Genomic DNA, 452445 nt, shown 5'->3' with positions numbered 1-452445 from the left:
CCAGCAGCTGGTCGACCCGGCGGCGGATCTCGTCGCGGATCGGCCGCACAGCCTCGATCCCCTGCCCGGCGGGGTCGTCGAGGCGCCAGTCCTCGTAGCGAGTGCCGGGGAAGAACGGACAGGCGTCGCCGCACCCCATCGTGACGACGACGTCGGAGGCGCGCACGTCGGCCTCGTCGAGGACCCGCGGCTGGTGGCGCGCGATGTCGATGCCGACCTCGGCCATCGCCGCTACGGCGACCGGGTTGATCGACGACGCCGGCGCCGACCCGGCCGAGAGCACCTCGACCCGGTCGCCGGCGAGGTGACGCAGCCAGCCGGCGGCCATCTGCGAGCGGCCGGCGTTGTGCACGCAGACGAACAGCACGCTGGGAGTGGTCATCGTCGGCTCCTTGGCACGATCGGGTCGGGTGCGGGATCGGGTGCCGGGCCCGGCGCCCAGTCGGCGAAGCGGCCACGCAGGGCCAGGCTGACGTGGACGAGGCCGACGAGCACGGGCACCTCGATGAGCGGGCCCACGACACCGGCCAGCGCCTGGCCGGACGTGACGCCGAACGTCGCCACGGCCACCGCGATGGCCAGCTCGAAGTTGTTGCCGGCCGCGGTGAACGCCAGCGTCGTGGTGCGCTCGTACGACATCTCGAGCACGCGGCCGAGCAGGAAGCCGCCGCCCCACATCAGGGCGAAGTAGGCGAGGAGCGGCAGCGCGATGCGCGCCACGTCGAGGGGCCGGCTGGTGACCTGCTCACCTTGGAGGGCGAAGAGGAGGACGATCGTGAAGAGCAGCCCGACCAGTGCCCAGGGACCGACCCGCGGGAGGAACGCCGCCTCGTACCACTCCCGGCCGCGGAGGCGCTCGCCGTAGGTGCGCGAGAGCCAGCCGAGCAGCAGCGGCACGCCGAGGAAGACCAGCACCGACTTCGCGACCTGCCACGTGGACACGTCGAGGGCGGCCCCCTCCAGTCCCAGCCAGACGGGCAGCGCCTCGAGGTAGAACCAGCCGAGGCCGGCGAAGGCGACCACCTGGAAGACCGAGTTGAGGGCCACCAGCACCGCGGCGGCCTCGCGGTCACCGCACGCGAGGTCGTTCCAGATGACGACCATCGCGATGCAGCGGGCCAGGCCGACGATGATCAGTCCGGTGCGGTAGTCCGGGAGGTCGGGGAGCAGCAGCCACGCCAGCGCGAACATCAGCGCCGGCCCGAGCACCCAGTTGAGGACAAGGGAGGCGACGAGCAGGCGCCGGTCGGAGGTGACCGTGTCGAGGCGGTCGTAGCGCACCTTCGCCAGGACGGGATACATCATCACCAGCAGGCCGATCGCGATCGGCAGCGAGATCCCGTCGACCTCGACGGCCGACAGCGCGTCGTCCAGGCCGGGCACCGAGCGGCCGAGGAGGAGCCCGGCGGCCATGGCGAGGCCGATCCACAGGGGCAGGAGGCGGTCGAGGGTCGAGAGCCCGCCGCCCGCGCGGTCGGGCGTGCTCACGCGTCCCCGCCGATGAGGGCCGCGAGGTCGGCGAGCACCTCGCGACGCACGGCGTAGTAGACCCACACGCCGCGCTTGCTGCGCTCGAGCAGGCCGGCGTCGTGCAGCACCTTGAGGTGGTGGCTGATCGTCGGCTGGGAGAGGTCGAAGGCGTCGTTGAGGTCGCACACGCAGGCCTCGCCGCCCTCGCTCGCGGCGACGATCGAGACCAGCCGCAGGCGCACCGGGTCGGCGAGCGCCTTGAGCAGCGGCGCCACCCCCTCGGCCCGGTGGGCCGACAGCGGCTCGCGCACCAGCGGCGAGCAGCAGGCGACGGTCTCGACGGGGCTCAGGGTCAGCTCGGACTTCGACACGAGTCAATATTGACAGATGTCGATGTCTACGGCAATCTCCACCCATCGACATCCATCAATATCTCAAGGAGCACCCCATGTCCCGCCTGCAGCTCGCGCTCAACGTCGACGACCTCGAGGCGTCGATCGCCTTCTACTCCACGCTCTTCGGCACCGAGCCGCACAAGGTCCGCCCGGGCTACGCCAACTTCGCGGTGGCCCACCCGCCGCTCAAGCTCGTCCTGGTGGAGAACGCCGGGCAGGGCGGGAGCATCAACCACCTCGGCGTCGAGGTCGAGGACGTCGACGCCGTGGACTCCGAGCTGACCCGCCTCGCGGCGGCCGGCTTCGCGACGACCGAGGAGCGCGACACCACCTGCTGCTACGCCAAGCAGGACAAGTTCTGGGTGCAGAACACGCCCGACGGGGAGCGCTGGGAGGTCTACACGATCACCGACGACGCACCGGTCCCCGCTGTGGAGGAGCGGGTCGAGGAGGCCGTCGACGGGGGCGCCGTCTGCTGCGCCTGACGCGTCGCGCGACAGCCGGCCGGGACGGACGAGGCGAGCGTCACCGCGCGGGAAATTCACACGAACACCATCCGCACCGGTAGCGTGGGTCTCTCAGACGCCCGGCCGGTCTTGCCCCGGGCGCAGGTCCTTGCGGACCTTTCCTCACTTCTGAGGCACGTACGCCGCGTACGTCCGTTCCACGCACATCGCGGCTCACGGTGGCGAGACGCCAACCGAAAGCAGTCACATGAACTTCGCCGCCCTCGGCGTTCCGTCCTCGCTCGCGCAGATCCTCGAGCAGCAGGGCATCACCACTCCCACCCCGATCCAGGCCGCGACGCTGCCTGACAGCCTCGCCGGTCGCGACGTCCTCGGCCGCGGCCGCACCGGCTCCGGCAAGACGTACGCGTTCCTGCTCCCGCTCGTGGCCCGCCTCGACGCGTCGAAGATGCCGGCCATGCCGCGCAAGCCGCGCGCGCTGATCCTGGCGCCGACGCGCGAGCTCGTCGGCCAGATCCACGCCGCCCTCGTCCCGCTCGCCAAGGCCGCCGGCCTGTCGACCGTCGTGGTCTACGGCGGCGTCGGCCAGAACCCCCAGGTCACCGCGCTGAAGAAGGGCGTCGACGTCGTCATCGCCTGCCCCGGGCGCCTCGAGGACCTGATGGGCCAGGGCTACGCCGACCTCTCCGCCGTCGAGATGACGATCCTCGACGAGGCCGACCACATGGCCGACCTCGGCTTCCTGCCGGGCGTGCGCCGCATCATGGACAAGACCCCGCAGTCGGGTCAGCGCCTGCTCTTCTCGGCCACGCTCGACAAGGCGATCGACGTGCTGGTCAAGCGCTTCCTGACCAACCCCGTCACCCACGAGGCCGACTCGGCGCAGTCGCCGGTCTCCACGATGCACCACCACGTGCTGCACCTCTCGCGCGAGCAGCGGGTGCCGGTGCTGGTCGACCTCACGTCGGCCCCGGGCCGCACGGTGGTCTTCACCCGCACCAAGTACGGCGCCAAGGCGCTGGCCCGCCAGCTCAACAAGTCGGGCGTGCCCAGCGTCGAGCTGCACGGCAACCTGTCGCAGAACGCCCGCACCCGCAACATGGAGGCCTTCCACGCCGGCCACGCCACCACGCTGGTCGCGACCGACATCGCCGCGCGCGGCATCCACGTCGACGACGTCGCCCTCGTGGTCCACGCCGACCCGCCGGTCGAGCACAAGGCCTACCTCCACCGCTCGGGCCGTACGGCGCGCGCGGGCAACGAGGGCACCGTCATCACCTTGATGACCGACGAGCAGGTGCGCGACGTGCGCGACCTGACCCGTCTGGCCGGCATCAAGCCGACCACCACCAAGGTCAACGGCCCCAGCCACCCGATGCTGGTCCAGCTCGCCCCCGGTGAGCGGACCCTCGTCCCCGGCGGTCTCGTGGTCGAGACCCCGACCGGTGCCGGCGCCCAGGGCGCTCGCGCCGGCGGCGGTGGCGGTGGCCGCAACAGGTCGCGTGGTCGCGGCAGGAGCAGCGGCCAGGGCGGCAGCGGTCAGGGTGGCCAGGGCGGACAGCCCCGCGGCCAGGGCGGCCAGCGCCGCTCCTCCGCCGCGTCCGGCGGGCAGTCGGCCAAGGGCGGCCAGTCCTCCGGCGGTCAGCGCCGGGGCCGCAGCGGCGGCTCGGGCGGCGGCGCCTCGGCCGGCACCTCGCAGGGCGGTCGCGCGCACAGCGCGTCGTCGTTCAGCCGCGGTCGCTGACCTGGCGCTCGGCCCCCCGACGGTTCATCACGGTATGTCGCTGAACCTGCGCTTCCCTCGCTGAATTCGCCGTGGGAGGTGCAGGTCGGCCTGCATACCTTGATGAACCAACGCCGCCCTGGGCCCTGAGTCTCCCTGAGACTCACCGTCCACCGACGGCCTCGATCCACCGCCACTGGCCCGTGAGTCCCTCAGGGACTCACGGGCCAGTGTGCTGTCCGGAATGCCCGGCCGGCCCCGATGGTTCACGCTTCAACCAACCAAGGAGGGCGGACCCATGGCCGACTTCGACTTCTCCGTGCTCGGTACGCGCGAGCACCCCACGCTGGGCCTCGACACGTTCGGCGACGCCCCGCTCGAGGGCGCCCCGGGCAACCACCCGGAGACGCTCCGCCAGGTCGTCGCCGAGGCGGTGCTCGCCGACAGGGTCGGCGTCGACTACCTCGGCCTCGGCGAGCACCACCGCCCCGACTTCGCGATCTCCGCCCCCGACGTCGTGCTCGCCGCGATCGCCGGGCAGACCGAGCGGATCCGCCTCGGCACCGGCGTGACCGTGCTGTCCTCCGACGACCCGATCCGCGTCTACCAGCGCTTCGCCACCCTGGACGCCGTGTCGGGCGGGCGGGCCGAGGTGCAGCTCGGGCGCGGCTCGTTCATCGAGTCCTTCGGCCTCTTCGGTCTCGAGCTCTCCGACTACGACCGGCTCTTCGCCGAGAAGCTCGACCTCTTCGCCGCGCTGCAGGACGAGGGCCCGGTGACCTGGGAGGGCACCGTCCGGCCGCCGCTCTCCGCCCAGCGCGTCTACCCGACCACGGCGGCCGGCCGCGTGCCGGCGTGGATCGGCGTCGGCGGCACACCGCAGTCGGTGGTGCGCGCCGCGCAGTACGGCATGCCGCTGATGCTGGCGGTGATCGGCGGCTCGCCCGCGTCGTTCGTCCAGCTCGCCGAGCTCTACCGCGAGGCGCTCGGGCGCATGGACCTGCCCGAGCTGCCGATCGGCATGCACTCCCCGGGCCACGTCGCCGCCACCGACGACGAGGCGCGCGAGCAGCTCTACCCCCACCAGGCCGAGCTCTACACCCGGCTGGGCCGCGAGCGCGGCTGGCCGCCCTACTCCCGCATCCAGTTCGAGCAGGCCGCCGCGCCGCAGGGCGCGCTGTTCGTCGGCTCGCCGGAGACGGTCGCGCAGAAGATCGCCTGGGCGGCGCGGACGCTGGGGCTCTCCCGCTTCCAGCTGAAGTACTCCGTCGGCGGGCTCGCGCACGAGCACCGCATGGAGTCGGTGCGCCTCTACGGCGAGGAGGTCGTGCCGCGGGTGCGCGAGCTCCTCGCGTCGTCCTAGCCCGAGTGCGCCCGGCCGCGCTGGCAGCGCCCTCCTAGGCTGGCCGACATGCGCTCCTGGATCCAGCGGTCGCTGTGGGACGTCGTCCCGCGCGACCAACGTGACACCGCCGCCGCCTTCCGCCGGCGGCAGGTCGTCGCGGCGGTCGTCGTCCTCGTCGGGGCGATCGTCCTGGGGTGGTCGCTGCGCCTCGAGCCGGGCGGCAGCACCTTCTACGTCGCCGCGGTCGTGCTGGCCGGCGTCTGGGCGGCCGGCGCGTTCCTGTCCGGCCGGCTCCACCTCGGCCGGATCGCCGGCGACGGCGAGGTGTTCATCCGGCCGATCCTGGCGCCGATCATGCTCGGGCTGCTGATGGTCGGGGTCTTCGTCCTCGGCGCGCTGGTGGTGCGCGAGATCGACCCGCTGGCGACCTACGTCAGCTCGGTCCTGGAGTACGCCGACCAGGGCTCGCTGACGCTGCTGGCCGCCATCACGTTCGTCAACGGCATCGCCGAGGAGCTGTTCTTCCGGGGCGCGATGTACGCCGCGATCCCGCGTCACCCGGTCCTGTGGACCACGCTCGCCTACGTCGTGGCGACGCTGGCCACCGGCAACGTGATGCTGGCCTTCGCCGCCATCCTGCTCGGCACGGTCTGCGGCCTGGAACGACGGGCCAGCGGCGGCGTGCTGGCGCCGATCCTGACCCACATCACCTGGTCGCTCTCGATGCTGTTCCTGCTACCGCTGCTCTTCTGAGGCCGCCCGCTCGGCCAGCGCCCGGCGCACCGACTCGCGGTAGGACAGCGGCTCCCCGGGCACGACGTCGCGGATCGAGGTGTCGCGCACGACCACCTCGGTCGACATCGAGTCGATGAGGTTGCGCCCGGTCGTGGCGTCGACGTCGGTGACCAGCGCCAGCCAGTACGACGACAGCCGCGGCGTCAGCACGGGCACCACCACGATGGGGATGCGGCGTCCGCCGGCCGCCTCGGCGGCCACCCTCATCATGTCGAGGTAGGTGAGCTGCTCGGTGCCGCCGATCTCGAAGACCCGGCCGAGGGCGTCGGGATGGTCGACGACCCCGGCGAGGTAGCGCACGACGTCGTCGATGGCGATCGGCTGGGTGCGCGTCGCGACCCACTTGGGCACCACCATGGCGGGCAGGTTCTTGACGAGCTGGCGGGTCATCTCCCACGAGATGCCGCCGTGGCCCACGACGATCGCCGCGCGCAGCACGGTCACCGGCACGCCGTCGCGACCCAGCAGCTCCTCGACCTCGCGGCGCGAGCGCAGGTGGGCGGACAGCTCGTCGCTGTCGTGCCCGAGACCGCCCATGTAGACGATCTGCCGCACCCCGGCCGCCGCCGCGGCGGCGCTGAAGCTGCGCGCCGCGTCGGCGTCCTTGCGCTCGAAGTCGGGGTCGTCGAGGGAGTGGACGAGGTAGATCGCCACGTCCACGCCGCGCAGCGCCTCGTCGAGCGACGCGCGGTCGCCGACGTCGGCGCCGACCGGCTCGCCCGGGCCGTCGTACGACTCCGGGCGCCGGGTCATCGCCCGGACGTCGTGGCCGGCGTCGATCAGGGCGGGGACCAGGCGGCGGCCGATGAAGCCGGTGGCGCCGGTGACGAGGACGGTGGCCATGCGGCCATGCTGTCAGGCGGGTCCTGACCCGCCGGTCGATCGAGCCGAGGCGCGGGCCGCGCGGCGGGCGTCGAGCCGCGCCATCGCCGGGGTCGCGGTGACGCCGTGCAGCAGCACCGACGCGATCACCGTGAAGGCGACCGTCGACCACAGCCACGCCTCACCCGGCACGTGCTCGTGGCTGACGGCGTAGCCGAGGTAGAACAGCGACCCCACGCCCCGGACCCCGAAGAACGACACGGCCGCCATCTCGCCGCGGTTGAGGCCCCCGTCGAGGTGCTCGCTGCGGGGCAGCACGCCCACGGCGATCCAGCCGGCGAGGGGGCGTACGACGAGGACGAGTCCCAGGCCCACGGCCACGCCGCGCCAGTCGAGGTGCTCGAGGAGCCCACGGGTCATCGCCATGCCCAGCACCAGCAGCACGAGCAGGGTCATCAGCCGCTCCAGGCGCTCGACGACCCCGTGCATCGCGCGCTGGTAGGAGTGGCCGCGGTGGGTGGCGCGCAGGCTCATCGCGCACACGAAGACGCCGAGGAAGCCGTAGCCGCCGACCACCTCCGTGGCGCCGTACGCCGCGAGCAGCGCGGCGAGCGCCAGCATCGGCTCCCCGTGGTCGGCGAGCCGGAGCGAGTCGCTGCGGGAGCGGAAGGCCTGCCGGCCCAGCAGCCATCCGATCGCGAGGCCCACCACGACGCCGATGGCGATCTTGCCGAGGACGTACCAGCCGAGCCAGGCGCCCGCGTCCGCGAGGCCGAACCCGCCGGCGAGCAGCAGCAGGGCGAGGTGCACGAAGGGGAAGGCGAGGCCGTCGTTGAGCCCGGCCTCCGCGGTCAGCGAGAACCGGATGTCGTCGTCCTCGTCGTCGCGGCGCGTCGGGCCGGGACCCTCGCCGTCGTCGACGTCCTCGGTCAGCGGCTCGCCGACCTGCACGTCGGAGGCGAGCACCGGGTCGGTGGGCGCGAGCGCGGCGCCGAGGAGCAGGGCGACGGCCGGCACCAGCCCGGCGACCCACCAGCCGATCAGCGCGACGCCGAGGATGGTCAGCGGCATGGCGACCAGCAGCAGCCGCCACACCGGCGACCAGGACAGCCACGAGCGCCACGACCGGGGATCGAAGCGGCGGTCGATCGCCAGGCCGACGCCCATCAGCGAGACCAGCACCGTGAACTCGGTGACGTGGGTGATCAGGGTGTGGTGGTCCTGCGGGTCGAGGCTCACCGAGTCGTCGATCGGCAGCAGGCCGATGGCCATGCCGAGGGCGACGAGCACCATGGGCGGCGACACGGGGACCCGGTGGACCAGCTGGGGCAGGACGATCGCGAGGAGCAGGGACAGGCCGAGCAGGAGGTAGACCGCCCCGCCCGTCATCGCGGCCGCCTGCCGTCGTACGCCGCCTGGCTCTCGTCGATCGCCTGCTCGTAGGCCGTCACCAGTCCCGCGATGGTGAGCGGCTTGAGCCGGTGGATGAACTCGCGCAGCTGCTCGGCGGTGTAGCCGGCCTCGCGGAACTGGGGCCAGACCTTGGTGCGCACGATCTCGGAGAGCTCCTCGGCGACCTGGCGCCCGTGGGCGGCGTAGACCTCCGCGACGGCCGCGGCGGCCTCGGGGGAGATGCCCATCCCCGACAGGCCGCCGGGGACGTCGACGTCGCGGTCGCCGGTGACCGGCGCGAGGAGCGAGAGGTGGCGCGCGATGTCGGACGGCGTGGCGGTGGCCGGGATCTGTTCGACGTAGCGCTCGATCGCCGACAGCGTGAAGCCGTGGCCCTGCAGCTCGCGCACGAGCTCGAGCCGGGCGACGTGGTCGGGGCCGTAGTAGCCCGAGCGGCCGCGGCGCACGGGCGGCGGCACGAGGCCGCGGGAGGCGTAGAAGCGCACGTTGCGCGCGCTGACGCCGGTGCGCTCGGTGAGCTGGTCGAGGGTGAGCAGCTCGTCGTCGCGCCGCGTCGGCTGGTCGGCGTGCAGCTCGGTGTCCACCGGACCATCCTCTCGTCTGCGGCGGTGTCGCCGGAGACCCCGTGGGGTGGGTGACGCGCGCCACACCTGTTGGACTGTGACAGTAATGGTGTCACAATCGGCCGCATGGCAGAAGCATTCGTCTACGACCACATCCGCACACCTCGCGGCCGCGGCAAGGCCGTCGGCACGCTCCACGAGGTGAAGCCGGTCGACCTGGTCGTCGGACTCCTCGACGAGCTCAAGACCCGCAACCCCACGCTCGACCCGAGCCGCGTCGACGACGTCGTGCTCGGTGTCGTGACCCCCATCGGCGACCAGGGCGGCGACATCGCCAAGACCGCCGCGCTCAAGGCCGGCTACCCCGAGACCGTCGCCGGCGTGCAGCTCAACCGCTTCTGCGCCTCCGGGCTGGAGGCCGTCAACCAGGCCGCGCAGCGGGTGCGCTCCGGCTTCGAGGACCTCGTCCTGGCCGGTGGCGTCGAGTCGATGAGCCGCGTGCCGATGGGCAGCGACGGCGGCGCCTGGGCGATGGACCCGGCGACCGCGCTGCAGACCGGCTTCGTGCCGCAGGGCATCGGCGCCGACCTGATCGCGACCATCGAGGGCTGGGGTCGTGAGGACGTCGACGCCTACGCCGCCGAGTCGCACCACCGGGCCGCCAAGGCCTGGGCCAACGGCTACTTCGACCGCTCCGTGGTCCCGGTCAGGGACCTCGCCGGCGTGACCGTGCTCGACCGCGACGAGACCGTGCGCCCCGACACGTCGGTCGAGGGGCTCGCCGGGCTCCGCCCGTCGTTCGCGCAGATCGGCCGCGACGCCGGCTTCGACGACGTCGCGCTCGAGAAGTACCACTGGGTCCCCGCGATCGACCACGTGCACCACGCCGGCAACTCCTCCGGCATCGTCGACGGCGCCGCCATCGTCGCGATCGGCACCGAGGAGGTCGGGACGTCGCTCGGCCTGACCCCGCGGGCGCGGATCATCTCGACCGCCGTCTCGGGCGCCGACCCCACGATCATGCTCACCGGTCCCGCGCCCGCTGCGCGCAAGGCGCTGGCCCGGGCCGGCCTCGAGGTCGACGACATCGACCTCTGGGAGATCAACGAGGCGTTCGCCGCCGTCGCGATGCGCTTCATGCGCGACATGGGCATCAGCCACGACGTCACCAACGTCAACGGCGGCGCGATCGCGATGGGCCACCCCCTCGGCGCCACCGGCGCGATGATCCTCGGCACCCTCGTCGACGAGCTCGCCCGCCGCGACCAGAAGCGCGGCCTCGCCACGCTGTGCGTCGGTGGCGGGATGGGCATCGCCACCATCGTCGAGCTCGTCTGAGCCGCGCCTCCTCCTGCCCCTCCTCGCTCCGCCAGACAGGACCTCCGCATGAGCACCGCCAGCACCGAGACCCAGACCGCCGTCCGCTACGACCGCGACGCCGACGGCATCGTCACCCTGACGCTCGACGACCCCACCGCCAGCGCCAACACGATGAACGAGCTCTACCTGTCGTCGATGGAGGCCGCGGTCCAGCGGCTCTACGACGAGCAGGACGACGTCGTCGGCGTCGTGCTGACCAGCGCGAAGAAGACCTTCTTCGCCGGCGGCAACCTCAAGAGCATGATGAAGGCGACGCCCGACGACGCGGCGGAGATCTTCTCGATGGCCGAGGCGATCAAGGCCAGCCTGCGCCGTCTGGAGACGTTCCCGCGCCCCGTCGTCGCGGCCATCAACGGCGCCGCGCTCGGCGGCGGCCTCGAGATCGCGCTCGCGGCCAACCGCCGCATCGCCGTCGACGACCGGTCGGTCAAGATCGGGCTGCCCGAGGCGTCGCTCGGCCTGCTGCCCGGCGGCGGCGGGGTCACCCGCGTCGTACGCATGCTCGGCCTGCAGACCGCGCTGATGGACGTCCTCATGCCGGGCACCCAGTTCAATCCTCAGGGGGCGCTCGCCAAGGGGCTCGTCGACGAGCTCGTCGCGACCCGCGAGGAGCTCGTCCCGGCCGCCCGGGCCTGGATCCTGGAGCACCGCGACGACGAGGACGCAGCGAAGAACCCGTGGGACCGGGCGGGCTACAAGATGCCCGGCGGCACCCCGCGCACCCCGGCGCTCGCGCAGTTCCTGCCGGCGTTCCCGGCGCTGCTGCGCAAGCAGACCAAGGGCGCGGTCTACCCCGCCCAGCGCGCGATCATGAGCGCCGCGGTCGAGGGGGCGCAGGTCGACGTCGACACCGCCTCGCGCATCGAGAGCCGCTACTTCACCAGCCTGGTGGTCAGCCAGCAGGCCAAGAACATGATGCAGGCGTTCTTCTTCGACCTGCAGGCGATCAACTCCGGCTCGCTGCGCCCGCAGGGCGTCGAGAAGTGGCAGGCCACCAAGGTCGCCGTGCTCGGCGCCGGGATGATGGGCGCCGGCATTGCCTACTCCTGCGCCCGCGCCGGCATGCAGGTCGTGCTCAAGGACGTCTCCCTCGAGGCGGCCGAGAAGGGCAAGGCCTACACCGCCGGCCTCAACGCCAAGGGCGTGGAGCGCGGCAAGATCACCCAGGAGAAGGCCGACGAGCTGCTCGGCCGCATCACGCCCACCGCCGACGCCGCCGACCTGGCCGGCTGCGACCTGGTGATCGAGGCGGTCTTCGAGGACCCGTCGCTCAAGGCCACGGTGTTCGCCGAGGTGGCGTCCTTCGTCGAGCCCGACGCGCTGCTGTGCTCCAACACCTCGACGCTGCCGATCACCGAGCTGGCCAAGGGCGTCGACCGCCCGGCCGACTTCATCGGCCTGCACTTCTTCAGCCCGGTCGACAAGATGCCGCTCGTCGAGATCATCCGCGGCGCGGAGACCTCCGACGTCGCGCTCGCCAAGGCGTACGACGTCGTGCAGCAGATCCGCAAGACGCCGATCGTGGTCAACGACTCGCGCGGCTTCTACACCTCGCGCGTGATCGGCACCCAGATCAACGAGGGCCTCACCATGCTGGCCGAGGGCGTCAACCCGGTCTCGCTGGAGCGGGCGGCGACGTCGGCCGGCTTCCCGGTCGGTCCGCTGCAGATCAGCGACGAGCTCAACCTCGAGCTGATGAAGAAGATCCGCGTCGCCAACGAGGCGGCGTGGCGGGCCGAGGGCAAGGACGTCTCCGCCGACCCCTCGTCCGCGGTCGTCGACACGATGCTCGCGCTCGGTCGCCCGTCGCGGCTCAAGGGCGCCGGGTTCTACGACTACGACGAGGCCGGCAAGCGCACGGGCCTGTGGCCCGGACTCGCCGAGACGTTCCCGGTCGCCGAGGAGCAGCCCTCGATCCGCGACGTGCGCGACCGGATGCTGTTCATCGAGGCGCTCGAGACCGCGAAGTGCTTCGAGGAGGGCGTGATCACCTCGGCCGCCGCGGCCAACATCGGCTCGATCATGGGCATCGGCTTCCCCGCCCTGACCGGCGGAGCGGCCCAGTTCATGACCGGCTGGCAGGCGCTGGACGACACCGGCCACGGCGTCGGCCCCGTCGGGCTCCCGGCCTTCTGCGACCGTGCCGACGAGCTCGCCGACACCTACGGCGAGCGCTTCCGCCCGACCGCCTACCTCCGCGACCTCGCGGCGCAGGGCGGCTCCTTCCCCGCCTGACCCCGGGCTGGGTCGAGTGGGCGCGTCCTGACGCCCAGACAGGGTCGAGTCGGCGCGTCCTGACGCCCAGACAGGGTCGAGTCGGCGCGTCCTGACGCCCAGACAGGGTCGAGTCGGCGCGTCCTGACGCCCAGACAGGGTCGAGTCGGCGCGTCCTGACGCCCATACGGGGTCGAGTCGGCGCGTCCTGACACAGCGGCGGTCAGGATGCGCCGACTCGACCCCGGTGGGCGCGAGGATGCGCCGACTCGACGCGTTCTGGGGGTGAGGACGCGCCCACTCGGCCAGAATCGTGCGGTGAGCCAGACCCCAGCCGTCGTCGTCCGAGACCTGCACGTCCGCTTCGGAGACGTCGAGGCGGTCTCCGGCGTCGACCTGTCCGCGGGCAGCGGCCGCGCCACCGCGCTCCTGGGCCGCAACGGCGCCGGCAAGTCGACCACCATGAAGGTGCTCGCCGGGGTCGTGCCGCCGACCTCCGGTCAGGTCACCGTCGCGGGCCACGACGCCGCGACCGACGTCCTCGGCGTCAAGCGCGCGGTCGGCTACTGCCCCGACGTCGGTGGACTGGTGCCGCGCGCCACGCCGTTCGAGCACCTCCAGCTCAGCGCCCGCCTGCGCCGGCTGGAGGCGTGGGAGGAGCGCGGCCGCGACCTGCTCGAACGCTTCGAGCTGGGCGACGTCGCCCACCGCGTGGTCGGCGGCTTCAGCCACGGCATGAGCCGCCGGCTCAGCGTGGTCCTCGCCGCGCTCCACGAGCCCTCCGTCCTGCTGCTCGACGAGCCCTTCGACGGCGTCGATCCCCTCGGTGTCGAGGCGACCCTCGAGGTCGTCGCCGACGCGCGCGCCCGCGGCGCCTGCGTCCTCCTCTCCACCCACCTGCGCGACCTGGCCCTCGAGGCCTGCGGCGACGCGGTCGTGCTGCGCGGCGGCAACCGGGTCGCCGCGATGCAGGCCGCCGACCTCACCGGCGAGGCCTATCGTGCGCTCCTCGACTGACACGGGTCCGCGCGGCTGGCTCGACGCGGCGCGCGACACCGGCCACCTCCTGGCGTTCCGGACCCGGACCGTACGCCGTCGCGGCCCCGCCCTGCTCGGCCTGGGCGTCGTGCTGACGCTCAGCCTCGCCTTCGCCGTCGGCCCCGCGCGGATCGACCTCGACGCGGTGGGGTCGCCCGCGCTCGAGCGGGCACTGGCCGCCCTCGAGTCCAACCTCGGTGCCGCCTTCGCCGGCTTCCTCGTGCTGGCGGTCGGCGCCGCGTTGGGCAGCGGCGGCGGACGCGAGCTGCTGTCGCGCGGCGAGGCCGCGGTCCACCCGATAGGTCCGGTGACCGAGCACCTCGGCGCGCTGCTGCTCGCCCCGCTCAACCTGGCCTGGCTGGTGCAGGTCTGGAGCCTCCTCGCGGTCACCGCGCTGGTCGCGCCGCCCGGCCGCCTCCTCGGCGCCCAGCTCGTCGTGCTGGCCTGGGCCGTCCTCGCGACCGCAGTCGGCCAGGCCGTCGGCTGGGCGGTCGAGGGCGTACGTCGCACCGCGCGCGGCGTGGTCGTCGTCCGGGTGGTCGGTGGCGCGGTCGTCGTGATGCTCGCCGGCCTGCACCTCGCCGGGCACCTCGCACCGCTGGCGCGGGCGCTGCCGACGACGTGGGTCGCCGACGCCGCCCGGACCGGGCGCTGGCCGACCGTCGTGCTCCTGCTCCTCGTCCTCGCTGTGGCGACCGTGGTCCTGGGGGCGCGGCCGGCGGCGTGGGCGCTGGGTCTGCCGCCGCGCGAGGAGCTGCGGACGCAGTCGGGCGTGCACGAGGCGCGGCCCGCTCCGGCGCCACGCTGGGGCTCCGCGGACCGCGCACTGCTGCGCCGCCTCGACCGCGGCTCGGTGTGGCGCTCGGTCGGCATGCGGCGCGGCCTGCTGGTCCTGGGCCTGGGTCCCGGTCTGGTCGCGCTGGTCGCCGGCCTCGAGTGGTCGACGGTGCTGCTGCTGCCCGGGCTGAGCGCGAGCGGCGCGGCGCTGCTCTTCGGCGTCAACGCCTGGTGCCTCGACGGCAAGGGCATGGTCTGGCGCGAGACGCTGCCGGTGCCCGCCGCCGACGTGTTCGGCGTACGCGCGGTCGTCGTCGCCGAGTGCATGGTGCTGGTGTCGGGCGTGACCGTCGTGCTGGCCCTGCTCCGCAACGGCCTGCCGCCGCTCGTGACGGGCGTCGCCGTCGCGTCGTGCTGGCTGGTCGTGCTCGTGCAGGTGCTGGCGGTCGTGATGACCTGGTCGATCCGCTCGCCCTACTCCGCCGACCTGTCCTCGCCCCGGGCGACGCCCGCCCCGCACGCCGCGATGGCGGGGTACGCCGGCCGGCTCTCGCTGGTCACGACGCTGACCGCGATGCTGTTCACCGGCCTCGCTGCGCTGCCGTACGCCTGGCTGCCGGTCGCCGTGGCACTCCCGTTCCTGGCCTGGTCGTCGCGCCGGTTGCTCCGCGCCCGTCGCCGGTGGCTCGCCCCCGACGAGCGCGCGCGCGTGGTGCTGACGGTGGCCGCGGTCTGAGGCTCGGGGGGCCTGTCGGGCCTGCCCGGCCTGTCGGAGTCCCCGCTCGAGCGGGGACTCCGACACCTGGAGGCGGTTGCAACGCCCTCGAGGTGTCGGACTACGCCGACAGGTCGGGGTCGAACGCGGCTGACCCGCCGACCCCACCGCCCATCGACGAGCGGGAGCGCCACGTCGCGACCCGGCGCGGGCGCCGGACCCGGCCACTAAAAGTCAGGCTTGACTGTTTGTTTGTTCCCCGGCAGGCTGACGCCCATGACCCCACCGGCCCTGACGCGCGTCCCGCAGGCGGACCGCACCCGCGCGATGCGGGCCCGGCTGCTCGAGGCGACCGTCGAGCTGCTGGTGGAGCGCGGCTTCGCGGGGACGACCACGACGCTGGTCTCCGAGCGCGCGGGCGTGAGCCGCGGCGCCCAGCTGCACCACTTCCCGACCAAGAACGACCTCGTCGTCGCCGCCGTCGAGCACCTCACCGAGCGGCGCGGCGCCGAGCTGGCCGCTGCCGTCGCCCAGCTGCCGACCGGCGCCCGGCGCACCCGGGCCGTGGTCGAGATGCTCGGCGACCACTTCGCCTCACCCGTCTTCGCCGCCGCGCTCGAGCTGTGGGTCGCCGCCCGCACCGACGAGGCGCTGCTCGCCGCGGTCGCCCCGCTCGAGCAGCGGGTCGGCCGCGAGGCCCACCGGATGACCGTCGCCGCGCTCGGCGCCGACGAGTCCCAGCCGGGCGTACGCGAGCTGGTGCAGGCGACCCTCGACCTGGTCCGCGGGCTCGGGCTCGCCTCGACGATCTCCGACGACTCCGCGCGCCGCCGCCGGATCCTGCGCGAGTGGGCCGACGTGCTCGACCGCGAGCTCGACCGCGAGCCGGACGCCCCGCCGCCCGACGACACCACCCCCGTCCCCCCGACCCACCACGCCCCAGGGATCCCCACATGACCGACACCCTCACCCAGGTGCTCGCCGACCTCGCCGCCGAGGGCGACCGCCTCGAGCAGCTCGTCTCGGGCCTCGACGACGACGGCTGGCGCACCCCCACCCCGGCCGACGGGTGGGACGTCGCCACCCAGGTGGCGCACCTGGCGTGGACCGACGAGGTGGCCGAGGCCGCCGCGACCGACAAGGAGCGCTGGGACGGCTACGTCCTCGAGGCGATCAACGACCCGACCGGGTACGTCGACGCCTGCGCGCTCGAGATCGGCCGCGACCCCGCCCTGCTCGAGCGGTGGCGCGACGCGCGTACGCGGCTGGCGGCGGCCCTGACGGCCTACCCGCAGGGCGAGCGGATGCCGTGGTTCGGCCCGCCGATGAGCGCCACCTCGATGGCGACGGCGCGGCTCATGGAGACCTGGGCGCACAGCCTCGACGTGCACGAGGCGCTGGGCGTGCCGGTCGAGGACACCGACGCGATCCGCCACGTGGCCCACCTCGGGGTGCGCACCCGCAACTACTCCTTCGCCAACAACGGCCTCGAGGCCCCGGGCGAGGAGTTCCGGCTCGAGCTGGTCGCCCCGTCCGGCGAGATGTGGACCTGGGGCCCGGAGGACGCGGCCCAGGTGGTCACCGGCTCGGCCGGCGACTTCTGCCGCCTGGTGACCCAGCGCATCCACCGCGCCGACACCGACCTGGTCGCCACCGGCGCCGACGCCGACCGCTGGCTCGACGTCGCCCAGTGCTTCGCCGGACCGGCCGGCGAGGGGCGGGCGCCGCGATGATCGAGGCACACCGCCCACCACTGCGCATCGGCAACGTCTCGGGCTTCTACGGCGACCGGCTGAGCGCCATGCGCGAGATGCTCGAGGGCGCCGGGCCCGACGGGCAGGGTGTCGACGTCATCACCGGCGACTACCTCGCCGAGCTGACCATGCTGATCCTCGGCAAGGACCAGCTCAAGGACCCCACCCTCGGCTACGCCCGCACCTTCGTGCGCCAGGTCGAGGACTGCCTCGCCCTCGCGCTCGAGAAGGGCGTCACCATCGTCACCAACGCCGGCGGCCTCAACCCCGCCGGCCTGGCCGACAGGCTCCGCGAGGTCGCCACGGGCCTCGGCCTCGACGCCCGCATCGCCCACGTCGAGGGCGACGACGTGCGCCACCTGGCGTTCGACAACGCCCTGACCGCCAACGCCTACCTCGGCGCCTTCGGCATCGCCTCGGCCCTGCGCGCCGGCGCGGACATCGTGGTCACCGGCCGCGTCACCGACGCCTCCCTGGTCGTCGGCCCGTGTATCGCCCACCACGGCTGGGACGCGACGTCGTACGACGCCCTCGCCGGCGCCGTGGTCGCCGGCCACGTCATCGAGTGCGGGGCGCAGGCGACGGGCGGCAACTTCAGCGGCTTCGGCGACCTCGACCTCACCCGGCCGATCGGCTTCCCGATCGCCGAGGTCGGTGCCGACGGCTCGTGCGTGATCACCAAGCACGAGGGCACCGGCGGGGCGGTCACGCTCGACACGGTCACGGCCCAGCTGGTCTACGAGATCCAGTCCACGCGCTACCTCGGACCCGACGTCACCACGCTGCTCGACACGATCCGCCTCGAGCAGCAGGGGCGCGACCGCGTGGGCGTCACCGGCGTGCGCGGCGAGGCCCCGCCCGAGCAGCTCAAGGTCTGCGTCAACGAGCTCGGTGGCTGGCGCAACAGCGTGGAGTTCATGCTGACCGGGCTCGACATCGAGGCCAAGGCCGCGCTCGTGCGCCGCCAGCTCGAGGCCGCGTGGGGCGAGCGCGCCCCCGGCGACGTGACCTGGACGATGGGCCCGCTGCCGCGCCCCGACGCCGACACCGAGCAGGGCGCGTCGACCACGCTGCGCTGCGACGTGCGCGACGCCGACCCGAAGGTCGCCGGCAAGGGCCTCACCGGCCCGGCCGTCGAGCTCGCGCTGGCGTCCTACCCCGGCTTCACCATGACGGGTCCGCCCAGCCCGGCCACGCCCTACGGCGTCTACCGCCCGGAGTACGTCGAGCGCAGCCAGGTGAGCCACACGGTCGTGCACGCCGACGGCACCCGCGAGGTGATCGCCGACCCGGTGACCACGCAGGCGCCGTCCGCCGTCTCCCGCGAGGCCCACGAGCCGCTCCCGCAGCCCGCGGCGACCCGGCGTCAGCCGCTGGGCGAGTGGGTGCACGCCCGGTCGGGCGACAAGGGAGGCGACGCCAACCTCGGCCTGTGGGTCTCCCACACGGCCGAGCGTCGCGCCGAGCGCACCGACTGGCTGCTGCGGACCGTCACCCCCGAGTGGGTCGCGGCCCTGCTGCCCGAGGCGCGCGACCTCGACGTCGAGGTCCACCCGCTGCCCGACCTGGGTGCCGTCAACGTCGTCATCCACGGACTGCTGGGCGCGGGCGTCGCCGCGTCGACCCGCTTCGACCCGCAGGCCAAGGGCCTCGGCGAGTGGGCCCGCAGCCGTCACATCGACGTCCCCGAGGAGATCGCATGACCGGCTGGCAGCACGACACGGAGGAGCGCCAGGCGCTCGCCGACATGGCCGCGGAGTTCACCCGCCGCGCGATCGTGCCGCACCTGCAGGCGTGGGAGGACGCCGGCGAGGTGCCCCGCGAGCTCCACCGCGAGGCGGGGGCGCTCGGCCTGATCGGCGTCGGCTTCCCCGAGGAGGTCGGCGGGCTCGGCGACGTGCTCGACACGGTCGCCGTGCAGGAGTCGATGCTCGCCGCCGGCGCGTCCAGCGGCCTGATGGCCACCCTGTTCACCGCCGGCATCGCGGTGCCGCACATCGCCGCCGCCGGCGACCCCGACCTCATCGAGCGGTTCGTACGCCCGACGCTGGCCGGCGAGCTGATCGGCTCGCTCGCGATCACCGAGCCCGGCGGCGGGTCCGACGTCGCGGCCCTGCGCACCACCGCCGTGCGCGACGGCGACCACTACGTCGTCAACGGCGCCAAGACGTTCATCACCTCCGGCGTGCGCGCCGACTTCGTCACCGTGGCGGTGCGCACCGGCGGGCCCGGCCACGGCGGCATCTCGCTGCTCGTCGTCGAGAAGGGGACGCCCGGCTTCACCGTCGACCGCGCGCTGGCCAAGATGGGCTGGCACTGCTCCGACACCGCCGAGCTCGGCTTCGCCGACGCCCGGGTGCCGGTGGCCAACCTCGTCGGCGACGAGGGCAGCGGCTTCATCCAGATCGCCGGCCAGTTCGTCTCCGAGCGCCTGGCGCTGGCGGTCCACGGCTACGGCATCGCCGCGCGTGCCCTCGCGCTGACCGTGGAGCACGCCCGGAGCCGCGAGACCTTCGGCCGTCCGCTCATCGCCAACCAGACCGTGCAGCACACGCTGGTCGAGATGCGCCGTCACGTCGAGGTGGCACGCAGCTACGCCTGGCAGGTCGCCCGCCTCCACCAGGCCGGCACCATGCCGATCGCGGAGGTGACGATGGCCAAGCAGACCGGCGTCGACGCCGCGGCGTACGTCTGCGACCGCGCGGTCCAGCTGCACGGCGGCAGCGGCTACATGCACGGCACCGAGGTCGAGCGGCACTTCCGCGACGCGCGGCTGCTGCCCATCGGCGGCGGCGCCGACGAGGTGATGCGCGACCTCGCGGCCAAGCTGCTCGGCTACACGCAGAAGAGGAGCGCCTGATGGGCCTGCTGCCCGACCCCGCCGGGGAGGTGACGCTCTGGATCGACGCCCCGCCCAGCGAGGTGTGGGCGCTGGTCAGCGACGTCACCCGCATCGGGGAGTTCAGCCCCGAGACGTTCGAGGCGCGCTGGACCCGCGGGTCGAGCGGGCCCGAGGTCGGCGCGAGGTTCAAGGGACACGTCAAGCGCAACGGCGTCGGCCCGACCTACTGGACGGCCTGCACGGTGACGGTCTGCGAGCCCGAGCGGGTCTTCGAGTTCAGCGTCGGCACCCCCGACGTGGCCGTCAACAACTGGGGCTACCGACTGGAGCCGCGCGACGGCGGCACCGACGTGACCGAGTACTTCCGGCTGGAGCCCGTGTGGTTCCTGCGCGGCTACTGGCTCCTGCTGGGAGCCCTGCGCGGCCGGACCAACAAGCGCGGAATGCGCACCACGCTCGAGAGGATGAAGGCGGTGCTGGAGAAGTGACGGCAGACGTGAGCACGCAACCCGAGAACGGGGCCGGCGAGGCCGCGCCGCAGACCAACCGCGAGGCGATGCTGGCCCGCCTCACCGACCTCGACGCGCAGCACGCCGTCGCGGTCGCCGGCGGCGGCGAGAAGTACGTCGCCCGCCACCACGAGCGCGGCAAGCTGACCCCCCGCGAGCGCATCGAGCTGCTCGTCGACCCCGGGTCGGCGTTCCTCGAGCTCTCGCCCCTGGCCGGCTACGGCTCCGACTTCACCGTCGGCGCGTCGGTCGTGACCGGCATCGGCGTCGTCGAGGGCGTGGAGTGCATGATCACCGCCAACGACCCCACGGTGAAGGGCGGCGCCTCCAACCCCTGGACGCTGAAGAAGACGTTCCGCGCCTCGCAGATCGCCGAGGAGAACGCGCTGCCGATGATCTCGCTGGTCGAGTCGGCCGGTGCCGACCTGCCGACGCAGAAGGAGATCTTCATCCCCGGCGGCAAGATCTTCCGCGACCTGACCCGCGCCTCCGCCCGGCGGGTCCCGACGATCGCGCTGGTCTTCGGCAACTCCACCGCCGGTGGCGCCTACGTCCCGGGCATGAGCGACTACGTCGTCATGGTCAAGGAGCAGGCCAAGGTCTTCCTGGCCGGCCCGCCGCTGGTCAAGATGGCCACCGGTGAGGAGTCGGACGACGAGACCCTCGGCGGCGCGGAGATGCACGCCCGCATCTCCGGCCTGGCCGACTTCCTGGCCGAGGACGAGCACGACGCGCTGCGCCTGGGCCGTCGGATCGTGGCCCGCCTCAACTGGACCAAGGCGTCGTACGTCGCGGCCGGCGGGGTCGGCTACGCCGAGCCCGACCACGACCCCGACGAGCTGCTCGACCTGATCCCGCAGGACCTCAAGGAGCCGTTCGATCCGCGCGAGGTCATCGCCCGGATCGTCGACGGCACCAGCGAGGGCAACGAGGTCGCCTTCGACGAGTTCAAGCCGCTCTACGGCTCCTCGCTCGTCACCGGCTGGGCCCGACTGCACGGTCGCGAGATCGGCATCCTGGCCAACGCCCAGGGCGTGCTGTTCAGCGAGGAGGCACAGAAGGCGACGCAGTTCATCCAGCTCGCCAACGCCAAGGACACCCCGCTGCTGTTCCTGCACAACACCACCGGCTACATGGTCGGCAAGGAGTACGAGCAGGGCGGCATCATCAAGCACGGCGCGATGATGATCAACGCGGTCTCCAACTCGACGGTGCCGCACATCAGCATCCTCATCGGTGCGTCCTACGGCGCCGGCAACTACGGCATGAACGGTCGCGCGTACGACCCCCGGTTCCTCTTCACCTGGCCCAACGCCAAGTCGGCCGTGATGGGCCCGGCCCAGCTGGCCGGCGTGCTCTCGATCGTCACCCGCGCCGCGGCCGAGGCCAAGGGCAAGCCCTTCGACGAGGAGGCCGACGCCGGCATGCGGGCGTTCGTCGAGCAGATGGTCGAGGAGCAGTCGCTGCCCTACGTCCTGTCCGGGATGCTCTACGACGACGGCGTGATCGACCCACGCGACACCCGCACCGTCCTGGGCATCGCCTTCTCCGTCATCGACACCCGGCCGATCGAGGGCGCCTCCTCCTTCGGTGTCTTCCGGATGTGAGGACACCCATGACGTCCACCGCTCCGCTGCGCTCCCCGGCGAACCACGCCACGGGGACCCCGACCCTGACCGAGGTGTCCGCATGATCTCCCGAGTCCTCGTCGCCAATCGTGGCGAGATCGCCCGCCGTGTCTTCGCGACCTGCCGTCGCCTGGGCATCGACACCGTCGCCGTGCACTCCGACGCCGACGCCGAGCTGCCGTTCGTCACCGAGGCCGACCGCGCCGTGCGCCTGCCCGGCAACACCCCCGCCGAGACCTACCTGCGGGCCGACCTGATCATCGACGCCGCCCGCCGGGCCGGCGCCGACGCCATCCATCCCGGCTACGGCTTCCTCTCCGAGAACGCCGGGTTCGCCCGTGCGGTCGAGGCGGCCGGGTTGACCTGGATCGGCCCGGCGCCCGAGTCGATCGAGTCGATGGGCTCCAAGGTCGGCTCCAAGGAGCTGATGCGCGCCGCGGGCGTGCCGGTGCTCGAGGCGCCGGACAGTCCCACCGAGGCCGACCTGCCGCTGCTGGTCAAGGCGTCGGCCGGCGGTGGCGGCCGCGGCATGCGGATCGTCCGCGACCTCGCGGCGCTCGAGGGAGAGATCGCGCGCGCCTCCGACGAGGCGGCGTCCGCGTTCGGCGACGGCACCGTGTTCGTCGAGCCCTACGTCGAGGTGGGCCGCCACGTCGAGGTCCAGGTCGTCGGTGACGGCGCCGGCGAGGTGCTGGTCCTCGGCGAGCGCGACTGCACCGTGCAGCGCCGGCACCAGAAGGTCGTCGAGGAGGCACCCGCTCCGCGCCTGCCCGAGGCCGTCGCCAAGGAGCTGCACGAGGCCGCCCGTCGCGCCGCCGCGGCGATCGACTACCGCGGCGCCGGCACGGTGGAGTTCCTCTACGACCCCGCCAAGGAGCGCTTCTGGTTCCTGGAGATGAACACCCGCCTCCAGGTCGAGCACCCCGTCACCGAGCTGGTCCACGGCGTCGACCTCGTCGAGCTGCAGCTCGCCGTCGCGCAGGGCGAGGCCGACGCGGCGTTCGCCGCCGCCCAGGACGCCACCACGCGCGTCGACGGCCACGCGATCGAGGTGCGGCTCTACGCGGAGGACTCGACCTGGACCCCGCAGTCGGGCCCGCTGGTGAGCCTCGAGATCGAGCACGAGGCCGCCTTCGGTCCGCTCGCTCGCGCGGGCATCCGCCTCGACTCGGGCTTCGCGTCCGGCAACGAGGTCGGCACCCACTACGACGCCATGCTGGCCAAGGTGATCTCCTGGGCACCCACCCGGGCCCAGGCGACCCGCCAGCTCGTCGCCGCGCTGCGCCGTGCGCGCATCCACGGCCTCACGGTCAACCGCGACCAGCTCGTCGAGATCCTCTCCGACCCGGCGTTCGCGTCGATGGACGTGACGACCTCCTGGCTGGAGACCCGCGAGGTCGCCGCGCCCGAGGCGGTCGAGGGGACCGACCCCGCCGCGGTGGCGGCCGCGCTGCTGCTGGCCGCCGACGACGCGCGCCGGCGTACGGTCCAGGCGGGCCTGCCGCCGGCGTGGCGCAACGTCGTCTCCCAGCCCCAGCGCACCACCCTGGTGCCGCTCGGCGCCACCGCTCCCGACGCCGGGGCGGAGGTCGTCGTGGAGTGGCACGGCACCCGCACGGGGTTCGCCGTCGAGGGCGTCACGGTCCTCTCGGCCGGGCCCGAGGCGGTGCGCCTCGAGGTCGACGGGGTGGCCAGCACCTGGGCCGGCCGCATCGTGGCCGACACCCGCACGGGCGCCCGCGACGTCTACCTCGACGGCCCCGACGGCGCGTCCACCTGGCACCACCCGCCGCGCTTCACCGACCCCGCCGACCAGGTGGTCGCGGGGTCGCTCCTGGCTCCGATGCCGGGCTCGGTGGTCACCGTGGCCGTCGCCGCGGGCGACCGGGTCTCCGCCGGCCAGCTCCTGCTGGTCATGGAGGCCATGAAGATGCAGCACAGCGTCACCGCGCCGGCCGACGGGGTCGTCGCCGAGATCAACGTCGAACCCGGGTCGCAGGTCGCGGCCGGGCAGGTCCTGGTCGTCGTGAGCGACGACCTCGAGCAGGGAGCAGACGCATGACGATCAACTTCACCGAGCCCGAGGAGCGCGTGGCGCTGCGCGAGGCGGTCGCCAAGCTGGCCGGCAAGTACGGTCGGGAGTACATCGAGAAGCAGGCGGCCGAGGGTGGCAAGACCACCGAGCTGTGGCTGGAGATGGGCGCCAACGGCTTCCTCGGCGTCAACATCGCCGAGGAGTACGGCGGCGGCGGGGGCGGCATGTCCGACCTGGCCGCGGTGCTCGAGGAGGCGGCGGGCCAGGGCGCCCCGCTGCTGATGATGGTCGTCAGCCAGGCCATCTGCGGCTCGATCATCGGCCGCTACGGCACGCCAGAGCAGAAGCAGCGCTGGCTGCCCGGCATCGCCGACGGCTCGATCACGATGGCGTTCGGCATCACCGAGGCCGACGCCGGCTCCAACTCGCACAACATCACCACCACCGCCCGCCGTGACGGCGACGGCTGGGTGCTGACGGGGCAGAAGACCTACATCTCCGGCGTCGACGAGGCCCAGCTGGTGCTGATCGTCGCGCGCACCGAGGACGCCAGGACCGGCAAGCTCAAGCCCGCGCTGTTCGTCGTCCCCACCGACGCCGAGGGCTTCGGCAAGCAGGTCATCCCGATGGCCTGGTCGGCTCCCGAGAAGCAGTTCACCCTGTTCATCGACGACGTGCGGCTCCCGGGCGACGCGCTCGTGGGCGACGAGGACGCCGGCCTCGTGCAGCTCTTCGCCGGGCTCAACCCCGAGCGGATCATGGGCGCGGCGTTCTCGTGCGGCATGGCGAGGTTCGCCATCGACCGGGCGGTGGAGTACGCCAAGACCCGCACGGTCTGGAAGGCGCCGATCGGTGCCCACCAGGGCATCGCCCACCCGCTCGCCAAGGCCAAGATCGAGCTCGAGCAGGCGCGCCTGCTCTGGCAGAAGGCCGCCGCGCTCTACGACGCCGGGGACGACTTCGGCGCCGGCGAGTACGCCAACATGGCCAAGTACGCCGGCGGCGAGATCGCCTGCAACGCCACCGACATCGCCGTGCACACCCACGGCGGCAACGGCCTCACGGTCGAGTACGGCCTGGCCAACATGATGGTCGCCGCCCGCCTCGGCCGCATCGCGCCCGTCAGCCGCGAGATGATCCTCAACTTTGTGGCCATGCACAGCCTGGGGCTGCCGAAGTCCTACTGACCCCTCAGGTGTCGCGCTGCCCCAGCGGGGGGATGTTGGCATTGCCGCGGAAGACGTTGTCCGGGTCCCACGCGGTCTTCACGGTCCGCAAGCGCGACCACTGCGCCGCGCTGTAGGCCTCCTGGACCCGTGACTGGGCGTCGTCGCTGGTGAAGTTCACGTAGACGCCACGGCTGTGCGGGGCGAGGGCCTCGAAGAAGCCGCGCACCCAGGCCCGGTGCCGGTCCGCGTCCCCGGCCTGCTCGGGCAACCACGAGCCGACGATGTTGATGTCGTGGCTCGCGTCGCGGTGCGCGAAGGCGGTCGCATCGTCCGGCACCCGGCTCATCGCGCCGCCGAAGCTGAAGATCGGCACGGTCGAGAGCGGGCTGCTGATCATCGCGAGGTGCTCGCAGATCGTGTCGATGATGTCGCCGGAGAGCGGGCCGAGCCGGTGCGACCTCCAGTAGTAGTGCCGCCCGTGCGGCACCGCCGGGTCGAGGAACCTCTGGTGCGCGACATAGGGCTTCGCTGCGATCGTGTCGAGCACCGGGTGGCCGAGGGCTCGCACCGGCGCGAGCACCCGCTCGCCCTCTTCCACCGGGCCGGCGTAGGTTGCCACCAGGCCGATGATGGGCCTGCCGTGGAGGTGCTCGGGGAAGAGCGGCAGCGCCGGCGCGAGCCGCAGGTTGGCCATCAGGCCGACCTCGTCGGGCGCGTCGGCGATGAAGTCGCGCAGGAAGGCCAGCACGGTCGGCGCCTCCTCCGCCGACCAGGCGACCAGCCCGGCCAGGACGGTCGGACCGAGCGGCTGGAGCTCGAAGGTGAAGTCCGTGACGACACCGAAGTTGCCGCCACCGCCGCGCACCCCCCAGAACAGGTCGGTGTTCTCGGTCTCCGACGCCCGCACGATCGAGCCGTCCGCGGTCACCACCTGGCACGAGCGCAGCGCGTCGATCGCCAGCCCGGACCTGCGCATCAGGTGGCCGATCCCGCCGCCCAGCGTGAGGCCGGCGATCCCGGTGTGGCTGATGTAGCCGCTGGTCATCGCCAGCCCGAAGGCCTGGCTCTCGCGGTCCACGTGGGCGTTGAGTGCGCCGCCCTGCGCCGACACGGTGCGCGCCGCCGGGTCGACGACGGTGCCGCGCATCCCGGAGAGGTCGAGGACGACGCCGTCGTCGACGAGCGAATGGCCGGCGATCCCGTGGCCCCCACCTCGTACGGCGACGGGCAGGCCATGGTCCCGGGCCCAGCGCAGGGCGACGGCCACGTCGCTCGCCCCCTCGCACCGGGCGAGGAGGGCCGGACGGCGGTCGATCTCGCCGTTCCAGATGCGGCGCTGGACCTCGTACGCCGGGTGGTCGGGCGTGATCAGCTCGCCGGCGAAGTCGCCGGCCAGTGCGTCCATGGTGGGCAGGTCGAGCGTGGTCATGGGTCTCTCCTCGTCGGTGGGTGCTGCCCGACAAGGGTCGGTCGGCCGAGGAGCGGCGCGCGAGTATCGATCCTGTACTGGTACAGAACCCAGAGCGGACCTACCGTCGGAGGATGGCAACCACCTACGGCCAGTTCTGCCCCGTGGCGATGGCCTCGGAGGTGCTCACCGAGAGGTGGACGCCGCTCGTGGTCCGTGAGCTCCTGTGCGGCAGCACGCGCTTCAACGATCTCCGTCGTGGGGTCCCGCTCATGTCACCGGCGCTGCTCTCCAAGCGCCTCAAGACCCTCGAGCGCGTCGGGGTCGTGGACCACGACGGCGGCGCGTACCGGCTGACCGCGGCGGGTAGGGAGCTGTGGCCCGTGATCGAGGCGATGGGGGTCTGGGGCCAGCGGTGGGCGCGCGGTGACGTGATCGCCAAGCACTACGACGCCTCGCTGCTCATGTGGGACATCCATCGCAACGTCGACACCGACGCCCTGCCCGCGCGCCGGGTCGTCGTCCACTTCCACCTCCGGGGGTCGAGCGACAAGAAGAGCCACTTCTGGCTCGTCCTGGCGACACCGGCGGTGGACCTGTGCCTCACCGACCCGGGCTACGACGTCGACGTCGAGGTGGCCGGTCATGTCGAGACGATGATCGACTACTGGATGGGCCGCCGCGACCTGCTGGGAGCGGTGCGGGCCGGTGACCTCGCCATCGCCGGACCGCGTCCCCTGGTCAGGGCGCTCCCGACGTGGTTCACCCGCAGCACCTTCGCGCCGGTGCCGCTGCCCGAGGGCGCCTGACTGTCGGAGCCGGGTGGCAGGATCGTGCCGTGGCCCTCGCCGACCGTCCGCTCGTGCCCGAGGAGTGGGTGCGGCGCATCGACGCCGTGCTCGGCGCCCTGCCGCGCTGCGTCCAGGAGCCGGCGTGGACCGGCACCCGGTGGCGGGTCGGCGGCGCCACGGTGGCGCACGTCTTCGGCGGTGAGGACCAGCTGTATCGCATCACCTTCCGCGGCGAGCCCGACGAGGTCGCCGCCTTCCAGCACATGGGCGCGCCCTACTTCCGGGCCGGGTGGGGCGGCAACCTCATCGGCATGGTCCTCGACGACGACACCGACTGGGACGAGCTCGCCGAGCTGCTCACCGACTCCTACTGCGTCCAGGCGCCCGCCCGCCTCGCCGAGCAGGTGGCCCGCCCGGGCGCCTGAGCGGACGACCCGCGATCGCGCCCGGCAGGATGGGCGCCATGACCGCGACGTCGCACGGCCGCCTCGTCGGGCTCGACGTCGCCCGCTGCCTCGCGCTGCTCGGCATGGTCGCCACCCACGTCCTCGACGAGCGCACCCCGGCGGGCGACCTGGCCACCGCCCAGTGGCTGGCCGGCGGGCGGGCGTCGGCGCTGTTCGCCGTGCTGGCGGGGGTCAGCCTCGCCCTGATGACGCGCGAGCCGCTGCGCGCGCGCCCGCTCGCGCTGCGCACCGCCGGCATCGCCGGCCGCGCGCTGCTCATCGCGCTGCTCGGCCTGCTGCTCGGCGGTCTCGACACCGGGATCGCGATCGTCCTCACCTACTACGGCGTGCTGTTCGTGCTCGCCCTGCCGTTCACGCTGCTGCGGCTGCGGACGCTCCTGCCCCTCACCGTCGCCTGGGTGGTCCTGGCCCCGGTGGCCTCCCACCTGGTGCGACCGCACCTGCCGGAGCGCGGCTTCGACAGCCCGACCTTCGGGCAGCTCGTCGACGACCCCGGAGGTCTGGCGAGCGAGCTCCTCCTCACCGGTTACTACCCCGCGGTGCCGTGGCTGGCCTACCTGCTCGCCGGCCTGGTGGTCGGACGGCTCGACCTCCGCGACACCTCCCTGCTCGGCGGGCTCGCCCTGGGCGGGCTGTCGGTGGCGGTGCTCGCCACCCGGGTCTCCGGCTCGCTCGTCGACCCCGCCGTGGCCGAGGAGAACGCGACGGGCATGTACGGCACGACGCCCACCGGCGGGGAGTGGGACTGGCTCCTGGTCGTCGCGCCCCACTCGGCGACGCCGTTCGACCTCGCGCAGACGATCGGCAGCGCGGTGCTGGTGGTCGCGCTCTGCCTGCTCGTGGCACGGGTGCTGCCGCGGCCGGGGACAGCGGCGCTCGCCGTGCTGTTCGGGGCCGGCACCGCGACGCTCACGCTCTACTCCCTGCACGTGCTGATGCGCACCGACGCGGTGTGGCCGCCGGAGGAGCCCTCGACCTACGCCCTCCACGTCTCCGTGCTGCTCGCCCTCGGCGCGGTGCTGCGGGTGCTCGGCCGGCGCGGCCCCCTGGAGGCGGTGGCGGGCCTGCCGACCCGGCTCGCGCGCCGGGCGACCCGGGAGAAGGAGCCGGCCGGCGAGCCTCAGCGCAGCGGCACGAAGCGGTAGCGCCCGTGCTCGGTCACGACCGCCCCGGGGTTGCTCACCCGCAGCATCGTCCCGCCGGCGGGCACCACCATCACGCCCTCGCCGCCGAGCTGGGCGACGAGCTCGCCGGGGAGCGAGTCGGCCATCGCCGAGACCAGGATGCGGTCGTACGGCGCCCCGTCGGGGTCGCCGAGCACGGCCGGGTCGGCGGCGCGGATCGTGGCCCACGGCCGCCTGGTGCGGGCCAGGTTGGCGGCGCCGAACGCCACCAGCTCCGGCTCGAGCTCGACGCCGAGGACCGAGCCGGTCGGCCCCACGAGGTGCGCGAGCAGCGCGGCGGTCCAGCCCGACCCCGACCCGACGTCGAGGACCCGGTGGCCGACGTGGACGTCGAGCAGCCGAAGCATGCCGTCGACGGTGCGTGGCTGGGAGTTGGTCTGGCCTGCCGCGATCGCCAGCGGCCCGTCGTACGACGCGCGGCGCCGGACCCCGCGCGGGAGGAAGTCCCGTCTCGGGGTGGCGTCGAACGCGGCTGAGACCGGGTCCATCGGTCCATGCAATCAGACCCAGTGGTTGTCGTGCTCGCGCATGAAGCGGTCGTAGGCGTCGCCGTCGAGCTCGCCCATGCCGGCGGCGAGCCCTTCGAAGTAGGCCTCGCGCGGGGCACCGGGTGCGAAGTGGAGGAGCATCGTGGCCGCCCCGTCCTCGTTGCGGAAGCCGTGGATCCCCCCGGCCGGCACGTGCGCGAAGTCACCGGCGTGGCAGCGCACCCAGTCGGCGCCGTCGAAGATCGTCACGGTGCCCTCGAGGACGTAGAACGACTCGGTGATCGTGCGGTGGAAGTGGGCGGCGGGACCGCTCGGCGCCCCGGCGAACTCCCACCGGTAGAGCCCGAACGTGCCCTGGGTGGAGGCGCCCTGCGCGAGGTAGAAGACCTTGTTGCCGTTGGGGTAGACGACGGCCGGCTCGAGGCCGGCCCGCACGACGCGGGCCGAGACCTCGCCGGACCCACCGTCGTAGATCGGCGGCGGATAGCTCATCGGGCGTCGGCCGCCTCGTAGGCGTCCTGGACGTCCTGGGGGGAGGAGGCGTTGGGCTGGCTGACCCGGACGTGGTTGCCGAACGGGTCGCGGAGGCCGAAGTCGGTGCCGTAGGGCTGCTCGACCGGCTCCTGGGTGATCTCGACGCCCGCGTCGCGGAGCGCGGCGTAGGTCGCGTGCACGTCGTCGCTGAGCAGGAACACCCCGCCGAGGGCGCCCTTGGCGACGAGCTCGCGCACCTGCGTCGCCGAGGCGTCGTCGTGCACCGGGGGCCCGACGAGCTCGAGCAGGATCGAGGTGTCCTGGCCCGGGACGCCGACGGTGAGCCAGCGCATGAAGCCCAGGTCGATGTCGTCGCGCACCTCGAAGCCGAGGTGGCGGGTGTAGAAGTCGAGCGCCTCGTCCTGGTCGAGGACCGGCAGGCTGCGGATGTGGAGGCTGGTGATGTGGTTGGTGGTCATGCCGACGACGCTAGTGAGCCGGGCGCCGGTCCTGCTTCTCCGAAACCGCTGTCCCTTCCTCCTCGGCGCTGCGCTGGCGCGGCCGGGTCCAGGCCGCGACGAAGCACGACGGCACCGCGACCGCCTCGTGGCGGGCGCGGAACTCGCTGGGTGAGCAGCCGACCACGTTGCTGAACGTGCGGCTGAACGTGCCGAGGCTGGCGAACCCGACGTCCCACGCCACGTCGGTGACGGGCCGGTCGGTCTGGCGCAGCAGGGTCATCGCCCGCTCGACGCGGCGACGCTGGAGGTAGCGGTGCGGGGTCTCGCCGTAGACCTCCTTGAACACCCGGCCGAACTGCGAGACCGACAGGTGGGCGATGGCCGCGAGCGTGGGTACGTCGAGGGGCTCGGCGTAGCGACGGTCCATCGCGTCGCGAGCGCGCAGCATCCGGCGGTTGGTGTCCTCCTGCGCGGACGGTGCCCGGCCCATGCCGAGGAAGGTAGCCCACGCCCACGCCCACGCCCACGCCCACGGCACGCGGACGCGACAGCGGCATGACCCCGGGGGGAGGGGCCATGCCGCCGTCTGTGCGTTGTAGGTCGGATCTCGCGTTCTGGGGGGGATCCCGTACGTCAGCGGGGGGTCGACGTACGAGGTGCGAGAGCCGGTCCTGCGGAACGCGGCCGCCGCCGGGCTCACCCGGACGTCTGGTCGTCCCCCTTCCCGGGAGGATCGATGGAGGTGGCACGGCCGGGGCCGTGGTTGCCCGGGTTGACGGAGTTGCCCGACCTGCCGGGGCCGCCCGAGTTGCCGGGGGCGCCGTTGCCGGGGCCGTTCCCGGGGCCGCCGTGGCTGTGGCCGTTGCCCTGGTTCCCGTTGCCGGAGTTCCCGGGGCCGGAGTCCCCGTTGCCGGGGTTGCCCGAGTTGCCGGGGTTGCCCGAGTTGCCGGGGTTACCCGGATTGCCGTGGCCGGGGCCGTCGCCGGGGCCGCCGTGACCCGGACCGCCGTGACCCGGACCGCCGTGACCCGGACCGCCGTGGCCGCCGCCGTTGGTGCCGTGGGTGTGGTGGTGGTCGGAGGGGGTCGGCCCGTCGGTCCTGCCGCCGTCGCGCGGCGGACCGATGAGGGCGACGCAGTAGGTGGCGATGCGGTCGGCGCCGCCCGCCTCCTCGGCGAGCGCCTGGAAGGCGGCACTGTCGAGCGACGCGCCGGCCTGCGAGCGGTCGGTGGCCTGGAAGGCGCGGCACAGGCCCGCGTAGTCGGGGATGGCGGGGGTGGTCGTCGGGCCGGGCGTCACGGGCGGCGTCGGCGACGGCTTGGTGGACGGACCGACAGAGCCCGAGGGGCCGCCGGTGCCCGACGGCGCGAGCGACCCGCTGGTCGTCGCGGACGGAGCGCTGTCCGGGCTGCTGCTGGTGGGGTCGCCGGAGGAGGCGGACGGGCTGCCGCCCGTCGTCGGGGTGGCCGACTCGGCCGACTCGGCTGACTCGACCGACTCGTCCGCGGGCTTGCCGGGAAGCGACGGCAGGTCGGGAAGCGAGGGGAGGTCCACCGAGCTGGCGAGGGCGAAGCCGCCCGAGGTCAGGGCCACCACGGCGCCCGTCGCGACGGCGGCTCGGGTCGCGGCGCGGCGGGCCAGACGGGCGGGGGAGACGAAGCCGGAGCGCGTGGCGGGCCGCGGGGACGTCCGGGCGACGCGGAAGGCGGCCACCGTGGCGTCCTCGCGTCGCAGCTCGTCGGGATGCGCGGGTGCGCTCGCGGCGGCGAGCGCGCGCCCCAGGGCGTCGTCGTGCTCCGCCGGTGCGTCGAGCAGGCGCTCGGCGTCACGGCGGGACAGGCGGGGGTCGGGGGTGCTCATCTCACTCCCCTCAGCGTTGTGGGGCCCATGGGTGTTACGGCTCCTCCGAGATCCTCTTCGCGAGCCGCTTGAGCCCGCGGTGGGCGGCAGCCCGGACGGCGCCCGGCCTCTTGCCGAGGATGCGTGCCGCGGTGGGGGCGTCGAAGCCCAGCACGGTGCGCAGCATGATCGCCTCGGCCTGATCGGGTGGAAGCGCGGCGATCAACCGCACGACCTCCTCCGAGCCGACCCGCACGAGAGTGTCGGCCTCGACGTCGGTGCCGTCCGCCAGGTCGACCAGGTCCTCGACGGGCTGGTCGGCGACGGGCCTGCGCCGGGCGTGGCGCAGGTGGTCGAGGGCCCGGTTGCGGCCGATGGTGGTGATCCACCCGCGGAAGCCGTCGGCGTCACCGGTGAAGCGGTCGAGGTCGCGGAACGCCTGCGCCCAGGCGTCGCTCGCGACATCCTCGGCGTCGGCGGGGCCGACGAGGACGGTGAGGTAGCGCAGGAGCGGCGGCTGCACGTGGCGGTAGACGAGACGGAACGCCGCCTCGTCGCCCGCCTGCATCGCCTCGACCGCATGGTCGAGCCCCTCCTCCGCGCCCACCGCCGCATTGTTGCCGACCGGGTCGCGACGGCACCAACCCCGACCCTCAGGCGGCGTCGGTGAGGTCGAAGACGGCGATCGGGTCGGTCGTGGGCTGCGGTGACCCGCCCTCGGGCTCGACGGTGATGCCCACCGCGGCGGCGTCCGCGGCCGGTCCGTCGAGCACGACGGTCTGGTCGGGGTCGTCGGGCATCAGCCCGGCGGAGACGAACTCGTCGCCGTCGATGAACCACAGCTCGTAGTCCTTGCCGGTCGGCGCGCTCACCATGTCGTCGGTGGTGAGGACGGCGCGGTCGCGCGACTTCGAGCGCGTCAGCGTGGCGCGGCCGGCCTCGCCGAGGTCGACGACGACCTCCTCGGCGTCGGGGGCCTGCAGCACCTGCTCGGCGGCGGTCAGCCGCTCGACGTCGTCGTCGGCGGACTTCCAGGGCTGCGTCACCGCCGCGCCGACGCCGACGATGATCGCGAGCGCTGCCGCGACGAGCAGGGGCACCCAGCCCCTCCTCCGGCCCGGGCGGCGGTGGTCGTGCGGCGGGGCGGGGGAGACCTCGGGAGCGAGTGGGCGGACCTGCGAGATGCCGGCCAGGACGGACTCGCGCAGCGATCCGGGCGGCGCGACGGCGACGGTCTCGGAGAGCAGCGCGGCGGTCTCGCGGAGCTCGGCCACCTCGGCGCGGCAGTCGTCGCACTCGGCCAGGTGCCGCTCGAAGCGGGCCCGCTCGAGCTCGTCGAGCGCGTCCATGGCGTAGGCGCCGGTGAGCTTGTGCACGTCACTCATGCGCCTTCTCGCTTCGCTCGACGCGCGCCGAGGGCACCGGGCGCGCAGGGGTGGATGATGAGCTCGCTGCGCTCGCTCATGAGGCAACTCCCATCAGGTCTCGCAGGCGGATCAGTCCGTCGCGGATGCGGGTCTTGGCCGTGCCGAGGGGCACGTCCAGCAAGGTGGCGACCTCGGTGTGCGTGTAGCCGCCGAAGTAGGTGAGCTCGACGGCCCGGCGCTGCACGTCGGTCAGCGTGGCGACCGCCCCGCGGATGCGGGCCGCGTCGAGCGAGGCGTGCGCCGACTCGGCGGTCTGGTCATGGTCGGTGGGGGCCGCCTCGCGGTTCCACGTCTCCTCCCGCGAGGAGGCCGCCTCGACCGAGCGGACCCGGTCGACGGCCTTGCGGTGGACGATCGTGAGCAGCCAGCCGACGGCGCTGCCGCGGTCGGCGTCGTACCTCGTGCTCGAGCGCCACGCGTCGAGGTAGGCCTCCTGGGCCACCTCCTCGGCGTGCGCCGGGTTGCGCACGACACGCAGCGCCAGGCCGTAGGCCCGGGCCGACGTGGCGTCGTAGAACTCGGCGAAGGCCGCCTCGTCGCCCAGGGCGGAGCGTCGGAGCAGGTCGGCGAGCCGGGCGGCGTCGCCCCCGGACGGGACGCCCTCAGGCGCCCCGTCCGGTACGGGCCTCACGTGGTCCACGTCAGCAATCCTCGCAGTGTGTGTCGGGTGCGGGCATCACATCTGCGGCATCAGGACCTGGTCGACGACGTAGACGGTGGCGTTGGCGGTCGGCACGTTGCCGCAGATGATGCTCGCCTCGCCGATGGTGAAGGCCTCGCCCTCGCCCTCGACGGTGAGCGTGTCGCCCGCGAGGGTCTCGTGCTCGCCCGCGACGGTCTCGGGGGTGAGCCGCTCACCGACCACGTGGTGCGTCAGCACGGTGGTCAGCATCTTCTTGTCCTTGAGGAGGGCGTTGAGGTCCTTCTTCGGGATCTGCGCGAACGCGTCGTCGGTGGGCGCGAACACGGTGATGTCCTCGGTCGAGTTGAGCGTGTCGACCAGGTCGGCCTCGGTCACGGCGGCGACGAGCGTCTTGAGGAGGGGGTTGTTGGACGCGGCGGTCGCGACCGGGTCGTCGGCCATGCCCTCGACCGAGCCCTCGCCGGACGTGGGGACGGCCGAGCAGCCCTCGCCGAACGGCGCGTCGGCGGCCATCGGCTCCTCGGACTCCATCGGGGTCTCGGAGCTCGACTCCGACTCCGTGGGGGACTCGGAGGTCGACTCGGACGTGGAGTCGGAGGCGCTGGTGTCGGAGTCGCTGTCGCTGCCACAGGCGGCCAGGCCCATCGACGCGGTCAGCGCGAGGGCGGCCAGTCCGAGGGTGCGGGTGCGGAGCAAGGTGTTCATGACATGCCTTTCGGTTGGAGCCGATCTGGGTGGGCCGGGGGCCCGTTGTCGAGAGGTGTTCGGGGCCGGTCTCGGGGTGGATGGGTGGATCGGCGAAAAACTTTGGACAATCCTTGGACGACCTCGCCCGGGCAGTGCTCGGGGGGCGCGTCAGGTGATGAGGACGGAGATCTCCTGGAGGCCGCTGGAGCCCTCGGGGAAGGGGCGCATCCGCACGTCCGTCTGCACGTCCCCGGCCCTGTTGGTGGCCCGGGCGGCGAGGAGGTGCCGGCCCGGCGTGGCGTCCCACTCGAGGTACCACTGGCGCCAGTAGTCGTCGGTGACCTGCGGGCCGAGGGAAGCCTGCTGCCAGGCCCCGCCGTCGACGCGCACCTCGACCCGGTCGACGCCCACGCCCTGCGCCCAGGCCACGCCGCCGACGACGACCGTGCCTGCGCCGGTCTCCGAGAGCGGTCGCGGGGTGTCGATCCGGCTCGAGATCTTGATCGGCGCGTCGGTGACCCAGTCGCGCTCGGTCCAGTAGGCCTGCTCGGCGTCGTAGGTCGTCAGGGTCATCCGGGTGATCCACTTGCACGCGCTGACGAAGCCGTAGAGCCCGGGCACCACCATGCGCGCCGGGAAGCCGTGGGTGCGGGGCAACGGGCCGCCGTTCATCCCGATCGCGATCATGGCGTCGCGGCCGTCGAGCGCCACGTCGAGCGGGGTCGAGATCGTCATCCCGTCGACGTCGGTCGACAGGATCTGGTCGGCCCTCGTCGCGTCGATGCCGGCGCGGGCGAGCACGTCGGCGAGCGGTACGCCGAGCCACCGGGCGCCGCCGACGTAGGGCCCGCCGACCTCGTTGGAGACGCAGGTGAGGGTGATGTCGCGCTCGATGGTCGGCATCGCGGCCAGCTCGTCGAAGGTGAGCGTGACCTCCCGGTCGACGTCGCCGTCGACGGTGAGCGTCCACGAGTCGACGTCCACGGCCGGGATCGTGAGCCGGGTGTCGACGCGGTAGAACTCGCCGGTGGGGGTCCGCAGCGGGGTGATCTGGTCGTAGGTCCCCTCCAGGCCCACCGGGAAGGACGACGCGGGGTCGGCGGCGACCGGCAGGGAGACGTCCGTCCCGCCGAGGCGGTAGGACGTCACCCAGCGGCCGGCGGCCCCCATGACCACGCCGGCAGCGGCGAGCCCGCCGGTCGCCAGCACGACCCCGCGTCGGGTGGGGCCGCCGACCCCCGGCGGCGGCCCCGGGCGGCCCCGGTCGTCGACGCGGTGCAGCCACCACAACGAGGTGGCTGCGACCGCGGCGGCGACCAGGGCGGGTACGAGGTCCAGCGGCCCGGATCCGGGGCGCAGGACGGCCAGCACGCCGGCGACACCGGCGAGCCCGACCAGCACGAGCAGCCCCGACGTCTCGCGCCGCGCCGCGACCACCCCCGCGACGGCGGCGAGCACCAGCACGACGAGCGTCACCGAGCCGACGAGCACCAGCTTGTCGGCGCTGCCGAACTGCCGGATCGCCCACTCCTTGAGCGGGGTCGGCGTCAGGTCGATGACGGTCGAGCCGACGGCCAGCACGGGCGAGGCGGCCGGCACGGTCAGCGCGGCGACCAGGTGGCCGGCGGCCAGGCCGACGAGGGTGGCGAGCACGCCGTACGCCGCGTGGCGCGCGGTGCGCGAGCGGGACCGCTGGTCGATGGTGTGCATGGGTGGGGTTCGGAGCCGGGGGCCGCGCCGGATGGGAGGACACCCCTGCCGGTCCCTCCAGAACCGGTCGGGAGCACCGCTGCGGTGCGGCAGGATGTCCGCCATGACCGACGCCCCCGACGAGCTGGTGCACTACGCCGTGTCAGACGCCGTCGCCACCATCACCCTCGACAGCCCCGCCAACCGCAACGCCCTGAGCCGCCAGCTGGTGACCGAGCTCTTCGCGCACCTCGAGCGCGCCGGTGCCGACGCCGACGTGCGGGCCGTGCTCATCGAGAGCTCGGGCAAGGTCTTCTGCTCCGGCGCCGACCTGACCGAGGCCTCGAGCGAGGGGATGGAGTCCGGCACCCGGGCGATCGTCGAGCTGCAGCGCCTCATCGCCACGCTCGACAAGCCGGTCGTGACCAAGAACCTCGGCGCCGTGCGAGCGGGCGGGATCGGGATCGTCGCCGCCGCCGACATCGCCATCAGCGCGGCCGACGCCACCTTCGCCCTCACCGAGGTCAAGCTCGGCCTCGCCGCCGCGATCATCAGCCTCACCGTCCACCACCGGATGACCCCGCGGGCGGCCGCCCTGACCACGCTCGGCGGCGAGGTGTTCACCGGCGCCGACGCGGCGGCGTACGGGCTGGTGACCAAGGCGGTGCCGGCCGACGTCCTCGACGAGGAGGTCGCCGCCGTGTGCGCCAGCCTCGCGACCGGGGCGCCCCAGGGCCTGCGGGAGTCGAAGCGGATCCTCAACCGCGACCTGGTCGCGCGCATCGACGCGCTGGGCGAGGAGATGGCGACCACGAGCACCCGGCTGTTCGCCTCCGACGAGGCGCGCGAGGCGATGGTCGCCTTCCTCTCCCGCAAGAAGTAGCCCCCGGGTCGCATCCGTCGGCCGCCCTGCGCGCGAGAAGCAGGTGAGGCGACAGAGGAGGCGAACGTGGACCAGTACGACGTCGCGCGCCGTGGCCGCGCCAGTCCGGGAGCACCCCGGTGAGCCTGCCCGACCCCGCCGCGTGGCTGGGCGTGGTCGCCGCCGCCCACCTCGGCTTCCAGGTCACCGTCGACCGGGTGGTCTACCCGGCACTGCGCGACGTGGAGCACGGGGTGTGGCAGGCCGCGCACCAACGGCACGCGCGGCGCATCGCCCCGCTGGTGGGGCTGCTCTACGTGCCGCTCGTCCTGGTCCTGGCCTGGACCGCGGCGGTCGAGCCGCGGGCGGCCGGCACGTGGCTCGCCGCGATCGGCGCGTCGCTGTCCGTCGTCACCACCGCCGCGCTCGCCGCCCCGCTCCACGCACGGCTGGCGCGGGCCCCGCTGACGGAGCGCCCCCGGCTGCTGGACGACCTCGCGCGCGCCGACCGGGTCCGCACGCTGGGCGCCGCGGCCTGCCTGCTCGGCGCCGTCCTCCTGCTGACGTGAACGGCGGGTGCGCGGGGCCACGATCGCGAGGAGTCGGCGCTCGTCGGTGCCCGCCGGTAGGCTTGTCGGTCTGCCCGGGACCGTTGGGCAGTGGTTCATCGGGGGATGAGGAGCAGGATTTGAGCGAGGAGCTCGAGGCGCGCGAGATCGCGGCGGAGCAGGCGTACGTCGACGAGGTCTACGTGCAGCTCGAGGCGTCGACCCGCAGCGCGCGGGCGTTGGCGGCCGAGGGCCACAGCCGGGGCAAGCTGGGGCACGAGGGCGGCCTCGTCGAGCGCGACGCGATGGTCTTCCAGGCTGCCAAGCGCATCGCCCAGCTCGACGCCGCCCACGAGGGGCTGGTGTTCGGCCGGCTCGACCTCCGCCCGGAGATCGACGCCCAGCCGCGCTACATCGGGCGCATCGGCGTGCGCAACGCCGACCGCGACGTCCTGCTGATCGACTGGCGCGCACCCGCCGCCGGCGTGTTCTACCAGGCCACCGCCGCCACGCCGTCCGGCGTGGTGCGCCGACGGGTGCTGCGCTCGCAGCACCGCACCGTCATCGGCGTCGAGGACGAGCTGCTCGACGACGAGGCCGACACCGACCTGCCGATCGTCGGCGAGGGCGCCCTGATGGCCCAGCTCTCCCGCGCCCGCGACCGGTCGATGCACTCGATCGTCGCCACCATCCAGGCCGAGCAGGACAAGGCGATCCGCGCGCCCGGCAAGGGCGTCGTGTCGATCTCGGGCGGGCCCGGCACGGGCAAGACCGTCGTCGCCCTGCACCGTGCCGCCTTCCTGCTCTACTCCGACCGACGCCGCTACGAGGGCGGCGGCGTGCTCGTGGTCGGGCCGAGCGGGGTGTTCATGCGCTACATCGAGCGGGTGCTGCCGAGCCTCGGCGAGACCGCGGTCGCGCTGCGCTCGCTGGGCGAGGTCGTCGGCGGCATCCGCGCCACGCGCCACGACGAGCCGAGGGTCGCCGACGTCAAGGGCGCGACCCGGATGGCCGAGCTGCTGCGCCGCACCGCCCGCCAGCACGCCCCGGGCGCCCCGACCAGCTTCCGCATCTACTGGCGCGACGAGACGATCGTGCTCGACCCCGCCCTGCTGGGCCGGCTGCGCCGCCAGCTGATGTCGCAGGGCCGCCGCAACCGGCAGCTGCCACGGGTGGCCAGGACGCTCCTCGACGCGATGTGGCGCCAGGTGAGCGGCGAGCGCGGCCGCGAGCGCGGCCGACAGGCGTTCGACGACGACATGCTCGGCCACGCCGGCTTCGTGGAGTTCGCCTCCGCCTGGTGGCCCCCGCTCGACGCCCTCACGGTGTTCGGCTGGCTGCGCGAGCCCGACTTCCTGGCCCGCGTGGGCGAGGGCGTCATCTCGCGCGAGGAGCAGCTGCTGCTCGGCAAGTCGTGGGCGTCCGGCGACCTCTCGATCGAGGACGTCCCCCTGGTCGACGAGCTGCGCTACGCGCTCGGCGACGTGCCGCAGCGCACCGACGACGAGCGCGACCTCGACGAGACCGGCCTGCTCGAGGGCGGGGTCGACCTCCAGGAGCTCACCACGGTCTCCGAGCGCGACTACGCCCCCGGCGGTCGTCCGTGGGCGGCGCCGACGCACCGGATCGAGGACGACGGCTACGCCCACGTCCTCATCGACGAGGCGCAGGACCTCACCCCGATGCAGTGGCGGATGGTCGGTCGGCGTGGCCGCTCCGCCAGCTGGACGATCGTGGGTGACCCGGCGCAGTCGTCGTGGCCCGACGCTCCCGAGGCCGCTGCGGCCCGTGCGGAGGCGCTGGAGGGCAAGGAGCTCCACGAGTTCCACCTGTCCACCAACTACCGCAACTCCGCGGAGATCTACGCCTTCGCCGCCGACTACGCCCGCCGCGTGGGTCTCGACGCCGACCTTCCCGACGCCGTCCGCCGCACGGGCGAGGAGCCGCGGGTCGTGGGTCCGGTCGACGACCTCGAGGCCGCGGTGCGCGAGGCGGTCACCACGATCGCCGACCGCGTCGAGGGCACCGTCGCCATCGTCGTGCCGGTCGCTCGGCGCTCGGAGGTCAACGCCTGGCTGGCGTCGTGGCCCGAGCTCGCCGACGACGCTGTCGGCGCCCGCGCCGCCGTCGACTCGAGCGTGACGCCCAGCGGCGAGGACCGCGTGGTCGTGCTCACCGGGCTCGACACCAAGGGCTTGGAGTTCGACGGCATCGTGGTGGTCTCGCCGCAGGAGATCGAGGACGAGTCGGCCACCGGCCGCGCCACCCTCTACGTCGTGCTCACCCGCGCCACCCAGCTGCTGACGACGGTCGGTTGAGGGCGTCGGGCAGGGTCCGGCGGCTAGCATCGCCCTTCACCGTCCGGGCGCAGTCACGAGTGGGGAGGCCGATGTCTGTGAGCGCACGCCGCGACATCGCTTGGCGACCCGCCCGTCAGGCCGCGAGGGGGGTCGGCGCCGCGATGTCCGCCCTCGCCCTCGTGCTGGGAGCCGGTGCCGCGCAGGCCGCGCTGCCGCGCGGTGAGACCGTCGAGTCCGACCCGGCGCCCACGTGGGGCTGGGAGGAGGCGTTCGTCGAGCAGTTCGACGGACCTGCCGGCACCGCGCCCGCGCAGTGGCACAGCATGCTCGGCTCGAACGGCGCCATCCACAACGGGCTCGGCCAGCTCGCCGTCGGGCACCTGTCCCAGATCCGCACCAACGCCGGCTGGACCTTTCCCCTCGGCACCCAGGTGCGGGCCACCGTCAGCCTCCTCATGCCCGACACGGGCAGCAACTACGCCGCGTTCTGGATCCAGCACCCCAACGGCGTCGACCCGCGCGAGATCGACGTCATCGAGAGCTACGGGCCGCTCAAGACCACGGGCGTCCAGGTGGGCTCGCACCTCTGCTACGACGACACCGCCGACACCGCCGTCAACGCGTGCGCGGCGACCGGCCGGCCGGCCGAGCTGTGGCCCGTCACCGACGCCTTCGGCGCGGGGCCGAGGCCCTGGGACGCCTACTGGGAGTACGCCGCCGAGTTCACCGTCGGTGGCGACACGGTGGTCTACACGGCCTCCGACGGCCAGGGCCAGGAGGTCTACCGCGTGACATCGACGCCCGACGCGCGCCGGGTGCCCAACGGCATCGTGCCGCTCCACCTCCGGCTGTCCAACAAGGACGTCCTGCCCGAGCACGCCGTCCCCGGCGGCAGTCGGCAGGACATGCTCGTCGACTGGGTCCGCGTCGAGGTCCGGACGCCCTAGGCGACGGCCGGGATGAGACGTCCCGGGGGGCATCCCCGGGCGCCCGTAGGGTGCTTCGCATGACCCAGACCCCCGCCGTCCGCGACCTCCTGGAGCAGATCCAGGGGCACGGCGCGTGGGCGGTCATCCGGCGCAAGGCCTCGCCGACGGTGGGACTGGTCGGCGGCACGCCCCACGAGGTCGCGAGCCTCCTCGACATCCCGCTCGAGACGGGGGCCCCGGAGCCGGGCCGCAGCGCCGACCGGCTGGTGGCCGTGCCGTTCCGGCAGGTGCGCGAGCGCGGCTTCGCCGCCATCGACGACGGCGCCCCGCTGACGGTCGTCGACCTCGAGGTCGAGCACGAGGTGCCGGTCGACGACCTGCTCGCGGCGCTCCCCGACGTGCCCGTCGAGTTCGCCGACCGCGGTGGCTTCGCCACGAGCGACGAGGACTACGCCGACGTCGTCGAGGCGATCATCCGCGACGAGATCGGGCAGGGCGAGGGCGCCAACCTCGTCATCGGCCGGCACTACCGCGCGGTCGTCGCCGACTGGGACGCCGACCGCGCGCTCACGGTGCTGCGGCGGCTGATGGAGCGCGAGCGCGGCGCCTACTGGACGTTCTGCTTCTTCACCGGCGAGCGCTTCCTCATCGGCGCCAGCCCCGAGCGGCACGTCTCGGTGCGCCAGGGCGACGTCCGGATGAACCCGATCTCCGGCACGTTCCGCGTCGCGGGCCACGGCGACGACCTCAAGGAGCGCCTCCTCGACTTCCTCGCCGACGAGAAGGAGGTCTTCGAGCTCTTCATGGTGGTCGACGAGGAGCTGAAGATGATGTGCGACGTCTGCCAGGAGGGCGGCCAGGTCCTCGGGCCGTTCCTCAAGCCGATGACGCACCTGATCCACACCGAGTACCTCCTCGCCGGCCGCTCCGACCGCGACCACCGCGAGATCCTGCGCGACACGATGTTCGCGGCCACGGTGACCGGTGCGCCGGTCGAGAACGCCTGCCGGCTGATCGCCGACTACGAGCCCGAGGGCCGCGGCTACTACGGCGCCGCGCTCGCGCTGTTCGGCCGCTCTCCCGAGGGCACGCCCACGATGGACAGCCCGATCCTGATCCGCACCGCCGACGTGTCGCCGGCGGGCGAGCTCAAGGTCACCGCGGGCGCCACGCTCGTGCGCGACTCCGACGCCGCCTACGAGGTGGCCGAGACCCGGGCCAAGGCCGGCGGCATCCTCAGCGCCTTCGGCCTCGTGCCGGCGGCGACCTCCGACGGCACCGACATCGCCGAGCTGGCACGCGACGAGGACGTCCTGCTGGCCCTCGGCACGCGCAACCAACGGCTCTCCCGCTTCTGGCTCACCGACCAGGCCGGCGAGCCGGCCGACCCCGGTCTGGCGGGCAAGGAGGCCGTGATCCTCCACGGCGAGGACGACTTCGTGAACATGCTGGTCCACGTGCTCGGGGTCTTCGGCATGACCTCGCGGGTGGTGCGGCACGAGGACTACGCGCCCGGGGCGTTCGCCGGCGCCGACCTGGTGATCGTCGGGCCCGGGCCGGGCGACCCGCGCGAGGGCGAGCACCCCAAGGTCGCGTCGTTCCGCCGTGCGGTCGACGACCTCCTCGCCTCGCAGCAGCCGTTCCTCGCCGTGTGCCTGGGCCACCAGACGCTGTGCGAGCGGCTCGGCCTCGACCTCGGCTACAAGGACGTGGTCTTCCAGGGCACCCAGTCGCCGGTGCGGCTCGACGGGCGCACCGAGCGGGTCGGGTTCTACAACACGTTCGTCGGCCGCGTGCCCGACGGCGGCGCCCTGCCCGACGGCGTACGCGTCGAGGCCGACCCGGAGACCGGTGACGTGCACGCGATCGTCGGCCCGCACTACCGGGGCATCCAGTTCCACGCCGAGTCGATCCTCACCGAGAACGGCTACGACCTGCTGCACGCCGCGGTGCGCGACCTCCTCGCCCGGCACGACGGGTAAAGTCGACCAGACGTCTAGACATTCGTCCGGCGTGGCAGGCAACGAAACGCCTGCCGAGGACGTCACCCTTGGTGACCGACGTGGGACAGGCAGGGGGGGCAGTGGGGTACGTCAAGGGAGCATGGGCCGGCGTGTGCCTGCTCGCGCTGATGGCATGCGGCGCGGCGAGCGGCGGCACCACCGACGGCTCGCGCGGCCCGGACGGCGTGGCACCGCCGCGCGTGACCAGCGGCGCCGTGGCGGTCGCCGAGGCGGTGCCGGCGGCGGCGCGGGCCCAGCGGCCCAACATCGTCGTGGTGATGCTCGACGACTTCTCGATGGACCTCGTGCAGACGATGCGCTCGGTGCAGCGGATGCGCAAGGCCGGCGCGAGCTACCCGCACTCGTTCGTGACCGACTCGCTGTGCTGCGTGTCGCGCTCGAGCTTCTTCACCGGCCAGTACCCCCACCAGACCGGCGTCCTCACCAACACCTCCAACAAGGGCACCTCCCGCCTCGGCGGCTGGCCCGCCTACGACACCAACGGCAACCCCGAGCGCGCCTTCAACGTGCGACTCCAGGAGGCCGGCTACCACACCGGCTTCATCGGCAAGTTCCTCAACGAGTACGAGTGGTCGCCGGGCCGCGCGCTGCCGCCGGTCGTGCCGGGGTGGACGACGTTCAACGTGGTCTTCGGCTCGGCCTACGACGGCTGGGACTTCGCCAGCACGACCCTGGTCGACCAGCGGCTCCAGCTCGTGCAGCACCCCGCGCCGCCGGCGAGCGCGGGCAGCACGGTCAAGGACAAGGCCTACGCCGGGGCGGTGATCGGCGACCTCGCGATGGACTTCGTGCGGGACAACGAGGCCTCCGACGCGCCCTACTTCCTCGAGGTGTCGCTCTACGCCCCGCACAACCGCACCAACCCCGAGGGCCACTACGCCGGCGACCCGCTCTTCCCGCCGATGTTCCGCGACCGCACCGGTCCGCGCAGCTGCGGGCGCGTGGCCTGCCACAAGCTGACCGCGGCCGACCTGCCCGGTCTCGGCGACCCGCGCAAGGAGAACCGGCCGCGGCGGGCCGACGGCAAGCCCGCCCGGGCGTGGAACACCGCCCGGACGCTGCCGCGGTCGGCGGCGGTGCGCGACCTGCGCGACCGGGCGCGGATGGCGCAGTCCGCCGACCGGCTGCTGAAGAGGATCCTCGGCGCCGTCGGCCCCCACACCTACGTCGTGCTCACCTCCGACAACGGCTTCCACCTCGGCCAGAACGGCATGGGCCGCGGCAAGGGGACGCCGTACGACACCGACGTGCGGGTGCCGCTGCTCGTCACCGGCCCCGGCGTGGTGCCGGGCAAGCGCCGCGAGGTGACCAGCAACATCGACCTCGCGCCGACGTTCGAGGAGCTCGCCGGCCTGCCGCCGGCGCCGTTCCGCAGCGGGCAGTCGCTGGTGCCGACCCTGGCGCAGCCCACGTTGGTCCAGCAGTCCTACGCGTTCCTCGAGCACACCCAGCAGTCGCTCACCGGCAACGACCCCGACGCCGCGTTCAGCGGCACCGAGCTCGACCGGATCCCCTCCTACACGGCCGTGCGGAGCCGCACCGGGCTGCTCGTGCGCTTCGACCTCGACCCGCGCCCGGCCACGACCACCTGGGGCTACGAGTACTACTCCTACAAGAAGGACGCCTACGAGCGACGCAACGCCTTCGCCGGCAAGCGGAGGTCGCCCGAGGTCAAGGACCTGATGGCGAGGCTGACCGCCTTCGACGGCTGCCGCGAGGCGGGCGACCAACCGGTGTCCGAGGCCTGCCGGGCGCTGCGCCGCTGACGCGCGCGGCAGGCACTAGCCTCGCTGCGTGACGCCGGACGTGATCGTGGTCGACCACCACGACTCCTACACGTGGAACCTGGTGCACCTCCTCGCGCGGGTGAGCGGCGTCCTGCCGCGCGTGGTGCAGCACGACGAGGTGACGCCCGGCGAGGTGCTGCGGCACTCGCACGTCGTGCTGTCCCCGGGGCCGGGCCATCCAGCCCAGCGCGCCGACTTCTCGGTCGGCACCGCGGTGCTGCGTGACGCCTCGCGCCCCGTGCTCGGCGTCTGCCTCGGCATGCAGGGGCTGGTCACGGCGTACGGCGGCACGGTGGGGCGGCTGGCCCCGGCGCACGGGGACGTCGCGGCCGTGCGGCACGACGGCGTGGGCGTCTTCGCCGGGCTGCCGCAGGGCTTCGCCGCGGTGCGCTACCACTCGCTGGGGGCGGTCGAGCTGCCCGAGGGGCTGGTGGCGACCGCGTGGAGCGAGGACGGCGTGGTGATGGGCGTACGCCACGAGGCCCTGCCCCTGGAGGGCGTGCAGTTCCACCCCGAGTCGGTGCTGTCGGCGCACGGCGAGGACATCGTGCGGAACTTCCTCCGATGAGCGACCCCGTCGCCTTCTTCCGCGAGGTCGCGGACGCGCACCGGCGCTGCTTCTGGCTCGACGGCGGCGGCGCGCGCGAGTGGTCGGGGCACCGCTCCATCATCGGCTGGCTCGACGACGACGACGTGTCGCTCTCGTGGTCGGCGACCAGGCGCGAGGTGACCCTGCACTCCGCCGGCCGCGCCGAGGTCGTCGGCGACGACGTCTTCGCCGTCCTCGAGGAGCGCATCGCGCCGGGCGAGCAGTGGTTCGGCTACCTCGGCTACGCCTCCCGCACCGACCTGCCCGCCACCCCCGACCCCCTGCTCCCCGACGCCGTGTGGATGCGCCCCCGCTCGGTCCGGGTGTTCGACCACCCGCCGCCGGGGCCGTCGTCGTCGGAGTCCCCGCTCGAGCGGGGACTCCGACACCTGGAGGGGGTTGCCACCCCCTCCAAGTGTCAGACTCCCCCTCCAAGTCAGGGCCCGACGGCCGCTACGACCCCGGCCGCCACTCCGGCCACCCCACCCGCCCCACCCACCGCGTACGCCGACGCGTACGCGCGGGTCCAGGAGCACCTGCACGCGGGCAACTCCTACGAGGTCAACCTCACCCACCGGATCTCCCGCACGTCCGACCTGGACCCCGTGTCGGCCTACCTCCGCCTGCGTCGGCTCAACCCCGCGCCCTACAGCGGCTTCCTCCAGCACGACGTCGCCGGCGCGCGGGCGTGGCTGCTGTCGAGCTCGCCGGAGAGGTATGCCCTCGTGGGCGCGGACCGGCACCTGGAGACCAAGCCGATCAAGGGCACCACCCCGCGCGGCGCCACGGCCGAGGAGGACGAGCACCACCGCGAGCGGCTGGCCCGCGACCCGAAGACGCGCGCGGAGAACCTGATGATCGTCGACCTGCTGCGCAACGACCTGTCCCAGGTCTGCGAGGTCGGGTCGGTCGAGGTGCCGGCGCTGATGCAGGTCGAGTCCTACGAGTCGGTGCACCAGCTGGTGTCGACGGTCCGCGGGCGCCTGCGCGACGACGTGTCGACGGTCGCCGCGCTGCGGGCGCTCTTCCCGGCGGGCTCGATGACGGGCGCTCCCAAGCTGCGCACGATGCAGGTGATCGAGGAGGTCGAGTCGACCCCGCGCGGGGCGTACGCCGGCGCGTTCGGCTGGATCAGCGCTGACGGCCCGGCCGACCTCGGGGTCGTCATCCGGTCGCTGACGACCGACGGCGGCGGCACCTGGACGCTCGGCACCGGGGGAGCCATCACGGTGCGGTCCGACCTCGCCGAGGAGTGGGCGGAGGCGGGGTGGAAGGCCGAGCGGCTGCTGCGCGTCTTCGACGCTCCGCCTGCCTGAGCCCGACCCCGGGGGACGAGCGGCGAGTCAGGTGCGCGCCACTGAGACGCCGGGCACCCACAGCGAGAAGCGGGCACCGCCGCCGGGGGCCTCGGAGACCTGGATCTGGCCGCCGTGGCGGTCGACCACCTGTCGCACGATGGCCAGGCCGAGGCCGGAGCCGGGCATCGCGCGCGACTCCTCCGAGCGGTAGAAGCGCTCGAAGACGTGCGGCCGGTCGGCCTCCGCGACGCCGCTGCCCTGGTCGTCGACGGTGAGGACGCCGTCGATGAGCCGGACCGTCACGGTGCCGTCCGGGGGGCTCCACTTGGCGGCGTTGTCGAGCAGGTTGGTCACCGCGCGCTCCAGGCTGCTGGCGTCGCCGACGACGGGCCACGCCTCGAGGTCGACGTCGAACGACACGCCCTGGGCGCGACGGCGCACGCGGGTCACCGCGCGCTCCACGACCTCGGCGAGGTCGACCTCGGCGACCACCCGGGTGGTGGGCTCGTCGCGGGCGAGCTCGACGAGGTCGCCGACGAGCGCGCTCAGCTCCTCGATCTGGCCGCGGACGTCGTCGAGCAGCTCGAGGCGCGCCTCGGCGGGCAGCGCCGAGTTGCCCTCGGCCTGGCGCAGCAGGTCGAGGTTGGTGCGCAGCGACGTGAGCGGCGTACGCAGCTCGTGGCTCGCGTCGGCGACCAGCCGGCGCTGCCGGTCCCGCGAGGCGCCGAGCGCCAGCAGCATGTGGTTGAAGGCGGTGGAGAGGCGGGCGACCTCGTCGTCGCCCTCCACCGGCAGCGGGGTGAGGTCCTCGGTCATCGCGATCCGCTCGACCGCTGAGGTGAGCCGGCGCACCGGTCTGAGCCCGTTGCTCGCGACCAGCCAGCCCGCCAGCAGCGCCGCCAGCACGCCGAGCGCGCCGAAGACGAACAGCACCCCGCTGAGCTTCTCGAGCGTGCGGTCGTTGGGCGCGAGCGGCTGCGCCAGGATCAGCGCGGCGCCGTTGTTGGCCTGCACGGTCGCCACCCGGAACCGCTCGCCCTCGGTCGTGACGAGGGTGCGCACCGACGACTTGCGCTGTCCGGTCGCGACCTCGTACTCCGGGCGGCCGAGGGTGAAGTCGGGGACGTCGTCGCCGGTCACCGTGCGTCCCTCGGCGGTGACGAAGATGATCCGCACGTCGGCCGCGCCGAGCATCCAGGCGGGCGCGCCCGACGCGGTGATGTTGGACAGCGTCGTGAACGCGGTGGCCTTGTGCGCGCGGTTGAGCAGCGACTGGTCGAGCGAGCTCATCATCTGCTGGCGCATCACCACGAACGCGGTGAACGCCATCAGCGCGATCGACAGGCCCAGCGCGACGGTGGTCAGCACGGCCACCCGCGAGGCCAGCGACCTGCGGTAGTGCCAACGCCCGTCGGAGCGGGTGGTGCTCGCGCCTGGGGTGCTCATGCGGGGTCCCCGCGGCGTTGTTCGGGGGAGCGCAGCGGAGGAGAGGAACGTCGTGGGGTGTTCATGCGGGGTCCCCGCGGCGTTGTTCGGGGGAGCGCAGCGGAGGAGGGCAACGTCGTGGGGTGTTCATGCTTCCTTCAGGACGTAGCCGACGCCGCGCACGGTCTGGATCAGCCGTGGCTCGCCCGCCGCCTCGGTCTTGCGGCGCAGGTAGCCCACGTAGACCTCGAGCGAGTTGGCGCTGGTCGGGAAGTCGTAGCCCCAGACCTCCTCCAGGATGAACGAGCGGTCGAGCACCCGGCGCGGGCGGCGCATGAACATCTCGAGCAGGGTGAACTCGGTGCGGGTCAGCTCGATCGGGCGCCCGCCGCGCGAGACGTCGCGGCTGGCGACGTCCATGGTGAGGTCGGAGAACGTCAGCACCTCGCTCGCCGCGTCGCCGTCGGGCACCACGCGCCGCAGCAGCGCGCGCAGGCGTGCCAGCAGCTCCTCGAGCGCGAACGGCTTGGTGAGGTAGTCGTCGGCGCCGGCGTCGAGGCCCTCGACCCGGTCGCCCACCGCGTCGCGCGCGGTCAGCACCAGGATCGGCACGTCGTTGCCGGCGGCGCGCAGCGCGCGCGTCGTCTCGATGCCGTCGAGCCGCGGCATCATCACGTCGACGACCACCACGTCGGGCTGGTGCGACCCGACCGCCACGAGCCCCTCGGCGCCGTCGGCGGCGAGCACCACGTCGTAGCCGTTGAACTCCAGCGACCGGCGCAGCGAGTCGCGCACGGCGCGGTCGTCGTCGACGACCAGCACGCGGGGCCTGGACTCACTCACGTCGCAAGGATGCCACCGCCCCCTGAAGCCACGCTGAGGAGCGCGCGCGGGTCAGGCGTATCGGGCCGCGACCGCCCCGGCGCGGGCGCCGTAGCCGCCGCCGAACATGCACGCGTGCACGAGCAGCGGGAACAGCTGGTGGATCCCGAGCCGGTCCTCCCAGCCATCGGCCAGCGGACGCGCCTCGTCGTACGCCGCCATCACCCGCGGCAGGTGGGTGAGCCCGAAGAGGTGCAGCATGGCCAGGTCGAGCTCGCGGTGCCCGCCGTGGGCCGCCGGGTCGATGACGTGGATGGCGAGGTCCTGGCCCCACAGGCAGTTGCCGTTCCACAGGTCGCCGTGCAGCCGGGCGGGCTCCTCCTCCGGCAGCAGGCTGCTCAGCCGGCCGATCACCGCCTCGACGTTGGCGGCGTCGGTGTCGGTGATCGCCCCGCGGTCGCGGGCGAGCTTGAGGTAGGGCAGCACGCGGCGCACGGCGTAGAACTCCGCCCACGAGTCGGCGGTCCTGTTGGGCAGCGGGAGCCGGCCGATGAAGCCGTCGTGGTCGAGGCCCCAGCCGTCGGCGCCCGCGGCGTGCGTCACGGCGAGCTGCTGGCCGAACGTGACGGCCGCCTCGACCGGCGTCTTGGCGCTCTGCTCCACCCAGGCCAGCACCAGGCAGTCGGGCGCCGCGGCCAGCAGCTCGGGCACCGGCACCCCGCCCTCGACCTGGCCCAGCCACCGCAGGCCCGCGGCCTCTGCCTCGAAGAAGCCCTCGGGCGCGTGCGGCAGCGTCTTCATCAGCGCGGTCTGCCCGTTGGACAGTCGCAGCCGCGTCGCGGTGGCGATGTCGCCGCCCGCCACGGGCGAGGTCGCGACCACGGCCGTGCCGAGGAGCTCCTCGGCACGCCTGGCGACCAGCGGCTGGCGAGCCATCAGGCCCTGCCCCCGCCCGCCGGGTCGCTCCTCTGGTCGCTCGTCTGGTCGGGGTCGAGGGCTCGGGGGAGGGCCGCCACGATCGCATCGCTCGTGCGCTCGACCATCGCCAGCACCTCCTCGAACCCGTCGTCACCACCGTAGTACGGGTCCGGGACCTCACCACCCGGATCGACCGGATCGAAGTCGCGGAACAGGCCCACGCGGTCGGTGCGCCCACCCACGTCGGCCAGGTTGGCCTCGTCCATGACGAGCACGAGGTCGTACGCCTCGGGCCAGGTGGCGTCGTACTGCCGGGCGCGGTGCCGGCTGGCGTCGTAGCCCGCCGCCGTCAGCGTGGCCGCGGCGCGCGGGTCCATCGGGTGGCCGACGTGCCAGTCGCCGGTGCCCGAGGAGGCCACCTCCACCCGGTCGTCGAGTCCGGCGTCGGCCAGCCGGGCCTCGAGCACGACGTGGGCGGTGGGCGAGCGGCAGATGTTGCCCAGGCAGACGAGGGCGATCCGGTAGCGACCGGGACGGCGGGCGGGCGGGAGTGCGGGCACCCGCATCAGTCCAGCGCCGGCAGCGCGGCCCGCACGCCCCAGCCGACGACCGTCACGATGACCGAGCCGACCAGCGCGCTCCAGAAGCCGTCGACGTGGAAGCCGAGGTCGAAGGCGCCGGCGAGCGTGGCGGTGAGCATGAGCATCAGCGCGTTGATCACGAGCAGCAGGAAGCCCAGCGTCAGGATGATGAACGGGAGCGAGAGCAGCTTGACCACGGGCTCCACGAACGTCGAGACGAGGCCGAGGATCACCGCCACGAGGAGCAGCGGCAGGATCTTCTCCTGCAGCTGGGCCTGGCCGCTGTCGGGTCCGTCGAACCAGATTCCCTTCAGCATCCAGGCGGCGACGGCCAGCCCGGCGGCGTAGGTGAGCAACCACGTCACGAAGCGCATGCCGACGACCCTAGCCAACCCGTGTGGGCCGGGGAGGGCCTCCGTCCCCGTTACCCTCGCCGTCGTGGTGACCATCGGAGGGGTGGGCGTGATGGCGCTCGGCGCGCTGGCCGCCGCGGTCGTCGCCCTCCTCGTCGCCCTCGCGGTCCGTCCGCTGCTGGGCACCGCGTCGGCGGTGTCGTTCGCCGGGCTGTCCTGGTCGCTGGTGGTGATCGCCCTGGTCACCCTCGTGCCGACCCGACCGGACGTGGGGATCGTGCCGGCGGAGGGCCGCAGCGAGGCGTGCTCGTGGGACTACGGCGGGCCCTCGGGGGCGGCGTTCGAGGTGTTCGGCCTCGACCAGCGCACCCTCAACGTGCTGCTCTTCGTGCCCGCCGCGGTGTTCCTCGTGCTGGCGGTCTGCCGCTGGTGGGCAGGTCTCGTGCTCGCACCGCTCGGTCTGGCCGGTCTGGCCGCCTACAGCCTCGTCATCGAGATGGTCCAGCTGCAGCTCGCCCGCCTCGACCGGGCCTGCGACGTGACCGACATCGTCGACAACGTGCTGGGAGCCGGCATCGGCTTCGTGGTCGGTGTGGTGCTCCTCCCGGTGGTGCGGCCCTGGCGGGGCCGCCGCCGACCGGAGCCGAGGCCGGCTCACTAGGGTGCGGGGCATGCCCTCCACCCCCGCCGACACCCCCGCCGAGTCCCCCCGGCCGCGGCCCAACGTGCTCGCGATCCCCACCTACGTCGCCGGCAAGCCGCCCGTCGCGCGGGCCGGGCTGGCGTCCTACAAGCTCTCGTCCAACGAGAACCCCTACCCGCCGCTGCCCGGCGTGCTGGACGCGGCGACCGAGGCCGCCGCGCAGATGCACCGCTATCCCGACATGGGCAGCACGGCGCTCTATGCGGCGCTCGGCGAGGCGATGGGCGTCCCGGTCGAGGACCTGGCCGTGGCGACGGGATCGGTGGCGCTGATCTACCAGCTCGTCCACACGTTCTGCGAGCCCGGCGACGAGGTCGTCTACGCCTGGCGCTCCTTCGAGGCCTACCCGATCGCCGTCACCGCCGGCGGCGCCACGAGCGTGCAGGTGCCGGTGACCGCGGACGGTCGCCACGACCTCGACGCGATGGCCGCCGCGATCACCGACCGCACCAGGTTCGTGCTGGTCTGCACGCCCAACAACCCCACCGGCCCGGCGGTGACGCAGACCGAGCTGGACGCGTTCATCGCGAAGGTCCCGCCGCACGTCGTCGTGGTGGTCGACGAGGCCTACCTCGAGTTCGTGCGGATGGACGACCCGGTCGACGGCCTCGCGACCTACCGCCGACACGACAACGTGGTGCTGACCCGCACCTTCTCCAAGGCCTATGGGCTGGCCGGCTTCCGGGTCGGGTACGCCGTCGCTCCCGCACCGCTGGCGGGCGCCCTGCGCGCGGTGTCGCTGCCGTTCGGCGTCAGCCACGTCGCCCAGGCCGCCGCCATCGCGTCCCTGGAGGCGCAGGCCGAGCTGCTCGAGCGCGTCGACGACCTCGTGGCCCGACGCGCCGACCTCGTGACGCGGCTGCGCGAGGTGGGCTGGGAGCTCCCCGACGCCCAGGGCAACTTCGTCTGGCTCCCGCTGGGCGAGCGGGCGCTCGACTTCGCCGCGGCCTGCGGCGAGCAGGGGATCTCGGTGCGTCCCTTCGCCGGCGACGGCGTGCGCGTGAGCATCGGCGAGCAGGAGGGACTCGACCGCGTCGTCGAGGTCGCCGCCCGCTTCGCGCCCGCCTGAGCGACCCGTGGACGCGCGGACCTCGCTCGCCCCGTCCCGCCCCGTTCAGGCGTGGGGTGGCGGAGGGGTGCCGGGCAGGGTCCGCGCGCCTGCGTCCGGGGTCCGGTCCATGCCCCGGAAGGACGGCACCCGCGTCGGTGCCATCGTGGTCAGGGCGTAGACCGCGCCGGCGACCAGCAGGGCGGGGGAGATGCCGAGCCCCGCGACCGCGAGGCCGCCCAGCACGCCGCCCAGGGGCATCAGCGACCAGCAGATCGCGGTGTTGAGCGACGACACCCGTCCCACCAGGGGTGCCGGGATCCGCTCGAGGATCACTGCTCCGAGGATCGGGTTGAGGCAGCCCGACGCCACGCCGGCGACGGCCGTGACGGCGAAGACCAGCCACAGCGGCGACTCCAGCGCCAGCACGACGTAGCGCGGGGCACCGGCGACGAGGAACGCGATGACGTACGTCCGGTAGCGCGGCAGCGTCTCGCCCCAGCGTGCCGCGGCGAGTGCGCCCAGCACCGAGGCACCGCTCATCACCGCGAAGAGCGTGCCGAGCACCGCCACCCCCGCCCCGGACTCCTTCGCCCAGACGGGCGCGAGGACCGCCGCGTAGGCCTGGTCGACGAGGTTGGTGACCGCGACCATCGCGCAGATGGCGATCAGCACCGGCTCGGTGCGCAGGAAGTCCCAGCCCTGCCGCAGCGCCCGGCCGTAGGACGTGGCGTCGGCCTCGGCGTCGGCGGCCACAGGCCGGCCGAGACCCGAGGTGGCGACGGCGAAGACGACGAAGGAGACCAGGAAGGACGCGGCGTCGACGTAGAGCGCGTCGGCGGCGCCGACGCTCGCGACGAGCAGTCCCGCCAGCGCCGCGCCGGCCATGGTGGAGGTGCGCTCGACCGCGCTCGCGAGCCCGGCCACCCGCTCCAGGGACCAGCCGGCGACGCGAGCGATCTCGGGGCTCATCGCCGCCTTGCCCGCATCGCCCGGGCCGCGCAGCGCGCCCGCGACCGCGACCAGGGCCAGGAGCGTCGGGAAGCCGAGCAGCCCGAGCCCGTGCAGCAGGGGGATCGCGGCCACCACGACGGCGGACAGCAGGTCGCACGCCAGGGTCACGCGGCGCGGGCCCACCCGATCGAGCAGCGGTCCGCCCAGTGCCTTGAAGAGGACCAGTGGCGTGATCTCGGCGGCGGCGACCAGACCGGTCTGCGTGGCGGAGCCCGTCGTCGAGAGCACGAACCAGGGGATCGCGATCATCGAGATGCGCGTGCCGACGAACGAGATCCCCTCCGCCGCGAGCCAACCGACGAGCGGCGTACGACGGGTGGTCGGCGCGGTCACGACCCGCCCCACCGCTGCCCGGGCCGCGGGAAGGCGTTGAGGTTGACCACGAACGCCGCGGCGTCGTCGCCGTCGGACTCGTCGGTCTCCTCGATGAGGGAGGTGAGCGACTGCACGAGCCGCTGCGCCTGCGCCGGGGTCAGGCTCAGCTCCCAGTCGCTCAGCGTGCCGACGTGCCGCCACTGCGGCGGGAGGGCGGCCATCTCGGCGATCGCAGCCCGCATGCGGTCGGCGTAGATCAGTGCCACGGTGGTGAGGTAGGCCTCGACGTCGCTGTCGACGACGCCCTCCGCGCGCAACTCCGTGCGGGTGCTGTCGTGGGACGCTCGCCACCAGCGGTCGCGGCCGTTGCCGCGCTCGGCGTCCTCCTCGATGAACCCGTGCCGCGCGAGCTGGCGCAGGTGGTAGGACGTGGCTCCGGTGTTGAGGTCCAGGCGCCGCGCCAGCGTCGTCGCCGTGGCGGGCCCGTCGCTGCGCAGCAGACCGAGCATCCGCAGGCGTAGGGGGTGGCTCAGGGCCCGGAGCCCCGCGATGTCGGGCGAGATGGAGGACGACACCGCTGCACCGTAAACAGCCAACGACCCTTTGCAAAGGGTTGTTGGGGGATTGGTGCGGGTTATGGTTGAAGAATGAACGACACGGCGACCTACACGACCAAGGGCAAGCCCTTCGAGCGGGACATGTCCTACCTCCCGGACCGCGTGCTGGCCGGCGAGCGGTCCGCCGATCCACTCGACGACACGTTCCCCAGCGGGTCGAAGGACAGCCCGCGCGACGTCCCGGTCTGGAAGGCCGAGCCCGGCCGCTACCGGCTCATCGCCGCCCGGGCGTGCCCCTGGGCGCACCGCTCGATCATCGTCCGCTCGCTCCTGGGCCTGGAGGACGCCATCTCGTGGGGGGCTCCCGGTCCCACTCACGACGCGCGCAGCTGGACGTTCGACCTCGACGAGGGCGGGCGCGACCCGGTCCTCGGCATCGAGCGCCTGCAGGAGGCCTACTTCGCCCGTGAGCCCGACTACCCCCGCGGCATCACGGTGCCGGCCATCGTCGAGGTCGAGTCGGGCAAGGTCGTCACCAACGACTTCCCGCAGATCACCCACGACCTGTCCTTCGAGTGGCGCGAGCACCAGCGCGCCGACGCCCCCGACCTGTGGCCCGCGGACGTCCGCGAGGAGATGGAGTCGGTGATGAGGCGCGTCTTCACCGAGGTCAACAACGGCGTCTACCGGTGTGGCTTCGCCGGCTCGCAGGAGGCGTACGAGGACGCGTACGACCGGCTGTTCACCGCGCTCGACTGGCTCGAGGACCGGCTGGCCGAGCGCCGCTACCTGATGGGCGACGCCATCACCGAGGCCGACGTGCGGCTGTTCACCACCCTGGTGCGCTTCGACGCCGTCTACCACGGGCACTTCAAGTGCAACCGCAACAAGCTCACCGAGATGCCCCACCTGTGGGGCTACGCCCGCGACCTCTTCCAGACGCCCGGGTTCGGCGACGAGGTCGACTTCGACCAGATCAAGAAGCACTACTACGTGGTGCACACCGACATCAACCCGACGCAGATCGTGCCGGTCGGGCCCGACGAGTCGGGCTGGCTGACCCCGCACGGCCGCGGCTGACGGGCGCCTCCGACTTCGGTAGGCGCGGTCTGGTCCGGTCACCGGCGCCGGCTCCTCCGGTGACGGACCCGATTGGTGCTGTCCGGGCCCCGGCCGATACGTTGAGCCCCACCATGTGGTCGGGGTCACACACGCCCGCGACCACACTGTGAGCGTCGGCGTCCGGCGATCCCGAGACCGCCGCTGCCCGATTGTGAGGAGAGTGCGTTGTCCGATCCTGTGAGCTTCGGCCCCGACCTTGCGGAGGTCTTCGGACCGTCCCAGTCCGACGGTGGCGCCGACCTCGTCCAGCTGCTCACGCCCGAGGGCGAGCGCGTGCACCACCCCGAGTTCGACCACGACTTCTCCGCCGAGGAGCTGCGCGGGCTCTACCGCGACATGGTGCTGACCCGGCGCATCGACGTCGAGGCCACCGCGCTCCAGCGCCACGGCGAGCTCGGCATCTGGGCCCAGCTGCTCGGCCAGGAGGCCGCGCAGATCGGCGCCGGCCGCGCGCTGCGTCCCCAGGACTACGTCTTCCCGACCTACCGCGAGCACGGCGTGGCCTACTGCCGCGGCGTCGACCCGCTGCGGCTGCTCGGGCTGTTCCGCGGCGTCGACCAGGGCGGCTGGGACCCCAACGAGAACAACTTCGGGCTCTACACGATCGTCATCGGCGCTCAGACCCTCCACGCCACCGGCTACGCGATGGGCATGCAGCGCGACGGCGTCGTCGGCACCGGCGACCCCGAGCGCGACGCGGCGGTGATCGCCCACTTCGGCGACGGTGCGTCCTCCCAGGGCGACGTCAACGAGGCGTTCATCTTCGCCGCCTCCTACAACGCCCCCGTGGTGTTCTTCTGCCAGAACAACCAGTGGGCGATCTCCGAGCCGATCGAGCGGCAGACGCGCATCCCGCTCTACCAGCGCGCGCTGGGCTTCGGCTTCCCGGGCATCCGCGTCGACGGCAACGACGTGCTGGCGACCTACGCCGTCACCAAGGCCGCGCTGCAGCGGGCCCGCGAGGGCAACGGGCCGTCGTTCGTCGAGGCCTACACCTACCGGATGGGCGCGCACACGACCACCGACGACCCGACCCGCTACCGCCTCAACGACGAGCTCGAGCACTGGAAGCTCAAGGACCCGATCGAGCGGCTCAAGGTCTACCTGCGCCGCAACGGCCTGGTCGACCAGCAGTTCTTCGACGACCTCGACGCCGAGGCCAAGGAGCTGGGCCACCACCTCCGCGAGGGCTGCAAGGCGCTGCCCGACCCCAAGCCGCTCGACCAGTTCGACTACGTCTTCGCCGAGATGACCGACGAGATCGCCGCCCAGCGCGACCAGTTCGCCGCCTACCTCGCGTCGTTCGAGGGCTCTGCCGTAGGAGGGCACTCATGAGCACACAGAAGATCACCCTCGCCAAGGGCCTCAACATGGGCCTGCGCAAGGCGATGGAGGACGACGACAAGGTCCTGCTCATGGGCGAGGACGTCGGCAAGCTCGGCGGCGTCTTCCGCATCACCGACGGCCTGCAGAAGGACTTCGGCGAGGACCGCGTCATCGACAGCCCGCTCGCGGAGTCCGGCATCGTCGGCACCGCGGTCGGCATGGCGCTGCGCGGCTACCGCCCGGTCGTCGAGATCCAGTTCGACGGGTTCGTCTACCCCGCCTACGACCAGATCGTGTGCCAGGTCGCGAAGTACACCTACCGCTCGCAGGGCAAGGTGCGGATGCCGATCGTCATCCGCATCCCGTTCGGCGGCGGCATCGGTGCGGTCGAGCACCACTCCGAGAGCCCGGAGGCGCAGTTCGCGCACACGCCCGGGCTCAAGGTCGTCGCCTGCTCCAACCCGGTCGACGGCTACTGGATGATCCAGCAGGCCATCGCCCACGACGACCCGGTGATCTTCCTCGAGCCCAAGCGGCAGTACCACGCCGACAAGGCCGAGCTCGACGAGTCCGCGACCCCCGAGCCGCTGTTCACCTCGCGCGTCGTCCGCGCCGGGTCGGACGCGACGGTGCTGGCCTACGGCCCGACGGTGAAGACCGCGCTCAAGTGCGCCGAGGCCGCCGCGTCCGAGGGCCGCAGCCTCGAGGTGATCGACCTGCGCACGCTCTCGCCGCTCGACATGGGCCCGGTCTACGAGTCCGTACGCCGCACCGGCCGGTGCGTGGTCACCCACGAGGCCCACGTCAACCTCGGCATGGGTGCCGAGCTCGCGGCCCGGGTCACCGAGGAGTGCTTCTACTCCCTCGAGGCCCCGGTGCTCCGCGTCGGCGCGTTCGACATGCCCTACCCGCCCTCGCGGATCGAGGAGGAGTACCTCCCCGACCTCGACCGCGTGCTCGACGCCGTCGACCGCACCTTCGCGTACTGAGAGGAACGACGTGTCCGAATTCCTTCTCCCCGACGTCGGCGAGGGCCTGACCGAGGCCGAGATCGTGGCCTGGAAGGTCAACGTCGGCGACACCATCGAGATCAACGACGTGATCGTCGAGATCGAGACCGCCAAGTCGCTCGTCGAGCTCCCGTCGCCGTTCGAGGGCACCGTGCTGTCGCTCCTCGTGGCCGAGGGCGAGACCGTGCCGGTCGGCACGCCGATCATCGCGATCGGCGTCGAGGGCGAGGCGCCCGCGCCGTCCGCCCCGGTGTCGTCGGGCGCCTCGGCGCCCGCCGAGCAGACCGAGTCCGACCCCTACCTGGGCATGGCCGAGAAGGCCGGCGCCAAGGAGGCCGACGCCGCCGAGATCGACCTGTCCAACCCGGCCGCGTCCGGCTCGATGGAGGGCGCGTCCCTCGTCGGCCGGATCAAGGCCGACCGGGGCCCGATGCGCCGCGCCCGCCGCGGCTCGGCGTCGCCGAGCACCGTCGCCGGCGCGCAGACCCAGATGCAGGTCCAGGGCGCGTTCGCCCCGGGCGGTGCGCAGTCCGACGAGGTGATGCCGGCCGACGAGACCCCGGTGCCCGCCGTCGACCAGCGCCCCGCGCCGGCCGCGGCGCCCGCCGAGGCGCTCGTCCCGCCGGCCGCGCAGGCCGCGCCCGGCGACGTACGCGCCCTCGCGAAGCCGCCGGTGCGCAAGCTCGCCAAGGACCTCGGCGTCGACCTGTCCCTGCTGGTCGGCTCCGGCCCGGCCGGGTCGATCACCCGCGACGACGTGCAGAGGGCCGCCAACGGCTCGGCTCCCGCCGCTGCGTCATCCGTGCCCGCACCCACGGGCGCGCCGTCGTACGACGCACCGCGCGAGCGCGAGACCCGCGAGCCGATCAAGGGCGTACGCAAGATGATGGCGGCGGCGATGAGCCGCTCCGCCTTCACCAGCCCGCACGTCACCGAGTGGGTCACCGTCGACGTGACCGCCGCGATGCAGCTCGTGGCTCGGCTCAAGGCGCGCCCGGAGTTCCGCGACACCCGGGTCAGCCCGCTCCTCGTGCTCGCCCGCGCCGCCGTCCTCGCGATCAAGCGCACCCCGGAGATCAACTCCTACTGGGACGACGACGCCCAGGAGGTCGTGCTCAAGCACTACGTCAACCTCGGCGTCGCGGCCGCCACCCCGCGTGGCCTGGTGGTGCCCAACGTCAAGGACGCCGACTCGCTCTCGATGGTCGAGCTTGCGCAGGCGCTCGGCGAGCTCACCGCCACCGCCCGCGAGGGGAAGACCCAGCCGGCCGAGATGGCCGGCGGCACCTTCACGATCACCAACGTCGGCGTCTTCGGCGTCGACGCCGGCACGCCGATCATCAACCCCGGCGAGTCGGCGATCCTCTGCTTCGGTGCGGTCAACAAGCGCCCGTGGGTCGACGAGGAGACCGGCGAGATCGTGGTCCGCGACGTCACCACGCTGGCGCTGTCCTTCGACCACCGCCACATCGACGGCGAGAAGGGCTCCCGCTTCCTCGCCGACGTCGCGGGGCTGATGCACGACCCCGGCACCGCCCTCCTCTTCTGACGCTCAACCGGGGTCGAGTGGGCTCGTCCTGACGTTCAATCGGGGTCGAGTGGGCTTGTCCTGACGTTCAACCGACGTCGAGTGGGCGCATCCTGACGACAGGACGCGCCGACTCGAGCCTGTATCGCGGTCAGAACGAGCCCACTCGACGTGATTCGGCGGTCAGGACGAGCCGCCTCGACGTGTTTACGCGGTCAGGACGAGCCGCCTCGACGTGTTTACGCGGTCAGGACGAGCCGCCTCGAGCCTGTTTGTGCGTCACCGGGAGTGCCAGGCTGCGAGCACCTCGGCCTCGCGCTCGGCCGTCAGGGCGGTGACGGGGGAGTCGAGGCATGCCGGAGCCGTCTCCGAGGGCGGTCGCAGCCGGAGCCCGGCCGCCACGGCGGGGCCGGGGTCGTGGGCCAGCATCCCGGCGTACTCCGGTCGCGGCAGCCACAACGGCAGCGAGCCCTCGCCGGCCCACGGCACGACCCCCTGCTCCTCGAGGAACGACGAGTCGACCCAGGTGAGCGAGGGGCCCGGAGACCCGACGCCGGCCGCCACCTCGCTCAGGAGGTCGCCGAACGCCACCGGCTCGCCGACGGCGTCGTAGGTGCCGGTGGTGCGCGACTCGGCCAGCACCAGCAGCCACGCAGCGAGGTCGCGCACGTCGATCACCTGGACGACGTCGGCCGGTCGCCCGGGTGCCAGCACCTCGCCGCCGCGGGCGAGGCGCTGCGGCCAGTAGGCGAAGCGGCCCGTCGGGTCGCCGGGGCCGACGATCAGTCCGGGCCGCGCGATCACCCACGACGCGGCGCCCGCCTGCACGGCCCGCTCGCACGCGACCTTCATCCCGCCGTAGGCCTCCGGGTCGACCGCGAGGTCCACGTCCCCGTCGATCTGCTCGACCAACGGCTCCATCGCCGGCGACGAGTTGTCGGCGTAGACGCTGACCGTCGAGACGAAGACCCAGTGGGCGGACGACGTCGCCGCCACCGCGCTGCGCACCTGCGAGGGCAGCCGGCCCACGTCGACCACGGCGTCCCAACCGCCGTCGAGGAGCGCCGGCGGAGGCGCGTCGGCCCGGTCCCACGGCAGGTGCGTGGCCCCCGGCGGCACCGGCCCCGACGCCCCACGGCACGCGCACGTGACGTCCCAGCCCAGCGCCACGGCCCGGGTCGCGACCTCGCGGGACAGGTACCTGGTGCCACCGAGCACGAGAAGGTTCATGAGGTCACCCCAGCGGGTGAGATACTGCGCACGCAAGCAGTTTCGCTGTCGGCGCAACCGCGTGCGCCCACCCCTCTGTCGTACGCGTCCGCGTGCGTGAACAATGCATGCCCTCGGATCGTGAGGAAGGAGCTGGCGGATGCCCCACAACGCCGCTGCGGCAGCCCCGGGCGAGCCCACGGCCTCGGCACTGCTGGCCCGTGCCCAGCAGGTCGCCGAAGAGCTGGTGGGCGAGGCCCGCCGGGAGGCCGACGCGCTGACCGGGGACCTCGCCGTCCTGCGCGAGGAGCTGCGCCGGCTCACGGGCGAGGCGGAGGCCGACCGGGCCGAGGCTGGCCGCGTACGCCGGCAGGCGGAGGAGGTGCTCGCCGGCGCGTCGGAGGAGGCGGCGACCATCGTGGTCGACGCCAACGAGCAGGCCTCGCTGCTGATGTCGTCGGCCGGGAGCGCCCGCGACCAGCAGGTCGAGGCGGCACGGGCCGAGGGCGCCGACCTCCTCGCCCGCGCCCGTGAGGAGGCCGGCGCGCTCCGTGCCGAGGCCGAGCACGTCCGCGACACCGCCACCGCCGCCCGCGACGAGCTCCTCGCCGGAGCCAGGGCCGAGGCCGAGTCGACGCTTGCCGCCGCCCAGGAGGCGGCCGCGCAGGTGCTCGAGGAGGCGCGCGCCGGTGGCCAGCAGCAGCTCGACACCGCCATGGCGGAGGCGGAGTCGCTGCGGGCGAGCGCCTCGACGGAGTCGGCCCGCATGCGCGACGAGGCCGCCCTGCACGTCGAGGAGATGCGCCGCACCACCGGCGCGGAGGTCGACCGCATGCGCCGGTTGGCCGAGGAGACGCTCGCCGCGGCCCGCGCCGAGAGCGAGGACAAGCTCCGGCAGGCCGCCGAGCAGACCGACTGGGCGACCCGCACCGTCCGCTCGGTGCTCGACGGGGCGGCCGCCGAGGCCGACGCGATCCGCAAGGCGGGTCATGCGGAGATCGGCGAGCACACCCGCGTCGTACGCCGTCGCCTGCAGGGCGTGATGGCAGCGGTCGCCGGGCGGATGGCCCTCGAGCTCTCCGAGGCGAGGCGCCGTGCCGAGGAGATCACCCGTGCCGCGGGCCTGTCCGCCGCGGAGATGGAGAGCGAGGCCAAGTCGACGCTCGCCCGCGCCGAGGCCGATGCCGCCCGCATCGTCGCCGACGCCACCGACGACGCCGAGCGCGCCGTGGAGCGCCTCGAACGCCGCCGCGCCGAGGCCGAGGCGGGCGCCGCGAGCCTGCGCGCGCTCGTCGCCGACGAGGTGACCCGCAGCCGCGCCGAGGCCGCCGAGGACCGGCGCCGCGCGCGCGAGGAGGCCAACGCGCTGGTCGCCGAGGCCCGCGCGGAGGCCGACCAGCTGCGCGACGGCGCGCGTCGCGCGCTCGAGCGGGCCCGCACCGAGGTGGCCCAGCTCCAGTCGCAGCGCGATGGCATCGCGGCCGAGCTCGGCCAGCTCTCCGGAGTGATCGCAGCGCTGTCCGTCCCCGACCGCGGCGACGCCGCCCCCACCGACCCGTCCGCCCACCCCCCGAGCGAGCCCCCCTCGTCACCCCACCAGGAGAACCCGGATGCCTGAAGAGATGTTCACGACCGTGCGCCGCGGCTACGACCCGACCGAGGTGGAGCGAGCCGTCGGTCAGGCCCGCAACGAGGCGGCCGAGCTGCGCGAGCGCCTCGCCGCCGCCGAGCAGGCCGCCGAGCAGGCCCGCGCCGAGGCGGCCGCGTCTCGCGACGCGCTCGTCTCGCGGGAGTCGCAGGAGCCCGAGCTCCCGACCTTCGAGCACCTCGGCGAGCGCGTCGGGCAGATCCTGGCCCTCGCGGAGGCCGAGGCGGCCGAGATCCGTGACCGGGTGCTCGGCGAGGTCGAGACGCTGCGCAAGGAGGCCGAGCAGGAAGCAGGAGCGATGCGTGCCGACGCCGACCGCTACGCCGACGAGACCCGCCGCGACGCCGACGCCGAGGGCGCCCGGCTGCTCGCCGACGCCCGGAAGGCCGCCGACGGCGAACGCGACGCCGCCGAGCGCGACGCGTCCGCCCGGCGTGCCGAGGCCGAGGCGGTCTACGAGGACCAGCGGGCCAAGGCCGCCCAGGCCGCCGCCGACTTCGAGACCACCCTCGCCGAGCGCCGGCAGAAGGCGACCGCGGAGTTCCAGGCCCAGCAGGCGGCGACGCAGGCCGAGCTCGACGCGATGACCGCCCGCAACAAGGACACCGAGGCGACCCTCGAGCGCAGCCGCGCCGAGGCCGAGCAGCGGATCGCCCGCATGCTCGCCGAGGCGGAGGAGCGGGCCACGACGCTGGTGAGCGAGGCACGTGCCTCCGCCGACCGCGTACGCGTCGAGTCCGAGCGCGAGCTCGCCGCCGCCGCGCAGCGCCGCGACAGCATCAACGCCCAGCTCTCCAACGTGCGGCAGATGCTCGCCACCCTCACCGGCACCGTGCCCGGCGTGGCGCTGCCCGGCGACCTCCCCGCCGCGTCCCCGCACGGTGACCCGCTCGACGACGCCGCACAGGAGACCGACGCCGCGCAGGAGACCGACGACACCCCGGAGAAGGCCGGCGAGGTCTCCGACCCGGCCACGGCCGACTCGGAGCAGGCGAGCGACGAGACGCCGGAGCGGTAGCCCGGCGGCTCAGACGTAGCGGCGCGCGCGGTCGGCCGCCGAGCCGGGACCGGACGCCAGGAGCGTGCCGAGCTCGTGCTCGAGCACGGCGCCGACCCGCCGGCAGAACTCCTCCGGCTCGTCGGCCGCGTCGGGCTTCTCCGCCACGATGCGGTCGACGACGCCCCGGCGGTGCAGGTCGATGGCCCGCACCTGCTGCGCGCGGGCCATCTCGGCGGCGTGGTCGCGGTCGCGGTGCACGATCGCCGACGCGCCCTCGGGCGGCAGCGGTGAGAGCCACGCGTGCTGCGCCGCGACGACGCGGTCGGCGGGCAGCAGTGCCAGCGCACCGCCGCCGTTGCCCTCGCCCAGCATCAGGCACAGTGTCGGCGCGTCGAGGGTGACCAGATCGGCCAGCGAGCGGGCGATCTCGCCGGCCAGCCCGCCGTTCTCGGCGTCGGCCGACAGCGCGGCGCCCTGCGTGTCGATGACGGTGACGAGCGGCAGCCCGAGCTCGGAGGCCAGCCGCATCCCGCGCCGGGCCTCGCGCAGCGCCTCGGGGCCCATCGGGTGGTCGGTGGTCTGACCGCGCCGGTCCTGGCCGAGGAGGACGCACGGCGCCTCGCCGAAGCGCGCCAGCGCGATCAGCAGCCCCGGGTCGCTCTCGCCCTGACCGGTGCCGTTGAGGGGTACGACGTCGCGCGCGGCGTAGCGCAGCAGCCGGCGCACGCCGGGGCGGTCGGCGCGCCGCGACCGGGTGACGCAGTCCCAGGCGTCGACGTCCGGCACGGCGTCCTGGCCGGGGTCGGGCACCGTGACGACGCCGTCGCGGGCCGCCATCAGGATCGTGAGCGCGCGGTCGAGGATGTCGGCGATCGCGTCGGGCGGGAGGACGGCGTCGACGATGCCGCGGGCATAGAGGTTCTCCGCGGTCTGCACGCCCTCCGGGAACGGGCGCTCGTAGAGCGCCTCGTAGACCCGCGGGCCGAGGAAGCCGACGAGGGCGCCGGGCTCCGCGACGGTGACATGGCCGAGCGAGCCCCACGACGCCATCACGCCGCCGGTGGTGGGGTGGCGCAGGTAGACGAGGTAGGGCAGCCCGGCGTCGCGGTGGGCGGCGATCGCCGCCGAGATCCGGACCATCTGCACGAACGCCGGGGTCCCCTCCTGCATCCGGGTGCCGCCGCTGACCGGGGCCGCGACCAGGGGCAGGCCCTCGCGGGTGGCGCGCTCGATGCCGGCGACGATGCGGTCGGCCGCGTCCCGGCCGATCGACCCGGCCAGGAAGCCGAACTCGCTCACCAGCGCGGCGATCCGGCGCCCGCGCAGCCGCGCCTCGCCGGTCAGCACGGACTCGTCGACGCCCGACCTCTCCGCGGCCGCGGCGAGCTCGGCGGCGTACGCCTCGCTGAGCGGCCCGCGCGTCGGCGGGGTGTCCCAGGACGACCACGAGCCCTCGTCGAGCACCAGGTCGATCAGGTCGTGTGCGGAGAGGCGGCCCATGGGGCGAGGGTATTGCGGGCCGGTGCCGCTCAGCCCTGCGGGACCCCGCGCCCGGGCGTACGGGTGCCGGTGATCCACCGGTCGAAGAACGCCGACAGCTCGCGCCCGGTCTCGGCCTCCCAGTGGTCGTAGAGCTGCTCGCGCGACACCGACGTGTTGTCGTGGGCGGCCAGCCACGACCGGGCGACGGCGTAGAACTCCTCGTCGCCGAGGTCGACGCGCAGCTCGTTCCACATCAGCGCGGGCGTGTAGTAGATGTTGGAGCCGCCGAACTGGCGCGGGTCGTAGGCCCCGGGCGGTCCGTACTCGTCGCGCAGCTGCTGGTCGATCAGGCGGGCGCCGCGCAGGCTCTCGCGCAGCGGCCGGATGTCGTGCTCGTCCTCGTAGGTCCACTGCAGCAGCATCGTCATGCCCTCGTTGAGCCAGACGTCGCGCCAGTCGGCCGGCGAGACCTGGTCGCCGTACCACTGGTGCACGATCTCGTGGGCGACGACCTCGGGCGACAGCACGTAGTCGTTGTTGCCGAGGGTGACCATCGTCTGGGTCTCCATCGCGCTCTGCGAGTCGGTGACGACGAGGCCGAGGGTGTCGAAGGGGTAGTCGCCGAGCTTGGTCTCGATCCAGTCGACGGTGGCGGCCGCGGTCTGGATCGACGAGAGCGGACGCGTCATGCCGCGCGGGGTCCAGTAGTCGACCCGCAGCCCGCCCTCGGTGGTGGTGCTGCTGTGGGAGTAGTCGCCGATGGCGAGGGTTATGAGGTAGGACGACGCCGGCTCGGTGAGCTGCCACGAGGTGGTCGTGCCGTCGTCGTCCGTCGTGAGGTCGGTGAGCCGGCCGTTGGCGATCCCGGTCCAGCCGCGCGGCGCGTGCACGGTGATGTCGTAGAGAGCCTTGTCGGAGGGATGGTCGTTGACGGGGTACCACGTGAAGGCGCCGTGGGGCTCCTGCATCGTCCACACCTCGCCGGCGTCGGTGACGGTGAAGCCGGTGCTGGCGAAGTCGCCGCGGGTGGTGGGCGCCGGGATCGGGCGGGGCGTGCCGACGTAGTCGAGGGACAGCTCGTAGCGCTGGTCGGCCTCGATGGGCGCGTCCACGACGAGGTCCTTGCCCCGGCGGGAGAACGCGGCGGGCTCGCCGTCGAGGGTCAGCCGGCCGACGGTGAGCGGGCGCCCGAGGTCGAGCTGGAAGCGCGGCGCGCTGCGGGTGGCGCGGAACGTCACCGTGGCCGACGCGGTCAGGTGCTCGGCCTCGGGGTCCCAGTCGAGGTCGAGGTCGTAGTGCAGCGCGTCCACCCGCGGGTCGCCCACCGCGGGGTAGAGGCTGTCCTCGCGCGGGGTCGACACCGCCACGTCGAGGTCGGGCTCCACCCGCTCGGCGACCTCCGGGTCCGAGACCGGCGAAGCCGTGGCCTCGCCGTCCCCGACCGCGGCGGCCGGGGCGGGGTCGCTGAGCTCCTCGGGACCGGCGGCACCGCCGCCGGAGCACCCGGCCAGGACGGCGAGGGACAGGCCCGCCGCGAGCACCGCGCGGACGGGCCGGTGCCTCATCTCTCGCCCCGGAGCAGGGGGCGGGCGAGCTTGCGGCCGTGGTGGATCTGCGCCTTCACCGTGCCCAGCGGGGCGTCCACCAGCGCGGCGATCTCGTCGTAGGGCAGGCCGTAGACGTCGCGCAGCAGCAGCGGCTCGACGAACTGCGGGTGGTCCTTCTCGATGGTCTCCATCGCCTCGAGCAGGTCGAGGCGGGTGCCGGCGATCACGCTGGTCGTCCGCGGGTCGGGACGGTCGTGGGCGCCGTCCTCGAAGTCGGTCGGGGTGGCGAGGTTCTTGAGCCGTCGGTAGGTCGTGCGCGCGCTGTTGACCGACACAATGTGCAGCCAGGTGGTGAACCGCCCGCGCTCGCCCCACGAGCCGATCTTGGTGGCGACGTTGAGCATCGCCTCCTGGCACGCGTCCTCGGCGTCGCCGGAGTAGGGGAGCACCCCGCGGCAGATGTTGAGCACCCGCGGGCGCACGGCGGCGAGCAGCTGCTCGAGCCCGTCGCGGTCGCCGTCGCGGGCGCGACGAGCCAGCTCGTCGATGTCGTCCGGCGTCAACGCGTCGCCGTGGTCCCCGGAATAGCTCACGCCTGCACGATAATGCCCGGGTGTCCGCTCCCACTCGTCTCGGTCGCTACCCGGTGCGCCGCCGCATCGGGGCGGGAGCGTTCGCGACGGTCTGGCTGGCCTACGACGAGCACCTCGACTCGGCGGTGGCGATCAAGGTCCTCGCGGACAACTGGACCGGCGACCACCACATCCGCCAGCGCTTCCTCGAGGAGGGCCGCTTCCTCCGCAAGGTCGAGTCGCCCCACGTCGTGTCCGTCTACGACGCCGGCGAGCTCGACGACGGCCGCCCCTACCTGGTGATGGCGTACGCCGACCAGGGCACCCTCGACGACCGCCTCGACCTCGCGCCGCTGTCGCGCGCACAGGCGCTCTCGGTGATCACCCAGATCGGGCGCGGGCTCACCGCGCTGCACGACCGGGGCGTGCTGCACCGCGACGTCAAGCCCGGCAACGTCCTCTTCCGCACGGTCGACAGCGGCCGCTCCCCGCACATCGTGGCGATGCTCGGCGACCTCGGTCTCGGCAAGGCGATGGACATGTCCTCGCGGCTCACGATGGCCGGCGGCACCCCCTCCTACGTCGCGCCGGAGCAGGCGCTCGGCGAGGGGCTCGACGCGCGCGCCGACCAGTTCTCCCTCGCCGCCCTGACCTACCACCTCCTGGCCGGTCGCCGGCCCTACGCCCACGCGAGCCTGGCGGCCGCGGAGAACCCGACTCCGCCCGAGCCGCTGGGGATCGACAACCCGGCGGCGGACGCGGTCGTGCTCCGCGGCCTGGCCAAGGACCGCGACGACCGCTTCCCCGACGTCGCGTCGTTCACCGCGGCACTGGCGCAGGCACTCGGCGAGGAGGCCGGCGACCTCGACGAGACGCCCACGCCGTGGATCCCCGCCGACGCCGAGCTGACCTGGGCCTCGCGCCTCACGGGGCAGGTCGGGGCGTCGACCGACCCCCACTCCGACGCCCACACCGACTCCGACTCCAACTCCGACTCCGACTCCGACGTCGGCTCCGCGCCGCCGCGCCCGCGCCGCCGGTGGCCCTGGGTGGCGGCAGCCGCGCTGGCGCTGGTCGCCGGCACCGGCGCCGGGTGGACGCTGGAGCGCGAGACCACCTCGGAGCGCACCATCGAGGACGTCACCGGGACGATCGCCCTCACCGTCCCGAAGGCCTGGACCGCCCAGGTCGACCCCGAGCAGTGGACACCCGTCGACGGACGCGCCGAGCAGCCGTCGGTCGCGTCCGGCACCCGGGCGGGGTGGAACTCCGCCGACGACCCGGGCGAGGGCGTGTTCGTCGCGATCCTGCCCGGCGAGAAGCTGCCCTCGCGGGTGCCGGGCCACGCGGAGTGCCCGGTCGAGCGCGGTCCCTACTTCGACGAGAAGGACGACGAGACCATGACGGTGTTCTTCAGCGGGTGCCCGGGCGTCGACTTCATGGTCGAGCGGGTCATCCGGGTCAACCAGAACCAGCTCCTCTGGGTGCAGATCCGCAGCAACGACCAGCGCGTCGCCCGGCGGGTGCTCGACTCGGTCCAGGCCTTCGGGGTCTGAGCGGGCGGCTCAGCCGAGACGGACGCCCGACCCGACCCGCGCGATCAGGTCGGCCATCCCGGGGTCGTCGACTTTGCGGCCGGTGACCGCGATCTCCACCTGGGCGTTGTCGGAGCCGGTGAGGTCGAGCCACCGCAGGTGGCCGTGGCGCAGGTGGTTGGCGGCGACGAAGCTGAAGTGCAGGCTGTCCCGGGTCTGCGCGATCACCTCGACGTTGCTCTCGTCCTCGCGGAGCTCGGCGAGCCGCCGGTCGAGCGTCCACTCGATCGATCGGCGGTTGCTCAGCACCTGCTCGACCCTCAGGACGTAGCCGAAGTCGGGCTGGCCGGACGGTCGCCACTGCCACTCGTTGAGCGAGTTCTCGAAGAACGACCACCCCTTCGGCACGGGCAGGGTCATCCGGAAGCTGCCCGTGCCCACCGACTGCCGCACCAGCGCGATGCCCGGCGCCAGCGGCGGCATGTCCGGGTCGGGCAGCAGCTCGGGGACGGGGTCGACCGGCAGGCTCGGCGAGGCGGCGACGGGTGACGCGGTGCCCCCGCCGGGCGGGTTCTCGCCGAGCGCCCACGACGCGCCGAAGCCGGCCGCCGCTCCGCCGGCGAGCACCACCACCAGGACCGCCGTCCCCCGCCAGCTCACGGGCCCAACCTAGTGGCCGGGACCGCTCAGCCGACAGGCCCGCCGCCGGCGCCCCGCATCCCGTCGCCCACCCGGCGGATCAGGTCCCGGGCGCCCGGGATGTCGCGCTCACGTCCGTGGACGACGATCTCCACGTCGGCCTGGCCGCTGGCGTCGAGGTCGAGCCAGCGCATGAAGCTGTAGCGGGCGTTGCCCTCGTTGCTGCGATAGGTGTATTCCAGCGTGTCCGCGCCACGGTCGAGGATCACCACGTCGTCCTGCTCGGCGCGCAGCCGCACCTCGCGGATGTTGATGGCGGCCTCGATGGTGATGTCCTGGCTGTCGATCTGCTCGATGCGCATCACGTAGGTGTTGTTGGACGTGCCGGGCTTCTTCCACTTCCACTCGTTGCTCGCGTTGGCGTTGGTGGTCCAGCCGACCGGCGCCGGGAAGGTGATCTCGAACTTGCCGGTGCCGAGCGTGGCCGGCCGCATCTCGATGCCCGGCTCCAGCCGGGGGTCGTCGGGGTCGTCGGCGAAGGGGCGCGGGGCCTCGACCGGCATGTCCGGCGCCCGGGCCGGCACCGGTGAGGCGACGCCCGTGCCGATGGAGTCGTCGCGGGCCTGCGCGGACGCCACGTAGCCGCCCCCGACGCCGAGCGCCAGGAGCGCGACCAACGCCATGAGCCCCCGCCACTCCACGCCGGTCATCATGTCAGCCGGGCGGGTGTCGCGCGCTCCGACGCACCTCCTACGGTGGCGCCATGCTGATCCGCGACACCCGCCTGGTCGCCCTCACCGAGACCGCGCCCGGGCCGGTCGACGTACGCCTCGACGGCGGCCGGGTGGTCGAGGTCGGCCGCGCGCTGCCGACCGGCGACGAGTCGACGTACGGGCCGACCTACGACGCGGGCGGGCGCTGGCTGATGCCCGGCCTCTGGGACCAGCACGTCCACCTCGGCCAGTGGACGCTCGCCTCGGCGCGGCTCGACCTCGCGCCGGCGCGCTCGTCCGAGGACGCCGTGGCGCTCGTGCGCGAGCGCCTGGAGCAGTGGCCGGACCTGCCGGTCATCGGGTGGGGGCACCGGCCGACGGCCTGGCCCGACAACCCCACCGTGTCCGACCTCGACGCGATCGGCACCGACCAGCCCATCGTCCTCATCGCCGGCGACGGCCACCACGGCTGGCTCAACACCATCGCGCTCCACGCCCTCGCCCTGCCGATCCGCGACAGCGTGGTGAGCGAGGCCGAGTGGTTCATGGCCTACGGCCGGCTGGCCTCGGTGCTGGGCCAGGACGGCACCGGGCCCGAGGCCTACCGGCGCTCGATGGAGGCCGCGGCCGCGATGGGGGTGGTGGGGCTGGTGGACCTGGAGTTCAGCGGCGGGGTGGGCGACTGGGTGGCCCGGTGGGCCGGGGGCGCCGACCTGCTGCGGATCCGCCACGCCTGCTACGCCGATGGCCTCGACGACGTGCTCTCCCGCGGCCTGCGCTCCGGTGACCCGCTCGACCGCGACCCCCGGCTGACGATGGGTCCGCTCAAGATCATCAGCGACGGCTCGCTCAACACCCGCACCGCCTGGTGCTGCGAGCCCTACGCGGAGAAGGCGGTCGCGGGCTTCGAGGAGGGCCAGCCCAATCAGTCGCCCGAGGAGCTGCGCGCGCTGCTGGCCCGAGCCGCCGCGGGCGGCCTCGAGGTGGCCGTGCACGCCATCGGCGACCGCGCGGTGACCGAGGCGCTGGCGGCGTTCGAGGAGACCGGTGCCCGCGGGAGCGTCGAGCACGTGCAGCTCACCACCCGCGACGACGTACGCCGGATGGCGCGCCTCGGCGTGCGCGCGAGCGTGCAGCCCGCCCACCTGCTCGACGACCGCGACGTGACCGACCGGCTGTGGCCCGGGCGGTCCGAGCGGTGCTTCCCGCTGCGCTGGATGCTCGACGACGGCGTCGAGGTGGTGCTGGGCTCCGACGCCCCGGTCTCCCCCCTCGACCCGTGGCTGGCGATCGCCAGCGCCGTGCACCGCTCCGGCGACGACCGCGAGCCGTGGCACCCCGAGCAGTCGATCACCGCCCGCGAGGCGCTGGCCGCGTCCACCGACGGCTGGGGCACGGTCGCCGTCGGTCACCCGGGCGACCTCGTGCTGCTCGACGCCGACCCGCTCGAGGGGGTCTCCGACCGCGAGCACGCCCGCCGGCTGCGGGCCTTCGGCGACCACGTCGTCGCGACCTGGGTCGCCGGCGAGCCGGCGTACGCGCGCCCCTGACGCGGCGGGGTCTCCCGGCACGTCGTGGTGGATCCGAGCCACCGGGCGGCTCGGATCCACCAGGATCACGGTCTTCGCGAGGTCGGTGCCCTCAGGCCAGCGCCAGCGTCGCCTCGAGCACGAACGCCGGGTCCTCGAGCCGGTCGCCGTAGACCTCGCGGAGCTGGCCGACGCGATAGCGCACGGTCTGGGGGTGCACGAAGAGCTCCTCGGCGACCGCGTCGCGTCGCCCGTGGTGCACCAGCCAGCTGCGCAGGGTGTCGGTGAGCTTCTCGGCGGTCGACGGGCGCAGGTCGGCGAGTGGCGCGAGCACGCGGGCGCGCAGGTCGGCGCGCGCGGACGGGTCGGCGGTCAGCACCAGGGACGCGAGGTGGTCGTCGGAGTCGACGAGCCCGTGGACGCCGAGTGCCGTGCAACGCAGTGCCCGGCGGTGCGAGGCGACCGCGTCGAGCCAGGGCACGGCCGGGCCGACGACGGCGTCGGTGCCGCGGAGCGAGTGGAGCAGCGTGCGGCGGGAGGCGGCCGAGCCGGTCGTCGGCACGAGCAGCGCGGCGTACCCCTCCCGCAGGCCCGGGACGTCGTCGTTGGGGTGGAGCGTGCGCGGGTCGAGGGCGGTCAACGTGTGGGAGACCTGTGACTCGGGCAGCACGATCGCGGTGAGCGCGCCGGGCGGCTCCCAGTCGGCCCGCTCGGCGGCGGCGTTGACCGCGTCGGCCGGCGCGCCGGTGAGCAGCGCGCGCGCCAGCCGCTCGCGGTTGCGCTGGCGGACGCGCCCGCTGCTCTCGAGCTCGTCGGTGTGCCCGGCGACGGAGGCCGCGGACAGCTCGTCGATGTAGGCGAAGACGAGCTCGGCGAAGCTGGCGAGCTGGCCGGCGTCGACGCCCGCCTCCACCGCGACGTCGGCCATGTCGCGCCACGAGGCGCGCGCGCCGATGCGGTAGGCGGCCAGGAGTGCCTCCACGGTGCGCCCGCTGCGCGCCTCGCCGCGCCCGAGCTGGTAGGCGCCCTCGATCGCCGGGGCCTTGGGTGCCTCGGCGTCCTGGCGGGTGGCGAGGGTCAGGAAGCCGCCCAGGGCGAGCTGCACGGCGTTGCGGATCACCTCGCCCATCCGCCCGCTCCACGCCCCGGCATAGCTCGGCACCTCGTCGACGATGGTGAGCACGGCACGGTCGGCGACCTCGGCCAGTCGCGAGCGCAGGGCCGCGGCCACCTCGGGGTCGAGCCCCACGACGGTGGGCACTTGTGTGGCCGGACGCACGGGGCGGGTCGCCATTGGCCCTCCTGAGGCGAGTCTTGTTCGCAGCGAACAAGAGCATAGCCCCGATTCACGTGCGAGGGGCAGGAAGCAGGGGCCGCGATCGGACACATTGGATGTCATGACCACGACTCTCGAACCGCCCGCACGCGGCGGCGCCCGGAGCCGTCGACTGGCCGACCAGCTCGTCCGCGTCGCCGAGGCGGCCACCACCCCCTACCTGCCGTCCGACTTCATGGACCTCTTCGCGCCCCTGCGCTCGGGTGCCGACCTGCGCGGGCGCATCGAGTCGATCCACCCCGAGACCGCCGACGCCGCCACCATCGTGATCCGCCCGGGCGCCGACTGGGCCGGGCACGTCCCGGGCCAGTACCTCCGCATCGGCATCGACGTCGACGGGGTACGCCAGTGGCGCGCCTACTCCCTCACCCACGGCCCGCGCGCCGACGGCCGCATCTCGATCACCGTCAAGGCCGTCCCCGACGGCCTGGTGAGCAACCACCTCGTGCACCGGGCGCGCCCCGGCACGCTGGTGCACCTCGAGCAGGCCGCCGGCGAGTTCGTCCTCCCGCCCGAGGGCGGCCGCTTCCTCATGGTCACCGCCGGCTCGGGCATCACGCCCGTGATCGGCATGCTGCGCAACCTCTTCCCGAGCACCGACGAGGGCGTGCTCCGCCCGGCCCGCAGCGAGGTCCACGACATCGTCGTGGTCCACGTCGCGCCGAGCCACCCCCACTCGATCTTCATCCGCGACCTCGAGGCGCTCCACGCCGCCGGCGCCATCCGCCTCGTCGCGCGCTACGACGACGAGCACGGCGTCCTCGACGTCGCCGACCTCGCCGCCCTGGTGCCCGACCTCGCCGAGCGTACGACGCTCGCCTGCGGGCCGGCGGGCCTGCTCGACGCCCTCGCCGCCCACCACGAGGCTGCCGGCCTGACGCTGACCACCGAGCAGTTCCGCACCGCCCGCGTCGAGCCCGGCGAGGGCGGCACGGTCACCTTCACCTCCGGCACGACCGTCGACGTCGACGGTGCCACGCCCATCCTCGACGCCGCCGAGGACGCCGGGATGCTGATGCCGAGCGGGTGCCGGATGGGCATCTGCATGGGCTGCGTGATCCCGCTGCGCGAGGGCAGCGTCCGCGACCTGCGCAACGGCGCGATCACCACCGCGGTGCCCGGCGAGACGGGCGACATCAAGGTGCAGACCTGCATCAACGCCGCCGCCGGCCCGTGCCACATCGACCACTGACCTGACCTCCCCGACACCCACCAGGAGATCGACATGACCACGATCCAGAAGAAGGCCGTGCTCGGCCAGACCAACCCGATCGCCCACCTCACCGAGGCCGACATCGAGCAGATCGGCATCGAGCTCGACGCCATCCGCCAGGACGTCCTCGACGACCGGGGCGCGAGCGACGCGGCCTACATCCGGCGCGTCATCGACACCCAGCGCAAGATCGAGCTCGGCTCGCGCGCCGTGCTGCTCTTCAGCGCGTTCCCGCCCGCCTGGGTGCTCGGCACGCTGGGCCTCAGCGTCTCGAAGATCCTCGACAACATGGAGATCGGGCACAACATCCTCCACGGCCAGTGGGACTGGATGCGCGACCCCAAGATCCACTCCTCGACCTGGGAGTGGGACATGGCCTCGCCCGCCGAGCAGTGGAAGCACAGCCACAACGAGCTGCACCACACCTACACCAACGTCATCGGCAAGGACAACGACCTCGGCTACGGCATCATGCGCGTCGACGAGGACCAGACCTGGGCGCCGGCGCACCTCGGCCAGCCGCTGTGGTGCTTCATCAACGCCGTGTTCTTCGAGTACGGCATCGCCGCCTACGACCTCGAGCTCGGCGCGGTGATCGCCAAGAAGCAGACCAAGGACCCCGACTTCCGTCGCCGCGCCAAGGCCGTGCTGGGCAAGATCCGCAAGCAGGCGACCAAGGACTACGTCGTCCACCCGGCGCTCTCGATCCCGACCGGGTCGTTCCTGCCGACGCTCGCGGCCAACTTCACCGCCAACGTGGTGCGCAACCTGTGGTCCAACTCCGTCATCCTCTGCGGCCACTTCCCCGAGGGCGTCGAGACCTTCGAGAAGCGCTCGATCGAGGGCGAGACCAAGGGCGAGTGGTACGTCCGCCAGATGCTCGGCAGCGCCAACATCTCCGGCTCCCCGCTCCTCCACCTGATGACCGGCAACCTGTCGCACCAGATCGAGCACCACCTCTTCCCCGACCTGCCGTCCAACCGCTACGCCGAGATCGCGCCCAAGGTGAAGGCCCTGTTCGACAAGTACGACCTCACCTACTGCTCGCGCCCGATGCCGACGCAGGTCGCCTCGGCCTGGCACAAGGTCATCCGCCTCTCGCTCCCCAACGGCTGGCTCGCCACGACCAACAAGAAGAACGCGCCGCAGCAGCTCGCGGTCCTCTACAAGATGGCCACCGGCGACCGTCGCACCCGCCGCCTGCTCGGCCGCAAGCTGGAGAGCGAGGCCCGCGCGGCCGCCTGAGCCGCCCGTCCGGCACCGGTCTTGTACCTCCGTGGAAGCGCGGATGTATCAGGACCGGGTCGAGCGCATCCTTGTTGTCGTGAGCATCGACATGGGGGAGTACGAGATGAGCACGAGCACCACCAAGGTGACGAGCACCACGGGCGTGTCGCGATGATCCGCATCGGGGCGGTGGGGGAGCCCGCCTACGACACGAGCGCCGAGACGCGCCCGCCAGTGCCTCGGCAGCGTGCCGCTGTGGTCGTGGGGGCCACGGCGCGCCAGCCGGTCGCCTGAACACCCGAGACCGACAGCACAGGGGGCTGACGGTCGAGAGCCGGGGGTCGAACGCCGGGCGGTCCACGGGCCGCCCGGCGCAACGACCCCCGGCTCTCGTGTCGAGTGGGCGCGTCCTGGCGCGGGATACGGGTCGAGTCGGCACGTCCTGACCCGCGAGGAGGGTCGAGTCGGCGCGTCCTGACCACAGAGGAGGGTCGAGTCGGCGCGTCCTGACCACAGAGGACGCAGGACGCGCCGACTCGAGCACAGATCCGGTTCACAACGCGCCGACTCGAGCACGGATCCGGCGCACGACGCGCCGACTCGACGCAGGTGTGGGCCACGACAGTGGCGAATCCCCGCGACACCGGTGACCCGATGTGGAAGTCTGGCCGCGTGCCAGCGCCCGAGGGATTCGACTACACGGTCCGCGGCCCGGAGGTCGTCATCACCCACCACGGCCGGCGGGCCACCGTGCTGCGCGGCCCGGCCGCGCAGCGGTTCCTCGACGACGTCGGGGACGACGGCGACGCGGGGGCGCAGGAGCTGATGGCGCGGGTCACCGGCAACTACCGCCGCGGCAACGAGCGGATGTCGCGCAACCACCCGCGCAACGCCGGCCGCTGACCCGTCCGGGTGGCACCCGGCGTCGTCCGGCGTCGTCCCGCTCCAGGACGTGCGGGATACGGGCCGCTGGTCTGGACCGTGTCCGGGAGACTTCCCGAAGGGTTGCCGCAGGCGGGGCTGCTCGCCGCCGATCCCTCCTAGGCTCCGGCCCGGGCTGTCCGAGGGGACAGCCGAGCGGTGACACGAGGAGTCCCAACGATGAAGCACGACCGAGACAGCCGCCCGGTGGACCTCACCGGCCGCATCGAGTCGCTCGAGCACGTCACCGGCTGGCTGGTCGCCCGGCGGGAGTCCGAGGCCGCCGACGCAGACGTGATCCCGATCCGTGAGGCGTCCCGTGTCCGCGTGCCCGTGCCCCGACGCTCGCGCGTCTACCTGCGCGGCGCCGGCGCACACGGCTCCTTCGCCGAGCTCACCCTCACCGCTCCCGTGCCGCGTCGTCCCGCCGACTGACGGTGTGAGCCACGCATCGGAGCAGCCCCGTTGCGCCTCCCGGGCGCGGGTGTCCGGCTCACCTAGAGTCGCCCGGTGGTCTGGCTGGTCGGTGCTTTCCTCCTGCTGTGGATCGCGCTCGGACCGGGCGTCCTGCTCCTGGCCGCCGCCCTGCTCGCCGTGCCGCGCATCCGGTGGTGGGTCCAGGACCGCGTCCACGTCAGCCGTCGCGTCGCTCTCCGGTCGGCGGGCGCCCTCCTGGCCGTCGGCCTGGTGGTGGTGCTGGTCCCCGACGGATGGCTGCCGGTGCCGCCGGCACCCGGCGCCCTGGCCGGGCCGTCGTACGTCGGACGCCCGGCGTCCGCCCAGCCCCTTCCGGCCGAGGAGGTCCCGCAGAATCCGCACCGCAGCGCCGACGACCCGGCCGCCCGCCCGGGACCGCTGGGCCGCCAGCCCGAGGTGGACACCGCCTGGTACGGCCTGCAGCGGTGCGGCCGGCTCGAGCTCACCTCGACCGAGCACCTCGTGGGGCTGTGCGCGTCGGGCTCGGGCCGCAGCCTGCGGGTGATCGACCCCGAGACCCTGCGGCCGGTCGCCTCGCACGACGTCCCCGACGTCCCCGACGCCCCCGACGGCGCCGGTTGCGACGGCGAGGCGATCTACCTCGACGCCGCCGACCGCGCCGTGCTCGTCACCGGGGAGCGGCAGGTGCTCGCGGTGCGGACCGCGCGCGACGGCGAGCCCGACCTCGGGACCGACGCCACCTGGGACCTCAAGCCCTACGTCCCCTACGGCGACTGCCTCGTCACGGTCGCGCCCGACTGGTCGGGTCGCATCTGGTGGGCCTCGCACGCCGGCCTCGTCGGCACGCTCGACCCGGCCACCGGCCAGGTGGGCGTCGCCGACCTCGGCGAGCGGATCGGCCGCGACGTGGCCGTCGACCCGCGAGCGGCGTACGTCGTCACCGACGAGGCCGTCCACCGTCTCGTCGCCGGGGAGGACGGCACCCCGCAGCCCACCTGGCGCAGCGCGTACGACGGCGGCAACGGGTCGGAGCCGGTGCTGGTCGACGGTGGTGCGCTCGCCCTCACCGACGAGGTCGAGGAGCGGCTCGGTGTGCGGTTCGTCGCCCGCGACGACGGGCGCACCCTGTGCCGGCAGGAGGTCTTCGAGGCCGGCAAGGGCGCCACCGACAGTCCGCTCGCGGCCCTCGGATCCGGGGTCGCGGTGACCAACAACGCCGGCTACCGCTCGCCCCGTAGCACGCTGCTCGGCTTCACCACCCGGTCCGGGATCGCCCGGGTCGACCTGGCCGACGGCGCGTGCACGCTGCGCTGGACCAGCGACGTCGTCTCGCCCAGCTCCGGTGCGGTGGTCAGCCGCGCCACCGGCCTGCTCTACGCCTGGACCAAGCGGCCCTCACCAGCCGGCGTGAGCGCGTGGTACCTCACGGCCGTCGACGCCCACACCGGGCGCACCAAGTGGGGCGTGCGCACCGGCACGGGGCTGCTCGCCGGCAGCGACGGCTCGCGGATCACCCTCGGGCGCGACGGGTCGGCCTACGCCGGCACGATGTCGGGCATCGTCCGGGTGCACGACCGCCGCTAGGGCCAGGCGAGCCCGACCGTCGCCTCGCTCATCTCCCACAGCCGGCGCTGCGCGTCCTCGTCGCGGGCCAGCGGCGTGCAGCCGACGATGCGCGGCGCGCCGGCGGCCTCGCCGGGGCCACCCGGCCCGACGTACGTCCCACCGGGCAGCTCGGCCGTCGCTGCCATCAGCGTCGGCTGCGCCCCGGCCTCGGCGGACTGCGAGACCAGCTTGACGGCCCGGTCCAGGACGGATGCCCGCAGCCCGTGCGTCGTGCCGAGCTGACCGTTGACCGCGAGGTGGGTGCCGGCCAGGCCGGGGTGGGCGGCGAGCGCGCGCACGGGCAGGTCGGCCCGGCGCAGCCGGCGCTCGAGCTCGTGGGTGAAGAGCAGGTTGGCGAGCTTGGTCTGGCCGTAGACGCGCCACCGGCTGTAGCGCCGCGGCTCCCGGAGGTCGCCCACCGGCGCCGACCGGGCCACCCGGTGCATCTGCGAGGACAGCGTGACGACCCTGCCGTCGCCGGAGGCAGCCAGCTGGTCGAGCAGCAGCCCGGTGAGCAGGAACGGGCCGAAGTGGTTGGTCGCCATCTGCGACTCGAGCCCGTCGGCGGTGCGGCGCAGTGGCGGGGCCATCACGCCGGCGTTGTTGACGAGCAGGTGCAGCGGGCCGAGATCGGCCGCCGCCTCGCCCGCGCGGCGCACCGACGCGAGGTCGGCGAGGTCGACGACCAACGACGGGGTCTCGGCGCCGGGCACCTCGGCGGCGATCGCGTCGGCCGCAGCACGCAGCTTGTCGGGCGTACGCCCGGCCAGCACCACCCGCGCGCCGTGGCGGGCGAGCTCGAGCGCGGTGTGGAAGCCGAGGCCGCCGATCGTCGGTCCGGTGACCAGCGCGGTGTGACCGCCCAGGTCGCCGATGTCGGCGCTGGACCAGGCGGTGCTCACGGCGTCACCGCCATGGAGGCCAGGACGCGCTCGCCCAGGGCGGCGTCGCCGGAGAGGCGTACGTCGACCCGGTCGGCCGCGCGTCGGCCGCCCGCCAGCAGCACGAAGCCCTCGCGGTCGGTCGCCAGGGTGAGGGCCGGCTCGCCGTCGCCGGGACCCGCGGGTCGCCCGCGACCGTCCTGGCCCACGACGACGGTCGCCGGCGGATGGCCGGACACCGCGAGGCGTACGACGGATCCGACCGGGGCCTGCGCCCGCTTGGCGACGACGTAGGGGAGGCTCTCCAGCAGGTAGTCGGTGGTGTGCACGGCGGGCGCGGAGTCGAGGTTGCCGGGCAGGTCCAGCGCCCGGCGGACGTCCTGCTCGTGCATCCACACGTCGAGGGGCCGGTTGCGCAGGAGCAGCTCGGTCGTCCAGCCGATGGCACCGAAGGCGCCCGGCGCCGGCGCGGACGGATCGGTGGGCGGGTCGGCCAGCAACCGGGCATGCCGCGCGGTCGCCGACTCGCGGATCTCGGTGATCAGCGCGTCGGGCGTGTGGTCGCGTCGGGCCAGCACGCCCTGCTCGGTGAAGCTCACCATCGCCCCGCGGAGGTGGGCGGCATCGCCCACCTCCCCCTCGTCGTGGGGGCGGCCGGCCAGCAGTGCCTCGAGGTGGGCGGTGTGGGCGGCGACCGCGTGCACGTCCCAGCCGGGCAGGTCGGTCGAGGTGCGCCACCCGTCCTCGCCGATGCCTTCGAGCAGGCGGGTGAAGGAGTCCACCGCCTCCCACCACACCGTGACGAGGGCGGCGAGGCGATCCTGGTCGGTCCGCGGGTCGCGCCGCACGTCGTCCATGGCGGACAGAGTAGGCGCTGGGAGGGTTTCACCGGAGCGACGGCGCTCGGCCGGACGCGCGCATCCGAGGGACGTGCCCCATGCGGCCGCGCGAGGAGTCCCGTCGCCATACTTCTCCCGATCATCGACCGCGCCGATCGGCGGCGCGAGTCCTTCGACGTGGGGGAGCTTCATGAACGCACGCCTGCGGCGGCCTGCCGCTGCACTGATCACGACCACGCTGGTGGCCGGCGTCCTTGGCCTCGCGCCCGCCGCGCACGCCGCCGACGGCACCATCTCGGGCATCGTCACAGGCTCGGACGGCCCGCTCGACGACGCCGGAGTCGACCTCTACGCCTTCGACGCCGACGATGCGCGCTGGAGCCTCGTCGCCGGCACCCACACCGATCAGGCCGGCGGCTACTCGATCGCGGTGGCGCCCGGCCAGTACCGCGTGCGCTTCGAGGACACGTACGCCGGACACGTCACGGAGTACTACGACGACGCGCGCCGTGTGGACGACGCGGACACCCTCACCGTGCCGAGCGGTGGCACCGTCGCGGCCAGCGCCCAGCTCGCTCCCGGCGCGCACATCACCGGCACCGTCACGGGTCCGGACGCAGACGCCGACCCGAGCGACATCGTGGCGGCCGCCTACGAGGTGGTCGAGGAGCACGGCTACGTCGCCTACGAGTGGGCCAAGACGGCCTTCGTCCAGGACGACGGCTCCTACGACATCGACGGGCTCGCGGCCGGCACCTACCGGGTGGAGTTCAGGGACAACGCGGACGTCGGCTCTCGCACCTACGCCACCGAGTACTACGACGACCAACCTTCCCTCGACGCCGCCGAGGACGTCGTCGTCGCCGAGGCGGCGACGGTCGCCGGGATCGACGCCGAGCTGTCGCCCGACGCCCAGGTCTCGGGACGGGTCACCGGCCCGACCGGGGCGGGCATCGAGGGCGCCTGGATCTCCGCGCTCGTCGAGGTCGGCGACGACTGGACCCCCGTGGGGAGCGGCCGCACCGGTACGGACGGCTCCTACGTGCTCGACGGACTCGCGGCGGGCACCTACCGCATCGAGCTCGGCGCCAACGTCGAGGGCACCTACGCCTACGAGTACTGGAACGACGAGGCTCGCCTGCGGAACGCCGACGACGTCGTCCTCGCTGCCGGCGGCGCACGAGCGGGCATCGACGCCAGGCTGGTGCCCGGCGAGCACGCTGCCGAGACGACCGTGACCAACACCGTCGCGCCGAGCATCAGCGGCGCACCCGTCGTGGGGTCCACGCTGACCGCGTCCATCGGCACCTGGACGCCGACCCCCACCGTGGTCTCCTACGAGTGGCTGCGCGACGACCTGCCCATCCAGGGCGCCGGCGACTCGACGTACGTGCCGGCCGCCGAGGACGTCGGGGCACAGATCACGGTGGTGGTCACCGCCGGTGCCGTCGCCCACCTCTTCGGCCGCGCCGAGTCGGCCCCGACGGCGCCCGTCACCGCCCCCGTCACGCCCGAGCCGACGCCCGAGCCGACGCCCGAGCCGACGCCGGTGGGCCTCGCGGCGATCCTCGCGGGTGTCGACGTCAGCGGGAAGCCCAAGGTGGGCAAGACGCTCAGGCTGTCGGGGCTCGACAAGCTCTTCCGCGCCAGCACGCCGGTGACCTACAGGTTCCAGTGGCTGGCGGGCAAGAAGAAGATCAAGAAGGCCACCAGGTCCAGGCTCACGCTCACCCGGGCCATGAAGGGCACGAAGATCTCGGTGAAGGTGACCGCCAAGGCCGCCTCCACCACCAGGTCGGTCACGATCAAGGTCGGCAAGGTGCGCTGACCAGCTGAACCGCACGTGCGCGAGGGCCGGATCCCGCTCGGGGGTCCGGCCCTCGCCGCGTCCTGGCCGAGCACCCCGACGGGTCGGGGTCCACCGATCCGGCGCCGCCCGCCCCTACGCTTCCGGCAGCGCCCGGCCCCGAGCCGGGCGTGCCCGCACCCCGCGGGCCACCCTCACGAAGGAGTCGTCATGGGTATCGGAGTCGGCATCCTGCTGCTCGTCATCGGCCTGATCCTGCTGTTCGCCGTCAAGGAGTTCCCCGACTCGGTCCAGGAGGTCGTCGACCCGACCACCGTGGGCTGGATCCTGGTGATCGCCGGCGTCCTGGCGCTCGTGCTCGCGCTGGTCATGAACAACCAGCGGTCGAAGACCACCCACGTGGAGGAGCGCCGCGACGTGTGAGGCGGCGGCGTGCCGGACGCGGTCGGCTCAGAGCCAGCCGCGCTCCTGGGCGATCCGGGCCGCCTCGCTGCGGGTGGTCGCCCCGGTCTTGCCGATCGCGGCGGACAGATGGTTGCGCACCGTGCCCTCCGAGAGGTGCACGCGCGCGGCGATCGCGGCCACCGGTGATCCGTCGAGGGCGTGGGTGAGCAGCTCGCGCTCGCGCCCGGTCAGCGGGCTCGGGCCGTCGACGAGCGACTCCGCGGCCAAGTCGGGGTCGACGACCCGCAGCCCGGCGTGGACCCGGCGCACGGCGTCGGCCAGCTGGCGCGACGGCGTGTCCTTGACGACGAACCCGGAGGCACCGGCCTCGATGGCGCGCCGGACGTAGCCCGGCCGGCCGAAGGTGGTGACGATCAGCGACCGCACGCCCGGCAGCTCGCGCCGCAGGGCCGCGGCGGCCTCGATGCCGTTGAGGCCGGGCATCTCGATGTCGAGCAGGCAGACCTCGGCCTCCGAGGCACGGGCGGCCTCGACCACCTCGTCGCCCCGGCCGACCTGGGCCACGACGTCGAGGTCTGACTCGAGGTCGAGCAGCGCCGCCAGCGCACCGCGTACGAGCGCCTGGTCGTCGGCGAGCAGCAGCCGGATCACGGCAGCGCCACCTCGACGCGGGTGCCGGGGGTGGCCGGGCGGATGCTGAGGGTGCCGCCGGCGCCGCTGACCCGCTCGCGCATGCCGCGCAGTCCGTTGCCCTCGGCGCCGTCGCAGCCGGATCCGTCGTCGGTGACGGCGATGCCGTCGGGGCTCAGCTCGATGACCACGGTGCGCGCCTGCGCATGGCGTACGACGTTGGTGACCGCCTCGCGCAGCACCCAGGCCAGCAGCGCGCGGTGCCGTGGGTCGGTGTCGGCCACGGAGCCCTCGATCGTCGTGGCGACCCCGACGTCGGCCAGCACCAGGGGAGCGGCGGCCAGCTCGTCGTCGAGGTTGCCGGCGCGCAGCCCGCCGACGGTCGCCCGCACCTCGGCGAGCGCCTGGCGCGCCGTCCTCTGGATCGACTCCAGCTCCTGCTTGGCGCGGGCGGGGTCGAGGTCGATCAGCCGGGCGGCGAGCTCGGCCTTGACCGACAGCGCGGTGAGGGAGTGCCCGAGCACGTCGTGCACGTCGCGAGCCACCCGTTCGCGCTCGGCGACCACGGCGTGCTCGCCCAGGGCGCGGTAGGACAGCTCCTCGCGCTCGCCGAAGATGCGCAGCATGACGGCGCCGATCATGATCGGCCAGAGCACGAGGAAGAAGAAGGGTGGGAAGTCGTCGATCTGCAGCAACGACAGGAGCGGGAACGCCGCCCACAGGCCCACCGCCCACTTCCACCACGGGGTGGGCAGCTCGAGGGCCGAGAGGATCGCGAGGTAGGGCGTGAACGAGATGACGCCCATACCGATCACGGGCAGGGTGGCCAGGGCCATGGCCACCATCACGCCGAGGCACGCCCAGGTGTTCCAGCGCCAGGAGTAGCCCATCACGTTGGCGACGGCGAAAGCGGCGATGCACAGCCAGGCGGCCACCTTGACCGCGACCGGCACGTCGGCAGCCGCGACGGAGGTGACCGGGAAGACCAGGAAGACCAGCCAGATGGCCGCGAACGCCCAGCCCCACCTCTCCCAGGGGTTGGCCGGGAGCGTCGTGGTCGGCGCCGTGGTCATGTCCGCGCCCGGCTGCGGCGTACGCCCCACAGCGCGAGCAGCGCGAAGATCACGGTCCACGCGAGCACGTTAGCGATCGGCAGCCACAGCGGGTCGCGATCTCCCATCATCAGCCAGCCGTCGGTGACCGGGAATCGGGCGAGGGCGAGGTAGCCGTAGAAGGGGGTGAGCCGGCCCAGGTCGAGCATGACGCCGCTCATCGGCACGAAGACGTTGCCGAGGAAGGCCAGCACCACGACCATCCCCGACGCGATGCCGGAGGCGTTGGGACCGCGGAACAGCAGGCAGATCGCCAGGCCGTAGATCGCGAAGAGCGCCGAGCCGAGCCACACCACCGCGCCGGCCAGCACCCAGTCCGTCCAGTGGCCGCGGGCGCCGGTGGCGGCCCCGATCGCGAAGATCGCGACGACGGGGACGGCGGCCACCACCATCGCGACGGCCGCCTTGGCGACCACGAAGGCGACCGGGCGCATCGGGGTCAGCCCGAGCTGGCGTCCCCACCCCATCATCTGCTCGGTGGCGGCGCTGCCCGCGACGGTGGTCGTCGCGGTGACCGCGCCGTAGGCGGCCATCGAGATCATCACGACCATCGCGACGTTGCCGCTGCCGGCCGGGTCGTCGGAGCCGAGGCCGAAGACGAGGTACATGAACGTCGGCAGGCCGACGACGAAGAACATGCCGATCCGGTCGCGGAACTGACGCCGCAGGTCGAGGCGGGCGTAGGCGCGCATCTCGGGTCGCGGGGCGGGCCGTACGTCGTCCGCGGCGCGCGCGGGAAGGGTCGTGGCGGTCATCGGGTGGCTCCTTCGAGCTCGGGTGCGTCGGTCCCGCGCGACGGCTCGGCGGTGAGGGCGAGGAAGGCGGCCTCGAGGCTGGCGGCGGACTCCTCGACGTCGCTGACACCGAGGGGCGCCAGGGCCTCGCGCACCCGTGCCAGCCAGTCGGTGTCGATGCCGGCGCCGCCGACGACCTCCGGCGGGGGGCGGAAGGTCAGGGTGCGCCCGCCGTACGCCGCCCGCACGTCGGCGGTGGCGGCGTCGTGGACGATCCGGCCGTGGTTCATCAGGACCGTGCGCTCGGCGAACTCGTCGGCCTCGGCGAGGTAGTGGGTGGCGAAGACGATCGTGCGCCCGAGCGCGGCGTCGGCGCGCATCGCGTGCCAGAACTCCTGCCGCGCGCCGACGTCCATGCCGGTGGTCGGCTCGTCGAGGATGACCAGGTCGGGGTCGGGCAGCAGCGCCAGGGCGAACTTCAGCCGCTGCTGCTCGCCGCCGGAGCACGCCTCGACCCTGCGCGCGGCGATGCCGTCCAGCCGGGCCCGCCCGAGGACGACCGCGACGCGGTCGGAGCGGCCGTGCAGGGCGGCGATCGCGCGCACCGTCTCCTCGACGGTGAAGTCGTTGAGCAGGCCGCCGGTCTGCATGACCGCCGACACCCGCCCCTGGCGTACGGCGTGCGCGGGGGAGGTGCCGTAGACCTCCAAGGTGCCGGCGTCGGGCGTCGTCAGGCCGAGCAGCAGGTCGACCGTCGTGGTCTTGCCGGCGCCGTTGGGGCCGAGGAAGGCGACGATCTCGCCGGGGTGGACCGTGAGGTCGACGTCGTCGACCGCGACGACCCGGGTGCCGTCGCTCGAGCGGAAGGCCTTGCGCAGCCCGGTGGCGTGGATGGCTGGGGTGCTCATGCGTCCACCCTGTCGGCCCGGGCGCGCCCGGCCCTCGCCCACGTGTCACGACCTCCCCGTGACACCTGTCATCCGTGGCGTTGGTCCATCAAGGTACGCAGACGAACCGGCACTTCCCTCGATGAGCTGAGCGAGGGAAGTGCCGGTTGAGCGACATACCTTGATGGACCGTCGGCGGGCCGGCGGCGGCCGCCGCCGCACGCCCGGTCAGGCGACGGTCAGAACGCCGCCTCGTCGAGGTCCATCAGCTCGAGGGTGGTGGCCTCGGCGATGGCGCGCTCGGCGCTGACCCGGGGCAGGTTGGTCTGCGCGAAGAACTGCGCGGCCGCGACCTTGCCCTCGTAGAACGCCTTGTCCTTCGCCGACACCTCACCGGCCAGCTTGTCCAGCGCGACCTCGGCCTGGCGCAGCAGCAGCCAGCCGCAGACGACGTCGCCGAGCGCCATCAGCAGGCGCGAGGTGTTGAGCCCGACCTTGTAGATGTTGCGCTGCTCCTCGGCCGACGACATCAGGTCGTTGATCATGTGGCCGACGATGGCGTTGGCGTCCTCGAGCGCCGTGGTGAGCAGCGCCCGCTCGTTCTTGAGGCGACCGTTGCCGGCCTCGGAGGCGAGGAAGCCCTCGATCTCCTTGGCCAGGTGGCCCAGCGCCCGGCCCTGGTCCTTGACGATCTTGCGGAAGAAGAAGTCCTGGCCCTGGATCGCGGTGGTGCCCTCGTAGAGGGTGTCGATCTTGGCGTCGCGGACGTACTGCTCGATCGGGTACTCCTGCAGGAAGCCCGACCCTCCGAAGGTCTGCAGCGACTCGGTGCCCAGCAGCACCCACGAGCGCTCGGAGCCGTAGCCCTTGACGATCGGGAGGAGCAGGTCGTTGACCGCGGCGGCGAGGCGGGCCTCGTCGCTGTCGGCGGTGCCCGCGTGCTCGGCGAGCATGACCTCGTCCTGCCAGGTGGCGGTGTAGAGGACGAGGGCGCGCATCGCCTCGGCGAACGACTTCTGGGTCATCAGCGAGCGACGGACGTCGGGGTGGTGGGTGATCGTGACGCGCGGGGCGGTCTTGTCGGCGGCCTGGGTGAGGTCGGCGCCCTGGACGCGCTCCTTTGCGTAGTCGAGCGCGTTGAGGTAGCCGGTCGAGAGCGTCGCGATGGCCTTGGTGCCGACCAGCATGCGGGCGTTCTCGATGACCTGGAACATCTGGGCGATGCCGTCGTGCACCTCGCCGAGCAGCCAGCCCTTCGCCGGCTCGCCGCCACCGACCTGCGGGTCGCCGAAGGTCACCTCGCAGGTGTTGGAGACCTTGATGCCCATCTTGTGCTCGACGTTGGTGACGTAGACGCCGTTGCGCTCGCCCGTGAGCTCGCCGGTCTCGAGGTCGAAGTGCTGCTCGGGCATCCAGAAGAGCGAGAGGCCCTTGGTGCCCGGGCCGCCGACGCCCTCGACGCCCTCGGGGCGCGCGAGGACGAGGTGCATGATGTTCTCGCTCATGTCGTGGGTGGCGCTGGTGATGAAGCGCTTGACGCCGGTGATGTTCCACGAGCCGTCCTCGTTGGGGACGGCCTTGGCGCGGCCGGCGCCGACGTCGGAGCCCGCGTCGGGCTCGGTGAGCACCATCGTGCAGCCCCACCGCCGGTCGACCATGTACTGGGCGACGGCCTTGTCGCGGTCGTTGCCGTTGCGGTGGACCACGTTGGCGAACGCCGGCCCGGCGGCGTACATCCACACCGGGGCGTTGGCGCCGAGCACCATCTCGCCGAGGGCCCAGACCAGGGACGAGGGGGCCGGCGTGCCGCCCAGTTCCTCGTGGACCTGCAGGCGCCAGAACTCCGAGTCCATCCAGGCCTGGTAGCTCTGCTTGAACGACTCGGGCACCGGCGCGGTGTGGGTGGCGGGGTCGAAGACCGGCGGGTTGCGGTCGCTGTCCTCGTAGGACGAGGCGAGGTCCTCGCGGGAGAGCCGCTCGACCTCGCGCAGGATCTCGCGGGCGCTCTCGGCGTCGATCTCGCTGAAGGGTCCGGTGCCGAGGACCTCGTCGCGGCCGAGCATCTCGAAGAGGTTGAACTCGATGTCTCGGAGGTTGGTCTTGTAGTGGCTCACAGCTTCCACCTGTCAGGTCGCGGGATCGGGGGCGAGTGCCTACTCGCCAGTAACAAGATGATGCCTCGCCGGGCGGCGCCGCGCAACACGATCGGGCGAACGTCACGTTCGCCGAGCGCTCTGGGCGTGGTCGGGAAGGGCGACACGCCGCCGCGCCATGTCGATTTTGTCTATCACTCCATGTATGTCTAGTCTTTCACCTGACAAACCAGACCCGCTCGACCTGGCCCGCGACCGCGTCGCTGCCGTCCCCAGAACCGGAAGGAGCTGCGCATGCGCAAGCTCATCGTGCTCGGCGTCGTGGGCCTCATCGCCCAGCTCATCGACGGATCCCTGGGCATGGCCTACGGCGTGACGTCCTCGACGCTGCTCCTCGCGGCCGGTGTGGCACCGGCAGCGGCCTCGGCCGCCGTCCACTTCTCCGAGATCGGCACCTCGCTGGTGTCCGGCGCCTCGCACCACAAGCTGGGCAACGTCGACTGGCGCACGGTGTCGATCCTGGCGGTGCCCGGCTTCGTGGGCGCCTTCGCCGGCGCGACGCTGCTGTCCAACATGGACGCGGCGGTCGCCAAGCCGATCGTCGCGATCATCCTGCTCAGCCTCGGCTTCTACGTCGTCTACCGCTTCCTGCGCCTCGGCGGCGCCCGCCCGACGTTCAAGGGCCACCCCTCCGCGGCGTTCCTGGCCCCGATGGGCCTGGTCGCGGGCACGCTCGACGCCGTCGGCGGCGGCGGGTGGGGCCCGGTCGGCACCACCTCGCTGCTCTCCAGCGGTCGCCTCGAGCCCCGCAAGGTCGTCGGCTCGATCGACACCTCGGAGTTCGTCGTCGCGGTCGGCGGCTCGCTCGGCTTCCTCCTCGGGCTCGGCGCCGCCGGCATCAACTGGGGCTACGCCGGTGCCCTCCTCGCCGGTGGCGTGATCGCCGCGCCCGTCGCCGCGTGGCTGGTCAAGAAGCTCCCGGCCCGCGTGCTCGGCACCGCGGCGGGCGGCCTGATCATCCTGACCAACTCCAAGACGCTGCTCGACTCCATCGGCGCCCCGGGTGTCGCCACCGCCGTCACCGCCGCGGTCATCTTCGTCCTCTGGGTCTCCGCGATCGTCTGGGCCGTCAAGCAGGAGCGGCTGTCCAAGGCCGCACTGGCCGAGGAGGAGCTCCAGCCCACGACGGCCTGACCCGTCGATCGACGCACGCCGGCGCCCGCCCCCGGGCCGCCGGCGTACGTCCCTGTGCGCTGCCCGTCGGGCAGGCGCACTGTCTCTGCCGACATATCTGACAAACTGGCCTTATGCGCGTCTCCGCCAAAGCCGACTACGCCCTCCGGGCCCTGATCGAGATCGCGGTGCGTGCCGACGGGACCGCCGTCAGCGCCGAGCAGCTCGGCAAGGCGCAGGGCATCCCCCACGGCTTCCTCCAGGCGATCCTGGCCGACCTGCGACGCGCCGACATCGTGGTGTCGCAGCGCGGCCAGTCCGGTGGGTGGCGCTTCGCCCGCAAACCCGAGTCGGTCACCGTCGCCGACGTCATCCGCGCGGTCGACGGCCCGCTCGTCTCGGTCTACGGCCTGCGCCCCGAGGCGGTGGAGTACGACGACAGCGCCAAGGTGCTGCAGCACGTGTGGATCGCCGCGCGCCACTCGCTGCGGATGGTCTTCGAGCAGGTCACCATCCAGCAGCTCGCCGACGGCACCCTCCCCGAGGGCGTCGCCGCACTGACCCGTGACGACGACGCCTGGCAGCCGCACTGACGGTCGGGCCCTGACGTACGCCCGACGCGGCCGGCTCAGTCGACCGCGCGCAGCCAGCTGATCAGCGGCCGCAGGGCGCGCCAGTCCTCGCGGACCCGGTCGACGAGACCGGCGCCGATGGCGTCGGCCTCGAAGCCGTAGGACCGCCCCACGAACAGCTGCTTGCGCCGCAGCAGGTGGATGCGCGGGTGGTCGGCGTCGTAGCCGCGGGGCGAGGTCTTGAGCTGGTCGCCGCCGACCTCGAAGCCCGCCCGCTCCAGCTTGCGCAGCAGCCGGTCGAGGGCAGGTCCGGTCGTGTCGTCGGCCATCGCGTCGCGGATCGCCGCGAGCGTCGGCCCGTCGGCGTCGTAGAAGCCGGCGCCGACGCGAGTGCCGCGCGGCGAGATCTCGACGTACCAGCCGGTGCGCGGTCCGGCCGCGACGAACGCGCCCTGGTGGGTCTTGTAGGGCGTCTTGTCCTTGGCGAACCGCACGTCGCGGTAGGGCCGGAACACCTTGGCGGTGCCGAACTCGGGCTCCAGGGCGGCCATCAGCGCCTTCATCGGCGCCTCCACCGACTCCTTGTAGACGTGCTTGTTGGCCTCCCAGAAGGACTTGGTGTTGTCCATCTCCAGGTCGTCGTAGAAGTCGAGCGCGGCGACGGGGAATCCGGTGAAGCTCACGTGGTGCGACGTTAGTCGACCGCGCTCGCCCGTCCGCAGCCGAGGGGCGCGGTCAGGAGGAGTCGTGGAGCGGATGACGAGATTCGAACTCGCGACATCGACGTTCGCGGAGCGTCGCGCTCGGCGCGCGATCACGGGGGAGATATGGATGGAATGGAGCGGATGACGAGATTCGAACTCGCGACATCGACGTTTCGCGGAGCGTCGCGCTCGGCGCGCGATCACGGGGGAGATATGGATGGAATGGAGCGGATGACGAGATTCGAACTCGCGACATCGACCTTGGGAAGGTCGCGCTCTACCAGCTGAGCTACATCCGCAGTGCCGTCCTGGGACAGCGGGCCAGATGCTACCGGACCGGGCTAGGGAGTGTCCGACCCGACCCGCGAGAGGGTGGGGTGCTTGGCCGTGACGCTGTCGCCGGACGAGCGCCCGGTGAGGCGCCGGTGCACCCAGGGCGCGAGGAACTCTCGGGTCCACTGGGCGTTGGCGGCCCAGGTCTCGCGGCGGCCGCGGACGGGCAGCGGCTCGACGGTGACCGGCTCCAAGCCGTGCTCCACGCCGATGGCCTCGAGGACGGCGTGCGCCATGTGGGTGTGGCCGGCGCTGTTGAGGTGCATCCGGTCGGTGTCCATGACGCTGCCGATCTCGATGTCGCGCATCCGCCACATGTCGACGATGGTCGCGCCGTGCCGGTCGGCGATCTCGCGCACCCACTCGTTGAAGATCGCCATCCGCCCGCGCACGGGTCCGTAGATGCCGCCGCTGCCGGGGTCGACGATGGTGAACATGACCACGCGGGCGCCCGTGGCGGCGAGCCTCGCGATCGCCTCGTCGTACGTCCGGGCGAGCGCGTCGATGTCGACGCGGGGTCGCAGCACGTCGTTGCCGCCGCCGTGGATGGTGACCAGGTCGGGCTCGAGGGTGAGGGCCACGTCGAGCTGCTCGTCGATGATGGCGCCGAGCTTGCGCCCACGGATCGCGAGGTTGGCGTAGCCGAAGTCGTCGGTCTGCCGGGCGAGCACCTCGGCGACCCGGTCGGCCCAGCCGCGCAGGCCGTTGGGCCGGGTCGGGTCGGGGTCGCCGACGCCCTCGGTGAAGGAGTCGCCCAGGGCGACGTAGCGGTGGAAGGTCACCGAGCCATTGTGCGACCCCCTCCCCAGTGGCCGACGGGTGGCCTAGGGTCGGCCGGGTGCTGCTCTCCGATCGCGACATCACCGCTGAGATCGACGCCGGCCGGATCGCCCTGGAGCCGTGGGACCCGCAGATGATGCAGCCCTCGAGCGTCGACGTGCGCCTCGACCGCTTCTTCCGGGTCTTCGAGAACCACCGCTACCCCCACATCGACCCGGCGGCCGACCAGTCCGAGCTCACCCGCGAGGTCGAGCCGGAGGGCGAGGAGCCGTTCATCCTGCACCCGGGCGAGTTCGTGCTCGGCTCCACCTACGAGGTGGTCTCCCTCCCCGACGACATCGCCGCGAGGGTCGAGGGCAAGTCGTCGCTGGGCCGGCTCGGCCTGCTCACGCACGCGACGGCGGGCTTCGTCGACCCGGGCTTCTCGGGCCACGTGACGCTCGAGCTGGCCAACGTCGCCACGCTGCCGATCAAGCTCTACCCGGGCATGAAGATCGGGCAGTTCTGCTTCTTCCGGCTCTCCTCGCCGAGCGAGCACCCCTACGGCTCGGAGAAGTACGGCTCGCGCTACCAGGGCCAGCGCGGCCCGACGCCGAGCCGGTCGTTCCAGGGCTTCCACCGCACCTCGATCTGACGACCGTCCTCGCCGCGCGGTCCGTGGCGTGGATTAGGACACAGCTCCCTTGTCTTATTCGGGGGGCCTCGGGTTAGGCTGACCTAAGTTAGCCTTGCCTTACCGAGACACGGAGTCCTGATGAAGCGTTCCCTCGCCGCGCCCCTGGCCGCGTTCACCGTCCTGGCCGCAGCCCTCGCCGGCTGCAGCACCGGTTCCACCACCGACAGCGCGTCCGACGCGAAGCCGACGTCGACCACGAGCGTCGACGCGGATGCCTTCCCGGTGACCATCGAGCACGCGCTGGGGGAGACGACCATCGAGTCGGAGCCGACGCGGGTCGCGACGCTGGGCTGGACCGACCACGACCACACGCTCGCGCTGGGTGTCGTCCCGGTCGGCGCCACCAAGATCACCTGGGGCGGCAACGACGCCGGCTCCACCGACTGGTTCGACGCGGCCATCGAGGAGGCGGGCGCCGAGGCCCCGGTGCGCTACGACGACGCCGACGGCGCGCCGGTCGACGAGATCGCCGAGCTCGCCCCCGACCTGATCCTGGCGACCAACTCGGGCATCACCGAGGCGGAGTACGCCAAGCTCTCCAAGATCGCTCCGGTCGTCGCCTACCCCGAGGCGCCCTGGACCACCGACTGGCAGACCTCGCTCGAGATGGTCGGCGAGGCCCTCGGCCGTACGGCGCTCGCCGACGAGGTCGCCGCCGACACCGAGGCCACCATCGAGCAGGCCGCCGAGGACAACCCCGAGCTGCAGGGTGCCGAGCTGATCTACGGCTACCTCGCGGCGACCGACCTGTCCACGGTCGGCATGTACGCCCCGGAGGACCCGCGGGTCTCCATCCTGCGCGACTTCGGGATGGTCGACGCGCCTGCCGTCGCCGACGCGATCAAGCCGGGCGAGTTCTACGGCACCGTGTCGGCGGAGAAGGCCGCCGACCTCGACTCCGACGTGTTCGTCACCTGGGTCGACTCGCCCGAGACCATCGAGACCATCGAGAACGACAAGCTGCTCGGCCAGATCCCCGCGATCGCGGAGGGCCACTGGTACGCCGAGTCCGACAAGCAGAACGCGATGGCCTCGACCAACCCCACGCCCCTCTCCATCCCGGTCATCGTGAGCGACTTCCTGCCCCACGTGGTCGAGGCGCTGAAGGGCTAGCGATGACCGCCCTCGTCCCGACGCGGGAGGACGTCCTCAGGCCCCCGGGCCGTGGACGACGTCCCGCGCTGCCGGTCAGCGTCGCGATCTCGGTCGTGGCGCTGGCCGGCGCCGGCGCGCTGTCGCTGCTGGTCGGGGCGCGGGCCGTGCCCGTCTCTGCGGTGTGGGACACCTCGCACCCCCTGCACGCGGTCGTCGAGGCGCGCCTGGACCGTACGCTGCTGGCACTCGCCGTCGGCGCCGCCCTCGGCCTCGCGGGCGCGCTGATGCAGGGGCTGACCCGCAACCCGCTGGCCGACCCGGGCATCCTCGGCGTCAACGCCGGCGCCACCTTCGCGATGGTCGTCGGGATGACGGCCTTCGGTGCGTCGGCGATGGGGCAGTTCCTGCCGCTCGCCTTCGTCGGCGCGGCCGTCGCCGCGGCCGCGGTCCACGGCATCGCCTCGATGGGCCGCGACGGCGCCACCCCGATGAAGCTCGCCATCACCGGCGCGGCGCTCAGCGCCGGCCTGGCCAGCTGGACCACCGGCCTGCTGCTGGCCGACCGCAAGACGATGGAGTCCTTCCGCTTCTGGCAGGTCGGCACGGTCGCCGGCCGCGGCACCGACGTGCTGGTGGCCGGTCTGCCGTTCCTGGTCGTCGGCGCGCTGCTCGCGCTCGCCGGCGCCCGCCTGCTCAACACCCTCGCGCTGGGCGACGACCTCGCCCGCGGTCTCGGTCGGCACACCACGCGCGACCGCCTCGTCATCGCGCTCGCGATCGTCCTGCTCGCCGGCACCGCGACCGCACTCGCCGGACCGATCGCGTTCGTCGGCCTCGTCGTGCCCCACGTCGTGCGCGCCCTCGTCGGCCCCGACCACCGCCGGCTGCTGCCGTTCTCCATGCTCGGCGGTGCCGTCCTCGTGGTCGTCGCCGACACCGTCGGTCGCGTCGTGCTGCCGCCGTCGGAGGTGCAGGTCGGCATCATGGCCGCGGTCGTGGGCGTGCCCGTCTTCATCGCCCTCATCCGCCGCACGGGGAGGGCCCTGTGACCGTGACCCTCGACCGCAGCCAGACCGCCGCGGAGGCAGCGCCCGACGCCGCCGACGTCGTACGACGCGCGCGCCGCGCCCCGGTGCGCCACCACCGCCGCCTGCTGGGCGGCCTGGTCGTCGTCCTGGTCGGTGCGTTCGCCGCCCGGGTGCTGCTGGGTGACTACACGGTGACGGTCCCCGACTTCGTCCGCATCCTCGGGGGCGAGCAGATCCCCGGCGCGACCTACATCGTGATGGAGTCCAAGCTGCCGCGCGCGGTGCTCGCGGTGCTCGTCGGCGCCGCCTTCGGCGTGGGCGGCGCGATCTTCCAGACCACGCTCCGCAACCCGCTCGCCAGCCCCGACATCGTCGGCATCAGCCTCGGGGCGAGCGCCGCGGCCGTGTCGGTCATCGCGCTGGCCGGCTGGTCGGGGTGGCCGGTGTCCGCCGCCGCGATCTCGGGCGCCCTGGCCGTCGCCCTCGTCGTGCGCGCCGTCGCCGGCGACCACGGCGGCTTCCGGCTGGTGCTGGCCGGCATCGGGATGGCCGCCGCCATGCAGTCGGTCATCCAATACGTCTTCACCCGCGTCGACGAGTACGACGTGCAGCTGGTGCTGCGCTGGCTGACCGGCAGCGTCAACGGGGTGGCCTGGCAGACCATCGGCCTGCTCGCCATCGCCCTCGCCGTGCTCCTGCCGGCGACGGCCTGGGCGGCCAGGTCGCTGCGCGCGAGCGAGCTCGGCGAGGACACGGCGGCCGGGCTCGGCGTGGGCCGTGGCCGCACCGACCTGCTGATGCTCCTCGGCGTGCTGCTCGTCGCCGTCGGCGTCGCGGCCGCCGGCCCGATCGCGTTCGTGGCGTTCCTGTCCGGCCCGATCGCCCGCGCCCTCAACCGGGGGCGTACGACGCTGCTCGCCGCCGGCCTGGTCGGCGCGGTGATCGTCCTGGTCGGCGACTACGCGGGCGCCTACGCGTTCCCCGACCTCAACCTGCCCGTGGGCGTCGTGACCGGCGCCTTCGGCGCGCCGTTCCTGCTCTGGCTGCTCGCCCGCGGCCGCACCGGAAGGAGGGCGGCATGACCGTCGCCGCTGCCCCGCACGTCCGTCTGGAGGCGAGCGACCTCACGCTCGGCTACACCGACACCGCCGTCGTGCGCGACCTCGACCTGCAGGTCCCGCACGGCCGGATCACCGTCATCGTCGGCGCCAACGCGTGCGGCAAGTCGACGCTGCTGCGCGGGCTCGCCCGGCTGCTCCGCCCCCGGTCGGGGTCGGTGCTGCTCGACGGCGAGGCCATCCACCGGCTCCCGACCAAGCAGGTCGCCCGCACGCTCGGGCTGCTGCCGCAGAACCCCGTCGCGCCCGAGGGCGTCACCGTCGCCGACCTGGTCGGACGCGGCCGTCACCCGCACCACGGGCCGTTCGGACGCTGGACCAGCGCCGACGACGAGGCCGTGGCCGAGGCGCTCACCCTCACCGACACCCTCGGCCTCGCCGACCGGGTCGTCGACGAGCTGTCCGGCGGCCAGCGCCAGCGGGTGTGGATCGCGATGGCGCTCGCGCAGGGCACTGACCTGCTGCTGCTCGACGAGCCCACGACCTACCTCGACGTCGCCCACCAGGTGGAGATGCTCGACCTCCTCGCCGAGCTCAACGCCCGCCGCGGCACCACGATCGTGATGGTGCTCCACGACCTCAACCTGTCGGCCCGCTACGCCGACCACCTGGTCGCGCTGCACACCGGCCGGATCGTCGCCGAGGGCGCGCCCCGCGAGGTCGTCACCGAGGAGGTCGTTCGCTCCGTCTTCGGTCTCGACAACCGGGTGATCGACGACCCGGTGTCGCACACGCCCCTCGTCGTGCCCGTCGGCCGGCACCAGCCCCGCCCCCGGCAGCCCTGCCCCGACGAGTTCAGCCACCCCGCCCAGCCCAGCCCGCTCAGCTCGCCCAGTCCGCACGTCCACCCCAGCCGGGAGACCCGATGACCGTGACCGCCTCCGTCCTGCCCCTGCTCTTCACCGAGGTCGAGGTCGTGGCCGTCGAGCGGCTCTCGCCCACCTTCGTCCGGGTCGAGCTCGGGGGCCCCGACCTCGCCGACTTCGGCGTCGACGGCCCGCGCTGGGACCAGCGGATCAAGCTGATCCTCCCCGATCCGGAGACCGGGGGCATCGCCTCGGCCGAGGGCGCCGACGAGGGCTGGTGGGCGACGTGGCTGGAGCGGCCCGCCTCCGAGCGCGGCCACATGCGCACCTACACGATCCGCGACGTGCGCGGCTCGGGCCCGCAGACGACGTTCGTCGTCGACATGGTGCTCCACCTCGAGGGCGACCTCGTCGGGCCCGGCTCGCTGTGGGCCTCGCGCGCGAGCGTCGGCGACCGGATCGTGATCCTCGCGCCGCGCCGCGGCTACCCCTACGGCGGGATCGAGTTCACCCCCGCCCCCGGTGCCGAGCTGCTGCTCGTGGCCGACGAGACCGCGGTGCCGGCCGTGTGCACCGTGCTCGAGCAGCTGCCGGCCGACGCCCGCGGCACCGCCTTCATGGAGGTGCCGTGCGCGGACGACGTGCAGGACGTTCGCGGTCCCGCGGGCGTCGAGGTCGTGTGGCTGGCCCGCGAGGGCGGCGAGCTCGGGGTCGGGCTGCACGACGCCGTGGTCGCCCACCTCGGCATCCCCGGGGCCGAGGTGGAGGTCGCCCCCGACGAGGTCGACCCCGACCTCTGGGAGACGCCCTACTACTCCTCCTCCGGCGAGGAGGTGCCGGGAGGCATCACCGGCGTGGGCGGCACCTACGCGTGGATCGCCGGCGAGTCGAGGATCGTCACCGGGCTGCGCCGGCACCTGGTCAAGGAGCTCGGCTTCGACCGCAGCCAGGTGGCCTTCATGGGCTACTGGCGCCGCGGCGTGGCCATGAAGGCCTGAGGTGACGCCCCGCCGCGGTGGGCAGCGGTGGATCAGCGGCGGTTGGTGCGGGGCGCGCGGGGGGAGTAGCGCACGCGCTCCGCGATGCGGTGGCGGGCGATCAGCTCGATGTCGGTGAACGAGTCGTGCATGGCCTTCTCCTTTCCGTTGGTCGGGGCTGGGACAGCGGGGCTCAGCTCGGGTGCAGGGTGACGTCGCCCGACGCGGTCGTGGCACGGACCTCGAGGTAGGGCTGGTCGGGGGCGGGCTCGCCCGTGCTCGGCAGCATCGAGGTGAGCCGGCCGCTCGCGGTCCGCACGTCGGTCCAGACGGGGGTCCCGTCGTCGACCCCGATGCGGACGTCGCCGCTGGCGGTCTTGGCCGTGACGCGGCCCGACGCCACCTGGGCGACGACCAGGTCGCCCGAACCGGTGGTGAAGACCGCCTCGCCGCCCAGCGACTGGACGTGGGCGTCCCCGGAGCCGGTCTTGACGGCGAGCCCGTCGGCGGAGTCGACGCGCACGTCGCCGCTGCCGGTGGTGACGACGAGGGCCGACTCCGCGCGGCGTACGACGATGTCGCCCGACCCCGAGCGCAGGTGCGCGTCGCCGAGGAGGTGCCCGGCGTGCAGGTCGCCCGACCCGGACTGGACGACGACGTCGCCCTCGACCACGTCGAGGGACACGTCGCCGGAGCCGCTGTCGACGCGCGTGTCGTCCAAGCGCCCCTCGGCGACGAGGTCGCTGCTGCCGACCTTGGCGCGCAGCCTGCTGGCGGTGGGCAGCTCCACGACGATCTCCGCGCGTGCGTCGCGGCCGAACAGGCCGCCGCTCGAGCGCGGAGGGACGATCGAGATGGCACTCCGCTCGCCGGCCTCGACGTGGTGGACGTCGAACTCCTCGGCCCGCTCGCCGATGATGCTCACGGTCGTCCGGGCGGTGGCGGTGGCGCTCACGCGGACCAGTCCGCGGGCGTTCTCGACGTGGAGGTCGATCGGCTCCGGGGTGTCGAAGGTGAGGTCGATCTGGTTGCGCATCGGGTCTCCAGAGGGTGTGGTCGTCCGCCGGGCCGGCCGGTGCCGGTCCGCTGGTCGCGAGGTGGGGGTGCGAGGTGGGACGGGCCGCTGGCCCGTCAGGTCAGAGCCAGCCGGTCATCCGGCGGTTGCCCTGCTTGCGGTGGCCCGCGAACGGGTCGTAGCCCACGAAGGGCACGCTGCTCAGGTCGATGTCGACGTTGATGGCGTGCTCGTTGGTCGCGCTGCGCACGAGGCCGACCATCCAGGTGTTGAGGCTCTGCCCGGCGGCTGCGGCCTTCTCCTCGGCGCGTGCCTTGACGGCCTCCGGGATGCGGAGGGTGATCCGGGCCAGGTCGCCGTCGTCCTCGTCGGGCGTCGCGGGCGGCGCGGGCGGCGGGGGCGGTGCGGGGATGGCGGCGGGCGGGGCGACCTCGACGACGAAGTCGAGCTCGCGACCCACCAGCCGGACGTCGACGCTGCCGTCCGGGAGCTCGGCGGTGATCTCCGCCGCGGCGTGGGAGATGGCCTCCATCAGCGCGAGCCGCGCGCTCGGGTCGAGCGCGTAGGCCAACCGCTCGGCCGCCTGCCGCAGCTCGTCGCTGCCCGCCTCCGCCGCGGCGACGAGGTCGCGGCGCAGGCCGTCGACGTAGGGGGTGATGTCCATGCGCACCACGATGACATCACGATGATGTCATGTCAAGGAGTATGCGATGTCACCGCGGCTTCGCGGTGACGCCATGATGCCGCGAGATCCGTCAGGTCACGCACGCGCGGCCCCGCCCGGCCCCGATGTGGCGGCGTGACGGCGTCAGCGTTCGCAGCGGCGCTCGCGCTCGGCGCGGCAGGAGTCGCGCCCACTCCCTCCGTCGGCGCGATCGCGCCCGCTCTCGCCCCGGAGCTCGTCCTCGCCGGACCTGCCCCTCAGCTCGTCGCGTCCCGCGCCGCCGTGGAGTCGGTCCGGGCCCTGCCGTCCGTCGAGCCGGTCGTTGCCCGTGCCGCCGCGAAGCACGTCGCGGCCCCGCGTGCCCCGGAGGTCGTCGTCGCCGCGGCCGCCGTCGACCCGCGCCTTCGGGAAGCGAGGGCAGAAGACGGTCTCGAACATGGACTCACTGTCAGGTTGGACCGTGTCCGCTCCGCCCCGACCGCGGACGGTGGCGTCGCACGCGCCGAACGTCAGGCTGTTGCCGTCCCGGGTGCCGGTGAGGACGACGCGGTGGGCGTACAACGAGGCGTTCTCGAAGTCGGTGACCGGGATCGTGCGCCGCGCCTCGGCGCCCGTGACGAGCCTGCCGCGCGCCAGGTCGAGGTCCAGCAGGCCGCTCTCGGTGGTGACGTAGAACCCGTCGTGGCCACGACCGCCCTCGATCGAGCTCCCGGCACGTGGTGCCTCGTCCGCCACGAGGGTGTCGTCCCCGGCGCCGAAGCTCGCGTCGACGGGGCCGGACGCCCGCGCGACGAGGGCCTCGTCGGCCGCGGTGCCGACGAACTGGAGGGGGGCGCCGCCGATCGTCCCGGTGTAGAACGTCTCCAGACCCGACCAGGTCGCGATGACCTGCTGGTCGACCACGAGGGTCCCCGAAGCGTTGTCGATCGTCGTGGCCCCGGATCGCGAGGTCGAGGGGAGGAGCTCGTCCACGCCGTCGCCACCGGCGATCGATCCACCGGGAGCCATCACGCCTGCATAGTCGAGTGCGTCGTCGCCGGCGCCCAGGTCGACGACGTCGGCGTTGGGCTCGCCGGGCACGCCGGTGTCCACCACGTCCCGTGCGTCGCCACCGATGATGACGTCGCGCGCGGTGTCAGCGGGGCCGGCAGCGACGACGTTCTCCCCGTCGCCTCCCTCGAAGCGGTCCGCTCCCTCGCCGAGCTCGGCCTGGACCGAGCCGCGCCAGGCCGTGCCGTCCACGAGGTCATCGCCGGCTCCCGCGTCGATCGTGGCGTGCCCGGACGGAGACATGCCCGTCAGGCAGATCACGTCGTCGCCGCCCACCGCCACGACGCGTGTCGCGCCGTTGGTGACGATGACGTCGCGACCCTCCGTGCCGGTGATGAGCTGCCCGGCCCCGACGAGGGTGGCAACCTCGCCCCGGCAGGTCTCGGCGGCGGCCGACGCGGCGGCGCCGGTCGGCCCGAGCAGGGTGAGCACCAGAAGGGCCGCGGCGGTCAGCGGCGTCGTACGACGCATGATGTCCTCCAGTGGTCGATGTCGTGGACCACTGGTGTGATGCCCGCGACGGTCAGCACGTTGCCACGGTCGCGCCCGCACCCGGCGCTCCCGCGCGGCGCGGCACGTGCCGGGTCGCTCTCCACGTCGCCCCAGTCGCCCTCCGGGTCCACCGCCTAAGCGGTCAGAGGTCGAAGAGCGAGCTCGATCCGCTGATGTCGACGTCGGTGCGTGGTGCTGGGCCGGCGTCGTCGGACGCGGGCTTCTGCGTCGGCGGTACGTCGTCGGCCCCGGATGCCGGCGCCTCGTCCTCGACGGGCTCGGCCTTCGGCGCGGGCTCGGCGGGGGCCGTCGGCTCGGGCTCGCTCGCCGCGGGCGGTGGGGCGGACGCCGGTGCCTCGACGTCGAAGAGCGAGCCGAGGCTCGACAGGTCGACGTCGGTGGCGGGCTCGGCCGTCGTGCCGCTGGTCGGAGCGGGTGACCCGACGGGCTCCGGCTCGGCGGCCGCTGCCTGCTCGGGCTCGGGCTCGGGGTCCGCGACCGCCTCCGCAGGAGCGGACTCGATGGCTGCCGGGGCGGGCTCGCTCGCCGGTGCCTCCACGTCGAAGAGCGAGCCGAGGTCCGACAGGTCTGTGTCCGTGGCCGGGGTGGACGCCGTACCGCTCGAGGTCGGCGCCCCGACCGGCTCGACCGGCTCGGTCGGCTCGCCACCGCTGGTCGCGGGGGACTCCGCGGCGGGCTCGGGCGCCGCGATGTCGAACAGCGAGCCTCCGCCGCCGAGGACGGTGGCGGGCGGCGCCGCGGCTGCCCTCCCGGCCGCCTTCTCGGGAGCCGGGGCGGGGGCTGCCGGCTCCTCCCCGGGCGCGCCCAGGTCGAAGAGCGACCCGCCGCCGAGGTCGGTGGACGGAGCCGGCTTCGAGGCGTCGGCCGGGGTGTCGAAGAGCGACGAGCCGCCGGACGCCGAGTCGGCCGGGGTGTCGAAGAGCGACGAGCCGCCGGACGCCGAGTCGGCCGGGGTGTCGAAGAGCGACGAGCCTCCGGACGCCTTGGCGGCCGGGCCGACGTCGGCGGTCTCGGCGACGGTGTCGTCGGTGAGGGTGACGTCGCCGGCCTCCGGCTCGTCCTTGGTGGCCACGTCGGAGGCCGTCGCGCCGGCTGCGGCAGCGGCGGGGGCAGCCGCGGGGACAGCGGCAGGGGACGACGCGGGGGCGGCCTTGGTCGCCTGCTCGCCCTTGACCGAGGCCAGCAGCATCTGCGCGACATCGAGGACCTCGACCCCCTCGCGGGCCTCGCCGTTCGCCTGCTGGGCCGTGAGCCCGTCGGAGAGCATGACCCGGCAGAACGGGCAGCCGACGGCGATCTGGTCGGCGCCGGTGCCGACGGCCTCCTTGGTGCGGTTGAGGTTGATCCGCTCGCCGAGGTTCTCCTCCATCCACATGCGCGCGCCACCGGCGCCGCAGCAGAAGGACTTCTCGGAGTGGCGCTCCATCTCGACGTACTCCGCGCCGGGCAGCACCTGGAGCAGCTCGCGCGGCGGCGAGTAGACCTGGTTGTGGCGACCGAGGTAGCACGGGTCGTGGTAGGTGATCGAGCGCTTCGCGGCGCCCGCGCCGTCCTTGACGGGGGTCAGCCTGCCCTCGCGCACGAGGCGGTTGAGCAGCTGGGTGTGGTGGACGACCTCGAGCTCGATGCCGAAGTCCTTGTACTCGTTCTTGAGCGTGTTGAAGCAGTGGGCGCAGGTCGAGACGACCTTCTTGACCTTGTACTCCTTGAACGTCTCGACGTTCTGCTGCGCGAGGCCCTGGAAGACGAACTCGTTGCCGGCACGCCGAGCGGGGTCGCCGGTGCAGGTCTCGCCGTTGCCGAGCACGCCGAAGGAGATGCCGGCCAGGTCGAGCAGCTCGGCGACCGCGCGGGTCGTCTTCTTCGCGCGGTCCTCGTACGCCCCGGCGCAGCCGACCCAGAACAGCCAGTCGACCGACTCGAGGGACTCCAGGTCCTCACCGACGACCGGCACGTCGAAGTCGAGGCCCTTGGCCCAGTCCATCCGCGCGGTGGCGGACATGTTCCACGGGTTGCCCTTGTTCTCCAGGCCCTTGAACAGCTGGTTGAGCTCGGCGGGGAAGTTGGACTCGACGAGCAGCTGGTAGCGCCGCATGTCCATGATGTGGTCGACGTGCTCGATGTCGACGGGGCACTGCTGGACGCACGCGCCGCACGACGTGCAGCTCCACAGCACGTCCTCGTCGATGACGAAGTCGCCGTCGGCGGGGTTGTAGAAGTAGTCGAGGACGTCGGTGCCGGCGCCAGCGGTCTCGCCCTTGGAGCCGACCCCGACGAGCTGGCGCTCGGCGTGCGCCTCCTCACCGTCGTGCTTGCCGTAGGCGTGGTCGCGCAGGCTCGTGATGAGCAGCTTGGGCGACAGCGGCTTCTCGGTGTTCCAGGCGGGGCACTGCGACTGGCAGCGACCGCACTCGGTGCAGGTCGTGAAGTCGAGAATGCCCTTCCACGAGAAGTCGTCGATCGAGCCCACGCCCAGCGTGGAGTCCTCGTCGAGGTCGTCGATGTCGTCGAGGGTGATCGCCTTGCCGTCGGACGTCAGCGGCTTCATGGCGCCGAGCGCCGTGCTGCCGTCGGCCTCGCGCTTGAACCAGATGTTGAACCAGGTCGTGAAGCGGTGCCAGGCGATGCCCATGGTGATGTTGCGGGCGATCACCATCAGCCAGACCATCGCCAGCGCGATCTTGAGCGTCGCGATGACGTAGATGAGGTTCTCGAGCGAGTCGACGGAGCTCGGGTAGAGCAGGTCGCCGAGCCACGACGAGAACGGGTAGTGGGCGCGGCCGGCCTCCTCGTCGAGGCGCCACTCCGCGGCGCGGACGAAGAGGATCGCCGAGCCCTCCAGCAGCGCGAGCGCCTCGACGAAGTAGGCCTGCCAGAAGGTCGAGCCGAAGAAGCGGCTCCGGCGGCCCTCGTTGCGGGGGTGGTGGCGCTGCCGGTAGACGATCAGGAAGACGATGCCGACCGTGCTCAGCGCGCCGATGAGCTCCATCAGCCACTCGAAGGGGTACCAGTGGCCGATGACGGGGTAGGCGAAGTCGGGCTTGAAGAGCTGGAAGTAGGCCGCCAGCACCGCGGTGCTGAGCAGCAGGAACCCCATGTAGACGAACCAGTGCATGATGCCGACCCAGTGCCACTGGAGCATCCGCGTGTGGAGGAACGTCTCCTTGAGCATCGTCGCGGTGCGACCGGCCGGGTTGTCGCTGCGGCCCGGCGCGGGCTGGCTCGCCCGGATCACGCCGAGCATCCGGCGTACGGCCGGGACCAGCATGGCGACCGCGGCGGCGGTCAGTGCGAACGAGACGACGATCGCGAACATCTGCATGGAGGGGTGCTCCTCGGTAGGGCGTAGAGGTCCGCAGCCTAGGCCGCCGCACCTGCCGACAGCCGCGCGCTACGGAGTGACACTGATCCTACCCGTTGGTAACTTGAGGTCGAGCGGCAGTGTGGCGGCCCTCCGGTGTACGACGACCCGTAGGCCGTGGCGCGGTTGCGCGACCGGCTCACCCACACCGGGGTTGACGCCCGCACCAGCCCAGCACCTGTGGGCTCCATCCGCGTCTGCTGGGCGCGGTGTCGCTCCGGCCGTCCTTGGCCACCCGCACCGCCGTCCGCCAGGCGCCGTGGTCATCGCCAGACGGGTAGGGGAGCTGGAGGCAGTCCCACAGGGAGGAGAGACCGACGACGAGCACGGCGTCACCGGGCCGCACGTTTCCGACCGGCATGAAGTCCTGGTCGTCGCGGCAGTGCACGCGGGTGCCGGGGTCGTCCCAGCCGCCACCGATCCGGAACTGCTGGTCGACGCGGAGGTCGGAGCGGCGCTTCGGTCCGGGCTTCCTCAGCCGCGCGTCGAGGCGACCCTCCGGCTCGGCGTCGCCGTCGACGTCGAACCAGACCGTGAGGTGGTGCCCGGGCCGGAACCCGCCGGGCACCTCGACCTCCACGTACTGGGTGGGGTTCTCCCAGGGGGCGCCGCGCAGCGTGACGCGCGCGATGTCCACGGACGGGCTCGAGGTCCGGCTGTCGTGGACCGTGACCCGCGGCGGCAGGACGTCCTCGGCCGCGGAGGCCGGCGGGAGCGCGGCGACGGCGAGCAGCAGCGCCATGACCGGGGCGAGAAGCAGGCGCGGGGAGGGGAGGCGAGCCGGCATCATTCGACGCTAGCACCGGCCGAGGGGCCTGGGGAGGGGCTGGGCGAGGGGCTTGTCGAGGCCCGACCGCTGACGCGTCTGGTCAGCCGGGTGGCGGTGTCGGTGACCGCAGCAGCGATCATCTCAGCGTCGGAGCCCGCGCCGCTGGGGAAGGTCACGGCCACCCCGGCCACGGGGTGTCCGTTGTGGTCGAGCACCGGCGCCGCGACGCTTCCCAGGCCGGGTGTCACCTCGCCGTCCTCCGTGGCATGCCCGCGCTGGCGGGTCTCCGACAGCACCGCCCGCAGCGCACTCAGGGAGGCGGGGCCCTTGCCGTGCCGGTCGACGAACGCCGTCCGGTCGGGGTAGAGCGCGCGCACCTGGCTGGCCGGCAGGGCCGCGAGCACCGCCCGGCCCGACGCGGTCAGGTGGGCGGGGAGTCGCACGCCGACGTCCGTGACCAGCGGTGCCCGGCCCGGCGCGCGCTCCTCGACGACGTAGAGCACGTCGCGGCCGTGGAGCACCGCCAGGTGGGCGCCGTGGCCGGTGTTGTCGACGAGCTCGGCGAGCGGTCGCCGGGCCAGCCGGGCCAGCGGCTCCTGGCGGGTGAACCCGCTGCCCACCTCGAAGGCGGCGACGCCGAGGCCGTAGCGGTGCTCGTCGGGCAGGTGCACGACGAAGCCCTCGTCGATCATCGTGTTGAGCAGGTGGTAGGCCGTGCTGCGCGGCAGGTCGCACGACCGCACGATCCGGTCGAGCGGGACCGGGTCGGCCTGGGTGGCCAGGAAGCGCAGGACCCGCAGGGCGCGCGTCGCGGCAGGGACCTGGCTCACCGCGGGGTCAGGACCGGTCGGAGCCCTTGGTGAACCAGCCGCCGCCGTCGCCCGACTCGATGGGCTTGCCCGGCATCTCCTGGGCGCCCGGGGTGCGGCGCGGGAGCAGCGGAGCCTGGCCGGCGGGCTGGTCGGCGGGCTGGTCGGCGGGCTCAGCGTCGACGTCGGCCGGAGCGGTGGGCTGCTGGTCGACCGTGCCGGGGACCTGCGGGGCGTAGTCGTCGGACCTGTGGTCGACACGCGGGTCAAGCCGATCGGCGGCGCGCACCTGCGACTCGTGCTGGGCCTCGGCCTGCTGGGCGGCCAGCCGGGCCTCGTGCGCCTCCGCCTCGGCCTGGTCGGCCCGGGCACGCGCCTCGTCGGCCTGCGCCTCGGCGGCGGCCGCGCGGTCCTGGGCGGGCGCGATGGTGGCCTGCGCCTGGCGCCCCGCCTGCTGGCGGAGACTGTCGGCCCGCGCGATGTTGGCCTGTTTGTTCTTGCGCTGGACGACGAGGGCCGCGGCGGCGAGCACCACGACGAGGACGATGATGATGACGACGAGCGTGGTCACGAGACACCTCTCACGGAACAGGGGGGCCTCAGTCTGACAGTGCCCACGGCGTTGTCCAGCACCCCGCCCGTGGCGTCAGCCGATCGGTTCAGGCGGAGTGCGTCCCGCCGGTGGTGCCGTCGGTGCGGCGGGGGTCGTCGGTGTCCAGCACGGTGTCCGGGTCGTGCGTGGCGGTGTCGTGGGTGGTGGTGCCGTCGTCGTGCGTCGTCGTGCCGGGCGTGTAGTCGTCGGAGCGCGTGTCGACGTGGGGGTCGACCTCGTCGGCGGTGCGCAGCCGGTCCTCGTGCACCGCCTGCTGCTGGGTCGCGGCGACCTGCGCCTCGCGTGCCTTCGCCTGGGCGCGCTCGGCCTCGAGCCGCGCGCGCTCGGCCTCGGCCTCGGCCTCCTTGGCGCGCACCTGCGTCTCGGGGATCTCGGTCGCGTGCTCGCGGGCCTCGGACCGCAGTCGTTCGGCCTGCGCGTGCTGCTGCTTCGTGCGCTGCTGGGTGACCAGCCAGGCGACGAGCGCCGCGACGACCAGCACCACGACCAGGACGATGATCCACGTCGTCGTATCCATCGGGGGACCTCCCTGCTCCGGCGGCCCGGGCGGCTCGCCACGGCGTCCACCGTGCCACAACGCCGGCGCGCCGGGTTCCCCCCGTTCGGGTGGGCGGATCGGTCTGGGATCCGAGACATCAGACGTACGCGGAGTGCTGGCGCAGGCTCGGCTCCGCGTGTTGCATGGGCGTCATGCAGACCATCCAGCCCATCGAGGTCGGGGTCGGTCCCGTCTCGTTCGAGCAGCTCGTGAGTGTCGCCCGCGACGGTGCGCCCGTCGTGCTCGGCGACGACGCGCTGGCCGCGATCGACCACGCCCGCGGAGTGGTCGAGGCGCTGGCCGCCGCCGAGACCCCGACCTACGGCGTGAGCACCGGCTTCGGCGCGCTGGCCACCCGACACATCCCCACCGGGATGCGCGCCCAGCTGCAGCGATCGCTCGTGCGCTCGCACGCCGCCGGCTCCGGCCCCGAGGTGGAGCGCGAGGTGGTGCGCGCGCTCATGCTCCTGCGCCTCTCGACGCTCGCGACGGGACGCACCGGCGTACGCCGAGAGACCGCGCAGCTCATGGCGGACCTGCTCTCCCACGGGATCACCCCGGTGGTGCGCGAGTACGGCTCGCTGGGTTGCTCGGGCGACCTCGCGCCACTGGCGCACTGCGCGCTCGCGCTGATGGGGGAGGGCGAGGTGCGCGACGCCTCCGGCGCGCTGCTGCCGGCGGCCGACGCGCTCGCCGCCGCCGGCCTCGAGCCGGTCGAGCTCGGGGCCAAGGAGGGGTTGGCCCTCATCAACGGCACCGACGGCATGCTCGGCATGCTCGTGCTGGCGATCACCGACCTGCGGATGCTGCTGCGCACCGCCGACGTGGCCGCCGCGATGAGCGTCGAGGCCCAGCTGGGCACCGACCGGGTCTTCGCCCCCGAGCTCCAGGCGATCCGCCCGCACCCGGGTCAGGCGCTGTCCGCGGCCAACCTCACCGCCCTGATGGCCGACTCCGCGATCGTGGCCTCCCACCGCACCGGGCCCGGCAACACGGTGGAGTGCAACCGGGTCCAGGACGCGTACTCGCTGCGGTGCTCGCCGCAGGTGCACGGCGCCGCCCGCGACACCGTCGAGCACGCCGCCACCGTCGCCGGTCGCGAGCTCGCCAGCGCGATCGACAACCCGGTGGTGGTCGGCGACCGGGTCGAGTCCAACGGCAACTTCCACGGCGCGCCCGTCGGCTACGTCCTCGACTTCCTGGCGATCGTCGCGGCCGATGTCGCCTCGATCAGCGAGCGCCGCACCGACCGGTTCCTCGACCGGGCGCGCAGCCACGGGCTGCCACCGTTCCTGGCCGACGACCCGGGCGTCGACAGCGGCCACATGATCGCGCAGTACACCCAGGCCTCGATCGTCTCCGAGCTCAAGCGGCTCGCGGTCCCCGCCTCGGTCGACTCCATCCCCTCCAGCGCGATGCAGGAGGACCACGTCTCGATGGGGTGGAACGCCGCCCGCAAGCTGCGTCGCGCCGTCGACGGGCTGTCGCGGGTCGTCGCCGTGGAGGTGCTCACCGCGGCCCGCGCCCTCGACCTCCGCGCGCCCCTCGAGCCGTCGCCCGCCACCGGTGCCGTCGTACGACGCCTGCGCGAGGCCGGCATCGCCGGCCCCGGCCCCGATCGCCACCTCTCGCCCGAGATCGAGGCGACGGTCGACCTCGTGCAGTCGGGCGAGGTGCTCGCCGCCGCGGAGACCGTGGTGGGAGCCCTGTCGTGACCGTCCGGTCGTCAGCCGGCGGAGGAGTCCTGGGCGATGAAGTCCTGGACCAGCCACAGCGAGAACAGCACCAGCCCGGGGTCGACCCGCTCGTGGTGCAGCGACACCCGGGCCGGCGTACGCCCCCGTCCGGTGGCCCGCACCTCGAGCAGGGCGGTGTCGCCGTCGGAGACCGAGTAGCGGGTGGTGACCAGCGCCTCGGAGCGCACCCGCAGCGGGCGGTCCCTCCATACGAGCTCGCCTCCGTGGGTCAGCAAACCCTTCTGCGCGAACCGGCCGACCGTCACCCCCGCGGTGTCGGTCGCCACGGCCGCCCTCCCCATCCGGCCCTGCGGGGCGGCGGTCAGCGGGGGCCCCTCGACGGGCACCAGCTCGCAGCTGCGCGACCACCAGCCGCCGCGCCGGATCGTCCCGACGCCGTCGAGGTCGTGACGACGACGGTCCCCGTCGGACCGCGTGAGGACCAGCTCGACCGCCATGCGCCCGACCGTAGTCCCGCCCATGCCCGCACGTCAGTCCCCAGGAGCATCCCGTGAGCACGAACCCCCGCCTGCCCATCCACGCCGCCACCGGCACCGAGCTGAGCGCCAAGTCGTGGCAGACCGAGGCGCCGTTGCGGATGCTGATGAACAACCTCGACCCCGACAACGCCGAGCGCCCCGAGGACCTCGTCGTCTACGGCGGCACGGGCAAGGCCGCGCGCAGCTGGGAGGCGTACGACGCCATCGTCGCGACCCTGCGCGACCTCGAGGACGACGAGACGCTGCTGGTGCAGTCGGGCAAGCCCGTCGGCGTGATGCGTACGCACACGTGGGCGCCGCGCGTGCTGATCGCCAACTCCAACCTCGTCGGCGACTGGGCCGACTGGGAGGAGTTCCGCCGCCTCGAGGACCTCGGGCTGACCATGTACGGCCAGATGACCGCGGGCTCGTGGATCTACATCGGCACCCAGGGGATCCTCCAAGGGACCTTCGAGACGTTCGCCGCGATCGCGGACAAGCGGTTCGGTGGCACCCTCGCCGGGACGATCACGGTCACCGCCGGCCTCGGCGGGATGGGCGGCGCGCAGCCGCTCGCCGTCACCATGAACGACGGCGTCGCCATCTGCGTCGAGTGCGACCAGCACCGGATCGACCGACGCCTCGAGACCCGCTACCTCGACGTCCAGGCGCGCGACCTCGACCACGCGATCGAGCTGGCGCTGGAGGCCCGCGACGAACGCCGCGCCCTGTCGATCGGGCTGCTCGGCAACGCCGCCGACGTGCTGCCCGAGCTGCTCGAGCGCCACCTCGACGGCTCGGTCCGCATCGACGTCGTCACCGACCAGACCTCGGCGCACGACCCGCTCTACTACCTGCCGTCCGGCACGGCGTACGACGACTGGGAGCGCGAGCGCACCGACGACCCGCGCGGGTTCACCAAGCGCAGCCAGGAGTCGATGGCGCGTCATGTGCGGGCGATGGTCGAGCTCCAGGACGCGGGCGCCGAGGTCTTCGACTACGGCAACTCGATCCGCGACGAGGCGCGCAAGGGCGGCTACGACCGGGCCTTCGCGTTCCCCGGCTTCGTGCCCGCCTACATCCGGCCGCTGTTCTGCGAGGGCAAGGGCCCGTTCCGCTGGGCCGCGCTGTCCGGCGACCCCGCGGACATCCACGCCACGGACCGGGCGATCAAGGAGCTCTTCCCCGCCGACGAGAAGCCGGAGTACGCCCGGCTGCACAAGTGGCTCGACATGGCGGCCGAGCGCGTGCAGTTCCAGGGACTGCCCGCGCGGATCTGCTGGCTGGGCTACGGCGACCGGGCGAAGGCCGGCCTGCGCTTCAACGAGATGGTCGCCAGCGGCGAGCTGAAGGCGCCGATCGTCATCGGCCGCGACCACCTCGACTGCGGGTCGGTGGCCTCGCCCTACCGCGAGACCGAGGCGATGCTCGACGGCTCCGACGCCATCGCCGACTGGGCGATCCTCAACGCGCTGGTCAACACCGCCTCCGGCGCCACCTGGGTGTCCTTCCACCACGGCGGCGGCGTCGGCATCGGCCGCTCGCTCCATGCCGGCCAGGTCACGGTCGCCGACGGCACCTCGCTCGCGGCCGAGAAGATCGAGCGGGTGCTCACCAACGACCCCGGCATGGGCGTGATCCGCCACGTCGACGCGGGCTACGACCGCGCCGTCGAGGTCGCCCACGAGCGCGGGGTTCGGGTCCCGATGCTCGGCTGACGTGCCGGGGTTGCCGGGGTGCGGGGCGTCCGCCCCGGCTCGAGCGGTCACGTCCCCGCTCAACCACCCGGATACGGGTGTCCCAGCGGGGACGAGGGTGTCCTAGTGGTCGTACGACGCGTCGGGTCGTCGTCTGCCCACGGCTACTCGTCGGTTGTGACCGACTCGAGGAGCTTGCGCGTCAGCATCAGCACGGCGCCGTCGAAGTCGCGGGTGCCGGCCTCGATCCCCTCGCCCAGCCGGTCGAACGTGACGGTCTGGAAGACCAGGTCGACCAGGGGTGCCAGCTCGACCGCGCGGTCGAAGTCGGCCTCGGGGAACGCGTCGCGCCACGGAAGTAGGACGGTGCGCACCCGGTCCTCTGCGTGGGTCCCGTCCGCCTCGGTGAGCCAGTGCGCGAGGTGGGTGCCGTCGAGGAAGGGGTGCGTGATGCAGCCGTCGCTCCAGTCGAAGACCCGCACGCCCGAGCCGTCGAAGGCGACGTTTCCCGAGTGCAGGTCGCCGTGGGCGAGGGTGTCGGGGAAGCCGCAGGCCCAGAGCTCGCGCACCCGCGTCTCGACGAGCGGGACCGCCTCGACGAGGGCGCCGCGCTCGTCCGTGGTCAGCGCGTCGAGCTCGCGGTTGGTCGCCAGTGCGCCGCGCCAGGCCGTCAGCGTCTCCTCCGCGCCTCGGCGAGGAGCGCCCGCCCTGCGCAGCTCGTCGAGCCAGTCCAGCGATGCGATCTGGGCAGCGGCCCACAGCGGCGCGAGCGTCATGGCGGCCTTTGCCGGCGCGCCGTCGTCGTCGACCCCCCGCAACGGCTCGGTCAGGACCCAGCACCTCCTGTCCTCGATGGCGACCACCTCCGGGACCAGGTGTGGGAGGTGGGCGGCGAGCGTCGCCACGATGGCCGCCTCGGCCGCGAAGTGCGCGCAGCTGGCCTTGAACCACACGGGACCTCGGTCGGTCGGGACGACGTGGACCGCCGAGATGCTCCAGACGCGATGGGTCTGGAGCGAGCCGGTGCGCGACCGGCCGGTGTCCACCAGCGCGGCGTCGATCCAGGCCTCGACCTCGTCGGACCATCCGGGGCGATACCAGTCCGGCCGGTGTGCGGGCGGCGTGCCCCAGTGCTCACGGACCGCCCGCTCGACCTGGACGCGCACCTCCTCGCCGAGGTGGTCCGGGTCGGTCCAGTGCCCCCGCTCAGGTGCGCCGCTGCGCGCGCGGACGACGTGCAGGCGGTTGACCTCGTCGAGGACGACCGCCGGCGCGACGGGCACGGCGTCGGTGAGCAATCGGCTGGCGGTGGCCGTCGGGCTTGGCCCGCCTGCCTCCGGATCGTGGACGAAGCTCGGCGGCCGTCCGTCGTCGTCCACCCACACCCGCTCCCCGTCGGTGAGGGCGACGTGAATCGTGCGCGGCTGACGGGTCACCGCCGCATCGTGGCACGCGCGTCCTCGCGGATCCCATGACATTCCTGCCCGGGTAGGTCAGGATCCCTCCATGGCATCGGGGGAGAGGAAGCCGGCGCGTGCGCGCGTCGTGCTCACGGACATCAGCTCGCGGGCGTGGGAGCACCCCGCCGACAGGGGCGCGCTGGTCGCCCTGCGCAAGCTCAAGGGCTTCGACGTGCTGCTCAAGACCATGTCGGGTGTGTTCCGCGAGCGGGCCTGGCGGCTGACGCTGCTGGGCTCCGCGGTGCGCGTCGACGAGCGACAGTTCGCCCGGCTGCACGTGCTGCTAGCCGAGGTCGGGCGCAGCCTCGACGTCAGCGACCTGCCGGAGATGTACGTCCAGGCCGACCCGACGCTCGGCGCCGTCACGGTCGGCATGGACCGGCCGATCATCGTGCTGTCGTCCGGCCTGGTGCACCACCTCGACGACGACGAGCTCCGCTTCGTCATCGGCCACGAGCTCGGCCACGCCGTCAGCGGACACGCGGTCTACCGCACGCTGCTGGTGCGCCTGCTCGGGCTGGGCGGGCTGCTCAACGCCGTCCCCGGCGGCGCGTTGGGCATCCGGATGGTCACCGTCGGGCTGCTGGAGTGGTCGCGCAAGGCCGAGCTGTCGGCCGACCGCGCCGGCCTGCTCGCCAGCCAGGACCCGACGGCGGCGCTGCGCACCCACATGAAGCTCGCCAGCGGCGGCACCCTGGAGGAGCTCGACGTCACGTCGTTCCTCCAGCAGGGAGCGGAGTACGACGAGGGCGGCGACGTGCGCGAGTCGCTCATCAAGCTCTCGCTGCTCCAGCAGCAGAGCCACCCGTTCGCCGTCGTCCGGGCCACCGAGCTGCGCCGCTGGACCGACTCGGGCGCGTACACGACGATCCTCGCTGGCGACTACCCGCGCCGCACCGACGACGACACCGCGTCGGTGAGCGCGGCCGCGCAGGAGGCCGCCGCGAGCTACACCGCGACGTTCGAACGGACCCAGGACACCCTCGGCCGCCTGGTCCACGACCTCGCCGGCTGGATGGGCACCGCCAGCACCTGGCTCAACGACCGCTTCCGTCGCGGCGACCAGAGCGCCTGAGCCCACCCGTTCGGACGCGGGCGACGTCCGCCGTACGCACGAGCGGGCGGGCGGAGCAGCCCGAGACGCGGCAGGACCCCGCACACCAGGGGTGTACGGGGTCCTCGCGGGGTGGCGGAGTGCTACCAGACCCGTCGGCTGGAGCCGCCGATCGGCACGAAGTTCAGCACCAGGCCGACCACGATCAAGATGATGCCGAGCGTGGTCAGGATGCTCTGGGGGAGCAGGAGCCCGAGGATGAGAAGGATCAGTCCGAGGACAATCATGGGGTGCCTCCTAGGTGTTGCGGCCGGCCCACGGTGGGCAGGGCGCCGACACTCTTGCGGGTCCGCAGCACGTTCGACAATTCCGCTCATCCCTGCGGGTGAGGCGATGTCAAGACCCTGTCCATCCTGTGGTGACCGCCCTCACTCGGTGCCGATCGCCTCGATGGCCTCGTGGATCGACAGCGTCCGGCGGGCCGACTCGACGTGGAGGTTCTCGATCATCCGGCCGTTGAGGGTCACCACGCCGGCGCCGGCGCCCGCCTCGAACGCGGCGATCAGCTCGCGCGCGTCCTCGACGGCCGCGGGGCTGGGTGCGAAGGCGCGGTTGGCCCCCTCGACCTGCCCGGGGTGGACGAGCGTCTTGCCGTCGAAGCCCATCTGTCGCCCCTGCTCGCACTCGGCGAGGAAGCCGTCGGCGTCCTTGACGTCGTTGTAGACGCCGTCGAGCACCGCGATGCCCGCGGCCCGTCCGGCCAGCAGCGCCGTGTGCAGGCTGGGCAGGATCGGGGCGCGGCCGGGGACGTGCTCGGCGTAGAGCTCCTTGACGAGGTCGTTGGTGCCGATCACGAAGGCGCCGAGGCGCTCGGAGGACCGGGCGATCGCGAGCGCGTCGAGGATCGCGACGGGCGTCTCGACCATCGCCCACAGCCGGGTGTGGTCGGGCGCGCCGGCCTTCTCCATCGCGGCCACCAGCCGGGCCACCTCCTCGGCGCTCTCCACCTTGGGGACGACGATCGCGTCGGGTCCGGCCTGGCTGGCCGCGGCGAGGTCGGCGTCGTGCCACTGGGTGCCGATCGCGTTGACGCGGATGGTGACGGTGCGCCGGCCGTAGTCGCCACTGGCGGCGGCCGCGGCGGCGGCCTCCCGGGCCGACTCCTTGGCGTCGGGCGAGACGGCGTCCTCCAGGTCGAGGATCAGGCCGTCGCAGGGGATCGTCCGCGCCTTCTCGAGCGCCCGCTGGTTGGAGCTGGGCATGTAGAGGACGCTGCGCAGGGGGGTGAAGTCAGTCATCTCAGGCCTCCTCGACCACGATCGCGTCGTACTGCTTCCTCAGCTCCGGGTCGATCGCGGCCAGCTCCTCGGCGAGGGCGACCATGACCTGGCACTGCTTCACCGAGGCGTCGTCCTCCATCTTGCCGTCGATCATCACCGCCCCGGTGCCGTCGCCCATCGCGGCGATGACGCGCCGCGCGTGCGCCACGTCCTCGACGCTGGGGGAGAAGACGCGGTGGGCGATCGCGATCTGCGCCGGGTGCAGGCTCCAGGCGCCGACGCAGCCGAGGAGGAACGCGTTGCGGAACTGGTCCTCGCAGCCGACCGTGTCCGCGATGTCGCCGAACGGCCCGTAGTAGGGGTAGATCCCGTGCATCGCGCACGCGTCGACCATCCGGGCGATCGTGTAGTGCCACAGGTCCTGCTGGTACGTCGCCCGCTCGGCGTCGTGCTGCGCCTTGCCGTCCGCGTCGCGCGGGGCGTCCTGGCGCACGAGGTAGCCCGGGTGACCGCCGCCGACGCGGGTGGTCTTCATCCGGCGGTCGGCGGCGAGGTCGGCCGGCCCCAGGGACAGGCCCTGCATCCGCGGGCTGGCGCCGCAGATCTCCTCGATGTTCGCCACACCGCGCGCGGTCTCGAGGATCGCGTGGACGAGGATCGGGCGGTCGAGCCCGGCCTTCGCCTCGAGCTGGGCGAGCAGCCGGTCGACGTAGTGGATGTCCTCGGCGCCCTGGACCTTCGGCACCATGATGACGTCGAGCTTGTCGCCGATCGCGGGCACGAGGGTGGTCAGGTCGTCGAGCACCCAGGGGCTGTCGAGCGAGTTGATCCGCGTCCACAGCTGGGTGGGCCCGAAGTCGGTCGCCCGGGCGATGTCGACCAGTCCCCGGCGCGACTTCTCCTTGTTCTCCGCCTTGACGGCGTCCTCGAGGTTGCCGAGCAGCACGTCGACCGTGCCGACCATGCCGGGCACCTTGGCGGCCATCTTCTCGTTGCCCGGGTCGAAGAAGTGGATTGCGCGGCTCGGCCGGGCGGGGATCTCGCGCGGCGGCGCGGGCGCGCCGACGGCGAGCGGGGCGAAGAAGTCCTTGGCGGGGCGGGTCATGGGCGCAAACTACCGCTGCGCCGGAGCAGCCCGATATGACCCATGTCTCGCTGTCGGGCAGGGCGCGGATCCTCCTCGACTCCTACGTGTGCGGCATCCAGCCGGTCTCCGACCCCGGTCGCAGGCCCAGCGACGACGGTCAGCGGGTGCGCCGGCGGCGCCACCACGACCGCTTCCGCGGCGGCGGCGCGGCAGCACGGGCCGCGGCCCGCTGCGCCTCGATGCGGGACGTCCGGCGCTCACCCCACGCCTCGACCTCCGCGTCGACGTCGCGCACGGCGGTGATCACCGGTGGACCGCCCTGCAGCTGACGGCGGGTCTCCACGACGCGGCGGTTGAAGTCGTCGAGCTCACGTCGTACCTCCCGCTCGATCGAGATCGCGTCGAGGCGTGCGTCGAGCCCGGCGTCCTCCTTGCGCAGCGCCAGGGCCGGCGGGAGGAGCGCGATGCTCTCGCGCTCGACGAGCTTCTTGACCCACCAGTCGGGGTCGTGCTCGCCGCCGAGGTCCTCGATCGGCTTGCCCGTGCCCGGCAGGTCGTCGAACTCGCCGCGCTCCATCGCCTGGCGCACCTGCAGGTCGACCCACGTCGACTGCTGCGCGATCCGGGCGGCGGAGGCCGAGCGCCCCGTGCGGTCGTCGCGCTCGCGCTCGCGGCGTCTCGACCCGGGGTCCGCGACGTCGAAGTCGTCGTTCTCGGACATGCGTCGAGTCTACGGTCGCCGGTCACGCCGAGGCCCGCGTCGACCGGTGGCCCCGGACCTTCCCGGTCCTCGAGGACAGCAGCCCGGCACCTCAGGTGGAGGCGGGGGGACCGGCGTGACCGCGAACGTGGTCGTCATGGTGATCCTCCTGTCCGACCCCCGTGTCGCCGCCGTGCCCGTGCGTGAGTCCGGTGAGCCCCTGGTCCGCCTCGACGCGTCGTTCGGGCCGGCCCGGGCGCGGGTCAGGCGCGGCTTGGCCGACCGGCTGGCCCACGCCCGGCGCGACCTGCCGCCCGGCATCGCGATCCGGGTCGTCGAGGGACACCGGTCGGTGGCCGACCAGCGCTCGATCGTCGCCGCCTACGCCACGGAGGTCCGCGCCGCCCATCCGGAGGCCGGCCCCGACGAGGTGCGGCGGCTCACCAGCCGCTTCGTCGCGCCGGTGGACGTCGCGCCGCACGTGGCCGGCGCGGCGGTGGACCTGACACTGGTCGACGCCTGCGGCGACGACCTCGACCTCGGCACGCCCATCGACGCGACGCCGGAGCAGTCCGACGGCGCCTGCTACTTCGCCGCGGCCGGCATCGGGGCCGACGCCCGCGCGCACCGCGACCTGCTGGCGCGCGTGCTCGGCGGCGCCGGACTGGTCAACTACCCCACCGAGTGGTGGCACTGGAGCTTCGGCGACCGCTACTGGGCGCTCGTCACCGGCGCGGGTGCCGCGACCTACGGCCCGGCCCGCGTCGGCGACGGGGCAGCCGCGTGAGCGCGCTGGCCGTGGCGCCCACCGCGGTCCCCGGCGCAGCGCCCACCCTGGACGTCGACCTGTCGGCCGTCGCCGCCAACACCCGCCTGATCGCCTCGCGCACCGCGGCCGAGGTGATGGCGGTGGTGAAGGCCGACGGCTTCGGACACGGCGGGGCCGATGTGGCCCGCACGGCGCTGGCGCACGGGGCGACCTCGCTCGGTGTCACCAGCATCGAGGAGGCGCTCGCCCTGCGTACGGCCGGCCTGACCGCGCCCGTCCTCAGCTGGCTCAACCCGGTCGACGCCGCGTACGCCGACGCGCTGGCCGGTGAGGTCGAGCTCGCCGTGCCCTCGCGCGAGCACCTCGACGCCGTCGTCCTCGCCCAGCGGTCCGGGCCGCACCAGCGCTCGGCCCGCATCCACCTGCACCTCGACACCGGCATGGCCCGCGACGGTGCGGAGCCGTCGGCGTGGCCCGACCTGTGCCGTGCGGCCCGCCGGGCGGAGCGGGCGGGACTCGTCCGCGTGGTCGGGGTGATGGGACACCTCGGCTGCGCCGACGACCCGGCCGACGCGTGCAACGCGCTGGGCCGGCGGCGCTTCGCGTGGGGGGTGGAGACGGCCCGGGGCGCCGGGCTCCGCCCCGCCCGCCGCCACCTCGCGGCCACGGCGGCGACCCTGCTGGACGTCCGCAGCCACCACACGACGGTCCGCGTCGGCGCCGGCCTCGTCGGCATCGACCCCACCGGCACCACCCTCCTGCGCTCGGGGCTGACCCTCACCGCGCCGGTGGTCGGCGTCCGTCGCGTCCGCGCCGGCGCGGGCGTCGGCTACGGGCACAGCTGGATCGCGCCCGCGGCGACCCACCTGGCGCTGCTGCCGCTCGGCTACGCCGACGGGCTGCCGCGCGCAGCCTCCGGTCGGGCGGAGGTGCTGCTGCGCGGGCGTCGGCGACCCGTCGTCGGGCGGATCTCGATGGACCAGGTCGTCGTCGACCTCGGCGACGACCACGCCGAGCCCGGCGACACCGCCACCGTGCTGGGCCCCGGCGCCGCCGGCGAGCCGACCGTCGGCGACTGGGCCCGCTGGGCCGACACCCTCCCGCACGAGATCGTCACCGGGATCGGTCCCCGCGTGCGCCGCAGCGTCCGCCCCGCCGGCCCTGCCGCGCACTCCTCCTCACCCCGACTCAGGAGCATCCCGTGACCACCCCCGCCACCTCGCAGGGCGCCCGCACCCGGGTCGCCGTCGTCGGCGGCGGCCAGAGCTGCGAGCACGAGGTCTCCCTCGCCTCCGCCGCCGCGGTCGCCGCCGCCCTCGACCCGACGGCCTACGACGTCGTCCGGCTGACCATCGCACGCGACGGGCGCTGGGCCAGCGGCGATCGGGCCCTCGGCCTCGGCGAGGCCGTGACAGTGCTGCAGTCCTGCGCCGCCGTGCTGCCCGTGGTGCACGGCCCGCGCGGCGAGGACGGCTCGCTCGCCGCGCTCTGCGAGCTCGCCGGGGTCGCCTACGTCGGCTCCGGCGTCGGGGCCGGGGCGCTGGCGATGGACAAGTGGGCGACCAAGCTCGTCGCCGGGGCGCTCGGCATCGCGACCGCCCCCGGCGTGCTGCTCACCGCGGCCACCGCCACGTCGTACGCGTGGACCCACCCGGTCGTCGTCAAGCCCGTCGCGGCCGGCTCGAGCCACGGCGTGAGCCTGGTCGGCGACCCGTCCCGGCTGGCCGACGCGCTCGCTGCGGCGCTCGCCCTCGACGACCGCGTGCTCGTCGAGGACGTCGTCGCGGGCCGGGAGGTCGACGTCGCCGTCCTCGGCGGGCCCGACGGCACCCGCGTGGTGTCGCCGGCCTTGGAGGTCGTGGTCGACGGTTGGTTCGACTACGAGGCGAAGTACGCCGGCGGTGCCGACTTCCGCGTCCCCGCCGCGCTGTCGGACGCCGAGCGTTGCGCCCTCGAGGAGGCCGCCCTCGCGGTCTACGACGCCCTCGGCTGCGCCGGAGTGGCGAGGGTCGACTGCTTCGTGACCGGCGACGGCCCGGTGCTCAACGAGGTCAACACCATGCCCGGCTTCACCGAGCAGTCGCAGGTGCCGCGGATGTTCGCCGCAGCCGGGATGTCGTACGCCGACCTGCTCGACCGCCTCGTCCGCGACGTGCTCCCGGGGCGAGCCGTGTCGTGACCGTCCCCGGCATGGTTCGATTGCGCCGTCACGCGCCCAGTCAGCCGCCCAGTCACCTGCCAGGAGGACCCGCCATCGCCGCGCTCACCCCGGTGCCGCCGACGTCGCGGCGGACCGTGCCCGGCGCAGTGGTGCCATGAGCGGCCCGCCGAGCCCGCCCGTCGCCGATCGGCTGCGGGACTGGGCGCCGGACATCGCGATCGGCGCGGCCGTGCTGGTCCTCGGCCTGGTCGAGGCGACGACCGCCGAGCACCTCCTCTCCCCGCCCCAGTTCTCACCGCCCCGGAGGCTGCTCCTGATCGCCGTCGGCATGGCCGTCGCCGCGGGCCTGTGCCGGCGCGCGCCGGCGATCGCGTTGCTGCTGGTCTGGGGGCTCTGCGGTCTCCAGCTGCTCACCGGCACCGATGTGATGCTCGCCCAGCTCGCCATCGCGGTCGTGGCCTTCGGCACCGCGCGCTGGGGGTCGCTCCCGACGGTCTGGCTCAGCGCTCTCTCGATCCCCGCTGCAGGGCTGATCGTCTTCGTGCTGATCGCGGCACCCCAGCTCTCGGGACTGGTCGACCAGGTCGGCCTCGGGACGATCGTCTCGGAGGCCTACTCCTACGGCGACACCTGGCAGATCGGCGCGGCGGTGACCGGGATGTTGGTGCTCGGTGCCCCGTGGCTCGCCGGGCTGGCGCTGCGGTTCATGTCCCGGGCCAGGACGTCGGAGCTCTCGCAGGTCGCCGCCGAGGAGGACGCGGCCCGGGCGCACCGCGAGTCCGAGCAGGCCCGCGAGATCGCCCGGCTGCGCGAGGAGCAGGCCCGCCTGGCCCGCGACGTGCACGACGTGGTGGGCCACTCGCTCGCGGTGATCCTCGCCCAGGCCGAGTCGGCGCAGTACCTCGAGGACGCCGACACCGAGCGGCTGAAGCAGACGATGGCGACCATCGCCACGTCGGCGCGCACGTCGCTGCAGGACGTCAGGCAGGTGCTGACCACCACCCAGGGTGCCACCGCGCCGACGGGCAGCGCGAGCCTCGACAGCCTGGTCGACAACGTCCGTTCCAGCGGGCACGCGGTCGTCTCGAGCGTCGTCGGCCGACCGCAGCCGCTGCCGCCCGAGCTCGAGACCGTCGCCTACCGCGTCCTGCAGGAGATGCTGACCAACGCGATCAGGCACGGCCGCCGCGACAGCCCGGTGACGGTGGAGCGGCACTGGGAGGGCGAGCTGCGTCTCGAGGTCCGCAACGTCGTGGACCCCGCCGCCTCCGACGCCACCCAGCCGATCCGCACCGCGGCCCCGGACGCCCCGCCCGTCGCGGTCCCGGGTCAGGCGGCCGGCCAGGGCGTCGACGGCATGCGGCGCCGGCTGGAGGCGGTCGGCGGCCGGCTCGACGTACGCCGACGCGACGAGGCGGGCGGGCAGACGTTCACCGCGACGGCGTGGCTGCCCGTGCGGGTCACGACGTGATCCGGGTCGTGCTGGTCGACGACCAGGAGCTCTTCCGCGAGGGCGTGCGCACGATCATCGACGCCCAGGACGGCATGGAGGTCGTCGGCGTCGCCGGCGACGGCTTCGAGGCCGTCGCGGTCTGCGACGAGCTCCAGCCCGACGTGGTGCTGATGGACATCCGGATGCCGGAGATGGACGGCGTCGAGGCGACCCGCCAGCTGTGCGCGCCCGACCGGGTGTCGCGGCGCGAGCGCCCGCTGCGGGTGGTGGTGCTGACGACCTTCAACCTCGACGACCGCGCGGCGACGGCGATCCGCTACGGCGCCAGCGGCTTCCTGCTCAAGGACACGACCCCGCTGATGCTGCGCGACGCGATCCGCACGGTCCACGCCGGCAACGCGGTGCTCGCACCCGCCGACCTGTCCCTGCTCCTGCAGGGTCAGTTCGTCGCCCGGGCGCCGGCGCCGGCGGCCTACCTGGCCCTGACCGGGAAGGAGCGCGAGGTCTTCGCGGCCGTGGCACGTGGCTTGTCCAACACCGAGATCGCCGCGGAGATCTTCGCCTCGGAGTCGACGGTCAAGACCCACGTCGGCTCGGTGCTGCGCAAGCTGGCGCTGCGCGACCGGGTGCAGATCGTGGTGTTCGCGCACGAGCACGGCCTGGTCGGCCAGCGCTGACACCGGCCCGGGGGCCTCCTCGTCCCGGGTCGGCTGCGTGGCAGGCTGTCGCCCATGGCGATCCCGGTACTGCCCGACCGTGCCGCAGGAGTGCAGCTCCACGTGACCTCGCTGCCCGGCGGTCGGCTCGGCGAGCCGGCCCGCGACTTCGTGCGGTGGCTGGCCGCCGCCGGCCAGTCGGTGTGGCAGGTCCTGCCCCTCACCGTCCCCGACGCGCACGGGTCTCCGTACGCCTCCCCGTCCGCGTTCGCCACCTGGCCCGGGCTGCTCGAGCACCCGGACGCGCCGGTCGGCGACGACGAGGTGCAGGAGTTCGCCGAGGAGAACGCCTACTGGGCGGGGTCGTGGACGGCATACGGCGGCGACCTCGCCGACCAGGTGCGCTTCGACCGCGAGTGGCGGGCGCTGCGCTCGTTCGCCGCCGACCACGGGGTCCGGGTGCTGGGCGACGTCCCGATCTACGTCGCCGCCGGCAGCGCGGACGTGGCGACGTGGCCCGAGCTGTTCCGCCACGACGCCGTCGCCGGCGTACCGCCCGACGCGTTCACCGACACCGGCCAGCTGTGGGGCAACCCGCTCTACGACTGGACGGCGATGGCGGCCGACGGCTACCGGTGGTGGGTGGAGCGGCTGCGCCGGAGCCTCGCGCTCCACGACCTCGTCCGGGTCGACCACTTCCGGGCCTTCGCGGCCTTCTGGGCCGTGCCGGCGGACCACGAGACGGCGGAGCACGGCAGCTGGCAGCCGGGCCCGGGACGGGCGGTCTTCGACGCCGCGTCCGCCGAGCTCGGGCCGCTGCCCGTCGTCGCCGAGGACCTCGGGGTCATCGACGCCCCCGTCGAGGCGCTCCGCGATGCGCTGGGCTTCCCGGGGATGGCGGTCCTGCAGTTCGGCTTCGACCCCGACAGCGACGACGGCACCCACGAGCCCCACAACCTGCGCCCCGACCAGGTCGTCTACACCGGCACCCACGACAACGACACCGTGGTGGGCTGGTGGGACACCCTGCCCGAACGCCGGCGGCACAAGGTCGAGCGTGCCTGGGCCGCGGCCGGCATCGACGACCCGGACCCCGCGTGGGCGATGATCCGCCTCGCCCACCACGCCCCCTGCGCGCTCGCCATGGTGCAGGCCCAGGACGTGCTGTCGCTGGGCGGCGAGGCCCGGATGAACACCCCCGGATCCGTGGCCACCTGGTCGTGGCGCCTCGAGCCCGGCATGCTCACCGACGACCTCGCCCGGCGCCTGCGCGAGGTGAGCGAGGAGTCCGGCCGCGTCCACTGACCCGCCGTCCTCCCGGTCGGGCCCGGTCGGGCCAGGTCGGGCCTGGTCGGGCCTGGTCGGGCAGCGCGAGCGGGTGCGCCCGGTCGGGGTCGGACCGGGGTCGTTCCCGATGGTCGGGCGGGCGCCGATGACGCATGCTGGAGGCATGGAGAAGATCCGTACGTCATTCGCCCGCCAGGGGCTGGTCCGCTCGACCGACCGCGCGATCATCGCCGGCGTCTGCGCCGGCGTCGGCCGACGCCTCGGCCTCACGCCGTGGATCACCCGCCTGCTGTTCGTCGTGACGCTCTTCGCGATCCCGGGCAGCCAGATCCTCATCTATCCCCTGCTGTGGCTGCTGATGCCGTCCGAGGACAGCATCGAGGCCGCCGCCGCCCGCGGGACGCTCCCTCCCCGCTGACACCCCGATGACGCCCCGCTGACGCTCCCTCGGGCCTCGGGTGGGCCCGGTGTCCCCGCCTCCTGACAGGCTGAGCGGATGAGCGATGTGTGGGACCTGGTGCGCGCCGAGCGCGCGGCACTGGTCGACGACCTGTCCGGGCTGACCGACGAGCAGTGGGAGGCGCCGTCGCTGTGCGGCGGGTGGACGGTGCACGACGTCGCCGCCCACCTCGTCGACAACGCCCGGACCACCCGCGTCGGGATCGTGGTCGCGATGGTGCGGGCGCGCTTCGACTTCGACCGGCAGAACGACCAGGGCGTCGCCCGTGTGAAGGGGGCGACCCCCGCCGAGACGCTCCAGCGGCTGCGCGAGGTCGTCGGACGCACGTCGACGCCGCCGGCCCCGCTCGACAGCCGCCTCGTCGAGGAGGTCGCGCACGGTGAGGACGTGCGGCGCCCGCTCGGCCTCACCCGCGCCTACCCCGAGGAGTCGGTGGTCCGGGCGCTGGCCCACCAGCTGAGGACGTCGGTGGGGCTCGGCGGCGGCAAGCAGCGGGCGGCCGGTCTCCGGCTCGTCGCGAGCGACGACGACTGGTCGCACGGCGAGGGCCCGGAGGTCCGTGGGCCGCTGGTGTCGCTGCTCCTGGCCGTCTCCGGGCGGGAGCAGGCGCTGGCCGACCTGACCGGCCCCGGCGTCGCCCGGCTCGGCAGCGCCCTCAGCGGGTGATCGGCGGCGCGGGGGCGTCGCCGAAGGCGTGTCTCGGGGCGGCCAGCAGGGCGAGCGCCGCCACGAACGCCGCACCGGCGCACACCGCCCACACCGTGAGGTAGCCGCTGAACGGCGCCACCTGCTCGGAGGTCGCGTCGAGCGAGCCGGTCGCGGTCAGCGCGATCGCGAAGATCGCCGAGGCGATGGCGCCGCCGACCGTCTTGGTGCCGTTGGTCATGCCGGTGGCGATCCCGGTGCGCTCGGGCGGCGCGGCGGCGGCCGCGGCGGCCGGCAGCGCCGCGACCAGCGCACCCGAGCCGAGACCGGCGACGCCCATGTTGAGGAGCGCCTGCCACGTCTCGTCGTGGAAGGGCAGCCACAGCAGGTAGCCGACGCCGACGAGCAGGCAGGCGACCACGAGCGCGCGGCGCACGCCGCCGAGCAGCCGGGTGGTCAGGGGCAGCGTGAAGGCCCCGATCGCGAGCGTGACGACGTAGAGGCCGATGAGGGTGGAGACGAACGCCGGCTCGGCGCCGAGCCCGTAGCCACGCTCGACGGGGTCGGCCTGGGCGTAGGTCGACAGCGGGATCTGGCCGCCGAGCACCGGGATGCCGAAGAGGAACGCCGTCAGCTGCACCGGCCACTGGGCGGGGCTCGACAACAGGCGCACGTCGACGATCGGCTCGGGGTGTCGCTGCTCGAAGCGCCAGAAGGCGGCGAAGAGCACCAGCGACAGCACGATCGTCGACCAGCCGAGGAGCGACCCGGCGCCGTCGAGGCGCAGCCACACCAGGCCGCCCATCAGGACGCCGAGCGAGACGGTGACCAGGCTCAGGCCGGTCCAGTCGAGGCCGCCGCCGATGTCGTCGCCCGGCACCTGCTCGATGCCGACGAGGATCACGAAGAAGACCGCGGTGACCACGACGGCGGGCAGGGCGAGCAGGACGTTCATGTCGAGGGTCTCGACGAGCAGGCCGCTGCTCAGCGCGCCCACGATCACGGCCAGCTCGAGCGAGCCGACCAGGACGGCGGCGCCGCGGCGGGTCAGCAGCTCCTGGCGCCCGGAGTCGCGCGTGCGCCGGTGGATGATGGCGATCTCCAGCGGCAGCCAGACGACGTACGCACCCTGGACGGCCCAGCCGAGCAGGAAGCTGCCGAAGCCCGGGGCGAACGCCAGCCACCACGACCCGATCGCGGTCGCGGCGGTCGAGACGAGGAGCACCCTCTTGTGGCCGACGAGGTCGCCGAGCCGCGCGAGGAGCGGGATGCAGAGGGCGCTGACGATGAGCTGCGCCGCCTCGAACCAGTTGATGTCCCCCTCGTTGATGGAGAGGTGGTCGGCGATCTGCGGGTAGATGGGCGTGTAGTAGCCCTGCAGGATGCCGCTGGCGACCTCGACCAGCACCAGGAAACCGACGACGCTGACCAGACCCTTGACCGCCGAGTGCGCGGCCGGGGCCTGGATCGGGCCGGGCGGGATCTCGGTGCTCATGCCGGAAGCCTCTCGACCAGCAGCCGGTACCAGCGGACGCCGTCGACGAGGTCGGCGACGCCGAGGTGCTCGTCGTAGGAGTGGATGGCCGCGCGCTGCGCCTTGGACATCCGGAACGGGGCGAAGCGGTAGACGCGGTCGCTGATCGCGGTGAAGTGTCGCGAGTCGGTGGCCGCCATCATCACGTAGGGCGTCGCGACCGCGTCGGGGAACACCTCGCCGATGCAGTCCTCGATGAGCTCGAAGGCCTCGTCCATCGGGGACACCGGCGACGGCTCGCCGGTCTCGACCACGTCGATGCGGATCGCGTCGTCGTCGATCACGCGGCGCACGTGCTCCACGACGCCCGCGACGGTGTCGCCGACCATGACCCGGATGTTGAGCCCGGCGCGGGCCGTCGAGGCGATGACGTTGAGGGCGGGGGAGCCGCTCAGGGTCGTGGTGGCGACGGTCGTGCGGGTCATCGCCGCGGCCTCCGGACCGGCGGCGACGAGCGCCCGGGTGATCACCGGCGCGAGCCGGTCGGCGCGGCCCAGCAGGGGACGCAGCGGCAGCGGGACGTGGGGTGCCAGGCGGCGCGCCAGCTCCAGCGTCGGGGCGGGCGCGGACGCCGGGAACGGGGACTTCTCGAGCCGCAGGATCGCCCGGGCGATGCGGGCGGTCGGGCCGTTGCGCGCCGGGGTCGAGGCGTGGCCGCCACGCCCCTCGGCCACCAGCTCGAGCGAGGTGGTGCCCTTCTCGGTCACGCCGATGACGCCCAGGGGCGCCTTCACGCCGGGGAAGGCGCCGCCCGCGATCGCCCCGCCCTCGTCGAGGACGAGCCACGGCGTCACGCCGCGCGTCCGCAGCACCTCGACGGCGTCGGCGGCCGCGGTGCCGCTGACCTCCTCGTCGCAGCCGAACGACAGCCACACGTCCTGGGCCGGCACGTGGTCGGCCTCGAGCAGCTGCTCGACGGCCTCGCAGACCGCCGCGACGCAGCCCTTGTCGTCGAGCGTGCCGCGCCCCCAGATCGCCGGTCCCGCGGGGGAGTCGTGGATCTCGCCGCCGAACGGGTCGTGCTGCCACGGGGCCCCCGCATCGACCGGCACGACGTCGAGGTGGGCCATCAGCACGACCGGGCGCTCCGCGCTCGCCCCGGCCCAGTGGAACAGCAGGCCGTGGGAGGCCACGCGGGTGAGGGACAGCCGCTCGTGCAGCAGCGGGAACCGGGTGGCCAGCTCGGCGAGCAGCCGGTCGAAGGCGTCGGCGTCGACGCGCGCGGGGTCGCGGTCGGAGACGGTCGGGATGCGGACGAGCGCCTGCAGGGCGGCGACGACGCGGTCGGTCATGGGGTGACCGTAGTGCCCCATCGCCCGCGGTGGACCAGATCGCCCAGCCGCTCGCGACGCGCCGACGACCCGGGCGCTCCCGCGTCGTCGTCCGCCCGGTGGCCGACGGTGATCGCGCCGACCGGTGCGTGGTCGTCGGGGATGCCGAACGCGTCGCGGAACGACGCCAGGTGCTCGCCGGGGATGCCGAAGAAGCACGCGCCGAGACCCTCGTCGACCGCCGTCTGCAGCACCAGCAGAGACGCCATGCCCGCGTCGACCCACCAGTAGGGGACGGGCCAGCGCTCCTCGTCACGATCGGTCCACCCCTTGTCGGGCTGGGCGTAGCGGTCGAGGTAGGCGGACTTGCTGGTCAGCGGCACGATGACCACCGGCGCGGTGCGCATCCCGTCGAGCCAGCGGTTGTGGTCGTCCGGGTCGGCCCCCGTCGCCGCCCAGAACAGGGCCACGTCCTCGGGGGTGTCGAGCACCAGGAACGCCCAGCCCTGGGTGAACCCGGCGTTGGGTGCGCGCTGGGCGTGCTCGAGCATCCGCTCGACGGCCGCCGGGTCGACGGGGCGCTCGGCGTAGCGGCGCACCATGCGGCGGCGGCGGACGACGTCGCGGAACTCCATGGGGGCAGGCTCTCACCCGCGGCGGTGGAGCGCCCCGCCCGCCGCTGCGTCTGGGATCCGAGACGAATCGCCGACGTCGTGCGTTGACCGCGTCCGGCGATCCCGGTGGACTGCTCGCATGGCAGCACCGTCGGACTTCGAGCAGATGTGGCGCGACCTCGCACCGGTCGGGCGCAGCGCGTCGTCGGGCGGCTACTTCCGTCAGCCCTGGACCTCCGCCGAGTCGGAGCTGCGGGCCTGGTTCGCCGAGGCGTGCGCCGCGCGCGGCCTCGCCGTCGAGACCGACGGCGTGGGCAACCAGGTCGCCTGGTGGGAGCCGGCCAGTGCCTCGACCGCGAGCGGCGTGCTGACCGGCTCCCACCTCGACTCGGTCCTCGACGGCGGGGCGTACGACGGCCCGCTGGGCGTGGTCTCGGCGCTGGCGGCCGTCGACGTGCTCCGCGAGCGCGGCTTCGCGCCGGAGCGGCCGCTCGGCCTCGGCGTGTTCGTCGAGGAGGAGGGCTCGCGCTTCGGCCGCGCCTGTCTCGGCTCCCGCCTGGTCACCGGGGCGACGACCTGGGACGAGGCGCGCGAGCTGCGCGACCGCGACGGGGTGCTGCTCGCCGACGCCGTCGCCGACGCCGGGCTGGACCCGTCGCAGGGGCTGCTGTCGCTGGACCGCGTGGGCACCTTCGTCGAGCTCCACGTCGAGCAGGGCCGTGACCTCGTCCACCGCGACGTCGCGGTCGGGCTGGCCAGCGAGATCTGGCCGCACGGGCGGTGGCGCTTCGACTTCGCCGGGCAGGCCAACCACGCCGGCACCACGCGGATGGAGGACCGCCACGACCCGATGCTGACCTACGCGATGACGGCGCTGGCCGCCAACAAGCAGGCCCGCCTCGCCGGGCAGCGGGCCACCTTCGGTCGCCTCGCGGTCGAGCCCAACGGCACCAACGCGATCCCCTCGCTGGTGACCGCCTGGCTCGACGCCCGCGCCTCGTCGGACGACGCGCTCGCCGAGCTGGTGGACGCCATCGGGCGGCAGGCGCACGACCGGGCCGACCGCGACGGCACGTCGCTGGACGTCACCGCCGAGTCGGTCTCCGGCGCCGTCGCCTTCGACCCCGACCTCGCCGCGCGCCTCACCGACCTCGGCGACTGGCCCGTCATCTCGACCCAGGCCGGCCACGACGCGGGGATCCTGTCCGACGCGGGCATCCCCACGGCCATGGTCTTCGTCCGCAACCCCACCGGGGTCTCGCACTCGCCCGACGAGCGCGCCGAGACCGCCGACTGCCTGGCCGGGGTCGAGGCGCTCGCCGACGTGCTGGCCGAGCTCACCGGGGCCCCCGCGTGACGGCCTACCTCCTCGAGCGCGCCTGGGTGGGCGACCGCTTCCTCGACGACGTGCTCGTCGAGGTCGAGGACGGCCGCTTCACCTCCGTGACCCCGGACGCCGACCCCCGCCGCGCCGTCCCCGTGCGGGGCCTCGTGGTGCCCGGCCTCGCCAACACCCACAGCCACGCGTTCCACCGGGCCCTGCGGGGGCGCACGCAGCGCGAGCGCGGCACGTTCTGGACCTGGCGCGACCAGATGTACGCCGTGGCCGCGCGGCTCGACCCCGACACCTACCTCGCCCTCGCCCGCGCGACGTTCCGCGAGATGGCCGCGGCGGGCATCACCTGCGTCGGGGAGTTCCACTACGTGCACCACCGACCCGACGGCGCCCGCTACGCCGACCCCAACGAGATGGGCCGGGCGCTGGTCGAGGCGGCGCGACAGGCGGGCGTGCGCATCACCCTGCTCGACACCCTCTACCTGTCGGCCGGCTTCGGTGCCGCACCACAGGGCGCCCAGCTGCGCTACAGCGACGACTCGGCCCAGGCGTGGGCCGAGCGGGTCGACGCGCTCGACGTCGACCCCCACGCCCGGGTCGGCGCCGCCGTCCACTCGGTGCGCGCCGTGCCCGACCACGCGCTCGGCACGGTCGCCGACTGGGTCGGCGGGCGGCCGTTCCACGTCCACCTGTCCGAGCAGGTCGCCGAGAACCAGGCCTGCCTGGAGGCCTACGGGCTCACCCCCGCACGCCTGCTCGACGAGCACGGGCTGCTGCGGCCCACCACGAGCGTCGTCCACGCCACCCACCTCACCGACGACGACGTCGCGCTGATCGGTCGCGCGGGGGCGTACGCCGCCTTCTGCCCGACCACCGAGCGCGACCTCGGCGACGGCATCGGCCCGTCGCGGCGCCTGCACGACGCGGGCGCCCGGCTGACCCTCGGCTCGGACAGCCACGCGGTGATCGACCTCTTCGAGGAGATGCGCGCCGTCGAGCTCGACGAGCGGCTCGCCACCCAGCGGCGCGGTCACTGGAGCGCCGACGAGCTGCTCGACGCCGCCACCGTCACCGGCCACGCGTCGCTCGGCTGGCCCGACGCCGGCGCGATCGCGGTCGGGCAGCGCGCCGACCTCGTCGTCGTCGACCCGGCCAGCCCGCGCACCGCGGGCGCCGGCCGCGACGAGGGCGCGGTCGTGTTCGCCGCGTGCGCCGAGGACGTGCAGCGCGTCATGGCCGACGGCCGGTGGATCGTCGAGGAGGGCGAGCGCTACGACATCGGCCTCGAGCTCGAGGCCGCCGTCGCGCGCATCTGGGGGGAGGACCGATGACGCCCGGACCGCTCGCGAGCGTGATCACCGGGATCGGCGAGCTCGTCACCAACGACCCGGCCCGCGCCGCGCAGGGCGGCCTGCTCGGCCTCGTCCGCGACGCCGCCGTCGTGATCGAGGGCAGCCGGGTGGCCTGGGTCGGACCCGCCGCCGAGGCGCCCGCCGCCGACGTGCGCGTCGACGCCGGCGGCCGCGCGGTCATCCCCGGCTTCGTCGACTCCCACAGCCACCTCGTCTTCGCCGGCGACCGCTCCGCCGAGTTCGAGGCGCGGATGACCGGCGAGCCCTACACGGCGGGCGGCATCCGCGCCACCGTCGCCAGGACGCGTGCCGCCACCGACGACCAGCTCACCTCGCATGTCGCCCGGCTCGTCGCCGAGATGCGGGCCCAGGGCACCACCACCGTCGAGATCAAGAGCGGCTACGGGTTGTCGGTGCACGACGAGGCGCGCAGTCTCGCGGTGGCCCGCCAGCTCACCGACGAGACCACGTTCCTCGGTGCCCACGTCGTCCCCGACGGCACCACCCCCGAGGACTACGTCGACCTCGTCACCGGCCCCATGCTCGCGGCGGCGGCACCGCACGCCCGGTGGATCGACGTGTTCTGCGAGGACGGCGCCTTCGACGTCGACCAGGCACGCGCCATCCTGGCGGCGGGGTCCGACAGCGGCCTGCGCGGTCGGCTCCACGCCAACCAGCTGACCTACGGCGGCGGGGTGCGGCTGGCCTGCGAGCTGGGCCTGGCCGCCGTCGACCACTGCACGTTCCTGACCGACGCCGACGTCTCCGCGCTCGCGGGGTCGGGCACCATCGCGACGCTGCTGCCCGGCGTGGAGTTCTCCACCCGGCAGCCCTACCCCGACGCCCGGCGATTGCTCGACGCCGGCGTCCGCGTGGCACTGGCCAGCGACTGCAACCCCGGGTCGTGCTTCACCTCCTCGATGGCGCTCTGCGTCGCGCTCGCCGTCCGGGAGATGCGGATGACCCCCGCTGAGGCGCTCCACGCCGCCACCGCCATGGGAGCCGCCGCCCTCGACCGCGCCGACGTCGGCGTGCTCGCCCCCGGCAGGGCCGCCGACCTGGTCCTGCTCGACGCGCCCTCCCACGTCCACCTGGCCTACCGCCCCGGCGTCCCGCTCGTCGCCGGGGTCTGGCAGGCCGGCCGCCCGGTGGTCGTCCCGCGGTAGGCCGGTGGCCCACCGGCTACCTCAGGCGGGCGTCGTACGCGCCGGGCGGGGCATCTGAGGTAGCCGGCCGGCCGCGGATAGGGCACGCACCCGATGCCGGGTGCTACCTCACGGGCGCAACCTCGACACATCGATCCAGACGGGATCGGGAGACGAGGAGAAGGACATGTTCGCCACCGACAGCTTCCTGAGCGCCGAGATCAACTACCGACACGACAGGATCCGCAAGGACTACGGCCGGCGCCGCTGGACCCGCGTCCGCGCCGACGACACCGGGAAGTGACCCGCACCGCGATCGACCCGCGAGTGTCGGACGGGCACGACACAATGGCGTCCGTGCCGGCCCTGCGGACCACCGATCTGATCGGACGCGATGCCGAGCTGGAGCAGCTGACCGCCCAGCTCGGCATCCGCACGTCCGGGACCGGCCAGACGGTCCGGTCGATGCTCGTCGCCGGCGACGCGGGTGTGGGCAAGACCCGACTGCTGATGGCGCTGCGCGACGCCGCCCTCGACGCCGACTGGCAGGTCGTCGCCGGACACTGCCTCGACCTCGCCGACAGCTCCCTGCCCTACCTCCCCTTCTCCGAGATCCTCGGCGGGCTCGTCGCCGACCACCCCGATGTCACCGGCCGCGTCCTCGAGGCCCACCCCACCCTCGCCCGCCTCCAGCCCGGCCGGCGCATCCGCAGCGGCGAGAGCGCCTCGGGCGACCAGGCCCTCGACCGCGGCAACGTCTACGACGCGTTCGGCCACCTCCTCGCCGCCGCCGCCGAGCACGCCCCGGTCTTGGTGATCGTCGAGGACGCCCACTGGGCCGACGAGTCCACGCGCGACATGCTCAGCTATCTCTTCTCCCGCCCCGTCCCGGGCGTCGCCCTGGTCGTGTCCTACCGTGCCGACGACCTGCACCGCCGCCACCCGCTGCGTCGCCAGGTGGCGGAGTGGATGCGCCTGCGTGGCGTCGACCGCCTCCAGCTCGAGCCGCTCGCCGCCGACGCCGTACGCCTCCTCGTCCGCGCGCTGCACCCCTCGACGCTGTCCGAGGCGGAGTACACCTCCATCGTCGACCGCGCCGAGGGCAACCCGTTCTTCATCGAGGAGCTCGTCGACGCCGCGTGGTCCGGGCAGGTGCCCGGCGAGCTCGCCGACGTGCTGCTCGTCCACCTCGACCGCCTCGACGAGACGACGCGCCAGGTCGTGCGCATCGTGTCGGTCGCCGGCCGCCAGGTCAGCCACGGCCTGCTCGCCGCCGTCTCCGACCTCGACGCCGCCGCGCTCGAGGCCGCGCTGCGCGCCGCGGTCGACGCCCACGTGCTGATCGCCTCCCGCGGCGACACCTACGCCTTCCGCCACGCGCTGCTCGGCGAGGCCGTCTACGACGACCTGCTGCCGGGCGAGCGCATGCGGCTGCACGCCGACTTCGTCGCCGCCCTCGGCGAGGGCCGCGCGGTCGGCACGGCGGCCGAGCTCGCGCAGCACGCCCGCCGGGCCCACGACGTTCCCGTCGCCGTCCGCGCCTCGATCGAGGCGGGCGAGGAGGCGCTGGCCGTCGGCGGTCCGGCCGAGGCGGCCACCCACTTCCTCGACGCGCTCGAGCTCGTCGACACCTCCCGCGAGCCGGTGCCCGGGATCGACGACTTCGCCCTCGCCCGCCGCTGCGCCGAGGCGCTGATCGCCTCGGGCCGGGTCGCCAAAGCCGTCAAGGTGCTGCGCGCCCGGCTGGCCGCCCTGCCCGCCGAGGGCGCCGACGTCGACCGCGGCCAGCTGCTGACGGCGCTGGCCTCCGCGCTGCTGCTCACCGACAGCCCCGAGTCGCCCAGCGAGACCGCCGCCGAGGCCGTCGAGCTGCTGCGCACGGGGCCGCCCAAGCTGCTGGCCCGGGCCCTGCTGGTGCACGCCCAGACCCTGGTCGGCTGGCACGACGACCAGGCGCGGGCGGTCGCGCTGCCGGCCCTCGAGCTCGCCGAGCGCCACGACCTCGCCAGCCTGGCCGTCGAGCTCCACGCCACCGTCGCCGGCCTCGACCCCGAGGGTGGGTCCAGTGCGGTCGTCGGGTGGCGGGCGGCGGCCGACCGGGCGCGTCGTGCCGGCCTGATCGAGCCGGAGCTGCGGGCGCTCTACCTGCTCGGGCGCGCGCACCACGACGGCGGCGACCTCGCCGCGGCGGTCGAGGTCTATCGCGAGGTGATCGCCCGCAGCGAGGTCGGCGGTCTGACCTGGTCGCCCTACCCCGCCGAGGCGCGGCTGCTGCTCGCCGTCGTGCTCACCCACCAGGGCCTGCTCGACGAGGCGTGGGAGCTCCTCGACGTGAGCGGGCAGAGCCCGCCCATGGTCTCGGAGTGGGCCTACTTCGCGCACCAGATGTTCATCGTCATCGGCCTGCGTGGCAGATCCAAGGCCCAGGCGTTGGAGCGGCTGCGCGAGCACTGGACCACCGACGGGCTGACCGCGATCTCGTCGGCCGCGGCCGAGATCCTGCGCGCCGCCGCCGCCGGCGACGGGGCGCTCGCACTGTCGGTCTACGACGACGTCGTCACCGCGGTCGTGCCGCTGTGGCACGAGTGGTTCCAGGCCCGGCTGCGGCTCGCGACGCTGGCGCTCACCGCGTTCGCGGCCGCCGCCCATCGCCAGTCGGCCGACGAGCGCGAGTGCGCCGCGCGCGACGTCGAGCGGCTGGCGGCCGACGGCGGCCGGGTGATCGACTTCTACGCCCCCTACGACGACAGCCAGGGCCCCGAATACCGGATGTGGGTCGCGCGCCGCACCGCCGAGCACCTGCGGTGGCGCTGGCTGGCCCAGGTCGGCCCGCCATCGGCCGACGAGCTCGTGTCGGCCTGGCGCACGGCCGAGGAGGCCGCCGTGGCCTACGGCAGCGTCCCCGAGCTCGCCCAGACCCGGGTCCGGCTGGCCGGGGTGCTGCGCGCGGCCGGCGACGCCGACGGCGCCCGGCAGGTCGCCGACCTGGCGCGCGAGGTGGCCCGGGCGATCGGCGCCCAGCCGATGCTCGACGAGCTCACCGCGCAGGGCTCCACCGCCACCCCGGCCACCTCCGAGCACGCGGCGAGCCTGACGCCGCGGGAGGCGGAGGTCCTCGCCCTCGTCGCGGAGGGCAGGTCCAACGGCGAGATCGGCAAGCAGCTCTTCATCAGCACCAAGACCGTCTCGGTCCACGTCTCCCACATCCTTGCCAAGCTCGACGCCGCCTCGCGCACCGAGGCCGCGGCCGTCGCCCGGCGCCGGGGGTTGCTGTGACCCGACCGCGTGCCGGGCGTTTGCCCTCCGGCTCCGCCGGGTAGGCAGGGGGGACCCCGGCATCCCACCCGACACCCCACCCGACACGGAGCGAAACACATGCGAGCAGGTCGACGTCTCACCACCGCACTGGCAGCGGCGGGGGTGGTCCTGTCCACGGCGTTCGTCGCCGGTCCCGTCGCGGCCGCCCCCGACGCCGAGCGCCGCACTCCTCCCGACGTGGCGCTGACGACCCGCGACGTGCAGCCACTGCCCCCGCCGGCGCCGCTCGTGGTGGAGGCACCCGGCTCGGCACGCACGTCCTCCGCCCGCGCCGCGCGCAGGCCGCTCTTCGCCTTCTGGGGCAAGAAGTACAACCGCATCGACGGCTTCGGCTTCAGCACCGCCATCCGCGGCTCCGGCACCGGCGTCCAGGTCCAGGCGGCGTGGAAGACCTACCGGGGCGTCAAGCCCATCAAGCCCAAGAAGGTCTTCGTGCAGGCGCGGGTCGACGGAGGCAAGTGGCGCAAGGTCAGCGGGGCCCGCGGCAAGATCGGCCGCCAGCTCGTCACCGCCCGGATCCCGGCCCACGTGGTGCCCGCCGGTGTCCCCGCGCAGCAGGTCGACTACCGCCTCAAGACCAAGAAGATCACCAAGGGCCCGCGGCGCGCGCGCCGCAGCGTGGCCTCCAAGCCGGTGAGCGTCAGGTTCGAGAACCAGGCGATGTACACCGGTGACCAGGCGCGCTTCTACGCGCCCATCGCCTCGCTGTGCCCCAACGCCAACATCACGATCGACACCACCGGTATCACCGGGGACCGCACCGGCGTCTTCAGCTGGCAGCACGGCATCACCATGGACGCCGCCACTCTCGCGACGCTCACGGCCGAGCCGGAGATCAGCAAGCTCGGGATCGCGATCCACGAGTGCGCGCACATGAAGCAGTTCTACAACTGGGGCGGGACCCGGGAGGGCTGGGACGAGCTCGTGGCCCGCTCCGCCGAGGTGTTCGTCCCCGACGTCAACCCCGACCCCGCGGTGCCGACCGTCCCGATGGCACCCGACTGGGCGCCGCTCGAGCACGCCGCCGACTGCGCCAAGGAGCTCATCTCGCCCGAGCGCTACCGCACCTACGGCGGCTACTGCAACCCCACCGAGTACGCCGCGGCGGGCCTGCTCTGGCAGGACCAGCGCTACTGAGGACGAGACCCCGTCCACCGGGGTGTGGAACGGGAGGGACACCGAGCGCCAGACTCGACACAGACCCGGGACGGACCGACCGTCACGGTGCGACTGGGAGGAACCCATGACGACTCCTGACAACCCCCTCGGCGACGACGAGATGAGCACCGAGGGCGTCGACCCCACCGGCGTCGCGGCCGGTCCCGGGACGGATGCCGACGGCACCGACGCCGACGGCACCGACGGCGACTCGACCGACGCCGACGGCGCGGACGCCGACGGCACCGACGGTGACTCGACCGATGCCACCGACGGCGACTCGACCGACGCCGACGGCACCGACGGGACCGCGCTCTGAGCGCTCTCGACCGCCTCACGGGCGACGCCCAGACCTTCCTCGACAAGGTCTGGGCGTCGTCCGTCCACGTCCACCGCACCGATCCGGCCTACGGCGCCGAGGTGCTCTCGCTCGCCGACGTCGACCATCTCCTGACCCAGACCGCGATCCGCACGCCGGCCGTGCGGGTCGCCCGCAACGGGTCGGTGCTGCCGGAGTCGTCCTTCACCCGCGGCGGCAGCCTCGCCGGCAGGCCGCTGACCGGGCTGGTCGACCCGGAGAAGTTGATGCGCCTGCACGACGAGGGCGCGACGATCGTGCTGCAGGGCCTCCAGCGCTACTGCTCGCCCGTCGGCGACCTCGTCGCCGAGCTCGAGCTCGAGCTCGGCCACCCCTGCCAGGCCAACGCCTACCTCACCCCGCCCGGGGCGCAGGGCTTCGCGGTCCACTCCGACTCCCACGACGTGTTCGTGGTGCAGACCCACGGCACGAAGAGGTGGGAGGTGCACGGCGAGGGCGGGCCCGGCGACCTGCTGCTCGAGCCGGGGGTGGTGGCCTACCTCCCAACCGGCACCCCCCACGCCGCGCGTGCGCAGGAGTCCGTCTCGCTCCACCTGACCATCGGCATCAACCAGCTGACCTGGCGGGCCCTCCTCGCCCGTGAGGTCGAGGGGCTGCTCGCCGACGTGCCCGACGACCACCTGCCCGCCGGCTACCTCAGCGACCCGGCCCGCCTGGCCGCGGGACTGTCGGGCCACCTCACGACCCTCGCCGACGCCGTCCGCCGGCTCGACCCCGCGGCGCTCGCCGCCGGACAGGCAGAGCGGTTCGTCAGCCACCGCCCGCCGCGCCTGGCGGGTGCCCTGCTCGACCGCGCGTCGCTGGCCACGATCGACGCCGACACCCGCCTGCGCCGCCGGCGCGGACATCCCTGCGTGCTGGTCGACGACGGTGGCACGGTCCGGGTGCTGATCGGCGACCGCGTCGTCCGGGTGCCGGCGCGGGTCCGTCCGGCCCTGGAGCACGTCGCCGCCCACGCGGAGCTGACGCCGGGCGACCTCGCCCCGCTCGACGCCGAGAGCGCGCTGGTGCTGTGCCGCCGGCTGGTCCGGGAAGGGCTGCTCGAGGTCGTGCGGTGACCGCCTTCCGGTGCGCCCCGGCCAGCCGCGAGCGCGGCGACCAGCTTGCCGGCACCGCCTCCACCGTGCGCAGCTTCCTGCTGGTCGAGCACCCCGGGCCGTGGGGCGCGGACGCGCTGCGCGACGCTCGGCTCCCCGACGGCGTCGGCGCCCACCTGCAGGAGCAGTCCCGGCGCCACCGCGTACGCGTGCTCCTGGTCCGCCGTCCCGGCCGCAGCGCCCCCGGCGGTCCGACCCGCGTCGTCGCCGCACGCGTCGCCGGCCCGGGCTCCTGGGCCGAGGCGGTCGACCTCGACCGCGTGCAGGACGTGCGCGACCTCGACCTGGCCGCCCTCGGCCGTGGGCAGAGCCTCGGCCTCCCACCCGAGCCGGCCCCGGTGCTCGCGGTCTGCACCCACGGACGCCACGACGCGTGCTGCGCCGAGCGCGGCCGACCGGTCGCGCGGGCGCTCGCCGACGGCCCGCACGCCGACGCCGTGTGGGAGGTGTCCCACGTCGGGGGTGACCGGTTCGCCGGCAACCTCGTCGTGCTGCCGCGCGGGCTCTACTACGGCGACCTCGATGCCGGGTCCGCGCAGCGCGTCGCCGCTGCCACGGCGGCGGGCGAGGTGTTGCTCGAGCACCTCCGCGGCCGGTCCGACCTGCCGATGGCGGTCCAGGCGGCCGACGTGGCGCTGCGCCACGAGCACGGCCTCGTCGGCCTCGACGACGTGCGCCCGGGCGCCGTCCGCGTGGACGGCGACCTGACCACCGCCCGGTTCGAGGTGCGCGGGCACGAGCCGGTCGAGGTCGTCGTGCGCCGGGTGCCGGGGGAGACGACCCACCGGCTCACCTGCTCGGCCCGCCGCGAGAGCGCCGTGCCGCGCCACGAGGTGGTCGAGGTCCGCGCCGTCTCCTGACGGACCCGCGCGGGCACGAGGCCGGACACGAGGCCGGGCACGTCGTGCGCAATGTCGGGTGCGCCGGCGCGCCGCGATCGGGGAGACTGGTCGCTCGTGACCTGGACCGACCGACTCCGCTCCCTGCGGATGGATGTGACCCCGCTGCGCGAGTCGCGCGACTTCCGGCTGCTGTTCACCGCCGGCAGCGTGTTCTACCTCGGCAGCATGGTCGCCTACGTCGCCGTGCCGTTCGCGATCTACGACCTCACCGGGTCCAACCTCCTCGTCGGGCTCGTGGGCCTGGTCGAGCTCGGGCCGCTGATCGTGTTCGGGCTCTACGGCGGCGCGCTGGCCGACCACGTCGACCGGCGCCGGCTGCTCGTGGTGACCGGGGTCGTCCAGGTCGTGCTGATGGGCGTGTTCGCGTGGAACGCGTTCTCCGCGCACCCCAGGGTCTGGCTGATCTTCGTCGTCGCCGCGCTCTACGCGGCCGCGAGCTCGATGCAGCGTCCGTCGCGGGAGGCGCTCGAGCCGCGCACCGTGCGGCACGACCAGATCGCCGCCGCCAACGCGCTCAGCAGCTTCGCGATGCAGCTCGGCGTCCTGCTCGGACCGCTCATCGGCGGCCTGCTGATGGCCTACGTCGGCGTCGGGTGGTGCTTCGTGGCGGGCATGGCGGGCTACGCGGTCGCCACGGTGCTGTTCGCGGCCATGCGGCCCTACCCGCACGACGGCGAGACCACGCCGCCGAGCCTGCGCGGCGTGCACGAGGGTCTCACCTACGCGCTGCGGCGTCGCGACCTCCTCGGCACCTACGTCGTCGACATCGCCGCGATGATGCTGGCCATCCCGGTGGTGCTGTTCCCCGCCCTGGCGCACGAGGTGTTCGACCGGCCCGAGCTGCTGGGGCTGCTCTACTCGGCCGAGACCGTCGGTGCCCTGGTCGCCACCGCGCTCAGCGGGTGGATCGGGCGGGTGCACCACCACGGCCGGGCGATCGTCATCGCCGCCAGCCTCTACGGCGGCTGCATCGCGCTCGCCGGGCTGATGCCGTCGTTCGGGCTGGCGTGCCTGTTCCTGGCGCTCGCCGGGGCGGCCGACATGGTCTCGGCGGTCTTCCGCTCGACGGTGTGGAACCAGACGATCCCCGACACCATGCGCGGGCGCCTCGCCGGCATCGAGATGCTGTCCTACTCGGTCGGTCCGATGGTCGGCGAGACGCGCGCGGGCTTCGTGGCCGACGCCTGGTCGGTGCGCGGGGCGATCGTGAGCGGTGGCGTGGCGTGCGTCGGCGGGGTCCTGCTGACCGCGGTCGCACTGCGCGACTTCTGGTCCTACGACTCGCGCACCGACGAGCACGCCGTCGCCGAGCGCGGGCGCCGCGCGACGGGCGCGTCTCCGCCCGCCTAGCCGGAAGCCGCGGCCCGGACGCTCGGGACCGACGCTCAGCCGAGCCGGTCCCCCAGGTCGCCGGCGGGCCGGCGCTGGGCGATCAGGCGCGGCCCGCCCTCCTCCGCGGCCCGGAGGTCGCGCGCCGCGCGGTTGGCCTGAGCCTGCTCGCTGTCGGCTGCGGCCTCGGCGTCGCGGGCCTCGGCCCGGGCGTCGTCCAGCTCGCGGTGCAGCGCCTGGACCTTCCCCGCCTGGGCGTCGATCTCCTCGTGCGGCGCCTCGGCGAGGACGAGCCGCTCGAGGCTCTCGAGCGCGGACTGCTCGCGCCGCCTGAGCGCGTCGACGGTGCCGCGGGCCGCGTCCGCGGCGTCCGCGGCGTCGACGGCCTCCCGGGCCTCCTCGGCGGCCTCGCGGCGCAGCTCGCCGAACGTGACCCCACGGTGGCCGGCGGCGACGACCTTCGCCCGGTCCTGGTCGGGATGCACGCCGGCGTGCTCGGCGAGCGCCCGCACGAGCTCGCGGGCACCCGCACGCCGGGCGTCACGCAGCTCCAGCTTGGTCTCGAAGCAGGCCTGGTAGGCCCTCCACTCGGCCTCCCACGCGTCGGCCTGCCGCTGGGTGGCGTCACCGGGCAGGGTGGCGACCGGGGGCCAGATGCGGTGCTCGCGCACCTCGAGGCCCGTGCTCACGGCGGAGGCGCGCAGCTCCTCGAGTCCCTCACGGTGGCGGCGCAGGACGTCGGCGTAGGCGTTGATCGCCCGGCCGAGGCCGCGCAGGTCGTCGCGGACGCCCGCCGACTCCTCGTGCCGGCGGGCGGCGCGGTCGCGGAGCGTGTCGGCGGCCTCTCCGGCGAAGACGTCCTCGGAGAGCGTCGAGGTGCGCGCGAAGGCGTCGACGGCGAGCTCGACCTTGGCCGACAGCCGGCGCACCGAGTCGCCGTAGGAGTCGACCTCGTCGGGATCGAGCCAGTGGTAGCGGCAGCCGATCGGGTCGCCGAACTGGAAGCGGTCCTCCTGGGTCTCGACCCGGTCGGTCACGATCCTGGTCATGGCGTGACCTGGTCGAGCCTCGCGGCGACGGCGGCGGCCTCCCCGACCATGAGGTCGAGCTCGTCGAAGTCGACGACGGAGTCGTCGATCGCGCCGGCGAGGGTGCGGCACCACTTCGCGACCTGCTCGGCGTCGTCGACCAGGGCGCGCACGCCCTCGACCACCAGGTCGCGCCACGGGAAGTCGTCGGCGGGGTGGTCGATGTCGCCCAGCGCGCCGCGCAACGCCTCCCGCGCGGAGTCGAGCTCCTCCTTGGCGCCCCGCAGCGCCCGCTGGTTGATCGCGATCGGCCTCATGGGGGCCTTGTGCCCTCCGGGCCGGTGTCGAAACCAGGAGTCGTGCTCCTGTGGGCTACGCGCTCATCCGGTCTGGACCGGCGGCCGGTAGGCCCGCAGCAGGCGCACCGTCCAGAGTGCCGTCAGCACGAGGTAGCCCCCCACCAGCACCGGGAACGCCCACGAGGGAGCGCCGTCCCGGCCGGTGACGCCGACCCGGGTCGTGAGGACCAGCGCGGCCACGAGCAGGGCCCCGGTGAGCGCGGTGACGGCCTCCATGTCGTCCTGGAAGCGCACGGCGAACTCGGCGCGCCGCTCCGGGGCGAACCAGTAGTCCTTCGACGCCTGCGGCATGTTGACCCAGGTGCCGTCGCCGGCGGTCAGCGCCCGGGTCAGCGCCGGGATGCCGGCGAGCACGACCACGCCGAGGACGACCCAGGTCACCATCAGCGCGGTGCGCGACGACCACTCGTCCACCCGGCCGGCGGCGTCGAAGTGGGTGGGCACCCGGTCGGGCAGGACGACGGCGGCCCACGCCAGCGCCGCGACGTACGCCGCGCCGACCACGAGGAGGGCGCGGCGGCCGGCACCCCTCACACGTGCCCGCTCAGCTGGGCCATCCGCAGCTCGAGGCGACCGAGGAGGTCGCTGCACGCCTTCTCGGGCATGGGGGAGCGCTTGTCGCCGCCCTGTGAGCACACCGGCAGCACGTCGATCGACAGCCTGGCGCCGCCGGCCAGGGCGCGGAGCTCGTCGAGGCGCTCGGCGAAGGGGGAGCCGCTGCCGGGGGAGTAGTAGCGCACCGCCTCGTCGACGTCGTCGGGGAACAGGTCGGCCTTGGTGACCGCGACGACCAGCCAGGTCGGCCGGTCGCGTCGCACCGCCATGCTGGCGATGCGGTGGGCCGTGATGGCCCAGTCGTCGAGCTCGGCGGCGAGCTGCTCCTCGCGCGTGGCGAGCGCCGCGCCGGTGGTGCCGGCGGTGCGCCGCGGGGTGGCGTGGCCCCACGCGACCACGTGCAGCACCCCGTCGACCGGCTCGTCGTGGAAGACCTCGTCGAGGGCGCCGAGGCGGGTGGCGGCGTTCTCGCCGGGCACGACGCGGAAGCGGTAGCCGCGCAGCCGCGCGTTGCGGCGCGTACGACGCTCCATGACGGCCGAGCCCACCTCCGGGCCCCCCTCCGAGCCGCCCGACTCAGCGCTCGCGCGCCGGGAGAGGCGGTCGGCCAGGCGGGTCTTGCCCACGCCCGTCATGCCGGTCACGGCGACCGTGGGGTAGCGGTGGCGCAGCAGGCGGGAGGCGCGCTCCGGGGCAGAGGACAGCGCGGCCAGCGCTCCGCCCGCTAGGGTCGTGCCGATGGCGGCCTTGCCGTGTCGCAACGGTGACTGCATGTGCCCATCCTGTCCGACGCGGGGTGGCACGCCCACCGACGCACCGGCCGACTTGGCCGCGCACCCGCCCCTCCCGGACAATGGCCCCGCCGACAACGAGGCCCCGCACCCCGCGCGAAAGGTCCCTCCCCACCGACATGGACACCGAGAACCGCCCCGTCCTGACGGGGCTCATCGCCCTGGTCGGGGTCGCCGTGGTCATCGGCCTGCTCGGCGGGCTCGCGGTCCTCGTCGGGGTCAAGGTGACCGGCATCGGCGACGACACCGAGGCCAGCGGCGCGCCGAGCTCCTCGGCCACCTTCCGCCTGCCCAAGCCCACCGAGACCAGCACCGAGGCCGGCTCCGCCGAGGCGTCGGAGCCCAACCCGGGTGAGGAGTCGACCTCGGAGGCGCCCGCGGAGGGCATCTCGCTGACGGCCGACCAGCAGTCGGTGAGCCCTATGCAGCAGATCGACCTCACCGGCACCTACCCGGCCGGCGAGGGGGCGATCCTGCAGGTGCAGCGGATGGAGAACGGCACGTGGTCGGACTTCCCGGTGACGATGTCGGTCAGTGGCGGCACGTTCGCCACCTACGTCCAGACCAGCCGCACCGGGCCCAACAAGTTCCGCGTGGTCGACACCGACTCCGAGGTCGTGTCCAACGAGGTCACGGTGACGGTCGGCTGACCGGCACCGCGTTCGTCCGCGCGAGGTCCACCCTCCGCGTCCAGTAGCCCACCCACCCCGCCCCGGCCAGGCCCAGCACGCCGACCACCACGCTCGCCGCAGCCAGCGGCGCGACGGCGGCCACCGCGCTCACCAGCAGGGGACCGCCGGTGTTGCCGATGTCGCCGCACAGCCGCCACGCGCCGAGGAACTGCGACCGGCCGCCCTCCGGCGCGGCATCCGCCCCGAGCGTCATCACGATGCCCGACCCGAGGCCGTTGCCGCACGCGATGAGGGCCATGACGAGCGCGACCGTGAGCGCGCTCGTGGCCAGGGGGAGCAGGAGGCACGCGACGGCCATCGACAGCACCACCGGCACCGCGACCACCATCCGGCCCCGGGCGTCCATCAGCCAGCCGCCCGGCCACATGAACGCCACGTCGATGGCGGACGCCCCCGCGAAGATCAGCGACGTGGTGGACGCCGAGAGCCCGATGTGGTCGGCCCACAGCGGCAGCAGGCTGAGCCGCAGCGACCGACTGACGCCCAGGACCATGACGGCCGTGCCGAGGGTGGCCAGGAGCCGGCGGTGCGCGACGATGACCGACCACACGCCGACGTGGCCACGTGCCCGCTCCGCCGCTCGCTTCTCCTCGCCGAGGTCGGGCATCGTGGCGGCGAGGAGGGCCGCGAGGACCGACATCGCCGCACCGAGCCAGAAGACGCTGGTCAGGTCGGTGACCTCGATCAGGCCGGCGCCGATGAGCGGACCGACGAGCACGCCCACCCGGTGGGAGCCGCCGAGCAGCGACATCGCCCGGGCGCGGTGGGTCTCGGGGACCGCGTCGATCATGAAGCCCTGCCGGGCGATGAGGAAGAGCGTCCAGCACACGCCGCTGAGCAGCACCCCGACCGCGAGCCCGGCGACGGAGTCGGTGAGCGCGGCGAAGGCCATCGCCGCCGCGTCGAGGATCCCCGCGCCCACGAGGGCCCGGCGCTCGCCCACCCGGGCCACCAGCGCGCCCGACGGGAGGCTGGCCAGCAGCATGCCGACGCCGGTGAGGGCCACGATCGCGGCGGCGGTGGAGACGTCGGCACCGAGGTCGCGCGCCCGCAGCGCCAGCACCGGCATGATCGCGCCGTGGCCGATGGCGGAGACCATCGAGGGCCCGTAGGCCACCAGCCAGATGTCGCGGAAGCGGAACGCGACGTCCCCCGAGGTGCTCACGCGCACACGCTACGGCCCGCGGCCCTCGATGCGGACGACCCCGACGGGCGTGCTGGAGCGCACGGGCGCGCGGCCGTAGGCTCGCCCGGTGCCGACCGATCCCCTCGCCCCCGCTCCTGCCCCCATCACCCTTCCCGGCGACGGCGACTGGCTCGACTGGGTGACGCGGCGCTGCCACGACCAGCTCGAGGAGGCTCGCCGCCAGGTCGGGCTGGTCAAGGCCGGCTCTTCCGACGCCCCCGTCGTCCTCGTCGCGTGGAACAAGGCCGAGACCGCCCTCGCCAACGCCGAGGCCGTGGCGCTGTGGGCCGAGGTGCACCCCGACGCCGCGGTCCGCGACCGGGCCGACGACCTGGGCCAGGAGGTCCAGAAGTATGTCACCGAGCTCGGGCTCGACCGCGACCTCTACGCCGTCCTCGACCGGTTGGCGACGTCCTCCGACCTCACCGCCCTCGACGCCGACGCGCGCCGCGTCCTCGACCACACGCTGCGTGACTTCCGGCGCGCGGGCGTCGACCGTGACGACGCCACCCGTGACCGGCTCCGCGCGCTCAGCGAGCAGGCCGTGAAGCTGTCGCAGGACTTCGGGCGCACCATCCGCGACGACGTCCGCTCCATCCGGATCGCCCCGGAGCGGCTCGCCGGCCTGCCCGACGACTACCGCGCCGCCCACGCCCCCGACGACGACGGCCTGGTCACCCTCACCACCGACTACCCCGACCTGGTCCCCTTCCTCACCTTCGGCTCCGACGCCGAGGCCCGCCACGACCTCGCGCTCGCGCACAGCAACGTGGCCTGGCCGGCCAACGACCAGGTCCTGCAGGACCTGCTGGCCGTGCGTCGCGAGACCGCGCAGCTGCTCGGCTACGACTCGTGGCCCGACTACGACACCGAGGTGAAGATGATCGGGAGCGGCCAGGCCGTCGCCGACTTCATCGACCGGATCGGCGAGGCCGCCAAGGAGCGGGCGGGCCAGGAGGTCGCCGTCCTGCTCGAGCGCAAGCGCGTCGACGACCCCACCGCCGACACCGTGACCGGCTACGACTCGCGCTACTACTCCGAGATCGTGCGCCGCGAGCAGTACGACGTCGACGGGCAGGTCGTGCGCACCTACTTCGGTTTCGAGCAGGTGCGGCAGGGCCTGCTCGACGTGACCGGTCGGCTGTTCGGCCTGACCTGGACGCCGGTCGCCCGTGAGGAGGCCGGCACCTGGCACGGGGACGTCGCCAGCTATGACGTCGAGCTCGACGGCACCCGGATCGGGCGCATCCACCTCGACCTGCACCCACGCGAGGGCAAGTTCAAGCACGCCGCCCAGTTCGACCTCGTCAAGGGCATCGCCGGCGAGCAGCTGCCCGAGGGGGTCCTGGTGTGCAACTTCGCCCGCGGCCTGATGGAGCACGACGAGGTGGTCACGCTCTTCCACGAGTTCGGCCACCTGGTCCACCACGTCCTCGCCGGTCAGGGCGAGTGGGCCCGCTTCTCCGGCGTCGCCACGGAGTGGGACTTCGTCGAGGCGCCGAGCCAGATGCTCGAGGAGTGGGCGTGGGACGCCGACGTGCTCGCCACCTTCGCCCGCAACGAGGCCGGTGAGACGATCCCGGCCGAGCTGGTCGCGGCGATGCGCCGGGCCGACCACTTCGGCAAGGGCCTCTACGCCGTCCAGCAGATGTCGTACGCCGCCCGGTCCTACTGGTTCCACGCGGGCCCGCACGACGACCTCACCGCCTACGGCGACGAGCTGCAGCGCCGCTACTCGGTGATCCCGCCGCTCGAGGGCGCGCACATGCACTGCGCCTTCGGCCACCTCGACGGCTACTCGTCGGGCTACTACACCTACATGTGGTCGCTGGTGATCGCGAAGGACCTGTTCTCCGCCTTCGACCCCGACGACCTCTTCGCCGCCGGGGTCGCCCACGCCTACCGCGACAAGGTGCTGGCGATGGGTGGGCGCAAGGACGCCGCCGACCTCGTCGCCGACTTCCTGGGCCGGCCCTACTCCTTCGACAGCTGGGCTGCCTGGCTCGCCGAGTGAGCCGGGCGACCGGGAGGGCCAGGACCGGCCCTCGCCTGCGCGGCGGCCTCAGCTCGTCGTCACCGAGGTGTCGTCGAGCACGAAGCTCGTCTGCAGCGACGCGTCCTCGCTCATCAGGAACCGCACGGTGACGGTCTTGCCGCGGTAGGCGAGCAGGCTGTGGGAGAACTGCGCGTAGCCCGCGCCGGCGCCCACGTTGGAGAAGGTGCGCAGGGTGGTCGTCGTGCCGGCGCTGATCACCTGCACCTTGAGGGTGTCGTACGCCGTCGAGCCGGACTCGGCGGTGTCGGTGCGGAGCCAGTAGGCCAGCGACGCCGCGGTGGCGGACGCCGGGATGCTCACCTGCTGGGAGACGTTCTCCGACGTCGTCCGCCCGTTGCCGCCCAGCCACGCCTTCCACGTCCCGGTGCGCGCCGGGCGCGAGGCGCTGCTGGTGATCGCTCCCGACGTGCCCGACCAGCCGCTCGCCCCGGACTCGAAACCGGGGTTGACGAGCAGGTTGGTGCCGGCGGGGGGAGTCGTCGGCGGCGGGGTGGTGGCGCCGTAGTCCTTGTCGGCGTGGAGCCACACCATGTGGCCGATCATGTCGAGGTTGCGGTCGAGCGCGGTGGTGTCGACGTTGGCCGTCGTGTCGCACGCGCGGTGGTAGCAGGGGTCGAACGCCCGCCCGGCGGTGCCGCCCCACTTCGACGCCTGCGCGGCGGTCTTGGTGGTCTCGCCGCCGGAGTACATGCCCGTCGTGGCGATGCCCTGGCTGCGGAACGACGCGTGGTCCGAGCGGCCCTGCACGTCGATGTACTCCCACGCGATGCCCTTGGACGTGTAGTACGCCGTCATCGCGTCGCGGGCGCCGTTGCCGGCCAGGTTGTCGTCGTAGACGAAGTAGCCGGGGTTGGGCGAGCCGACCATGTCGAAGTTCATGTAGAGCTCGATGCGGTCCTTGTCGGCGGCCGGCAGGGTGCGCATGTAGTGGTTGCTGCCGAGCAGGCCCTGCTCCTCCGCGCCCCACCACGCGAACCGCAGGTGGTTGCGGGGGGTGTTGCCGCTCGCGGCCCAGGCGAGGGCGGCCTCGAGCACGGCGGCCGAGCCGGTGCCGTTGTCGTTGATGCCGGGGCCTGCGGCGACGCTGTCGAGGTGGGCGCCGGTCATCACCACGTGCTCGGGGTCGCCGCCCGGCCAGTCGGCCACGAGGTTGTAGGACGTCCCCGAGGAGGTCGAGAGCTGCTGCACCTGCGTCGTGTAGCCGACGGCGTCGAGCCTGGCGCGCACCCAGTCGAGCGAGGCCTTGTAGCCGGGACGGCCGGTGGCGCGGTTGCCGCCGTTGGCGGTGGCGATCGACTGCAGCTGCTGGAGGTGGGCGGTGACGTTGGCGATGCTGAGGTCGGGCGACGGGGCCGCGACCGCGGGCGGGGTGCCGCCGACGAGCGCGCCGGCGACGAGGGCGGCGGTGGCCACGGCGGACAGGACGGGCGTACGGAGCGAGCGCATGGGATCTCCCGGGTGCTGGACAGGGGAACGGGGCGGGGCAGCGGTCGCTGCCCCGCCCCGTCACGGAGTGGCTGGCGTCAGGAGACGTTCAGCGCGGTGTCGTCGACCACGAAGCTGGTCTGGAGCGAGGCGTCCTCGGTCATCGTGAAGCGGATGGTGACCGTCCTGCCCTTGTAGGAGGTGAGGCTGTGCGAGTACTGCGTGTACGTCGTGCTGGTGCCCACGTTGGTGAAGGTGCGCACCGTGGTGGCCGTCGACCCGTCGACGACCTGCACCCGCATCCGGTCGTACGCCGTCGAGCCGCTCTCGGCGGTGTCGGTGCGGATCCAGTAGGACAGCGTGGCCGCCGTCGCGCTGGCCGGGATCGTCACCGTCTGGTTGATCGTCTCCGTGCTGGTCCGGCCGTTGCCGCCGAGCCAGGCCTTGAAGGAGCCGGTGCGGGCCGGACGGCTGGTGCTGGAGGTGATCACGCCGGTGTTGCCCGTCCAGCCGGTCGCGCCGGACTCGAAGCCCGGGTTGGCCAGGATGTTGCCGCCGGTCGTCGGGGGCGGTGTGGTGCCGCCACCGCAGGTCGGGTCGGCGGTCTGGGCGGGCACGTTGACCGCGTCCCAGGCGTTCTTGACGGCGTTGAACTGGGCGCACGTGCTGTCCAGGTTCTTCGCCGCGGTGAGCGTCCAGGTGCGGTACTTGAGGTAGTTCGACGAGCTGGTCTTCATCAGCATCGCGTTGTAGAGGACCTTGATGGCCGCCTGCTCGCCGATGCCGGTCGTCGAGGTGCCGTCGCACTTCGACACCCCGCCACGTGAGAGCAGGTAGAACCAGTGGTCGCCGGGGCCGGCGGCCGCGTGGACCTCGGCGGTGGGGATCGAGCTGGTGTAGCACGACGGGTCGCCGACGTTGGCCGGGTTGGAGCCGTCGCGGATCGGGCCCTGCCCGACGAGGTTGACCTCCTCGCCGACGGTGTGGTCGGGGGAGTCGTACGGCGCGGCCTGGCCGTCGTAGTACTCGGTGGCCGCGGCGAGCGCGTCGCCGATGAACTCCTGGGTGCCGCCGCCGGAGATGCCGCCGGGCGTCTTGTCGTCGACGCCGTGGCCGAACTCGTGCGCCACCACGTCCATCGCGGAGATCCAGGCGCCGGCCTGGTTCTTGCCGATCTGGACCTGCGTGCCGTCGTAGTAGGCGTTGATGTCGTTGAGCCCGACGCGGATCGGCACCCACCCGCCCGAGCCGTTCATCCCGTTGCGGCCCAGCCACGACGACATCATCGCCTTCATCTGCTGGGCGGCGTAGAGCGCGTCGACGCAGCCGGTCTCGCGGTTGGTCGCGTTGCCGTTGCCCCACACGTCGTCGCTGCCGGTGAAGGTCGTGTTGGTGGCGGCGTCCTGGCAGCGCAGCGTGGTCGCCGTCGGGTCGGTCATCGAGTAGCTGCTGCCCGAGCCGCTGGTGGCGATCGGCAGGGGGTTGGGGCCGGAGTAGGCCGCCGTGCCGGTGCCGTGGGCGATCTGCTCGCGCGCCTCGAGGACGCTGCCGTCCTCGGCGTCGACCCAGACCTTCTGCCACGACACCTCGCCGGCGTCGGTGCCGCGCACCTCGACCTCGTAGGCGAGGCGGGTGCCGGCGTCGCGGTGCCAGACCACGAGCTCGGGCGCCGAGGCGTCGGCCACCTCGTCGAGTCGTCCCGTCGCGACGGCGCTCGCGCGCGCCGCGGGGACCGAGGCGGTGGTGTCGCTGATCGCGACGGGCGCCTCCTGGGCGACCGACGACCCGACCACCTGGCCGTCGGCGTCGGCGAGGACGACGAAGTCGCCGCCGACGACGCGCAGGCCCTCGTGGGTCCGCTCGTAGGCCATCGCGTAGATGCCGCTGTCGCCCTCGAACGTGCCGGTGCGGACGAAGGCGTCCGCTGCGGCCCGTTCGAGCGCGCGGGAGTGGCCCTTGACCCAGGCGGACGCCGCCTGCTGGGCCTCGAGACGGGGGTCGCCCGCCGCGGGGGAGGCGCCGGCCGAGGTGGCGGCCGGTGCCAGGAAGGACGCAGCGACGGCTGACGCTGCGATACCGGCCAGGAAGGCCGGACGGAGTGATTTCACTGGGATGTCCAATCGTGAGTTCGCGCCCGGCGGACGCGAGGGTGGATTGGGTGCTGCGGACCTCTGCACAAAGTCGCAATCGCCGACCACCCCGTCAATGAGCGCCGATCTGCGTGTTCGTGCAACGCGAGAACCTGCACCGTTCGGCCGATCGTCGGCGGAAGTGTCCGATAGTCGACGGCGGGCGACCGGTCACCGACCGGTGCGGGTCAGCGCGCCAGCACGGCCGGGCGCGTCGGGCGTACGTCCGCCAGCCGCGCGGCCACCGCGTCGCCGAACGCGCGGTGCCCGCCCGCGGTGAGGTGGAGCCGGTCGTCGAGGTAGTCGAGGTCGAGGTCGCCGGTGGGGACGTAGGGCACGCCGTAGAGCGCGGCGAGCCGGGCCAGCTGCTCGTCCACCCTCGGCACGGCGCCCGCGCGCAGCGGAGCGCTCGCGGGGCCGACGACCACCACGTGGTGGCCTCGCAGGTCGGCCATCAGGGCGCGGAAGCCGCGGTCGATGGCGCGGGCGGGCTGGTCGTAGTCGTTGAGCCCGCCGGCGACGACGACGAGCTGTGGACGCACGCCCAACGCCGTCGGAGCGCGGTCGTGGAACGACACGCGGCCGCAGCCGCTGGCCCGGGCACTGAAGCCGGAGCCGGAGAAGCCGCGGACGTGCACCTCGCCGGGGAGGCGACTCGCCCACGACCCGACCGGGTCGTCCAGGCCGAGCCCGACGGACCACGAGTCGCCGACCACGAGCACGGGGGAGCCGTCGCCGGTCACGGCGCGCGCGCGCTCGCGGGCCTCGACGCGGTGCTGCTGGCACCGGGACGGGCCGGCGCCGGCGACGTCGGCGACGTAGAACGCCAGGAGGGCGGCGAGCAGCAGCACGACTCCCGAGGCGCCGGCGACCCGGCGCGGGCTTCCTGCCTGCGGCACAGGACAAGTGTGCGCCCACGGCCCGGCCCCGCGCAGCGGAAAACCCCTGAGATTCCCCCGACTCCCGGCCTAGGGTGTCCACCCATGACGACGGACCCGCTGCTGGCGGCCTACGACGAGCAGCTGCGCACCGACGCCGAGATGGCCGGGGCGCAGGGCGTACGACGCGAGGGCCCGCTGTGGTGGGGGGTCTTCGAGCACGGCGGCTTCGTGTCCTACCGCGACCTCGGCGGTGTCGAGGGCGACGACCTCGACGCGCTGATCGCGCGCACCGTCGCCCACTACCGCGACGACACCGACGTGACGTCGTTCGAGTGGAAGTCGCGCGGCCACGATTGCCCGGCCGACCTCGGCGCGCGGCTCCTCGCCCACGGCCTCGCGGCCGAGCCGCAGGAGACCGTGATGATCGGCGAGGCGGCGCTGCTCGACGTCGCGGTGCCCCTCGCGGACACGGCCGAGGGCCCCGTCGTGCTCCGCCGGCTGGAGCCGGGTCCGACCGCCGCCGCCGACGTCGCCCGGATGCTCGCCGCCCAGGAGTCGGTCTTCGGCAACGGCCGCGGCCCCTCGCTCGCCGCGACCCTGGCCGAGCTCGAGACCGGCCGCTCCGAGCTCTGGGTGGCCGAGGTCGGGGACCGGGTGGTGTGCGCGGGCCGCCTCACCCCCGTCGAGGGCACCGAGTTCGCCGGGATCTGGGGCGGCGCGACCCTCCCCGAGCTCCGCGGCCGCGGGATCTACCGCGCCCTCGTCGCCGCTCGCGCCCGCTCCGCCCTCCAGCGCGGCATCCGCTACATCCACTCCGACTGCACCGACATGTCCCGCCCCATCCTCGAGCGCTCCGGCCTCCGCGCGGTCACCACCACCACGCCCTACGTCTGGTCCCGCTGACCCGAGGCGGCGCGTTCTGGCGCTGAATGGCGGTCGAGGCGGCGCGTCCTGGCGCTGAATGGCGGTCGAGTCGGCGCGTCCTGGCGCTGAATCGTGGTCGAGGCGGCGCGTCCTGGCGCTGAATGGCGGTCGAGTCGGCGCGTCCTGCGCGTCAGCTGCCTGGCCACCACGTCAGGACGCGCCGGCTCGGCGGCGTATGCGGGTCAGGACGCGCCGGCTCGGCGGCGTATGCGGGTCAGGAGGCCGGCTCGGGTCAGAGCGGCGTGTAGTCGATCTCGAGGAAGTCGGCGACCTCCGGCACCCACCGCTCCGCGACGAACGCGGTGTGGACCGGGTGCTCGGTGTAGCCGTCGTACGCCGCCTGGTCGGCGAACTCCATCGAGAAGCCGAAGGTGAAGTCGTTCTTCGCGCTGGTCTGGCGCAGCTGCTCGTACGCCGTGACGCCGGGGACGTCGGCGAGCGCCCGGGCGGCGGCCAGGAAGTCGGCCTCCTCCGCGGAGCCGGGGGCGTGGTGGAGCCGGAAGGCGACGGTGTGGCGGATCATGCGCGCAAGGCTAGAGCGATCCACGTCACATCACGAGTGCGCCGATCGGGGAACATCTGGGTGCGCCCTGCGTTGTACCCCATGAACAGACTTGAGTCAGATCGACTCAACTGTTTTGCCTCCTCCGTGGACCACACGGCAGGATGGCACGCAGACTCACCGTCATCCACACGCAGGAGGTAACACCATGGCTCGAGCGGTCGGCATCGACCTCGGCACGACCAACTCCGTCGTCGCCGTTCTGGAGGGTGGCGAGCCCACCGTCATCGCCAACGCCGAGGGTGCCCGGACGACCCCGTCCGTCGTCGCCTTCACCAAGTCCGGCGAGGTCCTCGTGGGCGAGGTCGCCAAGCGTCAGGCGGTCACCAACGTCGACCGCACCATCCGGTCCGTCAAGCGCCACATGGGCGAGGACTGGTCGGTCAAGATCGACGACAAGACCTTCACCCCGCAGCAGATCAGCGCCTTCGTGCTGCAGAAGCTCAAGCGGGACGCCGAGGCCTACCTCGGCGAGACCGTCACCGACGCGGTCATCACCGTGCCGGCCTACTTCTCCGACGCCCAGCGCCAGGCCACCAAGGAGGCCGGTGAGATCGCGGGCCTCAACGTCAGCCGCATCGTCAACGAGCCCACCGCGGCCGCGCTGGCCTACGGCCTCGACAAGGGCGAGGACCAGACCATCCTCGTCTTCGACCTCGGTGGCGGCACGTTCGACGTGTCCCTGCTCGAGATCGGCGAGGGCGTCGTCGAGGTGAAGGCGACCTCCGGTGACAACCACCTCGGCGGTGACGACTGGGACAACCGCATCGTCGAGTGGATGGTGAAGAAGTTCAAGGACGCCAACGGCGTCGACCTCGGGGCCGACAAGATCGCCAAGCAGCGCCTCCAGGAGGCCGCGGAGAAGGCGAAGATCGAGCTGTCGTCCTCCAGCGAGACCACGATCCACCTGCCCTACATCACCCACGGCGAGTCCGGCCCGCTCCACTTCGAGGAGAAGCTGACCCGCAGCGAGTTCCAGAAGCTGACGGCCGACCTGCTCGAGCGCACCAAGGCGCCGTTCCAGTCGGTGCTCAAGGACGGCGGCGTCGCGGTCAAGGACATCGACCACGTGGTGCTCGTGGGTGGCTCCACCCGCATGCCCGCCGTGGCCGAGGCCGTCAAGGACCTGCTCGGCGGCAAGGAGCCCAACAAGGGCGTCAACCCCGACGAGGTCGTGGCGCTCGGCGCCGCGCTCCAGGCCGGTGTGCTCAAGGGCGAGGTCAAGGACGTGCTGCTCCTCGACGTCACTCCGCTCTCCCTCGGCATCGAGACCAAGGGCGGCGTGATGACCACGCTCATCGAGCGCAACACCACCATCCCCACCAAGCGGTCGGAGATCTTCACCACCGCCGACGACAACCAGCCGTCGGTGGAGATCAAGGTCGCGCAGGGCGAGCGCCAGATGTGGTCGCAGAACCAGCCCCTCGGCAACTTCGAGCTGACCGGCCTCCCGCCGGCCCCCCGCGGCGTGCCGAAGATCGAGGTCACCTTCGACATCGACGCCAACGGCATCGTGCACGTCTCGGCCAAGGACCAGGCGTCCGGCCGTGAGCAGTCGATGACGATCTCCGGTGGCTCGGCGCTCAGCAAGGACGAGATCGACCGCATGGTCAAGGAGGCCGAGCAGTACGCCGAGGAGGACGCCCGGCGCCGCGAGGCCATCGAGGCCCGCAACCAGGGCGACCAGCTCGTCTACACGACCGAGAAGTTCCTCGCCGACAACGCCGACAAGCTCCCCGACGACGTGAAGACCGAGGTCCAGGCCGACGTCGACGCCCTCAAGGAGACCCTGGCCAAGGAGGACGCGTCCTCCGAGGAGATCACCGCGGGCATCACCAAGCTGGGCGAGTCCAGCCAGAAGATGGGTGCCGCGATGTACGCCGCCGCCGAGGCCGACCAGGCCGCCGCGGGCGGCACCACCGGGGCCACCGGTGAGTCCGACGACGACGTCGTCGACGCCGAGATCGTCGACGAGTCGACCGACGGCGCCGCCGAGGGTGAGTCCAAGTGACGCAGCGCCCCGACGAGCCCATGACGGGCACCGAGGCGACCGACCTCCCGGAGGGGGAGCCCACCGCGGCTCCCTCTCCGGAGGGCTCCGGCGGCTTCGGCGCCGCCGCGGGCGAGGCCCCCGCCCAGACCGAGGTCGAGGAGCAGGTCGCCGGTGACGCCGTCGCCGGTGACGCCCCCGGCACCGCCGAGGAGCGCCCCGACGGCCCGGACGACGCGGGCCAGGACGACGGGGAGTCGCTGAGGAAGGCGGTCGCCGACCTCACCAACGACCTCAAGCGCGTCCAGGCCGAGTACGCCAATTACCGCAAGCGGGTCGACCGCGACCGGCAGTTCGTCGCCGAGTCCGCGGCCTACAAGGCGCTGACCCCCGTGATCGAGGTCCTCGACACCATCGACCGTGCCCGCGAGCACGGCGAGCTCGAGGGTGGCCTCAAGGCGGTGGCCGACCAGCTCGAGCGGGTGGTCGCCGCGGCAGGCCTGGTGCGCTTCGGCGAGCCGGGTGACGCGTTCGACCCGACCATGCACGAGGCACTGAGCAACATGGGCGCCGACCCTGCCGTCGAGGTGACGACCGTCAAGCACGTCGCCAAGGGCGGCTACCGGATGGGCGACCGCGTCGTGCGGGCCGCCCAGGTGCTCGTGGTCGAGCCCGCCGACGCCTGACCCGGCGCCGGCCGATGTCGCGATCGAGCACACGCACCGATGACCACGTCGAGGACGAAGGGAGGTTGATCCGTGGCTGACAACGAAGGTTTCCGCAACGACTGGGCGACCAAAGACTTCTACCAGGTCCTCGGCGTGGCCAAGGACGCCAGCGCGGCCGACATCAAGAAGGCCTACCGCAAGCTGGCGCGCGCCAACCACCCCGACTCCAACCCGGGCGACGAGGCCAAGCACGAGAAGTTCAAGGCCGTCGCCGAGGCCTACGACGTCATCGGCGACGAGGCCAAGCGCGCCAAGTACGACGAGTTCCGCGCGCTGCAGGCCCAGGGCGGGTTCGGCACCGGCATGGGCGGCGGCTTCGGCGGCGGTGGTGGCGGGTTCGGCGGGGGCGGCTTCAACCTCGACGACCTGCTCCGCGACAGGGCCGGCGCCGGCGGTGGGATCGGCGACATGTTCGGCGACCTCTTCGGCGGCGCCCAGCGCGGCCGTGGCCAGCAGCCGCGGCCGCGTCGGGGAGCCGACGTGGAGAGCTCGGCCACGATCGGGTTCACCGACGCGCTCGACGGCGTGACCGTCTCGCTCCGGCTGACCTCCGACTCGGCCTGTCCGACGTGCCAGGGCACCGGCGGCAAGCCGGGCACCCGGCCGCACATCTGCCCCGAGTGCGAGGGCGCGGGATTCGTCGTGTCCGGCACGGGCGGGGCGTTCTCCATCAACGAGACCTGCCCCGCCTGCGGCGGCCGTCAGCTGGTCTACGACGAGCCGTGCCCGACCTGCCACGGCAGCGGTCGCGGCACCTCCTCGCGCACGATCCAGGCCCGGATCCCGGCCGGCGTCAAGGACGGCGCCCGGATCCGGCTCAAGGGCAAGGGCGCGCCGGGGGAGAACGGCGGACCCGCCGGCGACCTGTTCGTCAAGGTCAAGGTCACGCCGCACCGCGTGTTCGGTCGCAAGGACGACAACCTCACCATCGACGTGCCCGTCTCGTTCGACGAGGCCGCCCTCGGTGCCGAGGTGAAGATCCCGACCCTCGGGGGCGCGCCGGTGACCCTCAAGATCCCGGCGGGCACGCCCAACGGACGCACCTTCCGGGTGCGCGGCAAGGGCGCCACCCGGCGCGACGGCAGCAAGGGCGACCTGTTGGCCACCGTCGAGGTCCAGGTCCCGGCCCACCTCGACCCGACCGCTCGCGAGGCCCTCGAGGCCTACCGGGCGGCGACCGCCGGCAAGCCGCTGCGAGCAGGGCTCTTCGACTCATGAGCGGGGCGCTCCACCCCCCTTCGCCCGACGCGGCGGTGTACGTCATCTCCGTGGCGGCCGAGCTCACCGGCCTGCACCCGCAGACGCTGCGCGCCTACGAGCGGATGGGGCTGATCCGGCCCGGCCGCACGGGGGGCGGTGGGCGCCGCTACTCCCACCGCGACATCGAGCGGCTGCGCGAGATCGCGGAGCTGACCCGGGCCGGCATCGGCATCGAGGGAGTGCGGCGGATCATGGACCTCGAGCGGCAGGTCGACGACCTCCGCGCCCGCAACGCCGAGCTCGACGGCGAGCTCGAGGCCCTGCGCCGCGGGCTGGCCTTGCGGGCAGCCGCCCGCTCGGACAACAAGCTCCCCGTGCGGCACCAGTCCGTCAGCCAGTCCCTCGTCGTCTGGCGCCGCGGGTCCTGACGTAGCTCCCGCCATCGACGTCGACGCGCCCCAGCAGGGGCACGATGCGTCGCCGGCCGACCGAGCGGCCTGGCTCGCGGCGCAACCGGCCCCGGGTGTCGCGGCCTGCCGCTACTGTGCGCGGGGTGCGGCAGCGCAATCTCGAGACGGCGGACCGGTGCGCGTCACCGGTCGGCTTCTCCGGGGCTACCCCGGGGACCACCGGATCGTTCGGGCACGGCACCGCGCGCGACTCGCTGCGCTCCGCTGCAGGTCATCGCGCGCACGACGGGACAGGTCGGGCTGCGCTGCCGCACCCCCGTCCGGCCCACGGGTCGGCCGCCGGATGAGGTCCGACCTGGCGCGCGCCCTGGCGGCCGCCTTCCTCGCCGGTGAGTGGACCCATGAGGGCATGGTCGCGAGCGGGACGACCGTGCTGGGTCGCCGGGCGCGGTGGCTGCCGCCGCTCGTGCGCCAGACGCTCGCGCTCTACCCGCGCGCACCGCTCGACCGTCCCCGGGAGCTCGCCGCCAACCTCGCCTCGCGTCCCGCGGCGGCGAAGGCACAGCGCGCGGTCCCCCTGGTGCGACCGGTCGTCGCCACGCAGATGGCAGCCAACCGGTGGCGGCTGCCGGTGCTCGACGACCTCGCGGACGTGGCGTCGTTCGTGCGCCTCAGCGCCGCAGACCTCGACTGGTTCGCCGACCCGCGACACCTGGCGCGCAGCGCCTCCGAGGTCCGCCTCCAGCACTACCGCGTCAGCCACCGTGTCGCACCCAGCGGGGCGATCCGCGTGCTCGAGGCACCCAAGCCGCGACTCAAGGCCGTGCAGCGCCGGCTGCTCCACGAGATCGCCGCCCTCATCCCGCCGCACGACGCGGCCAGGGGCTTCCGGCCCGGGGGCTCGGTGCGGTCCTACGCCGCACCCCACGCCGACCGGAGCGTCGTCCTGCGGCTCGACCTCGAGGCGTTCTTCGCCAGCGTGACCGTCTCCCGCGTCTACGGCATCTGGCGCACCGCCGGCTACCCGGAGCCGGTCGCGCACTGCCTGGCCGGGCTCGTGACCAGCGTCCTGCCCCTCGCGCAGTGGCGGGCCGTCCCGCCGCCGGCCGACGACGGGCTGCTCGACGCCCACTGGCGCCTCGGCCGCCGCCTGGCCGCGCCGCACCTGCCGCAGGGTGCGCCCACGTCGCCGGCGATGGCCAACCTCGCGGCCTTCCGGCTCGACGTGCGCCTCACGGCGCTGGCCCGGTCGTGGGGCGGGCGCTACACGAGGTACGCCGACGACCTGGCGTTCTCCGGCGAGCGCGGGTGGGGCACCGGCACCTCGCGCCTGATCGACGCGATCGAGGCGATCGTCCGGGACGAGGGCTTCCGCCTCAACGCCCGCAAGACCGGCGTGATGCCACGCGCCGGCCGGCAGACGCTCGGCGGTCTGGTCGTCAACGAACGCCCGAAGGTCGCGCGCCACCAGGTCGACGTGCTGCGGGCGATCCTGCACAACTGCCACCGGCACGGTCCGAGCACGCAGAACCGCGACGACGTGCCGGCCTTCGAGGACCACCTGCGCGGCCGGATCGCCTGGGTGGCCCAGCACGACCCGGTGCGCGGACGCCGGCTGCAGGACGTCCACGACGCGATCGACTGGAGCCGGTGACCACCCTCGTCCGCTGCTGTCGGTGCGAGCGCGTAGGTTCATCACGTGAGTGAGCGAGCGACGACCAAGCGATGAGCAGGCGATGAGCAAGCGATGAGCAAGCGATGAGCAAGATGGACAACCTGCGTGCGATGCGCGAGGCGAAGTACGCCGAGGCGCAGAAGCGCTCGAGCTCCGCGCCGGCGCGCCCGAGGGCTGCGGCGCCCGTCGCGCCGCCTGCTGCGGCTGCGAGGACGCCGGCCAGGTCGGCAGCGCAGCCGGAGGTCGGGGCCGACCAGCCGGCGACCGAGGAGCTGTGCGGCCACCGCAACATGAGCGGGCGCACCTGCACCCGCGAGCAGGGCCACCCGCAGAAGAGCCACCGCTACTCCTGAGCCCGCTGCGCTCAGGCGCTGAGCGCCTCGGCCGGCACGCCGGTCGGGTGCGGCGCCGGCTCGCCGCGCAGCTCCGCGACCTGGGCCACCAGCGTGGCCATGACCTCGTCGGCGAGCCACCGCACCGTCGCCTCGTCGGCGATCGGGCCGTCGGCGACGCCCGCGAGGCGGCGTACGTCGATGGGCTCGCCGACCGCCACCCGCACGCGCGGGCGCAGCACCGTGTTGCGCAGCAGCCGCCGCACCACCCCGCTCGTGCCGACGACCTGGTGGGCGCCGACGAGCGCGACCGGCACGATCGGCGCCCCGGTGCGGAGCGCGAGCCTGACGGCACCGGTCTTGGACCGCTCGGGCCAGTGCTGCGGGTCGCGGCTGATCCGACCCTCGGGGAACAGGCCCACTGCCTCGCCGGCGGCGAGCGCCAGCGCCGCGGCGTCGAGCGAGCCGGCCGCCGCGTCGGTCCCGCGCAGCACCGGGATGAACCCCAGGCGGCGCACGAACGGCCCCACGAGACCGGAACGGAAGACCCCGCCGGTCGCCATCAGCCGCAGTGAGCGGCCGTGGCGGCGTCCGACGAGGGCCAGCAGGATCCCGTCGGCGAAGCTGGTGTGGTTGGCGACGACGATGAGCGGCCCGTCGGGGAGCCGGGTGTCGGGGAGGGCGCGCCGGGTGAGCTCGAGTCGGCTGACCACGGACACGATGGCGCCGAGGAGGCCGGCGGCGACGGCGTAGAGGAGGGCGGCGCGAAGGCCCGGGCGCTGCCAGGTGCTGGGGTCCATGCGCCGAGTGTCGAGCAGCCGCAGGGTGGCGCGCATGAGTACGCGCACCGGTCCTGCCGCCACCACGAAGGCAGTTCGCGACCGCCATCTGGGAGGCCGCGCTCAGCGCGGCGACCCGATGGGCGAACTGCCGTCATGGCGTCCGGGAGCGGCTCGCTCAGCCGGGGATGTAGTCGAACGTGTCGGGGTTGGGGCCGGTGCGCCCGGGCTCCCCGCGGTCGAGCCCGGAGATCCGGGCCACCTCGTCGTCGGTGAGCGAGAAGTCGAAGATCTCGAAGTTCTCCCTCATCCGCTCGGGGTTGACCGACTTGGGGAAGACGATGTCGCCGCGCTCGACGTGCCAGCGCAGGGTGACCTGGGCGGCCGACCGGCCCTTCGCCTCCGCGATCTCGGTGATCACCGCGTCGTCGAGCACCGCGCCCTGCGCGATCGGCGACCACGCCTCGGTGGCGACGCCGTGGGAGGCGTTGGCGGCGCGGACCGCGTCGTTGGTGAAGTAGGGATGCACCTCGACCTGGTTGACGACCGGCACCACGCCGGTCTCGTCGACGATGCGCTGCAGGTGGGCGGGCTGGAAGTTGGACACGCCCACGGACGCGGCCCGCCCGTCCTCGACGAAGGACGCCATCGTGCGCCAGGTCGAGACGAAGTCCCCGTCGTAGCGCGTGGGCAGCGGCCAGTGGATGAGGAACAGGTCGATGCGGTCGAGGCCGAGGTCGGCGAGCGTCTTGTCGAACGCGCGCTCGGCCTCCGCGGGCTCGTGGAAGCCGTTGTTGAGCTTGGAGGTCACGAAGACCTCCTCGCGCGGCACGCCGGACGAGCGCAGCGCCTCACCCACCTCCTTCTCGTTGCCGTACATCTCGGCGGTGTCGATGTGGCGGTAGCCCACCTCGAGGGCGCGCGACACCGCCTCCGCCGTCTCGGCGGGGTCGATCTGGAACACGCCGAAGCCGAGCTGCGGGATGGACGTGCCGTCGTGGAGCTGGATACGGGGAACGGTCATGCCAGGCACAGCCCGTCCGGACCGGGAGGTATTCCGTCGCCCCGCTCAGGAGGGTGGGGCGAGGTCGGTGAAGCGGCGCAGCGACTCGTCCTCGTGGGCGAGCCGGCGCAGGCCGAGCAGGACGGGCTCGGCCAGGATGCTGCCGAGCAGCGCGTAGGTCACCGCCTCGTCGCGGTCGTCCTCCAGCACGCCGCCGACCTCGGCGCGGGCGACGTCGGCCATCGCCGCGGCGTAGCGGGCGAGCCCGTCGGCGGACAGCGGCTGGCCGGCGCGCGCCATCGCGTCGAGCGCCGCGGCGAGCGCCGTCGCGTGACGTCCGTCGACGTCGGCGCGCGAGTCTCGCGCGGCCAGGAGCGCCGCCACCGCCGCGCGGCTCTCCTCCGACGGCGGGATGTCGGGCTCGGGGGACAGCAGCTGGTGGGCGGCGGCGAGGGCCTCGTGCAGCGTGGTGCGGGAGTCGTCGAGCACGGCCAGCACCTGCCGCACCCGGTCGAGCCCGAAGCCGGCGACATCGACCAGCGCCCGGATCAGCCGCAGCCGCCTGACGTGCGCCATGTCGTACGACGCGCGGGTCGCCCCGCGCGCCTCGCCCCGCGGGAGCAGCCGCTCGCGCAGGTAGAACTTCACGGTCGGCACGGGCACGCCGCTGCGCTCGGCCAGCTCGGCCATCCACATGGAACGTCCTCCTCAGGGGTTGCTTTGGAGACCATACTGTCCAATTATTGGAGAGTCGACTATCCAAAGGGGTCACCATGGAGCCTGCGTCCTACGTCCTGTCCGACGAGTCCCGGATCCTCGCCGGGATCCTGCTGCTCTCGCTGGTGACGGTCGAGACCGGCGGGCTCTACCTGCTGAGGCTCGCGCGCGGCGCGGTCGAGGTGACGCCGTTCCAGGAGAGGTTCGCCCGCGCCGGCCACGCGCACGCCGGGGTGCTGCTCGTCCTCGCCCTGGTGTGCCAGGTGCTCGCGGACTCGACGGCCCAGGCCGGGGCGCTCGACTGGCTCTCGCGCTCCGGCGTGGCCGTGTCCGCGCTGCTGATGCCCGCCGGCTTCTTCTTCTCCTCGATGGGCCCCGGCCGCACGCGACCCAACGGCCTGGTCGTGCTGGTGCTCGCCGGTGCGGCGCTCCTCGCGGTCAGCCTGACGAGCCTGGGCGTCGGCCTGCTGACCGCCTGAGGCGCCTCACGCCCCCCACTGGCCCGGACGGGACAGCCCGCCGGGAAGGGTGGTCGCGACGTCGCCGAGCGCCGCGTTGACCTGGGGCTGGGTGAGGAACAGGGCGCTCGAGAGGTCGCAGCCCCGCACGTCGGCGTCGCGCAGGTCGGCGCCGAGGAGGTCGGCGTCGCGCAGGTCGGCGCCGCGGAGGTCCGCCCCGATCAGCAGGGCGCCCCGGAAGGTCGAGCCGCGGTGGTCGCCGGTGACCCGCTGCCCGGCCAGGTCGGCGCGCGTGTGGTCCCGCCCGGCGGGCCACGGTCGCCGTACGCGCGCACTGGCCTCGGCCAGCAGCCGCCCGACCCGGTCGTGGAGGGAGTCGAGGTCGGCGAGCAGGATCGTCTCCGGGTCGGCGCCGGTCAGGTCCTCGATCTCGGTGCGGACCGCGTCGGCGGCCGGGTCGGGCGAGCGCCGGGCGACCTCGACGAGGTGGGCGAGCATCTCGTGCAGCTGGCGCATCACCGTCAGCACCGCGCCCATCTCGGCCAGCCGGTGCGGCGGATTGCCGGGCTCGCGCCACGACACGCCTGCGTAGCTCACCTGCGAGACCTGCTGGCCCGCGCCGAAGCACTCGAAGACCGTGCAGCCCGGCCAGCCGTCCTCGCGCAGTGTCGCGTGGATGCGGCAGCCGTCGTCCTCGAGCAGGTTGAGACACGGGCGCCCGCCCGCCTTGTCGGCGCCGAAGCCGGCGTCGGCGGAGTAGGGCAGCAGGACGCAGCACAGTGCGAAGCAGCGCGAGCAGTCGGAGCTCAACCCGGGTGTCGCCACCCGGGGATCGTCGCACGCGCGTGGTGAGGGACCGGGAGGGTCCTCAGGCGCCGTACCACCCGTGCTGGATGGCGAACGCGTTGACCACGAGGAGGAAGACGAAAAGCGCGCCGACCGCTCGGTTGTCGAAGATCAGCTTGCCCATAGCACCACCCTTGCCCGGTTGTTCGCGGAATGAAACAGGCGCTCGGTAAAGATTCTGGCCAGCCTGCCCGCAGGCGGTCGTATCGTGGATGCATGTCGACCCAGGCCCCGACCCCCGCGTCCCCGCTCAAGCTGCAGTTCCCGCAGTCGCTGGCGGTCTACGACGACTACGCCAAGGCGCAGAGGAGCGTGGACTTCCTCGCCGACGCCGACTTCCCGGTCGACCAGCTGATGATCGTGGGCACCGACCTCAAGCGGATCGAGCGCGTCACCGGGAGGCTGACCTGGTCGAAGATCGCCGTCGGCGGGATGCTGTCCGGGCTGTGGTTCGGCGTCTTCATCGGGCTGGTCTTCGCCCTGTTCACGACCGCCAACCTGTGGCAGGTGCTGCTCAGCACGGCGTTCATCGGTGCCACCTTCGGCCTGATCTGGGCCCTCATCGGCTACGCGTTCACGCGCGGGCGGCGCGACTTCTCCTCGGTGACGCAGGTGGTGGCGACGAAGTACGAGGTGCTGGTCGAGCACAAGCACGCCGCGCGGGCGCGCGAGCTGCTGGCCGGCCTGCCGGGCGCGCTGCCCGACCCGTTCGCCTGAGCCCCGGCGACCCGAACCCGGCCCGGACCGCTGCCCGAGCGGCAGCGGGCGGCAAAAAACTGAAGTTGAGGGGAATCGACTCAACTTCTGGCGCGTTGGGACTGACGGGACCACAGTGGTCACCACACGACGACGCAGACGGAGGAAGAGTTGAGCCAGTTCGGTGCCGACAAGTTCACCACCCGCAGCCGCGAGGTCATCGAGGCCGCCCAGCTCGCCGCGACCACCGGCGGCAACACCACCACCGAGCCCATCCACCTGCTCGTCGCCCTGCTGCGGCAGGAGGACGGCGCCACCCGCAGCCTCGTGCAGAAGGCGGGCGTCGACCCGGCCACGCTGCTCGCCCAGGCCGAGCGCGCGCAGCAGCAGCTGCCCCGCGCCACCGGCTCGACCGTGCAGCAGCCCAGCGCGTCGGCCGCCCTGACCCGGGTGCTCGCCACGGCCCTCGACCTGGCCGGCTCGATGAAGGACGAGTACGTCGCCACCGACCACCTGCTGGTCGCCACCGCGACCGTCGAGTCGAGCGCGCAGAAGGTGCTCACCGACGCCGGCCTGACGGAGTCCGGGCTGCGCGAGGCGATCACCGCCGTGCGCGGCAACCGGCGGGTGACCAGCGAGAGCGCCGAGGCGTCGTACGAGTCGCTCGAGAAGTACTCCGTCGACCTCACCCAGGCCGCCGAGGAGGGTCGCCTCGACCCCGTCATCGGCCGTGACGCCGAGATCCGCCGGGTGGTCCAGGTGCTCTCGCGGCGCACCAAGAACAACCCGGTGCTGATCGGTGAGCCCGGCGTCGGCAAGACCGCCGTCGTGGAGGGCCTCGCCCAGCGCGTGGTCGCCGGTGACGTGCCCGACTCCCTCAAGGGTCGCCGGGTGCTGGCCCTCGATCTCGCGGCGATGGTCGCAGGCGCGAAGTACCGCGGCGAGTTCGAGGAGCGGCTCAAGGCCGTGCTCGAGGAGATCAAGGACGCCGGCGGGCAGGTCATCACCTTCATCGACGAGCTGCACACCGTGGTCGGCGCGGGCGCCGGCGGCGACTCCGCGATGGACGCCGGCAACATGCTCAAGCCGATGCTGGCGCGCGGCGAGCTCCACATGATCGGCGCGACCACGCTCGACGAGTACCGCGAGCGGATCGAGAAGGACCCCGCACTGGAACGGCGCTTCCAGCAGGTCTTCGTCGGCGAGCCGAGCGTCGAGGACACCATCCAGATCCTGCGCGGCATCCAGGAGAAGTACGAGGCGCACCACGGCGTCCGGATCACCGACGCCGCGCTGGTCGCCGCGGCCACCCTGAGCGACCGCTACATCCCCGGGCGCCAGCTGCCCGACAAGGCGATCGACCTCATCGACGAGGCCGCCTCCCGGCTGCGCATGGAGCACGAGTCGAGCCCCGAGGAGATCGACGTGCTCCGCCGCCAGGTCGACCGGCTCAAGATGGAGCAGTTCGCGCTGCAGAAGGAGACCGACCCGGCCTCCGCGGAGCGGCTCGAGGTGCTGCGCAAGGACCTCGCCGACCGCGAGGAGGAGCTGCGCGGCCTCGAGGCCCGCTGGGAGCGCGAGCGCGACCAGCTCCAGGGCGAGGGTGAGCTGCGCCGTCAGCTCGACGCGCTCAAGATCGAGGCGGACAAGAAGCTGCGCGAGGGCGACCTCGCCGGCGCCTCGGAGATCCAGTACGGCCAGATCCCCGAGCTCGAGAAGCAGATCGCCGAGGTCGAGAGGGCCGAGGGCGCCGACATCGAGCCGCTGGTCGGCGAGGAGGTCGGTGCCGAGCAGATCGCCGACGTCGTCGAGGCCTGGACCGGCATCCCCACCGGCAAGATGCTGCAGGGCGAGACCGCCAAGCTCCTCGAGATGGAGTCGGTCATCGGCCAGCGCCTGATCGGCCAGCGCGAGGCGGTCACCGCGGTCAGCGACGCCGTACGCCGCTCGCGCGCCGGCATCGCCGACCCCAACCGGCCGACCGGGTCGTTCCTCTTCCTCGGCCCGACCGGCACCGGCAAGACCGAGCTGGCCAAGGCGCTGGCCGACTTCCTGTTCGACGACGAGCGGGCGATCGTGCGCATCGACATGAGCGAGTACAGCGAGAAGCACTCGGTCTCGCGGCTCGTCGGCGCCCCTCCCGGCTACGTCGGCTACGACGAGGGCGGCCAGCTGACCGAGGCGGTGCGGCGCCGGCCCTACAGCGTGGTGCTGCTCGACGAGGTCGAGAAGGCGCACCCCGAGGTGTTCGACATCCTCCTGCAGGTGCTCGACGACGGTCGGCTCACCGACGGCCAGGGTCGCACGGTCGACTTCCGCAACACCCTGCTGATCCTCACCTCCAACCTCGGCTCCCACTTCCTCGTGGACCCGCTGATGGAGCCGGAGGTGAAGAAGGAGTCGGTGATGGGCGTCGTGCGCGCGCACTTCAAGCCCGAGTTCCTCAACCGCCTCGACGAGGTCGTCATGTTCGACGCGCTCACCAAGGACGACCTGGCGCACATCGTCGACCTGCAGCTCGCGCTGCTGGAGAAGCGGTTGGCGGTGCGGCGGATCAGCATCTCGGTCACCGACGCCGCGCGCGCCTGGCTCGCCGAGACCGGCTACGACCCCGCCTACGGCGCCCGACCGCTGCGCCGGCTGATCCAGTCGGCGATCGGCGACCCGCTGGCCCGGATGCTGATCGCGGGCCAGGTCACCGACGGCGGCTCGGTCACCGTCGACGTGGGTGAGGACGGGCTCGTGCTCAGCTGACCCCCCGGGGGTCTCAGGGCGTGAGGCCGCGGAAGGCACCGCCGACGACCCCGTCGGTGCGCTGGTAGTCGCGCGCGGAGTCCATCAGGTTGTCGGAGGCGAGCGCGACCGCCTTCGACCCGGAGCGCAGGCTGTCGGACGCCGCGCCGAGCAGGGTCGTGACGGCCGCGGCGAAGACGGCCGCGCCGGGCACCTCGCCGAGGTCGGCCGCCTCGACCCGCACCCCGCGCACCGTCGACGACGCTGCGGACAGCTGGCCGCTCGGCTTGTCGAGGGCGTGGGAGGCCTCGCGCAGCGTGCCCGGCTGCACCTCGAAGTCCGCGGACAGGCCGAGCGCGGCAAGCGGGGTGACCGCGAGGTAGGGGTTGGCCCAGAGGTCGTCGTCGTCCGGCACGCCGGGGACCCAGCCCCAGTCGCTGCCGTCGTCGGAGTACTTCGCGGCTGTCGACTCGAAGGTCGTGACGAGGTTGCCGTCGACCTCCACGACCCCCTCCGCCATGGTGGGCAGCGGGTAGGGGTCGCTGCGCTCGCCCGAGTCGCGGTCCTGGACGACGAGGGAGCCGTCGTCGAAGCGGTTGGGAGAGGTGCTGAAGACGAACTCCCCGTCGCGCACGACCAGCCCCTGGGACTTGTCGGGGGTGTCGTGGACCTCCGGCTTGCCGCTGGCGTCCAGCACCGGCTGCCACCCGGACGGGCCCATCTCGTAGACGTGGAGCTTGTCGGCCCCGTAGTCGCCGAGGTAGAGCCTGCCGTCGTGGACGGCGGAGTAGGACCCTCCGGAGACGCCTTCCTGGACGCTGGTGGCGTTGACGCTGCCGCCGTTGCTCCGGCCCCGGATGTCCGACATCGAGTAGGTGTAGATCGTGCCCTTGTCGACGACGATGACCTGGTCGCCGTGCACGCTGACCCCGCCGGCGTGCGACGGTCCGGGAGCGGGCGGGTCGGCGTAGGGGTCGTGGACGCCAGCGAGGTCGACGTCTCCGATCTCCTGACCGGTGACGGAGTCGACCAGGGCCAGGGTGGACCTCCCGTCGGGGGTGTAGTAGCTCATCACGTAGGTGCCGGTGCGCGGGTCGTAGGCCAGCCCCTGCGGGATGAGCCCGCGATCGTCGCCGGTCGCGAGGGTGTTGGGGATGAGCGGACCGAAGGTGCTGCCGCTCTCCCCGGCCCACTCCTTGTTCTTCTCCAGCCCCTGCTCGACCCACTCGCGGGTCTCCTCGTCGAGGCTGTCGAGGTCGACGTCCTCCCCCTTGATCACCGCCGCCACCGCGGTCAGCTGCTGGCCGTAGGTGGCGCCCACCTCGACGAGCCGGGTGCGCACCACCATCGCGAGGAGCTGCTCGACGACGGGAACGAGGTCGCCGGGGCGGTTGCGCCAGAAGGAGATGTAGTGGTCGGCGTGCTGCACCGCGGTGCCGTACGCCGTCGCGGCGACGTCGAGGGCGCCGCGCGCCCGGGCGAGCGCGGAGCGGTTGACCGACACCCCGTTGGCGAGCTGCACGATGCGGGCCTGGAAGCCGACGGCGCCCGGCCCGCTCCAGTCGGTCGTGGCGGCCGCGTCGTGGATGCGGCCCCGGGCGTCGTCGAGGTCGTGCCCCACGTCGGCGAGGGTGTCCGAGGCGCCGGTGAGGGCGCTCCGGTCACCCGACACGATGCGCCGGTGGTCGATCTCCGGGTCGATCACGACCCACCTCCTGTCGGGTCGAGGTCGAGTGCCTCGTCGCCGGCGCCGACGGGGAAGAGGATGCGCTCGTCCGTGGTGCCGTCGACGGGGGTGCACCTGCCGTCGGGAACCTGGCAGGTGACCAGCGTCGAGGTGGTGCCGGGACCGATCTGCTGCCCCGTCGCCGGGCCGGAGATCGCGATCCCGACCACGGTCGAGTCGTCGAGCCACCACCGCAGGTCTCGCCGTGGCGTGCCGGTCCGGACCGGCACCGGGCGACCCTCCCGCGAGACGATCCGGTCGTCCAGGCCACGGTCGTCGATCGACCACGCCCCGTCCGGGCTGACCGGGTCGGCGGGGCTGCGTGGAGACTGGTCGGTCGGCGTCACCTCGCCGTCGGGGAGGGAGACGAGGACGTCGCCCAGCCCCTCGACGACCGCACTCCCGGCGTCGGCGAAGCGCACCCCGAGGTCGACCTCCGCGTAGTCGCGCGCCAGGTCGTCCTGCTCCGGGTCGCCCATCGCGTCGGCGGTCTCGACGACCCGCTCCCCGGAGGTGAGGTCCACGACCACCGCCGTGCCCCGGGGGTGCCCGCTGAAGCGGTCGGCGGGTCCCGAGGTGGCGTCGACGAAGCCCACGTAGCGCCCGTCGGGTGAGCTGCCGATGGACTCGACGTAGACCGTCAGCCCGGTGTCGCTCACCCCGTCGCGGTCGGCGAAGCGCAGGGGCCCGGTCGTCATGGAGCCGTGCTCGGTGGCGGCCGCGTCGCTCGCGGCAGGGGTGAAGTAGACGCCGTCACCGGCCACGACGTAGGTCGCCATCGGGCCGCCGACGTCGACGGTGGTGCCGTCGGAGAGGTGGACGACGCCGCCGGAGGCCCACACCAGGCCGCCGGCCTCGACGGGGTCGGAGCTCGTCGTCCACGCCGTGTCGTCGGGCGGCCCGCTGGTCCCCTTCCCCCCGGCACCTCCGCCGCCCGTGCCCTCGGTCCCGCGCTCGCCCTCGCCGGGGGTGTCGGAGCAGCCCGCGCCCAGCAGCAGTGCTGTGGCGAGCACTGCTGCGAGCGGCGTGCGCGTGCGGGGGCCGGTGGGCATGGGAGCAGTGTGCCCTCGCCGGGCCCGGACAAACCGGCGGCTCCCGCCGGGGCCTCGGCGAGGTCTCGGCGGGGTCTCGGCGGGGTCGCGGCCTGCTGGGGGATGCTGGTCCCGTGACGACCACCGATGACGTACGCCCGTGGTGGCGGCTGCGGGACACCCCCGTCCCGGGCGGGGTGCCCGACCTGGCGAAGGCGCTGCTGTGGGCCGAGCTCGCCATCGTCCTGCTCCTCTCGCTCGGGCGCAGCGCGGTCTATTCGGTCGTCAGCATCGTCTCGGCGCTCACCGCCCCGGGTCCGCTGTCGTCGCAGGCGGCCAACCTCAACAACTCGCTGGCCCCCGACCGGCCGTGGCTCGACCTGACCTACCAGCTGCTGCGGATCGGCTTCGCGCTGGTGCCGGTCGCGCTGGCGGCCTACCTGCTGGTCCGCTCCGGCACCCGGCTGCGCGAGGTGTGGGCACGCGACGGCGGCGGGAGCACGTGGCGCGACTGGGGCCGCGGCGCCTGGCTGGCGGCCGGCGTCGGGTCGGTGGGCGTGGTGTTCTACCTCGCGACCTACGCGCTCGGCACCAACCTCACCGTCGTCGCGCAGTCGTTGCCGGGGGAGTGGTGGCGGGTGCCGGTGCTGGTGCTGGCGGCGGCGGAGAACGCCGTGCTCGAGGAGCTCGTGGTGCTCGGCTTCGTGCAGGTGCGGCTGCGCCAGATCGGCTTCGGCGACACCGCTGCCATCGGCCTCGCGGCCCTGCTGCGCGGCAGCTACCACCTCTACCAGGGCCTCGGCGGCTTCGTCGGCAACCTCGCGATGGGCCTGCTGTTCGGCTGGCTCTTCCGTCGCTGGGGCCGGGTGATGCCGTTCGTGGTCGCCCACACGCTGCTCGACGTGGGGGCGTTCGTGGGGTACGCCGTGCTCGCCGGGCGGGTCGACTGGCTGCCGACCCTGTGACCCGCCCGGCGAGGGGCGTTCATCGACGGATCTTGACCTTCTTGGAGGACCGCCGTGCCTTCTCGTAGCCCTTGGCCTTCGCGGTGACCTGCACGGAGATCTTCTTGCCGCGGTCCTTGGCGCGGACGCGGTAGGCGGCCTTCTTGGCGCCCTTGATCGCCTTGCCGTTGCGCAGCCACTGGTAGCGGACCTTGACGTTCTTCTTCGCCGGCTTGGGCTTCCAGCCCTTCACCTTGACCGAGAGGACCCGGCCGGCGCGCGGCACGCCACGGAGCTTGGGTCGCTTCGTGCGGAACGATGCCTTGCCGACCACGACCGGGGCCGAGACCGTCGCCACCGACGGGTAGAAGGGCGCGGAGCCCACGACCTGCACACTGAGGCTCTTGCCGATGTCGCGTCGCGACAGCGAGAAGGTGCTCGTGGTGGCACCCGGGACGGCGACGCCGTCGAGCAGCCACTGGTAGCCCAAGGTGACCGTCGGCGACCACGGCGTCGTGGTGGCCGTGGCCATGCCCTTGAAGCGCGGACTGCCGCCGACGGTGGTCACGCCCGGGTAGATCTGCGACTGGCGGTAGTTGGCCACGGCCGCGATCTGCTCGTTGATGGCCTGGGCGTTGTTGGCTGCGGCGGCGCCGGTGGTGCGGCCGCCGTAGGCCACGTTGGGGTTGGAGAAGTGGGTGACGGCGGCGCAGCCCTGGCACGTGGTCGGGTAGGACATCACCGTGCGGAAGTTGCCCGGCACGTCGACGTAGCCGCGGGCGTAGGGCTTTCCGCCGCCGATCGGAGGAGAGGACGCGCCGGGGTCGTGGTCGGCACTGAGGTTGTGGCCGATCTCGTGGGCGAAGGTGAGGTTGGCGGTGGCGCACTTGTCGGCCCACACGACCGTCCACGCCGCGCGCTCGGGGTCGTAGGCAGGGCTGGTGCCGCCGAGGGAGCCGAGGCCGCAGTAGCTGCCGGCGGGGTAGGGACCACCGAGCCACAGGCTGACCAGGTCGGCGTGGGTCTCCTCGCGCAGCGCCTGGGCCTCGTCGAACACGCCGTCGCCCGGCGTGCCGAGCGCGCGGTAGTTGGCGTCGAGCGAGGAGTACGGCGCCGCGGCGACCTGCCGGGTGCCGACCAGCCGGAGCTGCGTGCCGATGCCCGAGGCGGCGAACGCCTGGTTGGTCTGGGTGATGCCGAGGGCGAACTGCGCCTGCATCGCGGCCTCCCCACCCGCCGACGCGGGCAGCGAGGCGGAGTAGACGATGGCGACGTCGACGGTCGACGGCTCGTCGGCGGCGACCGGCACATCGCCGCCGCGCCCGGCCGGGACCTTGGCGTGCGCGTGGTCGGCGTGGATCGCTGCCTGCTCGGCGGGACGCACGGCGTCGTCGTGGGCGTCGGACGGGGACGGCACCTCGGTGACCTCGTAGCCGCCGCCGGGGACGCTGCTCACCTCGAAGGTGCCGTCGGCGGCTGACGCCACCTGCATCCGGACGACGCCGTCGACCTCCACGGCGGTGAACGTGCCGGTGGTGCCCACGAGGGACCCGGTCCACGACGTGACGCCGTCGGCGGAGGTGCGGTCGCCGACGGCCGCGGTGATCGTGGTGTCGTCGAACACCGTCAGGCTGATGCGGTCACCGGCTCGTACGTCGTCGAGCGCGGCCGCGTCGACGTCGACGGGACGCGAGCGCTCGTCGGCTGCCGCCCGAGACTCTGCATCGGCCTGGCGGCCGGTCCCGGCGGGGCCGAGCAGCTCGACGGCTCGCTGGTCGTCGCCGCGGGACGCGCTGGCGGTGGTGGCGGGCACCATGGTGGCGGTCAGGGCAAGGGCGCACAGGCCGGCGACGCCGACGAGTGTCCTGCTGGTGCTCCTGCGGATGGGCACGGTGATGGGCACGGAGTCCCCCTCTCTGTCGGACCCTTCGTGCCCCGCGTGGCGCGCCGCAAACCCGCGCCGGGCGGGCTATTCGCCCGTCTCGACCTCCTCGCGCTGCTCCCGCTCGGCGACGACCGGGCGGCGCCGGCCGAGCATCCCGCCGGCCCAGAGCGCCCACACGACGAGCAGCGGTTGGAAGAACAGCCGCACCAGCCGCGCGCGGTCGGTGTCGAGCCCGAACGCGTCGGTGCCCTCGACGTACTGCGCGATGTTGCCGGGGAAGATCGCGACGAAGAAGGCGGCCATCAGCGCGCCGATCGTGCGCCGGTGCCTCGGCAGCGCGACGAACGCGCCGCCCAGCGCGATCTCCACGACACCGGAGCCGAGCACGGTGAGGTCCTCGTCGACCGGGAACCAGTCGGGGACCTGCGCCTGGAACTCCTCGCGCTGCGTGGTCAGGTGCATCACCCCCGCGCCCACCATCGCCGAGCCGAGCAGGACGCGACCGAGGGTCTGTGCCTTCATGGCGCCACCCTAGGTCGGGGTGTGGATCGGGGCCTACGAGCCGGGCGGGAGCAGCACCCCGGGGTTCATCAGGCCGGCCGGGTCGAGGGCCTGCTTGACCGCGCGCATCAGGTCGACCTCGACGTCCGACTTGTAGGACGCCGCCGCGGCCGCCTTGGTGCGACCGAGGCCGTGCTCGGCGCTGATCGAGCCGTCCTCGCGAGCGACCGTGTCGTAGATCGTCGCGGTCAGGTCGGCGGCCGCGGCGCGCAGCGCGTCGTCGTCGCTGCGACCGTCGGTCAGGGGGGCGTTGAGGTTGTAGTGCAGGTTGCCGTCGCCGACGTGGCCGTAGGTCACCGGCCGCACCCCGGGGCAGACCTCCTGCAGCAGCGGCGCCGTGGCCTCGGTCCACGCGGCGAGCCGGGCGATGGGCAGCGTGACGTCGTGCTTCAACGTGGCGCCCTCGACCTTCTGCACCTCCGAGATCCCTTCGCGCAGTGCCCAGAGCGCCGAGCGCTGGGCCGGGCTGCCGGCGATCGCCGCGTCGGACGCCACGCCTGCCTCGACCGCCGCGCCGAGCAGCGACTCGAGGGCCTCGTCGAGACCGTCGTCCACGGCGGACCCCGCGAGCTCCACCAGGACGTACCAGTCGCTCGGGGCGGCGAGGGGGTCGCTCGCACCGGGCAGGTGGGCGAGGACGAGGTCGATGGCCTGGCGGTTGGCGATCTCGAACGTCGACAGGTGCACCCCGGCGTGCTGCTGGGCGAAGGCGAGCAGTGACACCGCGGCGGCGACCGACGGCACCGCGACCCAGGCGGTGGCGCGGCGCGGCGTGGCGGGGAACAGCCGCAGCACCGCGCCGGTGATGACGCCCAGCGTGCCCTCGGAGCCCACGAACAGCTGCGTCAGGTCGTAGCCGGTGTTGTCCTTGCGCAGCCCGCGCAGGCCGTCCCACACCCGGCCGTCGGGCAGCACGACCTCGAGGCCGAGCACCAGCTCGCGGGTCATGCCGTAGCGCAGCACGGCCGTGCCGCCGGCGTTGGTGGCGAGGTTGCCGCCGATCGTGCAGCTGCCCTCCGAGCCCAGCGACATCGGGAACAGCCGTCCGGCCTCCGCGGCCGCGGCCCGCACGTCGGCGAGCACGACGCCGGCGTCGACGGTGATCGTCCCGGCCACCGGGTCGACGTCGCGCACGTCGCGCATCCGGCCGAGCGACAGCACGACCTGGCGGCCCGACCCGTCCGGCACCCCGCCGCCGACCAGCCCGGTGTTGCCGCCCTGCGGGACGACCGGCGTACGCGCCTCGTGGCAGGCGCGCAGCACCGCAGCCACCTCGTCGGTGGAGCCGGGGCGGACCACGGCGAGCGCGCTGCCGCGGTGCACGCCGGTCCAGTCGACGACGTAGGGCGCGACGTCGGCCTCGGCGCTCAGCACGTGCGCCTCGCCGACGGCGTCGCGCAGGCGGTCGAGCAGGCGGTCGGGCAGGCGGGCGGGCAGGCGGTCGGGCAGGTCGGTCACGGGGTCTCCTCAGGGGGTGGGTCAGCCGAGCACGAGGGCGATGAGCAGCACCACGGGCAGCGAGGCCACGGTGGTGACCAGGATGGTCTCGCGGGAGACATCCTCGCCGACGCGGTAGCGGGTGGCGTGCAGGAAGATGTTCTGGGCGGTCGGCAGCGCCGCGGTGATCACCACGCCCAGCAGGGCGCGGCCGTCCAGCCCGAGGCCGGCGGCCACGGCCCAGGCGACGGCCGGCATGACGAGGAGCTTGAGCACGCTCGCCAGCAGCACCTCGCCGTTGTGGCCCGCCCGGCCGAGCGGGGGGCTCAGCCTCAGCGCGGCGCCGTACGACATCAGCAGCAGCGGGATCGCCGCGCCGCCGAGCAGCTCGAGCGGGTCGAGGACCACCTGCGGCAACGTCCACCCGGTGGCCGCCAGGACCACCCCGACCACGGCGGCGACGGTGAGCGGGTTGGTCACCAGCCGCCGGGCCACCGCGCGGACGCCGTTGCCGCGTCCGGTGATCCGGTCGAGGACGACCAGGGAGGGCGGCTGCACCAGCAGCATCTGCACCAGCAGCGCGGGCACCACCACGGTGATGTCGCCGACGACGTAGGCCGCGATGGCGATGCCGAGGTTGCCCGCGTTGACGTAGGACGACGACAGCGCGCCGATCAGCAGCGGGCCCGTGGAGAGCCGCCAGCGCAGCCGCGCCACCACGGCGTACGTCGCGAACACGACGCCCAGCGACACCGACGAGGCGACGAGGTTGATCGCCGCCGACTCCAGGTGCACCCGGCTGATGGTGACGAGCAGCAGCGTAGGGGAGGCGACGAAGAACGCGATCTCGCCGAGCGTGCGCTGCGAGCGCCGGTCGAGGACACCGGCGTGCGCGAGCCCGGCGCCGGCGGCGATCACGACCAGGATGGTCGCGAAGCCGGTCAGCAGGTCCATCGCTCCCCCGTCCGGTGCATCGTGCGATAGCCAGCCCGTCTTGGACGCGGCGACCGTGGCCCCGCAAGGATGGCGTGGTGACCTCCGACACCCAGCACCCGGTCCGCGTCGTCCAGCTCGGAGGGCTGATGCCCTTCGTGCGCGAGTGGCTCGCCGAGCGCTACGCCGCCCCGTCGCTCGCCGACCTGTCCGACCCCTCGGGCGTGCGCGTCGCGGTGGTCGGCGGCGGGGCGCGCGCCGGCGCGGCCGAGATGGACGCGCTCCCCGACCTCGGCGCGATCGTCAACTTCGGCGTCGGCTACGACAACGTGGACGTGGAGGAGGCGCGCCGCCGCGGCATCGTCGTGTCCAACACCCCCGACGTCCTCACCGACGCGGTGGCCGACCTCGCGGCCTTCCTCGTCGTCGACGTGCTGCGCGGGATCACGGCGGCCGACCGGTTCGTGCGCAGCGGGGCGTGGGCCCGGGGTGAGCGGATGCCGTTGACCCGCGACGTGCGCGGGGCCGTCGTCGGGGTGCTCGGTCTGGGGCGCATCGGCACGGCCGCCGCCGAGCGGCTGGAGGCCTTCGGCGCGGTCGTGCACTACCACTCGCGCAGCCCCAAGGACGTCGCGTGGACCTACCACGACAGCCCGGTCGCGCTCGCCCGCGCGAGCGACGTGCTGGTCGTGCTCACCCCGGGCGGTGCGGGCACGGACAAGCTGGTGGACGCCGACGTGCTCGACGCCCTCGGCCCCGAGGGCCACCTCGTCAACGTCGCCCGCGGCTCGGTCGTCGACGAGGACGCGCTGGTCGCCGCGCTGGAGGACGGCCGGATCGCCGGCGCGGGGCTCGACGTCTTCGCCGACGAGCCGCACGTGCCCGAGGCGCTGCTCGCGCGCGACGACGTCGTGCTGCTGCCGCACGTCGGCAGCGCCACGGTCGAGACCCGCGAGGCGATGGCCCGGCTGGTGCTCGACAACGTCGCGGCGTTCCTGGAGCGCGGCGAGCTGGTGACCCCGGTCGGCTGAGCCGGCGCTCCTCATCGGTCCCTCAGCCGCGCGTGGTCCGGGGTGAGGGCGGCGACGCTCGGCGCTCCCATCATGCTCATCGCGCGGCGCATCTCCCCGGTGAGCAGGTCGAGCACGTGGCTCACGCCGCGCTGGCCGCCGACCATCAGGCCGTAGAGGTAGGCGCGCCCCACCAGCACCGCCGTGGCGCCGAGCGCGACGGCCGCGACGACGTCGCCCCCGGTGCGTACGCCCGAGTCGAGCAGCACCTCCGCCCGCCCGTCCACCGCGTCCACCACGTCGGGCAGCAGCTCGAGCGGCACGGGCGCGCGGTCGAGCTGGCGACCGCCGTGGTTGGACAGCACGATCGCGTGCGCGCCCGCGTCGACGGCGGTCACCGCGTCGCGCGCCGACTGCACGCCCTTGACCACGACGGGGCCGTCCCACTGCTCGCGCAGCCAGGCGATGTCGGCGGGCCGGATCTGCTGCTCGCGCAGCTCGTTGGACATCCCCCACCGGGCGTACGTCGAGCCCTCGGGGAAGGTGGCGAACCGCAGCGGCTCGGTGGTGAGGATGTCGGCGACCCAGCGCGGGTGGCGCGCCATGCCGCCCACCGTGCGCGCGGTGAGCTGGGGCGGGATCGCGAAGCCGTTGTGCTTGTCCTTGCGCTTCATGCCGGTCATGGTCGTGTCGATGGTCAGCATCAGCGCCTCGTAGCCCTGGGCGCGTGCCTCGTCGAGGTGCGCGCGGGTCACGGCGCGGTCCTTCATCAGGTAGACCTGGAACCAGTTCCTCGCGCCCGGCGCCGCGCTCGCGACGTCGGTGATCGACGTGGTGGCGTAGGTCGAGAGCGTGTAGGGGAGCCCGGCCTGCGCGGCCGCCGCGGCCACCGCGCGCTCGCCGGTGTGGTGGCTGAGCCGGGTGTAGCCGGTGGGGGCGAGGACGATCGGCGCGGCCGTGGGACGGCCGAGGAGCGTGGTCGCGGTGTCGGGCTCGGCGACCTGCTCGAAGGAGGTCGGGCGCAGCTCGACACGGTCGAACGCGTCACGGTTGCGGCGCATGGCGTGCTCGCCGTCGGAGCCGCCCTCGACGTAGTCCCACACCGCTCCCGGCACCCGGCGGCGGGCCAACCGCTCGACGTCGTCGACCGACAGGCACCGCGCCAGCCGACGGCCCACGGCGGTCCGCTCGACCGGCCGCGGGTGGAGGAACGGCTCGAGGTCGTGCCACCGCGGGACCTGCCGGCTGCTGCGGACCTGCGTCATCGAGTGCTCCTGACCGTGGCTTGACGTACTTGTGTAATGAGTTGCAGACTCATCATACAAGTTTGCGACGACCCGAGGAATCCCCATGACCCAGACCCCCACCGCCCCGGCCACCTCGTCGGCTGTTGCCACCGGGCCCGGCACCGGCGACCGCATCCGGAGCGTGACGCTGTCCCACGTCGTACTGCCGCTGCCCAACCCGGTCAGCGACGCCAAGGTGCTCACCGGCCGGCAGAAGCCGTTGACCGAGACGGTCATGCTCTTCGTCGAGCTCACGACCGAGCAGGGCTTCGAGGGCATGGGCTTCAGCTACAGCAAGCGCGCGGGCGGCAAGGCGCAGTACGCCCACCTCAAGGAGGTCGTCGAGGTCGCGATCGGCCAGGACCCCAGCGACATCGCCAAGATCTACGAGTCGCTGATGTGGGCCGGCGCCTCCGTCGGCCGCTCCGGCGTCGCGACCCAGGCCGTCGCCGCGCTCGACGTCGCGCTCTACGACCTCAAGGCCCGCCGGGCGGGGCTGCCGCTGGCCAAGCTGCTCGGCGCGCACCGGGACTCGTGCCGTGTCTACAACACCTCCGGCGGCTTCCTCCAGGCCTCCGTCGAGGAGATCAAGGAGAAGGCGACCGCCTCCCTCGCGTCCGGCATCGGTGGCATCAAGATCAAGGTCGGCCAGCCCGACTGGCGCGAGGACCTGCGCCGCGTCGCCGCGCTGCGCGAGCACCTCGGTGACGGCCCGCTCATGGTCGACGCCAACCAGCAGTGGGACCGCGCCCGCGCGCGCCGGATGTGCCGTGAGCTCGAGCAGTTCGACCTGATCTGGATCGAGGAGCCGCTCGACGCCTGGGACCACGTCGGCCACGCCGACCTGTCGCAGACCTTCGACACCCCGATCGCCACCGGCGAGATGCTGACCTCGGTCGACGAGCACATGGGCCTGGTCGACGCCGGCTACCGCGGCATCGTGCAGCCCGACGCCCCGCGCATCGGCGGCATCACGCCGTTCCTCCGCTTCGCCACCCTCGCCGCCCACCACCGCCTCGACCTGGCGCCGCACTACGCGATGGAGATCCACCTCCACCTCGCGGCGACCTACCCCACCGAGCCGTGGGTCGAGCACTTCGAGTGGCTCAACCCGCTCTTCGAGGAGCGCATCGAGATCCGCGACGGGCGGATCTTCGTGCCGGAGCGTCCGGGCCTCGGGTTCACCCTCACCGAGCGGATGCGCGAGCTCACGGTGGAGACCGCTACCTTCTCGGCATGAGCACCCTGTCGGCGAGCGTGGTCGCCGGCCTCAAGGACAAGATCCTGGCCGGCGACCTCGCTCCCGGGGCCAAGCTGCCGTCGGAGACCGAGCTCAGCGACGAGTACGGCGTCTCGCGCACCGTCGTGCGCGAGGCGGTCACCCGGCTGCGGGCCGAGGGCCTGGTCGAGACCCAGCAGGGCCGCGGGTCGTTCGTGCTCGCGGTGCCGGAGGCGTCGTCGTTCAGCGTCGAGTCGTCCGCGATCCGCTCGCAGGCCGACGTGCTGGCGATGCTCGACTTCCGCATCGGGGTGGAGAGCGAGGCGGCCGGGCTGGCCGCGCTGCACCACACGGCGGCCGACGTCGCCGCGATCGAGCAGGCGATGGCGGGCTTCACCCGCGCCGGCCACGTGGGCGCCGTCGAGGCCGACTTCGCCTTCCACCTCGCCATCGCGCGGGCGACCGGCAACCGGTTCTACGCCGACCTGCTCGGCTCGCTCGGGCCGATGATGATCATGCTGCCGCGCACCCGCCTCGCCGAGCCGTACTCGATGACCGACGCCACCCACGTCGAGCGCGTGCGGCGCGAGCACGACAACGTCGCCGCCGCGGTCCTCGCCGGCGACGTCGACACCGCCCGGGCCGCCATGCGGCTCCACCTCGGCAACACCCGCCGCCGCGTCACCTGACCCCTCCCGTGTCGAGTGGGCGCGTCCTGACGGCTGTGGTGGGTCGAGTGGGCGCATCCTGACGGCTGTGGTGGGTCGAGTCGGCGCATCCTGACGGCTGTGGTGGGTCGAGTCGGCGCATCCTGACGGCTGTGGTGGGTCGAGTCGGCGCATCCTGACGGCTGTGGTGGGTCGAGTCGGCGCATCCTCTCGACGGGAGGTGTCAGGACGTGCCGACTCGACCCGAGAAATGCGTCAGGACGCGCCGCCTCGGCGCCGCTTGCCGCGGGCGACCTCGGTGCCGAGTGCATCGAGCTTGTGCTCCCAGAACACGCGAAACTGCTCCACCCATGCATCCGCCTCGCGGAGGCCGGTCGGGTCGACGGCGTAGAGCCGGCGCGTGCCCTCGGCGCGGACGGTCGCGAAGCCGTGCTCGCGCAACACCTTGAGATGCTGGCTCACCGCCGGCTGGCTGATGCCGAACTCGCCACGGACGATCGCGGCCACCTCGCCGGCGCTGGTCTCGCCGGCGGCGAGCAGCTCGAGGATCCGACGGCGCACCGGGTCGCCGAGGACGTCGAACGCGTGCACCTCAGGCCGAGGGCTCGGCGCCGGTGTAGAACGCCGCGGTGCGCGCGGCCGCCGCGCGGGAGGCGGCCGGGTCGTCGGACGAGGCCGCGTCGGCCTCGCCCCACTCGGTCGCCGAACCACTCATGAACGCCAGCCCGTCGGCGGACGCGCCCCACCCCTCGACCTGCTCGTGGGCGATGGGCGTGCCGGTGGCGAGGTGCTCGGCCAGGCCCATCAGCCCGAGCTCCCAGCCGACGCCGACCGCGCCCGGTCCGTAGGTCGCCCAGTGCTCGCTCGCGCGTACGTCGGCGGCGTGCCGCAGGGTGAGCGTGGTGGTGTCGCCTGCCGTCTCGAGGTCGACGTCGACCCAGGTGGTCTGGTCGCCGAACTCCCAGCTGATCGCGAAGTGCTTCGGCTCGTCGCAGGCGGTGACCTCGCCGCCGGCGTTGCCCTCGACCTGGAAGCGCCCGCCGAGTCGCAGGTCGCCGGACACCGGGGCGAACCAGCGCGCGATGCGTTCGGGATCCGTGACGGCCTGCCAGAGGTCGTCGATGTCGGTGGGGTAGGTGCGGGAGGCGACGACGACCTTCACGGGCGTCCCCTCATGGGTGCTGTCCTCGACGGCGCGGGTCACCGCGCCCAGATGCTTGGCAACGTCGAACATGGCCCGAGAGTTTCACTCACCAATTATATAAGTCAAGGACTATTGAGTCGCGCGCGTCGGTGGTACCCGGTCAGGATGCGCCGGCTCGACCCCTGCTGGCGGTCAGGACGCGCCGACTCGACCCCGACCCGACCTCACCAGCGGGAGGTGTTGACCTCGAAGTCGGGCTGGATGGAGCGCATGTAGACGGTGTCCTCGCGGCGGCGTACGCCGCAGGACAGGTAGAGCTCGTGCAGCTCGCCGATCCGGTCGCGGTCGAGGGAGATCCCCAGCCCGGGGCCCGTCGGCACGGCCACCGACCCGTCGACGAACGGCAGGGCGTCGTCGGCGACGACGTCCTGGGTCTTCCACGGGTAGTGGGTGTCGCAGGCGTAGGTGAGGTTGGGCGTGGCCGCGGCCAGGTGGACCATCGCGGCGAGCGAGACGCCGAGGTGGCTGTTGCTGTGCATCGACAGCCCCATGTCCCAGACCTCGGTGATGCCGCCGAGCAGTGCCGACTTCCTCAGCCCGCCCCACAGGTGGTGGTCGGACAGCACGACCTGCACGGCGTCCTGGGCGATCGCGCGCGGCAGGTGCTCCATCGCGATGACGCACATGTTGGTCGCGAGCGGGACGTCCGTGCGGGCCGAGACGGCCGCCATGCCCTCGATGCCGGGGGTGGGGTCCTCGAGGTACTCCACGACCCCGGCGAGCCGCTCGGCCACCTTGATCGAGGTCTCGACGGTCCACGCCCCGTTGGGGTCGAGCCGCAGCGGCATCGACGGGAACGCGTCGCGCAGCGCCTCGATCGCCTCGCACTCGTCCTCGGGGGGCAGCACGCCCCCCTTGAGCTTGAGCGAGCCGAAGCCCCAGCCGTCGACCATCCGCCGCGCCTGCGCGACCAGCTGCGACGGCGTCAGCGCCTCGCCCCAGGCGTCGTCGGCGAAGCCCGGGTGGCCGGCCCACTTGTGGAAGAGGTAGCCGCTGAACGGGACGGTCTCGCGCACGGCGCCGCCCAGCAGCGAGCTCACCGGCACGCCGGCCTCGTGGCCCTGCAGGTCGAGGCAGGCGACCTCGAAGGGGGAGTAGACGGTGTCGACGGCCGAGTCGACGTCGAGCATGCCGCCGAACGACGCGCCGCCCCCGCCGGTCTCGCGGCCCAGCACGTCGGTGACGAGCCGGCGCAGTCCGTGGAGGTCGTACGGGTCGTGGCCGGGCAGCGCGGCCGCGACGGCCTCGAGCCGGCCCAGGTGGGTCTCGTCGGCGTAGGTCTCGCCGAGCCCGAGCAGGCCGGAGTCGGTGTGCAGCTCGACGATCGCGCGCAGGGCGTAGGGCTGGTGGACGCCGACCACGTTGAGCAGCGGCGGGTCCTCGAAGGCGACCGGGGTGACGACGACCCGGGAGACGCGGCTGTGGCTCACGCGGTCACCGGGGAGGCTTGACGGCCAGGATCGGCACGTCGAGGTCGAGGAGCAGACGCTGGGCGTCGCTCCCGGTGACGAGCTTGCCCACCGGCGAGCGCCGGCGCAGGCCGATCACCACGAGGCGGGCGGACGCCGCCTCGGCGACCCGGGAGAAGGTCTCGACGATGTCGTCGCCGTGGTCGGAGTGGTCGACGCGGGCGGTGACGCCGGCCGCGGTGGCGCGCGCGACCAGCTCGTCGGCGGTGGCCTCGTCGATGAGCTCGCCGTCGACGGTGGTCCGTCGGCGCGGGCTGTTGAGGATCACCACCTCGTCGCCGTGGACGGTCGCCTCCTCGAGGCCGGCCTCGAGGGCCGCCTCGCCGGCAGGGGTGGGCACGTAGCCGATCACGATGGTCATCGCAGGGAGTCCTCTCGCTGGACGCTGTCGGGGGTGGACGCCGCGGGGGTGGTGCGGCGGAGGGCCTTCTTGATCAGCGGGAGCGCGATGACCAGGACGACGAAGGCCAGGATCGTGCCGGAGATGGGACGGGTCACGAAGCCCGTCGCGTCGCCGTCGAAGATCAGCATCGAGCGGCGGAAGCTCGACTCGATGAGCGAGCCGAGGACGAACGCCAGCACCATCGGGCCGGGCTCGAAGCCGGTCTTCTTCATCAGGTAGCCGACGATGCCGAAGAAGATCATCAAGAAGATGTCGAAGACCGAGTTGCGGATCGTGTAGACGCCCAGGATCGTGATGAGCGCGGTGATCGGGGCGAGGATCGCCGGGCGCACCCGCAGGATCCGGACGAAGATGCCGACGAGCGGGATGCTGAGCAGCAGCAGGATCAGGTTGCCGATGTACATCGAGTTGACCACGCCCCAGAAGAGGTCGGGTCGCTCGTCGATGAGCTGCGGGCCCGGCGTCACGCCGACCACCAGCAGGGCGGCGTAGAGCATCGCCATCGAGGCGTTGGCCGGGATGCCGATCGTCAGCAGGGGGATGAACGACGACGTGGCGGCGGCGTTGTTGGCCGACTCCGGGCCGGCGACGCCCTCGATGGCACCGCGGCCGAAGCGCTCGGGCTGCTTGGCGACCCGCTTCTCCGCCGCGTACGCCGCCAGCGAGGCCATCACGGCGCCACCGCCGGGCAGCACGCCGAGGACGAAGCCGATGAGCGAGCCGCGGCCGATGGCGGGGCCGGCCTGCCGGAGGTCCTTGCGGGAGGGCCAGATGTTGGCGATGGCGGCCGGGACGTGCGGCTTGCCGTAGCGCTCCTCGAGGTTGTAGAGGATCTCGCCGACGCCGAAGAGGCCCATCGCGACGACGACGAAGTCGATGCCGTCCTCGAGGTTGAGGCTGCCGAACGTGAAGCGGTCGGCGCTGGTGAAGGTGTCGCTGCCGACGGTCGCCAGGAGCAGGCCGACCGCGGCGGCCGCGAGGGCCTTGACGGTGTTGCCGTTGCCGATGGTGGCGACCAGCAGCACGCCGAGCAGTGCCAGCGCGGCGTACTCCGGCGGGCCGAAGTCGAGCGCGAACTCCGCCACGAGCGGACCGAGCAGCGTCAGCCCGATGATCGAGATGGTCGCGCCGACGAACGAGCCGATCGCGGCGATGCCGAGCGCCGTGCCGGCCTTGCCCTGCTTGGCGAGCGCGAAGCCGTCGAAGACCGTCACCACCGAGCTGGCCTCGCCCGGGATCCGGAGTAGCACCGACGTGATGGTGCCGCCGTACTGGGCTCCGTAGTAGATGCCGGCGAGCATGATGATGGCCGCGACCGGGTCGTGCGCGCTGTAGACGACCGGCAGCAGGATGGCCATCGTGGCGGCGGGACCGAGTCCGGGGAGGACGCCGATCAGCATGCCGACGACGACGCCGATCAGGCAGTAGAGCAGGTTGCCGGGCTGGGTGACGACGCCGAAGCCGTCGAGGAAGGCGCTGAGGTCCATGGGGGGTTCTCTTCCTGCGCTCGGGTCAGAAGGCGATCAGGTGGGGCAGCGGGACCGACAGGCCGTAGAGGAAGAGCCCGTAGAACGCCGCGGTGGTGAGGACCGAGATGACGATCGTGCTGCGCCAGGACTCCCCGCCGAGGAAGCGGAGCCAGACGATGCTGAGCAGCACGGCCGGGATCTCGAAGCCGACGACGGGGAGCAGCACGCCGAGGCCGACGAACGTGGCGGCGCCGGCGAGGACGAGCAGGCTCGAGCGGGTGAACCGCTCGGTGTCGGTCAGCCGACGCGCCACGACCAGCAGCACCACGGCGAGGACCACGACGAGGAGCGAGACGATGAACGGCCACAGGCCGGGTCCGGGGCGCCGCAGCGAGCCGAGCCCGTAGCCGTGGGCGAGGAAGGCCGCGACGAGGCCGAGCACGAGCAGCGCGGCGGCCGAGACCACCTGGTAGGCCGGCCCGCCCGCGGGCGGGCGCTCCTCGGCGAGGTCCCGGGCGACCTCGGCCTGGATCTCGGCCAGGATGTCGCGCTCGTGCGCGTCGTCCTGCTCCGATCCGGGCGCCGGGCGGGGCTGGGTCTCGCTCATCGTGGTCTCGTCTCCGTGCGGTGAGGGGCGGGGGTCCCCTCGGTGGGGCGTCGGGGTGGTGCGGGCCGGTCCCGGGCGGCGCGGGCCGCGGCCCGTGGCCGGCCCGGGACCGGCCGGGATCAGTTGGCGTCGCCGAGGTTGATGCCGTACTCCTCGACGAGGTCGGCGTAGCGCTGCTTGTCCTCCTCGAGCTGCGCGACGACCTCGTCGCCGGGGAGCTCCATCGGGGTGAGGTTGTTCTGCGCGTTGAAGTCCTGGTACTCCTCGGTCTCGAACGTCGCCTGCATGGCCTCGGCGATGGCGTCCTTGACGTCCTGCGGCGTGCCCTTGGGGACGGTCATGAAGCGGTACTGCGTGACCTCCACCTCGAGGCCCGACTCCTGGGCGGTGGGGACGTCGGGCAGGAACTCGACGCGCTCGGGGCCGAAGACCACGATCGGGGTGAGCTTGCCGGAGCGGATGTTCTCGATGGCCTCGCCGATCTGGAGGCACGCGGTGTCGACCTGGTCGCCGAGCAGCGCGGTGAGGGCCGGGGCGCCGCCGTCGAAGGGGATCGCCTCCGCGGGGGTGTCGTTGACGTTGAAGGTGAGCGCGCAGGCGAGCTGGGCGCCGGTGCCGACACCGGTGGTGCCGTAGGTGACCTTGCCCTTCGCGTCGGCGAAGGAGTCGATCGAGTCGAAGCCCGACCCCTTGCTCGCGACGAGGACGTAGTCGTCGCGCGAGACGCCCTGGACGATGTCGAAGTCGTCGATGTTGGTGGCCTGGTCCTCCGGGACGGCCAGCGGGGTGATCGTGAACAGCGAGGCGTTCTGGACCGAGATGGTCGAGCCGTCCGGGTCGGCCTTGGCGACCTCCGCGGCCGCCAGCGCGCCGTTGGCGCCCTCGCGGTTGATGACGGGGAACGAGCCGCCGAGCTCCTCGGACAGCCCGCGCGAGATCTGGCGGCTGATCAGGTCGGAGGACCCGCCCGCCGACGCGCCGACCGGCATGTTGACCGCCCCGGTGGGGTAGTCGCCGCTGTCGCTGCCGCCACCGGCCGTCGTCTGGACCCCACCGCAGGCGGTCAGGGCGAGAGCGGTGCCGGCGGCGAGGGCTGCCAGGCTGAGGGTCTGCTTGCGCATGGAGGTGCTCCTTGTTCGTGGTGTGACCACCGACACTAGGTTTGCGCAATGATGCCGGTCCAAGCCCAATTGGGCATGGACTGATACGCCCGGCGCATCGTACCCTCACCCGGTGATCACCCTCGACCAGGTCCGCTCCTTCGTCGCCGTGGCCGAGGAGCTGCACTTCGGCCGGGCCGCCGAGCGCCTCCAGATGACCCAGCCGCCGCTGTCGCGGCAGATCCAGAAGCTGGAGAAGTCGGTCGGCGCGCGCCTGCTCGAGCGTGACAACCGGCGCGTCGAGCTGACCGGCGCCGGGGCCGCGTTCCTCGACGAGGCGCACCGGCTGCTCAACCTCGTCGAGGGAGCCGGCGACCTCGCCCGCCGGGTCGACGCGGGCGCCGCCGGCGTCGTACGCCTGGGCTTCACCGCCGTGTCGGCCATCTCGATCCTGGGGCCGCTGCTGCGGCGGCTGACCGCCGAGCTGCCCGACGTGGAGGTGGTGCTGTCCGAGCGGGTCACCAACGCGCAGGTCGACGGCATCCGGCGCGGCGAGCTCGACGTCGGCCTGGCACGCCCGCCGTTCGACACCGGGCTGCTGCGCTCGCGGGTGGTGCTGCGCGAGCCGTTCATGGCCGTCGTGCCGGTGGCCCACCCGCTGGCCGAGGCGTCGCGGCCCCTCACCTCCGACGACTTCGAGGGTGAGACCGTCATCGGCTACAACCCCGACCAGTCGCGCTACTTCCACGAGCTGTCGGTGCGCTTCTTCGCCAACGCCCACCCGCGGGTCGACCAGCGCGTGCACCAGGTGCTGACCGCGATGCTCCTCGTCTCCGCCGAGCGGGGGGTCACCCTCGCGCCGGCGTCGGCCGCGTCCCTGCACGTCGACGGGGTGGTGTTCAAGGAGCTGGCCCCGCCCGGCGACGCGGGGGGTGACGCCGACGCGGACCGGCCCGTCGAGCTGCACGCGATCTGGTCGCGGGAGCGGGTGACGCCGGTCGTCCGTCGCGTGCTGGAGGTCATGGCCGCCCACGGGTGAGCAGATGGCGTCAAGGAAACCCTGCACCCGCGGCCCCGCGCCGCCTAGAGTCGGAGTGCTGCAGGCGCCGAGGACAGCGACGACGGGGGGTGTGATGTCGGTCGAGCCGCGTCCGGGTCGGCGTGCCGCCGAGCCCGCCTGGGACGACGAGCAGACGCGCCAGCACCTCCAGGTGCTGGTCGAGGGCGTCGCCACGCTCGCCGGGTTCGCCCAGTCCTCCCTCACACTGCGCCGCGACGACCACTTCGAGGTCGTCGCTGCCGCCGGGGTCGAGGACGGCTTCGTCGGCACCCGGGTGCCGGTCGAGTCGATCGAGCGCGAGCTCGAGGACGCCGACGAGTGGGGGGTGTGGCGTTTCGTGCCGCACGACCGGGCGAGCGCGGAGTCCCTGGCCTACAGCCACATCCCCGACGTCACGCCGCTGGAGGGGGAGGACGCCTGGCACCCGCTCGACCTGCTCGCCGCCCCCGTCCACGACGACCAGGGCCGCCTGCGCGGAGTGCTGTCGGTCGACATCCCCGACGACGGCCGGCTGCCCTCGCCGGCGAAGATGGAGGTGCTGACGAGGTACGCCGGGCTCGCGCGCACCCTCGTCCTGCTCGCGCTCGAGCGCGAGGAGCTCAGCCAGCAGGTGCGGATGGCGGCGCAGGCGCGCCAGATCGTGCGCCAGGCGCTCGGGGAGCCGACCCTCGAGCTCGTCCTCGAGGCGTGCCGGGCCGCGGTCGTGTCCTGCTTCGACGCCGTGGGCATGTGGCTGACGGCGTTCGACGCCGACGGCACGGGCTCCACCACGACGTCGTACGCCGTGGACGAGACCTACGACGTGCCGCCGTTCGACGACATCGACGACGTGGTGGTGGGGCTCGCGCGCACCTACTGGGCCGACCAGGTGGTGACGCCCTTCTCCCGCGACCACCTCGACCACCCCGGCCTGTCCCCTGAGGACGCCGGGCGGCTGCTCGGGTTCCTCGACGGCATCGGCATCGGGTCGGTGCTCTTCGTGCCGATGGGAGTGGGGCCCGAGTGCGTCGGCTTCCTCGTGCTGACCCGCGTCTCGGCCTCCCGTCCGTGGAGCGACGTCGAGGTCGAGGCGGCGCGCGACATCGGCCGCGACCTGGGCCTGGCCGTCGGCAAGGCGCGCCAGCTCGAGCTCGAGCGTGCCGTCGTCGACCGGCTGCGGCGCCTCGACAGCTATCGCGTCGAGGTGGTCAACACCCTCGGCCACGAGCTGCGCAACCCGCTCTTCTCGATGAGCGCCAACCTCGAGCTCCTCGACACCGACCGGCTCGACGAGGACGGGCGCCGGTCGGTGGCGGCCGCGACGCGCGGCGCGCGGCGGATGCGGGCCGTCATCGACGACATGCTGACGATGGCCCAGGTCTCCGACCCGCACCGCGAGTTCGACCCGATCCCGGTCGACCTGCGCCGCGTGGTGCACGACGTCTACGAGGAGTGCCACGCCGCCGCGTCCGCCGGAGGCGTCACGTGCGACGCCGACCTGCCCGACGAGCCGCTGCTGGTGCCCGGTGATGCCGAGGAGCTCCACCGCCTCCTCACCAACCTGGCCACCAACGCGATCAAGTACACCGATCCCGGCGGCCGGGTCACCGTGCGCGTCGCGCGGCAGGACGACTCGGTCGTCGTCGCGGTCACCGACACGGGCATCGGCATCTCCGAGGCCGACCGCACGCAGCTGTTCCGCGAGTTCTTCCGCTCCACCAACCCCGCGGCGCTGGCGCGACCGGGCACCGGCCTCGGGCTCGCGATCGTGGCCCGGATCGCGGCCCGCCACGGCGGCACGGTCGACATCGACTCCGAGCGGGGGCGCGGCACCACGGCGACGGTGGTGCTCCCGGCCTGGGCCGGCGACGTCAGCCCGGAGCCAGCACCAGCGTCATGAAGCAGCTCAGCGGGTCGTCGGCGTAGGACGCGAAGGGCGGGCACGGCACGAACCCGGCCCGGGCGTAGAACCGGCGCGCGGGCGCGAAGAACTCCATGCTGCCCGTCTCGAGCGACACGCGCCCGACGCCCCGTGCCCGGGCGTCGGCCAGGGCGTGGGCCAGCAGCCGGCTCGCCACGCCCGTGCCGCGCACCCGCGGCTCGGTGCGCATGCTCTTGAGCTCCTCATGGCCGTCCCCGAGCGCCGCCAACGCGGCCGTGCCGACGATCGCCCCGTCGTCCGTGCCCACCCACAGGCGTACGCCGTCGCCCCGCAGGGCGGCCAGGTCGAGGGCGTGGCGGCTCTCCGGCGGCGCGGTGGGGGCGAGGTCGTCGAGGTGCGCCCGGAGGAACGCCGCCAGCCGGGGGTCGTCGAAGTCGGCGCGGGTGATCTCCACGGCGCCAGTCTGGTGGCCTCGTGTTTCGGCGACGTGACTCCCGCCGGCGGGTCCGCGCTGGCTCGGCCTGTCGGAGTCCCCGCTCGAGCGGGGACTCCGACACCTGGAGGCCGTTGCAAAGGCCTCCAGGTGTCAGACTCGCCCACCACGTCGGGCGCTGCCTGCTCAGTCGGGCGGACAGGTGGACCCGCTGCGGAATGGGTCGAGCGTGGCGATCGGCGTCAGGGCCGCGGGTTGTCCCGCCTCCACGGCCGGCTGTCGCGCTTGGCGCCCATCCCCGCGGCGCACCGTCGGCAGACCTCGCGGACCTCGTCGGCGTCGCGTCCCGTGGCCGGCTGGGCATCGACCCACTGCACGTGCGGGAAGCGGTGCAGCCGCGCCTTGCTCAACGGGACGCCGCAGAGCGTCTGGTTGGTCCCCCGCAGCCAGGCGTGGACGAGCCCGGCAGGGGCGCGGATGCCGTCGGGATCGGTCCAACGGTCGGTCGCCGCGACCGCCGCGTCCTTGGGTGACATGGCCTTCCGGTGCCCCGCATCGACCGTCGTATGCCGGGTACCGCGATGCCGACCAGGCAATGCAGGCAACCCGAGAGGACGGACGACCATGGGCGACGACCGACAGGCCGACCAGACCCGCCAGGACCCCACCGAGCTGCACGAGCAGCCCGACACCGAGGGCGAGCAGCTGCCGAAGCCCGGCGACGAGGACTCCGTCACCGGCGAGATGGGCGAGAAGCCCGACCACGGCGAGGAGACGTACGTCGGCCACGACCGCCTGCTCGACCAGGTCGCCGTGATCACCGGCGGCGACTCCGGCATCGGCCGCGCGGTCGCGCTCGCGTTCGCGCGCGAGGGCGCCGACGTGGTGATCGCCTACCTCGAGGGCGAGGACGAGGACGCGCGCGAGACCGGACGACTCGTCGAGGAGGCCGGACGCCGGGCGGTGCTCGTGCCGACCGACCTCGTGCGCGAGGAGGCGTGCCAGGCGCTCGTCGACACGGCCGTCTCCGAGCTCGGTCGCATCGACATCCTCGTCAACAACGCCGCCTACCAGATGGCGCAGCCCGGCGGCCTCGCCGACATCACGACCGAGCAGCTCGACCGGGTGATGAAGACCAACGTCTACGCGATGTTCTGGCTGTGCCGGATGGCGCTGCCGCACATGAGGTCCGGCGCGTCGATCATCAACACCTCGTCGGTGCAGTCGTCGTCCCCGTCGCCGGAGCTGCTCGACTACGCCAGCACGAAGGCGGCGATCGTCAACTTCACCCGCGGCCTGGCCCAGACGCTGGCCGAGAAGGGGATCCGCGTCAACTCCGTCGCCCCCGGGCCCATCTGGACGCCCCTCATCCCGGCGACCATGCCGCCGGAGAAGGTCGAGGTCTTCGGTCAGGACACGCCCCTCGGGCGCGCCGGGCAGCCCGCCGAGGTCGCCACGGCGTTCGTCTACCTCGCCTCGCCGGAGTCGAGCTACATCACCGGCGAGGTCATCGCCGTGACGGGCGGGAAGCCGGTCACCATGTGACCGGCGGGGGTGGTGTCGCTGCCGCCGTCGTCGCGTTGTCGGACTCGCCCACCAGGTACGCCGTTATGTCAGACGCGGGCGGCGGCGGTCGGCCCGCGCCAGCACGCCACCCCGCGCCCCCGAAGCCGTCAGCCCGGCAGCAGGCGGGCGTAGCCCTCGCGGTAGGAGGGGTACGCCGGCGCCCAGCCGGTGGCGCGCAGCCGCGCGTCGGACAGTCGCTTGCCGTGGCCCCGGGCCGGGTCGGCCGGAGGCGGGGCGGGTGCGCCGAGGCGCTCGGCGAGGAACGCCGCCACGTCGCCGAGCTGGGCGGGCTCGTCGTCGGTGCCGAGGTAGAGGCGCTCGGGCGGAGCGGGCATCGTCAGCAGGTGCACCACGGCGGCCGCGGCGTCCTGGCGGTGGATGCGGTTGGTCCAGCGGTGCGGGTCGTCGATCCGCCCTTCGCGGACCTGGTCGAGCAGCCGCGTGCTGGCGCCGCCGTAGAGCCCGGACAGGCGCAGCACCGTCCCGTGCGGGATCCGCTCGTGGAAGGCCTCCTCGGCGGCCACGAGCATCCGCCCCGGGCCGTCGGCCGGGGCCGGGGGAGCGGTCTCGTCCTCGACCTCCGGCAGGTCGCGGCTGGCGTGCACCGCGGTCGAGGAGACCAGCACGGCCCGGTCGGGGGCCTCGGCCAGCGCGTCGAGCGCGCGCGCCATCCCCTCGACGTACGTCGCGCGGTAGGCCTCCTCGGTGCGCGGACGGGCGGTGAGGGCGACGACGACCAGGCTCGGGCGTACGCCGGACAGGTCGGGCGCCGCACGGGTGAGGTCGACCGAGCGGCCGACGAGAGGGGCGGGCACCCGCGAGGCGTCGCGCCGCAGGGCGAGCACCCCGTGCCCGAGCGCGGCCAGCCGGAGGCCGACCGTGGCGCCGAGGTCGCCGGCGCCGACGAGGAGGACGTCCGGGGTCACGGGGTCACGGTAACCGGCCGCACCATGCCGCACGAGCATCACTAGATTCAGAAACGGGCTTGGACAGGCATCGTCGGGCTTCCTAGGTTGGTGAGCACCGCCACATCCGTGACCACGGAGCCACGGCCCGAACCGAAGGACGCAGCGTGACGAAGTACAGCCCCACCGAGCTCGCCGAGACCCTGGGCAGCGGACTGCTGTCCTTCCCGGTCACCCACTTCGACACCGACCTCGCGTTCGACGAGCCGGCCTACCGCGAGCACCTCGAGTGGCTCAGCGGCTATCCGGTGGCCGGCCTGTTCGCCGCCGGCGGCACGGGTGAGGGCTTCTCCCTCAACGCCGAGGAGTCCGACCGCGTCGTGCGGGCCGCGATCGCCGGTGCCGGCGGCAAGGTGCCCGTCCTGGGCCCCGCCACCGGCTCGACCGTCAACGCGGTCGCCCAGGTCAAGGCGGCCCAGGAGGCCGGCGCCGACGGCATCCTGCTGATGCCGCCCTACCTCACCGAGGCCGGCCAGCGCGGCCTGGTCGAGCACATCAGCGCCGTGTGCGCCGCCACCGACCTCGGCGTCGTCTACTACTCCCGCGCCAACGCCGTGCTCGGCACCGACGCCCTCGAGCAGGCCTGCGCCCGCAACGACAACCTCGTCGGCTTCAAGGACGGCGTCGGCGCGATCGAGCAGATGACCCGCACCTACGCCCAGCTCGGCGACCGGCTGATCTACATCGGCGGCCTGCCCACGGCCGAGATGTTCGCCCTGCCCCTGCTCCAGCTCGGCGTGACGACCTACAGCTCGGCGATCTTCAACTTCGTGCCGGGCTTCGCGCTCGACTTCTACGACGCCGTGCGCCGCCAGGACCAGACGACGGTCTACGCCATGCTCAACGACTTCGTCATCCCCTACACCAAGATCCGCGACCGCGAGTCCGGCTACGCGGTGTCGATCGTCAAGGCCGGCCTCGCCGCCGTCGGTCGCCCGGCCGGTCCGGTCCGTCCGCCGCTCGCCGACCTCACCGACGCCGAGCGGGGCGAGCTGCAGACCCTCGTGGACAAGGTGGCAGGCTCCCAGGCCTGACCGCGGGTCTGCCCGGGCCCGACCGGCCACGACCACTCATCCCGATCCGAAGGACACCATGACCGACAGCCCCACGATCACCGCCACCTCGATCATCGCCGGCGCCGACTCCGAGCACCCGGACGTCGCGGCCGCGACCACGGCCGCCGCGCACGCGTTCACGGCCTACCGCGCCACCACCCCGGAGGAGCGCGGGGCGTTCCTCGAGGCGGTGGCGAGCGAGATCGAGTCCGACAAGGACGCGATCATCGTGGAGGCGGTGCGCGAGAGCGGTCTGCCCGAGGGCCGCATCACCGGCGAGGTGGGCCGCACGACCGGCCAGCTGCGCCTCTTCGCGGGGGTCGTGCGTCAGGGTGACCACCTCGGCGTGCGCATCGACCCGGCGCTGCCGGAGCGTACGCCGCTGCCGCGCGCCGACATCCGCCAGCGGATGGTGCCGCTCGGCCCGGTCGCGGTGTTCGGCGCGAGCAACTTCCCGCTCGCCTTCTCGACCGCCGGCGGCGACACCGCGTCCGCCCTGGCGGCGGGGTGCCCGGTCGTGGTCAAGGGCCACCCGGCCCACCCGGTCACCGGGACGCTCGTCGCCCGCGCGATCACCCGCGCGGTCGAGCGGGCCGGCCTGCCCGCCGGCACGTTCTCCTTCGTGCTCGGCGGCATCGAGACCGGCCAGGAGCTCGTCACCGACCCGCGCATCGCCGCGGTGGGCTTCACCGGCTCGCGAGGCGGCGGCCTGGCCCTGGTCCGCGCCGCCGCGGAGCGCGAGGTGCCGATCCCCGTCTACGCCGAGATGTCGTCGATCAACCCGGTCGTGGTGCTGCCCGGCGCCCTCGAGGGCGACGTCGCCGCCCTCGCCGAGGCCTACGTCGGCAGCCTGACGCTCGGCTCCGGCCAGTTCTGCACCAACCCCGGCCTGCTCTTCCTGCCGTCCGGCGAGCGGGGCGACGCCTTCCTCCGCGCGGCCGGTGAGGCGGTGGGCGCGGCCACCGGCCAGCCGATGCTCACCCCGGGCATCGCCGAGGCGTACGCCAGCGGCACCGCCAGCCTGCGAGGCACCGAGGGCGTCCGGGTCGTGGGCGAGGGCTCCGCGGCGGGCGAGCACGCCCCCGCGCCGGGGGTCTACGAGGCTCCCGTCGAGCTGCTCGCGATCGACGACAGCACGGTGACCGACGAGGTCTTCGGCGCCGCCGGCGTCGTCGTGCGCTACGACGACGTGACGAGCCTGCTGCCCCGGCTCGAGGGCCTCGAGGGCCAGCTCACCGCGACGGTGCACGCCACCGACGCCGACGTCGACGACGCCCGCGCGCTGCTGCCCGTGCTCGAGCTGAAGGCCGGACGCGTGCTCTTCAACGGCTGGCCCACCGGCGTCGAGGTCGGTCACGCGATGGTCCACGGCGGCCCCTACCCCGCGACGTCCGACTCGCGCACCACCAGCGTGGGCAGCCTGGCCATCGAGCGCTTCCAGCGCCCGGTCGCCTACCAGGACGTGCCGGCCGCGCTGCTGCCCGCCGCGGTGCGCGACGACAACCCGTGGGGCCTGCGCCGCCGGATCGACGGTGACCTCGAGTGAGCACGATCGCCAGGGTCGAGGTCGTCCCGGTCGCCGGGCACGACTCCATGCTGCTCAACCTCAGCGGCGCGCACGGCCCGTTCTTCACCCGCAACATCGCGGTCGTCACCGACTCCGAGGGCCGCGAGGGCCTCGGCGAGGTGCCCGGTGGGGAGGCGATCCGGCAGACGATCGCCGACGCCGCCGACCTCCTCGTCGGCCAGCCCGTCGCGCGGTTCCGCACGCTGCTGCGCCGCGTCGCGGCGGCGTACGCCGACCGCGACGCCGGCGGCCGCGGCCAGCAGACCTTCGACCTCCGCACCACCATCCACGCGGTCACCGCGCTCGAGTCGGCGCTGCTCGACCTCTCCGGCCAGGCGCTCGGCGTCCCGGTCGCGGAGCTCCTCGGCGAGGGCCAGCAGCGCGACTCCGTGCCGATGCTGGGCTACCTGTTCTACGTCGGCGACCCCGACCGCACGGACCTGCCCTACCTGCGCGAGCACTCGTCGGGCGTCGACGACTGGGAGCGGCTCCGCCGCGAGGAGGCGATGACCCCGGAGGCCGTCGTACGGCTCGCCGAGGCCGCGCAGGCCCGCTACGGCTTCACCGACTTCAAGCTCAAGGGCGGCGTGCTGCCCGGCGAGGAGGAGGTCGCGGCGGTGACGGCCCTGCACGAGCGCTTCCCCGACGCGCGGATCACCCTCGACCCCAACGGCGGCTGGCTCCTCGAGGACGCCGTCCGGCTGCTCGCCGGCAAGGGCGACGTCCTGGCCTACGCGGAGGACCCGTGCGGCGCCGAGGGCGGCTACTCCGGGCGCGAGGTGATGGCGCAGTTCAAGCGCCGCACCGGCCTGCGCACGGCCACCAACATGGTCGCCACCGACTGGCGCCAGATGGCCGATGCGGTGCGCACCAACGCCGTCGACATCCCGCTCGCCGACCCGCACTTCTGGACGATGGCCGGCTCGGTGCGCGTCGCGCAGCTGTGCCACGACTTCGGCCTGACGTGGGGCTCGCACTCCAACAACCACTTCGACGTGTCGCTGGCGATGTTCACCCAGGTGGGGGCCGCGGCGCCCGGCGAGATCACCGCCCTCGACACGCACTGGATCTGGCAGGACGGCCAGGGCCTGACGACCGACCCGCTGCAGATCCGCGACGGGGCGATCGCCGTGCCTGACGCGCCCGGCCTGGGGGTCACCCTCGACCGCGACCGGCTCGCCGAGGCCCACGAGCTCTACCTCGAGCACGGCCTCGGCGCCCGCGACGACGCCGTCGCCATGCAGTACCTCGTCGCGGACTGGACGTTCGACCCCAAGCGTCCGTGCCTGATCCGCTGACCCAGCGCTGACCGATCGAGCGCGACGCGAGCGGGTGTCCACGGCGCCCGCTCGCGTCGCGTGGCGGACGACCGTATGGGCGGGCGCGCCTCGGGCACTGTGAGGTCATGACGCAGCGATCCGACTCCGCCCCAGGGGAGCACACCAGCGAGGAGCGGGAGACCGCCCCCGAGCCCGACGCACCCGGCAAGCCCGACTCGCCCGACGACCTGGCCAAGCCCACGTGGGGCTACGTGCTGCGCAAGACGGTCCGCGAGTTCCTCGACGACCAGTGCACCGACGTCGCGGCGGCACTGACCTACTACTCCATCCTCGCCCTGTTCCCGGCCGCGATCGCGATGCTCTCGCTGGTCGGCCTCGTCGGCCAGCAGCAGAAGACGGTCGACACGCTCCTGCAGATCCTGAGCGACATCGGTGCCTCCTCGGCCGCCGACACCCTCGAGCCGACGCTGACCGAGCTCGCCGGCAACCAGGGCGCCGGTCTGGCGCTGGTGATCGGCCTCGCCACCGCGCTGTGGTCGGCCTCGGGCTACGTCGGCGCGTTCGGACGCGGCATGAACCGGATCTACGAGATCGACGAGGGCCGCCCGATCTGGAAGCTGCGCCCGACCGTCCTCCTCGTCACGCTGGTGACCGTCGTGCTCGCCGCCGTCGTCGCGGTCGGGCTGGTGCTGACCGGCCCGGCCGCGGAGGCGGTCGGCCGCGCGATCGGGTTGGAGTCGGCAGCGGTCACGGTGTGGAGCATCGCGAAGTGGCCGGTGCTCCTGGCGGTCGTCGTGCTCATCGTGGCGCTGCTCTACTACGCCACTCCCAACGTGAAGCAGCCGAAGCTCCGCTGGATCAGCATCGGCGCGGTCGTCGCGATCGTGGTGTGGGTGCTGGCGTCGGCGGCGTTCGGGTTCTACGTCGCCAACTTCTCCAGCTATGACAAGACCTACGGCTCGCTCGCCGGCGTCATCGCGTTCCTGCTGTGGCTGTGGATCACCAACCTGGCGCTGCTCTTCGGTGCCGAGCTCGACGCCGAGCTCGAGCGCGGACGACAGCTCCAAGCGGGCATCGCCGCGGAGGAGGTGCTGCAGCTGCCCCCGCGCGACACCCGCAAGTCGGACAAGGCCGCCGAGAAGGCGCGCAAGGACGTCGAGAAGGGCCGGCGGCTGCGCGAGTCGGGCGGCCGCCGCACCTAGCCCGTTGCCCGGCCCGTCGCCCGACCCGTCGCCGGGCCGGCTCCCTGCCCGCCGCGGGCCAGGAACGCGTCGACCTCGGCGGCGGTCGGTGCCGACTCGGGGCCGCGCCGGGTGACCTTGATCGCCGCGGCCGCGTTGGCCCGGCGGCAGCCCTCGACCCACGGCGTGCCGGCCACCACCTCGGCCAGGAGCGCGCCGGTGTGGGTGTCACCCGCGCCGTTGGTGTCGACCGGCTCCTGCGGGAAGCCCGGGACGTAGGTCGTCGCGCCGTCGACGTGCACGGCGCAGCCCGCCGGTCCGTCGCGGACGATGGCGACGGCGGCGCCCCGCAGCAGGGGAGCGATGGCGGCGGTGCGGCCGGTGAGGTCGCCCGGCGCCTCCGCCCCCACGGCGTGGAGCAGGTGCTCGGCCTCCTCGGCGTTGCTCGTCCAGACGTCGGTCACCGCGAGCATCGCGGCGCGCACCTGCTCCGAGAGCCCCGCGAACGCCGCCCCCGGGTCGAGCACCACGACCACGTCGGGGTCCAGGGTGGGCAACCAGGCCAGCAGCGGGTCGCGCGTGCTGTCGAGGGCGAGCGAGAAGCCGGTGACGCACACCAGGTCGCCGGGACGCGGCTCGGAGGTGCCCAGCGACTCCACGCTGATCCGGCGCTCGGCGCCCAGGGTGGTCACGAACGTCCGCTCGGCGCTCGGCTCGAGCATCACCACGCAGATGCCGGTGTCGAGCCCGGCCACCGGGGGAGCGGAGGCGGTGATCCCCTCGGCGGCCAGCGCCGCCCGGACCAGGTCGCCGTGCGGGCCGGTGCCGTGGGCGCCGGCGTGGACGCACTCCGCGCCGAAGCGCGCCGCCGCCGCGAGCACCGTCACCGCGCCCCCGGCGTAGTCGGCGGTCGAGACGGCCATGACGTTCTGGCCACGTGCGGGGAGGTCGGGCACCTCCACGACCACGTCGACGAGCGCCTGACCGGTGTGGATGACCCGGCTCACGACCCGAGGACCTCGTCGGTCGTGGCCAGGGTGATCTGGGGCGGGTAGAGGTCCATCACCTGCAGGGCCGCGCGCTGGTTGTCGGCCGAGGACCCGGCGCAGCCGTCGGTGACGACGGTGACCGTGGCGCCGGCGTCGGCCGCGGCGAGCGCGGTCGACACCACGCAGCAGTCGGTGCTCACGCCGGTGAGGACGAGGTGGGGCACGGGGCCGGTGACGGCGGCGAGCTCGGGACCCCACTTGCCGAAGGTCGGCAACGAGACGACGACGTCGCTCAGGCCGTGCGCCTCCGGGACCAGGTCGAGCAGCGGGTCGTCGTCGGGGACGTCGGCGAACGGCCAGGCGTCGAGGTAGGCGCGCCAGCTGCCCTGCGGGTCGCGGGCAGGCACCCAGCGGGTGACGACGGTGCGCTCGCCCGCGGCGGCCGCGAGTCGTCGTACGGGCTCCACGATGTCGGGGAACATGGCCGAGCCCCACGGGCTCGCGGGGTCGGCGAAGATCCGCTGCGGGTCGATGACGACCAGCCAGGCGTCCGGGTGCATGCGGCCAGCCTGTCAGAGACCGGGGTCTGCGACAGGCATCAGCGGCCGCCGGTCCCCCGACCGGCAGCCGCTGATGGGCACGAGGGAAGCAGAGGGGATCTACTTCACCTCGGCACGCAGGACCGCGCGCAGCCCGAGGGCCAGCGGGATCCAGAGCCACACCAGGGTCGTCACGCCGAGCTGGGCCCACTGCTCACCCGTCATCGAGTCGCTGTAGAGCGCCGAGGTGGCGTAGTTGACGTCGATCCACGCGCCGTTGTCGCGCCACCAGTCCTGGGTGGAGGCGAGCGCACTGCTGATCGTGGGGAGCAGGGCGGTGTAGACGAAGTAGCCGACGATCGCACCGGCGGAGCTGCGCAGCAGCACGGCGAGCATGAAGCCGATGCCCATGCCGATCACGTTGGCCAGCACGATCTGCCCGAACTCGGCGAGCGAGACGTTCCAGGTCGTGTCGACCCCGGCGATCGCGGTGCCCACGACGTTGCCCAGGGCGCCGACGGCCGCAGCCAGGAGCATCGACGCGACGGCGACGCCGAGGACGGCGACCGCCTTGGCGGCGATGACGCGTCCGCGGTGCGGGACCAGGGTGAAGGTCGTCAACCCGCTGCGCTGGCTCCACTCGCTGGTGAGCGCGAGGATGGCGACCACCGGCAGCAGGATGGACATCGGCGCGCCGATGGCCGACGCGAACGTCTCGTAGGTCAGCTCGGCGCGGGGGGCGAAGACCAGGACGGCGGCCGTGGCGAGCAGCGAGACGATGCCGATCCCGGCCACCAGCCAGAAGCCGGCGCGGGTGTCGAACATCTTGCGCAGCTCGACCGCCACGAGCCGGGTCGTCGGGATCGGGGTCGCGGCCCGCACAGATCGCCCGGCGACGCCGGCGACAGTGGGCGCAGTGAGGGTCGTGTCGGTCATGCTGCTGCTCCTTCGAGGGCGGTCTCGTCGCGCGAGGTCTGGGCGGTGAGCTGGAGGAACATCTCCTCCAGGCCGGCGCCGTCGGCGGGGCGCAGCTCGTGCAGCGCGACGCCGGCACGGTGCGCGGTCTCGCCCACGAGCTCGGGGTCGGCGTCGGCGCGCAGGCCGCCGTCGACGGGGGTGGTGACGACCGCCGCCTCGTGCAGGGCACGGGCCAGTCGGTCGACGTCGGCGGTGCGCACGAGCGTGCCGGCCGCGGCCAGCAGGTCGGCCTTGCTCCCCTCGGCGACGATGCGACCCTGGCCGATGACGACGAGGTCGTCGGCGATGACCTCGATCTCGTGCAGCAGGTGCGACGACAGCAGCACGGTGCCGCCGTCGTCGGCGAAGCCGCGCAGCAGGTCGCGCATCCACCGGATGCCGGCCGGGTCGAGGCCGTTGGCGGGCTCGTCGAGGATCAGCACCTGCGGGTCGCCGATGAGGGCGGTGGCGAGGCCGAGGCGCTGGCGCATGCCGAGGGAGTAGTTGCGGACGCGGCGCTGGGCCTCGTCGTCGGTCAGACCGACACGGGCGAGCGTCTCGGTGACGCGGGACCGGGGCAGACCCATCGTGTGGGCGGCGACCGCCAGGATCTCGCGTCCGGTGCGACCGGCGTGCTGGGCGGACGCGTCCAGCAGGACGCCGACCTCGAGGCCCGGGTTGGCCAGGTCGCGGTAGTCGTGCCCGGCGATGGTGGCTCGGCCGGCGCTGGGCCGGGTCAGGCCGACCATGATCCGCATGGTCGTGGACTTGCCGGCGCCGTTGGGGCCGAGGAAGCCGGTGACCCGGCCCGTCGCGGCCGTGAAGGAGACGTTGTCGACGGCCGTGAACCGGCCGTAGTGCTGGGTGAGGTGCTCGACGCTGATCATGGCTCCACCTTCGCGGCGCACCGACGTGCGGCGCATCGGGGACAGCGCCCCGCCGGTCCCTGAGCCCGACCCTGAGAAACCCCGTACCGCCGTCACGGGGTGCAGTGGGGGATGGCTGGGTCGCACTGGGACAATGACCGCGTGAGCCAGCCGACCAAGCAGCGCCCGCCCCAGGTCAGCCTGGCGTCTGGCATCGTCATGTTCTCCTCGCTGATGGTGCTGCTCACCGCCTGGGAGCGGGTCACCTCGCTCCGCTCCCTCGAGACGCAGGAGGCGATCCGCGACGTCCTCGCCGACGCGCCGTTCTCCTCGCTGGGCCTGACCGTGCCCGCCACCACCGAGCTGCTGCGGATCTCGTGCATGGTCGCCGCGGCGTGCGCCTGCGCGACCGCCATCCTCGGCTGGTACGTCCGGCGGCCCGACCGCTCGGCCCGCCTGTCGCTCACCCTGTTCGCGATCCCGGTCTTCGTGACCGGCATCCCCGCTGGCGGGCTGGCCGGCTCCTTCGTCGCCGCCGGCGCGGCGATGCTGTGGATGCAGCCCGCGCGCGAGTGGTTCGCCACCGGCCGGTGGACGCCGCCGGAGCCGGTGAAGGCGAAGGAGCGGGGCGGTGACGACGCCCGCCGCGACGCCTCGAGCCCGTCGCCCTGGGGCGGGGCCGGCGACACCGCGCCGCCCGAGGCAGGCGACGGCCCGCCCTCTTCCTCACCCGGTTCCTCACCCGGTTCCTCACCCGACGTGCCGCCGCCGGCCAGTCGTCCCTTCGGCGAGCCGGCGCCCGCCCCGGCTCCCGTCCAGCAGCCCGTGGGCGCGCCCGCACAGTCGCCCTACGGCCAGCCCTACCCGCCCCAGCCGCACGCGCCGCAGCCCTCTGCGCCGCAGCCGCACCCGGCGTACGCCCACCCCACGCAGCGCGGCCCGATGCCCCACGCCGCCCGCCCCGGTCAGCGCCACCAGCCCAGCCCGGCGCGGCCCGGTGCGCTGGTGGCGGCGTTCGTGATCACCGTCGTCACGGCCGGCGGGCTGCTGTCGCTGTCACTGCTGTGGCTGGCCATCGCCGGGCTCTCGCCGGACTTCCTGCGCAGTGTCCTCGAGCAGCAGCAGCCCGAGGTGCTCGACGAGCAGATGACGATGGACCAGGTGCGCTCGTCGATGCTCGCGCTGGCCGGTGTGCTCGTCGTCTGGTCCTCCGCGTCACTCGTGCTGGCGGGGTTCGCGATGGCTCGCCGCGCCTGGGCCCGTCGCGGACTGATCGTCAGTGCCTCCTTCAGCGCCGGCGCCTGCCTCGCCCTCGTGCTCGCGACGCCGCTCGTCCTGGTCCCGGCGGCCGCCGCCGTGGCGACGGTGGTGTGCCTGCGACGCGTCGAGGTGCGGCGCTGGTTCTCCCCCGGGGCGCGCTGACCGAGGCGCTCCGCGGCCCCTCGCCGCCCGAACGTGGTGAGATAGAGCCATGAGCGACCCGGGACCCACGCACCAGCCCTACGGCCAGGACCCCTACGGCCAGCAGCCGTCCTACGGCCAGAGCCCCTACGGCCAGCAGCCGTCCTACGGACAGCCGCCGGCCGATCGGCGCCCCGGCACCGTCACCGCGGCGGCCTGGATCACCATCGTCTTCTCCACCCTCAGCGCCCTGCTCTTCGGCTTCACCGGGCTCGCCCTCCTGGTCGCGCGCGACGAGGTCATCAACGAGATGGAGCGGGTCCCGGAGTTCCAGGACGCCAACATCGACGCCGACACGGCCGTGGGTGTGCTGGTGGCCGTCATCGTGGGCCTGCTCGTGTGGGCGATCATCGCCGTCGTGCTCGCCGTGCTGGTGCTGCGGCGCTCCAACGTCGCCCGCATCCTGCTCGTGATCTCGAGCGCGGTCGTGGCCCTCCTGTCGCTGCTGGGCGTCTCCAGCGGTGGCTCTGTCGTCACCCTCGTCGCCGCGGCCGCCACGATCGTGCTGCTCTTCGTCGGCGGGGCCGGCGACTGGTTCGCCGGGACCCCGTCCCACCCCGGCGGGCCCGGTGGCTACGACCAGCAGTACCCCGGCTACGGCCAGTACGGGGGCGGCCAGTACGGCAGCGGCTCGACGCCGCCGAGCCCCTACGGCCAGCCCGGCCAGCAGTCCCCGCAGTACCCGCCGCCGAGCAGCGACCCCTACGGCCAGGGCGGTCAGGGCGACCCCTACGGCCAGCGGCCGGGCGACGAGGGCTCGGACGGCTCCGAGCACCCGCCGCGGGACTACCCGGGTCGCTGAGCGGCGTCAGCGCGACAGGTCGGCGGCCGCGAGCCGGCGTACGCCCTCGCTGATCACGTCGGGCTGCTTGCAGAACGCCCAGCGCACCAGCTGGCGTCCCGCCTCGGCGTCGTCGTAGAACGCCTGCGCCGGGATCGCGACGACGCCGGCGAGCTCGGGCAGCGCGAGGCAGAGGGCCCGCCCGTCCGGCCAGCCGAGGTGGCTCACGTCGGTCGTGGCGAAGTAGGTGCCCTCGGGCACCCGCGGCGCCAGCCCGGCCGCGGTGAGCCCGTCGCAGAGCAGGTCGCGGCGACGTTGCAGGTCTCGGGCGAGCTCGCGCGGCCAGTCGGGCTCGTGGTCGAGCGCGTGGGCGACGGCGGGCTGGAGGGGCGCGCCGGAGGTGAAGGTGAGCCACTGCTTGGCGGCCAGCACGGCCTGCACCAGGTGGGCGGGGCCGGTGGCCCAGCCGACCTTCCAGCCGGTGAGGCTGTAGGACTTCCCCACGCTCGACAGCGTCAGGGTGCGCTCCCCCATGCCGGGCAGGGTCGAGATCGGCACGTGCCCCTCGGCGGATCGGGCGTCGTCGAAGACCAGGTGCTCGTAGACCTCGTCGGTCACCACGATCACGTCGTGCTCGACGGCCAGGTCGGCGACCACCTGCAGCTCCTCGCGGGTGAGGACCGTGCCGGTGGGGTTGTGCGGGGTGTTGAGCAGCACCAGCCGGGTGTCGCGGGTGATCGCGGCCCGCAGCTCGTCGAGGTCGGGCCGGAAGTCCGGAGCCCGGAGGGTCACCGGTCGCCGCCGCGCACCGCACATCTCCAGCACGGCGACGTAGGAGTCGTAGTAGGGCTCCAGCACGACGACCTCGTCGCCCGGGTCGACGAGCGCCAGCAGCGTGGCGGCGATCGCCTCGGTGCACCCCGTCGTCACGACGACCTCCCGGTCGGGGTCGATGTCGAGTCCGTAGTGGCGCTGCTGGTGCCGCGCGATCGCGGCCCGGAGCTCGGGCACGCCGATCCCGGGGGCGTACTGGTTGGCGCCCGACCGCAGCGCCTCCTGGGCCGCGGCGATGACCGAGGCCGGACCGTCGACGTCGGGGAACCCCTGGCCGAGGTTGAGCGCACCGGTGCGCACCGCGAGCGCCGACATCTCGCTGAACACGGTCGGCGGGACGGAGGCGAGTCGGCGGGCGATCATGCCCCGACGCTAGCGGCGACCCCGGGTGCGGCGTGGGGCGCGACGCGCCGCGCAGGCAGGTGGCCTGTCGGGGCCGGCGTGCGTCAGCGTCGGGGGGTGTGCCCGCGCTGCGCCGTGCACCGCAGGCGCGGCCGGGCGGCCGCCGGCGTCACGAAGCCGGTCGTGTAGGCCGCGACCACGAGCGCGACCCGGTCGCGCGCTCGGACCTTGCGCAGCAGCTGAGCCACGTGCGTCTTGACCGTCGGGACGGAGATGAACAGGTCGGCGGCGATCTCGGCGTTGGTCCGCCCCTGCGCGATGAGGCGCAGGACCTCGGTCTCGCGCGGTGAGAGCACAGCGCCCCACCCGGGTGGTGATTCGCGGCGTCGGTCGATGGCGGTGATGGTCATGGAGTCCCCCTCGGTGTGTCGACACCACCCTCGCCGGGGCGGGTGAGCGGCGCATCGTGCAATTGCGCCACGTCCGGCGCGGCCCGCCGCTAGCCTGCTCGCCATGAGGGAGCTCCTGGGGAGAGCAACCGAGCTGGAGTCGTTCGCCGAGCTGCTCGGTGGACCCGAGGGTGCGCTGCTCGTCCACGGCGAGGCCGGGGTGGGGAAGACCGCGCTCACCGCCCGTGCCCTCGCCGCCACGCCCCACCGCGTCGGCGGGGCCCTCGGCACCTTGGCGTGGCTGCCGTTCCTGTCCCTGCGACGGGCGCTCCCCGAGCTGCCCGACGAGACCTGGACCGGCGACCCCGACTACGTCGCGACGGCGATCGAGGCCGCCATGGGGTCCTCGGTGCTGGTCGTCGAGGACGCCCAGTGGGCCGACCCCGCGACCTTGGAGGTGCTGGAGCAGCTGGTCGGCCGGGTCCGGCTCGTCGTCACCGCGCGGCGCGGCGACCCGGCGGCCGCCCAGGTCGTGACGCGGCTCGACAAGGCGGGCGCCGCCCGGCTCGACCTCGAGCCCTTGGGACGCGACGCCGCCCGGGCCCTGGTCGCGGCGGTCCGCGGCGGCCTCACCGACGCCGAGGTCGACGAGCTGGTGGAGCGCAGCGGCGGCAACCCGCTGTTCATCGAGGAGCTCGGCGTGGACGGGGGGACGGCCAGCCTGGAGCTCGCGCTGCTGGCGCGGTGCCGTGACCTGCCGGAGGCGCAGCTGGAGGGGGTCGCGCTGCTGGCGCTGGCGGGACGGCCGGTTCCGGCCACCGACGTGCCCGACGTGCCGGGCCTCCTCGACTCCGGGCTCGTGGTCGTCGATGCCGACGGCGGCGCCCGGATCCGGCACGCCCTCATCGGCGAGGTCATCGGCGACCTGGTGTCGTCGGAGCGGCGGGTGCGGTGCCACCGCACGCTCGCCCGGCTGAGCGACCACCCCGGTGATGTCGCGCACCACCTGCTCGCCGCCGGCGACCGGGGCGAGGCCCACGCCGCCGCCCTGCGTGCGGTGGAGCAGTCAGCCACCCCCGGGGAGAGGTGGCGCCACCTCGTCACCGCCGCCGAGTCGGCCGACGGGGACGACGCGACCGAGCTGCGGATCCGGGCCGCGGAGGCCGCGTGCACCGCCGCCGAGCCCGAGCGTGCCGGCCAGCTCCTCGAGGGCCTCGAGGTCGCCGGCCCCCACGGCGCCGCGCTCGCCCTGGCGAGGGCGACGCAGGCGTTCCAGATCGGCGACTGGGACCGCTACCCGGTCGAGATCGCCGCCGGTCGTGCCCTGGCGCGGCCCGGGTCCCGGGAGGAGGCGCAGCTGCTCAACCGGGAGGCGGCGGCGGCGCTGATCATGGACAACGACGCGCGTGCCGCGCTGGCGCTGGCCCGCGAGGCGATCGACCTCGCCGCGCGGTCGGGGACCAGCTCGGCCGGCGCCAAGGGCATGGCGGCGTCCGCGCTGGCAGACCTCGAGGAGCCGGGATGGCGCGAGCTCTTCGAGGAGTCGCTGGTCGAGGCCCGGGCGGAGGGCGACGCCTACCGCGAGCTCAGCGTCCTGCTCAACTACACGATCTCGCTGACCGCGGCCGGCGACCTCGACGAGGCCCTGGCGCAGGTCGATCGCCACCAGCGCCGGGCCCGCGAGCTGCGGCTGCTCAAGAAGGCGCACAACTCGGCCGTGACGGGGCTGGTGGTCGCGCTCTACCGCGGAGACCTGGCGTCCGTGGTCGAGGAGGGCTCCAGGATGCTCGCCGAGGCGCTCGCCCCCGGCGACCGCTACGACGTCATCTCCACCATCGGCTTCGCCCAGGCCGAGCTGGGGCACACCCGGGAGGCGCTCGCCGCCGCCGACGCGCTCAAGGACCGGGTCAGCCACCTGTCCAACCACCACGGCGTGCGCCTCCACGCGTTCGCGCTGGGCGGGCAGCCCGAGCGGGCCGTCGCCGAGTGGGAGCCCTTCACCTCGGCCGGCGGCAACGACACCTATGCCATCACCGGCGCGGCGCCGGTCGTCGCGTGGGCGGCGTACGACGGTGGGCTCCCCCCTCCGCCGCGCCCCGAGTCGCTGGCGGGCGGCCTGTTCGCCGGGACGGGGCCGGAGCTCGACGGGATCGACGCGCTCCGCTCCCAGCAGTACGACGCCGCCCGCGGCCACTTCGACCGAGCCGGTGAGCTGCACGGCCAGCGGCGGTCCGCGGTCTGGATGTGTCGCTGGGCGGCGGCGGAGGCCACGCGGCTGGGCGGGGACACGGGCTCGGCCGAGGCCGAGCTGCGTGCCGTCCTCACCGCCGCCCGGGAGGACGGACTGGCGCCGTTGGTCGCCCGGTGCGAGAGGTCCCTCCGTGCCGCCGGCGTCCACCAGGGGGCCCGACGCACCGCCGAGGGTGCCCTGCTGAGCGCCCGCGAGCAGGAGGTCGTCGACCTCGTCGCGGAGGGCCTGACCGACCGGGAGATCGCCACCCGCCTCGCCCTGGCCCACCGCACCGTCCAGACCCACCTCGCCAGCGCCCGGAGGAAGCTCGGCGCCGACAACCGGAGCCACCTCGTCGCGATCCTGACCGGCTCGACGTGAAGCCGCTGGTCGTCGTCGAGGCCGGTCCGGACGCGGTCGAGGACGCACGCGGCGAGCTCGCGGCGCTGGGCTGGTCGGTCACCACCGAGCCGCGCGCGGGCGACGTGCTCGAGCTGACGGTCGACGACGAGGCCGCCGCCGTCGACGCCGTGCTCAGCGCGGTGGCGGGCCAGGGCCTGCTGGTCGAGGCGACCGCCGACCGGCCCGTCGTCGACCGGCTGTGCGACGACCTGCGTCGCCTGGGGCACCTCGACCACCGGGTCGCGCCCGGCGCCGTGCTCACCCAGGAGCAGCACGCGCTGCTCGCCCTGCTCGCCGGGGGCGAGTCGCTGGGCGCGGCCGCCGCGCGGCTCCACCTGTCCCGCCGGTCGGCCGACCGGCGGCTGGCCGGTGCCCGCGCGGTGCTCGGTGCCGGATCGACGCCCGCCGCGATCGCCGCCTGGCAGCGTCGCCTCGCGCGTCTGCCGCGTCCGGGCTGAACGACGCTCATCCTCGCGGACGAGGTGATCGCGCCCGTGGGCGGATGTGCGTCCGCGGCCGCGCAGGTGGGATGGGTCGACCAGACCCGAGGAGACACATGCGCATCCGACTGGCGGCCGCGGCCGCCCCACTGATCCTCGCGGCGGGGACGCTCACCCTGCCGCTGACGTCGCTGACGGCCGCGCACGCCGCGGTCCCGGGCGGCACCATCGCCTTCGTGCGCGACGCCAACATCTGGCTCGTCCGCGCCGACGGCACCGGCCTGCACCAGGTGACCCGCGACGGCACCGCCGACCACCCCTACGTGTCGCCGACCATGTCCGACGCGGGCGTCCTCGCCGCAGGGAAGGGCACCGAGATCCTGCGCCTGCAGCAGAACGGCGTGGTCCTCAACCGCATCGACCCGCCCGCCATGCTCAACTCGGTGGGCGCGCCCGTCGACGGGCCGCCGGTCGACGTCGCGATCTCCCCCGACGGCACCAGGATCGCCTACACGATGGCCAGCTACACCTGCCCGATCGGGGTCTCCTGCGGAGCCCGCACGGTGACCGGGGTGACGGCCGCCACCGGGCTCACCGGCCCGGAGATGACGTCGTACGAGCGGGAGCCGTCGTGGGTCAGCAACAGCCGACTCATGGTCCATGGCGGCTACGGGTCCCAGGTCAAGCTGCAGGACCAGGCCGGCGGCAGCCAGCACTGGTTCGACGACGGTGACATCTTCTCGTCGAGCACCGACCTCGGCGACGCCGCGCTCAGCCGCGACGGCGCGCGCCTGGCGGCCATCCGCAGCTACGGTCCCGACACCGAGATGATCTGGTACGCCGTCACCGGCGACCCGCGCACCGGCGCCATCGCCACGCTCCCGGACCCGACGCCCCGCTGCTCGGGCGCGCCCGGCGCGAGCCCCACCGACGCCCAGCTCCACGACCCGAGCTGGTCCCCCGACGGTGCCGCGTTCGCCGTCGGCGCCACCGAGGGGATCTGGGTGGTGACCCCCGCGCCCACGTGCGAGGCGAGCGGCATGAGCCTGATCGGTCCCGGCTCGGAGCCGTCGTGGTCGCCGGCCGCGATCGACCCGCCGCCGCTGCCCACCACGACCCCGCCCCCGACCCAGCCGCCCCCACCGCCGCCCTCGGAGGGCGCAACGGGATCGTTCCGGCTGAAGGCCAAGCCCGTGCTCCAGGGCAAGGCCCGGGTGGGCAGGAGGCTCACGGCCACTGCCGGCACCTGGTCGCCCAAGCCCGCGAAGGTCCGCTACACCTGGCTCCGCAACGGCCGGGTGATCAAGGGAGCCACGAAGAAGACCTACCGGGTGGTGCGACGCGACCGGGGGACCCGGATCGCGATCAAGGTGACCGTCAGGGGCCCCGGCCTCGAGGCGGCCTCCGCGAAGTCGTCCGCGAGGCGAGTGCGGTGACCGCCGCGCACGACAGCACGACCGCACCGCCCCGTCGCGGCGCCACCCCACCCGTTCCATCCACGACAGCAGGAGGACCCATGACCGTCCGCAGCACCGTGAAGGCCGTGCTGGCCATGACCGCGTCGGCCGCGCTCGCCGGCAGCGTGCTCGCCGCGCCCCCGGCGAGCGCCGCCGCCGCGCCCGAGACCACGCTCGTGACCTACACGTGGTCCCACACGGCCCACCTGGCGGACTTCACCTTCCACTCCTCCGACCCTGCGGCGACCTTCGAGTGCAGCCTGACCGCACCGACCGAGCCGGCCTCGTGGACGGCGTGCACCTATCCCCGGAGCATCCAGTACGCCGACCTCGCCGTGGGTGACTACCTGTTCCGCGTCCGGGCCGTGGGCGCGGGGGGTGTCGACCCCACCCCGGCCTCACGCCAGTTCAACATCGGCGTCGACGACGTCCACCCCGTGACCACGCTGGCCACCACCGCGCGGACGACCTCTCGCGACGCCGTCTTCACCTTCGCCTCCTCCGAGCCCGGCACCTTCGAGTGCCGTCTCCGGACCAACAACCGGGGCTCCGACTACTACGAGCCGTGCAGCTCGCCCGTCGTCTACTCGGGCCTCGCCGACGCCCAGTACGAGTTCACGGTGCGTGCCATCGACCTGCACGGCGAGTACGACCGCAGGGGAGCCCAGCACACCTGGCTGCTGGACGCGACGCCGCCCGAGACGTCGTTCTCGGCCGGCACGATCGACGGCTCGGACGCCTCCTTCGGCTTCGGCAGCCCAGAGGGCTTGAGCCAGTGCGCGCTGACCGGTCCCTCCCAGGCCCACGACTGGCGCGCCTGCACCTCTCCGACGAAGTACGCCGGGCTCACGCCCGGCACCTACACGTGGCAGGTGCGCGCCCACGACCGCCACGGCAACGCCGATGCGACCCCCGGCACGCAGACCTGGCAGGTGGCCCCGACGACGGGGAAGGTGAGGGGCGCACGCACGGTCCGCCGCGGGGCCGTCGCGACGTTCAAGCTGTCCTCGCCCCACGCCGGTGCCCGGTTCTCCTGCAAGCTCGACAAGGGCGCCTGGACGTCGTGCAAGAAGACCCACCGGGTGCGCACGGGCAAGCTCAAGGCGTCGGCGCGCGGGACCAAGCACGTGCTCCTGGTCCGGGCCACGGTGGCCGGTGTCACCGACCCCACGCCGGTGCGGAAGGTGTTCCGCGTCCGCCGGTGACCACGGGACACCCAGACCCGCAGGCTCCCCCCGACCCCCGGGGGGGAGCCTGCGCTCGGACGACGACGACCCTTTGCGAGGATGCGACCCATGAACCCGGACGCGACCCCCGACGCCGCCCTCGCCGCCGACATCGACGCGGCCTGCCGCCTCACCGGGCAGTTCACCCTCCGCTCGGGGCAGGTGGCCGACACCTACTTCGACAAGTACCTCTTCGAGGCGCAGCCGGCCCTCCTCGAGCGGGTGGCCGCGCGGGTCGCCGACCTGCTGCCGGAGGGCACCGAGCTCCTCGGCGGCCTCGAGCTCGGCGGCATCCCCATCGCCACGATGGTGTCGGCCAGGACCGGCCTGCCGGCGCTGTTCGTGCGCAAGCAGGCCAAGGAGTACGGCACGGCCAAGCTCGCCGAGGGCCCGGACGTCGCCGGTCGCCGGGTGACGATCATCGAGGACGTGATCACGACCGGAGGCGCGGTCCGCGACGCCACCCACGCGCTGCGCGAGCTCGGCGCGGTCGTGGAGGTCGTCGTCTGCGCGATCGACCGCTCGCCTGCGGGGGAGAACCCCCTGGCCGACGTCGGGCTCGAGGTCCGGTCGGTGCTGACCCGCGCCGACCTCGACGCGGCCCGTGGCTGACGCCGTCCGACCGTCCCCGCCGGGAGGGTGGTCAGTCGAGGTCGCGGCCGGTGATGTCGCGGTCGGGCCCGCCGTCCTGCGGGCCGATCTCGGCACCGGGGGCGTTGGTGCGCTTGTGGCGCCACCATTCGTAGGCGACCGGGACCAGCGAGAACGCCAGGATCGCGATGATCAGCTTGTCGATGCTCTCGCCGAGCGCCGGGAACGCGTCGCCGAGGAAGAACCCGAGCAGGCAGATCGACACGACCCACAGGACAGCGCCGACGAGGCTCCACACGAAGAAGCGGCCCCGGTCCATCCGCGTCACGCCGGCCACGACGGTGATGTAGGTGCGCACGAAGGGCACGAAGCGGCCGATGACCAGGGCCTTGTTGCCGTGGCGGTCGAAGAACGCGGTCGTCTGGTCGAAGTACTTGCGCTTGATGATCCGGCCGTCGCGCTCGTAGAGCGGGGGACCGATGGCGCGGCCGATCTCGTAGCCCACCACATTGCCCAGGAAGGCCGCGAGGGTCAGGGCGAGCACGGCGATGAGCAGCTCGACGCCCGTACCACCCGGGAACAGGTCGAGCTGGCCGGTGGCGATGAAGAGGCCGAGGGCGAACAGGAGCGTGTCGCCGGGCAGGATCGGGAAGAACAGCCCGCACTCGACGAAGACGATCAGCAGGCTGATCCAGAACAGCGCGGTGCCGAAGCGCTCGAGCAGCCAGTTGGGGTCCATCCAGTCGATGCCGAGCAGCATCGGCTGGACGCCCGCGGACAGGTCCCAGGACGACCCCGAGGACAGGATGGACTGCAGGTCCCACAACGCGCTCACCCGCGTCACCCTAGCCACGGGGTCCGCGGCCTCCGGCTTCGGCGTCGCTGCCTAGGGTGCTGCCATGCAGGACGAGGACCGGGCGCACGAGCGGGCGCCGTACGACCCGATGCCGCACGGTCCGCCCGAGGTCGGGGTGGGTCCGTGGGAGGGGCCGTGGCCCGAGGGGGAGCAGTGGGACCCCGACCTGCTCCGCGACGGCGATCGCCGCAACGTGGTCGACCGCTACCGCTACTGGACCCTCGAGGCGATCGTCGCCGACCTCGACACCCGGCGGCATGACTTCCACGTCGCCATCGAGAACTGGCAGCACGACTTCAACATCGGCACGATCGTGCGCACCGCCAACGCGTTCCTCGCCGCCGAGGTCCACATCGTCGGCAACCGTCGCTGGAACCGGCGCGGTGCGATGGTGACCGACCGCTACCAGCACGTGCGGCACCACCCCGACGCGGAGAGCCTCGCGGCCTACCTGCACTCCCTCCCCGCCGAGCGCGGCGGACCGGTGCGGCTGCTGGGCATCGACAACCTGCCGGGCTCGCTCCACCTCGAGACGATGGAGCTGCCCCGACGGGTGTGCTTCCTGTTCGGCCAGGAGGGGCCAGGGCTGTCCGAGGCGGCGCGCGAGGTGTGCGACGGCACCTTCTCCATCGCCCAGTTCGGCTCGACCCGCTCGATCAACGCCAGCGCGGCCGCCGCCATCGCGATGCACAGCTGGGTGCGGGAGTACGCCGACCTCGCCGGCGACGACGCCTGGCGCGGGTGACCCGCCTGCCGCCGGGTCGGGCGCGGTGGGGCGGACCCGGGCCCGGGATGTCCCCACGACACCCCGGACCCGTCCCCTCCCAAGGTCTGGCGAGCCGGTCCGGCGTCAAACCTAGGTCGGGGCCCCGGCCGCCGACCAGTCCCCGTGGGGGTGGAGCCGATCGGCCCGGGCCGGTCGTCACGAGGTGAGACGACCGGTCGGCCCGGATCGGACTCGCGGGTAGCCACTAGGGTTGGAGAGGCCTGCCTGACCGCTTCAGAGGAGATCTCCAGATGCCCATCGCCACGCCCGAGGTGTACGCCCAGATGCTGGATGCCGCGAAGGAGAGGTCCTTCGCCTACCCGGCCATCAACGTCTCGTCCTCGCAGACGCTCAACGCCGCACTCAAGGGCTTCGCCGACGCCGGCTCCGACGGCATCATCCAGGTCTCGACCGGCGGCGCGGAGTACCTCTCCGGCCCGTCGGTCAAGGACATGGTCACCGGCTCGGTGGCGTTCGCGGCCTACGCCGCCGAGGTCGCGAAGAACTACCCGGTCAACATCGCGCTGCACACCGACCACTGCCCCGAGGGCAAGCTCGACGGCTTCGTCCGCCCGCTGCTCGACATCTCCGCCGAGCGCGTCGCCCGCGGCGAGGCGCCGCTGTTCCAGTCGCACATGTGGGACGGCTCCGCGGTGCCGCTGGAGGACAACCTCCGGATCGCCGAGGAGCTCCTCGCCAAGTGCGCGGCGGCCCACATCATCCTCGAGATCGAGGTCGGCGTCGTCGGCGGCGAGGAGGACGGTGTCGCCAACGAGATCAACGACCAGCTCTACACCACGCCCGAGGACGCCATCGCCACGATCAAGGCCCTCGGCTCCGGCGAGCGGGGCCGCTACCTGACGGCGCTGACGTTCGGCAACGTGCACGGCGTCTACAAGCCGGGCAACGTCAAGCTGCGCCCGGAGATCCTCAAGTCCGCCCAGGAGGCCGCCGCGTCCGAGCTCGGCCTCGGCGCCGACGCCCGCCCGTTCGACCTGGTCTTCCACGGCGGCTCGGGCTCGACCGCGCAGGAGATCAGCGACGCCGTCGACTTCGGCGTGGTGAAGATGAACGTCGACACCGACACCCAGTACGCCTTCACCCGCCCGGTGGCGGGGCACATGTTCAGCAACTACGACGGCGTGCTCAAGGTCGACGGCGAGGTCGGCAACAAGAAGGCCTACGACCCCCGCGCCTGGGGCAAGGCCGCCGAGGCCGGGATGGCCGCGCGCGTCGTCGAGGCCTGCGAGAACCTGCGCTCCGCCGGCACGGCGCTCGGCCGCTGAGGCACTGAGTGGGGTCCGCCCGGCTCAGCGGGCGTCGGCCCCGATCATCCGCAGCACGTCGTCGGCGCGCAGGTGCGGCACCGGGGCGACGAGGGCGTCGACCTGCGCGGCGAGCGTCCCTGACCCCGTGTCCGCGGCCTTCAGGGCACGCACCCGGTCGGCGCGCTCGGCGTCCGGTGCTCCCGGCATGAACCACACGCACCGCAGGCCGGCGCGGACCGCCGACTCCACGCCCACCGGTGAGTCCTCGATGGCGACCACCCGTGAGGCCGGCAGCCCCATCTCGTGCAGCGTGAGGACGTAGACGAGGGGGTCGGGCTTGCCCCGGGGGAGGTCGATGGCCGAGGTGCGGACCGGGATCGCCTCGCGCAGCCCGAGCACCTCGAGCGCCGCGTCGATGAACGGCAGCGCCGACGACGACGCCACGGCGAGCCGAATGCCGCGCCGATGCAGCGCGTGGGCCAGCTCGACGGCCTCCGGGATCGGGACGGGGGCGGCGGCGACGTCGGCGCAGACCCAGTCGATCACCGCCTGGACGACCTGACGGGTCTCGCCGGCGTCGAGCGCCGCATCGAGTCCGAGGTCGGCCAGGGTCGCGGCGACGGTGTCGGGCACCCGGCCGCCCTGGAACCGTGCCATGTCCTCCGGGCGGAGGTCGTGGGTGCCGTGGCCGTGCGCCTCGAGCACCTGCGCGAGGCCGAGTGAGAACCCGCGCGCCCACGAGGGCTCGGAGTCGATGAGGGTGCCGTCGAGATCGAAGACCACGCCCGGCGGGTCGGTCAGCCGGCCCGTGGCCACGACCTCGCCCTCAGAGGAGCTCGTCGGCCGCTGCCGGGCTGGAGTCACGGAGGAACGTCGCGCAGCGCTCCCACTCCTCGGTCTCGCCGATGGCGCGCGCGGCCAGGGCGAGGAGGGCGAGGGAGCGGAGGAACCCGCGGTTGGGCTCGTGCTCCCACGGCACCGGCCCGTGGCCCTTCCAGCCGTTGCGGCGCAGCTGGTCGAGCGAGCGGTGGTAGCCGACGCGGGCGTAGGCGTAGACCGTGACGTCGTCGGCGCCGGCGTCGCGGGCCTGCTGGGCCAGGGCGGCCCACGCGGTCGGCGACGCCGGGTGACGGCGTACGACGGCCGCCGGGGCGTCGCCGCCCGCGAGCTCGGCGTCGGCGGGGTCGGCGGGGAGGTGGGTGGGCGGGGGACCGGCCATCAGGTCGCCGCCGAAGGGTCCGGAGGTCATGGGGCAACCCTAGGACCGCCCCCGCCCCCGCCCGGGCGGGGCCTCTGCCTCGGGCTGGCCCTCGCCCTCGGGCATCGCCCCCGCCCAGGCTTCCCCCCTCGGGCAGGCTTCCCCCTTGGGCAGGCTTCCCCCTTGGCTCAAGCGGGCTCGTCCCCGCTCAACACGTCGGATCCGACGTGTCCAGCGGGGACGCGGGTGTCCCAGCGGTGCCGGGCGCGCGGTCAGGCCGCGTGGCTCGCCGTGGTCCACAGGGCACCGTCGCGCCGCCGGGGGTGGTCGTCGGCAAACCGGCGCAGGTGGGGCGGGAGCTCCCGGCCGAACCGCGCCTCGGTGACGGCGTACTCCCGCCGGAGCCTGGCAAGCGCGCGGTCGCGCGCCTGGCCGAGGCAGTCCGCCCACACGATGCTGGACACGCCGAGGCCCTCCGCGCTGATCGCGACCTGTCGCGCCCTCTCCTTCCACAGCACCTGCTCGGCGGGTTGTGTCGCGACGCCGCCCCGCTCGACCGGGACGAGCTTGAGCATGCCGTGGCACTCGAAGATGTGGCGTCCTACCCGGATGTCGCACCAGACGACTCGCCCGTCGGCCAGCCCGACGGCGAACTGCGTCTCGACCTCACCGATCTCGAGCTCGCGGACCAGCTGGCGGCCGAGGGTCTCCAGGACGCTCTCCGCCCCTGCGTCAGAGGCGGCGACGGCCGCACGGGCGCGCGCGATGTGGGGGTGGTTGCCCATCCGCGCGAGCTCTGCCGCCAGGTCGGCGAGCGGCACGCCCTTCCCGCGGACCGCGTCGACGGCAACCAGTCCCGGCAGGAAGCCGTGCAGCCGGCCGATGTCGATGGCGGTGCGGGCGTACGACGTCACCAGCAGGCCGTCCACCACCTCGACGCACAGCGGCAGGAGGTCGCGGTGCCGGACGATCCCGCTGTTGGTGCGGTTGCCGCGCGCGCCCGTGTGGGTGAGGTGGGTGGCGGGGATCGGCGGCGCGAGCGTGTCGATCTCGAGGAAACGCGCCGCGGAGTCGTGGCTCAGGACCGCCTGCCGGCGCGCAACGAGCAGCGCCGCCCGGTCCTTGAACATCCAGCGCAGCCGCTGGTCTGCGTCCTCGACCAGCAGCCTCTCGCAGTAGACGCCGGTCCGGACCGCGATCCACGGACCGTTGGGACGGACGGCCGCGTCGATCTCACGCCGGGTGTAGCCCGCCCGGAGCGCCTGCTGGCGGGTGAACAGCCCGTCCTGACGTCGGGCACGTGCTCGCAACGAATCTCGCATGCGGTGACGATGGGCCGACGCGACCGCTCACGCCACCGCACCCGGGCCGTGCCTGTGGACGGGCGGCCGAACGCGTCACCTGTGGAGGGCGTACGTCCTGGTGCCGGCACTCAGCATGCCTGGTCCCCGCTAGGACACCCGGATCCGTGGGGTTGAGCGGGGAAGTCACCGCTCGAGCCGTGCCGGCGACCGGCGCACGCGAGTCAGGCGCCGAGCAGCTGCCGCACCTTGGCGGGGCCGAGGGCGAGGACGAGGGTGGGCAGGCGGGGGCCGCGGTCGGCGTCGACCAGGAGGTTGTAGAGGAGGCGGAAGAAGTCCTTCTGGTCGGCCTTGACCTGGTCGGTGGGGGTGTCGTCGAAGCCCAGGCCCCGGGCGACCTTGGGCACGCCGTAGACCACCGAGGTGACCGCCTCGAGGTCGCCGTCGTCGGGCAGCCGGTCGAGGAAGATCCGCAGCCACAGCTGCTCGTCCTCGGTCAGCGAGCCGAGGCGCTCGGTGTCGGGCGTCTCGCGGACGGTGGTGCGCTCGTCGGCGGGCACGTGCTCGCGCGTCCACTGCATGGCCTTGGTCAGCCGGGGCTCGAGGTCGGCGACCGACTCGTGCGGGTAGCCGGAGGACTCGATGATGCGCGAGATGAGCTCGGCCGACCCGGCGGTGACGTCGGCGACCGAGGACAGGGTGCGGAAGGGGACCACGACGGCGGGGGTGGGCAGGCGCCCGGCGGACGCCGTCTCGGAGGCGCGGTGCCACGCCAGGGTCGCGACGTCGGCCTTGGCGGGGTCGGCGGCCTTGCGGCCGAGCGCGTCCCACTCGTCGTAGAGCCGGACGACGGACGCGCCGAAGTCGATGTCGAAGGCCTGCGTCGGCGCGCGGCGGACGTAGAGCCAGCGCAGCATCGGTGCCTCGAGGATGCGCAGCGCGTCGGTCGCGGTCGGCACGCCACCGGCCGACGACGACATCTTCTGCACTCCGGCGAAGCCGACGAACGCGTAGATCACCCGGGCCGGCGCGCGCCAGTCGAAGATGGAGGACACGAGCTCCGTGCCGACGGTGTAGGACGAGCCGGGCGTCATGTGGTCGCGGCCGGCGGGCTCGAAGTCGACCTTCTCGAACGCCCAGCGCATCGGCCAGTCGACCTTCCACACCAGCTTGCCGTCGGTGTCGGTGGACAGGTCGGTCGTGCCCTCGAAGCCGCAGGAGGAGCAGGAGTAGGACAGCGTCGTGGTGGCGTCGTCGTAGGCCGTCGTGGTGACGGTGTCGCGACCGCACTGGCGGCAGTAGGGGCGGTAGGGGAAGCGGGCGATCACCTCGGAGCCGGAGCCGGAGTCGGAGCCCGAGCCGGCACCGGCCGGCTCGCTGTCCTCGTTGGCGACGGAGTCGGCGAGGTCGGCGGCCTCCTGTGCGGTGGCGTCCTCGCCGGCGGTGACCTTCTTGGTGCGGTGCCGGGCGAGCACCGCCTCGATCTCGTCGCGGCGCGAGACCGCCTCCAGGACCTGCTCGCGGTAGGCGCCGGAGGTGTACATCTGCGTCTGGGAGATCTCCTCCATCTCGACCCCGAGGTCGCGCAGCGCCGCCTGCAACGGTGCCTTGAAGTGCGCGGCCCAGCTGTCGTGGCACTCCCACGGGTCGGGCACCGAGGTCAGCGGCCGGCCGATGTGGTCGGCCCACTCCGCAGGCACACCGGCCGGCACCTTGCGGAACCGGTCGAAGTCGTCCCACGAGTGCAGGTGGCGCACCGGGACGCCGCGACGCCTCAGCTCCTCGGCGACGAAGTGCGGGGTGATGAACTCGCGGAGGTTGCCCAGGTGGATGGGCCCGCTGGGGGAGGCGCCGGACGCCACGGTCACCAGGTTGCCCTCGCCGGCGTGGCGTACGGCGTCGTCCGCCGCACGCGTCACCCAGTCGACCGGTTCGCCGCCGCCTTGACGTCCACTTCGTGCCATGTGGCAAGGCTATCGGTGGCACGGCGGGGCCACCGACGCGCGCCACTCGGCGGCCGTCGGGCGACGCCGACGCGGCCTCTCGAGGACCCCGTCGTACGTCTGGCGCGCGCGAGCCGATGGGGCCCCCTCGTCCGCGAAAGGGCAACGGGACGGCCACCAGTAGTCGACGCAACATCCACAGATCGTCCACAAGGCGGGCATCGGTGGGCGCCGGAGCCGTCCCCCGTGGCGGCTCCGACGCCTTGCTCCGAGGAGCGGTGCGGCCGCACACCCCCGCGGCGGCCAGCGTGTCAAGTATGTGTTGGCCGGTCCGTGCCACGCGGGTCCAAACTGCCGTTGGCACTAAACTGCCACCATGCCCGGTGACCCGTCCTCCGTCCTCGTCGCGCTCGGTCTCGAGCGTCGTGCCGAGCAGCTCTACTTCCGGGTGGCGCCGGTCTCCGGTCACACGGTCGCCGGTGTCGCGCAGGTGGTGCAGGCGCGGCCCGACCAGCTGTTGCGCGACCTCGCCCCGCTCATCGAGCGCGGTCTCGTCGTGGTGGCCGACGACCGCGTCGTCGTGCCGTCCCTCGCGGAGGCGGTCTCCGAGCTGGTGCTGCGCGAGGCGCGAACGGCCGCGTCGTCGGCCGGCAAGCTGGCCGAGCTCTCCCTCGCGGTGCCCCACCTCGTCGCCGCCGCCGCCCGTCCTGAGCGGCACCACGTCTCCGACGTCCAGCCGCTCGACGGCGAGCTCAGCTCCGGCGGCGACCCGTTCGAGCTCCTGCAGGTCATGATGCGCACCAGCCGCGGCGACATGCTGTGGCTGCGGCCGGACGCCTGGGCGATGCCGCGCGAGTCGAGGGTCAGCGAGATGCTCGGCGAGGCGATGTCCACGGGGCGTCGCTCCCGCGCGATCTACCCGGCGCGCGCCCTGACCGAGGCACCCGACGCCCTCCGGGTGCGCGCGTCCCTGGGCGAGCAGGTGCGGATCCTCTCGGAGGTGCCCACGCGGATGTTCATCTTCGGCGACACCCATGCGGTGCTCCCCGAGCCGATCGGCTTCACCGACGATCCGCGGGTGCACGTCCGGCAGCGCTCGATCGTCGCCGCGCTGACCATGTGGTTCGAGTCGCTGTGGGCCCGCGCCGCCCCGATGCGCGAGGTCGAGGCGGGCAAGGTGAGTCCGGACGGGCGGCAGTTCCTGCTGGAGCAGCTGATGGCCGGCTCGACCGACGAGGTGATCGCCCGCAAGCTCGGCATCGGCCTGCGCACCGTCCGCCGTCGCGTCGCCGCCCTGATGACCGAGCTCGGCGTGGACACGCGCTTCCAGGCGGGGGTCGAGGCGGTGCGGCGGGGCTGGCTCTGAGCCGCCGGCGTCAGCGGGGCAGGATCATCGTGTAGGCGCCACGCTCGAGGCGCCAGCTGCGGGTGCGCTCCGGGCCGGAGATCTCCCCGTCGGCCGAGAGCCAGAACTCGTCGCCGCTGACCTTGACCGACTTGCCCCGCAGGGTGAGCACGTCGTCGCGCTCGTCGTGCTCGCCCTTGCGCAGCCGCAGGACGTAGCCCAGCTTGGCGCTCGGTCCGACCGCGCGGCTGACCATCACGTCGAGGAGGCCGTCCTCGGTGTCGGCGTCGGGGTTGACGTCGGTGCCACCGCCGACCTTGGCGCCGTTGCCGATGGCGACCATCAGCACGGGCCGGTCGACGTCGTTGACGACCTCTCCGTCGACCTCGACGTGCAGGCGCCAGGCGGGTGGGTCGAACGCCGAGAGCAGCGCCCCGATGGGGTAGCCGAGCTTGCCGAGGTTGGCCTTGCCCACCCCGACGGCGCCCAGCCGCGACTTCCACTTGTGGCCCTTGCGGCTGGCCTGCGCGCCGACGCCGACGTGCACGTTGTTGACCACGACGTTGCCGGTCTCGTCGACGATGAGGTCGACCGGGCGGGGCTCCCCGGAGAGCACCAGGCGCGCCGCGTCCTCGATGTCGAGCGGGATGTCGTTGCCGCGGGCGAAGTCGTTGCCGGTGCCCATCGGCAGCAGGGCGAGGGTCGCCTGGTCGAGCTCACGGCGCTTGTGGAGCGCGGTCACGACCGCGTGGAGGCTGCCGTCGCCGCCGGCCACCACGACCGTACGTCCGCCCGCACGGTGGAGCACGCCGTCGAGCTCGCCGGGGTTGGAGGTCTTGGCGACCTCGACCGACGCCTTGTCCCGCAGGGCGTCGAGGGCCTGTGCCAGCCGCGCCTCGTCGGAGGTGCCGGCCTCGGCGTTCGTGATGACGAGAAGGGATCGCACGACCGGACCCTAGCCGAGGGGTGCGGTAGCGTGGCGTCGCAAGAGCCCCGGCGCCTTGTGCCGGGGCTCGGTGCATTCCAGTGATGCCGAAGACAGAGGAGGGCTGAGATGCCCGCGATCGTCGTGCTCGGCGCCCAGTGGGGCGACGAGGGCAAGGGGAAGGCCACCGACCTGCTGGCCACCACGGACCCGATCGACTTCGTGGTCCGCACCAGCGGCGGTCACAACGCCGGCCACACCATCGTGATCGACGGCGAGAAGTACGCCACCCACCTGCTGCCCAGCGGCATCCTCACGCCCGGGGCCACCTCGGTCATCGCCAACGGCGTGGTGGTCTCGCCGGAGGCGCTCTTCCGCGAGCTCGACGGACTGCTCGACCGCGGGGTCGAGGTCGCCGACCTCAAGGTCAGCGCCAACGCCCACGTCATCGCGAGCTACCACGCCACCATCGACAAGGTGACCGAGCGGTTCCTCGGCAAGAACCAGATCGGCACCACCGGGCGCGGCATCGGACCCGCCTACGCCGACAAGATCAACCGCGTCGGCATCCGCATCGCCGACCTCTTCGACGAGAAGATCCTGCGGGAGAAGATCGAGGCCGCGCTCGACGTGCGCAACCACCTCCTCACCAAGGTCTACAACCGTCGCGCGATCGAGGTCGACGCCGTCGTCGAGGAGCTGCTCTCCTACGCCGACCGGCTCCGGCCGATGGTGTGCGACACCTCGCTGCTGCTCAACCAGGCGCTCGACGCCGGCCAGACGGTGCTCTTCGAGGGCGCCCAGGCCACGATGCTCGACGTCGACCACGGCACCTACCCGTTCGTCACCTCGTCCAACCCGGTCGCCGGTGGCGTGTGCGTCGGCGCCGGCATCGGCCCCACCCGCATCGACCGGGTGATCGGCGTGATCAAGGCCTACACGACCCGCGTCGGCTCCGGCCCCTTCCCGACCGAGCTCTTCGACGAGGACGGCATCCAGCTCCAGACCCTCGGTGGCGAGATCGGCGTCTCCACCGGTCGCACCCGCCGCTGCGGCTGGTACGACGCGGTCGTCGCGCGCTACGCCAGCCGGGTCAACGGCCTCACCGAGTTCTTCCTCACCAAGCTCGACATCCTCGGCTCGTGGGACCGGATCCCGGTCTGCGTGGCCTACGAGGTCGACGGTGAGCGCGTCGAGGAGATGCCGATGACGCAGACCGAGTTCCACCACGCGAAGCCGGTCTACGAGTTCTTCGACGGCTGGAACAGCGACATCTCCGGCTGCCGCTCCTTCGACGAGCTGCCCGCCAACGCGCAGCGCTACGTCGAGGCGCTCGAGGAGATCTCCGGCGCGAGGATCTGGGGCGTCGGGGTGGGTCCGGGTCGCGAGCAGACCCTGGTCGTGCACGGCTGACCCGACGCCCCGCGGGCGGAGGTCACTCGCGGGCGACGAGGCTCGCGGCCTCCCCCTCGCAGCCCGAGGTGGTGCAGGGCACCACGCCCCACTCCACCGGCTCCTGCAGGGAGTCGCCGTCGGAGACGTACACCTCGACGAGGGCGGTCCCGGCGTCGTCGTCGTAGGCGTGCAGGCGGACGACGTCCTGGTCACCGTCGCCGTCCACGTCGGAGGCGGCCACGTCGAGGTAGGGGAAGTCGGGACCGCCGCTGGTGGGCGCGACCAGCTCCTTCGGCGTGCCGAAGCCGCCGTTGACGAACCGCTGGACCGCGACCGTCGCGCCGTACTCGTCCTCGCCCCACCGGTCGGTGATCAGGTGCACCAGCTCGTCGGCGCCGTCGCCGTCGATGTCGGCGGCGGTGTAGTCGGCCACGCCGTAGCGCCCGTCCTCGATGCGGGTGGTCGGTGACTTGCGGAACCGCTCGCCCGTGCTGAGCAGCACCCGGAACCGGACGCCGACGGCGCCGCCGCCGTTGACCACCCGGGCGGCGAGGTCGTCGAGGCCGTCGCCGTCGAAGTCACCGATGGCGAACTGGTCGTCCTCGTTGGCGCGACCCCCGCGGGACGCGTACTCCACGGGCTCGTCGAAGCCGTCGCCGGCGGAGCGGGCGACCGAGACCACCATGAGCTTCTCGCCGCGGTTGCGGGTGAGCAGCAGGTCGTCGCGGCCGTCGCCGTCGAAGTCGCCCATGCCGTAGAAGCCGTAGTCGGTGCGCCACCGGAACGTCTGCTGCGACAGCTCCTCGACACCGTCGCCGGTGCCGCGCCAGACCGTCGCGGTGACCTCGGTGTCGTCGTCGCTCTCGACGACCTGCACCAGGTCGGGCCGGCCGTCGCCGTCGACGTCGCCGACCTTGGGCCGCTCGATCATCCCGGCGTCCTCGACCGCCTCGCCCAGCGCGGTGCCGTCGGAGGTGAGCAGCACGACCGGCAGGGCCTCGAGGCCGTCGCGCCACACCGAGCGGGCGGCCCGCACGTCGCCCAGCCCGTCGCCGTCCCAGTCGCCGGCGACCGGGTCCGCGATGGCGGCCGGGCCGTCGGTGGCAGCGTCGGGCGAGGCGTCGCCGTCGTCGTCGCCGTCGAACGACCGCACGGCGAGGGTGCCGCCGACCACCGCGACCAGGGCCAGCGCCGCGGCCGCCACCACGGCGGTCGTACGACGTCCGCGGGCGGGCGGTGCGGTGTCGCCCGCCTCCTCGAGCGGGGAGCGGCCCGGCTCGGGGGTCGCGCCGCCGGGGGAGAGCGCGGCCCGGGGCATCCTCGAGAGCGCCACCAGGTCGCTGCGCAGCTCGCCGGCCGAGGCGTGGCGCTCGGCCGGGTCCTTGGCCATGGCGCGCGCCAGGACGCGGTTGAGCTCGACCGTCGCCGCGTCGGTGCCGGGCAGCCGGGGCACCGGCTCGTTGACGTGGGCGACCGCCATCTCCACGTCGGAGCCGACGTAGGGGGCACGGCCCGTGACGCACGCGTGGAGCAGGCACCCGAGCGCGTAGACGTCGCTGGCGGGGGTGGCCGGGGCGCCGTGCGCCCGCTCGGGGGCGAGATAGGCCCAGCTGCCGGCCACGCCGCCGGCCCGGGTGAGCCCGTCGCTGCCCGTGGCGGCCTGGGCGATGCCGAAGTCGCCGAGGTAGACGAACGGCTCCGTGGCGTCGGGGTCGCGGACGAGCACGTTGGCGGGCTTGACGTCGCGGTGCACGATGCCGGCCGCGTGGGCGTCGTGCAGGGCCTCGGCGACCTGGGCGCAGATCGTCGCCGCGAGCTGGACCGGCACCGGGCCCCGCCGCTTGAGCTGGGTGCCGAGGTCGCCACCGGCGACGTACTGCATCGCGAGGAAGGGCGTGCCGTCGACGACGCCGTGGTCGAAGATCGTGGTGATGTGGGGGGAGTCGAGGCGGGCCAGCGTCGCGGCCTCGCGGTCGAACCGGGCGAGGAACTCCTCGTCGCCGGTGAGCTGCGGCGACATCACCTTGAGCGCCACCCGCCTCTGGAGCTTGGTGTCGAGGGCCAGGTGCACCACCCCCATCCCGCCCGCGCCGATCTGCCGCTCGATCTCGTACCGGCCGAACCTGTCCCCAGGACGCACGCGCACCCGACTCCTCTTTGTCTCGTCCGTCTCGTCAGCTGACCCACCGTGCCTGCCCGGTGGAGCCGAGCCCAAACCTCGCTAGGGTCGGCATCCGTGAAGACCCTCGTCATCGGGACCGGCGGGCGCGAGCACGCCCTCGCGCTCTCCCTCGCCGCCGACCCGGCCGTGACCGAGGTGCACGCCGCGCCGGGCAATCCTGGCATCGGCGAGGTCGCCGTCCTGCACCCGGCCGACCCGATGGACGGCACCGCCGTCGCCGACCTCGCCGTCTCCGTGGACGCCGACCTCGTCGTCGTGGGCCCCGAGGCGCCGCTGGTCGCCGGGGTCGCCGACGCCGTGCGGGAGGCAGGGATCGCGGTCTTCGGACCCTCCCGCGCCGCCGCCCGGCTCGAGGGGTCGAAGTCCTTCTCCAAGGAGGTGATGGCCGCGGCCGGCGTGCCGACCGCCGGCTCGCGCACCTGCACGACCCCCGAGGAGGTCGCCGCGGCCCTCGACGCGTTCGGCGCTCCCCACGTCGTCAAGGACGACGCGCTGGCCGCCGGCAAGGGGGTGGTCGTCACCCTCGACCGCGACGAGGCGCTCGCGCACGCCGCGGGGTGCGAGCGCGTGGTGGTCGAGGAGTTCCTCGACGGCCCGGAGTTCTCCCTCTTCGTGGTCTGCGACGGCAGCGTCGGCCGGCCCCTGCTGCCCGCGCAGGACTTCAAGCGCATCTTCGACGGAGGACGCGGACCCAACACCGGCGGCATGGGCTCGTACGCACCGCTGCCCTGGCTGCCCGACGGCGTCGCCGACTCCGTGATGGCCGACGTCGTCGCGCCGACGCTGGCGGAGATGCGGCGTCGCGGCGCGCCGTTCGTCGGATGCCTCTACGTCGGCCTCGCCCTGACCGCCACCGGGCCGAAGGTCATCGAGTTCAACTGCCGCTTCGGCGACCCCGACGTGCAGCCGGTGCTCGCGCTGCTGACCTCGCCGCTCGGCGGCCTGCTCCGTGCCGCCGCGGTGGGCGACCTCGCGTCCGTGCCCCCGCCGACCTTCGCCGACGGCGCCTGCGTCTCGGTCGTGATGGCGAGCGCCGGCTACCCCGAGGGGTCCAGCGCCGGCGACGTCATCGTCGGCACCGAGACGCTCGCCGCCGAGGACGACGTCGACGTCATCCACGCCGGCACCGCCCGCACCGACGCCGGCCTGGTGACCGCAGGTGGGCGGGTGCTCGCCGTCCGGGCGACCGGCTCGGACGTCGCCGCCGCGCGCGCCCGGGCGTACGAGGGCATCGCCTCGATCGGCTTCCCGGGCGCCCAGTGGCGACGCGACATCGCCGCCGAGCCGCTCGGCGTGGTCGAGGGCGCCGTCACCCGGGCCTGAACCCCGCGCGGCGGACGTCCCTCGCTCGGCGTCCCGGGCCGCGGATGGGAGGATGGCTGCCCGTGAGCGTCCCCAACGTCCTGGCCACCCGCTACGCCGGCGCCGATCTCGCCGAGATCTGGTCGCCCGAGCACAAGATCGTCCTCGAGCGGCAGCTGTGGGTCGCGGTGCTCAAGGCCCAGCGCGACCTCGGCGTCGCGGTCCCCGACGGCGTCGTCGAGGACTACGAGGCGGTCGTCGACACGGTCGACCTCGACTCGATCGCCGCCCGCGAGCGGGTCACCCGCCACGACGTCAAGGCGCGGATCGAGGAGTTCTCCGCGCTCGCCGGCCACGAGCACATCCACAAGGGGATGACCTCGCGCGACCTGACCGAGAACGTCGAGCAGCTGCAGGTGCGCCGCTCGCTCGAGGTGGTGCGCGACCGGGCCGTCGCCGCGCTCGTGCGCCTCGGCCGGCTCGCCGCGGAGCACGAGACGACGGTGATGGCCGGCCGCTCCCACAACGTCGCCGCCCAGGCGACCACGCTCGGCAAGCGCTTCGCCACCGTCGCCGACGAGATGCTGATCGCGGTCCAGCGCATCGAGGAGCTCCTCGCCCGCTACCCGCTCCGCGGCATCAAGGGCCCGATGGGCACCGCCCAGGACATGCTCGACCTGCTCGACGGAGACGCCGACCGGCTCGACGAGCTCGAGCGTCGCGTGGCCGGCCACCTCGGCTTCGACCACGTGCTGACCAGCGTCGGCCAGGTCTACCCCCGCTCGCTCGACTTCGACGTCGTCTCGGCGCTCGTGCAGCTGGTCAGCGGGCCGTCCAACCTCGCCACCACCGTGCGGCTGATGGCCGGGCACGAGCTGGTCACCGAGGGCTTCAAGGAGGGCCAGGTCGGCTCGTCGGCGATGCCCCACAAGATGAACACCCGCTCGTGCGAGCGGGTCAACGGCCTCGCGGTCGTCGTCCGCGGGCACCTGTCGATGGTCAGCGAGCTCGCCGGCGACCAGTGGAACGAGGGCGACGTCTCCTGCTCGGTGGTGCGCCGCGTCGCGCTCCCCGACGCGTTCTTCGCCACCGACGGCCTCTTCCAGACGTTCCTCACCGTGCTCGACGAGTTCGGCGCGTTCCCCGCGGTGATCCAGCGCGAGCTCGACCGCTACCTGCCGTTCCTCACCACCACCAAGGTGCTGATGGCCGCGGTGCGCAACGGCGTGGGCCGCGAGGCGGCGCACGAGGCGATCAAGGAGGCCGCCGTCGGCACGGCACTCGCGATGCGCGCCGGGCAGGGCGACAACGACGTCTACGGCTTGCTCGCCGCCGACGAGCGGCTCGGCCTGACCCGCGAGCAGATCGACGCGCTCGTCGCCGACCCGATCGAGTTCACCGGTGCCGCCGTGGCCCAGACCCGTGCGGTCGTCGCCCGGATCGAGGCGCTCGCGGCCGCCCACCCGGACGCGGCGGCCTACGTGCCAGGCGCGATCCTCTGACACCACGCGGGCAGTGCGCGCTCCCGGCGCCGCACGCCACTCTCAGCGCGCCACCCGGGCGCCCGAACTGCCTGCACGGTGGCGCTCAGTCGCCGCGGCGCCAGGACAGCACGGCGGCGGCGAAGGCCGCCGACAGCACGACGAGCGCGGCCAGCAGTGCCGCGCGCGCGGCGACCGGGGCGGACGCGACCGTCCCGACCGCCTGGTAGACCGTCATCAGCAGCGCGGCGCCGAGCGCCGAGCCGATCCGCTGGCCGGTCTGGAGCGCTCCGCCGGCCGCCCCGCCCATCCGCGGCGGCACCTCGGCGAGGGTGAGGGTGAAGTTGGGGGAGATGACCCCGCCGCCCCCGATGCCCGCGAGGAACATCGCCGGCGCCAGCGTCCACCACAGCGTGTCGGTGGGCGAGGTCACCAGCCAGGCCGCGAGCGCGGTGCCGGTCATCATCACGCCCAGCGCGACCAGGGTCACCCGCCGGCCCAGGCGGCCGACCAGGTTGCCCGCGAGCGGCGAGGTGAGGGCGGAGCCGGCGGCGAACGGCGTCATCAGCAGCGCCGCCTGCAGCGGGGAGAACCCCTCGCCCTCCTGCAGGTGCACCGACAGCACCAGGAAGATGCCGGTGAAGCCGGTGAAGTAGAGGGTTCCGACCACCAGGCCGTTGGCGTAGCCGGGGAGCCCGCGCAGCAGCGACACGTCGAGCAGCGGTGGCCGCTCGAGTCGTACGGTCCGCGCCTCCCACCGCACGAACCCCCACGCGAGCGGCGGGAAGGCGACCAGCGCCAGCAGGGCGACCCCCGTCCCGCCCTCGAGGCTGATCAGCGGGTAGAGCACCGCCAGGACGGCCAGGCCGAGCAGGGCCGCGCCGACGACGTCGATGCGGGGATCCTCGGGCACGGCCCCCGGGCCTGCGCCGACGTCGTTGTCGGGCACCAGCCGGCGGATCAGCACCAGCGCGACCAGACCGATGGGCACGTTGATGAGGAACAGCGAGCGCCAGCCCTCGTCCTCGCCGAGCAGGCCGATCAGCGCACCGCCGATGAGCGGGCCGGTCGCCGAGGCGACCGCGACGGTGAAGCCGAACATGCCGAAGGCGCGGCCCCGCTCGGCGCCGCGGAACAGCTGCTGGATGAGCCCGGAGTTCTGCGGGGTGAGCAGCCCGGCGCTGGCGCCCTGCACCAGCCGGGCCACGATGATGGCGGCGGCGTTGGGCGCCAACCCCACCGCGGCGCTGGAGACGATGAAGCCGACCAGCCCGATCGTCATCATCCGGCGGCGACCGTGCGCGTCGCCGAGGCGGCCGCCGGCGACCAGCGTCATGCCGAACGCCAGCGCGTAGCCCGAGACCACCCACTGGATGGTGGCGGCCGAGGTGTCGAGCCCGGCCCGGATCGACGGCACGGCCACGTTGACGATCGTGACGTCGAGCAGCGACATGAAGCCGACGACGAGGGACACCGCGAGGACCCGCCAGCGCCGCGGGTCGGGCTGGTACGCCTCCGCTTCGCCGGTGCCCGCCTCGGTCTGCTCGTCCTGGGTCATCCGCGCCAGCCTCTCACCCGCTCCCACGCGCCGGCGTCGCCCGACGGGGCGGGGCGGAGGAGGCGGGGAGAGCGGCAGGATGGGGGCATGAAGGCGGTCCAGGCGCGCGTGAGCGGCACGGTGCAGGGCGTCGGGTTCCGGTGGTACGCCCGGGAGCGCGCGCAGCAGCTCGGCGTCGCCGGCTGGGTGCGCAACGAGCTCGACGGGAGCGTCCTGCTGCACGCCGAGGGCGAGGACGACGCGGTCGACGCGCTCGTGGAGTGGTGCCGGCACGGGCCGCCGTCCGCTCGGGTGCGCGACGTCGTGACGCGCGAGGCGGCGGCGAGCAGCGCGACGACGTTCGAGGTCACCGGCTGACGCACGCAGCGTGGCGGGGATCTCGTCGTCGCGGGCTTCGTCCCGCGGGCGCGGCGCCCCGAGACTGGGCCCCGTGAGCACCATGAGCACCCGACGGCGACCCGCATGACCGCCCCCGTCACGGTGTCCGTGACCCGCCACGTCGACCCCACGCGCACCACGGAGATGCTGGCGTGGGTGCAGGCCGGCACCACGCTCGCGGAGCGCTTCGACGGGTTCCTCGGCTCGGGCTGGGTGCGCCCGAGCGTGGACTCGAGCGACTGGCACATGCTCTACCGCTTCGCCGACAGCGAGTCCCTCGCCGCGTGGGAGGCCTCGCCGCAGCGCGCCTGGTGGCTCGAGGCGGCGCACGGGAGCGTGGAGGAGAAGCGGCGCGAGCGGCGTACGGGCATCGAGGGCTGGTTCGACGAGCCGACGACGGTCGAGGCGCTGAGCGCCGCTCCCGTGCCGCCGCCGCGCTGGAAGCAGATGGTGGTGATCTTCATGGTGTTCCTGCCGCTGAGCCTGACCGCCAACTTCGTCGCCTCCCGCGTGATCCCCGACTGGCCGCTAGTGCCGCGCGTGGTGCTGGTGACCACGGTGATGACGCCGCTGATGACCTACGTCTTCCTCCCGTGGATGACGCGCCGCATGAGCTGGTGGCTGCACCGCCGGTGACGGCTAGGCTCGGCGCGTGGCCGAGCCCGAGATCCCCGCAGCCCCCGCGATCGAGGGCACCACGCACCTGCACTCCGGCAAGGTCCGCGACCTCTACCGCATCGACTCCGGCGAGCACGAGGGTCGGCTGCTCATGGTGGCCAGCGACCGCATCTCGGCCTACGACTTCGTCCTCGACACCACCATCCCCGACAAGGGCGAGATCCTCACCCGGATGTCGCTGTGGTGGTTCGACCGGCTCTCCGGGCTGGTGGGCAACCACGTGGTGTCCACCGACGTGCCCGCCGCCGTCGCGGGCCGCGCCGTGGTCTGCGAGCAGCTCGACATGTTCCCGGTCGAGTGCGTGGCACGCGGCTACCTCACCGGGTCGGGGCTGCTCGACTACGCCCGCACCGGCGAGGTGTGCGGCATCGCGCTGCCCGCCGGCCTGCAGGACGGCAGCCGGCTGCCCGAGCCGATCTTCACCCCCGCGACCAAGGCCGACCTCGGCGACCACGACGAGAACGTCGACTACCGGGCCGTGGTCGAGGCGGTCGGCGACGACGCCGCCGCCGAGCTGCGGATGCTGACCATGGAGGTCTACCGCACGGCCCACGCCGTCGCGCAGGAGCGCGGCATCATCGTGGCCGACACCAAGCTGGAGTTCGGCCGACGGCCCGCCGCCGAGGGCGGCGCCACGATCCTCGCCGACGAGGTGCTCACGCCCGACAGCTCCCGCTTCTGGCCGGCCGACGCGTGGCAGCCCGGGCGCGCCCAGTCGTCGTACGACAAGCAGATCGTGCGCGACTGGCTCACCGGCGAGTCGGGCTGGGACCGCGCCTCCGGCGAGGCGCCGCCGCCGCTGCCGGAGGCGGTCGTGGAGCGCACCCGTGCCCGCTACGTCGAGGCCTACGAGCTGTTGACCGGGGAGTCGTTCTGACGACGCGCCGCTTCACCGCGACCGTCGAGCTCCCGCACTCGGCGGAGCAGGCGTTCGCCTACCTCGTCGACCCGCGGCGGCGTCCGGAGTGGCAGTCGAGCCTGCTCTCCACCGACGTGCCGGAGGACGAGGAGCCCCACCTCGGCCAGTCGTGGACCGAGCTGACGGTGGTCGGGGTGCGCCCGAGCCTGGTGGTCACCGCGTTCGTTCCGTTCCGGTGGTGGGCCGAGCGCGGCACCTGGCGCGGGGTCGAGGCGACGCTGCACCTGCGCTTCACCGGCACCCGCGAGGGATGTCGCGTCGTGGCCGAGGGAGAGGTCACCGGCGACGGCCTCTACGGCGTCGCTGCGCGCAGCTCGGGCCTGCTGGCGGGGCGCGCGATCGCGGCCGACCTGCGCACCGCCGGGCACCGCATCGCCCAGCTCTCGGGCGGGTGACGCGGCTCACGGGCGCTGAGTAGGTTGGCGCCATGGCCAACCTCTCCTCGCTCCTCGAAGGCACCGCCGCGGCCCACCCCGACCGCACGGCAGTCGTGCTGGGTGACACCCGGCTGACCTACGCCCAGGTCGACGCGGCCGCCAACCAGGTGGCCAACCTGCTGGTCTCGCGCGGCATCGAGCCCGGCGACAAGGTGGCGCTGAGCTGCCCCAACCTGCCGTGGTTCCCGATCGTCTACCACGGCATCCTCAAGGCCGGCGCGAGCGTCGTGCCGCTCAACGTGCTGCTCAAGGCGCGGGAGGTGGCGTACCACCTCGACGACTCGGACGCGACGGCCTACGTCTGCTTCCAGGGCACGCCCGAGCTGCCGATCGGCGCCGAGGGCCACGCCGGCTTCGAGCAGGCCGAGGGGTGCGAGCACTTCCTCCTGATCACCGCGGACCCGGCGGCCGCGTCGCCCATCGAGGGCGTCGAGACGCTGGGCCGGGCGCTGAAGGGGCAGTCGCCGGTCTTCGAGACCCGCCAGGTCGACGGCGACGACACCGCCGTCATCCTCTACACCTCGGGCACCACCGGCCAGCCCAAGGGCGCCGAGCTGACGCACCGCAACATGATCTCCAACGCGCTGGTCAGCGACGCGCTCTTCGGCGCCGACGCCGACCGCCCCGACACCCTCCTGTGCGTCCTGCCGCTCTTCCACTCCTTCGGCCAGACCGTGATCATGAACGCCGGGTTCGCCTTCGGCGGCACCGTGGTGCTGCTGCCGCGCTTCGAGCCCGGGCCGGCGCTCGCGCTGATGGAGCAGGAGGGCGTGACGTTCTTCGCCGGCGTCCCGACGATGTACTGGGGCCTCCTCGGTGCGCTCGACGGCTCGGGCGTCGACGTGACGACGATCGCCGACCACGTACGCGTGGCGGTCGCCGGCGGGTCGGCGCTACCGGTGGAGGTGCACAAGGAGTTCGAGCACCGCTTCGGCGTGACCATCCTCGAGGGCTACGGCCTCTCGGAGACCTCGCCGGTCGCGAGCTTCTCGGTGTGGGGCGAGCCGGTGCGCGTCGGGTCGATCGGCACGCCGATCCCCGGCGTCGAGATGAAGCTGATCAACCCCGTGCCTGGGGTGCGCGAGGACCTCGACGGCGACGACGTCGTGGGCGAGATCGCGATCAAGGGCCCCAACGTGATGAAGGGCTACCACGGGCGCCCCGACGCGACGGCGGAGGCGATCGTGGACGGCTGGTTCCGCTCCGGCGACCTGGGCCGCAAGGACGCCGACGGCTGGTACTACATCGTCGACCGGTCCAAGGACATGATCATCCGCGGCGGCTACAACGTCTATCCCCGCGAGGTCGAGGAGGTGCTGCTGACGCACCCCGACGTCTCGCTCGCGGCCGTGATCGGCGTCCCCCACGAGAGCCACGGCGAGGAGATCAAGGCCGTCGTCATCCGCAAGGAGGGCGCCACGGTGACCGAGGACGAGCTCGTCGAATGGAGCAAGGAGCAGATGGCTGCCTACAAGTACCCCCGCATCGTCGAGTTCGTCGACGCCCTGCCGATGACGGCCACGGGCAAGATCCTGAAGCGGGAGCTCGCCTGATGCGCGCCCTCGGCATCGCCCTCGGCGTCCTCATGCTCATCACGGGCGCGATCTGGACCTTCCAGGGCCTGGGCTACCTCAAGGGCAGCGCGATGACCGACCAGAGCGTGTGGGCCATCATCGGCCCGCTCCTCGCCGGCCTGGGCGTCGCGTTGCTCATCGTGGCGCTCCGCCGCCAGGAGTGACGTACGCCGGCCTGCTCCCCGCCGTCGGTTCATCAAGGTATGTCGGCGAACCGGCAGTTCCCGCGGTGAATTGACGCAGGGAGGTGCGGGTTGGTCTGCATACCTTGATGAACCATCACGGCGCCGCGGGGCCGGACAGCCGCTCCTGGAGCGCGATCGCGTCGAACGGCGCGTGCACCTTGGCGTCGTTGTCGAAGTAGACGAATACCTCGCGATTGTCGGCCTCCCACCCGCGTACCTTCTGCTCCCAGCGGTCGAGGGCCTCGTCGGAGTAGCCGCTCGCGTAGAGCTCGGTGTCGCCGTGCAGGCGCACGTACACGACGTCGCTGGTCACCTCGTCGAACATCGGCCACGTGCCGGCGGAGTCGGCCACGACCATCCCGATCCCGTGCGCGCGCAGCAGCTCGCAGAACTCCGGCGTGCGGAACGACCGGTGCCGCACCTCGAGCACGTGGCGTAGCGGCCGGTCGACCGGGCACGCGGTGTCGGCGGGCTCCTTGAGCTTGTCGGGGTCATGGTGCGCAGCGGCGTACGACGACGCGGCGGCGGTGGTGCGCGGCAGCAGGTCGAAGAACGCGGCCAGGCGGTCGGGGTGGAAGCCGAGGTTGGGCGGCAGCTGCCACAGCAGCGGGCCCAGCCGCTCGCCGAGCGACAGCACGCCGGAGGCCAGGAAGGTGCCCAGCGGCGCCTCGACGTCGACCAACTTCTTCATGTGGGTGACGAAGCGGGGTCCCTTGACGGCGAACACGAAGTCGTCGGGCACCTGCTCGCCCCATGCGTGCCAGCTCGAGGGGCGCTGCAGCGAGTAGAAGGAGCCGTTGACCTCCACGCTGCCCAGCCGCTCGCCGACGTAGGACAGCTCGAGGCGCTGGGGGAGCCCGGGCGGGTAGAAGTGCGTGCGCCAGCCGGCGTAGCGCCAGCCGGAGATGCCGATCCGTGCCATGTGAGCTCCTCTCGCGCGTCGCGCCGACACCCGTGGCGTACCCGCTCGGTCCACCGTCATGCCCGCCGGGTGCAGGTGCCCAGCGGATCACTAGAATCGACGGTGCCAGTCCACCTGTCTCCAGGAGCGCCCCCGTGGCCAGAGTCGTCGTCGACGTCATGCCCAAGCCCGAGATCCTCGACCCCCAGGGCAAGGCGGTGCTCGGTGCGCTTCCCCGCCTGGGCTTCGACCTCGTCACCGACGTCCGCCAGGGCAAGCGGTTCGAGCTGCAGGTCGAGGGCGAGATCACCGACGCGGTGCTCGCGGAGATCGAGCGCGTCGCCGGGACGCTGCTGTCCAACCCGGTGATCGAGGACTTCGAGGTCCACGTCGAGGAGCACTCCGTGGCCGAGGTCGCGCGCGGGGTCGGCCGATGAAGGTCGGCGTCGTCACCTTCCCCGGTTCGCTCGACGACGTCGACGCGCGTCGCGCCGTCACGATCGGCGGCAACGAGGCCGTCGCGCTGTGGCACGGCGACCACGACCTCAAGGCCGTCGACGCGGTCGTGCTGCCCGGCGGCTTCTCCTACGGCGACTACCTCCGCTGCGGCGCGATCTCCCGCTTCGCGCCGGTGATGACGTCCGTCATCGAGGCCGCGGGCCGGGGCATGCCGGTGCTCGGCATCTGCAACGGCTTCCAGATCCTCTGCGAGTCGCACCTGCTGCCCGGCGCGCTCATCCGCAACGACCACCGCAAGTTCGTCTGCCGCGACCAGCGGCTGCGCATCGAGCGCGTCGACACCCCGTGGACCTCGGCCTACGCCGAGGGCGCCGAGGTCACGATCGTGCTCAAGAACGGCGAGGGCGGCTTCGTCGCCGACGATGACACCCTCGACCGGCTCGACGGCGACGGCCGGGTGGTCGCGCGCTACCTCGGCGACAACCCCAACGGCTCGCTGCGCGACATCGCCGGCATCTCCAACGAACGCGGCAACGTCGTCGGGCTCATGCCACACCCCGAGCACGCGGTCGAGGACCTCACCGGTCCGGGCACCGACGGGCTCGGCTTCTTCACCTCGCTCGCTGAAAAGGCATTCGCATGAACGACCAGCTCGCCCCCCGCAGGCTCTACCGCTACGTCGCACTCGCCGAGGCGATCACCTGGGCGCTGCTGCTGACGGGCATGTTCCTCAAGTACGTCACCGACACGACCGAGCTCGGTGTGCAGGTCTTCGGCATGGTCCACGGCGTGGTGTTCATCGCCTACTGCCTGGTCACCGTGCTGCTGGCGGTCGACCAGAAGTGGCCGCTCAGCCGGCTCGCGCTCGGCCTGGGCGCGGCGGTGCCGCCGTTCGCGACGGTGCCGTTCGAGCGCTACGCCGAGCGCGCCGGCCTGCTCAGCGACTCCTGGCGCCTGCGCGCCGAGTCGCCCGCCGGCATCGTCGAGCGGCTCACCTCCTGGCTGGTCCGTCGTCCCGCCCAGGGTGCCGCGGTGGGTCTCGTCGCGGTGCTCGGCCTGACCGGCGTCGCGCTCGTCATCGGCCCTCCGGTCTGACCCTGCCGCCCCGCGTTTCCTCGCGTTCGGCCGGGCTCAAGCGGTCACGTCCCCGCTCAACACGTCGGATCCGACGTGTTGAGCGGGTCTGTCACCGCTTGAGCAGCCGCGTCAGCGCCCCTGCTGGAGCTTGTTCCAGGTCTGGCGCGTGGCGACCCCGGAGACCCCGATCCGGAGCCGGGACTGGTAGGTCCGCACCGCGGCCTCGGTCTTGGCGTCGAACACGCCGGTGGCCCGGAAGCGTCCGGCCCCGGCCGCGTTGAGCGCCCGCTGGAGCCGGTGGACCGACTCGCCGGTGGAGCCGCGCTTGAGCGTCGTACGCGACCCGGCGGCGAGGAGCGCGGTCCAGTGCCGCTGGGTGAAGGTGTCGCTGGGGGCGAACCGGCGCGAGGCCTGCCAGGCGCGGGCGGCGGCGACGGTGGCGGCGTCGTACGAGCCGTCGACGGGGCCGGAGTAGGTGCCCCGCTCGGTGAGCAGGCACTGGAGCACCTTGACCCGCGTGGGCTTGGCCTTGCCGGGGGAGAGGGCGGGGTACTTCCAGTAGCCGAGCCGCGTGCCGGGGCAACGGCCCTCGGGCCGCGGCTGGGACCCGGCGCCCAGGTCGATGAAGTTGCTGTCGATGTTGATGGTCACCCCGCCCCACGTCTCGTCGTGGCCGCCGCGGTACTGCTTCATCCGCCCGCCCGGGCGCCAGCCATCCTCGGGGATGTAGGTCGTGGAGGTGTTGGCGGCGCCGTCCCACCGGGCGATCCAGATGCGATCGGGGAGGGCGTACTGCCCCGGGCGCTGCGTCCGGGCGTCGTCGAGCATCTTGATGCCCGAGCTGGCGCTGGAGTAGAAGCCGGCGACGTAGCCGAGCGCCTTGATCCGGGTGACCCACCCGCTCGTGAAGACGAGCGCCGACTCGCGGCAGTGGGTGTTGGCGAGGTCGAACCCCTCGAGGTCGTACCAGAGGGTGCTGCCCGGGCCGATGCCGTACGCCGCCGCGTCGGCGGCGTTCTTGTCCGCCTCCGCCGCCCCCTGCGCGGCCGCCGCGGCATATCCGCCGGCCGGGGCGGGGGAGATCCTGAAGTCGTCCTTGTAGCGCGGGAAGCGCGGCTGGCAGGACGCCTGGGGGCCGAGCGCGATGGGCAGCAGCCGCCAGCCGCGGGCGACCTGGGCGGCCACCCAGGTCGGGCTGAGGTGGGGCTGGGCACGACAGGCGCGGGAGTCGCCGGAGATGTAGATCCCCACGGCGGTGAACGGCGACTTCTTCCACCAGGTGTCCATGGCCGACTGGCTCGGCGCGACGCACTGGTCGAAGCCGTAGCCGGTGAAGTCGCCGGGCGTCGCGAGGGCGATCTGGCGCTGCGAGGCGAGCGCGCGCGCCTGCGTCGGCTCCTCGGCCGCGGCAGGCGCCGTGCCGAGGAGTGGGGCGACGACCAGCAGCGCGAGGGCGGCGGTGGCGGTCCGGGCGAGGGTGCGGATGGGGCGGGGGCGGCGCATGGGTGACTCCAGCTGCGGGGAAGGGCGTGGCGCGGGCGGGCTACCCACGGAATCACACCTGTCACACCGGTAACAGACGTTCCACCGAAGTACAGCGCTGTAGTTCTCATCCCTGCCTGGCTGAGAACCGTCGGCCGCGGCAGGGAGCAGCCTCAGTCGGAGGTGGGGACGTCGTCGAGGAGGAAGTTGCCCTTGGCCTCCTCGGCCTCGACGAGCTCCTCGAACGCGAGCGCGATGTCCTCCTGGTGCTCGTCGATCATCGTCGCGAGGTGGCCCTGCAGGAGGGCGCCGTGGGGGGACTCGCCGGAGAACACCCGCTCCCAGGTGTCCTCGCCGCCGCGGATCTTCTCCACGAGCGTGCGCATGTCGTCGCCCAGCTCCCCCGACTCGGCCTGCTCCTCGAGCGCCTTCCTCTCCTCGTCGGTGAGCAGCGGGCGCGCGTCGAGCTCCTCGACGGTCGCCTGCAGGTCGGCCAGGCTCGAGGTGAGGTCGTCGCGGGCGGCGCTGATCGCGGCCAGGATCTCCTCCTGGCTCCGGGGGTCGGTGCTCATCGGGGTGCCCTCATGCGCGGGAGGCTACGCCGGCGCGGCGGGCGCCGCGACCACCGCGCGGTGCTTGCCGATCGTGGGCGTGGCGACCGTCTCGGGGTCGCGCACGATGCTGCTGGGCGCACCGCTCGACATCGGGCCGCCGGCAGTGGAGGCCGGCGCCCGGTCGCCGTCGAAGAACCGCTTGACCGACGAGATGAGTGACTCGACCTGCTTGAGGATGTCGATGAGCTTCATCAACGTGCGGAAGGCCTTCATCACCGCCTGGAAGGCCTGGAACACCGCCTGCACCACGCGCGCCCAGCCGACACCGGGGATGCTCATCGTCGCGAGCGCGGCCGAGACGGTCTGCACCGCCGACTTCACGCACTGCACGACCGACAGCGCGGTCTGCCAGGCGTCGCGGCAGACCTGCACGACGGTCTGGCCCATCTGGATGAGCTGCCCGGCCTGGGTGTCGAGCGAGCCGACCCAGGTGCCGATCTGGGCGATGGCCGCGTCGGACGCCCCGCCCTGCCACGTCTGCGAGATGGTGCTCCCGCCGCTCTGCAGGTTGGCCGAGACGCCCCTCATCGACTGGCCCAGGGCGCCGAAGGACGATCCCTGGGTGGAGGCGCCGACCACGTCGCCACCGATCTTCTCGGCCAGCTCGGCGCGGATGTCGAAGCCGGTCAGCATGCGCACCAGGTCGCACACGGTGTCGTAGGGGAAGCCGAAGCTGACCTGCGGCAGGCTCGTCTCGGTCGCGGCGGCGCGCTTGATGGTGGTGTCGGCGACGTCCCAGAAGCTGCTCGACCCGTCGCGGCCGTCGACGCCCGACGCGCGGTGGCGGCGTACGACGCCGTCCTCGGTCAGCGTGAAGTCGCGGGCGGTGGCCCGCAGCGCCTCGGCGTGGTCGGCCATGCCGCGACCGTTGTCCTCCAGCGACTGGTGCACCGAGGGCAGCAAGGCGTTGTAGGCACCCATCATCGTCTCGAGGATCGGGCCGAAGTCGGTCTGCACGAGGCTGGCGCCGCCGTTGCGGGCGATCCCGCTGAGGTCGTCGCTGGCGCGCTGCACCTGCGCGGACCAGGCGTCGAGCTCGGAGAGGTCGACGGTCATGACGGCGTTCATCGCGGCTCCTGCAGGGCTGTGGGGTGGTGAGGCAGACGTTCCCCTGGCAGGCCGCCGCGAAACTCACCCGGCCGCCGGAACGTTCCGTCCACAGCCGGGGTCGGGGCGCGTTTTGGCCCCCAGTGGCGCGGGTACCTCGTCAGGGTGAGCGCACCCGGCAAGCGGTCCCTGATGCAGGTCGAGCCGGCCAGGCTGGTCGAGCTGGCGGGCTCCTCCGAGCGCATCCTCGACGCCATGAGGCACGACTGGGCCGTCGCGCTGCCCGAGCTGTCGGGTGCCTGCGCGGCGCTGGGTGACGCGACGGGCACCGCCAACCTCGCCGCGTCCTACGCCGACGCGCTGGCCGACGCCGACGAGGTGCTCGGCTCGCTGTCCGGTGCCCTCGAGGTCGGCGTCGCCGGACTGGTCGACGCCGCGCGCGACGCGACCCGGGCCGACGACGGCGTGGCCGCCGAGCTCGAGCGCGCAGCCCAGCTGCTGGGGGAGGGCCCGTTCGGCCTGATGCCCGGTCCGGGAGGTCGATGACCGTGCCGGCCCACCCGTGGGAGCTGCGCGCCGACGTCATGCCGCTCGAGGCCGCCGCCCAGCGGTGGACCGAGGTCGGCGCCCTGGTGGCCCGCCGCGGGGACGAGCTGGTCGAGGCCGCGCGCCGCGCCACCGAGGGATGGGACGCGGCGGCCGCCGAGAGCTACGAGGAGCACCGCCGGCAGGTGCTCGCGCACCTCGACCACTTCACCACCCTGGCCGAGCGGATCGCCGACTCGCTGCGCGCGTCCGCGGGTCTCCTCGCCTCGTCGCAGAAGGAGCTCGACCAGGCGTGGACGACCGTCGCGGACGTCCCCCACGAGGTCGTCGGAGAATCGCGGCACCTGGTCTTCAGGCCCTCGGAGGACGAGGAGCGCGGCAGGGTCACCCACGGCCAGGCCGAGGCCGCCGACATCCGGCGCCGACTGGCCGCTGCGCTCGACCAGGAGAGCGCCCGGCTTCGCGCGGCGCGCGCCGAGCTGGTCACGGTCCGCACCGAGCTGCTCCCGCTCACCGGCGGCAGCTTCCCGGTGTTCGACGGTGCGGGAGGGGAGGTGTCGGGTGTCGGCACCCTCGTCGCGACGCCGTCGACCTCCGTGCCCGGCTCCTCGCAGGCGGGGGCCGGGGGCGTCGCCGCCCTGCCGCCGCTGACCCCCGTCGCGGTGACGGTGCCCGACCTCACGGGCGTCTCCGCGGCCGCCCTCGCGCCGCTCGCGGCCAGCGGTGCTGCCGCCGCTGCCGGACGGGGCAGGTCCGAACGCCCGCCGCTCGGCACGCCGCCCGTGGGCGCCATGGGCGGCGGCGCGATGGCCGCCCGCGCAGGCACGATGTCGCGCGGGATGGCGAGCGGGCGCGGCGGACCCGCCCGGATGCCGGGCCCGAAGCCGGAGAGGACCGCCGCCGAGGAGGCCGCGGCGCGCGCCGCCCGCGAGAAGGAGGCGTTGCGCGAGGCCAAGCGCGCGGCGCTGGAGCAGAAGCGCGCCGAGCGGGCCGCCCGCAAGGCAGAGCGCGCCGCCGCACGCGACGGCCAGCCCGCCGGCCGCTCGCGCGACGGCGCCCGCCGCGACGACGCCCAGGACGACGGCCAGGACGACGGGCGGGACGACGCGCACGACGACGCCGAGGGCCCGGAGCAGGACGAGGAGCTCGACGCCGAGCTCGACGCCGCGGCCGACGGTCGGACGGGCCAGCCGGCCGCCGAGCGGAGGCAGGCCGTACGCGTCGTCCACGAGGCGGCTCCCGAGAGCGGTGCCGGGGCCGCGCGCCGGTAGATTGACGCCGTGCCCGACACGAGCGCCGCCCCGCTGCCCGCTGCCCCCGAGAAGGCCGGTCTCACGACGTCCGGCGCGACCGCCACCCTCGACACGGTTGCCCTCGCGGCCACCGACGCCGAGCGCGAGCAGCCATGGGCCGACCTGGGCCTCAAGGCCGACGAGTACGCCCGGATCCGCGAGATCCTCGGCCGGCGCCCGACGAGCTCCGAGCTGGCGATGTACAGCGTGATGTGGAGCGAGCACTGCTCCTACAAGTCCACCAAGGTGCACCTCAAGCAGTTCGGCGAGATCCCGCAGGAGACGCCCGTCGGCACGATGCTGGCCGGCATCGGCGAGAACGCCGGAGTGCTCGACATCGGTCAGGGCTACGCGGTGACCTTCAAGGTCGAGAGCCACAACCACCCGTCGTTCGTCGAGCCCTACCAGGGTGCGGCCACCGGTGTCGGCGGCATCGTGCGCGACATCCTCGCGATGGGCGCCCGCCCGGTCGCGGTGATGGATCCGCTGCGCTTCGGCCCGCTCGACGCCCCCGACACCGCCCGGGTGCTGCCCGGGATCGTGGCGGGTGTCGGCGGCTACGGCAACTGCCTCGGCCTGCCCAACATCGGCGGTGAGGCGGTCTTCGACGAGACCTACGCCGGCAACCCCCTGGTCAACGCGCTCTGCGTCGGCGTGCTCCGCCACGAGGACCTCCACCTCGCCAAGGCGTCGGGCGCCGGCAACCAGGTGGTGCTCTACGGGGCGCGCACCGGAGGCGACGGCATCGGAGGCGTCTCGGTGCTCGCCAGCGAGACGTTCGACGCGACCGGGCCCGCAAAGCGGCCGAGCGTGCAGGTCGGCGACCCCTTCATGGAGAAGCTGCTCATCGAGTGCACGCTCGAGCTCTTCGCCGCCGGGGTGATCGCCGGCATCCAGGACCTCGGCGGCGCCGGGCTCTCGTGCGCCACCTCCGAGCTGGCCTCGGCCGGCGACGGCGGCATGCACGTCGAGCTCGACCGCGTCCCCCTCCGCGACTCGACGCTCGCGCCGGAGGAGATCTTGATGAGCGAATCGCAGGAGCGGATGATGGCGGTCGTCGAGCCCGCCGACGTCGAGGCGTTCATGGCGATCTGCGCGAAGTGGGACGTCGAGGCCGTCGTGATCGGCGAGGTGACCGACACCGGCCGCCTGCACATCGACTGGCACGGCGAGCGCGTGGTCGACGTACCCCCGCGGTCGGTGGCCCACGACGGCCCGACCTACCAGCGGCCCTACGCCCGCCCCGCGTGGCAGGACGCGCTGCAGGCCGACGGCGCGGAGGCGCTGCCGAGGCCCTCGAGCGGCGACGACCTCCGCGCGACGCTGCTCAGGCTCGTGGCCTCGCCCAACCTGTGCGACAAGTCGTGGATCACCGACCAGTACGACCGCTACGTCCAGGGCAACACGGTGCTCGCGCAGCCGGCCGACTCCGGCATGGTGCGCGTCGACGCCGACACCAACCTAGGGGTCTCGGTCTCGACCGACTGCAACGGCCGCTTCGCCAAGCTCGACCCCTACACCGGTGCGCAGCTGGCCCTGGCGGAGTCCTACCGCAACGTCGCCACGGGCGGCGCGCGCCCGCTGGCGGTCTCCGACTGCCTCAACTTCGGCTCACCCGAGGACCCCGCGGTGATGTGGCAGTTCGCCGAGGCCTGCCGCGGCCTCAAGGACGCCTGCCTCGAGCTCGGTATCCCGGTGACCGGCGGCAACGTCAGCCTCTACAACCAGACCGGCGAGACCGCGATCCTGCCCACGCCGGTCGTCGCGGTCCTCGGGGTCATCGACGACGTCACCCGGCGTACGCCCACCGGCTTCGGCGCGGCCGGCGAACGGGTCTTCCTGCTCGGCGAGACCCGCGAGGAGCTGTCCGGCTCCGAGTGGGCCCACGTCGTGCACGGCCACCTCGGTGGGATGCCGCCTGCGATCGACCTCGCCGCCGAGCAGGCGCTCGCCGCGCTGCTGCAGGACGCCGCCCGCGACGGCGTCGTCACCAGCGCCCACGACCTCTCCGACGGCGGCCTCGCCCAGGCGCTGGCCGAGTCGACGTTCGCGCACGGCATCGGGGTGTCGGTCTCACTCGCGGGCGTCGCCGACGACGCCTTCGTGGCGCTCTTCTCCGAGTCCACGGCCAGGGCCGTGGTCACCGTGACCGACGAGCAGGCCGACGCGCTGGCCTCGACGGCGCAGCGCCACGGCGTGCCCCTCACGCCCCTCGGGCGCACCGGCGGCGACACCCTCTCGGTCGAGGGGGTCTTCGACCTGCCCGTGGCCGAGGCCAAGGCCGCCTGGCGGGCCACGCTTCCCGCGGCCCTCGGCTCCTGACCCACCCACCCACCCCCCAGCACCCGGCCCGGCGCGGAGGGAGGGAGAAGCTGGGGGTCAGCTCGAGCGGCGCATCGCGCGGACGCCCACCCAGAGGCCGAGGGCGGCGACGAGGGCCGCACCTGCGACACCCTGGCCGACGACGTCGGCGGGGAAGGTGCCCGCGAAGAGCGCGCGCACCGCGTCGACGACGTACGTCATCGGGTTGAGCTGCGAGACCACCTCGAGCCACCGGGGCGCGCCGTCCACCGGCAGCAGCACGCCGGCCGTGAGCAGCGCCGGGAACAGCAGCGTCTGCTGGACGGTCCAGAACATCCAGTCCTGTCCCTTCGAGGCGAGCGCGAGGGCGAACGACAGCGAGCCGACGCCGACGCTGAAGACCGACAGCACCAGCGCCGCCGCCAGCGCGCCCGCGAGGTGCAGGTCGAAGCTGAACGGTGTCACGACCGCGACGATGATCGCGACCTGCATCAGCATCGGCACGACCTCCTTGAGCGCCCGCCCGACCAGCAGCGCCGGGCGGCTGAGCGGGGAGACCAGCTGGCGCTCGTGCGAGCCGGACTGCATCTCCTCCATCAGGTTGGCCCCGGTGAACGAGGCACCCATCAGCGCGGTCATCGCGACGATGCCGGGCACGAACCACTGCAGCGCCGAGCCGTCGGCCATCTCCGGCAGGAGCGGTGCGAAGAGGCCCAGGAAGACCAGCGGCTGGATCATCGCGAAGACGACGGCCATCGGCTCGCGCCAGACCGGCCTGAGCTCGCGGTTCATCACGTTGACGGTGTCGGACAGGAACGCGCTCATGCCGCGACCTCGCTCTCGGTCTGGGCGGACGCGGCGTCCGCGCCGGGGGTGGACTGGGTCTCGCGCAGGCTGCGCCCGGTGAGGTCGAGGAAGACGTCGTCGAGGGTCGGTCGGGCGACCTCCACCCGCAGCGGCGCGACGCCGTCGGCGGCCAGGTCGGCGAGCAGGTCGCCGACCATGGCGGAGCCGTCCTTGACCCGCAGGTCCACGCCGTCGGCGCCGATCTCGACGCGGGCGTCGGGGACCCGTTCCAGCCGGGCGGAGGCCCGGGCCGAGTCGGCGGGCGACCCGAAGCCCAGGCGCACCAGGTCGCCGAGCCCGCTCTTGAGCCGGGCGGCGGTGTCGTCGGCGATCATCCGACCGTGGTCGACCACGATCACCCGGCCGGCGAGCGCGTCGGCCTCCTCGAGGTAGTGGGTGGTGAGCACGACGGTGCTGCCGCTCTCGGCGTGCAGGCGCCTCACGAGCTCCTGAAGGTTGGCCCGGTTCTGCGGGTCGAGCCCGGTGGAGGGCTCGTCGAGGAAGAGCACGCGGGGCAGGTGGACCAGCCCCATCGCGATGTCGAGCCGACGCCGCTGCCCGCCCGAGAGGGAGGAGACCTTGCGGTCGGCGACCGCGGCGAGGTCGAGCTCCTCGACGAGCTCCTCGGCCCGGCGACGGGCGTCGGCGCGCGAGAGGCCGTGCGCCCGGCCCTGGCTGACGAGCTCGTCGCGGCCGAGCTGGCGGTGCCCGGCGCCGTTGCCCTGGCCGACGAAGCCGATGGCGCGGCGTACGTCGCGCTGGGCGCTCACGACGTCGTGCCCGGCGACGCTCGCCGAGCCCGCGGTCGGGGCGATGAGCGTGGTGAGCATGCGGAGCGTGGTCGACTTGCCCGCCCCGTTGGGGCCGAGGAAGGCGACCAGCTCGCCCTGCCCGATCTCGAGGTCGAGGTCCTGGACGGCCTCGACCGTGTGCTTGCGCGAGGTGAAGTGGCGCGTCAGGCCACGGGTCACGATCGCCGGTCCGGTGTGGTGGTGAGTCATGACACCACGCTAGGAACGCATGCGGCCAGTTGCTGTCCGCAATCGGACTAATCTGGATCCATGAGCACGAGCGAGCGGATGCTGCGGCTGCTGTCCCTGCTCCAGACCCACCGCTACTGGCCGGGCCCGGAGCTGTCCGAGCGGCTCGAGGTGAGCCCGCGGACCGTCCGGCGCGACGTCGACCGGCTGCGCGAGCTCGGCTACACCGTCGACGCGGTGCGCGGGGCGGCCGGCGGCTACCAGCTGCGCGCCGGCGCCTCGCTGCCGCCGCTGCTGCTCGAGGACGAGGAGGCCGTCGCGATCGCCGTCGGCCTCCGCACGGCCGCGGTGGGCGCGGTGGGCGGGACCGACGACTGGTCGGTGCAGGCCCTCTCCAAGGTGCTGTCCCTGATGCCTCCGCGGCTGCGTCGGCAGATGGACGCGGTCGCCTCGCAGACCGAGACGCCGGGTCCGTGGGAGGGGGCGCCCGTCGTCGACGCGACCGTGCTCACCACCCTCGCCCAGGCCTGCCGCGACAGCGAGCTGCTGCACTTCGACTACGCCGCCCACGAGGCCGAGGTGACCCACCGCCGCGTCGAGCCGTTGCGGCTGGTCTCGCTCGGTCGGCGGTGGTACCTCGTGGCCTACGACCGCGACCGCGGCGACTGGCGCAGCTTCCGGCTCGACCGGGTCACCGATCCCGAGCCCACCGGCCAGCGGTTCCGTCCGCGCGACCTGCCGGCCGAGGACGCGCTCGCCTTCGTGCAGCAGGGCATCCGGCGGATGCCCCAGCGCCACGCCGTACGCGCGCGGGTGGCGATGCCGGCCGACGACCTCGCCGCGCAGGTCGGGCGGTGGGGCACCGTCACCCCCGACGGCGAGGGCTGCGTGCTGGAGATGAACGTCGACGACCTGGGCTGGCCGGTCATGGTGCTGGCCGGCCGCGGCGCCGAGTTCACGGTCGAGTCGCCGGCCGACCTGGCCGAGCGGGTGGCCGAGGTGGGCGCCCGCTTCTCCCGCGCCGCCGGGGGGCGCTAGGCAGCAAGGGCGGGCTTGCCCTCGAGGGCCCACTCGGACGGCCGGGGCACCGATCGGATGGAGCGGCTCGAGGTGAGGGGCCAGCGGCATCACCGACATCGAGACGAACTGGCTGGTCGACGACCCCCGGCCCTGGAGGTGGTCGGGGGGGCACGGCCATCCGGTAGGAGCTGATGCCGGCGTTGCCGACGGGGTTGAGCAGCAGCAGGAGGAAGGTGCAGGCGCAGGCGGTCCACACGCTCGACGACACCGCCAGCGGCACCAGGGGCAGGCAGCACATCCACCCGATCAGCACGGTCAGCCGGCCCGTCGGCATCCGGTGGATCAGGCTCGGCGCGATCGCCGCGCCGAGGATGCCGCCGACCCCTGCGGCGGTGGAGACCTGGCCGATCTGCGCGGTCGGCGAGCACGCCCGCCGGCAGCAGCGTCGCGCAGAGGCCGCCGAGGTAGGCCGCCTCGACGACCCCCGCGTCCTGCGCGCGCTGGCCCACCCGGTGCGCGGGCGGATCCTCGACGAGATCGAGGCGTCGGGGTCGGTACGCGCGGCCGACGTCGCCCGGGAGCTCGGCATCCCGGCCAACCAGGCGAGCTTCCACCTGCGCCAGCTCGCCAAGTACGGCCTGGTCGAGGAGGCGCCCGAGGAGGCCCGCGACCGGCGCGATCGCGTGTGGCGCCGCGCCGCCCCGGACGGCTACACGGTGCGGCTGGGACAGCTCGAGAAGGCGCCCGGCGGTCGGGCCGCCCTCGGCGCGATCGCCGCACCAAGGAGGCCTGGGGCCACCACGTCATCGAGCGCTCCTTCGACACCACCCACCCGGAGGGGAGCGGGGTGTTCGCGCTGTCCGACCACGCCCTCAAGCTCACCGACGACGAGGCGGCCGAGCTGCTGCGCGAGGTCGACGCGCTCGTGGAGGCGTGGGGTGCCCGCACCCGTGGGCGCGGCGGGCCGTGCTGCTCGGGGCGAGCGCGGTCGGCGTGTCCGCCACCCTCGTCGGCTGTGGCGAAGAGTCGTCCGGCAGGGTGGACGACGTGCCCAGCGGACCCGAGCGGATCACCTACGGCCCCGACCCCAGCCAGTGGGTCGACCTCCACGTCCCGGCGGGCGAGGGCCGCGGACTGGTCGTCGTGATCCACGGTGGCTTCTGGAAGGCCCGGTACGGCGCCGACTACGGCGCCCCGTTGGCCGAGGACCTGGCAGCGCGCGGCTGGTCGGCGGCCAACGTCGAGTACCGCCGCGTCGGCAACGGCGGGGGCTTCCCCGAGACCCTCGACGACGTCCATGCGGCCATCGGCGCGGTCGCGGCCCACGCCCGCGGCCCCGTCGTCACGCTGGGCCATTCCGCGGGTGGCCACCTCGCCACGTGGGCGGGGGCGCGCACCCGCTTCGGGCGCTGGGCGAACGGCCCGGCACTGACCCACGTCGTGAGCCAGGCCGGGGTGCTCGACCTCCGCTCGGCGCTCGCGGACCGCCTCGGCGACGGAGCCGCGACGGCGTTCCTCGGCGATCCGGACGAGGCGGCCTACGAGCAGGCCGACCCGCTGGCCCAGGTGCCGCTCGACGTCCCGGTGTGGGCGGTGCACGCGCGCGACGACGACACCGTCCCGTTCAGCCAGGCCGAGGCCTACGTGGCGGCGGCGACCGCGGCAGGCGCCGAGGCGAGGCTCGTCGAGGTCACCGGCGGCCACTTCGGCGTCATCGACACCGACAGCGACGCGTGGGCCGCCTGTGTGCGGGTGCTCGACACCATCGGCTGACCTGCTCGGCGAGCACCATGCAGGCAGTTCGCGCCGCGCCGCCGCTGCGCCCCGCTCGGCACGGGGCGACCTCGCGCCAACTGCCTGCATGGTTGCCGTCTAGCCTCGGCCCGTGCCTGCCCGACTGAAGGTCCTCACGCCCGACCAGCTCGCCACGGCGGAGGCCGCGGGTGACACCCGGGCGCTCGTCAAGCACTACCTCGCGGTCCTCGAGGTGCGCGCCCCGGGCCGCTCCGTCGAGGTCCGGGTGCCGCCCTACGCCGCGGTCCAGGTCGTGCCCGGCGTGCGGCACACGCGCGGCACGCCGCCGGCGGTCGTCGAGACCGACGCCGACACCTGGCTGGCCGTGGCCACCGGGCGTACGACCTGGGCCGAGGCGCTCGACTCCGGCGCCGTGGCCGCGAGCGGCGAGCGGACCGACCTGTCGCCCTACCTCCCGCTGCGCGACTGACCCACCGGACCGGGCCGAAGGTCAGGGCCGACGGGGGTGTGCACCCGCGCGCATTTCCGGTACGAAGGAGCATGGCTACCCTCACCGACGAGCAGGTCCAGGATCTCGACCTCTGGTTCCGCGCGGCCAACTACCTCTCCGTCGGGCAGATCTACCTGCTCGACAACCCGCTGCTCGAGCGCCCCCTCGAGCGAGAGGACATCAAGCCACGGCTGCTGGGCCACTGGGGCACCACCCCCGGGCTCAACCTCGTGTGGACGCACCTCAACCGGCTGATCCGCGAGCGCGACGTCGAGGCGATCATCCTGTGCGGGCCCGGCCACGGCGGCCCGGCTGCGGTGGCCAACGCCTGGCTCGAGGGCACCTACTCCGAGGTCTACCCGGCGATCGGTGAGGACCGCAGTGGGATGTCCCGGCTGTTCCGCCAGTTCTCCTTCCCCGGGGGCATCCCGAGCCACGTCGCCCCCGAGACGCCCGGCTCGATCCACGAGGGCGGCGAGCTCGGCTACGTGCTCTCCCACGCCTACGGCGCCGCGATGGACAACCCCGACCTCGTGGTGACCGCGGTGGTCGGCGACGGAGAGTTCGAGACCGGCCCGCTGGCGACGAGCTGGCACGGCAACAAGTTCGTCGACCCCGTCCATGACGGCGCGGTGCTGCCGATCCTGAGCCTCAACGGCTGGAAGATCGCCAACCCCACCGTCCCCGCGCGCATCCACCGCGACGAGCTCGAGAGCCTGCTGCGCGGCTTCGGTCACCACGTGATCACCGTCGAAGGCGACGATCCGGCCGACGTGCACCGCCAGATGGCCGCCGCGATGGACGAGGCGCACGACATGATCCGCGAGATCTGGCGCGCCGCCCGCGAGGACGGCGACGTCGAGCGGCGGCCGTGGCCGATGATCCTGCTCGTCACGCCGAAGGGCTGGACCGGTCCCCGGGAGGTCGACGGCAAGCAGGTCGAGGGCACCTGGCGGGCCCACCAGGTGCCGCTCGCCGGCACCCGCGAGAACGACGCCCACCGCGCGCAGCTCGAGGAGTGGCTGCGCTCCTACCGTCCCGACGAGCTCTTCGACTCCGAGGGCACGCCCGTCGAGGCGGTGCGCGCCCTGGCGCCGTCCGGCAACCGGAGGATGAGCGCCAACCCGCACGCCAACGGCGGACTGCTCAAGCGTCCGCTCCGCCTGCCCGACTGGCGTACGTCCGCCGTCGGGGTGGAGCGGCCTGGCGGGTCCATCCACGAGCCGACCCGCGTGCTCGGGCAGTGGCTCGTCGGCGTGGTGCGCGACAACGACACCAACTTCCGCATCTTCGGCCCTGACGAGACCGCATCCAACCGCCTCGACGCCGTCTACGAGGTCACCGACAAGGTCTGGGCTGCCGACATCCTCCCCGTCGACGAGCACCTCGCCCACTCCGGCCGCGTGCTGGAGATCCTCTCCGAGCACACCTGCCAGGGCTGGCTGGAGGGCTACCTGCTCACCGGCCGGCACGGGCTGTTCAGCTGCTACGAGGCGTTCATCCACATCGTCGACTCGATGCTCAACCAGCACGCGAAGTGGCTCAAGACCACCCGCGAGATCGAGTGGCGCCCGCGCATCGCGAGCCTCAACTACCTGCTGAGCTCGCACGTGTGGCGCCAGGACCACAACGGCTTCTCCCACCAGGACCCCGGCTTCATCGACCACGTGGTCAACAAGAAGGCCGAGGTCGTGCGCGTCTACCTGCCGCCGGACGCCAACACCCTGCTCTCGACGATGTCGCACTGCTTCGAGAGCGAGCACTACGTCAACGTCGTCGTCGCCGGCAAGCAGCCCACCTTCGACTGGCTCGACGCCGAGCAGGCCGACCTGCACTGCGCGCGCGGGCTCGGCATCTGGGACTGGGCCTCGAACGACGACGGCGAGCCCGACGTGGTCGTGGCGGCGGCGGGCGACGTGCCCACCGTCGAGGCGCTGGCCGCGGTCTCCCTCCTCCGCGAGCACCTCCCCGAGCTGCGCGTGCGCTTCGTCAACGTCGTCGACCTGATGCGGCTGCAGGACGAGCGCGAGCACCCGCACGGCCTGAGCGGGCGCGACTTCGACACGTTGTTCACCACCGACAAGCCGGTGATCTTCGCCTACCACGGCTATCCCTGGCTCATCCACCGGCTGACCTACCGGCGCACCAACCACGACAACATCCACGTCCGCGGCTACAAGGAGGAGGGCACGACCACCACGCCGTTCGACATGGTGATGATGAACGACACCGACCGCTACCACCTGGTCATGGACGTCATCGACCGCGTGCCCGGGCTCGGTCAGCGGGCCGCCTCCGTGCACCAGCTGATGGCCGACACCCGCCGCCGCGCCCGCCAGTGGACGCGCGAGCACGGCGACGACCTGCCCGAGGTGCGCGACTGGCGGTGGGATCCGGCCGCCGACCCGCGCCGGGGTGCCTCGCCGTCCACCACCGCCGAACCCGACACGAGCGCGGACAACCTCTAACGTGCACCCATGCACGTCAGTTCGCTCGGCTTCCGCACCGACCTCGCCCTCCTGACCGCCTCCGGCAGCACCGTGGAGGACCGCGGCACCCACCTCGTGGTCCGCACCCCGGCCAACCCGACCTACTACTGGGGCAACTTCCTGCTCCTCGCCGAGGCTCCCGTGCCCGGCGGCGAGCGGGAGGTGGTGGCGGCGTTCCGCACCGAGTTCCCCGAGGCGGGCCACGTCAGCATCGGCATCGACCGGCCCGACCTCACGCCCGAGGCGCGCGCGGCGTTCGAGGCTGCCGGGCTCGTGGTCGACGTCGCGTCGGTGCTCACCGCGACCGACCTCGTGGCCCCGCGCGAGGTGGACGAGGTGGGCGCCGAGGTCCGAGCGCTGCAGTCCGAGGAGGACTGGGAGAGCCGGGCGCGCCTGAGCTATGCGATCGAGGACCGCGACGACGAGGAGTCGCACCTGCGCTTCGCGCGCGGGCGCAACGTCCAGGAGCAGCTGCTCGCGACGGCCGGTCGGGGCGCGCGGTTCGGCGTCTTCGTCGACGGCGAGGTCGTCAGCACCGCAGCCGCCTTCACCACCGAGGAGGGCGTGGCCCGCTTCCAGAGCGTCGAGACGCACCCCGAGCACCGGCGCAAGGGCCTGGCCGCCGCGGCCGTCCATGCGGCGGGGCGGTACGCCCTCGACCGGCTCGGTGCTCGCACGCTGGTGATCGTCGCCGACGACGACGGGGAGGCCATCGGCGTCTACCGCCGCCTCGGCTTCGCCGACGTCGAGCGCCAGCTCATGCTCGAGCGACGCGCCGGCGGTCCCCGGACGGCGTAGCCGCCCGGCGAGTCGCCCGCCCTGCCTCGGGGGATCTCGTGCCGGGCGTGCATGTCGGAGTCCCCGCTCGAGCGGGGACTCCGACACTGGGAGGGGGTTGCAACGGCCTCCAGGTGTCGGACTGGGCCACCAAGTCGGCCGCCGCGGCCCTCGGCGGCGGCACCAGCCACGCGTAGCGGTGCCGGCTCCCGCCCACGGCGTACGGCCCAACGCCGCGGCCCCAACGCGCGCCCCCACCTCGCGGCGGGCGCGTCTTGCCGCCGTCTCGCAGCCGTCTTGTGACGGTTGACACGACCGACCCGGCGTGCTCCACTACCTGTACGTACAAGTTGTACGGACAACTTTCCCGAGGTGTGTGACCTGACATGACCGACGTCTCCCACGACCGCGAGCCCGACCGCGAGATCGTCCCGCTCTACCAGATGATGAACCGCATCCCCGGCGGGCTGATGCTGATCCCGCTGATCATCGGCTCGCTGCTGGGCACGTTCGCGATGGGCTTCCTGGAGATGGGCTCCTTCACGACCGCCCTGTTCCAGCAGAGCGCGCTGCCCCTGATCGCGCTGCTGATCTTCGCGACCGGCACCCAGGTCACGATCAAGACCAGCGGGCCGGTGCTCGCCACCGCGGGCGTCGTGCTGATCTTCAAGAGCATCATCCCCGCCACGCTGGTGATCCTGCTCGGGCAGCTCGTGGGCCTCGACGGCATCCTGGGCGTGTCGATCCTCGCCCTGCTCGTCGCCGTCGACAACAGCAACGGCGGCCTCTGGCTGGCGTTCACCGGTCGCTACGGCGACAAGCGTGACCGTGGCGCCTACATCGCCTCCGCGCTCAACGACGGCCCGTTCTTCTCGATGCTGTTCCTCGGCGCCTCCGGCCTGGCCGACATCCCCGTCTCGGCGATGGTCGCCGCGGTGATCCCGTTCCTGCTCGGCATGCTGGTCGGCAACCTCAACCCGCACTGGCGCGAGGTGCTGCGGCCCACCCCCGCCATCGTGATCCCGTTCTTCGCCCTGGCGCTGGGCACCGGCATCGACCTCAACAACATCGTCAAGGGCGGCCTCTCCGGCCTCGTCGTGGGTCTGGTGGTCGCGCCGTTCACCGGCCTGCTGGTCTACATCGGCTACCGCTTCGTGCTGCGCCGCGGCTACCGCTCCGGCATCGGCTTCGCCGCGGGCACCACCGCGGGCAACGCCATCGCGACCCCGGCGATCATCGGCATGGCCGACCCGTCGTTCCAGCCCTACGTGGAGACCGCGACCGCCCAGGTCGCCGCATCGGTCCTGGTGACCGCGATCCTGGCGCCGCTGCTCGCCTCCCTGGCCCTCAAGCGCGAGGGCGGCCTGCTCACCGAGGAGGAGATCGACCGGATCGACGAGATGGACCTCGGGGTCAAGGAACCCCAGTTGTGAAGGTCCTCATCCTCGCCGACGACCTGACAGGGGCGAGCGACACCGTCGTGTCGTTCGCCCGGTCCGGGTGGTCGTCGCTGCTGTCGCTCAGCGGCGGGTGGACGCGTACGCCCGACGAGGACGCCGTGGCCGTCACGCTGGACACGCGACGCGACCCGCGCGCCGCCGAGGTGACCGCCCAGGCCGTCGCCGACCTCGCGGGGGACCGGCTCTACCTCAAGATCGACTCCACCGTGCGGGGCACCGTCGCCGAGCAGGTACGCGGCGCGGTGCGCGGGCGGCGGCGCGCCCGGCCCGGGGCGTTCGCGGTGCTCTGCCCCGCCTACCCCGCCATGGGCCGCTCCGTCGAGGACGGCCACGTGCTCGTGGAGGGGCGGCCCGTGCACGAGGGCCCCGCCGGCTCCGACCCGGTCACCCCGGTGACCGAGTCCGAGCTCACGCGCCTCGTCCCCGGCTCCGTCCGCGCGACGGGGCACGACCTCGTCGCGGCCGTACGCGAGGCCGCCCGTGACCACGACGTCGTGGTCGTCGACGCGCGCGACCAGGCCGACCTCGACGCCCTCGCCGCCGCGATCGACGAGATCGGTCCCGACGCGATCCCCGTGGGCTCGGCAGGCCTTGCCATCGCCCTCGCCCGCACCTGGCAGGACGGCCCCGAGCCGCAGCGGCGCCCCGTCGCCATCGCGGCGGACGCGTCCGCGCTCGTCGTCGTCTCCTCCCTGCACGAGGCGGCCCGCAGGCAGGTCGAGGCGCTGCGCGCCGACACCGAGCGCCTCGGCGTCGACCTGCTCGTCACCCCGTCGGAGCGCGAGGACGGCTCCGCGGTCCGTCAGGCGCGTGAGCTCGCCCGGCAGGCGGTCGACGCGCTCGCCGGGGGACGCCACGGCCTGCTGGTCCTCGTCGGCGGAGACGGCGCCGCCCAGACCCTCCTCGCCCTCGGTGCCACCGGCATCAACGTCGCCGACGCCCCCGTCGAGGGCGTGCCCGCCGGGACCCTCGTCGGCGGCCCGCACGACGGGCTGCCGATCGCGACCAAGGCCGGCGGCTTCGGCACCTCCTCGACCCTCGTCCAGCTGATCGACGCCGTACGCGTCACCCAAGGAGCCCCCTCATGAGCACGTCCACCAGCACCCCCGCCCCCACCCCGGGGACCCTGCCCGTCCTCGGCCTCACCCTGGGCGACGTCGCCGGCATCGGCCCGGAGATCACCCTGCGCACGCTGCTCGAGCACCCCGACCTCCGCGAGGAGTGCGTCCCGGTCGTGGTGGGCGACGCCGGTGCCCTGCGCCGCGCCGCGCCGTACGTCGGCGTCGACCCCGACGTGATCGTCACCCTCGAACGCGCCGGAGACGCGACCAACGACCCCGGCCTCGTGGAGGTCGTGCAGATCGGCGAGCCGATGCCCGAGGTCCCGATCGGCGAGCTCAGCGCCGTGGCCGGCGACGGGTCCTACCGGTTCGTGGTGGCGGCGTGCGACCTCGCCAAGGCCGGCGAGATCGACGGCATCGTCACCGCGCCGCTCAACAAGGCGGCCATGCACGCGGGCGGCCACAAGTACCCCGGTCACACCGAGCTGCTCGCCGAGCAGTTCGGCGTCGACAACTTCTCCCTCGTCCTGTCGGCCGGCGACCTCTACTTCTTCCACCTCACCACCCACGTCTCGCTGCAGCAGGCGATCGCCGGCATCACGCCGCAGCGCACCGACGACGTGCTCGACCTGGTCTCGGCCTTCGCCGACGCCCTCGGGCGACCCGGCACCCCCATCGGCGTCGCGGGGCTCAACCCCCACGCCGGCGAGAACCGGCTCTTCGGCGACGAGGACGCCGACGTCCTCGAGCCGGCCGTGCGCCGGGCCCAGGAGCGCGGCATCGCCGCCGTCGGCCCGCTGCCGGCCGACGCCCTGATCCCGCAGGCCGTCCAGGGCAAGTGGGAGCTCGTCGTGGTCTGCTACCACGACCAGGGCCACGCGCCGTTCAAGGCGGTCTACGGCGACGACGGCGTCAACATCACCGTGGGGCTGCCCGTCGTGCGCGTCTCGGTGGACCACGGCACCGCGTTCGACATCGCCGGCAAGGGGATCGCGCGCGAGGCCAGCCTCGTGCTGGCCGCCCGCCGCGCGGCCGCGCTCGCGCCGGGCTGGGACGCCGTGTGGCGCACCGCCCAGCGCGTCGAGGCCTGAGCCGCGACGCGGGTCGTCGCCGACCTAGGGTGGCACCCGTGACCGAGCGCCGCGTCCCCCTCCACGAGACGGTCGAGCGCGCGCTCCGCGAGCGCCTCGACAGCCGCGACCTCCGGCCGGGGGACCTGTTCCCCAGCGAGGCGGCGCTCCAGCAGGAGTTCGCCGTCTCGCGGTCGGTGGTGCGCCAGGCGCTCGCCAGCCTGGAGGCCGACGGGCTCGTCACGAAGGTGCAGGGCAAGGGCTCCGTGGTCGCCGAGCACCGCGAGGTGCGCCGCGACGTGCTGCGCTCTGGGCTCACGCTGCAGGCGGGGGACGGCGCCGTCACCACCCGCGTGACGTCCTACGGACTGGTCCCGCGCCCCGACCACCTCGTCTCCATCACCGGGGCGCAGGTCCTGGAGCTCGGCCGGGTCCGCGCAGTGGGTGGCGTGGTGCTCAGCTACATCCGCACCTGGCTGCCCGCAGACGTCGCCGACGCGATCAGCGCCGACGACCTGGTCGACGCCTCCCTGCACCGACTGCTGGCCGAGCGGCTCGGGCGCGAGGTGGCCGGCGGGCACAACCAGGTGCGCGCCGTGCCGGCCACCGAGTCGCTCGCCGAGCGGCTGCACGCGACGCCCGGCGCGCCGCTGCTGCTGCTCGAGGGCCGTAGCGTCGACCGGTCGGGAGTGGTGCTCGAGGAGTTCTCGACCTGGCACCGCGGCGACCTCGCGGCGTTCGACGTCGAGGCGGTGCCGCCGTCGGCGGGCCGCGAGGGTGCCGACGGGGAGCGGATCGAGCGGCTGACCCGGACCGCGCGCGAGCTCCTGGCCGAGCTCGAGACGCTGCGCTGAGAACCGCGTTGAGCGCCGTGCTGAGCGCCGTGCTGAGCGCCGTGCTGGGCGCCGTGCTGGGCGCCGTGCTGAGCGCCGTGCTCGGCGCCGTCCTGGGCGTCCTGCCGGGCGCCGCGCCCGGGCCGTCGAAGGGCGGCGGCCGGGACGGTTAGGGTCGGCACATGACTGTCGACATCGCCGTCCGCCTCGCCGAGGTCATGCCCGGCCTCCGCCGTGACCTCGAGGACCTCGTCCGCATCCAGTCCGTCTCCGCCGACCCGGCCCGCGCCGGCGAGGTCGAGCGCAGCGCCGAGGCGACCCGCGACCTGTTCGCCGCCGAGGGCTTCGAGGCCGAGGTCGTGCGCGCGTACGACGGCGCCCCGCCGGCCGTGATCGCGAAGAAGGCCGGCCCGGAGGGCGCCCCCACCGTGCTGCTCTACGCCCACCACGACGTCCAGCCCGAGAACGACCACGCCGACTGGGACTCCCCGCCGTGGGAGCCGACCGAGCGCGGCGACCGCCTCTACGCCCGCGGTGCCGCCGACGACAAGGCGGGCATCGCCGCCCACCTCGGCGCCGTGCGGATCCTCGGCGACGAGCTGCCGGTCAACCTGGTCATGTTCATCGAGGGCGAGGAGGAGGTCGGCTCCGACACGCTCGTCGACCTGCTCGAGGCCCACAAGGAGCGCCTGGCGGCCGACGTCATCGTCATCGCCGACTCCGGCAACTGGGACATCGGCGAGCCCGCCCTCACCACCAGCCTCCGCGGCCTGGTGCGGATGGACGTCGAGGTCCGCACGCTCACCCACGCCGTGCACAGCGGCATGTGGGGCGGGCTGGTGCCCGACTCCATCATGGCGCTGAGCCGGGTCATCGCGAGCCTCAACGACGACGCCGGCAACGTCGCCGTCGAAGGGCTGCACTCCGGCCCCGCCGCCGACGTGGAGTACCCCGAGGCCCGCCTGCGCGCCGAGTCCGGCGCCGCCGAGGGCATCGAGTGGATCGGCGAGGGCCCGGTCGTCGAGCGCCTCTGGACCAAGCCGTCGATCAGCATCACCGGCCTCGACGCGCCCAAGGTCGAGGGTGCCTCCAACACCCTCGTGCCCGCCGCCCGCTGCCGGATCAGCATGCGCATCGCCCCGGGTGACACCACCGCCAACGCCGTCGCGTGCCTCCAGGCCCACCTCGAGAAGCACACCCCGTGGGGCGCGACGCTGACCACGACCGTCGTCGACACCGGCGAGGCGACGCAGATCGACGCCAGCGGTCCGGCGTACGACGCCGCGCGTGCCGCGTTCGCCGAGGCCTGGGACGGCACCGCGCCGGTCGACATGGGCGTCGGCGGCTCGATCCCCTTCATCGCCGAGTTCCTCGAGGCGTTCCCGGAGGCGAGCGTGCTGGTCACCGGCGTCGAGGACCCCGACACCCGCGCCCACGGCGCCAACGAGGGCCTGCACCTCGCCGAGTTCGAGCGGGTCGTCAAGGCCGAGGCGCTGCTGCTGCGCAACCTCGGCGAGCTCCCGCGCGGCTGACCCTGCGTCCGGTCGGACGTACGGTCGGGCGCCACCCTGTCGGTTCATCAAGGTATGTCGACGAACCCGCACTTCCCTCGCTCAGCTGACCGAGGGAAGTGCGGGTTCGTCGACATACCTTGATGAACCAGCGACGACTTGGAACCCGCGGGTTGGAACCAGCGGCGACCCGGGACCAGCGACCCCCGAAACCCCGAGGCGCCCCCGGCGCGCGGGTGGCCCGCGCGCTGGTGCCCGTCGGTAGCGTGGCGGCCATGGCGACCTTCCGTGCCCGCGACCGCTCCTCGGCCGTGCTCCGCTCCCCCCGCAGCGAGGTGTGGGCGGCGCTCATCGACGCCGACCTCATCGCCCGGATCACCCCCTTCGTCACCTCCATCGATGTCGACGGTGACCGCTGGACCTGGCACATGGGCGTCATCCCGGTGGCGGGGCTGTCGGTGGCGCCGAAGTTCACCGAGGTGATGGACCTCCACCCGCAGGAGCGGATCGTCTTCACCCACGACCCCGACCATGCCCACGAGATGACCGCGGTGATGGGCAACTACCACCTCGCCGACCACCCCGACGGCGGCACCGAGGTCAGCATCGACCTCCAGATCGCCTGCCACCTGCCCCTGCCCGGCCTGGCCCGCCCGGCCGTCGAGCGGGTGATGGCCGGCGTCGTGAAGCACATGGGCACCGTCTTCTCGCGCAACCTGCTCAAGCACCTCGGCGAGACGCCGTGACACCCGCCGCAGCCAACCGTCGTACGCCCCGGGCGCGCCGTGCCGGTCGGCGACCGGGAGGCTGGCGGTGAGGGTCCTCGTCCTCGGCGCCACCGGCTACATCGGCTCGCGCCTGGTGCCGCACCTGCTCGAGCGCGGCCACGACGTCGCGGCCGCCTCGTCGTCGGTGCCGCGTCCCGACCGCTTCGGCTGGGACGACCGGGTGCGGGCGATCCGCTGCGACGTGACCGACGCCCTTGACGTGGCCGCGGCGCTGGAGGGGGCCGACGCCGTCGTCTACCTGGTCCACTCGCTCGACCGCAGCGACTTCACCGACCGCGACCGGGTGGGGGCCGAGACCGTGGCCGCCGCCGTGGCGGCCGGGGGCCTACGTCGCCTGGTCTACCTCTCCGGCCTGGTGCCCGACGTGCCCGAGGCCGAGCTGTCGGCCCACCTCGCGTCGCGGCTGGAGGTCGAGCGGATCCTGCTCGGCGCGTGCGAGGGCGCGGTCGCGCTCCGCGCGGGAGTCGTGATCGGCGCCGGGTCGACGTCGTTCGAGATCGTGCGCCAGATCGCCACGCTCTTCCTCGTGCAGCCGGTGCCCACCTGGATGCACCGCACGGTGCAGCCGGTGGCGGTCTCCGACGTGCTGCGCGCGATCACCGACGGGCTGGCCGACGACGGTCCCCGCGGGGCCGTCGACGTCGGCGGCCCGGACGTCGTCGCCTACCCCGACCTGCTGCGCATCATCGGCGGCGGCGCCGGGCTGGCGCGGCTCCGGGTGCCGGCGCCCGTCGCCCCGACGGGGCTGGTCGGGCTCGGCGCCGCGCTCGTCACGACGGCGCCGTTCCACACCGTCACCGCGCTGGTGGAGTCGCTGCACCACGACATGGTCTGCCGTCGCGGCCACACCTGGGAGCCGCGCGACGGCAGCCCGCTGCTCGGCGTCGAGGAGGCCGTCGAGCGGGCGCTCGCACCGAGGTACGCCGGCCCGGAGGGCTCGCTCGCGTCCGACCCGGCGTGGGCGCGACCGCTGCCGCTGCTCGACGTCCTGCCCGTCCCGGCCTCCGCCCGCGCCGTCACCCGGCTGGCCCTGCACCGGGTCCGCTCGGTCCTGCCCGGCGGCTGACCCGCCCGACCCGCGGCGTCGGTGCGGTGCCCGAGGTGATCGCCCGTAGACTGCGAGCCGTGCCCCAGCGGACGAGCAAGCGGATGGGCGGCGACGGCCGTCTGACCACGGCGATCGACCCCCACGACCAGGGCCCGCAGGACGCCTGCGGCGTCTTCGGCGTCTGGGCCCCCGGCGAGGACGTCGCCAAGCTGACCTACTTCGGCCTCTACGCCCTCCAGCACCGCGGCCAGGAGTCGGCCGGCATCGCGGTGAGCAACGGGCGCCAGATCCTCGTCTACAAGGACATGGGGCTGGTCTCGCAGGTCTTCGACGAGTCCACGCTCGACTCGCTCAAGGGCCACATCGCCATCGGCCACTCGCGCTACTCCACCACCGGCGCCTCCACCTGGCACAACGCCCAGCCGACGTTCCGCCCCACCGGCGACGGCTCGATCGCGCTGGGTCACAACGGCAACCTGATCAACACCCACGAGCTGCGCGAGATGGTGGTCGGGCTGCCCGGTCCCGCAGGTGAGCTCGACATCAAGGGCGTCGAGGGCACGACCAACGACACCACCCTGGTGACCGCGCTGCTGGCCCACCACCTCGACACGACGCTCGAGGAGCGCGCGCTCGAGGTGCTGCCGCAGCTGCGCGGGGCGTTCAGCTTCGTGTGGATGAACGAGCACACCCTCTACGCGGCCCGCGACCCCCAGGGCATCCGCCCGCTCGTCCTCGGCCGGCTCGACCGCGGCTGGGTGGTCGCCAGCGAGGACGCCGCGCTCGCCACGATCGGCGCGAGCGTGGTCCGCGAGGTCGAGCCCGGCGAGATGATCGTCATCGACGAGAACGGCCTGCGCACGCACACGTTCGCCGAGCCGGAGCGCAAGGGCTGCGTCTTCGAGTACGTCTACCTCGCCCGTCCCGACGCCACCATCAGCGGCCGCAACGTCCACGAGGCGCGCGTCGAGATGGGGCGCCGGCTGGCGCGCGAGTTCCCCGTCGACGCCGACCTCGTGATGCCCGTCCCCGAGTCCGGCACGCCGGCGGCGTCCGGCTACGCCGCCGAGTCCGGCATCCCGTTCGGCCAGGGCTTCGTCAAGAACGCCTACGTCGGCCGGACGTTCATCCAGCCGAGCCAGACGCTGCGCCAGCTCGGCATCCGGCTCAAGCTCAACGCCCTCGAGCACATGATCCGCGGCAAGCGCATCGTCGTCGTCGACGACTCGATCGTGCGCGGCAACACCCAGCGCGCGCAGGTGCGGATGCTCCGCGAGGCAGGCGCGCTGGAGGTGCACGTACGGATCTCCAGCCCGCCGGTGAAGTGGCCGTGCTTCTACGGCATCGACTTCGCCACCCGCGCCGAGCTGATCGCCAACGGCCTCGACGTCGACGAGATCGCGTCCAGCGTGGGGGCCGACAGCCTCGGCTACATCTCGCTCGAGGGGATGGTCGAGGCGACCGGCCAGCCGGCCGACCGGCTGTGCCAGGCCTGCTTCACCGGCGAGTACCCGATCGAGCTGCCCGACGAGAGCCTGCTCGGCAAGCACCTGCTCGAGGCGACGCTGCAGACGCCCACGCTGGGTCGCGCCCTGCCGGTCCTCAACAACCCCTGATCCGGGCCCGGACCCGAGCCCGCCCCGCACGCCGCCAGCCGAGGAGCTCCGTGTGACCGACCAGACCAACGCCTACGAGGCCGCCGGGGTCTCCATCGAGGCGGCCGACCGCGCGATCGACCTGATGAAGGGCTGGGTCGAGAAGGCGCGCCGACCCGAGATGATCGGCGGCCTGGGCGGCTTCGCCGGCCTCTTCGACGCCTCCGCGCTCACCCGCTACGAGCGCCCCCTGCTGGCCACCTCCACCGACGGCGTCGGCACCAAGGTCGCCATCGCGCAGCTGATGGACGTGCACGACACCATCGGCTTCGACCTGGTCGGGATGGTCGTCGACGACCTCGTCGTGTGCGGCGCCGAGCCGCTCTTCATGACCGACTACATCGCCTGCGGGCGGGTCGTCCCGGAGCGGATCGCCGCCATCGTCAAGGGCATCGCGGAGGCCTGTGTCGTGGCCGGCTGCGCGCTCATCGGGGGCGAGACCGCCGAGCACCCCGGCCTGCTCGACCCCGACGACTACGACGTCGCGGGCGCCACGACCGGCGTCGTCGAGGCCAGCCGGCTGCTCGGCCCGGGCCGGGTCCGTCCCGGCGACGTCGTCATCGCCATGGAGGCGAGCGGGCTGCACTCCAACGGCTACTCCCTCGTGCGCCACGTCCTGCTCGAGAAGGCCGGGTGGACGGTCGAGCGCCAGGTCGACGACTTCGGTCGCACCCTCGGCGAGGAGCTGCTCGAGCCGACCCGCATCTACGCCAAGGCGTGCCTCGACCTCGCCGCCCGCACCGACACCCACGCGATGTCGCACATCACCGGTGGCGGTCTGGCGGCCAACCTCGAGCGGGTGCTCCCCGAGGAGCTGTCGGTGCGCATCGACCGGTCGACGTGGACGCCGCAGCCGGTCTTCGACGTCGTACGCCGGGTGGGGGAGGTGTCCCAGGCCGACCTCGAGGCCACCCTCAACTGCGGTGTCGGCATGGTGTCGCTCACCCCGGCCGAGTCGGTCGACACCGCCATCTCGGTGCTCGCCGGGCACGGCATCCGGGCCTGGGTCGCCGGCGAGGTGCGCAGCGACGACGTCGACGGCGGCCGCGTCCTGCTGGAGGGCCAGCACCCCGGCTGGTGAGTGATTCGGCACTTCGCGGACGAAAAGCCGGGTCTTGGTGTGCGGGAACACCCACCGCTCGGGTAGCGTTGACCCCACGATATGTAACCGATCAGACCGGGCGCGTCGGGCAGCTCTCCGACAGCCCCGGCCAAGTGTGCGAGGGGGTCGACCCTATGGGGCGCGGCCGAGCGAAGGCGAAGCAGACCAAGGTCGCGCGCGACCTGAAGTACCGGACTCACGAGACGGACTTCGGCGCGCTGGCGAAGGAGCTGCACGGAGAAGACACTCACCCCACGAGTGAGGTCGATGCCGACGATGACGAGTGGGTCGACTATGCCGACCCGCGTCGTCGCGCAGACTGACTGATCGCACCCGATCACGGCCCTCGGGTCGTCCGGCGTACGAGCGCGCCCACGATCGGACCGGCTCCAGGACTGCCCGGCTACCCGGGTACCTGGCCGAGTCGGCTACCTGGCCGAGTCGGCTACCTGGCCGAGTCGGCGCCTCCTCACCCTCAAACAGTGTCGAGTCGGCGCATCCTCGCGCCTGAGCAGCATCGAGTCGGCGCATCATGGCCCGAGCGCGGTCAGGACGCGCCGACTCGGCGTGCGTGGGCGGTCAGGATGCGCCGACTCGGCGTGCGTGGGCGGTCAGGATGCGCCGACTCGGCGTGCGAGCGAGCTCAGCGGAGGTGGATGCCGCGCAGCCGGCCGACCTCGCGCATGCGACGCTCGGCGAGCCGGTCGGCGGCCTCGGCGGTCGTGACGCCGTCGGTCTTGGCGAGCTCGAACACCGTGCGGGTCGTCTCGAAGATGCCGCTGGCGCGCTGCTGGGCACGCTCGAAGGAGAAGCCCTCGAGCTCGTCGGCGACCTGGATGACGCCGCCGGAGTTCACGCAGTAGTCGGGGGCGTAGAGGATGCCGCGCTCCTCCACCTGCTTCTCGATGCCGGGGTGCGCGAGCTGGTTGTTGGCCGCACCGCAGATGATCGTGGCACGCAGCACGTCGAGCACCTCGTCGCTGATCGCGCCGCCCAGGGCGCAAGGGGCGTAGACGTCGATCTCGCTCGCGACGAGCTCGTCGGTCGACGCCACGGCCCGCACCTGCGGGAACTGCTCCCGGATCGCCCCGACGGAGGGAGCGTGCACGTCGGTGACGACCACGTGGGCGCCGTCCTCGACGAGGTGGCGTACGAGGTGGCGACCGACCTTGCCGACGCCGGCGATGCCGACGGTGCGGCCGGAGAGGGTGGGCTCGCCCCACGCCTGCTCGGCCGCGGCCCGCATGCCCTGGAAGGTGCCGAAGGCCGTCAGCACCGAGCTGTCGCCGGCGCCGCCGTGGGCGACGGTGCGCCCGGTGACGTAGTCGCACTCGCGTGCGATGTGGTCCATGTCGTCGCTGAACGTGCCCACGTCGCAGGCAGTGAGGTAGCGGCCGTCGAGGGACTGGACGAAGCGGCCGTAGGCCCGCAGCAGCGCCTCGGTCTTCAGCTCGGCCGGGTCGCCGATGATGACGGCCTTGCCGCCGCCGAGGTCGAGGCCGGCGAGGGCGTTCTTGTAGGACATCCCGCGCGAGAGGTTGAGGACGTCGACGATCGCCTCGTCGGTGCTGGCGTAGGGGTAGAACCGCGTCCCGCCGAGGCCCGGGCCCAGCGCGGTGGAGTGGATCGCGATGATGGCTCGCAGGCCGGTCGCGCGGTCGTTGCAGAAGACGACCTGCTCGTGCTCGACTCCGAGCTCGAAGACGTCGACGCCGGAACTGGGTACTCCAGACATTGCGGTGGGTCCTTTTCGTGGTGGGTGCGGCCGCGGGGTGTGCGGGCCAGTCGGCGCGGTCGAGGGGTGGTGACCGCCGTCACCGTCAGGGTATCCCCGCCGTCGGGGCACCCGCGCATCACACCGAGCGCATCACGACCAGGTCGCCGTGGGTGCCGTAGCCGAGCAGCCTGCCGCCCGCGGGACGGCCGTCGAAGGTCACCATGAGCCACCCGCCGTCGACGCACGCCAGGCTCGGCCACGGCAGGTTGGTCGGGTAGGGCGCGTCCAGGGCGCCGACCTCGGTCATGGTCAGGTCGTACGCCGGGAAGCGGGCGCGCAGCCCGCGCGCGGCGTCGCGGCCGTCGCTGGCGAGCACGCGCATCTCGCCACCGACCTCGACCAGCGTCGTGCCCTCGGTCGCGGTGCGGTCGGTGGCGGCGCCCAGCAGCCGCAGCCGGTCGAGCCCGGGCCCGCCCGCGAGCGCGGGGTGGAAGTCGAAGAAGCGGCGCGCACTGACGAAGCCCACCAGCCACTCGCCGTCGCGCCGGACGAGGTGGGGGTCCCACGTGGCGATGGAGCCGAGCCCGTCGACGGGCAGCGGGAGCTCGCGGGTGTCGAGCACGTGCGCGCCGCGCAGCAGGTCGGCGCCCGACTCGGCCACGGTCACCCGCAGGCCCGCGGGCCTACGACGTCCCGCACGCGTGGTCGGCGCCTCGAAGTCGCCCCACGTGCTGGTCGCGACGAGCCAGCCGTCGTCGCTGCGCACCAGGTGGGTCGCGTGGTCGCCGAACACCCCGGGCCGGTCGGGGCGACGGAAGAACAGGTCCGCGGAGTGCGAGACGTCCAAGGTGTCCGGGTCGAGGCGCCACACGCTCGTGTGGGCGGTGTCGAAGAAGCCCGGTCCCGCCGATGTGGCGCTCAGCCAGAGCGCCCCGTCCGCGCGGACCGGACCGCCGTCCTCGTCGGTGACGAACCGGGTGTCGCGCAGGCCGAGCTGGCCGAACCTGCCGGCGACGCCACCACCCGGCGGCAGCTCCAGGTGGAGCCCGGCGAGCGCCTGCTCGTCGCGGGTGTCCGTCACCTCGCGCAGGTCGTGGCGCGCGCGGGCCACCCAGCCGCCCGCCTCGCGGCTCCACGCCGTCAGGTGGGTGCCGGTGAGCGTCAGGCCGAGCCCTGTCGGCGACTCGGCGCGGTGGAACCGTCGGCTGCGGAGCGTGCCGGCTCCGGGGACCTCGAGCGACACCGACCCCCCGACGATCGAGGCCGCGAGCCGGTGCCCGCCCAGGTGGAACGCGAGCGGTCCGTCGACGTCGGCGGTCGTCGCGGCGACGTACGGCGCCACCGCGGGCATCGCGACCTCGCCCGAGCTGTCGGCCTCGACCAGCACCGACCCGGGGGCGATGAGGTCGAACGGACGGAGCCGACGGACGATCTCGAGGCGGGGGAGCACCGCACCATCGTGCCGGGCACACGGGTCGACACCGACGCCGGGACACGCAGAAGGGCCCCGGTCGGGACGTGACCGGGGCCCTCCTGTGCTTGTGGGCAGGGGCGGGGTCGAACCGCCGACCTATCACTTTTCAGGCGATCGCTCGTACCAACTGAGCTACCTGCCCAAGCGGGACGAGGATACATGAGGCCCGTGGGGGTGCGGGAATCGGCTCATTCCGGGGACGGCTGCGGGACGTAGGCCGGGACCTCGAGCCAGAACGACGACCCGGCGCCCGGGGACGACATCCCCGAGACCGCGCCGCCCTCCCGCTCGGCGATGGTGCGCGAGAGCGACAGGCCGAGCCCGCTGCCCGGGGTCGCGGGGGCGGCGAAGCGCACGAACGGCTCGAAGGCGTGCTCGAGCTGCTCGGACGTCAGCCCGGGGCCGTCGTCGCGCACGACGACGCGCACCATCGGGTGGCCGCTCTCGCCGAGGAGCTGCTCGGCGGACAGGTGCACGGTCCCGCCGGCGGGGTGGTGGTGCGCGATGGCGTTGCCCAGCAGGTTGGCCAGGATCTGGCGTACGGCGGACGGGTGGCCCCAGGCAGCCAGCCGCGGGTCGATCACCGCCTGCATGTCGACGTGGGCCGTGCGGGCGGGCGTGCGGTGCCAGTGCACGACGTCGGCCACCGCGTCGGACAGCCGGACCTCCTGGCGCTCGTCGTCGGTCGACATCGCGCGGCCGGCACCGAGCAGGCTGTCCACGATGGTGAGGAGCCGCTCGCACGAGCGCACGATGACCGGGCCGTCGCGCTTCATCCCGGTCGCGACGCCGTCGGCTGTCCCGTGCTCGGCGTCGTCGAGGAGGGCCTCGGTGTAGCCGAGGACGGTGGCCAGGGGGGTACGCAGCTCGTGCCCGACCGCCCCGAAGAACTGCTGGTTGGCGGCCTGGGCCTCGGCGCGCGCCTCGATCGCCTCGGCGAGCGAGCGTCGAGCGTGCTCCAGGTTGAGCCGGGCGACGAGGGCTGCGTTGAGCAGGCGGAACTCCTGGATGACCTGGGGGGACCAGGCGCCGGCCTCGACCCCCACCAGTGACATGCTGCCGAACATCACGCCCTCGGACGTGAAGGTGGAGGCGACGAGGCTTCGCACCTCGACCCGGGCGAGCTCGTCACGGTCCACCCCGGCCTCGACGGGGAGCAGGTCGCGGTCAGGCATCACGACGATGTCGCTCCTCGCGAATCGCGAGAGCCACGGCATGGTGAGCGCCGCCTCTGGCCCCGCGCCGGGCGGGGGGAGGAGGGTTCGCGTGGACCCGGGGACGGTCCACTCCCTGACCCACGCCCGTCCGCCGAGCTGGGTCCAACCGGTCGGGTCCGCGGGCGTGAAACTGGTGAGCACGATCGTGGCGATCTCCACGCGCGGTTCGGCCAGGAAGTGCTGAGCGACGCGTGCCACCGCTTCGTCGAGCGACGTCTCGCCGGCGAGGATCGACGTGGACAGACGCGCGGCCCCGTCAGAGACAGCCTCATCCACCAAGCTGTCCTGCAGAGCGGGGTGATCAGGCACCGGCCCCAGCCTCCCTCGTGGCGACGACGAACCTGCACGGTAGCGGTGCGATGCCACGGCTCTGGTCGACGACCACGGGTTGGCTCAGTGCGAGGCGTCGGGCGAGTCCCCACTCGGACAGGTGCGTGAGGATCGCCATCCCGAGGTGGCGCCCCGGGCACGCGTGGGGGCCCGCCCCGAAGGGCAGCCACGCGCCGGGACGCTGCGTCTCGTCCCGCCACCGGTCGGGGGCGAACCCGGTCAGTCCGGAGGGCTCGCCCGGCACGAGCTCGGGAAGGCGGCCGAGCAGGAGCGGGCTCACCAGCACGACGGCGCCCGACGGGACGCGGTGGCCGTCGAGGTCGACCTCCCGGGTGGTGATGCGCGCCGTGATCCAGGTGGGTGGCGTCAGGCGCAGCGTCTCCCAGACCACGTGCGACGCGTCGACCTGGCGGGGGCCCTTCGACGGGTGGGCGGCGAGCCACGCGACCAGCCAGGCTCCTGCCGCGATGGGGACCTGGATCCCGGCGGCCAGCATCGTGGCCGCGAGCTGGGGAGGACCGTCGAGCCCGGGGGCCACCGCCAGTGCGGCATGGAGCGCCGAGCGGGCCTCGCCCTCGCGGCGTCGCGCCCGGCTCCACCGCCGCGGAGGCCTCCTGGCGGCGATCACCGGCGCCAGGGCGTCGATCCAGTCGAGCACCAGGTCGGCGACGAGGTCACGTCGGGTGACGTCGAGGGAGGGCAGCACCGCCGTCGTCGTGCAGCGCGCCACCGGGCGGCGCAGCAGCGCCATGGCGTCGTACGGCTCGTCGGGCGTCGAGCGGTCGTGCTCCGCCAGGGCGGCGTCCCACTCGGCGGCGAAGACGGCCAGCCCGCGAGCGACCCGGTCGGGGGTGACCGGGGGGAACACCACGTGTCCGGAGCGGGTCTCGCCGCGGCTGGCCGACAGGTCGCCGCTGCGGGTGACGTCGCCGGGGAAGTCGAAGTCGGAGACGTCCGTGAGGACCTGGCGGGCCTGGTCGAGCGAGGTGGTGAGCCACGGTCCGTGACGCCCGAGGGCGACCACCCCGGAGCGGGGCGCCGACAGGACAGCGCCGAGCCGGCCTCCGGCCGACTCGACGCTGTCCAGCTGTGTCACGGGGACGAGCGCTGGTCGCGCGTCCGAGCGTGTCAGCGGGCGCCGGGGCCGGGACGCCACATGTAGTAGGACTGGATCTGCTGGGCAGCGCGCTTGGCCTCGATCGCGGTGCGGATGCGGTTCATCATGGTGTTCTCCAAGGTGGGGTGATGGTGTACGCCGGGGAGGCGCACGGGGCTCTGCGCGGGACTCCTTGCCCGTGGGGTGACAGGGGCGGGTCAGGACTCCAGGTCGCGCAGGGTCTCGGCGATCAGGTCGGTCAGCTGCTGGATCCGCAGCGGCTTCTGCATGACGGTCGTGATGCCGAGTTCTTGGAGGACCGCGCGGTTGTCGCCGGCCCAGGCGGAGATGACGACGACGCGCAGTCCGGGAGCCACGTCGGGGTGCTCGCGCAACCACCGCACCACCTCGACGCCGCTCATCCGGGGCATCGTCAGGTCGAGCAGCATGACCTCGAAGCGCTCGCGCTCCAAGGTCTCCACCGCGTCCTGGCCGTCGCATGCCGTGGACGCCACGTGGCCGGCTCGCTCGACCAGGCGGCAGAAGACGTCGCGGATGTCCTCGTTGTCATCGACGACGAGGAACCGCAGCTGCCGCTCGTTGCTCACGCGTCAAGATTAGTCAAACGGGTGGCAAGTGGTGGGGCGTCTGCCCAAATCTTGTCCGCGGAGCGGGCTGCGGACCCCTCCGCGGCGTCGACGGGTTGGGTGCCCGTCGACGGCTGGCCCTATGCTGGGCGCTGCTCGACCGGGTCCGTCCCGGACGAGCTGGCCCCCATCGTCTAGCGGCCCAGGACCCCGCCCTTTCACGGCGGTAGCGCCGGTTCGAATCCGGTTGGGGGTGCCACCCGAGTCGGGGGTGGGCGCCGATTGGGTGCCGCCGGAGACCATGGGTTAGAGTTCCACCGCTTCACCAGTTCGACCAGTTGTCACCTGGCCCCGTAGCGCAGTTGGTTAGCGCGCCGCCCTGTCACGGCGGAGGCCGCGGGTTCGAGTCCCGTCGGGGTCGCCAACGCATGACCAGCAGGGTGAGCCACCAGGCTCACCCTGCTGGTCATTTCGAGGTTGGTCATCTCGGGCCTGGTCGTCGGTGGCTGGGCGCTTCGGCGGGGTGACCACGTTCTCGCGCGTTTCCCGGGCGACCCTAGGCTGACGCCATGCCGATCGACCTCGACGCCGACGCGTTCGACGCCATGGTGGAGCGGGCCCTCGACGGCCTCCCCGACGAGCTCGCCCGGCTCGTGGACAACGTGGTGGTCCTCGTCGAGCCGGAGGCGCCCCCGGACGACCCCGACCTCCTCGGGCTCTACGACGGGCTCGCCCTGACCGAGCGGCCGGCCAACCACTCCGGCATGCTCCCCGACCGGATCCTGCTGTTCCGCGGGCCGCTCCTCGACATGGCCGACACCGTCGATGACCTCGAGGACGAGGTGCGCATCACCGTCGTCCACGAGGTGGCCCACCACTTCGGCCTCGACGACCGGCGCCTGCACGAGCTGGGCTGGGGCTAGACCCGACCCGCACGCGGCGCTGGACCACCCGGGACCAGGGGTGCGGCGAGGAGCGAGGTCACCCGACCTGGCTGGCCGAGGACGACGTGATCGCGCGCGGGCTGCCGTCCCACGGCTGCGCGCTGGCGCCGTCGAGCTGGTGGACCAGCTCGCCGAGGAGCCAGTTGTGCAGAGCCCGCTGGCGGGGCGTGCGTGCGATGGACAGCAGCCGCTCGGCCCGGCAGAACGCGTCGGCGACGTCGAACATCTCGGTCATGGTGACGAAGATCGGCCCCGACTCGCGGACCATCGGGAACGCCAGGTCCACGCGCCTCAGCCCGCGCGCCTCGGCGGCGCGGACCTGCTCGACGTACGTCTCGGGGAACTGTCGCTCGAAGTTGGCGAACATCGAGGTCAGGTCGCCCGCCAGCGGGTAGTCGGACTGGTGCGAGAGCGACAGCAGGCGCAGCTCGCGGCGCAGCTCGTGGTACTGCCGGGTGAGGGCGGTGTAGAGGGGGAGGTCGACGCCGAGGAGACGGATGTCGACCGCGTCCTCGCTGGTGGGCTCGGCCCGGGCCGGGTCCTGGCGGTCGATGACCCACTCGACCGACCCGGTGTCGGTCATCTCCGGGGCCGGCTCGAACCAGACGATCTTGCCGTCGGACTCGATGGTCGCGCCCCACGCCTGGGCACACTGGGCCACGATGGAGAGGCCACGGCCGAAGGTGAGCAGGAGGTCGAGGTCGTCGCCCTCGACCGGTGCCGGCGGCACCGGCGGGCGGGGCGAGCCGTCGATCACCTCGATGCGCGGGTGGGAGGCCGTGCCACGCACCCGCACCCGGTAGGGGGCGGCGGCGTGCAGGAGGGCGTTGGCCACCAGCTCCGAGACGCCCAGCTCGGCGCACTCCACCAGGTCGTCACGCTCGAGCCGCAGGCAGATGTCCCCGACCCAGCGACGCGCGTCGGCCGCAGCGCGCGGCGAGGACGCAAGCGTCAACTCGGAGCTCAACGGCACTGGGACTCATTTCGGGCGGGGACGAGCAGTGGTGGACAGTCCAGTGGATCCATGATTGCCCAGGCACGCGTGGTTCAAACCTTGACGAACACCATAGTTTCTCGCACGGCTGGGTAGTGGGTGTGAGCAAGCAGACGCGCCAGGCGTTTCGCCAGCCGTGCGCGCCGAGCGAGAATGGCGTGATGGCGCGCGTCACGCCGCCGCACCTCACGACCCCAGGAGCTCCCATGACCTCGACCGCGACGCAGTCGGAACGCCACAAGGTCGTGGTGATCGGGTCGGGCTTCGGCGGGCTGTTCGGGACCAAGGCCCTGCGCAAGGCCGACGTCGACGTGACCGTCATCGCCAAGACCACCCACCACCTCTTCCAGCCGCTCCTCTACCAGGTCGCGACCGGCATCCTGTCCGCGGGCGAGATCGCCCCGCCGACCCGTGAGGTGCTCAGTGGCCAGCACAACGCCAGCGTGATCCTGGGCGAGGTGACGGCGATCGACCTGACCGCCCGCACGGTCACGTCCACGGTCCTCGGCCGCGACACGGTGACGTCGTACGACTCGCTGCTCGTGGCCGCCGGGGCCAGCCAGTCCTACTTCGGCAACGACCACTTCGCCGAGTTCGCTCCCGGCATGAAGAGCATCGACGACGCCCTCGAGCTGCGGGGCCGCATCTTCGGCGCCTTCGAGATGGCCGAGCTGGGTGCCAGGCGGGGCGACGATGTCGACCACCTGCTGACCTTCGTCGTCGTCGGCGCTGGACCGACCGGCGTGGAGATGGCCGGCCAGATCGCCGAGCTCGCCCACCGCACGCTGCGCAAGGACTTCCGCGCCATCAACACCCGCACCGCCCGCGTCGTGCTGATCGACGCCGCCGGGCAGGTGCTGCCGCCGTTCGGCAGCAAGCTGGGCGAGAAGACCAAGGCCGAGCTGGAGAAGCTCGGCGTCGAGGTGATGCTCGGCGCGATGGTGACCGACGTGGACGAGCGCGGCCTCGACGTGAAGTTCAAGGACGGCCGCGTCGAGCGGATCAGCTCCGTCGCCAAGATCTGGGCCGCCGGCGTGCAGGCCAACCCGCTGAGCAAGACCCTGTCGGAGCAGACCGGTGCCCCGCTGGACCGCGCAGGGCGGATCTCGGTCAACCCCGACCTGACCCTCCCCGGCCACCCCGAGGTGTTCGTCGTCGGCGACATGATCGCGCTCGACAACCTCCCCGGCGTCGCGCAGGTCGCGATCCAAGGCGCCAAGTACGCCGCCAAGGAGATCGCCAACCGGCTCGACGGCAAGGCCCCGCAGGCGCCGTTCAAGTACTTCGACAAGGGCTCGATGGCCATCATCAGCCGCTTCCGTGCCGTGGCGATGGTCGGCAAGCTCCGGCTCACCGGCGTGCTGGCGTGGCTGATGTGGCTCGGCGTGCACCTCGTCTACCTCACCGGCTTCAAGAACCAGGTCTCGGCGCTGATGCGCTGGGCGATCACCTTCGCGAGCAACCGCCGCTCGGAGCGCACGACCACCGAGCAGCAGATCTTCGCCCGTGCGGCGCTCGCGCGGCTGCGCGGCGGTGCGGCCGACCTGGTCTCCGACCCGGGCATCTACGACGCGACGCGCGCGATGATGCAGGAGACGCGGCGCCAGGAGCTCGAGGCGTCCGCCGTCCGCGAGGCCGAGCTCACCGACTCGGGCGCGCGCGGCGTCCCGGCCGATCGCGTCGGCGGCGCCTGAGGGCGGACGCGCTCAGGCGCTCGACGGGGCCGCGGGATCGGACTCCGGGGCCGGCTCGCCCTTCGGCCGGCGGAGCTGGTGACCCGTCACGCGGGCGGCGACCACGAACGCGATGATCGCGATCGCAGCGCCGGCCACGTCATCGGCGATGTGGTGCCAGCCGAAGTAGAGCGTGGCGATGACGGTCAGGACGAAGTTGACCCAGAAGATCCGCCGCACGATCTTGCTGCTCACCGTGTACTGCGCCATCAGCGCCCACAGCAGGGCGATCGCGGTGTGCAGGCTCGCGAACCCGGCGACGCCCTGGTAGTCGCCCTCGTGCCACAGGAAGCCCTGCCGCGTGTAGACCAGCGACTCCATGAGGTCGGAGGTGCCGTTGGGCGTGAGGTCGCTGGTCAGCCACGGGTACATGATCCCCGGCCCGAGGGTCGGCAGGAGGTAGTAGGACGCGGCGCCCAGCGTCCACGCGATGCCCTGCGCGGTGACGAACCACCAGCCGTGGCCGATGTTGCGCGACCAGACCAGCCAGACGGTGACCAGGATCGCGACGAGCGGGATGTAGGCGAGGTAGACCGCGGACAGCAGGTGCGCCGCGATGCCGGTGCCGAGGATGTCGTGGAGCAGGGTCGACGGGTCGTGGCCGAGGAGCAGGAAGCGGTCGAGGGCACGCAGCTCGCTGTCGAACTTCACCTCGCGCACCAGCGGGAGCAGCGACTTGAGGTTGCGGTAGGCGACGTAGACCACGTAGAAGCCCGAGATGCCGACGATGACGAGCTGCAGGCGGGCGCGGGTCCAGTGCGTACGCAGGCGGTCCCGGATCGCGGCGACGGTGCGGGCCGGGTCGAGGCGCCCCCGCCACAGCGCCTGGGGGAGCAGGTCGAGCACGATGGCCGCCGCGCACAGGACCGGCAGGCGCACCCACGACGGGCCGAGGAAGCTCCCCTCGGGGTCGGCGACGGGCCGGTCGAGCAGCATGCTCGTGGCGAACGTGACGATGCCGATCAGGATCGCGTTGGCCACCAGGAACGTGTAGGGCCGCGACGTCCACCGTCGCCGGCTGCCTGTCGGTGCGTCGAGGGCGGCGGGCGAAGGCGCGGGCATGTGACTCCGGTCGTGCTCAGGCTGGCGGATGCTCCCATTGTCGCGGATTGGTCAAGCCCGGGCGCACCCGGGAGGCGGTTGTCCGCCACGCGACGCCGGGCGAGGATGACGGGATGCGAGCAGTGGTCTACTCCGAGAGCGGTGACACGTCGGTGCTCCGGCTGGTCGAGCGGACGGCCGAGGAGCCCGGCCCGGGCGAGGTCCGGGTGAGGATCGTGCGCGCCGGGGTCAACCCCACGGACTGGAAGTTCCGCGCCGGCGGCATGGGCGAGCTCGCGTTCCCCGAGATCGTGCCGGGCCAGGACGGCTCGGGAGTGGTCGACGCCGTAGGCCCCGGCGTCACCGCCTTCGCCGTGGGAGACCGGGTGTGGACGATCCTGGCCCAGCACACCCGGCCGGGCGGCACGGCACAGGAGCAGGTCGTGCTGCCGCTCGCCCACGTGGCACCGCTGCCCGAGGCCGCGTCGTACGACCTCGGCGCCTCCCTCGGCGTCCCCGCGGTCACCGCCCATCGCGCGCTGACGACCTCCGAGGACGGTCCCGACCGGCTCTCGCCCGGAGCGCTCGCGGGGATGACGGTGCTCGTCGCCGGCGGCGCCGGCGCGGTCGGCAACGCGGCGATCCAGCTGGCGCGCTGGGCCGGCGCGACGGTGGTCGCCACGGTGAGCAGCGACGCGAAGGCGGCGCTCGCGACGGCTGCCGGAGCGCACCACGTCGTCAATCACCGCGAGGACGATCTCGTCGGCTCCGTGCGTGCCCTGGTCCCTGCCGGCGTCGACCTCGTCGTCGAGGTGGCGCCCGCACCCAACCTCCGCCACGACCTCCGGGTGATCCGGCCCCGCGGCACGATCGCGATCTACGCCAACAACGGCGGCGACGAGCTGACCCTCAGCGTCCGCGAGACGTTCTCCACCAACGCCCGCTTCCAGTGGGTGCTGCTCTACACCGTCGGACCGGACGCCCTCCGGGCCGCGGCGGAGGACGTCACCGCCGCTCTCGCCGACGGTGCGTTGGGCGTCGGGGACGAGCACGGACTGCCCCTGCACCACTACCCGCTCGAGCGGACGGCCGACGCCCACGCCGCCGTCGAGGCCGGCGCGGTCGGCAAGGTGCTCATCGACGTCGTCGACGCCTGAGCGAGCCGCGCGTCGACCGGCGTTCGGTAGGCCCCGTCGGACTCGAACCGACAACCAACGGATTAAAAGTCCGCTGCTCTACCCATTGAGCTAGAGGCCCGGAGCGCGAGCCTCCGCGTCCGGCGAACCGTCCGACAGACCCACGCGTGGTGCGATCCTCTCAGAGCGCGCGGTCGTGGTGCCCGTCGGCCGCCCGCCGGGCGCGGTAGGCGCGCACCTTCATCACGTTGCCGCAGGGGTCGGTGCTGCACCAGCGCATCGCGTGGGTGGGGGTGGGGTCGTAGTAGATCCACCGGCAGTCATCGCGCTGGCACTCGCGCAGGTGCTCCCACTGCCCGGTCAGCATCGCCTCGTGGACGATCGCGACGGCGTCGCCGACGATCCGCTCGACCGCCGCCGGACGCGACGGGCGGGCCCACCGCAGGCGCGCGGCGTGCTCGCCCACCTCGACCCGCACGGGATGGCGGCGGGCGACGTCGTTGAAGGCCGATCGGGTCGAGGGCGAGGGCCGGAGCAGCAGGTCGCGCACCACGTCGCGGAAGGCGCGGTAGGGCCTGAGGTCCGCGGTGGCCGGGAGGGGTGCGTAGGCCGAGCCGGCGCGGGCGAGGAAGCGGTTGAGGGAGCCGACGTCCTGGCCGTGGTCGATGCCATGGAACCGGTCGTCGGTGTTGAGGAGGTGGCGCACCTCCTCCAGCGCTCCCGGTGCCGGGCGATCGGTGTCCACTCAGCCCTCCCGCGTCTCGTCCTCGCGAAACCCCGTGACGAGGTGGTTACCATCATAACGTCTCGTGAGGTAACAGGCGGGGGATGGTCATGCTGGCTGCGCAGGTCGGGATCGACGTGCTGGGCCCCAGCGCGGCCCGGGTCGGCGACGTCCCGGTGGCCATGGGCGCGCGACGGCTGCGCAGCCTCCTGGCCCTGCTCGTGCTCGAGCGCGGCCGGCCGGTCGCCGCCGAGCGGATCATCGACGCCCTGTGGGAGGGCGCCCCTCCGCCCGGTGCCGCCAACACGCTGCAGGGCTACGTCGCCGGCCTGCGTCGCCTGCTCGAGCCCGGCCGGCGGCCACGGGCCGCCTCGTCGCTGCTCGTGCACGAGGCGAGCGGCTACCGGCTCGCCGTGCACCCGGAGCAGGTCGACGTCGAGCGGTTCCAGGCGGCCGTACGCTCCGCGCGGGAGCGGCTGCGCCGCCTGCCCGACCCGATGCGACCGGCGCTGCTCCCGGACCTCCCGGTCGGGCCGGGCGTCGAGGCCGCCGAGGCCCGGCGGGCGGGGCTCACCGCCGCGCTGCGGCTGTGGCGCGGCGAGGCCTACGCCGACCTCGGCGAGCTGCCAGCGGCGGTCGCGGAGCGACACCGGCTCGAGCAGCTGCGCCTCGAGGCGCGGGTCGCCCGGGCCGTCATCGACCTGTCCCTCGACCGCCCGTCCAGCGCGGCCGCGGCGCTCGAGGACCTGGCCGGACGGCACCCCCTGCGCGAACGCCTCTGGGGGCTCTGGGCCGTCGCTCTCGTCCGCGACGGCCGTCAGGCGGAGGGGCTCGCGGTGCTGGCCACGCTGCGGAGCCGGCTCGCCGACGAGCTGGGTGTCGACCCCACGCCGGCGCTCGCCGCGATGCAGGCCGACGTCCTGCTCCACCACCCCGCCGTCCTCGGCCTCGACCGCGGCGTCGCTCGCGACGAGTCGCGGGCGCACCGTGCCGTGGTGGTCCTCGACGGCGGTGACGAGCAGGACCATCGCCTCGCGGACGAGCTGGTCCGCCGCGCGCGCGGGCCCCTCACCGCGCCGGGACGGGCGAGCGTCGGTGACGCCGGGGCGTGCACCCACGACGGGTGCTGCCGCCAGCCGGTCGTGGTGGTGGTCGTCGACGACGGTCCGGGGCAGCACCCGGGCGTCGGACGCCGCCCGGCGCACCGTGACCCCTCCGTTACCGACCCGGCCCAACGGTCACCGTTTCGTGACGATCACCGCCGTCGCGGGCGGACCTTCCCCGCCTAGCGTCCTGGAGAGGGCCGAGGACACTTCCCGGCCAACTCGAGGACGAAAGGCTGGACAGGATGAAGCGGAACAAGCCGCTCGCGCTCGTTGCCGGTGCTGCCCTACTGACGCTCGCCGCCTGCGGTGGCGGGTCGTCGGACGACGGTGAGTCCGGGTCGGGGACCGAGAGGGACTTCAGCGAGCAGGGAGGTGGGACGAAGGACCCCGAGCGCCAGGGCCCCGCTGCCGAGGTCGAAGGAGCGTCGGCGGGCGGGACGATCACGGTCTACCTGCCTGGCGATCCCGGGCCCAACTCGCTCGACCCGACCGGTGGTTGGTCGGTGACCGGCAACTCCATCCAGCAGGCGCTCACGAGCCGCTCGCTGACCCAGTACATCCGTGACGAGAACGGCCAGCCCGTGCTGGTGCCCGACCTCGCCACCGACCTGGGCACCCCCAACGACGACTACACGGAGTGGACCTTCACCATCCGTGACGACGCGACGTGGGAGGACGGCAAGCCCGTCACGGCCGAGGAGGTCGCGTTCGGCATCTGCCGCTCGCTCGACTCCGAGGCGTTCCCGTCCGGTCCGGGCACCGAGTACTCCAAGACCTACTTCGCGGGTGCCGAGGACTACGCGGGTCCCTACACGGCCAAGGACCCGGACTGCAAGGAGTGGGACGGGATCGCGGTCGACGGCCAGGACATCACCATCTCGATGTCGCAGCCGTTCCCGGACATGGACTACTGGGGCGCGTTCATGGCGATGGGCCCCGCGCCCCTCGGCGACGCCTCCGAGCCGCCGAACTACGGCACCAAGCCGCTGTCCAACGGTCCCTACAAGATCGAGAGCTTCAAGCCCAACGAGGAGCTGGTCGTGGTGAAGAACGACCAGTGGGCTGCTGACTCCGACCCGGGTCGTCACCAGTACGCCGACGGGTTCGTCTTCAAGTTCAACCAGGACCAGGCCAAGGTCGACGAGATCATGCTCTCCGACAACGCCGACAGCCAGACGGCCGTGGCCACCGCGCTCGGCTCGGACAAGTACAACGACGCCAACGACCAGCTCGGTGACCGCCTGGTCCAGCAGACCTCGCAGTGCGTCTCCACGCTGACCCCGGACTACACCAAGATCCCCGAGATCGAGGTCCGCAAGGCGCTCGCCTACGCCTACCCCTACGAGGACGTGTGGATCGCCAGCGGCGAGGTGCCCGGTGTCACCCGCGTCCCGGCCAACTCGCTGATGCCGCCCGGGATGGCCGGCAAGAAGGACTTCCAGGTCGACGGTGAGCAGATCACCTACGACCCGGAGAAGGCCAAGGCCCTCCTGGAGGAGGCCGGTGTCGAGACCCCCTACCCGATCACCATGATCTACTACGAGGTCGACCCGCTGGCCAAGGCGGCCCAGGACCAGACCACCAAGGGCTTCGAGGCCGCCGGCTTCTCGGTCAAGGCGATCCCGGTGCAGGAGTCGCCCTACAACATCTGGCTCGACCCCGACAACAAGGTCAACAAGAAGCTCAACTTCCGGGGCGTCAACTGGTGCTCGGACTGGCCGTCAGGCTCCACGGTCCTGCCCTCGCTCGCCCGGACCGGCGCGGTCTACAACACCGCCTACTTCTCCGAGGAGTCGGTCGACGAGGAGATGGACCGCATCAACACGCTGCCGCTCGACGAGCAGGCTGACGCGTGGGGCGACCTGGACGAGAAGATCATGACGGAGTACTTCCCGATCATCCCGACCGCCTACCGCAACGACCTGTTCGTGTTCGGCACCAAGGTCGGCAATCCGACGGGCGATGGCTCGATCGGCGCGCCGAACTACAAGGACCTGTTCGTCATGCAGTGATCCTGGCGCGCGTGGATGGGGGTTCCCGGTCTCCGGGAGCCCCCATTCCACGTGTCGGCGCGCGTCGGCGCGTGTCGGCGCGCGTCAGCGCGTGGCGGTGCGGACGTCGGGGGAGGTGGTCCCGGGTGCCGGCTCGCCCGGGCCGCCGCGCCAGTGCGGCAGCGGTGCGTCGCCCACGGCGACCGCGGTGGCGGCGTCGGCCAGCAGCCGGGTCGTGTCGAGGAGCGGCAGCGGGGAGACGGCGGGCGTGACCAGTGCCCCCAGCTCGGAGCAGCCGAGGACCACCGCCTGGCAGCGGTGCAGTCGCAGTCCGTCGATGAGCTCGAGCACGACGTCGCGCGAGCGCAGCGAGGTCCTCCCGTGCACGAGCTCGTCGAAGACGATGGAGTGCAAGGTCGTCTGGTCGGTCAGTGCGAGCGGCACGGCGGCGATGCCCATCGGCTCGAGCTCGTCGGCGTAGCGGCGCCACTCCAGCGTCCAGCGGGTGCCGAGCACGCCGACCCTGGCGTACCCGTGTCGCTGCGCCTCGGCGGCCACCACCGAGGCCGCGTGGAGTCCGGGCAGGGCGAGGTCGGCGCCGGGCTCGTCGAGCGGGGCGTACGCCGTGTCGTCGGGGCAGACGAAGAAGTGGGCGCCCGCCTCCCGCAGCCGGGTGGCGCCGAGCGCGAGCTGGGTGCGCACGGTGTCGGGGTCGTTGCGCTGCCACGCGTCGGCGCCGCCCGCCAGCGGCTGCCAGACCAGGCTCAGCTCCGGCTGCTGGTGGCCGTCCGGGTGGGAGGCGCTGACCTCGTCGATCCGGCGCAACATCTCGGCGGCGCTGTGCAGGCGCGGAGCGAGGACGCCGATGTGGAACACGGCTCAGCCCCCTCTCGTCCGGGCACACCCCAGACGTCCATCATGACTCGCGTCGCTGGGGTCCGACTGGGACGGACGTCCCGAGCGCCTACCGTGGCCCCGTGGACGCCCTCGTCGAGATCTGCCTGGAGGACGTCGGGGGCGCCGGGATCGCGGCCGCTGCGGGCGCGGACGCCGTGGAGGTGTGCGCCGGGCTGGCCGAGGGCGGCACCACTCCGACCCTCGGGTTCGTCCGGCACAGCGCGGCCTCGGCCGCCGACCTGGACGTGCGGGTGCTGGTGCGCGCGCGACCCGGTGACTTCGTCCACTCCGCGGCCGAGGTCGACGTGATGGTGGCCGACATCGAGGCCACCCGCGCCGCGCTGGAGGAGTCGGTTCGCCTCGGGTTCGTCCTCGGCACGCTCGAGCCAGACGGCACCGTCGCCGCGGCGGCCGTACGCCGCCTGGTCGCGGCCTGCGGGGACGCACCGGTCACCTTCCACAAGGCCTTCGACTCCGTGCCCGACCGGCTGTCCGCGCTGGCGCTGCTCGCCGACCTCGGCATCACCCGGGTGCTCACGGCCGGTGGACCCGGGCCCGCGCTCGACCACCTGACCGAGCTCGCCGAGCTGGTCCGGCGGGGCGGCGACGAGGTCCGCATCGCCGTCGGCGGAGGCGTGCGCCCGGACAACGTGGCCCGCGTCGTCGCCGAGACCGGCGCCCGCGAGGTGCACCTGCGGGCGGCCGCGCCGGTCGCCCGCGCCGGCGTGTCGCCGGGCTACGACGAGGCTCCGCGCAGCGTGACGAGCGCCGCCGTGGTCGCGGAGGTGCTGTCAGCCCTGGGTCGCTGAGCCGGTGTCGCCGGGGAAGAGCTCGGCCTCCGCGAGGGGGTCGACGTCCGAGACGTCGTCGAGGGGGAAGATCGGGCGCCGGACCCGCCGGTGGCCGAGCCGCACGAGGTCTTGGTCGACCCCTCCCGGGGTGAGCGCGAGCATCCAGTCGGCGGCCAGGTCGAACAGCTCCGGCTCGAGGTAGCCGATCTTGACCACCACGATGTCGGCGCCCCGGGGGTCCAGGCCGAGCCGGGTGAAGTCGGACTCGAGGTGGTAGGGCCTGCGCCGGCGGGTCACGACCACGTCCACGGCGGGGGTGCGCACCACGACCTCGAGGTTGTCCTCGGACGGCACGACGGCGACCACCCGTCCCGACACCTCCACCGGCGGCTCGGGCCGCGCGTCGACGCGTGCTCCCACGGTGAGGCGTACGTCGGCCCCGACGCCGGCCTCCGCGGCCGCGAGCGCGCCGGTCGCGTCGGGGATGGAGGCGTAGATCGCGCGCTTGCCGCTCGCGAGCAGCCCCTCGCTCTCGAGCAGCCGGGCGAGCGTCCACGTGACGTCGCCGGCGCCGCCCGCGGTCGGGTTGTCGCCCGAGTCGGAGATGACATAGGGCGCCTCGGCGGAGGCGATCGCGGCCGCCAGCACCTCGGCCAGCGTGCCGGTCGGGGCGACGAAGCCGAACTCCTCGCGTCGCTCCCACAGCTCGCTCGCGAGTGCGCTCGCCTCGGCCATCGCCAGGGCGGCGTCGTCGCCGAGCACCATCACGACCGCGCCGTTGCGCGGCTCGTCGGCCCACGGGTAGCCGATCCAGATGCCGGCGTCGAGGATCCCGTCGAGCGCCTCGATCTCCGGCACGCGCGCGTAGAGGCTCGTCGCGGGCTCCTGGCGGGTGCTGGTCATCTCGCCCGGCAGGAGGATGGGCACGGGCACCCAGGCCTTCGCCGGGCGGCGGCGTCCCGACGGCAGCGCGAGGCGGTCGAGGAGGTTGCGCGCGGCGCGCTCCTTGGTCTCCTGCCAGTCCACGTGGGGTGCGGTCCGGTAGGTCGTCAGCAGGTCGACGGTCTCGGCGAGGGTGCGCGAGACGTTGCCGTGCAGGTCCATCCCGCTGCTGATGAGGCAGTCGGGGCCCACCACGGCCCGCACGGCCACCGCGAGGTCGCCCTCCATGTCGTCGAGGCCGACGACGCTCGCGGCGCCGTGCATGTCGAGGACGACGCCGTCGAGCGGCGCCTCGCCCACCGCGGCGACGAGCCCGGCGAGGACCTCGGCCTTGAGCTGGGCGTAGTCGTCGGCCGGGATCGCGCCGCCCGCGATGCTGCGGGCCTGCAGGATGCCGATCCACTCCGCCCGGTCGGCGAGCGCGCCGCCGGCCGCCCAGAACGGCCAGGCGTCGAGCACCTCGCGGCCGCGGCGGGGAGCGAGCATCGCAGCGGTGGTGAGAGCGGGGGAGAAGGTGGACGCCTCGAGGCTGATGCCGCAGACGGCCACGCGGGGGAGGTCCGGGAGGACCGCGTCGGTGGTCACCTCGCGATGGTGTCAGGGCGTGTCGAGGGGCCGGTCGGCAGGCCCGTTCGCCGGATGTTCGTCAACAGGTCCCTTCGGACCGGTGACGTCGCGGGATTTCTTGGTAGTGTCTGTCGTGCAACAGGTGCAAGTTCCAGCAGGTTGACGCCCGCGGAGTTTGTGATCCAACGGCGTTTCCCTCTTCGGGCCCTTCCAGCTTGTAAGTCGGAGCGACGTGTCACCGCACTTGCTGCGGGGCCGTCGAAGCGACGGCTTCTCGTTCCGATAAACAGGAGTACCGAGCACATGGCTCAAGGCACCGTGAAGTGGTTCAACGCCGAGAAGGGTTTCGGCTTCATCGCGCAGGAGGACGGCGGCGACGACGTGTTCGTGCACTACTCGGCCATCCAGTCCAACGGCTACAAGTCGCTGGACGAGAACCAGAAGGTCGAGTTCGACGTCACCCAGGGTCCCAAGGGCCCCCAGGCGGAGAACGTCCGTCCGCTCTGATCGGCTGACGCTGGACCTGTTCCAGATCTGATCCGACTCTGGCCCCTCCCCCTTAGCGGGGTGGGGCCAGAGCCGTTTTGCGGGCACACTTGACACATTCGGGTCATGTGCGGCGCCCGGGAGTCCGCCACACTTGTCACGAACACTAGAGTCGACGCGAGCCAGATGTGCCGTCAGGGGAGTCAGGAGGGTGACGGATGCACGACCAGTTCGACGTGACCCTCGAGGACGGTGACCTCCTCGGCGAGGTCGAGCTCACGACCACGCTGATCATCGCCGCCAGCGAGGCCGACGAGCACCTCTCGCAGGACGAGATCGACCGCATCCTCGGGGTCACCCCCCGCAAGCCGCAGGACTGAGCACCTCGCGCGGCGCGAGAGGCGGCGCAGCACTCCTCGCGGGTCGCGGTGGGTGTGAGACTACTGGCATGGAGTCCCGCGACGTGCGCGCTGCCGGAGCCGTGGTGACCCGCAAGGGTGGCGAGGTGCTGCTGGTGCACCGTCCCAAGTACGACGACTGGTCCTTCCCCAAGGGCAAGCTCGACCCCGGCGAGCACGCCGTCACCGCGGCCGTGCGCGAGGTCGCCGAGGAGACCGGCCTCGACGTGTGCCTCGGGCCCGCGCTGCCCCGGCAGCGCTACCGGATGTCCACTGGTCGATGGAAGTCCGTGGACTACTGGACCGCGCGGGCGGTGGGGAGCGACGACGTCGCCGGCTACCGCGCCAACGACGAGATCGACGCCGTGGAGTGGGTGGACCGGCAGGCCGCCCGCGACCGGCTGACCTACCCCTACGACCGCGACACCCTCGACGAGGCGCACCCGCTGCGGCGCCGCACCCGCCCGCTGGTCGTGCTGCGCCACGGCAAGGCCCGCGCGCGCGGCGGGTGGACGAAGGACGACCGGCTCCGCCCACTCGTCCAGCTCGGCGAGTCCCAGGCGCAGCGGCTCGTGCCCCTGCTCGCCGCCTTCGGCGTGACGGCCGTCCACTCCTCCTCCAGCACCCGCTGCGTGCAGACGGTGGCGCCGTACGCCGACGTGGCGGGCTGCCCCGTCGTGCTCCACGACGAGCTGAGCGAGGAGGACGCCACGGTCGAGGCCGTCGTGGACCTCGTCGACGCCCTCCTCGATGACGACGTCGACGGAGGGGGCGCGGTGCTCTGCACCCACCGGCCGGTGCTGCCGACCGTGCTCGACGCGCTCGAGGTGCCCGACGTCACCCTCGAGCCCGGTGCGATGCTCATCGCCCACCACCGCGAGGGCCGGGTCGTGGCGTCGCAGCTCGTGCAGCCCTGACGCCAACCGGTCCGGCCGAGTTCACCGCGCGTTCACCGTCGGCGCGGTGGTCGTTCTCCTGCGCTGCCTACCTTCTGGTCGTCAGCACCCCTCAGACCTCCAGCAGGAGCGACCGACGTGAACCGCACCTCCCTCCGCACGCTGCTCGCCCCGAGCGTCGCCGTGCTCACCCTCTCCCTGTCCCTGACCGCCTGCGGAGGCGGCAACTCCGCCGACGAGGCGGCCGCCGCCACCGGCGGGCCGGGGGACGGAGACTTCGCCGACCTCTCCGGTGAGCTCGCCATCGGCGGCGCCTCCTCGCAGGAGTCCGCGCAGAACGCCTGGATGGTCGGCTTCAGCGAGGTCGCGCCCGGCGTGACCGTGTCGTACGACCCCGTCGGCTCCGGCGGCGGCCGGGAGAACTTCATCTCCGGCGGCTTCCCGACCGCCGGCACCGACTCCTACCTCGACGACGAGGAGGGCGAGCTCAGCGCCGCGACCGAGAGGTGCGGCTCGGAGCCCATCACCATCCCCAACTACGTCTCGCCGATCGCGGTGGTCTACCACCTCGAGGGCGTCGACGAGCTCAACCTCTCGCCGGAGACGCTGGCCCGCATCTTCGCCGGCGACATCACCCGCTGGGACGACGAGGCCATCGTCGCGGACAACCCGGACGCCGACCTGCCGAGCGAGGACATCACCCCCGTCCACCGCTCCGACGAGTCGGGCACCACCGGCAACTTCACCCACTACCTGTCGACCGTGGCCGGCGACGCCTGGCCGCACGGCGAGGTCGAGCAGTGGCCCAACGAGGCCGGCGGCGAGAGCGGCAAGGGCACCTCGGGCGTCGTGCAGGTCGTCACCGACGCCCCCCACACCATCGGCTACGCCGACGCCAGCCAGGCCGGCGGCCTGGGCCAGGCCCACATCGGCGTCGGCGACGAGTTCGTCGCACCGAGCGCCGAGGCGGCCGCCAAGATCTTCGAGGTGTCGCCCCGGCTCGACGAGGACTCCGCGGTCAACATGGCCTACGAGCTCGACTACACGACCGAGGAGGCCGGGGTCTACCCGATCGTCCTGACGTCCTACATGGTCGCGTGCGAGTCCTACGACGACGAGGCGACCGCGTCCAACGTCAGGGCCTACCTCACCTACATCCTCAGCGACGAGGGCCAGGAGATGGGCCAGAGCGAGGCCGGCTCGGCGCCCCTCACCGCCACGGTGATCTCCGAGGCGCAGGCCATCGTCGACACCATCTCGGCAGGCTGAGCCGCCCACAGCACCGAGGCGTGGGTCGGGCCACCGGGCCCGACCCCGTCCGACACGTCGTCACCCCGGAGGAGCACAGTGACCACCGCGATCCAGGAGCCCGTCCCCGACTCGGGACAACGCGCCCGGACCACCCGCGTGGGGGACGCGGTCTTCAGCCGCACCGCGCTCGGAGCGGCCCTGCTCGTCGTCGGCATGCTCGCCGGCGTCGCCGTCTTCCTGGTGCTCCAGGGCCTGCCGGCGCTCGAGGCGTCCGGCGAGCAGGCCTACGGCAAGCCGAGCATCTGGTCGTACGTCGGCCCGCTGCTGTTCGGCACCGTCTTCTCGGCCGCGCTGGCCATGGTGATCGTGACGCCGCTGGCCATCGGGCTCGCGCTGGTGATCTCGCACTACGCGCCCCGGCGGCTGGCCAAGCCGGTCGGCTACCTCGTCGACCTGCTGGCGGCCGTCCCGTCGGTGGTCTTCGGCCTGTGGGGCATCGCGGTGCTGGCGCCGCGCCTGGTGCCGATCTACGACTGGCTCAACGACTGGCTCGGCTGGATCCCGCTCTTCGACGGACCGGTGTCGAGCTCGGGGCGGACCCTGCTCACCGCCTCCATCGTGCTGGCACTGATGGCGCTGCCGATCGTCACCGCCATCCTGCGTGAGATCTTCGCGCAGACGCCGACGATGCACGAGGAGGCCGCCCTCGCCCTCGGCGCGACCCGCTGGGAGATGATCCGACTGGCGGTGCTGCCCTACGCCCGGTCGGGGATCGTCGCCGCGCTGCTCCTCGGCCTGGGCCGCGCCCTCGGCGAGACGATGGCCGTGGCGATGGTGCTCTCGGCCACCGGCGCCATCATCAGCTTCGACGTCATCTCCTCGACCAACCCCAACACCATCGCGGCGAGCATCGCCAACAACTACGCGAACGCCGCCGGCCTCAAGATCAACGTGCTGATCTTCGCCGGCCTGGCCCTCTTCGTCCTGACGTTCGCCGTCAACTTCCTCGGCCGCTGGGTCGCGACGCGCGGGCAGGTGAAGGGATGAGCCTGACGACCGATCTCGACGACGGCCTCGACGACCTCGACAAGGGTCCCGGCAAGGGCCTCGACAAGGGTCCCGACGGGGCGCGCCCGGTCGACCGGCTCGGCCCGCTGACCGGCGGCACGCTGCCCCGGGTCGCCCCGCTCCTCGTCGGCGTGTGCTCGCTCGCGCTGGGCGCGCTGGCGGTGCTGCTGGGCCTCGGCCCGATCGGCGGACTGCTGGTGGCGTGGGTGGCCCACACCGGCTGGCTCTACGGCTGGACGCGCGCCGTCGAGGGACCGCGCAAGGCCACCGACACGCTCCTGCGCACGTTCATGTGGACGGCGTTCGTGGTGGCCATGGCGCCGCTCGTCAGCCTGATGTGGACCGTGGTGGCGCGCGGTGCGCCCGTGCTGACGCCGCAGTTCCTCCACGACGACATGAGCGGCCGGGCGCTGCTCGGCGTCGGCGGGGGCATCTACCACGCGATCATGGGCACCATCCTGGTGACCGGCATCGCGGCGGTCATCGCCGTCCCGATCGGCCTGCTCACCGCGATCTACCTGGTGGAGTACGGCAAGGGCAACCGGCTGGCCAAGGTGATCACGTTCCTCGTCGACGTGATGACCGGCATCCCCTCGATCGTGGCTGGCCTCTTCGCGGTCGCGCTGTTCATCGTCGTCACCGGCGACCCGCTGCCCCGCCTGGGCATCGGCGGGTCGGTCGCGCTCGCGCTGCTCATGCTGCCGACGGTCATCCGCTCGGTCGAGGAGATGCTCAAGCTTGTGCCCGACGACCTGCGCGAGGCGTCGTACGCCCTCGGCGTGCCGCGGTGGCGGACGATCGTCAAGGTCGTGCTGCCGACGGCCGTCGCCGGCATCGTCACCGGCGTGACGCTGGCCATCGCCCGCGTCGCCGGCGAGACCGCGCCGCTGCTGCTGATCCTGGGCACCTCGCGGGCCGCCAACTGGAACCCCTTCGACGGGGCGGTGCAGACCCTGCCGGTCTACATCTTCCAGTCGCTCGGCCAGACGACGCACTTCAAGTACGGCGAGATCTGGACCGACCGCGTCTGGGGCGCCGCCCTGTTCCTCATCCTCATCGTCATGTCGCTCAACCTCCTCGCGAGGGTCGTCGGCAGGGCGTTCGCCCCCAAGACCGGCCGCTGAGCGGCCGGCCCTCGCAGCCCCCTAGGAGCTCCCCACCATGGCCAAGAGCATCGACGTCTCCGACCTCGACATCTACTACGGCGACTTCCTCGCCGTCGAGGGCGTCACCATGCACATCAAGGCGCGCTCGGTGACCGCCTTCATCGGCCCGTCCGGCTGCGGCAAGTCCACCGTGCTGCGCTCGCTCAACCGGATGCACGAGGTCATCCCCGGCGCGCGGGTGGAGGGCAAGGTGACCGTCGACGGGCAGTCGCTCTACGACACCGCGGTCGACCCGGTCGCCGTACGCCGCCAGATCGGGATGGTCTTCCAGCGGCCCAACCCGTTCCCGACGATGTCGATCTACGAGAACGTGCTGGCCGGCAACCGGCTCAACTCCAAGAAGATGAGGAAGGCCGAGGCCGACGACATCGTCGAGCGCTCGCTCAAGGGCGCCAACCTCTGGAACGAGGTCAAGGACCGCCTCGACAAGCCCGGCATGGGCCTCTCCGGCGGCCAGCAGCAGCGCCTGTGCATCGCCCGCGCGATCGCCGTCGAGCCGCAGGTGCTGCTGATGGACGAGCCGTGCTCGGCCCTCGACCCGATCTCGACCGCCGCCATCGAGGACCTGATCCACCAGCTCAAGGCGGACTACACGATCGTGATCGTCACCCACAACATGCAGCAGGCGGCCCGCGTCTCCGACGAGACCGGCTTCTTCAACCTCAAGGCGGCCGGGAAGCCCGGTCACCTCGTGGAGTTCAACGCCACCCCCACGATGTTCGCCAACCCGGACAACGAGGCGACCGAGGCCTACATCTCCGGCCGCTTCGGCTGAGGCCGTGTCCCGGGGGCCCGGGGGGAGTCAGCATGTCGGGTTCGCGAACACGCCGCCCCGACGGTCGATCAGGGCAGCAGGAAGAACGACTGTCCAGCGACCGTCTTCCACGAGCAACGCTTCTTCTTCTTCCCCTTGATGACCACCGTCCTGCACTTCTTGACCTGGCCCTTGACGTCCGTGCCCTTGTAGGGCTCGGGGACCGAGAAGGCGTCGGGGAAGAAGCGCACACGCTCCCCGTTGATCGAGTGGACGACGCTGTTGCGGCGCGAGAGCTTCACCGTGCCACGGCCCTTGCTCTTGAAGACGACCCGCTGGACCTTGGGCGCGGTGGCGTAGAAGTCGTAGTTGATGAAGTTGGGGTCATCTCCCGCAGCGAAGAGGGCCCCGGAATCCACGAGCACGTAGCCCTTGCGCAGCACGGAGTCGCCGTAGAGGCGCCGACAGTCCTCGGACACCGACGGCTCCGCGATAGTGGTGTGAGTGAACACGATCCGGGTGCAGAGTGCGGGCTCGTCGAGGAATCCGATCCCCGGTCCTACCTGTGCGTCGTAGGTGTAGGCACCGATGGCCCCCGAGGTCAGGGGGTAGAGCGCCGTGGGGTCCTGCGCCGGGAGTGCGGCGCGGGCGGGCGTGGCCATCCCTGCGGCGACAGCGATGGCGATGAGGGCGGTGACGGCTGTGGGCGGGCGCATGGTGTCTCCTCGGTCGGACGGGCGTGCCGACGACACCCTAGGGCCAGTTGCCCCGCGACGGTCGTAGGCCGGGGACCTTGCCGATCGGGACGGGTTCGTCGCTCGGCTGCGCGCGGCGTACGGCCCCGTCGGCCAACTGGCTCCATGTCCGGGTAGTGAGGGACGCAATGGGTGGCCGGGGACCGGTTTTCCGACCAGACCGTCCCTCACTACCACCACCACCCCACAGGGAGCAGCCAGAGGAGGCCGCGTCAGGGGAGGAAGAGGTGAGCCACCCAGTAGCAGATCGCGGCGGCGAGGGCGGCGGCCGGGAAGGTCAGCACCCAGGCGGTGAGGATCGACTTCGCCACGCCCCAGCGGACGGCGGAGAGGCGCTTGGTGGCGCCGACGCCCATGACCGCGGAGGTGATCGTGTGGGTGGTCGAGATCGGGGCCTCGAAGACGTAGGACGTCGTGTAGAGCACCGACGCGGCGACCGACTCGGCGGCGAAGCCGCGCGGCGGGTCGAGGTGGATGATGCGGCGCCCGAGGGTGCGCATGATGCGCCAGCCGCCGGACCAGGTGCCGAGCGAGATCGCGCCGGCCGCGGCGAAGATCACCCACAGCGGGAGGCCGTCGGACTCGGCGACGTAGCCGCCGGTGAGCAGCGCCAGGAAGATGACGCCCATCGTCTTCTGGGCGTCCTGCAGTCCGTGGCCGAGCGCCATGGCGGCGGCCGAGACGGTCTGGGCGACCTTGAAGCCGCGGTTGGCGCGCCCGGGGTTGGCGTTGCGGAAGGCCCACATGATGCCGATCATCAGCGCGAAGCCGAGGCTGAACGCGACGAGCGGGGAGAGGAACATCGGGATGACGACCTTCTCCAGCACGATGGTCCAGTTGGCGCTCGCGCCGGCCGCGACGGCGGCGCCGACGAGGCCGCCGATGAGCGCGTGCGAGGACGACGACGGCAGGCCGTAGTACCAGGTGATCAGGTTCCAGGTGATCGCGCCGAGCAGGCCGCACATCACGATCACCAGGCCGTGGCTTCCCGGCCCCGGATCGATCGTGTCGGACACCGTGTGGGCGACCTTCTGGCCCAGGAAGGCTCCGACGAAGTTCATGACCGCCGCCATGGCGAGGGCCACCCGCGGCTTGAGGGCGCCCGTCGACACGGACGTCGCGATCGCGTTGGCCGCGTCGTGGAAGCCGTTGGTGTAGTCGAAAACCAGGGCGACGACGACGACCGCGATGATGATCCCGATCTCCATCAGGGTCAGGACTCCTTGACGGCGATCTGCTCCACGATGTTGGCGACCTTCTCGAACGCGTCGATCGCCCCCTCGAGGGACTCCACGATGTCCTTCAGCTTGAGCACCTCGAGGGCCTCGTACTCGCCGCTGAACAGGTTGGCCAGGATCCGGCGGTAGGACTTGTCACCGGTGTTCTCGAGACGGTTGATCTCGATCCAGTACTCGTCGAGCGAGCCCATCGACTCCAGCTGCGGCATCGCGGCGGCCGTGAGCTCGGCGCAGCGCTGCAGCACCTCGACCTGCTGGGTGGTCTCCGGCGGCAGGGAGGTGACCTCGTAGAGCAGGACCAGGTCGACAGCCTCGTCCATCATGTCCATCACGTCGTCGAGCGCCGAGGCGAGGGAGTAGATGTCCTCGCGGTCGAACGGGGTGACGAACGTGCTGTTGACCCGCCGGATGATCGAGTGGGTCGTCTCGTCGGCTGCGTGCTCGGCCTCGCGCATGCGCTGGGCGATCTCTGCCTTCGAGTTGCCGACCGACAGCATCTCGCTGAGGAGCTGGGATCCGAGGACGAGGTGGTTGGCGGCTTCGCTGAAGAGGTCGTAGAACGAACTGTCGACAGGGCGGAACTTCAGACGCACGGTGAACTCCGAACGGGGGGCGGATGAACCGTGGTTCATGCTAGGGGGTGATCGGGTCGAGAACGCAACCTCGGGCCGCCGTCGGGGGGCTGGTGTGACGCGGCGCTCAGCGCCGCCGGGCGCGCTGGCGCGCGATGAGCTCGTCCTGGAGGTGGCGCCGGCCACGGTGCAGCACCCACTCGCCGTCGGACCCGAGCTCCCATGCGGTCGTGTCGGGGTCGAGGGCGAGGTCGAGCAGGCTCCGGATGGCTTGGACGACGTGCGGGTCGCTGAGGCGTACGAGCACCTCGACGCGGCGATCGAGGTTGCGGTGCATCATGTCGGCCGAGCCGATCCAGGCCGCCGGCTCGCCGCCGTTGTCGAACCAGAAGATGCGGCTGTGCTCGAGGAAACGGCCCAGGATCGAGCGCACCCGCACGGTCTCGGACAGGCCGGGCACGCCGGGTCGCAGGGCGCAGATGCCGCGGATGAGCATCTCGACGCGTACGCCCGCCTGCGAGGCGAGGTAGAGCGCGTCGATCACCGCCTCGTCGACCACCGAGTTGGCCTTGAACCGGATGCCGGCTGGGCGGCCGGCCTGGTGGTGGGCGATCTCCTGGTGGATCTGCGCGATCAGGCCGTCGCGCACGCTGTGGGGCGCGACGAGCAGGTGGTCGTAGGTGCGGTTGCGGCTGATGCCCGACAGGTTGTTGAACAGCAGCGCGACGTCCTCGCCGATCTCGGGGTCGGCGGTCAGCAGGCCGAGGTCCTCGTAGAGCCGGGCGGTCTTGGGGTTGTAGTTGCCCGTGCCGAGGTGGACATAGCGCCGGATGCCCACGGGCTCGTCGCGGACGACCATCGACAGCTTGCAGTGCGTCTTGAGGCCGACGAGGCCGTAGACGACGTGGCAGCCGGCCTGCTCGAGCTTGCGCGCCCAGCGGATGTTGGCCTGCTCGTCGAAGCGGGCCTTGATCTCGACGACCACCAGGACCTGCTTGCCGGCCTCGGCGGCGTCGATGAGCGCCTCGATGATCGGGCTGTCACCGGACGTGCGGTAGAGCGTCTGCTTGATCGCCAGCACGTGCGGGTCGGCGGCCGCCTGCTCGAGGAAGCGCTGCACCGAGGTGGCGAAGGAGTCGTAGGGGTGGTGCAGCAGCACGTCGCGGCGCGACACCGCGTCGAACACGTCGACGGGGGAGGACGACTCGACCTCGGCCAGACTCGGGTGGGTGGTGGGCAGGAACGCGGCGTACTTGAGGTCGTCGCGCGGCAGGTCGGCGATGGAGTGCAGTCCGGTGAGGTCGAGCGGGCCGGGCAGCGAGACCACCTCGCCGCGGCCGACCCCGAGCTCGGAGACGAGCAGGTCGAGGACCTTGGGGTCCATCGACTCCTCGACCTCGAGGCGCACGGGCGGGCCGAAGCGGCGCCGCTGCAGCTCCTTCTCCAACGCCTTGAGGAGGTTCTCCGCGTCGTCCTCCTCGACCTCGAGGTCCTCGTTGCGGGTGACCCGGAAGGTGTGCGAGCCGAGCACGTCCATGCCGGGGAACAGCTTCTTGAGGTGCTCGCCGATGACGTCCTCGATCGGCACGAAGCGCTGGTTGCCGAGCCCGACGAAGCGCCCGAAGGTCGGCGGCACCTTGACGCGCGCGAAGTGCTCGGTGCCGGTCTCGGGGTGGCGTACGACGACCGCGAGGTTGAGCGACAGCCCGGAGATGTAGGGGAACGGGTGGGCCGGGTCGACCGCGAGGGGGGTCAGGACGGGGAAGATCCGGTCCTTGAAGAGCTTCTTGCACACCTTCTGCTCGTCGCGGTCGAGCTCGGACCAGCGCAGGATCTCGATGCCCTGCGCGCCGAGCTCGGGGAGGAGGTCGCCGAGCGCGCGGGCGTGGCGCTCCATCAGCTGCCGGCTCTCGACCCACAGCCGCTCGAGCTGCTCGCGCGGCATCAACCCGCTGGCGGCCCGTACGGCGACGCCCGCGGCGATGCGGCGCTTGAGACCGGCGACGCGGACCATGAAGAACTCGTCGAGGTTGCTGGCGAAGATCGCGAGGAAGCGGGCGCGCTCGAGCAGCGGCAGGGCGGGGTCCTCGGCGAGCTCGAGGACGCGCTGGTTGAAGCGCACCCAGGAGATCTCGCGGTCGATGAACCGGTCGTCGAACTTCTCCACGGCCTGGATCGCCTCGGCGTCGGGGCGGTAGGGCGGCTCGACGTCGAAGGTGTCGGTGGGGTGCCCGAACGGTTGGGTGACCGGTCCCTCCTCCGCCGAGGGGGACACAGCGCTGGTCAGGGTGGCCGGGTCGGACATGTCGCCAGTGTGGCACCGGAAGGTGAACGCCGGGTGAGGCTCGCGTCAGTAGACGAGCGCCTGGACGCCGTCGCCGAGGACCTGCTCGGCGAAGACGGCGGCTCCCGCGATCGTGACACCCTCGCGGAGGTCGCCGGCGACGATCCCCCGGCGGGCGGCGCACTGCGAGCAGACGGTGATCGTGCCGGTGGTGAGGACGGCGGCCATCAGCTGGTCGAGGGGCGTGGCGAGGTCGAGCTCGAACTCCTCGGCGCGGCCCGGCACGCCGAACCAGGCCGCGTCGCCGGTCAGCCAGAGGGAGACCTCGGCGCCGGACGCCGCGGCGGCCGCGGAGACCGTGAAGCCCTGGTTGAGGCGTTCGGGGTCCTCGGCACCGCAGGTGACCTTGACGACCAGTGGGCGAGGCATGCGCCCACACTAGAGTGAACCCATGCCCTTCGAGCTGCCGGACAACCTGCATCCCAACTGCGGCCCCGTCGCGTGGCTGCTCGGCACGTGGCACGGCAACGGCCACGGCGACTACCCGACGATCGAGCCGTTCCAGTTCGGCCAGGAGCTGATCTTCACCCACGACGGCCGCCCGTTCTTCCACTACATGTCGCGCTCGTGGATCGTCGACGAGCAGGGCGAGTTCGTCCGCGACGCGGCGATGGAGACCGGCTTCCTGCGGTGCCCCGAGCCGGGCAGGATCGAGCTGCTGCTCGCGCACAACATCGGCTTCACCGAGATCTGGTACGGCGCGGCCGAGGGCGGCAAGCTCGAGATGCACACCGCCGGCGTGTCCTACACCGAGACCGCCAAGGAGGTCACGGCCGGCTCGCGGATGTACGGCAACGTCGAGGGCGACCTGCTCTACGCCTACGACATGGCGGCCGTCGGCCAGGAGCTCCAGCCGCACCTCTGGGCGCGGCTGAAGAGGGCCTGAGCCCCCATGAGCGACGACCTCGCCACCCGGCTGCGCGAGCAGGGGCTGCGCCTCACCCCGCAGCGCGAGCTGATCCTGCACGCGGTCGAGGAGCTGCGCCACGCCACGCCCGACGAGGTGCTGGCCCACGTACGGGGGCAGGTCAGCTCGGTCAACGCCTCGACCGTCTACCGCACGCTCGAGGTGCTGGAGGAGCTCGGCCTGGTGCGCCACACGCACCTCAGCGACCGCGCCCCGACCTACCACTCCACCGGCGAGCACGAGCACGTCCACGTGGTGTGCCGCGGCTGCCACTCGGTGCGCTCCTACGACCCCGACATCGTGCGCCCGCTCGTCGCGGCGCTCGGGGCGGACGGCTTCTCCGTCGACGTCGGGCACCTCGCGATCTTCGGCACCTGCGCCGACTGCTCCGCCGCTGCCCCCTGAGTCTCTCGGAGACTCAAGGCCCCCGAGTCGGGCGCCTCGACGCCGCTGGGGACGCGGGCGGTCGCCGCGTAGGCTCGAGGCATGCAGTCCCCGCTCCTCTCCCTGCCCGGAGCCGTCACAGGCGACGGGATCGACGCCCCCGTGGCGGCCCACTACGGCTCCTTCAACACCGAGCAGCGCAGCCTGGCGCGCGGCGACGGCTTCGTGGACCTGTCGCACCGCGACGTCGTACGCATCGCCGGTCCCGACCGCCTGTCGTGGCTGCACAGCCTGACCACCCAGTTCTTCGAGGGCCTGGCACCGGGGGTCTGGACGCAGGCACTGGTGCTGAGCCCGCAGGGCCACGTCGAGCACGCCTTCACCGGCGTCGACGACGGGGAGGCGTTCGTCGCCCACACCGAGCCGGGCGCGGGCCCGGCCCTGGTCGAGTGGCTCGAGCGGATGAAGTTCATGACCCGCGTCGAGGTCTCGCTCGTCGACGACCTCGCCGTGATGTGGCGTCCGGCGGACGGCCCGTCACGACCGGGTGGCCGCTACGACCTCGTGCCCCGCGACCGGCTCGAGGCGTACGCCGAGGCGGCCGGGCCCGCCTGTGGGCTCTGGGCCTTCGAGGCGCTGCGCATCGAGCGCGGCGAGCCGAGGCTCGGGCTCGACACCGACCACCGCACCATCCCCAACGAGGTCGGCTGGATCGGCTCGGCGGTGCACCTCGACAAGGGCTGCTACCGCGGCCAGGAGACCGTCGCGCGGGTGCACACCCTCGGCCGCCCGCCCCGCCGGCTGGTGCTGCTCCACCTCGACGGCTCGGAGAACCGGCTGCCCCCCGCCGGGTCCGCGGTGTCGTACGACGGCCGCGACATCGGCTTCGTCGGCTCGAGCGCCCGCCACCACGAGCTCGGCCCGATCGCGCTCGCCCTGGTCAAGCGCAACGTCCCGGTCGACGCGACCCTGACGGTCGACGAGATGCCGGCCACCCAGGAGGTCGTCGTCGACCCCGAGGTCGGCCTGCACGTCCGCCCTCTCCGCTGAGGGTCGAGCATCCCCGGCGGAGGCCCGTCAGCCGCGGCGGTACTGCACGTGGGTGTCGGCCTCGGCGTGCCCGAACCCGAGGCGGGAGTAGAGGGCGACGGCGGGGGCGTTGTCGGACTCGACGTAGAGCAGCACCTCGTCGACCCCGGCGCCGGCGAGGTGGTGCAGCCCGGCCAGGGTGAGCGCCCGGCCGAGCCCCCGCCCCTGCGCGGCGGGCGCGACCCCGACGACGTAGACCTCGCCGAGGCGCGCGTCGTGCTGCTTGGTCCAGTGGAAGCCGAGGACTCCCGACGCGTCCTCGGCGACGAGGAGCCCGGCCGGGTCGAACCACGGCTCGGCCATCCGGCGGGCGAGGTTGGCGGCGTCCATCGCCCCCTGCTCGGGGTGCTCGGCGAAGGCGGCGGCGTTGACCGCGACGACGTCGTCGGCGTCACCGTCGCGGTAGGACCGGATCTGCACCCCGTCGGGCAGGGACAGCGGCGGGAGCGGGTCGGCCGTCGGCCGGCGCATCACCCACAGGTCACGCACCCGCTCCCACCCGTGGCGCGCGGCGAGCCGGGCGGCGGCGGGGTGGTTGCCGTGCGACCACGCCGTCAGCGGGCCGTCGTACGACGACTCGGCCCGGGTGAGCAGCGCGGCGCCGAGCCCGCGGCGGCGGGCCGCCGGCCGGACCACCAGCGAGAGGTCGCCGGCGTGCAGGAGCGCGAAGGCGTCGTCCTCGGCGATCAGCGAGACCTCGCCGTCGGCGAGGGCGATCCGTGTCGCCTCGTCGAGCGGGTCGGCGCCGTCGGCGGCCGCGGCCGCCCGGGCGATGTCGTCGACCAGCGAGGCGGTGGCGTCCATGCCGACGACCCTAGTGGGGGCTCAGGACGAGCTGGCCGAGGTCTCCGTCGCGACCGCGTCGCGGCTCGGGACGACGAAGCGGTAGCCGACGTTGCGGACGGTGCCGATGTGGTGCTCGTGCTCGGTGCCGAGCTTGGCACGCAGCCGGCGCACGTGGACGTCGACGGTGCGGGTGCCGCCGAAGTAGTCGTAGCCCCAGACCTCCTGCAGCAGCTGCTCGCGGCTGAAGACTCGGCCGGGGTGCTGGGCGAGGTACTTGAGGAGCTCGAACTCCTTGTAGGTCAGGTCGAGGGAGCGCCCGCCGATGCGCGCGGTGTAGGTGGCGTCGTCGACGACGACCTCGCCGCGCCGGATCACGTGGGCGGCCGGGTCGTCGGGCGTGGCGGCGCTGGCGCGGCCGATCGCGAGCCGGATGCGCGCGTCGAGCTCGGCGGGACCGCAGGTGTGCAGCACGACGTCGTCCATGCCCCAGTCGTGGGCGACGACGGCGAGCCCGCCCTCGGTGACGACGAGCAGCACGGGCGCGTCGGAGCCGGTGGTGCGGATCAGCCGGCACAGGTCGCGCGCGGCGGCGAGGTCCTGGCGGCCGTCGACGAGCACGAGGTCGGCCTCCGGGGCGTCGAGGAGGGCGCTGCCCTGCGCCGGCACGATGCGCACCGAGTGGGCCAGGAGCGCGAGCCCCGGGAGCACCTCGGCGGAGGGCTGCAGCGCGCTCGTGAGCAGCAGCAGTGCGCTCATCGCGGACCTCCTCGGGCGCCGGCGGATCGGTCCGGCGGCAGCCGGAGCCACAGCCGGGGATGAGGAAGGATAGCCCGCATGGGCCCCTCGACGGATCTGCAGCGACGTGGTGAGACGACCGTGACCGTGCGCTACTGGGCGGGCGCCCGCGCGGCGGCGGGCACGGCGGAGGACGTGCTGGCGACCACCGGCGAGCTGACCCTGGCCGAGGTGGTGGCCCGCGTGCTGGAGCTGCACCCGGGCGAGCAGATGGCGCGCACGGTGGGGGTCTGCTCGGTGCTGGTGGGCGACCAGCCGGTCCGTTCGCAGGACCCCGACACGGTCGTCGTACGCCCGGGCACAGTGGTCGAGATGCTGCCTCCTTTTGCCGGAGGCTGAGTGCGCGCGGCGATTTTGCGATAGAACTTCCCTCGACAGGCGTCCACGGGGGATGGCCTGCGCTTCGGGCACGGATGTGCCGACTGATGTCCAAGGGGGACACAACTCAATGAGAAGCACACAAGGGGGAGCTTTCGCGCGCCTTCTCGCCGGTGGCACCGCCGCCGCGACGGCGTGCGCGGGCCTCGCGATCGGGCTGGCGACGCCTGCCCACGCGGCCGTCACGATCAGCGGCAGCACGATCGACGCCGCAGGCAACTACGTCGACGGCTTCATCTCGATCTACCACTACTCCGACCAGGACGGAGACGGCACGGTCGAGTCGTCCGAGTACGACTTCCTTCCGGGGGTCAGCACCCAGGGTGGTGCCTTCGACCTCAACCTCGAGGACGGCCTCTACAAGCTCCAGTTCTACCCCTCCTCCGGCACCGACGAGTACCGGAGCGAGTACTACCGGGACAAGGCCGACCTGGCGAGCGCCGACTTCGTCACGGTCGCGGGCGCCGCCCAGGTGCTCCCGGCGTGGACCATCGACTCCGCCGCGACGGTCACCGGCACGGTCGCGACGACCGACGGCCGCGCCGTGCGCAACGCGCGGGTCGAGGCCTACGCGGCCGATGACGGCATGTTCCTCGCCGGCGACCTGACCGACTCGTCCGGTGCCTTCCGCATCGGGGCGGACGAGGCCGTCAAGCTGCGCTTCTCGGGCTACGACTCGGTGACCGGCAAGGCGCTGGCCACCGAGTACTACTCCGACAAGTCCGACCTCGCCTCGGCCGACGCCGTCGCCCCGGGCGCCGTGCTCGGGACCATCACCCTGGCCCCCGGCGGCTCGATCTCGGGCCGTGTCACCAGTGAGGCCGGAGCTCCGCTCCACCGGGCGCTCGCCTGCACCGAGGACTACTGCGACTACACCGACGCCAATGGCGTCTACACCATCGAGGGCGTCCAGACCGGTGCCCACGTGGTGGAGTTCTCCGACCCGATCGACGAGTTCGCCGGCGAGTACTACAACAACGTCGCCGTCGACGAGTACGGCGACCCGGTCGGCTCCCCGGCGGTCGTGAACATCGCCCCCGGCCAGGCGGTCGCGGGCATCGACGCCGCCCTCGCGGCGAAGTCCAAGCCCGCTCTCACCGGGGTGGACATCAGCGGCACCGTCCGCGACCAGGTCGGCGGGCTCGGCGTGGGCTACAACGTCCTCGCGTACGACACTCCGGCCGACCCGCGTGACCGCAAGATCGTCGCGCGGACGATCTCCAACCGCGCCGGCGGCTACGCGTTCACCACGCTCGACCGCGTCGGCGGCGAGACCGAGTTCAAGATCGTCGTCGAGGGCGAGGCGGCCCGCGAGCGGAACGACTTCGCTCGCCGCACCATCTGGACCGGTCAGAAGTTCGGCTACGACACCGCCGCAGCGGTGACGGCCGCGCCGCAGGTCATCGACTTCGTGCAGCCGGTCGCCGGCGGCGTCGCGGGCGCCGTCACCAGCGAGGCCGGTGGCGCGCCGGAGGAGCCCTGGGTCGCGTTCGTCGACGCCGACGACAACTACGCCAGCTCCTACGCCGAGTTCCAGGCCAACGGCGCCTACGAGACCCGCAACCTCTGGCCGGGCGACTACACCGTCCAGTTCGGCGGCGCGCGTCACGTCCCCGAGTGGTGGAACGACGCTGTCGCCGGAGAGGCGAAGACCATCACGGTCAAGCCGGGCGAGGTGCTCACCGGCATCTCGGCCGCGCTCGCCAAGGACGTCAAGGCCGTCGAGCGCCCGAGCGTCACGGGCGACGCGTGGGTCGGCAAGACCATCCGCATGGACAAGGGCGTGTGGACGGCGATGGCCGGCACCCAGTTCACCTACGAGTGGCTGGTCAAGGGCACCGTGGTCGCGACCGGTCCGTCGCTCAAGATCACCAAGAAGCACCTGGGCGACAAGATCACCGGCCGCGTGACCAACGACGCCGGGTTCACCCAGGGTCAGGCGATCACCAAGGCGACCGCCAAGGTCGGCTACAAGCCGAAGGTCAAGGCGAAGGTCACCAAGAAGTCCGCGGCGATCACCCTCAAGGTCAAGCCCCTCAAGGCCAAGAAGGTCAAGGCCACGGTCACCGTCTTCAAGATCGTCGGCGTCAAGAAGAACGGCGACGACAAGCTCAAGAAGCTCGGCAAGGCCAAGATCAAGAAGGGCAAGGGTGTCGTCACCTTCAAGAAGCCGCTCGGCAAGGGCAAGCACAAGCTCGTCTTCACCGTGAAGGGCAAGGGCAAGGTCGGCTCCGGCGACATCCAGAAGAAGTACAAGATCAAGCGCTGATCCGACGCAGCACCTGCAGCACCCGCACCACGAGCGAGGCCCCGGGATCCGTCCCGGGGCCTCGCCCCGTCTCCGGGCCCGGAACAAATCCGGCGAGTGGCGTCGTTGGGCGGAGGTGAGCACCGGAGCCGGGATCGTCGTCGCCGCCGTCGTGCTGGCCCTCGGGGTCGGCCTGTGGCGCCTGGCCATGGACGGCCGGTTCCGCGAGACCCGCGCCGCGCGTCCCACCTCCCCCGCCGAGGGACGGACCGCCGAGGGACAGGCCGCCGAGGGACAGGCCGCCGAGGGAGCCGCCGGTGCAGCCGCGGGTGCAACCGCCCCGACGGAGGCGTTCGCCGGCGCCGAGGTGGTCACCGCGGTGGGCCGCGAGCTGGGGGAGCGCGCGACGTTGCTGCAGTTCTCCAGCGCCTTCTGCGCGCCGTGCCGCGCGACCCGCCGGGTGCTCGACGAGGTGAGCGGCCTGGTCGACGGCGTCGCCCACGTGGAGGTCGACGCCGAGCACCACCTCGAGGCGACCCGCGCCCTCGGGATCCTGCGCACGCCGACCACCGTGGTGCTCGACGCGTCGGGCGCGGAGGTCGTCCGGGCGAGCGGAGCGCCCACACGCGACCAGGTGCTGACCGCCCTGGCCCGGGTCTGATCTCAGGATATGGATGCGTGGGTCACATGGTGAGACGAACCGGAGCCCACACCGTCGGACGGCCTAGTGTCGTCGTCATGTCCTCGACCATGCTCACCAAGCGCCGCGCAGTGGACCACTGCCGCGTGCACTCGGCGCTGTGTCGAATGTCGTAGCGGTCCCGCCGCCTCTCTGAGTCCTGTCGTCCAGCCGTCGTCGCTGGACCGTGCTCGGTCGGTGGGACCCGCGTGCCGGGCCCCGTCCCAGCGCGCCCGGCCCCGCCGCGCCGACCGACCACAGGAGAGACATGACCAGCACCACTGCGACGCCCCGTCCGGCGGGGTCCGCCCGCCCTGACGGGCTGATCGACCCACGCGGCCCGCAGCTCGCCGCCGCCGTGACCGCCGTCGTCCTGGCGAGCGTCCTGCTGCTCCCCACGCCGTACGCCGTCGCGCTGCTCGCCGTGCAGGCGGCGCTGTTCGCCGTGGGCGCCGTGCGCGGCGTGCAGGCCACGCCGTACGCATGGCTGTTCCGCCGGCTCGTGCGACCGCGCCTGGCCCCGCCCGCCGAGTGGGAGGCCCCCGAGCCGCCGCGCTTCGCCCAGGCCGTGGGCCTCGCGTTCGCGCTCGTCGGACTGGGCGGCTTCGCGGCCGGCGCCACCGTCCTCGCCCAGGTCGCCGTGGGGCTCGCCCTGGTGGCCGCCCTGCTCAACGCCGCCTTCGCCTTCTGCCTGGGATGCGAGGTCTACCTGCTCGTCCGCCGCTTCATCGCCACCGTCTGATCTTCACCCACATCTTCACCCACATCGTCACCCACATCTTCACCGCCGCACACACCCAAGGAGCACATCACCCATGAGCCGCGAGAACTCGCTCGTCACCGCCCAGTGGGTCGAGGACAACCTCGACACCGACGGCGTCGTCCTCATCGAGGTCGACGAGGACACCACCGCCTACGACAAGGGCCACATCCGGGGCGCCATCAAGCTCGACTGGACCACCGACCTCCAGGACCAGGTCCGCCGTGACTTCGTCAACAAGGAGCAGTTCGAGGCGCTGCTGTCCGAGCGGGGCGTCTCCAACGACGACACCGTCGTGCTCTACGGCGGCAACAACAACTGGTTCGCCGCCTACGCCTACTGGTACTTCAAGCTCTACGGCCACCAGGACGTCAAGCTCCTCGACGGCGGCCGCAAGAAGTGGGAGCTCGACTCCCGCGAGCTGACCGACGACCTCCCCACCCGCGCCGCGACGACCTACACCGCCACCGAGCAGGACACCTCGATCCGTGCCTTCCGCGACGAGGTCGTCGCCGCGATCGGCACGCAGAACCTCGTCGACGTGCGCAGCCCCGACGAGTACGCCGGCCGGCTGCTCGCCCCGGCCCACCTGCCCCAGGAGCAGGCGCAGCGCGCCGGTCACATCCCGACCTCGGTCAACGTGCCGTGGAGCAAGAACGCCAACGACGACGGCACGTTCAAGTCCGACGAGGAGCTCGCCGCGCTCTACGACGAGGTCGGCTTCGACGCCGACAAGGACACCATCGCCCTGTGCCGCATCGGCGAGCGCTCCTCCCTGACGTGGTTCGTGCTGACCGAGCTGCTCGGGCGCAAGAACGTCAAGAACTACGACGGGTCGTGGACCGAGTACGGCTCGCTGGTGGGCGTGCCGGTCGCCCTCGGCGACGAGCCCGGGGAGGCCTGACATGTGCGGAGCGAAGCAGGGCGGGCTCTCCCTCGACGGGGTCAACGTCGCCAAGGAGGCCGTCATCCAGGGGCAGGTGCTGCGCAGCGGTGACGAGCCGGTCGCCAACGCCTACGTGCGCCTGCTCGACCGCAGCGGCGAGTTCACCGCCGAGGTGCCCACCTCGGCCACCGGGCACTTCCGCTTCTTCGCCGGCGACGGCGAGTGGACCCTGCGGACGCTGGCGCCCAAGGCCGAGCCCGTCGACACCCGCGTGGTGGCCGCGACCGGCTCGGTCGCCGAGGTCCAGGTGCTCGTCAGCGCCTGATCGCACCAGTGGTCCAGACCACCGGAGGACGCTCCGTGCCCCGAGCACGGAGCGTTCCCCTCATTTTCGCCACGGTTCGTCTCGACCCCGGACGGGCCGGTCGCCTCGGCCTTACGTTGGGATCTCGGGTCGTACGTCGCACACGGGCTGTGTCGTCAAGGGGGAGGTGGGGGGATGGTCGCTGAGACGACCCCTGGCCCGACACCCGTGCTCGCGACCGACGAGCTCTGGCGACTCACCATGGAGCACTCGCCGGTGGGCATGGCGATCGTGTCGCCGGCAGGCTGCTTCACGACCGCCAACGGCGCACTCTGCGACATGCTCGGCCACGACGCCGACGTGCTCGCGACCATGACGTTCCACGAGCTCACCCACCCCGACGACCTCGCGGTCGACCTCCGCCTGTTCGGGGAGGCGCTCGCCGGCAAGATCAGCTCCTACCGCATCACCAAGCGCTACGTCCGCGCCGACGGCAGCATCTTGGTCGGCGACCTGTCCGTCGCCCTCCTGCGCGACTCCTACGGCGCCCCGGTCCACTTCATCGCGCAGGTGGCCGACCTCAGCGAGCGGCATGCCTTCGCCGAGCGCCTCGACGCCGCCGAGGCGGCCGCCGACGCCGACCGGCGCACCGCCCAGGCGGTCTTCGAGGGCGTCGCGGTCGGGCTGCTGCAGATCGACGCCGACGGGCGCTACCTCCTCACCAACACGCGGCTGCGGGAGTTCGTCGATCTCGCCTTCCCCGGCGGCCACCACGGCGTCGCCGGCCAGACCGGCCTCGCCTTCGGCATCGACGAGCAGCCCCTGGCCGCCCACGAGGTCCCGTCGGCGCGCGCCGCTCGCGGCGAGGAGTTCGACGACCTGCGCCTCTGGGTCGGCCACGACCCGCACACGCGGCGAGCCCTGTCGGTCTCGGCCCGCCGGGTGCTCGACCGCTCCGGGTCCCCCGCGGGCGCCGTGCTGGCCTACCACGACGTCACCGACCAGGTCCGGGCGATGGGCGTCAAGGACCAGTTCGTCTCCGCGATCTCCCACGAGCTGCGCACCCCGCTCACGGCGGCGCTGGCCTACCTCGAGCTGCTCGACGACTCGACCGACGTCACGCCCGAGGGCCGCGAGCAGGTGAGCGCCGCGCGGCGCAACATGCTCCGGCTCTCGCACCTGGTCGCCGACCTGCTCTTCACCACGCGCGTCTCGGCGGGCTCGCCGCTCGTCGACCCCTACCGTGTCGACCTGGCGCTGCTGCTGGCCGAGGCGGTCGACGCGGCGTCGCTGCACGCCGACGGCGTGGGCGTGCGGGTCGAGTGCCGGGTGCCGGAGACGCTGCCGGCGCTCGTCGACGGCATGCGCATGCGCCAGGTCTTCGACAACCTGCTCGACAACGCCGTCTCCTACAGCCGCCCGGGCGGTGTCGTGACCGTCGACCTCGACGTCCGCGGGGAGCACACGGTGCTGACGGTCACCGACGAGGGCACCGGCATCGACGCCGACGAGGTGGAGGCGGTCTTCGACCGGTTCTACCGCGGCACCAACGCCGGTCGCCTGCACGTGCCCGGCACGGGGCTCGGTCTCACCATCGTCCGCAGCATCGTCGAGGCGCACGGCGGAGTGGTCTCGCTGGAGAGCACGCCCGGCGAGGGCACCAGCGTCTGCGCGCTGCTGCCGCGCTGAGCCGCCGCCATCACGCGGGGGCGTCGTGCCTGCGACGCGGAACGAGAACGGCCCCCCGCGTGTGGGGCGCGGGGGACCAGGCGCCTCGGGGGGAAGCGCACTTTCTCTCGAACCGACGACGCGGGGGACGCCGTCGGGCGACATCTCGGCCGGGGGGTTTGCCAAGTGTGTCTTGCCAGATCTTGCCAGAGAGGGGGCGCCCGCGCCTCGGTTTTGACACAATCGCCGCGAGCGTCCGTCTTCGCGGTGCCGCTCGGTCAGCCCACACCCCACAAGGAGCCACCCATGAAGACCTTCGCTCGCCTCGCCGTCGCCGCCACCGCCCTCGTCAGCATCGCCGGCATGGCGGCTCCCGCCACCGCCGCGCCTCGTGACGTGGAGATGCAGCGCAACATCTGGTGCTGCTGAGACTCGCTCTTACGACGCGGATTCGCGCGTGAGCGCAGGTGCGGTCGTACGAGTCCTGAGACCGGTCGAGGCCGCGGCGCGACGATAGGCGTCCGCCGCGGCCTCGACCAGGCCGACGCCCTCCAGCAGGGCGGCCAGGTCGAACCACAGCTGGGCCGCGCTGTTGTCCGCGCCGATGCTCGACAGCTTGAGGACCGCCGCTTGGTAGAGGCGCGCTGCCTCGTCGGTGTCGGCGCGCGCTGCACTGATCCGGCCTTCCAGGGCGAGCGCCTCGGCCTCGGCCAGCGGTGACTGGCCGTCCGACGTCCCGTGCACGTCGGACAACAGGCGGCGGCACTCGTCGTGGTCGTCGGTGAGGAACGCCGCGCGAGCCAATCCGAGCAGCGTCCAGGCCTTGTCCATCGGGGTGGCGCTGCTCCACTCCATCTCGGACACCGCCTGCTGCAGGTTGTTGCGCGCGTCGTCCACCGCGGGAGGCTCCAGCTCGAGCTGGAGGCGCCCGACCTCGGCGCGCAGACGAGCCAAGTTGCGGGCGTCATGGCCTTCTCCCAGCAGGGCGAGGGCGCGCTCGGCGAGCGGGACGGCCGCGGTGATGTCGCCCCGGTTGGCCTGCATCACGCTCGCGTTCCAGTAGGCCGACGCACGGGCGCGTGGCGAGTCGAGGGTCTCGGCCTGCGTGATCGCCTTGGCGCAGAGTCGGACGGCGTGGGCCGTGTCGCCGCGCTCGAAGTAGGCGGCCGCCACCGTGACGGTGAGCTGGACGGCCTCGTCGCTCGCGGCGAGTCCGGCGGCGCGCAGCTGCGCGAGCACGTCCTCCCCGCAGGAGATCGCGCGGCCGAGGTCGCCGGTCTCCCGGTGGATGCGGCTGAGGGCGATGCCCGCCTTGATGCGGCTGACGCCGCTGACGGTGTCGTCCTCGAGGAGAGTCTCGAGCTCGATGATGGCGTCGTCCTCGCGTCCGCCGGCCTCCAACGAGCGGGCGTGGAGGAGCCTGGCGCGTTCGCGCATGCCGCTCCCGGGCACGTCGTCCACGCGGCTCAAGGCTGCGTCGAGGTGCTGGGCGGCTTCGGCCGGTTCGCCGGACTCGAGGGCGAGCTCGGCATAGTCCAGCGCCAGCCGGACCTCGTCAGGATCGCGCCCCGGCTCCACGGCGAGCAGCGAGTCGATCGACACGTCGAGCCGGCCGGCGAGCGAGGTCAGCGCCTTGACCGTCGGCTTGCGCGCGCCGGTCTCGAGGCGGGAGAGGTAGGCGACCGACATCGTGTCGCCGACCACCTCGCCCTGGGTCATGCCCTTGGCGAGCCGGATCGAGCGGAGGCGACGCCCCAGTTCGTGGGCATCGGCCCCGGCGAGCAGTTCGGCTTGACGTGCGTCCATACGAACATTGTGCGGGTTGGGGGAGGGGAGTTGTTGAATTCTGGCAAAACACGTTCACCGCACGGGCCGGCGGGTCCGTCCGGGCCTGCGGACCCGACCAGGCGGCCCGTGCCGACGTCGAGCCCACCTGTACGCGGGCGCTGGCCCCGTCCATAGGGATGAGGCTCGTCAACGAGTGAGGAACAGCTCGCCCTACAAAGGTCCCATCTTTGTTCAACCTTCCCCGACAACGGCTTTTGTCCCTTAATCTTCCAAAAGTCGGTCAGGGGTTGGCTGACGCTCGTCCGGGGGCTTGTCTCGGTGTGTTGTTCTAGCCATCCGTGGGGGATGCATGTCCGTAGTGAGTCGCGCGCCCGAGGCTGCCCAGCCTCCACCGAAGGCGTTGCATCGTTCGATCCACACCGTCTCCCGTGAGGGTGCCGGATCCGTCGACTGGCGTCAACGGCACGCTCGAGCGCTGCTGGTAGGGGACTTCCTGGTCCTGACGTCTGCTCTCGGCGTCGCCCAGGTCGTTCGCTTCGGCGCCGCCTCGGACCGGCAGGTCAGCGGGCTCGGGACGTCCTACGCCGTGCTCGGTGTGGCCCTGGCGGTCGCTTGGTGGGTTTCGCTGCAGGTCCACCAGGCCCGCAGCCCGAGGGTCGTCGGCCACGGGTGGGAGGAGTATCGGCGGGTCATCGTCGCGACCTTCCGCGTGTTCGCAGTCCTGGCCATGCTTTCGGTTGCACTCAAGATGGACGCATCCCGGCTGTACCTTGCGACCGCGTTCCCGCTCGGCCTCGTAGGCCTGCTGGTCGAGCGGAAGCTCGCGCGGGTCAGCCTGCACCGTGCGCGGGTCCAGGGCGAGGCAGCCGACAAGGTCCTGGTCATCGGAGGTGAGCGCGCGGCGGCAGAGCTCGCGACGTGGTTCGCAAAGCACAAGACCGCCGGCTACGACGTGTGCGGAGTGTGGATTCCGGACGAGAGTCAGCCAGTGGCTGCCATCACGGGGGACGCGCCGCGCGGCGTCCCGGTGATGTCCTCCGGCACCGACTTCACGACGGCCCTCGCCCGGTCGGGCGCGACAACCGTGGTGGTGACGGACACCGAGCACCTCGGTCACGAGTCGCTCCGCGACCTCGCGTGGCAGCTCGAGGGGTCGAAGGTCGACCTCATCCTCTCGCCCAACGTCCTCAACGTGTCGTCGTCCCGCCTCTTCCTCCAGGACGTCTCCGGCATGCCGATGCTGCACGTCAGCGAGCCGCAGTACGCGGCCGCCGCCCGCCTGAGCAAGCGGAGCTTCGACATCCTCGGAGCGTCGATCCTGCTGATCGCTGCTGCCCCGTTGTTCATCGCAACGGCTCTGGCGGTCAAGTTCACGAGCCCGGGGGCGGTGTTCTACCGGCAGGAGCGCATCGGACGAGGCGGCGAGCGTTTCGGGATGATCAAGTTCCGCTCGATGCGCTCCGATGCTGACCGCCAGCTGGCCGCCTTGCTCGCGGCAGAGGGAAAGTCTCTCGCTGAACTACCGAAGCTGACGAAAGACCCGCGTGTCACGCGTGTGGGTTCCTTCATTCGCCGCTTCTCGATCGACGAGCTCCCGCAACTGATCAATGTCGTCAAGGGCGACATGAGTCTGGTCGGACCCCGGCCCCAGCGCGACTTCGAGGTTGCCCAGTACGACCGCCTGGCAGAGCGCCGGTTGACGGTGCGTCCGGGCATGACGGGCCTCTGGCAGGTGTCCGGGCGCTCCGACCTGGCATATGCCGAGGCAATCAACCTGGACGTTCACTACGTCGAGAACTGGTCGATGATGTCCGACGTGATGATCCTGTGGAAGACAGCGCGAGCAGTCCTGGCGTCGGACGGTGCGTACTAAACAGATGGCAAGCGGCAACGCAGACGCTCCTCCTCTCGAAGTGGTCGTCGTGACCTATTCGTCCTGCGAGAACGCGGAACGGGAGCTCCGCCAGATGATCGACGTCGCCCGCGAGCGGCCGGCAGCACGCTGGCACTTCATCGACAACTCCGGCAACGATGCGGCGAGGCTCTTGGAGTGGGCCTACGGGCTCGTGAACGTGCGCGTCACCGAACTGCCCAATCCTGGTTTCGCAGGGGCATGCAACGTCGCGGCGGAGGTGTCGGATGCGCGCTGGTTGCTGTTCTTGAACCCTGACGTCGAGGTCACTGCGGACGATCTCGATCTGGTCCTCGGGCACGCCGGAAGTAACGAAGACCGTACGTTAGCCATCAGCATGGTCACGAACGGCGTCCGTCATGCGGGCGTGGCGATGCGGCACAAGGTGTGGTTCGTAGACGCGGTTGTGGGCTCGAGCGATCGAGTCATCGGTCCCAGCGGCGGTGCAGGACTTTTCCCACGGAAGCTGTTCATCGAGCAGGGCGGCTTCTACGAGCCTCTCTTCGCCTGGGGTGAGGACGCGGACCTCGCGTGGAGGCTGCATCGCCAGGGCTACGAGTGTGCGGTGCTTGACTTGGGCCTTCCTCACCAGGGAGGTCACAGCATTGCCGGATCGAAGGCGTCAACGCAGTTCAAGGTGCAGACGTTGTATCGCAACCGGCTGATTGTCGCCCGCCGAAACCTACGGAATGCCCAGTTCGTCGCGTTCGCCTGCGCTTATGCCGTGGCTCTTCCGCTGTTGCTGCCCAAGAACGCGAAGCGCGCGTCGGGCGGTGCCAGCGTCCGAGGTTTCCTCGATGGCCTCCGGGCGTGCGCCAGCACGCGGCGGTTGCCATGACGACGGTTGACGTTGTCACGGTGACGTACAGGGCGACCGACCTAGCGCTCGAGTGCGTCCGAAGCGTAGGCCGCGTGAGGGAACAATGTCCTGAGCTCGTCGTTCGTATGTTCGTCCTCGACAACAACAGTGGCGACGACACCATCGAACGCGTGTCTTCGTCGGCTCCCTGGATTAGCGCCGTCTCCCGGACGTCCAACGATGGTTTCGCTGTCGCCACAAACCAGGGCATCAGGATGGGGTCGGGCGAGTTCGTGTTGGTGCTCAACCCCGACACCGAGGTGACGGCCCCCATGCTGCGTCATCTCGTGCAGAGAATGAAGAGCGATCCGACCATCGGAGTCGTCGGGCCCAGGCTCGTGGATGCGCTCGGGCGTTTCGACCACGCGGCAAAGAGGAACTCTCCTGGCCCCGCAGCCGCGTTCCGCCATCTGGCTGGGAAGATTCTGAATCGCGACCTCGGTTCGGACTACCTCGCCCCGCAGGTCGGCGAGACAGAGTCCGGGGATGTTGACGCCGTGAACGGCGCCTTCATGCTCATGCGACGTTCAGACCTGGCGCGAGTCGGTCTCCTCGACGAGTCCTACTGGATGTACGGGGAGGACCTGGAATGGTGCCGGCGCTTCAAGGCTTGTGGGCTGCGGGTCGTGTATGACGGTTCCGTGACGGCAATCCACCACAAGGGGGGCTCGTCTGGCGCCGTCCGGTCACCGCGGACGAACTGGCACTTTCACGCGTCCATGTGGCGCTACTACAACACCGAATCGCAAGCTGAGCCGACGCTCCGACGAGTGCTTGTGGCGTCGGGTATCGGCGCGCATTGGGTGCTCACGTCAATCAAGTGGCTCTTGCATCGGCTCCGGGGCACCGCGTGACCTCCGCCGTTGTCGTCCCGCTGTTCGATCCTTCGGCAGAAGTTGTGAGCCGGCTGGTCGACCTTGCCCGCCACCGGCCGGTAGTCGCGGTCGACGACAGCCCTGAGGTGACCGACAGGTCCGTGCTCGCACAGCTGGCGCATCAGGGCGTCGTCGTGCTTCGACACGAACGCAACCGCGGGATTGCCGCAGCCCTGAACACTGGGATCGCTCACGTCGCGAAGAACGACCTCATCACAGCGATCCTCACGCTCGATCAGGACTCCTTTGCGTCCCTTGCCTACGTCGCCGCCGCCGAAGCGCTGTTGTCGAACGCGCATCTGGGCCTGGTCTACCCGCACATGCTCGACGCCGAGCCGCAGGTTGGGGCTTGGCGAAACGGGTTGTGGGAGGCGTTGGAACCGATGCAGAGCGGCTGGCTGCTGAAGACAGCCGCGTGGCGCGATGTCGGGCCCTTCCGTGAAGAACTGGTCATCGACTGCGTGGACACCGACTACTACTTCCGACTTCTCGATCGGGGCTGGCGAGCGCAGGCCGTGCAAGGGATGAGTATCGATCACCAGCTCGGTACTCCCGGCAGCTTCCTTGGCCTGTTCACCTATCGCCAGCATCCGCCGTTCCGGATCTACTTCATCGTCCGCAACCGGATCATCACCGCTCGGCTGCACGGAAGACGGCACCGTTCGTGGGCGTTACGGTCGCTCGGCCGAACGCTGAAGGACGTCGTCAAAACTCTCGTCGTGGGAGGCCAGCGAGCGCAGACGCTCGGAGCCGTCGCCCGCGCCGTTAGAGACGGTGTTGGGGCGCAGACGGACATGGGGAGAGGAACTCGGCGGGTGAGACACGGCGGCCTCGGTGGGCGTACGTGGCGGTCTTGAGAACTGTTGCGCAGCGGTTCTTGGGTTTTGGTGCCGCACCAGCGGTATCGATGCTGTCTCCGTTGTTGGCGTTGCCGATCCTTTCGCGGTCGACCTCGGTAGACGAGTGGGCGACTGTCGCCATAGCTCAGGGGCTCGGCGCCGTGGCCGGGCTGGCGGTCTCTTACGGCTGGTCGGTGGTCGGTCCCGCGCGTGCGGCGCTTTCCGATAAGGACCAGCTGGCCGCCCTGTGGCTCGTGAGCATCCGGACGCGGCTGTGTGCTTTGCTGGTGGTTACCCCACCGCTCGTGATTCTGTGTCTTGCGTCTATGCCCGAAGGCTCGAGGCTCCTAGGGATCTCCGTCGCCCTCGCTACATCTCTGGTCGGCTTCTCGCTGACCTGGTTTGCCGTCGGTACCGGACAGCCCAGGCAACTCGTTGTGTTCGATGCCTTGCCCCGCGCTTTCGGCAGCGTGGCCGGAGCCAGTCTCGCGGCATGGACAGGGGATGTCCTCTACTTCCCGATTGTCTTCGCTGTCTCGATCATCTTGCCGGTGATCGCCTTCAGTTGGCGCGAGCGACGGGCCGCCACAACGATCGTGAGACCAATCGTTCGGCACGGCGCCATGGTTCAGGCCGCAGCGACGGAAGTCATCGCAGGCAGCTATACGGTCGGCGCTTCAGCGTTGGTCGGACAGGTGACGTCGGCCGCGACAGTCGCCACCTTCAATTCGGGGGAGCGGCTGACGCGCGCAGGCGCCGTCGCCATCTCGGTGACCGGTAACAGCCTCATGGGGTGGGTGGCGCGAGCCGAGGGGCCCGCCTTCGTCAGACGTTGCGCGGTCGCGGCCGCGGCGCACGCCGGCATCGGAATGCTGGGGCTGTCGGTAATCGTCGTTGCCGGACCCGAACTCACGGGGCTGCTGTTCGGGGAGTTCAGAATGGCACAGGAAGACTGTGTCTGGTTTGGCTGCTACTACCTACTGTGGTCCCTCGAAACCGTCACGGGTCGGCATGTGCTGGCCAACAAGCACCAGACAAGACCGCTCCTGCTGAGCACCCTCGTCGGCGGGGTGTTCGGGCTTGTGGGTGTCCCGGTTGCTGCTGGTGCGATCGGCTCGACAGGGGCGGTGATGGCCATGTGCGGCGCCATGGCCATCATCGTGCTCCTCGAGGTGCCGGTTGCGGCATCCGTGCTGCGCCGTGAGTGGCGCGCCGCGCCAGAGCGACGCGCCGATGTCAATGCCTTCCGCGCCTAGCCGTCAGTCGCAGCAGGTGGAGCACCTACGCGTGTTCCCGGGCCGGTTGCTCGTGCTGTGATCCGCGCGTCCTGTGATCTCTGCTGCAATGGCGGCGCCGCCGTCCGAGCTATCAGGAAGGGTCGCGAGGGTCATGGGTGTCGGGGTCTGCCACAGGATGCGCCACATGAACAGCGGAGCGTGGTGGCGAGGATGTCTGCCAGTTCGCAGGGGCCGCCCCCAAGCCAGTGCGCCGTTGCTCCCTTGAGTACGCCCCCACGGCAGCTGCTCACGCGCGCAGTGCTCGTTGCCCATCCACCTTTCGCACGGTGGGCGCCGTGGCCCCCGTCCATCCGGCCAATGTGTGACGTCCGACAGTGCAGAACGGCCCCGCTCGAACCCTTGTGGGCTTGAGCGGGGCCGTGGCGGAGCCGGGCGTATGTGCCAAGGATCAGTCGGGCAGGCAATGGGCGTCGTATCATCGCCGGGTCATGCAGACCGATGCCCCGAGACCCGCCTCCCGCCGCGAGGTCCGAGGCCTGCAGGCGAGCGTGCTCTTTCTCGGAGCTGGGTTCCCGATCGTCACGGGCTTCTCGGTCGGCAACGTCGGTCAGGCGATCTCCCTATTCCTGCTGCTCCCGGCGATGCGCCGGCTGAGCCAGAAGGACGTGCTCACGCTGGTTGTGGTCGTCCTCGGAATCTGCGTGTCGCCGCTGCTGCTAACCGCGCGAGGGACTGGATCGCCGAACTGGTTGCAGATCGCGTTCTTCTGCCTCGCGGCGTTGCACGTCGCGCTGGCGATAAGGCTCGCCCCACACGTCGACGCCCGAAGTGCGCTGCGGACCCCGATCAACCTGGCGGCGATCTTCCTGGCGGGGACGGCGACCTTCCAGTACGTGACCGAGCCGATCCCCTACTACGACTTTTACTACCAGGACAAATCGCACGCTGCCGTCACGGCCTACGGGCTCGCATTTCTCGTCATGTGGGCCAACAACGGCGTGTCGCGATTCGCGCTGGCCGGCGCCGTCTACGCGGCATCGCTGCTCACTGCATCCCGGCTGGTGGCCCTCGGTGCGCCGCTGTTCCTGCTCGCCGCGCTCCTCGAGTATCGCCGCACCCGAAGACTCGCGATGGACCCCGGCCGGATCTACCTGCACCACCTCGTGCTGTGGTCGCTCCCGGTCGTGCTGGTGTACGTGGCCCGCAGCGCCATCTCGAAGACCCTCGGTGCGCGGCTCCAGAGCTTCCAGGACGACTCCCTGGCCGCTCACATCGAGCTCATCCGGCTGGCGTTCGAGTTGAAGTTGGCCGACGTCGGGATCCTGTTCTTCGGGGTGGGGCCGGGTGGGTTCGCGTCCGGGCTGCGCGACCAGGGGATCTCGCTCTTCTTCCTCGGTTCGCGCGACCCCGGCGCGATCCAAGCGCTGCGTGGTGACTTCGCGCCTATCCACTCGGCCAACGCATCCGTGCTCGTCGAGTTCCCACTGTGGGTGGCGCTGGCGTTCATGGTGCTGTGGCTCGGCGTGCTGCGCCGGCTCTGGCGTCAGCGCGAGTGGAACATCCTGCTGATGTGCCTCGGCCTACTGCTGGTGACGACGTTCTACAGCAGCCACAACGAGTTCTTCTATTGGGCGTTCCTGTCGGTGGCTTGCCTCGCGGCCTACCACGTGCCCGTCGAGCCCAAGGACCGCAAGAGCAAGGACCGGCCCCCGGTCGGGACCGGGTCCGACCAGCCCCGACCCAGGCAGCAGGCGTCGTTGCGGAGCCGCTAGGTCGCGGTGACATCTCGGTGTACTCGCTTGCTGCGACAACGAGACTGGGAGAGGCCGTTGCCCGCCGCCAGGAAGTTGCCCGCCGCCTTGGCGCTCGGGTTGCCCACATTGACCTCGCCGCACGCGTTGGCGCGCACGCAGTAGTGAGCGCCGGTGATCCTCACGTACTCGCCCTCGGCCGGGATGTTCGCGCCCATGTAGACCACGGTCTCGCCGTTGAAGTTGATGGCGTACGCCGCCTACGCCAAGGCCGGACGGGTCGGACGCGTCGTTGATGTCGATGCCGTTGTCGCCGTAGTTGTGGACCTGGTTGCCGCGGGTCACAATGCCGTTGTTCTTCTGCACCGGGATACCGATGTGGTCGCAGTCAGGGATCGCCGGACACGACGAGAGGGAGGAAGTGAAGCCGGTCCCTTGGTCGATCCGCGGGGTGTGAACACCCTCACGAACGCGAATGTGTACCCCGACAGAGCTGGAGGGTCGCCCCGTAGAGCGCGGAGCGGATCACGGCCCTGACTTGGACCCCGTCCTCAGCTGGCGCTGTTGATCATGCCCGCGCCGACGGTGACCCCGGTGGCCTCGTCGATGAGGATGAACGAGCCCGTGGTGCGGTTCTTCGAGTAGGGGTCGCACAGCAGCGGCACGGTGGTGCGCAGCTGGACGCGGCCGATCTCGTTGAGCCCGAGCTCGCCGGCCTCCTGGTCGCGGTGCAGGGAGTTGACGTCCAAGCGGTACTGGATGTCCTTGACCATCGCACGGCCCGTGCGGGTGGTGTGCTTGATGGCGAGCTTCTGGCGCGGGCGCAGGGGCTCGTTGGTCATCCAGCAGATCATCGCGTCGATGTCCTGGCTGGGCTTGGGCGCGTTCTTGGGCCGGGCGATCATGTCGCCGCGCGAGACGTCGACGTCGTCGTCGAGGTGGATGGTCACCGACATGGGCGGGAACGCCTCGGCGATCTCGGTGTCGAAGAGCTCGACCTTGGAGATGGTCGAGGTCATGCCGCTGGGCAGCACGACGATCTCGTCGCCCTTCTTGAGCACGCCACCGGCGACCTGGCCGGCGTAGCCGCGGAAGTCGTGGTAGGCGTCGGACTTGGGGCGGATGACGTACTGCACCGGGAAGCGGGTGTCGACCAGGTCGCGGTCGGAGGCGACGTGGACGTGCTCGAGGTGGTGCATCAGCGTCGGCCCGGAGTACCACGGGGTGTTCTCGGAGCGATTGACGACGTTGTCACCCTGCAGCGCCGAGATCGGGATGACCTCGAGGTCGGGGATGTTGAGCTTCGTCGCGAAGTTCGTGAACTCCTTGTGGATGTTCTCGTAGACCTCCTGCGACCAGTCGACGAGGTCCATCTTGTTGATCGCCAGCACCAGGTGCGGCACGCGCAGCAGCGAGAGCAGCACCGCGTGGCGGCGGGACTGCTCGGTCAGGCCCTGGCGGGCATCGACGAGCACCAGGCCCAGGTCGGCGGTCGAGGCGCCGGTGACCATGTTGCGGGTGTACTGGATGTGGCCGGGGGTGTCGGCGATGATGAACTTGCGCGCGGGCGTGGCGAAGTAGCGGTAGGCCACGTCGATGGTGATGCCCTGCTCGCGCTCGGAGCGCAGCCCGTCGGTCAGCAGCGCCAGGTCGGTGTAGTCGTAGCCCTTGGACTGGCTGGTCGACTCCACCGCCTCGAGCTGGTCCTCGAAGATCGACTTGGAGTCGAGGAGCAGGCGCCCGATGAGGGTGGACTTGCCGTCGTCGACCGAGCCGGCGGTCGCGAAGCGGAGCAGGTCCATCTCGCCCTGGGCGGCGGTGTGCGCGTCGGAGGTCTGGGGGGTGCTGGCCATCAGAAGTAGCCTTCCTTCTTGCGGTCTTCCATGGCTGCCTCGGAGAAGCGGTCGTCGCCTCGCGTGGCGCCTCGCTCCGTCACCCGGGCGATGGCGATCTCGTCGATGATGGCGGCGGTGTCGGTGGCCACCGACTCCACGCAGCCGGTCTGGGTGCGGTCACCCACGGTGCGGAAGCGCACCATCTTCTTCTCGACCGTCTCGCCGCGCTTGGGCTGGATCTCGGGGCCGATGGAGAGCAGCATGCCGTCGCGCTCGACGACCTCGCGCTCGTGGGCGAAGTAGATGGAGGGGATCGCGATCTGCTCACGGTGGATGTAGTGCCAGATGTCGAGCTCGGTCCAGTTGGACAGGGGGAAGATCCGCATGTGCTCACCGGCGTGGATGCGCCCGTTGTAGAGGCTCCACAGCTCGGGACGCTGCATCTTGGGGTCCCACTGGCCGAAGTCGTCGCGGTGGGAGTAGACGCGCTCCTTGGCGCGGGCCTTCTCCTCGTCCCGACGCCCGCCACCGAACGCGGCGGTGAAGCCGTGCTCCTCGATCGCGCCGAGCAGCGTGCCGATCTGCATGCGGTTGCGGCTGGTCTTGCCGTCGTCGACCACGTGACCCGCGGCGATGGCCTCGTCGATGGTGGCCACGATCATCCGCGCACCCAGCCGCTCGACCCACGAGTCGCGGGTGGTCAGCACCTCCTCGAAGTCGAGGCCGGTGTCGACCTGCAGCAACGGGAACGGCAGCTTCGCCGGGAAGAACGCCTTCTCCGCCAGGCGGAGCATGACGATCGAGTCCTTGCCGCCGGAGAACATCAGGACCGGCTTCTCGAACTCGGCGGCGACCTCACGGAAGATGTGGATCGACTCTGCCTCGAGCTGGTCCAGCTGACTCAGCTGGTAGTCGACGTGGGTGTTGGTCATGGCGTTGCAGGGACCTCTCTAGGGACAGCAGCCATCATCGTAGCGACGGGCGGCGTGGGGGACGATTCGCACTGCCGGGCACGGTCGGACAGACTCGGAGGATGAGCCGCACTCCTCGACTCGTTCCCCGCTCCCGCACGCGGGGGCGCGCCCTGGTCGCCTGCTCCCTGGGCGTGGCGCTCGTCACCGCCGGCTGCTCCTCGAGCGGTGACGGCGAGGCCGCGCCGCCGTCCTACGAGCGGAGCGACGACGTGACGGCGGACGTGCTGCCGCAGCTCGCGGCCAACGGCGAGGACGTCGAGGCCGCCGACGACGCGGCGTGGCTGGTCGACGCCACCGTCGCCGACGTCGACGAGGGGACGCCCGTGACCCTCGTCGCCCGCACCGCCGACGGCTGGACCGAGGTCGACGAGGGGGAGACCGACGCCACGGGGTGGGTCTCCCTGACCAGCCGCGCGTCCGGTGACCTGCACGTGGTGGTCGGGGAGGGCGAGGACGCGATCGGCGCCGAGGTCTCGACCGACGACGCCCCCGCGGCGACGTTCACCGACGACTTCGACGACGACTCCGTCGACGTCGAGGGCGCGACGTGGGTGACCCGCGACCAGGGCTACATCGGCGTACGCACGTGCTCGCGCGCCAGCTCGGACGCCGCCGAGGTGACCGACGGTGTGCTGCGGCTCAGCGTGCTCGAGGACCCGGACCGCAAGGGCGACGAGTGCACGTTGCCCGGGCGCCGCAAGAAGTTCCCCTACCGCCTCAACGGCCACGTCGGCACCGAGGGGACCGTGGGCTTCACCTACGGCTTCGCGGCCGCGCGCATCAAGACCCAGGCGGCTCGCGGTCAGCACGCGGCGTTCTGGATGCAGGCCGTCGGCGGGCAGCGCAGCGGGGGCCCCAAGAAGGGCGGCGCCGAGATCGACGTCATCGAGTACTTCGGCGGCGGCCACCCCGAGGGCGGCCTGACCAGCTTCACCTACTACCTCGACAAGGCCGGGAAGAAGCAGACCGTCGGTGGCTGGCTCCCGGACGGGAAGGAGCTCGGCGACGACTGGGCCGAGCAGTTCCACGTGTTCTCGCTGGAGTGGACGCCCGACGAGTACGTGTTCCGCATCGACGACCGGGTCACCCAGCGGCTCGAGGGGCCGACGGCCGGGCGCCCGGAGTTCCTCATCCTCAGCCTGCTGTCCTCCGACTACGAGCTGCCCCGCTTCGACGGCGAGCTGCCCGAGACGATGGAGGTCGACTGGGTGCGGGTCTGGGAGACCGGCCCGAAGCGGTAGCGCCCACGGGTCGGCGGCCTACGGCGAGTCGAGGACGAGCGTGACCGGGCCGTCGTTGACGCTCGCGACGCGCATGTCGGCGCCGAAGCGGCCGCGCTCGACGTGCGCGCCGAGCCGCTCGAGCTCGGCGCAGACGGCGTCGTAGAGCGGCTCGCTGACCGGACCCGGCGCGGCGGCCTGCCAGGTGGGTCGGCGGCCCTTGCGCGCGTCGCCGTAGAGCGTGAACTGGCTGACCACCAGCACCGGCGCGCCGACGTCGCTGGCGCTCCGCTCGTCGCGCAGCAGGCGGAGGTCCCAGATCTTGCGCGCGACCCAGGCGACCTCGGCGGTCCCGTCGTCGTGCGTCACGCCGAGGTAGACCAGCAGCCCGGGTCGGTCGAGCTCGCCGACCACCTCGCCGTCGACCCGGACGCTGGCGGAGAGGACCCGCTGGATGACCGCACGCATGGTGCAAGGATGCCGCCATGCCTGCCTCACCCGCCGACCACCTGCTGATCACGGTCGCCCCCACCGGGGCCGAGACCGCCAAGGCCGACTGCCCGCAGCTCCCCACCACCCCGGAGGAGATCGCGCGCACCGCGGCCGAGTGCGAGGCCGCCGGCGCGGCGATGATCCACCTCCACGTGCGCGACTCCGCCCACCAGCCGACGCTCGACCAGGCGCTGCTGCGCGAGTGGGTCGCTGCGGTGCGCGAGTCGTCCTCGCTCGTCGTCCAGCTGTCCACCGGCGGCTCGGTGCACGACCCGCTCGACGAGCGGTTGACGGTGCTCGACGCCGAGCCCGACTCGTGCTCGCTGACGATGGGCACCACCAACTTCGGCGACGACGTCTTCCTCAACCCCTGGCCCTTCGTCCAGGACCTCTACCAGCTCGCCCTCGCGCGCGGGGTCGCCCCGGAGTTCGAGCTGTTCGACCTCGGCCAGGTGCACGCCCTCGACCGGCTGATCCGGCAGTACGGCGTCCCGGCCGGTGGCAGGGTGCACGTCGACTTCGTCATGGGCGTGCCCGGCGGCATGCCCGGCACGGCCCCGGCGCTGGTCGCGGGCGTGGCCGCGCTGCCGCCGGAGGTCACGTCGTGGTCGGCCACCGGCATCGGCCGCTCGACCCTCGCGGTCGCGATGGCCTCGCTGTCGATGGGCGGGCACCTCCGCGTGGGCATGGAGGACGTGCTCACCATCAGCCGCGGCGTGCCGGTGGAGTCCAACGCCCAGCTCGTCGAGCGCGCGGTCGACCTCGGCCGGATCGCGCAGCGTACGCCGATGACGTCCGCCCAGTGCCGCGAGCTGCTCGGGCTCGCCTGAGCCGTCCGGGTCCTGCCGGCGGTCAGCGCCGGCGGCGCTTGCCGCCCCCGGCCGCGACGGCGTCGTCGAGCGGGGCGTAGCCGTAGCCGTAGCCGTAGCCGCTGGAGGCGGCCTTGGCCGGCGTCTGGTTGACGACCACGCCGAGCGTGGTGGCGCCGACCGAGTCGAGGCGCTCGATGGCGGTCGACAGCTGGTCGCGGGTCGTCCGCCCGTGGCTGACCACGACGACCGCACCGTCGGCGCGGGTGGCGAGCAGCGCGGCGTCGGTCACAGGCAGCAGCGGCGGGGCGTCGAGGATCACGACGTCGTAGCGTGTGCGCAGCTCGAGCAGCAGCATCTCCATCGCCTGGGACTGCAGCAGCTCCGACGGGTTGGGCGGGATCTGGCCGCACACCATGACGTCGAGCGACGTGTCGGCGTACTGCTGCATGACGTCCTCGGCACTGACCTTGCCGATCAGGACGCTGGTGGTGCCGATGGCGTCGTCGAGCTCGAGCCGGTCGGCGATGAGCGGGCGGCGGAGGTCGCACTCGACGAGCGCCACCCGCTGGCCGGCCTGGGTGAGCGTGACCGCGAGGTTGACCGCGGTGGTGCTCTTGCCCTCGCCCGGCAGCGAGCTGGTGATCACGAAGACCTTCTGCTCCTTGTCGACGTCGACGTACTGCATGTTGGTGCGCAGCACGCGGAAGGCCTCGGCCCACGGCGTCGCGGTCGACAGCACCTCGTGGGGCGAGCGCTTGGCGTCGTTGTCCTGGAAGATGTTGCCGAGGACGGGGGCCGAGGTGATCTCGGCGACGTCGTCGGCGCCCTTCACGCTGGTGTCGAGGAGCTCGCGCGCCACGGCCAGGCCGACACCCAGGAGGAGCCCGAGGATGCCGGCGAGCGCCAGGTTGCGCAGCGGCTGCGGCGCGACGGGGGAGCGGGCGACCTGGGCGTCGTCGATGAGGGTCGCCTTGACGACGGCCGCGGTCTCGCCGCGGGGCGTCTCGAGCTCCTCCACGAGGATCTGCAGCTGCTCGGCGTAGACCTGCGCGATGTCGCGGGCGCGCTCGGGGTCGGCGTCGACGGCCTCGATCTCGAGCAGCACCGTCTCCGGGACGGCCGAGGCGGTGACCTGCTCGCGCAGGTCCATCGCGTCGGTGTCGCCGAGCTCGGCGGCCACGCGCTCGGCGAGCTGGTTGCTGGTCACCAGGTCGGCGTAGGACGCCACGCGCTGGGTGGCGAAGAGGTTGCCGGTGTAGGCGCTGTTCTCGTCGGTCTGGCTTGTCGAGACGAAGATCCGGGTGGTGGAGGCATAGGTCGGGGTCACCGACCAGGTCCACACCGCGGCGACCGCCAGGACGATCAGAACACTCCCGAGAACCAGCCGCCACCGCCGTCGGACGGTGCGCCAGTAGTCCTGCAGCTCCACGCTTCACTTCCCCCTGTTGTCAACGAAACTTCGCAAAGAATAGGGGTGGTGTGGTCCTCGCCCGTCATCGTGGCGTGCAGCGGGGACGTCGCCTGCTCTACTCCCGGTCGACCTTCTTCATCCCCACGAGCCCGGGACGGTAGTCGGGGTCGTCGAGCTGGGCGATGGTCGGCGAGCCGAACATCGGCAGCCCTTGCTGCTTGCGCAGGAAGCCCCACACGATGGGAAGCACCACCAGCACGCCCAGGCCGATGCCGGCGATCAGCATGGGGTGGGTCTCCTCGACGCCGAGCGGGGCCCAGCCGGACTTGTCGAGCAGCGCGACGCCGCTCATCGTCAGCACGATGACGATGCCCCGGCGGATGAAGGACTGGGGCACGCGCGGGGCGAGGTGGGCGCCGATGATCGTGCCGGGCACCGAGCCGATGACGAGCGGGATCAGGATCCCCCAGTCGATGCCGTGGAGCGCGATGTTGGAGATCGCGGCCGCGAGCACGAGCGGCACCGCCTGGACCAGGTCGGTGCCGACGAGCTTCACCGCGGACAGGCCGGGGTAGAGCATCAGCAGGGCGATCATGATGACCGAGCCGGAGCCGACGCTGGTGATGCCCACCAGCAGTCCGCCCAGCATGCCGACCAGCAGCGTCGGGACCACGCGGATCGTCGGGTCGTCGTCGTGGACGTGGGTGCCCGAGCGGACCCGGAGCAGGTTGACGTAGAGGCGCAGGGCGTAGGTCGCCGCCGCCAGCAGGAGGGCGAAGCCGATGCTGATGATCAGCACGTGGTTGAGCTGCTCGGTGTCGTCGGTGAGCCACGCCACCAGGTGTGGCCCGAGCAGCGCCATCGGGATGGAGCCGATCATCAGCCACATGGCCAGGCGCATGTTGGGCGAGCCCTCGCGCTTGTGCACGATCGCGCCGCCGGTCTTGTAGACGGCCGCCGCGGTGAGGTCGGCGGTCACGACCGTGGCGGCCTCTCCCACGCCCAGGAACAGCAGGGCGGGGGTCATCAGGGCGCCGCCGCCCATGCCAGTCAGACCGACGACGACGCCGACGACGAAGCCGGCGACGAGGATCGAGAGGGCGGTGAGGGTCAGCAGCTCAGCCATCGGAGCCTCCTGTGGCCAGCCGGGGGACGATCACGCTCAGCATTCTCGACATTGTGTCGGCCGCGGTGTCCGCCGCCGATCGCCCGCGCCGGTAGGGGTCGGCGATGTCGTGCTCGGGCCGCGCCGCCGTACGGCGGGCGCCGATGGCCGCGACCAGCTCGCGACCGGTGAGGTCGGGGTGCTCCTCCACCGCGGCGGCGAACTGGCCCACGGTGAAGACCTTGCGGAGGTGCTGGGGGAACTCCTCCAGGATGAAGCTGCGGTGGGTGGACTCCGCGGTCAGCACCAGGTCGGCCTCGGCCATGAGCGGCGCGGTGAGGCGGCGGCTCGCGAAGCCCGACGACGTGTCCTCGGCGAGGGTGGAGACCATGACGTCGTCCATCGCGTGGCTGTCGAAGCCGTGCGTGCCCGCGCTGGAGAACTCCACACCCGAGTCGGGCCCGGCCAGGCGGCGCGCGGTGAGCTCGAGGAAGGGCGAGCGGCAGATGTTGGCGGTGCACACGAAGAGCACCTTCAGCGGCTCACCCATCGGTGCCCCGCAGGTGGAGGTAGCCGTCCTCGTCGAGCGCGACCAGGACGTCGTCGAGCGCGTCCTCGACGGTGCGCCCGGTCGTGTCGACGCGCACGGCTGGGTCGTCGGGCTCCTCGTAGGGCGAGGAGATGCCGGTGAACTCGGGGATCTCGCCGGCACGGGCCTTGGCGTAGAGGCCCTTGCGGTCGCGGCGCTCGCACTCCTCGAGGGGGGTCGCGACGTGGACGAGGAAGAACGCGCCGCCGGCGGCCTCCACCATCTCGCGCACCTGGTCGCGGGTCTCGGTGAACGGGGCGATCGGCGAGCACACAGCGACGCCGCCGTGGCGGGCGATCTCGGCGGCGACCCAGCCGATGCGGCGGATGTTGGTCTCGCGGTCGGCCCGGCTGAAGGTGAGCCCGGCCGACAGGTTGCGGCGTACGACGTCGCCGTCGAGGCTGGTGACCGTGCGGCCGCCCTGCTCGAGCAGGAGGTCGACCAGCGCGCGGGCGAGCGTCGACTTGCCGCTGCCCGACAGCCCGGTGAAGAAGAGCACGAGGCCCTGATCCTCGGGAGCCGGCTGGTCCTCGTCGACGATCGCGGCGACGGCGGCGGGGAGGTCGCCGGAGGTCTCGGTGAGGGCGTGGACCGGGTCGTCGCCGGCGTAGGTCTGCACCACCCGGGCGCCCAGGGCGTGGTCGGCCTCGGCGTCGCCGTGGGCCGGCAGCGGCACCGCGACGACCGCGGCGTCCGGCAGCAGGTCGGCCGCGGCGAGGGTGGCGCGGACCAGCGCGACGGGGGAGAGGGGGGAGGTGCCGGTGCCCGACAGCGCCAGCAGCACCACGCGGCCGAGGCCGCGCAGCTCGTCGAGGTCGGCCTCGCTCAGCGCGTCGACGACCGGGACGAACGTCGCGCCGGCGTGCTGCTCGCGCACCTGCGCGGGGGTGAGGTGCAGCCGGCGGAAGGGGCCGTACTGGGCGTGCGTCAGCGGCTCCAGCGACCCGTCGGCCGCGACGCGGGCCAGTGGCAGGCCCTCGGGGTCGACCAGCTCGGCGTCGTCCACGCCGTCGGGCAGGTCGAGGGTGACCACGCTGTCCGGCTCGTTGAAACGGGTCAGCGGGGCGTAGGCGCCGGAGACCAGGAGCTCCAGGTCGTCGAGCTCTGTCGGCGTGGGGCAGTGCTGGATCACCCGCGCATCCTCTCAGAGCCGCGGTGAGTAGCCTGCGGGACATGTCGTCTGCCGCCTCCACCACCACGCCGGCCGGTCGGCCGGTCGTCGCCGAGATCGTCCGTTCGGGCTTCGTCGAGGGCCACCACTACGGCTCGATCGTCGCCCTCACCGCCGACGGCGCCGTCGACTGGTCGGTGGGCGCGGTCGACGTCCCCGTCCTCCCGCGCTCGAGCAACAAGCCGGTCCAGGCGCTCGCGATGGTCGAGCTCGGCCTCGACCTGCCCGACGAGCTCCTCGCACTCGCGTGCGCCTCGCACTCCGGGGAGGAGTTCCACGTCGAGGGCGTACGCCGCACGCTGGCGAGCGCGGGCCTCGACGAGTCGGCGCTCCGGACCCCGGCCGACTACCCGCTCGACGACGCGGCCCGGGAGGCCGTCGTACGCGCCGGGGGCGGACGGGCGCCGATCCTGATGAACTGCTCGGGCAAGCACGCCGCCATGCTCGCGACCTGCGTCCTGCGCGGCTGGGACACCGAGACCTACCTCGACCCGACCCACCCCCTGCAGGTGGCGATCGCCGACACCTTCGCCCGGCTCACCGGCGAGCCCATCGCGGCGGTCGCGGTCGACGGGTGCGGCGCGCCGCTGCTCTCCACGTCGCTGACCGGCCTGGCGAGGGCGTTCGCCGCGCTGGCCACCGCGGACGACGGCCCGGCGCGCCGTGTCGCCGACGCGATCCGGCGCCACCCCGAGCACGTCAGCGGCACCACCCGCGACGAGCTCGCCCTGCACCGGGCGGTGCCGGGACTCATCGGCAAGGCCGGCGCCGAGTCCTGCTACGCCGTCGCCCTCCCCGACGGTCGTGCCTGGGCGCTCAAGACCGACGACGGCGCGGCGCGGGTGCGCCCCGTGCTGATGGCCGAGGCGCTGCGGCGCTCGGGGGTGCTCGACGAGGACGGGGTGGACGCCGCGGCGGTGCGCACGACCGGGCGCGTCGACCTCCTCGGCGGCGGGGTCCCGGTCGGGGAGATCCGCGCCGTCTTCTGAGGTCGAGCGGGGTCCGCCGGCACCGTTGCGAACAGACGGCTAGCGCCGACAAGCCGCATGGGTCGAGGACTCTGTGAGGGGTCTCACCTCCATCGGGCTTGTTTCTGCTAACTCCTGTTAGCACACTGGAGGCATGGCGAAGGAGAAGAAGACCACGAGGGTCGCCTCGAAGACCGCCGCCACGACCGCGACCGCACGCAGGGCCACCAAGGCCACGACCACTGCCACCACGAAGGCCACCACCAAGACCAGCAAGGCGGTCGTCGACTCGATCGGCACGCTGGGTGACTACCTCCGCGAGCAGCGGGTCGGCGCCCAGCTGTCGCTGCGCCAGCTCGCCGACCAGGTGGGCGTGAGCAACCCCTACCTGAGCCAGATCGAGCGTGGCCTGCGCAAGCCGTCGGCCGAGGTGCTCCAGCAGCTCGCCCGGGCGCTGCGCGTCAGTGCCGAGCAGCTCTACGTCCGCGCGGGCATCGTCCATCCCGACCCGGGCCAGGCCGGATCGGTGGAGCTCGCGATCCTCGCCGACACGGCGCTGACGGAGCGGCAGAAGCACTCGCTCCTCGACGTCTACGCCTCGTTCCTCGCCCTCAACGAGCGCGACGCCGCCACCGCACCGACAGAAGTCCAGGCAGAAGTCCAGGCAGACGCACCGACACGGCCCGTCGACGAGACCGACGAGTCGTGAGCCCGCAGACCACCGGCAGCACCCACCGCAAGGAGAGCCCCATGGCCACCACCAAGCGCGACCTCAAGAGCGAAGCCCTCAAGCCCGTCCTGGCCGGCGTCGGCGTCACCGACCTGGCCGTCGAGGCCGTCCGTGAGGCGGTGGCCGACGTGCAGAAGCGGGTCGCCGCCGTGCAGAAGGACGTCACCACCCGGGTCAGCGAGGTGCAGCGGACCGCGACCGACCCGCAGGCGCTGCGCAAGCAGGCCCAGGCCCGCCGCGCCGCCGTCGAGGCCCGCGTCGCCGAGCTGCAGGCCGAGGCCCTGGCCTACCCGGCCCGGGTGACCACCCAGGTCGCCGCGCAGGTCACCACGCTGGTCGACGGCAACGTCTCCGCGGCCAACGCCGCCTACGCCGACCTCGTCAAGCGCGGCGAGTCGCTCGTGGGCCGCATCCGCGGCCAGGAGTCGACCCGGGCCACCGTGTCGTCGGCGCGCACCACCGTCGCCAAGGCGAAGACCACCGCGACCCAGGCCAAGAAGGCCGCCGAGGCCACCACGGCTGCGGCCGACAAGACCGCTGCCACCAAGGTCGCCCCCACGCCCAGGCCGACCGCCAAGAAGGCGACGCGGAAGGCCGCGGCCAAGAAGGCCTCCGCGACCACCGCCCGCAAGAGCGCGGCGAAGAAGAGCGCCACCGCGCGGGCCAGCGCCAAGGCCACCGCGACCGCCGCCACCGCGACGGCGTCCAACGCGGCCAAGGCCGTCGTCGACGCGGCCGAGAAGGTCGGCGACTGAAGGGACCACCCCCACGAGCAGCTGCTGCTGTTCTGAGCCGAGGCCCCCGTCCGTCACGGACGGGGGCCTCGGCCGTTCCGCCGGCGTGCCTCGGGCGTCTAGGCTGAGCGGGTGAACATCTACGCGTTCGAGAGCACGCTGATGCTGGTGGTGCTCCTCGCCCTGCTCGCGATCAAGGGTTTCGCGTTCATCAACTCCCTCACCTACTCCGCCGAGGCCTACGAGGCGGCCGGCAAGCTGACCAAGCCGGCGTGGTGCGCGATCACGGGGCTCGGCTTCGCGGCCCAGCTGATCCTCATCGGCTCCTCGCCGCTCGGGCTGATCCACCTCGTCTTCACGATCGCCTCGCTCGTCTACCTCGCCGACGTGCGCCCGGCGCTCGCCGAGGTCACCTCGCGCCGGTGAGACCCACGCCCGGTCTCGCCGCTCAGGTAGCGAGGTAGCGGTCGAGGGCGGCCATGGCGTCCTCGGGCTCGAAGCCGGTGGCACGGATCCTGGCGAGCGACATCGCCGAGTGGAGCGGACGCGGGGCGAAGGGCTTGCCCTGCGCGCGTACGCCGTCGGCGTAGGCCTCGGTGCTCGTGCCGGACACGTCGTCGGCGCTGCGGCCCGACCGCTCGAAGACCGCCTGGGCGATCTCGCGCCACGACATCGCCGGCCCGCCGTTGGAGACGTTGTAGGTGCCGAACGCGGCGTCGGAGTCGAGCAGGTGGCCGATGGCGCGCACCAGCTCGTCGGTGAAGGTGAGCCGGCCCACCTGGTCGTCGACGACGCTGGGGGAGACGCCCTTCTCGGCGAGCGAGCGCATGGTGCGCACGAAGTTGTTGCCCTCGCCGATCACCCACGACGTGCGCAGCAGGTAGTGGCGCGGGGCCAGGCCCACCGCGAGGTCGCCGGCGGCCTTGGACTGGGCGTAGACGCCCAGCGGCGACAGCGGCTCGTCCTCGGTGTGGCCGGGGTCGAGCGGCGCGGTGCCGTCGAAGACGTACTCCGAGGACAGGTGCACCAGGGTGAAGCGGTGCTCGCGGGCGAGCCGGGCGAGCGTGGCGGGCCCGGTGGCGTTGGCGGCCCACGCGGCCACCCGGCCCTCGGTGGTCTCGGCCGCGTCGACTGCGGTGAAGGCCGCGGCGTTGATCACCACGGCGTAGTCGTGCCAGGGCCAGGCCGCGACGGCCTCGGCGTCGGTGAGGTCGAGCGCGGTGACGCCCTCGTCCTCGCGGAGGTCGACCCGGTCGGCGTCCGGGTGGGCGGCGTGCAGCGCCCGGCCCAGCTGGCCCAGCGCGCCCACGATGAGCGTCTTCTTGGGCGGGATCGCGGTCGAGGCGTCCAGCGCCGGGTTGTGCTGGTCCTTCTCGCTGATGATCGCCTCGGCCAACGGGATCGGCCACGGGATCGCGACCGTCGGGTCGTCAAGGGACAGCGCGGGGTAGGAGATGCCCGGGCGCCAGTGCTCGTTGACGAGGTAGGTGTAGGCCGTGGCGTCCTCGAGCACCTGGTAGCTGTTGCCGACGCCGCGCGGCACGAAGACCGCGACCGAGGTGTCCATCTCGAGCGTGAACGTCGCGCCGAAGGTGTCGCCCTCGCGCATGTCGACCCAGGCGCCGAAGATGCGGCCGGTGGCCAGCGAGACGAACTTGTCCCACGGCTCGGTGTGGATGCCGCGCGTCACGCCGCGGTCGCCGTTGAAGGAGACGTTGTTCTGGACCGGGCCGAAGTCGGGCAGCCCGATGGCGAGCATCTTCTCGCGCTGCCAGTTCTCCTTGAAGAACCCGCGCTCGTCGTCGCGCCGGTCGAGGCGGACGACGACGAGGCCCGGGATCGGGGTGGTCTCGAGGGAGGGGAGGGTCACTGGCCCTTCTCCGCGTACTTGGCCTCCGTGGCGTCCTTGTGGGGGCGCCACCACTCCTCGTGCGTGCGGTACCACTCGATGGTGTCGGCCAGGCCCGACTCGAAGTCCTGGAACTGCGGCGTCCAGCCGAGCTCGTGGCGCAGCTTGCCCGACTCGATCGCGTAGCGCATGTCGTGCCCGGCGCGGTCGTTGACGTGGTCGAAGGCGTCCTCGGCCTGGCCCATCAGCTTGAGGATCAGGCGGACGACCTCGAGGTTGTTCTTCTCGCCGTCGGCGCCGATCAGGTAGGTCTCTCCGATGCGGCCCTTCTCCAGGATCGTCAGCACGGCCGAGGAGTGGTCGTCGGCGTGGATCCAGTCGCGGACGTTCTCGCCCGACCCGTAGAGCTTGGGCCGGATCCCGTCGATCACGTTGGTGATCTGGCGCGGGATGAACTTCTCGATGTGCTGCCATGGGCCGTAGTTGTTGGAGCAGTTGGAGACCGTCGCGCGGACGCCGAAGCTGCGGACCCACGCGCGGACCAGGTGGTCGGAGCCGGCCTTCGAGGCGGAGTAGGGGGACGACGGGTTGTAGGGGGTGTCCTCGGTGAAGCGCTTGGGGTCGTCGAGCTCGAGGTCGCCGTAGACCTCGTCGGTCGAGACGTGGTGGAGCCGCTTGTCGTGCCGGCGCACGGCCTCGAGGATCGTGAAGGTGCCGAGGATGTTGGTGTGGACGAACGGGCTCGGGTCGTTGAGCGAGTTGTCGTTGTGCGACTCCGCCGCGTAGTGGACGACCGCGTCGTGGTCGGCGACCAGCGGGTCGACGACGTCGGCGTCGGCGATGTCACCGACGACGAGCCGCACCCGGTCCTCGGGCAGCCCGGCCAGCGACTCCTTGGAGGCGGCGTAGGTCAGCTTGTCGAGCACGGTCACCCTGAGGTCGGTGTGCTCGAGGAGGTGGTGCACGAAGTTCGATCCGATGAACCCCGCGCCTCCGGTCACGAGTAGGCGTTCCATGCGGCGGAGTCTAGGGGTGGGCGAGGACCTCGTACGACTCGACGCTCTCGAGCGCGTCGCTGCGATAGCGCGCCACCCGGCCGCCGGCGCTCGACCAGCCCTCGGGCAGCTCCGCGTCGACGGCGTAGCCGCGCGGGAAGCGCACCGTGACCCGCACGTCCTGGGGGTCGACCATGCCCTGGGGGTCGATGGCCAGCCGGTAGGCGAGCGCGCCGTCGCGGTCCACGGCGGCGGCGGGCACGACGTAGGTCACCGCGAGGGTGTGGCGCGCCTGCGGGGCGAACTCGATCTCCGGGCGGATGAAGTAGCGACCGTAGAAGCTGCGCGGCGAGACCTCGCGGGGCACGCCGTCGACCTGCACCGAGTCGAAGGTGGCGCCCTTCGGCAGGAACGGCGCGACGCTGAGGGTGTTCCAGCGGGTGAAGTAGCCCTCGCGGGGGTCGGGCAGCGGCTGGGCGTAGGGCGGGGAGTCGTTGTGGACCTCGATCTCCATCCGCACGCGGGCGCTGCCGTCCTCGCGGATCGCGACGTCGGTGCTCACGGTGCGTCGCTGCCAGTAGTCGGACTTGCTGGGCACCTTGTTCTGCGTGAAGACGCCGAGGTAGTCGTGCTCGGTGTCGGAGAGCCGGCCGGTCAGCCCGAGGTCGTCGACGACCGCCTGCTCGTCGGGGCTGCGGAGGTAGACGGCGAAGCGCCGCTGGTCGGCTGCCTCGCCGAGCACCCGGCCGGTGCCGACCGGGTCGTTGCCGGACAGGAGCCGGTCGACGAACACCGGTGCGAGGGCGCGGTTGACGGCCTTGCGCTGTGCGGGCTCGGGGTAGTCGTCGTAGCTGCCGATGAGCTTCTCGACGAGGTTGTCACCGGTGAGCGTGCCGAGGGCCGGCACCTCGAGGGGGCCCGAGACGTCCAGCAGCCGCGAGACGGCGACCACGTCGATGACGACGACGCCCGCCATCCGGCGCCCGCGCAGGCTGCGCCAGGCGTTGGCCAGCTCGTTGCCCGAGACCGCCCAGTCAGGCGCCATCGTGGCCAGCGCCGGCTTCACCTGCCCACGGTGCAGCGGGTTGCCCTTGACCTTGCGCCAGTAGCGGGGCTGGGCCGCGCCCGGGGCGGTCGAGAGGTCGAGCGTCTCGCCCATCGACAGGCGGCCGCGGTCGAGGTCGACGGTCACGAAGGTCTGCGGGGTGCCGCCGGAGTAGAGCATCTCGGCAGGGTTGAGCAACGCCACGAGGTACTGACGACTCGCATTGCGGCCGAGCATCGTGGGCAGGTGGGTGAGCAGCGGGTCGACGGCGTCGAGCCCGTCGGCCAGCGGGTCGACCTCGGCCCGGGCGTCGGCGGCTGCCTCGGCGAGCCGTTCGCCGACGAGCGGGCGCGTGTCGGCCACCGCGTCGAGCTCGGCCTGCGCGTCGGAGAGCCGGGCGCCGACCGCGCGCAGGTCGGCGATCACCGACTCGAGCACGTCGAGGTCGACGTTGCCGCCGTCGAGGAGGGTCGACTCCTCGCCGCGCACCTGCGGCAGGACGCGTACGCCGGTCTCGGCCACGCCGACGAGCTGGTCCAGCGCGTTGCCGAGGCGTCGCACGTCGCGCAGTGCGCCGCCGGCGACGGGCACCCGGCTCCACACGTCGCCGCCGACTCCCTGCACCGCCGCCTGGAGGTCGTCGGTCTCCGAGCGGGCCCGCTCGACGGCGGCGACGGCGTCGTCGATGTCGCCGGCGTCGAGGGCCTCCTTGGCCGCCGTCAGCTCGGCGCGGGCATCCTCGGCGTGCCCCGGCGCGGAGAGGAACGGGATGGCCAGCAGGGCCAGGCCCACCAGCACCAGGAGCAGCGCGCCCGCGACCGTCGCCGGCCGGATCATCCGCCGCGGGGTGGCGCGGCGGGAGGACGGCATGCGCGACATCGTGCCAAACCTGCGCCGGCCCTGGAGAATCCCGGCACCCGTCCCGTACGCCCTAGGGTGCAGCCATGCGCGGAATCATCCTGGCCGGTGGGACCGGCTCCCGACTGCACCCGATCACGCAGGGCATCAGCAAGCAGCTGGTGCCGGTCTACGACAAGCCGATGATCTACTACCCGCTCTCGACCCTGATGCTCGCCGGCATCCGTGACGTCCTGATCATCACCACGCCCCACGAGGCCGACGGCTTCCACCGGCTGCTCGGCGACGGCTCGCAGTTCGGCATCGACCTGACCTTCGCGGTGCAGCCCAGCCCCGACGGCCTCGCGCAGGCGTTCATCATCGGCGCCGACCACATCGGCGACGAGCGCTCCGCGCTGGTGCTCGGCGACAACATCTTCTACGGCTCCGGCCTCGGCCAGCAGCTGCTGCGCTTCTCCGAGCTCGACGGCGCCGCGGTCTTCGGCTACCACGTCGCCGACCCCCGGGCCTACGGCGTCGTGGAGTTCGACGACCAGGGCCGCGCGCTGTCGCTGGAGGAGAAGCCGGAGCACCCCAAGAGCGACTTCGCGGTGCCGGGGCTCTACTTCTACGACAACGACGTGGTCCAGTACGCCGCCGAGCTGAAGCCGTCTGCGCGCGGGGAGCTCGAGATCACCGACCTCAACCGCCGCTACCTCGAGGAGGGCCGCCTGCACGTCGAGGTGCTGCCCCGCGGCACCGCGTGGCTCGACACCGGCACCTTCGACTCGCTCAACGACGCCTCCAACTTCGTACGCACGATCGAGGGCCGGCAGGGCTTCAAGGTCGGCGCCCCCGAGGAGGTCGCCTGGCGGATGGGGTGGCTGTCCGACGACGAGCTCGCCGCCCGCGCCGAGCCGCTGCGCAAGAGCGGCTACGGCGAATACCTGCTCGGTCTGCTCCGGCACGGCTGATCGCGTTTCGACTCCCCGTCGTCGGGGGACATGACACCTAGACGACGTGAGGAGGAGCGGGTGCCGGAGCCGACACGTCTGGAGTTCGCCCAGGGCCCTCGGGCCACGCGCGCGGTCGCCCTCGACCCGTTCTGGGCGACGGTCATGAGGCGCCACGGCGACGTGGACCTCGTGGTGCTGCCGCCCGAGCCGCCCCGTCGGGCCGACGTCCCGGCCGACGAGCCGGCGGTCGACCCGGTCGCCGCACGCGACGACCTGCGGGCCCGGATGGCCGCCCTGTGGGCGGCACTCGGCCTCGAGGGCGAGCCGGCCCACCTCGACGACACCTGGTTCGCCGGGTCCGAGCCGGGCACGCTGCGCTGGCAGGGCACCGCGACCTTCGACGACCTCGACCCGGTCGTCGCCTCGGCCGCGCTCGGGCGCGCGCAGCAGCTGCTCGCCGAGGCCGACGGCTGGCACGTGCTGGCCCCGCCCGACGGCATTCCCCGGGTGCTGGCCGGACGGCCGGGCCGCTTCGGTCGCGAGGACGTGCAGGTGCTCGTGCCGACGACCGCTCGCGTGGTGGTGCGGGTGCGCTCCGCGCTGGTCGTGGTGGGCGAGGACGCCGCCGCCGCGGCCGTCGGTGGTGATGCGGGATGAGCGACCAGCCGCTGGTCTGGCAGATGGAGTCCCTGCGCCGCGGCACCGAGGGGTGGGAGGCGCAGCAGGCCCTCATGGACACCTCGTCGCGCGAGCTGGGCAGCGCCTCGGCGTCCGCGCTCCCGCCGAGCGTCCAGGGCGCGGCCACGACGTTCCTGTCCCGGTGGGCCGGCTATGCCGGCGAGAGCGCCGCCATCGCGCAGGGGTTCGTGGGCGCGCTGCGCGCGACCTCCGACGACTACACGACCACCGACGACGCGACCGACCGGCAGTTCAGCGACCTCGACGCGCGGCTGGGCTCGCGGCGATGACGGTCACCATCGAGGTGCCGGCCTCCGTCCCGGCGCAGATCAAGAAGCCCGAGGGCGACGCGGGCGGCGCCGACGCCCTCGCCACCACCATCTACGCCGCGGCCGGTCGCTACGAGGAGTTCGCCGACAGGAGCCGCGAGCTGCAGGACCTCGGCAGCTGGGCCGGCGTCGCCTACGACGCCTACAAGGAGGCGTCGGGCGTGGCGTCCGGCGAGCACTCCGCGATGGCGACGACGGTGCGCCGGGTCGGGCGCGGCGTGACCGCGTTCGCCGACACGCTGCGCGACCTGCTCCGCGCCCACGAAGACCTCCTCGAGCGCAAGCGCTCGCTGGACGGGCGGCGCACCGCGCTGATCGCCGACATCGACGCCGCGACCGAGGTCACCGACGCCGAGATCGCCGCCTTCCGCGAGCGGGCGCGCGACCTGCGCGCCGACTACGCCGACCTGGTCGCCGACGACGACGACCTGCAGCGACGGGTGCGCGACAACGAGACGCTGCTGCGCCAGGTCTTCCAGGCCGCCGACTCGCTCCCGGAGTCGCTCTCCGCCGACGGGCGCGTCCCGCCGATGGCCGAGTCGGCGATGAACCGCCCCGGCGCCCCCGGCAGCGGCGCGACGCCCGAGGAGGTGCAGCGGTGGTGGGACGGCCTCAGCGAGGCCGAGCGGGAGGCGGTCATCGCGGCCTACCCCGAGCGCGTGGGCCAGGGCGACGGACTGCCCGCAGACGCCCGCGATCAGGCCAACCGCGTGCTGCTCGACGACGACCTCGCCCGCCTCGCGGCCAAGGACGACGACGGCACGATCTCGCCGCTCGAGCGCCGGGTGCTCGCCAACGCCGGCCAGGCGCGTGACGCGCTCGCCAACGCCGACGCCTACACCGATCCGCTCGACCCGGCGCTGCGGCCCGGCGGCACGCTGTGGCTCTACGACCCGGCCGCCTACGACGGCGACGGGCGGGTGGCGGTCGCCGTGGGCGACCTCGACCACGCCGACGACGTCGCGGTGTTCACCCCCGGCATCACCACCGACATGGGCGACACCACCGCCTACACCGACCGGATGATGAATCTCTACGAGTCGACGCGCTACAACGGCGACGGGTCGAGCGTCGCGACCATGTTCTGGCTCGGCTACGACGCACCCGACGGCCCCACCGACCCGGCCACGCTGAGCGAGGGGCGGGCCGAGGAGGGCGGGCGCAACCTCGCCGACGCCATCGACGGCCTGCGCGCCTCGCGACCCGACGACCCGGCCCACCTGACGGCCGTCGGCCACAGCTACGGCTCCACCACGACGGCGTACGCCACGCACGGCGACGCCTCCGACGTCGACGAGGTGGTGCTCATCGGCAGTCCCGGCGCGGGTCCGGCCGACCACGCCGACGACCTGGGGCCCGGGTCCGACCACGTCTACGTCGGCCGCGACAGCCGCGACCTCGTCGCCGTGCTGGGCGACGAGGGGTGGGTCGGCAAGCTCGGCCTCGGGCTCGGCACCGACCCGTCGTCGGAGGACTTCGGCGCCCAGCGGTTCGAGGCCGAGGACGTCGACCGCAGCTGGATCCGCAACACCGGTGACGCGCACAGCTCCTACCTCGACCCGGACACCGAGTCGCTCTACAACATCGGCCTGATCGTCGACGGGCACGGCGACCAGATCAACGAGGCCGCGCAGAGCTACGACCCGTGGTGGGGCCCGCCGCAGGACCCCGAGTGGGACCGCGACCCGACCGCGGGGCAGCCCGGCCGCTCCGACACGAGCCCCGACCGGTGAGGATGGGGCGCATGACGCTGCTCCCGCTCCGCCTGCTGCTGGCACTGACCCTCGCCGTCGGTCTGGGCTCCTGCGGCGATCCCGACCCCGAGCAGGCGGCCGACGACCTGGCGTCGATGAAGAGCGCGGTCGACTCCGAGGTGCGCGACATGGCGGGGGTGCTCTCCGACAGTGGGCTGAGCCTGGAGCGGGCCAAGGGTCGCGTCGAGAGCGAGGGCATGTCGACCTACCGCGCCGAGGACTACAAGGCGTCCGCGGTCGTCGTCGGGGAGGGTGCCGAGGGCGAGCAGGTCGACCGGGCGGCGACGGCGCTCGAGGAGGCGGGGTGGACGCGCACGGCCGATGGCCTCGATGCCTCCGAGCCGTGGGCCCAGCTCGAGCGCGACGACTTCCGCACCACGATCGGCTGGACCAAGGTGGGCGAGCGCGAGCTCGTGCTCAGCCTCGACCAGGAGGGCGAGGTCGAGGTGCCGAGCGACACCGACCCGGTCGAGCGCGACAACTCGGTGGACATCCCGCTCGACTGACGCCCTCGTCGAGTTGGCGCATCCTCGCCCGGAAATCTCGACGGTGTCAGGGGGCCAGGATGCGCCGACTCGACGGTCGGTCAGGCGAGGTCGGCCGCCACCATCCGCCGCACGATCTCAGCGAAGTCGACCGTCGGCGCCCACCCCAGCTCCTCGTGCGCCCGGCTCGCGTCGCCGACGAGCTCGGTCGGGTCGGCGGGGCGGAAGAACGCGGCGTCCTGGCGCACCAGCGGCTCCCAGTCGTCGATGCCGGCGGCGGCGAAGGCGGCGGCCACGAAGTCGCGCACCGAGTGGGCCGTGCCGGTCGCGACGACGTAGTCGCCGGGCTCGTCGGCACGGGCGGCGCGCACCATGGCGTCGACGTAGTCGGGCGCCCAGCCCCAGTCGCGGCGCACGTCGACGTTGCCGAGCACCAGCTCGTCGGCCTCGCCGCGGGCGATGGCGGCCACCGTCGAGGTGATCTTGCGGGTCACGAACCGCGGGTGCCGGCGCGGCGACTCGTGGTTGTAGAGGATCGCGCTCGAGACGTGCAGGTCGCGCTGGCGGTAGACGCGCGCGGACAGGTGGGCGTACGCCTTCGATGCGCCGTAGGGGTTGACCGGCGCCACCGGGGTGTCCTCGGTCTGGGGCGAGTCGGCGGCCTCACCGAAGATCTCGGCGCTCGAGGCCTGCACCAGGCGTACGCCGTGCACCTGGCGCGCCGACTCCATCAGCGCGACCGCCGCCAGCCCGTTGACCTGCGCGGTGCGGTCGGGCTCGTCCCACGACTGGGCCACCGAGCTGATCGCGGCCAGGTTGTAGACCTCGCGCGGCGCGACCTCGCGCACCAGCCGTCGGGTGCCCTCGACGTCGGCCAGGTCGCCGGTGTGCAGCACCACCTCGGCCGGGCAGTGCTCCGGGTGGCCGTCGCCCGCCAGCGCCAGCGCGTGCACCTCGAGGCCCTCGGCCACCAGGCGTTCGGCGAGGTAGGTGCCGTCCTGCCCGCCGATGCCGGTGATGAGGGCGGCTGCGGTCACCAACCCGCCTTGGCGGCGGCGATGTCGGCGTCGACCATCATCGCCACCAGCTCGGCGAACGAGACGCTCGGCGTCCAGCCGAGCCTGTCCCTGGCCTTGCTGGCGTCGCCGATGAGCAGCTCGACCTCGGCCGGGCGCATGAAGCGGGGGTCCTGGGTGACGTAGCGGGCCCAGTCGTCGATGCCGACATGCGCGAAGGCGAGGTCGAGGAAGTCGCGGATCGACCAGGTCTCGCCCGTGGCGATGACGTAGTCGTCGGCGGTGTCCTGCTGGAGCATCCGCCACATCGCCTCGACGTAGTCGCCGGCGTAGCCCCAGTCGCGGCGCGCGTCGAGGTTGCCGAGGGCCATCGAGTCCTGCTGGCCCAGGTGGATCCGGGCGACCGCCTGGCTGATCTTGCGGGTCACGAACTCGGGGCCGCGGCGCGGAGACTCGTGGTTGAACAGGATGCCCGACGAGGCGTGCATGCGGTAGGACTCGCGGTAGTTGATCGTCATGTAGTGGCCGTAGACCTTGCTCACGCCGTAGGGCGAGCGCGGCCACAGCAGGGTGCGCTCCGACTGCGGCACCTCCTGCACCTTGCCGAACATCTCCGAGCTCGAGGCCTGGTAGAAGCGGATGGAGGACGGGTCGTCGCCCGCGTGGAGGCGCACCGCCTCGAGCATGTTGAGCACGCCCATGCCGGTGACGTCGCTGGTGACGAAGGCGTTCTCCCAGGAGTAGGCGACGAACGAGATCGCGCCGAGGTTGTAGACCTCGTCGGGCTCGGAGTCGCGCATCGCCCGCATCAGGCTGGACAGGTCGGTCAGGTCGCCGTGGTGCAGCGTGACGTCGGGGACGAGGTCCTCGACCAGGGCGCGGCGCGGATTGTTCTGGCCGCGGATCAGGCCGTGGACGTCGTAGCCCTTCTCGATCAGCAGCTCGGCGAGGTAGAGACCGTCCTGTCCGGTGATTCCGGTGATGAGAGCGCTCGGCACCCCGGCATTGTGTCAGCACGCTCCTCGTTAGGGTGGCGCCATGAAGATCCTCGTCAGCGGCGGCGCCGGCTACATCGGCTCGCACACCGTCGTCCAGCTCGTCGCTGCAGGTCACGACGTCGTCATCGTCGACAACTTCAGCAACGCCCATCCGACGGTGCTCGGTCGGATGGAGTCGCTCACCGGCACGGCGCTCACGCTGCACTCCTTCGACCTGTGCGACCGCGACAAGACCGAGCACCTCTTCGCGGCCGAGGCGTTCGACGCGGTGATCCACTTCGCCGGCTTCAAGGCGGTGGGGGAGAGCGTCGAGAAGCCGCTCGACTACTACGAGAACAACCTCGGCTCGACGTTCTCGCTCGTGCGCGCGATGCAGCGCCACGGCGTGGACAAGCTGGTGTTCTCCTCCAGCGCGACCGTCTACGGCACCGACCAGGCCGGTGCCACCGAGGACCGCCCCACCTTCGCCACCAACCCCTACGGCTGGACCAAGGTGATGCAGGAGCAGATCCTGCGCGACGTCGCCGCGGCGGCGCCGCAGATGCGCTTCGCCCTGCTGCGCTACTTCAACCCCGTCGGCGCCCACGAGTCGGGCACGATCGGCGAGGACCCCTCGGGCACCCCCAACAACCTGATGCCCTTCATCGCCCAGGTGGCGGTCGGCAAGCGCGACAAGCTGCTCGTCTTCGGCGACGACTACGACACCCCCGACGGCACCGGCGTGCGCGACTACATCCACGTCGAGGACCTCGCCGCCGGCCACGTCGCCGCCCTCGAGGCGCTCGCCACCACGAGCGACGGCGTCAACGTCTGGAACCTCGGCTCCGGCCACGGCACGAGCGTCCTGGAGCTGCTGCGCGCCTTCGAGCGGGCGGTCGGTCGCGAGCTGCCCCACGAGGTCGTCGCCCGGCGCCCCGGCGACGTCGCGGTCTCCTACGCCGACCCCTCCAAGGCCAACCGCGAGCTCGGCTGGAGCACGACGAAGTCGGTCGACGAGATGGCCGCCGACACGTGGCGCTGGCAGTCGCAGAACCCGCAGGGCTACGCCGGCTGACCACCCTGCCGCGTGGCCGACTCGGCGCTCCGGGAAGGAGTCGTCGACCGCGACGTCCCGCAGGGTCGTGTGCCGGGCGAGGGCTTCGTCGACCTGCTCGACCGCGTGCTGGGGATCGTGGTGGAGACCGAGTCGTTCGAGCACCACTGGTCGAGGGTGGGGCTCCAGCGCGACGTCGACCGCTACACCGCGGCGGCGCGGGCGGGGCTCGTGGTGCTCCGGTTCTCCTGGCCAGACGTGATGTTCCGCCCGGACGACGTGCGCGCGTCGCTCGAGGACGTGGTCCGGTGGCGCGCCATGCAGGCAGTGGGGCGCCACGGGCTGGTCGCCTGAGCGTGCGGCGCACCCGCCGCGCGAACTGCCTGCAGGGTGGTGGTCAGCGGACCTCGAGCTCGGCCATCGCCCGCAGCACCACCCGCAGGTGCGCGACCTCGTGGACCCGGAGCAGGTGGGCGCCGCCCAGTGCGGCGAAGACGCCGTAGAACCCCTCGGCCTTGCGGAACTCGTCGCCGAACAGGTCGTAGGTGTGCGGCAGCGCGTTGCACGCGGGAACGCCGAGGGGGCGGAGGCGGAAGGTCTGGGCCAGCACCCGGGCCTGGTGGCGGGCGCGGGGGATCGGGTCGACGAGGTTGCCGTAGTAGAAGCCCATGCCGGGGTCGACGACGACCTTGTCCACCCCGAGCGAGCGGGCGTGCGCGAGCCGGGGCGCGAAGTGGTCGAGCAGCACCGGCATCGGATCTGAGTCGGGGGGCACGTCGTCGATGTCGCGCACGTTGGCCGTGGTGCCGAAGCACATGATCACGGCGGCGTCGTACTCCGCGGCGAGGGCGAGCATCCGGTCCTCGTGCTCGCGACCGGTCATGTTGAGGACCCGGGCACCGGCGTCGAGGCAGGCCCGGACCACCTCGGGCTCGTAGGTCTCGACCGAGACGACCGCCTCGGCCGCGAGCTGCTTCACGGCGGGCACGAGACCGGCGATCTGCTCGGCCGGCGTCACCCGCGCCGTGCCGGCGTTGCTCGACTCCGCGCCGAGGTCGATCACGGCGGCGCCCTGCGCGGCCTGGATGCGACCCATGCGCACGGCGTCGGCAGGGCTGGTGGCGACGCTCTCGCGGTAGGTGGAGTCGCGGGAGAGGTTGATGCAGCCCATCAGCGTGACGGCGCCGTCGCCGATCGACACCGGCCCTCTCGGACCGTCGAGGACGACCGGCGCCACGGGGCTGTCCCAGGCACCGGCGTGCTCGGCGTGCAGGGTGGCCAGGTCCGCAAGGGTGATCACCCTCGTCAGGGTAGGCGGCAGGATGAAGGCCGTGACCGAGCCCCTCGAGCTGCAGCGCCTGGCCGACCTGACCGACGACGAGCTGGCGGCCGCCTACACACCGCTCCGCGAGCCGTGGCTGCGGGTCAACTTCGTCAGCACCGTGGACGGCGCGGCCACCGGCTCCGACGGGCTCAGCGGCACGATCAACAACGCCGCCGACAAGCGGGTCTTCGACGCTCTGCGGCGACGGGCGCACTGCCTCGTGGTCGGGGCCGGCACCGTGCGCGAGGAGGAGTACGACGTCCCGCGGGTGCCGATCGTCGTCGTCAGCCGCTCGGCCGACGTGCCGCCGAGCCTGGCCGAGGCGCCGCCCGGGCGGGTGCTGATGGCGACCGTGGCCACCTCGGCCGGGCTGGAGCGGGCGCGCGAGCGGCTCGGCGACGACTGCGTGCTGGTGCTCGGGGAGGAGCAGATCGACCTGGCGGCGCTCAAGGCCGCGCTGGCCCAGCGGGGCTGGACCGAGCAGCTCTGCGAGGGCGGGCCGTCGCTCTTCGCCGACCTGCTGGCCGCGGGGGTGGTCGACGAGCTGTGCTGGACCGTGGTGCCGCTGCTGACCGGCGGCGACGCCGTACGCATCGCCGCCGGCGCAGAGGTCGATGTGCCCCTGCGCCCCACCCTGCTGCTGGAGCAGGACGGGACGTTGCTGGGGCGCTGGCTGGTGGAGTGAGCCTCAGCCGAGCGCTTCGAGCAGCGCCTGGGAGAAGGCCGGGATGTCGTCGGGGTTGCGGCTGGTGATGAGGTTGCCGTCGACGACGACCTCCTCGTCGACCCACTCGCCCCCGCCGTTGCGGATGTCGGTCTGCAGGCTCGGCCAGCTGGCGACCCGCTTGCCGCGCACGCGGTCGGCCTCGACGAGGGTCCACGCGGCGTGGCAGATGGCGGCGACGGGCTTGCCGGAGTCGACGAAGTCGCGGACGAAGGCGACCGCCTCCTCGTCCATGCGGAGGGCGTCAGGGTTGGCGACCCCTCCGGGCAGGACCAGCGCGTCGTAGTCGGCGACGGCCACGTCGGAGACGCGCCGGTCGACCCGCTGGGTGCTCGACTTGTCGAGGTGCTGGAAGAGCTGGACCTCGCCCTCGTCGGTGGAGAGCAGGTCGGCGGTGTGGCCGGCGTCGGTCGCGGCCTGCCACGGCGTGGTGAGCTCGACCTCCTCGACGCCTTCGGTCGCGGTCAGGAATGCGATGCGCTTGGACATGCCCTTCACGGTTGCTCGCGACGCGGGGGCGGACAACACACGTTGGGGTGGTCCGGGCGATCGCTCGGAATCGACGTCAGCCGATCGCGCCGGCGTCGTCCTTGGCCAGCGACCGGGAGATCACCATCCGCTGGATCTGGTTGGTGCCCTCGAAGATCTGCATGACCTTGGCCTCGCGCATGTAGCGCTCGACCGGGAAGTCGCGGGTGTAGCCGTAGCCGCCGAGCACCTGGACCGCGTCGGTGGTGACCGACATGGCGTTGTCGGTGGCGACGAGCTTGGCGATCGAGGCCTCGCGCGAGAACGGCACCCCCGCGTCGCGCAGGCGGGCGGCGTGCAGCACCGTGGCGCGTGCCGAGACGATCGCGGCCTCCATGTCGGCGAGCACGAAGGCGAGGCCCTGGTGGTCGATGATGCGCGTGCCGAAGGTCTCCCGCTCGCGGGCGTAGGCCACGGCCGCGTCGAGCGCACCCTGGGCGAGGCCGACCGCGACGGCGGCGATGCCGAGACGACCCGAGTCGAGGCCGGCCAGCGCGATGCGGAGTCCCTCGCCCTCGGCTCCGAGGCGGCGCGAGGCGTCGACGCGTACGCCGTCGAAGCGCATCGTGGCGGTCGCCGAGCCGGTGAGGCCCATCTTGCGCTCCGGGGGGTCGGCGCTGAGGCCCTCGGCGTCGGCGGGCACGAGGAAGCAGGAGATGCCGTTGCGGTCGTCGGAGGTGCGGGCCATCACCTTGTAGAAGTCGGCGTGCCCGCCGTGGGTGGTCCAGGCCTTGGCTCCGTTGATGACGTACGAGTCGCCGTCGCGTCGTGCCGTCGTACGCATCGCGGCGGGGTCGGAGCCGGCATGCGCCTCGGAGAGGCAGTAGGCGCCGAGCAGGTCGCCGCTGAGCATGTCGGGAAGCCACTCGGCACGCTGCTCGTCGGTGCCGAAGTGCGCGAGGCCGAAGCACGACAGGGCGTGGACCGAGACCCCCACGCCGACCGACGACCACACGGCGCCGATCTCCTCGAGCACCTGGAGGTAGACCTCGTAGGGCTGCCCGCCCCCGCCCTGCTCCTCGGGGTAGGGCAGCGACAGCAGGCCGGCCCGGCCGAGCATCGTGAAGACGTCGCGGGGGAACGTCTCGGTCGCCTCCGCCTCGGCCGCGCGAGGGGCGAGCTCCTTGGTCGCGATCTCGCGGGTCAGCGCGAGCAGGTCGCGGGACTCGTCGGTGGGCAGGTGGCGGCGAGCGGTCATGGAGCGGAGGCTACCCGCGCGTGGGGCGCCGTCCTCGGCCGGTCAGCGGCGGGGGTGCGCCCAGCGGTAGAGCGCGACCAGGCCCGGCAGGAACAGCACGAGCATCACGATGCCGGCGATCCACGAGCCCGGGCCGTCGCCGAAGAGCAGCAGGCCGCTGCCGCCGAGGATGAACGGCGCGGTGAACAGCCCGACCACCCAGAAGAGCAGCCGGGGCACGATGCTCTGCGAGCGGGCGGGCGGTGCGGCCACGAGCGGGTGGGGGACCGGCATGGCAGGAGCCTCGAGCCCCGCCATCACGTCCTCGAGGTCGCCGTAGGTGCGCGCAGCGAGGGCCAGGGAGGTGCGCTCGTCGAGCTCGGGGGCGGTGATGCGGCCCTCGCTGAAGGCGGCCGACAGCCGGCGGCACACCTGGTCCCGCTCGGCGTCGGAGACGAAGAGGGCGTCGCGCTCGGCGTCGGCCTGCTCCTGCAGGCGCCGCCACCGCGCGTAGGCGTCGTCGCCCGGAGCCGATGGGGTGTGGTGCGGCGGCATGCTCATGGGCGACAGGGTAGGGCCCCGCGATGCGTGGGACGTCGCCTTCTCTGGGATCGTCGAGGGAATGAGGCGCACCGTGCAGGGGTTGTCGCCAGGTGATGCCCTCCACGTCCGCACGCCCCGACGCCGAGGCCCCGGACGACTCCCGCCGGGTCTCGATGCTGCTGGGCCTGCTCTTCGGCCTGGCCGGCATGGGCTCGTCAAGCGCCGCGGTAGCGCTGGCCCTCCTCGGCGAGGACCTCGGTGTGAGCGCGGGGCTCGCCGCGTGGGTCATCAGCCTCTACGTCCTGATGCTGGCGGTCACCACCGCGCTCTACGGCCGGATCTCCGACCTCGTCGGCGTCCGGGGGCCGCTCCTGGCCGGCCTGGTGCTGATGTCGGTGGGGGCGCTGGTCGCCGCGCTCGCCCCGACGTTCGAGGTGCTCCTGGGCGCGCGGCTGCTGCAGGGCGCCGGCGCCGCCGCCGTGCCGACGCTGGGCGTCACCATCCTGTCCGCGAAGTACACCGGCGAGGTGCGCGGCCTGGCGTTCGGTCGCCTCGCCGGCGTCGCCGCCGCCGTCAGCTGCCTGGGCCCGCTGATCGGCGGCCTGGTGGAGGCGGCCTGGGGCTGGCGAGCGGTCATGGCCCTGCCCATCCTCGGGGCCCTCGTCGTGCCGCTGCTGTGGCGTGCGCTGCCGACCGGCGGGAGCGGGGCCCGCCTCGACGTCGTCGGCGCTGTCGTCGTGGCCCTCACCGCCGCCGGCATGGTGCTGCTCGTCCAGTCGCCGTCGGCGGGCCTGGTGGTGGCGGCGGTGGGCGCGACCCTGCTGGTCCTCGGCGTCCCCGCGGTCCGTGCCTCCGTACGTCGTCGCCCCGACGGCTTCCTGCCGGTCGAGGTGATCCGCAACGCCACCGTCGTGCGGAGCGCCGTGGCCGCCTCCGCGGTCCCCGCCTCGTGGTTCGCGATGCTCATCGCGGTCCCCGCCGTGCTGCTCGGGGAGGGCTGGCAGGCGTGGCAGGTCGGCCTGGCCATGGTGCCGAGCGCGGCAGTGGCGCTCCTCGTCCCGCAGGTCTCCGGTCCGATGCTCACCCGGATCGGGGCCGGGCGCTCGCTCGCCGTCGCCGCGCTGGTGGCCTCGGCCGCGCTGCTGGTCTCTGCGGCGGGAGCCCACTGGACGAGCGCGACCGTGCTGGTGGTCGGCATCGTCCTGGTGACGTTCGCCTTCGGCGTCGGCCAGCCCGCGTTGAGCGCGGTGGTCGGCGACGCCGTGCACGAGGAGGTGCGGGGCGTGGCGCTGGGCGTCTCGACGCTGCTGTTCCTCATCGGCGGCAGCGTCGGCTCGGCCGTCGTGGCCGGCGTGAGCGGACCGCTGGGCATGCCGCTCGGCCTGCTCCTGCTCGCGCTCCTGCCGTTGCTCGGGCTCGTCGTGCTGGCCCCGACCCTGCGGCCCGACCTGGTCGAGCCCGTCGTCACCGACTGACAGCGACCCGCGGCCGGGAGGACGGGCAGCCCGGCGCCTAGCGGGAGCGCTCGGCCAGGGCGACTGCCGCGCGCTGCACGACCGGCTGCTCCTCGGGGTCGCGGGCGGCGTCGCTCGGCACCGCCCCGCCCAGCAGCGCGGCCGGGGTGGTGAGCCAGATCCATGCCCGCCACGGGTCGACGCCCGCGGCGAGCAGCGGCTCGAGCACCGCCAGCAGCTCCTCGCGCACCTCGCCGGCGTCGTCGAGCTGGAAGGCCGGCACCAGCGTGCCGCCCTCGTGCTGGACGAGCAGCACACCGCGACGCTCGGCCGCCTTGTGCAGGGCGAAGCGCGCGGCGTTCTCCGAGATCCCGCGCCGGCGGGCCACGCCGGCGTAGTCGAGCCAGCCGCCGTCGAGGAGCGTCTGGCGCACCTCCGCGTCGCGGCGCAGCCGCACCAGCTCGACGGGTACGCCGTGCGCCGGGTCGTCGCCCACCGAGCGGAGGGCGCGGTCGAGCTCGGCGACGCGTTCGGCATCGAGCTCGTCGCCGCTCGCCGGGTCGCGCCAGCGCACCGCGCCGCCGTCGCGCTCGAACGTCGGCAGCCCGGCCGCGGCCAGCTGGCCACTCAGGCCGAGGCGGTCGAGCCAGGCCGCGAGCTCGGTCCCGAGGTCGGCCACCGCTTGACCTACTTGTTGGCCTTGCGGGCCCGCGACGCCGTCTTGGCGCGGGCGTTGGCGTCGAGCACGACCTTGCGGATGCGCACCTGCTCCGGCGTGACCTCGACGCACTCGTCCTCGCGGCAGAACTCCAGGCACTGCTCGAGCGAGAGCCGCTTCGGCGGGATCAGCTTCTCGAAGTTGTCGGAGGTGGCGGAGCGGATGTTGGTCTGCTGCTTCTCCTTGGTGATGTTGACGTCCATGTCGTCGGCGCGGGAGTTCTCGCCCACGATCATGCCCTCGTAGACCTCGGTGGCGGGCTCGACGAAGAGCACGCCGCGCTCCTGCAGCGACGTCATCGCGTACGCCGTCGCCGCGCCGGCGCGGTCGGCGACCAGCGAGCCGTTGTTGCGCGAGCGGATCTCACCGGCCCACGGGAAGTAGCCCTCGGAGATGTGGTGGGCGATGCCCGTGCCGCGGGTCTCGGTGAGGAACTCGGTGCGGAAGCCGATCAGGCCGCGGGAGGGGACGACGAAGTCCATCCGGACCCAGCCCGTGCCGTGGTTGGTCATGCCCTCCATGCGGCCCTTGCGGCTGGCCAGGAGCTCGGTGATGGTGCCGAGGTACTCCTCCGGGGCGTCGATGGTCAGCCGCTCGAAGGGCTCGTGGACCTTGCCGTCGATCTCGCGGGTGACCACCTGCGGCTTGCCGACGGTGAGCTCGAAGCCCTCGCGGCGCATCTGCTCGACGAGGATCGCCAGGGCGAGCTCGCCGCGGCCCTGGACCTCCCAGGCGTCGGGGCGCTCGGTCGGCAGGACGCGGAGCGAGACGTTGCCGATGAGCTCGGCGTCCAGGCGGTCCTTGACCAGGCGCGCGGTGACCTTGGAGCCCTTGACCTTGCCGACGAGCGGCGAGGTGTTGGTGCCGATGGTCATCGAGATCGCCGGCTCGTCGACATGGATGAGCGGCAGCGCGACGGGGTTGTCGGAGTCGGCGAGGGTCTCACCGATCGTGATGTCGGGGATGCCGGCGATGGCGACGATGTCGCCGGGGCCGGCCGACTCGCCCGGCTTGCGCTCGAGGCCCTCGGTGACGAGGAGCTCGGTGATGCGGACGTTCCTCACGGTGCCGTCGCGCTTCATCCACGCGACGGTCTGGCCCTTCTTCAGGGTGCCCTGGTGGACGCGCAGCAGCGCGAGGCGACCGAGGAACGGCGAGGAGTCGAGGTTGGTGACGTGGGCCTGCAGCGGCGCCTCGTCGTCGTACTGCGGGGCGGGGATGGTCTCGAGGATCGTCTTGAAGAGCGGCTCGAGGTCGGTGCCCTCGGGCATCGAGCCGTTCTCGGGCTGCTCGAGCGAGGCGATGCCGGCCTTGCCGGAGGCGTAGACGACGGGGAAGTCGAGCGCGTCCTGGCTGTGCGACTCGTCGAGGAGGTCCATGAAGAGCTCGTAGGACTCCTCGACGACCTCGGTGATGCGGGCGTCGCTGCGGTCGGTCTTGTTGACGACCAGGATCACCGGCATGTCGGCGTTGAGCGCCTTGCGGAGCACGAAGCGGGTCTGGGGGAGCGGACCCTCGGAGGCGTCGACGAGCAGCACGATGCCGTCGACCATCGACAGGCCGCGCTCGACCTCGCCACCGAAGTCGGCGTGGCCGGGGGTGTCGATGATGTTGATGACCATCGGCTGGCCGCCGCCGGCGGGACCGGCGTAGTGGACCGCGGTGTTCTTCGCGAGGATGGTGATGCCCTTCTCGCGCTCGAGGTCGCCGGAGTCCATGACGCGGTCGGCGACGCTCTCGGCCTGGTGCGCGGTGAACGCACCGGCCTGGCGGAGCATCGCGTCGACCAGCGTGGTCTTGCCGTGGTCGACGTGTGCGACGATCGCGACGTTGCGCAGGTCGGAGCGGGACTGGAGGGACATGCAGGGGCCTTCCGGGCGGTGATCGGGTGGCGACAGGCGGCTGAGCAGCCGCACGCGCGAAGGCGTGGATCGCGCGACAAGGCTACCGGCGGCACGGCCGAGGCGTTCAATTCCGACGCTCACCCCCCGGGTGGGGAGACAGTTCGCGCACGGCACGGCACCCACGCGGCGGCACGTCGAGTCCTTCCCCCTGTCGGTGGCGCGGGGTAGACAGGGGCGATGACCACGTCTCGGGCCGCGCGCTGCACCTTCATCCCACCCTGGCTCGTGGAGCGGGTCGACGGCCCCGAGCGCGCCGCCGCCGACGAGGCGCTGCGCCGCGAGCGGGCCGCCCGCAGCGGGGTCCGGCCGGAGCCCTCCCCGATCGGGGGTGCGACCGCGGCGTGGACGGTGCACGACGCCGGGTCGAGCACCTCGCTGCCCGGCACCCCCGCCCGGAGCGCGGGCGAGCCCGCGACCGGTGACGTGGCGGTCGACGAGGCCGCCGCCGGCATCGAGGCGACGCTGCTGATGTTCCTCGACGACCTGGGGCGCGACTCCTACGACGGCGCGGGCGCCCCCGTCAGCCTGACCGTCCACTACGGCTCGCGCTACAACAACGCGTTCTGGGACGGCATCCAGCTGGTCCTCGGCGACGGCGACGGCCGCGTGTTCGAGCGCTTCACCAAGCCCGTCGACGTCCTGGCCCACGAGTTCTCCCACGCCGTCGTCGAGCGCACCGCCGCCCTCGCCTACGAGGGCCAGTCCGGTGCCCTCAACGAGTCGGTGGCCGACGCCTTCGCCTCCTGCCTCAAGCAGCGCCTCCTCGGCCAGGACGCGGCCGAGGGCGACTGGCTCATCGGCGAGGGCATCTTCCTGCCGCGCGTGCGGGCCCGGGCGCTGCGTGACCTGGCTGCTCCCGGCACCGCCTACGACGACCCGGAGATCGGCGCCGACCCGCAGGTGGGCCACCTGGACGACTACGTCGAGACCACCGACGACAGCGGTGGCGTCCACCTCAACTCCGGCATCCCCAACAAGGCGTTCCAGCTCGCCGCCGTCGCGATCGGCGGCCGGGCCGTCGAGGGTGCCGGCCGCATCTGGTACGACGCACTCGTCGGCGGCGATGTCCCGTCTCGGGCCACCTTCGCGACCTTCGCCGCGGCCACCGTGGCCGCAGCCGGGGAGCACGCCGACGCGGTCCGCGAGGCGTGGGCCCGGGTCGGCGTCGAGCCGGCCCGCACCGGTGCCGCCGCATCCACCCAGCCCGAGCCCGGGCGCCAGCCCCAGCCGGGGGTCGCCGGGGGGCGGCTCCGCGTCGAGCGCAGCGGCGGCTTCGCCGGCCGCACCGAGGCGGCCGAGGTCGACCTCGACCCCGCCGACCCCGACCTCGGCCGGTTGGTGACCGAGGCGGTGCTGGGCGCGGCCACCGCTGACGGCCCGCCGCGGCCCGACATGTTCGTCTACACCTTCGCCGTCGACGACCGGGCGCCGGTGCGGGTGCCCGAGCACCTGCTGACCGCCAGCCAGGCCGAGCTGGCCGGCCGGGTCCTGCGCGCCGACGCCGGACGGGAGGGCTGAGGCGGTGCGGCTCACCGTCGTCGAGGGCGACATCACCACCCAGGAGGTCGATGCCGTCGTCAACGCCGCCAACCGCCGGATGCGCGGCGGCGGAGGCGTCGACGGGGCGATCCACGCCGCGGGCGGCCCGGAGGTGCTCGACGACTGCCGGCGACGCTTCCCCCACGGGCTCGCCACCGGCGCGGCCGGATGGACCGCCGCCGGCCGGATGCCCGCCCGCTGGGTGATCCACGTGGTCGGTCCCAACTGGAACGCCGGCGAGCGCGACCGGTCGCTGCTCGAGTCGTGCTACTCCGGAGCCCTCGCGGTGGCCGACGAGCTCGGAGCCCGCTCGGTGGCCTTCCCCCTCGTCAGTGCCGGGGTCTACGGGTGGCCGCGCGACGACGCGATCGCCGCCGCCGTCGACACGCTGCGCGCGACGCCGACCTCGGTGGAGGAGGCCCGGCTCGTGGCCTTCGGCGCGACGGCGTACGACGAGATCCGCGAGGTGCTGTCGAGGCGACCACCGCCGGGCTGATCGTCCGCCCGCCGGACCTCCCTCCGGGTGGCCGCGGAGCGGGGAGGGGTTCGCTAGGTTCGCGCCATGCCGCGACTGAGGCGCACGTTTCCCGACCAGCCCGGCTGGACCCGGCGCCGGGCGGGCAAGGGCTTCGTCTACCTCGACCAGCACGGCGAGCGCCTCGACCCCGACCAGGTCCAGCGCTGCAAGGACCTCGTCATCCCGCCGGCGTGGAAGGACGTGTGGATCACGCCCCACCCCCACGGCCACCTCCAGGCCGTCGGCACCGACGACGCCGGGCGCCGCCAATACCTCTACCACCCGCAGTGGCGGGCCAGCCGCGACGCGGCCAAGTTCGACCGGATCCTCCTGTTCGGCAAGGCGCTCTCCCGGGCCCGCGAGCGGGTGCTGGCCGACATCGGGGCCGAGGGCATGTCGCAGGAGCGGGCGTGCGCGGTCGCCGTGCGCCTGCTCGACCTCGGCTACTTCCGCATCGGCAACGACGTCTACACCGACACCAACGGCTCCTTCGGCCTCACCACCATGCGCAAGGAGCACGTCTCGCGCCACCGGGGCGGCATGCGCTTCTGCTTCACCGGCAAGTCGGGCGTCGAGCACTGCATCGACATCGACGACCCGTCGGCGGTGAGCGCCCTCGAGGTGATGCGTCGTCGCCGCGGTGGCGGTGACGAGCTCCTGGCCTGGAAGGACGGCCGCACCTGGCGCGACCTGTCCTCCTCCGACGTCAATGACTACATCCGTGGCTGCTTCGGCATCGAGGCGACCGCCAAGGACTTCCGCACCTGGCACGCCACGGTCATCGCGGCGGCCGTCCTCGCCGACTCCGACGAGCCGGGCGCGACGAAGGCGTCGCGCAAGCGGGCGGTGTCCGCGGCGATGAAGGAGGTCTCGGAGTTCCTGGGCAACACCCCGACCCTCGCCCGGACGGCCTACGTCGACCCGCGCGTGGTCGAGGCCTACGAGCGCGGCAGGACGATCACGGTGCGCGGGTCCTACGACACCGACGACGCCCGGCAGGCGGCGCTGGAGCGCGCCGTGCTCAAGCTGCTGGCGGCCTGAGCACGACGCGTCCGGCGCGGGACGTCAGCTGTGGGCGACGACGTGGTCGATCGCGGCGGTGAGCTTCTCCACGTCGGCTGGGTCGACCGCGGGGTACATCGCGATGCGGAGCTGGTTGCGCCCGAGCTTGCGGTAGGGCTCGGTGTCCACGATGCCGTTGGCGCGCAGGGTGGCAGCGACGGCGGCCGCGTCGATCGAGTCGTCGAAGTCGATGGTGCCGATCACGAGCGAGCGGTCGGCCGGCTCGGCGACGTAGGGCGTGGTGTAGGACGTCCGCTCGGCCCATCCGTAGAGCGCGTCGGAGCTGGCGGTCGTGCGCTCGACCATCCCCTTCAGCCCACCCTGGCTGTTCATCCAGTCGAGCTGCTCGGCCATCAGGAAGAGGGTCGCGACCGACGGGGTGTTGTAGGTCTGGTTCTTCGAGGAGTTGTCGATCGCGGTCGGCAGGTCGAAGAACGGCGGGACGTAGCGCCCGCTCGCGGCGATCTCCTCGGCGCGGGCCAGGGCGCGCGGTGACATGAGGGCGATCCACAGGCCGCCGTCGGAGGCGAAGCACTTCTGCGGCGCGAAGTAGTAGGCGTCGACCTGGTCGAGGTCGACCGGCAGGCCGCCGGCGCCGGAGGTCGCGTCGACCAGCACCAGCGCGTCGTCGGCCACCCCGGCCGGACGGCGTACGGGCGCCATCACCGCGGTGGAGGTCTCGTTGTGCGCCCAGGCGTAGGCGTCGACGCCCTCCTCGGCGACCGCGTCGGGCCGCGAGCCCGGCTCGCTGGTGATCACCGTCGGGTCGGCCAGCCAGGGAGCCTTCTTGGCCGACGTGGCGAACTTGGAGGAGAACTCGCCGAAGGACAGGTGCTGGCTCTTCTCGCGGATCAGGCCGAAGCAGGCGATGTCCCAGAAGGCGGTCGCCCCGCCGTTGCCGAGCACGATCTCGTAGCCGTCGGGCAGGTCGAAGAGCGCGGTGAGGCCCTCGCGGACCCGGCCGACCGTCTTCTTCACCGGGGCCTGTCGGTGGGAGGTGCCCATCAGCGAGGAGCCGGTCGCGGCGAGGGCGTCGAGGTGGCTGGTCTGGATCTTGGACGGACCCGCGCCGAAGCGGCCATCGGCCGGGAGGAGCTCGGCGGGGATCTGCAGGGCGTCGGTCATGGGAGGCCTCACGTGTGGTGCGGAAGGGCGGTCCTGACGACGCTGTCAGAGCGCCTATTGTGACACCCGCTCGCACACGTCTCACGATCGGGGATCTCGATGGACCACGGCTCGCCGTCCTCCGGCCGCGCAGCGGCCGCGGCGACCGGGGCCACGGCGTCCGGGCTGCGCATCGAGCGGCTCCCGATCACCCACCGCGACGCGCAGCTGCTGGTGGAGGCGGTCCAGGAGGAGTACGTCGCGCGCTACGGCGGTCGCGACGAGTCGCCGGTCGACCCGGCCGACTTCGAGGACCCGCTCGGGCAGTTCTTCGTCGGCTACCTCGACGGCGTCCCGGTCGCCACCGGCGCGTGGCGGCGCAGCTCGGTGACGGCGCTGGGCGCCGAGGTGAGCGCCGAGGTCAAGCGGATGTACGTCGTGCCCGCGGCCCAGCGGCGCGGCCTGGCGCGGCGGATGCTCGCCCACCTCGAGGCGACCGCCGCCGACGCCGGGATCGAGGTGCTCGTGCTGGAGACCGGGATCAAGCAGCCGGAGGCGATCGAGCTCTACCTGTCCTCGGGCTACGAGCCGATCCCCGGGTTCGGCCACTACTGCGGCTCCGAGCTCAGCCGCTGCTTCGGCCGGCGCATCTGACGTCCCGTCACCCCGGCAGCCGGACGCGCAGGAACGTCGGACGGTAGAGGCGCGGATCCTCCGTGATCCTCCGGGCGTCGACGTTGTTGTTGCTGTAGGACGCCACCACGGTCCCGGGCCGGGGGAACAGCTGCGGGTGCGCGAGCGGCATGTAGGTGATCGCGCCGGAGTCGGGGTTGACGGGCAACGACGCGACCGGCGCCGTCCGGGTGAAGGGTCCGGTCGGACGGGGGGCGGTCCACAGCACCAGCTGGTCGCCGAGGTCGCCGTCCAGCTTGCTCAGGGCGTACCAGCGCCCACCGCGGCGGAAGACGCTCAGCGTCTGCGACACGCCTCCGGCGGCAGGGATGAGCCGGGCCGCCTCGCCGGCGTCGCGCTGCCAGGCGCTGCCGTCCCAGAAGCGCCAGCGCGAGACGTCGAGCACGTCGTTGGGGCGCACGCGCGCGACCCGGAGGGAGAATCCGAAGACGCCCTCCTGGTCGGGGTTGGCGGTCCCGTAGAGGTAGAGCCACCGGTCGGCGACGGCCATCGCCGCCCCCCACTCCGGCGGGCTCCGCCGCGGGTCGTCGGGTCCGATGTCCTCGACCTCGATGAGCTGCGGCGTCGCGCCGTCGGCCACCACGAACACCGCCAGGGACGGCCCGAGGTTGGCGAAGTCGAACGAGCCGGCTCCGGTGGCGGCGACGCGCTGGGCCGAGACCAGCACGAGGTCGTAGCCGGGGCGGTGGGACACGGCGGTCGACATCGGCCAGTAGCCGACCCCGTCGCGGCGGTCGGGGATGAGCGCGCCCCGGGAGGGCGGGAGCACCACCGAGACGCAGTCGGCCTGCCAGAGCATCATCGAGTTGCGCACAAGCCGCGGTCCGTCGAAGGCCGGGGCACGCAGCGTGTCGCCGAAGACGACGAGGAACCGGCCGTCGCCGAGCTGGACGTCGGCCCCCACGTCGCCGCCCTGGAACGCCGGGACCCCCTGCAGGTCTGCGACCTGGGCGTTCAGCTGGGCCACGGTCGTGGGCCGGACGCCACGATCGACGCACGTGGTCCGGGTCGCCACGCTGGGCAGTGACGCGGCGCCGACCACGTCGGTCGGCACGAAGGCGGTCACCAGTCCCAGCACCGCCGCCAGCGGCGCCACGGCACCCAGCACCCACAGCCGCCAGTGCCGCACCGGCATCGCCGCCCCTGGCTCCCGGGATCGCTCGCGCATCCGGTGGGCGAGCGCCAGCACGAGCAGGGCGACCGCCGCAGCGGCGGTGATCGCGAGCACGTGCTGGCGCGCTGCGGGCTCGACGCGGGCCACCTCAGCGAGCGCCCCCTGCGCCGCGCTGGTCGGCATCCACCCGGTCGCGGCCGCCCAGGAGGGGGGCAGCAGGTAGGGGTCGGTGGCGAACAGCAGCGGCGTGGCGAGCACGAAGTGCGCCGCCGTGGCGGTGGCCAGCCCGACCACTCCTGCCAGCGCCTCGGCACCGAGGACGACCGCGCCCATCGTGAACACGTACAGCGCGCCGATGCCGATGACGGCCGGGTCGTCGCCGGGCAGCCGCGTCGCGGGGGCGAGCTGGAGCACCGCGGCGCCGGTGACGGCGACCCCACCGAGGGCGACGACTGCCGGCAGCAGGCGCGACCGGTCGGACCCGCCGGCCCGGCCCCGCACCAGTGAGAGCACCAGCGCGACGCCGAGTCCCAGCACGCCCGCCAGCAGGACGAACCAGCGGACCCGCTCTGCGGCGTCCGAGTCCTCCACGGCGAGCTCCTCGACGGCGAAGGTCCGGTCCCTGGAGGCGGAGATGGTCTCGAGCCGGTCGGTGACCGCGTCGTTGAGCGCCGCGTCGGCCCGTGCGTTGACGAGCACGACGTCCCGGGTGGTGCGCAGGTCGACCAGCACGGCAGCGACGGCCGTGCCGTCGTGCACGGCGCTGCGGGCCTCGTCCTCGTCGTCGGTCCAGGTGGCGTCGAACGGCGCGCCCGCCATGGTGTCGGCGTCGTCGGCGAGCGACGACGCGACCACCGCCGGTGCGGCGACCAGCAGCGGGACCTGGTGCGGCTCCTGGGCATCGGCGCTCCGGGCGATCATCGCCAACGCGACCCCGTGGGCGAGCACCACGACCAGGCACGCCACGGCGGTCGTACGACGCGCTCGCTGCCTCGATCCCACGTCGCCTGCCACGTCGCCCCATCCGCCGGTCGGCCAGGTGGGGGGATTCTCCCAGAGGCGGTGGGGTGCGGGAAGCGTCCCGGCCCGTCGGTGGGGTGCGGCTGGCCGCGGCTGGCCAGGATGGCGCCCCCGCCAAGGCGGACAGACTGCTGACGCTGAGAACGACCTTCCACGGGTCCCGCTGATCACTGGACACGTCTCAGCCCCGCTAGGACACCCGGATCCGGGCCGTTGAGCGGGGACGTCCCCGCTCAACCCCCGGCGCGCGCGTACGTCCCGGCGCCTCGATCCGGCTGAACGACGCCCGCGCGTCCGGCGACCACTGGACACGTCTCGTCCCCGCTAGGACACCCGGATCCGGGCCGTTGAGCGGGGACGCCCCCGCTCAACCCCACCCGCGCGCCACTGCGGAGCGTGCGCTGCCGCCACGCGACGTAGGCTCGTGCCGTGGACCGAGGCCTCATGCTCAACGACGCCGACTGCGGCTTCTGCATGCGCACGGCCCGCCTGGTGCCGCGGCTCGGCGTCGACGTCGACAGCTCGACCGTGCAGGCCGCCGACCTCGAGGAGCTCGGCGTCGACCCCGAGCGCGCCGTCGTCGAGATGCCCTACGTCCACCCCGACGGTCGCGTCGACTACGGCCACCGCGCGTTCGCCTCGATCCTGCGCACGGGGCCGCTGCCGGCCCGGCTCGCCGGGCGCCTGATCACCGCGCCGGGCGTCGACCCCGTGGCCCGCCGCGCCTACGCCTGGGTCGCCGCCCACCGGCACCGGCTGCCCGGCGGGACGCCCGCCTGCGAACTACAGCGGTGATGTTCTGACGAACCCCTGACGGCGGCGCGCGGGCGCGCCTACGGTCCCTGTGCCGGATGTGGTCACAGGGGAGGGTGGGACGTTTCGATGCAGTCATCAGCGGGGGTCGGCGCGCGGGTCGCGGCCACGGGCGTGCTGCTGCTCGGCCTGTTGCTGGGCCTGCTCGCAGGCGGTCCGGGAGCCTCGGCGCAGGAGCCCGCCAGCCGTCGCGGCACCGTCACGTCGTCGGCGCCGTTCCTGATGCCGATGGAGCCCTACTCGGGCTACCAGCCGCAGACCACCTGCCGACGCAAGCCGAAGGCGGGGGTGCTCATGCTCGCCGACTGGCTGGTCGCCCGCGGCGGCGGCTACGGCCCGATCAGCCGTTCGTGCGCCGGGTCGAGCCGCAGCGAGCACAAGGAGTCGCGGGCGTTCGACTGGCTGCTCGACGCCACCGACCCTGCCGAGGCCGCGCTCGCCGCCGCCCTGATCGACGAGGTCCTGGCGCCCGACGACACCGGCCAGCCGCACGCCCTGGCCCGCCGGATGGGGATCATGTACCTGATCTGGGACGACACGATGTACGCCTCCTACGACGGCTTCGTCGCCAAGCGCTACCTCAGCTCGGGCTGCCGCACGCGCCGCACCTGCTCGCCGACGCTGCGCCACCGCGACCACCTGCACGTCTCGCTGACGCGCAAGGGCGCCAAGGCCAGGACGTCGTGGTACGCCGCCCAGGCGGCCACGCTGCCCTGACCGGCCCGCGACAGGGGGTCTCGACGCGGGCTCGCGTTGCGCACCGGCACTAGGGTCGGCGACATGGACATCGCCGGGCTGCGTGAGGAGTACGGCCGCGGCGGGCTCGACCTGCCCGACCTCGCCGACGACCCCCTCGAGATGTTCGGCCGCTGGATGCGCCAGGCGGTCGACGCGGGGCTGCACGAGCCCAACGCGATGGTGCTGGCGACCGCGTCGCCCGACGGCGGCCCGTCGAGCCGGATGGTGCTGCTCAAGGGCGTGGGCCCCGACGGGTTCGTCTTCTTCACCAACCGCTCCTCCCGCAAGGGCTCCGAGCTCGCCACCGACCCGCGCTGCGCGCTGCTCTTCCCTTGGCACCCGCTCGAGAGGCAGGTGCGCGTCGAGGGGACCGCGTCGGTGCTCGGCGACGACGAGGTCGCCGCCTACTTCCACACCCGGCCCCGTGGCGCCCGGCTCGGCGCGTGGGCGTCGCGCCAGTCGCGCCCCGTCGCCTCGCGCGCCGACCTCACGGCGGCCTACGCGCAGGCGCAGGAGCGCTTCGGAGACGACGCACCGATCCCGGTCCCGCCCGAGTGGGGCGGCTACCGCGTGGCGCCGGAGGCCGTGGAGTTCTGGCAGGGACGCCCCAGCCGGATGCACGACCGGCTCGTCTACCGCCGCGACGGTGCGGGCTGGACCGTGGAGCGGCTCGCCCCCTGAGCCGGGCCGTCCGAGGTCGCACGCGTCGGCCCTCGCTGCGTCGTCGGGCGTGGCCGCAAAGGCGTTGGTGGGCCGGTGGGCGCCGACCTATGCTGGCCGGGTGCGCTTCCGGGGGGTCCTCTCGCCGACGACCGCGACCGGCAGGGACTCCTGATGCTCCTCGCACTCGTGCGCACCTACCTCCGGCCGTACGCCGCGCCGCTGGCCGCCGTGGTCGGGCTCCAGTTCGCCGGCACGCTGGCCGCGCTCTACCTGCCGAGCCTCAACGCCGACATCATCGACAACGGCGTCGTCACCGGCGACACCGGCTACATCGTGAGCCACGGCGGGCTGATGCTCGCCGTGTCGCTCGTCCAGGTCGCCTGCTCGATCACGGCGGTGTGGTTCTCGGCCCGCAACGCCATGGGCTTCGGCCGTGACCTGCGCGCCGCGATCTTCCACCGGGTGGGGTCGTTCTCGGCGCGCGAGGTGCAGCAGTTCGGGGCGCCCTCGCTGATCACCCGCGAGACCAACGACGTGCAGCAGGTGCAGATGCTGGTGCTGATGGGCGGCACGCTCATGGTGGCGGCGCCGATGATGATGGTCGGCGGCATCGTCATGGCCGCCCGCGAGGACCTCGGCCTGTCGTGGCTGGTGCTCGCCGTGGTGCCCGTGCTCGGCCTGTCCATCGGCCTCATCGTGCGCCAGATGGTGCCGAGCTTCCGGCTGATGCAGGAGCGCATCGACGAGGTCAACCGGCTGCTGCGCGAGCAGATCACGGGCGTGCGCGTGGTGCGCGCGTTCGTGCGCGAGAAGCACGAGACCGCCCGCTTCGCCGACGCCAACGCCCAGCTCACCGAGGTCGCGATCCGGGCCGGACGGTGGCAGGCGGCGATGTTCCCCACGGTGATGATCGTGGCCAACGTGGCGACCGTCGGGGTGCTGTGGTTCGGCGGGCACCGGGTCGAGGCGGGGCAGATGGAGGTCGGCGCGCTGACCGCTTACATCGCCTACCTCATGCAGATCGTGATGTCGGTGATGATGGCGATGTTCATGCTGATGATGGTGCCGCGCGCGGCGGTGTGCGCCGAGCGGATCACCGAGGTGCTCCACACCGACTCCTCCGTCGTCCCGCCCGCCGTCCCGGTCACCGCGCTGCCCGAGCGGCTGGGCCTCGAGCTCGACGGCGTGAGCTTCGCCTACCCCGGCGCCGACGAGCCCGTGCTCCGCGAGGTCTCGCTGCGCGCGGCCCCGGGTGAGACCGTGGCGATCGTCGGCTCGACCGGCGCCGGCAAGTCGACTCTGGTCAACCTGGTGCCGCGGCTGTTCGACGCCACCGGGGGAGCGGTGCGCGTGGGCGGGGTCGACGTGCGCGACCTCGACCTCGACACGCTGTGGTCGCGCCTCGGGCTGGTGCCGCAGAAGGCGTTCCTCTTCCGCGGCACCGTGGCCGACAACCTCCGCTACGGCAAGCCCGACGCGACGGACGCCGAGATGTGGGCGGCGCTCGAGATCGCCCAGGCGCGCGAGTTCGTCGAGGCCATGCCCGACGGCCTCCAGTCGGAGGTGGCCCAGGGCGGGTCCAGCCTCAGCGGCGGCCAGCGCCAGCGGATGGCGATCGCCCGCGCGGTGATCCGCCGGCCCGGGATCTACCTCTTCGACGACTCGTTCTCCGCGCTCGACCTGGCCACCGACGCCCGCCTGCGCGCGGCGTTGCGCCCGGCGACCCGCGACGCGACGGTGGTGATCGTCGCCCAGCGCGTGGCGACCATCCGGCACGCCGACCGGATCGTGGTGATGGAGGACGGCGCCGTGGTCGGCACCGGCACCCACGACGAGCTGCTCGAGACCTGCTCGACCTACGGCGAGATCGTCGCGTCGCAGCTGACCCCCGAGGAGGTGGCATGAGCACCCGCGAGCAGCCCGGCCCGGCCACCGGGTCAGCCGACTCCCCGGCCGCCTCCGGCACGTTGAAGGAGACCGAGCGGATCCAGTCCAGCGGCCCCGGGCGCGGGCCGATGGGTGGCGGGATGATCGGGCAGAAGGCCGACACGTTCTGGCCCTCCCTCAGGCGGTTGCTCGCGCGGCTGCACCCCGCGCGCCACAAGGCGTACGCAGTCGTGGTGCTGACGCTGCTGAGCGTCATCGCCACCGCCGTCGGCCCGTGGATCCTCGGCCGGGCGACCGACCTGGTCTTCGCCGGACTGATCGGCAGGGACGTGCTGGGCTCCGGGGGCACCAAGGAGCAGGCCGTGGAGTCGCTGCGCGCCAGCGGCGAGGACGACCGCGCCGACATGGTCGCGTCGATGGACCTCACCGACGGCGTCGACTTCTCCGCGGTCGCCGACGTGCTGATGGTCGTGCTGGCGATCTACGTCGGCGCGTCGCTGCTGTCCTGGCTGGCCGGCTACCTGCTCAACGACGTCGTCCAGGGCACCGTGCTGCGGATGCGCTCGGAGGTCGAGGACAAGGTGCACCGGCTGCCGCTGGGCTACTTCGACAAGCAACCGCGCGGCGAGCTGCTCAGCCGCGTCACCAACGACATCGACAACATCAGCCAGACGCTGCAGCAGACGATGAGCCAGATGCTCAACTCGCTGCTGACCGTCTTCGCGGTGCTGGCGATGATGTTCTGGATCTCTCCGCTCCTGGCGATGGTCGCACTGGTCTCGGTGCCGATCTCGATGGCCGTCACGGGCGCGGTGATGAAGCGCTCGCAGGGCATGTTCATCCAGCAGTGGCGGCGCACCGGCACGCTCAACGCCCACATCGAGGAGACCTTCTCGGGCCACGCGATCGTCAAGGTCTTCGGTCGCCAGGCCGAGGCCGAGCGGGTCTTCGCCGAGCAGAACGAGGAGCTCTACCAGGCGTCCTACGGCGCGCAGTTCGTCAGCGGCCTGATCATGCCGATCATGATGTTCGTCGGCAACCTCAACTACGTCGTCATCGCGGTGCTCGGCGGACTGCGGGTGGCCAGCGGCACGATGTCGCTGGGCGACGTGCAGGCGTTCATCCAGTACTCCCGCCAGTTCACCCAGCCGCTGACGCAGGTCGCCTCCATGCTCAACCTGCTGCAGTCGGGCGTCGCCTCGGCCGAGCGGGTCTTCGAGCTGCTCGACGCGCCCGAGGAGTCGCCGGACGCGTCCGGCCGTCCGGCCGAGCGCGGGCGGGGCGAGGTGCGCTTCGAGGATGTCTCCTTCTCCTACGACCCCGCGCGGCCGCTGATCGAGCACCTCTCGCTGGTCGCCGAGCCCGGTCACACCGTCGCCATCGTCGGCCCCACGGGCGCCGGCAAGACCACGATGGTCAACCTGGTGATGCGCTTCTACGACCCGCAGTCGGGGCGCATCCTCATCGACGGCGTGGACATCACCTCGATCCCGCGCGCCGTGCTGCGCAGCCGCATCGGCATGGTGCTGCAGGACACCTGGCTGTTCGCCGGCACCATCCGCGACAACATCGCCTACGGTCGGCCGGACGCCGGCGAGCAGCAGATCCTCGAGGCCGCCCGGGCCACCTTCGTCGACCGCTTCGTGCACTCGCTGCCCGAGGGCTACGACACCGTCATCGACGAGGACGGCTCCAACCTCTCGGCCGGCGAGCGGCAGCTGGTGACGATCGCGCGGGCGTTCCTCTCCGACCCGGCGCTGCTGATCCTCGACGAGGCGACGTCCTCCGTCGACACCCGCACCGAGCTGCTGCTGCAGCAGGCGATGGCCGCCCTGCGCTCCGACCGCACCTCGTTCGTCATCGCCCACCGGCTCTCCACCATCCGCGACGCCGACCTGATCCTCGTCATGGAGGACGGCTCGATCGTCGAGCAGGGCTCGCACGAGCAGCTGCTCGGGGCAGGCGGGGCCTACGCGCGGCTCTACCGCTCCCAGTTCGAGGGGGCGCCCGAGGCGGCGGCCGAGGACGTCGTGGGGTGAGCGGCTTAACCCGTTGAGCGGGCCCACCCGGCGACGTACGGTGGTCCTACACAGAAGGGAGGTGATCCGAGGAATGAGTTCTTTTCGGATGAGTGAGGTGGCTGCCAGCTAGGCAGCCCGCATCGCCGACAGCTGCCGGCGAATCCACTGCAGCCACCCGACCCGCAGGCTCCCGGTGTCATCCCCCGGGGCCCCTCCCCGAGGGGCAGCAGGCCTGCGGGTCGCTGCATGTCCGGGGCAGGTCGGGGCAGGTCGGGGCAGGTCGAGTCGGCGCATCCTGACGCCCGAACGACGTCGAGTCGGCGCGTCCTGACGCCCGAACGACGTCGAGTCGGCGCGTCCTGACGCCGTCCTGGGGCGCGTACGCCGGGTTGGGGAACATCCGGGCCGCGCCTATGGTTGTGCAAAACAACTATTGCTCTGAGCAACCGAAAAGGACCGTAGTGACCCAGGCTCCCCCCATCACCGCCGAGCAGAGCGGCGAGATGACGCACCGCGAGGTGCTCGAGGCCCTCAGCGGCCTGCTGCTCGCGATGTTCGTCGCGATGCTCTCCAGCACCATCGTCAGCAACGCCCTGCCGACCATCGTCGACGACCTCGAGGGCAGCCAGACCGGCTACACCTGGGTCGTCGTCGCCACCATGCTCGCGATGACGGCGACCACGCCGATCTGGGGCAAGTTCGCCGACCTGTTCAACAAGAAGACCCTGGTGCAGAGCGCGCTGGTGATCTTCTCGGTGGGGTCGCTGGCTGCCGGCTTCGCGCCGTCGATGGAGGTCCTGATCGGGGCCCGCTTCGTCCAGGGCCTCGGCGTCGGCGGCCTGACCGCGCTGGTCCAGGTCGTGATCGCCACGATGGTCTCCCCGCGCGAGCGCGGCCGCTACAGCGGCTACATCGGCGCGGTCTTCGCCCTCGCCACGGTGAGCGGCCCGCTCGTCGGCGGTGTGCTCGTCGACACCATCGGCTGGCGCTGGTGCTTCTTCGCCGGACTGCCCGTGGCCCTGCTGGCCTTCGTCGTCCTCCAGCGCACCCTGCGCCTGCCCGTCGTCGTCAAGCGGGACGTCTCGATCGACTACCTCGGGGCGACCCTGCTGGTCGGCGGCGTGTCCATCCTGCTGGTCTGGGTCTCGCTCGGCGGCAACAACTTCGACTGGATCTCCTGGACCAGCGGCCTGATGATCGTCGCGTCCGTCGTCGTGATCGGCCTCGCGATCCACGTCGAGGCCAACGTGGCGGCCGACCCGATGATCCCGCTGCGCCTGTTCCGCGAGCGCACCCTCACCCTCGCCACGGTCGCGTCGGTGCTGATCGGCGTCGCGATGTTCGGCTCGACGGTCTACCTGAGCCTCTACTTCCAGCGCGCCAAGGACATGAGCCCGACCGAGGCCGGCCTGATGTCGATCTGCATGGTCGGCGGGCTGCTCGTCTCGAGCATCGTGAGCGGGCGGATCATCTCCCACACCGGCATCTGGAAGCGCTGGCTCGTCGGCGGCATGGTGGCGGTCATCGCCGGCATCGCTCTGCTCGGCACGATCGACGCCTCCACCCCGCTGTGGCGCACCGGCCTCTTCATGGCCGTCCTGGGGCTGGGACTTGGCGCGACCATGCAGAACCTCGTCCTCGCCGTGCAGAACACCATCGCGCTCTCCGACATGGGAGCCGGCTCCTCCGTCGTCGCCTTCTTCCGCTCGCTGGGCGGCTCCGTCGGCATCGCCGCGCTCGGTGCCGTGCTCGCCCACCAGGTCGCCGCGGCCGTCGAGTCGGGGCTGACGAAGCTGCTCGCGATCCACCCGGAGTACGCCTCCGCGGTCTCGCACGACACCGGCAGCATCCCCGACGTCTCGGACCTGCCGGCTCCGGTGCGGGCGATCTTCGAGAGCGCGTTCGGCGACGCGACCGGCCACATCTTCCTGGTCGCCCTGCCGTTCGCGGTGGGGGCGCTGATCGCGGTGCTCTTCATCAAGGAGACCCCGCTGCGCACCTCGGTGATGCGCGAGGACGAGCTCCTGGCGCAGGAGCCCCGGTCATGAGCACGAGCGCGACGACCACGAGGCAGGACGACCTGCGCTTCATCGAGGCCGAGGTCGGCATCCTGATCCGCCGGGTCAAGCGGGTGATGGCGGACCGGGCCCGGGAGGTCCACCCCGACCTGCACCCCATCACCTACTTCATCCTGAGCCACCTGGCCCAGCACGGCCCGCTCCGTGCCGCCGACCTGGCCGACGCGTACGGGATGGACAAGGGCGGCGTCAGCCGCCAGGTGCAGACGCTCGTCGACCTCGGCCTGGTCGAGCGCCAGCCCGCCGCCGACGACCGCCGCGCGATCCTGCTCGACGCGAGCGCGGAGGGCCGCCGGCGACTCGAGGCGATGTTCCGGGCCCGCAGCGACCGCTTCGACGAGCGGCTCTCGGCCTGGAGCGACGAGGAGCTCGCCGCCTTCGGCGCCCAGCTGGCGGCCTACAACCGCGCCCTCGGCGACGACTGAGCGAGCGACACGGCGCAGCCGTCAGCGCCGCAGCCAGACGGAGGCGTCCGCGGGGAGCCGGCCGTTGTCGACGGGCGCGCTGGCCACGAGCACCTCGCCGTCGGGGAGGTCGACGGCGGTGGAGCCGCAGTTGAGCACGACGGTGAGCGGCCCGCGGCGGAACGCGAGCACGTCGGGGGCGAGGTCGAGAAGCTCGACCTTCTCGCCGGCCGTCCACGCGAACTCGTGCCGCGCGGCCAGCACCCGGCGGTAGAACTCGAGGCTCGACCCCTCGGCGCCGGTCTGCGCCTCGACCGTCAGTCCCGCCCAGTCGGCAGGCTGCGGGATCCACGGCTGCCCGGTGCCGGGACCGAACTCGTACGGGGGCTCGCTCCCGCCCCACGGCATCGGGACGCGGCAGCCGTCGCGGCCGACCTCCCCGGTGCGCAGGTAGGCCGGGTCCTGCCGGTCCTCGGGGGCGACGTCGACCTGCTCGAGGCCGAGCTCCTCGCCCTGGTAGAGGTAGCACGAGCCGGGCAGGGCGAGCATCGCCAGCGTCGCCGCGTGCGCCCGGGCCAGGCCCCGCTCGCCGCCGCCGTAGCGGGTGGGGTGGCGTACGACGTCGTGGTTGCTGAGCACCCACGTCGGCGAGGCGCCCGCCGGCTCGACCGCCGCGAGGGTCTCGGTGACGACCCGCGCGAAGTCGTCGGCCGACCAGTCGGCCAGCAGCCACGCGAAGTTGAAGGCCTGGTCGAGCTCGTCGGGACGCACGAACGCCGCCATCGACTCCGACGTCTGGGTCCACGCCTCCGCCACGGCCATCCGGTCGGGTCCGGCCTCGTCGAGCACGCGGTGCCAGGCGCGGTAGACGTCGTGCACCTCGGGCTGGTCCCACATCGGCTCGTCCTTGAGCTCGCGGGACACCATCGAGTGGTCGGTGTTGACCTGCCCCGAGCTCGGCCGCTCGCCCTCCCCGACCACCTGGTCGCGCAGGCTGGCCTCCTTGAACAGGCCGTGCGCGACGTCGACGCGGAAGCCGTCCACACCGCGGTCGAGCCAGAAGCGCAGGACGTCCTCGAACATGGCCGGGACCTCGGGGTTGCGCCAGTCGAGGTCGGGCTGGGAGGAGTCGAAGAGGTGGAGGTACCACTGGCCGTCCTCGACCTGGGTCCACGCCGGTCCGCCGAAGACCGACTGCCAGTTGTTGGGCGGGGTGCCATCGTCGCCGTCGCGGAAGAGGTAGCGCGCCCGCTCGGGGCTGCCGGGACCGGCGGCCAGCGCCGCCCGGAACCACTCGTGCTGGTCGGAGGTGTGGTTGGGCACGAGGTCGACGACCACGCGCAGGCCGAGCTCGTGGGCGCGCGCGATCAGGTCGTCGGCGTCGGAGAGCCGGCCGAACAGCGGGTCGACGTCGCGGTAGTCGGCGACGTCGTAGCCGTGGTCGTGCTGGGGCGAGGTGTAGAACGGCGTGATCCACAGCGCGTCGACGCCGAGGTCGGCGAGGTAGGGCAGGCGCGAGGTGATGCCGGGCAGGTCGCCGACGCCGTCGCCGTCGCTGTCGGCGAAGCTGCGGACGTAGACCTGGTAGATCACCGCGTTGCGCCACCAGTACGTCGTTGGATCGTTCACATCAGCCATGCGGGCATCTTCTCAAACGGCGCCAGCGGCTCCCCGGCCGTCGGGTGAGCGGCCGCCGAACTGCTGCGGGTCGACGGCGATCCAGGTGTGCTCGGCCGTGGCGACGACCCGGCCGTCGGCGTCGTGGAGGGTCGAGGCGGTGAACGTCTTGCGGCCGTCGCGACCGCGGCCCTCGCCGACGACGACGTGGGCCTCGCCGATGACCGGGAGGGCGTCGACCCGCGCGGTCATCCGGCCGAGCACCATCAGCCGCTCGGTGAGGTCGCCGGCCCAGCCGCCGATGCAGTCGAGCGCAGCCCAGGTCGCGGCCACGCTCGCGCGGGGGTGGTCGTCGACGTAGGTGTGCCAGTCCTCCTGGAGGCTCGGGTGGGGCGTCCACGGCGCGGCGACCCGACCGCCCTCGGGCTCCCCGCCGACCGGTCCGGGGAAGATCCGCAGCCCGTCGCCCTCCTCCCGGTCGGTGCCGCAGACGAAACAGGTGGGGAAGGGGTGGAACGTGAGACCGGGGTAGCCCGCCGTCGCCGCGGCGGCCACCGCGGGGTCGACCGGCTCGACGTCGGTGAGCGTGCGGTCGACGCGGTGGGCGGTCGCGACCGGCGCCTCGCCGTACGACGCGCTCGTGACGCCGGCGTCGGTCGAGACGCCGAGCGGGGTGTCGAGCGGCGGTGGCCGGCGCAGCGAGACCTCGATCGGCGGCCAGCTGCGGTTGTGGTCACCGGGCGCGTCGGTCTCGTCCAGCGCGGCGAGGGACCCGGCCGTCCAGCCCCCGTTGCCGGAGTCGGGCGGGCCGCAGAAGCGGCGGGGCACGATCAGCGCTGTCACCGGCCTCACTGTGCCACGACTCGTGTGCGTGCGGCGGTTGGGGGATGGGACACAATGAGCCCGTGAGCGACCTGATCGACACCACCGAGATGTACCTCCGCACGATCTACGAGCTCGTCGAGGAGGGCATCCCGCCGTTGCGTGCGCGCATCGCCGAGCGGCTTCACCAGTCGGGCCCGACGGTCTCGCAGACGGTGGCCCGGATGGAGCGCGACGGGCTGGTCACCGTGCAGGGCGACCGCCACCTCGAGCTCACCGAGGAGGGCAGGCGCCTGGCCACGCGGGTGATGCGCAAGCACCGGCTCGCCGAGCGGCTGCTCACCGACGTCATCGGCCTCGACTGGGAGCTCGTGCACGCCGAGGCGTGCCGCTGGGAGCACGTGATGTCGGAGACCGTCGAGCGTCGCCTGCTCGAGCTGCTCGACCACCCGACGGAGTCGCCCTACGGCAACCCGATCCCGGGCCTCGACGAGCTGGGCGACCGGGCCGGCGAGGACTTCATGGACAACGTGGAGCCGCTCTCCGGCGCTGCCGGTGCCGAGGACCAGCGCGTCCACGTCAAGCGGATCTCCGAGGAGATGCAGAAGGACGAGGAGCTGATGGGCCTGCTGCGCCGTGTCGGCGCGGTCCCGGGCAAGACCGTGACCATCGCCCGCACCGAGGAGGGCATCCTCATCGGCTCCGGGGGCGAGACCGCCGAGCTCGTGGTCGAGGCGGCCGAGCACATCTTCGTCCGCCGCTAGGTGTCCTGATCGGCCACCCGCGCCGCCAGCTCGCCGAGGAACTCGCTGCACCCCACGTCGAGCTTGTACGACGCCAGCGCGTCGCCGCGGGTCAGGCCGCGGTTGACGATGACGACCGGCGTCCCTCCCTGGGCGGCACGCCGGACGAAGCGCAGCCCGCTCATCACGGTGAGCGACGAGCCGGCCACCAGCAGCGCACCGGCGCCGCCGAGACCCTCGACGGCGGCGTAGCAGCGTGCCACCCGGTCGGGCGGCACGTTCTCCCCGAAGAACACGACGTCGGGCTTGAGGGCGCCGCCGCACGGGCAGCGCGGCACCACGAAGTCGTGGGTGTGGTCGAGGTCGACGTCACCGTCGGGGCGCGACGCGACCCAGCCGTGCCGCTCCAGCCAGCCGGGGTTGAGCGCGTCGAGCTCGGCCTCCAGCGCCGCGCGCGAGGAGGTGGTGCGGCACGCCAGGCACACCACGTCGGCCACCCGTCCGTGCAGTGCCACCAGCCGACGTGACCCGGCGGCCTCGTGGAGGCCGTCGACGTTCTGGGTGATCAGCAGCTCGGGGTCGATCGCGGCGAGGGCGCGGTGCCCGGCGTTGGGCTGCGCCCGGCCGATCCGCTGCCAGCCGAGGTGGCTGCGCGCCCAGTAGCGCTGCTGGGCCTGCGGGGTGGCGACGAACTCCTGGTAGGTCATCGGCGCCCGCACCGGGGCGCCCGGACCGCGGTAGTCGGGGATGCCCGAGTCGGTGGAGAGTCCGGCGCCGGTCAGCACGACCAGGGGCCGCGAGCAGAGCAGGTCGAGGGCCTCCTCCTCGGCCGGGCCGGACGCGGGAAGGCTCACGCGTAGCGCGCCTGCGCCCGGGCACGGGCCTTGGCGGCCTCGACCTCGCGGTTCTTCGGCGGCGCGGTCGTGACGAGCTCGTCGAGGAGGTGCTCGGTGATGTGGGCGATCTCCCGCACCGCTGCGTGGAAGGCCGCCTCGTTGGCCTGCGACGGCTTCGTGGTGCCGGCCACCTTGCGGACGTACTGCAGGGCGGCCGCGGTCACCTCGTCACGGGTCGCCGGCGGCTCGAAGTTGTTGAGCGGGCGGATGTTGCGGCACATGCTGCGAGCCTACGACGCGCCGCGCGCGTGTCACAGGTCGAAGAACGTCACGTCGTCGCCGGTCACCAGCACGACCTCGCCGGACGCGAGCGGCACCAGGCGGACGGCGTCGACGTCCGTGCCGTGCTCCACCTCGACCATCCGGTTGTCCATCGAGCCGTCGGCCAGCGACAGGACCGAGACCCAGCCGGTCATCCCGACCCTGCCGCTGCGCGAGACGACCGTCAGCGCGACCCGCCGGTCCGGCAGCCAGGCGAACTGTCGCGGGTCGCCGCCGGCCGCGGCCCACGTGCCGTCGTCGTAGCGCACCACGTCGATCTGCCGCGGGTCGGCGAGGTCGGTGACGTCGAACAGCGCGGCCTGGGCGCCACGGGTGACGCCCCGCAGGGACGCGTCCTGGCCCATGCCGATGAGGCGGCGCTCGCCGAGCGGGTGGAGGTAGTCGGAGAAGCCGGGGATCTTGAGCTCGCCGAGCAGTCGCGGCTCCGTGGCGTCGGAGAGGTCGACGGCGTAGAGCGGGTCGGTCTGGCGGAAGGTCACCACGATCGCGAGGTCGTCGAACCAGCGCACGGACTTGATCTCCTCCCCGACACCGAGGCCGTCGACACGACCGTCCTCGACCAGGTCGGCACCCTCCTCGCGCAGGATGACGACCGAGTTGAAGTCGCCGGTCTCGCTGCTCGGCCCGAGCGCCACCCGCAGCGACCCGCCGACGGCGTCCATCGACCAACGGTCGGCGATGGTGCCCTCGACCTCGCCGGAGGCGACGTACGTCGTGTCGGTCCCCTCGAGCGCGAACGCGAACAGCGGGGTGGTGCCGTCGGGCATCGGCATGCCGCCGGGGCGGCAGTCCATGCAGTCAATCCAGCCCCACTGCGGGCTGGCCGCGGCCAGGTAGAAGCGGTCGGTGGAGAAGTAGGAGATGTCGGAGTCGGTGGCCACGGCGTCCGTGGTGAGGGCGGTTGGGTCGGCGGGGTCGAGGGCGAGCACGGTCGTGGTGCCGACGGCGACCTCGCTGTCCTCCGGTACGGCCACGTCCGCGCAGTCGACCACCGGGTCGCCGGCGACGGTGGGGAGCCAGTCGGCCAGCGTGGTGTCGCGCACCAGGGCCCGGTTGCGCATCCGGGCGCGCAGCTCGCCGAGCGTCCCCTCGGGCATCGCGAAGTCGAGCTGCGGGAGGCTGTTGTGCACCACCACGCGGACGACGTCGCCGTGCAGCCGCACCGCGGAGGCGCGGCCGCCGACGGTGGTGGCGTCGACCACGGCCGGCGCGGTCGGGTCGGCGAGGTCGACCGTGGTGATCGTCGTGGACGACGCGCCGGCCGACGTCCCGACCACCACGGCCCGGCCGTCCACGAGCAGCAGCTCGCCTCCCGGGTCGCCGACCCAGCCGTTGCTGCCGCGGGCGTCGTCGAGTCGCGTCGCCGACAGCAGGCTCGGCTCCTCGCCCGAGACGTCGTAGGCCAGCAGCTCTCCCTCGCGGAGCCGCACCAGCAGGCTGCCGGCCACCTTGACCACGTCGGACTCGTCGACGCCGGCCTCCTGGACGTTGGTGCCCGACTCCGCGCTGGTGCTCCGCGACGTGCTGACCGTCGAGCGAGCGCTTTCCGCGGCGTCGGCGGGCGCGGCCGCGTCGGCCCCGGACATCGCCTCGGAGTAGACCGTGTCGCCCCATCCGTAGGGGCCCACCTCGGCGAGCGCGCGCTCGACGTAGCTGTCGAGCAGGTCGGCGCAGCTCGAGGCGACGGTGAGGTCGGCGTTGGCCAGCGTGATCGGGGGTGCGGCCGGGGGCCGGGCGCCGGGGTCGTCGCCCAAGGCGTAGCCGATGCCGAGCGCCGCGGCCAGACTGGTGACGACGGTGAGCGAGGTGACGATCCTTCGAGCGCGCATGGCGGTCGGACGGAGCATCCCGGGGCGGGGTTCCGCGTGGCACGATGGCGCGGTGAGCGCCCCCCTCGACAGCCGTCCCGACCGTGATCTCGACCTCGTGCTCTTCGGGGCCACCGGCTTCACCGGGGGCCTGACCGCCGACTACCTCGCCGCGGCGGCGCCGGCCGGACTGCGGTGGGCCATCGCCGGCCGCAATGCCGACAAGCTCGACGACGTACGCCGCCGGCTGGCCGCGGAGCGGGGCGTGGACGTCGAGGTGCTGGTCGCCGACTCCACCGACGCCGCCGCGCTGTCCGACGTCGCCCGACGCACACGTGTCGTCGCCACCACGATCGGTCCCTACCTCCGGCACGGCGCCCCCCTCGTCGGCGCGTGCGCCGAGGCCGGCACCGACTACCTCGACCTCACCGGCGAGCCGGAGTTCGTCGACAGGATGTACCTCGAGCACCACCAGACCGCCGTACGCACGGGCGCACGACTCGTGCACGCCTGCGGCTTCGACTCGATCCCACACGACCTGGGTGCCTACTTCACCGTGCAGCAGCTGCCGTCCGACGAGCCGATCACGCTGCGTGGCGTGGTCCGCTCCGGTGGCACCTTCTCCGGCGGCACCTTCCACTCCGCGCTCGACCAGTTCGCCCGGGCCACGCAGATGAAACAGGCCTACGCCGCCCGCCGGCGCGCCGAGGCGCGGCCCGAGGGGCGCTCGTCGCGTGCCGTGCGCGGACGGCCGCACCGTGACCCGGTCCTCGGCTACTGGCTCCTCCCGCTGCCCACCATCGACCCGATCGTCGTCGCGCGCACCGGGGCGGCGCTGGCGTCGTACGGCCCGGAGTTCCGCTACTCGCACTGGGCCGGCACCAAGACGCTGCCCTACGCCGTCGGCGGCGCCGTGGGTGTCGGCGCGCTGGGCCTGGCCGCGCAGGTCGGGCCCGTGCGCGAGCTCCTCAAGTCCAAGGTGCCGCAGGGCTCGGGGCCCTCATCGGAGAAGCGCGAGCGGTCCTGGTTCACCGTCGACTTCGTCGGCGAGGCAGGCGGACGCGCCGTCCGCACCCGGGTCTCCGGTGGCGACCCCGGCTACACCGAGACGGCCAAGATGCTCTCCGAGGCAGCGCTCTGCCTGGCCCTGGACGACAACCCGCGGACCGCCGGTCAGGTCACGCCCGCGCAGGCGATGGGCGACGCGCTGCTCATCCGGCTGCAGAAGGCCGGCATGCGCTTCGAGACGCTGTGAGGGCCGCCTCGCGCCGGGGGGCTCACGACCGTGGGTGAGGTCTTCGCGGGACGGTTCGAGCTGCTGGAGCCGATCGCCGACGGTGGCATGGGCTCGGTCTGGGTCGTCCGCGACCGCCGCGACGGAGAGGTCTACGCCGGCAAGGTGCTGCGCCAGTCCGACTCGGCGTCGCTGGTGCGGTTCATGCGCGAGCAGGGCACCCGCATCCCGCACGACCACGTCGTCACGCCGTTGTCGTGGGCGGGGGAGGACGATCGCGTCCTGTTCACGATGCCGCTGGTGCGCGGGGGCTCGGTCGCGACCCTGATCGGCGACCACGGCCCGCTGCCGGCGACGTGGGTGCGCGAGCTGCTCGTGCAGCTGCTCACCGCGCTGGACGTCGTGCACGCGACCGGGATCGTGCACCGCGACGTCAAGCCGGCCAACCTGCTGCTCCGGGCGACCGGCACCGCGCGCCCCCACCTCCTGCTCACCGACTTCGGGATCTCGGCCCGGACCGACGACCCCCGGCTCACGCGGGCCAGCCAGGTGATCGGGTCGCCGGGCTACATGGCGCCCGAGCAGCTGGCCGGGGCGGACCCGTCCGTCGCCCAGGACGTCTACGCCGCGGGGATGGTCGGGCTGGAGATGCTGGCCGGCGTCCGCCCGCCCCACGCCACCGACGCCGTCGCCGCACTGGTCGTCGACCAGCCGGGCCTCCAGCCGCTCGCCGCGCTGCTCCTCGAGGCGGTCAGCACCGACCCCGCCGCGCGACCGACCAGCGCCGCCGCGCTGCGCGAGCGTCTCGCCGCCCTCGACCTGTCGGGCGCCCCGGCGCCGGTGGAGCCGGTGGTCGTGCTCGACCAGCTGGCGGGAGTGCTCGGGGCCGAGACCCGCACCGCCGTGGCGACCGCAGCCAGCGGTCCGGGCAGCGGTCCGGCCAGCGGTCCGGCCAGCGGCGCTGGCTCTGGCACTGGCACTGGCTCTGGCAGCCAGTCACGCGGCGGGCCCGATGTCCCGGCCGACCGGCGCGGGCTGGCCGTGCTGCTGCTGGTGGTGGCCGCTGCCTGTCTGTGCGGCGCGGTCTGGCTGCTCCTGGGGTGACCGTCGCGCCGGCCGGGCCTGCATGGTGCCCTCAGCCGCGACGTCCCCGGAGCAGGTTGACCGCGACCGCCACGCACCCGAGCGCCACCGCGGCCAGGGCGCCGGCAGCGGCGAGGGTGCCGGCGGAGAGGGGCTCGGCCTCGTCCTTCGGCGCCGCCTGCCCGGAGTCGTCCGCCGGGTCGTCCGCGCCGTCGTCGGAGGGCTCGTCCGGCTCGGCCGGGGCACTGATCGGCGCGCCCAGCGGGGCGTCCGTGCCGGTCAGGAGCGCCTGCCCTTCGGCGTACTCCGGTGCGCCCGACTCCTCGCCGCGCACCTCGAGCTCGAGCCGGTAGGGCATCTCGTAGGACTCCCCGCGGTGGTCGGAGTCGGCTGCGAAGACGAGGTAGTAGTAGCCGGGCAGGCTGGTGCCCACGGTGACCGAGCTGACGCGGTTGTTGTAGCGGACCTCGGGGGTCTGCACGCCGAACACCCCTGAGGAGCTGGTGGCCGCGAACCCGTGGGTGTTGATCCCCTCCCCACTGATCGGCACGTTCCCGCGCATCGGGCTGTAGACCAGGAACGAGGCGAACGGGCCCTGGTGGCCGATCTGCTCGTGGAGCGCCGGGGAGGCGGGGGGAGTGCGCAGCCGCGCGCTGAGCTGCTGGCCGTAGGCCAGCTGCACCCGGAAGGCCTGCGTCTCGCCCGGCACGATGGTGCCCTTGTAGACGCCGTCGGTGAGGACCGGCGCGGTGGCGAAGGAGTCGCCGCCCGTCACCGCCTCCGGCGTGCCGGAGACGTCCGGCGGGTCCAGGACGATTCCGCTCCAGGAGCCCTCCTCGGCGAGCGACGTGCCGTCCGCCGGTGGCTCCTCGACCACCTGGAGGCTGAACGGCGACTGTCCGCGACCCATGTTGCTGAGCGAGCGGGACACCATGATCAGCACCTCGTCGGAGGTCACACAGTCCTCGTTGCTCTGGGGCTCGCCCACGGCGACCTCGGCCCCGAGGAGCTCGGCGGAGTTGACGTTCTTGAAGCTGTTGTCGACGCCGCAGGAGTCCCCGAGCGGCGTGCTGGTCTCGAGCTGCACGGTGTCCCACTCGTCGGGGTCGCCGCCGAGGCTGGACAGGCCGACCCGGACGGTCGAGCCGGGCATCGTGCGCGTGTAGGAGAACCAGCGCTCGGAGTCCTGCGGCGTCGTGCCCACCTTGTCGCTCCACAGCCCGGCCTCGATCGGAGTGGGGTCGTCGGAGCCGCCGCCGGCCAGCGGCGTGCCGTCGAGCGCGAAGGGACGCACGGCACGGTCGGCCGCCGTCTCCAGGCTGGCGACGATCTCGTCGGCGTCGTCGGCGTCGTAGTAGGTGCCGTTGCCCTTCGCCGCGACGCACCGCAGCTGGGCGCGGGCCTTGGCGTCGACGCTCAACCCCACGACGTCGATCTGGAGGTCGATCCCCTGCTGGGCGAGCTCGCCCGCCACGACGCAGGGGTCGGGCTCGCAGGTGGCGATGCCGTCGGAGACCAGCACGATGGACCGGGTCGACTCGCCACCGATGTCGCCGGCCGCCTGGCGCAGGGCGTACCCGATCGGCGTCTCGCCGTAGGGCTCGTACGACTCCAGCGCCGCCCGCAGCTCGTCGCGGTTGTCGGTGCCGGGGTCGACGATGAGCTGCGAGTCGGTGCAGGCGCCCTTCTGGTCGCGGGAGAACACCGTGGCGCCGTAGACCCGCAGTCCGACGTAGGCCTCGTCGGGCAGCCCGTCGACGACGGTGCCGAGCGCCTGCCGAGCGGCGTCGATCTTGGTGGTCCCGCCGCCCGCCGGCTCCGCCATGGACCCCGAGGCGTCGAGGACCAGGACCATCCGCGCGTAGTCGGTCTCGGGCGCGGCATCGGGCTCGGTGTCGGCGGCGTCGCTCGCCGGCGGGTCGGTCTCGCCGCTCGTGGCGCCGGCCGGGCTGCTCGCGCCCATCGCGGCGACGAGGACCAGCATGGTCAGTGCGGCGAGGGCGGCGAGCGCCGTCGTCGCGTGGTGGGGGATCGTCCGGATCCGGTGGGTCATGGGGCACCTCCTGCGACGGTCCTACCCGGCGTTAGCAATCGCAAACATAACATGTGCGTGCGTTATCATCGGGCCATGGTCGGGCAGTCGCAGAGCCGTCGGCGCCAGCAGGAGCTCTACGGCGCCGCGATCGGCGACGTCCTCGACCGGGTCACCGCGGCGCTCGGCCTCAGCCAGGCGGCCGTCGCGCGCACGATCGGCGTGAGCGCGCCCATGCTCTCGCAGCTGGCGAGCGGGCGGCGCACCACCATCGGCAACCCGCTGGCGGTCCAGCGGCTGAGCGCGCTCGTCGAGCTGGCCGACGAGGTCGCGTCCGGGCTGGCCCACAGCCAGGTCGCTGTGCGCCTGGAGGAGATCCGCCAGCAGGACTCCACCACCCTGACCGGCGCTGCCGCGCGCCCGCCGGCCGAGCCGGCGACCGCCGAGCTGCTGCGCACCGTGGCCTCCGGCCAGGACCTGCTGCGGGCGGCCGACCTGCTCGCCGCCGAGCACCCGGCGCTCGCCGAGCTCATCCGCGTGCACGGCACCGGCTCGCCGGAGGAGGTGCGGGCCCACCTCGACGGGTTGACCCGGATCACCCGGCGCCCGTCCGGCCCGGAGGAATAGCGCCCGCTCGCGCCGGGTTGACGGTCACTGACACACACCGCGGCCGCGACGACGCATGCCGCGACCGCAGACCCGGAGGACGCCGCACGTGACCACGACCGCCCAGCCGACACCTCCCGACCTCGGGACCGCGTCGCCCCACGGGCACGGCCGCCTGATCGGGCTGCTCGTCGCGTCCGCCTTCGTGGTGATCCTCAACGAGACGATCATGAGCGTCGCGCTGCCCGACCTGATGCGCGAGTTCGACGTGCAGGCCACGACGGCTCAGTGGCTCACCACGGCCTTCCTGCTCACCATGGCCGTGGTCATCCCGATCACCGGCTGGCTGCTGACGCGCTTCCCTCTGCGCACCGTGTTCGTGGCGGCGATGGCGTCGTTCAGCACCGGCACGCTGGTGGCCGCCCTGGCGCCGGTCTTCCCGATGCTGGTGGCCGGCCGCGTCGTCCAGGCCGTCGGCACCGCCCTGATGATGCCGCTGCTCATCACCACGATCCTCAACGTCGTCGACGAGCGCCGGCGCGGCCAGACGATGGGCACGATCTCGATCGTCATCTCCGTCGCCCCGGCCATCGGCCCGACCATCTCCGGGATCGTCCTCGACCAGCTGTCGTGGCGCTGGATGTTCTGGATCGTGCTGCCGATCGCGCTGCTCTCACTGGCCCTCGGCGCGGCCTGGGTGCGCAACGTGACCGAGCCGCGCGACGTGCCCGTCGACGTCCTCTCCGTCGTGCTGTCCGCGCTCGCGTTCGGGGGGCTGATCTACGGCCTGAGCAGCATCGGCGAGAGCGCGACCGGCCACACCCCCGTGCCCGTGTGGCTGCCGCTGGTGCTCGGCGGCCTGGCGCTCGTCACCTTCGTCGCCCGTCAGCTGCGGCTGCGCGACCGGGCGCTGCTCGACCTGCGCGCCTTCCGGGTGCGCGCGTTCAGCGTCGCCGTGCTGCTGGTCGCGGTCAGCATGATGGCGCTCTTCGGCACGCTGATCCTGATCCCCCTCTACCTGCAGAACGTGCTGGGCCTGTCGGTGCTCAACACCGGCCTGCTCCTCCTCCCCGGCGGCCTCACCATGGGGCTGCTCGCCCCGATCGTCGGGCGCCTGTTCGACCGGGTCGGCCCCCGGCCGCTGGTCGCGCCGGGCGCCGCGCTCGTCAGCGCCGCGCTGTGGGGGATGACGACCCTGGACGCCGGGACCGGGCAGGCCACCGTCGTCGGACTCCACGTGCTGATGAGCGTGGGGCTCGCGTTGATGTTCACCCCGCTCCTCACCTCCGCGCTGGGCTCGCTGCCGCCGCAGCTCTACTCCCACGGCAGCGCGATCGTCTCGACGCTCCAGCAGGTCGCGGGCGCTGCCGGCACCGCGCTCTTCGTCACCGTGATGACCCGCGTGACGGTCGCCCGGACCGAGGAGGGTGCCGCCCTGGTCGAGGCGACCGCCGACGGCGTCCACGCGGCGCTCATGTACGGCGGCGTCATCTCCGCCGCGGCGGTGCTCGTCGCCCTGCTCGTGCGGCGCCCGGGCGAGCCCGCGGCGCACTGAGCCGGGGGCGCGCTCAGCCGGCGTAGCGCCCGGGGCTGGTCCCGAACTCCCGGGTGAAGGCGGCGGTGAACGCGGACACGCTCGTGTAGCCCACCCGGTGCGCCGTCTCGGTGACCGACAGGTGGCGCAGCATGGCGGCCGCGGCCCGCAACCGGGTCGTCGTACGCCAGGCGGTGAAGGTGGTGCCGAACTCGCGCACGAAGTGGCGCTGCAGCGTCTTGTCGCTCACGTGGAGCCGGGCCGCCCAGTCGGTGAGGCTGGTGGGGTCCGCCGGGTCGTGCAGCAGGGCCTGCGCAACGGTGTGCGCCGGGCCGGCGCCGCCGTCGACGTGGCCCAGGTGCACGGCCCGGCACCCGGCGAGCGCCTCGAGGACGTCGTGCCGCGCCCGGAGTCCGTCCTGCTCCTCGACGCCGGGGCGCGCGATCTCGAGGAGCCGCCCGCCCACCTCGGCCTCGGGCGCGAGCACCCCTGCCTCGAGCGCGGTCAGGGAGGCCGGCGCCTGGCGAACGCACACCCGCAGGACCGTCTGCCGGCCGAGCCCGTGGACCTCGGCCACGACGCCCCGGCGCACCCACAGCATCTCGGCGGAGGAGAGGAAGCGCGAGGTGTCGCCCCGATGCACGGCGAGGACGCCGTCGGGCGACCAGAAGAGCTGGTGCACGAAGTCGTCGCGGTCGGGTGGGAAGTCGGGCACGGCGGCCTGCGGGGGATAGCGCAGGACCAGCACGCCGGTGGGCGGCCCGAGGCCGTAGCCGTACTCCTCCACCGCGATGGCGCCGGCCGCCGTCGCGGTGGGAGCGCCCCACGGCGGGTGTCCGATCGACGACACCATCTGTCTCCTTCACGACAACCTCGCAGGATTGGTAAGGCTACCCTTAGTTCACCGTGGGTCCGGCTCGGGCCCCCACGAGCGCGCCCCGCGGCAGGCGGTGCGCCGCGACCGCCGCCGCCAGCCGGCGGCCACCGACCCCCGACCCACCCGAGGAACCCCCATGCGCCGCCACAGCCCCGCCCGTCGCGCCACCGTGCTCGCCGGTGCCGCCGCACTCTCCCTCGTCCTCGCCGCGTGCGGCGGCGAGGACGGTGCGGCCGAGTCCGAGGACGGGCCCGACACCGTCACCTTCTCGGCCGACAACGGCGAGATCGAGATCCCGGCCGACCCCGAGCGCGTCGTCGCCACCGGCTACGCCGTGCCGGTGCTCCTCGAGGTCGACGCGCCGCTCGTCGGCATCTCGGAGTGGGGTCGCGGCACGGCGCTCATGACCGAGGAGGACCTGGCGACCTACGAGGAGACCCCGAAGGTGATGGGGGAGAGCGCCGACTCGATCAACTACGACGCGGTCGCGGCGGCCGAGCCCGACGTGATCATCCTCGGCGTGCCGCTGCCGGTGCTCGGCGACGTCAACATGGAGCGGCTCGAGACGATCGCGCCCGTCGTGGTCCTCGGCCCGGGCCGCCCCGACGACTGGAAGGACCTCGGGGCCCGCCAGAGCGAGGCCGCGGGCGCGTCGGAGCAGTACGCGGAGAACCAGGAGGCCTACGAGGCGCGCGCCGCCGAGCTCACGGACAAGTACGCCGACGTGCTCGAGGGCCTCGACTTCGGCCACGTCGGCTCCTACGGAGACGTCACCGCCGGGCAGTTCCACCGCGAGTTCGCCGGGTCGTGGGGCACCAACATCGCCACCGACATCGGCGTCACCTACTACGGCGAGGTGAAGGACCCCACCGACGGCGGCTCGGCCGAGGTGAGCGAGTACCCCTCCATCGAGGAGCTGCCCGACAGCCTCGGCGACGCCGACGTGATCACCTACAGCGTCCAGGGCGACGGCACCCCGGTGGAGGCCGTGCAGTACGTCCTGGACTCCCCGCTCTGGAAGAACCTCCCGGCCGTCGAGGACGGCATGGCGGTCGGCGTGCGCCACACCGAGGCCGCCACCTACGCCTCGGCGATGCAGACCCTCGACGCCCTCGACGCGGCCTTCGAGGAGGCGTTCGCCGAGGAGCTCGAGTGACCGCGATCGACCGCTCGCACCCCGGCCCACGGGTGCGCGCCCACCAGCTCGACGGGCGCGGGACCCGCCGCGTGGGCTATCCGATCGGCATCCGCACCGCCACGGTGGTCGCCCGCACCCAGGTCACCCCCCACATGCTGCGCCTCACGGTGGCGTCCCCGGCCGTCAAGCACGTGGTGACCCACGCCTGCGACGACCACGTCGGCATCGTGTTCCCGCTGCCCGACGGCACCCGCAACGACCCCGTCCACGACCCCGAGCGGCAGATGCTCGACTGGCGGTCCCCCCAGCCGCCCATGCGCAAGTACACGATCCGGCGCCTCGACACCGAGACCGGCGAGCTGGACCTCGACGTCGTGCTCCACCCCGGCGGCCTGGCCTCCGCGTGGGCCTCGCAGGCCGAGGTCGGCGCCGAGGTCGTGCTGGCCGGACCGCCCGGCGCGCTCGCCTTCCCCCACACCTACGACCACTACGTGTTCGCCGTCGACACCACCGCGATCCCCGCGCTCGCACGCTGGCTCGACGAGGGCGACTGGCTCGAGGAGCGCGGCGTCTCCGTCCAGGTCGTCGTCGACCACGACCACCCGGACGAGACGCGATACCCGCTGCGCCAGCGGCCGGGCGTGCACGTGGAGTGGCTCCCCCGCGCGGGCGGGTCGCGGCTGGCCGAGGTGGTCACCGGACTCGACCTCGGCGGCCACGACCCCGCCGACGTCTTCCTCTTCGCCGCCGGCGAGGCCGGCGACATCAAGCCGCTGCGGCGCTGGGCGAAGGACCGCGGGGTCGACGCGCTCGTGACCGGCTACTGGAAGCGCGGCGCCACCGAGCACGACGACCACGACGAGCACGATCACGACGACCACGATCACGACGAGGAGTGAGCGCGAGACAGGGCGCTCCGGCGTACGCGCTCGCCGCCGGCCTGCTGCTGCTCGGCGCGGCGGTGATGCTCAGCCTGACGGTCGGCCAGGGCGCGGTCACCGTGGCGGAGGCCTACCGCGCCGTCGTCGACCACGACCCGGGCGACAACGCGCACATCACGGTCCTCGACGTACGCCTGCCGCGCGCGCTGCTCGCCGTCCTGGTGGGCGCCGCACTGGCCGTCTCCGGGGCCCTGGTGCAGACCCTCACCCGCAACCCGCTCGCCGAGCCCGGCCTGCTGGGGGTCACGGGCGGCGCCTCCTTCGCGGTGGTCGTGGCGACGCGCCTCGGCGCCTCCGGGCAGGCGGTCACGCTGGTGCTGGCCTTCGTGGGCGCGGCGCTGGCGGCGGCGCTCGTCTACGCCGTGGGCCGGTCCGATCCGCTGCGCCTGGTGCTGGCCGGGGTCGCCCTGACGGCGGTGCTGGCAGGGCTGTCGATCGGCATCCGGCTCACCGACCCCGCCACCTTCGACGTCTACCGCTTCTGGTCGGTCGGCTCCCTCGCCGGTCGCGAGCAGGCGCCGCTGCTCGTCCCCTGTCTCGTGCTGGTCGTCGCGCTGACGGCCGCCCTGCTGCTGGGCCGGTCGCTGAGCGCGGTGACGCTGGGTGACGACGTCGCCCACGGGCTCGGGGCGTCCGTCGTGCGGACCCGGGTGCTCACCCTGCTCGTGGCCACGGTGCTGGCCGCGACCGCCACGGCCGTCGCCGGGCCGATCGTGTTCGTCGGCCTCATCGTGCCGCACGCGGTCCGCCGGCTCGCGGGTGCCTCGATCGGCTGGCTGATCGGCCTGTGCGTGGTCTTCGGCCCGCTCCTGATGGTGCTCTCCGACGTGCTGGCGAGGGTGCTGCTGGCGACCGGGGAGGTGCCGGTCGCGATCGTGACCGCGGTCATCGGCGGCCCGGTGCTCATCTGGGTCGTCCGGCGCTACGGGGCGGTGGGCGTGTGAGGAGCGTGTCGATCCCGCTCGGGTCCGGGCAGGTGCTCCGCGTGGACCGACGCACGTCGTACGTGTCGGCCGGGCTGGTGGTCGCCGCGCTCGCCGTCGCCTTCGCAGCCCTCTGCTTCGGCGACGGGTGGGACAGCCCCGCCGACGTGGTCGACGCGCTGCGGGGCGCCGGTCCGGTCCGGATCCCGGTGACCGAGTGGCGGATGCCGCGGGTGCTGGCCGCCCTGGTCTTCGGTGCGGCCCTCGGGCTGGCGGGCGCGGTCTTCCAGAACCTGACCCGCAACCCGCTCGGGTCGCCGGACGTGATCGGCCTCGATGCCGGCGCCTACACCGGGGTGCTGCTCGTCTTCACCCTCACCACGGCCACGGAGTTGACCATCACGTCCGCGGCGGTCGGCGGGGGGTTGGCCGCGGCGCTGGTCGTCTACCTGCTCTCCACGGGCACCGGATTCTCGGGCGTGCGCCTGGTCGTGATCGGGATCGCGGTGCAAGCCGTCCTCACGGCCGTCAACTCGTGGATCATCCTGCGCGCGGAGCTCGATCTCGCGATCGCGGCCAGCGTGTGGCAGGCCGGATCGTTGAACGGCCTGGACTGGTCCGACGTCGACCTGCCGGTCGTCGTGATCGCCGCCCTCGGCGTGCTGCTCGCCCTGCTCGCCCGTCCGATGCACCAGCTCGCGCTCGGCGACGACGTGGCCGTCGCGTCCGGGACCGACGTACGACGACTCCGCCTGCTGCTCGTGCTGGTGGGCGTCGGGCTCTCGGCCACCGTCACCGCGATGGCCGGCCCCATCGCGTTCATCGCGCTCGCCGCTCCGCAGATCGGGCGCCGCCTGGCGCGCGCGGCGGGGGTGCCGTTGCTGCCCGCCGCCCTCACGGGGGCGTTCCTGCTCGCCGCCTCCGACCTGCTTGCCCAGTGGATCCTCGCCCCGCAGGCCCTGCCGGTGGGCGTGGTGACCACCGGGGTGGGCGGGCTCTACCTGTTGTGGTTGCTGACGAAGGAGATCCGCTCGTGACACGCCTGCAGGCCCGCGGCCTCACCCTCGGCTACGGCGACCGCCTGGTCGTCGACGCCCTCGACCTCGCGGTCCCGCACCACGCGTTCACCGCGGTGGTGGGCCCCAATGCGTGCGGCAAGTCGACGCTGCTGCGGGCCCTCGTGCGGCTGCTCCCCGCCCGCTCCGGCACCGTCGAGCTCGACGGCCGGGCGGTCAAGGACTGGAGGAGCAAGGACCTCGCGCGCGAGGTCGGGTTCCTGCCGCAGGCCACCGTCGCCCCGGAGGGCATCCGGGTGGAGGCCCTCGTGCGGCGCGGGCGCTACGCGCACCAGTCGGTGCTGGGCGCCTGGCGGCCCGCCGACGACGAGGCGGTCAGCCGGGCCATGGACGCGGCGGGGGTGGCGACGCTCGCGGACCGGCCGGTCGCGGAGCTGTCCGGAGGGCAGCGCCAGCGGGTGTGGGTCGCGATGGTGCTGGCCCAGGAGACGCCCTACCTGCTCCTCGACGAGCCGACCACCTTCCTCGACATCGCCCACCAGTACGACCTGTTGCGCCTGTTGCGCCGGCTCGTCGACGAGGGACGCACCGTCGTCGTGGTCCTCCACGATCTCAACCAGGCCTGCCGCTTCGCCGACCACGTCGTCGCGATGCGCGACGGCCGGATCGTGGCGAGCGGGGCGCCGTCGGAGGTCGTGACCGCCGACCTGGTGCACGACGTGTTCGACATGGACTGCGTGGTCGTGCCGGACCCGGTGACCGCGACGCCGATGGTCGTGCCCGCGCGCTGAGTCGCCTGGGTGTCACACGGGGGTGCTCGGCGGCGTCTTGATGTCGACCGACCACCTCAGGAGGGCGACATGACCGGAACGACCCGTATCCCCGCCGCAGAGATCTCCGGAGTGAAGGGCTTGCTGATCAAGCGCCTCGCCAGGAGGACGTTGGGTCAGGTGCCGAGCTCGATCGGCGTCCTCTGGAACAACCCGAGGGTGCTGATGGACATGGCCGGCGTCGGACGCAAGGTCAAGAAGTGGGACACCTGCGACGCCCAGCTCACGTCGTTCGCGCACATGGCCGTCGCCTCGATGGTCGGCTGCACGTGGTGCCTGGACTTCCACTACTTCGAGGCCGACAACAGGAGCCTCGACACGGCCAAGGCGCGGGAGCTGCCGCGTTGGCGCGAGTCGGGCGCCTTCACCCCGCTCGAGCGCGAGGTGCTCGCCTACGCCGAGGCCATGACGGCGACCGAGCCGACCGTGACCGACGCGATGGTCGCCTCGCTGCGGGAGCAGCTCGGTGATCCCGGGCTGATCGAGCTCACCGCGGTGATCGCGTTCGCGAACGCCACGACGCGCTCCAACGTCGCGCTCGGGATCGAGTCCGACGGCTTTGCCGAGGCGTGCGGTCTGGAGCCGCTGGCCCCGCGCGCCGCCGTAGGGTGACGACCGTGCCGGAGGACCCGTTCGTCACCCACCGCGGCCTGCTCTTCACCGTCGCCTACGAGATGCTCGGATCGGCCTCGGCGGCCGAGGACGTCGTCCAGGAGACCTGGATCCGCTGGGACGCCATCGGCGCGGATGCCCGCTCCGAGGTCAGGGATCCGCGGGCGTTCCTGGTGCGGATGGTCACGCGCAAGGCGCTCGACCGCCTCCGGGCCGACGCGCGACGGCGTGAGGAGTACGTCGGCGAGTGGCTGCCCGAGCCGCTGCTGACGGCACCGGACGTCGCCGACGACGTCGAGCTGGCCGAGAGCGTCTCCTTCGCCATGCTCACCGTGCTCGAGACGCTGACCCCGACCGAGCGCGCCGTCTTCGTCCTGCACGAGGTGTTCGACGTGCCCTACGGCGAGATCGCGGAGGCGGTCGACAAGTCGGCCGCGGCAGTGCGCCAGATCGGCCACCGGGCTCGGGAGCACGTCGCGGCCAGGCGACCGCGGATGGAGGTGAGCCGCAGTGAGCAGGAGCAGGTCGTCGGTCGGTTCCTCGCGGCGGTCGCCGGCGGCGACCTGCAGGGCCTGCTCGACGTCCTCGCCCCCGACGTGGTGCTGGTGGCGGACGGCGGCGGGATCGCCCAGGCGGTCGCCCATCCGGTCCCAGGCGCGAAGAAGGTGGCGAACCTGCTGCGGGCGTTCCCCAAGCTCGGGGCGGGTGCCACCGTCGTGCCGGTCCTGCTCAACGGGTCCCCGGGCGTCAGGATCGTCGGACTCGAGGACGGTCACGACACGGCCGTCATGTTCGTCGTCGACGACCGGCGGATCACCCGGATCTACGCCGTCCGCAACCCCGCGAAGCTCAGCCGGATCGACGTCGAGGCGACGCTCACCCGCTAGGTGCGTCGACCGATCGATCCGTGCCGTCCAGGTCAACCTGATGGCCAGGTACATCTAGGTCCGTTCGGCGCGTCGTCGCTCCATGAGGGCATCGACGCCGTCCAGGGAGCACTCGAGACCGAACCCGAAGGCGTCGTCGCCGCCGAGCTCACCGTGTCTGGCCGCCTGTGCCGCGGCGCCCACCCTGACCGCGAGAGGGTACGCCGCGACGTCGACCACAGGTGCGAGGGACGGAAGCAGGGACCCCCCGCCCAACGACTCGTCGCTGCCGGCGAGCAGGCCACGCGCCGTCGGGGACACAGACGGTGCCCTAGTCCGCCCCCAGTGAACCCGGCCAGGTCGGCGCGGAGGACATGGAGGGGCTGCCCGTCGCGGTCGAGCATCCTGGCGGCGGCCATACCCGTGTCGGTGACGGTCTCGACGAACGAGCGCGCGGACAGCTGGCCGCCTGTCACAAGGCCGGTGTGGATGAGTCGGTAGAGGGACCGGTCGAACTCATCGACAGAGAAGCCGGTCCGGTCCTGGTCCGCCTCGGTCAGCCGCGCCGGCGCAGGCTCCCCGGCTGGGTCCGGCTCAAGGAGCCAGGGCCACTCGCTCACGTCTGCGAGGAAGAGCCGCAGAGCAGGCGCACGGTCGTATAGCCACCTGCCGATGCGCTTGGCCTCAGCCAGTTCGGCTCGCAGCGCGTCAACGTCAACCGCGTCCGCTGCGGCGGGCTGGCCGTTGGGGTCGTTGTCGGGTCCGTCGGCGGTGGTCATGTCCGGACGCTCGCCGCGACCGCGGACATCGGCGTGTGGAGAACCGGTTGAGAGGGGCGGCGTGCCCGAGAGTGATGGCTTCGGGGTCGTCTCCGCCGGTGTGGCGCACCAGTTGGACAACGGTGCCAGCACTGGACCACGGCGCCAGCACCCGCTCGCGCGGCGACGACCCGACAGAGGCGTTCGCGAGCACGCGGCAGCCCGGCTGTCCTTCCTTCGGGTGGAGTACTGCGGGCGTAGAGCGCGTCTGCTCTCCAGCATGGGTGGACGGGTCGTTCGAGCCGCTGCGGCGGCGGTGCTCGCTGCTGGGTCGGTGGCTGTGACCGCTGGATCGCCGGCGTCGGCCACGACGGGCACGGTGACCGTGCCGAACTCGGTGTACTACGACTTCCGGTGCATCGACGTGCCGTACACGTATGCGTACACGCTGCGCCCCGGCTACGAGCTCGAGGATGCGCACCTGGAGGTCATTGCCCCTGACGGCCTGGAGGCCGGTCGTGACAGCGTCACGTCGACGGCGGTAAGCGGGAGCAGCGAGGTGCAGATCTGCAGCGGTGAGCCTGGCGCCTACGCGGGGACCGTCGACGTGCTCGCGTGCACGCCGAACATCACCGACTGCTACGAGTTCGTGATGACGGTCCGCGACGAACGGCCGACCGGGTACTTCCCCACCAGCGGTGCGACGGTTCGGTTGCAGCCCAGTACCGGTCGGGTGCGTGGCGCCACCTCACGCGCGGCGCGGTGTACCTGGACACGCGGCGAGCGGGGCGAGCGGTCGTGAAGGTGACGATGAAGCAGAACCGCGGCCGGTTCCGGGCAGTCATGCGGAAGACGAGTTCGCTCAAAGGGTCGAGGTCGCGCACCATCAAGGTGAGCTGACGCTCTCAGCCCTTGTCACAGTCGGTTCTCGCCGTCCGCTGGGCGCACCAAGGCGGCTGACACCCACGACTGCGACATGTGCACCTCGGAACCCGTGCCAGTCGAGTACGACTCCACGCGCACCACCCACGCCTCCCAGCCGCGTCGATCAGAGTGCCGCCAAGCGAGCAGGACGCCAGGCGCCGGCGCCGACCACCTGCCCGTCAGGTCCACCCACACGTGGAACGGCGGCTGACGAGGCACCGCTCAAGAATAGAACAGGTGTTCGATCACGGCTGGCACGCAACCGGATGCCGCGGGAGATTTCACACCAAGAGACGACGCAGCCGTTTGCCACGAACTCACACGGCCCAATCCGTGCCAACCCGTATCCATGAGTCCGCAAGGACGAAACGGCTCTCACCTGCGCCTGTGGCGCTGACCTGCATGTTTCCTGTGGTGCCCCAGGCAAGAGTCGAACTTGCGACCTTTCGCTTAGGAGGCGGCTGCTCTATCCACTGAGCTACTGGGGCGGGCCATGTGCACATTCGTGTCGAAGAATGCGTCCACTGCTGGCGGACATCTTGTCAGCCCTCGCTTGATGAGACGAATGCGCCCCGCTGACGGGTTCTCGCGGCTCACCGCTGGGACCCAGGGGGTTGTCGGGGCAGCACGACTACCCAGGACATGGACGCTTTCGACGACGAGCCGCCCGACGACCATCGGCGGGAGGCTGGCAGTCGCCCGGCCCGACCCGCCCTCGTCACTCGGTGGCGGCCTCCAAGAGCTGGGTCTCGGCCTTCAGCACGTCGATCACCCCGGTGAGCCATCGTTCGATGGCGGCGACCTCCTCGGGACTGAACGTGGAGCTCAGGGCGTGGATGCGCTCGGAGATTCGAGAGGTGGATGGCCGCATGGTGACGTCGTAGCCGCCGGCGAGCTCCACCAGCACCGATCGGCCGTCCGCCTCGTTTCGCCGTCGTGAGACGTATCCCGCAGCCTCGAGGCTCGACACCAGCTTGGTGATGGCCGGGTTGCTGAGCCCCGTCCGCGACGCCAGGTCACTGGGGCTCACTCCTTCGGGATGCTGTGCGACCACGTCGAGCAGCTTGTGCTCGCTGTTCGTGATCCCCAGGCGTCGCGCGATCGCCTCGTGGAACATGATCACGCGCAGGCTCAGGTCGGACCCGAGCTGGTCGCCGGTGCTCACCATCTCTCCTTACTTCACTTTCGTGAAACAAATGCTACCGTCCCTGCATGGCGCCCATCGTCGCGCACCCCGCTCCGAGCGCGGCACCGCGGCCATTCGTCTCGGCTCTCATCCGCACCTACGCGGCCATGCTTGTCGTAGCCGCCCCGCTCCTCGCGCTCCTGCTGACCCCCGGCCTCATGCGCAGCCGCGTCGCTTGGTTCGGGGGCAGCTCATGGATCGGCATCGTCGGCTTCGAGGTGCTCTCGCTGCTCGCCGTCCTGGCGTCGGTCGTCGTGTCGGCTGCCGTGGCCGGCGCGGCAGGTCGGTGGCGTCCCCGCACGGCGTGGGCCAGGTCCCGCGACCTGCGTCGGCGGCGACCCGGGAGGTGGTGGCGGCTCGCAGGCGAGGCGTTCGGATGGTTCCTCGCCTCACAGCTGGTGGGCGGCTAACTCGCCTGGCTGGCGCCCTACATCTGGCGGGACCCCGCGGGCGGGTGGGTGCTGGACTACACCAATTACGCGATGCAGGCGATCGGCATGTATCTCGTCATCTGCTTCGCGGCGGCGTGGTTCGGCACCCGCATGCGCCAGGACGTGCTCACGGTCGAGTCGGGCCCCGAGAACCGTGCCTGATCCCGTGAGGCTCGCCGGCTCGCCTCATGCCGGTTGCGTCATACGGGCGGGCCCGGTCGTGTCGGCTCGCTCCGGGCCAGCCGGGTGGCGTGGTGGGTGCGCGTGCACCACCGCCGGGCCGGAGGGCGTCACGGAGGCCCGAAAAGTTGCGGAAGTGAAGTAGATTCCGTCTCGATCAGTCCCTCCACCCCTTCGAAGGTGAGCCCGTGTCCGACGAGTCGCGTCCGGAGCCTCCCTCGGGTGCGCCCAAACGCCGGGGCAAGGCCCCGCGCAAGCACACGGTCGGCCGCGTCATCCTCATCAGCGCGGTGGTGCTGGCACTGGTCACGGGCCTGAGCACGGTCTACTTCATCCGCCACCTCAACGGCAACATCGAAGGGCTCTCGCTCGACGCCCTCGGCGACGACCGTCCCGAGGAGGTCTACACGGGCAACGGCGAGCCCCTCGACATCCTCGTGATGGGCTCGGACTCCCGCGACTGCGAGGGCTGCGGCCTCGACTCGGAGGGCGGCGGCGGCTCCGACACCACCATCCTGGTGCACCTGTCCGCGGACCGCTCCCGGGCGTACGCCGTGTCGATCCCGCGCGACTCGATCGTCGACCGGCCCGAGCAGGGCTGCGACTCCCCGGCCCAGACCGACGTGATCTGGAACGCCGCCTACGCCGTCGGTGGGCCGGTGTGCACGCTCGCGCAGGTCGAGCAGATGACCGGCATCCGCGTCGAGCACTTCGTGGTGGTCGACTTCGCCAGCTTCGGCGACATGGTCGACGCCGTCGGCGGGGTGCCGGTGTGCGTGCCCGAGGACCTCGTCGACAAGCCGCACCAGATCTTCGTGCCCAAGGGCAACCCGTCGGTCCTCACCGGCGACGAGGCCCTCGACTACGTCCGCGCGCGCTACGTCGGCGAGCTGGTCCAGCAGAACGACATCTCGCGCATCCGGCGCCAGCAGGAGTTCATCGGCGCCCTCGTGCGCGAGGTGATGTCGGCGGGCACGCTGACCCGCCTCGACAAGGTCGTGCGCTTCCTCGACGCCGCGACCAAGTCGCTGCAGACCGACGAGGAGTTCGCCTCGGTGACCCGCCTGGGCAAGGTCGCGATGCAGGTGCAGAACATCGGTCTCGACCAGGTCAAGTTCGTCACGCTCCCGACCGAGTACTACGCCAGCGACTCCGAGTTCCGCGGCAAGGTCTACTGGACGCCGGCGGCCGACCGCATCTGGGAGCTGCTCAACCAGGACAAGGTGCTGCCGCCGAAGCTCATCAAGGGCACCTCCGTCAGCGCCGAGGGGCCACCCGGGGCGTCGACCGCGTCGCCCGGCGGCGAGACGGAGTCCGAGAGCCCGGAGTCCGAGAGCCCGGATTCCGAGAGCCCGGAGTCGGAGAGCCCGGAGTCGGAGAGCCCGGACAGCACGACCGAGACCGCCACGCCCGAGCCCCCGGTCACGACGGAGCCTGACCCCATCCCGGGTGTCTGCGCCTAGGCCCGAGCCCGCCGTGCACCCCGACGACGACTCCGACCACCAGTCCGGCACCGGTGCCGCCGACGGCTCGGGCCCGGCGCCCGAGCCGGAGTGGAGGCGTCGCCGGCGCCTCGCGGCGGTCTTCGGCGAGGGCGCGCCTGAGCAGACGAGCGACGACCGCGACCCCCGCGAGGACCGCCCGGGCAAGGACGACGACTGGTATCGCGCCCAGGTGCCGCCCCACCACGGCTGAGGGGCGCGCCGCCTCGCGCGGGGTGAGCGGGACGGGTGGGTCAGACCGCGCCGCCGCGGGCGCGGAGCAGGTCGCGGATCTCCTCGAGCAGGGCGACGTCGGGCGCGGCTCCGGCCTCCTCGGTGGGGAAGAAGCGCTCGCGGGCCTTGGTGTAGGGCAGCACGATGAAGAAGTAGACGACCGCGCCCATGATCAGGAACGCGATGAGGGCGTTGAGGAACGCGCCGAAGGTGCCGGTCTCGGTGCTGAAGAAGTCGTCGGTGTCGGGCAGCAGGCCGGTGAGCCACTCGGTGAAGGTGGTGACCACCGCCGCGAAGGCGAGCGCCATGATCAGGCCGGTGGCGATCTCGATCAGGTTGCCCTTGAGGATGAATGCCTTGAAGCCGCTCATGCTGTGCTCCTCTGCTCGGGGCCCCGGGAGAGGAGCCACTGACGAGTCGAAGCATCCACGCTAACGCTGCCACGACACGCTCAGGAACTGCGTGAGCGCGGCGCCTGCGATCCGCACCGCCTCCTCGGCGCTCGCGCCGACCACGACCAGCGCGCCTCCCGAGCCTCCCACCGGCCCGTCGGGCAGGCCCCTCGGCGTCGCGAGGACCGTGACGTCGCCTGCGACGAGGGTAGCCTCGCCGGTGCCCGGGTCGGTCGCCAGCAGGTCGACCTGGTCGCCGGCGCGCAGCAGCGCGGCCACCCCCGCATCGGGCAGGCGCACCGGCACGATCGTCTGGCCGGGCTGCGCGCGCGCCAGGCCGGGACCGACGAGGCGTACGTCGGTCACCACCTCGCCGCGGCCGATGGGCGCGGCCAGCACCCGCCCGGCCGCCGCGCTCGCCGCGCCGGCCGGGGCGAGGCCGGCGGGATAGGCACGCACGGCGAGGTCGTCGGCACCCAGCCGGGTGCCCGAGGGGAGCTCGCGCGCGGCGACGAGCACCTCGACCGTCTCGGGTGGCGGCGGCGCCCACGTGCGCACCGCCGCCAGGGCGGCGACGGCCGTGAGCGTCGCGGCGATCAGCCGACGGCGGCGCCGCAGCTGGTGGCGTACGGCGCGCAGCCGGCGACGTGCCGGCGGGAGTCCCGGGAACATGCTCCGACGCTAGGCCGGAACGCCCGGCTCGCGCCGGGCCTGTCCACAGGGGTCAGTCGGAGGACGAGGACGACGACGTCGTCGACGAGGACGACGTGGACGTGGACGACGTGGAGGACGCGGGCGATCCGGACGACGTGGTCTTCGAGGACGCGGAGTCGGACGAGCCCGAGGAGCCGGACGGGCTCGACGACGCCGCGGTGGTCGAGGCGGACCCGTCGGTGCGGCTGTCGGTGCGGCTGTCGGTGCGGTAGAAGCCGGAGCCCTTGAACACCACGCCCACGGCGTTGTAGAGCTTGCGCAGCCGGCCCTGGCACTCGGGGCAGACGGTCAGCGCGTCCTCGCTGAAGCTCTGGAACTGCTCGAAGGAGTGGCCGCACTCGGTGCAGGCGTACTGGTAGGTCGGCATGTGTGGGTCCTCTGACAGCGACGGGGTGGAGCGACGGTGGTGCGGTGATCGGCCGGGCCGGCGCGACGCGCTGGCACTCGAGCCCTTCGACTGCCAATGGTACGGCACAATGGCCCGGACATGAGCGAGCCTGCACCCCCCACCGACCCGACGGCCGCCACGGAGCCGTCCCCCGAGCCGGCCCGGCGTTCGCGCTGGCAGTCCTTCCGCCGCGCCCCGAGGGCGGTGCGCTGGACGGCGTGGACGGCGCTCGGCCTGGTGGTGCTGCTCGTGGCGCTCGCGGCCGTCACGGTGGTCGTCGTACGCCGCCCGCTGCCGCAGGCCGATGGCGAGATCGAGGTGCCCGGCCTGTCGGCCTCCGTCGAGGTGCTGCGCGACGAGCACGGCATCGCGCAGGTCTACGCCGACACCGACGCCGACCTGATGTTCGCCCAGGGGTTCGTGCACGCCCAGGAGCGCTTCTTCGAGATGGACTTCCGGCGCCACGTCACCGCTGGCCGGCTCTCGGAGATCTTCGGCCCCGACACGCTCGAGACCGACAGGCTCATCCGCACGATGGGCTGGCGCAGGGTCGCCGAGCGGGAGTGGGCCCTGCTCGAGCCGGCCACCCGTGACGCGCTCAGCTCCTACGCCGCCGGTGTCAACGCCTACATCGGCGACCGCCGCCCGTCCCAGCTCGCGGCGGAGTACAGCGTGCTCGGCCTCACCGGCCTCGACTACACCCCCGCCGAGTGGGACCCGATCGACTCGCTCGCCTGGCTCAAGGCGATGGCGTGGGACCTGCGCGGCAACATGGAGGCCGAGGTCGACCGGGTGCTGCTCTCCCTCGACCACACCGCGGAGGAGGTCGCCGCCCTCTGGCCCGACTACCCCTTCGACGAGCACCCGCCGATCGTCAGCGGCGGCGGCGTCGTCGACGGGGTCTTCGAGCAGAACGCGTCGGGCAACGCGACCCGCAACCCGCGCCGCCCGGCCTACCCGCCGGCCGTCGTCGACGCGCTCGAGCGGGTCCGCGACCGGCTCGACGCGATGCCCGCGCTCATGGGCAAGGGGCGCGGCATCGGCAGCAACTCGTGGGTGGTCGACGGCGAGCACAGCGCCACCGGCATGCCGATCCTGGCCAACGACCCGCACCTCGGCATCAGCCAGCCCGGCGTCTGGATGCAGATGGGCCTGCACTGCCGCGAGGAGGCCGCCGACTGCACGCTCGACACCTCGGGGTTCACCTTCTCCGGCGTGCCGGGCGTCATCATCGGCCACAACGCCGACATCGCCTGGGGCTTCACCAACCTCGGTCCCGACGTCACCGACCTGTTCCTGGAGCAGACCGAGGGCGACGACCGCTACGTCCGCGACGGCGCCACGGTGCCGCTGCAGGTGCGCACCGAGACCATCGGGGTGCGCGGTGAGGACGACGTCGAGCTGCGGGTGCGCGAGACGGTGCACGGCCCGCTGATCAGCGACGTGTCCTCGGAGTTCGCGACGGTGGGCGCCAACGCGCCGACCGACGAGCCGGGAGACCGGGGGAGCGGCTACGCCGTCGCGCTGGCCTGGACCGCCCTCGACCCCGCCCCCACCGCTGACGCCATCCTCGCCCTCAACCGCGCCTCCGACTGGGACGAGTTCCGGGCGGCCGCCGCCGACTTCGCGGTCCCCGCGCAGAACCTCGTCTACGCCGACCGCGAGGGCCACATCGGCTACCAGTCCCCGGGCCGCATCCCGATCCGGCGCGGCGGCAACGACGGCACCATGCCGGTGGAGGGCTGGATCAGCGCCAACGACTGGACCGGCGACTACATCCCCTTCGACGGCCTGCCCAGCGTGCTCGACCCCGAGGAGGGCTACCTCGTCACGGCCAACCAGGCCGTCATCGACGAGCGCTACCCCTACCTGCTGACGAAGGACTGGGACTACGGCTACCGCTCGACGCGGATCCGCGAGGTGCTCGAGACCGAGGGCGAGCTCTCCGTCGCGGAGATGGCAGACCTGCAGCTCGACTCGGCCGACCCGATGGCCGAGACGCTCGTGCCCTACCTCCTCGACGTCGAGCGCCTGCCCTCGCCCTACTACCGCAATGCGCAGAACCTGCTGCGCGACTGGGACTTCACCTCCCCGGCCGACAGCGCGCCCGCCGCCTACTACAACGTCGTGTGGCGCACGATCCTCGAGCGGACCTTCCACGACGACCTGCGCCAGCGCACCTGGCCCGACGGCGGCGACCGCTGGTTCCGCGTGGTGAGCGACATGCTCACCGAGCCCGCCGGGCCGTGGTGGGACGACGCGCGCACCGACGACCGGGTCGAGACGCGTGACGACATCCTGCGCGCGGCCCTCATCGAGGCTCGCGACGAGATGACCCGGCGCCAGTCGCGCGACCCCCGGCTGTGGGAGTGGGGTCGCCTGCACCGGATGAACCTCCGCCACGCCACCCTGGGTGACTCCGGCGTCGCGCCGGTCGAGCGGTTCTTCAACCGCGACGGCTGGGAGGTCGGCGGCGGCTCGTCCATCGTCGACGCCACGTCGTGGAACGCCGTCGACGGCTTCGAGGTCACGGCCGCCCCGTCGATGCGCATGGTCGTCTCGCTCGCCGACTGGGACGACTCCCGGTGGATCAACCTCACCGGCGTCTCCGGCCACCCGACCTCGTCGCACTACACCGACCAGACCGAGCTCTACGTCGACGGCCAGACCCTGCCGTGGGCGTGGAGCCGCGAGGCCGTCGAGACCGCGACCGAGCACCGGCTGACGCTCGTCCCCGCGGCCGACTGACGCCCGGGCGCGCCGAGACGGCTCACCGGGTGAGTCGGACGACCCCGCTCGACGTGAGCGCGAAGCCCACCGGGACGTCGTGGGGGTCGGTCGGCACGGCGAGCCCCACCTCGTCGTCGTGGAGCAGCACGGCGACGGGCGTGCCCGCCGGCACCCGCGCCAGCGCGCGGTCGTAGGAGCCGCCGCCGCGCCCGAGGCGGTCGCCGGTCGGGGACACGGCGAGCCCCGGCACGATCACGACGTCGGCGGTGCGCACGCCGTCGACGCCGAGCCGTGGCCCGGCCGGCTCGTAGAGGCCGCGGGCGGCCCTGACGAGGCCGTGCTCCCCGGTGTGGACGGCCCAGTCGAGGTCGTTGTCGGGCCGCAGCACGGGCAGCAGCACCCGGGTGCCGGCGGCCAGGAGTGCGTCGAGCAGGTGCCCGGTGCCGGGCTCGCTGCCCACCGAGACGTACGCCGCGACGGTGCCGGCGTGCCGGACCGGCTCCCACGACCGCGCGACCTCCGCGACGGAGGCCGCGAACGCGGTGCAGGCCTCGAGCGGGCGACGCCGCCGGGCCGCCAGGACCTGGTCGCGAAGGGCGGTCTTGGCCGCCGAGTGTCCTGCTCCCACACCCGCAGCCTACGATCGATCCATGGCAAGCAAGGGCAGTGCGCAGGGCCTCCAGCTCGCGCGCCAGAAGATGCGCGACGCCGGCGTCGACGAGGTCGCGATCGACACGTTCGCGCACTACTACCGGCTCCTCGAGCACGGCGAGACCGGGATGATCCCCGAGGCCTCGATCGAGCCCCTCGACATGGAGTCGCTGGACGACGTCGAGGTCCCCGAGGAGGTCGGCGCCGAGGCCATCCGCAGGACGGCGGTCATCAAGCTCAACGGCGGGCTCGGCACCTCGATGGGGATGGACCGCGCCAAGTCGCTGCTGTGCGTGCGCCGCGGCCTGAGCTTCCTCGACATCATCGCCCGGCAGGTGCTGCACCTCCGCAAGGAGCACGACGCCACGCTGCCGCTGATGTTCATGAACTCCTTCCGCACCTCCGCCGACACGATGGCGGCGCTGGCGCGCTACGAGGACCTGCCGGTCGACGGCCTGCCGCTGGAGTTCCTGCAGAACAAGGAGCCCAAGCTGCTGGCCGCCGACCTGATGCCCGCGGCCTACCCCAAGGATCCCGACCTCGAGTGGTGCCCGCCCGGCCACGGCGACATCTACACCGCGCTGCGCGGCACCGGGCTGCTGGCCCGGCTGCTCGACGCCGGCTACCGCCACGTCTTCGTCTCCAACTCCGACAACCTCGGAGCCGTGCCCGACGCCCGGGTGGCGGGCTGGTTCGCGCAGAGCGGAGCGCCGTTCGCGATCGAGGCGGTGCGGCGTACGCCGTCGGACCGCAAGGGCGGCCACTTCGCGCGCCGCAAGGCCGACGGCCGCATCGTGCTGCGCGAGTCGGCCCAGACGCTCGACGCCGACAGGGAGGCGCTCGCCGACCTGAGCCGGCACCAGTACTGCTCCACCAACAACCTGTGGTTCGACCTGCAGGCGATGGTGGAGGCGCTCGACGCGCGTGGCGGCATCCTGGGCCTGCCCCTGATCAAGAACGTCAAGCACCTCGACCCGGCCGACCCCTCCACGCCGGAGGTCATCCAGATCGAGACCGCGATGGGCGCCGCGATCGAGGTGTTCGAGGGGGCCCGCACCATCGAGGTGGGTCGCGACCGCTTCGTGCCGGTCAAGACGACCGACGACCTGCTGGTCCTGCGCTCCGACGTCTACGACCTGCGTCGCGACTACGTGCTCGACCAGGCGGGTGAGCAGGTGCCCTTCGTCTCCCTCGACGGAGACTTCTACAAGCTCGTGCGCGACTTCGACAAGCGCTTCCCCGAGGGCGCGCCGTCGCTGCGCGAGGCGGGGTCGTTCACGGTCGAGGGCGACTGGACCTTCGGCCCCGGCGTCCGTGTCGTCGGCGACGTGTCGCTCGCGGCCCCGGCCGCCCAGCGGGTCGAGGCCGGCGCGGTGCTCGGCGAGCAGCCGGATGGCACCCGGCCCGACGACCAGGGCAGCGATGGCTGACCTGCTGCCCGTCGCCGACTACGTCGAGCGCATCCTGGCCACGGTCTCCCCACTTCCCGCGTTCCCGCAGCCGCTGATGGAGGCGCTCGGCCTGGCGCTGGCCGAGGACGTGGTCGCCCCGATCTCGCTGCCGAGCTTCGACAACTCCTCGATGGACGGCTACGCCGTGGTCGCCGAGGACGTCGCCGGCGCGAGCCAGGACGCTCCCGTCACGCTCCCCGTCGTCGGCGAGATCGGCGCCGGGCGGTCCTCGATCCTGGCGATCTCGCCCGGCTCGGCGGTGAAGATCATGACCGGCGCACCGGTGCCGGCCGGCGCCACGGCGGTGGTGCCCTACGAGTGGACCGACCGCGGCGTCGCGTCCGTGCGCATCACCCGCGCGGCGGCTCCGGGCCAGCACATCCGGCCGACCGGCGACGACATCGCCGAGGGCGACATGCTGCTGGAGGAGGGCACCGTCCTGGGGCCGCGCCACCTCGGGATGCTCGCCGCCGTCGGTCGTTCCACGGTGCGTACGCGCCCGCGTCCGCGGGTGGTCGTGATCTCCACCGGCTCCGAGCTGCGCGACCCCGGCACCCCGCTCGGTCGCGACTCGATCTACGACGGCAACTCCTACCTGCTCGCCGCGGCGGCGCGCGCCGCCGGCGCCATCGCCTACCGGGTCGGGATCGTCCCCGACGAGGCGCACGCCTTCACCGAGGCGCTCAGCGACCAGCTCGTCCGCGCCGACCTCGTCGTCACCAGCGGTGGCGTGAGCGAGGGCGACTTCGACGTCGTCAAGGAGTCGCTGTCGCACCACGGGTCGATGTGGTTCGGAGGCGTGGGCATGCAGCCCGGCAAGCCCCAGGGCTTCGGCACGGTCGGCGAGGACGACACCCCGGTCTTCACCCTCCCCGGCAACCCGGTCTCCTCCTACGTCTCCTTCGAGATGTTCGTGCTGCCGGCGATCCGCCGGATGATGGGCAAGCTGCCCTACGTCCGCCCCGCCGGCCGCGCCCGCCTGACCCACGGGCTGTCCTCCCCGGACGGCAAGGTGCAGCTGGTGCGCGGGCTCTACGAGACCGACCGCGGTGGTGCCTTCGTCTCACCCGTCGGCGGCCACGGCTCGCACCTGATCGGCGACCTCGCGGCTGCCAACTGCCTCATCGAGGTGCCGGCCGCCACGACCGCGATCCCGGCCGGCGAGATGGTCGCCATCCGCCGCCTCGACGAGGAGTTCTGATGGACGACCCCCGGCTGACCCACGTCGACGAGCACGGCGCCGCCCGCATGGTCGACGTCGGCGACAAGCCCGTCACGACGCGTACGGCGTCGGCGAGCGGCCGCGTGCTGGTCAGCCCGGCCGTGGTCGAGCTGCTGCGCGGTGAGGGCGTGCCCAAGGGCGACGCGCTCGCGGTCGCCCGGATCGCCGGGATCATGGGGGCCAAGCAGACCCCCGCGCTCGTCCCGCTGTGCCACCCGCTCGCGATCTCCGGCGTCACCGTCGACCTCGAGGTGGCCGACGACGCGGTCGAGATCGCCGCGACCGTCCGCACGACCGACCGCACCGGCGTTGAGATGGAGGCCCTCACCGCCGTGTCGGTGGCCGCGCTCACCGTCGTCGACATGGTCAAGGCCGTCGACAAGGCCGCGACGATCACCGACATCCGCGTCGAGACCAAGACCGGTGGCCGGTCGGGCTCGTGGACCCGGTGACGCGGTGGCAGCGGTGAGCCTCCCGGCCGCGGTCGTCGTCGCGTCCAACCGCGCCGCGGCGGGCGCCTACGCCGACGAGACCGGCCCGGTGATCGTCGCGTGGCTGCGCGAGCAGGGCTTCGACTGCGGCGAGCCGGCGGTCGTGCCCGACGGCGACCCGGTCCGCGACGCCATCGCCGCGGCCGTCGCGGCCGGGGCCCGCCTGGTCCTCACGACCGGCGGCACCGGACTCACCCCCACCGACCGCACCCCCGAGGCCACGGCGCCGCTGCTCGACCGCGAGGTGCCCGGGATCGCCGAGGCGATCCGCGCCGCGGGCGTGGCCCAGGGCGTACCGGCCGCGATGCTGTCCCGCGGCCTCGCCGGCATCGCCGGGCAGTGCCTCGTCATCAACCTCCCGGGCTCGCGCGGCGGCGTGAAGGACGGGCTCGGCGTGCTGGAGCCCGTCGTGCGCCACGCCGTCGAGCAGGTCGTGGGGAGCGACCACTGAGCGCCCCGGGCTGGCCCGCCCGCCTGGAGTCGGAGGGGATCGTCGTGCGCTCGCTGCGCCGGAGCGACGCCGACGACTGGCAGGCCGTGCGCGCCCGCAACCACGACTGGCTGCGCCCGTGGGACGCGACCGTCCCGCCAGGCTCCGCGCCGCGCCCCTCGTCCTACAAGGTCGTCACCCGCACCCTCCTCCACCAGGCCCGGCAGGGCCTGTGCCTGCCGTTCGTGATCGAGGTCGACGGCCGGTTCTCCGGACAGGTGACGGTCAGCAACGTCGCTCGCGGCTCGGCGCAGTGGGGCTCCATCGGCTACTGGGTCTCCGCCGACGTCGCGGGCCGGGGAGTGGCGCCGCGTGCGGTCGGCATGGTGATCGACCACTGCCTCGGTCCGGTGCGCCTGCACCGGCTCGAGATCTGCATCCGGCCCGAGAACACCAACTCGCTGCGCGTGGTGGAGAAGCTGGGGCTGCACCAGGTGGGCTACGCCCCGCGGTTCCTCCACATCGACGGGGACTGGCGCGACCACCGGATCTTCGCGATCACCGCCGAGGAGGCGCCGGAGGGTGTGCTCGCGCGGCTCGGAACACACCAGTCACAGCAGTAGTTCTGCGACACACCACTTGACATCCGTCCCGGTCACGCTCCACGCTCATACGCTTCGACCGTGGACCTGAGCGCTCTCATCTTCGTCGCCCTTGCCGTGGCGTGGGCCGTCTACCTGATCCCCAAGGCCCTCAAGCACCACGACGAGGTGGTGCGCAGCCGCTCGGTCGAGAAGTTCTCCCACACCATGCGCGTCCTGGCCCGCCGTGAGCCCGTCGACCGCCGCAACGCCCGGCTGGTCGTCTCGCCGATCCGCACCGGGCTGCGGCCGCCGGTCGAGACCAAGGCCCGCACCCAGGCCCTCCCCGACGCCGACGCGGCGTCCGCGGTCGTGTCGACCTCGATCACCACCGAGGTGACGCGCGAGGTCACCGCCACTTCGTCCCCCTCCTCTTCCTTTGCGGCCGCGGCCGTCCCCGGTCGTACGCCCTCGCGCCGACCGTCACCGGCCGCCGAGCGGGCGTCCGCACGCCGCGCCGCCAAGCGCCGCCGCAACGTGCTCGCCGTCGTGCTGCTCGCCAACCTCGTCGTCATCGGGCTGGCCGCAGCCCGCGTCGTCGCCTGGCCGTGGGTCGCGGTCCCGGCCGGCGTCCTCGTCGCCTGGCTGGTCGCCTGCCGGGTCTCGGTGCGCGCCGAGCGGCGCCAGCGCGCCGCCCGCTCCGCCCTCGAGGTCGGCGTGCCGCCGGTCGTCGAGGAGGAGCTCGACGCCACGGGTGAGATCGCGGTGACGCCGCCCTCGCCGCGCACGCCCGACGTGACCGTCGAGACCGTCGAGCCTGCCGAGGCGGGGGACACCCCCGCCGCGGCGGACGCCCCGGCCGTGCTCACCGGTGAGGTGCCGGTCGTCGGCGGCTGGGACATGGTGCCCACCACGCTGCCGACCTACGTCGGCAAGCCGGCGGTGCAGCGGCGCACCGTCTCCACGATCGACCTCGACTCCACCGGCGTGTGGTCCAGCGGCCACCACGACGGCGACTCCGCCCTGGCCCGCTCCGCCGAGCAGTCCGAGAAGTCGGCCCGCGACGCCGCCGAGACCCGCCGCGCCAGCGGCGCCTGACCCCTCCCTGACCCCTCCCGGCCCCGTCCCACCCCCATCCCACCCGGACGTCATGGGAATCCCCGGTCCCGACCGGGCGCCCGCATGACGTCCCGCCGGGGGGATTGGGTGGGCGCCGACGCGCTCGTGTATCTTTGCGACGCGCCGTGAGGCGTTTGGGGCTGTGGCGCAGTTGGTAGCGCGTCTCGTTCGCAATGAGAAGGTCAGGGGTTCGAATCCCCTCAGCTCCACCACGTACGCACAGCACCGCCCGTCACCTGCCTGCACAGGTGGCGGGCGGTCCTGCGTCTGCGGCGGGGTCAGGTCCCCAGGGCGGTGAAGCTCACCGCGGTCGCGAGGAGGAGCTGGTCGTCCGCGACGGCCTGGCGAGTCAGGAGCATCGCCGCGGCACCGCTCTCGCCGTCTCGCAGCGCGGCGTGGAGGTGCGTCATCACCTCGGCGGTCGCGTGGTCGTGCACCTTGACCAGGCTCGAGACGACGCCGGCACTGCCCATCGCCAGCAGGCTCACGCTGAGGCCGAGCAGCTCGTCGGCGCCGACGGGCTGCATGTCGCCGGTCTCGCACGCCGAGAGCACCACCCGGTGCGGCGGGCGGGCCAGCCGCTCGAGGTCGTGGACCATCAGCGGACCGTCGGCGAGCTCGATGGAGGAGAACAGCGGGTTGTCCTTGCGGAAGCTGCCGTGCGCCGCGATGTGGACGAGCGCGGCGCCGTCGATGCCGGCCAGGCAGGCCTGGACCGTCGCGGTGTCGCCGGCCAGATGGGCGGCGTCCGGGTCGTGGCGTCGGAGGGTCTCGACCTCGGCGCCCCCGGAGGCCAGCCCCGGGCCGACGATGAAGCTGCGCCGGTCGCTGGCCGGACGTCGGCGCGACGCGCGCAGCCACAGCCGCGCCGACGGCGTGCTCGACACGGCCCGGTCGGTCAGCGCCGGGAGCAGCGCCCAGGGGAGGCGCTGGAGCTGGTTGGGGGCCGAGACCAGCACCGGCCCCGAGCCGGGCACCGCCTGGTCGCCGAGCAGCGCGGCCTGGAGGCGGGCGCCGGCCTGGGCGAGCGCGACCGACTGCCCCCGCCCGGCCCGGGTGAGCAGGAACCGGGCGTACTCCTGGGCCTGCACCGCCTTGGCGAGGTCGCCGACGTGCACGAGCCGGGCGCGCCCGCGGTGTGCCACCACTGCGTGGAGGTCGCCGTCGAGGGTGAACAGCTCGACGAGCGTGGTGTCGTGCTCGGCCAGGGTGTCGAGCAGCTCGGACACCTCGGCGCGCGCACCGTCCGCACCGGCGGGGTCGTGGGCACCCGACGCCCGTCCGCTGCGCAGCAGGTGCCTCTCGCGGATACGGCGCTCCAGATCGGCGATGCGGCGCTCGAGGTGCGCGGTGGGCTGTCCGGCGTCGCGGGCGGAGTTGGCCTGCTGGGTCTGCGACCGCAGGGCGGCCAGGTCACGGGCGGTGTCGACGTCGCGGTGCACGACGCTCGGCGCGTCCACGACGGTGCCCCGCCAGCGCTCGGTCCAGTGCAGCACCTGGCGCGGACGGCCCGCGGCCAGCGCCGAGCGGAGACCGAGCGTGGCCAGCTCCTGCCCGCGCGCGGAGGCGAGGGCGCGCAGCTCGTCGCTCCCCAGCAGGCTCTGGTGCTCCGCGATGGCGGAGAGCCCCCGCTCGCAGGCGCGCAGGGTGGCCGCGGTGCGCCCGGCAGCCATCTGCCGGCGGGCCGTGGCGAGCCATCCGAGCGCCCGGGTCAGGGCCGCGTCGTGCCGCTTCGCACGTTCGGCCTCGCGCAGCAGCTCGTCGGCGAGGCCGGGCTCGGCGTCCCCGACGATGGTGGCCGCCAGGAGCAGCACCTGGACGTGCTCGGGGATGCGCAGGCGCCGTGACCGCTCGACCAACGCGAGGGCGTCTCGCCGCAGCGCCGGCGACGTGCGTCGGCTGCGAGCGTGCCGGGCGGTGAGGGCCACCAGCTGCACGCGTGCGGCGAACCACTCGCGTCCCTGGTGGGTGAGGATCCGCGCGGCGCGAGACGCCGTCGACTCCGCACGGTCGTGGTCGCCGGCGGCGAGCGCGACGCGGGCCTGGACGCTGAGCAGGTCGGCCTGCTCCTTGGCAGGCCACGATCCCTCCTCGAGCGCCGACGCGACGCTCTCGCGCGCCTCCGGCAGCAGCCCGGCGGTGAGGTAGGCGGTGCTGCGGTCGATGACGAGGTCGGCTGTCGTCGCGCCCGTCTTGGCGAACGCCTCGGCGGCCTCGCCCAGCAGGGCGAACGCGCGGGGCAGGTCGCCGGCGAGGTAGGCGACGTAGCTGTGGTTCTGGACGGTGACGGCGTGGGTGAAGTCGTCGCCGAGCTCGGTGCTGATGCGTCCGGCCAGGGCGAAGTGCCGGTCGGCGGCCTCGAGGGCGCCGCGGAACAGGCACGCGTAGCCCAGCAGGTTGAGCGCCCGTGCGTGCCACACCTGGTCGCCCTCGGCCGCGAACCGCTCGACGGCCCTGGTCATGTCGGCGGCGCCCTCGTCGAAGCGGCCCTGCGCCGTGATGTAGACCCACCCGCGCCGCGTCAGCGCAGTCGCGCGCTCCGTGCCGCGAAGGACCGCGATGGCCGCGTCGAGGTGCTCGAGGCCCTCCCGGGTCCGTCCGGCCGTGGCGAGGGTGCCGCCGAGCGTGGCCTGGACGTCGGCCCGGCGCGTGCGGCTGCCCGCCTCCTCGGCAAGGCGCATCGCGGTGCGCAGCTCGCGCAGCGCCCGCGGCAGGTCGCCCTGCTCACGGTGCGCGATGCCGAGGACCTGACGGGCGTAGGACAGGGTGATCGGGTCGCTGCTGCTGCGCACCAGGTCGTGGGCGCGCGCCCGTGCGCCGGCGAGGTCGACGAACATCCCGCGCAGGAGCTCGGCCGCCTCGTCCTGCGACTGCTTGGCGCGCACGGACCGGTCGGTCAACGGGCCCCCTCTCGCGGGTGCACCCCCGATGCGCGCCCCACCGGGATCCTACTGACGTACGCCGCTCCCCAGGCACGCTCGGCGCCACGTGGACGCGCCGGTGCGCGCAGGCCGTTCCGCGCGGTGAAATCCGACCGCGGCAAACCGTCCTCGCCGCCCCCGAGTGGGTCTAGTGTCCGAGCATGGCTCACGACCACGAGATCAAGGACGACGCCCGTCGCAAGCTGACCGACCAAGTGCTGAACTTCCACGAGGCCAACGGCGATGCCGTGGCGTGGAACACCGAGGCTCCCGCTGACTTCACCTTCCTCTTCGACCCCGATCACCTGCTGGTGCGCACGAGCGCCGTGGAGGCGTTCGAGCGGGCCGTCGCGGCCACCAAGGACGAGCTGCTCGACGGTGAGCTCACGCGGGCCGAGGAGTCGGTCCAGGGCCGGCTGGTCCGCTACCGGCTCCCACCCCGCCGCGCCGGGCTGTCGCTTCCCGACGTCGTGACCGAGCTGCGGCGCATCGGCGACTTCCCGCCGGGCGACGTGACCCTCGACCACTGGATCCACGTCGCGCCGGGCGGTGGCACCCTCTGCCCGGCGATCGAGCCGGAGGAGACGGGCCTGAAGGAGCCGTGGCCGGGGCAGTGCGAGCCCCGCAGGCGCAAGCGCAAGCCGGTGCGGGTCTCGGTGGTCGACTCCGGCTGGCACCCGCCGGCCGCGACGGACCCGCGCACCCCGTGGCTGGCGGGCGTCGAGGGCGACGACGAGCTCAACGGGCCCGACCTTCGCGAGTACGCCGGGCACGGCACGTTCATCGCGGGCATCATCCGCTGCCTCGCCCCCCACACCGACATCTACGTCGAGGGGTTCTGCATCGGCGGCGCCGGCGGCGGGGGCATCCTCGAGTCGCGGATCGTCGACCAGCTCGAGGAGGCCCTCGCCCGCGACGCGAAGGTCATCAACCTCTCCGCGGGCTGCCGCACCCACGACGACCTCCCCTCCCTCGCCTTCGAGGTCTTCTACGAGACCCTGCTCAAGGAGCGCGACTGCGTGCTCGTCGCGGCCGCGGGCAACGACGCGTCGCCCGCCCCGTTCTGGCCGGCCGCTGCCCCGTGGGCGATCGGCGTCGGGTCCCTCGACCATGACGGCCGCGTCTCGAGCTACTCCAACTACGGCGTCTCCGCCGACGTCTACGCCCTGGGACGCAACATCGTCAACGCGTTCCCCGACGGCACCTTCACCTGCGAGGAGACGCCCAGCAAGGGCGACGTCCGGGTCTTCAACACCGGCATGGCGCGGTGGTCCGGCACGTCGTTCTCCGCGCCCGTGGTCGCCGGCCTCATCGCCCGGGAGATCTACGCGTCGGGCTCGTCGGCCGCCGACGCCGCCCATGCCGTGCTGGCGACCAGCGTGTACATGTCCGACCCTGCCGTGGGGCCGCTCCAGGGGTTGCGCCAGCCCTACGACGCCTGAGCCGTACTGCTCGCACACGTCGGTCGTTCGGGTGGCGACACGATCGGCGCCTCCCACGCTGGGCCTGCCCCGAGCCTTCAGGGCGGGCCAGCCAAGACACCCTCGTCCCCGCTAGGACACCCGGATCCGGGTGGTTGAGCGGACATGTGACCGCTTGAGTCGGGGCGCGGACGCCGAGGCCCCCCGCTGCCCCGGCTCAGGCCGAGTCGCCCGTGGGCCCGAAGCGCTCCACCCGGATCGACGCGGGGGCGAGGCCGCACGCGACGAGCAGCTCCTCGGCGTACGCCGCGAACCGGGCCGACCCGCACACGAAGCCGAGCTCGACGCCGTCCAGCAGCGGGGTGAGCTCCTCGACCGTGAACGGTCCGGCGGGCCGGCCGTCCACGTCGGCGCGGGTCCAGGCCATCGTGGCGCCGTGACGCTCGAGCTCGGCGGCATAGGGGAGCTCCTCGCGGCTGCGGCCCACCGCGGCGATGCGCAGCAGGTCGGTGCGGCCCAGCCGTCGTGCCGTGCGCGCCATCGCCACGGCGGGCACGACCCCGGTGCCGCCGACGAGGCACAGGACGGGGGTCTCGGTGTCCCAGACGAACCAGCGGCCGATCGGCCCGCGCAGCTCGAGCACGTCGCCCACCTCGGCGACGTCGGCGAGGAACTCCGAGACCTCGCCGTCCGGCTGCCGCTCGATGAGCAGCTCGAGGAGCGGGTCGTCGGTGTCGGAGGCCAGGGAGTACGACCGCTGGGCCGTGTAGCCGTCGGGGGCACGCAGCCGCACCAGGTAGTGCTGCCCGGGCAGGTGGCGGGGCCGGCCCTCGACGTGCATCCGCAGCCGCACCGTGGTCGGGGTCGGCATGTCCTTGGCGATGATGCGGCCGTCGGTCCAGGCCGCCAGGGGCGCCGGGGCCACGTCAGTCGCCCTGGTAGCGCTGCTCGAGCCACGGGTCGCCGCGGTCGTGGTAGCCGTTCTGCTCCCAGAAGCCCGGCCGGTCCTCGGCCATCAGCTCGAGCCGGGAGAGCCACTTGGCGGACTTCCAGAAGTAGAGGTGCGGCACGAGCAGCCGCAGCGGCCCGCCGTGCTGGCGGGGGAGCGGCTCGCCGTCGAAGCTCCACACCACCCACGCCTTGCCGCCGGTGACGTCGGCGAGCGGCAGGTTGGTGGTGTAGCCGGTGATCGAGTGCGCCATCACGTAGCCGGCCGAGCCCTCGGGCGCCGCGACGTCGAGGAGGTCGTCCACGCTGACGCCGCTGAAGGTGGTGTCGAACTTCGACCAGGTGGTGACGCAGTGGATGTCGCCGAAGAACGTCGACCCGGGGAAGGCGTGCAGCTCCGACCAGCTCCACGTGTGCGGCGACGCCACCAGCCCGTCGACGCTCAGCGTCCACGTCTCGGCCGGCTGCTGCGGGGTGGCCTCGGCGCTCAGCACCGGCCACGACGACCCGGTGTCGTACTGCCCCGGTGGCAGGCGGCCGTGCTGCGGCTCGGGACGACGGCGGTGGAAGCCTCGGGTGACGGGCATGGTCTGCTCCAGAGGGATCAGGGGACTCGTCCGACAGTCTGCCGCCGCGGCGCCGGTCGTGGGACCCCGTGGGGCGGACTACCGTCTGAGCGTGACCGACTACCAGCGGATCCTCGTGGTCAGCACGCAGGCCGGCGCCGACGAGCTCGCGCGCGTGCGGTCCGGGCTCGGCTCCTCCGCGACCGTCGTCACCGCCCCGACGGTCGAGGGCAAGCGCGTGGTCCAGGCGCTCGGACGCCCCGCCCATCCCGAGGTGCTGCTCGCGCCGGTGCGCTTCCCCGGCGTGGACCGCGGGCACCGGCTCGACGAGGTCGTACGCCGCCACGCGGTCGCCGACCGCTTCCGCGACGTGGTCGTGGTGGCCGACCCGGCGACGATCACGCTCCTGCTGCGGGTGCTGGCCCCCGACCAGCTGCCGGCGTCCGGACCCGTCACCGAGGTCGGCCTGCCGCGTGGGGCGCGCCCGGTGCCGCTGCTCTGGGCGGCCGTCGCCGGCGTGGGGCTCGCGGTGCTGGCCGGGCTGTTGTCGGCCGTCCTGTCGTTCTGGGTGCTGCCCGCCGTCGTCGGGGTCGCCGGCCTGGTGCTGCTGGCGGTGCCCGGTCGGCGGTGGGTCGGGGAGGCGGCGCTGATCGCCGTCGTCGTCTCGCTGGTGGTCTCGCTGTTCGCGATCGTCGGGTCGACGAGGTTCCCGGGCGCCTGGTGACCGACCTGGTGACGACCTGGTGACGACCTGCGGCGTCAGCCCTTGCGCTGGCCGAAGAGCAGTCCGCGACGCATCGAGCGACGCGGCCGCGGGATCGCGGGGGCGGGCCACCACTCGACACAGACGTAGCCGGCGCGGTTGAAGCCCTCGCGGTAGACGAAGTTGTCGCCGCACCCGCACACCCAGCGCTCGCCGAGCTCGTGGTCGTCGCCCCTGGGCGCTCCCTCGGTCTGCAGGCAGACATGAATCATCGTCGAGTCCATCGCAACGCCCCCTCCTCGCGTCGACACCCGGCAGCAGCCCGGGTCGGCCCATCGTCATCGGACGCGAGCGCAAAGAGAATGGGCACGCGCGGAAGTGCGGACCATCTTGAGACAACCGCGACAATTCGTGCCGGGTTCGGGGGGAGCGGGCGGGCGTCAGATCCAGCGCAGGAACCAGATGCGGGCGTTCCACTCCGACTTCGTCAGCAGCGCGTCGGTCCAGATCGGCCAGAACCACGCGAACGCGATCAGGGCGAGCACCGTGTAGCTGCCGGCCACCACCACGCCGAACGTGCGGCGCGGGGTCGGGACGTCGGAGGTGCCGATGAGGTGGCCCATCGCGAGCACGATCGAGAGCACCAGGAAGGGCAGGGCGGTGATCGCGTAGAAGAAGAAGATGGGCCGGTCGTCGTAGGCGAACCACGGCAGCCAGGTGCTGGCGAGGCCGGCGACGGCCACCCCGTGTCGCCAGTCGCGGGCGCCGATCCACAGCAGCAGCGAGGCGACCATGGCCAGGCAGCCGCCCCACCAGATCACCGGGTTGCCGATCAGCAGGACCTGCCGGATGCAGCTCGAGCCGGACGGTGCCTGGCACCCCTGCGATCCCGGCTGGATGTCGGTCTGGGCGTCGACGCCGACCGGACGGCCGATCACCAGCCAGGTCGACGGCTTGGAGGCGTAGACGTGGGAGGAGTCGTCGAGGAAGTGGCTGTGGAACGTGTAGACGTCCTGGTGGTAGGACCACAGCGAGCGCAGCGACTGGGCCACCTCGCCCAGCCCCTCGGCGTCGGGCTCGCTCGCGGTGGGCCACGGCTCGCCGCCGCCGTAGGACGTGTACTGCGTGTTGCTGAAGGCCTCCTCGTAGGCGTCGGCATGGATCAGCCAGCCCGTCCACGACGCGACGTACGTCGCCAGCGCGACGCCGACGAGGGCGACGAACGCCGGGATGCCGTCGAGGACGACCGAGCGCAGCAGCGGTCGGCGCTGGCCGAACGCGCGGCGGGCGCCGGCGCTCCACAGCCATGCGAGCAGACCGAAGACGGCCAGGCCGTAGACGGCCGACCACTTGGTGCCGCAGGCGAGCCCGAACGCGACGCCTCCGGCGACCAGCCACGGGCGCCACCAGAAGAGACCGCGACGGCCGCCGCCGGACGCCAGCCGGTCGCGCAGCCACTGGCGGTCCGCGACCACGCAGTGCACGCCGCAGAGGGTGAAGAACGCGAGGAAGATGTCGAGCAGCGCCAGCCGCGACAGCACGAGCTGCAGGCCGTCGATCGAGAGCAGCAGCCCGCCGACGAGACCCAGCACAGTGGAGCCGGTGACGCGACGGACGAACCGGCACATCAGCAGCACCATGAGCGCGCCCACCACCGCCGACGCCGTGCGCCAGCCGGTGGGGTCCATCCCGAAGACCTTGATCCCCGCGGCGATCAGCCACTTGCCGACCTCGGGGTGCACGATCATCGACGGTCCGTCCTCGAACAACCCGGTGAGGCTGCCGTTGAGGATCGTCTTGTCGGCGTCCTCGACGTAGTCGCGCACGTAGCCGTGGTTGAGCAGCGACCACGCGTCCTTGGCGTAGTAGGTCTCGTCGAAGGCGAACGCGTGGGGCGTGCCGAGGTGCCAGCGCCGCAGGAAGAAGGCGAGGGCGGCCAGGCAGAGCGCGCCCGCCCACCCGAGCACCGGGTCCTCCGATCGCCAGCGCGGGCGATTGCGCTCGGCCGCCGTCGGAGTCACGCGAGGCACTCTAGCCAGACCCGCGCGAGGCCACGGGCGTACGCACGGCCGGGCGCGACCGCGTCGTCGCCGACCGCGGCGGAGCCGGGAGCCGGACCCCCGCGGCGAACATCTACGGTGAACCCATGAGCACCCCCCGACGTTCTTCTCCTCCGCTCCGCTCCTCCGAACAACGCCGCGGGGACCCCGCTTGACTGGCGTCCTGGTCCTCGCGGGCACCCCGATCGGGCAGGCCGGCGACGCGCCACCGCGGCTGGCGGCTGAGCTGTCCGGCGCCGACGTGGTCGCCGCCGAGGACACCCGGCGGCTCAAGCGGCTCTGCGCCGACCTGGGCATCACGCTGCGCGGGCGGGTGGTGTCCTACTTCGAGGGCAACGAGCAGGCGCGCACGCCCGTGCTGCTGGAGGCGCTGCTCGCCGGCGAGCGGGTCGTGCTGGTGACCGACGCCGGGATGCCCAGCGTCTCCGACCCCGGCTACCGGCTGGTCGCGGCCGCGGTCGAGCACGACGTACGCGTCACGGCGGTGCCGGGGCCGAGCGCGGTGCTCACCGCGCTCGCCGTCAGCGGCCTCCCGGTCGACCGGTTCTGCTTCGAGGGCTTCCTGCCCCGCAAGGCCGGGGAGCGCGGGCGTCGCCTGGCCGCCCTGGCCGCCGAGGAGCGGACCATGGTCTTCTTCGAGGCGCCGCACCGCACCGAGGCCGCGTTGGCGGCGATGGCCGACGCGCTGGGCGACGACCGCCCGGCCGCGGTGTGCCGCGAGCTCACCAAGACGCACGAGGAGGTGCGCCGGGGGCCGCTGGCCGAGCTGGCCGCCTGGGCCGCCGACGGCGTCCGCGGCGAGGTGACGATCGTGGTGGAGGGCTCCAGCGGCGCCCCCGCCGTCGACACCGACCCGGGCTCGATCCGCTCGGCCGTGGCGGGCCTGGAGGCCTCCGGCTCGACCCGCAAGGAGGCGATCGCCGAGGTCGCCCGTCGGGCCGGGCTGCCCAAGCGGGAGGTGTACGACGTTGTCCACCGGTGACCAGGCATCGGAGCAGGGGCCGACCCGCAGCCGCGCCGCCACCGAGGAGAGGTCGGGAGCCCGGCGCGACCGCGAGCGCCCGCCTGCGCCGGAGCCGCTGCCGCACCCCGTCGTCGACAACCACTGCCACCTCGACATCGCCGACGGCGACTGGCTCGACACCGGCGACGCGATCGCGGCGGCGGCGGCCGTCGGCGTGCCGCGGATCGTGCAGATCGGCTGTGACCTGCCGGGCGCCCGCTGGGCGGTGGCCGCGGCGGCCGAGCACGACGCCCTGGTCGCCGGCGTGGCGCTGCACCCCAACGAGGCGCCCCGGCTCGCCGAGGCCGGGCGGCTGGAGGAGGCGCTGGACGAGATCGAGCGGCTCGCGCAGTCGCACGCGAAGGTGCGCGCCATCGGCGAGACCGGGCTCGACACGTTCCGCACGGGCGAGGAGGGCCGCACCGCCCAGGAGGAGAGCTTCCGCCGCCACATCGACCTCGCCAAGCGGCTCGACAAGACGCTGGTCATCCACGACCGCGACGCCCACGACGACGTGCTCCGCGTCCTCGACGAGGAGGGTGCCCCCGAGCGCTGGGTGATGCACTGCTTCTCCGGCGACGCCTCGTTCGCGCGCCGGTGCCTCGACCGCGGGGCCCACCTCAGCTTCGCCGGCACGGTGACGTTCAAGAACGCCGCCCCCCTGCGCGAGGCGCTGGCGATCACGCCCGTCGACCGGGTGCTGGTGGAGACGGACGCGCCCTACCTGACCCCGACGCCGTGGCGCGGACGACCCAACGCGTCCTACCTGGTGCCGCACACCGTGCGGGCGATGGCCGAGGTGCTGCAGGCCGACCTGGAGCACCTCTGCCGGGCGATCGACGCCACCACCGAGGTGGCCTTCGGGGGACCCTGGTAGCCGGTCCGTCGACGGGCGGGCGTGCCCTCCCCGCGGGTGGACGTGGGGAGGGTCTCCCCAGAAATCCGCCCTCAGGAGTTTGCGTCGTCGCCCGTCATCGTTATCGTCTTGTGATTGTTGGCCGGGATCGGGAGCGATGTCCGGCAGCAGGAGGACCGGTTCGGGCCGGTCCTGCGAGACCCCCGCTCGCACGTCGCACGACTCCCACGGCTCTTCCCGTGGAGGCCGCGCACGCTCGGCCGGGGGGTGCTGCCCCCGAGGCCCGGACAGAACGACGTTCGGAGAATCGTGCGCTCTCGTCTCGCGCAGCTCAGCAGGTCCAAGACCGTCCTGGCGACCCTCGGGGCGCTCGTCGTGGCAGCCGTCGGAGGAACGACGGTCGGCTACGCCGCCCTCACCAAGGACGTGACCCTCACCCTCGACGGGGACCCCCGGCAGGTGAGCGCCATCGGCGGCACCGTCGGCGACGTCCTCGAGGCCGAGGGTGTCGAGCTCACCGACAAGGACCTGGTCGCTCCAGCGCTCGACGAGCCGGTCAGCGACGGCTCGGCCATCGCCGTGCAGTTCGGGCGACCGCTCGAGCTCTCGGTCGACGGCACGGCGCACACCTACTGGGTCAACTCGACCGACGTGGCCAGTGCCCTCGGTGAGATCGGGCGCCGCTTCGCCGGCGCCGACCTGTCGGCCAGCCGCAGCTCGGCGATCGGTCGCGACGGCCTCGCCCTCGAGGTCGTCACCCCCAAGGTGGTGCACCTCAAGCTGGGCGGCAAGCAGCTGAAGAAGCGCAAGCTGGCCGCGATGACGGTCGCCGACGTGCTCGACGACGCCGGCTTCGACGTCGACCGGCACGACAAGGTGCGTCCCTCGCTGACCACCGAGATCGCCGACGGCGACAAGATCGTCGTCACCGACATCCGGGTGGTGACCAGGAAGGTCGCCCGCGAGGTGGTCGAGGCCCCGGTCGTCGAGCGCGAGGACTCCTCGATGCTGGAGGGCAAGCAGGAGGTCGTGCGCGCCGGTCGCGACGGCGTCCGCAACGTCACCTACCGGCTGCGCTTCGTCAACGGCGAGCTCCGGGCCCGCACGGTCGTCAAGGCCGACGTGAAGGTGAAGGCCCAGCCGCGGGTCGTCCGGGTCGGCACCAAGGAGGAGCCCGAGGAGCTGGCCGCCAACTTCGCCGGCGGCAGCACCGTGTGGGACTCGCTCGCGCAGTGCGAGTCGGGCGGCAACTGGGCCATCAACACCGGCAACGGCTACTACGGCGGCCTCCAGTTCAACCTCGGCACCTGGCGCGCCTACGGCGGCACCGGCTACCCGCACCAGGCCTCCCGCGAGACCCAGATCGCGGTCGCGACGCGCCTGCGCGACGCCACCGGCGGCTACGGCTCGTGGCCGTCCTGCTCGGCCAAGCTGGGCCTGCCGCGCTGATCGGGGACCCCCCACTAGGCTTCGCGATCATGACCACGAACCCGGCCGGCCCGAGGCTCCTCGGGCCGGCCGAGGTGCGTCAGCTGGCCGCGGAGCTCGACCTGCGCCCCACCAAGCAGCGCGGCCAGAACTTCGTCATCGACGCCAACACCGTGCGCCGGATCGTGCGCGAGTCCGCCATCACCGCCGACGACGTCGTCGTCGAGGTCGGCCCGGGCCTGGGCTCGCTCACGCTGGCCCTGCTCGCGGTCGCCCGCCGGGTGATCGCCATCGAGGTCGACCCGCTCCTCGCCGGGCGGCTGCCCGCCACCATCGCGGCGTACGCCCCCGACCAGGCCGACCGCTTCGAGGTCGTGCTGGCCGACGCGATGCGCGTGGAGTCGGTGCCCGGGCCGCCGCCGACCGCGCTGGTGGCCAACCTGCCCTACAACGTCTCGGTGCCCGTCCTGCTCCACCTCCTCACCCTGCTGCCCTCGCTGGAGCGCGGCCTGGTGATGGTGCAGGCCGAGGTCGCCGACCGCCTCGCCGCGCCACCGGGGTCGAAGACCTACGGCGTGCCGAGCGTCAAGGCCGCCTGGTTCGCCGACGTGCGCCGTGCGGGCACGATCGGCCGCAACGTCTTCTGGCCCGCCCCCAACGTCGACTCCGGGCTCGTCGCCTGGACCCGGCAGGACCCGCCGCGCACGACGGCCACCCGCGAGGAGGTCTTCGCCGTCGTCGACGCCGCCTTCGCCCAGCGGCGCAAGCAGGTGCGCGCCGCGCTGCGCGGGCTGGCGGGCTCGGCCGAGGCGGCGACCGCCGCGCTCGAGGCGGCCGGCGTCGACCCCACCGCGCGCGGCGAGGTGCTCGACGTGGGCGACTTCGCCCGGATCGCCGAAGGGCTGGCGGCCACCCGGGACCGGGCGGCGGAGTGAGCACCACCGTCCGGGCGGCCGCGAAGATCAACCTCCACCTCGGCGTCGGCGCGCCCCGCGAGGACGGCTTCCACCCGCTCGACACCGTCTACCAGGCGATCTCGCTCTACGACGACGTCACGGTCTCCACCGCCAGCTCCACCCCCAGCTCCACCGCCAGCTCCACCCCCAACTCCACGGTCAGCTCCACCGTCGCCGAGGACTCGCTGTCCGTCTCCGGCTCGTCGTACGTCGACGTGGCCGGGGTGCCGACCGACGCCACCAACATCGCGCTGCGGGCGCTCGACGAGGCGCGGTGCGGGGGCGCCCACCTCGTGGAGATCGCCAAGCAGATCCCGGTCGCGGGCGGCATGGCCGGCGGCTCCGCCGACGCGGCGGCGGCCCTGCTCGCGCACGACCGGCTGCACGACCTGCGCCAGCCCGACGACGTGCTGCTGGCGCAGGCCGCCCGTCTCGGCAGCGACGTCCCGTTCTCGCTCGTGGGAGGAACGGCGCGCGGCCGTGGCCGCGGCGAGGTCGTCGAGCCGATCGTCGACCACGGCACCTGGTGGTGGGTCGTCGTCCCGGCCGCGGTCGGCCTCTCCACGCCGGAGGTCTACCGCCACTTCGACCGGCTCCACCCCGACGCGCCGGCGCAGCCCGCCGAGCCGACCGAGCTCCTGGCCGCCCTGGCCAGGGGCGAGCCCGTCCGGCTGGCGCGCGCGCTGCACAACGACCTGCAGGAGGCGGCCGTCGACCTGCGCCCCGAGCTGGGCGACCTGATCGACCGCGGCGAGGCCGGCGGCGCCCTGCGCGGCATGGTCAGCGGCTCGGGCCCCACGTGCGTCTTCCTCTGCGACTCGCAGGAGGGCTCGGCGGAGGTGCTCGCCGCGCTGTCGGCGTCGTACGACGTGGTGCTGAGCGCCGTCGGACCCGTCGCGGGCGCGCACGTCGTCGACATGCACCAGGTCGGGACGGGCCTGCGGTAGGCCAGGGATGGGGTCTTGACCCGATGGCGTGAACCGCTGCGGGCGGGGAAGCCTGTCGCTATGGTGTGCGCGGCGTCGACGACGTCGCACTGATCGCCTGGGGGAGGCATCGTGACCGTGTTCCTTGTCGTGGGCGGCGTCGGCGTGCTGCTGCTGCTCGTGACGCTCGTCCTCGGCGACGTCCTCGACGGCGCCCTCGAGGGCCTCAGCGCGGGACTCTTCTCGACCGAGGCCCTCGCCGGCTTCCTCGGCGCCCTCGGCTTCGGCGGCGCGATCGCCCTCGAGACCACCGGGTCGACCTCGCTCGCGGTCGTCGTCGGCCTCGTGCTCGGCGTCCTGCTCGGCTGGCTCGCCGCCCGGGCGTCACGGTTCCTCCACGGCGACGGCGAGGGCGACTCGGTGCGCACCTCCGACATGCTCGAGCGGATCGGCCAAGTGGTCAGCGCGATCCCCGAGGGGGGCTTCGGTGTCGTCTCGCTGACGGTCGGCGGCCACCTCACCCGCCTCAACGCCCGCTCGAGCATCGCCCTGCCGGCCGGTACGCAGGTCAGCGTCACCCAGGTCATCTCGCCCACGGCCGTCCAGGTCGAGCCGCTCTTCCTTCCCTGAAGCCAGCCCCTCTCGTCTCGCACCACCCCACCTCACGCCCTCCTAGGAGCCCTGCCCATGTTCGGACTGTCCCCGGTGATCACCGCGGTGATCGGCCTCGTCGTCCTCCTCGTGCTGCTGGCGCTGCTGGTCACCACGCGCTACAAGGTGGCCGGGCCCAACGAGTCGTTCATCGTCACCGGACGCAAGGGCAAGGGGGAGGTGCGCAACCCGGAGACGGGTGAGATCTCGACCGACCTGTCGGGCCAGAAGGTCGTCATGGGCGGGGGCGTGTTCGTCATCCCCTTCGTGCAGCGCCTCGCGACGCTCGACCTGTCCTCGCGCCGGATCTCGGTGCAGATCCGCGGCGCGGTGTCCGGACAGGGCATCAAGCTCAACCTCGACGGAGTCGCGCTGGTCAAGGTCGGTGGCAACGAGGACTCGATCCGCGCCGCGGGCCAGCGCTTCCTCAGCCAGCAGGGCGAGATCGAGACCTTCACCCAGGAGGTCCTCGCCGGCGCGCTGCGCTCGATCGTCGGCTCCATGTCGGTCGAGCAGATCATCCGCGACCGCGCCGCCTTCGCCCAGCGCGTCGCCGAGGAGTCCGAGTCCTCGCTCACCGGCCAGGGCCTGGTGCTCGACACCTTCCAGATCCAGGACATCACCGACGACGGCTCCTACCTCGCCGACCTCGGTCGTCCCGAGGCCGCCAAGCTCAACCAGCTCGCCTCCATCGCCGAGGCCAACGCCCGCCAGGCGGCCGAGCAGGCGCGCATCGCCGCCGAGCAGGAGATCGCGGTCACCCAGCGCGCCCTCGCGCTCAAGAACGCCGAGATCAAGGCCGAGACCGACGCCGCCAACGCCCAGGCAGCGGCCGCCGGGCCGCTCGCCCAGGCCGACCGCGACCAGGCCGTGCTGCTCGAGCAGGAGAAGGTCGCGGTCCACCAGGCGGCGCTCAAGGAGCGCCAGCTCGACACCGAGGTCCGCAAGCCCGCCGACGCCGAGCGCTACCGCGTCGAGACCGAGGCGCAGGGCCGTCGCGCCTCCGCCATCCTCGAGGCCGAGGCCCGCAAGGCGTCGTCGATCGCCAACGCCGAGGCCGAGGCCGAGAAGGCCCGCCTGACCGGTGAGGGCGAGAAGTCGCGTCGCTCGGCGCTCGCCGAGGCCGAGGCCATCGAGGGTGCCAAGCGCGGTGAGGCCGAGAAGGCCCGTCGCGTCGCCGAGGCCGACGCGCTCCGTGCCGAGGGTGAGGCCCAGGCCGCCACCATCCTCGCCGCCGGCCAGGCCGAGGCCGAGGCCATGGACAAGAAGGCCGCCGCCTTCGCCGGCTACAACGAGGCCGCCGTGCTCCAGATGCTCATCGAGGTGATGCCCAAGGTGGCCGCCGAGCTGGCTCGCCCGATGGGCAACATCGACAAGCTGACGGTCATCTCGGCCGACGGCGCCGGCGAGCTGCCCAAGCAGGTGACCAACAACCTCGTGCAGACCATGGAGATGCTCAAGGCCACCACCGGCCTCGACGTCGAGTCGCTGATACAGAAGTACTCCGGCACCAACGGCTCGGCCACGCCGACCCTGGGCGAGGGGTCCTCCGCGGCCGGCGGCCAGTCGGACTCCTGACGCCGTCGGGCGTTCCCCTCACGCAGCGCCCGTGAGGGGGGCGTGCGCCGATCCGTGCCGAGCGGGGTGCACCTGAGAGGATCGCCCGGACATGGCGAACCTGATCAACCTCGAGCGCGTCTCGAAGTCCTACGGCGTACGGCCCCTGCTCGACGACGTCTCCCTCGGTATCTCGGTGGGCGAGCGCGTCGGCGTCGTCGGCCGCAACGGTGACGGCAAGACGACCCTGCTCGAGGTGATGACGGGCCTCGAGGAGCCCGACTCCGGACGCGTCTCGCGCACCCGTGGCATCGAGATCGGCTACCTCCACCAGGGCGACGAGCTCGTCGACACCCACACCGTCCGCGAGGCGGTGCTCGGTGGCCGGCAGGACCACGAGTGGGCCGCCGACGCCACCACCCGCGAGGTCGTCGAGGAACTGCTGGCGGGCGTCACCCTCGACCGCGCCGTGGTCGGCCTGTCCGGCGGCGAGCGCCGTCGGTGCGCCCTGGCCGCCCTGCTGCTCTCGCGCCACGACCTGATCGTGCTCGACGAGCCGACCAACCACCTCGACGTCGAGGCCGTCGCCTGGCTCGCCGCGCACCTCGTCCAGCTCCCGTCCGCGCTGATCGTCGTGACCCACGACCGGTGGTTCCTCGACGCCGTCTGCCAGACCACGTGGGAGGTCCACGACGGCGCGGTCGACGCCTACGAGGGCGGCTACGCGGCCTACGTGCTGGCCAAGGCGGAGCGCCAGCGGCAGGCGGCAGCCACCGAGACGCGGCGGCTCAACCTCGCCCGCAAGGAGCTCGCCTGGCTGCGCCGCGGCGCCCCCGCGCGTACGTCGAAGCCCAAGTTCCGCATCGAGGCCGCCAACGCGCTCATCGACGACGTGCCCCCGCCGCGCGACCGCATCGAGCTGCAGCGCTTCGCCAGCCAGCGGCTGGGCAAGGACGTCATCGACATCGAGGACGTCGACCTGTCCCGCGGCGACCGGCGCCTGCTCGAGCACGCCACGTGGCGCATCGGTCCCGGCGACCGGGTGGGCATCGTGGGCGTCAACGGCGCGGGCAAGACCTCGCTGCTCTCGCTGATCTCCGGCACCCTCGCCCCCGACGTGGGCCGGGTCAAGCACGGCCGCACGGTGCAGATGCAGCACCTCACCCAGGCGCTCGACGAGATCGACCCCGATGCGCGGGTGCTGCCGACGGTGGAGTCGATCCGCCGCGTCAGCAAGACCCTCGACGGCCAGGAGGTCACCGCCACCTCGCTGCTCGAGCGCTTCGGCTTCACCGGCGACCGGCTGACCGCCCGCCTGGGCGACCTGTCGGGTGGCGAGCGGCGACGCTTCCAGCTGCTCAAGCTGCTGCTCAGCGAGCCCAACGTGCTGCTCCTCGACGAGCCGACCAACGACCTCGACATCGACACCCTCAACGTCCTCGAGGACTTCCTCGACTCCTGGCCCGGCACGCTCGTCGTCGTCTCCCACGACCGCTACTTCCTCGAGCGGGTCACCGACTCGATCTGGGCCCTGCTCGGCGACGGCCAGGTCTCGATGCTGCCCCGGGGGGTCGAGGAGTACCTCGAGCGCCGCGCGGCCCTCCCGGCGGCCCCGTCGGCCGGGCCGTCCACCGCTGCGTCCTCTGTTGGGTCCTCGTCAGCACCCGCCGGTACGCCCTCGCCCGACGTCGCTGCCAGGGCCCGGCCCGGCTCGGCCGAGGACCGCGCCGCCCGCAAGGTGCTGGCCCGGGTCGAGAAGCAGCTCGAGCGCATCGCCGAGCGCGAGGCCGAGCTCCACGCCGAGATGGAGGCCAACCTGTCCGACTACGACCTCCTCGCCCGCGTCGGCGCCCAGCTCGGCGAGCTCGCCGCCGAGAAGGAGGAGCTGGAGCTGGAGTGGCTCGAGGCCTCCGAGGTCGTGGAGTAGCCGGGTCCGGGCCCTCCTGTCGAAGTCCCCGCTCGAGCGGGGACTCCGACACCTGGAGGCGGTTGCAACCCCCTCCAGGTGTCAGACTTCCCCACCAGGTCAGCTGAAGGGCGCGAGCAGCGAGCGCAGCAGAGCGGCGAGCTCGGTGCGGTCGCGGTCGGACAGGTCCGACATCAGGTCGGCCTCGGCCGCCAGCAGCGCCTCGAACGCCCCGTCGACGGCGGCCTTGCCGTCGGCGGTCAGCCGCACGAGCACGCCGCGCCGGTCGTGCGGGTCGGGGAGCCGCTCCACCAGGCCGCGGCCGGCGAGCCGGTCGACCCGGTTGGTCATCGTGCCGCTGGTCACGAGCGTCTCGCGCAGCAGCCTGCCGGGGGAGAGCTCGTAGGGCTGGCCGGCGCGGCGCAGCGCGGCCAGCACGTCGAACTCCCACGACTCGATGCCGTGGGCGGTGAAGGCGTCGCGGCGGGCCAGGTCGAGGTGGCGGGCCAGCCGGCTGATGCGCGAGAAGACCTCGACGGGCGCGAGGTCCAGGTCGCCGCGCTCGCGGCCCCAGGCCTCGACCAGGTCGTCCACCTCGTCACGCATGGAGGACATCGTGCCAGATCGGTCGAGAATCTTGACATCGAGACTGTTCGGGCGAGAGGGTGAACTATCTCGACATCAAGATATGTTACGGACGAGATCCGCCGGGTATGGGACGGTCGGACGGGCGACCCGTTCGCCACTGGACGCCCGGCGTTCGAGCGAGGAGGACACACGACATGAGCCACAGCTGGGACCCCGACCGCTACCTGGCGTACGCCGACGAGCGCGGGAGGCCGTTCGTCGACCTGCTCGCGCGGGTGCCCGCGGAGAACCCCCATGTCGTGGTCGACCTCGGCTGCGGGCCGGGCAACCTCACCGCCCTGCTGGCCGACCGGTGGACCGGCGCCCGCGTCATCGGCGTCGACAGCAGCCCCGAGATGATCGCCGCCGCCCGCGCCCTCGACGGCATCGAGTGGGAGGTCGGCGACCTCCGCGACTGGGCCCAGCCCGACCCGCTGGCCCTGCGCGAGCCGATCGACGTGCTCGTCTCCAACGCCACGCTCCAGTGGATCCCCGACCACCTCGAGCTCCTTCCGGGCCTGCTCGACCGCGTGCAGCCCGGGGGGTGGCTCGCGTTCCAGGTGCCGGGCAACTTCGACGAGCCCAGCCACACCATGCGCGCCGACCTCGCCGCGCGATCGCCGTACGCGGAGCACGTGCGCGGGGTGCGGGTGCCGGCCAGCCACGACCCCGACGACTACGCCCGGGTGCTGCTCGACCGCGGCTGCGAGGTCGACGTGTGGGAGACGACCTACGTCCACGTCCTCACCGGCCCGGACCCCGTCTTCGACTGGGTCTCGGGCACCGGAGCCAGGCCGACGCTGCTGGCGCTGCCCGACGACCTGCGCTCGCACTTCGAGGACGAGTTCAAGGCGCTGCTGCGCGCGGCCTACCCCGCCGACGACTCCGGCCGCGTCATCCTGCCGTTCCGCCGGATCTTCGTGGTCGCGCGCAAGGCTCCGGGGGTGCTGGTCTGATGCGGCTGCACCACGTGCAGGTCGCCTGCCCGCCCGGAGGGGAGGAGGCGGCGCGTCGGTTCTACGCCGACGCGCTCGGCATGAGCGAGGTCGACAAGCCGGCCGACCTCGTCGCCCGCGGCGGCTGCTGGTTCCGGGCGTACGACGACGCGGGCGCGGTGGCGGCCGAGCTGCACGTCGGCGTCGAGGACCCGTTCGCGCCGGCGCGCAAGGCGCACCCGGCCTTCGTCGTCGACGACCTGGCCGAGGTCTCCGCACGGCTGCAGGGGCTCGGCTTCGAGGTCGACGAGCGGGAGCGCGACTCGTTCCCGGGCCACGTCCGCCTCCACACCCGCGACGGTCACGGCAACCGCGTCGAGGTGCTCCAGCGCCGCTGAGCCGATGTCCCCGGGATCGGGCCACCTCCGCCGATCCGCGGACGCACGGCGCTGGCGGGCGCACTCAGGTGGCTAGGCCAGTGGCTTGGCCTCGGCCGTCGACTCGCCCACCATGCTGACCTCGAGGACCTTCTTCTCACCGACGAACTTGTGCTGCAGCCAGGTGGCCAGCCACGTCAGCAGCAGGTTGACGACCACGTAGATCGCCGTGATGACGATGATCGTCGGGACGTGGTTGCCGAAGCTCTGGTAGATCGGCTTGGCGATCCGGGTGAGGCCGAGGCCGGCCACGGCGTAGCCGAGGCTGGTGTCCTTGAGGGCCACCACCATCTGGCTGATGATCGCGGGGATCATGATCTTGACCGCCTGCGGCAGCAGCACGATCGTCATGACCTGCGTCTTGCGCATGCCGATGGCGTACGCCGCCTCCGCCTGACCCCTCGGCACGGCGTTGATGCCGGCGCGGAAGACCTCGGCGAGCACGGCGCCGTTGTAGAGGGTGAGCGCGAGCACGACCGACCAGTAGGTGCGGCGGCTGAGCTCGTCCATGCCGCCGAAGATCGCGTAGAAGCAGAAGATCATCAGCATGATGACCGGCACCGCGCGGAAGAACTCCACGACGAGCCAGCACGGCCAGCGCACCCAGCCGTGGTCGGAGAGCTTGCCCACGCCGAACAGCACGCCGAACACGACGGCGCCGATGACGGCGCTGAAGGCCATCTGGAGGGTGATCAGCAGGCCGTCGACCAGGATCGCCTCGATGTAGCGCGGGGTGAGGAACGGCTCCCACTTGTCGTACTCGAGCTGGCCGGTGGCCTGCAGGCGCCACACGACGAAGGCGAGGGCGGCGACGACGCCGACGCCGGCGATGATGCTGTAGGTGCGGTGCCGCGCGCGGGTGGCGGGCCCAGGGGCGTCGAAGAGGACTCCGGTGCTCATGTCAGGCCACCTTCCAACGGCGCTCGAGCATCGTCGAGACCAGGGAGATGATCTCGACGAGGATGACGTAGCCGATCGCGAAGGCGATGAAGATGCCCCAGCGCTGGTCGGCGTAGTCGTTGGTGAAGCCCTTCATCCGGCCCACTGCCTCGATCACGCCGAAGACTCCGGCGACCGAGGTGTTCTTGAGCAGGGCGATGAGGGTGCTGGCCAGCGGCGGCACCGAGGCGCGGATCGCCTGGGGCAGCACGACCTGGGACATCACCCCGGTGAACGGCAGGCCGATCGCGCGGGCGGCCTCGGCCTGCCCGAGGGGCACCGCGTTGACGCCGGAGCGGATGGCCTCGCACACGAAGGCCGCCGTGTAGAGGCTGAGGGAGGCGACCGCGGCGCTGAAGAACGAGGTGAAGTCGAAGGGGCCGATGTGGATGTCGACCCAGGTGAAGCGGAGGGCGTCGAAGATCTTGCCGGCGCCGAGCTGGAAGAACAGGAAGATCATGACCAGCGGGGTGTTGCGCACGAGCGTGACGTAGGCCGTGCCGAAGATGCGCAGCACCGAGACCGGGCCGACCCGCATGGCGGCGAGCAGCGTGCCGAGCGCGAGCGAGAGCACGGCGGAGACCAGGAAGAGGAAGATCGTGTAGCCGAAGGCCCTCAGGACCAGGTCGAAGTTGTCCAGGACGGCGTTCACGCCACTCCTCTCTCGGTCGGGCCCGGTCCCTGCTCGGGGCCCGGGTGGGGGACACGGCCCCGGGCCCGCCGACGACGGCGGGCCCGGGATCCGGTCAGGTGGGTACTACTCGCAGGAGTCCATCTCCGGCAGCTCGGGCACCTCGACGCCCGAGGGGCCGAGGGTGGCGTTGAACGCCTCCTCGTACGTGCCGTCCTCGTGGGCCTCGGTGATCGTGTCGACGATCCACTGGCACATCTCGGGGTAGTCCTGGGAGTAGCCGACGCCGATGCGCTCCTCGGAGAACTCGTCGCCGACGACCTTGAGCTCGCCCTCGTTCTGCGCGGCGTAGCCGGCGAGGATCGTGCCGTCGGTCGTCATCGCCTCGACGGTGCCGTCGAGGACCTTCTCGACGCACTCGGAGTAGGTGTCGAAGCCGACCGGCTTGGCGCCCTCGGCCTCGATGTTGTCGAGCGAGGTGGACCCGGTGACCGAGCACACCTCCTTGCCCTTGACGTCGGCGACGTCGTCGATGTCGCTGTCGGCCTTCACCAGCAGCTGCTGGCCGGTGACGAGGTAGGGGCCGGCCTGGCCGACGACCTGGCGGCGCTCGTCGGTGATGGAGTACGACGCCAGCACGAGGTCGACGGTGTTGTCCTCGAGGAAGGGCTCACGGTTGTCGGAGATCGTCTCGACCCACTCGACGTCGGTCTCCGGGTCGATGCCGAGGCTCGCGGCGAGCACCTTCGCCATCTCCACGTCGAACCCGGTGGGCACGTCGGAGGCGGCGTCCTTGAAGCCGAGGCCGGGCTGGTCGTACTTGACGCCGATCTTGATCTTGCCGTCCTCGGCAAGCTCCTTCATCCGGGTGCCGTCGTCGAAGTTGTCGGCCGCGTTCTCGGTCACCTCGACCTCGGCGCTCTCGGTGTCCTCGCCGGCGTCGCCGCAGGCGGCCAGCGACAGGGCGAGTCCCGCCGTGGCGATGACCGCCTTCGTCCTGATGAATCTCATGCGTTGTTCTCCTTTGGTTCGCGGCCCCGAGGCCGTCGGTGGGTTCCGGGTGGGGAGCTGCGGGGGGAGGGGCGGGGAAGGGCGGGGAGGGCCTCAGTGCTTGAGGATCTTGCCCAGGAAGTCCTTGGCGCGGTCCGAGCGCGGGTGGATGAAGAACTCCTCGGGGGTGTTCTCCTCCACGATCGCGCCGTCGGCCATGAACACGACGCGGTCGGCGGCCGTGCGGGCGAAGCCCATCTCGTGGGTGACGACGATCATCGTCATGCCCTGCTCGGCGAGGTCGACCATGACGTCGAGGACCTCCTTGATCATCTCCGGGTCGAGCGCGGAGGTCGGCTCGTCGAAGAGCATCACCTTCGGCTCCATGGCCAGGGCGCGGGCGATGGCCACGCGCTGCTGCTGGCCGCCGGAGAGCTGGGCGGGGTACTTGTTGGCCTGGTGGTCGACGCCGACCCGCTCGAGCAGCTCGCGGGCCTTCTGCTCGGCCGCGGTCCGGCTCATGCCGCGCACCTTGATCGGCCCGAGGGTGACGTTCTCGAGGATCGTCTTGTGGGCGAAGAGGTTGAAGCTCTGGAAGACCATGCCGACCTCGGCCCGCAGTGCGGCGAGCGCCTTGCCCTCCTGGGGCAGGTCCAAGCCGTCGAGGGTGATCGTGCCCTCGTCGATGGTCTCGAGCCGGTTGATCGTGCGGCACAGGGTGGACTTGCCGGACCCGGACGGGCCGATCACGACGACCACCTCGCCGCGCGTCACGGTGAGGTCGATGTCGCGGAGTGCGTGGAGCTGCCCGAAGTACTTCTGGACGCCCTTCAGCACGACGAGGGGCTCGCCCCGGCCGGCGCTGACGGTGGCCGTTTGCTGCGCGGTCATGGGGGCAACCTATCGGCAGGTGGCCCGCGCGGACCATCAGGCATGGCCCCCGGGGACCATCACAGAGTGGTGACGATTCCCGCGTCGGGGTCCCACCGGCGCAGCGACGACAGGGTCACCACCACGTCCTCGTGGCCCAGCACGCCGACCGCGCGGCCCACGTCGGCTCGTGCCATCCGCCGCGCCAGCGTGAGGTGGGGGAGCCACCCGACGTGCTGGACGTCACGCACCCGCGAGCGCAGGTCGAGCACGGCACGCACCAGCGCGTCCGGCACGTCGAGGACCCGGACCAGCGAGACCCGGCTGCCGCCGAGGAGGGCGAGCCCCGAGGCGCGGACCTCCACCGGCAGCAACGGCCCGAGGAGGTCGTTGGCCCGCTGCTCGTCGTCCCCGCCGAGCGCCGGGGCCGCGACGACCGTCACGTGCGGGCTGTTGGTCGACCCGCGGTGGTCGAGCTGCGACGGCAGCCCGGCGTCGCGCAGCGCCTGCCAGTCCCGGCGTACGGCCTCGCGACCGGTCTCGTCCGGCAGCAGCTCGAGCGCGTGCATGCGGAACATGCCGCGAGCCTAGGCACGGTGCAGCGGCGGGCGCGGGGTCCTCGTCGCGATTGCCCCCGCCCCCGCGCGCCGCCGTACCCTTGAACGGTCATGAGCACCGTCGCAGAGACCCCCGCACGCACCTACGAGGTCAAGACCCACGGGTGCCAGATGAACGTCCACGACTCCGAGCGGCTCAGCGGCCTGCTCGAGGACGCGGGCTACGTCCGCGCCGCGGCGGACGAGCAGGCCGACGTCGTCGTCTTCAACACGTGCGCGGTGCGCGAGAACGCCGACAACAAGCTCTACGGCAACCTCGGTCACCTCGCCCCGGTCAAGGCCGCCAGGCCGGGCATGCAGATCGCCGTCGGTGGCTGCCTGGCGCAGAAGGACCGCGACACCATCACCCAGCGGGCGCCGTGGGTCGACGTCGTCTTCGGCACCCACAACATCGGCTCGCTGCCGGTGCTGCTCGAGCGGGCCAGGGTGGCCGAGGAGGCGCAGGTCGAGATCCTCGAGTCGCTGTCGGTCTTCCCCTCGACGCTGCCCACCAAGCGCGAGTCGGCGTACGCCGCCTGGGTGTCGATCTCGGTCGGGTGCAACAACACGTGCACCTTCTGCATCGTCCCCGCCCTGCGCGGCAAGGAGAAGGACCGCCGCCCCGGCGAGGTCCTCGCCGAGGTCGAGGCGCTGGTCGCGGAGGGCGTCACCGAGATCACCCTGCTGGGCCAGAACGTCAACGCCTACGGCGTGGAGTTCGGCGACCGCCAGGCGTTCTCCAATCTGCTGCGCGCCTGCGGCTCGATCGAGGGGCTCGAGCGGGTGCGCTTCACCTCGCCGCACCCGGCGGAGTTCACCGACGACGTCATCGAGGCGATGGCCGAGACGCCCAACGTGATGCCGTCGTTGCACATGCCGCTGCAGTCGGGCTCCGACAAGGTGCTGCGCGACATGCGCCGCTCCTACCGCCAGTCGAAGTACCTCGGCATCATCGAGCGCGTGCGCGCCGCGATCCCCGACGCCGCGATCACCACCGACATCATCGTGGGCTTCCCCGGCGAGACCGAGGAGGACTTCCGGGCCACCCTCGACGTGGTCCGCGCCGCCCGCTTCTCCGCCGCCTTCACCTTCCAGTACTCCAAGCGCCCCGGCACCCCGGCCGCCGTGCTCGAGGACCAGGTGCCGCCGGACGTCGTCAAGGACCGCTACCAGCGCCTGGTCGAGGTGGTCGAGGAGGTCGCCTGGGCCGAGAGCAAGGCGATCGTGGGCCGCACCGTCGAGCTGATGGTCGCCGAGGGCGAGGGCCGCAAGGACGTCGCGACCAAGCGCCTGTCCGGTCGCGCCCGCGACAACCGGCTCGTCCACTTCGCCGCCGACTTCTCGGCCGTGCCCGACGACTCCGTCCGCCCCGGCGACATGGTGGAGGTCGAGATCACCTACGCCGCGCCCCACCACCTCGTCGCCGACGGTCCGATCCGCTCCGTGCGCCGCACCCGCGCCGGCGACGCCTGGGAGCGGCGTACGTCCGCCCCCGCGGCTCCCGCCTCCGTCGGGCTCGGCATGCCCGCGGTCGGCGTCCCCGCCCCGCTTCCCCCCGCTCCCGCCTGCGGCTGAGCCCGCCCGCCGCTCGCCCGCCCGCTTGTCGTCTGGTCGTCTGTCGTCTGTCGGAGTCCCCGCTCGAGCGGGGACTTCGACAGGAGCGTGGAGGATTCGAGCCACCAGGTGACCCGGATCCTCCACGATCGCCTCATCCACAGATCGGGCGGAGGGGGTCGCGCCGAGGAGCGCGGTCGTCGAGCGTGGTCGGGTGTTCGATCTGGACTCCCTGCTCGCCTCCCAGGACGGGGTCGTCTCCCGCGCGCAGGCACTGGGCGCGGGCCTGCTGCCGCACGACCTGCGCCGGATGGTGCGCCGCCGCGAGCTGGCGCCGCTGCACCCCGGCGTGTACGTCGCCCACACCGGCGACCCCGTGTGGGTCCAGCGGGCCTGGGGCGCGGTGCTCGCCTGCGCGAGTCCGCGCGGCGTCGCGGGCGTCGAGCTCGGCGCGGCGCTGGCGGGTGTCTCAGCGATGCGGGCGGCGGACGGCCCCGGGCGTCCGGACGGCGACGCCGGCCCGATCCACGTCGTGGTCCCGCGCAGCCGACGGGTGGTCGCGCCGGAGGGGGTACGCGTCACGCGCACCTTCCTGCTCCGCGACCGGGTCGGCTGGAACCTCGGACCGCCTCGACTGCGCTACGAGGAGGCGGCGCTCGACGTCGCACTGGGCACGGTCGGCGATCTCGCGGCGGTCGGAGCGGTCGCCCGCGCGGTGCAGGGTCGCCACACCACGGCTGTACGCCTGCAGCACGCCCTCGCCCACCGCGCTCGGGCCCCGCGCCGCGACTTCCTGGACGCCGTCCTGCGCGACGTGGCCGACGGGTCGTGCTCGGTCCTGGAGCACGCCTTCGTCACCCGCGTCGAACGTCCCCACGGGCTGCCGCGCGCCGAGCGACAGCAGCGCGCGGGCACCGTCACGGGCGTGGTCTATCGCGACGCGTCCTATGGCCTGCGCCTGCTCGAACTCGACGGACGCCTGTGGCACGACACCGCCGAGCAGCGCGACCGCGACTTCGAGCGCGACCTGGACGCGGCCGTCGAGGGGCGCGACACCGTACGCCTCACGTGGGGGCAGGTCGTCGGCCGGCCGTGCTCGACCGCGGCCAAGGTCTCGGCGCTGCTGGAGCGGGATGGATGGCCGCCGGCCAGGTCGTGCGGCGGTGGATGTGCGCTCGAGCGGGCGGCATGAGCCCGGTGCCTGTCTGTCGAGGTCTGTCGAGGTCTGTCGGAGTCCCCGCTCGAGCGGGGACTCCGACAGGAGCGTGGAGGATCCGAGCCACCAGGTGACTCGGATCCTCCACGATGTGGTCAGGCGGGGGGCTCGGGGGACCCGTCCTCGGCCTGCTGGCCGGCGGTGGGCTCCCCGGAGGCCTCCTTACGCGGGGTGTCGGACTCCTTGTCCTCCGCCTCGCCCTCAGGCGCCTGCGGCTTCTCGTCGGGCTCGGCGATCTCGTCGGGCAGCACGTCGTCCACGGCCGGGTTCTCGTCCGGGTCCAGGTCGCGCGCGAGGCCCGCGTCGGCGGGGTCCTCCTGCAGCGCGTCGATCCCACCGGGGACCAGCTGCGGCTCCTCGGAGTACGGCTCGGGCATCGGGCTCAGTTGTTCGTCGGTCATCGATTCCCTCCCTGTCATCCGGGTGATCCTGCCTCGCCCGTCCCGCCCGGGCCACCCCCGGGCGGAGGGGCGTCCCACCCGAAGGTGAGGTAGCCGACCCCGGAGAACAGGTGCGCCAGCGCGTGCGCCTCGTGCGGCACCATCGGCTCGGGCAGGTCGTCGAGGCGGCACCAGCGCTGCTCGGCGCACTTCTCCGGCTCGACGATGCGCGGCTCGCCGGTCCACGACCGCGACGTGAAGAACCAGTCCACCCGCTCCTCGATCGCCGGCCCGAACTGGCTGCGCTGCATGGTCAGCACGAAGTCGAGCTCGAGGTCGGTGATGCCGAGCTCCTCGAGCGCCTCGCGCCGGGCGGCGTCGTACGCCGTCTCGCCGGGCTCGACGTGGCCCGCGGCGCCCGCCGCCCAGTGGCCGGGCATGTAGGGCACCGGCCCGCGCCGCTGGAGCAGCACCTCCGTCCCGCCGGGCGACTCGCGGAGCAGGTAGACGTAGGACGCCGGGACGAGGGCGAAGTGGTCGCTCACCCGCCCACCGTAGGGCGCTGCGACAATCGGCTCATGCCCCGTCCTGTCGTCGCCGTCGTGGGGGCCACGGCCTCGGGCAAGACCGGGCTCAGCCTCGACCTCGCGGAGAGGCTCGGGGGAGAGGTGGTCAACACCGACGCGATGCAGGTCTACCGCGGGATGGACGTCGGCACCGCCAAGCTGCCCGAGTCGGAGCGGCGCGGCATCCCGCACCACCTGCTCGACCTCTACGAGGTCACCGAGCCGGCGACCGTCGCACTGTTCCAGGGCTGGGCGCGCGAGGCGATCGCCGAGATCCGCGGTCGCGACGCCACCCCGGTGCTGGTGGGTGGGTCGGCGCTCTACACCCGCGCGATCCTCGACCGCTTCGAGTTCCCCGGCACCGACGACTCGCTGCGCCGCGAGCTCGAGGCCGAGCTCGAGCGCGTGGGCAGCCACGCGCTGCACCAGCGGCTGGCGGGGGTCGACCCGGAGGCGGCCGCGCAGATCCTGCCCGACAACGGGCGCCGCGTCATACGCGCGCTCGAGGTCGTCGCGCTCACCGGCCGCCCGTTCAGCGCCAGCCTCCCACGGCTGGAGTACGTCGACCCGCTGACGGTGCAGGTGGGCGTCGACATCGACCGGCCGACGCTCGACGAGCGGATCGCCCACCGCGTCGAGGAGATGTTCGCCGGAGGGCTCGTCGAGGAGGTCGAGGCGCTGCTCGAGCGCGGCCTCGCCGAGGCCCGCACCGCCTCACGGGCCATCGGCTACCGGGAGGTGATGGGCTACCTTGCCGGCGACCGCAGCCTCGACCGGGCGATCGAGCAGACGATCGTCGCGACCCGGCGCTTCGCCCGCCGCCAGGACGCCTGGTTCCGCAAGGACCCGCGCATCGTGTGGGTCGCCCACGACGACCCCGACCGCGTCGAGAAGGCGGTCGGGGCGGTCGAGGCCCTGCTGGGCTGAGCTCGCCCGGGGCGCGGTGTCGGCGGGCGGTGCCATGGTGGTCCGATGGCGACCATCTACTACACCGGCTGCACGCTCGACGGCTTCATCGCGGCCGACGACCACTCGCTCGACTGGCTCACCTCGCGCGACATCGACGAGGAGGGGCCGATGGCCTATCCCGGCTTCCGCGAGCGCCTCGGCGCGTGCGTGATGGGGGCGTCGACCTGGCAGTGGATCCTCGACCACGACGACGACCCGTGGGGACCTCTGCCGACGTGGGTGCTGACCCACCGCACCTTCCCGGAGGCGCCGCCGAGCGTCCGCTTCGACCGCGACGACGTGCGTCGTGTGCACGCCGCGATGACCGAGGCCGCCGCCGGCAAGGACCTCTGGGTGGTGGGCGGCGGCGACCTGGTCGGTCAGTTCCACGACGCCGGGCTGCTCGACGAGGTGTGGCTGCAGTACGCCCCGGTGACCCTCGGCGGCGGCGCGCCCGTGCTGCCCCGCCACGTCGAGCTCCGGCTCGAGGAGGTCGGTCGCAACCGCGACTTCCTGTGCGGGCGCTACACCGTCGTGGGCTGACGTCGGCACGCACCCGGTGGGGTGTGGGACAAGCCGCACCGGCGGGGGCAGGGTTGGGGCCAACGACTCCCGAGAGGAACCCATGCCCCACCTCGCTCGTCGCGTCACCGCCACCTTCTCTGCCGCCAGCGGACTGGCGGTCGCCGCGTCGCTCGTCGCCTCGCCGGTGCCCGCGCAGCCGGCGGCCCAGGCGCCCTCCACCGCGCCGGCGCCGACCTCCGAGCTCCGACCGACGGTCAAGGACCCCACGGCCGTCGGCAAGGGCGGCGCGATCAGCACGGTCGACCCCGAGGCGAGCGCGGCCGGGCTCAAGGTGCTCAAGGCGGGCGGCAACGCGGTCGATGCCGCCGTGGCCGCGGCGGCGACGCTCGGCGTGACCGAGCCCTACAGCGCGGGCATCGGCGGCGGCGGCTACTTCGTGCACTACGACGCCAAGTCGGGCAAGGTCCGCACGCTCGACGGTCGCGAGACGGCTCCGCGCAAGATGCCGCAGGACGCCTTCATCGACCCTGCCACGGGCAAGCCCTACACCTTCACCCCCGACCTCGTCACGAGCGGCGCGAGCGTCGGCACCCCCGGCACCCTGGCGACCTGGGACAAGGCCCTCGCCAACTGGGGCACCCTCTCCCTGGCCGAGGCGCTCGCGCCCGCCACCAAGGTCGCGCGCCGCGGCTTCAAGGTCGACGAGACCTTCCGCCAGCAGACCCTCGACAACGAGGTGCGCTTCGCGGCGTTCCGCGACACCAAGAAGCTGTTCCTGCCCAAGGGCGACGCACCCAGGGTCGGCTCGGTGTTCCGCAACCCCGACCTCGCCGACACCTACGACCTGATCGCCCAGCGCGGCCCGAAGGCGTTCTACCGCGGCCGCCTGGCCCGCCTGATGGCCGACGTGGTCCGCAAGCCGCGCACCACCAAGCGCACCGAGCTCCCCGTGCCGGCCGGCTGGCTGACGGCCCGCGACCTGCGCGACTACCAGGTCCGCTCGCAGCGCGCGACCCGCACGACCTACCGCGGCCACGAGGTCTACGGCATGGCGCCGTCGTCCTCCGGCGGCACCACCGTCGGCGAGGCGCTCAACATCCTCGAGCGCTACGACCTCTCCGCGATGACGGCCGAGCAGGCCCTCCACCACTACCTCGAGGCCAGCGCGCTGGCCTTCGCCGACCGCGGCACGTACGTCGGCGACCCCGCCTACGTCGACGTCCCGGTCAAGCGCCTGCTCGACGACCGGTTCGCCGCCGAGCGTGCCTGCGCGCTCGACCCCGCGAAGGCCGCCACCAAGCCGGTCGCCGCCGGTGACGTGACGTCGTACGACGGCGTGTGCTCGCCGTCGTCGGCCAAGGGCACGACCGACGCCGACACCGAGAACATCTCCACCACCAACCTCACGGTCGCCGACCGGTGGGGCAACGTCGTGGAGTACACCCTCACCATCGAGCAGACCGGCGGCTCGGGCATGGTCGTGCCCGGCCACGGCTTCCTGCTCAACAACGAGCTCACCGACTTCTCGACCGTCTACGACGCCGCCGACCCCAACCGCATCCAGCCCGGCAAGCGCCCGCGGAGCTCGATGTCGCCCACGATCGTGCTCAAGGACGGCAAGCCGTTCCTGGCGCTCGGCTCGCCCGGCGGATCGACGATCATCACGACCGTCCTGCAGATGCTGGTCAACCGGATCGACCTCGGCATGACCATCGAGGAGGCCATCGCCGCGCCGCGCGCCGCCCAGCGCAACACCGCCAGCGTCACGGCCGAGCCGGAGTTCATCGCGGCCTACGGCCCGGCGCTCACGGCCCTGGGCCACACCTTGGCGCCCGCCGGTGACGCGTTCACCAGCGCCGCCGAGATCGGGGCGGCGACGGCGATCGAGTTCGGCTCCGGCAAGCGGATGACGGCGGTCGCCGAGCCCAGCCGTCGCGGCAAGGGGTCGGCCAAGGTGGTCGACCCGCGCTGAGGCTCGTCCCGCCTGCCACACTGGCGGCGTGAGCTACCCCTTCCTCAAGGGACACGGCACCGAGAACGACTTCGTGGTGCTGCCCGACCCCGACGGCACGGTCCACGGCGACGCCGACGGCGAGATGGACGCCGCGCGCGTACGCGCCCTCTGCGACCGTCGCGCCGGCATCGGCGGCGACGGGGTGCTGCGGGCGGTGCGCCGCGACGGCGGGTGGTTCATGGACTACCGCAACGCCGACGGGTCGGTCAGCGAGATGTGCGGCAACGGGGTGCGCGTCTTCGCCCGCTACCTCCACGACGTCGAGGGCGAGCCGTTCCCGATGCGGATCCTCACCCGTGCCGGCGTCAAGGCCGTCGACCGGTCCGGCGACGAGCTGACCGTCGACATGGGCGCCCCCGAGGTGCTGGGGGAGACGAGCGTGTCGGTGATGGGCCGGACGTGGCCCGCGCGTCACGTCTCGATGGGCAACCCCCACGCGGTGGCCTCCGTGGACAACCTGGCCGAGCCGGGCCCGCTCATCGAGCCGCCCGAGCACGACGACGCGGTCTTCCCCGAAGGCGTCAATGTCGAGTTCGTCGTGCGCCGCGGGGAGCACCACGTCACGATGCGCGTCCACGAGCGCGGCTCGGGGGAGACCCGCTCGTGCGGCACCGGCGCCTGTGCGGTGGCGGTCGCCACGGCGCTGGCCGACGATGCCCCGCGCGGCACCACCTACCGCGTCGACGTGCCCGGCGGCACCCTCCACGTCGTGTGGACCGAGGACGACCGCGTGCTGATGACGGGCCCCGCGGTGCTCGTCGCCCGCGGCGAGACCGACCTCTGAGTCGAGCGCCCGGCCCGTCGCAGCCGCCTCCGGGCCCCGCACCCGACTGGCATAGCATCCGGCGCATGGACATCACCGGATCCTCCGCCATCGTCACCGGCGGCGCGAGCGGCATCGGTGCCGCCGTCGCCCGGGCCCTCGCCGCGCGGGGCGCCGTGGTCGTCGTCGCCGACCTCAACGCCGAGAAGGGCGAGGCGCTCGCCGCGGAGATCGGTGGCGTCTTCGCCCCGGTCGACGTGACCAGGACCGACCAGGTCGCCGCCGCCGTCGAGGCCGCCGCCGAGATCGCCCCGCTGCGCGCGTGCGTCAACTCCGCCGGCATCGGCTGGGCGCAGCGCACCATCGGCCGCGACGGGCTCCTCGAGCAGGCCCACGACCTCGACGCGTTCCGCCGGGTCGTCGAGATCAACCTGATCGGCACCTTCGACATGACCCGCCAGGCCGCGACGGTGATGAGCCGCAACGAGCCCGACGCCGACGGCCAGCGCGGCGCCATCGTCAACCTCGCCTCGGTCGCCGCCTTCGACGGCCAGATCGGCCAGGCGTCCTACTCCGCCTCGAAGGGCGGCGTGGTCGGCATGACGCTCCCGGTCGCGCGCGACCTCTCCGCGGCCGGCATCCGGCTCAACACCGTGGCGCCCGGCCTGATCGACACCCCGATCTATGACGCCTTCCCCGAGCCCGAGGAGTTCAAGGCCAACCTGGGTCGCAACGTGCTCTTCCCCAAGCGCCTGGGTCGGGCCGAGGAGCTCGCCGGCATGGTCGTGGAGTGCCTGACCAACTCCTACATGAACGGCGAGACGATCCGCGTCGACGGCGGCATCCGGATGCCCCCCAAGTGATGCCGGCCCGCTGACCGGGCCGCTGTCTGGCCCGCTGACCGACCCACTGACGCCCGGCTCCGGCTGGTCCAGACCGACGGCCCCGATTCGGCCGATCGCCGCCGCGGCGGCCCGCGATGGAGGATCGTGCTGGACGGAACGTCCAGGACAGCCTGTGGGGGGCTCACGATGACCAACCTGATCGAGCCGCGCCCGGCGACAGCCGGCGCGGACAGCGACGACAGCGAGCTCGCCTCGCTCGTACGCCGATGGGTGGGCGCGCGCCGTGGAGGCGCACCGCGCTCCGTCCCACCGCCGGCACGCGCGCCCGCCGCGGAGTCGCTGCGTCCCGCCGTCCCGGCCCCGCCCGCGGCGCGGGTCCTCCCGCGCCGGCCCGCCGGGCCCGACCCGGTGCAGGCGCGCCGGCTGGCCGTGCTCATCGACGCGCGCCGCATCCCCGAGGAGGTCGCCGCCGGGCTGCTGCAGCGGCTCGAGGGCCGCGGCTCGGTCACCGTGTGCCGCGCCTACGCCGACTGGAGCCGCTCCGACCTCGGCTCGTGGGTCGAGCACCTGCGCCGCCAGGGGCTGCACTCGTTCCACCAACTCGCCGACGACGACGCCCAGGCCCGGGTGGCGCTGGCCATCGACGCCGTCGACATCGCCCGCGAGTCCGCCGTCGACGAGGTGGTCGTCGCGGGCGACATGACCTCGATGCTCCCCCTGCTCCAGCGCCTGCACGCCGCCGGCGTCAGGGTCGTGGTGGCCGGGCCGCCGCACACGCCCTCCGACGTACGCGCCGCCTGCGACGAGTTCGTCGACGTGGGCACCCTCACCGGGCCGGCTCCCGCCGCCTCGGCCGGGCGGCACCGCGCCTGAGGCCCACCCCGTCGTCAGCCCTGCGCGAAACCGTTCGCGCAGGTGAGGCCGTGCGACCTAGGCTGGACGGCATATGACGAACGCACCTGACTTCAACCTGCGCGACGCGCTCGACGCTACCCGCGCCTGGGACGACGAGACCATCGAGCTCGACGACGAGCTGCTCGCCGACGACGTCGACTCCGGCTATGCCGACGACGCGTCGTCCGACGCCTGGGACGAGCCCGACCCCGAGGAGCTCACCGTCGGCGCGCAGGAGCTCGCCGAGCGCCACGCGCTGCGCCGCGTGGCCAGCCTGCGCACCGAGCTCGAGGACATCACCGAGGTCGAGTACCGCCAGCTGCGCCTGGAGAAGGTCGTGCTCGTCGGCGTGTGGACCGAGGGCAGCGTCACCGACGCGGAGAACTCCATGGCCGAGCTCGCGGCGCTCGCCGAGACGGCCGGCTCCGAGGTGCTCGAGGCCGTGTTCCAGCGCCGCCAGAAGCCCGACCCCGCCACCTACATCGGCCGCGGCAAGGTCGAGGCGATCCGCGAGATCGTCGAGGCCACCGGCGCCGACACCGTGATCTGCGACGGCGAGCTGGCCCCCAGCCAGCTGCGCAACCTCGAGGACAAGATCAAGGTCAAGGTGGTCGACCGCACCGCCCTGATCCTCGACATCTTCGCCCAGCACGCCAAGAGCAAGGAGGGCCAGGCGCAGGTCGAGCTGGCCCAGCTGCAGTACATGAAGCAGCGCCTGCGCGGCTGGGGCGGCAACCTGTCGCGCCAGGCCGGTGGCCGCGCTGCCGGCGGTGACGGCATCGGCGGCCGCGGCCCCGGTGAGACCAAGATCGAGACCGACCGGCGCCGCATCAACACCAAGATCGCCAAGCTGCGCCGCGAGCTCAAGGAGATGCGCGGCACCCGCGAGGTCAAGCGCCAGTCGCGCCGCCGCAACCACGTGCCCAGCGTCGCGATCGCCGGCTACACCAACGCCGGCAAGTCGTCGCTGCTCAACCGGCTGACCGACGCGGGGGTGCTGGTGGAGGACGCGCTCTTCGCGACCCTCGACCCCACCACGCGTCGTACGACGACCTCCGACGGCCGCATCTACACGATGTCCGACACCGTCGGGTTCGTCCGCCACCTGCCGCACGGCCTGGTCGAGGCGTTCCGCTCGACGCTGGAGGAGGTCGCCGACGCCGACCTGCTGCTCCACGTGGTCGACGGCTCGCACCCCGACCCCGAGGGCCAGATCGCCGCGGTGCGCGAGGTGCTCGCCGAGATCGGGGCGACCAAGGTCCCCGAGATCATCGTGATCAACAAGGCCGACGCGGCCGACCCGCTGGTGATCGGCCGGCTGCGGTCGCGCGAGCCGCACAGCGTCGTGGTGAGCGCCAAGACCGGTGAGGGCATCGAGGAGGCGCTGCGCGCCGTCGAGTCCGAGCTGCCGCGCCCGCAGGTCGAGTTCGACGTGCTGCTGCCCTACGAGCGCGGCGACCTGGTCAACCGGATCCACCAGGAGGCCGAGATCGGCTCGATGGAGCACACCGGTGACGGCACGCTCGTGGTCGGCCGGGCCAACGCCGACCTCGCCGGCGAGCTCGCCGCGTACGCCCGCTGAGCTCGTCAGCGGGCGCACGCGGCGCGGACCTCAGTCCTTGAGCCGGCCGCGTCGGCAGACGTCGCCGACGCCGACGACCTCGCCCCGGTCGACGACGACCTCACGCGTGCCGAGCACGCGGTCGCGACGGTCGGTGCAGGAGACGACCCACGCCTCCTTGACGCCGGTGTCGATCGGCGGGTCGGGGCTCTCGAACGTCACCTGCCCGGTCCAGTCGTGGGCGGCGTCGCCTCCCGCGTAGTTGTCGGCCACGAGGGTGTAGGTGCCCGGCTGCGGGTCGGGGACCCGGATCACCTCGGGGTTGCCGAGCGTCGCGCCCGAGCCCACCGGCGTGCCGTCGGGCCCGATGAGCGTGAAGTCCCAGTCGTAGGCCTCGGCGTCGTCCGACGGCCAGCCGACGGTCACCACCGCATAGCCGTTGTCGGCCGCGGGCAGGCCCTGCACCTCGAACGTCGTGGTCTCGCTGCTGCCGACCGCCGGGACGCCGGCGGGGTTGACGAGCGTGACCGGCGCCTGCGGCGGCGCCTCGGGGTAGCGGCCGTAGCGGCCCGCGACCAGCGGGCGCGTCGACGGGTTGACGTCCAGGACGAACCGGCCGCCGCGGTCGGTGGCGTACTCGGTGACGAGCGTGTCCTCGTAGAGGATGGGCTCGCCGACCGTGCCGTCGGTCTGGATCACCGGCGAGGTCGGGGACACGACGTGCTTGGACACCGTGATCGTGCGCCCGGCCGGCGCGGTGCCGCGGATGCGGGAGTGCAGCCCGTCGTCGGCCGCCGCCTCCGCGGCGAGCCAGTAGGCCTCCTGGTTGCCGCCGAGCCCGGCGCTGTCCGCGGGGGCCTGGCCGAGGTACTCCCCGACGACGGCCTCCTCGTAGGCGGGGTGGAAGCCCTCGTCGCCGATCTCGATCGTGTAGCCGAGGCCACCGGTGATCCAGTAGCTCCAGTCCTCCGTCGAGCCTGAGGTGTCGTAGAGCTGGTACGACGCCTGGCTGGTGTAGGCGTTCTGCGCCGCCATCGCGTCGCCGAGCGCCTTGAGCTCCGGCTCGTCCGGCGCCAGGCCGGTGGCCGCGATGGCCGGCGGGCGGAGCACCAGGTTGCTGTAGGTGTGGTTGGAGATCATGACCGTGACCGAGCGCTTCGAGATCAGCTTGCGCACGGCGTCCGACTCGGGCTCGCTGCCCGGCCCGTCACCGCGGAAGGTGTCGCTCGACCAGGTGGGGCTCGCGCCGCCTCCTCCCCAGAAGCCGGGGTAGTTGCGGTTGAGGTCGGTGCCCCGGAGCCGGCCGGCGGGGTTGTCGTCGCACGTCCCGGTCCGGTACTGCGCGGGCGTGGCCGCCGAGATCGAGCAGTTCTTGCGCTTCATCTCGTAGTCGAAGGTGCTGAAGTCGCCGAGCGGCGCCGCGCCTCGCGAGATCTTGAACCCGTCGACGTTCACGATCGGCACGACGATCACGCGCGAGTCCTCCAGCACGCGGCGGGCCCGGTCGCGGACGTCGCGGTCGCGGGCGTAGTAGGACTGCAGCAGGTCGAAGGCGAACTCCATCGTGTGCTCGGCGCTGGGCCACTCGCGGGCGTGGTGGGCGCCCATGAGGAGGAAGACGGGCTTGCCGTCGCGGACGTCGGTGGCGCCGACGCTGATCTCCAGGCCGCGGATGCGCTCGCCGAGCACCGTCGGGTTCTCGAGGGTGAGCGGCTTGGTGAGCGTGGGGTAGAGCCGGGCGAGCCGGGCCATGTCGCGCTGGTAGTCGTCGTAGGTGCGGTACGACGTCCGGCCGCTGGGCAGGGCCGAGGTCTCGACGCGGGCGTCGTAGGCCCGGTCGGCCTGGCGGTTGGCGCGCGTGAGCGCCTCGAGGTCGTCGACGGTGACCGTCCAGGTGAAGCCCGCGTCGCGCAGCGCCTCGGCGTCCTTGTCGTCGTGCAGGACGACCTCGATGCCCCGCTCGGTGGCGTGCTCGGTGACGTCGAGGCCCAGGGCGATCACCTCGTTGCGGTCCTCGACCTCCGGCGCTCGGACCATCACGATCTTGGTGGTGTCGTCGGACGCGGTGCGGGCGACCTCCCGGCGCCCGTCGTCGCGATCCGGCGCTCCCGCCCCGCTCGCCACCCCTGCCCCTGCGGCCAACCCTGCTGCCACCAGCGCGCCGACGGCCGCCAGCCGTACGCCACTGGTCGTTCTCCTGCGTGTGGACATGTGCCCTCCCGAGAGCGCGGCCGTGGATCGGCCGCAGTCTGACCACACAACACCCGTGCGGCGACCCCTGTCGAGAGGGCTCGGAACCTTCGTCCGGGGCCGCGCGTTGACCCCTCCGGGCCCTGATTGGGGCGTTCGAAGTCTCGTGGTGGAGGATGTCGCGCATGTCACGAGGTGTCTGGATCCGCTTCATCCTGGTGCTCGGCCTCCTGGCCGGGTGCGCGGCGCTCGCCATCAACGTCAAGCCCAACCTGGGTCTCGACCTCCGGGGCGGCGCGCAGTTCGTCTTCGAGGCGGAGGGCACCGAGCAGACCCCCGCCAACGCCGAGAACGTCGACAAGACGCTGCAGGTCCTCCGCGGGCGCGTCGACGCCCTCGGTGTCGCCGAGTCCACCCTCGTGCGCCAGGGCGACAACCGCATCCTCGTCGAGCTGCCGGGCGTCACCAACGACGAGGAGGCCCAGGAGGCCGAGGAGCGCATCGGCACCACGGCCAAGCTGACGATCCACGAGGTCATCGCGACCGCGCAGCCCGACGCCAAGCCCAGCAAGAAGAAGAACCTCGTCCTGCCCTCCGACCAGGGCGACACGCTCGAGGTCGGTCCGACGGTCATCCAGGGCGAGGAGATCAGCGGCGCCAGCGCCGTGCAGCGCGACCAGAGCGTCGAGTGGGTGGTGGCCATCGACTTCAACGGCCCCGGCGGGCGCACCTGGGCCGACATCACCGGCAAGGCCGCCTGCAACCCGGCCGGCGACCCCAAGCGCCGCATCGCGATCGTGCTCGACGGCGAGATCATCTCCTCGCCAGAGGTCAACACCGACGTCGGTTGCGACGTCGGCATCCGCGGCGGCTCCACCGACATCACCGGCAACTTCACCTCCACCGAGGCCAAGGACCTGGCCGCGCTGATCGAGGGCGGCGCGCTGCCCCTCGAGCTCAAGGCGATCTCCGACCGCCTCGTCGGACCGTCCCTCGGTGCCGCGGCGATCGACGCCTCGATCGAGGCCGGCATCATCGGCATCGCGCTGACCGGCCTGTTCATCATCTTCGTCTACCGGCTCGTCGGCTTCGCCGCGACGCTCGCGCTCGCGTCGTACGCCCTGCTCGCCTACGCCATGCTCGTCGGGCTCGGCTCGACGCTCACGCTGCCCGGCCTCGCAGGATTCGTGCTCGCCATCGGCATGGCGATCGACGCCAACGTGCTCGTCTTCGAGAGAGCCAGGGAGGAGTACCAGGCCTATCCCTCGGCAGGGCTCAGGCGGGCGCTCCAGGTGGGCTTCAACAAGGCGTGGAGCGCGATCATCGACTCCAACATCACCACGCTCCTCGCCGCCGGCCTGCTGTTCTTCCTCGGCTCCGGCCCGATCAAGGGCTTCGGTGTCACGCTCTCGATCGGTGTCATCGCCTCGATGGTCTCGGCGCTGATCATCGCCCGGGTGCTGTGCGACGTCGCCGTCTCCAACAAGGCCGTCGGGCGTCACCCGGCCGTCAGCGGGCTGGGCTCGGTCGGCAAGGTCCGCGAGTGGCTGGACCGCAAGAACCCCCAGCTGATGAAGCGCCGCAACACCTGGCTCGGCATCTCCGCGGCCGCGCTCGTGCTCGCCGTCACCGGCATCGTCACCCAGGGGCTCAACCTCGGCGTCGAGTTCACCGGCGGCCGACAGCTCGACTACTCGGTCAGCAAGGATCTCACGGTCGACCAGGCGCGCGAGGCCGTCGCCGAGGCCGGCTTCCCCGAGGCCGTCGTCCAGTCCGCCGACACGGCCGACTTCACCGTCCGCACCGGCGCGATCTCCAACGCCGAGGAGCAGCGGATCGAGGCCGAGCTCGCGAAGGTCGGCGGCACGGTCGACAAGGTCGACGATCAGCAGATCGGCGCCTCGCTCGGTGAGCAGCTGCGCAACAACGCGCTCATCGCCTTCGGCGTCGCGTTCCTCGCCCAGCTGCTCTACCTCGCCATCCGCTTCAAGTGGACCTTCGGCGTCGCGGCGGTGCTCGCGATGGCCCACGACGTGATCCTCGTGGTCGGGCTCTTCGCGTGGCTCCAGAAGCCCATCGACGGCATCTTCCTGGCGGCGGCGATGACCATCGTGGGTCTGTCCGTCAACGACACCGTCGTCGTCTTCGACCGCATCCGAGAACGGTGGTGGGGCTCCAAGCCCGACGACAAGTTCATCGACATCTCCAACAAGGCGGCCGTCGAGACGATCCCCCGCACGGTCAACACGGGCCTCGGCTCGATGTTCATCCTGGCCGCGCTCGTCTTCCTCGGCGGCGACTCGCTGCAGGACTTCGCGATCGCGCTGCTCGTCGGCCTCGTCGTCGGCACCTTCTCCTCCGTCGTGGTCGCCACCCCGCTGCTGACCTACTTCAACGAGAAGTGGCCCATGAGCCGGGTGAAGAAGGAGAAGGTCGAGCGGGCCCGCGAGGACTCCGGCGCGGTCGTCTGACCCGCCGGGCGCCTGGGCGCCTCTCTCCGCTCTTCTCGTCTGGTCGGAGTCCCCGCTCGAGCGGGGACTCCGACACTTCGAGGCGGTTGCAACCCCCTCCAGGTGTCGGACTTCCCCTCCAGGTCGGAGGTCGGCGCGCCTGGACGGCCGTCCGGATAACCGGGACCGGCTGGGCGGGACGGCGTACGCTCGCCCCATGTTGTGGATCCTGCTGATCGTCGTCCTGGGCGTGGTCGCCTACCGCTTCCGGTTCAAGATCCTGGCCAAGGTGCTGGGCCAGCCCGAGCGTCGCATCGAGCGTCAGATCGGGCGCAAGAAGAACTACTGAGCGGCTCTGTGGACGGCGTACGACGGAGCGTCGGCGCCGCCACGTAGGGTGCTCTGGTGCCTGAGACCGCCACCGCCCCCGCGCCCGTCAGCGAGGTGCTGAGCACCGCGGTCGCCGCGCTCGGCGGCCAGCAGCGCGACGGGCAGGTGCAGATGGCCACCGAGGTCGCCGAGGCGATGGAGGAGGGCCGCCACCTGCTCGTGCAGGCCGGCACCGGCACCGGCAAGTCGCTGGGCTACCTCGTCCCGGCGATGCTCCACGACAAGCGCGTCGTGGTGGCCACCGCGACCCTCGCCCTCCAGCACCAGCTCGTCGAGCGCGACCTGCCCCGCCTGGTCGAGGCGGTCAAGGACGTGCCCGGGCTCGACACGTCCTACGCGGTGCTCAAGGGGCGCTCCAACTACGCCTGCCTCCACCGCATCCGCGCCGGCGTCCCCGACGACCAGGGCACGCTCGTCGACGTGCCCACCGGCTCGCTGGCCGAGAAGGTGCTCGAGCTGCGCGCGTGGGCGGAGGAGGAGTCGGAGCAGGGCGGCAGCGGCGAGCGCGACAACGCTCCGCGGCACACCGACCGCGAGTGGCGCCAGGTCTCGGTCAACCACCGCGAGTGCCTCGGCGCCAGCAAGTGCCCGTTCGGCGCGGAGTGCTTCGCCGAGCTCGCCCGCGAGAAGGCGCACCGCAGCCACCTGATCGTCACCAACCACTCCCTCCTCGCGATCGATGCGATCGAGGACGTGCCGATGATCCCCGACTACGACACCGTCGTCATCGACGAGGCCCACGAGCTCACCGCGCGGGTGACTCAGGCGGCCACCGACGAGCTCGCGGTGCCCGACATCGAGCGCGCCGCCCGCCGCGCCAGCCGGTGGACCGACTCCGCCGACGGCGACCCGGGCGGCGACCTCGAGGACGCCGCGCAGCAGCTCGCCGAGGCCTTCGAGGCGACGCCCCCCGGCCGCATCGACCAGATGTCGACCCAGCTCTCCGACGCACTGGTGCTCGTCCGCGACGCTGCCCGCGCCTGCCTGTCGGCGTTCCCGCGCGAGTCCGGCGGCGAGGGCGAGGGCGACGCCGGCCGCACCCAGGCCAAGGGCATGGTGCAGGAGGTCTTCGTCAACGCCGAGCGGATGGCCGCCGGCTCGCAGGCCGACGTGCTGTGGCTCGGCGAGGCGCGCGACCGCTTCCCGGCCCGGCTCCACGTCGCCCCGCTCCAGGTCTGGGGCCCGATGCGCGACAAGCTGCTGAGCGACAAGACGGTCGTCTTCACCAGCGCGACCCTGATGCTGGGCGGCGAGTTCGGCGCTGTCGCCACCTCGCTCGGCCTCAAGCCCACCGAGCGCGTCGACTCGCAGGTCGCCCCCGCCGACCCCGACACGGCGCTGCCGTGGAAGGGCATCGACGTCGGGTCGCCCTTCGACTACGGCCAGCAGTCCATCCTCTACGTCGCCCGCCACCTGCCCCAGCCCGGACGCGACGGGCTCGGGCCTGCGCAGCTCGACGAGATCTGCGAGCTCGTCGACGCCCTCGACGGCCGCACGCTCGGCCTGTTCTCCTCCCGTCGTGCCGCCGAGACCGCCGCCGAGGCCGTGCGCGCGCGGCTGCCCCACCTCACGACGCTCGCCCAGGGCGACGCCCAGCTGCCCGAGCTCGCCAAGCAGTTCGTCGACGACCCCCACACGATCCTGTTCGGCACGCTGTCGCTGTGGCAGGGCCTCGACGTGCCGGGCGACACCTGCCAGCTGGTGATCATCGACCGCATCCCCTTCCCGCGCCCCGACGACCCGCTCATGTCGGCGCGCCAGCGGGCCGCCGACCAGGCCGGGGGCAACGGCTTCATGCAGGTCGCCGCCACCCACGCCGCGCTGCTCCTCGCGCAGGGCGCCGGGCGGTTGATCCGCACCACGTCCGACCGCGGGGTGGTCGCCGTGCTCGACCCGCGCCTGGAGACCGCGCGCTACGGCCGGTTCCTCAAGGCCTCCCTGCCGCCGATGTGGTCGACCACCGATCCCGCGCTCGTGCGGCAGGCGCTCAAGCGGCTCGGGCAGTCCTAGGCCCCTGGTCCCGCTTGTTGCGGTTTGCCGTCAGGACGGTCGGTCGACCCTTGACGCGGGCACCCATGTCGGCAGTTCGGCCGGGGACGGGCCACCGTCACGCTCGGCACCGGGGTGCCGGGCATGCGAACTGCCTTCATGGTGGTCGCCGCCCAGGGGGTTCAGGCCGGCGGCTCGTAGCCGAACACCTGGTAGTCGCGGGCGTACATCCGCCCGACCAGCTCGCCCAGCTCGGGCGACACCCGCCGGTCGCGGCCACCCGGCGCCGTCTGGTTCTTCGGCGCGGTCGGCACCGCCGGGGCGCCGATGCGCTCGCACACCTCGGCGAAGTCGCGGTCGAACGTCTCGAGCCGGCCGACGAAGTCGACCCGGTTGAGGTCGATCATCCGGCTCTGCAGCGTCAGGTGCTGGTCGGTGCCCGGGACGGCCGCCAGGTCGTGGCCCGCGGTCCAGCGGGCGAACTCCTCGATCGCCTGCATCCGCGCGAGGGTGGCCGGGTCGAAGCCGTAGTAGTTGTGGTCGACGACCTTGTCCTGCCACGCCGAGACGAAGCGGTCGAGCGGGTCACGCACGAAGGCGAAGGTGAAGTAGTCGGCGAAGCTGGCCAGGGGATAGCGCACCCGCATCGCGTGGTCGACGTCCATGCTCACGCCGTGGGTCTCGCAGTGGTGGCGGATCGTGCGGGTGGCGACCTTGGCCACGCGATACCAGACGAACCGGTGGCTGTGGCTGATGGTGAGGTTGTACGCGAGCGGGCTGAGCCACGCGGACGCCTCGGCCGCGCCCGCCAGCCGCTCGACCTCCTCCTGCGCCTCCGGCGTCAACCGCCGCCGGTTCCCCGCGCGGGTGCGGAAGAGCCCCGGAGGGGGAGGGTGGGGGCCGGAGGATGACATCGGCGCGAGGCTACACCGGCGCCGCGCCCTGCCCGGGCGCGCTCAGCCGAGCGGGATGCGCCCGCGCAGCGACTCCGGGTCGGCCACCGGCTGCTTCGCCGTCTCGGCGATCACCTCGCGGGCCCGGTCGACGCTGTCCCAGACGTTCCACAGCAGCACGCCGCGCACCAGCCCGGACCGGAGGTAGTAGACGACGCCGGTGCCGATCTCGCCGTCCTTCCAGTCCTCCACCAGGTCGAGGTCGCTGCTGGTCTCGCCGACGGCCTCGTAGCCGAAGTCCAGGATGTCGGACCAGAAGAAGGGCGTGTAGCCGTACGCCTCGTCGGCGCCCGCCATCGCCCTGCCGGCGTGCTCGCCGGACTTCTCGGCCTGGTCGACGTGCTCGACGCGTCGGCGCCCCAGCAGCGCGTCGGGGTAGGACGCCACGTCGCCGGCGGCGTAGACGTCGGGGTCGCTCGTGCGCAGGTGCTCGTCGACCACGACGCCGTCCTCGACCTCGAGGCCGGCGGACTCGGCGAGGCCGGTGCGCGGCAGCACCCCGACTCCGATGACGGCCGCGTCGGCCGCGACGTCGGTGCCGTCGGCGAGGCGGATGCGGACGCCGCCGTCGTGCTCGGTGCCGCGCTCGACCGAGCCGTGCACGAGCCGCACGCCGCGGTCGGCGAGCGCCTTGGTCACCGTGGCCGCCAGCGCGGTCGGGAACATCTGCTCCTGCACGTCCTCGCGGTCGAGCACGAGCGTCACCTCGACGCCGTTCTGCACCAGGGCGGAGGTGATCTCCGAGCCGATGTAGCCGCCACCGACGACGACGACGTGGCTGCCCTCGGTCGCGATCGTCCGCAGCCGCTGGTAGTCGGCGGCGGTGCGGTAGTAGACGACCCGCGGGCCCGGGTCGACGGGGAGCTGGCGGGGCTCGGCACCGGTGGCCAGCAGCAGCTTGCCGTAGCCGACGGTGCTCCCGTCGGCGAGGCGTACGACATGGGCGCCGGGGTCGATCTCCGTCACGGTCGTGTCGGTGGTCAGGTCGACCGCGTCGTCGTCGTCGAGGTCGCCGGCCAGCGACGCCCCCTCGAGCGTCTCGTCGTCCTTGAGCCAGAGGTCCTTCGAGAGCACGGGCCGGTAGACCGGCTTGTCCGGCTCGGAGCCGATGACGGCGACGCGGCCGCCCTGGTCACGCGTGCGGATGCCCTTCACGGCGCTCGCCGCAGCGACCCCCGCGCCGACGATGACGTAGTCATAGGACTGCTCGAGGTGGCTCATGGAGCCATCGTGCCCGCCGGACCCTGAGGTGCACCGGTCCGTGTCAGGACGCGTGCCGGTGGTAGACCTTGTTGGCGATCCGCCAGACGCCGTCGACCCGCACCAGGACGAACATGTCGGTGAAGACGGACTCCCCGTGGCGCAGCGTCATGGTCGCCGTGGCGACGGTCCCTTCGACGCACACCTGGTCGACGGTCCTGCTCCGGTCCGCCTCGTCGGGCGCCGGCGTGCCGTCGAACAACGCGCAGTAGTCGTCCATCGACCAGGAGGTGAAGGTGCCCTCACGCAGCCCTTCGACGTGCGCGGTGGGGAGGAACGCGGTGCGGAACCACGACGGGTCCCCCGTAGCGTGCCCGCGGGCATAGGCGTGTAGCGGCGCCCGCACGTCGTCGATGCCGGTCACGACGTGGCCGTCCGGGTGGAGGCGGACAGCGCCACGGCCGACACGTCGTCGGCTCCGGTCAACCGACCCGTCGTGACGAGGCGGGAGAGCCGGTCGAGCGGGGCCGAGGGTCCTCCCGCAGCTGCGAGGAGCCCGAGGTCCTTGACGAGCGCGTCGACGGTGAAGTGCGCGGTCTGGTCGGGGCGCTCGAGGCGAGGGCGGAGCGATCCCACGGTGTCGCCGAGCCGCCCGAGGGCCAGCACGTCGAGCGCCGCGGTGAGCGGGAGCCCCAGCGCCGCTGCGCCGGCCAGGCAGTCGCGCACGGAGAGCAGCGCGGCGGCCAGCGACGCGTTGGCGACCAGCTTGGCGGCCGCGGCCTCGCGCGGGGTGGCGAACCGGCTCACGCCGCCCAGCACCGGTGTCAGTGCCTTGACCGCTTCCTCGACGTCGGCAGCCGGTCCGCCCGCCAGGAGGCGCAGGGTGCGGGCCCGGACCGCCGGCACGGAGCCGACGACGGGCGCGTGGACGTATCGGCCGCCCGCCGAGGACACGATCGACGCCAGCGCGTCGGCCTCGTCGACTCCGACCGTGCTCGTGACGACGACCAGTCGCCCGGCGAGGTGCTCGGCGACCTGGGCGAGCACCGCGCGACAGGCAGGCCCGTCGTAGACGGCGAGCACGACCGGCCCCGGGCGCGCCAACGCCTCCGGGGCCGTGCCGGCCGTCCCGCCGCCGCCTCTGCTCCACGACGCGACCCGTGCGCCCGCGGACGCAAGGGTCTCTGCCATCGCCCGGCCCATCCGCCCGAGCCCCAGCACCACCACGTGTTCGTTCATGCCTACGACCATGGAACCGGCAGCGGCCTGCGACAAGCGCAGGTGTCGCATCGCTCCATGCGGTCTGCGCATACTTCTCTGCATGGCGTTGACGGCGTGGCGGACCTTCGTGGCGGTGTGCGAGGCCGGCTCCTTCACGGCCGCGGCCGAGGAGCTCGGCTACACCCAGTCGGCGATCTCGCGCCAGGTGGCGAGCCTGGAGCACGACCTCGGCGAGGCCCTGCTCGAGCGCCTGCCGCGCGGGGTCCGGCCGACGGCCGCAGGGCAAGCGCTGCTGCCGCACGCGCGCCTGCTGGTGGGTGAGGCGGCCCGGGCGAGGGACGCCGTACGTCGCGCCCGCGCTGGCGACGCGGTGCCGCTCACCCTCGGCGCCGTGCCCTCCGCCTCCGTGGACCTCGTGCCCCGCACGCTGCGGTCGCTCCCGGCCGAGGGTCCGCGGGTGGCGCTGCGCTCGGACGGCTCGGCCCGGCTGCACGAGCGGGTGCGCACGGGCGACGTGGACGTCGCGGTGGTCACCGACTATCCACCCGGCCTGCCCACGGACCCCGAGGTGCGACGTACGAGACTGCTCGAGGACGAGATGTGCGTCGTCCTGGCCGCGGGGCACGCCCTGGCCGCCGGCCGCCGGCGCGTGCGGCTCACGTCGTTCGCCGACGAGATCTGGGCCGAGGACCACCCCGGCTCGGGCAGCCTGCTCGAGCGGGCCGCGGGCCGGGTCGGGTTCGAGCCCAGGGTCGAGCTGGTGGCGGGCGACCTGCTCGGCAAGGTGGCACTCGTCGCGGCCGGGCTCGCCGTCGCCCTCGTGCCGGCGATGCTGGTGCCGGGCCTGCCGGCGGGCGTCGCCGTACGCCGTCTGGTCGCGCCACCGACCCGCACCGTCTACGCGCTGAGCCGCGAGCGTCGTCCGCGGCCCGGCGTGCAGGAGCTGACGGCGGCGCTGGTCGCCGCCGCGTCCGGCTCCGCGCGGTAGGTCAGAGGCTGCGCAGGACCGCCGTCACCACGCCGAGGATCGTCGCGTCGTCGCCGGGGATCGGGTCGTAGGCGTCGTTGTGGGGGAGCAGCCACACGTGGCCGTCCTTGCGCTGGAACGTCTTGACGGTCGCCTCGCCGTCGATCAGCGCGGCGACGATCTGGCCGTTGGTGGCGGTCTGCTCCTGGCGGATCACGACGTAGTCGCCGTTGCAGATCGCCGCGTCGACCATCGAGTCGCCGGAGACCTCGAGGAGGAAGAGGGTGCCGTCGCCGACGAGCTGCTTGGGCAGCGGGAAGACGTCGGTGACCTGCTCCTCGGCGAGGATCGGGCCACCGGCGGCGATGCGGCCGACGACCGGGATGTTGATCGCCGTCGGCATCGCGTCGCCGATGCCGGTCTCGTCGATCGAGGTCTCCTCGCCGCTCGACATGCTGCGACGGGCGGCCATCACCTCGGGGAGGAACACCTCGAGGGCGCGGGGACGGTTGGGGTCGCGCTTGAGGAAGCCCTTGCCCTCGAGCACGCGCAGCTGGTGGGCGACGCTCGAGGACGACGTGAGGCCGACGGCCTGGCCGATCTCGCGCATCGACGGCGGGTAGCCCTTGGTCTCGATGGAGTCCTTGATCGTGGCGAGCACCCGCTGCTGGCGCGGGGTCAGGCCGGTGGCGTCCGGGGGTCCGTCGGGCATCTCGATGACGTTCTTGTCGTCCTGCTTGGCCATGCGTCCTCCAGTGCGGTTGCCCCCTCCGTCCACGGCTGGTCAGGGAGGAGCTGGTGCGCCCACCGTAGACCGCCCGGCAGGTCAGGATCAAACACCTGTTCGAAGCCGCGTGTCGCTAGGGTCCCGCCATGACGACACGCTCCTCGACACCCTCCTCGACCGGGACCCCCACCGTGAGCGTCGTGACGGGTGGTGCGCGTGGGATCGGTCGCGGCATCGCCGAGCTGATGATCGCCCGCGGCCACCGGGTCCTGATCGGCGACCTCGACGGCGCCGCGGCGACCGCCACCGCCGACGAGATCGGCGCGGTCGCCGGCCTGGCCCAGGACGTACGCGACCCTGCGTCGCACCGGCTCGTGGCGGAGGAGGCGGCTCGCCACGGCGAGCTGACCGCGTGGTTCAACAACGCCGGCGTCGGCGACGACGGCACGCTCGCCGAGCTGGCGGAGGAGCAGGTGCGCCGCTTGGTCGAGGTCAACCTGCTCGGCACGATGTGGGGCACCCGCGCGGCGCTCGCGGCGTTCGGCCCAGCGGGTGGCGACGTCGTCAACGTGGCCTCGCTCGCCGGCCTCGGCCCGGTGCCGGGATACAGCGTGTACGCGGCCACGAAGGCCGCGGTCGTCTCGCTGTCGACGTCCGTCAACGCCGAGTCGCCGCGCGGGGTGCGGGTCCACGCCCTGTGCCCCGACGGGGTCGACACCGCGATGCTCGCCGCGCAGGACCCCGACGGCCTGGGGTCGCAGCTGGTCTACTCGGGAGGCCCGATCCTGGCCGTGGCGGACGTCGCGGCGGCCGCGGTCGAGCTCGTCGGGTCGAGCCGGGTGGTGCGTGCCGTGCCGGGGTGGCGCGGGGGAGTCGTGCGCGGCTCGGCGCTGGCTCCCGGGCTGATGCAGCACGCGGCCGGGCTCTTCGCCGCGCAGGGCCGGCGCGCCATGAAGCGCCGCTGACGTCTCCACCTGGGGAAGCCCCGAACATTTGTTCGACGAGGTGCTTGCGTCGTTCGAACACGTGCTCTACCGTCGTACACATGTTCGATCGAACGTCTGATCGACCACCGGTGGCCGAGGCCACTGTCGGTGGGTCCGACTAGACATTCGCTCGACAGAGACGACCGGCTGATTCTTCCCCAGGAGGCCACCATGAGCACCCTCAGCCTTTCCCCCGCTTTCGCCCCGGCTGCTGCCCAGCGCCGCTCCACCGTGCGGCTGACCCGCCGTGGCCGGCTCGTGGTCTTCCTGACCTCGCTGTTCCTCGCCCTCGCCGTGGCATTCGTCCTCGCCGGCGGCGCGGTCGGCACCGGCGAGGCCGGCCAGCCCGCCCCGACCCAGATCGTCCAGGTGGCGCCCGGCGACACCCTGTGGGGGATCGCCAGCGACATCGCCACCGACGGCGACGTCCGCGCGGTGATGACCGAGATCGAGCGGCTCAACGCCCTCGAGTCCGCCGGCCTCGCGGCCGGCCAGAAGCTCCGCGTCCCGGTCGTCTCCGACTGACGCGCGAGGCCTCCATCAGCCGCTTCGACCCCGGCTGGTGGACCAGGGGAAGGCGAGGGGCGGGCCCACGGGCCCGCCCCTCGGCGCATTCCCATCCCGGCCCCGCTGGGGCGTCGTCCACAGGTTTCGTCGCCGGGGTGGTTGCGGGGGCGCGGGAATGGGTAGTTTCAGCGTGCTGATGTCGTTCTCGGGAGGCACTTCATGCACCTGCGCCGCGCACTCGCCCTCACCCTCGCCGTCCCGCTCCTCGTGGCCGGGTGCTCCGACGAACCCGCCCCCGAGCCCAAGATCCCCGATCCCACTAGCTCCTCGCCGACCCCGACGCCGGTGGAGACCGAGACGGCTGAGGTCGAGAGTCCGGAGGACTTCATTCGGCGGTGGGTTGAGGTGAGCAACTCGATGCAGAACTCGGGCGATACCTCGGAGTACCTCCGCCTGTCGGCCGGGTGCAAAGCCTGCTCGCAGGTGGCCGATCGGGTTCGGAGCGCCTTTGACGCCGGCGGTTTCGTGAGGACGGAGGGTTGGTCCGTTGAAGACGTGTCCGACAAGTCCGGAGGCGATTCACGTCCGGTCTTTGACGTGCGCGTGACATCAGCGCCCACTGTTATCAAAGAGAATTCGAATGCCCGGGAGCAGGAGTATTCGGGCGGGGACCTGGTTTACCGATTCCGTCTCAATGCGACGTCGCCGTGGAGGGTCGTGCGACTGACGCAGGTGCCGTCGTGATCGGTGCTCGGGTGATCTACGTCGTCGTGATCGTGCTGGCCGCGCAGAGCGCCATCTGGTCGCCGACGGCTGCGCAGGCGGATGGGCAAACCTGCTACGAGACAGCCGACCTCTACTCGGTTGAGGTCGTATGCGAGTACACGGGTCAGACCCTCCAAGCGGCGCAAGAGGCCGAGCCGAAGTCGACGTGGCTGGTCTATCAGTTGTGTAAGGACGGAACTTCGGGCGGGGTGGAAGCTTGTTCAAATCCCCGGGCCTGCACGGTCGATGGTCGTACGGGAACGTTGTACGCGGTGTTTCGAGACGGGACTAGGGTGGGCACGGCCTGCTTGACGGCGGACGAGGCGGCGGACGTTGACGACCCTCCAATTCGCACACTTGTGATCCGAGCGTTTGACGAACTGGACTGGTCCCCATCGGCACTGTCGGTCCAGCCGCCGAACGGGAAGACGCTTGTCAACCTGGAGACCAACTTCTTCACCGCCAACACGCAAGCGTCAAGCATTCCGGTGCAGTTGCAGGGATCCAACGTGGTCGTCACCGCCAGGCCGGTTGCGTACCGTTGGAACTTCGGCGACGGCACCTCTGAGACGACGACCAGCCCGGGGGCGCCGTACCCAGGTCTCGACGTGGCCCACGTCTACGAGCAGGTCGAACAGGTCGCTGTCAGCGTTGACACCCAGTACGGGGCTGCCAGCTTCACGGTCGACGGCGGCCCCCCTGAGACCATTCCGTCCACCATCTGGGTCACCGGCGCCAGCGAGGACCTCGAGGTCGTCGAGGCACTCCCGCAGCTCGTCCTGCGATGACCCACCGAATGGTCGTGCGGGCGCTGGCGGGTGCCGCAATCGCGATGAGCCTCGCGTCGTGCGGCAGTGCAGCCAAGGAGCCTGCGCCCGTACCTCCCAGGACGAGCGACGATCCCCAGCCTGGTCATGGGAAGCCACAGGAACGGCGGCCCGTCGACTCTGCCTACTTCGCGCGGGACCGGTCGAACCCACGAGCCTTCATCCGTCGGTGGGAAGCAGCCAGCGACGAGATGCAGATGACGGGAAGGACGTCGCACTACGCGTCCATGACCTCTGAATGTGACCCCTGCGATGGTTTCGTGGAGGCGGTCGAACGCGCCTTCGAGGGCGGTGGCTCCGTCGACTTCCCGGGCTCGACCATCATCCGTATCACCAAGGTGCGCGGTTCGGACGCGACCTACCTCGTCACAAAGGACGTCCCTCGTACGGTCGTCCGGCACGGGGACGGGCGACGTGAGGAGTTCCCGGGTGGCCGCACCACCCTTCGGGTCGTCCTCGAGCCGTTCCGCAAGGGCTGGGTGGTGGGTCATTACTGGATCGAGCCAAGCTGATCAGCCCTAGATCGACGTGCACTCGCGTCGGCACGCAAGCAAGACTGCGAGTCGGCCTCATGCGCCGCGCCCGATGCCGCGATCGGGGAGGGCGGGACGCACGGCCCGTCGCCCGCCCCAAGATCGTGGAGGTTCCGAGCCAGTGGGCGGCTCGGAACCTCCACGGTCAGCGGGCGGCGCGCTTCCCGCCGACGGGGCGCGGGGGAGCGTCGTCCGGAGGGGGTGGCGCCTCGGTGATCCCGAGGGTCCGCATCAGCCGGGCGACCAGCATCAGACCTGCGAACAGGCAGGCGATCGCGCCGAGGCAGGCCAGCGCCATGAACAGCCAGGCCGAGCCGCCGGAGGAGCTGCGCGCCGCCGTGCCGAAGTCGATGGCGGCGTAGACGAGGTAGCCCCACGCCACCACGCACAGGGTGATCGCGGCACCGAGGACGAGGGCGGTCCGGTCGAGGGTCCGCGGGGGCCGCGCGCCTCTCCGCGCACCTGCTCGCTTCCCCGCTGTGGACACCCCGTCATTGTGGCGGATGGGGCCTCATGGGGCAGGGGTTCGACGAGTTTGGCGCCGACCGACACGCCGTCCAGGACCGCCCCCGAGGTGCCGTGCCGCGCACTGACCTGCGGTTTTGTCGAGCCGGCGAAATACCTCGGCCGAGGATTCGCGTTCGCTTGCCAGGCGTTGTGGTCGGGGCGTACGGTTACCACTACATCTAGTACTTACACCGCTGTAGTTATCCACATCTGGTGCACAGGCCAGAGGGCGAACCACACAGCCCGAGACTAGTTGTCCACAGGAACATCCCCAGCCGACACCCCGTTATGTGGGTGTATGACGCGCGCCCACCGCTCGAGAGGAGGACCGCCGTGCACTGTCCCAACTGCAAGAACGAGGACACCAAGGTCCTCGACTCCCGGGTGGCCGACGACGGCGCCTCGATCCGCCGGCGGCGTACGTGTGCCGCGTGCGACCGCCGCTTCACCACGGTCGAGAAGATGCAGCTCACGGTGCTCAAGCGCTCCGGCGCGACCGAGCCGTTCAACCGCGACAAGGCGATCGCCGGCGTCCGGAAGGCCTGCAAGGGCCGCCCGGTCACCGATGCCCAGCTCGCCTGCCTCGGCCAGGAGGTCGAGGACGCCCTGCGCCTGAGCGGTCAGGCCGAGTTCGACGCCAACGACGTCGGCCTCGCGATCCTGGCCCCGCTGCGGGCGCTCGACGAGGTGGCCTACCTGCGCTTCGCGAGCGTCTACCGCGCGTTCGAGTCGGTCGACGACTTCGACGCCGAGATCAAGATGCTGCGGCTCGAGCGAGCCGCCGGCGATCAGCCCGTGCAGACCGGCTGACCCCCCAGACGGGCCCGGCAGGTAGTGGGGAAGCTGCCTGCCGGGCCTCACCAAACCCCCCGCGAGTCGACTCGCGCACGCACCACCACCCGCACCATCCATATACGAGGGACAGAGGAACTCCATGACCGAGACGGTGAGCACCCGCGCCAAGGCGAGGGGCAAGGGCCTGAAGATGGAGCGCGTCTTCAGCACCGAGGGCACGCACCCCTACGACGCCATCACGTGGGAGCGTCGAGACGTCCTCCAGCAGAACTGGAAGACCGGCGAGACCGTCTTCGAGCAGCGCGGCGTGGAGTTCCCCGACTTCTGGTCGGTCAACGCCTCGACGATCGTCACCACCAAGTACTTCCGCGGCGCCGTCGGCTCCGACGTCCGCGAGTGGAGCCTCAAGCAGCTCATCGACCGGGTCGTGAAGACCTACACCAAGGCCGGCATCGACAACGGCTACTTCGCCACCGACGCCGACGCCGAGATCTTCGAGCACGAGCTGACCTGGCTGCTGGTCAACCAGTACTTCTCCTTCAACTCGCCCGTCTGGTTCAACGTCGGCACCCCGTCGCCGCAGCAGGTCTCGGCCTGCTTCATCCTCTCGGTCGACGACTCGATGGACTCGATCCTCAACTGGTACAAGGAGGAGGGGTTCATCTTCAAGGGCGGCTCCGGCGCCGGCCTCAACCTCTCCCGCATCCGCTCCTCCAAGGAGCTGCTCTCCTCCGGCGGTACGGCGTCCGGTCCCGTCTCCTTCATGCGCGGCGCCGACGCGTCCGCGGGCACCATCAAGTCGGGCGGCGCGACGCGTCGTGCGGCCAAGATGGTCGTCCTCGACGTCGACCACCCCGACATCGAGGAGTTCGTGATGACGAAGGCGCGCGAGGAGGACAAGATCCGCGCGCTGCGCGACGCCGGCTTCGACATGGACCTGGGTGGCGCTGACATCACCTCCGTGCAGTACCAGAACGCCAACAACTCCGTGCGCGTCAGCGACGAGTTCATGCGCGCCGTCGAGGACGGCACCGAGTTCGGCCTGCGCTCGCGCGGCACCGGCGAGGTCATCGAGACCGTCGACGCCCGCGACCTGTTCCGCAAGATCAGCCAGGCCGCGTGGGAGTGCGCCGACCCGGGCCTGCAGTACGACGACACGATCAACGACTGGCACACCAACCCCGAGACCGGCCGCATCACCGCGTCCAACCCGTGCTCGGAGTACATGTCGCTCGACAACTCCTCGTGCAACCTCGCCTCGCTCAACCTGCTGAAGTTCCTCAAGGACGACGACACCTTCGACGCCGCGCTCTTCGCCAAGGCCGTCGAGTTCATCATCACCGCGATGGACATCTCGATCTGCTTCGCCGACTTCCCGACCGAGGCGATCGGCAAGACCACCGTCGACTACCGCCAGCTCGGCATCGGCTACGCCAACCTCGGCGCGCTGCTGATGGCGATGGGCCTGGGCTACGACTCCGAGGGCGGCCGCTCGATGGCCGCCGCGATCACCTCGCTCATGACCGGCACGTCCTACAAGCGCAGCGCCGAGCTTGCCGGGATCGTCGGCCCCTACGCCGGCTACGCCCGCAACGCCGAGGCCCACAAGCGCGTGATGCGCAAGCACCAGGCGGCCAACGACGTCGTACGCGTGCTGCACACCGAGGACGGCCGGGTGCACAAGCTGGCCACCAAGGCGTGGGCCGACGTGATCAAGGTCGGTGAGAAGTTCGGCTTCCGCAACGCGCAGGCGTCCGTCCTCGCACCCACCGGCACCATCGGCTTCATGATGGACTGCGACACCACCGGCATCGAGCCCGACTTCTCGCTCGTGAAGTTCAAGAAGCTCGTCGGCGGCGGCTCCATGCAGATCGTCAACCAGACGATCCCGCGGGCCCTGAAGAAGATGGGCTACCAGGCCGAGCAGATCGAGGCGATCGTCGCCTACATCGCCGAGCACGGGCACGTCGTCGACGCCCCCGGCCTCAAGACCGAGCACTACGAGATCTTCGACACCGCGATGGGCGCCCGCTCGCTCAAGCCGATGGGCCACGTGCGGATGATGGCGGCATGCCAGCCGTTCCTCTCCGGTGCGATCTCCAAGACGGTCAACCTGCCCGAGAACGCCACGGTCGAGGAGATCGAGGACGTCTACCTGCAGTCCTGGAAGCTCGGCCTCAAGGCGACCGCGATCTACCGCGACAACTGCAAGGTCGGCCAGCCGCTGTCCGATGGTGGCGGCAAGGCCAAGAAGGACGCCGCCGACAAGGCCGCGGCCTCCGCCGAGGTCGAGACCAAGGTCGTGGAGAAGGTCGTCTACGCCCCGGTCCGCAAGCGCCTGCCCAAGTCGCGCGTCTCCCGCACGACGTCGTTCACCGTCGGCGGTGCCGAGGGCTACATGACCTCCGGCGCCCACGACGACGGCCAGCTCGGCGAGGTCTTCCTCAAGCTCGGCAAGCAGGGCTCGACCCTCGCCGGCGTGATGGACGCCTTCTCGATCGCCGTGTCGATCGGCCTGCAGTACGGCGTCCCGCTGGAGACCTACGTCTCGAAGTTCACCAACCTGCGCTTCGAGCCCGCCGGCCTCACCGACGACCCCGACGTGCGGATGTCGCAGTCGATCATGGACTACATCTTCCGTCGCCTCGCCCTGGACTACCTGTCCTTCGAGGAGCGCTCGCAGCTCGGCATCTACTCCGCCGAGGAGCGCCAGCGCCACCTCGAGACCGGCTCCTACGAGCCGCTCGTGGAGGAGACGGGCTCGGCCTCCGAGCTCACGTCGCCCGCGTCCTCCTCGGCGTCCGCGGACGTCGTGGAGGTCCAGGACCTCGAGACCAAGGACACCCACGGCGCCGAGGCCCGCGAGGTCCCGGCCCGAGTGACCACCGGCGAGGCGAAGACCACCGCCGAGCTCTTCGAGAAGCTCACCGGCACCGCCGTCGACTCCCCGCTCTGCATGACCTGCGGTACCAAGATGCGCCCCGCCGGCTCGTGCTACGTGTGCGAGGGCTGCGGGAGCACCAGCGGCTGCAGTTGATTGTTGGGTTGCACGGTTCTGGCTACATGAATTGCGCAGTCTGACACGGTTGCATCGCTGCCAACCACCATCATCATCAAGTTGACGGGGAGAACATCTAGTTGATGTTGATGATGAAGTCACCTACCCGGCCCGGTGCCCCATTCGTGGGGCGCCGGGCCGGCGGCATCTCCGGGACCGAGGCAGACAGGCAGAGGCTGCACAGGTCCCGGCACGTCCGGCACGAGTGTCGGTGGCGCCTGCTGGAATGACGTCACGAACTCTGATCACGCGAGGCCAGTCGCGACAACAGAACAAAAACTTCGGCAGCACGACGTAGTGCCGCCGTAGCGGGCATAGCCCGAGAAAAAGCGGAACCCCCCGCCGGCCAGGGCGAGGGGCATCCGATTCAAGAAACTCCAACCTCTACAGAAGGAGTGGGCTCAGTGAAGCACACTGCTGACAGTCGTACGACCCCTACCGTCGAGGAACTTCTGGAATGTGCGCGACGTCGCATCCAGGTCCTCGACGACGAGCTCGATGAGGCCAAGGTCCGCCGTGGTCTCATCGGCGCCGCGCTCCGCAAGGAGTTCCCCGGCTCGCGCATCTACGTGAACGGAAGCGTCGCTCACGGGGACGCGCTGACGCCGCTGACCGACATCGACCTCGGTGTCGTCGTCGCTGAGGCCGTCGACTCCCACGGCCCGGGGAAGAAGGGCCCCGGCGACCTGAAGGACCGTGCCGCGAACGCTATCCGTCGCGAGCTCGGCCCGGAGTACCGGAAGCTCACCGTCATCGCGGAGGGACGCAAGCGGTCGATCCTCGTCCGCTTCGGCGACCCGGTGACGGCCGGCGAGAAGGACTTCACCGCGGACGTCATCGTCGCGATCGACAACCTCGAGGCCGAAGGTCTCTACATCCCGAGGTACCGCGAGTGGGACCGCGCGCATCCCGAGGAGCACACGCGGATGGTGCGCAACGCCATCGACAAGACTGACATCGTCTTCGCGCGGGTCGTCCGGCTCCTCAAGCACTGGAACCGGCGCAACGACATGCCCCTGTGCTCGTGGAACATCAAGGCGCTTGCCCTCGGCTGCCTGTTCCAGCCCATGACCCAGACCGACGGTCTGAAGGTGTGGTTCGATCACGCCATCGACGAGATCTCTGTCGCTGAGACTGAGGACCCCGCCGGCGTCGCGGACAAGCCGATCAAGCTCAACAAGTCCCGCACTGAGGTGCTCGCACAGCTGCGGGAAGCCGTGGCGCACCTCGCGCAGGCGGTCGAGTTCGAGAAGGCTGGCTACCCGGTTCTGGCGTGGGAAGAGCTCGCGCTGATGTTCCGCGACGAGCAGATGCTGACCCGCCCTGACGAGTACGACGTCACCATGGAGCAGGCCCGCAAGGTTCGCGACGATAAGGCCCGGGAGGGGAGGCGCACCGGTTCCCCCGCTCTCCTCACCGGAGTTGGAGCAGGCGCGTTCCAGGAGCGTCGGGACGTGTCGTCGTGGGGACTGTGAGCGAATCAGCGGCGGACGTGTTCAGAACCTCAGGTGATCGCGACGGCGCAGGACGCCCGGTGCTCTGGTACGGCGCCCAGCCCGCGTGGCAGATCGACCTAGAACGCGACGCCCAGCGCGCCCACGGTCTCCACCTGCGTCGCGAGCAGGGGATCGGCGTCTCATGGCGCCGATCCACCGGCTGGCTGGCCTACCATCACGACGGCCTGAACGTTCCGGGACGCCGCGACACGGTCCCGGTCACCGTTGCCTTCTTCGAGGACCCGCCGTACGACACCTACGGGATCGCACCGGAGAACTACCCGCGGATCTGGGCCGACTGCGGTGCTGTATCGCCGCACCGCATGTCCGACCAGGCGCCGTGCCTCTACTACCCGTGGAGTGCCGTCGAGCAGCGGTGGACCGCAGCCGACGGCCTGCTGCCGCTGCTGAACCTGGTGCGCGACCACCTCTACTTCGAGCACTACTGGCGCCTCACCGGTGGTCAGCGGCGGGGTCAGTGGCTTGGAGGCGAGGCGGCTCACGGCGTTCCGGACGTGATGGCGTCGTGATCGCGCAGGTCGTTGTTGTCGCTGCAGCGAAGCCCAAGTCAGGCCTGTTCGAGAACTTCGGGTGGGGCGAGGGGACGACGCTGATCGGTGCGGGGCTCGCGGCCGCCGCCACGATCCTGGTCGCGGTCTGGACGTACGCGGCCAACCAGGCTGCCGCGCGGCGTGAGCGGCGGTCGGCGGCGTTCGCTGAGGCGCTGCGTTCGGTCGAGGACTACCTCGAGGGTCCCTACCGGATCAGGCGCAGGGACGGGTCTGCGCAGCAGCGCGCCGAGATCACTTCGCATCTCAGCGACGTCAAGAGTCGTCACAACTACTACTGCGGTCTGCTTCGCCTGCACGCTCCGGCCCGGACTGCACAGGCATTCGAGGAGTTCGTGACAGCGGCGGTCAAGGACGCTGGTCCGCAGATGACGTCCGCCTGGCGTGCCAAGCCGACGAAGCGCGACCGTGAGGTTCCGCTGGGTCGGGGGTATGACCGGTCCCGGTCAGACAAGGCGAAGAAGACGGTGCTCTACGAGATGCACCGGGCCCTGACGCCCAGGTGGCGCCGGTGGTTCGCACACATCAAGGACTGACCCGAGCGCCTCGACGACCGCGGTAATCGGCCTGTGATCCGCCCATAGACGTCCCGCCCGAGTGGACTCGGGCGGGACGTCTTACGTGGTGCAGCTCAGGTGCCAGCCCTCGCGCCCGGGCCGATCGTCCGGGCATGAGCTCGGCGGCAAAGTGTGATGCTACGTATGAAGATCGTGCGTCCCGCGACTCACTGACTCCCGTGCGCGTCCCACCACCACTGGTATCGCTCCTGGTCGCCAGGAAGCAGCTCCTTCCGGAACGTCACCAGCACCGCAGTCCGCCCGTCCGTTGTCTCGATCAGCTCGGTTCGGAGGACGGTCGCCAGCGTGTGTCCGCCCGTGCGGCCCACCTCCACGAGCGCGCCCGGGAACAGCCAAGACGGGTCGAAGCGGAGTGTTCGACAAGCGCCCACCCGTTCCCGTCGTCGTCCTCTTGGTTGAGGTCAGCGTCTAGCCGACGCGACTGCTCACTCGGGACTGCTGAACGATCAGGGGACTTTTGACTACGCTGCCTGATCGGCGGCCTTGCTCATGATGAGTTCGAACTCGATGGGGGTCAAACGTCCGAGCCGTTCTTGGCGTCGGCGGCGGGGGTAGGTCCGCTCGATCCAGGTCACGATTGCGATGCGAAGTTCCTCGCGGGTGGTCCATCGCCTCCGGTTCAGGACGTTCTTTTGGAGCAGCGCGAAGAAGCTCTCCATGGCCGCGTTGTCGCCGGCTGAGCCGACCTGGCCCATCGATCCGAGGAGCTGATGGCACCACAGTTCCTGCTGAAGTTTCCGCGCACGAAATTGCGACCCGCGGTCCGAATGCAGCGTGCACCCGGCCACCTTCTGCCCATCGACTGCTCGGCGGGCGACGGCATTGTTGAGGGCGTCGACGGCGATCTTGGACTCCATCCGGTCACTGATTGAGTAGCCGACGATGCGGTTGGACCACACGCCCTTGATCGCGCAGATGTAGAGCTTGCCCTCGTCGGTGCGGTGCTCGGAGATGTCGGTCAGCCACAGCAGGTTCGGGCCCGCCGCGGTGAAGTCTCGACGGACGAGGTCGTCATGGCCCGCGACGCCGACCTTGGCCTTCTTGCCGCGCTTCTTCTTCCCGAACACCCTCCACCAGCCGTTGTCCGAGCAGATCCTCCACACGGTGCGTTCGCTGACCTCGTGGCCGGCATCGGTGACCTCATCGAAAAGGAACCGGTAGCCGAACTCGGGGTCGTCGCGGTGGGCATCGAAGATCGCGTTGGCCAGGTACGCCTCGGCGTAGTCGCTGTCGGTGATCGGCTTCGCTAGCCACCGGTAGTAGGCCGAGCGGCCAAGCCCGAGCACTTCCAGGGAGACCTCAGCAGGCACACCGCTCGCCGCGAGGTCTCTCACGAGCGGGTAGAGCCTTTTCCCGGAAGGCTCGCCTGCGACAGGTAGGCCGCAGCCCGGCGCAGGACCTCGTTCTCTTGCTCCAGTCGCCTGATCCGGTTGCGTGCGGCGCGGAGTTCGGCGGCCTGGTCCTTGGTGACACCGGGCTTGATGCCGTCCTCGACATCGGCTTGGCGCAGCCACTTCGACAACGTCACCGGATGCACACCGAAGTCGTGCGCGATCTGCTCGAGAGTCTCGCCCGGTCCACGGTCCCGGGCGACCCGGATCACGTCTTCCTTGAACTCCTTGGGATACCTGCCAGCCACGACGGACCATCCTTCCAGCCAGGACCCTCGTCCTAGCCGATCGGGAAGTCCCCTATTCGTTCAGCAGTCCCAAAGTCGCCATCACGACGACTGCACGCACTGGTATCGCGACGTGTCTGGCGGTTTGTTGGGGCCTGCGCCCTATCGGGCGAGTGAGCAACTGATGCAAGAACTGCCGCCGTGCCAGACATGCGCCACCTCTGTCCGGGGCTCGCAGGTCGGGAGCGCGTCGCGAGGTGGGTGGTGGGGTCAGCCTCGAGGTCATGATGCGCGCCGATCCGAGGTACGTCGACTATCCGCCGTTGCCCTACGAGGACGAGATCAGCCGCCAGGACGACGGTAGCCGTCGCCGTCGCCGTCGACCTCTGCCGGAGGAGTCCTCGAAGGTGGTCCCGCTTGCGCGCCGGACAGTATGATCAAACGACATCGCGCGGCTGGACCCGACCCTGACCATCGTCGCGGTCTAAGGCCCACGTGGTCGCCGAGTTCGGCACGCGCACTGGGTCAGGACCAGTGTCGGCGCATCACCGTGGTCGCAGCGAACGGGTCCTCGCCCGACACCGCGGTCGCGACGCCGGCTCCCTCCGGCTTCGCGGTGGCGAGCAGCCGGCCCTCGCCGACCCACCTGCGCCAGGCGTCGAGGTAGCAGCGGGCGTTGGTGGCGTTGCGGCCGAGGACGGTTGGGGCCGGATGCCAGGCCTCGCTGGTGGCCCGGGCGGCACGCAACGCTGAGCGCGCGCCCCGGCGCGTACGGATCGCGCGGTCTGGCAGGTGCGCGTC

At 72.9% G+C, this 452445-nt stretch carries 430 protein-coding genes and 7 tRNA genes (2 of these 437 only partly in view); 253 read left to right on the top strand and 184 right to left on the bottom strand.

Annotated features, from left to right (window positions below; translation table 11 throughout):
* The 3 genes in view from JX575_RS18505 to JX575_RS18495 are tightly spaced (each overlapping or abutting the next) and all read right to left on the bottom strand, a layout consistent with a single transcriptional unit that may run on beyond the window.
* Positions 1 to 382 carry the 5' portion of an arsenate reductase ArsC gene (locus JX575_RS18505; protein WP_186339507.1) on the bottom strand. It extends 14 nt beyond the left edge of the window, so the window shows 382 of its 396 coding nt (coding positions 1-382); it begins with the start codon at positions 380 to 382; its stop codon lies beyond the left edge, outside the window.
* Positions 379 to 1488 (bottom strand): ACR3 family arsenite efflux transporter, encoded by a 1110-nt coding sequence (gene arsB / locus JX575_RS18500; protein WP_186339506.1) that lies wholly within the window; start codon positions 1486 to 1488, stop codon positions 379 to 381. The genes JX575_RS18505 and arsB overlap by 4 nt, the downstream gene beginning before the upstream one ends.
* Complete coding sequence (locus JX575_RS18495; RefSeq protein WP_186339505.1) at positions 1485 to 1841, bottom strand: metalloregulator ArsR/SmtB family transcription factor; 357 nt, start codon at positions 1839 to 1841, stop codon at positions 1485 to 1487. Before JX575_RS18495 ends, arsB begins: the two co-directional genes overlap by 4 nt.
* A 77-nt stretch (positions 1842 to 1918) precedes the next feature.
* Here JX575_RS18495 and JX575_RS18490 point away from each other — a divergent pair, with 77 nt between their 5' ends.
* From JX575_RS18490 to JX575_RS18475, 4 genes are all read left to right on the top strand, one after another.
* A complete protein-coding gene (locus tag JX575_RS18490; protein ID WP_186339504.1) occupies positions 1919 to 2350 on the top strand; it encodes an ArsI/CadI family heavy metal resistance metalloenzyme in 432 nt (143 codons plus the stop codon).
* Between the two features lie 229 nt (positions 2351 to 2579).
* Positions 2580 to 4076 carry a DEAD/DEAH box helicase gene (locus JX575_RS18485; protein WP_186339503.1) on the top strand — a complete coding sequence of 499 codons (1497 nt, stop codon included), beginning with the start codon at positions 2580 to 2582 and terminating at the stop codon, positions 4074 to 4076.
* A gap of 277 nt (positions 4077 to 4353) precedes the next feature.
* Entirely contained in the window at positions 4354 to 5418 is a 1065-nt protein-coding gene (locus JX575_RS18480; protein ID WP_186339502.1) for an LLM class flavin-dependent oxidoreductase, read from the top strand.
* A 48-nt stretch (positions 5419 to 5466) separates the two neighbouring features.
* Complete coding sequence (locus JX575_RS18475; RefSeq protein ID WP_186339501.1) at positions 5467 to 6153, top strand: CPBP family intramembrane glutamic endopeptidase; 687 nt, start codon at positions 5467 to 5469, stop codon at positions 6151 to 6153.
* On the opposite strand, the gene JX575_RS18470 is transcribed toward JX575_RS18475, so the two are convergent.
* From JX575_RS18470 to JX575_RS18460, 3 genes are read right to left on the bottom strand one after another with little or no spacing between them, the layout of a single operon-like run.
* A complete protein-coding gene (locus JX575_RS18470) occupies positions 6136 to 7038 on the bottom strand; it encodes an NAD(P)H-binding protein (protein ID WP_186339500.1) in 903 nt (300 codons plus the stop codon). The genes JX575_RS18475 and JX575_RS18470 overlap by 18 nt on opposite strands.
* 12 nt (positions 7039 to 7050) lie before the next feature.
* Positions 7051 to 8406 carry a cation:proton antiporter gene (locus JX575_RS18465; protein WP_186339499.1) on the bottom strand — a complete coding sequence of 452 codons (1356 nt, stop codon included), beginning with the start codon at positions 8404 to 8406 and terminating at the stop codon, positions 7051 to 7053.
* Positions 8403 to 9014 carry a helix-turn-helix domain-containing protein gene (locus JX575_RS18460; protein ID WP_241005252.1) on the bottom strand — a complete coding sequence of 204 codons (612 nt, stop codon included), beginning with the start codon at positions 9012 to 9014 and terminating at the stop codon, positions 8403 to 8405. The genes JX575_RS18465 and JX575_RS18460 overlap by 4 nt, the downstream gene beginning before the upstream one ends.
* Positions 9015 to 9119: 105 nt before the next feature.
* Here JX575_RS18460 and JX575_RS18455 point away from each other — a divergent pair, with 105 nt between their 5' ends.
* The 12 genes from JX575_RS18455 (at position 9120) to JX575_RS18400 (ending at position 25072) form a co-directional block, all read left to right on the top strand.
* Entirely contained in the window at positions 9120 to 10331 is a 1212-nt protein-coding gene (locus tag JX575_RS18455; protein ID WP_186339498.1) for an acetyl-CoA C-acetyltransferase, read from the top strand.
* Positions 10332 to 10379: 48 nt separating this feature from the next.
* Positions 10380 to 12608 (top strand): 3-hydroxyacyl-CoA dehydrogenase NAD-binding domain-containing protein, encoded by a 2229-nt coding sequence (locus JX575_RS18450; RefSeq protein WP_186339497.1) that lies wholly within the window; start codon positions 10380 to 10382, stop codon positions 12606 to 12608.
* Between the two features lie 297 nt (positions 12609 to 12905).
* Positions 12906 to 13604 carry an ABC transporter ATP-binding protein gene (locus tag JX575_RS18445; protein ID WP_241005251.1) on the top strand — a complete coding sequence of 233 codons (699 nt, stop codon included), beginning with the start codon at positions 12906 to 12908 and terminating at the stop codon, positions 13602 to 13604.
* The gene (locus tag JX575_RS18440; RefSeq protein ID WP_186339495.1) at positions 13588 to 15138 is read left to right on the top strand and encodes a hypothetical protein; all 1551 of its coding nucleotides are present in this window, start codon (positions 13588 to 13590) and stop codon (positions 15136 to 15138) included. The genes JX575_RS18445 and JX575_RS18440 overlap by 17 nt, the downstream gene beginning before the upstream one ends.
* A 255-nt stretch (positions 15139 to 15393) precedes the next feature.
* Positions 15394 to 16074 carry a TetR/AcrR family transcriptional regulator gene (locus JX575_RS18435; RefSeq protein WP_186339494.1) on the top strand — a complete coding sequence of 227 codons (681 nt, stop codon included), beginning with the start codon at positions 15394 to 15396 and terminating at the stop codon, positions 16072 to 16074.
* Positions 16071 to 16850, top strand: a complete 780-nt coding sequence (locus JX575_RS18430; protein ID WP_186339493.1) for a TIGR03084 family metal-binding protein — start codon at positions 16071 to 16073, stop codon at positions 16848 to 16850. The genes JX575_RS18435 and JX575_RS18430 overlap by 4 nt, the downstream gene beginning before the upstream one ends.
* Positions 16847 to 18574: an acyclic terpene utilization AtuA family protein gene (locus tag JX575_RS18425; protein WP_186339492.1), complete on the top strand. Its 1728-nt coding sequence runs from the start codon at positions 16847 to 16849 to the stop codon at positions 18572 to 18574. Before JX575_RS18430 ends, JX575_RS18425 begins: the two co-directional genes overlap by 4 nt.
* The gene (locus JX575_RS18420; protein ID WP_186339491.1) at positions 18571 to 19731 is read left to right on the top strand and encodes an acyl-CoA dehydrogenase family protein; all 1161 of its coding nucleotides are present in this window, start codon (positions 18571 to 18573) and stop codon (positions 19729 to 19731) included. The genes JX575_RS18425 and JX575_RS18420 overlap by 4 nt, the downstream gene beginning before the upstream one ends.
* On the top strand, positions 19731 to 20201 hold the full coding sequence (locus JX575_RS18415; protein WP_186339490.1) for an SRPBCC family protein: 471 nt from the start codon (positions 19731 to 19733) through the stop codon (positions 20199 to 20201). The genes JX575_RS18420 and JX575_RS18415 overlap by 1 nt, the downstream gene beginning before the upstream one ends.
* Positions 20202 to 20269: 68 nt before the next feature.
* On the top strand, positions 20270 to 21829 hold the full coding sequence (locus tag JX575_RS18410; protein WP_186340340.1) for an acyl-CoA carboxylase subunit beta: 1560 nt from the start codon (positions 20270 to 20272) through the stop codon (positions 21827 to 21829).
* 82 nt (positions 21830 to 21911) lie between these two features.
* Entirely contained in the window at positions 21912 to 23912 is a 2001-nt protein-coding gene (locus tag JX575_RS18405) for a biotin carboxylase N-terminal domain-containing protein (protein ID WP_186339489.1), read from the top strand.
* Positions 23909 to 25072, top strand: coding sequence for an acyl-CoA dehydrogenase family protein (locus JX575_RS18400; RefSeq protein ID WP_186339488.1), 1164 nt, complete (start codon positions 23909 to 23911; stop codon positions 25070 to 25072). Before JX575_RS18405 ends, JX575_RS18400 begins: the two co-directional genes overlap by 4 nt.
* Positions 25073 to 25076: 4 nt before the next feature.
* Here the strand turns inward: JX575_RS18400 and JX575_RS18395 are convergent, their stop codons facing one another.
* On the bottom strand, positions 25077 to 26483 hold the full coding sequence (locus tag JX575_RS18395; protein ID WP_186339487.1) for an FAD-binding oxidoreductase: 1407 nt from the start codon (positions 26481 to 26483) through the stop codon (positions 25077 to 25079).
* A gap of 113 nt (positions 26484 to 26596) precedes the next feature.
* Here JX575_RS18395 and JX575_RS18390 point away from each other — a divergent pair, with 113 nt between their 5' ends.
* Genes JX575_RS18390 through JX575_RS18380 form a run of 3 tightly spaced genes read left to right on the top strand, consistent with a single transcriptional unit; the run spans position 26597 to position 28865 of the window.
* Positions 26597 to 27271, top strand: a complete 675-nt coding sequence (locus tag JX575_RS18390; RefSeq protein WP_186339486.1) for a helix-turn-helix domain-containing protein — start codon at positions 26597 to 26599, stop codon at positions 27269 to 27271.
* A gap of 29 nt (positions 27272 to 27300) precedes the next feature.
* Complete coding sequence (locus JX575_RS18385) at positions 27301 to 27678, top strand: MmcQ/YjbR family DNA-binding protein (protein WP_241005250.1); 378 nt, start codon at positions 27301 to 27303, stop codon at positions 27676 to 27678.
* A gap of 38 nt (positions 27679 to 27716) precedes the next feature.
* Complete coding sequence (locus JX575_RS18380) at positions 27717 to 28865, top strand: heparan-alpha-glucosaminide N-acetyltransferase domain-containing protein (protein ID WP_186339485.1); 1149 nt, start codon at positions 27717 to 27719, stop codon at positions 28863 to 28865.
* On the opposite strand, the gene JX575_RS18375 is transcribed toward JX575_RS18380, so the two are convergent.
* The 10 genes from JX575_RS18375 to JX575_RS18330 all read right to left on the bottom strand — a co-directional run bounded on the left by JX575_RS18375 (position 28841) and on the right by JX575_RS18330 (position 36633).
* Positions 28841 to 29392, bottom strand: coding sequence for a methyltransferase domain-containing protein (locus JX575_RS18375; RefSeq protein ID WP_186339484.1), 552 nt, complete (start codon positions 29390 to 29392; stop codon positions 28841 to 28843). The genes JX575_RS18380 and JX575_RS18375 overlap by 25 nt on opposite strands.
* Positions 29393 to 29404: 12 nt before the next feature.
* A complete protein-coding gene (locus tag JX575_RS18370) occupies positions 29405 to 29884 on the bottom strand; it encodes a cupin domain-containing protein (protein WP_186339483.1) in 480 nt (159 codons plus the stop codon).
* Positions 29881 to 30345, bottom strand: coding sequence for a VOC family protein (locus JX575_RS18365; protein ID WP_186339482.1), 465 nt, complete (start codon positions 30343 to 30345; stop codon positions 29881 to 29883). The genes JX575_RS18370 and JX575_RS18365 overlap by 4 nt, the downstream gene beginning before the upstream one ends.
* Before the next feature lie 10 nt (positions 30346 to 30355).
* Positions 30356 to 30817 (bottom strand): AraC family transcriptional regulator, encoded by a 462-nt coding sequence (locus tag JX575_RS18360; protein WP_186339481.1) that lies wholly within the window; start codon positions 30815 to 30817, stop codon positions 30356 to 30358.
* 206 nt (positions 30818 to 31023) lie between these two features.
* Entirely contained in the window at positions 31024 to 32187 is a 1164-nt protein-coding gene (locus JX575_RS18355) for a hypothetical protein (protein WP_186339480.1), read from the bottom strand.
* Between the two features lie 34 nt (positions 32188 to 32221).
* Complete coding sequence (locus JX575_RS18350; protein WP_206054447.1) at positions 32222 to 32773, bottom strand: sigma-70 family RNA polymerase sigma factor; 552 nt, start codon at positions 32771 to 32773, stop codon at positions 32222 to 32224.
* A 46-nt stretch (positions 32774 to 32819) separates the two neighbouring features.
* Entirely contained in the window at positions 32820 to 33551 is a 732-nt protein-coding gene (locus JX575_RS18345) for an anti-sigma factor (protein ID WP_186339479.1), read from the bottom strand.
* A gap of 76 nt (positions 33552 to 33627) precedes the next feature.
* Positions 33628 to 34233: an ECF RNA polymerase sigma factor SigK gene (sigK, locus tag JX575_RS18340; RefSeq protein WP_186339478.1), complete on the bottom strand. Its 606-nt coding sequence runs from the start codon at positions 34231 to 34233 to the stop codon at positions 33628 to 33630.
* 36 nt (positions 34234 to 34269) lie between these two features.
* Positions 34270 to 34941 carry a fasciclin domain-containing protein gene (locus tag JX575_RS18335; protein WP_186339477.1) on the bottom strand — a complete coding sequence of 224 codons (672 nt, stop codon included), beginning with the start codon at positions 34939 to 34941 and terminating at the stop codon, positions 34270 to 34272.
* A 150-nt stretch (positions 34942 to 35091) separates the two neighbouring features.
* Positions 35092 to 36633, bottom strand: coding sequence for a molybdopterin-dependent oxidoreductase (locus tag JX575_RS18330; protein ID WP_186339476.1), 1542 nt, complete (start codon positions 36631 to 36633; stop codon positions 35092 to 35094).
* A 103-nt stretch (positions 36634 to 36736) separates the two neighbouring features.
* Between JX575_RS18330 and JX575_RS18325 the strand changes: the two genes are divergently transcribed.
* From JX575_RS18325 to JX575_RS18290, 8 genes are all read left to right on the top strand, one after another.
* Positions 36737 to 37495, top strand: a complete 759-nt coding sequence (locus JX575_RS18325; RefSeq protein WP_313960509.1) for an enoyl-CoA hydratase-related protein — start codon at positions 36737 to 36739, stop codon at positions 37493 to 37495.
* Positions 37496 to 37614: 119 nt separating this feature from the next.
* Positions 37615 to 38043 carry a hypothetical protein gene (locus JX575_RS18320; protein ID WP_186339474.1) on the top strand — a complete coding sequence of 143 codons (429 nt, stop codon included), beginning with the start codon at positions 37615 to 37617 and terminating at the stop codon, positions 38041 to 38043.
* A 119-nt stretch (positions 38044 to 38162) separates the two neighbouring features.
* Positions 38163 to 40340 carry a UvrD-helicase domain-containing protein gene (locus tag JX575_RS18315; protein ID WP_186339473.1) on the top strand — a complete coding sequence of 726 codons (2178 nt, stop codon included), beginning with the start codon at positions 38163 to 38165 and terminating at the stop codon, positions 40338 to 40340.
* A gap of 143 nt (positions 40341 to 40483) precedes the next feature.
* Positions 40484 to 41269, top strand: a complete 786-nt coding sequence (locus tag JX575_RS18310) for a hypothetical protein (RefSeq protein WP_186339472.1) — start codon at positions 40484 to 40486, stop codon at positions 41267 to 41269.
* A gap of 59 nt (positions 41270 to 41328) precedes the next feature.
* Positions 41329 to 43233 carry a chorismate-binding protein gene (locus JX575_RS18305; RefSeq protein ID WP_186339471.1) on the top strand — a complete coding sequence of 635 codons (1905 nt, stop codon included), beginning with the start codon at positions 41329 to 41331 and terminating at the stop codon, positions 43231 to 43233.
* Positions 43234 to 43334: 101 nt separating this feature from the next.
* Positions 43335 to 45041: a sulfatase-like hydrolase/transferase gene (locus tag JX575_RS18300; RefSeq protein WP_186339470.1), complete on the top strand. Its 1707-nt coding sequence runs from the start codon at positions 43335 to 43337 to the stop codon at positions 45039 to 45041.
* Positions 45042 to 45069: 28 nt separating this feature from the next.
* On the top strand, positions 45070 to 45630 hold the full coding sequence (locus tag JX575_RS18295; protein WP_186339469.1) for an aminodeoxychorismate/anthranilate synthase component II: 561 nt from the start codon (positions 45070 to 45072) through the stop codon (positions 45628 to 45630).
* Entirely contained in the window at positions 45627 to 46967 is a 1341-nt protein-coding gene (locus tag JX575_RS18290; protein WP_186339468.1) for an anthranilate synthase component I family protein, read from the top strand. The genes JX575_RS18295 and JX575_RS18290 overlap by 4 nt, the downstream gene beginning before the upstream one ends.
* A gap of 27 nt (positions 46968 to 46994) precedes the next feature.
* On the opposite strand, the gene JX575_RS18285 is transcribed toward JX575_RS18290, so the two are convergent.
* The 5 genes from JX575_RS18285 to JX575_RS18265 form a co-directional block, all read right to left on the bottom strand.
* Positions 46995 to 48395, bottom strand: coding sequence for a HAMP domain-containing sensor histidine kinase (locus JX575_RS18285; RefSeq protein ID WP_186339467.1), 1401 nt, complete (start codon positions 48393 to 48395; stop codon positions 46995 to 46997).
* Between the two features lie 126 nt (positions 48396 to 48521).
* Positions 48522 to 49217 carry a response regulator transcription factor gene (locus JX575_RS18280; RefSeq protein WP_186339466.1) on the bottom strand — a complete coding sequence of 232 codons (696 nt, stop codon included), beginning with the start codon at positions 49215 to 49217 and terminating at the stop codon, positions 48522 to 48524.
* A gap of 51 nt (positions 49218 to 49268) precedes the next feature.
* Positions 49269 to 50132: a fructosamine kinase family protein gene (locus tag JX575_RS18275; RefSeq protein ID WP_186339465.1), complete on the bottom strand. Its 864-nt coding sequence runs from the start codon at positions 50130 to 50132 to the stop codon at positions 49269 to 49271.
* Positions 50132 to 50674, bottom strand: a complete 543-nt coding sequence (locus JX575_RS18270; RefSeq protein WP_241005249.1) for a low molecular weight phosphotyrosine protein phosphatase — start codon at positions 50672 to 50674, stop codon at positions 50132 to 50134. The genes JX575_RS18275 and JX575_RS18270 overlap by 1 nt, the downstream gene beginning before the upstream one ends.
* Positions 50675 to 50679: 5 nt before the next feature.
* Positions 50680 to 51069 carry a phage holin family protein gene (locus tag JX575_RS18265; protein ID WP_186339463.1) on the bottom strand — a complete coding sequence of 130 codons (390 nt, stop codon included), beginning with the start codon at positions 51067 to 51069 and terminating at the stop codon, positions 50680 to 50682.
* A gap of 64 nt (positions 51070 to 51133) precedes the next feature.
* On the opposite strand from JX575_RS18265, the gene JX575_RS18260 reads away from it, so the two are divergent.
* Both JX575_RS18260 and hisC read left to right on the top strand, forming a co-directional pair.
* A complete protein-coding gene (locus tag JX575_RS18260) occupies positions 51134 to 51709 on the top strand; it encodes a VanZ family protein (RefSeq protein ID WP_186339462.1) in 576 nt (191 codons plus the stop codon).
* Positions 51710 to 51719: 10 nt separating this feature from the next.
* Positions 51720 to 52820: a histidinol-phosphate transaminase gene (hisC, locus tag JX575_RS18255; RefSeq protein WP_186339461.1), complete on the top strand. Its 1101-nt coding sequence runs from the start codon at positions 51720 to 51722 to the stop codon at positions 52818 to 52820.
* A 45-nt stretch (positions 52821 to 52865) separates the two neighbouring features.
* On the opposite strand, the gene JX575_RS18250 is transcribed toward hisC, so the two are convergent.
* Both JX575_RS18250 and JX575_RS18245 read right to left on the bottom strand, forming a co-directional pair.
* Positions 52866 to 54146 carry an MFS transporter gene (locus JX575_RS18250; RefSeq protein ID WP_186339460.1) on the bottom strand — a complete coding sequence of 427 codons (1281 nt, stop codon included), beginning with the start codon at positions 54144 to 54146 and terminating at the stop codon, positions 52866 to 52868.
* Positions 54143 to 54703, bottom strand: a complete 561-nt coding sequence (locus JX575_RS18245; protein ID WP_241005248.1) for a helix-turn-helix domain-containing protein — start codon at positions 54701 to 54703, stop codon at positions 54143 to 54145. Before JX575_RS18245 ends, JX575_RS18250 begins: the two co-directional genes overlap by 4 nt.
* Before the next feature lie 72 nt (positions 54704 to 54775).
* On the opposite strand from JX575_RS18245, the gene JX575_RS18240 reads away from it, so the two are divergent.
* The 4 genes from JX575_RS18240 (at position 54776) to JX575_RS18225 (ending at position 59692) form a co-directional block, all read left to right on the top strand.
* Positions 54776 to 55765 carry a glutathione S-transferase C-terminal domain-containing protein gene (locus tag JX575_RS18240; protein ID WP_186339459.1) on the top strand — a complete coding sequence of 330 codons (990 nt, stop codon included), beginning with the start codon at positions 54776 to 54778 and terminating at the stop codon, positions 55763 to 55765.
* 219 nt (positions 55766 to 55984) lie between these two features.
* The gene (pdhA, locus tag JX575_RS18235) at positions 55985 to 57142 is read left to right on the top strand and encodes a pyruvate dehydrogenase (acetyl-transferring) E1 component subunit alpha (protein ID WP_241005460.1); all 1158 of its coding nucleotides are present in this window, start codon (positions 55985 to 55987) and stop codon (positions 57140 to 57142) included.
* Positions 57139 to 58122 carry an alpha-ketoacid dehydrogenase subunit beta gene (locus JX575_RS18230; RefSeq protein WP_186339457.1) on the top strand — a complete coding sequence of 328 codons (984 nt, stop codon included), beginning with the start codon at positions 57139 to 57141 and terminating at the stop codon, positions 58120 to 58122. Before pdhA ends, JX575_RS18230 begins: the two co-directional genes overlap by 4 nt.
* A gap of 10 nt (positions 58123 to 58132) precedes the next feature.
* Positions 58133 to 59692 carry a dihydrolipoamide acetyltransferase family protein gene (locus JX575_RS18225; protein WP_186339456.1) on the top strand — a complete coding sequence of 520 codons (1560 nt, stop codon included), beginning with the start codon at positions 58133 to 58135 and terminating at the stop codon, positions 59690 to 59692.
* Between the two features lie 258 nt (positions 59693 to 59950).
* Here JX575_RS18225 and JX575_RS18220 read toward each other — a convergent pair whose 3' ends face one another.
* Positions 59951 to 60901, bottom strand: coding sequence for an NAD-dependent epimerase/dehydratase family protein (locus JX575_RS18220; RefSeq protein WP_186339455.1), 951 nt, complete (start codon positions 60899 to 60901; stop codon positions 59951 to 59953).
* Positions 60902 to 61040: 139 nt separating this feature from the next.
* Here JX575_RS18220 and JX575_RS18215 point away from each other — a divergent pair, with 139 nt between their 5' ends.
* Both JX575_RS18215 and JX575_RS18210 read left to right on the top strand, forming a co-directional pair.
* Positions 61041 to 62498 (top strand): hypothetical protein, encoded by a 1458-nt coding sequence (locus JX575_RS18215; RefSeq protein ID WP_186339454.1) that lies wholly within the window; start codon positions 61041 to 61043, stop codon positions 62496 to 62498.
* Positions 62491 to 63546 (top strand): hypothetical protein, encoded by a 1056-nt coding sequence (locus tag JX575_RS18210; RefSeq protein WP_186339453.1) that lies wholly within the window; start codon positions 62491 to 62493, stop codon positions 63544 to 63546. The genes JX575_RS18215 and JX575_RS18210 overlap by 8 nt, the downstream gene beginning before the upstream one ends.
* 9 nt (positions 63547 to 63555) lie before the next feature.
* On the opposite strand, the gene JX575_RS18205 is transcribed toward JX575_RS18210, so the two are convergent.
* From JX575_RS18205 to JX575_RS18195, 3 genes are read right to left on the bottom strand one after another with little or no spacing between them, the layout of a single operon-like run.
* The gene (locus JX575_RS18205) at positions 63556 to 65028 is read right to left on the bottom strand and encodes a carboxyl transferase domain-containing protein (RefSeq protein ID WP_186339452.1); all 1473 of its coding nucleotides are present in this window, start codon (positions 65026 to 65028) and stop codon (positions 63556 to 63558) included.
* A 29-nt stretch (positions 65029 to 65057) separates the two neighbouring features.
* Entirely contained in the window at positions 65058 to 66575 is a 1518-nt protein-coding gene (locus JX575_RS18200) for a M1 family metallopeptidase (protein ID WP_186339451.1), read from the bottom strand.
* The gene (locus JX575_RS18195) at positions 66572 to 67150 is read right to left on the bottom strand and encodes an RNA polymerase sigma factor (protein ID WP_186339450.1); all 579 of its coding nucleotides are present in this window, start codon (positions 67148 to 67150) and stop codon (positions 66572 to 66574) included. The genes JX575_RS18200 and JX575_RS18195 overlap by 4 nt, the downstream gene beginning before the upstream one ends.
* 20 nt (positions 67151 to 67170) lie before the next feature.
* Between JX575_RS18195 and JX575_RS18190 the strand changes: the two genes are divergently transcribed.
* Positions 67171 to 68685: a serine/threonine-protein kinase gene (locus tag JX575_RS18190; protein WP_186339449.1), complete on the top strand. Its 1515-nt coding sequence runs from the start codon at positions 67171 to 67173 to the stop codon at positions 68683 to 68685.
* Positions 68686 to 68694: 9 nt separating this feature from the next.
* Here the strand turns inward: JX575_RS18190 and JX575_RS18185 are convergent, their stop codons facing one another.
* Both JX575_RS18185 and JX575_RS18180 read right to left on the bottom strand, forming a co-directional pair.
* On the bottom strand, positions 68695 to 69324 hold the full coding sequence (locus JX575_RS18185) for a hypothetical protein (RefSeq protein ID WP_186339448.1): 630 nt from the start codon (positions 69322 to 69324) through the stop codon (positions 68695 to 68697).
* A 26-nt stretch (positions 69325 to 69350) separates the two neighbouring features.
* A complete protein-coding gene (locus tag JX575_RS18180; RefSeq protein WP_186339447.1) occupies positions 69351 to 70004 on the bottom strand; it encodes a hypothetical protein in 654 nt (217 codons plus the stop codon).
* A 62-nt stretch (positions 70005 to 70066) separates the two neighbouring features.
* Here JX575_RS18180 and JX575_RS18175 point away from each other — a divergent pair, with 62 nt between their 5' ends.
* The gene (locus tag JX575_RS18175) at positions 70067 to 71566 is read left to right on the top strand and encodes an amidohydrolase family protein (RefSeq protein WP_186339446.1); all 1500 of its coding nucleotides are present in this window, start codon (positions 70067 to 70069) and stop codon (positions 71564 to 71566) included.
* A gap of 91 nt (positions 71567 to 71657) precedes the next feature.
* Here the strand turns inward: JX575_RS18175 and JX575_RS18170 are convergent, their stop codons facing one another.
* Positions 71658 to 72806 carry a PucR family transcriptional regulator gene (locus JX575_RS18170; RefSeq protein ID WP_241005246.1) on the bottom strand — a complete coding sequence of 383 codons (1149 nt, stop codon included), beginning with the start codon at positions 72804 to 72806 and terminating at the stop codon, positions 71658 to 71660.
* 136 nt (positions 72807 to 72942) lie between these two features.
* On the opposite strand from JX575_RS18170, the gene JX575_RS18165 reads away from it, so the two are divergent.
* From JX575_RS18165 to JX575_RS18145, 5 genes are all read left to right on the top strand, one after another.
* Complete coding sequence (locus JX575_RS18165; protein WP_186339444.1) at positions 72943 to 74073, top strand: ferredoxin reductase; 1131 nt, start codon at positions 72943 to 72945, stop codon at positions 74071 to 74073.
* Between the two features lie 33 nt (positions 74074 to 74106).
* The gene (locus JX575_RS18160; RefSeq protein WP_186339443.1) at positions 74107 to 75339 is read left to right on the top strand and encodes an acyl-CoA desaturase; all 1233 of its coding nucleotides are present in this window, start codon (positions 74107 to 74109) and stop codon (positions 75337 to 75339) included.
* 654 nt (positions 75340 to 75993) lie between these two features.
* Positions 75994 to 76224, top strand: a complete 231-nt coding sequence (locus JX575_RS18155; protein ID WP_206054446.1) for a hypothetical protein — start codon at positions 75994 to 75996, stop codon at positions 76222 to 76224.
* Positions 76225 to 76422: 198 nt separating this feature from the next.
* Positions 76423 to 76677 carry a hypothetical protein gene (locus JX575_RS18150; RefSeq protein WP_186339442.1) on the top strand — a complete coding sequence of 85 codons (255 nt, stop codon included), beginning with the start codon at positions 76423 to 76425 and terminating at the stop codon, positions 76675 to 76677.
* 75 nt (positions 76678 to 76752) lie between these two features.
* A complete protein-coding gene (locus JX575_RS18145; protein WP_186339441.1) occupies positions 76753 to 78264 on the top strand; it encodes a hypothetical protein in 1512 nt (503 codons plus the stop codon).
* Here the strand turns inward: JX575_RS18145 and JX575_RS18140 are convergent.
* The gene (locus JX575_RS18140; RefSeq protein WP_186339440.1) at positions 78261 to 79187 is read right to left on the bottom strand and encodes an oxidoreductase; all 927 of its coding nucleotides are present in this window, start codon (positions 79185 to 79187) and stop codon (positions 78261 to 78263) included. The two genes, JX575_RS18145 and JX575_RS18140, sit on opposite strands and share 4 nt — an antisense overlap.
* Positions 79184 to 80023 carry a maleylpyruvate isomerase family mycothiol-dependent enzyme gene (locus JX575_RS18135; protein WP_186339439.1) on the bottom strand — a complete coding sequence of 280 codons (840 nt, stop codon included), beginning with the start codon at positions 80021 to 80023 and terminating at the stop codon, positions 79184 to 79186. The genes JX575_RS18140 and JX575_RS18135 overlap by 4 nt, the downstream gene beginning before the upstream one ends.
* Before the next feature lie 172 nt (positions 80024 to 80195).
* Between JX575_RS18135 and JX575_RS18130 the strand changes: the two genes are divergently transcribed.
* Positions 80196 to 81833: a carboxypeptidase regulatory-like domain-containing protein gene (locus tag JX575_RS18130; protein WP_186339438.1), complete on the top strand. Its 1638-nt coding sequence runs from the start codon at positions 80196 to 80198 to the stop codon at positions 81831 to 81833.
* A gap of 189 nt (positions 81834 to 82022) precedes the next feature.
* Positions 82023 to 82235, top strand: a complete 213-nt coding sequence (locus JX575_RS18125) for a DUF6458 family protein (RefSeq protein ID WP_186339437.1) — start codon at positions 82023 to 82025, stop codon at positions 82233 to 82235.
* 27 nt (positions 82236 to 82262) lie between these two features.
* Here the strand turns inward: JX575_RS18125 and JX575_RS18120 are convergent, their stop codons facing one another.
* From JX575_RS18120 to JX575_RS18100, 5 genes are all read right to left on the bottom strand, one after another.
* Positions 82263 to 82868, bottom strand: a complete 606-nt coding sequence (locus JX575_RS18120) for a response regulator transcription factor (RefSeq protein ID WP_186339436.1) — start codon at positions 82866 to 82868, stop codon at positions 82263 to 82265.
* Positions 82865 to 83980, bottom strand: a complete 1116-nt coding sequence (locus JX575_RS18115; RefSeq protein ID WP_206054445.1) for a sensor histidine kinase — start codon at positions 83978 to 83980, stop codon at positions 82865 to 82867. Before JX575_RS18115 ends, JX575_RS18120 begins: the two co-directional genes overlap by 4 nt.
* On the bottom strand, positions 83917 to 84714 hold the full coding sequence (locus JX575_RS18110; RefSeq protein ID WP_241005245.1) for an ABC transporter permease: 798 nt from the start codon (positions 84712 to 84714) through the stop codon (positions 83917 to 83919). The genes JX575_RS18115 and JX575_RS18110 overlap by 64 nt, the downstream gene beginning before the upstream one ends.
* The gene (locus JX575_RS18105) at positions 84711 to 85601 is read right to left on the bottom strand and encodes an ABC transporter ATP-binding protein (RefSeq protein WP_186339434.1); all 891 of its coding nucleotides are present in this window, start codon (positions 85599 to 85601) and stop codon (positions 84711 to 84713) included. Before JX575_RS18105 ends, JX575_RS18110 begins: the two co-directional genes overlap by 4 nt.
* A 218-nt stretch (positions 85602 to 85819) precedes the next feature.
* A complete protein-coding gene (locus tag JX575_RS18100) occupies positions 85820 to 87694 on the bottom strand; it encodes an acyl-CoA dehydrogenase (RefSeq protein ID WP_186339433.1) in 1875 nt (624 codons plus the stop codon).
* A gap of 273 nt (positions 87695 to 87967) precedes the next feature.
* Between JX575_RS18100 and JX575_RS18095 the strand changes: the two genes are divergently transcribed.
* Positions 87968 to 88867, top strand: a complete 900-nt coding sequence (locus JX575_RS18095) for a sulfite exporter TauE/SafE family protein (protein WP_186339432.1) — start codon at positions 87968 to 87970, stop codon at positions 88865 to 88867.
* A 113-nt stretch (positions 88868 to 88980) separates the two neighbouring features.
* Positions 88981 to 89439, top strand: coding sequence for an Rrf2 family transcriptional regulator (locus tag JX575_RS18090; RefSeq protein ID WP_186339431.1), 459 nt, complete (start codon positions 88981 to 88983; stop codon positions 89437 to 89439).
* Between the two features lie 35 nt (positions 89440 to 89474).
* Here JX575_RS18090 and JX575_RS18085 read toward each other — a convergent pair whose 3' ends face one another.
* The 3 genes from JX575_RS18085 to JX575_RS18075 form a co-directional block, all read right to left on the bottom strand.
* Positions 89475 to 90101, bottom strand: a complete 627-nt coding sequence (locus JX575_RS18085) for a DUF2461 domain-containing protein (protein ID WP_186339430.1) — start codon at positions 90099 to 90101, stop codon at positions 89475 to 89477.
* 244 nt (positions 90102 to 90345) lie between these two features.
* Positions 90346 to 90421, bottom strand: a tRNA-Gly gene (locus JX575_RS18080).
* Positions 90422 to 90463: 42 nt separating this feature from the next.
* Positions 90464 to 91237: an SGNH/GDSL hydrolase family protein gene (locus JX575_RS18075; protein WP_186339429.1), complete on the bottom strand. Its 774-nt coding sequence runs from the start codon at positions 91235 to 91237 to the stop codon at positions 90464 to 90466.
* Positions 91238 to 91293: 56 nt separating this feature from the next.
* On the opposite strand from JX575_RS18075, the gene dcd reads away from it, so the two are divergent.
* The 6 genes from dcd (at position 91294) to JX575_RS18045 (ending at position 96956) form a co-directional block, all read left to right on the top strand.
* Positions 91294 to 91869 carry a dCTP deaminase gene (gene dcd / locus JX575_RS18070; RefSeq protein WP_186339428.1) on the top strand — a complete coding sequence of 192 codons (576 nt, stop codon included), beginning with the start codon at positions 91294 to 91296 and terminating at the stop codon, positions 91867 to 91869.
* 120 nt (positions 91870 to 91989) lie between these two features.
* Entirely contained in the window at positions 91990 to 93024 is a 1035-nt protein-coding gene (locus JX575_RS18065; protein ID WP_241005244.1) for an iron-siderophore ABC transporter substrate-binding protein, read from the top strand.
* 2 nt (positions 93025 to 93026) lie between these two features.
* Positions 93027 to 94055 (top strand): iron ABC transporter permease, encoded by a 1029-nt coding sequence (locus tag JX575_RS18060; protein WP_186339427.1) that lies wholly within the window; start codon positions 93027 to 93029, stop codon positions 94053 to 94055.
* Positions 94052 to 95116: an iron chelate uptake ABC transporter family permease subunit gene (locus JX575_RS18055; protein ID WP_241005243.1), complete on the top strand. Its 1065-nt coding sequence runs from the start codon at positions 94052 to 94054 to the stop codon at positions 95114 to 95116. The genes JX575_RS18060 and JX575_RS18055 overlap by 4 nt, the downstream gene beginning before the upstream one ends.
* Positions 95113 to 96021: an ABC transporter ATP-binding protein gene (locus JX575_RS18050; protein WP_186339426.1), complete on the top strand. Its 909-nt coding sequence runs from the start codon at positions 95113 to 95115 to the stop codon at positions 96019 to 96021. The genes JX575_RS18055 and JX575_RS18050 overlap by 4 nt, the downstream gene beginning before the upstream one ends.
* Positions 96018 to 96956, top strand: coding sequence for a siderophore-interacting protein (locus tag JX575_RS18045; protein WP_186339425.1), 939 nt, complete (start codon positions 96018 to 96020; stop codon positions 96954 to 96956). Before JX575_RS18050 ends, JX575_RS18045 begins: the two co-directional genes overlap by 4 nt.
* Positions 96957 to 97128: 172 nt before the next feature.
* Here JX575_RS18045 and JX575_RS18040 read toward each other — a convergent pair whose 3' ends face one another.
* From JX575_RS18040 to JX575_RS18005, 8 genes are all read right to left on the bottom strand, one after another.
* A complete protein-coding gene (locus JX575_RS18040; protein ID WP_186339424.1) occupies positions 97129 to 97971 on the bottom strand; it encodes a DUF4097 family beta strand repeat-containing protein in 843 nt (280 codons plus the stop codon).
* Positions 97972 to 98071: 100 nt separating this feature from the next.
* A complete protein-coding gene (locus tag JX575_RS18035; protein WP_186339423.1) occupies positions 98072 to 98614 on the bottom strand; it encodes a toxin-antitoxin system HicB family antitoxin in 543 nt (180 codons plus the stop codon).
* Positions 98615 to 98758: 144 nt separating this feature from the next.
* The gene (locus tag JX575_RS18030; RefSeq protein WP_186339422.1) at positions 98759 to 100135 is read right to left on the bottom strand and encodes a calcium-binding protein; all 1377 of its coding nucleotides are present in this window, start codon (positions 100133 to 100135) and stop codon (positions 98759 to 98761) included.
* 163 nt (positions 100136 to 100298) lie between these two features.
* Positions 100299 to 103499 (bottom strand): heterodisulfide reductase-related iron-sulfur binding cluster, encoded by a 3201-nt coding sequence (locus JX575_RS18025; RefSeq protein WP_186339421.1) that lies wholly within the window; start codon positions 103497 to 103499, stop codon positions 100299 to 100301.
* A gap of 178 nt (positions 103500 to 103677) precedes the next feature.
* Complete coding sequence (locus tag JX575_RS18020) at positions 103678 to 104325, bottom strand: hypothetical protein (RefSeq protein WP_186339420.1); 648 nt, start codon at positions 104323 to 104325, stop codon at positions 103678 to 103680.
* Positions 104325 to 105137, bottom strand: coding sequence for an IclR family transcriptional regulator (locus JX575_RS18015; protein WP_186339419.1), 813 nt, complete (start codon positions 105135 to 105137; stop codon positions 104325 to 104327). Before JX575_RS18015 ends, JX575_RS18020 begins: the two co-directional genes overlap by 1 nt.
* Before the next feature lie 7 nt (positions 105138 to 105144).
* Positions 105145 to 105687, bottom strand: a complete 543-nt coding sequence (locus JX575_RS18010) for a hypothetical protein (RefSeq protein WP_186339418.1) — start codon at positions 105685 to 105687, stop codon at positions 105145 to 105147.
* An 88-nt stretch (positions 105688 to 105775) separates the two neighbouring features.
* On the bottom strand, positions 105776 to 106246 hold the full coding sequence (locus JX575_RS18005) for a hypothetical protein (RefSeq protein WP_186339417.1): 471 nt from the start codon (positions 106244 to 106246) through the stop codon (positions 105776 to 105778).
* A gap of 173 nt (positions 106247 to 106419) precedes the next feature.
* Between JX575_RS18005 and hutH the strand changes: the two genes are divergently transcribed.
* Positions 106420 to 107982, top strand: coding sequence for a histidine ammonia-lyase (gene hutH / locus JX575_RS18000; RefSeq protein ID WP_186339416.1), 1563 nt, complete (start codon positions 106420 to 106422; stop codon positions 107980 to 107982).
* An 11-nt stretch (positions 107983 to 107993) separates the two neighbouring features.
* Here the strand turns inward: hutH and JX575_RS17995 are convergent, their stop codons facing one another.
* A complete protein-coding gene (locus JX575_RS17995; protein WP_186339415.1) occupies positions 107994 to 108461 on the bottom strand; it encodes a hypothetical protein in 468 nt (155 codons plus the stop codon).
* 53 nt (positions 108462 to 108514) lie between these two features.
* On the opposite strand from JX575_RS17995, the gene hutU reads away from it, so the two are divergent.
* Positions 108515 to 110200, top strand: coding sequence for a urocanate hydratase (gene hutU / locus JX575_RS17990; protein WP_186339414.1), 1686 nt, complete (start codon positions 108515 to 108517; stop codon positions 110198 to 110200).
* 143 nt (positions 110201 to 110343) lie between these two features.
* Here hutU and JX575_RS17985 read toward each other — a convergent pair whose 3' ends face one another.
* The gene (locus JX575_RS17985; RefSeq protein ID WP_186339413.1) at positions 110344 to 111615 is read right to left on the bottom strand and encodes an aminoglycoside phosphotransferase family protein; all 1272 of its coding nucleotides are present in this window, start codon (positions 111613 to 111615) and stop codon (positions 110344 to 110346) included.
* A 70-nt stretch (positions 111616 to 111685) separates the two neighbouring features.
* Between JX575_RS17985 and JX575_RS17980 the strand changes: the two genes are divergently transcribed.
* Positions 111686 to 112714: a M48 family metallopeptidase gene (locus JX575_RS17980; RefSeq protein ID WP_186339412.1), complete on the top strand. Its 1029-nt coding sequence runs from the start codon at positions 111686 to 111688 to the stop codon at positions 112712 to 112714.
* Between the two features lie 122 nt (positions 112715 to 112836).
* Here the strand turns inward: JX575_RS17980 and JX575_RS17975 are convergent, their stop codons facing one another.
* The 4 genes from JX575_RS17975 to JX575_RS17960 all read right to left on the bottom strand — a co-directional run bounded on the left by JX575_RS17975 (position 112837) and on the right by JX575_RS17960 (position 115781).
* A complete protein-coding gene (locus tag JX575_RS17975) occupies positions 112837 to 112980 on the bottom strand; it encodes a hypothetical protein (protein ID WP_186339411.1) in 144 nt (47 codons plus the stop codon).
* Positions 112981 to 113121: 141 nt separating this feature from the next.
* A complete protein-coding gene (locus tag JX575_RS17970) occupies positions 113122 to 113991 on the bottom strand; it encodes a CoA ester lyase (RefSeq protein WP_186339410.1) in 870 nt (289 codons plus the stop codon).
* Position 113992: 1 nt separating this feature from the next.
* Entirely contained in the window at positions 113993 to 115078 is a 1086-nt protein-coding gene (locus JX575_RS17965; protein ID WP_186339409.1) for a CoA ester lyase, read from the bottom strand.
* A gap of 139 nt (positions 115079 to 115217) precedes the next feature.
* Complete coding sequence (locus JX575_RS17960; RefSeq protein WP_186339408.1) at positions 115218 to 115781, bottom strand: DUF1992 domain-containing protein; 564 nt, start codon at positions 115779 to 115781, stop codon at positions 115218 to 115220.
* 115 nt (positions 115782 to 115896) lie between these two features.
* Here JX575_RS17960 and JX575_RS17955 point away from each other — a divergent pair, with 115 nt between their 5' ends.
* The 8 genes from JX575_RS17955 (at position 115897) to JX575_RS17920 (ending at position 123212) form a co-directional block, all read left to right on the top strand.
* A complete protein-coding gene (locus JX575_RS17955) occupies positions 115897 to 116547 on the top strand; it encodes a M15 family metallopeptidase (protein ID WP_241005242.1) in 651 nt (216 codons plus the stop codon).
* Positions 116544 to 117734, top strand: a complete 1191-nt coding sequence (alr, locus tag JX575_RS17950; protein ID WP_241005241.1) for an alanine racemase — start codon at positions 116544 to 116546, stop codon at positions 117732 to 117734. Before JX575_RS17955 ends, alr begins: the two co-directional genes overlap by 4 nt.
* Positions 117731 to 118708 carry a D-alanine--D-alanine ligase gene (locus tag JX575_RS17945; protein WP_186339407.1) on the top strand — a complete coding sequence of 326 codons (978 nt, stop codon included), beginning with the start codon at positions 117731 to 117733 and terminating at the stop codon, positions 118706 to 118708. Before alr ends, JX575_RS17945 begins: the two co-directional genes overlap by 4 nt.
* A gap of 136 nt (positions 118709 to 118844) precedes the next feature.
* Entirely contained in the window at positions 118845 to 120161 is a 1317-nt protein-coding gene (locus JX575_RS17940) for a histidine kinase (RefSeq protein WP_186339406.1), read from the top strand.
* Complete coding sequence (locus JX575_RS17935) at positions 120134 to 120820, top strand: response regulator transcription factor (RefSeq protein ID WP_241005239.1); 687 nt, start codon at positions 120134 to 120136, stop codon at positions 120818 to 120820. The genes JX575_RS17940 and JX575_RS17935 overlap by 28 nt, the downstream gene beginning before the upstream one ends.
* 54 nt (positions 120821 to 120874) lie before the next feature.
* Complete coding sequence (locus JX575_RS17930; RefSeq protein WP_206054444.1) at positions 120875 to 122104, top strand: 4-alpha-glucanotransferase; 1230 nt, start codon at positions 120875 to 120877, stop codon at positions 122102 to 122104.
* 145 nt (positions 122105 to 122249) lie between these two features.
* On the top strand, positions 122250 to 122504 hold the full coding sequence (locus JX575_RS17925; protein WP_186339405.1) for a PspC domain-containing protein: 255 nt from the start codon (positions 122250 to 122252) through the stop codon (positions 122502 to 122504).
* 78 nt (positions 122505 to 122582) lie between these two features.
* On the top strand, positions 122583 to 123212 hold the full coding sequence (locus tag JX575_RS17920) for a maleylpyruvate isomerase family mycothiol-dependent enzyme (RefSeq protein ID WP_186339404.1): 630 nt from the start codon (positions 122583 to 122585) through the stop codon (positions 123210 to 123212).
* On the opposite strand, the gene JX575_RS17915 is transcribed toward JX575_RS17920, so the two are convergent.
* From JX575_RS17915 to JX575_RS17905, 3 genes are read right to left on the bottom strand one after another with little or no spacing between them, the layout of a single operon-like run.
* Positions 123202 to 124686, bottom strand: coding sequence for an MFS transporter (locus tag JX575_RS17915; protein ID WP_186339403.1), 1485 nt, complete (start codon positions 124684 to 124686; stop codon positions 123202 to 123204). The two genes, JX575_RS17920 and JX575_RS17915, sit on opposite strands and share 11 nt — an antisense overlap.
* Positions 124683 to 126017 carry a M20/M25/M40 family metallo-hydrolase gene (locus JX575_RS17910; RefSeq protein WP_186339402.1) on the bottom strand — a complete coding sequence of 445 codons (1335 nt, stop codon included), beginning with the start codon at positions 126015 to 126017 and terminating at the stop codon, positions 124683 to 124685. Before JX575_RS17910 ends, JX575_RS17915 begins: the two co-directional genes overlap by 4 nt.
* Entirely contained in the window at positions 126014 to 126631 is a 618-nt protein-coding gene (locus JX575_RS17905) for a nitroreductase family protein (RefSeq protein WP_186339401.1), read from the bottom strand. Before JX575_RS17905 ends, JX575_RS17910 begins: the two co-directional genes overlap by 4 nt.
* Positions 126632 to 126749: 118 nt before the next feature.
* Between JX575_RS17905 and JX575_RS17900 the strand changes: the two genes are divergently transcribed.
* The 9 genes from JX575_RS17900 (at position 126750) to JX575_RS17860 (ending at position 138647) form a co-directional block, all read left to right on the top strand.
* The gene (locus tag JX575_RS17900) at positions 126750 to 127967 is read left to right on the top strand and encodes an allantoate amidohydrolase (RefSeq protein WP_206054443.1); all 1218 of its coding nucleotides are present in this window, start codon (positions 126750 to 126752) and stop codon (positions 127965 to 127967) included.
* Complete coding sequence (locus JX575_RS17895; RefSeq protein WP_186339400.1) at positions 127964 to 129277, top strand: formimidoylglutamate deiminase; 1314 nt, start codon at positions 127964 to 127966, stop codon at positions 129275 to 129277. Before JX575_RS17900 ends, JX575_RS17895 begins: the two co-directional genes overlap by 4 nt.
* Positions 129274 to 130464 (top strand): imidazolonepropionase, encoded by a 1191-nt coding sequence (gene hutI, locus JX575_RS17890; protein ID WP_186339399.1) that lies wholly within the window; start codon positions 129274 to 129276, stop codon positions 130462 to 130464. The genes JX575_RS17895 and hutI overlap by 4 nt, the downstream gene beginning before the upstream one ends.
* 336 nt (positions 130465 to 130800) lie before the next feature.
* Positions 130801 to 133719 (top strand): helix-turn-helix transcriptional regulator, encoded by a 2919-nt coding sequence (locus JX575_RS17885; RefSeq protein WP_186339398.1) that lies wholly within the window; start codon positions 130801 to 130803, stop codon positions 133717 to 133719.
* Between the two features lie 99 nt (positions 133720 to 133818).
* Positions 133819 to 134898, top strand: coding sequence for a hypothetical protein (locus JX575_RS17880; RefSeq protein ID WP_186339397.1), 1080 nt, complete (start codon positions 133819 to 133821; stop codon positions 134896 to 134898).
* A gap of 106 nt (positions 134899 to 135004) precedes the next feature.
* The gene (locus JX575_RS17875; protein WP_186339396.1) at positions 135005 to 135238 is read left to right on the top strand and encodes a hypothetical protein; all 234 of its coding nucleotides are present in this window, start codon (positions 135005 to 135007) and stop codon (positions 135236 to 135238) included.
* A gap of 101 nt (positions 135239 to 135339) precedes the next feature.
* Entirely contained in the window at positions 135340 to 136356 is a 1017-nt protein-coding gene (locus tag JX575_RS17870) for a cupin domain-containing protein (protein WP_313960508.1), read from the top strand.
* Positions 136353 to 137255 (top strand): sucrase ferredoxin, encoded by a 903-nt coding sequence (locus JX575_RS17865; RefSeq protein ID WP_186339395.1) that lies wholly within the window; start codon positions 136353 to 136355, stop codon positions 137253 to 137255. The genes JX575_RS17870 and JX575_RS17865 overlap by 4 nt, the downstream gene beginning before the upstream one ends.
* A 96-nt stretch (positions 137256 to 137351) precedes the next feature.
* Positions 137352 to 138647, top strand: a complete 1296-nt coding sequence (locus JX575_RS17860) for an MFS transporter (protein ID WP_241005238.1) — start codon at positions 137352 to 137354, stop codon at positions 138645 to 138647.
* 35 nt (positions 138648 to 138682) lie between these two features.
* Here JX575_RS17860 and JX575_RS17855 read toward each other — a convergent pair whose 3' ends face one another.
* The 4 genes from JX575_RS17855 to JX575_RS17840 all read right to left on the bottom strand — a co-directional run bounded on the left by JX575_RS17855 (position 138683) and on the right by JX575_RS17840 (position 141341).
* A complete protein-coding gene (locus JX575_RS17855) occupies positions 138683 to 139675 on the bottom strand; it encodes a hypothetical protein (RefSeq protein ID WP_186339393.1) in 993 nt (330 codons plus the stop codon).
* The gene (locus tag JX575_RS17850; RefSeq protein ID WP_186339392.1) at positions 139672 to 139971 is read right to left on the bottom strand and encodes a hypothetical protein; all 300 of its coding nucleotides are present in this window, start codon (positions 139969 to 139971) and stop codon (positions 139672 to 139674) included. The genes JX575_RS17855 and JX575_RS17850 overlap by 4 nt, the downstream gene beginning before the upstream one ends.
* Positions 139972 to 140034: 63 nt before the next feature.
* Positions 140035 to 140547, bottom strand: coding sequence for a DUF1648 domain-containing protein (locus JX575_RS17845; RefSeq protein WP_186339391.1), 513 nt, complete (start codon positions 140545 to 140547; stop codon positions 140035 to 140037).
* On the bottom strand, positions 140544 to 141341 hold the full coding sequence (locus JX575_RS17840; RefSeq protein WP_186339390.1) for a hypothetical protein: 798 nt from the start codon (positions 141339 to 141341) through the stop codon (positions 140544 to 140546). The genes JX575_RS17845 and JX575_RS17840 overlap by 4 nt, the downstream gene beginning before the upstream one ends.
* 137 nt (positions 141342 to 141478) lie before the next feature.
* On the opposite strand from JX575_RS17840, the gene JX575_RS17835 reads away from it, so the two are divergent.
* Complete coding sequence (locus JX575_RS17835; protein WP_186339389.1) at positions 141479 to 142009, top strand: hypothetical protein; 531 nt, start codon at positions 141479 to 141481, stop codon at positions 142007 to 142009.
* Here JX575_RS17835 and JX575_RS17830 read toward each other — a convergent pair.
* The gene (locus JX575_RS17830; RefSeq protein WP_241005237.1) at positions 141990 to 143216 is read right to left on the bottom strand and encodes an MFS transporter; all 1227 of its coding nucleotides are present in this window, start codon (positions 143214 to 143216) and stop codon (positions 141990 to 141992) included. The two genes, JX575_RS17835 and JX575_RS17830, sit on opposite strands and share 20 nt — an antisense overlap.
* A gap of 88 nt (positions 143217 to 143304) precedes the next feature.
* Here JX575_RS17830 and JX575_RS17825 point away from each other — a divergent pair, with 88 nt between their 5' ends.
* Positions 143305 to 145251, top strand: coding sequence for a M3 family metallopeptidase (locus JX575_RS17825; protein WP_241005236.1), 1947 nt, complete (start codon positions 143305 to 143307; stop codon positions 145249 to 145251).
* Between the two features lie 48 nt (positions 145252 to 145299).
* Here JX575_RS17825 and JX575_RS17820 read toward each other — a convergent pair whose 3' ends face one another.
* From JX575_RS17820 to JX575_RS17810, 3 genes are all read right to left on the bottom strand, one after another.
* Positions 145300 to 146739 carry a M28 family peptidase gene (locus JX575_RS17820; protein ID WP_186339388.1) on the bottom strand — a complete coding sequence of 480 codons (1440 nt, stop codon included), beginning with the start codon at positions 146737 to 146739 and terminating at the stop codon, positions 145300 to 145302.
* A gap of 77 nt (positions 146740 to 146816) precedes the next feature.
* Positions 146817 to 148826: a M4 family metallopeptidase gene (locus JX575_RS17815; RefSeq protein ID WP_186339387.1), complete on the bottom strand. Its 2010-nt coding sequence runs from the start codon at positions 148824 to 148826 to the stop codon at positions 146817 to 146819.
* 209 nt (positions 148827 to 149035) lie between these two features.
* On the bottom strand, positions 149036 to 149746 hold the full coding sequence (locus JX575_RS17810) for an SGNH/GDSL hydrolase family protein (protein ID WP_186339386.1): 711 nt from the start codon (positions 149744 to 149746) through the stop codon (positions 149036 to 149038).
* A gap of 84 nt (positions 149747 to 149830) precedes the next feature.
* Between JX575_RS17810 and JX575_RS17805 the strand changes: the two genes are divergently transcribed.
* Positions 149831 to 150631 carry a GNAT family N-acetyltransferase gene (locus JX575_RS17805; RefSeq protein ID WP_186339385.1) on the top strand — a complete coding sequence of 267 codons (801 nt, stop codon included), beginning with the start codon at positions 149831 to 149833 and terminating at the stop codon, positions 150629 to 150631.
* 253 nt (positions 150632 to 150884) lie between these two features.
* Here JX575_RS17805 and JX575_RS17800 read toward each other — a convergent pair whose 3' ends face one another.
* Complete coding sequence (locus JX575_RS17800) at positions 150885 to 151175, bottom strand: Dabb family protein (protein ID WP_186339384.1); 291 nt, start codon at positions 151173 to 151175, stop codon at positions 150885 to 150887.
* Positions 151176 to 151362: 187 nt separating this feature from the next.
* Here JX575_RS17800 and dnaK point away from each other — a divergent pair, with 187 nt between their 5' ends.
* The 6 genes from dnaK (at position 151363) to JX575_RS17770 (ending at position 157570) form a co-directional block, all read left to right on the top strand.
* Entirely contained in the window at positions 151363 to 153225 is a 1863-nt protein-coding gene (dnaK, locus tag JX575_RS17795) for a molecular chaperone DnaK (protein WP_186339383.1), read from the top strand.
* The gene (grpE, locus tag JX575_RS17790; protein ID WP_241005235.1) at positions 153222 to 153890 is read left to right on the top strand and encodes a nucleotide exchange factor GrpE; all 669 of its coding nucleotides are present in this window, start codon (positions 153222 to 153224) and stop codon (positions 153888 to 153890) included. The genes dnaK and grpE overlap by 4 nt, the downstream gene beginning before the upstream one ends.
* 72 nt (positions 153891 to 153962) lie before the next feature.
* Positions 153963 to 155150 carry a molecular chaperone DnaJ gene (gene dnaJ / locus JX575_RS17785; RefSeq protein WP_186339382.1) on the top strand — a complete coding sequence of 396 codons (1188 nt, stop codon included), beginning with the start codon at positions 153963 to 153965 and terminating at the stop codon, positions 155148 to 155150.
* The gene (locus JX575_RS17780; protein WP_186339381.1) at positions 155147 to 155560 is read left to right on the top strand and encodes a MerR family transcriptional regulator; all 414 of its coding nucleotides are present in this window, start codon (positions 155147 to 155149) and stop codon (positions 155558 to 155560) included. The genes dnaJ and JX575_RS17780 overlap by 4 nt, the downstream gene beginning before the upstream one ends.
* Positions 155561 to 155885: 325 nt before the next feature.
* Entirely contained in the window at positions 155886 to 157196 is a 1311-nt protein-coding gene (locus JX575_RS17775) for a reverse transcriptase family protein (protein ID WP_186339380.1), read from the top strand.
* A 104-nt stretch (positions 157197 to 157300) separates the two neighbouring features.
* Positions 157301 to 157570: a hypothetical protein gene (locus JX575_RS17770; RefSeq protein ID WP_186339379.1), complete on the top strand. Its 270-nt coding sequence runs from the start codon at positions 157301 to 157303 to the stop codon at positions 157568 to 157570.
* A gap of 11 nt (positions 157571 to 157581) precedes the next feature.
* Here the strand turns inward: JX575_RS17770 and JX575_RS17765 are convergent, their stop codons facing one another.
* The 3 genes from JX575_RS17765 to JX575_RS17755 form a co-directional block, all read right to left on the bottom strand.
* Entirely contained in the window at positions 157582 to 158349 is a 768-nt protein-coding gene (locus JX575_RS17765; RefSeq protein ID WP_186339378.1) for a lysophospholipid acyltransferase family protein, read from the bottom strand.
* A gap of 157 nt (positions 158350 to 158506) precedes the next feature.
* Positions 158507 to 159352 carry an aldo/keto reductase gene (locus JX575_RS17760; protein WP_186339377.1) on the bottom strand — a complete coding sequence of 282 codons (846 nt, stop codon included), beginning with the start codon at positions 159350 to 159352 and terminating at the stop codon, positions 158507 to 158509.
* A 45-nt stretch (positions 159353 to 159397) separates the two neighbouring features.
* Positions 159398 to 160027, bottom strand: a complete 630-nt coding sequence (locus JX575_RS17755) for a MerR family transcriptional regulator (protein WP_186339376.1) — start codon at positions 160025 to 160027, stop codon at positions 159398 to 159400.
* Between the two features lie 77 nt (positions 160028 to 160104).
* Here JX575_RS17755 and JX575_RS17750 point away from each other — a divergent pair, with 77 nt between their 5' ends.
* A complete protein-coding gene (locus tag JX575_RS17750; protein WP_186339375.1) occupies positions 160105 to 160527 on the top strand; it encodes a hypothetical protein in 423 nt (140 codons plus the stop codon).
* A gap of 6 nt (positions 160528 to 160533) precedes the next feature.
* Here JX575_RS17750 and JX575_RS17745 read toward each other — a convergent pair whose 3' ends face one another.
* Positions 160534 to 161331, bottom strand: coding sequence for a pentapeptide repeat-containing protein (locus tag JX575_RS17745; RefSeq protein ID WP_186339374.1), 798 nt, complete (start codon positions 161329 to 161331; stop codon positions 160534 to 160536).
* A gap of 237 nt (positions 161332 to 161568) precedes the next feature.
* Between JX575_RS17745 and JX575_RS17740 the strand changes: the two genes are divergently transcribed.
* Positions 161569 to 162069, top strand: coding sequence for a general stress protein (locus JX575_RS17740; RefSeq protein WP_186339373.1), 501 nt, complete (start codon positions 161569 to 161571; stop codon positions 162067 to 162069).
* A gap of 150 nt (positions 162070 to 162219) precedes the next feature.
* Positions 162220 to 164802 (top strand): ATP-dependent chaperone ClpB, encoded by a 2583-nt coding sequence (gene clpB / locus JX575_RS17735; RefSeq protein WP_186339372.1) that lies wholly within the window; start codon positions 162220 to 162222, stop codon positions 164800 to 164802.
* A gap of 13 nt (positions 164803 to 164815) precedes the next feature.
* Here clpB and JX575_RS17730 read toward each other — a convergent pair whose 3' ends face one another.
* Complete coding sequence (locus tag JX575_RS17730; protein ID WP_186339371.1) at positions 164816 to 166486, bottom strand: hypothetical protein; 1671 nt, start codon at positions 166484 to 166486, stop codon at positions 164816 to 164818.
* A complete protein-coding gene (locus JX575_RS17725; RefSeq protein ID WP_186339370.1) occupies positions 166483 to 167559 on the bottom strand; it encodes a hypothetical protein in 1077 nt (358 codons plus the stop codon). The genes JX575_RS17730 and JX575_RS17725 overlap by 4 nt, the downstream gene beginning before the upstream one ends.
* A gap of 113 nt (positions 167560 to 167672) precedes the next feature.
* On the opposite strand from JX575_RS17725, the gene JX575_RS17720 reads away from it, so the two are divergent.
* Positions 167673 to 168503: a CPBP family intramembrane glutamic endopeptidase gene (locus JX575_RS17720; RefSeq protein ID WP_241005234.1), complete on the top strand. Its 831-nt coding sequence runs from the start codon at positions 167673 to 167675 to the stop codon at positions 168501 to 168503.
* Between the two features lie 19 nt (positions 168504 to 168522).
* Here the strand turns inward: JX575_RS17720 and JX575_RS17715 are convergent, their stop codons facing one another.
* The 4 genes from JX575_RS17715 to JX575_RS17700 form a co-directional block, all read right to left on the bottom strand.
* Positions 168523 to 170385 carry a reprolysin-like metallopeptidase gene (locus JX575_RS17715; protein ID WP_186339369.1) on the bottom strand — a complete coding sequence of 621 codons (1863 nt, stop codon included), beginning with the start codon at positions 170383 to 170385 and terminating at the stop codon, positions 168523 to 168525.
* 66 nt (positions 170386 to 170451) lie between these two features.
* Entirely contained in the window at positions 170452 to 170889 is a 438-nt protein-coding gene (locus JX575_RS17710; RefSeq protein WP_186339368.1) for a hypothetical protein, read from the bottom strand.
* 33 nt (positions 170890 to 170922) lie between these two features.
* On the bottom strand, positions 170923 to 172386 hold the full coding sequence (locus JX575_RS17705; protein WP_206054442.1) for an FAD-binding oxidoreductase: 1464 nt from the start codon (positions 172384 to 172386) through the stop codon (positions 170923 to 170925).
* Between the two features lie 21 nt (positions 172387 to 172407).
* Positions 172408 to 173319: an AEC family transporter gene (locus JX575_RS17700; RefSeq protein WP_186339367.1), complete on the bottom strand. Its 912-nt coding sequence runs from the start codon at positions 173317 to 173319 to the stop codon at positions 172408 to 172410.
* Positions 173320 to 173396: 77 nt separating this feature from the next.
* On the opposite strand from JX575_RS17700, the gene JX575_RS17695 reads away from it, so the two are divergent.
* Positions 173397 to 174329, top strand: coding sequence for a 2-hydroxyacid dehydrogenase (locus tag JX575_RS17695; RefSeq protein ID WP_222129341.1), 933 nt, complete (start codon positions 173397 to 173399; stop codon positions 174327 to 174329).
* Between the two features lie 11 nt (positions 174330 to 174340).
* Here the strand turns inward: JX575_RS17695 and JX575_RS17690 are convergent, their stop codons facing one another.
* Complete coding sequence (locus JX575_RS17690) at positions 174341 to 175573, bottom strand: alpha-hydroxy acid oxidase (protein ID WP_186339366.1); 1233 nt, start codon at positions 175571 to 175573, stop codon at positions 174341 to 174343.
* An 85-nt stretch (positions 175574 to 175658) separates the two neighbouring features.
* Between JX575_RS17690 and JX575_RS17685 the strand changes: the two genes are divergently transcribed.
* Both JX575_RS17685 and JX575_RS17680 read left to right on the top strand, forming a co-directional pair.
* Positions 175659 to 176834 (top strand): mandelate racemase/muconate lactonizing enzyme family protein, encoded by a 1176-nt coding sequence (locus tag JX575_RS17685; protein WP_241005233.1) that lies wholly within the window; start codon positions 175659 to 175661, stop codon positions 176832 to 176834.
* Positions 176831 to 177502 carry a FadR/GntR family transcriptional regulator gene (locus JX575_RS17680; RefSeq protein WP_186339365.1) on the top strand — a complete coding sequence of 224 codons (672 nt, stop codon included), beginning with the start codon at positions 176831 to 176833 and terminating at the stop codon, positions 177500 to 177502. The genes JX575_RS17685 and JX575_RS17680 overlap by 4 nt, the downstream gene beginning before the upstream one ends.
* Positions 177503 to 177736: 234 nt before the next feature.
* On the opposite strand, the gene JX575_RS17675 is transcribed toward JX575_RS17680, so the two are convergent.
* The 7 genes from JX575_RS17675 to JX575_RS17645 all read right to left on the bottom strand — a co-directional run bounded on the left by JX575_RS17675 (position 177737) and on the right by JX575_RS17645 (position 183754).
* A complete protein-coding gene (locus JX575_RS17675) occupies positions 177737 to 178072 on the bottom strand; it encodes a metalloregulator ArsR/SmtB family transcription factor (RefSeq protein ID WP_186339364.1) in 336 nt (111 codons plus the stop codon).
* A 1-nt stretch (position 178073) separates the two neighbouring features.
* Positions 178074 to 178715, bottom strand: a complete 642-nt coding sequence (locus JX575_RS17670) for an SRPBCC family protein (RefSeq protein ID WP_186339363.1) — start codon at positions 178713 to 178715, stop codon at positions 178074 to 178076.
* Between the two features lie 134 nt (positions 178716 to 178849).
* The gene (locus tag JX575_RS17665; protein WP_186339362.1) at positions 178850 to 180115 is read right to left on the bottom strand and encodes a glucarate dehydratase family protein; all 1266 of its coding nucleotides are present in this window, start codon (positions 180113 to 180115) and stop codon (positions 178850 to 178852) included.
* A gap of 4 nt (positions 180116 to 180119) precedes the next feature.
* Complete coding sequence (locus tag JX575_RS17660; protein WP_186339361.1) at positions 180120 to 180515, bottom strand: universal stress protein; 396 nt, start codon at positions 180513 to 180515, stop codon at positions 180120 to 180122.
* Positions 180512 to 182044, bottom strand: a complete 1533-nt coding sequence (locus JX575_RS17655; protein ID WP_186339360.1) for a tripartite tricarboxylate transporter permease — start codon at positions 182042 to 182044, stop codon at positions 180512 to 180514. Before JX575_RS17655 ends, JX575_RS17660 begins: the two co-directional genes overlap by 4 nt.
* Before the next feature lie 25 nt (positions 182045 to 182069).
* Complete coding sequence (locus tag JX575_RS17650) at positions 182070 to 182633, bottom strand: tripartite tricarboxylate transporter TctB family protein (RefSeq protein WP_186339359.1); 564 nt, start codon at positions 182631 to 182633, stop codon at positions 182070 to 182072.
* 119 nt (positions 182634 to 182752) lie between these two features.
* Complete coding sequence (locus tag JX575_RS17645) at positions 182753 to 183754, bottom strand: tripartite tricarboxylate transporter substrate binding protein (protein ID WP_186339358.1); 1002 nt, start codon at positions 183752 to 183754, stop codon at positions 182753 to 182755.
* A gap of 112 nt (positions 183755 to 183866) precedes the next feature.
* Between JX575_RS17645 and JX575_RS17640 the strand changes: the two genes are divergently transcribed.
* Together JX575_RS17640 and JX575_RS17635 are read left to right on the top strand one after the other, a co-directional pair.
* Positions 183867 to 184772 carry a LysR family transcriptional regulator gene (locus JX575_RS17640; RefSeq protein ID WP_186339357.1) on the top strand — a complete coding sequence of 302 codons (906 nt, stop codon included), beginning with the start codon at positions 183867 to 183869 and terminating at the stop codon, positions 184770 to 184772.
* A 94-nt stretch (positions 184773 to 184866) separates the two neighbouring features.
* Entirely contained in the window at positions 184867 to 186672 is a 1806-nt protein-coding gene (locus JX575_RS17635; protein ID WP_186339356.1) for a GAF domain-containing sensor histidine kinase, read from the top strand.
* On the opposite strand, the gene JX575_RS17630 is transcribed toward JX575_RS17635, so the two are convergent.
* The gene (locus JX575_RS17630) at positions 186644 to 187237 is read right to left on the bottom strand and encodes a GNAT family N-acetyltransferase (protein WP_186340319.1); all 594 of its coding nucleotides are present in this window, start codon (positions 187235 to 187237) and stop codon (positions 186644 to 186646) included. The genes JX575_RS17635 and JX575_RS17630 overlap by 29 nt on opposite strands.
* Positions 187238 to 187329: 92 nt before the next feature.
* A complete protein-coding gene (locus JX575_RS17625) occupies positions 187330 to 187623 on the bottom strand; it encodes a hypothetical protein (RefSeq protein ID WP_186339355.1) in 294 nt (97 codons plus the stop codon).
* 88 nt (positions 187624 to 187711) lie between these two features.
* On the opposite strand from JX575_RS17625, the gene JX575_RS17620 reads away from it, so the two are divergent.
* Positions 187712 to 188632, top strand: coding sequence for a glucose 1-dehydrogenase (locus tag JX575_RS17620; RefSeq protein WP_186339354.1), 921 nt, complete (start codon positions 187712 to 187714; stop codon positions 188630 to 188632).
* A 128-nt stretch (positions 188633 to 188760) separates the two neighbouring features.
* On the opposite strand, the gene JX575_RS17615 is transcribed toward JX575_RS17620, so the two are convergent.
* Positions 188761 to 189579 (bottom strand): hypothetical protein, encoded by an 819-nt coding sequence (locus JX575_RS17615; RefSeq protein WP_206054440.1) that lies wholly within the window; start codon positions 189577 to 189579, stop codon positions 188761 to 188763.
* A 146-nt stretch (positions 189580 to 189725) separates the two neighbouring features.
* On the opposite strand from JX575_RS17615, the gene kdgD reads away from it, so the two are divergent.
* From kdgD to JX575_RS17595, 4 genes are all read left to right on the top strand, one after another.
* Entirely contained in the window at positions 189726 to 190652 is a 927-nt protein-coding gene (kdgD, locus tag JX575_RS17610) for a 5-dehydro-4-deoxyglucarate dehydratase (protein ID WP_186339352.1), read from the top strand.
* 58 nt (positions 190653 to 190710) lie between these two features.
* Positions 190711 to 192219: an aldehyde dehydrogenase (NADP(+)) gene (locus JX575_RS17605; RefSeq protein WP_186339351.1), complete on the top strand. Its 1509-nt coding sequence runs from the start codon at positions 190711 to 190713 to the stop codon at positions 192217 to 192219.
* A complete protein-coding gene (locus JX575_RS17600) occupies positions 192216 to 193538 on the top strand; it encodes an enolase C-terminal domain-like protein (RefSeq protein WP_241005232.1) in 1323 nt (440 codons plus the stop codon). The genes JX575_RS17605 and JX575_RS17600 overlap by 4 nt, the downstream gene beginning before the upstream one ends.
* A gap of 107 nt (positions 193539 to 193645) precedes the next feature.
* Complete coding sequence (locus JX575_RS17595) at positions 193646 to 194722, top strand: YihY/virulence factor BrkB family protein (protein WP_186339350.1); 1077 nt, start codon at positions 193646 to 193648, stop codon at positions 194720 to 194722.
* On the opposite strand, the gene JX575_RS17590 is transcribed toward JX575_RS17595, so the two are convergent.
* The 4 genes from JX575_RS17590 to JX575_RS17575 all read right to left on the bottom strand — a co-directional run bounded on the left by JX575_RS17590 (position 194719) and on the right by JX575_RS17575 (position 198073).
* Positions 194719 to 195708: a PfkB family carbohydrate kinase gene (locus JX575_RS17590; RefSeq protein ID WP_186339349.1), complete on the bottom strand. Its 990-nt coding sequence runs from the start codon at positions 195706 to 195708 to the stop codon at positions 194719 to 194721. The genes JX575_RS17595 and JX575_RS17590 overlap by 4 nt on opposite strands.
* Complete coding sequence (locus tag JX575_RS17585) at positions 195705 to 196250, bottom strand: isochorismatase family protein (protein WP_186339348.1); 546 nt, start codon at positions 196248 to 196250, stop codon at positions 195705 to 195707. Before JX575_RS17585 ends, JX575_RS17590 begins: the two co-directional genes overlap by 4 nt.
* 99 nt (positions 196251 to 196349) lie before the next feature.
* On the bottom strand, positions 196350 to 197165 hold the full coding sequence (locus tag JX575_RS17580; protein WP_186339347.1) for an ABC transporter permease subunit: 816 nt from the start codon (positions 197163 to 197165) through the stop codon (positions 196350 to 196352).
* Positions 197162 to 198073 (bottom strand): ATP-binding cassette domain-containing protein, encoded by a 912-nt coding sequence (locus tag JX575_RS17575; protein WP_186339346.1) that lies wholly within the window; start codon positions 198071 to 198073, stop codon positions 197162 to 197164. The genes JX575_RS17580 and JX575_RS17575 overlap by 4 nt, the downstream gene beginning before the upstream one ends.
* A gap of 141 nt (positions 198074 to 198214) precedes the next feature.
* Between JX575_RS17575 and JX575_RS17570 the strand changes: the two genes are divergently transcribed.
* Together JX575_RS17570 and JX575_RS17565 are read left to right on the top strand one after the other, a co-directional pair.
* Entirely contained in the window at positions 198215 to 199474 is a 1260-nt protein-coding gene (locus JX575_RS17570) for a hypothetical protein (protein ID WP_186339345.1), read from the top strand.
* A gap of 49 nt (positions 199475 to 199523) precedes the next feature.
* Positions 199524 to 200315 (top strand): hypothetical protein, encoded by a 792-nt coding sequence (locus JX575_RS17565; RefSeq protein WP_186339344.1) that lies wholly within the window; start codon positions 199524 to 199526, stop codon positions 200313 to 200315.
* Between the two features lie 6 nt (positions 200316 to 200321).
* Here the strand turns inward: JX575_RS17565 and JX575_RS17560 are convergent, their stop codons facing one another.
* Positions 200322 to 201491: a pyridoxal phosphate-dependent aminotransferase gene (locus tag JX575_RS17560; RefSeq protein ID WP_186339343.1), complete on the bottom strand. Its 1170-nt coding sequence runs from the start codon at positions 201489 to 201491 to the stop codon at positions 200322 to 200324.
* An 83-nt stretch (positions 201492 to 201574) separates the two neighbouring features.
* Positions 201575 to 201880: a LuxR C-terminal-related transcriptional regulator gene (locus JX575_RS19860; RefSeq protein WP_260988497.1), complete on the bottom strand. Its 306-nt coding sequence runs from the start codon at positions 201878 to 201880 to the stop codon at positions 201575 to 201577.
* Between the two features lie 103 nt (positions 201881 to 201983).
* Between JX575_RS19860 and JX575_RS17550 the strand changes: the two genes are divergently transcribed.
* From JX575_RS17550 to pyrE, 5 genes are all read left to right on the top strand, one after another.
* On the top strand, positions 201984 to 204470 hold the full coding sequence (locus tag JX575_RS17550; RefSeq protein WP_186339341.1) for a LuxR family transcriptional regulator: 2487 nt from the start codon (positions 201984 to 201986) through the stop codon (positions 204468 to 204470).
* A complete protein-coding gene (locus JX575_RS17545) occupies positions 204467 to 204949 on the top strand; it encodes a hypothetical protein (protein WP_186339340.1) in 483 nt (160 codons plus the stop codon). Before JX575_RS17550 ends, JX575_RS17545 begins: the two co-directional genes overlap by 4 nt.
* 98 nt (positions 204950 to 205047) lie before the next feature.
* Positions 205048 to 206367 carry a hypothetical protein gene (locus JX575_RS17540; RefSeq protein ID WP_186339339.1) on the top strand — a complete coding sequence of 440 codons (1320 nt, stop codon included), beginning with the start codon at positions 205048 to 205050 and terminating at the stop codon, positions 206365 to 206367.
* An 80-nt stretch (positions 206368 to 206447) separates the two neighbouring features.
* Entirely contained in the window at positions 206448 to 207593 is a 1146-nt protein-coding gene (locus JX575_RS17535; RefSeq protein ID WP_186339338.1) for a hypothetical protein, read from the top strand.
* 90 nt (positions 207594 to 207683) lie between these two features.
* A complete protein-coding gene (gene pyrE / locus JX575_RS17530) occupies positions 207684 to 208226 on the top strand; it encodes an orotate phosphoribosyltransferase (RefSeq protein ID WP_186339337.1) in 543 nt (180 codons plus the stop codon).
* A 31-nt stretch (positions 208227 to 208257) separates the two neighbouring features.
* On the opposite strand, the gene JX575_RS17525 is transcribed toward pyrE, so the two are convergent.
* Complete coding sequence (locus tag JX575_RS17525; RefSeq protein ID WP_241005230.1) at positions 208258 to 209040, bottom strand: VTT domain-containing protein; 783 nt, start codon at positions 209038 to 209040, stop codon at positions 208258 to 208260.
* Between the two features lie 109 nt (positions 209041 to 209149).
* On the opposite strand from JX575_RS17525, the gene JX575_RS17520 reads away from it, so the two are divergent.
* Together JX575_RS17520 and fbaA are read left to right on the top strand one after the other, a co-directional pair.
* Positions 209150 to 209806: a TrmH family RNA methyltransferase gene (locus tag JX575_RS17520; RefSeq protein WP_186340316.1), complete on the top strand. Its 657-nt coding sequence runs from the start codon at positions 209150 to 209152 to the stop codon at positions 209804 to 209806.
* A 272-nt stretch (positions 209807 to 210078) separates the two neighbouring features.
* The gene (fbaA, locus tag JX575_RS17515) at positions 210079 to 211113 is read left to right on the top strand and encodes a class II fructose-bisphosphate aldolase (RefSeq protein ID WP_186339336.1); all 1035 of its coding nucleotides are present in this window, start codon (positions 210079 to 210081) and stop codon (positions 211111 to 211113) included.
* Between the two features lie 24 nt (positions 211114 to 211137).
* On the opposite strand, the gene JX575_RS17510 is transcribed toward fbaA, so the two are convergent.
* The 4 genes from JX575_RS17510 to lysS form a co-directional block, all read right to left on the bottom strand.
* On the bottom strand, positions 211138 to 211959 hold the full coding sequence (locus JX575_RS17510) for an HAD family phosphatase (protein ID WP_206054439.1): 822 nt from the start codon (positions 211957 to 211959) through the stop codon (positions 211138 to 211140).
* Positions 211922 to 212344, bottom strand: coding sequence for a DUF3151 domain-containing protein (locus JX575_RS17505; RefSeq protein WP_186339334.1), 423 nt, complete (start codon positions 212342 to 212344; stop codon positions 211922 to 211924). Before JX575_RS17505 ends, JX575_RS17510 begins: the two co-directional genes overlap by 38 nt.
* 221 nt (positions 212345 to 212565) lie before the next feature.
* Entirely contained in the window at positions 212566 to 213615 is a 1050-nt protein-coding gene (locus tag JX575_RS17500; RefSeq protein ID WP_186339333.1) for a hypothetical protein, read from the bottom strand.
* A 203-nt stretch (positions 213616 to 213818) separates the two neighbouring features.
* Entirely contained in the window at positions 213819 to 215558 is a 1740-nt protein-coding gene (gene lysS / locus JX575_RS17495) for a lysine--tRNA ligase (RefSeq protein ID WP_186339332.1), read from the bottom strand.
* 355 nt (positions 215559 to 215913) lie between these two features.
* On the opposite strand from lysS, the gene JX575_RS17490 reads away from it, so the two are divergent.
* Positions 215914 to 216903 carry a DNA-binding response regulator gene (locus JX575_RS17490; RefSeq protein WP_186339331.1) on the top strand — a complete coding sequence of 330 codons (990 nt, stop codon included), beginning with the start codon at positions 215914 to 215916 and terminating at the stop codon, positions 216901 to 216903.
* 10 nt (positions 216904 to 216913) lie between these two features.
* Here the strand turns inward: JX575_RS17490 and JX575_RS17485 are convergent, their stop codons facing one another.
* Positions 216914 to 217828, bottom strand: coding sequence for a YegS/Rv2252/BmrU family lipid kinase (locus JX575_RS17485; RefSeq protein ID WP_186339330.1), 915 nt, complete (start codon positions 217826 to 217828; stop codon positions 216914 to 216916).
* A 108-nt stretch (positions 217829 to 217936) separates the two neighbouring features.
* Between JX575_RS17485 and JX575_RS17480 the strand changes: the two genes are divergently transcribed.
* Positions 217937 to 219220, top strand: coding sequence for an adenylosuccinate synthase (locus tag JX575_RS17480; RefSeq protein WP_186339329.1), 1284 nt, complete (start codon positions 217937 to 217939; stop codon positions 219218 to 219220).
* Positions 219221 to 219242: 22 nt separating this feature from the next.
* Here the strand turns inward: JX575_RS17480 and JX575_RS17475 are convergent, their stop codons facing one another.
* Entirely contained in the window at positions 219243 to 221342 is a 2100-nt protein-coding gene (locus JX575_RS17475; RefSeq protein WP_186339328.1) for a serine/threonine-protein kinase, read from the bottom strand.
* Between the two features lie 96 nt (positions 221343 to 221438).
* On the opposite strand from JX575_RS17475, the gene purD reads away from it, so the two are divergent.
* Both purD and purB read left to right on the top strand, forming a co-directional pair.
* The gene (gene purD, locus JX575_RS17470; RefSeq protein WP_186339327.1) at positions 221439 to 222707 is read left to right on the top strand and encodes a phosphoribosylamine--glycine ligase; all 1269 of its coding nucleotides are present in this window, start codon (positions 221439 to 221441) and stop codon (positions 222705 to 222707) included.
* A gap of 44 nt (positions 222708 to 222751) precedes the next feature.
* Positions 222752 to 224188: an adenylosuccinate lyase gene (purB, locus tag JX575_RS17465; protein WP_186339326.1), complete on the top strand. Its 1437-nt coding sequence runs from the start codon at positions 222752 to 222754 to the stop codon at positions 224186 to 224188.
* An 85-nt stretch (positions 224189 to 224273) separates the two neighbouring features.
* On the opposite strand, the gene JX575_RS17460 is transcribed toward purB, so the two are convergent.
* A complete protein-coding gene (locus tag JX575_RS17460) occupies positions 224274 to 225725 on the bottom strand; it encodes an MFS transporter (protein ID WP_186339325.1) in 1452 nt (483 codons plus the stop codon).
* Positions 225726 to 225812: 87 nt separating this feature from the next.
* On the opposite strand from JX575_RS17460, the gene JX575_RS17455 reads away from it, so the two are divergent.
* From JX575_RS17455 to JX575_RS17430, 6 genes are all read left to right on the top strand, one after another.
* A complete protein-coding gene (locus JX575_RS17455) occupies positions 225813 to 226082 on the top strand; it encodes an acylphosphatase (protein WP_186339324.1) in 270 nt (89 codons plus the stop codon).
* A 105-nt stretch (positions 226083 to 226187) separates the two neighbouring features.
* A complete protein-coding gene (locus JX575_RS17450) occupies positions 226188 to 226739 on the top strand; it encodes an antibiotic biosynthesis monooxygenase (RefSeq protein WP_186339323.1) in 552 nt (183 codons plus the stop codon).
* Positions 226740 to 226755: 16 nt separating this feature from the next.
* A complete protein-coding gene (locus JX575_RS17445; RefSeq protein WP_186339322.1) occupies positions 226756 to 227658 on the top strand; it encodes a phosphoribosylaminoimidazolesuccinocarboxamide synthase in 903 nt (300 codons plus the stop codon).
* A complete protein-coding gene (locus JX575_RS19730; RefSeq protein WP_241005459.1) occupies positions 227547 to 228095 on the top strand; it encodes an SRPBCC family protein in 549 nt (182 codons plus the stop codon). The genes JX575_RS17445 and JX575_RS19730 overlap by 112 nt, the downstream gene beginning before the upstream one ends.
* A 32-nt stretch (positions 228096 to 228127) precedes the next feature.
* The gene (locus JX575_RS17435; protein ID WP_186339321.1) at positions 228128 to 229690 is read left to right on the top strand and encodes a long-chain fatty acid--CoA ligase; all 1563 of its coding nucleotides are present in this window, start codon (positions 228128 to 228130) and stop codon (positions 229688 to 229690) included.
* Positions 229690 to 229875: a hypothetical protein gene (locus JX575_RS17430; RefSeq protein ID WP_186339320.1), complete on the top strand. Its 186-nt coding sequence runs from the start codon at positions 229690 to 229692 to the stop codon at positions 229873 to 229875. Before JX575_RS17435 ends, JX575_RS17430 begins: the two co-directional genes overlap by 1 nt.
* A gap of 115 nt (positions 229876 to 229990) precedes the next feature.
* Here the strand turns inward: JX575_RS17430 and JX575_RS17425 are convergent, their stop codons facing one another.
* Positions 229991 to 230818: a DUF72 domain-containing protein gene (locus JX575_RS17425; RefSeq protein ID WP_186339319.1), complete on the bottom strand. Its 828-nt coding sequence runs from the start codon at positions 230816 to 230818 to the stop codon at positions 229991 to 229993.
* A gap of 134 nt (positions 230819 to 230952) precedes the next feature.
* Here JX575_RS17425 and purS point away from each other — a divergent pair, with 134 nt between their 5' ends.
* The 3 genes from purS to JX575_RS17410 are packed head-to-tail and all read left to right on the top strand — an operon-like array spanning position 230953 to position 232351.
* Positions 230953 to 231234 (top strand): phosphoribosylformylglycinamidine synthase subunit PurS, encoded by a 282-nt coding sequence (gene purS / locus JX575_RS17420; RefSeq protein WP_186339318.1) that lies wholly within the window; start codon positions 230953 to 230955, stop codon positions 231232 to 231234.
* Positions 231231 to 231899, top strand: a complete 669-nt coding sequence (purQ, locus tag JX575_RS17415; RefSeq protein WP_186339317.1) for a phosphoribosylformylglycinamidine synthase subunit PurQ — start codon at positions 231231 to 231233, stop codon at positions 231897 to 231899. The genes purS and purQ overlap by 4 nt, the downstream gene beginning before the upstream one ends.
* Positions 231896 to 232351: a DUF3817 domain-containing protein gene (locus JX575_RS17410; protein ID WP_186339316.1), complete on the top strand. Its 456-nt coding sequence runs from the start codon at positions 231896 to 231898 to the stop codon at positions 232349 to 232351. Before purQ ends, JX575_RS17410 begins: the two co-directional genes overlap by 4 nt.
* 111 nt (positions 232352 to 232462) lie before the next feature.
* Here the strand turns inward: JX575_RS17410 and JX575_RS17405 are convergent, their stop codons facing one another.
* From JX575_RS17405 to JX575_RS17395, 3 genes are all read right to left on the bottom strand, one after another.
* Positions 232463 to 233836 (bottom strand): glycoside hydrolase domain-containing protein, encoded by a 1374-nt coding sequence (locus JX575_RS17405; RefSeq protein WP_186339315.1) that lies wholly within the window; start codon positions 233834 to 233836, stop codon positions 232463 to 232465.
* Positions 233837 to 233988: 152 nt separating this feature from the next.
* On the bottom strand, positions 233989 to 234387 hold the full coding sequence (locus JX575_RS17400) for a hypothetical protein (protein WP_186339314.1): 399 nt from the start codon (positions 234385 to 234387) through the stop codon (positions 233989 to 233991).
* 24 nt (positions 234388 to 234411) lie between these two features.
* A complete protein-coding gene (locus tag JX575_RS17395) occupies positions 234412 to 235497 on the bottom strand; it encodes a type VII secretion target (protein WP_186339313.1) in 1086 nt (361 codons plus the stop codon).
* Positions 235498 to 235641: 144 nt separating this feature from the next.
* Between JX575_RS17395 and JX575_RS17390 the strand changes: the two genes are divergently transcribed.
* The 3 genes from JX575_RS17390 to purL are packed head-to-tail and all read left to right on the top strand — an operon-like array spanning position 235642 to position 239636.
* The gene (locus tag JX575_RS17390) at positions 235642 to 236022 is read left to right on the top strand and encodes a hypothetical protein (RefSeq protein WP_186339312.1); all 381 of its coding nucleotides are present in this window, start codon (positions 235642 to 235644) and stop codon (positions 236020 to 236022) included.
* Positions 236019 to 237293 carry a hypothetical protein gene (locus JX575_RS17385; protein WP_186339311.1) on the top strand — a complete coding sequence of 425 codons (1275 nt, stop codon included), beginning with the start codon at positions 236019 to 236021 and terminating at the stop codon, positions 237291 to 237293. Before JX575_RS17390 ends, JX575_RS17385 begins: the two co-directional genes overlap by 4 nt.
* A 33-nt stretch (positions 237294 to 237326) precedes the next feature.
* Positions 237327 to 239636, top strand: a complete 2310-nt coding sequence (gene purL / locus JX575_RS17380) for a phosphoribosylformylglycinamidine synthase subunit PurL (RefSeq protein ID WP_186340315.1) — start codon at positions 237327 to 237329, stop codon at positions 239634 to 239636.
* A 57-nt stretch (positions 239637 to 239693) separates the two neighbouring features.
* Here the strand turns inward: purL and JX575_RS17375 are convergent, their stop codons facing one another.
* Both JX575_RS17375 and JX575_RS17370 read right to left on the bottom strand, forming a co-directional pair.
* Positions 239694 to 240440 carry an ABC transporter permease gene (locus JX575_RS17375; RefSeq protein WP_186339310.1) on the bottom strand — a complete coding sequence of 249 codons (747 nt, stop codon included), beginning with the start codon at positions 240438 to 240440 and terminating at the stop codon, positions 239694 to 239696.
* On the bottom strand, positions 240437 to 241462 hold the full coding sequence (locus tag JX575_RS17370) for an ATP-binding cassette domain-containing protein (protein ID WP_186339309.1): 1026 nt from the start codon (positions 241460 to 241462) through the stop codon (positions 240437 to 240439). The genes JX575_RS17375 and JX575_RS17370 overlap by 4 nt, the downstream gene beginning before the upstream one ends.
* A gap of 60 nt (positions 241463 to 241522) precedes the next feature.
* On the opposite strand from JX575_RS17370, the gene JX575_RS17365 reads away from it, so the two are divergent.
* From JX575_RS17365 to JX575_RS17285, 16 genes are all read left to right on the top strand, one after another.
* Positions 241523 to 242479: a YafY family protein gene (locus JX575_RS17365; protein ID WP_206054438.1), complete on the top strand. Its 957-nt coding sequence runs from the start codon at positions 241523 to 241525 to the stop codon at positions 242477 to 242479.
* Between the two features lie 1029 nt (positions 242480 to 243508).
* Positions 243509 to 244234 carry a prolyl oligopeptidase family serine peptidase gene (locus JX575_RS17355; RefSeq protein ID WP_206054437.1) on the top strand — a complete coding sequence of 242 codons (726 nt, stop codon included), beginning with the start codon at positions 243509 to 243511 and terminating at the stop codon, positions 244232 to 244234.
* Positions 244235 to 244346: 112 nt separating this feature from the next.
* Positions 244347 to 244685 carry a sterol carrier family protein gene (locus JX575_RS17350; RefSeq protein WP_186339307.1) on the top strand — a complete coding sequence of 113 codons (339 nt, stop codon included), beginning with the start codon at positions 244347 to 244349 and terminating at the stop codon, positions 244683 to 244685.
* Positions 244686 to 244756: 71 nt separating this feature from the next.
* Positions 244757 to 247174 (top strand): phosphoketolase family protein, encoded by a 2418-nt coding sequence (locus JX575_RS17345; RefSeq protein ID WP_186339306.1) that lies wholly within the window; start codon positions 244757 to 244759, stop codon positions 247172 to 247174.
* Positions 247175 to 247183: 9 nt separating this feature from the next.
* Positions 247184 to 247993: a GNAT family N-acetyltransferase gene (locus tag JX575_RS17340; protein WP_186339305.1), complete on the top strand. Its 810-nt coding sequence runs from the start codon at positions 247184 to 247186 to the stop codon at positions 247991 to 247993.
* Between the two features lie 365 nt (positions 247994 to 248358).
* The gene (locus tag JX575_RS17335; RefSeq protein WP_186339304.1) at positions 248359 to 249405 is read left to right on the top strand and encodes a 2-keto-3-deoxygluconate permease; all 1047 of its coding nucleotides are present in this window, start codon (positions 248359 to 248361) and stop codon (positions 249403 to 249405) included.
* Positions 249402 to 250520, top strand: a complete 1119-nt coding sequence (locus JX575_RS17330; protein WP_186339303.1) for a four-carbon acid sugar kinase family protein — start codon at positions 249402 to 249404, stop codon at positions 250518 to 250520. Before JX575_RS17335 ends, JX575_RS17330 begins: the two co-directional genes overlap by 4 nt.
* Positions 250517 to 251584 (top strand): 4-hydroxythreonine-4-phosphate dehydrogenase PdxA, encoded by a 1068-nt coding sequence (gene pdxA / locus JX575_RS17325; protein WP_186339302.1) that lies wholly within the window; start codon positions 250517 to 250519, stop codon positions 251582 to 251584. The genes JX575_RS17330 and pdxA overlap by 4 nt, the downstream gene beginning before the upstream one ends.
* A 38-nt stretch (positions 251585 to 251622) precedes the next feature.
* On the top strand, positions 251623 to 252417 hold the full coding sequence (locus tag JX575_RS17320) for a GntR family transcriptional regulator (RefSeq protein ID WP_186339301.1): 795 nt from the start codon (positions 251623 to 251625) through the stop codon (positions 252415 to 252417).
* A gap of 8 nt (positions 252418 to 252425) precedes the next feature.
* Positions 252426 to 252569, top strand: a complete 144-nt coding sequence (locus tag JX575_RS17315) for a hypothetical protein (protein WP_186339300.1) — start codon at positions 252426 to 252428, stop codon at positions 252567 to 252569.
* A 9-nt stretch (positions 252570 to 252578) separates the two neighbouring features.
* Positions 252579 to 253928, top strand: a complete 1350-nt coding sequence (locus tag JX575_RS17310) for a dipeptidase (RefSeq protein WP_186339299.1) — start codon at positions 252579 to 252581, stop codon at positions 253926 to 253928.
* Positions 253929 to 254182: 254 nt separating this feature from the next.
* A complete protein-coding gene (locus tag JX575_RS17305) occupies positions 254183 to 254653 on the top strand; it encodes an SRPBCC family protein (RefSeq protein WP_186339298.1) in 471 nt (156 codons plus the stop codon).
* A gap of 67 nt (positions 254654 to 254720) precedes the next feature.
* Positions 254721 to 255761, top strand: a complete 1041-nt coding sequence (locus JX575_RS17300) for an NAD(P)H-binding protein (protein ID WP_186339297.1) — start codon at positions 254721 to 254723, stop codon at positions 255759 to 255761.
* Between the two features lie 83 nt (positions 255762 to 255844).
* Positions 255845 to 257359: an amidophosphoribosyltransferase gene (gene purF, locus JX575_RS17295; protein ID WP_186340313.1), complete on the top strand. Its 1515-nt coding sequence runs from the start codon at positions 255845 to 255847 to the stop codon at positions 257357 to 257359.
* A 52-nt stretch (positions 257360 to 257411) separates the two neighbouring features.
* On the top strand, positions 257412 to 258479 hold the full coding sequence (gene purM, locus JX575_RS17290; protein WP_186339296.1) for a phosphoribosylformylglycinamidine cyclo-ligase: 1068 nt from the start codon (positions 257412 to 257414) through the stop codon (positions 258477 to 258479).
* A 155-nt stretch (positions 258480 to 258634) separates the two neighbouring features.
* A complete protein-coding gene (locus JX575_RS17285) occupies positions 258635 to 258823 on the top strand; it encodes a DUF3073 domain-containing protein (protein WP_186339295.1) in 189 nt (62 codons plus the stop codon).
* Between the two features lie 320 nt (positions 258824 to 259143).
* Here the strand turns inward: JX575_RS17285 and JX575_RS17280 are convergent, their stop codons facing one another.
* The 6 genes from JX575_RS17280 to JX575_RS17255 all read right to left on the bottom strand — a co-directional run bounded on the left by JX575_RS17280 (position 259144) and on the right by JX575_RS17255 (position 264942).
* Positions 259144 to 260235 carry a Glu/Leu/Phe/Val dehydrogenase gene (locus JX575_RS17280; protein ID WP_186339294.1) on the bottom strand — a complete coding sequence of 364 codons (1092 nt, stop codon included), beginning with the start codon at positions 260233 to 260235 and terminating at the stop codon, positions 259144 to 259146.
* Between the two features lie 118 nt (positions 260236 to 260353).
* Positions 260354 to 261667, bottom strand: coding sequence for a hypothetical protein (locus JX575_RS17275; RefSeq protein WP_186339293.1), 1314 nt, complete (start codon positions 261665 to 261667; stop codon positions 260354 to 260356).
* A 92-nt stretch (positions 261668 to 261759) separates the two neighbouring features.
* Positions 261760 to 261833 (bottom strand) — tRNA-Phe (locus tag JX575_RS17270).
* A 46-nt stretch (positions 261834 to 261879) separates the two neighbouring features.
* On the bottom strand, positions 261880 to 262866 hold the full coding sequence (locus tag JX575_RS17265; protein WP_186339292.1) for a HAMP domain-containing sensor histidine kinase: 987 nt from the start codon (positions 262864 to 262866) through the stop codon (positions 261880 to 261882).
* Positions 262867 to 263209: 343 nt separating this feature from the next.
* Entirely contained in the window at positions 263210 to 264334 is a 1125-nt protein-coding gene (locus tag JX575_RS17260; protein WP_186339291.1) for a cytochrome P450, read from the bottom strand.
* Between the two features lie 218 nt (positions 264335 to 264552).
* On the bottom strand, positions 264553 to 264942 hold the full coding sequence (locus JX575_RS17255) for a response regulator (protein ID WP_186339290.1): 390 nt from the start codon (positions 264940 to 264942) through the stop codon (positions 264553 to 264555).
* Between the two features lie 162 nt (positions 264943 to 265104).
* Here JX575_RS17255 and JX575_RS17250 point away from each other — a divergent pair.
* The 3 genes from JX575_RS17250 (at position 265105) to JX575_RS17240 (ending at position 265844) form a co-directional block, all read left to right on the top strand.
* Positions 265105 to 265180 (top strand) — tRNA-Glu (locus tag JX575_RS17250).
* A gap of 88 nt (positions 265181 to 265268) precedes the next feature.
* Positions 265269 to 265345, top strand: a tRNA-Asp gene (locus tag JX575_RS17245).
* Positions 265346 to 265490: 145 nt separating this feature from the next.
* On the top strand, positions 265491 to 265844 hold the full coding sequence (locus JX575_RS17240) for a metallopeptidase family protein (protein ID WP_186339289.1): 354 nt from the start codon (positions 265491 to 265493) through the stop codon (positions 265842 to 265844).
* 58 nt (positions 265845 to 265902) lie between these two features.
* Here JX575_RS17240 and JX575_RS17235 read toward each other — a convergent pair whose 3' ends face one another.
* The gene (locus JX575_RS17235; protein WP_186339288.1) at positions 265903 to 266838 is read right to left on the bottom strand and encodes an ATP-binding protein; all 936 of its coding nucleotides are present in this window, start codon (positions 266836 to 266838) and stop codon (positions 265903 to 265905) included.
* A gap of 227 nt (positions 266839 to 267065) precedes the next feature.
* Here JX575_RS17235 and JX575_RS17230 point away from each other — a divergent pair, with 227 nt between their 5' ends.
* Entirely contained in the window at positions 267066 to 268553 is a 1488-nt protein-coding gene (locus tag JX575_RS17230; RefSeq protein WP_186339287.1) for an NAD(P)/FAD-dependent oxidoreductase, read from the top strand.
* A gap of 12 nt (positions 268554 to 268565) precedes the next feature.
* On the opposite strand, the gene JX575_RS17225 is transcribed toward JX575_RS17230, so the two are convergent.
* Positions 268566 to 269654, bottom strand: a complete 1089-nt coding sequence (locus JX575_RS17225; protein ID WP_186339286.1) for a phosphatase PAP2 family protein — start codon at positions 269652 to 269654, stop codon at positions 268566 to 268568.
* 113 nt (positions 269655 to 269767) lie between these two features.
* Here JX575_RS17225 and JX575_RS17220 point away from each other — a divergent pair, with 113 nt between their 5' ends.
* Positions 269768 to 270790 (top strand): NADPH:quinone reductase, encoded by a 1023-nt coding sequence (locus JX575_RS17220; RefSeq protein WP_186339285.1) that lies wholly within the window; start codon positions 269768 to 269770, stop codon positions 270788 to 270790.
* 27 nt (positions 270791 to 270817) lie between these two features.
* On the opposite strand, the gene JX575_RS17215 is transcribed toward JX575_RS17220, so the two are convergent.
* Positions 270818 to 270890, bottom strand: a tRNA-Lys gene (locus JX575_RS17215).
* A gap of 60 nt (positions 270891 to 270950) precedes the next feature.
* Positions 270951 to 271514: a CGNR zinc finger domain-containing protein gene (locus JX575_RS17210; protein WP_186339284.1), complete on the bottom strand. Its 564-nt coding sequence runs from the start codon at positions 271512 to 271514 to the stop codon at positions 270951 to 270953.
* An 89-nt stretch (positions 271515 to 271603) separates the two neighbouring features.
* Here JX575_RS17210 and JX575_RS17205 point away from each other — a divergent pair, with 89 nt between their 5' ends.
* Both JX575_RS17205 and JX575_RS17200 read left to right on the top strand, forming a co-directional pair.
* A complete protein-coding gene (locus JX575_RS17205) occupies positions 271604 to 272782 on the top strand; it encodes an AfsR/SARP family transcriptional regulator (RefSeq protein ID WP_186339283.1) in 1179 nt (392 codons plus the stop codon).
* A 59-nt stretch (positions 272783 to 272841) separates the two neighbouring features.
* Positions 272842 to 274611 carry an ABC transporter substrate-binding protein gene (locus JX575_RS17200; RefSeq protein WP_186339282.1) on the top strand — a complete coding sequence of 590 codons (1770 nt, stop codon included), beginning with the start codon at positions 272842 to 272844 and terminating at the stop codon, positions 274609 to 274611.
* 84 nt (positions 274612 to 274695) lie between these two features.
* Here JX575_RS17200 and JX575_RS17195 read toward each other — a convergent pair whose 3' ends face one another.
* Positions 274696 to 275466: an aspartate/glutamate racemase family protein gene (locus JX575_RS17195; protein ID WP_206054436.1), complete on the bottom strand. Its 771-nt coding sequence runs from the start codon at positions 275464 to 275466 to the stop codon at positions 274696 to 274698.
* A gap of 101 nt (positions 275467 to 275567) precedes the next feature.
* On the opposite strand from JX575_RS17195, the gene JX575_RS17190 reads away from it, so the two are divergent.
* Positions 275568 to 276296, top strand: coding sequence for a copper homeostasis protein CutC (locus tag JX575_RS17190; protein ID WP_186339281.1), 729 nt, complete (start codon positions 275568 to 275570; stop codon positions 276294 to 276296).
* On the opposite strand, the gene JX575_RS17185 is transcribed toward JX575_RS17190, so the two are convergent.
* Positions 276279 to 277805 carry a M81 family metallopeptidase gene (locus JX575_RS17185; protein ID WP_241005229.1) on the bottom strand — a complete coding sequence of 509 codons (1527 nt, stop codon included), beginning with the start codon at positions 277803 to 277805 and terminating at the stop codon, positions 276279 to 276281. The two genes, JX575_RS17190 and JX575_RS17185, sit on opposite strands and share 18 nt — an antisense overlap.
* A gap of 285 nt (positions 277806 to 278090) precedes the next feature.
* Here JX575_RS17185 and JX575_RS17180 point away from each other — a divergent pair, with 285 nt between their 5' ends.
* From JX575_RS17180 to pstB, 7 genes are all read left to right on the top strand, one after another.
* Complete coding sequence (locus JX575_RS17180) at positions 278091 to 278294, top strand: cold-shock protein (protein ID WP_056598399.1); 204 nt, start codon at positions 278091 to 278093, stop codon at positions 278292 to 278294.
* Positions 278295 to 278491: 197 nt separating this feature from the next.
* On the top strand, positions 278492 to 278653 hold the full coding sequence (locus tag JX575_RS17175; RefSeq protein ID WP_186339280.1) for a hypothetical protein: 162 nt from the start codon (positions 278492 to 278494) through the stop codon (positions 278651 to 278653).
* 68 nt (positions 278654 to 278721) lie between these two features.
* Positions 278722 to 279588, top strand: coding sequence for an NUDIX hydrolase (locus JX575_RS17170; protein ID WP_186339279.1), 867 nt, complete (start codon positions 278722 to 278724; stop codon positions 279586 to 279588).
* Between the two features lie 117 nt (positions 279589 to 279705).
* Complete coding sequence (locus JX575_RS17165; RefSeq protein WP_186339278.1) at positions 279706 to 280836, top strand: phosphate ABC transporter substrate-binding protein PstS; 1131 nt, start codon at positions 279706 to 279708, stop codon at positions 280834 to 280836.
* A gap of 78 nt (positions 280837 to 280914) precedes the next feature.
* Complete coding sequence (gene pstC, locus JX575_RS17160; protein WP_241005228.1) at positions 280915 to 281865, top strand: phosphate ABC transporter permease subunit PstC; 951 nt, start codon at positions 280915 to 280917, stop codon at positions 281863 to 281865.
* Positions 281862 to 283010: a phosphate ABC transporter permease PstA gene (gene pstA / locus JX575_RS17155; RefSeq protein ID WP_186339277.1), complete on the top strand. Its 1149-nt coding sequence runs from the start codon at positions 281862 to 281864 to the stop codon at positions 283008 to 283010. The genes pstC and pstA overlap by 4 nt, the downstream gene beginning before the upstream one ends.
* A gap of 37 nt (positions 283011 to 283047) precedes the next feature.
* Positions 283048 to 283827 carry a phosphate ABC transporter ATP-binding protein PstB gene (gene pstB / locus JX575_RS17150; RefSeq protein ID WP_186339276.1) on the top strand — a complete coding sequence of 260 codons (780 nt, stop codon included), beginning with the start codon at positions 283048 to 283050 and terminating at the stop codon, positions 283825 to 283827.
* A gap of 68 nt (positions 283828 to 283895) precedes the next feature.
* On the opposite strand, the gene JX575_RS17145 is transcribed toward pstB, so the two are convergent.
* From JX575_RS17145 to JX575_RS17125, 5 genes are all read right to left on the bottom strand, one after another.
* Positions 283896 to 284522: a hypothetical protein gene (locus tag JX575_RS17145; protein WP_186339275.1), complete on the bottom strand. Its 627-nt coding sequence runs from the start codon at positions 284520 to 284522 to the stop codon at positions 283896 to 283898.
* 251 nt (positions 284523 to 284773) lie between these two features.
* Entirely contained in the window at positions 284774 to 285769 is a 996-nt protein-coding gene (locus JX575_RS17140; RefSeq protein WP_186339274.1) for an inorganic phosphate transporter, read from the bottom strand.
* 5 nt (positions 285770 to 285774) lie between these two features.
* Positions 285775 to 286392: a DUF47 family protein gene (locus JX575_RS17135; protein ID WP_186339273.1), complete on the bottom strand. Its 618-nt coding sequence runs from the start codon at positions 286390 to 286392 to the stop codon at positions 285775 to 285777.
* Positions 286393 to 286498: 106 nt separating this feature from the next.
* Positions 286499 to 288676, bottom strand: a complete 2178-nt coding sequence (locus tag JX575_RS17130) for an RNA degradosome polyphosphate kinase (protein ID WP_186339272.1) — start codon at positions 288674 to 288676, stop codon at positions 286499 to 286501.
* Between the two features lie 45 nt (positions 288677 to 288721).
* Positions 288722 to 289084, bottom strand: coding sequence for a DsrE family protein (locus JX575_RS17125; RefSeq protein ID WP_186339271.1), 363 nt, complete (start codon positions 289082 to 289084; stop codon positions 288722 to 288724).
* A gap of 22 nt (positions 289085 to 289106) precedes the next feature.
* Here JX575_RS17125 and JX575_RS17120 point away from each other — a divergent pair, with 22 nt between their 5' ends.
* The 3 genes from JX575_RS17120 to JX575_RS17110 all read left to right on the top strand — a co-directional run bounded on the left by JX575_RS17120 (position 289107) and on the right by JX575_RS17110 (position 291056).
* Positions 289107 to 289601 (top strand): FABP family protein, encoded by a 495-nt coding sequence (locus JX575_RS17120; protein WP_186339270.1) that lies wholly within the window; start codon positions 289107 to 289109, stop codon positions 289599 to 289601.
* Positions 289602 to 289607: 6 nt separating this feature from the next.
* Positions 289608 to 290027 (top strand): Fur family transcriptional regulator, encoded by a 420-nt coding sequence (locus tag JX575_RS17115; protein ID WP_186339269.1) that lies wholly within the window; start codon positions 289608 to 289610, stop codon positions 290025 to 290027.
* Between the two features lie 81 nt (positions 290028 to 290108).
* Positions 290109 to 291056: a folate-binding protein YgfZ gene (locus JX575_RS17110; protein WP_186339268.1), complete on the top strand. Its 948-nt coding sequence runs from the start codon at positions 290109 to 290111 to the stop codon at positions 291054 to 291056.
* A gap of 27 nt (positions 291057 to 291083) precedes the next feature.
* Here JX575_RS17110 and mshD read toward each other — a convergent pair whose 3' ends face one another.
* Together mshD and JX575_RS17100 are read right to left on the bottom strand one after the other, a co-directional pair.
* Positions 291084 to 291899: a mycothiol synthase gene (gene mshD, locus JX575_RS17105; protein ID WP_186339267.1), complete on the bottom strand. Its 816-nt coding sequence runs from the start codon at positions 291897 to 291899 to the stop codon at positions 291084 to 291086.
* Between the two features lie 21 nt (positions 291900 to 291920).
* Complete coding sequence (locus JX575_RS17100) at positions 291921 to 292637, bottom strand: response regulator transcription factor (RefSeq protein ID WP_186339266.1); 717 nt, start codon at positions 292635 to 292637, stop codon at positions 291921 to 291923.
* 78 nt (positions 292638 to 292715) lie between these two features.
* Here JX575_RS17100 and JX575_RS17095 point away from each other — a divergent pair, with 78 nt between their 5' ends.
* The 8 genes from JX575_RS17095 (at position 292716) to JX575_RS19855 (ending at position 300028) form a co-directional block, all read left to right on the top strand.
* Entirely contained in the window at positions 292716 to 293015 is a 300-nt protein-coding gene (locus JX575_RS17095; RefSeq protein WP_186339265.1) for a MoaD/ThiS family protein, read from the top strand.
* Positions 293016 to 293124: 109 nt separating this feature from the next.
* Complete coding sequence (locus JX575_RS17090) at positions 293125 to 295323, top strand: carboxypeptidase-like regulatory domain-containing protein (protein ID WP_186339264.1); 2199 nt, start codon at positions 293125 to 293127, stop codon at positions 295321 to 295323.
* 115 nt (positions 295324 to 295438) lie between these two features.
* The gene (locus JX575_RS17085; protein WP_241005227.1) at positions 295439 to 295963 is read left to right on the top strand and encodes a thioredoxin family protein; all 525 of its coding nucleotides are present in this window, start codon (positions 295439 to 295441) and stop codon (positions 295961 to 295963) included.
* A gap of 286 nt (positions 295964 to 296249) precedes the next feature.
* Positions 296250 to 296723, top strand: a complete 474-nt coding sequence (locus JX575_RS17080; RefSeq protein WP_186339263.1) for a DUF4395 domain-containing protein — start codon at positions 296250 to 296252, stop codon at positions 296721 to 296723.
* 73 nt (positions 296724 to 296796) lie between these two features.
* On the top strand, positions 296797 to 297645 hold the full coding sequence (locus JX575_RS17075) for a sulfurtransferase (protein ID WP_186339262.1): 849 nt from the start codon (positions 296797 to 296799) through the stop codon (positions 297643 to 297645).
* 1 nt (position 297646) lies between these two features.
* On the top strand, positions 297647 to 297952 hold the full coding sequence (locus JX575_RS17070; protein ID WP_186339261.1) for a DUF1416 domain-containing protein: 306 nt from the start codon (positions 297647 to 297649) through the stop codon (positions 297950 to 297952).
* A 174-nt stretch (positions 297953 to 298126) separates the two neighbouring features.
* The gene (locus JX575_RS17065; RefSeq protein ID WP_186339260.1) at positions 298127 to 299620 is read left to right on the top strand and encodes a PAS domain-containing sensor histidine kinase; all 1494 of its coding nucleotides are present in this window, start codon (positions 298127 to 298129) and stop codon (positions 299618 to 299620) included.
* 285 nt (positions 299621 to 299905) lie between these two features.
* Complete coding sequence (locus JX575_RS19855; protein WP_260988495.1) at positions 299906 to 300028, top strand: hypothetical protein; 123 nt, start codon at positions 299906 to 299908, stop codon at positions 300026 to 300028.
* Between the two features lie 9 nt (positions 300029 to 300037).
* Here JX575_RS19855 and JX575_RS17060 read toward each other — a convergent pair whose 3' ends face one another.
* Positions 300038 to 301405, bottom strand: coding sequence for a helix-turn-helix transcriptional regulator (locus JX575_RS17060; protein ID WP_186339259.1), 1368 nt, complete (start codon positions 301403 to 301405; stop codon positions 300038 to 300040).
* Positions 301406 to 301745: 340 nt separating this feature from the next.
* On the opposite strand from JX575_RS17060, the gene JX575_RS17055 reads away from it, so the two are divergent.
* The 6 genes from JX575_RS17055 to JX575_RS17030 all read left to right on the top strand — a co-directional run bounded on the left by JX575_RS17055 (position 301746) and on the right by JX575_RS17030 (position 308882).
* Positions 301746 to 303260 (top strand): sugar transferase, encoded by a 1515-nt coding sequence (locus tag JX575_RS17055; RefSeq protein WP_186339258.1) that lies wholly within the window; start codon positions 301746 to 301748, stop codon positions 303258 to 303260.
* Positions 303261 to 303309: 49 nt separating this feature from the next.
* Entirely contained in the window at positions 303310 to 304137 is an 828-nt protein-coding gene (locus JX575_RS17050) for a glycosyltransferase (RefSeq protein WP_186339257.1), read from the top strand.
* Positions 304134 to 305012 carry a glycosyltransferase family 2 protein gene (locus JX575_RS17045; protein WP_186339256.1) on the top strand — a complete coding sequence of 293 codons (879 nt, stop codon included), beginning with the start codon at positions 304134 to 304136 and terminating at the stop codon, positions 305010 to 305012. Before JX575_RS17050 ends, JX575_RS17045 begins: the two co-directional genes overlap by 4 nt.
* Positions 305009 to 305890 (top strand): glycosyltransferase, encoded by an 882-nt coding sequence (locus JX575_RS17040; protein ID WP_186339255.1) that lies wholly within the window; start codon positions 305009 to 305011, stop codon positions 305888 to 305890. The genes JX575_RS17045 and JX575_RS17040 overlap by 4 nt, the downstream gene beginning before the upstream one ends.
* A gap of 143 nt (positions 305891 to 306033) precedes the next feature.
* Complete coding sequence (locus tag JX575_RS17035; protein ID WP_186339254.1) at positions 306034 to 307128, top strand: hypothetical protein; 1095 nt, start codon at positions 306034 to 306036, stop codon at positions 307126 to 307128.
* Positions 307129 to 307598: 470 nt separating this feature from the next.
* Positions 307599 to 308882 carry a hypothetical protein gene (locus JX575_RS17030; protein WP_186339253.1) on the top strand — a complete coding sequence of 428 codons (1284 nt, stop codon included), beginning with the start codon at positions 307599 to 307601 and terminating at the stop codon, positions 308880 to 308882.
* Here JX575_RS17030 and JX575_RS17025 read toward each other — a convergent pair.
* From JX575_RS17025 to cysD, 3 genes are all read right to left on the bottom strand, one after another.
* Entirely contained in the window at positions 308879 to 309079 is a 201-nt protein-coding gene (locus JX575_RS17025) for a hypothetical protein (RefSeq protein WP_186339252.1), read from the bottom strand. The two genes, JX575_RS17030 and JX575_RS17025, sit on opposite strands and share 4 nt — an antisense overlap.
* Before the next feature lie 333 nt (positions 309080 to 309412).
* Entirely contained in the window at positions 309413 to 310714 is a 1302-nt protein-coding gene (gene cysN / locus JX575_RS17020) for a sulfate adenylyltransferase subunit CysN (protein WP_186339251.1), read from the bottom strand.
* Positions 310714 to 311628, bottom strand: coding sequence for a sulfate adenylyltransferase subunit CysD (gene cysD / locus JX575_RS17015; RefSeq protein ID WP_186339250.1), 915 nt, complete (start codon positions 311626 to 311628; stop codon positions 310714 to 310716). Before cysD ends, cysN begins: the two co-directional genes overlap by 1 nt.
* 101 nt (positions 311629 to 311729) lie before the next feature.
* On the opposite strand from cysD, the gene JX575_RS17010 reads away from it, so the two are divergent.
* A complete protein-coding gene (locus JX575_RS17010; RefSeq protein ID WP_186339249.1) occupies positions 311730 to 312911 on the top strand; it encodes a family 16 glycosylhydrolase in 1182 nt (393 codons plus the stop codon).
* 18 nt (positions 312912 to 312929) lie between these two features.
* Here the strand turns inward: JX575_RS17010 and dtd are convergent, their stop codons facing one another.
* Positions 312930 to 313358, bottom strand: a complete 429-nt coding sequence (gene dtd, locus JX575_RS17005) for a D-aminoacyl-tRNA deacylase (protein WP_186339248.1) — start codon at positions 313356 to 313358, stop codon at positions 312930 to 312932.
* 17 nt (positions 313359 to 313375) lie between these two features.
* Between dtd and JX575_RS17000 the strand changes: the two genes are divergently transcribed.
* Positions 313376 to 314212 carry a 3-keto-5-aminohexanoate cleavage protein gene (locus JX575_RS17000; protein WP_186339247.1) on the top strand — a complete coding sequence of 279 codons (837 nt, stop codon included), beginning with the start codon at positions 313376 to 313378 and terminating at the stop codon, positions 314210 to 314212.
* Between the two features lie 22 nt (positions 314213 to 314234).
* Here the strand turns inward: JX575_RS17000 and JX575_RS16995 are convergent, their stop codons facing one another.
* The 4 genes from JX575_RS16995 to cysC form a co-directional block, all read right to left on the bottom strand.
* Positions 314235 to 315623 carry a polysaccharide biosynthesis tyrosine autokinase gene (locus JX575_RS16995; RefSeq protein ID WP_186339246.1) on the bottom strand — a complete coding sequence of 463 codons (1389 nt, stop codon included), beginning with the start codon at positions 315621 to 315623 and terminating at the stop codon, positions 314235 to 314237.
* Between the two features lie 97 nt (positions 315624 to 315720).
* Positions 315721 to 316731, bottom strand: a complete 1011-nt coding sequence (locus tag JX575_RS16990) for a sulfite exporter TauE/SafE family protein (RefSeq protein ID WP_186339245.1) — start codon at positions 316729 to 316731, stop codon at positions 315721 to 315723.
* On the bottom strand, positions 316724 to 317260 hold the full coding sequence (locus tag JX575_RS19725; protein WP_186339244.1) for a hypothetical protein: 537 nt from the start codon (positions 317258 to 317260) through the stop codon (positions 316724 to 316726). Before JX575_RS19725 ends, JX575_RS16990 begins: the two co-directional genes overlap by 8 nt.
* A complete protein-coding gene (gene cysC, locus JX575_RS16985) occupies positions 317253 to 318431 on the bottom strand; it encodes an adenylyl-sulfate kinase (protein ID WP_241005226.1) in 1179 nt (392 codons plus the stop codon). The genes JX575_RS19725 and cysC overlap by 8 nt, the downstream gene beginning before the upstream one ends.
* Positions 318432 to 318472: 41 nt before the next feature.
* On the opposite strand from cysC, the gene JX575_RS16980 reads away from it, so the two are divergent.
* The 4 genes from JX575_RS16980 to JX575_RS16965 all read left to right on the top strand — a co-directional run bounded on the left by JX575_RS16980 (position 318473) and on the right by JX575_RS16965 (position 321328).
* The gene (locus JX575_RS16980) at positions 318473 to 319459 is read left to right on the top strand and encodes an asparaginase (protein WP_186339243.1); all 987 of its coding nucleotides are present in this window, start codon (positions 318473 to 318475) and stop codon (positions 319457 to 319459) included.
* Positions 319460 to 319592: 133 nt separating this feature from the next.
* Positions 319593 to 320147 carry a helix-turn-helix domain-containing protein gene (locus tag JX575_RS16975; protein WP_186339242.1) on the top strand — a complete coding sequence of 185 codons (555 nt, stop codon included), beginning with the start codon at positions 319593 to 319595 and terminating at the stop codon, positions 320145 to 320147.
* Positions 320144 to 320923 (top strand): hypothetical protein, encoded by a 780-nt coding sequence (locus tag JX575_RS16970; RefSeq protein WP_186339241.1) that lies wholly within the window; start codon positions 320144 to 320146, stop codon positions 320921 to 320923. Before JX575_RS16975 ends, JX575_RS16970 begins: the two co-directional genes overlap by 4 nt.
* Before the next feature lie 111 nt (positions 320924 to 321034).
* Positions 321035 to 321328 carry a DUF2516 family protein gene (locus tag JX575_RS16965; RefSeq protein ID WP_186339240.1) on the top strand — a complete coding sequence of 98 codons (294 nt, stop codon included), beginning with the start codon at positions 321035 to 321037 and terminating at the stop codon, positions 321326 to 321328.
* 22 nt (positions 321329 to 321350) lie between these two features.
* On the opposite strand, the gene JX575_RS16960 is transcribed toward JX575_RS16965, so the two are convergent.
* Genes JX575_RS16960 through JX575_RS16950 form a run of 3 tightly spaced genes read right to left on the bottom strand, consistent with a single transcriptional unit; the run spans position 321351 to position 325661 of the window.
* Positions 321351 to 322772: a bifunctional dTDP-4-dehydrorhamnose 3,5-epimerase family protein/NAD(P)-dependent oxidoreductase gene (locus JX575_RS16960; RefSeq protein WP_186339239.1), complete on the bottom strand. Its 1422-nt coding sequence runs from the start codon at positions 322770 to 322772 to the stop codon at positions 321351 to 321353.
* Positions 322769 to 323767, bottom strand: coding sequence for a dTDP-glucose 4,6-dehydratase (gene rfbB, locus JX575_RS16955; protein WP_186339238.1), 999 nt, complete (start codon positions 323765 to 323767; stop codon positions 322769 to 322771). The genes JX575_RS16960 and rfbB overlap by 4 nt, the downstream gene beginning before the upstream one ends.
* Positions 323768 to 323777: 10 nt before the next feature.
* Positions 323778 to 325661 carry a DUF4012 domain-containing protein gene (locus tag JX575_RS16950; RefSeq protein WP_186339237.1) on the bottom strand — a complete coding sequence of 628 codons (1884 nt, stop codon included), beginning with the start codon at positions 325659 to 325661 and terminating at the stop codon, positions 323778 to 323780.
* 74 nt (positions 325662 to 325735) lie between these two features.
* On the opposite strand from JX575_RS16950, the gene rfbA reads away from it, so the two are divergent.
* The 5 genes from rfbA to JX575_RS16925 are packed head-to-tail and all read left to right on the top strand — an operon-like array spanning position 325736 to position 329851.
* Entirely contained in the window at positions 325736 to 326602 is an 867-nt protein-coding gene (rfbA, locus tag JX575_RS16945) for a glucose-1-phosphate thymidylyltransferase RfbA (protein WP_186339236.1), read from the top strand.
* A 60-nt stretch (positions 326603 to 326662) separates the two neighbouring features.
* Positions 326663 to 327241: a hypothetical protein gene (locus tag JX575_RS16940; RefSeq protein ID WP_186339235.1), complete on the top strand. Its 579-nt coding sequence runs from the start codon at positions 326663 to 326665 to the stop codon at positions 327239 to 327241.
* Positions 327238 to 327552, top strand: a complete 315-nt coding sequence (locus JX575_RS16935; RefSeq protein ID WP_186339234.1) for a hypothetical protein — start codon at positions 327238 to 327240, stop codon at positions 327550 to 327552. The genes JX575_RS16940 and JX575_RS16935 overlap by 4 nt, the downstream gene beginning before the upstream one ends.
* Positions 327549 to 329324: an alpha/beta hydrolase gene (locus tag JX575_RS16930; RefSeq protein ID WP_186339233.1), complete on the top strand. Its 1776-nt coding sequence runs from the start codon at positions 327549 to 327551 to the stop codon at positions 329322 to 329324. The genes JX575_RS16935 and JX575_RS16930 overlap by 4 nt, the downstream gene beginning before the upstream one ends.
* Positions 329325 to 329335: 11 nt before the next feature.
* Positions 329336 to 329851 carry a hypothetical protein gene (locus tag JX575_RS16925; protein ID WP_186339232.1) on the top strand — a complete coding sequence of 172 codons (516 nt, stop codon included), beginning with the start codon at positions 329336 to 329338 and terminating at the stop codon, positions 329849 to 329851.
* A gap of 80 nt (positions 329852 to 329931) precedes the next feature.
* Here JX575_RS16925 and JX575_RS16920 read toward each other — a convergent pair whose 3' ends face one another.
* Entirely contained in the window at positions 329932 to 330867 is a 936-nt protein-coding gene (locus JX575_RS16920) for a GDP-mannose 4,6-dehydratase (RefSeq protein WP_241005225.1), read from the bottom strand.
* Positions 330864 to 331844, bottom strand: a complete 981-nt coding sequence (gmd, locus tag JX575_RS16915) for a GDP-mannose 4,6-dehydratase (RefSeq protein ID WP_186339230.1) — start codon at positions 331842 to 331844, stop codon at positions 330864 to 330866. The genes JX575_RS16920 and gmd overlap by 4 nt, the downstream gene beginning before the upstream one ends.
* Before the next feature lie 40 nt (positions 331845 to 331884).
* Here gmd and galE point away from each other — a divergent pair, with 40 nt between their 5' ends.
* Positions 331885 to 332898, top strand: a complete 1014-nt coding sequence (galE, locus tag JX575_RS16910; RefSeq protein ID WP_186339229.1) for a UDP-glucose 4-epimerase GalE — start codon at positions 331885 to 331887, stop codon at positions 332896 to 332898.
* A 12-nt stretch (positions 332899 to 332910) separates the two neighbouring features.
* Entirely contained in the window at positions 332911 to 333231 is a 321-nt protein-coding gene (locus JX575_RS16905; protein ID WP_186339228.1) for a hypothetical protein, read from the top strand.
* A gap of 43 nt (positions 333232 to 333274) precedes the next feature.
* Here JX575_RS16905 and JX575_RS16900 read toward each other — a convergent pair whose 3' ends face one another.
* Positions 333275 to 334177: a dihydropteroate synthase gene (locus tag JX575_RS16900; protein WP_186339227.1), complete on the bottom strand. Its 903-nt coding sequence runs from the start codon at positions 334175 to 334177 to the stop codon at positions 333275 to 333277.
* 31 nt (positions 334178 to 334208) lie between these two features.
* Between JX575_RS16900 and JX575_RS16895 the strand changes: the two genes are divergently transcribed.
* A complete protein-coding gene (locus JX575_RS16895) occupies positions 334209 to 334886 on the top strand; it encodes a dihydrofolate reductase family protein (protein ID WP_241005223.1) in 678 nt (225 codons plus the stop codon).
* A gap of 3 nt (positions 334887 to 334889) precedes the next feature.
* Here JX575_RS16895 and JX575_RS16890 read toward each other — a convergent pair whose 3' ends face one another.
* The 3 genes from JX575_RS16890 to JX575_RS16880 all read right to left on the bottom strand — a co-directional run bounded on the left by JX575_RS16890 (position 334890) and on the right by JX575_RS16880 (position 337191).
* Positions 334890 to 335414, bottom strand: a complete 525-nt coding sequence (locus JX575_RS16890; RefSeq protein ID WP_186339225.1) for a type 1 glutamine amidotransferase domain-containing protein — start codon at positions 335412 to 335414, stop codon at positions 334890 to 334892.
* A gap of 76 nt (positions 335415 to 335490) precedes the next feature.
* The gene (locus JX575_RS16885; RefSeq protein WP_186339224.1) at positions 335491 to 336651 is read right to left on the bottom strand and encodes an acyl-CoA dehydrogenase family protein; all 1161 of its coding nucleotides are present in this window, start codon (positions 336649 to 336651) and stop codon (positions 335491 to 335493) included.
* A gap of 42 nt (positions 336652 to 336693) precedes the next feature.
* A complete protein-coding gene (locus JX575_RS16880; protein WP_186339223.1) occupies positions 336694 to 337191 on the bottom strand; it encodes a DUF1707 domain-containing protein in 498 nt (165 codons plus the stop codon).
* Between the two features lie 95 nt (positions 337192 to 337286).
* Here JX575_RS16880 and JX575_RS16875 point away from each other — a divergent pair, with 95 nt between their 5' ends.
* Positions 337287 to 338648 (top strand): MFS transporter, encoded by a 1362-nt coding sequence (locus JX575_RS16875; protein ID WP_186339222.1) that lies wholly within the window; start codon positions 337287 to 337289, stop codon positions 338646 to 338648.
* Positions 338649 to 338685: 37 nt separating this feature from the next.
* On the opposite strand, the gene JX575_RS16870 is transcribed toward JX575_RS16875, so the two are convergent.
* Complete coding sequence (locus tag JX575_RS16870) at positions 338686 to 339306, bottom strand: hypothetical protein (protein WP_186339221.1); 621 nt, start codon at positions 339304 to 339306, stop codon at positions 338686 to 338688.
* An 8-nt stretch (positions 339307 to 339314) separates the two neighbouring features.
* A complete protein-coding gene (typA, locus tag JX575_RS16865; RefSeq protein WP_186339220.1) occupies positions 339315 to 341207 on the bottom strand; it encodes a translational GTPase TypA in 1893 nt (630 codons plus the stop codon).
* A gap of 219 nt (positions 341208 to 341426) precedes the next feature.
* On the opposite strand from typA, the gene JX575_RS16860 reads away from it, so the two are divergent.
* The 3 genes from JX575_RS16860 (at position 341427) to JX575_RS16850 (ending at position 344346) form a co-directional block, all read left to right on the top strand.
* Positions 341427 to 342767, top strand: coding sequence for a protealysin inhibitor emfourin (locus tag JX575_RS16860; protein WP_186339219.1), 1341 nt, complete (start codon positions 341427 to 341429; stop codon positions 342765 to 342767).
* Between the two features lie 4 nt (positions 342768 to 342771).
* Complete coding sequence (locus JX575_RS16855) at positions 342772 to 343284, top strand: O-acetyl-ADP-ribose deacetylase (protein ID WP_186339218.1); 513 nt, start codon at positions 342772 to 342774, stop codon at positions 343282 to 343284.
* Positions 343285 to 343350: 66 nt separating this feature from the next.
* Positions 343351 to 344346, top strand: coding sequence for a DNA topoisomerase IB (locus JX575_RS16850; protein ID WP_186339217.1), 996 nt, complete (start codon positions 343351 to 343353; stop codon positions 344344 to 344346).
* 24 nt (positions 344347 to 344370) lie between these two features.
* Here the strand turns inward: JX575_RS16850 and serC are convergent, their stop codons facing one another.
* Positions 344371 to 345492 carry a phosphoserine transaminase gene (gene serC, locus JX575_RS16845; RefSeq protein ID WP_186339216.1) on the bottom strand — a complete coding sequence of 374 codons (1122 nt, stop codon included), beginning with the start codon at positions 345490 to 345492 and terminating at the stop codon, positions 344371 to 344373.
* A gap of 99 nt (positions 345493 to 345591) precedes the next feature.
* Here serC and JX575_RS16840 point away from each other — a divergent pair, with 99 nt between their 5' ends.
* On the top strand, positions 345592 to 346125 hold the full coding sequence (locus JX575_RS16840; protein ID WP_186339215.1) for a GNAT family N-acetyltransferase: 534 nt from the start codon (positions 345592 to 345594) through the stop codon (positions 346123 to 346125).
* 7 nt (positions 346126 to 346132) lie between these two features.
* Here JX575_RS16840 and JX575_RS16835 read toward each other — a convergent pair whose 3' ends face one another.
* A complete protein-coding gene (locus tag JX575_RS16835; RefSeq protein WP_186339214.1) occupies positions 346133 to 348292 on the bottom strand; it encodes a DUF4185 domain-containing protein in 2160 nt (719 codons plus the stop codon).
* Between the two features lie 435 nt (positions 348293 to 348727).
* Here JX575_RS16835 and JX575_RS16830 point away from each other — a divergent pair, with 435 nt between their 5' ends.
* The 7 genes from JX575_RS16830 (at position 348728) to JX575_RS16800 (ending at position 356923) form a co-directional block, all read left to right on the top strand.
* Positions 348728 to 349093 (top strand): DCC1-like thiol-disulfide oxidoreductase family protein, encoded by a 366-nt coding sequence (locus tag JX575_RS16830; RefSeq protein WP_186339213.1) that lies wholly within the window; start codon positions 348728 to 348730, stop codon positions 349091 to 349093.
* A gap of 87 nt (positions 349094 to 349180) precedes the next feature.
* Positions 349181 to 349828: a hypothetical protein gene (locus JX575_RS16825; RefSeq protein ID WP_186339212.1), complete on the top strand. Its 648-nt coding sequence runs from the start codon at positions 349181 to 349183 to the stop codon at positions 349826 to 349828.
* Positions 349829 to 349891: 63 nt separating this feature from the next.
* Positions 349892 to 350530: a pyridoxamine 5'-phosphate oxidase gene (gene pdxH, locus JX575_RS16820; protein WP_186339211.1), complete on the top strand. Its 639-nt coding sequence runs from the start codon at positions 349892 to 349894 to the stop codon at positions 350528 to 350530.
* A 153-nt stretch (positions 350531 to 350683) separates the two neighbouring features.
* The gene (locus JX575_RS16815; RefSeq protein ID WP_186339210.1) at positions 350684 to 352417 is read left to right on the top strand and encodes an ABC transporter ATP-binding protein; all 1734 of its coding nucleotides are present in this window, start codon (positions 350684 to 350686) and stop codon (positions 352415 to 352417) included.
* Complete coding sequence (locus JX575_RS16810; RefSeq protein WP_277395303.1) at positions 352414 to 354438, top strand: ABC transporter ATP-binding protein; 2025 nt, start codon at positions 352414 to 352416, stop codon at positions 354436 to 354438. Before JX575_RS16815 ends, JX575_RS16810 begins: the two co-directional genes overlap by 4 nt.
* A 443-nt stretch (positions 354439 to 354881) precedes the next feature.
* Positions 354882 to 356468 carry an MDR family MFS transporter gene (locus JX575_RS16805; RefSeq protein ID WP_313960507.1) on the top strand — a complete coding sequence of 529 codons (1587 nt, stop codon included), beginning with the start codon at positions 354882 to 354884 and terminating at the stop codon, positions 356466 to 356468.
* Entirely contained in the window at positions 356465 to 356923 is a 459-nt protein-coding gene (locus JX575_RS16800) for a MarR family transcriptional regulator (protein WP_186339209.1), read from the top strand. Before JX575_RS16805 ends, JX575_RS16800 begins: the two co-directional genes overlap by 4 nt.
* Positions 356924 to 356944: 21 nt before the next feature.
* On the opposite strand, the gene JX575_RS16795 is transcribed toward JX575_RS16800, so the two are convergent.
* The gene (locus tag JX575_RS16795; protein WP_186339208.1) at positions 356945 to 358540 is read right to left on the bottom strand and encodes an alpha-amylase family glycosyl hydrolase; all 1596 of its coding nucleotides are present in this window, start codon (positions 358538 to 358540) and stop codon (positions 356945 to 356947) included.
* Positions 358541 to 358552: 12 nt separating this feature from the next.
* Positions 358553 to 359362 carry a hypothetical protein gene (locus JX575_RS16790; protein ID WP_206054435.1) on the bottom strand — a complete coding sequence of 270 codons (810 nt, stop codon included), beginning with the start codon at positions 359360 to 359362 and terminating at the stop codon, positions 358553 to 358555.
* 62 nt (positions 359363 to 359424) lie between these two features.
* Here JX575_RS16790 and JX575_RS16785 point away from each other — a divergent pair, with 62 nt between their 5' ends.
* Positions 359425 to 360105, top strand: a complete 681-nt coding sequence (locus JX575_RS16785) for a metal-dependent transcriptional regulator (RefSeq protein ID WP_186339206.1) — start codon at positions 359425 to 359427, stop codon at positions 360103 to 360105.
* Here the strand turns inward: JX575_RS16785 and JX575_RS16780 are convergent.
* From JX575_RS16780 to JX575_RS16770, 3 genes are read right to left on the bottom strand one after another with little or no spacing between them, the layout of a single operon-like run.
* Entirely contained in the window at positions 360102 to 360938 is an 837-nt protein-coding gene (locus JX575_RS16780; RefSeq protein WP_186339205.1) for a Sir2 family NAD-dependent protein deacetylase, read from the bottom strand. The two genes, JX575_RS16785 and JX575_RS16780, sit on opposite strands and share 4 nt — an antisense overlap.
* Positions 360935 to 361201 carry a DUF2277 domain-containing protein gene (locus JX575_RS16775; RefSeq protein ID WP_186339204.1) on the bottom strand — a complete coding sequence of 89 codons (267 nt, stop codon included), beginning with the start codon at positions 361199 to 361201 and terminating at the stop codon, positions 360935 to 360937. Before JX575_RS16775 ends, JX575_RS16780 begins: the two co-directional genes overlap by 4 nt.
* A gap of 30 nt (positions 361202 to 361231) precedes the next feature.
* Positions 361232 to 363091 carry a beta-propeller domain-containing protein gene (locus tag JX575_RS16770; protein ID WP_186339203.1) on the bottom strand — a complete coding sequence of 620 codons (1860 nt, stop codon included), beginning with the start codon at positions 363089 to 363091 and terminating at the stop codon, positions 361232 to 361234.
* A gap of 52 nt (positions 363092 to 363143) precedes the next feature.
* Here JX575_RS16770 and JX575_RS16765 point away from each other — a divergent pair, with 52 nt between their 5' ends.
* On the top strand, positions 363144 to 364325 hold the full coding sequence (locus JX575_RS16765) for a saccharopine dehydrogenase NADP-binding domain-containing protein (protein ID WP_241005222.1): 1182 nt from the start codon (positions 363144 to 363146) through the stop codon (positions 364323 to 364325).
* Between the two features lie 30 nt (positions 364326 to 364355).
* The gene (locus tag JX575_RS16760) at positions 364356 to 365408 is read left to right on the top strand and encodes a serine/threonine-protein kinase (protein WP_186339202.1); all 1053 of its coding nucleotides are present in this window, start codon (positions 364356 to 364358) and stop codon (positions 365406 to 365408) included.
* Positions 365409 to 365439: 31 nt separating this feature from the next.
* On the opposite strand, the gene JX575_RS16755 is transcribed toward JX575_RS16760, so the two are convergent.
* Positions 365440 to 367440: a VWA domain-containing protein gene (locus tag JX575_RS16755; protein ID WP_186339201.1), complete on the bottom strand. Its 2001-nt coding sequence runs from the start codon at positions 367438 to 367440 to the stop codon at positions 365440 to 365442.
* 75 nt (positions 367441 to 367515) lie between these two features.
* On the opposite strand from JX575_RS16755, the gene JX575_RS16750 reads away from it, so the two are divergent.
* A complete protein-coding gene (locus JX575_RS16750; RefSeq protein WP_186339200.1) occupies positions 367516 to 368046 on the top strand; it encodes a DNA-binding protein in 531 nt (176 codons plus the stop codon).
* A gap of 88 nt (positions 368047 to 368134) precedes the next feature.
* On the top strand, positions 368135 to 369580 hold the full coding sequence (locus JX575_RS16745) for a DHA2 family efflux MFS transporter permease subunit (protein WP_241005221.1): 1446 nt from the start codon (positions 368135 to 368137) through the stop codon (positions 369578 to 369580).
* Between the two features lie 13 nt (positions 369581 to 369593).
* Here JX575_RS16745 and JX575_RS16740 read toward each other — a convergent pair whose 3' ends face one another.
* Positions 369594 to 370409: an AraC family transcriptional regulator gene (locus tag JX575_RS16740; protein ID WP_241005220.1), complete on the bottom strand. Its 816-nt coding sequence runs from the start codon at positions 370407 to 370409 to the stop codon at positions 369594 to 369596.
* Between the two features lie 163 nt (positions 370410 to 370572).
* Here JX575_RS16740 and JX575_RS16735 point away from each other — a divergent pair, with 163 nt between their 5' ends.
* The 8 genes from JX575_RS16735 to JX575_RS16700 all read left to right on the top strand — a co-directional run bounded on the left by JX575_RS16735 (position 370573) and on the right by JX575_RS16700 (position 378322).
* On the top strand, positions 370573 to 371592 hold the full coding sequence (locus JX575_RS16735; RefSeq protein WP_186339197.1) for an ABC transporter substrate-binding protein: 1020 nt from the start codon (positions 370573 to 370575) through the stop codon (positions 371590 to 371592).
* Positions 371589 to 372473 (top strand): siderophore-interacting protein, encoded by an 885-nt coding sequence (locus tag JX575_RS16730; RefSeq protein WP_186339196.1) that lies wholly within the window; start codon positions 371589 to 371591, stop codon positions 372471 to 372473. The genes JX575_RS16735 and JX575_RS16730 overlap by 4 nt, the downstream gene beginning before the upstream one ends.
* Complete coding sequence (locus JX575_RS16725; protein ID WP_206054434.1) at positions 372470 to 373459, top strand: iron ABC transporter permease; 990 nt, start codon at positions 372470 to 372472, stop codon at positions 373457 to 373459. Before JX575_RS16730 ends, JX575_RS16725 begins: the two co-directional genes overlap by 4 nt.
* A 41-nt stretch (positions 373460 to 373500) precedes the next feature.
* Positions 373501 to 374475: an iron chelate uptake ABC transporter family permease subunit gene (locus JX575_RS16720; protein ID WP_241005219.1), complete on the top strand. Its 975-nt coding sequence runs from the start codon at positions 373501 to 373503 to the stop codon at positions 374473 to 374475.
* Complete coding sequence (locus JX575_RS16715; protein WP_186339194.1) at positions 374472 to 375245, top strand: ABC transporter ATP-binding protein; 774 nt, start codon at positions 374472 to 374474, stop codon at positions 375243 to 375245. The genes JX575_RS16720 and JX575_RS16715 overlap by 4 nt, the downstream gene beginning before the upstream one ends.
* A gap of 69 nt (positions 375246 to 375314) precedes the next feature.
* Positions 375315 to 375896 (top strand): carboxymuconolactone decarboxylase family protein, encoded by a 582-nt coding sequence (locus JX575_RS16710; RefSeq protein ID WP_186339193.1) that lies wholly within the window; start codon positions 375315 to 375317, stop codon positions 375894 to 375896.
* A gap of 5 nt (positions 375897 to 375901) precedes the next feature.
* A complete protein-coding gene (locus JX575_RS16705; RefSeq protein ID WP_186339192.1) occupies positions 375902 to 376783 on the top strand; it encodes an RNA polymerase sigma-70 factor in 882 nt (293 codons plus the stop codon).
* 1116 nt (positions 376784 to 377899) lie between these two features.
* Entirely contained in the window at positions 377900 to 378322 is a 423-nt protein-coding gene (locus JX575_RS16700) for a hypothetical protein (RefSeq protein ID WP_186339191.1), read from the top strand.
* A 534-nt stretch (positions 378323 to 378856) separates the two neighbouring features.
* Here JX575_RS16700 and JX575_RS16695 read toward each other — a convergent pair.
* Both JX575_RS16695 and JX575_RS16690 read right to left on the bottom strand, forming a co-directional pair.
* Positions 378857 to 378932 (bottom strand) — tRNA-Arg (locus JX575_RS16695).
* A 230-nt stretch (positions 378933 to 379162) separates the two neighbouring features.
* Positions 379163 to 379609: a MarR family transcriptional regulator gene (locus tag JX575_RS16690; protein ID WP_186339190.1), complete on the bottom strand. Its 447-nt coding sequence runs from the start codon at positions 379607 to 379609 to the stop codon at positions 379163 to 379165.
* 47 nt (positions 379610 to 379656) lie between these two features.
* Between JX575_RS16690 and JX575_RS16685 the strand changes: the two genes are divergently transcribed.
* From JX575_RS16685 to JX575_RS16675, 3 genes are all read left to right on the top strand, one after another.
* Positions 379657 to 380040, top strand: a complete 384-nt coding sequence (locus JX575_RS16685) for a hypothetical protein (RefSeq protein WP_186339189.1) — start codon at positions 379657 to 379659, stop codon at positions 380038 to 380040.
* A 389-nt stretch (positions 380041 to 380429) separates the two neighbouring features.
* Positions 380430 to 381704, top strand: coding sequence for an LCP family protein (locus JX575_RS16680; RefSeq protein WP_186339188.1), 1275 nt, complete (start codon positions 380430 to 380432; stop codon positions 381702 to 381704).
* On the top strand, positions 381691 to 381936 hold the full coding sequence (locus tag JX575_RS16675; RefSeq protein WP_222129337.1) for a hypothetical protein: 246 nt from the start codon (positions 381691 to 381693) through the stop codon (positions 381934 to 381936). Before JX575_RS16680 ends, JX575_RS16675 begins: the two co-directional genes overlap by 14 nt.
* Positions 381937 to 381976: 40 nt before the next feature.
* On the opposite strand, the gene JX575_RS16670 is transcribed toward JX575_RS16675, so the two are convergent.
* The 3 genes from JX575_RS16670 to JX575_RS16660 are packed head-to-tail and all read right to left on the bottom strand — an operon-like array spanning position 381977 to position 383429.
* The gene (locus JX575_RS16670; protein ID WP_186339187.1) at positions 381977 to 382327 is read right to left on the bottom strand and encodes an MscL family protein; all 351 of its coding nucleotides are present in this window, start codon (positions 382325 to 382327) and stop codon (positions 381977 to 381979) included.
* 60 nt (positions 382328 to 382387) lie between these two features.
* A complete protein-coding gene (locus JX575_RS16665) occupies positions 382388 to 383020 on the bottom strand; it encodes an SAF domain-containing protein (protein WP_186339186.1) in 633 nt (210 codons plus the stop codon).
* A 52-nt stretch (positions 383021 to 383072) separates the two neighbouring features.
* A complete protein-coding gene (locus tag JX575_RS16660; RefSeq protein ID WP_186339185.1) occupies positions 383073 to 383429 on the bottom strand; it encodes an FmdB family zinc ribbon protein in 357 nt (118 codons plus the stop codon).
* A gap of 120 nt (positions 383430 to 383549) precedes the next feature.
* Between JX575_RS16660 and JX575_RS16655 the strand changes: the two genes are divergently transcribed.
* Complete coding sequence (locus JX575_RS16655) at positions 383550 to 386198, top strand: penicillin acylase family protein (RefSeq protein WP_186339184.1); 2649 nt, start codon at positions 383550 to 383552, stop codon at positions 386196 to 386198.
* Between the two features lie 22 nt (positions 386199 to 386220).
* On the opposite strand, the gene JX575_RS16650 is transcribed toward JX575_RS16655, so the two are convergent.
* Entirely contained in the window at positions 386221 to 386808 is a 588-nt protein-coding gene (locus JX575_RS16650; protein ID WP_186339183.1) for a 5-formyltetrahydrofolate cyclo-ligase, read from the bottom strand.
* Positions 386809 to 386830: 22 nt separating this feature from the next.
* On the opposite strand from JX575_RS16650, the gene JX575_RS16645 reads away from it, so the two are divergent.
* From JX575_RS16645 to JX575_RS16615, 7 genes are all read left to right on the top strand, one after another.
* The gene (locus tag JX575_RS16645; RefSeq protein ID WP_186339182.1) at positions 386831 to 388261 is read left to right on the top strand and encodes a UTP--glucose-1-phosphate uridylyltransferase; all 1431 of its coding nucleotides are present in this window, start codon (positions 386831 to 386833) and stop codon (positions 388259 to 388261) included.
* The gene (gene glp / locus JX575_RS16640; protein WP_186339181.1) at positions 388254 to 389483 is read left to right on the top strand and encodes a gephyrin-like molybdotransferase Glp; all 1230 of its coding nucleotides are present in this window, start codon (positions 388254 to 388256) and stop codon (positions 389481 to 389483) included. The genes JX575_RS16645 and glp overlap by 8 nt, the downstream gene beginning before the upstream one ends.
* The gene (gene moaC / locus JX575_RS16635; protein WP_186339180.1) at positions 389483 to 389956 is read left to right on the top strand and encodes a cyclic pyranopterin monophosphate synthase MoaC; all 474 of its coding nucleotides are present in this window, start codon (positions 389483 to 389485) and stop codon (positions 389954 to 389956) included. The genes glp and moaC overlap by 1 nt, the downstream gene beginning before the upstream one ends.
* Positions 389957 to 389969: 13 nt before the next feature.
* Positions 389970 to 390446 carry a MogA/MoaB family molybdenum cofactor biosynthesis protein gene (locus tag JX575_RS16630; RefSeq protein ID WP_186339179.1) on the top strand — a complete coding sequence of 159 codons (477 nt, stop codon included), beginning with the start codon at positions 389970 to 389972 and terminating at the stop codon, positions 390444 to 390446.
* Positions 390447 to 390490: 44 nt separating this feature from the next.
* On the top strand, positions 390491 to 391048 hold the full coding sequence (locus JX575_RS16625) for a GNAT family protein (protein ID WP_241005218.1): 558 nt from the start codon (positions 390491 to 390493) through the stop codon (positions 391046 to 391048).
* Positions 391049 to 391108: 60 nt separating this feature from the next.
* Positions 391109 to 392104, top strand: a complete 996-nt coding sequence (locus JX575_RS16620) for a hypothetical protein (protein ID WP_186339178.1) — start codon at positions 391109 to 391111, stop codon at positions 392102 to 392104.
* A 157-nt stretch (positions 392105 to 392261) separates the two neighbouring features.
* Positions 392262 to 392337: transfer RNA gene (locus tag JX575_RS16615), tRNA-Ala, on the top strand.
* A gap of 66 nt (positions 392338 to 392403) precedes the next feature.
* Here the strand turns inward: JX575_RS16615 and JX575_RS16610 are convergent.
* Entirely contained in the window at positions 392404 to 395025 is a 2622-nt protein-coding gene (locus JX575_RS16610; protein ID WP_186339177.1) for a CHAT domain-containing protein, read from the bottom strand.
* Between the two features lie 182 nt (positions 395026 to 395207).
* On the opposite strand from JX575_RS16610, the gene JX575_RS16605 reads away from it, so the two are divergent.
* Positions 395208 to 396488 (top strand): S8/S53 family peptidase, encoded by a 1281-nt coding sequence (locus JX575_RS16605; RefSeq protein ID WP_186339176.1) that lies wholly within the window; start codon positions 395208 to 395210, stop codon positions 396486 to 396488.
* A gap of 196 nt (positions 396489 to 396684) precedes the next feature.
* Here the strand turns inward: JX575_RS16605 and JX575_RS16600 are convergent, their stop codons facing one another.
* Entirely contained in the window at positions 396685 to 397392 is a 708-nt protein-coding gene (locus tag JX575_RS16600) for an FAD-binding oxidoreductase (RefSeq protein ID WP_241005217.1), read from the bottom strand.
* Position 397393: 1 nt separating this feature from the next.
* Complete coding sequence (locus JX575_RS16595) at positions 397394 to 398002, bottom strand: sulfite oxidase-like oxidoreductase (protein WP_186339175.1); 609 nt, start codon at positions 398000 to 398002, stop codon at positions 397394 to 397396.
* Positions 398003 to 398093: 91 nt separating this feature from the next.
* On the opposite strand from JX575_RS16595, the gene JX575_RS16590 reads away from it, so the two are divergent.
* Positions 398094 to 398705 (top strand): hypothetical protein, encoded by a 612-nt coding sequence (locus JX575_RS16590; RefSeq protein ID WP_186339174.1) that lies wholly within the window; start codon positions 398094 to 398096, stop codon positions 398703 to 398705.
* 35 nt (positions 398706 to 398740) lie between these two features.
* On the opposite strand, the gene JX575_RS16585 is transcribed toward JX575_RS16590, so the two are convergent.
* Both JX575_RS16585 and JX575_RS16580 read right to left on the bottom strand, forming a co-directional pair.
* A complete protein-coding gene (locus tag JX575_RS16585; protein ID WP_186339173.1) occupies positions 398741 to 398968 on the bottom strand; it encodes a hypothetical protein in 228 nt (75 codons plus the stop codon).
* Between the two features lie 156 nt (positions 398969 to 399124).
* Positions 399125 to 400705: a phospholipid carrier-dependent glycosyltransferase gene (locus JX575_RS16580; protein ID WP_241005216.1), complete on the bottom strand. Its 1581-nt coding sequence runs from the start codon at positions 400703 to 400705 to the stop codon at positions 399125 to 399127.
* A 190-nt stretch (positions 400706 to 400895) separates the two neighbouring features.
* Here JX575_RS16580 and rsmI point away from each other — a divergent pair, with 190 nt between their 5' ends.
* The 8 genes from rsmI (at position 400896) to JX575_RS16540 (ending at position 410048) form a co-directional block, all read left to right on the top strand.
* Positions 400896 to 401726 (top strand): 16S rRNA (cytidine(1402)-2'-O)-methyltransferase, encoded by an 831-nt coding sequence (rsmI, locus tag JX575_RS16575; RefSeq protein WP_186339171.1) that lies wholly within the window; start codon positions 400896 to 400898, stop codon positions 401724 to 401726.
* Positions 401713 to 402624, top strand: coding sequence for a TatD family hydrolase (locus JX575_RS16570; protein ID WP_186339170.1), 912 nt, complete (start codon positions 401713 to 401715; stop codon positions 402622 to 402624). The genes rsmI and JX575_RS16570 overlap by 14 nt, the downstream gene beginning before the upstream one ends.
* Before the next feature lie 288 nt (positions 402625 to 402912).
* On the top strand, positions 402913 to 404052 hold the full coding sequence (locus tag JX575_RS19850) for a resuscitation-promoting factor (RefSeq protein ID WP_277395302.1): 1140 nt from the start codon (positions 402913 to 402915) through the stop codon (positions 404050 to 404052).
* A gap of 29 nt (positions 404053 to 404081) precedes the next feature.
* Positions 404082 to 404966: a 16S rRNA (adenine(1518)-N(6)/adenine(1519)-N(6))-dimethyltransferase RsmA gene (rsmA, locus tag JX575_RS16560; protein WP_186339169.1), complete on the top strand. Its 885-nt coding sequence runs from the start codon at positions 404082 to 404084 to the stop codon at positions 404964 to 404966.
* Positions 404963 to 405934 carry a 4-(cytidine 5'-diphospho)-2-C-methyl-D-erythritol kinase gene (locus tag JX575_RS16555; protein ID WP_186339168.1) on the top strand — a complete coding sequence of 324 codons (972 nt, stop codon included), beginning with the start codon at positions 404963 to 404965 and terminating at the stop codon, positions 405932 to 405934. The genes rsmA and JX575_RS16555 overlap by 4 nt, the downstream gene beginning before the upstream one ends.
* A 111-nt stretch (positions 405935 to 406045) precedes the next feature.
* Positions 406046 to 406543 carry a hypothetical protein gene (locus JX575_RS16550; RefSeq protein WP_186339167.1) on the top strand — a complete coding sequence of 166 codons (498 nt, stop codon included), beginning with the start codon at positions 406046 to 406048 and terminating at the stop codon, positions 406541 to 406543.
* A gap of 57 nt (positions 406544 to 406600) precedes the next feature.
* The gene (locus JX575_RS16545) at positions 406601 to 408142 is read left to right on the top strand and encodes an SPFH domain-containing protein (protein ID WP_186339166.1); all 1542 of its coding nucleotides are present in this window, start codon (positions 406601 to 406603) and stop codon (positions 408140 to 408142) included.
* Between the two features lie 91 nt (positions 408143 to 408233).
* Entirely contained in the window at positions 408234 to 410048 is a 1815-nt protein-coding gene (locus JX575_RS16540) for an ABC-F family ATP-binding cassette domain-containing protein (RefSeq protein WP_186339165.1), read from the top strand.
* A 99-nt stretch (positions 410049 to 410147) separates the two neighbouring features.
* Here the strand turns inward: JX575_RS16540 and JX575_RS16535 are convergent, their stop codons facing one another.
* Positions 410148 to 410633: a MarR family transcriptional regulator gene (locus JX575_RS16535; RefSeq protein ID WP_186339164.1), complete on the bottom strand. Its 486-nt coding sequence runs from the start codon at positions 410631 to 410633 to the stop codon at positions 410148 to 410150.
* A 176-nt stretch (positions 410634 to 410809) separates the two neighbouring features.
* Between JX575_RS16535 and JX575_RS16530 the strand changes: the two genes are divergently transcribed.
* Together JX575_RS16530 and JX575_RS16525 are read left to right on the top strand one after the other, a co-directional pair.
* Entirely contained in the window at positions 410810 to 411610 is an 801-nt protein-coding gene (locus JX575_RS16530) for a trans-aconitate 2-methyltransferase (RefSeq protein WP_186339163.1), read from the top strand.
* Positions 411610 to 411987 (top strand): VOC family protein, encoded by a 378-nt coding sequence (locus tag JX575_RS16525; protein WP_186339162.1) that lies wholly within the window; start codon positions 411610 to 411612, stop codon positions 411985 to 411987. Before JX575_RS16530 ends, JX575_RS16525 begins: the two co-directional genes overlap by 1 nt.
* Positions 411988 to 412059: 72 nt before the next feature.
* On the opposite strand, the gene JX575_RS16520 is transcribed toward JX575_RS16525, so the two are convergent.
* The 5 genes from JX575_RS16520 to JX575_RS16500 form a co-directional block, all read right to left on the bottom strand.
* Entirely contained in the window at positions 412060 to 412926 is an 867-nt protein-coding gene (locus tag JX575_RS16520; RefSeq protein WP_186339161.1) for an amino acid ABC transporter permease, read from the bottom strand.
* A 1-nt stretch (position 412927) separates the two neighbouring features.
* Entirely contained in the window at positions 412928 to 413617 is a 690-nt protein-coding gene (locus JX575_RS16515) for an amino acid ABC transporter permease (protein ID WP_186339160.1), read from the bottom strand.
* A gap of 105 nt (positions 413618 to 413722) precedes the next feature.
* Complete coding sequence (locus tag JX575_RS16510) at positions 413723 to 414607, bottom strand: glutamate ABC transporter substrate-binding protein (protein WP_186339159.1); 885 nt, start codon at positions 414605 to 414607, stop codon at positions 413723 to 413725.
* A gap of 93 nt (positions 414608 to 414700) precedes the next feature.
* Entirely contained in the window at positions 414701 to 415477 is a 777-nt protein-coding gene (locus JX575_RS16505) for an amino acid ABC transporter ATP-binding protein (RefSeq protein ID WP_186339158.1), read from the bottom strand.
* A gap of 59 nt (positions 415478 to 415536) precedes the next feature.
* Complete coding sequence (locus tag JX575_RS16500) at positions 415537 to 416034, bottom strand: hypothetical protein (protein WP_186339157.1); 498 nt, start codon at positions 416032 to 416034, stop codon at positions 415537 to 415539.
* A gap of 90 nt (positions 416035 to 416124) precedes the next feature.
* Here JX575_RS16500 and miaB point away from each other — a divergent pair, with 90 nt between their 5' ends.
* Together miaB and JX575_RS16490 are read left to right on the top strand one after the other, a co-directional pair.
* Positions 416125 to 417627: a tRNA (N6-isopentenyl adenosine(37)-C2)-methylthiotransferase MiaB gene (miaB, locus tag JX575_RS16495; protein WP_186339156.1), complete on the top strand. Its 1503-nt coding sequence runs from the start codon at positions 416125 to 416127 to the stop codon at positions 417625 to 417627.
* A gap of 193 nt (positions 417628 to 417820) precedes the next feature.
* Positions 417821 to 418798, top strand: coding sequence for a type IV toxin-antitoxin system AbiEi family antitoxin domain-containing protein (locus JX575_RS16490; protein ID WP_206054433.1), 978 nt, complete (start codon positions 417821 to 417823; stop codon positions 418796 to 418798).
* A 119-nt stretch (positions 418799 to 418917) separates the two neighbouring features.
* On the opposite strand, the gene JX575_RS16485 is transcribed toward JX575_RS16490, so the two are convergent.
* Entirely contained in the window at positions 418918 to 419223 is a 306-nt protein-coding gene (locus JX575_RS16485; protein WP_186339155.1) for a hypothetical protein, read from the bottom strand.
* 14 nt (positions 419224 to 419237) lie between these two features.
* Positions 419238 to 419747: an NUDIX domain-containing protein gene (locus tag JX575_RS16480; protein ID WP_186339154.1), complete on the bottom strand. Its 510-nt coding sequence runs from the start codon at positions 419745 to 419747 to the stop codon at positions 419238 to 419240.
* A 33-nt stretch (positions 419748 to 419780) separates the two neighbouring features.
* Between JX575_RS16480 and miaA the strand changes: the two genes are divergently transcribed.
* The 7 genes from miaA (at position 419781) to hflX (ending at position 427339) form a co-directional block, all read left to right on the top strand.
* Positions 419781 to 420695, top strand: coding sequence for a tRNA (adenosine(37)-N6)-dimethylallyltransferase MiaA (gene miaA, locus JX575_RS16475; RefSeq protein WP_186339153.1), 915 nt, complete (start codon positions 419781 to 419783; stop codon positions 420693 to 420695).
* Positions 420696 to 420740: 45 nt separating this feature from the next.
* Entirely contained in the window at positions 420741 to 421259 is a 519-nt protein-coding gene (locus tag JX575_RS16470; RefSeq protein ID WP_186339152.1) for a dihydrofolate reductase family protein, read from the top strand.
* An 82-nt stretch (positions 421260 to 421341) separates the two neighbouring features.
* A complete protein-coding gene (gene ggt / locus JX575_RS16465) occupies positions 421342 to 423213 on the top strand; it encodes a gamma-glutamyltransferase (RefSeq protein ID WP_186339151.1) in 1872 nt (623 codons plus the stop codon).
* 28 nt (positions 423214 to 423241) lie between these two features.
* Complete coding sequence (gene dapF, locus JX575_RS16460; protein WP_186339150.1) at positions 423242 to 424039, top strand: diaminopimelate epimerase; 798 nt, start codon at positions 423242 to 423244, stop codon at positions 424037 to 424039.
* Between the two features lie 65 nt (positions 424040 to 424104).
* Positions 424105 to 424881, top strand: a complete 777-nt coding sequence (locus tag JX575_RS16455) for an SDR family oxidoreductase (RefSeq protein ID WP_186339149.1) — start codon at positions 424105 to 424107, stop codon at positions 424879 to 424881.
* A gap of 168 nt (positions 424882 to 425049) precedes the next feature.
* Entirely contained in the window at positions 425050 to 425736 is a 687-nt protein-coding gene (locus tag JX575_RS16450; RefSeq protein ID WP_186339148.1) for an NYN domain-containing protein, read from the top strand.
* 73 nt (positions 425737 to 425809) lie between these two features.
* Positions 425810 to 427339, top strand: coding sequence for a GTPase HflX (gene hflX / locus JX575_RS16445; RefSeq protein ID WP_186339147.1), 1530 nt, complete (start codon positions 425810 to 425812; stop codon positions 427337 to 427339).
* 30 nt (positions 427340 to 427369) lie between these two features.
* On the opposite strand, the gene JX575_RS16440 is transcribed toward hflX, so the two are convergent.
* Positions 427370 to 429529, bottom strand: coding sequence for a M14 family zinc carboxypeptidase (locus JX575_RS16440; RefSeq protein WP_206054432.1), 2160 nt, complete (start codon positions 429527 to 429529; stop codon positions 427370 to 427372).
* A gap of 164 nt (positions 429530 to 429693) precedes the next feature.
* On the opposite strand from JX575_RS16440, the gene secD reads away from it, so the two are divergent.
* The 3 genes from secD to JX575_RS16430 all read left to right on the top strand — a co-directional run bounded on the left by secD (position 429694) and on the right by JX575_RS16430 (position 434358).
* The gene (secD, locus tag JX575_RS16435) at positions 429694 to 431979 is read left to right on the top strand and encodes a protein translocase subunit SecD (RefSeq protein ID WP_186339146.1); all 2286 of its coding nucleotides are present in this window, start codon (positions 429694 to 429696) and stop codon (positions 431977 to 431979) included.
* 196 nt (positions 431980 to 432175) lie between these two features.
* Positions 432176 to 432307 (top strand): hypothetical protein, encoded by a 132-nt coding sequence (locus JX575_RS19845; protein ID WP_260988491.1) that lies wholly within the window; start codon positions 432176 to 432178, stop codon positions 432305 to 432307.
* A gap of 56 nt (positions 432308 to 432363) precedes the next feature.
* Positions 432364 to 434358: an ATP-dependent DNA helicase gene (locus JX575_RS16430; RefSeq protein WP_241005215.1), complete on the top strand. Its 1995-nt coding sequence runs from the start codon at positions 432364 to 432366 to the stop codon at positions 434356 to 434358.
* Positions 434359 to 434519: 161 nt separating this feature from the next.
* On the opposite strand, the gene JX575_RS16425 is transcribed toward JX575_RS16430, so the two are convergent.
* Genes JX575_RS16425 through JX575_RS16410 form a run of 4 tightly spaced genes read right to left on the bottom strand, consistent with a single transcriptional unit; the run spans position 434520 to position 437729 of the window.
* Positions 434520 to 435251, bottom strand: a complete 732-nt coding sequence (locus JX575_RS16425; RefSeq protein WP_186339145.1) for a sulfotransferase family 2 domain-containing protein — start codon at positions 435249 to 435251, stop codon at positions 434520 to 434522.
* Positions 435252 to 435293: 42 nt separating this feature from the next.
* Positions 435294 to 436511 (bottom strand): FAD-dependent oxidoreductase, encoded by a 1218-nt coding sequence (locus JX575_RS16420; RefSeq protein ID WP_186339144.1) that lies wholly within the window; start codon positions 436509 to 436511, stop codon positions 435294 to 435296.
* Positions 436512 to 436554: 43 nt separating this feature from the next.
* Positions 436555 to 436914 (bottom strand): nuclear transport factor 2 family protein, encoded by a 360-nt coding sequence (locus JX575_RS16415; RefSeq protein ID WP_206054431.1) that lies wholly within the window; start codon positions 436912 to 436914, stop codon positions 436555 to 436557.
* The gene (locus JX575_RS16410; RefSeq protein ID WP_206054430.1) at positions 436911 to 437729 is read right to left on the bottom strand and encodes an NAD(P)-binding domain-containing protein; all 819 of its coding nucleotides are present in this window, start codon (positions 437727 to 437729) and stop codon (positions 436911 to 436913) included. Before JX575_RS16410 ends, JX575_RS16415 begins: the two co-directional genes overlap by 4 nt.
* 82 nt (positions 437730 to 437811) lie before the next feature.
* Here JX575_RS16410 and JX575_RS16405 point away from each other — a divergent pair, with 82 nt between their 5' ends.
* A complete protein-coding gene (locus tag JX575_RS16405) occupies positions 437812 to 438699 on the top strand; it encodes a LysR family transcriptional regulator (RefSeq protein WP_186339143.1) in 888 nt (295 codons plus the stop codon).
* Between the two features lies 1 nt (position 438700).
* Here JX575_RS16405 and lexA read toward each other — a convergent pair whose 3' ends face one another.
* Positions 438701 to 439423, bottom strand: coding sequence for a transcriptional repressor LexA (gene lexA / locus JX575_RS16400; protein WP_222129336.1), 723 nt, complete (start codon positions 439421 to 439423; stop codon positions 438701 to 438703).
* Positions 439424 to 439551: 128 nt separating this feature from the next.
* On the opposite strand from lexA, the gene JX575_RS16395 reads away from it, so the two are divergent.
* The 5 genes from JX575_RS16395 to JX575_RS16375 all read left to right on the top strand — a co-directional run bounded on the left by JX575_RS16395 (position 439552) and on the right by JX575_RS16375 (position 443002).
* Positions 439552 to 440370, top strand: coding sequence for an SDR family NAD(P)-dependent oxidoreductase (locus JX575_RS16395; protein ID WP_186339142.1), 819 nt, complete (start codon positions 439552 to 439554; stop codon positions 440368 to 440370).
* Positions 440371 to 440562: 192 nt separating this feature from the next.
* Complete coding sequence (locus JX575_RS16390; protein WP_186339141.1) at positions 440563 to 440916, top strand: LysM peptidoglycan-binding domain-containing protein; 354 nt, start codon at positions 440563 to 440565, stop codon at positions 440914 to 440916.
* A 201-nt stretch (positions 440917 to 441117) separates the two neighbouring features.
* Positions 441118 to 441642, top strand: a complete 525-nt coding sequence (locus JX575_RS16385) for a hypothetical protein (protein ID WP_186339140.1) — start codon at positions 441118 to 441120, stop codon at positions 441640 to 441642.
* 11 nt (positions 441643 to 441653) lie between these two features.
* Entirely contained in the window at positions 441654 to 442451 is a 798-nt protein-coding gene (locus JX575_RS16380; protein ID WP_186339139.1) for a hypothetical protein, read from the top strand.
* 299 nt (positions 442452 to 442750) lie between these two features.
* Entirely contained in the window at positions 442751 to 443002 is a 252-nt protein-coding gene (locus JX575_RS16375; protein ID WP_186339138.1) for a hypothetical protein, read from the top strand.
* Positions 443003 to 443168: 166 nt separating this feature from the next.
* On the opposite strand, the gene JX575_RS16370 is transcribed toward JX575_RS16375, so the two are convergent.
* Positions 443169 to 443510, bottom strand: a complete 342-nt coding sequence (locus tag JX575_RS16370) for a hypothetical protein (RefSeq protein WP_186339137.1) — start codon at positions 443508 to 443510, stop codon at positions 443169 to 443171.
* A gap of 353 nt (positions 443511 to 443863) precedes the next feature.
* On the opposite strand from JX575_RS16370, the gene nrdR reads away from it, so the two are divergent.
* From nrdR to JX575_RS16345, 5 genes are all read left to right on the top strand, one after another.
* The gene (nrdR, locus tag JX575_RS16365; RefSeq protein WP_186339136.1) at positions 443864 to 444340 is read left to right on the top strand and encodes a transcriptional regulator NrdR; all 477 of its coding nucleotides are present in this window, start codon (positions 443864 to 443866) and stop codon (positions 444338 to 444340) included.
* Positions 444341 to 444464: 124 nt separating this feature from the next.
* Positions 444465 to 447362, top strand: a complete 2898-nt coding sequence (locus JX575_RS16360) for a vitamin B12-dependent ribonucleotide reductase (RefSeq protein ID WP_186339135.1) — start codon at positions 444465 to 444467, stop codon at positions 447360 to 447362.
* A gap of 425 nt (positions 447363 to 447787) precedes the next feature.
* Entirely contained in the window at positions 447788 to 448858 is a 1071-nt protein-coding gene (locus tag JX575_RS16355; RefSeq protein ID WP_186339134.1) for a nucleotidyltransferase, read from the top strand.
* A complete protein-coding gene (locus JX575_RS16350; RefSeq protein WP_206054429.1) occupies positions 448855 to 449409 on the top strand; it encodes a hypothetical protein in 555 nt (184 codons plus the stop codon). The genes JX575_RS16355 and JX575_RS16350 overlap by 4 nt, the downstream gene beginning before the upstream one ends.
* Entirely contained in the window at positions 449406 to 449984 is a 579-nt protein-coding gene (locus JX575_RS16345; RefSeq protein WP_186339133.1) for a hypothetical protein, read from the top strand. The genes JX575_RS16350 and JX575_RS16345 overlap by 4 nt, the downstream gene beginning before the upstream one ends.
* A gap of 503 nt (positions 449985 to 450487) precedes the next feature.
* Here the strand turns inward: JX575_RS16345 and JX575_RS16340 are convergent.
* Positions 450488 to 451665 (bottom strand): IS3 family transposase gene (locus tag JX575_RS16340; protein ID WP_186339132.1). Its coding sequence is split into 2 segments (ribosomal slippage): positions 450488 to 451378 and positions 451381 to 451665, totalling 1176 coding nucleotides; the frame shifts between segments, so codons are not numbered across the junction.
* A 504-nt stretch (positions 451666 to 452169) separates the two neighbouring features.
* Positions 452170 to 452445: the final stretch of a DEAD/DEAH box helicase family protein gene (locus JX575_RS16335; RefSeq protein ID WP_241005214.1), read on the bottom strand. The gene runs 2532 nt beyond the window's last position; only the last 276 of its 2808 coding nucleotides appear in the window; its start codon lies beyond the right edge, outside the window — the gene reads right to left on this strand; its stop codon occupies positions 452170 to 452172.

This window comes from Nocardioides sp. zg-1228 (genome assembly GCF_017086465.1).
Taxonomy (GTDB): Bacteria; Actinomycetota; Actinomycetes; order Propionibacteriales; family Nocardioidaceae; genus Nocardioides.
This window is presented reverse-complemented; position numbering and strand designations above follow the sequence as displayed.

What these genes read in the sequence shown, in the direction of transcription:
- JX575_RS17975 (WP_186339411.1), bottom strand. Translation starts at nt 112,980, where the DNA reads ATGATTGTCCTCGGACTGATCCTTCTCATCCTCGGGCTCCTGCTCCCC.
- purF (WP_186340313.1), top strand. Translation starts at nt 255,845, where the DNA reads ATGGGCGGCGACGGCCGTCTGACCACGGCGATCGACCCCCACGACCAG.
- JX575_RS17230 (WP_186339287.1), top strand. Translation starts at nt 267,066, where the DNA reads ATGACCTCGACCGCGACGCAGTCGGAACGCCACAAGGTCGTGGTGATC.
- JX575_RS17365 (WP_206054438.1), top strand. Translation starts at nt 241,523, where the DNA reads ATGAGCACGAGCGAGCGGATGCTGCGGCTGCTGTCCCTGCTCCAGACC.
- JX575_RS17920 (WP_186339404.1), top strand. Translation starts at nt 122,583, where the DNA reads ATGAGCGATGTGTGGGACCTGGTGCGCGCCGAGCGCGCGGCACTGGTC.
- JX575_RS16395 (WP_186339142.1), top strand. Translation starts at nt 439,552, where the DNA reads ATGACGACACGCTCCTCGACACCCTCCTCGACCGGGACCCCCACCGTG.
- JX575_RS16510 (WP_186339159.1), bottom strand. Translation starts at nt 414,607, where the DNA reads ATGAGATTCATCAGGACGAAGGCGGTCATCGCCACGGCGGGACTCGCC.
- JX575_RS18130 (WP_186339438.1), top strand. Translation starts at nt 80,196, where the DNA reads ATGAACGCACGCCTGCGGCGGCCTGCCGCTGCACTGATCACGACCACG.
- JX575_RS18050 (WP_186339426.1), top strand. Translation starts at nt 95,113, where the DNA reads ATGACCGTCGCCGCTGCCCCGCACGTCCGTCTGGAGGCGAGCGACCTC.
- JX575_RS18360 (WP_186339481.1), bottom strand. Translation starts at nt 30,817, where the DNA reads ATGGGCCGGGCACCGTCCGCGCAGGAGGACACCAACCGCCGGATGCTG.
- JX575_RS17980 (WP_186339412.1), top strand. Translation starts at nt 111,686, where the DNA reads ATGGCATCGGGGGAGAGGAAGCCGGCGCGTGCGCGCGTCGTGCTCACG.
- JX575_RS16440 (WP_206054432.1), bottom strand. Translation starts at nt 429,529, where the DNA reads ATGTCCACACGCAGGAGAACGACCAGTGGCGTACGGCTGGCGGCCGTC.
- cysN (WP_186339251.1), bottom strand. Translation starts at nt 310,714, where the DNA reads ATGGCCAGCACCCCCCAGACCTCCGACGCGCACACCGCCGCCCAGGGC.
- JX575_RS19725 (WP_186339244.1), bottom strand. Translation starts at nt 317,260, where the DNA reads ATGGGTGAGCCGCTGAAGGTGCTCTTCGTGTGCACCGCCAACATCTGC.
- secD (WP_186339146.1), top strand. Translation starts at nt 429,694, where the DNA reads ATGTCACGAGGTGTCTGGATCCGCTTCATCCTGGTGCTCGGCCTCCTG.
- JX575_RS18430 (WP_186339493.1), top strand. Translation starts at nt 16,071, where the DNA reads ATGACCGACACCCTCACCCAGGTGCTCGCCGACCTCGCCGCCGAGGGC.
- JX575_RS18220 (WP_186339455.1), bottom strand. Translation starts at nt 60,901, where the DNA reads ATGAACCTTCTCGTGCTCGGTGGCACCAGGTACCTGTCCCGCGAGGTC.
- JX575_RS16685 (WP_186339189.1), top strand. Translation starts at nt 379,657, where the DNA reads ATGGCGCCCATCGTCGCGCACCCCGCTCCGAGCGCGGCACCGCGGCCA.
- JX575_RS17140 (WP_186339274.1), bottom strand. Translation starts at nt 285,769, where the DNA reads ATGGAGATCGGGATCATCATCGCGGTCGTCGTCGTCGCCCTGGTTTTC.
- JX575_RS17010 (WP_186339249.1), top strand. Translation starts at nt 311,730, where the DNA reads ATGAGCCGCACTCCTCGACTCGTTCCCCGCTCCCGCACGCGGGGGCGC.
- pstA (WP_186339277.1), top strand. Translation starts at nt 281,862, where the DNA reads ATGAGCCTGACGACCGATCTCGACGACGGCCTCGACGACCTCGACAAG.
- JX575_RS17115 (WP_186339269.1), top strand. Translation starts at nt 289,608, where the DNA reads ATGAGCGACGACCTCGCCACCCGGCTGCGCGAGCAGGGGCTGCGCCTC.
- JX575_RS16420 (WP_186339144.1), bottom strand. Translation starts at nt 436,511, where the DNA reads ATGAGCCACCTCGAGCAGTCCTATGACTACGTCATCGTCGGCGCGGGG.
- JX575_RS18090 (WP_186339431.1), top strand. Translation starts at nt 88,981, where the DNA reads ATGCGCGTCTCCGCCAAAGCCGACTACGCCCTCCGGGCCCTGATCGAG.
- JX575_RS18215 (WP_186339454.1), top strand. Translation starts at nt 61,041, where the DNA reads ATGCCCCACAACGCCGCTGCGGCAGCCCCGGGCGAGCCCACGGCCTCG.
- JX575_RS16795 (WP_186339208.1), bottom strand. Translation starts at nt 358,540, where the DNA reads ATGGCTGATGTGAACGATCCAACGACGTACTGGTGGCGCAACGCGGTG.
- JX575_RS16890 (WP_186339225.1), bottom strand. Translation starts at nt 335,414, where the DNA reads ATGTCCAAGCGCATCGCATTCCTGACCGCGACCGAAGGCGTCGAGGAG.
- JX575_RS17340 (WP_186339305.1), top strand. Translation starts at nt 247,184, where the DNA reads ATGCACGTCAGTTCGCTCGGCTTCCGCACCGACCTCGCCCTCCTGACC.
- JX575_RS18325 (WP_313960509.1), top strand. Translation starts at nt 36,737, where the DNA reads ATGACCGACGCCCCCGACGAGCTGGTGCACTACGCCGTGTCAGACGCC.
- JX575_RS16455 (WP_186339149.1), top strand. Translation starts at nt 424,105, where the DNA reads ATGGACATCACCGGATCCTCCGCCATCGTCACCGGCGGCGCGAGCGGC.
- JX575_RS18290 (WP_186339468.1), top strand. Translation starts at nt 45,627, where the DNA reads ATGAGCGACCCCGTCGCCTTCTTCCGCGAGGTCGCGGACGCGCACCGG.
- JX575_RS17840 (WP_186339390.1), bottom strand. Translation starts at nt 141,341, where the DNA reads ATGCAGTCACCGTTGCGACACGGCAAGGCCGCCATCGGCACGACCCTA.
- JX575_RS17240 (WP_186339289.1), top strand. Translation starts at nt 265,491, where the DNA reads ATGCCGATCGACCTCGACGCCGACGCGTTCGACGCCATGGTGGAGCGG.
- JX575_RS17305 (WP_186339298.1), top strand. Translation starts at nt 254,183, where the DNA reads ATGGCGACCTTCCGTGCCCGCGACCGCTCCTCGGCCGTGCTCCGCTCC.
- JX575_RS17430 (WP_186339320.1), top strand. Translation starts at nt 229,690, where the DNA reads ATGCGCGCCCTCGGCATCGCCCTCGGCGTCCTCATGCTCATCACGGGC.
- JX575_RS18470 (WP_186339500.1), bottom strand. Translation starts at nt 7,038, where the DNA reads ATGGCCACCGTCCTCGTCACCGGCGCCACCGGCTTCATCGGCCGCCGC.
- JX575_RS17965 (WP_186339409.1), bottom strand. Translation starts at nt 115,078, where the DNA reads ATGACCCGCCCCGCCAAGGACTTCTTCGCCCCGCTCGCCGTCGGCGCG.
- JX575_RS17450 (WP_186339323.1), top strand. Translation starts at nt 226,188, where the DNA reads ATGACCGCCCCCGTCACGGTGTCCGTGACCCGCCACGTCGACCCCACG.
- JX575_RS16735 (WP_186339197.1), top strand. Translation starts at nt 370,573, where the DNA reads ATGCGCCGCCACAGCCCCGCCCGTCGCGCCACCGTGCTCGCCGGTGCC.
- hutI (WP_186339399.1), top strand. Translation starts at nt 129,274, where the DNA reads ATGACGCCCGGACCGCTCGCGAGCGTGATCACCGGGATCGGCGAGCTC.
- JX575_RS18410 (WP_186340340.1), top strand. Translation starts at nt 20,270, where the DNA reads ATGCTGGCCCGCCTCACCGACCTCGACGCGCAGCACGCCGTCGCGGTC.
- JX575_RS18165 (WP_186339444.1), top strand. Translation starts at nt 72,943, where the DNA reads ATGACCACGACTCTCGAACCGCCCGCACGCGGCGGCGCCCGGAGCCGT.
- rfbB (WP_186339238.1), bottom strand. Translation starts at nt 323,767, where the DNA reads ATGGAACGCCTACTCGTGACCGGAGGCGCGGGGTTCATCGGATCGAAC.
- JX575_RS17175 (WP_186339280.1), top strand. Translation starts at nt 278,492, where the DNA reads ATGCACGACCAGTTCGACGTGACCCTCGAGGACGGTGACCTCCTCGGC.
- JX575_RS17725 (WP_186339370.1), bottom strand. Translation starts at nt 167,559, where the DNA reads ATGCCCACCGGCCCCCGCACGCGCACGCCGCTCGCAGCAGTGCTCGCC.
- JX575_RS16975 (WP_186339242.1), top strand. Translation starts at nt 319,593, where the DNA reads ATGGCGAAGGAGAAGAAGACCACGAGGGTCGCCTCGAAGACCGCCGCC.
- pstB (WP_186339276.1), top strand. Translation starts at nt 283,048, where the DNA reads ATGGCCAAGAGCATCGACGTCTCCGACCTCGACATCTACTACGGCGAC.
- JX575_RS18110 (WP_241005245.1), bottom strand. Translation starts at nt 84,714, where the DNA reads ATGACCGCCACGACCCTTCCCGCGCGCGCCGCGGACGACGTACGGCCC.
- JX575_RS18375 (WP_186339484.1), bottom strand. Translation starts at nt 29,392, where the DNA reads ATGGACCCGGTCTCAGCCGCGTTCGACGCCACCCCGAGACGGGACTTC.
- JX575_RS17410 (WP_186339316.1), top strand. Translation starts at nt 231,896, where the DNA reads ATGAACGACCAGCTCGCCCCCCGCAGGCTCTACCGCTACGTCGCACTC.
- JX575_RS16605 (WP_186339176.1), top strand. Translation starts at nt 395,208, where the DNA reads ATGGCTCACGACCACGAGATCAAGGACGACGCCCGTCGCAAGCTGACC.
- JX575_RS16880 (WP_186339223.1), bottom strand. Translation starts at nt 337,191, where the DNA reads ATGAGCATGCCGCCGCACCACACCCCATCGGCTCCGGGCGACGACGCC.
- JX575_RS17130 (WP_186339272.1), bottom strand. Translation starts at nt 288,676, where the DNA reads ATGTCCGACCCGGCCACCCTGACCAGCGCTGTGTCCCCCTCGGCGGAG.
- JX575_RS18035 (WP_186339423.1), bottom strand. Translation starts at nt 98,614, where the DNA reads ATGGACATCACCCCCTACGTCGACGGCCTGCGCCGCGACCTCGTCGCC.
- JX575_RS16875 (WP_186339222.1), top strand. Translation starts at nt 337,287, where the DNA reads ATGCCCTCCACGTCCGCACGCCCCGACGCCGAGGCCCCGGACGACTCC.
- JX575_RS18420 (WP_186339491.1), top strand. Translation starts at nt 18,571, where the DNA reads ATGACCGGCTGGCAGCACGACACGGAGGAGCGCCAGGCGCTCGCCGAC.
- JX575_RS17490 (WP_186339331.1), top strand. Translation starts at nt 215,914, where the DNA reads ATGCCCGGTGACCCGTCCTCCGTCCTCGTCGCGCTCGGTCTCGAGCGT.
- JX575_RS17755 (WP_186339376.1), bottom strand. Translation starts at nt 160,027, where the DNA reads ATGTGGATGGCCGAGCTGGCCGAGCGCAGCGGCGTGCCCGTGCCGACC.
- JX575_RS18060 (WP_186339427.1), top strand. Translation starts at nt 93,027, where the DNA reads ATGACCGCCCTCGTCCCGACGCGGGAGGACGTCCTCAGGCCCCCGGGC.
- purQ (WP_186339317.1), top strand. Translation starts at nt 231,231, where the DNA reads ATGAAGGTCGGCGTCGTCACCTTCCCCGGTTCGCTCGACGACGTCGAC.
- JX575_RS17550 (WP_186339341.1), top strand. Translation starts at nt 201,984, where the DNA reads ATGAGGGAGCTCCTGGGGAGAGCAACCGAGCTGGAGTCGTTCGCCGAG.
- JX575_RS17775 (WP_186339380.1), top strand. Translation starts at nt 155,886, where the DNA reads ATGAGGTCCGACCTGGCGCGCGCCCTGGCGGCCGCCTTCCTCGCCGGT.
- JX575_RS17635 (WP_186339356.1), top strand. Translation starts at nt 184,867, where the DNA reads ATGTCGGTCGAGCCGCGTCCGGGTCGGCGTGCCGCCGAGCCCGCCTGG.
- JX575_RS17680 (WP_186339365.1), top strand. Translation starts at nt 176,831, where the DNA reads ATGAGCACCCTGTCGGCGAGCGTGGTCGCCGGCCTCAAGGACAAGATC.
- JX575_RS17575 (WP_186339346.1), bottom strand. Translation starts at nt 198,073, where the DNA reads ATGATCAGCGTCGAGCACCTCACCCAGCACTACGGCCGGTTCACGGCC.
- JX575_RS16775 (WP_186339204.1), bottom strand. Translation starts at nt 361,201, where the DNA reads ATGTGCCGCAACATCCGCCCGCTCAACAACTTCGAGCCGCCGGCGACC.
- JX575_RS16935 (WP_186339234.1), top strand. Translation starts at nt 327,238, where the DNA reads ATGAGCGACCAGCCGCTGGTCTGGCAGATGGAGTCCCTGCGCCGCGGC.
- JX575_RS17265 (WP_186339292.1), bottom strand. Translation starts at nt 262,866, where the DNA reads ATGCCTGACCGCGACCTGCTCCCCGTCGAGGCCGGGGTGGACCGTGAC.
- JX575_RS17535 (WP_186339338.1), top strand. Translation starts at nt 206,448, where the DNA reads ATGACCGTCCGCAGCACCGTGAAGGCCGTGCTGGCCATGACCGCGTCG.
- JX575_RS16755 (WP_186339201.1), bottom strand. Translation starts at nt 367,440, where the DNA reads ATGACCCACCGGATCCGGACGATCCCCCACCACGCGACGACGGCGCTC.
- pdxH (WP_186339211.1), top strand. Translation starts at nt 349,892, where the DNA reads ATGGACATCGCCGGGCTGCGTGAGGAGTACGGCCGCGGCGGGCTCGAC.
- JX575_RS18465 (WP_186339499.1), bottom strand. Translation starts at nt 8,406, where the DNA reads ATGACGGGCGGGGCGGTCTACCTCCTGCTCGGCCTGTCCCTGCTCCTC.
- JX575_RS18095 (WP_186339432.1), top strand. Translation starts at nt 87,968, where the DNA reads ATGCGCAAGCTCATCGTGCTCGGCGTCGTGGGCCTCATCGCCCAGCTC.
- ggt (WP_186339151.1), top strand. Translation starts at nt 421,342, where the DNA reads ATGCCCCACCTCGCTCGTCGCGTCACCGCCACCTTCTCTGCCGCCAGC.
- JX575_RS17405 (WP_186339315.1), bottom strand. Translation starts at nt 233,836, where the DNA reads ATGCGCCGCCCCCGCCCCATCCGCACCCTCGCCCGGACCGCCACCGCC.
- JX575_RS17770 (WP_186339379.1), top strand. Translation starts at nt 157,301, where the DNA reads ATGAGCAAGATGGACAACCTGCGTGCGATGCGCGAGGCGAAGTACGCC.
- miaA (WP_186339153.1), top strand. Translation starts at nt 419,781, where the DNA reads ATGCCCCGTCCTGTCGTCGCCGTCGTGGGGGCCACGGCCTCGGGCAAG.
- cysD (WP_186339250.1), bottom strand. Translation starts at nt 311,628, where the DNA reads ATGACCAACACCCACGTCGACTACCAGCTGAGTCAGCTGGACCAGCTC.
- JX575_RS17045 (WP_186339256.1), top strand. Translation starts at nt 304,134, where the DNA reads ATGACGACGGTTGACGTTGTCACGGTGACGTACAGGGCGACCGACCTA.
- JX575_RS16545 (WP_186339166.1), top strand. Translation starts at nt 406,601, where the DNA reads ATGTTCGGACTGTCCCCGGTGATCACCGCGGTGATCGGCCTCGTCGTC.
- typA (WP_186339220.1), bottom strand. Translation starts at nt 341,207, where the DNA reads ATGTCCCTCCAGTCCCGCTCCGACCTGCGCAACGTCGCGATCGTCGCA.
- JX575_RS17915 (WP_186339403.1), bottom strand. Translation starts at nt 124,686, where the DNA reads ATGAGCACCGAGATCCCGCCCGGCCCGATCCAGGCCCCGGCCGCGCAC.
- JX575_RS17970 (WP_186339410.1), bottom strand. Translation starts at nt 113,991, where the DNA reads ATGACTGACTTCACCCCCCTGCGCAGCGTCCTCTACATGCCCAGCTCC.
- JX575_RS18370 (WP_186339483.1), bottom strand. Translation starts at nt 29,884, where the DNA reads ATGAGCTATCCGCCGCCGATCTACGACGGTGGGTCCGGCGAGGTCTCG.
- JX575_RS17000 (WP_186339247.1), top strand. Translation starts at nt 313,376, where the DNA reads ATGCCTGCCTCACCCGCCGACCACCTGCTGATCACGGTCGCCCCCACC.
- JX575_RS17025 (WP_186339252.1), bottom strand. Translation starts at nt 309,079, where the DNA reads ATGGGCGCGAACATCCCGGCCGAGGGCGAGTACGTGAGGATCACCGGC.
- JX575_RS16470 (WP_186339152.1), top strand. Translation starts at nt 420,741, where the DNA reads ATGGCGACCATCTACTACACCGGCTGCACGCTCGACGGCTTCATCGCG.
- JX575_RS18135 (WP_186339439.1), bottom strand. Translation starts at nt 80,023, where the DNA reads ATGGACGACGTGCGGCGCGACCCGCGGACCGACCAGGATCGCCTCGCC.
- JX575_RS18490 (WP_186339504.1), top strand. Translation starts at nt 1,919, where the DNA reads ATGTCCCGCCTGCAGCTCGCGCTCAACGTCGACGACCTCGAGGCGTCG.
- JX575_RS18175 (WP_186339446.1), top strand. Translation starts at nt 70,067, where the DNA reads ATGCTGATCCGCGACACCCGCCTGGTCGCCCTCACCGAGACCGCGCCC.
- JX575_RS16670 (WP_186339187.1), bottom strand. Translation starts at nt 382,327, where the DNA reads ATGAGCGGCTTCAAGGCATTCATCCTCAAGGGCAACCTGATCGAGATC.
- JX575_RS17090 (WP_186339264.1), top strand. Translation starts at nt 293,125, where the DNA reads ATGAGAAGCACACAAGGGGGAGCTTTCGCGCGCCTTCTCGCCGGTGGC.
- JX575_RS18210 (WP_186339453.1), top strand. Translation starts at nt 62,491, where the DNA reads ATGCCTGAAGAGATGTTCACGACCGTGCGCCGCGGCTACGACCCGACC.
- JX575_RS18205 (WP_186339452.1), bottom strand. Translation starts at nt 65,028, where the DNA reads ATGGGCCGCCTCTCCGCACACGACCTGATCGACCTGGTGCTCGACGAG.
- JX575_RS18330 (WP_186339476.1), bottom strand. Translation starts at nt 36,633, where the DNA reads ATGCACACCATCGACCAGCGGTCCCGCTCGCGCACCGCGCGCCACGCG.
- JX575_RS16990 (WP_186339245.1), bottom strand. Translation starts at nt 316,731, where the DNA reads ATGGCTGAGCTGCTGACCCTCACCGCCCTCTCGATCCTCGTCGCCGGC.
- JX575_RS18310 (WP_186339472.1), top strand. Translation starts at nt 40,484, where the DNA reads ATGTCCGCCCTCGCCCTCGTGCTGGGAGCCGGTGCCGCGCAGGCCGCG.
- JX575_RS16860 (WP_186339219.1), top strand. Translation starts at nt 341,427, where the DNA reads ATGACCACGTCTCGGGCCGCGCGCTGCACCTTCATCCCACCCTGGCTC.
- pdxA (WP_186339302.1), top strand. Translation starts at nt 250,517, where the DNA reads ATGAGCACGTCCACCAGCACCCCCGCCCCCACCCCGGGGACCCTGCCC.
- JX575_RS17200 (WP_186339282.1), top strand. Translation starts at nt 272,842, where the DNA reads ATGAAGCGGAACAAGCCGCTCGCGCTCGTTGCCGGTGCTGCCCTACTG.
- JX575_RS18275 (WP_186339465.1), bottom strand. Translation starts at nt 50,132, where the DNA reads ATGGCTCGCCAGCCGCTGGTCGCCAGGCGTGCCGAGGAGCTCCTCGGC.
- JX575_RS16385 (WP_186339140.1), top strand. Translation starts at nt 441,118, where the DNA reads ATGCACCTGCGCCGCGCACTCGCCCTCACCCTCGCCGTCCCGCTCCTC.
- JX575_RS16450 (WP_186339148.1), top strand. Translation starts at nt 425,050, where the DNA reads ATGACCAACCTGATCGAGCCGCGCCCGGCGACAGCCGGCGCGGACAGC.
- JX575_RS16645 (WP_186339182.1), top strand. Translation starts at nt 386,831, where the DNA reads ATGGCAAGCAAGGGCAGTGCGCAGGGCCTCCAGCTCGCGCGCCAGAAG.
- JX575_RS17095 (WP_186339265.1), top strand. Translation starts at nt 292,716, where the DNA reads ATGGGCCCCTCGACGGATCTGCAGCGACGTGGTGAGACGACCGTGACC.
- JX575_RS16885 (WP_186339224.1), bottom strand. Translation starts at nt 336,651, where the DNA reads ATGACCGCTCGCCGCCACCTGCCCACCGACGAGTCCCGCGACCTGCTC.
- JX575_RS17835 (WP_186339389.1), top strand. Translation starts at nt 141,479, where the DNA reads ATGGACACCGAGAACCGCCCCGTCCTGACGGGGCTCATCGCCCTGGTC.
- JX575_RS16485 (WP_186339155.1), bottom strand. Translation starts at nt 419,223, where the DNA reads ATGACCGACGAACAACTGAGCCCGATGCCCGAGCCGTACTCCGAGGAG.
- JX575_RS17620 (WP_186339354.1), top strand. Translation starts at nt 187,712, where the DNA reads ATGGGCGACGACCGACAGGCCGACCAGACCCGCCAGGACCCCACCGAG.
- JX575_RS17110 (WP_186339268.1), top strand. Translation starts at nt 290,109, where the DNA reads ATGCAGTCCCCGCTCCTCTCCCTGCCCGGAGCCGTCACAGGCGACGGG.
- JX575_RS17225 (WP_186339286.1), bottom strand. Translation starts at nt 269,654, where the DNA reads ATGCCCGCGCCTTCGCCCGCCGCCCTCGACGCACCGACAGGCAGCCGG.
- JX575_RS17560 (WP_186339343.1), bottom strand. Translation starts at nt 201,491, where the DNA reads ATGATCGCCCGCCGACTCGCCTCCGTCCCGCCGACCGTGTTCAGCGAG.
- rfbA (WP_186339236.1), top strand. Translation starts at nt 325,736, where the DNA reads ATGCGCGGAATCATCCTGGCCGGTGGGACCGGCTCCCGACTGCACCCG.
- JX575_RS17650 (WP_186339359.1), bottom strand. Translation starts at nt 182,633, where the DNA reads ATGAGCGAGACCCAGCCCCGCCCGGCGCCCGGATCGGAGCAGGACGAC.
- JX575_RS17540 (WP_186339339.1), top strand. Translation starts at nt 205,048, where the DNA reads ATGCGCATCCGACTGGCGGCCGCGGCCGCCCCACTGATCCTCGCGGCG.
- JX575_RS16410 (WP_206054430.1), bottom strand. Translation starts at nt 437,729, where the DNA reads ATGAACGAACACGTGGTGGTGCTGGGGCTCGGGCGGATGGGCCGGGCG.
- JX575_RS17370 (WP_186339309.1), bottom strand. Translation starts at nt 241,462, where the DNA reads ATGACTCACCACCACACCGGACCGGCGATCGTGACCCGTGGCCTGACG.
- JX575_RS17875 (WP_186339396.1), top strand. Translation starts at nt 135,005, where the DNA reads ATGACGACTCCTGACAACCCCCTCGGCGACGACGAGATGAGCACCGAG.
- JX575_RS17180 (WP_056598399.1), top strand. Translation starts at nt 278,091, where the DNA reads ATGGCTCAAGGCACCGTGAAGTGGTTCAACGCCGAGAAGGGTTTCGGC.
- JX575_RS16595 (WP_186339175.1), bottom strand. Translation starts at nt 398,002, where the DNA reads ATGCCCGTCACCCGAGGCTTCCACCGCCGTCGTCCCGAGCCGCAGCAC.
- pyrE (WP_186339337.1), top strand. Translation starts at nt 207,684, where the DNA reads ATGAACCCGGACGCGACCCCCGACGCCGCCCTCGCCGCCGACATCGAC.
- hutH (WP_186339416.1), top strand. Translation starts at nt 106,420, where the DNA reads ATGCAGACCATCCAGCCCATCGAGGTCGGGGTCGGTCCCGTCTCGTTC.
- JX575_RS17595 (WP_186339350.1), top strand. Translation starts at nt 193,646, where the DNA reads ATGACGCAGCGATCCGACTCCGCCCCAGGGGAGCACACCAGCGAGGAG.
- JX575_RS18395 (WP_186339487.1), bottom strand. Translation starts at nt 26,483, where the DNA reads ATGACCACGCTCGACCTGCCCACCATGGACGCACTGGCCGGCGACTTC.
- JX575_RS17375 (WP_186339310.1), bottom strand. Translation starts at nt 240,440, where the DNA reads ATGAGCGCGTTCCTGTCCGACACCGTCAACGTGATGAACCGCGAGCTC.
- JX575_RS16850 (WP_186339217.1), top strand. Translation starts at nt 343,351, where the DNA reads ATGCCGCGACTGAGGCGCACGTTTCCCGACCAGCCCGGCTGGACCCGG.
- JX575_RS17335 (WP_186339304.1), top strand. Translation starts at nt 248,359, where the DNA reads ATGACCGACGTCTCCCACGACCGCGAGCCCGACCGCGAGATCGTCCCG.
- JX575_RS17100 (WP_186339266.1), bottom strand. Translation starts at nt 292,637, where the DNA reads ATGAGCGCACTGCTGCTGCTCACGAGCGCGCTGCAGCCCTCCGCCGAG.
- dtd (WP_186339248.1), bottom strand. Translation starts at nt 313,358, where the DNA reads ATGCGTGCGGTCATCCAGCGGGTCCTCTCCGCCAGCGTCCGGGTCGAC.
- JX575_RS17855 (WP_186339393.1), bottom strand. Translation starts at nt 139,675, where the DNA reads ATGACCAGGATCGTGACCGACCGGGTCGAGACCCAGGAGGACCGCTTC.
- JX575_RS16540 (WP_186339165.1), top strand. Translation starts at nt 408,234, where the DNA reads ATGGCGAACCTGATCAACCTCGAGCGCGTCTCGAAGTCCTACGGCGTA.
- JX575_RS18455 (WP_186339498.1), top strand. Translation starts at nt 9,120, where the DNA reads ATGGCAGAAGCATTCGTCTACGACCACATCCGCACACCTCGCGGCCGC.
- JX575_RS17480 (WP_186339329.1), top strand. Translation starts at nt 217,937, where the DNA reads ATGCCCGCGATCGTCGTGCTCGGCGCCCAGTGGGGCGACGAGGGCAAG.
- miaB (WP_186339156.1), top strand. Translation starts at nt 416,125, where the DNA reads ATGAGCACCGTCGCAGAGACCCCCGCACGCACCTACGAGGTCAAGACC.
- JX575_RS17080 (WP_186339263.1), top strand. Translation starts at nt 296,250, where the DNA reads ATGACCAGCACCACTGCGACGCCCCGTCCGGCGGGGTCCGCCCGCCCT.
- JX575_RS17655 (WP_186339360.1), bottom strand. Translation starts at nt 182,044, where the DNA reads ATGGACCTCAGCGCCTTCCTCGACGGCTTCGGCGTCGTCACCCAGCCC.
- JX575_RS16770 (WP_186339203.1), bottom strand. Translation starts at nt 363,091, where the DNA reads ATGCGCGCTCGAAGGATCGTCACCTCGCTCACCGTCGTCACCAGTCTG.
- JX575_RS18390 (WP_186339486.1), top strand. Translation starts at nt 26,597, where the DNA reads ATGGCAACCACCTACGGCCAGTTCTGCCCCGTGGCGATGGCCTCGGAG.
- JX575_RS18285 (WP_186339467.1), bottom strand. Translation starts at nt 48,395, where the DNA reads ATGAGCACCCCAGGCGCGAGCACCACCCGCTCCGACGGGCGTTGGCAC.
- JX575_RS17070 (WP_186339261.1), top strand. Translation starts at nt 297,647, where the DNA reads ATGTGCGGAGCGAAGCAGGGCGGGCTCTCCCTCGACGGGGTCAACGTC.
- JX575_RS17565 (WP_186339344.1), top strand. Translation starts at nt 199,524, where the DNA reads ATGAGCGACCCGGGACCCACGCACCAGCCCTACGGCCAGGACCCCTAC.
- dnaK (WP_186339383.1), top strand. Translation starts at nt 151,363, where the DNA reads ATGGCTCGAGCGGTCGGCATCGACCTCGGCACGACCAACTCCGTCGTC.
- JX575_RS16810 (WP_277395303.1), top strand. Translation starts at nt 352,414, where the DNA reads ATGAGCACCCGCGAGCAGCCCGGCCCGGCCACCGGGTCAGCCGACTCC.
- JX575_RS17520 (WP_186340316.1), top strand. Translation starts at nt 209,150, where the DNA reads ATGCCGCACGGTCCGCCCGAGGTCGGGGTGGGTCCGTGGGAGGGGCCG.
- JX575_RS17500 (WP_186339333.1), bottom strand. Translation starts at nt 213,615, where the DNA reads ATGCGAGATTCGTTGCGAGCACGTGCCCGACGTCAGGACGGGCTGTTC.
- JX575_RS18005 (WP_186339417.1), bottom strand. Translation starts at nt 106,246, where the DNA reads ATGGATACGACGACGTGGATCATCGTCCTGGTCGTGGTGCTGGTCGTC.
- JX575_RS16930 (WP_186339233.1), top strand. Translation starts at nt 327,549, where the DNA reads ATGACGGTCACCATCGAGGTGCCGGCCTCCGTCCCGGCGCAGATCAAG.
- JX575_RS16390 (WP_186339141.1), top strand. Translation starts at nt 440,563, where the DNA reads ATGAGCACCCTCAGCCTTTCCCCCGCTTTCGCCCCGGCTGCTGCCCAG.
- JX575_RS17030 (WP_186339253.1), top strand. Translation starts at nt 307,599, where the DNA reads ATGCAGACCGATGCCCCGAGACCCGCCTCCCGCCGCGAGGTCCGAGGC.
- JX575_RS17685 (WP_241005233.1), top strand. Translation starts at nt 175,659, where the DNA reads ATGACCCAGACCCCCACCGCCCCGGCCACCTCGTCGGCTGTTGCCACC.
- JX575_RS18365 (WP_186339482.1), bottom strand. Translation starts at nt 30,345, where the DNA reads ATGACCACCAACCACATCACCAGCCTCCACATCCGCAGCCTGCCGGTC.
- JX575_RS17585 (WP_186339348.1), bottom strand. Translation starts at nt 196,250, where the DNA reads ATGCACCCGGACGCCTGGCTGGTCGTCATCGACCCGCAGCGGATCTTC.
- JX575_RS17820 (WP_186339388.1), bottom strand. Translation starts at nt 146,739, where the DNA reads ATGCGCTCGCTCCGTACGCCCGTCCTGTCCGCCGTGGCCACCGCCGCC.
- JX575_RS16925 (WP_186339232.1), top strand. Translation starts at nt 329,336, where the DNA reads ATGACGCTGCTCCCGCTCCGCCTGCTGCTGGCACTGACCCTCGCCGTC.
- JX575_RS18160 (WP_186339443.1), top strand. Translation starts at nt 74,107, where the DNA reads ATGACCACGATCCAGAAGAAGGCCGTGCTCGGCCAGACCAACCCGATC.
- JX575_RS17145 (WP_186339275.1), bottom strand. Translation starts at nt 284,522, where the DNA reads ATGCGCCCGCCCACAGCCGTCACCGCCCTCATCGCCATCGCTGTCGCC.
- JX575_RS16710 (WP_186339193.1), top strand. Translation starts at nt 375,315, where the DNA reads ATGACCGGAACGACCCGTATCCCCGCCGCAGAGATCTCCGGAGTGAAG.
- JX575_RS18040 (WP_186339424.1), bottom strand. Translation starts at nt 97,971, where the DNA reads ATGCGCAACCAGATCGACCTCACCTTCGACACCCCGGAGCCGATCGAC.
- JX575_RS17505 (WP_186339334.1), bottom strand. Translation starts at nt 212,344, where the DNA reads ATGACCTCCGGACCCTTCGGCGGCGACCTGATGGCCGGTCCCCCGCCC.
- JX575_RS17395 (WP_186339313.1), bottom strand. Translation starts at nt 235,497, where the DNA reads ATGAACGCCGTCATGACCGTCGACCTCTCCGAGCTCGACGCCTGGTCC.
- JX575_RS17280 (WP_186339294.1), bottom strand. Translation starts at nt 260,235, where the DNA reads ATGTCTGGAGTACCCAGTTCCGGCGTCGACGTCTTCGAGCTCGGAGTC.
- JX575_RS18355 (WP_186339480.1), bottom strand. Translation starts at nt 32,187, where the DNA reads ATGAGCACCCCCGACCCCCGCCTGTCCCGCCGTGACGCCGAGCGCCTG.
- JX575_RS16535 (WP_186339164.1), bottom strand. Translation starts at nt 410,633, where the DNA reads ATGCGTGACGAGGTGGACGACCTGGTCGAGGCCTGGGGCCGCGAGCGC.
- JX575_RS18380 (WP_186339485.1), top strand. Translation starts at nt 27,717, where the DNA reads ATGACCGCGACGTCGCACGGCCGCCTCGTCGGGCTCGACGTCGCCCGC.
- JX575_RS17075 (WP_186339262.1), top strand. Translation starts at nt 296,797, where the DNA reads ATGAGCCGCGAGAACTCGCTCGTCACCGCCCAGTGGGTCGAGGACAAC.
- JX575_RS16505 (WP_186339158.1), bottom strand. Translation starts at nt 415,477, where the DNA reads ATGACCGCGCAGCAAACGGCCACCGTCAGCGCCGGCCGGGGCGAGCCC.
- moaC (WP_186339180.1), top strand. Translation starts at nt 389,483, where the DNA reads ATGGACGACCCCCGGCTGACCCACGTCGACGAGCACGGCGCCGCCCGC.
- JX575_RS17905 (WP_186339401.1), bottom strand. Translation starts at nt 126,631, where the DNA reads ATGGAGTTCCGCGACGTCGTCCGCCGCCGCCGCATGGTGCGCCGCTAC.
- JX575_RS17285 (WP_186339295.1), top strand. Translation starts at nt 258,635, where the DNA reads ATGGGGCGCGGCCGAGCGAAGGCGAAGCAGACCAAGGTCGCGCGCGAC.
- JX575_RS16405 (WP_186339143.1), top strand. Translation starts at nt 437,812, where the DNA reads ATGGCGTTGACGGCGTGGCGGACCTTCGTGGCGGTGTGCGAGGCCGGC.
- JX575_RS17910 (WP_186339402.1), bottom strand. Translation starts at nt 126,017, where the DNA reads ATGACCGACCGCGTCGTCGCCGCCCTGCAGGCGCTCGTCCGCATCCCG.
- JX575_RS17900 (WP_206054443.1), top strand. Translation starts at nt 126,750, where the DNA reads ATGGCAGCACCGTCGGACTTCGAGCAGATGTGGCGCGACCTCGCACCG.
- JX575_RS16950 (WP_186339237.1), bottom strand. Translation starts at nt 325,661, where the DNA reads ATGCCGTCCTCCCGCCGCGCCACCCCGCGGCGGATGATCCGGCCGGCG.
- JX575_RS17460 (WP_186339325.1), bottom strand. Translation starts at nt 225,725, where the DNA reads ATGACCCAGGACGAGCAGACCGAGGCGGGCACCGGCGAAGCGGAGGCG.
- JX575_RS17435 (WP_186339321.1), top strand. Translation starts at nt 228,128, where the DNA reads ATGGCCAACCTCTCCTCGCTCCTCGAAGGCACCGCCGCGGCCCACCCC.
- JX575_RS17940 (WP_186339406.1), top strand. Translation starts at nt 118,845, where the DNA reads ATGAGCGGCCCGCCGAGCCCGCCCGTCGCCGATCGGCTGCGGGACTGG.
- JX575_RS17995 (WP_186339415.1), bottom strand. Translation starts at nt 108,461, where the DNA reads ATGGCGGTCGAGCTGGTCCTCACGCGGTCCGACGGGGACCGTCGTCGT.
- hflX (WP_186339147.1), top strand. Translation starts at nt 425,810, where the DNA reads ATGACGAACGCACCTGACTTCAACCTGCGCGACGCGCTCGACGCTACC.
- JX575_RS19845 (WP_260988491.1), top strand. Translation starts at nt 432,176, where the DNA reads ATGTTGTGGATCCTGCTGATCGTCGTCCTGGGCGTGGTCGCCTACCGC.
- JX575_RS19860 (WP_260988497.1), bottom strand. Translation starts at nt 201,880, where the DNA reads ATGACCATCACCGCCATCGACCGACGCCGCGAATCACCACCCGGGTGG.
- JX575_RS18335 (WP_186339477.1), bottom strand. Translation starts at nt 34,941, where the DNA reads ATGAACACCTTGCTCCGCACCCGCACCCTCGGACTGGCCGCCCTCGCG.
- JX575_RS18230 (WP_186339457.1), top strand. Translation starts at nt 57,139, where the DNA reads ATGAGCACACAGAAGATCACCCTCGCCAAGGGCCTCAACATGGGCCTG.
- mshD (WP_186339267.1), bottom strand. Translation starts at nt 291,899, where the DNA reads ATGGACGCCACCGCCTCGCTGGTCGACGACATCGCCCGGGCGGCCGCG.
- JX575_RS16815 (WP_186339210.1), top strand. Translation starts at nt 350,684, where the DNA reads ATGCTCCTCGCACTCGTGCGCACCTACCTCCGGCCGTACGCCGCGCCG.
- rsmA (WP_186339169.1), top strand. Translation starts at nt 404,082, where the DNA reads ATGACCACGAACCCGGCCGGCCCGAGGCTCCTCGGGCCGGCCGAGGTG.
- JX575_RS18305 (WP_186339471.1), top strand. Translation starts at nt 41,329, where the DNA reads ATGACCCAGACCCCCGCCGTCCGCGACCTCCTGGAGCAGATCCAGGGG.
- JX575_RS17605 (WP_186339351.1), top strand. Translation starts at nt 190,711, where the DNA reads ATGACCGACAGCCCCACGATCACCGCCACCTCGATCATCGCCGGCGCC.
- fbaA (WP_186339336.1), top strand. Translation starts at nt 210,079, where the DNA reads ATGCCCATCGCCACGCCCGAGGTGTACGCCCAGATGCTGGATGCCGCG.
- JX575_RS17220 (WP_186339285.1), top strand. Translation starts at nt 269,768, where the DNA reads ATGCGAGCAGTGGTCTACTCCGAGAGCGGTGACACGTCGGTGCTCCGG.
- JX575_RS17125 (WP_186339271.1), bottom strand. Translation starts at nt 289,084, where the DNA reads ATGCCTCGCCCACTGGTCGTCAAGGTCACCTGCGGTGCCGAGGACCCC.
- JX575_RS18400 (WP_186339488.1), top strand. Translation starts at nt 23,909, where the DNA reads ATGACGATCAACTTCACCGAGCCCGAGGAGCGCGTGGCGCTGCGCGAG.
- JX575_RS17740 (WP_186339373.1), top strand. Translation starts at nt 161,569, where the DNA reads ATGTCGACCCAGGCCCCGACCCCCGCGTCCCCGCTCAAGCTGCAGTTC.
- JX575_RS17670 (WP_186339363.1), bottom strand. Translation starts at nt 178,715, where the DNA reads ATGTTCGACGTTGCCAAGCATCTGGGCGCGGTGACCCGCGCCGTCGAG.
- JX575_RS17765 (WP_186339378.1), bottom strand. Translation starts at nt 158,349, where the DNA reads ATGGACCCCAGCACCTGGCAGCGCCCGGGCCTTCGCGCCGCCCTCCTC.
- JX575_RS18065 (WP_241005244.1), top strand. Translation starts at nt 91,990, where the DNA reads ATGAAGCGTTCCCTCGCCGCGCCCCTGGCCGCGTTCACCGTCCTGGCC.
- JX575_RS17780 (WP_186339381.1), top strand. Translation starts at nt 155,147, where the DNA reads ATGAGCGGGGCGCTCCACCCCCCTTCGCCCGACGCGGCGGTGTACGTC.
- JX575_RS16525 (WP_186339162.1), top strand. Translation starts at nt 411,610, where the DNA reads ATGCGGCTGCACCACGTGCAGGTCGCCTGCCCGCCCGGAGGGGAGGAG.
- JX575_RS16800 (WP_186339209.1), top strand. Translation starts at nt 356,465, where the DNA reads ATGAGCACGAGCGCGACGACCACGAGGCAGGACGACCTGCGCTTCATC.
- JX575_RS17345 (WP_186339306.1), top strand. Translation starts at nt 244,757, where the DNA reads ATGGCTACCCTCACCGACGAGCAGGTCCAGGATCTCGACCTCTGGTTC.
- JX575_RS17455 (WP_186339324.1), top strand. Translation starts at nt 225,813, where the DNA reads ATGAAGGCGGTCCAGGCGCGCGTGAGCGGCACGGTGCAGGGCGTCGGG.
- JX575_RS18020 (WP_186339420.1), bottom strand. Translation starts at nt 104,325, where the DNA reads ATGCCGGCTCGCCTCCCCTCCCCGCGCCTGCTTCTCGCCCCGGTCATG.
- JX575_RS16360 (WP_186339135.1), top strand. Translation starts at nt 444,465, where the DNA reads ATGACCGAGACGGTGAGCACCCGCGCCAAGGCGAGGGGCAAGGGCCTG.
- JX575_RS17120 (WP_186339270.1), top strand. Translation starts at nt 289,107, where the DNA reads ATGCCCTTCGAGCTGCCGGACAACCTGCATCCCAACTGCGGCCCCGTC.
- JX575_RS18025 (WP_186339421.1), bottom strand. Translation starts at nt 103,499, where the DNA reads ATGCAGATGTTCGCGATCGTCGTCTCGTTCGCACTGACCGCCGCCGCG.
- JX575_RS17850 (WP_186339392.1), bottom strand. Translation starts at nt 139,971, where the DNA reads ATGAGGCCGATCGCGATCAACCAGCGGGCGCTGCGGGGCGCCAAGGAG.
- JX575_RS18030 (WP_186339422.1), bottom strand. Translation starts at nt 100,135, where the DNA reads ATGCGTCGTACGACGCCGCTGACCGCCGCGGCCCTTCTGGTGCTCACC.
- JX575_RS17750 (WP_186339375.1), top strand. Translation starts at nt 160,105, where the DNA reads ATGGAGCCTGCGTCCTACGTCCTGTCCGACGAGTCCCGGATCCTCGCC.
- lysS (WP_186339332.1), bottom strand. Translation starts at nt 215,558, where the DNA reads ATGGCACGAAGTGGACGTCAAGGCGGCGGCGAACCGGTCGACTGGGTG.
- JX575_RS17960 (WP_186339408.1), bottom strand. Translation starts at nt 115,781, where the DNA reads ATGTCCGAGAACGACGACTTCGACGTCGCGGACCCCGGGTCGAGACGC.
- JX575_RS17930 (WP_206054444.1), top strand. Translation starts at nt 120,875, where the DNA reads ATGGCGATCCCGGTACTGCCCGACCGTGCCGCAGGAGTGCAGCTCCAC.
- JX575_RS17310 (WP_186339299.1), top strand. Translation starts at nt 252,579, where the DNA reads ATGACTGTCGACATCGCCGTCCGCCTCGCCGAGGTCATGCCCGGCCTC.
- JX575_RS17660 (WP_186339361.1), bottom strand. Translation starts at nt 180,515, where the DNA reads ATGACCATCGTGATCGGCTACGTGCCCACCCCTGCCGGCGAGGCGGCC.
- JX575_RS17385 (WP_186339311.1), top strand. Translation starts at nt 236,019, where the DNA reads ATGACCGTGCCGGCCCACCCGTGGGAGCTGCGCGCCGACGTCATGCCG.
- JX575_RS18475 (WP_186339501.1), top strand. Translation starts at nt 5,467, where the DNA reads ATGCGCTCCTGGATCCAGCGGTCGCTGTGGGACGTCGTCCCGCGCGAC.
- JX575_RS19855 (WP_260988495.1), top strand. Translation starts at nt 299,906, where the DNA reads ATGAAGACCTTCGCTCGCCTCGCCGTCGCCGCCACCGCCCTCGTCAGC.
- JX575_RS16500 (WP_186339157.1), bottom strand. Translation starts at nt 416,034, where the DNA reads ATGTTCCGCATGCACGCGCTCGAGCTGCTGCCGGACGAGACCGGTCGC.
- JX575_RS18105 (WP_186339434.1), bottom strand. Translation starts at nt 85,601, where the DNA reads ATGAGCACCCCAGCCATCCACGCCACCGGGCTGCGCAAGGCCTTCCGC.
- JX575_RS17690 (WP_186339366.1), bottom strand. Translation starts at nt 175,573, where the DNA reads ATGACGCAGGTCCGCAGCAGCCGGCAGGTCCCGCGGTGGCACGACCTC.
- JX575_RS16840 (WP_186339215.1), top strand. Translation starts at nt 345,592, where the DNA reads ATGGACCACGGCTCGCCGTCCTCCGGCCGCGCAGCGGCCGCGGCGACC.
- JX575_RS17425 (WP_186339319.1), bottom strand. Translation starts at nt 230,818, where the DNA reads ATGGCACGGATCGGCATCTCCGGCTGGCGCTACGCCGGCTGGCGCACG.
- JX575_RS18150 (WP_186339442.1), top strand. Translation starts at nt 76,423, where the DNA reads ATGAAGCACGACCGAGACAGCCGCCCGGTGGACCTCACCGGCCGCATC.
- JX575_RS18265 (WP_186339463.1), bottom strand. Translation starts at nt 51,069, where the DNA reads ATGCGCTTCGTGACGTGGTTGCTCACCTACGCCGCCGGGCTGGCCGTC.
- JX575_RS18240 (WP_186339459.1), top strand. Translation starts at nt 54,776, where the DNA reads ATGAACGACACGGCGACCTACACGACCAAGGGCAAGCCCTTCGAGCGG.
- serC (WP_186339216.1), bottom strand. Translation starts at nt 345,492, where the DNA reads ATGACCGACGCCCTGCAGATCCCCGCCGAGCTCCTCCCGGCCGATGGC.
- JX575_RS16655 (WP_186339184.1), top strand. Translation starts at nt 383,550, where the DNA reads ATGAGCGAGCCTGCACCCCCCACCGACCCGACGGCCGCCACGGAGCCG.
- JX575_RS16825 (WP_186339212.1), top strand. Translation starts at nt 349,181, where the DNA reads ATGCAGTCATCAGCGGGGGTCGGCGCGCGGGTCGCGGCCACGGGCGTG.
- JX575_RS17645 (WP_186339358.1), bottom strand. Translation starts at nt 183,754, where the DNA reads ATGCGCAAGCAGACCCTCAGCCTGGCAGCCCTCGCCGCCGGCACCGCT.
- JX575_RS16585 (WP_186339173.1), bottom strand. Translation starts at nt 398,968, where the DNA reads ATGGACTCGACGATGATTCATGTCTGCCTGCAGACCGAGGGAGCGCCC.
- JX575_RS18480 (WP_186339502.1), top strand. Translation starts at nt 4,354, where the DNA reads ATGGCCGACTTCGACTTCTCCGTGCTCGGTACGCGCGAGCACCCCACG.
- JX575_RS17700 (WP_186339367.1), bottom strand. Translation starts at nt 173,319, where the DNA reads ATGGACCTGCTGACCGGCTTCGCGACCATCCTGGTCGTGATCGCCGCC.
- JX575_RS17710 (WP_186339368.1), bottom strand. Translation starts at nt 170,889, where the DNA reads ATGAAGGCACAGACCCTCGGTCGCGTCCTGCTCGGCTCGGCGATGGTG.
- JX575_RS16980 (WP_186339243.1), top strand. Translation starts at nt 318,473, where the DNA reads ATGTCGTCTGCCGCCTCCACCACCACGCCGGCCGGTCGGCCGGTCGTC.
- JX575_RS16665 (WP_186339186.1), bottom strand. Translation starts at nt 383,020, where the DNA reads ATGTTCCCGGGACTCCCGCCGGCACGTCGCCGGCTGCGCGCCGTACGC.
- JX575_RS17880 (WP_186339397.1), top strand. Translation starts at nt 133,819, where the DNA reads ATGCGAGCAGGTCGACGTCTCACCACCGCACTGGCAGCGGCGGGGGTG.
- JX575_RS17925 (WP_186339405.1), top strand. Translation starts at nt 122,250, where the DNA reads ATGGAGAAGATCCGTACGTCATTCGCCCGCCAGGGGCTGGTCCGCTCG.
- JX575_RS18425 (WP_186339492.1), top strand. Translation starts at nt 16,847, where the DNA reads ATGATCGAGGCACACCGCCCACCACTGCGCATCGGCAACGTCTCGGGC.
- JX575_RS18345 (WP_186339479.1), bottom strand. Translation starts at nt 33,551, where the DNA reads ATGAGTGACGTGCACAAGCTCACCGGCGCCTACGCCATGGACGCGCTC.
- JX575_RS17065 (WP_186339260.1), top strand. Translation starts at nt 298,127, where the DNA reads ATGGTCGCTGAGACGACCCCTGGCCCGACACCCGTGCTCGCGACCGAC.
- JX575_RS16530 (WP_186339163.1), top strand. Translation starts at nt 410,810, where the DNA reads ATGAGCCACAGCTGGGACCCCGACCGCTACCTGGCGTACGCCGACGAG.
- hisC (WP_186339461.1), top strand. Translation starts at nt 51,720, where the DNA reads ATGCCCTCCACCCCCGCCGACACCCCCGCCGAGTCCCCCCGGCCGCGG.
- JX575_RS18045 (WP_186339425.1), top strand. Translation starts at nt 96,018, where the DNA reads ATGACCGTGACCGCCTCCGTCCTGCCCCTGCTCTTCACCGAGGTCGAG.
- JX575_RS17805 (WP_186339385.1), top strand. Translation starts at nt 149,831, where the DNA reads ATGACGACGGACCCGCTGCTGGCGGCCTACGACGAGCAGCTGCGCACC.
- JX575_RS18405 (WP_186339489.1), top strand. Translation starts at nt 21,912, where the DNA reads ATGATCTCCCGAGTCCTCGTCGCCAATCGTGGCGAGATCGCCCGCCGT.
- JX575_RS17060 (WP_186339259.1), bottom strand. Translation starts at nt 301,405, where the DNA reads ATGGACGCACGTCAAGCCGAACTGCTCGCCGGGGCCGATGCCCACGAA.
- JX575_RS17625 (WP_186339355.1), bottom strand. Translation starts at nt 187,623, where the DNA reads ATGTCACCCAAGGACGCGGCGGTCGCGGCGACCGACCGTTGGACCGAT.
- JX575_RS18435 (WP_186339494.1), top strand. Translation starts at nt 15,394, where the DNA reads ATGACCCCACCGGCCCTGACGCGCGTCCCGCAGGCGGACCGCACCCGC.
- purB (WP_186339326.1), top strand. Translation starts at nt 222,752, where the DNA reads ATGGGAGGATGGCTGCCCGTGAGCGTCCCCAACGTCCTGGCCACCCGC.
- JX575_RS17205 (WP_186339283.1), top strand. Translation starts at nt 271,604, where the DNA reads ATGCTGGCTGCGCAGGTCGGGATCGACGTGCTGGGCCCCAGCGCGGCC.
- JX575_RS16425 (WP_186339145.1), bottom strand. Translation starts at nt 435,251, where the DNA reads ATGTCATCCTCCGGCCCCCACCCTCCCCCTCCGGGGCTCTTCCGCACC.
- JX575_RS17580 (WP_186339347.1), bottom strand. Translation starts at nt 197,165, where the DNA reads ATGACCGACACGACCCTCACTGCGCCCACTGTCGCCGGCGTCGCCGGG.
- JX575_RS16660 (WP_186339185.1), bottom strand. Translation starts at nt 383,429, where the DNA reads ATGCCGACCTACCAGTACGCCTGCACCGAGTGCGGCCACTCCTTCGAG.
- JX575_RS18415 (WP_186339490.1), top strand. Translation starts at nt 19,731, where the DNA reads ATGGGCCTGCTGCCCGACCCCGCCGGGGAGGTGACGCTCTGGATCGAC.
- galE (WP_186339229.1), top strand. Translation starts at nt 331,885, where the DNA reads ATGAAGATCCTCGTCAGCGGCGGCGCCGGCTACATCGGCTCGCACACC.
- JX575_RS18485 (WP_186339503.1), top strand. Translation starts at nt 2,580, where the DNA reads ATGAACTTCGCCGCCCTCGGCGTTCCGTCCTCGCTCGCGCAGATCCTC.
- glp (WP_186339181.1), top strand. Translation starts at nt 388,254, where the DNA reads ATGGCTGACCTGCTGCCCGTCGCCGACTACGTCGAGCGCATCCTGGCC.
- lexA (WP_222129336.1), bottom strand. Translation starts at nt 439,423, where the DNA reads ATGGCCAAGCAGGACGACAAGAACGTCATCGAGATGCCCGACGGACCC.
- JX575_RS16520 (WP_186339161.1), bottom strand. Translation starts at nt 412,926, where the DNA reads ATGAGCACCGGAGTCCTCTTCGACGCCCCTGGGCCCGCCACCCGCGCG.
- JX575_RS18125 (WP_186339437.1), top strand. Translation starts at nt 82,023, where the DNA reads ATGGGTATCGGAGTCGGCATCCTGCTGCTCGTCATCGGCCTGATCCTG.
- JX575_RS17170 (WP_186339279.1), top strand. Translation starts at nt 278,722, where the DNA reads ATGGAGTCCCGCGACGTGCGCGCTGCCGGAGCCGTGGTGACCCGCAAG.
- JX575_RS17800 (WP_186339384.1), bottom strand. Translation starts at nt 151,175, where the DNA reads ATGATCCGCCACACCGTCGCCTTCCGGCTCCACCACGCCCCCGGCTCC.
- JX575_RS17760 (WP_186339377.1), bottom strand. Translation starts at nt 159,352, where the DNA reads ATGACCGTTCCCCGTATCCAGCTCCACGACGGCACGTCCATCCCGCAG.
- JX575_RS18450 (WP_186339497.1), top strand. Translation starts at nt 10,380, where the DNA reads ATGAGCACCGCCAGCACCGAGACCCAGACCGCCGTCCGCTACGACCGC.
- JX575_RS18200 (WP_186339451.1), bottom strand. Translation starts at nt 66,575, where the DNA reads ATGAGGCACCGGCCCGTCCGCGCGGTGCTCGCGGCGGGCCTGTCCCTC.
- JX575_RS16750 (WP_186339200.1), top strand. Translation starts at nt 367,516, where the DNA reads ATGGTCGGGCAGTCGCAGAGCCGTCGGCGCCAGCAGGAGCTCTACGGC.
- JX575_RS17400 (WP_186339314.1), bottom strand. Translation starts at nt 234,387, where the DNA reads ATGAGCACCGACCCCCGGAGCCAGGAGGAGATCCTGGCCGCGATCAGC.